Annotated in this window: 365 protein-coding genes, 3 pseudogenes and 3 riboswitches (1 of these 371 only partly in view); of the genes and pseudogenes, 268 read left to right on the top strand and 100 right to left on the bottom strand. The window is 51.4% G+C overall.

The window, feature by feature from the left end:
• The 8 genes from DQG23_RS06175 to DQG23_RS06140 all read left to right on the top strand — a co-directional run.
• Positions 1-335, top strand: partial view of a carbon-nitrogen hydrolase family protein gene (locus DQG23_RS06175; protein ID WP_113029927.1) — the 3' end only. It extends 613 nt beyond the left edge of the window; only the last 335 of its 948 coding nucleotides appear in the window; its start codon lies beyond the left edge, outside the window; the stop codon is at positions 333-335.
• Positions 336-632: 297 nt separating this feature from the next.
• Positions 633-2,018 (top strand): extracellular solute-binding protein, encoded by a 1,386-nt coding sequence (locus DQG23_RS06170; protein WP_113029926.1) that lies wholly within the window; start codon positions 633-635, stop codon positions 2,016-2,018.
• A gap of 73 nt (positions 2,019-2,091) precedes the next feature.
• Entirely contained in the window at positions 2,092-2,961 is an 870-nt protein-coding gene (locus DQG23_RS06165) for a carbohydrate ABC transporter permease (RefSeq protein ID WP_113029925.1), read from the top strand.
• Positions 2,958-3,827 carry a carbohydrate ABC transporter permease gene (locus tag DQG23_RS06160; RefSeq protein ID WP_113029924.1) on the top strand — a complete coding sequence of 290 codons (870 nt, stop codon included), beginning with the start codon at positions 2,958-2,960 and terminating at the stop codon, positions 3,825-3,827. Before DQG23_RS06165 ends, DQG23_RS06160 begins: the two co-directional genes overlap by 4 nt.
• A 54-nt stretch (positions 3,828-3,881) precedes the next feature.
• The gene (locus DQG23_RS06155) at positions 3,882-4,841 is read left to right on the top strand and encodes an acetylxylan esterase (protein ID WP_113029923.1); all 960 of its coding nucleotides are present in this window, start codon (positions 3,882-3,884) and stop codon (positions 4,839-4,841) included.
• 506 nt (positions 4,842-5,347) lie between these two features.
• The gene (locus DQG23_RS06150) at positions 5,348-6,355 is read left to right on the top strand and encodes a 2-hydroxyacid dehydrogenase (protein WP_238177771.1); all 1,008 of its coding nucleotides are present in this window, start codon (positions 5,348-5,350) and stop codon (positions 6,353-6,355) included.
• A gap of 344 nt (positions 6,356-6,699) precedes the next feature.
• A complete protein-coding gene (gene helD, locus DQG23_RS06145) occupies positions 6,700-9,135 on the top strand; it encodes an RNA polymerase recycling motor HelD (RefSeq protein ID WP_113029922.1) in 2,436 nt (811 codons plus the stop codon).
• Between the two features lie 17 nt (positions 9,136-9,152).
• The gene (locus DQG23_RS06140) at positions 9,153-10,649 is read left to right on the top strand and encodes an MDR family MFS transporter (protein WP_113029921.1); all 1,497 of its coding nucleotides are present in this window, start codon (positions 9,153-9,155) and stop codon (positions 10,647-10,649) included.
• A gap of 95 nt (positions 10,650-10,744) precedes the next feature.
• Here the strand turns inward: DQG23_RS06140 and DQG23_RS06135 are convergent, their stop codons facing one another.
• A complete protein-coding gene (locus DQG23_RS06135) occupies positions 10,745-11,608 on the bottom strand; it encodes a DMT family transporter (RefSeq protein ID WP_113029920.1) in 864 nt (287 codons plus the stop codon).
• Between the two features lie 275 nt (positions 11,609-11,883).
• Here DQG23_RS06135 and DQG23_RS06130 point away from each other — a divergent pair, with 275 nt between their 5' ends.
• Complete coding sequence (locus DQG23_RS06130) at positions 11,884-12,519, top strand: TetR/AcrR family transcriptional regulator (RefSeq protein ID WP_113029919.1); 636 nt, start codon at positions 11,884-11,886, stop codon at positions 12,517-12,519.
• A 166-nt stretch (positions 12,520-12,685) separates the two neighbouring features.
• Here the strand turns inward: DQG23_RS06130 and DQG23_RS06125 are convergent, their stop codons facing one another.
• Positions 12,686-13,429, bottom strand: a complete 744-nt coding sequence (locus DQG23_RS06125) for a protein kinase domain-containing protein (protein WP_158560326.1) — start codon at positions 13,427-13,429, stop codon at positions 12,686-12,688.
• 1 nt (position 13,430) lies between these two features.
• Positions 13,431-14,504: a hypothetical protein gene (locus DQG23_RS06120; RefSeq protein ID WP_113029917.1), complete on the bottom strand. Its 1,074-nt coding sequence runs from the start codon at positions 14,502-14,504 to the stop codon at positions 13,431-13,433.
• Positions 14,505-14,768: 264 nt separating this feature from the next.
• Here DQG23_RS06120 and DQG23_RS06115 point away from each other — a divergent pair, with 264 nt between their 5' ends.
• Positions 14,769-15,335: a class I SAM-dependent methyltransferase gene (locus tag DQG23_RS06115; protein WP_113029916.1), complete on the top strand. Its 567-nt coding sequence runs from the start codon at positions 14,769-14,771 to the stop codon at positions 15,333-15,335.
• 170 nt (positions 15,336-15,505) lie between these two features.
• Here DQG23_RS06115 and DQG23_RS06110 read toward each other — a convergent pair whose 3' ends face one another.
• From DQG23_RS06110 to DQG23_RS06080, 6 genes are all read right to left on the bottom strand, one after another.
• On the bottom strand, positions 15,506-16,252 hold the full coding sequence (locus tag DQG23_RS06110; RefSeq protein WP_113029915.1) for an SDR family NAD(P)-dependent oxidoreductase: 747 nt from the start codon (positions 16,250-16,252) through the stop codon (positions 15,506-15,508).
• A gap of 255 nt (positions 16,253-16,507) precedes the next feature.
• Positions 16,508-16,888: a spore germination protein GerPE gene (locus tag DQG23_RS06100; protein WP_113029913.1), complete on the bottom strand. Its 381-nt coding sequence runs from the start codon at positions 16,886-16,888 to the stop codon at positions 16,508-16,510.
• A gap of 7 nt (positions 16,889-16,895) precedes the next feature.
• The gene (locus DQG23_RS06095; RefSeq protein WP_113029912.1) at positions 16,896-17,075 is read right to left on the bottom strand and encodes a spore gernimation protein GerPD; all 180 of its coding nucleotides are present in this window, start codon (positions 17,073-17,075) and stop codon (positions 16,896-16,898) included.
• Positions 17,072-17,674, bottom strand: a complete 603-nt coding sequence (gerPC, locus tag DQG23_RS06090) for a spore germination protein GerPC (RefSeq protein ID WP_113029911.1) — start codon at positions 17,672-17,674, stop codon at positions 17,072-17,074. The genes DQG23_RS06095 and gerPC overlap by 4 nt, the downstream gene beginning before the upstream one ends.
• Before the next feature lie 29 nt (positions 17,675-17,703).
• Positions 17,704-17,925, bottom strand: a complete 222-nt coding sequence (locus DQG23_RS06085) for a spore germination protein GerPB (RefSeq protein ID WP_113029910.1) — start codon at positions 17,923-17,925, stop codon at positions 17,704-17,706.
• A complete protein-coding gene (locus tag DQG23_RS06080; protein ID WP_113029909.1) occupies positions 17,922-18,161 on the bottom strand; it encodes a spore germination protein in 240 nt (79 codons plus the stop codon). The genes DQG23_RS06085 and DQG23_RS06080 overlap by 4 nt, the downstream gene beginning before the upstream one ends.
• Positions 18,162-18,289: 128 nt before the next feature.
• Here DQG23_RS06080 and DQG23_RS06075 point away from each other — a divergent pair, with 128 nt between their 5' ends.
• The gene (locus tag DQG23_RS06075) at positions 18,290-18,754 is read left to right on the top strand and encodes an Hsp20/alpha crystallin family protein (protein ID WP_113029908.1); all 465 of its coding nucleotides are present in this window, start codon (positions 18,290-18,292) and stop codon (positions 18,752-18,754) included.
• Between the two features lie 61 nt (positions 18,755-18,815).
• On the opposite strand, the gene DQG23_RS06070 is transcribed toward DQG23_RS06075, so the two are convergent.
• Complete coding sequence (locus tag DQG23_RS06070) at positions 18,816-19,034, bottom strand: spore germination protein (protein WP_113029907.1); 219 nt, start codon at positions 19,032-19,034, stop codon at positions 18,816-18,818.
• A gap of 123 nt (positions 19,035-19,157) precedes the next feature.
• The gene (locus tag DQG23_RS06065; protein WP_113029906.1) at positions 19,158-19,871 is read right to left on the bottom strand and encodes a response regulator transcription factor; all 714 of its coding nucleotides are present in this window, start codon (positions 19,869-19,871) and stop codon (positions 19,158-19,160) included.
• A 200-nt stretch (positions 19,872-20,071) separates the two neighbouring features.
• Between DQG23_RS06065 and trmL the strand changes: the two genes are divergently transcribed.
• The 4 genes from trmL (at position 20,072) to DQG23_RS06045 (ending at position 22,536) form a co-directional block, all read left to right on the top strand.
• Entirely contained in the window at positions 20,072-20,536 is a 465-nt protein-coding gene (gene trmL, locus DQG23_RS06060; protein ID WP_113029905.1) for a tRNA (uridine(34)/cytosine(34)/5-carboxymethylaminomethyluridine(34)-2'-O)-methyltransferase TrmL, read from the top strand.
• A gap of 153 nt (positions 20,537-20,689) precedes the next feature.
• Positions 20,690-20,950 (top strand): AbrB/MazE/SpoVT family DNA-binding domain-containing protein, encoded by a 261-nt coding sequence (locus DQG23_RS06055; RefSeq protein ID WP_113029904.1) that lies wholly within the window; start codon positions 20,690-20,692, stop codon positions 20,948-20,950.
• 90 nt (positions 20,951-21,040) lie between these two features.
• A complete protein-coding gene (locus tag DQG23_RS06050) occupies positions 21,041-21,790 on the top strand; it encodes an ABC transporter ATP-binding protein (protein WP_113030035.1) in 750 nt (249 codons plus the stop codon).
• Entirely contained in the window at positions 21,778-22,536 is a 759-nt protein-coding gene (locus DQG23_RS06045; RefSeq protein ID WP_113029903.1) for an ABC transporter permease, read from the top strand. Before DQG23_RS06050 ends, DQG23_RS06045 begins: the two co-directional genes overlap by 13 nt.
• A 327-nt stretch (positions 22,537-22,863) precedes the next feature.
• Here the strand turns inward: DQG23_RS06045 and DQG23_RS06040 are convergent, their stop codons facing one another.
• Positions 22,864-23,937, bottom strand: coding sequence for a phosphodiester glycosidase family protein (locus DQG23_RS06040; protein WP_113029902.1), 1,074 nt, complete (start codon positions 23,935-23,937; stop codon positions 22,864-22,866).
• On the bottom strand, positions 23,934-24,377 hold the full coding sequence (locus DQG23_RS06035; RefSeq protein WP_238177770.1) for a restriction endonuclease subunit S domain-containing protein: 444 nt from the start codon (positions 24,375-24,377) through the stop codon (positions 23,934-23,936). The genes DQG23_RS06040 and DQG23_RS06035 overlap by 4 nt, the downstream gene beginning before the upstream one ends.
• A 232-nt stretch (positions 24,378-24,609) precedes the next feature.
• Here DQG23_RS06035 and DQG23_RS06030 point away from each other — a divergent pair, with 232 nt between their 5' ends.
• Entirely contained in the window at positions 24,610-25,863 is a 1,254-nt protein-coding gene (locus DQG23_RS06030) for an MFS transporter (RefSeq protein ID WP_238177769.1), read from the top strand.
• 227 nt (positions 25,864-26,090) lie between these two features.
• Here DQG23_RS06030 and DQG23_RS06025 read toward each other — a convergent pair whose 3' ends face one another.
• A complete protein-coding gene (locus DQG23_RS06025) occupies positions 26,091-26,936 on the bottom strand; it encodes a metallophosphoesterase family protein (RefSeq protein ID WP_113029901.1) in 846 nt (281 codons plus the stop codon).
• A gap of 180 nt (positions 26,937-27,116) precedes the next feature.
• On the opposite strand from DQG23_RS06025, the gene DQG23_RS06020 reads away from it, so the two are divergent.
• The 3 genes from DQG23_RS06020 (at position 27,117) to DQG23_RS06010 (ending at position 32,199) form a co-directional block, all read left to right on the top strand.
• Positions 27,117-29,624, top strand: coding sequence for an O-antigen ligase family protein (locus DQG23_RS06020; protein WP_113029900.1), 2,508 nt, complete (start codon positions 27,117-27,119; stop codon positions 29,622-29,624).
• Positions 29,625-29,774: 150 nt separating this feature from the next.
• Positions 29,775-30,734: an acetylxylan esterase gene (locus tag DQG23_RS06015; protein WP_113029899.1), complete on the top strand. Its 960-nt coding sequence runs from the start codon at positions 29,775-29,777 to the stop codon at positions 30,732-30,734.
• Positions 30,735-31,434: 700 nt separating this feature from the next.
• Entirely contained in the window at positions 31,435-32,199 is a 765-nt protein-coding gene (locus tag DQG23_RS06010; protein WP_113029898.1) for a sulfite exporter TauE/SafE family protein, read from the top strand.
• 92 nt (positions 32,200-32,291) lie between these two features.
• On the opposite strand, the gene DQG23_RS06005 is transcribed toward DQG23_RS06010, so the two are convergent.
• Positions 32,292-33,113, bottom strand: coding sequence for a helix-turn-helix domain-containing protein (locus tag DQG23_RS06005; RefSeq protein WP_113029897.1), 822 nt, complete (start codon positions 33,111-33,113; stop codon positions 32,292-32,294).
• Between the two features lie 130 nt (positions 33,114-33,243).
• Here DQG23_RS06005 and DQG23_RS06000 point away from each other — a divergent pair, with 130 nt between their 5' ends.
• From DQG23_RS06000 to DQG23_RS05970, 7 genes are all read left to right on the top strand, one after another.
• Positions 33,244-34,512, top strand: coding sequence for an alpha-L-fucosidase (locus DQG23_RS06000; protein WP_113029896.1), 1,269 nt, complete (start codon positions 33,244-33,246; stop codon positions 34,510-34,512).
• A gap of 380 nt (positions 34,513-34,892) precedes the next feature.
• On the top strand, positions 34,893-36,341 hold the full coding sequence (locus tag DQG23_RS05995; protein WP_113029895.1) for an ABC transporter substrate-binding protein: 1,449 nt from the start codon (positions 34,893-34,895) through the stop codon (positions 36,339-36,341).
• Between the two features lie 69 nt (positions 36,342-36,410).
• Positions 36,411-37,289, top strand: a complete 879-nt coding sequence (locus tag DQG23_RS05990; RefSeq protein ID WP_113029894.1) for a carbohydrate ABC transporter permease — start codon at positions 36,411-36,413, stop codon at positions 37,287-37,289.
• 32 nt (positions 37,290-37,321) lie between these two features.
• Entirely contained in the window at positions 37,322-38,191 is an 870-nt protein-coding gene (locus DQG23_RS05985) for a carbohydrate ABC transporter permease (protein ID WP_113029893.1), read from the top strand.
• Between the two features lie 22 nt (positions 38,192-38,213).
• On the top strand, positions 38,214-39,584 hold the full coding sequence (locus tag DQG23_RS05980; protein WP_113029892.1) for a sensor histidine kinase: 1,371 nt from the start codon (positions 38,214-38,216) through the stop codon (positions 39,582-39,584).
• The gene (locus DQG23_RS05975) at positions 39,559-41,202 is read left to right on the top strand and encodes a response regulator transcription factor (RefSeq protein ID WP_113029891.1); all 1,644 of its coding nucleotides are present in this window, start codon (positions 39,559-39,561) and stop codon (positions 41,200-41,202) included. Before DQG23_RS05980 ends, DQG23_RS05975 begins: the two co-directional genes overlap by 26 nt.
• Positions 41,203-41,265: 63 nt before the next feature.
• Positions 41,266-42,225 (top strand): NAD(P)/FAD-dependent oxidoreductase, encoded by a 960-nt coding sequence (locus DQG23_RS05970; protein ID WP_192894550.1) that lies wholly within the window; start codon positions 41,266-41,268, stop codon positions 42,223-42,225.
• Between the two features lie 169 nt (positions 42,226-42,394).
• On the opposite strand, the gene DQG23_RS05965 is transcribed toward DQG23_RS05970, so the two are convergent.
• Complete coding sequence (locus DQG23_RS05965) at positions 42,395-43,576, bottom strand: MFS transporter (protein WP_113029889.1); 1,182 nt, start codon at positions 43,574-43,576, stop codon at positions 42,395-42,397.
• 456 nt (positions 43,577-44,032) lie between these two features.
• Here DQG23_RS05965 and DQG23_RS05960 point away from each other — a divergent pair, with 456 nt between their 5' ends.
• From DQG23_RS05960 to DQG23_RS05950, 3 genes are all read left to right on the top strand, one after another.
• Entirely contained in the window at positions 44,033-44,389 is a 357-nt protein-coding gene (locus DQG23_RS05960) for a hypothetical protein (protein ID WP_113029888.1), read from the top strand.
• A 178-nt stretch (positions 44,390-44,567) separates the two neighbouring features.
• Positions 44,568-47,567 carry a hybrid sensor histidine kinase/response regulator gene (locus DQG23_RS05955; protein WP_238177768.1) on the top strand — a complete coding sequence of 1,000 codons (3,000 nt, stop codon included), beginning with the start codon at positions 44,568-44,570 and terminating at the stop codon, positions 47,565-47,567.
• A gap of 337 nt (positions 47,568-47,904) precedes the next feature.
• Positions 47,905-48,807, top strand: a complete 903-nt coding sequence (locus DQG23_RS05950) for an NAD(P)/FAD-dependent oxidoreductase (protein ID WP_113029887.1) — start codon at positions 47,905-47,907, stop codon at positions 48,805-48,807.
• A gap of 3 nt (positions 48,808-48,810) precedes the next feature.
• Here DQG23_RS05950 and DQG23_RS05945 read toward each other — a convergent pair whose 3' ends face one another.
• Complete coding sequence (locus tag DQG23_RS05945; RefSeq protein WP_113029886.1) at positions 48,811-49,698, bottom strand: helix-turn-helix domain-containing protein; 888 nt, start codon at positions 49,696-49,698, stop codon at positions 48,811-48,813.
• A gap of 353 nt (positions 49,699-50,051) precedes the next feature.
• Here DQG23_RS05945 and DQG23_RS05940 point away from each other — a divergent pair, with 353 nt between their 5' ends.
• Together DQG23_RS05940 and DQG23_RS05935 are read left to right on the top strand one after the other, a co-directional pair.
• Positions 50,052-51,059, top strand: a complete 1,008-nt coding sequence (locus DQG23_RS05940; RefSeq protein WP_113029885.1) for a Gfo/Idh/MocA family protein — start codon at positions 50,052-50,054, stop codon at positions 51,057-51,059.
• A complete protein-coding gene (locus DQG23_RS05935) occupies positions 51,056-52,042 on the top strand; it encodes a Gfo/Idh/MocA family protein (RefSeq protein WP_113029884.1) in 987 nt (328 codons plus the stop codon). Before DQG23_RS05940 ends, DQG23_RS05935 begins: the two co-directional genes overlap by 4 nt.
• A gap of 41 nt (positions 52,043-52,083) precedes the next feature.
• Here DQG23_RS05935 and DQG23_RS42865 read toward each other — a convergent pair whose 3' ends face one another.
• Both DQG23_RS42865 and DQG23_RS05925 read right to left on the bottom strand, forming a co-directional pair.
• Entirely contained in the window at positions 52,084-53,232 is a 1,149-nt protein-coding gene (locus tag DQG23_RS42865) for a polysaccharide deacetylase family protein (RefSeq protein ID WP_238177767.1), read from the bottom strand.
• Positions 53,233-53,359: 127 nt separating this feature from the next.
• Entirely contained in the window at positions 53,360-54,073 is a 714-nt protein-coding gene (locus DQG23_RS05925; RefSeq protein WP_113029883.1) for a DUF2161 domain-containing phosphodiesterase, read from the bottom strand.
• Between the two features lie 431 nt (positions 54,074-54,504).
• On the opposite strand from DQG23_RS05925, the gene DQG23_RS05920 reads away from it, so the two are divergent.
• Positions 54,505-56,400 (top strand): PrkA family serine protein kinase, encoded by a 1,896-nt coding sequence (locus tag DQG23_RS05920; RefSeq protein ID WP_113029882.1) that lies wholly within the window; start codon positions 54,505-54,507, stop codon positions 56,398-56,400.
• A 563-nt stretch (positions 56,401-56,963) separates the two neighbouring features.
• Here DQG23_RS05920 and DQG23_RS05915 read toward each other — a convergent pair.
• Positions 56,964-57,875 (bottom strand): helix-turn-helix domain-containing protein, encoded by a 912-nt coding sequence (locus tag DQG23_RS05915; RefSeq protein ID WP_113029881.1) that lies wholly within the window; start codon positions 57,873-57,875, stop codon positions 56,964-56,966.
• A 144-nt stretch (positions 57,876-58,019) separates the two neighbouring features.
• Here DQG23_RS05915 and DQG23_RS05910 point away from each other — a divergent pair, with 144 nt between their 5' ends.
• The 5 genes from DQG23_RS05910 (at position 58,020) to DQG23_RS05890 (ending at position 65,315) form a co-directional block, all read left to right on the top strand.
• Positions 58,020-60,302, top strand: coding sequence for a glycosyl hydrolase family 28-related protein (locus tag DQG23_RS05910; protein ID WP_113029880.1), 2,283 nt, complete (start codon positions 58,020-58,022; stop codon positions 60,300-60,302).
• Positions 60,303-60,317: 15 nt separating this feature from the next.
• A complete protein-coding gene (locus DQG23_RS05905; RefSeq protein WP_113029879.1) occupies positions 60,318-62,000 on the top strand; it encodes an extracellular solute-binding protein in 1,683 nt (560 codons plus the stop codon).
• A 127-nt stretch (positions 62,001-62,127) separates the two neighbouring features.
• Positions 62,128-63,078, top strand: a complete 951-nt coding sequence (locus tag DQG23_RS05900; RefSeq protein WP_113029878.1) for an ABC transporter permease — start codon at positions 62,128-62,130, stop codon at positions 63,076-63,078.
• A 12-nt stretch (positions 63,079-63,090) separates the two neighbouring features.
• Entirely contained in the window at positions 63,091-63,975 is an 885-nt protein-coding gene (locus DQG23_RS05895; RefSeq protein ID WP_238177766.1) for a carbohydrate ABC transporter permease, read from the top strand.
• A gap of 56 nt (positions 63,976-64,031) precedes the next feature.
• Positions 64,032-65,315 carry a Gfo/Idh/MocA family protein gene (locus DQG23_RS05890; protein ID WP_113029877.1) on the top strand — a complete coding sequence of 428 codons (1,284 nt, stop codon included), beginning with the start codon at positions 64,032-64,034 and terminating at the stop codon, positions 65,313-65,315.
• Between the two features lie 137 nt (positions 65,316-65,452).
• Here DQG23_RS05890 and DQG23_RS05885 read toward each other — a convergent pair whose 3' ends face one another.
• The 4 genes from DQG23_RS05885 to DQG23_RS05870 form a co-directional block, all read right to left on the bottom strand.
• Positions 65,453-66,835 (bottom strand): ROK family protein, encoded by a 1,383-nt coding sequence (locus DQG23_RS05885; RefSeq protein WP_113029876.1) that lies wholly within the window; start codon positions 66,833-66,835, stop codon positions 65,453-65,455.
• A gap of 206 nt (positions 66,836-67,041) precedes the next feature.
• A complete protein-coding gene (locus DQG23_RS05880; RefSeq protein ID WP_113029875.1) occupies positions 67,042-68,343 on the bottom strand; it encodes a M20/M25/M40 family metallo-hydrolase in 1,302 nt (433 codons plus the stop codon).
• Between the two features lie 24 nt (positions 68,344-68,367).
• A complete protein-coding gene (locus DQG23_RS05875; protein ID WP_113029874.1) occupies positions 68,368-69,117 on the bottom strand; it encodes an SDR family NAD(P)-dependent oxidoreductase in 750 nt (249 codons plus the stop codon).
• A gap of 899 nt (positions 69,118-70,016) precedes the next feature.
• Entirely contained in the window at positions 70,017-71,330 is a 1,314-nt protein-coding gene (locus DQG23_RS05870) for a Gfo/Idh/MocA family protein (RefSeq protein WP_113029873.1), read from the bottom strand.
• A gap of 266 nt (positions 71,331-71,596) precedes the next feature.
• Between DQG23_RS05870 and DQG23_RS05865 the strand changes: the two genes are divergently transcribed.
• From DQG23_RS05865 to DQG23_RS05855, 3 genes are all read left to right on the top strand, one after another.
• The gene (locus DQG23_RS05865) at positions 71,597-72,436 is read left to right on the top strand and encodes a helix-turn-helix domain-containing protein (protein ID WP_113029872.1); all 840 of its coding nucleotides are present in this window, start codon (positions 71,597-71,599) and stop codon (positions 72,434-72,436) included.
• A 514-nt stretch (positions 72,437-72,950) separates the two neighbouring features.
• Complete coding sequence (locus tag DQG23_RS05860) at positions 72,951-77,033, top strand: carbohydrate binding domain-containing protein (protein ID WP_158560325.1); 4,083 nt, start codon at positions 72,951-72,953, stop codon at positions 77,031-77,033.
• A 329-nt stretch (positions 77,034-77,362) separates the two neighbouring features.
• Positions 77,363-79,711: a carbohydrate binding domain-containing protein gene (locus DQG23_RS05855; RefSeq protein WP_113029870.1), complete on the top strand. Its 2,349-nt coding sequence runs from the start codon at positions 77,363-77,365 to the stop codon at positions 79,709-79,711.
• A gap of 1,886 nt (positions 79,712-81,597) precedes the next feature.
• Here the strand turns inward: DQG23_RS05855 and DQG23_RS05845 are convergent.
• The 3 genes from DQG23_RS05845 to DQG23_RS05835 form a co-directional block, all read right to left on the bottom strand.
• The gene (locus DQG23_RS05845; RefSeq protein WP_113029868.1) at positions 81,598-82,482 is read right to left on the bottom strand and encodes a carbohydrate ABC transporter permease; all 885 of its coding nucleotides are present in this window, start codon (positions 82,480-82,482) and stop codon (positions 81,598-81,600) included.
• Positions 82,483-82,497: 15 nt separating this feature from the next.
• Positions 82,498-83,394: an ABC transporter permease gene (locus DQG23_RS05840; RefSeq protein WP_113029867.1), complete on the bottom strand. Its 897-nt coding sequence runs from the start codon at positions 83,392-83,394 to the stop codon at positions 82,498-82,500.
• Positions 83,395-83,459: 65 nt separating this feature from the next.
• Positions 83,460-85,127 carry an extracellular solute-binding protein gene (locus DQG23_RS05835; RefSeq protein WP_113029866.1) on the bottom strand — a complete coding sequence of 556 codons (1,668 nt, stop codon included), beginning with the start codon at positions 85,125-85,127 and terminating at the stop codon, positions 83,460-83,462.
• Between the two features lie 249 nt (positions 85,128-85,376).
• Here DQG23_RS05835 and DQG23_RS05830 point away from each other — a divergent pair, with 249 nt between their 5' ends.
• The 6 genes from DQG23_RS05830 to DQG23_RS05805 all read left to right on the top strand — a co-directional run bounded on the left by DQG23_RS05830 (position 85,377) and on the right by DQG23_RS05805 (position 97,025).
• On the top strand, positions 85,377-87,650 hold the full coding sequence (locus tag DQG23_RS05830; protein WP_158560324.1) for a helix-turn-helix domain-containing protein: 2,274 nt from the start codon (positions 85,377-85,379) through the stop codon (positions 87,648-87,650).
• A 42-nt stretch (positions 87,651-87,692) separates the two neighbouring features.
• Positions 87,693-90,089 (top strand): DUF4838 domain-containing protein, encoded by a 2,397-nt coding sequence (locus DQG23_RS05825; protein ID WP_113029864.1) that lies wholly within the window; start codon positions 87,693-87,695, stop codon positions 90,087-90,089.
• Between the two features lie 115 nt (positions 90,090-90,204).
• Positions 90,205-91,164 (top strand): alpha/beta fold hydrolase, encoded by a 960-nt coding sequence (locus tag DQG23_RS05820; RefSeq protein WP_113029863.1) that lies wholly within the window; start codon positions 90,205-90,207, stop codon positions 91,162-91,164.
• Positions 91,165-91,499: 335 nt separating this feature from the next.
• Complete coding sequence (locus tag DQG23_RS05815) at positions 91,500-91,691, top strand: hypothetical protein (protein WP_113029862.1); 192 nt, start codon at positions 91,500-91,502, stop codon at positions 91,689-91,691.
• A gap of 303 nt (positions 91,692-91,994) precedes the next feature.
• Entirely contained in the window at positions 91,995-95,894 is a 3,900-nt protein-coding gene (locus DQG23_RS05810; RefSeq protein WP_158560323.1) for a DUF4838 domain-containing protein, read from the top strand.
• 183 nt (positions 95,895-96,077) lie between these two features.
• Positions 96,078-97,025 (top strand): carbon-nitrogen hydrolase family protein, encoded by a 948-nt coding sequence (locus DQG23_RS05805; protein WP_158560322.1) that lies wholly within the window; start codon positions 96,078-96,080, stop codon positions 97,023-97,025.
• A gap of 194 nt (positions 97,026-97,219) precedes the next feature.
• On the opposite strand, the gene DQG23_RS05800 is transcribed toward DQG23_RS05805, so the two are convergent.
• On the bottom strand, positions 97,220-98,725 hold the full coding sequence (locus DQG23_RS05800) for a glycosyl hydrolase family 28-related protein (RefSeq protein ID WP_113029859.1): 1,506 nt from the start codon (positions 98,723-98,725) through the stop codon (positions 97,220-97,222).
• 372 nt (positions 98,726-99,097) lie between these two features.
• On the opposite strand from DQG23_RS05800, the gene DQG23_RS05795 reads away from it, so the two are divergent.
• From DQG23_RS05795 to rocF, 13 genes are all read left to right on the top strand, one after another.
• Positions 99,098-100,639, top strand: coding sequence for an extracellular solute-binding protein (locus tag DQG23_RS05795; RefSeq protein ID WP_113029858.1), 1,542 nt, complete (start codon positions 99,098-99,100; stop codon positions 100,637-100,639).
• A gap of 26 nt (positions 100,640-100,665) precedes the next feature.
• Positions 100,666-101,568 (top strand): ABC transporter permease, encoded by a 903-nt coding sequence (locus DQG23_RS05790; RefSeq protein ID WP_113029857.1) that lies wholly within the window; start codon positions 100,666-100,668, stop codon positions 101,566-101,568.
• Entirely contained in the window at positions 101,565-102,503 is a 939-nt protein-coding gene (locus DQG23_RS05785; protein WP_238177765.1) for a carbohydrate ABC transporter permease, read from the top strand. The genes DQG23_RS05790 and DQG23_RS05785 overlap by 4 nt, the downstream gene beginning before the upstream one ends.
• Before the next feature lie 26 nt (positions 102,504-102,529).
• Positions 102,530-104,017, top strand: coding sequence for a glycoside hydrolase family protein (locus tag DQG23_RS05780; protein ID WP_113029856.1), 1,488 nt, complete (start codon positions 102,530-102,532; stop codon positions 104,015-104,017).
• 80 nt (positions 104,018-104,097) lie between these two features.
• Positions 104,098-106,464: an AraC family transcriptional regulator gene (locus DQG23_RS05775; protein WP_113029855.1), complete on the top strand. Its 2,367-nt coding sequence runs from the start codon at positions 104,098-104,100 to the stop codon at positions 106,462-106,464.
• The gene (locus DQG23_RS05770) at positions 106,461-106,688 is read left to right on the top strand and encodes a hypothetical protein (protein ID WP_113029854.1); all 228 of its coding nucleotides are present in this window, start codon (positions 106,461-106,463) and stop codon (positions 106,686-106,688) included. The genes DQG23_RS05775 and DQG23_RS05770 overlap by 4 nt, the downstream gene beginning before the upstream one ends.
• A gap of 97 nt (positions 106,689-106,785) precedes the next feature.
• Complete coding sequence (locus tag DQG23_RS05765) at positions 106,786-107,676, top strand: acetamidase/formamidase family protein (RefSeq protein ID WP_158560321.1); 891 nt, start codon at positions 106,786-106,788, stop codon at positions 107,674-107,676.
• Between the two features lie 36 nt (positions 107,677-107,712).
• The gene (locus DQG23_RS05760; RefSeq protein ID WP_113029852.1) at positions 107,713-108,486 is read left to right on the top strand and encodes an HpcH/HpaI aldolase family protein; all 774 of its coding nucleotides are present in this window, start codon (positions 107,713-107,715) and stop codon (positions 108,484-108,486) included.
• A gap of 83 nt (positions 108,487-108,569) precedes the next feature.
• The gene (locus DQG23_RS05755; RefSeq protein WP_113029851.1) at positions 108,570-109,571 is read left to right on the top strand and encodes a DUF4432 family protein; all 1,002 of its coding nucleotides are present in this window, start codon (positions 108,570-108,572) and stop codon (positions 109,569-109,571) included.
• Complete coding sequence (locus tag DQG23_RS05750) at positions 109,568-110,578, top strand: Gfo/Idh/MocA family protein (RefSeq protein WP_113029850.1); 1,011 nt, start codon at positions 109,568-109,570, stop codon at positions 110,576-110,578. Before DQG23_RS05755 ends, DQG23_RS05750 begins: the two co-directional genes overlap by 4 nt.
• Positions 110,579-110,879: 301 nt before the next feature.
• On the top strand, positions 110,880-111,869 hold the full coding sequence (locus DQG23_RS05745) for a lipoate--protein ligase (RefSeq protein WP_113029849.1): 990 nt from the start codon (positions 110,880-110,882) through the stop codon (positions 111,867-111,869).
• 394 nt (positions 111,870-112,263) lie between these two features.
• Positions 112,264-113,457 (top strand): ornithine--oxo-acid transaminase, encoded by a 1,194-nt coding sequence (locus DQG23_RS05740; protein WP_113029848.1) that lies wholly within the window; start codon positions 112,264-112,266, stop codon positions 113,455-113,457.
• A gap of 228 nt (positions 113,458-113,685) precedes the next feature.
• Positions 113,686-114,600, top strand: coding sequence for an arginase (rocF, locus tag DQG23_RS05735; RefSeq protein WP_113029847.1), 915 nt, complete (start codon positions 113,686-113,688; stop codon positions 114,598-114,600).
• 781 nt (positions 114,601-115,381) lie between these two features.
• Here the strand turns inward: rocF and DQG23_RS05730 are convergent.
• Complete coding sequence (locus tag DQG23_RS05730; RefSeq protein WP_113029846.1) at positions 115,382-116,905, bottom strand: sulfatase family protein; 1,524 nt, start codon at positions 116,903-116,905, stop codon at positions 115,382-115,384.
• Positions 116,906-117,087: 182 nt separating this feature from the next.
• On the opposite strand from DQG23_RS05730, the gene DQG23_RS05725 reads away from it, so the two are divergent.
• Positions 117,088-118,077, top strand: a complete 990-nt coding sequence (locus DQG23_RS05725; RefSeq protein WP_158560320.1) for an AraC family transcriptional regulator — start codon at positions 117,088-117,090, stop codon at positions 118,075-118,077.
• Between the two features lie 105 nt (positions 118,078-118,182).
• Here DQG23_RS05725 and DQG23_RS05720 read toward each other — a convergent pair whose 3' ends face one another.
• A complete protein-coding gene (locus tag DQG23_RS05720) occupies positions 118,183-118,323 on the bottom strand; it encodes a YqzM family protein (protein WP_113029844.1) in 141 nt (46 codons plus the stop codon).
• A gap of 246 nt (positions 118,324-118,569) precedes the next feature.
• Here DQG23_RS05720 and trxA point away from each other — a divergent pair, with 246 nt between their 5' ends.
• Together trxA and uvrC are read left to right on the top strand one after the other, a co-directional pair.
• Positions 118,570-118,881, top strand: coding sequence for a thioredoxin (trxA, locus tag DQG23_RS05715; protein WP_113029843.1), 312 nt, complete (start codon positions 118,570-118,572; stop codon positions 118,879-118,881).
• A gap of 265 nt (positions 118,882-119,146) precedes the next feature.
• On the top strand, positions 119,147-121,087 hold the full coding sequence (gene uvrC / locus DQG23_RS05710; protein WP_238177781.1) for an excinuclease ABC subunit UvrC: 1,941 nt from the start codon (positions 119,147-119,149) through the stop codon (positions 121,085-121,087).
• Here uvrC and DQG23_RS05705 read toward each other — a convergent pair.
• The gene (locus DQG23_RS05705; protein ID WP_113029841.1) at positions 121,017-122,654 is read right to left on the bottom strand and encodes a CPBP family intramembrane glutamic endopeptidase; all 1,638 of its coding nucleotides are present in this window, start codon (positions 122,652-122,654) and stop codon (positions 121,017-121,019) included. The two genes, uvrC and DQG23_RS05705, sit on opposite strands and share 71 nt — an antisense overlap.
• Before the next feature lie 377 nt (positions 122,655-123,031).
• Positions 123,032-123,251: riboswitch (cyclic di-AMP (ydaO/yuaA leader) on the top strand.
• A gap of 119 nt (positions 123,252-123,370) precedes the next feature.
• On the opposite strand from DQG23_RS05705, the gene DQG23_RS05700 reads away from it, so the two are divergent.
• The 7 genes from DQG23_RS05700 to DQG23_RS05670 all read left to right on the top strand — a co-directional run bounded on the left by DQG23_RS05700 (position 123,371) and on the right by DQG23_RS05670 (position 130,269).
• Positions 123,371-124,726 (top strand): TrkH family potassium uptake protein, encoded by a 1,356-nt coding sequence (locus DQG23_RS05700; RefSeq protein WP_420330203.1) that lies wholly within the window; start codon positions 123,371-123,373, stop codon positions 124,724-124,726.
• A 12-nt stretch (positions 124,727-124,738) separates the two neighbouring features.
• Positions 124,739-125,401 carry a potassium channel family protein gene (locus DQG23_RS05695; protein ID WP_113029839.1) on the top strand — a complete coding sequence of 221 codons (663 nt, stop codon included), beginning with the start codon at positions 124,739-124,741 and terminating at the stop codon, positions 125,399-125,401.
• A gap of 40 nt (positions 125,402-125,441) precedes the next feature.
• The gene (locus tag DQG23_RS05690; RefSeq protein ID WP_113030028.1) at positions 125,442-126,656 is read left to right on the top strand and encodes a cation:proton antiporter; all 1,215 of its coding nucleotides are present in this window, start codon (positions 125,442-125,444) and stop codon (positions 126,654-126,656) included.
• Between the two features lie 350 nt (positions 126,657-127,006).
• Positions 127,007-127,948, top strand: coding sequence for a coiled-coil domain-containing protein (locus DQG23_RS05685; protein ID WP_113029838.1), 942 nt, complete (start codon positions 127,007-127,009; stop codon positions 127,946-127,948).
• Between the two features lie 66 nt (positions 127,949-128,014).
• Entirely contained in the window at positions 128,015-128,389 is a 375-nt protein-coding gene (locus DQG23_RS05680) for a VOC family protein (protein ID WP_113029837.1), read from the top strand.
• Positions 128,390-128,423: 34 nt separating this feature from the next.
• Entirely contained in the window at positions 128,424-129,179 is a 756-nt protein-coding gene (locus tag DQG23_RS05675) for a class I SAM-dependent methyltransferase (RefSeq protein ID WP_113029836.1), read from the top strand.
• A gap of 88 nt (positions 129,180-129,267) precedes the next feature.
• The gene (locus DQG23_RS05670) at positions 129,268-130,269 is read left to right on the top strand and encodes a LacI family DNA-binding transcriptional regulator (protein WP_113029835.1); all 1,002 of its coding nucleotides are present in this window, start codon (positions 129,268-129,270) and stop codon (positions 130,267-130,269) included.
• A gap of 168 nt (positions 130,270-130,437) precedes the next feature.
• On the opposite strand, the gene arsA is transcribed toward DQG23_RS05670, so the two are convergent.
• The 3 genes and pseudogenes from arsA to DQG23_RS05655 all read right to left on the bottom strand — a co-directional run bounded on the left by arsA (position 130,438) and on the right by DQG23_RS05655 (position 133,187).
• The gene (gene arsA / locus DQG23_RS05665) at positions 130,438-132,216 is read right to left on the bottom strand and encodes an arsenical pump-driving ATPase (RefSeq protein WP_113029834.1); all 1,779 of its coding nucleotides are present in this window, start codon (positions 132,214-132,216) and stop codon (positions 130,438-130,440) included.
• Between the two features lie 11 nt (positions 132,217-132,227).
• A pseudogene (locus DQG23_RS43700) lies at positions 132,228-132,536 on the bottom strand (arsenic metallochaperone ArsD family protein); the annotation flags it as partial.
• Positions 132,537-132,737: 201 nt separating this feature from the next.
• Positions 132,738-133,187 (bottom strand): MarR family winged helix-turn-helix transcriptional regulator, encoded by a 450-nt coding sequence (locus DQG23_RS05655; RefSeq protein ID WP_113029832.1) that lies wholly within the window; start codon positions 133,185-133,187, stop codon positions 132,738-132,740.
• 767 nt (positions 133,188-133,954) lie between these two features.
• Between DQG23_RS05655 and DQG23_RS05650 the strand changes: the two genes are divergently transcribed.
• Entirely contained in the window at positions 133,955-134,794 is an 840-nt protein-coding gene (locus DQG23_RS05650; protein ID WP_113029831.1) for a phytanoyl-CoA dioxygenase family protein, read from the top strand.
• A gap of 290 nt (positions 134,795-135,084) precedes the next feature.
• Here the strand turns inward: DQG23_RS05650 and DQG23_RS05640 are convergent, their stop codons facing one another.
• Positions 135,085-135,915, bottom strand: a complete 831-nt coding sequence (locus DQG23_RS05640) for a helix-turn-helix transcriptional regulator (protein WP_238177763.1) — start codon at positions 135,913-135,915, stop codon at positions 135,085-135,087.
• A 266-nt stretch (positions 135,916-136,181) separates the two neighbouring features.
• Between DQG23_RS05640 and DQG23_RS05635 the strand changes: the two genes are divergently transcribed.
• The 5 genes from DQG23_RS05635 to DQG23_RS05615 all read left to right on the top strand — a co-directional run bounded on the left by DQG23_RS05635 (position 136,182) and on the right by DQG23_RS05615 (position 143,012).
• On the top strand, positions 136,182-137,468 hold the full coding sequence (locus tag DQG23_RS05635) for a Gfo/Idh/MocA family oxidoreductase (protein WP_113029829.1): 1,287 nt from the start codon (positions 136,182-136,184) through the stop codon (positions 137,466-137,468).
• Between the two features lie 201 nt (positions 137,469-137,669).
• Complete coding sequence (locus DQG23_RS05630) at positions 137,670-139,007, top strand: ABC transporter substrate-binding protein (RefSeq protein ID WP_113029828.1); 1,338 nt, start codon at positions 137,670-137,672, stop codon at positions 139,005-139,007.
• Between the two features lie 182 nt (positions 139,008-139,189).
• Entirely contained in the window at positions 139,190-140,068 is an 879-nt protein-coding gene (locus DQG23_RS05625) for a carbohydrate ABC transporter permease (protein WP_113029827.1), read from the top strand.
• A complete protein-coding gene (locus DQG23_RS05620; protein WP_113029826.1) occupies positions 140,061-140,891 on the top strand; it encodes a carbohydrate ABC transporter permease in 831 nt (276 codons plus the stop codon). The genes DQG23_RS05625 and DQG23_RS05620 overlap by 8 nt, the downstream gene beginning before the upstream one ends.
• A gap of 156 nt (positions 140,892-141,047) precedes the next feature.
• A complete protein-coding gene (locus DQG23_RS05615; protein ID WP_158560319.1) occupies positions 141,048-143,012 on the top strand; it encodes a right-handed parallel beta-helix repeat-containing protein in 1,965 nt (654 codons plus the stop codon).
• A 38-nt stretch (positions 143,013-143,050) separates the two neighbouring features.
• On the opposite strand, the gene DQG23_RS05610 is transcribed toward DQG23_RS05615, so the two are convergent.
• Positions 143,051-143,698: an SGNH/GDSL hydrolase family protein gene (locus DQG23_RS05610; RefSeq protein ID WP_158560318.1), complete on the bottom strand. Its 648-nt coding sequence runs from the start codon at positions 143,696-143,698 to the stop codon at positions 143,051-143,053.
• A gap of 181 nt (positions 143,699-143,879) precedes the next feature.
• Between DQG23_RS05610 and DQG23_RS05605 the strand changes: the two genes are divergently transcribed.
• Positions 143,880-144,617, top strand: coding sequence for a hypothetical protein (locus tag DQG23_RS05605; protein ID WP_113029823.1), 738 nt, complete (start codon positions 143,880-143,882; stop codon positions 144,615-144,617).
• A 150-nt stretch (positions 144,618-144,767) separates the two neighbouring features.
• On the opposite strand, the gene DQG23_RS05600 is transcribed toward DQG23_RS05605, so the two are convergent.
• Positions 144,768-146,846, bottom strand: coding sequence for a LuxR family transcriptional regulator (locus DQG23_RS05600; protein WP_113030026.1), 2,079 nt, complete (start codon positions 146,844-146,846; stop codon positions 144,768-144,770).
• 125 nt (positions 146,847-146,971) lie between these two features.
• Here DQG23_RS05600 and ilvB point away from each other — a divergent pair, with 125 nt between their 5' ends.
• Both ilvB and ilvN read left to right on the top strand, forming a co-directional pair.
• Positions 146,972-148,711, top strand: a complete 1,740-nt coding sequence (gene ilvB, locus DQG23_RS05595; protein WP_113029822.1) for a biosynthetic-type acetolactate synthase large subunit — start codon at positions 146,972-146,974, stop codon at positions 148,709-148,711.
• A gap of 3 nt (positions 148,712-148,714) precedes the next feature.
• Positions 148,715-149,194 carry an acetolactate synthase small subunit gene (ilvN, locus tag DQG23_RS05590; RefSeq protein WP_113029821.1) on the top strand — a complete coding sequence of 160 codons (480 nt, stop codon included), beginning with the start codon at positions 148,715-148,717 and terminating at the stop codon, positions 149,192-149,194.
• A 29-nt stretch (positions 149,195-149,223) separates the two neighbouring features.
• Here ilvN and DQG23_RS05585 read toward each other — a convergent pair whose 3' ends face one another.
• Positions 149,224-150,114, bottom strand: a complete 891-nt coding sequence (locus DQG23_RS05585) for a LysR family transcriptional regulator (RefSeq protein WP_113030025.1) — start codon at positions 150,112-150,114, stop codon at positions 149,224-149,226.
• A 539-nt stretch (positions 150,115-150,653) separates the two neighbouring features.
• Between DQG23_RS05585 and DQG23_RS05580 the strand changes: the two genes are divergently transcribed.
• The 3 genes from DQG23_RS05580 to sdhB are packed head-to-tail and all read left to right on the top strand — an operon-like array spanning position 150,654 to position 153,851.
• Complete coding sequence (locus DQG23_RS05580) at positions 150,654-151,310, top strand: succinate dehydrogenase cytochrome b558 subunit (RefSeq protein WP_113029820.1); 657 nt, start codon at positions 150,654-150,656, stop codon at positions 151,308-151,310.
• Positions 151,311-151,323: 13 nt separating this feature from the next.
• Positions 151,324-153,084 (top strand): succinate dehydrogenase flavoprotein subunit, encoded by a 1,761-nt coding sequence (gene sdhA / locus DQG23_RS05575; RefSeq protein WP_113029819.1) that lies wholly within the window; start codon positions 151,324-151,326, stop codon positions 153,082-153,084.
• A 2-nt stretch (positions 153,085-153,086) separates the two neighbouring features.
• Positions 153,087-153,851 carry a succinate dehydrogenase iron-sulfur subunit gene (sdhB, locus tag DQG23_RS05570; protein ID WP_113029818.1) on the top strand — a complete coding sequence of 255 codons (765 nt, stop codon included), beginning with the start codon at positions 153,087-153,089 and terminating at the stop codon, positions 153,849-153,851.
• 689 nt (positions 153,852-154,540) lie between these two features.
• On the opposite strand, the gene DQG23_RS05565 is transcribed toward sdhB, so the two are convergent.
• Complete coding sequence (locus DQG23_RS05565; RefSeq protein ID WP_113029817.1) at positions 154,541-155,203, bottom strand: hypothetical protein; 663 nt, start codon at positions 155,201-155,203, stop codon at positions 154,541-154,543.
• Positions 155,204-155,418: 215 nt separating this feature from the next.
• On the opposite strand from DQG23_RS05565, the gene DQG23_RS05560 reads away from it, so the two are divergent.
• The 6 genes from DQG23_RS05560 (at position 155,419) to DQG23_RS05535 (ending at position 164,273) form a co-directional block, all read left to right on the top strand.
• Positions 155,419-156,621, top strand: coding sequence for an MFS transporter (locus DQG23_RS05560; RefSeq protein WP_113029816.1), 1,203 nt, complete (start codon positions 155,419-155,421; stop codon positions 156,619-156,621).
• Between the two features lie 226 nt (positions 156,622-156,847).
• Positions 156,848-158,902, top strand: coding sequence for a hypothetical protein (locus DQG23_RS05555; protein WP_113029815.1), 2,055 nt, complete (start codon positions 156,848-156,850; stop codon positions 158,900-158,902).
• A 371-nt stretch (positions 158,903-159,273) separates the two neighbouring features.
• Positions 159,274-159,936 carry a YheC/YheD family protein gene (locus tag DQG23_RS05550; protein ID WP_113029814.1) on the top strand — a complete coding sequence of 221 codons (663 nt, stop codon included), beginning with the start codon at positions 159,274-159,276 and terminating at the stop codon, positions 159,934-159,936.
• Positions 159,937-160,024: 88 nt separating this feature from the next.
• Complete coding sequence (locus DQG23_RS05545) at positions 160,025-161,731, top strand: glycosyltransferase (RefSeq protein WP_113029813.1); 1,707 nt, start codon at positions 160,025-160,027, stop codon at positions 161,729-161,731.
• A 110-nt stretch (positions 161,732-161,841) separates the two neighbouring features.
• Positions 161,842-162,918, top strand: coding sequence for a Gfo/Idh/MocA family protein (locus DQG23_RS05540; RefSeq protein ID WP_113029812.1), 1,077 nt, complete (start codon positions 161,842-161,844; stop codon positions 162,916-162,918).
• A 191-nt stretch (positions 162,919-163,109) separates the two neighbouring features.
• Positions 163,110-164,273: an S-layer homology domain-containing protein gene (locus tag DQG23_RS05535; protein WP_113029811.1), complete on the top strand. Its 1,164-nt coding sequence runs from the start codon at positions 163,110-163,112 to the stop codon at positions 164,271-164,273.
• An 82-nt stretch (positions 164,274-164,355) separates the two neighbouring features.
• On the opposite strand, the gene DQG23_RS05530 is transcribed toward DQG23_RS05535, so the two are convergent.
• Together DQG23_RS05530 and DQG23_RS05525 are read right to left on the bottom strand one after the other, a co-directional pair.
• A complete protein-coding gene (locus tag DQG23_RS05530) occupies positions 164,356-165,249 on the bottom strand; it encodes an IS3 family transposase (RefSeq protein ID WP_113029810.1) in 894 nt (297 codons plus the stop codon).
• Complete coding sequence (locus tag DQG23_RS05525) at positions 165,216-165,533, bottom strand: helix-turn-helix domain-containing protein (RefSeq protein WP_113029809.1); 318 nt, start codon at positions 165,531-165,533, stop codon at positions 165,216-165,218. The genes DQG23_RS05530 and DQG23_RS05525 overlap by 34 nt, the downstream gene beginning before the upstream one ends.
• Positions 165,534-165,823: 290 nt before the next feature.
• Here DQG23_RS05525 and DQG23_RS05520 point away from each other — a divergent pair, with 290 nt between their 5' ends.
• Positions 165,824-166,051 carry a hypothetical protein gene (locus DQG23_RS05520; protein WP_113029808.1) on the top strand — a complete coding sequence of 76 codons (228 nt, stop codon included), beginning with the start codon at positions 165,824-165,826 and terminating at the stop codon, positions 166,049-166,051.
• 199 nt (positions 166,052-166,250) lie between these two features.
• Here DQG23_RS05520 and DQG23_RS05515 read toward each other — a convergent pair whose 3' ends face one another.
• Together DQG23_RS05515 and DQG23_RS05510 are read right to left on the bottom strand one after the other, a co-directional pair.
• A complete protein-coding gene (locus DQG23_RS05515) occupies positions 166,251-167,123 on the bottom strand; it encodes a carbohydrate ABC transporter permease (protein ID WP_113029807.1) in 873 nt (290 codons plus the stop codon).
• A 19-nt stretch (positions 167,124-167,142) separates the two neighbouring features.
• Complete coding sequence (locus DQG23_RS05510; protein WP_113029806.1) at positions 167,143-168,093, bottom strand: ABC transporter permease; 951 nt, start codon at positions 168,091-168,093, stop codon at positions 167,143-167,145.
• Positions 168,094-168,422: 329 nt separating this feature from the next.
• Here DQG23_RS05510 and DQG23_RS05505 point away from each other — a divergent pair, with 329 nt between their 5' ends.
• From DQG23_RS05505 to DQG23_RS05465, 9 genes are all read left to right on the top strand, one after another.
• Positions 168,423-170,258, top strand: a complete 1,836-nt coding sequence (locus DQG23_RS05505) for a sensor histidine kinase (protein ID WP_238177761.1) — start codon at positions 168,423-168,425, stop codon at positions 170,256-170,258.
• Positions 170,239-171,846 carry a response regulator transcription factor gene (locus tag DQG23_RS05500; RefSeq protein ID WP_113029805.1) on the top strand — a complete coding sequence of 536 codons (1,608 nt, stop codon included), beginning with the start codon at positions 170,239-170,241 and terminating at the stop codon, positions 171,844-171,846. Before DQG23_RS05505 ends, DQG23_RS05500 begins: the two co-directional genes overlap by 20 nt.
• A gap of 102 nt (positions 171,847-171,948) precedes the next feature.
• On the top strand, positions 171,949-173,637 hold the full coding sequence (locus tag DQG23_RS05495; protein WP_113029804.1) for a type 2 periplasmic-binding domain-containing protein: 1,689 nt from the start codon (positions 171,949-171,951) through the stop codon (positions 173,635-173,637).
• A 363-nt stretch (positions 173,638-174,000) separates the two neighbouring features.
• Positions 174,001-174,843 carry a class I fructose-bisphosphate aldolase gene (locus DQG23_RS05490; RefSeq protein ID WP_113029803.1) on the top strand — a complete coding sequence of 281 codons (843 nt, stop codon included), beginning with the start codon at positions 174,001-174,003 and terminating at the stop codon, positions 174,841-174,843.
• Entirely contained in the window at positions 174,843-176,000 is a 1,158-nt protein-coding gene (locus DQG23_RS05485) for a Gfo/Idh/MocA family protein (RefSeq protein WP_113029802.1), read from the top strand. Before DQG23_RS05490 ends, DQG23_RS05485 begins: the two co-directional genes overlap by 1 nt.
• A 2-nt stretch (positions 176,001-176,002) precedes the next feature.
• On the top strand, positions 176,003-177,205 hold the full coding sequence (locus DQG23_RS05480) for a carbohydrate kinase family protein (protein WP_113029801.1): 1,203 nt from the start codon (positions 176,003-176,005) through the stop codon (positions 177,203-177,205).
• A 1-nt stretch (position 177,206) separates the two neighbouring features.
• Positions 177,207-177,770, top strand: coding sequence for a D-lyxose/D-mannose family sugar isomerase (locus DQG23_RS05475; protein ID WP_113030023.1), 564 nt, complete (start codon positions 177,207-177,209; stop codon positions 177,768-177,770).
• Between the two features lie 16 nt (positions 177,771-177,786).
• Complete coding sequence (locus DQG23_RS05470; protein WP_113029800.1) at positions 177,787-178,824, top strand: DUF4432 family protein; 1,038 nt, start codon at positions 177,787-177,789, stop codon at positions 178,822-178,824.
• A gap of 58 nt (positions 178,825-178,882) precedes the next feature.
• On the top strand, positions 178,883-179,656 hold the full coding sequence (locus DQG23_RS05465; RefSeq protein ID WP_113029799.1) for a DeoR/GlpR family DNA-binding transcription regulator: 774 nt from the start codon (positions 178,883-178,885) through the stop codon (positions 179,654-179,656).
• Between the two features lie 127 nt (positions 179,657-179,783).
• Here the strand turns inward: DQG23_RS05465 and DQG23_RS05460 are convergent, their stop codons facing one another.
• Entirely contained in the window at positions 179,784-180,728 is a 945-nt protein-coding gene (locus tag DQG23_RS05460; RefSeq protein ID WP_113029798.1) for a cation diffusion facilitator family transporter, read from the bottom strand.
• A 244-nt stretch (positions 180,729-180,972) separates the two neighbouring features.
• On the opposite strand from DQG23_RS05460, the gene corA reads away from it, so the two are divergent.
• Both corA and DQG23_RS05445 read left to right on the top strand, forming a co-directional pair.
• Entirely contained in the window at positions 180,973-181,923 is a 951-nt protein-coding gene (gene corA / locus DQG23_RS05450) for a magnesium/cobalt transporter CorA (protein ID WP_113029796.1), read from the top strand.
• Positions 181,924-181,947: 24 nt separating this feature from the next.
• Positions 181,948-183,150 carry an FtsW/RodA/SpoVE family cell cycle protein gene (locus DQG23_RS05445; RefSeq protein ID WP_238177760.1) on the top strand — a complete coding sequence of 401 codons (1,203 nt, stop codon included), beginning with the start codon at positions 181,948-181,950 and terminating at the stop codon, positions 183,148-183,150.
• Between the two features lie 288 nt (positions 183,151-183,438).
• On the opposite strand, the gene DQG23_RS05440 is transcribed toward DQG23_RS05445, so the two are convergent.
• Positions 183,439-187,266 (bottom strand): DUF4838 domain-containing protein, encoded by a 3,828-nt coding sequence (locus tag DQG23_RS05440; RefSeq protein ID WP_158560317.1) that lies wholly within the window; start codon positions 187,264-187,266, stop codon positions 183,439-183,441.
• A gap of 237 nt (positions 187,267-187,503) precedes the next feature.
• Here DQG23_RS05440 and DQG23_RS05435 point away from each other — a divergent pair, with 237 nt between their 5' ends.
• From DQG23_RS05435 to DQG23_RS05330, 22 genes are all read left to right on the top strand, one after another.
• Entirely contained in the window at positions 187,504-188,379 is an 876-nt protein-coding gene (locus DQG23_RS05435) for an AraC family transcriptional regulator (protein WP_113029794.1), read from the top strand.
• 160 nt (positions 188,380-188,539) lie between these two features.
• Positions 188,540-189,538, top strand: coding sequence for a Gfo/Idh/MocA family oxidoreductase (locus tag DQG23_RS05430; RefSeq protein ID WP_238177759.1), 999 nt, complete (start codon positions 188,540-188,542; stop codon positions 189,536-189,538).
• A 30-nt stretch (positions 189,539-189,568) separates the two neighbouring features.
• On the top strand, positions 189,569-190,411 hold the full coding sequence (locus tag DQG23_RS05425; RefSeq protein WP_113029793.1) for an HpcH/HpaI aldolase family protein: 843 nt from the start codon (positions 189,569-189,571) through the stop codon (positions 190,409-190,411).
• Positions 190,408-191,190: an SDR family oxidoreductase gene (locus DQG23_RS05420; protein ID WP_113029792.1), complete on the top strand. Its 783-nt coding sequence runs from the start codon at positions 190,408-190,410 to the stop codon at positions 191,188-191,190. Before DQG23_RS05425 ends, DQG23_RS05420 begins: the two co-directional genes overlap by 4 nt.
• A gap of 179 nt (positions 191,191-191,369) precedes the next feature.
• Positions 191,370-192,140 carry an SDR family oxidoreductase gene (locus DQG23_RS05415; RefSeq protein ID WP_113029791.1) on the top strand — a complete coding sequence of 257 codons (771 nt, stop codon included), beginning with the start codon at positions 191,370-191,372 and terminating at the stop codon, positions 192,138-192,140.
• Positions 192,141-192,155: 15 nt separating this feature from the next.
• Complete coding sequence (locus DQG23_RS05410; protein WP_113029790.1) at positions 192,156-193,088, top strand: aldo/keto reductase; 933 nt, start codon at positions 192,156-192,158, stop codon at positions 193,086-193,088.
• 62 nt (positions 193,089-193,150) lie between these two features.
• A complete protein-coding gene (locus tag DQG23_RS05405) occupies positions 193,151-195,544 on the top strand; it encodes a HAMP domain-containing protein (RefSeq protein WP_113029789.1) in 2,394 nt (797 codons plus the stop codon).
• 136 nt (positions 195,545-195,680) lie between these two features.
• Positions 195,681-196,562 carry a carbohydrate ABC transporter permease gene (locus DQG23_RS05400; RefSeq protein WP_158560316.1) on the top strand — a complete coding sequence of 294 codons (882 nt, stop codon included), beginning with the start codon at positions 195,681-195,683 and terminating at the stop codon, positions 196,560-196,562.
• Positions 196,563-196,581: 19 nt separating this feature from the next.
• A complete protein-coding gene (locus DQG23_RS05395; RefSeq protein WP_113029787.1) occupies positions 196,582-197,409 on the top strand; it encodes a carbohydrate ABC transporter permease in 828 nt (275 codons plus the stop codon).
• Between the two features lie 123 nt (positions 197,410-197,532).
• Positions 197,533-198,690 carry an N-acetylglucosamine-6-phosphate deacetylase gene (gene nagA, locus DQG23_RS05390; RefSeq protein WP_113029786.1) on the top strand — a complete coding sequence of 386 codons (1,158 nt, stop codon included), beginning with the start codon at positions 197,533-197,535 and terminating at the stop codon, positions 198,688-198,690.
• Positions 198,691-199,557: 867 nt separating this feature from the next.
• Positions 199,558-199,755 (top strand): hypothetical protein, encoded by a 198-nt coding sequence (locus DQG23_RS41755; protein ID WP_146762252.1) that lies wholly within the window; start codon positions 199,558-199,560, stop codon positions 199,753-199,755.
• A 5-nt stretch (positions 199,756-199,760) separates the two neighbouring features.
• Entirely contained in the window at positions 199,761-200,573 is an 813-nt protein-coding gene (locus DQG23_RS05380; protein ID WP_146762251.1) for a Gfo/Idh/MocA family protein, read from the top strand.
• A 256-nt stretch (positions 200,574-200,829) separates the two neighbouring features.
• Positions 200,830-202,257 carry an ABC transporter substrate-binding protein gene (locus tag DQG23_RS05375; RefSeq protein WP_113029783.1) on the top strand — a complete coding sequence of 476 codons (1,428 nt, stop codon included), beginning with the start codon at positions 200,830-200,832 and terminating at the stop codon, positions 202,255-202,257.
• Positions 202,258-202,652: 395 nt separating this feature from the next.
• Positions 202,653-203,447 (top strand): IclR family transcriptional regulator, encoded by a 795-nt coding sequence (locus DQG23_RS05370; RefSeq protein WP_158560315.1) that lies wholly within the window; start codon positions 202,653-202,655, stop codon positions 203,445-203,447.
• A gap of 897 nt (positions 203,448-204,344) precedes the next feature.
• Positions 204,345-206,588, top strand: a complete 2,244-nt coding sequence (locus DQG23_RS05365) for a discoidin domain-containing protein (RefSeq protein ID WP_113029781.1) — start codon at positions 204,345-204,347, stop codon at positions 206,586-206,588.
• 107 nt (positions 206,589-206,695) lie between these two features.
• Entirely contained in the window at positions 206,696-207,802 is a 1,107-nt protein-coding gene (locus DQG23_RS05360; RefSeq protein ID WP_113029780.1) for a sialidase family protein, read from the top strand.
• Between the two features lie 149 nt (positions 207,803-207,951).
• Entirely contained in the window at positions 207,952-209,721 is a 1,770-nt protein-coding gene (locus DQG23_RS05355) for a sensor histidine kinase (protein WP_113029779.1), read from the top strand.
• A 6-nt stretch (positions 209,722-209,727) separates the two neighbouring features.
• On the top strand, positions 209,728-211,407 hold the full coding sequence (locus tag DQG23_RS05350; RefSeq protein ID WP_113029778.1) for a response regulator transcription factor: 1,680 nt from the start codon (positions 209,728-209,730) through the stop codon (positions 211,405-211,407).
• Positions 211,408-211,518: 111 nt separating this feature from the next.
• Positions 211,519-213,204, top strand: coding sequence for an extracellular solute-binding protein (locus DQG23_RS05345; RefSeq protein WP_158560314.1), 1,686 nt, complete (start codon positions 211,519-211,521; stop codon positions 213,202-213,204).
• Between the two features lie 155 nt (positions 213,205-213,359).
• Positions 213,360-214,268: an ABC transporter permease gene (locus DQG23_RS05340; RefSeq protein ID WP_113029776.1), complete on the top strand. Its 909-nt coding sequence runs from the start codon at positions 213,360-213,362 to the stop codon at positions 214,266-214,268.
• Positions 214,269-214,298: 30 nt separating this feature from the next.
• A complete protein-coding gene (locus DQG23_RS05335) occupies positions 214,299-215,192 on the top strand; it encodes a carbohydrate ABC transporter permease (RefSeq protein WP_113029775.1) in 894 nt (297 codons plus the stop codon).
• 114 nt (positions 215,193-215,306) lie between these two features.
• A complete protein-coding gene (locus DQG23_RS05330; RefSeq protein ID WP_158560313.1) occupies positions 215,307-217,454 on the top strand; it encodes a Sip1-related alpha-galactosidase in 2,148 nt (715 codons plus the stop codon).
• A gap of 479 nt (positions 217,455-217,933) precedes the next feature.
• Here DQG23_RS05330 and gdhA read toward each other — a convergent pair whose 3' ends face one another.
• Positions 217,934-219,313, bottom strand: a complete 1,380-nt coding sequence (gene gdhA, locus DQG23_RS05325) for an NADP-specific glutamate dehydrogenase (RefSeq protein WP_113029773.1) — start codon at positions 219,311-219,313, stop codon at positions 217,934-217,936.
• 375 nt (positions 219,314-219,688) lie between these two features.
• Here gdhA and DQG23_RS05320 point away from each other — a divergent pair, with 375 nt between their 5' ends.
• From DQG23_RS05320 to DQG23_RS05290, 7 genes are all read left to right on the top strand, one after another.
• A complete protein-coding gene (locus DQG23_RS05320; RefSeq protein WP_113029772.1) occupies positions 219,689-225,679 on the top strand; it encodes a glycerophosphodiester phosphodiesterase family protein in 5,991 nt (1,996 codons plus the stop codon).
• 718 nt (positions 225,680-226,397) lie between these two features.
• Positions 226,398-227,801: a sulfatase family protein gene (locus tag DQG23_RS05315; RefSeq protein ID WP_238177758.1), complete on the top strand. Its 1,404-nt coding sequence runs from the start codon at positions 226,398-226,400 to the stop codon at positions 227,799-227,801.
• Positions 227,802-228,226: 425 nt separating this feature from the next.
• Positions 228,227-229,435, top strand: coding sequence for an N-acetylmuramoyl-L-alanine amidase family protein (locus DQG23_RS05310; protein ID WP_113029771.1), 1,209 nt, complete (start codon positions 228,227-228,229; stop codon positions 229,433-229,435).
• Positions 229,436-229,466: 31 nt separating this feature from the next.
• Positions 229,467-230,045: an RNA polymerase sigma factor gene (locus DQG23_RS05305; RefSeq protein ID WP_238177757.1), complete on the top strand. Its 579-nt coding sequence runs from the start codon at positions 229,467-229,469 to the stop codon at positions 230,043-230,045.
• Positions 230,042-230,920, top strand: a complete 879-nt coding sequence (locus DQG23_RS05300; RefSeq protein WP_158560312.1) for a DUF4367 domain-containing protein — start codon at positions 230,042-230,044, stop codon at positions 230,918-230,920. The genes DQG23_RS05305 and DQG23_RS05300 overlap by 4 nt, the downstream gene beginning before the upstream one ends.
• A 78-nt stretch (positions 230,921-230,998) precedes the next feature.
• The gene (locus DQG23_RS05295) at positions 230,999-231,343 is read left to right on the top strand and encodes a hypothetical protein (protein WP_146762250.1); all 345 of its coding nucleotides are present in this window, start codon (positions 230,999-231,001) and stop codon (positions 231,341-231,343) included.
• A 214-nt stretch (positions 231,344-231,557) separates the two neighbouring features.
• Entirely contained in the window at positions 231,558-232,649 is a 1,092-nt protein-coding gene (locus DQG23_RS05290; protein WP_113029768.1) for an AI-2E family transporter, read from the top strand.
• A gap of 246 nt (positions 232,650-232,895) precedes the next feature.
• On the opposite strand, the gene DQG23_RS05285 is transcribed toward DQG23_RS05290, so the two are convergent.
• Positions 232,896-233,939 (bottom strand): SIS domain-containing protein, encoded by a 1,044-nt coding sequence (locus DQG23_RS05285; RefSeq protein ID WP_158560311.1) that lies wholly within the window; start codon positions 233,937-233,939, stop codon positions 232,896-232,898.
• A 304-nt stretch (positions 233,940-234,243) separates the two neighbouring features.
• Between DQG23_RS05285 and DQG23_RS05280 the strand changes: the two genes are divergently transcribed.
• From DQG23_RS05280 to DQG23_RS05225, 9 genes are all read left to right on the top strand, one after another.
• Positions 234,244-234,702, top strand: coding sequence for a MarR family winged helix-turn-helix transcriptional regulator (locus DQG23_RS05280; RefSeq protein ID WP_113029766.1), 459 nt, complete (start codon positions 234,244-234,246; stop codon positions 234,700-234,702).
• 3 nt (positions 234,703-234,705) lie between these two features.
• Positions 234,706-237,891: an MMPL family transporter gene (locus DQG23_RS05275; RefSeq protein WP_113029765.1), complete on the top strand. Its 3,186-nt coding sequence runs from the start codon at positions 234,706-234,708 to the stop codon at positions 237,889-237,891.
• Between the two features lie 470 nt (positions 237,892-238,361).
• Positions 238,362-239,552, top strand: a complete 1,191-nt coding sequence (locus tag DQG23_RS05265) for a bis-aminopropyl spermidine synthase family protein (RefSeq protein ID WP_113029763.1) — start codon at positions 238,362-238,364, stop codon at positions 239,550-239,552.
• 387 nt (positions 239,553-239,939) lie between these two features.
• Positions 239,940-241,073: a response regulator gene (locus tag DQG23_RS05260; protein ID WP_238177756.1), complete on the top strand. Its 1,134-nt coding sequence runs from the start codon at positions 239,940-239,942 to the stop codon at positions 241,071-241,073.
• Positions 241,074-241,354: 281 nt separating this feature from the next.
• Positions 241,355-241,726: a response regulator gene (locus DQG23_RS05250; RefSeq protein WP_113029761.1), complete on the top strand. Its 372-nt coding sequence runs from the start codon at positions 241,355-241,357 to the stop codon at positions 241,724-241,726.
• A 183-nt stretch (positions 241,727-241,909) separates the two neighbouring features.
• Positions 241,910-243,040, top strand: a complete 1,131-nt coding sequence (locus DQG23_RS05245) for a DUF3900 domain-containing protein (RefSeq protein WP_113029760.1) — start codon at positions 241,910-241,912, stop codon at positions 243,038-243,040.
• Positions 243,041-243,231: 191 nt separating this feature from the next.
• Positions 243,232-245,853, top strand: coding sequence for a winged helix-turn-helix domain-containing protein (locus DQG23_RS43380; RefSeq protein WP_113029759.1), 2,622 nt, complete (start codon positions 243,232-243,234; stop codon positions 245,851-245,853).
• A 232-nt stretch (positions 245,854-246,085) separates the two neighbouring features.
• Positions 246,086-247,309 (top strand): NAD(P)/FAD-dependent oxidoreductase, encoded by a 1,224-nt coding sequence (locus DQG23_RS05235; protein WP_113029758.1) that lies wholly within the window; start codon positions 246,086-246,088, stop codon positions 247,307-247,309.
• A 1,035-nt stretch (positions 247,310-248,344) separates the two neighbouring features.
• Entirely contained in the window at positions 248,345-249,082 is a 738-nt protein-coding gene (locus tag DQG23_RS05225; RefSeq protein ID WP_113030017.1) for an NAD-dependent deacylase, read from the top strand.
• 1 nt (position 249,083) lies between these two features.
• On the opposite strand, the gene DQG23_RS05220 is transcribed toward DQG23_RS05225, so the two are convergent.
• The 4 genes from DQG23_RS05220 to yhbH form a co-directional block, all read right to left on the bottom strand.
• Positions 249,084-249,458 carry a retropepsin-like aspartic protease gene (locus DQG23_RS05220; RefSeq protein ID WP_113029756.1) on the bottom strand — a complete coding sequence of 125 codons (375 nt, stop codon included), beginning with the start codon at positions 249,456-249,458 and terminating at the stop codon, positions 249,084-249,086.
• Entirely contained in the window at positions 249,448-249,705 is a 258-nt protein-coding gene (locus DQG23_RS05215; protein WP_113029755.1) for a hypothetical protein, read from the bottom strand. The genes DQG23_RS05220 and DQG23_RS05215 overlap by 11 nt, the downstream gene beginning before the upstream one ends.
• Positions 249,706-249,972: 267 nt before the next feature.
• The gene (locus DQG23_RS05210) at positions 249,973-251,397 is read right to left on the bottom strand and encodes a SpoVR family protein (protein WP_113029754.1); all 1,425 of its coding nucleotides are present in this window, start codon (positions 251,395-251,397) and stop codon (positions 249,973-249,975) included.
• A 9-nt stretch (positions 251,398-251,406) separates the two neighbouring features.
• The gene (gene yhbH / locus DQG23_RS05205; protein ID WP_113029753.1) at positions 251,407-252,555 is read right to left on the bottom strand and encodes a sporulation protein YhbH; all 1,149 of its coding nucleotides are present in this window, start codon (positions 252,553-252,555) and stop codon (positions 251,407-251,409) included.
• Positions 252,556-253,358: 803 nt separating this feature from the next.
• Between yhbH and DQG23_RS05195 the strand changes: the two genes are divergently transcribed.
• From DQG23_RS05195 to DQG23_RS05185, 3 genes are all read left to right on the top strand, one after another.
• Entirely contained in the window at positions 253,359-254,525 is a 1,167-nt protein-coding gene (locus tag DQG23_RS05195; protein WP_113029751.1) for an exonuclease SbcCD subunit D, read from the top strand.
• Entirely contained in the window at positions 254,522-257,614 is a 3,093-nt protein-coding gene (locus DQG23_RS05190) for an AAA family ATPase (protein WP_113029750.1), read from the top strand. Before DQG23_RS05195 ends, DQG23_RS05190 begins: the two co-directional genes overlap by 4 nt.
• 424 nt (positions 257,615-258,038) lie before the next feature.
• Positions 258,039-258,440, top strand: coding sequence for a cytidine deaminase (locus tag DQG23_RS05185; RefSeq protein WP_113029749.1), 402 nt, complete (start codon positions 258,039-258,041; stop codon positions 258,438-258,440).
• Positions 258,441-258,617: 177 nt separating this feature from the next.
• On the opposite strand, the gene DQG23_RS05180 is transcribed toward DQG23_RS05185, so the two are convergent.
• Positions 258,618-260,690, bottom strand: coding sequence for a hypothetical protein (locus tag DQG23_RS05180; protein ID WP_113029748.1), 2,073 nt, complete (start codon positions 260,688-260,690; stop codon positions 258,618-258,620).
• Between the two features lie 282 nt (positions 260,691-260,972).
• Here DQG23_RS05180 and DQG23_RS05175 point away from each other — a divergent pair, with 282 nt between their 5' ends.
• The 4 genes from DQG23_RS05175 to DQG23_RS05160 all read left to right on the top strand — a co-directional run bounded on the left by DQG23_RS05175 (position 260,973) and on the right by DQG23_RS05160 (position 266,881).
• Complete coding sequence (locus DQG23_RS05175; RefSeq protein ID WP_158560310.1) at positions 260,973-262,598, top strand: extracellular solute-binding protein; 1,626 nt, start codon at positions 260,973-260,975, stop codon at positions 262,596-262,598.
• 90 nt (positions 262,599-262,688) lie between these two features.
• On the top strand, positions 262,689-264,989 hold the full coding sequence (locus DQG23_RS05170) for an AraC family transcriptional regulator (protein ID WP_113029746.1): 2,301 nt from the start codon (positions 262,689-262,691) through the stop codon (positions 264,987-264,989).
• A 29-nt stretch (positions 264,990-265,018) separates the two neighbouring features.
• On the top strand, positions 265,019-265,963 hold the full coding sequence (locus DQG23_RS05165; protein WP_113030016.1) for an ABC transporter permease: 945 nt from the start codon (positions 265,019-265,021) through the stop codon (positions 265,961-265,963).
• Between the two features lie 24 nt (positions 265,964-265,987).
• Positions 265,988-266,881 (top strand): carbohydrate ABC transporter permease, encoded by an 894-nt coding sequence (locus DQG23_RS05160; protein WP_113029745.1) that lies wholly within the window; start codon positions 265,988-265,990, stop codon positions 266,879-266,881.
• 185 nt (positions 266,882-267,066) lie between these two features.
• Here the strand turns inward: DQG23_RS05160 and DQG23_RS05155 are convergent, their stop codons facing one another.
• Complete coding sequence (locus tag DQG23_RS05155; protein ID WP_420330210.1) at positions 267,067-267,597, bottom strand: GbsR/MarR family transcriptional regulator; 531 nt, start codon at positions 267,595-267,597, stop codon at positions 267,067-267,069.
• Between the two features lie 357 nt (positions 267,598-267,954).
• On the opposite strand from DQG23_RS05155, the gene DQG23_RS05150 reads away from it, so the two are divergent.
• From DQG23_RS05150 to DQG23_RS05110, 9 genes are all read left to right on the top strand, one after another.
• Positions 267,955-268,737 carry an HAD family hydrolase gene (locus DQG23_RS05150; protein ID WP_113029743.1) on the top strand — a complete coding sequence of 261 codons (783 nt, stop codon included), beginning with the start codon at positions 267,955-267,957 and terminating at the stop codon, positions 268,735-268,737.
• Positions 268,727-269,068, top strand: a complete 342-nt coding sequence (locus tag DQG23_RS05145; RefSeq protein ID WP_113029742.1) for a DMT family transporter — start codon at positions 268,727-268,729, stop codon at positions 269,066-269,068. Before DQG23_RS05150 ends, DQG23_RS05145 begins: the two co-directional genes overlap by 11 nt.
• 349 nt (positions 269,069-269,417) lie before the next feature.
• Entirely contained in the window at positions 269,418-273,326 is a 3,909-nt protein-coding gene (locus DQG23_RS05140) for a LamG-like jellyroll fold domain-containing protein (protein ID WP_238177755.1), read from the top strand.
• 265 nt (positions 273,327-273,591) lie between these two features.
• The gene (locus DQG23_RS05135) at positions 273,592-275,352 is read left to right on the top strand and encodes an S-layer homology domain-containing protein (RefSeq protein ID WP_158560309.1); all 1,761 of its coding nucleotides are present in this window, start codon (positions 273,592-273,594) and stop codon (positions 275,350-275,352) included.
• A 17-nt stretch (positions 275,353-275,369) separates the two neighbouring features.
• On the top strand, positions 275,370-276,452 hold the full coding sequence (locus DQG23_RS05130) for a HupE/UreJ family protein (protein ID WP_113029740.1): 1,083 nt from the start codon (positions 275,370-275,372) through the stop codon (positions 276,450-276,452).
• A gap of 113 nt (positions 276,453-276,565) precedes the next feature.
• A complete protein-coding gene (locus DQG23_RS05125) occupies positions 276,566-277,948 on the top strand; it encodes a spore germination protein (RefSeq protein WP_146762249.1) in 1,383 nt (460 codons plus the stop codon).
• Entirely contained in the window at positions 277,945-279,054 is a 1,110-nt protein-coding gene (locus DQG23_RS05120) for a GerAB/ArcD/ProY family transporter (RefSeq protein ID WP_158560308.1), read from the top strand. The genes DQG23_RS05125 and DQG23_RS05120 overlap by 4 nt, the downstream gene beginning before the upstream one ends.
• Positions 279,051-280,148, top strand: a complete 1,098-nt coding sequence (locus DQG23_RS05115; protein WP_158560307.1) for a Ger(x)C family spore germination protein — start codon at positions 279,051-279,053, stop codon at positions 280,146-280,148. The genes DQG23_RS05120 and DQG23_RS05115 overlap by 4 nt, the downstream gene beginning before the upstream one ends.
• Before the next feature lie 192 nt (positions 280,149-280,340).
• Complete coding sequence (locus DQG23_RS05110) at positions 280,341-281,783, top strand: sulfatase family protein (protein WP_202865868.1); 1,443 nt, start codon at positions 280,341-280,343, stop codon at positions 281,781-281,783.
• A gap of 88 nt (positions 281,784-281,871) precedes the next feature.
• On the opposite strand, the gene DQG23_RS05105 is transcribed toward DQG23_RS05110, so the two are convergent.
• Positions 281,872-282,522 carry a collagen-like protein gene (locus DQG23_RS05105; RefSeq protein ID WP_238177754.1) on the bottom strand — a complete coding sequence of 217 codons (651 nt, stop codon included), beginning with the start codon at positions 282,520-282,522 and terminating at the stop codon, positions 281,872-281,874.
• Between the two features lie 483 nt (positions 282,523-283,005).
• Between DQG23_RS05105 and DQG23_RS05100 the strand changes: the two genes are divergently transcribed.
• The 7 genes from DQG23_RS05100 to DQG23_RS05070 all read left to right on the top strand — a co-directional run bounded on the left by DQG23_RS05100 (position 283,006) and on the right by DQG23_RS05070 (position 291,905).
• Positions 283,006-284,007, top strand: a complete 1,002-nt coding sequence (locus DQG23_RS05100; RefSeq protein ID WP_113029735.1) for a LacI family DNA-binding transcriptional regulator — start codon at positions 283,006-283,008, stop codon at positions 284,005-284,007.
• 244 nt (positions 284,008-284,251) lie between these two features.
• Positions 284,252-286,615: a helix-turn-helix domain-containing protein gene (locus DQG23_RS05095; protein ID WP_113029734.1), complete on the top strand. Its 2,364-nt coding sequence runs from the start codon at positions 284,252-284,254 to the stop codon at positions 286,613-286,615.
• Positions 286,616-286,765: 150 nt separating this feature from the next.
• Positions 286,766-287,737, top strand: a complete 972-nt coding sequence (locus tag DQG23_RS05090; RefSeq protein WP_113029733.1) for an ABC transporter permease — start codon at positions 286,766-286,768, stop codon at positions 287,735-287,737.
• Between the two features lie 80 nt (positions 287,738-287,817).
• Positions 287,818-288,714, top strand: coding sequence for a carbohydrate ABC transporter permease (locus DQG23_RS05085; protein ID WP_113029732.1), 897 nt, complete (start codon positions 287,818-287,820; stop codon positions 288,712-288,714).
• A 36-nt stretch (positions 288,715-288,750) separates the two neighbouring features.
• Positions 288,751-290,376 carry an extracellular solute-binding protein gene (locus DQG23_RS05080; RefSeq protein WP_113029731.1) on the top strand — a complete coding sequence of 542 codons (1,626 nt, stop codon included), beginning with the start codon at positions 288,751-288,753 and terminating at the stop codon, positions 290,374-290,376.
• A gap of 27 nt (positions 290,377-290,403) precedes the next feature.
• Positions 290,404-291,708, top strand: a complete 1,305-nt coding sequence (locus tag DQG23_RS05075; protein WP_113029730.1) for a sulfatase family protein — start codon at positions 290,404-290,406, stop codon at positions 291,706-291,708.
• Between the two features lie 17 nt (positions 291,709-291,725).
• Positions 291,726-291,905, top strand: a complete 180-nt coding sequence (locus DQG23_RS05070; RefSeq protein ID WP_113029729.1) for a hypothetical protein — start codon at positions 291,726-291,728, stop codon at positions 291,903-291,905.
• Between the two features lie 106 nt (positions 291,906-292,011).
• On the opposite strand, the gene DQG23_RS05065 is transcribed toward DQG23_RS05070, so the two are convergent.
• Entirely contained in the window at positions 292,012-292,908 is an 897-nt protein-coding gene (locus DQG23_RS05065; protein ID WP_113029728.1) for an AraC family transcriptional regulator, read from the bottom strand.
• 151 nt (positions 292,909-293,059) lie between these two features.
• Here DQG23_RS05065 and DQG23_RS05060 point away from each other — a divergent pair, with 151 nt between their 5' ends.
• Positions 293,060-293,980 (top strand): DMT family transporter, encoded by a 921-nt coding sequence (locus DQG23_RS05060; protein WP_113029727.1) that lies wholly within the window; start codon positions 293,060-293,062, stop codon positions 293,978-293,980.
• Positions 293,981-294,193: 213 nt separating this feature from the next.
• On the opposite strand, the gene DQG23_RS05055 is transcribed toward DQG23_RS05060, so the two are convergent.
• The 3 genes from DQG23_RS05055 to DQG23_RS05045 form a co-directional block, all read right to left on the bottom strand.
• The gene (locus tag DQG23_RS05055) at positions 294,194-295,804 is read right to left on the bottom strand and encodes an AraC family transcriptional regulator (RefSeq protein ID WP_113029726.1); all 1,611 of its coding nucleotides are present in this window, start codon (positions 295,802-295,804) and stop codon (positions 294,194-294,196) included.
• Positions 295,805-295,832: 28 nt separating this feature from the next.
• Positions 295,833-296,846, bottom strand: coding sequence for an ABC transporter substrate-binding protein (locus DQG23_RS05050; protein WP_113029725.1), 1,014 nt, complete (start codon positions 296,844-296,846; stop codon positions 295,833-295,835).
• 323 nt (positions 296,847-297,169) lie between these two features.
• Positions 297,170-298,108: a DMT family transporter gene (locus tag DQG23_RS05045; RefSeq protein WP_113029724.1), complete on the bottom strand. Its 939-nt coding sequence runs from the start codon at positions 298,106-298,108 to the stop codon at positions 297,170-297,172.
• Between the two features lie 142 nt (positions 298,109-298,250).
• A riboswitch (FMN riboswitch) is annotated at positions 298,251-298,401 on the bottom strand.
• Positions 298,402-298,703: 302 nt separating this feature from the next.
• Between DQG23_RS05045 and DQG23_RS05040 the strand changes: the two genes are divergently transcribed.
• The 5 genes from DQG23_RS05040 to DQG23_RS05020 all read left to right on the top strand — a co-directional run bounded on the left by DQG23_RS05040 (position 298,704) and on the right by DQG23_RS05020 (position 303,284).
• Positions 298,704-299,687 carry a phosphotransferase gene (locus DQG23_RS05040; protein ID WP_113029723.1) on the top strand — a complete coding sequence of 328 codons (984 nt, stop codon included), beginning with the start codon at positions 298,704-298,706 and terminating at the stop codon, positions 299,685-299,687.
• A 70-nt stretch (positions 299,688-299,757) separates the two neighbouring features.
• Positions 299,758-299,867, top strand: a riboswitch (SAM riboswitch).
• A 99-nt stretch (positions 299,868-299,966) separates the two neighbouring features.
• A complete protein-coding gene (locus tag DQG23_RS05035) occupies positions 299,967-300,440 on the top strand; it encodes an NUDIX hydrolase (protein ID WP_113029722.1) in 474 nt (157 codons plus the stop codon).
• A gap of 236 nt (positions 300,441-300,676) precedes the next feature.
• Complete coding sequence (locus DQG23_RS05030; RefSeq protein ID WP_192894548.1) at positions 300,677-301,750, top strand: phosphotransferase enzyme family protein; 1,074 nt, start codon at positions 300,677-300,679, stop codon at positions 301,748-301,750.
• 89 nt (positions 301,751-301,839) lie between these two features.
• A complete protein-coding gene (locus DQG23_RS05025) occupies positions 301,840-302,739 on the top strand; it encodes a GNAT family N-acetyltransferase (protein ID WP_158560306.1) in 900 nt (299 codons plus the stop codon).
• A 107-nt stretch (positions 302,740-302,846) separates the two neighbouring features.
• On the top strand, positions 302,847-303,284 hold the full coding sequence (locus DQG23_RS05020) for a DUF4259 domain-containing protein (protein ID WP_113029720.1): 438 nt from the start codon (positions 302,847-302,849) through the stop codon (positions 303,282-303,284).
• Between the two features lie 198 nt (positions 303,285-303,482).
• Here DQG23_RS05020 and DQG23_RS05015 read toward each other — a convergent pair whose 3' ends face one another.
• Positions 303,483-304,565, bottom strand: coding sequence for a stalk domain-containing protein (locus DQG23_RS05015; RefSeq protein WP_158560305.1), 1,083 nt, complete (start codon positions 304,563-304,565; stop codon positions 303,483-303,485).
• 172 nt (positions 304,566-304,737) lie between these two features.
• Here DQG23_RS05015 and DQG23_RS05010 point away from each other — a divergent pair, with 172 nt between their 5' ends.
• Positions 304,738-305,337: a hypothetical protein gene (locus tag DQG23_RS05010; protein WP_113029718.1), complete on the top strand. Its 600-nt coding sequence runs from the start codon at positions 304,738-304,740 to the stop codon at positions 305,335-305,337.
• Positions 305,338-305,442: 105 nt separating this feature from the next.
• On the opposite strand, the gene DQG23_RS05005 is transcribed toward DQG23_RS05010, so the two are convergent.
• Positions 305,443-305,838 (bottom strand): VOC family protein, encoded by a 396-nt coding sequence (locus DQG23_RS05005; protein ID WP_158560304.1) that lies wholly within the window; start codon positions 305,836-305,838, stop codon positions 305,443-305,445.
• A gap of 193 nt (positions 305,839-306,031) precedes the next feature.
• Between DQG23_RS05005 and DQG23_RS05000 the strand changes: the two genes are divergently transcribed.
• From DQG23_RS05000 to DQG23_RS04980, 5 genes are all read left to right on the top strand, one after another.
• Positions 306,032-306,778 carry an AraC family transcriptional regulator gene (locus DQG23_RS05000; RefSeq protein WP_113029716.1) on the top strand — a complete coding sequence of 249 codons (747 nt, stop codon included), beginning with the start codon at positions 306,032-306,034 and terminating at the stop codon, positions 306,776-306,778.
• A gap of 126 nt (positions 306,779-306,904) precedes the next feature.
• Positions 306,905-307,363, top strand: a complete 459-nt coding sequence (locus DQG23_RS04995; RefSeq protein WP_113029715.1) for an SRPBCC family protein — start codon at positions 306,905-306,907, stop codon at positions 307,361-307,363.
• A gap of 147 nt (positions 307,364-307,510) precedes the next feature.
• Positions 307,511-308,422: an aminoglycoside phosphotransferase family protein gene (locus DQG23_RS04990; protein ID WP_158560303.1), complete on the top strand. Its 912-nt coding sequence runs from the start codon at positions 307,511-307,513 to the stop codon at positions 308,420-308,422.
• Between the two features lie 289 nt (positions 308,423-308,711).
• Complete coding sequence (locus tag DQG23_RS04985) at positions 308,712-309,269, top strand: RNA polymerase sigma factor (protein WP_113029713.1); 558 nt, start codon at positions 308,712-308,714, stop codon at positions 309,267-309,269.
• Positions 309,226-310,869, top strand: a complete 1,644-nt coding sequence (locus DQG23_RS04980; RefSeq protein ID WP_158560302.1) for a DUF4179 domain-containing protein — start codon at positions 309,226-309,228, stop codon at positions 310,867-310,869. The genes DQG23_RS04985 and DQG23_RS04980 overlap by 44 nt, the downstream gene beginning before the upstream one ends.
• 134 nt (positions 310,870-311,003) lie before the next feature.
• On the opposite strand, the gene DQG23_RS04975 is transcribed toward DQG23_RS04980, so the two are convergent.
• Positions 311,004-311,537, bottom strand: coding sequence for a hypothetical protein (locus tag DQG23_RS04975; RefSeq protein ID WP_158560301.1), 534 nt, complete (start codon positions 311,535-311,537; stop codon positions 311,004-311,006).
• A 260-nt stretch (positions 311,538-311,797) separates the two neighbouring features.
• Here DQG23_RS04975 and DQG23_RS04970 point away from each other — a divergent pair, with 260 nt between their 5' ends.
• A complete protein-coding gene (locus tag DQG23_RS04970) occupies positions 311,798-312,601 on the top strand; it encodes a putative protein N(5)-glutamine methyltransferase (protein ID WP_113029710.1) in 804 nt (267 codons plus the stop codon).
• Between the two features lie 702 nt (positions 312,602-313,303).
• On the opposite strand, the gene DQG23_RS04965 is transcribed toward DQG23_RS04970, so the two are convergent.
• The 5 genes from DQG23_RS04965 to DQG23_RS04945 all read right to left on the bottom strand — a co-directional run bounded on the left by DQG23_RS04965 (position 313,304) and on the right by DQG23_RS04945 (position 318,915).
• Positions 313,304-314,578: a nickel pincer cofactor-dependent isomerase, group 22 gene (locus DQG23_RS04965; RefSeq protein WP_202865866.1), complete on the bottom strand. Its 1,275-nt coding sequence runs from the start codon at positions 314,576-314,578 to the stop codon at positions 313,304-313,306.
• Positions 314,579-314,610: 32 nt separating this feature from the next.
• Positions 314,611-315,681 (bottom strand): Gfo/Idh/MocA family protein, encoded by a 1,071-nt coding sequence (locus DQG23_RS04960; protein WP_113029709.1) that lies wholly within the window; start codon positions 315,679-315,681, stop codon positions 314,611-314,613.
• Positions 315,682-315,727: 46 nt separating this feature from the next.
• Positions 315,728-316,567 carry a carbohydrate ABC transporter permease gene (locus DQG23_RS04955; RefSeq protein ID WP_113029708.1) on the bottom strand — a complete coding sequence of 280 codons (840 nt, stop codon included), beginning with the start codon at positions 316,565-316,567 and terminating at the stop codon, positions 315,728-315,730.
• 2 nt (positions 316,568-316,569) lie between these two features.
• Positions 316,570-317,448, bottom strand: a complete 879-nt coding sequence (locus DQG23_RS04950) for a carbohydrate ABC transporter permease (RefSeq protein ID WP_202865865.1) — start codon at positions 317,446-317,448, stop codon at positions 316,570-316,572.
• Between the two features lie 132 nt (positions 317,449-317,580).
• On the bottom strand, positions 317,581-318,915 hold the full coding sequence (locus DQG23_RS04945) for an ABC transporter substrate-binding protein (RefSeq protein WP_113029707.1): 1,335 nt from the start codon (positions 318,913-318,915) through the stop codon (positions 317,581-317,583).
• Between the two features lie 468 nt (positions 318,916-319,383).
• Between DQG23_RS04945 and DQG23_RS04940 the strand changes: the two genes are divergently transcribed.
• The 7 genes from DQG23_RS04940 (at position 319,384) to DQG23_RS04910 (ending at position 327,249) form a co-directional block, all read left to right on the top strand.
• A complete protein-coding gene (locus tag DQG23_RS04940; RefSeq protein ID WP_113029706.1) occupies positions 319,384-320,157 on the top strand; it encodes a response regulator transcription factor in 774 nt (257 codons plus the stop codon).
• Between the two features lie 21 nt (positions 320,158-320,178).
• The gene (locus DQG23_RS04935; protein WP_158560300.1) at positions 320,179-321,969 is read left to right on the top strand and encodes a sensor histidine kinase; all 1,791 of its coding nucleotides are present in this window, start codon (positions 320,179-320,181) and stop codon (positions 321,967-321,969) included.
• A 319-nt stretch (positions 321,970-322,288) separates the two neighbouring features.
• The gene (locus DQG23_RS04930; protein ID WP_113029704.1) at positions 322,289-323,194 is read left to right on the top strand and encodes a Gfo/Idh/MocA family protein; all 906 of its coding nucleotides are present in this window, start codon (positions 322,289-322,291) and stop codon (positions 323,192-323,194) included.
• 43 nt (positions 323,195-323,237) lie between these two features.
• Positions 323,238-324,122: a sugar phosphate isomerase/epimerase family protein gene (locus DQG23_RS04925; protein ID WP_113030010.1), complete on the top strand. Its 885-nt coding sequence runs from the start codon at positions 323,238-323,240 to the stop codon at positions 324,120-324,122.
• On the top strand, positions 324,115-325,452 hold the full coding sequence (locus tag DQG23_RS04920) for an N-acetylglucosamine-6-phosphate deacetylase (protein WP_238177753.1): 1,338 nt from the start codon (positions 324,115-324,117) through the stop codon (positions 325,450-325,452). The genes DQG23_RS04925 and DQG23_RS04920 overlap by 8 nt, the downstream gene beginning before the upstream one ends.
• Positions 325,453-325,870: 418 nt before the next feature.
• On the top strand, positions 325,871-326,110 hold the full coding sequence (locus DQG23_RS04915) for a hypothetical protein (RefSeq protein ID WP_113029703.1): 240 nt from the start codon (positions 325,871-325,873) through the stop codon (positions 326,108-326,110).
• Positions 326,111-326,421: 311 nt separating this feature from the next.
• Complete coding sequence (locus tag DQG23_RS04910) at positions 326,422-327,249, top strand: glycosyltransferase family 2 protein (protein ID WP_113029702.1); 828 nt, start codon at positions 326,422-326,424, stop codon at positions 327,247-327,249.
• A gap of 77 nt (positions 327,250-327,326) precedes the next feature.
• On the opposite strand, the gene DQG23_RS04905 is transcribed toward DQG23_RS04910, so the two are convergent.
• Both DQG23_RS04905 and DQG23_RS04895 read right to left on the bottom strand, forming a co-directional pair.
• Positions 327,327-329,822, bottom strand: coding sequence for an HAD family hydrolase (locus DQG23_RS04905; protein WP_113029701.1), 2,496 nt, complete (start codon positions 329,820-329,822; stop codon positions 327,327-327,329).
• A 536-nt stretch (positions 329,823-330,358) separates the two neighbouring features.
• On the bottom strand, positions 330,359-330,865 hold the full coding sequence (locus tag DQG23_RS04895) for a hypothetical protein (RefSeq protein WP_113029699.1): 507 nt from the start codon (positions 330,863-330,865) through the stop codon (positions 330,359-330,361).
• A 340-nt stretch (positions 330,866-331,205) separates the two neighbouring features.
• On the opposite strand from DQG23_RS04895, the gene DQG23_RS04890 reads away from it, so the two are divergent.
• From DQG23_RS04890 to DQG23_RS04880, 3 genes are all read left to right on the top strand, one after another.
• Positions 331,206-331,508, top strand: coding sequence for a hypothetical protein (locus tag DQG23_RS04890; protein WP_113029698.1), 303 nt, complete (start codon positions 331,206-331,208; stop codon positions 331,506-331,508).
• On the top strand, positions 331,505-331,873 hold the full coding sequence (locus tag DQG23_RS04885; RefSeq protein WP_113029697.1) for a DUF423 domain-containing protein: 369 nt from the start codon (positions 331,505-331,507) through the stop codon (positions 331,871-331,873). Before DQG23_RS04890 ends, DQG23_RS04885 begins: the two co-directional genes overlap by 4 nt.
• 125 nt (positions 331,874-331,998) lie before the next feature.
• Positions 331,999-333,747, top strand: coding sequence for a putative bifunctional diguanylate cyclase/phosphodiesterase (locus tag DQG23_RS04880; RefSeq protein ID WP_238177752.1), 1,749 nt, complete (start codon positions 331,999-332,001; stop codon positions 333,745-333,747).
• A 114-nt stretch (positions 333,748-333,861) separates the two neighbouring features.
• On the opposite strand, the gene DQG23_RS04875 is transcribed toward DQG23_RS04880, so the two are convergent.
• The gene (locus tag DQG23_RS04875) at positions 333,862-334,401 is read right to left on the bottom strand and encodes a hypothetical protein (RefSeq protein ID WP_113029695.1); all 540 of its coding nucleotides are present in this window, start codon (positions 334,399-334,401) and stop codon (positions 333,862-333,864) included.
• A 298-nt stretch (positions 334,402-334,699) separates the two neighbouring features.
• Here DQG23_RS04875 and DQG23_RS04870 point away from each other — a divergent pair, with 298 nt between their 5' ends.
• From DQG23_RS04870 to DQG23_RS04835, 8 genes are all read left to right on the top strand, one after another.
• A complete protein-coding gene (locus tag DQG23_RS04870) occupies positions 334,700-334,999 on the top strand; it encodes a YunC family protein (protein WP_420330209.1) in 300 nt (99 codons plus the stop codon).
• A gap of 162 nt (positions 335,000-335,161) precedes the next feature.
• Positions 335,162-336,019, top strand: coding sequence for a DMT family transporter (locus DQG23_RS04865; protein WP_113029693.1), 858 nt, complete (start codon positions 335,162-335,164; stop codon positions 336,017-336,019).
• A 403-nt stretch (positions 336,020-336,422) separates the two neighbouring features.
• Positions 336,423-337,097 (top strand): chromate transporter, encoded by a 675-nt coding sequence (locus DQG23_RS04860; RefSeq protein WP_113029692.1) that lies wholly within the window; start codon positions 336,423-336,425, stop codon positions 337,095-337,097.
• A 75-nt stretch (positions 337,098-337,172) separates the two neighbouring features.
• Positions 337,173-337,709: a chromate transporter gene (locus DQG23_RS04855; protein ID WP_113029691.1), complete on the top strand. Its 537-nt coding sequence runs from the start codon at positions 337,173-337,175 to the stop codon at positions 337,707-337,709.
• 170 nt (positions 337,710-337,879) lie between these two features.
• Positions 337,880-339,082, top strand: coding sequence for an ROK family protein (locus tag DQG23_RS04850; protein WP_113029690.1), 1,203 nt, complete (start codon positions 337,880-337,882; stop codon positions 339,080-339,082).
• Between the two features lie 84 nt (positions 339,083-339,166).
• Positions 339,167-340,357, top strand: a complete 1,191-nt coding sequence (gene purT / locus DQG23_RS04845; protein WP_113029689.1) for a formate-dependent phosphoribosylglycinamide formyltransferase — start codon at positions 339,167-339,169, stop codon at positions 340,355-340,357.
• Between the two features lie 38 nt (positions 340,358-340,395).
• Positions 340,396-341,031, top strand: coding sequence for an SGNH/GDSL hydrolase family protein (locus tag DQG23_RS04840; protein WP_192894547.1), 636 nt, complete (start codon positions 340,396-340,398; stop codon positions 341,029-341,031).
• 156 nt (positions 341,032-341,187) lie between these two features.
• Positions 341,188-342,594 (top strand): sialate O-acetylesterase, encoded by a 1,407-nt coding sequence (locus DQG23_RS04835; RefSeq protein ID WP_158560299.1) that lies wholly within the window; start codon positions 341,188-341,190, stop codon positions 342,592-342,594.
• Between the two features lie 147 nt (positions 342,595-342,741).
• On the opposite strand, the gene mtnA is transcribed toward DQG23_RS04835, so the two are convergent.
• Complete coding sequence (gene mtnA, locus DQG23_RS04830) at positions 342,742-343,833, bottom strand: S-methyl-5-thioribose-1-phosphate isomerase (protein ID WP_113029687.1); 1,092 nt, start codon at positions 343,831-343,833, stop codon at positions 342,742-342,744.
• Between the two features lie 65 nt (positions 343,834-343,898).
• Positions 343,899-345,098 (bottom strand): S-methyl-5-thioribose kinase, encoded by a 1,200-nt coding sequence (mtnK, locus tag DQG23_RS04825; protein ID WP_113029686.1) that lies wholly within the window; start codon positions 345,096-345,098, stop codon positions 343,899-343,901.
• A 413-nt stretch (positions 345,099-345,511) separates the two neighbouring features.
• On the opposite strand from mtnK, the gene DQG23_RS04820 reads away from it, so the two are divergent.
• Positions 345,512-345,754 (top strand): hypothetical protein, encoded by a 243-nt coding sequence (locus tag DQG23_RS04820; RefSeq protein ID WP_113029685.1) that lies wholly within the window; start codon positions 345,512-345,514, stop codon positions 345,752-345,754.
• 298 nt (positions 345,755-346,052) lie between these two features.
• Here the strand turns inward: DQG23_RS04820 and tatC are convergent, their stop codons facing one another.
• The 3 genes from tatC to DQG23_RS04805 form a co-directional block, all read right to left on the bottom strand.
• Complete coding sequence (gene tatC / locus DQG23_RS04815) at positions 346,053-346,778, bottom strand: twin-arginine translocase subunit TatC (protein WP_113029684.1); 726 nt, start codon at positions 346,776-346,778, stop codon at positions 346,053-346,055.
• A gap of 15 nt (positions 346,779-346,793) precedes the next feature.
• Complete coding sequence (locus tag DQG23_RS04810) at positions 346,794-347,006, bottom strand: twin-arginine translocase TatA/TatE family subunit (RefSeq protein ID WP_113029683.1); 213 nt, start codon at positions 347,004-347,006, stop codon at positions 346,794-346,796.
• 83 nt (positions 347,007-347,089) lie between these two features.
• Complete coding sequence (locus tag DQG23_RS04805) at positions 347,090-348,781, bottom strand: PhoX family protein (RefSeq protein ID WP_113029682.1); 1,692 nt, start codon at positions 348,779-348,781, stop codon at positions 347,090-347,092.
• 180 nt (positions 348,782-348,961) lie between these two features.
• Here DQG23_RS04805 and DQG23_RS04800 point away from each other — a divergent pair, with 180 nt between their 5' ends.
• From DQG23_RS04800 to sufB, 6 genes are all read left to right on the top strand, one after another.
• Positions 348,962-349,555, top strand: a complete 594-nt coding sequence (locus DQG23_RS04800) for a DUF1802 family protein (RefSeq protein WP_113029681.1) — start codon at positions 348,962-348,964, stop codon at positions 349,553-349,555.
• A 267-nt stretch (positions 349,556-349,822) separates the two neighbouring features.
• Entirely contained in the window at positions 349,823-350,611 is a 789-nt protein-coding gene (gene sufC / locus DQG23_RS04795; protein ID WP_113029680.1) for a Fe-S cluster assembly ATPase SufC, read from the top strand.
• Positions 350,612-350,708: 97 nt separating this feature from the next.
• Positions 350,709-352,010 (top strand): Fe-S cluster assembly protein SufD, encoded by a 1,302-nt coding sequence (gene sufD / locus DQG23_RS04790; protein WP_113029679.1) that lies wholly within the window; start codon positions 350,709-350,711, stop codon positions 352,008-352,010.
• A complete protein-coding gene (locus tag DQG23_RS04785) occupies positions 352,007-353,233 on the top strand; it encodes a cysteine desulfurase (RefSeq protein ID WP_113029678.1) in 1,227 nt (408 codons plus the stop codon). The genes sufD and DQG23_RS04785 overlap by 4 nt, the downstream gene beginning before the upstream one ends.
• The gene (gene sufU / locus DQG23_RS04780; protein ID WP_113029677.1) at positions 353,220-353,642 is read left to right on the top strand and encodes a Fe-S cluster assembly sulfur transfer protein SufU; all 423 of its coding nucleotides are present in this window, start codon (positions 353,220-353,222) and stop codon (positions 353,640-353,642) included. The genes DQG23_RS04785 and sufU overlap by 14 nt, the downstream gene beginning before the upstream one ends.
• Positions 353,643-355,111: 1,469 nt before the next feature.
• Entirely contained in the window at positions 355,112-356,509 is a 1,398-nt protein-coding gene (gene sufB / locus DQG23_RS04775) for a Fe-S cluster assembly protein SufB (RefSeq protein ID WP_113029676.1), read from the top strand.
• Between the two features lie 262 nt (positions 356,510-356,771).
• Here sufB and DQG23_RS04770 read toward each other — a convergent pair whose 3' ends face one another.
• The gene (locus DQG23_RS04770) at positions 356,772-356,948 is read right to left on the bottom strand and encodes a YjfB family protein (protein ID WP_113029675.1); all 177 of its coding nucleotides are present in this window, start codon (positions 356,946-356,948) and stop codon (positions 356,772-356,774) included.
• 591 nt (positions 356,949-357,539) lie between these two features.
• Between DQG23_RS04770 and DQG23_RS04765 the strand changes: the two genes are divergently transcribed.
• The 3 genes from DQG23_RS04765 (at position 357,540) to DQG23_RS04755 (ending at position 366,782) form a co-directional block, all read left to right on the top strand.
• Positions 357,540-358,328 (top strand): alpha/beta hydrolase, encoded by a 789-nt coding sequence (locus DQG23_RS04765; protein WP_113029674.1) that lies wholly within the window; start codon positions 357,540-357,542, stop codon positions 358,326-358,328.
• A gap of 480 nt (positions 358,329-358,808) precedes the next feature.
• Positions 358,809-365,450, top strand: coding sequence for a DUF8202 domain-containing protein (locus DQG23_RS04760; protein ID WP_158560298.1), 6,642 nt, complete (start codon positions 358,809-358,811; stop codon positions 365,448-365,450).
• Positions 365,451-365,636: 186 nt separating this feature from the next.
• Positions 365,637-366,782 (top strand): response regulator, encoded by a 1,146-nt coding sequence (locus DQG23_RS04755; protein ID WP_113029672.1) that lies wholly within the window; start codon positions 365,637-365,639, stop codon positions 366,780-366,782.
• A gap of 136 nt (positions 366,783-366,918) precedes the next feature.
• Here DQG23_RS04755 and DQG23_RS04750 read toward each other — a convergent pair whose 3' ends face one another.
• Both DQG23_RS04750 and DQG23_RS04745 read right to left on the bottom strand, forming a co-directional pair.
• Complete coding sequence (locus DQG23_RS04750; RefSeq protein WP_113030007.1) at positions 366,919-367,950, bottom strand: ThiF family adenylyltransferase; 1,032 nt, start codon at positions 367,948-367,950, stop codon at positions 366,919-366,921.
• 62 nt (positions 367,951-368,012) lie between these two features.
• The gene (locus DQG23_RS04745; protein ID WP_113029671.1) at positions 368,013-368,846 is read right to left on the bottom strand and encodes a molybdenum cofactor biosynthesis protein; all 834 of its coding nucleotides are present in this window, start codon (positions 368,844-368,846) and stop codon (positions 368,013-368,015) included.
• 195 nt (positions 368,847-369,041) lie between these two features.
• On the opposite strand from DQG23_RS04745, the gene DQG23_RS04740 reads away from it, so the two are divergent.
• From DQG23_RS04740 to DQG23_RS04700, 9 genes are all read left to right on the top strand, one after another.
• Complete coding sequence (locus tag DQG23_RS04740; protein WP_238177751.1) at positions 369,042-369,497, top strand: molybdopterin-dependent oxidoreductase; 456 nt, start codon at positions 369,042-369,044, stop codon at positions 369,495-369,497.
• Between the two features lie 41 nt (positions 369,498-369,538).
• A complete protein-coding gene (locus DQG23_RS04735) occupies positions 369,539-370,975 on the top strand; it encodes a bifunctional metallophosphatase/5'-nucleotidase (RefSeq protein ID WP_238177750.1) in 1,437 nt (478 codons plus the stop codon).
• Between the two features lie 131 nt (positions 370,976-371,106).
• Entirely contained in the window at positions 371,107-371,916 is an 810-nt protein-coding gene (locus DQG23_RS04730; RefSeq protein WP_113029669.1) for an undecaprenyl-diphosphate phosphatase, read from the top strand.
• Positions 371,917-372,120: 204 nt separating this feature from the next.
• The gene (locus DQG23_RS04725) at positions 372,121-373,224 is read left to right on the top strand and encodes an HD-GYP domain-containing protein (protein WP_113029668.1); all 1,104 of its coding nucleotides are present in this window, start codon (positions 372,121-372,123) and stop codon (positions 373,222-373,224) included.
• 145 nt (positions 373,225-373,369) lie between these two features.
• On the top strand, positions 373,370-375,571 hold the full coding sequence (locus DQG23_RS04720) for an MMPL family transporter (RefSeq protein WP_113029667.1): 2,202 nt from the start codon (positions 373,370-373,372) through the stop codon (positions 375,569-375,571).
• 153 nt (positions 375,572-375,724) lie between these two features.
• Positions 375,725-376,873 carry a radical SAM/CxCxxxxC motif protein YfkAB gene (gene yfkAB / locus DQG23_RS04715; RefSeq protein WP_113029666.1) on the top strand — a complete coding sequence of 383 codons (1,149 nt, stop codon included), beginning with the start codon at positions 375,725-375,727 and terminating at the stop codon, positions 376,871-376,873.
• A gap of 42 nt (positions 376,874-376,915) precedes the next feature.
• Complete coding sequence (locus DQG23_RS04710; RefSeq protein ID WP_113029665.1) at positions 376,916-378,244, top strand: hemolysin family protein; 1,329 nt, start codon at positions 376,916-376,918, stop codon at positions 378,242-378,244.
• A gap of 63 nt (positions 378,245-378,307) precedes the next feature.
• Complete coding sequence (gene ytvI / locus DQG23_RS04705) at positions 378,308-379,357, top strand: sporulation integral membrane protein YtvI (RefSeq protein WP_113029664.1); 1,050 nt, start codon at positions 378,308-378,310, stop codon at positions 379,355-379,357.
• Between the two features lie 574 nt (positions 379,358-379,931).
• Positions 379,932-380,141, top strand: a complete 210-nt coding sequence (locus tag DQG23_RS04700; protein ID WP_113029663.1) for a hypothetical protein — start codon at positions 379,932-379,934, stop codon at positions 380,139-380,141.
• Here the strand turns inward: DQG23_RS04700 and DQG23_RS04695 are convergent.
• Positions 380,129-381,319, bottom strand: a complete 1,191-nt coding sequence (locus DQG23_RS04695; RefSeq protein WP_113029662.1) for a coenzyme F420-0:L-glutamate ligase — start codon at positions 381,317-381,319, stop codon at positions 380,129-380,131. The genes DQG23_RS04700 and DQG23_RS04695 overlap by 13 nt on opposite strands.
• Before the next feature lie 270 nt (positions 381,320-381,589).
• Between DQG23_RS04695 and DQG23_RS04690 the strand changes: the two genes are divergently transcribed.
• The gene (locus DQG23_RS04690; protein WP_238177749.1) at positions 381,590-382,465 is read left to right on the top strand and encodes a DUF4261 domain-containing protein; all 876 of its coding nucleotides are present in this window, start codon (positions 381,590-381,592) and stop codon (positions 382,463-382,465) included.
• 205 nt (positions 382,466-382,670) lie between these two features.
• Here the strand turns inward: DQG23_RS04690 and DQG23_RS04685 are convergent, their stop codons facing one another.
• On the bottom strand, positions 382,671-383,471 hold the full coding sequence (locus tag DQG23_RS04685; RefSeq protein WP_238177748.1) for a peptidylprolyl isomerase: 801 nt from the start codon (positions 383,469-383,471) through the stop codon (positions 382,671-382,673).
• A gap of 256 nt (positions 383,472-383,727) precedes the next feature.
• On the opposite strand from DQG23_RS04685, the gene DQG23_RS04680 reads away from it, so the two are divergent.
• Positions 383,728-384,234 (top strand): GNAT family N-acetyltransferase, encoded by a 507-nt coding sequence (locus DQG23_RS04680; RefSeq protein ID WP_113029660.1) that lies wholly within the window; start codon positions 383,728-383,730, stop codon positions 384,232-384,234.
• Positions 384,235-384,523: 289 nt separating this feature from the next.
• Here DQG23_RS04680 and DQG23_RS04670 read toward each other — a convergent pair whose 3' ends face one another.
• On the bottom strand, positions 384,524-385,324 hold the full coding sequence (locus DQG23_RS04670; RefSeq protein WP_158560297.1) for an IclR family transcriptional regulator: 801 nt from the start codon (positions 385,322-385,324) through the stop codon (positions 384,524-384,526).
• Positions 385,325-385,645: 321 nt separating this feature from the next.
• Between DQG23_RS04670 and DQG23_RS04665 the strand changes: the two genes are divergently transcribed.
• From DQG23_RS04665 to DQG23_RS04620, 10 genes and pseudogenes are all read left to right on the top strand, one after another.
• Positions 385,646-386,485, top strand: a complete 840-nt coding sequence (locus DQG23_RS04665; protein WP_113029657.1) for an amidohydrolase family protein — start codon at positions 385,646-385,648, stop codon at positions 386,483-386,485.
• Positions 386,486-386,670: 185 nt separating this feature from the next.
• Positions 386,671-389,757 (top strand): heparinase II/III domain-containing protein, encoded by a 3,087-nt coding sequence (locus DQG23_RS04660; protein WP_113029656.1) that lies wholly within the window; start codon positions 386,671-386,673, stop codon positions 389,755-389,757.
• A 133-nt stretch (positions 389,758-389,890) separates the two neighbouring features.
• Complete coding sequence (locus DQG23_RS04655; RefSeq protein ID WP_158560296.1) at positions 389,891-392,155, top strand: helix-turn-helix domain-containing protein; 2,265 nt, start codon at positions 389,891-389,893, stop codon at positions 392,153-392,155.
• Between the two features lie 272 nt (positions 392,156-392,427).
• Positions 392,428-394,041, top strand: coding sequence for a type 2 periplasmic-binding domain-containing protein (locus DQG23_RS04650; protein WP_113029654.1), 1,614 nt, complete (start codon positions 392,428-392,430; stop codon positions 394,039-394,041).
• A 194-nt stretch (positions 394,042-394,235) separates the two neighbouring features.
• Positions 394,236-395,135, top strand: a complete 900-nt coding sequence (locus DQG23_RS04645; RefSeq protein WP_113029653.1) for an ABC transporter permease — start codon at positions 394,236-394,238, stop codon at positions 395,133-395,135.
• A gap of 27 nt (positions 395,136-395,162) precedes the next feature.
• A complete protein-coding gene (locus DQG23_RS04640) occupies positions 395,163-396,035 on the top strand; it encodes a carbohydrate ABC transporter permease (protein ID WP_113029652.1) in 873 nt (290 codons plus the stop codon).
• 287 nt (positions 396,036-396,322) lie between these two features.
• The gene (locus DQG23_RS04635; protein WP_238177778.1) at positions 396,323-396,517 is read left to right on the top strand and encodes a spore coat associated protein CotJA; all 195 of its coding nucleotides are present in this window, start codon (positions 396,323-396,325) and stop codon (positions 396,515-396,517) included.
• 24 nt (positions 396,518-396,541) lie between these two features.
• Positions 396,542-396,811, top strand: a complete 270-nt coding sequence (locus tag DQG23_RS04630) for a spore coat protein CotJB (protein ID WP_113029650.1) — start codon at positions 396,542-396,544, stop codon at positions 396,809-396,811.
• Positions 396,812-396,832: 21 nt separating this feature from the next.
• Positions 396,833-397,033, top strand: a pseudogene (locus DQG23_RS04625) (manganese catalase family protein); the annotation flags it as partial.
• A gap of 104 nt (positions 397,034-397,137) precedes the next feature.
• A complete protein-coding gene (locus tag DQG23_RS04620) occupies positions 397,138-397,839 on the top strand; it encodes a hypothetical protein (protein ID WP_113029649.1) in 702 nt (233 codons plus the stop codon).
• A 6-nt stretch (positions 397,840-397,845) separates the two neighbouring features.
• Here DQG23_RS04620 and DQG23_RS04615 read toward each other — a convergent pair whose 3' ends face one another.
• Positions 397,846-399,441: a recombinase family protein gene (locus DQG23_RS04615; RefSeq protein ID WP_113029648.1), complete on the bottom strand. Its 1,596-nt coding sequence runs from the start codon at positions 399,439-399,441 to the stop codon at positions 397,846-397,848.
• 56 nt (positions 399,442-399,497) lie between these two features.
• Positions 399,498-399,686, bottom strand: a complete 189-nt coding sequence (locus DQG23_RS04610) for a hypothetical protein (protein WP_113029647.1) — start codon at positions 399,684-399,686, stop codon at positions 399,498-399,500.
• A gap of 99 nt (positions 399,687-399,785) precedes the next feature.
• Here DQG23_RS04610 and DQG23_RS04605 point away from each other — a divergent pair, with 99 nt between their 5' ends.
• Positions 399,786-400,397 carry a hypothetical protein gene (locus tag DQG23_RS04605; RefSeq protein ID WP_113029646.1) on the top strand — a complete coding sequence of 204 codons (612 nt, stop codon included), beginning with the start codon at positions 399,786-399,788 and terminating at the stop codon, positions 400,395-400,397.
• Between the two features lie 156 nt (positions 400,398-400,553).
• On the opposite strand, the gene DQG23_RS42850 is transcribed toward DQG23_RS04605, so the two are convergent.
• Positions 400,554-400,640 (bottom strand): putative holin-like toxin, encoded by an 87-nt coding sequence (locus tag DQG23_RS42850; protein ID WP_272949032.1) that lies wholly within the window; start codon positions 400,638-400,640, stop codon positions 400,554-400,556.
• 584 nt (positions 400,641-401,224) lie between these two features.
• Here DQG23_RS42850 and DQG23_RS04600 point away from each other — a divergent pair.
• Positions 401,225-402,196, top strand: coding sequence for a hypothetical protein (locus DQG23_RS04600; protein WP_113029645.1), 972 nt, complete (start codon positions 401,225-401,227; stop codon positions 402,194-402,196).
• Positions 402,197-402,646: 450 nt separating this feature from the next.
• Here DQG23_RS04600 and DQG23_RS04590 read toward each other — a convergent pair whose 3' ends face one another.
• Together DQG23_RS04590 and DQG23_RS04585 are read right to left on the bottom strand one after the other, a co-directional pair.
• Entirely contained in the window at positions 402,647-403,510 is an 864-nt protein-coding gene (locus DQG23_RS04590) for an ATP-dependent DNA ligase (RefSeq protein WP_113029643.1), read from the bottom strand.
• Between the two features lie 107 nt (positions 403,511-403,617).
• Positions 403,618-405,066 carry a Kelch repeat-containing protein gene (locus tag DQG23_RS04585; protein ID WP_113029642.1) on the bottom strand — a complete coding sequence of 483 codons (1,449 nt, stop codon included), beginning with the start codon at positions 405,064-405,066 and terminating at the stop codon, positions 403,618-403,620.
• A gap of 239 nt (positions 405,067-405,305) precedes the next feature.
• Here DQG23_RS04585 and DQG23_RS04580 point away from each other — a divergent pair, with 239 nt between their 5' ends.
• From DQG23_RS04580 to DQG23_RS04560, 5 genes are all read left to right on the top strand, one after another.
• Positions 405,306-405,494, top strand: a complete 189-nt coding sequence (locus DQG23_RS04580) for a hypothetical protein (RefSeq protein ID WP_113029641.1) — start codon at positions 405,306-405,308, stop codon at positions 405,492-405,494.
• Positions 405,481-405,861, top strand: coding sequence for a YhjD family protein (locus DQG23_RS04575; protein ID WP_113029640.1), 381 nt, complete (start codon positions 405,481-405,483; stop codon positions 405,859-405,861). Before DQG23_RS04580 ends, DQG23_RS04575 begins: the two co-directional genes overlap by 14 nt.
• A gap of 3 nt (positions 405,862-405,864) precedes the next feature.
• Positions 405,865-406,086: a hypothetical protein gene (locus tag DQG23_RS04570; RefSeq protein WP_113029639.1), complete on the top strand. Its 222-nt coding sequence runs from the start codon at positions 405,865-405,867 to the stop codon at positions 406,084-406,086.
• A 139-nt stretch (positions 406,087-406,225) separates the two neighbouring features.
• On the top strand, positions 406,226-407,659 hold the full coding sequence (locus tag DQG23_RS04565; protein WP_113029638.1) for a Kelch repeat-containing protein: 1,434 nt from the start codon (positions 406,226-406,228) through the stop codon (positions 407,657-407,659).
• Positions 407,660-407,826: 167 nt separating this feature from the next.
• Positions 407,827-408,582, top strand: coding sequence for a stalk domain-containing protein (locus DQG23_RS04560; protein WP_158560295.1), 756 nt, complete (start codon positions 407,827-407,829; stop codon positions 408,580-408,582).
• Positions 408,583-408,701: 119 nt separating this feature from the next.
• Here the strand turns inward: DQG23_RS04560 and DQG23_RS04555 are convergent, their stop codons facing one another.
• Positions 408,702-409,172 carry a DUF3775 domain-containing protein gene (locus DQG23_RS04555; protein ID WP_113029636.1) on the bottom strand — a complete coding sequence of 157 codons (471 nt, stop codon included), beginning with the start codon at positions 409,170-409,172 and terminating at the stop codon, positions 408,702-408,704.
• 112 nt (positions 409,173-409,284) lie between these two features.
• The gene (locus DQG23_RS04550; protein WP_113029635.1) at positions 409,285-410,964 is read right to left on the bottom strand and encodes a helix-turn-helix domain-containing protein; all 1,680 of its coding nucleotides are present in this window, start codon (positions 410,962-410,964) and stop codon (positions 409,285-409,287) included.
• Between the two features lie 165 nt (positions 410,965-411,129).
• Here DQG23_RS04550 and DQG23_RS04545 point away from each other — a divergent pair, with 165 nt between their 5' ends.
• The 31 genes from DQG23_RS04545 (at position 411,130) to DQG23_RS04390 (ending at position 439,167) form a co-directional block, all read left to right on the top strand.
• Positions 411,130-411,360 (top strand): helix-turn-helix transcriptional regulator, encoded by a 231-nt coding sequence (locus tag DQG23_RS04545; RefSeq protein ID WP_113029634.1) that lies wholly within the window; start codon positions 411,130-411,132, stop codon positions 411,358-411,360.
• A gap of 186 nt (positions 411,361-411,546) precedes the next feature.
• A complete protein-coding gene (locus DQG23_RS04540; RefSeq protein WP_113029633.1) occupies positions 411,547-411,888 on the top strand; it encodes a hypothetical protein in 342 nt (113 codons plus the stop codon).
• Positions 411,885-412,172 (top strand): hypothetical protein, encoded by a 288-nt coding sequence (locus DQG23_RS04535; protein WP_113029632.1) that lies wholly within the window; start codon positions 411,885-411,887, stop codon positions 412,170-412,172. Before DQG23_RS04540 ends, DQG23_RS04535 begins: the two co-directional genes overlap by 4 nt.
• Positions 412,169-412,363, top strand: a complete 195-nt coding sequence (locus DQG23_RS04530) for a hypothetical protein (protein WP_113029631.1) — start codon at positions 412,169-412,171, stop codon at positions 412,361-412,363. The genes DQG23_RS04535 and DQG23_RS04530 overlap by 4 nt, the downstream gene beginning before the upstream one ends.
• Positions 412,364-412,422: 59 nt before the next feature.
• Positions 412,423-413,220 (top strand): Rha family transcriptional regulator, encoded by a 798-nt coding sequence (locus tag DQG23_RS04525; RefSeq protein WP_113029630.1) that lies wholly within the window; start codon positions 412,423-412,425, stop codon positions 413,218-413,220.
• Entirely contained in the window at positions 413,217-414,116 is a 900-nt protein-coding gene (locus tag DQG23_RS04520) for a hypothetical protein (RefSeq protein WP_113029629.1), read from the top strand. Before DQG23_RS04525 ends, DQG23_RS04520 begins: the two co-directional genes overlap by 4 nt.
• A 32-nt stretch (positions 414,117-414,148) precedes the next feature.
• Positions 414,149-414,367, top strand: a complete 219-nt coding sequence (locus tag DQG23_RS04515) for a hypothetical protein (RefSeq protein ID WP_113029628.1) — start codon at positions 414,149-414,151, stop codon at positions 414,365-414,367.
• A 49-nt stretch (positions 414,368-414,416) separates the two neighbouring features.
• Complete coding sequence (locus DQG23_RS04510) at positions 414,417-415,331, top strand: replication protein (protein WP_113029627.1); 915 nt, start codon at positions 414,417-414,419, stop codon at positions 415,329-415,331.
• Complete coding sequence (locus DQG23_RS04505; protein ID WP_158560294.1) at positions 415,309-415,578, top strand: replicative helicase loader/inhibitor; 270 nt, start codon at positions 415,309-415,311, stop codon at positions 415,576-415,578. The genes DQG23_RS04510 and DQG23_RS04505 overlap by 23 nt, the downstream gene beginning before the upstream one ends.
• 8 nt (positions 415,579-415,586) lie before the next feature.
• Positions 415,587-416,876, top strand: a complete 1,290-nt coding sequence (locus DQG23_RS04500; protein ID WP_113029625.1) for a replicative DNA helicase — start codon at positions 415,587-415,589, stop codon at positions 416,874-416,876.
• On the top strand, positions 416,876-417,862 hold the full coding sequence (locus tag DQG23_RS04495; RefSeq protein ID WP_113029624.1) for a primase C-terminal domain-containing protein: 987 nt from the start codon (positions 416,876-416,878) through the stop codon (positions 417,860-417,862). The genes DQG23_RS04500 and DQG23_RS04495 overlap by 1 nt, the downstream gene beginning before the upstream one ends.
• Position 417,863: 1 nt before the next feature.
• Positions 417,864-418,193, top strand: a complete 330-nt coding sequence (locus DQG23_RS04490; protein ID WP_113029623.1) for a hypothetical protein — start codon at positions 417,864-417,866, stop codon at positions 418,191-418,193.
• 85 nt (positions 418,194-418,278) lie between these two features.
• Positions 418,279-419,373: a coiled-coil domain-containing protein gene (locus DQG23_RS04485; RefSeq protein ID WP_113029622.1), complete on the top strand. Its 1,095-nt coding sequence runs from the start codon at positions 418,279-418,281 to the stop codon at positions 419,371-419,373.
• 36 nt (positions 419,374-419,409) lie between these two features.
• A complete protein-coding gene (locus DQG23_RS04480) occupies positions 419,410-419,883 on the top strand; it encodes a sigma factor-like helix-turn-helix DNA-binding protein (RefSeq protein ID WP_113029621.1) in 474 nt (157 codons plus the stop codon).
• Between the two features lie 177 nt (positions 419,884-420,060).
• Positions 420,061-420,489: a terminase small subunit gene (locus DQG23_RS04475; RefSeq protein ID WP_113029620.1), complete on the top strand. Its 429-nt coding sequence runs from the start codon at positions 420,061-420,063 to the stop codon at positions 420,487-420,489.
• On the top strand, positions 420,479-421,852 hold the full coding sequence (locus tag DQG23_RS04470; protein ID WP_113029619.1) for a PBSX family phage terminase large subunit: 1,374 nt from the start codon (positions 420,479-420,481) through the stop codon (positions 421,850-421,852). Before DQG23_RS04475 ends, DQG23_RS04470 begins: the two co-directional genes overlap by 11 nt.
• 160 nt (positions 421,853-422,012) lie before the next feature.
• Positions 422,013-422,279 carry a hypothetical protein gene (locus DQG23_RS04465; protein ID WP_113029618.1) on the top strand — a complete coding sequence of 89 codons (267 nt, stop codon included), beginning with the start codon at positions 422,013-422,015 and terminating at the stop codon, positions 422,277-422,279.
• A 30-nt stretch (positions 422,280-422,309) separates the two neighbouring features.
• Positions 422,310-424,280 carry a hypothetical protein gene (locus tag DQG23_RS04460; RefSeq protein ID WP_113029617.1) on the top strand — a complete coding sequence of 657 codons (1,971 nt, stop codon included), beginning with the start codon at positions 422,310-422,312 and terminating at the stop codon, positions 424,278-424,280.
• Positions 424,281-424,975: 695 nt separating this feature from the next.
• A complete protein-coding gene (locus DQG23_RS04450) occupies positions 424,976-425,857 on the top strand; it encodes a hypothetical protein (protein WP_113029615.1) in 882 nt (293 codons plus the stop codon).
• An 11-nt stretch (positions 425,858-425,868) separates the two neighbouring features.
• Positions 425,869-426,300, top strand: a complete 432-nt coding sequence (locus DQG23_RS04445; protein WP_113029614.1) for a hypothetical protein — start codon at positions 425,869-425,871, stop codon at positions 426,298-426,300.
• A gap of 16 nt (positions 426,301-426,316) precedes the next feature.
• Positions 426,317-427,210 (top strand): phage major capsid protein, encoded by an 894-nt coding sequence (locus DQG23_RS04440; RefSeq protein WP_113029613.1) that lies wholly within the window; start codon positions 426,317-426,319, stop codon positions 427,208-427,210.
• 13 nt (positions 427,211-427,223) lie between these two features.
• Positions 427,224-427,532 (top strand): hypothetical protein, encoded by a 309-nt coding sequence (locus DQG23_RS04435; protein ID WP_113029612.1) that lies wholly within the window; start codon positions 427,224-427,226, stop codon positions 427,530-427,532.
• A gap of 51 nt (positions 427,533-427,583) precedes the next feature.
• The gene (locus tag DQG23_RS04430) at positions 427,584-427,958 is read left to right on the top strand and encodes a hypothetical protein (RefSeq protein ID WP_113029611.1); all 375 of its coding nucleotides are present in this window, start codon (positions 427,584-427,586) and stop codon (positions 427,956-427,958) included.
• A 12-nt stretch (positions 427,959-427,970) separates the two neighbouring features.
• Positions 427,971-429,959 (top strand): glycosyl hydrolase family 28-related protein, encoded by a 1,989-nt coding sequence (locus tag DQG23_RS04425; protein ID WP_113029610.1) that lies wholly within the window; start codon positions 427,971-427,973, stop codon positions 429,957-429,959.
• A gap of 44 nt (positions 429,960-430,003) precedes the next feature.
• Positions 430,004-430,693, top strand: a complete 690-nt coding sequence (locus DQG23_RS04420; protein ID WP_113029609.1) for a phage adaptor protein — start codon at positions 430,004-430,006, stop codon at positions 430,691-430,693.
• 4 nt (positions 430,694-430,697) lie between these two features.
• Positions 430,698-432,101, top strand: a complete 1,404-nt coding sequence (locus DQG23_RS04415; protein WP_113029608.1) for a hypothetical protein — start codon at positions 430,698-430,700, stop codon at positions 432,099-432,101.
• A 12-nt stretch (positions 432,102-432,113) separates the two neighbouring features.
• Entirely contained in the window at positions 432,114-432,809 is a 696-nt protein-coding gene (locus DQG23_RS04410; RefSeq protein ID WP_113029607.1) for a hypothetical protein, read from the top strand.
• Positions 432,810-433,057: 248 nt separating this feature from the next.
• Positions 433,058-434,518: a DUF4670 domain-containing protein gene (locus DQG23_RS04405; protein WP_113029606.1), complete on the top strand. Its 1,461-nt coding sequence runs from the start codon at positions 433,058-433,060 to the stop codon at positions 434,516-434,518.
• A gap of 15 nt (positions 434,519-434,533) precedes the next feature.
• Positions 434,534-437,911 carry a coiled-coil domain-containing protein gene (locus DQG23_RS04400; RefSeq protein WP_113029605.1) on the top strand — a complete coding sequence of 1,126 codons (3,378 nt, stop codon included), beginning with the start codon at positions 434,534-434,536 and terminating at the stop codon, positions 437,909-437,911.
• A 154-nt stretch (positions 437,912-438,065) separates the two neighbouring features.
• Positions 438,066-438,470: a hypothetical protein gene (locus tag DQG23_RS04395; RefSeq protein WP_113029604.1), complete on the top strand. Its 405-nt coding sequence runs from the start codon at positions 438,066-438,068 to the stop codon at positions 438,468-438,470.
• Positions 438,427-439,167, top strand: a complete 741-nt coding sequence (locus DQG23_RS04390; RefSeq protein ID WP_113029603.1) for a peptidoglycan recognition protein family protein — start codon at positions 438,427-438,429, stop codon at positions 439,165-439,167. The genes DQG23_RS04395 and DQG23_RS04390 overlap by 44 nt, the downstream gene beginning before the upstream one ends.
• Before the next feature lie 19 nt (positions 439,168-439,186).
• Here DQG23_RS04390 and DQG23_RS04385 read toward each other — a convergent pair whose 3' ends face one another.
• Positions 439,187-439,447 carry a hypothetical protein gene (locus DQG23_RS04385; RefSeq protein ID WP_113029602.1) on the bottom strand — a complete coding sequence of 87 codons (261 nt, stop codon included), beginning with the start codon at positions 439,445-439,447 and terminating at the stop codon, positions 439,187-439,189.
• A 398-nt stretch (positions 439,448-439,845) separates the two neighbouring features.
• Here DQG23_RS04385 and DQG23_RS04380 point away from each other — a divergent pair.
• From DQG23_RS04380 to DQG23_RS42035, 5 genes and pseudogenes are all read left to right on the top strand, one after another.
• A pseudogene (locus DQG23_RS04380) lies at positions 439,846-440,232 on the top strand (manganese catalase family protein); the annotation flags it as partial.
• Positions 440,233-440,936: 704 nt separating this feature from the next.
• Positions 440,937-441,155 carry a DUF6199 family natural product biosynthesis protein gene (locus DQG23_RS41750; protein ID WP_146762247.1) on the top strand — a complete coding sequence of 73 codons (219 nt, stop codon included), beginning with the start codon at positions 440,937-440,939 and terminating at the stop codon, positions 441,153-441,155.
• Between the two features lie 1,067 nt (positions 441,156-442,222).
• Entirely contained in the window at positions 442,223-442,462 is a 240-nt protein-coding gene (locus DQG23_RS04360; protein WP_113029599.1) for a helix-turn-helix domain-containing protein, read from the top strand.
• A 5-nt stretch (positions 442,463-442,467) separates the two neighbouring features.
• Positions 442,468-442,983: a peptide deformylase gene (gene def, locus DQG23_RS04355; protein ID WP_113029598.1), complete on the top strand. Its 516-nt coding sequence runs from the start codon at positions 442,468-442,470 to the stop codon at positions 442,981-442,983.
• Positions 442,984-443,089: 106 nt separating this feature from the next.
• Entirely contained in the window at positions 443,090-443,248 is a 159-nt protein-coding gene (locus DQG23_RS42035) for a hypothetical protein (protein WP_158560293.1), read from the top strand.
• A gap of 230 nt (positions 443,249-443,478) precedes the next feature.
• On the opposite strand, the gene DQG23_RS04350 is transcribed toward DQG23_RS42035, so the two are convergent.
• From DQG23_RS04350 to DQG23_RS04320, 7 genes are all read right to left on the bottom strand, one after another.
• Positions 443,479-444,609: a YheC/YheD family endospore coat-associated protein gene (locus tag DQG23_RS04350; RefSeq protein WP_113029597.1), complete on the bottom strand. Its 1,131-nt coding sequence runs from the start codon at positions 444,607-444,609 to the stop codon at positions 443,479-443,481.
• 45 nt (positions 444,610-444,654) lie between these two features.
• Complete coding sequence (locus DQG23_RS04345; RefSeq protein WP_238177747.1) at positions 444,655-445,830, bottom strand: YheC/YheD family endospore coat-associated protein; 1,176 nt, start codon at positions 445,828-445,830, stop codon at positions 444,655-444,657.
• Positions 445,831-447,198, bottom strand: a complete 1,368-nt coding sequence (locus DQG23_RS04340) for a YheC/YheD family endospore coat-associated protein (protein ID WP_113029596.1) — start codon at positions 447,196-447,198, stop codon at positions 445,831-445,833.
• A gap of 20 nt (positions 447,199-447,218) precedes the next feature.
• A complete protein-coding gene (locus tag DQG23_RS04335) occupies positions 447,219-448,367 on the bottom strand; it encodes a YheC/YheD family endospore coat-associated protein (protein ID WP_113029595.1) in 1,149 nt (382 codons plus the stop codon).
• A gap of 25 nt (positions 448,368-448,392) precedes the next feature.
• On the bottom strand, positions 448,393-449,766 hold the full coding sequence (locus DQG23_RS04330; RefSeq protein WP_113029594.1) for a YheC/YheD family endospore coat-associated protein: 1,374 nt from the start codon (positions 449,764-449,766) through the stop codon (positions 448,393-448,395).
• 295 nt (positions 449,767-450,061) lie between these two features.
• A complete protein-coding gene (locus DQG23_RS41745) occupies positions 450,062-450,532 on the bottom strand; it encodes a hypothetical protein (protein WP_158560292.1) in 471 nt (156 codons plus the stop codon).
• A 91-nt stretch (positions 450,533-450,623) separates the two neighbouring features.
• Positions 450,624-451,892 (bottom strand): hypothetical protein, encoded by a 1,269-nt coding sequence (locus tag DQG23_RS04320; protein ID WP_113029592.1) that lies wholly within the window; start codon positions 451,890-451,892, stop codon positions 450,624-450,626.
• Positions 451,893-452,046: 154 nt separating this feature from the next.
• Here DQG23_RS04320 and DQG23_RS04315 point away from each other — a divergent pair, with 154 nt between their 5' ends.
• Both DQG23_RS04315 and DQG23_RS04310 read left to right on the top strand, forming a co-directional pair.
• Entirely contained in the window at positions 452,047-452,316 is a 270-nt protein-coding gene (locus DQG23_RS04315; protein WP_113029591.1) for a hypothetical protein, read from the top strand.
• Between the two features lie 247 nt (positions 452,317-452,563).
• Positions 452,564-453,910, top strand: coding sequence for a DRTGG domain-containing protein (locus DQG23_RS04310; RefSeq protein WP_113029590.1), 1,347 nt, complete (start codon positions 452,564-452,566; stop codon positions 453,908-453,910).
• A gap of 123 nt (positions 453,911-454,033) precedes the next feature.
• Here the strand turns inward: DQG23_RS04310 and DQG23_RS04305 are convergent, their stop codons facing one another.
• The 5 genes from DQG23_RS04305 to DQG23_RS04285 all read right to left on the bottom strand — a co-directional run bounded on the left by DQG23_RS04305 (position 454,034) and on the right by DQG23_RS04285 (position 457,631).
• A complete protein-coding gene (locus DQG23_RS04305) occupies positions 454,034-454,327 on the bottom strand; it encodes a YtpI family protein (RefSeq protein ID WP_113030003.1) in 294 nt (97 codons plus the stop codon).
• A 56-nt stretch (positions 454,328-454,383) separates the two neighbouring features.
• Entirely contained in the window at positions 454,384-454,878 is a 495-nt protein-coding gene (locus DQG23_RS04300; RefSeq protein ID WP_113029589.1) for a sporulation membrane protein YtrI, read from the bottom strand.
• Positions 454,875-455,207 carry a YtrH family sporulation protein gene (locus DQG23_RS04295; RefSeq protein WP_113030002.1) on the bottom strand — a complete coding sequence of 111 codons (333 nt, stop codon included), beginning with the start codon at positions 455,205-455,207 and terminating at the stop codon, positions 454,875-454,877. The genes DQG23_RS04300 and DQG23_RS04295 overlap by 4 nt, the downstream gene beginning before the upstream one ends.
• A 334-nt stretch (positions 455,208-455,541) precedes the next feature.
• Entirely contained in the window at positions 455,542-456,453 is a 912-nt protein-coding gene (locus DQG23_RS04290; protein WP_158560291.1) for a DMT family transporter, read from the bottom strand.
• A 161-nt stretch (positions 456,454-456,614) separates the two neighbouring features.
• Positions 456,615-457,631 (bottom strand): metallophosphoesterase family protein, encoded by a 1,017-nt coding sequence (locus DQG23_RS04285; protein ID WP_113029587.1) that lies wholly within the window; start codon positions 457,629-457,631, stop codon positions 456,615-456,617.
• Between the two features lie 299 nt (positions 457,632-457,930).
• Here DQG23_RS04285 and DQG23_RS04280 point away from each other — a divergent pair.
• A partial coding sequence (locus DQG23_RS04280) for a DNA polymerase III subunit alpha (protein ID WP_113029586.1) occupies positions 457,931-461,373 on the top strand: 3,443 nt, incomplete at its 3' end.

The raw sequence follows: 461,373 nt of genomic DNA, 5'->3' as shown, positions 1-461,373 counted from the left end.
TTAGCCAATCGTATCCGAGCCAGCTCATTTCTCCGCTTGGTCAGGTGCTTCGCACCAATACGAATTATTTTGACCATTTTACGGAAAAGGTGAACTTGGATTGCGTAGTTTGCCATCTGAACAACCATTGGCAGAAGCTTGCCGATATGAAAGAAAAATACGGGGATCAGGTGAGGATCGTCGATCCGGGTTACGTAGGCGCCGTTCAAATATACAGCGAAACGGAGTCTTTTACGGTACAAGATTTGCTGGAGGAATATGACCTTGTAACTTTTCACGATTACTTACAGCAGTCGCAAGCCTTTCAGTTGATACCGGCCCATATCGAGACGTAGGGAATCGGCTTACGCCGGCATTCTTATAGAAGAATGCTGTCATCAAGTATACAAGTGCTATACATGTACTACATCACGATTAATTAATCGTAATAATTACATTTTGAAAAGGGGGTGATGAAAAAAACGGATTGTCTTGAGTACACGGAAAGTTTACTCTCTGTACTGCGCGAAAGCGGAGTTTCGTCGGAATAGCGAACCTGTGCAGGCAGAGGAAAGAACCGGAGCATTTATCGAATCGGCTGAATACACGGCAAGCTGAACATTTCACCTGAAAAATGGAAGGGGATCGCAAGTATGCGCAAATTGGCTTCATTATCGTTAGTGTCCGTTTTATGCGGTGCGGCTTTGTTAAGCGGGTGCGGAGGGGGCAAAGAGGCGCAAAAGCCTGCAGCCTCCACAAACAACGGCTCCAACCCTGCGGCTAGCTCGACGCCGGATACGGCAAGCAAGAAGGAAGTTCCGATCAAATTATGGGTTTATCCGATGATGAACGGCATTAATGGAGACGGCAAAGGAAATCCCGACGATTGGGCCAAAGAATATGCCAAGAAGTTTAAAGAGCAATATCCGAATGCGAACATTTCCGTCGAATTGCTGGACTGGGCAGGCGGCACCGAAAAAATAGACGTGGCTGTCGCCGCAGGCTCGCCGCCGGATCTCGTCTATACGATCAACAATTTCGGAGGGGTCAGCAAATACGGCAAAATGGGCGCTCTCGAGCCGATCGATTCCTTTCTGAAGCAGGCCGATTGGGACGACTACCCGGATGCGGTCAAAGGGGCCATGAAGTACGGCAATAACACCTATCTGTGGCCGTGGCTGAAAATGGTTTCCGGCGTGGCCGTCAATATGGATATTTTCAAAGAGCGGAATGCCGAAGCGTTGCTGCCGATGGATCGACCGCTGCGAGATTGGACGTTCGATGAGTTCCTTAAGGCTTCGCAGGCTACGACGTTCAGCCGCAGCGGAGGCGGCAAGCCGGACGTATACGGAACCGCCTTGTGGGGCAAGGACGGCCCGTTCTACATGTACCTGTACGGGGTCGCCAACGGCGCCAATATCGTAAACGCCAACTCCGACAAAGTGACGATTACGGATCCGAAGTTTGCCGAAGGGATGCAGTTCATGGCCGACCTGGCCAACAAGCACAAAGTAGTGCCTCCTGGAGGAGCGGGCATTAGCGGAGAAAACGCCATGAGCATGTTTTTGAACCAGCAAATCGCCATGTATCCTGCTACTCCGAATATTTTCGAGGAAGCGAAAAAAGCGCCGAAGCCTTTCAACATCGCTTTCGTAGCGCCTCCTCACGGCCAAGGACATCAAACGGAGGCATGGAATAACGTCGGCGGGTTTATCGTGTTCAAGCAGAAGGAAGAAGAAAAGAAAAAACTCGTCATGGAATTCGCGCGTTTTATTACGAATGCGGAAAATTCGAAAATCGTCAAGCATATCGGCGTGTTCCCCGCGCGCAATTCGAGCGGCAATGTGTACGGCGACGATCCGGTTATGACCTACATGGACCAACTGTCCAAATACGGCAACTCGCTTTACTCCCGCGCCTTCGGACTCGCTTCGGTAGGGGACTGGGAGAAAGAGCTTCAAGCGATTTTAACGGGCGGCAAAACCGTGGAGAGCGCCCTTAAAAACATGGAGCAAGTGTTGAACGACAAAATGAAGTAGCGGGGCACGGAAGCGAGTCCGGCGGGAGGAAACCTTCCGGACGTTCGGCTTCCTAACCTCAGGAGGTGAAGCAATGCATCGTTTGCGCAACGTAATGCCGGCTTATTTGTTTTTGCTGCCGTCTTGCTTGCTGTTTGCGGCGTTCATGTATGCGCCGATCGTCAAAGGGCTGCAGATGAGCTTTCAATCATGGACATTCGACGGGCATGAATGGGTCGGACTGGATAATTTCAGGAAGGTGTTCGGGGATCCGGTTTTTTGGCGTTCGATGAGGGTTACCGTATTGTTTACGGTTGTCACGGTGGCGGCGGGCCTGTTCGTATCGCTGCTTGCGGCGTTCATGATCGATCCTTTTCGGGAAAAGGTGCAAACGTTCTTTAAGGCCGCTCTTTATTTGCCGAGCGTCGCGCCGATCGTCATCGTCTCGATTTTGTGGATATGGATGTACCATCCCGCCTTCGGGCTTTTCAACTATTTGCTGGGAAAGGTCGGCTTAGGCCCCGTCTTGTGGCTGGGCGACCCGGGGGTTGCCCTTGTTTCGATTATGCTGATGACCGTAGCCGTTTCTCAGGGGTCGAACATTCTCATCCTCGTTACCGCGCTCGGCGGCATTCCGAAGGATTATCAGGAGGCCGGAAGAATCGACGGCGCAGGGATATGGCAGGAGATCGTTAGAATCAAGCTGCCGATGCTGAAACCGACGCTGACCTACTTGATCGTCGTTAACACCGTCGCATCGTTCCAAGTATTTGCGCCCGTGTATATGCTGACTTCCGGCGGACCGGACAGGGCGACGACGACGATCGGTTTTCTGATTTACGAGAACGCATTCAAAAACTTCGATTTCGGTGTCGCTTCCGCTCAATCGATCGTTCTGCTAATCGTCGTCATGGCGATTGCGGTCGTTCAGTTCCGTCTCCTTGCGAGCGATCTCGAATATTGACGGGTTGTCAGCAGCACGTATTTACAAGTAAGGAGGGGATTTTCATCTCCAGGATCAAATGGTTTGAGGCGGTCAGCTTTCTTGTACTCGCGGTTGCCGCCGCCGCACTGCTGTTTCCTTTTTACTGGATGGCGCTGCAGGCTTTTAAGCCGCCGACTTCGGCGCTTCAGACGCCTCCGGATTTGACATGGAACAATTTGACGCTCGTTAATTTCGAGAAACTTACGGGCGATCCGCTCGTTTGGTTATGGTCGTGGAACAGTATACTCATTGCGTCAAGCGCGATGATAGGCAACGTACTATTGTGCTCAATGGCTGGCTACGTGTTCGCAAAGAAGAAGTTTCCGGGAAAAAGGATCATTTTCTGGGGGATCGTCAGCATCATGATGACCTCGACTCAAGTCATTATGGTGCCGCTGTTTATCCAGATCCGCGATATGGGGCTGCTGAATACGTATTGGGCGCTCGTTTTGCCGGTTCTCGTCTCGCCGGTTGCCGTGTTCCTGACCAAGCAGTTTATGGAAACGATTCCGAACGAGCTGATTTCAGCCGCCAAAATCGACGGCTGCTCGGAGTGGCGCATTTATTGGAACATTATTTTGCCGGTGTCGATGCCGGTGCTGGCGATTGTCGCCATTTTCAGCTTTATTACGCAGTGGAACGACTTCCTTTGGCCGCTGCTCGCAACGGAATCGCGGGATATGCGCACGCTGCAGGTGGGGCTTGCCTCCCTGCAAATGCAAAATGTCGACTACGGCCTGGTTATGGCCGGTTCGACTTGGGCAATGACGCCGATTGTCGTATTATTCCTGTTCTTTCAGCGGTTTTTCGTCAAGGGGCTTACGATCGGCGCCGTAAAAGGGTAGGGGGAGCTGACGAGGCAGACAAGAGAGACAATCGAAAGGAAAGGATGAATAAATATGCCATTGCTCGACATGCCGCTTGCGGAATTGCGCAAATACGAGGGCAGAAATCCGCGGCCGGACGACTTCGACGCCTATTGGGAAAGAGCGCTTGAAGAGATGCGGGGGACGGAAACGCAGTTGGAGCTTGTGGAGAGCGATTTTCAGGTTCCTTTTGCCGATTGCTACGATTTGTATTTTACAGGAGTTCGGGGAGCCCGTATTCACGCCAAATACGTACGGCCGAAGCACGTTTCGGGACCGCATCCGGCTATCGTGCAGTTTCATGGCTATACGCTGAATTCGGGAGATTGGACGGATAAATTGAGTTATGCTTCGCTGGGATTTACCGTCGTCGCCATGGACTGCCGCGGGCAGGGCGGATTGTCGGAGGATACCGGCGGGGTAAAAGGCACGACGCATAGGGGACATATCGTCCGCGGGCTGGACGATCATCCGGATAACATGCTGTTCCGGCATATTTTTCTGGATACGGCGCAGCTTGCCGGTATTGTGATGGAGCTGCCGGAAGTCGATCCGGATCGGGTCGGAGCCATGGGCGGCTCGCAAGGGGGAGGGCTGACATTCGCTTGTGCGGCATTGGAGCCGCGAATTAAGCGGGTTGCGCCGACAGTTCCTTTTCTGTGCGACTATCAGAGAGTATGGGAAATGGATTTGGCGAAAGATTCCTATGAGGAGCTTAGCCTGTATTTCCGGCGCCATGATCCCGAGCATCTTCGGGAGGAAGAGATCTTCAGGAAGCTCGGTTATGTCGACGTGCAGCATCTGACAAGCCGCATTCGCGGAGAAGTGCTGATGGGTGTCGGCCTTATGGATAACATTTGCCCGCCTTCCACACAATTCGCCGCTTTCAACAAAATTACGGCACCGAAAAGCTTGGCCGTTTATCCGGATTTCGGACATGAGATATTGCCGGGAGTCGCCGACAAAACGGTTCAGTTTATGCTAGGCTTATAGTATGAGACCGCTCTATAGGAGAACGCCGTTCGTACTTCGGTACGGACGGCGTTTTTGCGTATGCCCGGCGTGTACGGAAAGCCGCGAGCGACTTCGAGCGTTTCCCGGGTGCAAACGAAAAGACCCGTCCCGAAGGAAAAAGAGGGTTGGATTGAGAGATTCCTTCGTGTAAGATAGCCTTATGCCGAGTTCAACCGATGGAATACTAGGGCGTGTCTGAACACTCACTCAGGGTCATCTTTCACCGCCTTTTCGCCCTATGCTTCGTTCCGTTTGCTTGACGTACCCCCGGTACGCCTTCACAAACGCGCCTTGCCTACCAGGATAAACGGCTTCCGCCCTTTCTGGGGCGGTGCGTTTACCGTAGCGTAATCAGCTCAAGGTGATGCGTAGCATAATTTTCCTGATGGAGGAACAAAAATTCGGCAAAATCTGCTCCCCTCGGAGTATTCAGACACGCCCTAGGAAAATGAACTCAAGACACCAATACTCGCATCGGCCGGTCGTTGATCCGGCTGTACTGGAAGGAGCTGCTTGATCTGAAGCCGTATAAAATCGTCATGACGGGAAGTTTGTATCCGCAAGCGCTGGCCGCACTGGAAGAGCAATGCGAAATCAAGAAATGGGAGGGGCCGGGCCCGATTCCGCGCGAGCAGCTGCTGGACTGGCTGCAGGATGCCGACGGACTTGTCAGCACGGGGAACGTCAAAGTCGACGGAGAGCTGCTGGCGGCTGCCCCGCAATTACGCGTTATTGCGCAGTCCTCGGTCGGGTACGACAATGTCGACATACAGGCTTGTACGGCCAAAGGGGTTCCGTTCGGCAACACGCCGGGCGTGCTCGTGGAAACCGTAGCGGATTTGACATACGCCTTGCTGCTAGCCGCTGCACGCCGCATTCATGACGGCTGGGAAATGGTCAAAAGCGGGCGGTGGACGCCCGGCGCCGCCGTACCGTTCGGCGTGGACCCATACGGCAAAACGCTCGGTATCGTCGGCATGGGCGATATCGGCAGCGCGGTTGCGCGCAGGGCGCAGGCCAGCGGCATGAATGTCATCTACCATAACCGTTCCCGGCGCGAGGACGATCAAGCGCTCGGCACCCGTTATGTTCAGTTTGACGAGCTTTTGGCGGAGTCCGATTTTATCGTCGTCCTTGTTCCGCTGTCCGCCTCGAGCAAAGGGATGTTCGATCGCGACCAGTTCGCCAAAATGAAACCGTCCGCTTATTTCATCAACGCTTCCCGCGGTTCGATCGTTAACACCGAAGCGCTGTATGAGGCGCTGCGAACGGGCGGTATCGCGTATGCGGCGCTTGACGTTACCGATCCGGAGCCGCTGCCCGTGGATCATCCGCTGATCGCGCTGCCGAATGTTTTGATTACGCCGCATGTCGGCAGCGCCACGCACGAGACGCGCGGCCGGATGTCCGATTTGACGGCGGCCAACTTGCTCGCCGGACTCGCCGGCAAGCCGATGCCCGCTTGCGTGAATTCTTCGGCGCAGCGAATCTAGGTTTCATTGGCGGGGAGCTGCTTCGAAATTATTTTTCGAATGATGTCCGCGCTCCCGTCACGTTCACTTTAAAACGGAAAACCTCCATTCCCGCTTGAATTAGCGAAATGGAGGTTTTTTTTGTTTGTTTAAGCTGACCGTAATCGGGTCAATTTTCCAGAAGGGAATAACAAAAAATAAATTGAACGAAAAATAACGCCATGATATAATCAATAGCGCAATTGACAAATTGAAGTGAATGGTGCATTCAGTTTTATTCCCACTTTAATTGTACATCTGGAACTTTGATTTGTCAATGCTCTTTTTTATCCCAGAAAAAGGAAAAAGGAGTGTGTTAGGGAGAGATGGAAGCGAAGGATTGGCGGCAGGAACAGGAGCGGCTGGAAAAGGTCAAGAGCAAGCTGCAGGCGCGAATCGCCGAACTGGAGCCGGGCATTGCCGGACTGCGCGATCAGGCTGCGGACATCCGCAAGCGGTTTTGGGAAGAAGTCTCGATTAACACCGGCACGTACGAAGATTTCGAAGAGACCTTCTACACGATTAACCAGCAGTCCGCGATATTGGCCGAACGGGAGCGAGGCCACAAGCTGCAAATGCAGCAATGGAAAAGCATGAACCGTTTGCTCCCGTCTCCGTATTTCGGACGAATCGACTTTCAGGAGGATGGTCTGGACCTCAGCGAGCAAATTTATATCGGCGTATCTTCCTTCGTCGACGATGACGGATTGAGCTTTTTGATCTATGACTGGCGTACGCCAATCGCGAGCATGTACTACGACTACTCGCCCGGTCGAGCGTCTTATGTCACGCCTACCGGAACATTCGAAGGGACGATGGAGCTCAAACGGCAGTTTCAAATTCAAAACGGGCAAATCCACAACATGTTTGACGCGAGCGAAACGATCGGAGACGAGCTGCTGCAGCAAGTGCTCGGCAAAGGTGCGGACTCGCAAATGAAGAGTATCGTGGCCACCATTCAGAGGGAACAAAACGCCATCATCCGCAATGACAAAAGCCGGATGCTTATCGTACAAGGGGCGGCCGGCAGCGGTAAAACTTCCGCGGCCTTGCAGCGGGTAGCGTACTTGCTGTACAAACACCGCCAAACGATCAGGGCGGATCAAATCGTTCTTTTCTCGCCGAATCCGATGTTCGCCAGTTACATCTCCACCGTCCTTCCGGAGCTTGGCGAAGAGAACATGCAGCAGACGACTTTTCAGGAATATCTCGACTATTGGCTGGGTTCCTCGTTACGGCCGGAGGATCCCTTTGATCAGATCGAATATGTATTGACCGCACAAGGAGCGCCGGGGTATGAGGCTCGTCTTCAGGGGATGGGATATAAAGCATCCGAAGCTTTCCTGCAAGCTCTGCAGAGCTATGGAATATGGCTGGGACGGGAAGGCATGCGATTCAACGATATTCGATTCCGGGACCGCGATTTGATTGCCGCTGAGCGTTTGAGGGAGATATTTTACGGATTTGACCGCTCCCTGCCGCTGAGCAATCGTGTCGTTCTCTTGCAGGAGTGGCTGCTGAATGAATTGGCCTCGCTGGAACGTATCGAACGGGATGCTGCTTGGGTGCAGGAAGAGTTGAATTATCTCGACGCCGAGCAGTACGCGGAAATTTTCGGAATGCTGCATAAGGAGAAGGAAGTGTTCGACCTAGCCGAACAATTCGCCGCAGTTCGCGAGAAAATAAGCAACAAGCGCCGGGGAGATGAAGGCGACTTTGACTTCGCCCTGAAGGAGGAAGATCTGCTTCGCCAAAGGATCGTGAAAGAAAGCTTTAAACCGCTAAGGAAAAGCGTGAAGAAATTCTCCTTTGTGGATGTCAAAGGCATATATGGCCAATTGTTTGTCGACGAAGCCGCTTATCGGGAGAGAACGAATGGGGCCTTCATCCCGCCGCTATGGCCTGAAATTTGCAGGCAAACCAAGGAAACGCTGCTCCGGAACGAGTTGTTCCACGAGGATGCGACGCCGTATTTATATGTAAAAGAACTGATCGAAGGCGTCCGGACGAACACGGAAATCCGTTATGTCTTCGTTGATGAGGGTCAGGATTATTCGCCGTTTCAATATGAATACTTAAAAAAGCTGTTTCCCCGTGCCCGGATGACGGTGCTCGGCGATTTCGGGCAAGCGATCTTCATGCAGGCGACTAGTTTGGACGCACCCGATTCGCCGCTGGTTCGCCTTTTCGGTGAAGCCGAAACAAGCCTTATCCGCCTGGTACGCAGTTATCGTTCAACCAAAGAGATTGTAGAATTTACGAAATCGATGCTTCCTGACGGGGAAAAAATCGTACCGTTTGAAAGGGGAGGCCGAAAGCCGCTTCTGACGAGAGTGGACGGCGGAGAGAGGCGCGATGCGCAAATAATGGCGGACATCGCGGCGCTTATGGCCGAGGGCTTCGATTCCATCGCCGTCATTACGAAAACCGCCGCCGAAAGCCGTGAGGTCCATGAAGCGTTACGGTCTCACGGAGGCGAAGCTCTGCGGCTCGTTACGAAGGAGACGCTTAACTTTGAAAAGGGAGTGATGGTCATTCCCGTGTATCTCGCCAAAGGTGTCGAGTTCGATGCAGTCTTCGTTTATGATGCTTCGCCCGAAGCTTACGGCCGGGAGAACGAACGCAAGCTGCTATATACGGCGTGTACGCGGGCCATGCACCGGCTTCATCTTTATACGACGGGCGATTGGTCGCCGTTCGTGCAGGTTTTGCCTGCGAATTTGTACGAGAAAGCAACATTTCATCCATACACCGCTCGATGAGCAGAAAGAAGGGACCTATGTCAGCTCCTACGCAAACAAAACCGAAAACAGCCGGCGGGGACGACTTCTCGTTGAAAGCCATTCTCCCGCCGCTCATGGCGATTATTGTCGGCATGATCATGGTTATTCTGGACAGCACCGTCGTTAATAACGCCATTCCGAAGCTCGTTGAATACTTCGACACCGATCTGAAGACGATCCAATGGACCGTCACCGGTTATACGCTGGCCTTATCCGCGGTTATCCCGCTTGCAGGCTGGATGACAGATAAATTCGGCTCCAAGCAAATTTTCATGATTACGATCGCCCTGTTCACGATCGGCTCCGTGCTGTGCGGCATCGCGCAAACGCCGGAGCAGCTGATCATCTTCCGCATCATTCAAGGCTTGGGCGGCGGCATGGTAGCCCCGCTCGGGATGGCCATGGTGTTTAAGCTCGCGCCTCCGGAGCGCCGCGGATCCATCATGGGCGTGCTCGGCATCCCCATGCTGATGGCGCCGGCGTTTGGTCCGGTGTTATCCGGCTATCTGGTCGATTCCGTCAGCTGGCACTGGATTTTCATCATCAATCTGCCGATCGGCATTATCGCCTTCATTCTCGGGTATAAATATTTGCCGAAATCCGACCGCCATGCGGCTCCGCATTTGGACGTCATCGGCATGTGCCTCGCGCCGGTCGCCTTCTCCATGCTGGCGTACGGCGTAAGCGAAGGCGGCACCAGTTGGTCATCCGCTTCGACGATCACGGGCTTGACCGTCGGCGGCATTGCGCTTGTCCTCTTCATCTTCGTGGAGCTGGGACAGAAGCAGCCGCTGCTGGAGCTGAAAGTGTTCAAGTCGTCCGATTTTACGCGCAGCATCATCCTGACGTGGATCGTACAGCTCGCGCTGTTCGGCGCCATGCTGATCGTGCCGCTGTACCTGCAAGGCGTCATGCACTACACTGCGCTTGAAACGGGCTGGATCCTGATGCCGCAGGCGTTATGCGCGGGAATCGGCATGCCGATCAGCGGCCGGCTGTTCGACAAGATAGGCGCGCGTCCGCTCGCCTTCGCCGGTCTTACCGTCATTTCCATTTCCCTGTTCATCTTGTCCGGCATATCGGTGGACACTTCGCTGTGGGTGATCATCCCGTGCATCTGCATAATGGGGCTCGGCATGGGCTTCTCCATGATGCCGCTCAACACGCATGTTCTGAACTCTGCGCCTCGCCGTCTGGTGAGCCGTGTCACACCGCTGACGGCGGCAGCTCAGCAAGTCGTCGTCTCGTTCGCGGTCGCGGGCCTGACGGGTTATCTGACGTCGCAAATCACTTCCCACGCCGCAAGCGCGGGAGCGAATGCGAATCCGCTGAGCGCCGTCGTCGCGGGTTACGGCGACACATTCTTTCTGTCCGCATGCATCGTGACCGCAGGTGTCGCGCTGACGCTCATTTTGCGCAAACCGAAGCAGCAGGAGGAAGAAGGAACCGCGGGCGGGGACAATCCGGACCCGGCAATGATGATGGGGCACTAAACGCGAATCGGCTTCGATTCGCCGGTACTCAAAAAAGCCTTGGCCGTTAGGCGGCCAAGGCTTTTTTCATAACGATATACGGCCAAAAACGAAGTCTATCCGCTTTTGTTAAGAAATTTCGTTTCCGCTGCTAGAATCCCCGCCATAATCAAAAAGCTGCCTGCCGCCAGGCGCAAGGTGAACGCTTCGTGGAGGAAGATAACGGAGAACAAAGTGCCGAACAGCGCTTCGGTCGATAAAATGATGGCTGCCTTCGTTTCCGTCGTATATTTTTGAGCGATCGTTTGCAAAAGAAAGGCTATCGTCGTACTAAATACACCCAAGTACGCTGCGGCGATCAGCCCTCCGGCATCTCCATGGAGCTCCAGCTTTTCTCCCTGTAGGGCAGCCGCGATCAGAGACAGCAAAGCTGCCGTAATCATTTGGACTAAGGTCAGCGCAACCGGGGAATGCTTTTTGACGAATTCGAACGTGAAGAAAATATGAAAAGCAAAACCTACGGCGCAAAGCAGCGTCATTGCATCGCCGATATTCGGGATGAGATTTGCATCGAGGGATAAGACGCCAATCCCCACAACCGTCAAGGCGGCGCCTATCGCCCCATGTTTATCGGGCTTTCTTCGATACAGCAAATATCCGATGAACGGAACGATCACGACGTTAACGGCCGTCAAGAAAGCATTTTTGGAAGGGGTCGTGTATTGCAGCCCGATTGTCTGGAGCGTAAAAGCCAAATACAAAACGACGCCCAGCACGATGCCGGCACGTATTGCGGATAAATTCAACGTACGAAATGTTTTACGAAAAATAATCGACATCAGCAATGCAGCGATCATAAAACGAATGGCCATCACCTGATACGGAGACAAGGATTCCAGCGAGACCGCTCCCGCAACGAACCCGGTACCCCAAATGACGGCGACCAGAAGTAGTCCGATTTCACCTAAATAACGCTTCATCTGTCGCTCCCCGGGTATTCTAGAAGGTTTTTTCTAATGTACGACAATACCCGGAGAATGTAAACGTTGAGCGAAGAGGCATCTGAGACATGGATGGAAGAATACGAATCGGCATGTGAGCGGGGGATGCACCCGGTTTTTCCATTTCAGTCGGCGGATAGCGTATAATGGAAGGATAGCTTGTACAAATCGATCGGCTGCCCGGGCTCTATTTCTCCTGGACCGGCGGGTGCCGTTTCCGCTATGTATTCGAAGAAAGAAGGATTATAACAACGATGAACACCAAACGAACGGATCCGCGCGTCGTAAGGACGCGGCAGCTGCTGCGCAAAGCGTTGATTGAGCTGATGGAGGAACGGGACTACGACAGCATTTCCGTTCAGGATATCGCCGATCGCGCCACTGTCAAACGAGCGACGTTTTACCTTCATTTTGTGGACAAGCCTGCTTTCGTGCAAAAGCTCTCGGATGAGCTGCTGGAGGAGCTTAGCGCGGAAATCATCGTCCCATTTAACGAGGAAGGGGATACGTTCGATTTTTTGAGCGGAGAGCCTCATCCGAGCTTTGTCCGCTTGTTCCATCATATTTCGGAACGGTTCGACCTCTATCGCGCGCTGCTCGTCCGCAACCGCATTCCTTATTTTGCCGACGGCTTGCTGAATGTTATTCATGAATTCGTCGCGCGGGGCATCGACTACGCCGAGCCGGACGACCGCAACTTATCCGCCGCGAGGGAGGTCGCCGTCAAATATGTGGAATCCGCGTTCCTGGAGGTTATCGTTTGGTGGATTCGAAACCTGATGCCGTACTCGGAAGAAGAAATCGCGGGCCAACTGATGCGTCTTTCGATCAGAGGACCTTACCAGGAAATACCGGCCCGCAGGCGAAGCGGCCCGCCGACCACATCTTGAACATGGCTTTTGTTGAAGAAAATAGCCGGGCATAGTTTGATCCCCGCCCACGGTGATATCGAATAACGCCGCGTCTTTAATGTAAATTTGCTGAAGTATAGCCCCTGCGTATAAGCGAGTTTTGCAGCAACGGCCAAAACGAATTTGTTCCGATTGCCTTTCGCCATCAAGCAAATGGAGATGAATACGTAACACGATTCACTGAACCGTATAGCTTCGCCCATGCTTCAGGAAAATGCAGAGCGCAGCAGGGGTCGATCAATTGGGCGATCTTGCAGAATGCAAAGGCATCGTCCCAAATAAGCGGGGCGGGTTTAAAGCTGCTGCCTCCCAAATCTATCCTCAAATACTCTCTCTCTTGAAGATAGCGAAGCTCCTCGGCACCACCATCCGGTCCCGCAATAATGGCAAACGCGAAGTCGACCAAGACGAGACTGCTTAACTGTCCGTTCACATCCGGCAGGACCATCAGATTGGACGGGCGAATATCCCGATGAATGATGCCCCGTTCGTGCAGGATGGCTAGAATGTCGGCCATTTGTTCCAGCAGATTTTCCTTGTGCCGATCGATAACTGCGCTTTCATAGAGAAGCAGATGCTCGAGGGTAACGCCATTCAAAAATTCTATTGCGACAAAAGGATATTTTCCTGCCGTTTCATGGGCGAACAATCTGGGAAAATATCGGGAAGAAGATAGTTTGAGCAGTTCAATCGCGCACGCTTCACGTTCGGAGGTTTCGCCGGAGGCGCCGTCGGTTTTGATGAACACGATTTTTCCGCTCTCCGGATGCAGTCCCGTAAAGTATCGGACATTCAAATAGCGATTGTCCGGTAAATAATGGGCAAGCTTGTCTAATCCATATTTGCCGTTCAAGTAAGCGAAGAACGGTCCGAACCGCTTGCTGGTCATATCAAGCTCCCCCAAAATAAGAAGCGTTAAAATAAACGGATCGATCATGAGGAACTGTGTATTGGTATCCGTTCGTATGCAAATACATATCCATAAAAAACCTGAGGGTATTCACGTCTTTCATGGTTCGGATGCCAAAGCCGGGAATGGTCAGACGTTCTGCCATACCGATAAGTCTTTTCTCATAGTCCGCGCCGATTGATGCCTTATGCACGATAGCGTGATAAAGCAAGCTGTAGAAGTAATGTTCCTCTGACGGCCTGTAAAACCCTTTATCCGATAGGATTCGGCTTGCAAGTATCGATTTCTGCCAGCTGCTGTTATAATAATCGTCTCCGATATGACGAAAATCAAAGGCAACCGGTACTCCTCCGATCATAACCGTATAATGGACGCGATACGGCTCGGCAAAGACCGCTGCGGCGTTCGACAGGTAGTAAATGTCGGCAAGATCTCCTGCCAGCAGATCGATATCCCCATGTTCTTCCGAACAGCTGCAATCCGGCAGAGCTTCGAAATTGCGCAAAACCACGTACTCCGTCCCGCAGTTTAGAGCCTCGAAATACTGCGTAAGGCTCGCCCAGCCGTTCGTCCCCGTCAAGTCTCGGGACAGGTGTTGATTATTGCCGTCCCAAGGCTGATCGAATTGCTTGGCGAACGTTTCGCAATCCATTCCCAGTAGAAGGTAAAGGTCCCGCTCGCATTCGGCACGCGTATTCGTGGCGTGAACTCGGTGCCCTCCGCCGGTCCAGGTCCGGTATAGGCTTTTGGCTTCAAACGTATTGGCATTGACAAGGCTTACTCCCCTTGAGGTGGATTTCTCCATATAGCGGGGACTTTCATCGAGCACGACGAACAAAGTAAAGGCTCCGGTCCCGCAGTGATGCTGCTTATAGCTTCCGTCCGGCAGCGGCTGGCTGTAAAAACGGGATAAATTGAGAGAAAAACGTGCCGGATCCCATGTTATGCGAACCTGCTTTTTAATGGTGAACTTACGCTCAATGTCCGACTTAATATCCTGCAAAGCGTAGTGGGCATGCTCCCAAACGATAAAGAGGTGAAGCTCGGGCACCATATGCGATTCCTCCATTCTAGTATTACTATATGAAGGGTTTCGATAGAGGACTTGATGCATGCGCCCTCGATTTTAATAATTATTGTTTATGTCCCGGCATCGACGCCTTACATAGAATAAGCTATACGACTGCTCTCGGGAAAGGAAACGAGCCGGCAAAACGCTTGATAACGTTATCCCGCCGCATCAAATGCGGAATGACCTCCGGCATGGACAATGAATGGCAACTATACTGGAGCATGGAAATGGGGAGTAGGAGCATCCATGAGGAAAATAATTAGTGATTTCGTTACCGTTTGTGCGGCTTTTCTGCCCTATGACGGCCCGGTGTATGAGTTCGGTTCCTTACAGTTGCCGGGACAATTGGGGGAGGCGGATTTGCGGCCATATTTTCAAGGTATAAAGTATGTCGGCTGCGATATGCGCCCGGGACCGGGCGTAGATGAGCTTATGAATCTGCATCGCATCGATCTCCCCGAAAATACAGCCGGGCTTGTTTTATGCATGGATACGCTTCAACATGTCGAAGAGCCGTCTACAGCCGTAATCGAGATGCATCGCGTCCTTAAACCAAAAGGCATCCTCATAATCAGCACGGTTCTGATCAGCCCAATCTTCCCGTGCCCGGCCGATTATTGGAGATTCACGCCGGAAGCGCTGGAATTGCTTCTCGCTCCGTTCGATCGGGTGATTGTCGATATTGCGGGCGACCCGCATTTTCCCCACACTGTAGTAGGCATCGGTTTCAAAGGCGCGTTTTCGGACAATGAGCTGCAAGCTTTCACGGATTATTTGGTACTTTGGAAGGAGCATGCTTATTTAAATCGTTAAATTGCAGATCGGAGAAGAAGAGCGCCATTGACCTAAAAAGAGAAAAGGCTGAGCAGGTATAACACACTGCTTAGCCTTTTTTTGCTAAACCATCTAAATTCGCTCGAAGGAACGGAACGAACTCTTTCGAGAAAAATGCCCCTTATGGAATAGTCCCTTTTGCATGCCGGTTACAGCGCGGTCCAGCCTCCGTCGATGACGAGCTCGGCTCCTGTCATGAAGCGGGACTCGTCGGAAGCGAGGAACAAGACGCCATATGCGACGTCCTCCGGCTGGCCGAAGTAAGGCAATTGCGTAAACGTTTGGTAATACGGCATTGCATCCTTCATCGACGGCTCCGTCATCGGCGTGACAATGATGCCGGGATGAACGGAGTTGACGCGTATTTGCTGTTTGGCGTACTCCACGGCCGCGGATTTCGAGAGCGCGCGGAGGGCGCCTTTGGCAGCCGTATACGGGCTCGATCCGGCCATGCCGACGATGCCGCCGATCGAGGAAATGTTGATGACCGAGCCTGCGCCGGCTTTTTGCATTTCGGGAATGCAGTATTTCATCCCCAGCACGCAGCCTGTCAAGTTAATGTCCATGACCCGATTCCATTCGGCGATCTCGATATCCGCAATCGTTTTGGTCGAGGAAATCCCTGCGTTGTTCACAAGAATGTCCACCTTGCCGAAGCGGTCGACCGCTTCCTGCACGACATGTTTCCATTCTTCCTCCGACGCTACGTTATGCTTCAAGCCGACGGCTTCGCCGCCTGCCGCATTGATCTCTTCGATAACCTGCCGCAGCGGACCTTCCTGAATGTCCGTTGCGATGACTTTGGCGCCCTCGCCGGCGAACAGCTTCGCTTCAGCCGCCCCCATTCCGAGTGCCGCACCTGTAATAATCGCTACTTTTCCGCTTAGACGTCCCATGTTGGAACCACCTTTCGAACCGTTATGTTGAAAAATATATCGTGTGTTATGCCATATGCATGCATTTGCCGGCCATTGCAAATCCTTTAATAAGGTACCTTGCTTTTAGTATACTACAACTTTGCATATAATGTGAAGTTATATACACTATGTAAAATAAGTATGAAACGAAAAAGGACGGAGGGAGGTCTGAAAGGAAAGCAAAAAGCATCCGCATGCCATTATAACTGGCCGGGATGCTTTTGTTGTCCTTAATCATTTTCCCTTCTTATCCTTAGGAAGAAGCTGGCGAATGTGCTTGGTCCGCGTCTCCGCATCGATCGTTCGGTTCGACCCGACCTGCAGGAGCGAGGAGGAGGATATCGACAGGATATCGACGGTTCCTACTTTGATGAATGGATTCGAGCTGCATATCTCCATCTTGACATCCTCATAGATACTCGGTATTGGAATCGGGCGGGAAAATATAGCGTAGCTGTCCAAATTCCCCTCATTGCCGTAAAAATTGGCAACCTCGCGCTGGATCGCCAACGCTTTGCTTCGCGGCTTTACTTCGACGAGATCGCCGACAAAGAGGGTGGAGCCGAGACCGACTTCGTTGACGGTAATTTGTTTGACAACCGAAATTCTGCTCATGGCGCTTCTATTTCTCTGCGGCTAACGGAACGAGCGGACCGATAATGAGCGATTCGGGCGGCGTATCGAATATCGAGGACAAGGTGATGCATTGCGTATCGCCGATCAAAAATACGGAGGAGCTGGAAACGCCCGCTATTTGCACGGAGCCGACGGTCAACTCTTTGTTTTCGACTTGCATGTTCATGGTTGATCAGCCCTGCTTTCCTTATGTTTTTGGATGTGCCGCTCGATCGCCGTCTGGATGTCGGTTTTGATTTGCTCGAACGCTTGTTGTTCAAAATGACCGATCTGCTCGCTAGTACCATCCTTCGGCATCGACTTCAGGTAATTGTCGATTCGCTTGTCGACCTGACCCCGAACGTCTTGAATAATGACATTACGGTAATCGTGACCGAGGATCATCCGGTATTTTTCCTCCACGCCGCGTATATAGGAAGGGCAATCGGCGGTTAAATATTCGCTTACTTTGTCATGTATGCGGGTGAACGACTCGGTTCGGTAGGAGGTCGGCCCGACTTCTTCGCCGTTTACGGTGAAATCCTCTATCGATTTTTCTACGTTCGGAGAAACCCCGATATGGAGCGTGCCTTCCAATTTTTCTATTTTCAGCTGATCGAATTTATACTCGATTTTATCGATGTTCATCGTACGCTGCTTGCTCAATTGGTCAAAGTCGTTCTGCAGCTTATTCAGCTTTTGCTCGAGCTCGGCCATTTTACAGGATTGCCAATGCAAACAAGCGTTGAGGTGCTGGATGTAAGGGTTTTGAAAATATCCGTTCATGCTCGAACCCCCTGGAACGTCTTTTTCGGCTATGATCTCGGAGTCGGAGAAGGCAGCGGCACCAGCGGAGCGTTAAGGGCGACCTCCGCCTTGCCGATTTCGGGAGCCGGTCCGGTAAAGGCGCCGGTATTGTACAAATTGGACAGCCCTTTAATGACGCCCGCGCTGCCGATCTGCAAGACGGATGAATTCGATACCGCGTCTACCTTTAATTGATGGATGACGATGCTCTGATGAACGATCAGATTCATAAGACAACACCTGTCCCGTCTATGGAAAAAATGTTTTGATCGGCAAGATCGCCGTCGTACGTATTGGTGTTGTTGATCCCGTTGTACGTTCTCACTACGTTTCCAGTATTGAACGAGCCCGCGCCGGCGAACGTTTTGGATACGCTTTGCGGCGCAAGCTGAATCGAATCCCCGATGTGGACGATCGAACTCGGTCCTACGCTTAAAACCTTGATGGCTCCCACTATGGCCGGCATCGCAAACACCCTTATGACTCGTATTAGTTGATATTATGCTTGCTTATCTCCTTGTATGAGCTGAGCTTCAAATCATTTATTACGGCAGACGCACATATAATGTCTTCTAGGTAAGGGAGGGTAGCGCTATGGACGATCCCAAAAAAAAGATATTCAAAGATTTTGACTGGAAAAGCTTTGAACAATTTTTTGGCGGAAAATTGCCTCCGCTACCTTCCGGTGAGATGGATAACTTGAATTGGGTGGAGGATTACGTCCAGCAAGTGATGAAGCAATCCTTCCCGCAATCCGGCGGCAGGGGCGTTATGTCCAGCAAATATGCGACGGAAGTGTTCGAAACGCATAACGGCGTTATCGTCAAAGTATTCATTCCGGATAAGGCGGAAGCCAAAAATATACGCGTGCTGGTTGGAACCGGTCAAGTTAAGTTGGAAGGGCTGCCGGATAACAAAACCCAATCGATCAAGCTGGGTACGGCCGTTCATTCTTCCAAATGCAAAGCCGTTTACCGGAACGGCATTCTTCAATTGCATCTTAGGAAACTATCCGGCGACGGGCGGCAGCATGAAGCGGATATCCGCTTTTTCGACTAAGGACTAAAGGGGATATCCGCCGCGTAACGCGAGTTCATGCGATGTAGGATAGAGGATGCGATTAGTTGTTTAAAGCCGTAGTCGAATCCACGAGATCGGGGTCGATCGTGTTGGTCAGACTGATCAGCGAGAAGGTTTGCGAGAAGTCTCCCGTATTCCCTCCTCCGGAGCCCGAATACGATTTGGATGCGCTTTTCGGAGCGATTTGAAAGACGTCGCCAAAATTGACCTGACCGGACACGCTGCTGATTTTGATCGGGGCCAAAACGATGGAAGGCATGGGAATCTCTCCTTTTGCACTTTTTATTAACCATATGACATCCGGAAATGAAAAATGCTGTGAAGCAACAATGAAAACCTCCAGCCCATGCAGGGCGGAGGTGGTTCATTTTGAATCTGCCGCTTAAGCGAACGATTCTTTCATCACGGGCTCGGCAAGCTTGTAGCCTACGTTGCGGATTGTCATAATATATTCCGGACTGCGGGCATTATTCTCGATCTTATCCCGGAGATGGCTAATGTGGACGTCGACGATACGCGTATCGCCAAGGAAATGGTAATCCCATACGCCATGAAGCAGCTGCTGGCGGCTGAGCACCTTGCCGCGGTGGCGGCACAGGAAAAGAAGCAGCTCGAATTCCTTGGGCGTCAGCTCGACCGGCCTGCCTTGGACGCGTACCTCCCGCTGCGCAGGCAGGATATGCATATGACCGATCTCGATCTCGGCGGCTTCGGCTTCTCCGGGCATAATTTGCGCACGGCGCAATATCGCTTGGATGCGAGAGACAAGCTCCTGCGGACTGAACGGCTTCGTCATATAATCGTCGGCGCCGTTGTCGAGGCCGGCGATTTTATCCGTCAAATCCTGCATCGCAGTCAGCATGACGATCGGGACCATATTGCCTTGACTGCGGAGTTTGCGCGTCACTTGGATGCCGTCCATTTTGGGAAGCATCAAATCAAGCACGATCAGGTCGGGGCGAAACGCGGACAAGGTTTCGAAGACGGCTTCCCCGTCATATACGCAATGGACGTCGAAGCCGACCAGCTTCAGGTTGAACTCTAGCAGCATGGAGATGGAAGGTTCGTCATCAACGACCAAAATTTTTTTTCTCACGGATTTGTCCTCTCCTTTATGAAATCATCGTGTACGTCCTCAGACTCGGCGACAGTGCGGATTTATCGGAATTCCATACACCCATTGTCGCAAATGTCTATCAACCGAATATTAAAGAAAGGTAAAGCGAGTGTTAAATTTCATCTCTTCGCCGCATGTTGTATAATAATCGAAAAAGAAATAAGGAGATCATAAACAACATGGCCTTTCACATCGTGCTTGTCGAGCCGGAAATTCCGGCGAATACAGGCAACATTTCGCGAACATGCGCGGCAACCGGGACTCATCTGCATTTGGTGCGGCCGCTCGGATTTTTGACGGACGACAAAACGCTGAAGCGCGCAGGACTGGATTACTGGCATGCGGTCAAGCTGGAGTATCACGACTCTTTCCAGGAAGTAAGGGACCGCTATCCGGACGGCCGGTTTTTCTTTGCGACGACGAAAGCGACGAAGCTTTATACGGATTACCGCTTTCAAGACGGCGATTTTCTCGTATTCGGTAAAGAAACGAAGGGGTTGCCGGAGTCGATTCTCGAAGCGAATCCGGATTCGCTCATGCGCATGCCGATGACAGGCGACGTCCGCTCGCTCAATTTATCCAACTCGGCGGCTGTCGTACTTTATGAGGCGCTGAGGCAGAACGGTTTTTCCGGCCTGAGCTGATTCGCGGGCTGCCATTTCGACTTATTAAAAGCAGATTAAGGATATTTCGACAAGAAAAGCAGGAAAATAAGCCGAAATATCGAATAATAAAGAGGAACTAAACATAGACCGTTGCTGCATGGGAGATTTCTAATGGCGAGAGGGTGAGATATAATGAAACCGGCGGGGGTTGTTCGCAAAGTGGATCAATTGGGTCGTATCGTACTGCCCAAATCCCTTCGTAAAAGATATCAAATGAACGAAGGCGATCCTGTCGAAATATTGGTGCAAGGCGATCACATTATTCTGGAAAGATATCGGCCGAGATGCGTGTTTTGCGGCTCGATGGAGCAAGTATCCGATTTCCGAGAGAAACATGTGTGCGCTGCGTGTTTGACAGAGCTTAAGCCGCAAACAAGCCAAGACAATATGTAACGATAAACAGGGGATAGCGCCCCTGTTTATTTTTTGTCCATTTGGCCGAATGTCAAAACTAAACGATCAAGAGGCAAGGATATGAATGAAATGAAACCGATTTTGAGTATCGAAAACTTGCATAAGACGCTTCCGGACGAAGGGAATTCTCGTTTATTTTCGGGCATTACAGCACAAATCGATGCTCCGGAGATCATTGCTTTGCTTGGCGCATCGGGGCAAGGAAAAAGCACGCTTCTGCGCATTTTGGCCGCATTGGATATCGCAGACAAGGGGGATATCCGCTTGCACGGCATTCCGCTGAGCGAATGGAAGCCGACGGACTGGAGACAAAAGGTCGGTTACGTTGCTCAGCATGCCGTCATGCTTTCCGGCTCCGTAGAAGATAATTTACGTACGGTCAGCATGCTGCATCGTACGGCATTTGACCGTCCGCTGGCGGAGCGTTTGATGTCGAGCCTCGGACTTGAAGGCGCCTGGGGCAAACGAGCCGGGGAAATGTCCGGCGGCGAGAAGCAGAGGGTTTCGCTTGTCCGTTCCCTTCTTATGCGGCCTGATGTTTTGCTGCTGGACGAAGTGACGGCTTCCCTAGATGCGCACAGCAAGCATGCGGTAGAGAGCCTTCTCGCGGAATGGCGCCGCCAAGAGGGGGCGACGGCAATAATGATTACCCACGATCTCGCGCAAGCCGCGCAAATGAGCGATCGGATCTGGTTCATGAGCGAAGGAACACTGCTTGAGGACGACAAAACGGATTCCTTCTTCCGTCAGCCCAAAACGGATGCGGGCCGCCGTTTTATTCAATTGCCTGCAACTGGAGAGCAGCCATGTCAACTGTAGCGCTAGGGTTCACGCTGCTTTTCGTCCTCATTACCATACTTGTTTCCATTCGGCAAAAGCTTGGCCTCGAGAAGGATATTTTGATCGGGTCGGTGCGCTCAGCCGTACAATTGCTGTTGGTAGGCTACATTCTTCAATATGTATTCGATACGGAAAAGATCGCATTGATTGCCTTGATATTGACGGCAATGATTACGGTAGCTGCCTGGAATGCAGGTAAACGCGCTGCGGGCTTGAACGGCATTCGGCGGAGAATCTTTATGGCCGTCGCCGTGACGGAACTGCTTACGATGGGGCTGCTGGTCGGCCTTAGCATTATTGAAGCGAAAGCCCAATACATCATTCCGATCAGCGGCATCATTATCGGCAATGGCATGCTCGTATCCGGGCTGTTTTTGAACCAGATGCAGAGGGAAGTGCAAACCGCAAGCGGAGAGATTGAGACGCTGCTGGCGCTTGGAGCAAATGCAAAGCAAGCGATTCAGGCTTCTGTAAAGCGGGCATTAAAATCGAGCATGATTCCAACGATCGACGGTATGAAGACGATCGGTCTCGTTCAGCTTCCGGGCATGATGACGGGGATGATCGTGGCGGGCGCAAGCCCGATAGAGGCTGTGCGCTATCAAATTCTAATCGTATTTTCCCTTACTTCATCCGCCGCTATATCTGGCATACTCCTTAGCGTAATGAGCTATAGACTATGGTTTACCGAGGATTTGCGGCTGCGGCGGACGTCGTCCAAGTAACGAAACAGCAAAAGACCGCCCATTCCCGCTGCCGAAGCTGCTGGAACGGACGGTCCCGGACAGGCCGTAAAGCTGTGAGCCCTCAGAGCGTTTGCGATCTCCGTCGTTTGTTTACGAGCTCGTCTTACGCAAAGAGCGTTCAGGTGTTACAGGCCTTTTGTTTTATCGTCATTATAAGATGCTGTCAAGATCGCACCAATGAAAAGCGCAAACACCGTAATCATAATCCAAAATGTCATAGACATGAGCGCACCTCCCCTTATGTATACTATAACCAAGCGTGTGTCAAAAGAAAATGCGAAAATGTGAACATTTCGCAAACAGCCTTTATTTAAAGAACAAGAAATGCGTAGGCAGCGGCCGCATTCTGCCCCCGTCGGACGGTCTGTTGACGACTTTGCCGTCGAATACGAGCGTCGAGGAGCCGCCTCCATCCAAGTTATAAGCATCCTGAATGCCTAGCTGATGCATTTTGTCCTGCAGCTCGGCAAGCGTCGACCCGGAGCCGCCCCGTTCATCGTAGCCGTCGGTTACGATGATCAGAATCTGATCGTTCCGGAAATTGCCGATTACGGTACGCGGCGCGCGGAACGGCGACGATACCCACTGGCTGGGAAGCTCCAGCTTGCTTCCGTCCTTGAGCAGCTGCGGCACGAACGTCGCGCCGAACGTCGGCTTTAGTTTATCCAATTCCGATTGTCTATAAAACTTGCCGCCGATTAATTTACGATCCGCGTTCAGTCCGACGAACGAATAGTTGTCTTCGGAAGGGAAAAAGCCGTATACGTATTTGCTATTGTAAACGGTCGTACCGGTCGGATACCGTCCGGACTTGTCATCCGCAAATCCGCCTGCATTAACGCCGGCGACAGCTCCGTATCGGTTTGCGGCAGACTGGGTCGTTTCGCTGCCGCCGATTTTATCTTTGCCGAGTATCATCTGCATCGCTTTATCCGATTTCAAATCGGCTTTCAGCGCGTAACCTTTGTAATTTTGATCCGAGAACGCATACAGCTTCAGATCGATGTTGTCCGTGTTGACCTGCTTGGTCGGCTTGCCGAAAATCTCGCTGAGCCGGCTGTCGAAAATTTGCGTAGGGCGGCTGACCTGGCTGGTTGCAATTTTGACCATGGCATTCGCTTCGGAGCTGCTTTTATCGTACAGTTCGTAAAATTGCTCGATTGTGCTTTTGAGCGCCGTCGTTTCGGCTGTCGCCACCGTAAGCTTGTCGCCGACGGAAACGGCCTCGTTATGTATCGAAAAATCGGAAGCCGCAGCGGCCGTCGAATCCAGCTTGGGAATGACGACGGACAGTTGGGCGTACAATAACCACATCAGCATGCCGAGGAACGGGGCCGTCATCAACAGAAAAAAACGGTTGACCTGTTGTTTCGGGTTCATTTCAGCACGTCCAGATTTTTCTGAAGCTCCTCGAGCTTTTTCTTAACATCGTTCAATTGCGTGTAAAGCTGGTTGCTGTTGTCGGTCTTGTCGTTCGCGCTGTCCTTCGTAAAGGCGAGCAGCTGATTTAGGGAATCGACCTTGCCCTGAAGGTCGGTCATGTCGGCCGTGATTTTGGTTTGCAAATCGCCGATCTGTTTCTGGTAGTCCAGTTGAATGGCGCTAAGCTGATCTTGCGTTTGCTTGGCGATATCCGCGCTCATATTTTGCTTGAGCTGGTCGGTATACAGGTAGGCGCCGTAAACGCCGCCGGCGATCAAGAGCACCCAAACGCCGAACAGCAGCTTATAGGTATGCTTGCCTTTCGTGCGGGAAGCTTTGGTCGTTTTGGCGGAGCGTGCGGGGTTTTGCTCGGTAATCATTTCTATCGTTTTACTCATGAAACTCACTTCCAATTCAGAGATTACATAATGATACCCGTTTCGACATCTTTTTTCAACAAGCGAAAGGGCGGCCAGGTCCCTTCTATTGTAGCAAACTCCGGTTCTCCGGCGCCACTCTGCGCGATCCTCCCTTTCTCGGCAAGCTTCGCATACTGCCCGGGCGAAAGCCTTTGTGCTACAATGAAGCTGACAAAAAAGCGGGATTTGCCTGCAAACGGAGGATTCGGACGTGGCGCTCATCAGTCATATGCGAACGTATTGGCAAAACAGAGCTCAAGTACCGCCGGAAATGAAGCTTTCGCAGGATGCGAAAATGTCGCTGCTGCTTCACGGCGCTTTCCAATTCGGCGCATCGATGTCCGGACTTTTTCTCAACCTTTATTTGTGGCGCTTGACGGAGAGCCTGTGGGTCAACGGACTGTACAATATTATTTTGTACGCGGTTTCGCCTTTCGGTTTCGCCCTCGGCGGCTGGATCGTCAAGAAGAAAGACCGCATGTACACATACCGGATCGGCGTAATGATGATCGCATTATTCTACCTGGCCGTCGTAATCGCGCAGGAGAATGTGGCGACCTTTTTTTATTTGTTCGCGATATGCAACGGCATTGCCAGCTCCTTCTACTGGAGCGCGTATTTGACGCTCATGTACGACGTTTCAACCGAGAAAAACCGGATCCGCTATTTGGCGTTTAATATGATAGCCTTTACTGCGGCGGGGCTCGTCGGTCCTGCGCTTGCAGGGTTTGTCATCAGCAAAAACGACGGGCTGCAGGGCTACATCATCGTCTTCTCGCTGGCGTTCGTCATGTTCATGCTGACGACGCTGGGCAGCTTCCGGATCAAGTCGATCGCCTCCCGGCACAAGGCCTACTATTTGAAGCTTTCCGGCATTATGATGAAGCGCAACAAAGCGTGGCTGCATTCGTTATTCGCTTTTTTCGTGCTGGGCCTGTTCCAGGGCATAATGCTGTTTCTCCCGAACATTATGTTGTACCAGACGATTCCGCGCGAGGATTGGGTCGGTTATTTCGGCGTGCTTTTCTCATTCGTGACGATCGTGGCGGGATATTTCATTTCGCGGTTCGCCAAGCAGCATCTCGGAAGGCTTTATACATTCATAGCCGCCTGCGGCTTCGTGCTCGGCTCGCTGCTGTTGTTCTGGCAAATATCGCTGCTCACCGTCGTGCTGTTCATGGTCATGTACTCGCTCTGCAATCCGCTGCAAGGAAATTCGTTGACGTCTTACTACTATACGTTGATCGGAAAGCTGCCGCTTAAAGGGAATTTTCGCGTAGAGTCCGTCGTAGCCCGTGAAACGTTTGTGAACGCCGGCAGGATCGTTTCGATTTTCGCGTTCATCTCGCTCGTGCCCGATTTTACCGGATTGTGGCTGCCAAGCGTGCTGCTGGTATGTACGTTGACTCAGTTTATCGTTGCGTATTTGCTGAAGAAGGACGGCTCAGGCGAAACCGAATCATGATAGTAGACGCGGGATACCGCCGATAGGTTGCAGTTTACAGGTGTGCGAGAGATACGGCGTGATTGGGGATGGGGAAGCGGACAAGGCGGGGAGAAGCGAAAGAGGTGAAAAGCCGGCGTCGCGGCATCAATCGTCGAAAGCCGGCTTCATGGATAGATCATCAAAAATCCGGCGACACGGTACGGTCAACAAAGCCGACGCCGCAGCGTAAACGTCTAAATTCCGTGTTACAGCTCGAGCTCGATCAGCCGGTTGCGGTCGCCTTCGCTCCCTTGCGCTTCGGCAGCTTCAATGAAGGCAAAGCCGTTGAACCGGGATCTTAACATCTCCCGCCCTCTCGTCAAATCCCCGTGCACGACCGGAATTTCCCGGATGCTGATATATTCCTCGCCGACCTCGATGATTTTGAACGAAGGATGGCATAAGGCAGCCGCGGACTGCACGAAATGCCAGTGCCCGGACTGCACGATCGAATTGACGTGGTTGTGTCCGTTGAAATAAACGCCTTGACCGTCCTTGGCGGCCAGTACGTAGCGGAGCCTGCTTCCCGGGCGGACGCTAAGCCACTTATCCGTCGAGTGCGTCGTCGTGCCGTAAACCGGATGATGGGCGAATACGAGCAGCGTTTTGGAGCCGCTGTCGGCGATGACGGTTTCCAGCCAGGCAAGCTGTTTCTCGTCGATCTCGCCCTCCCAGTTGTGAGGCGACATTTCCTTAGCCGTGTCCAAAAAAACGAGCGTCGCTTCATCCGTATGCACGACATCGTAGGAAGGAAAGCCGGTCAGCTCGGCGACCCGGGATTTGGCAAGGGTTTGCGCATCGTGGTTGCCTAGCGCCATGCGGTAACGGACGCCTTTTTCCTTCAGCAGCCGGTTCAGCTCTTCAAATTCTTCCTCATGCCCGTTGTGCGTGAAATCCCCGATCGAAATATGCCAATCCGCTTCGTATTCCAGGAAAGCCCGCAAATACGTTTCGAAAAAAAGCCGTCGTCCTTCAGCCAGCTCTTCGGAGTCCGCTTGTCCTTTTTCCAGCCGGAAGTAATGAAGATCTCCCGTCAATGCGATACGCAGCATGATTTCTACACCTCGCTTGTATTATCGTTATGCTCCTCACGATTTTCTCCACGATACTATACATATGTTAGTAGAGTATAAAATAGATGTTAAATAATCCGGAATGCTCAAAAAGATGCAAGACATCGCAATTTTCTGATACTATGGAAGATATTGTAGAAAAAAGGAGATTAAGAGGAGATGGGGAGCAAACCGCAGAAGGGATACCAGCCCAATTCGGTAATTTCGGCAAAAACGGCGGACGGACAGTCCGTGCTTGTATGGCTTGCCTTGGCTGGCATCGCGATTTTCTTGGCAACACAACCTTTCCAGGTGGCATTGTTCAACGGCGGAGCTTGGAATTATGAAGCCCCGATCAACCGGGCGGTCGTCTGGGCGGCTTTCCTGCTTGTCGCCGTATCGGTCCGGATGTTTTCCGCATGGCGTTTTACCGATTCCCGCGATTTGACGGCGGTTGCTATCTGGATCGTTCCGCTATTTTACATGATTTCGATGACGCAAGCCGCTTCGGCGCATTATGCCGGTCAAATGGCGCTGATCAGTACGGTGTACGCCGCTTTTTATACGGCAGGCAACGTGCTGGCCAGGGAAAAAACAGGAGCTGCCGTCTTGCAGCAAGCGATCGTCATATCCGGCTATCTCATCGTCGGCTACGGCTTCGTTTATCTGTTCGGCAACGACTTCTTCCGTGACGCCGTTATGCTCGAGGGCAGCGGGCTGCGTCTAACTTCCGTTTTTCAATATGCCAACGCTTATGTGGCGTTTTTGATGGCCATTCTGGTCGCCTGCTTGTTCCTGACGATCAGCGCGCGCAAGTGGTATTGGATTTCTTTGCACGCGTTTATGCTCGTCCCGATTTTGACCTCGTTCTGGCTGACGCAGTCAAGGGGCGGATATGTGCTGCTGCCGATCATTCTTGTGCTCGTGCTGCCATTCCTGTCTTTTATCAGACAAATCATGCTATGCGTATATTTGGGCGCGGCGGCTTTGCTGTCGATTGCGTTGATGGACCACTTCGTCGCCATCGCCGTTCCGATTTGGGAGAAATTCGTGGCGCAGTACGAGCAAACGCAAAAGAAGCCCACGGAGCTGCTGCTTTCCGTGTTCGATTCGGCTTCTTGGAGCGGATGGAGCAGGCTGCTGATCTTTTCGCTCGTTTTTGCGGCTGCTGTTGCGCTGATTCAGACATTCGTGTATCCGTGGCTCCAAAACAAGCTGCAAAAAATAAGCCAAATCAAGTACGGCAGCCTGTATTTCCCGCTCGCACTTGTCGTGCTTGGCGCTGCGGGCGCCTATATGCTGTTCAGCACATCGTGGATCACGTCGCTGCTGCCGTCCATGCTGAGAACGAGAATCGAAAATATCAATTTTCAGCAGCACAGCGTGCTGGAGCGCGGAACGTTTTATGAAGACGCCTTGAAGGTTATCGGGGATTATCCGCTTCTCGGGAGCGGGGGCGGCGGCTGGATGGCGCTGTGGGAAAAATATCAGAACAACCCTTATATAAGCAGACAGGCGCACAGCTTTTTTCTTCAGTATGCGATCGAGGTCGGCTTGATCGGAGGGGCTTTATTCCTGCTGCTGCTGGGCGTCATTTATTACCGGTACGTACGGAGCTGTGCGGGCAAAAGCGAATCGGAACGCGGCAGCCACCTTGTCTTTTATATCGTATCCATTGCGATTCTGATCCACAGCGCGATCGACTTCGAGATGAGTTATGTGTATATTGCGGCTTTGCTGTTTCTATGTTTGGGCGGACTTACGGCCGGTACGGCTTCGCGGGAATACGCATGGACGCTCAAGCTGCGCGACAGCCGCTGGCGTATGGCAATTCCGGCGGCCGTCTGCCTGATTGCCGTCGTGTCGATCGTCGCCGGCTCGATTAAGCTGCGCGCGGACATGCATTATAGGAACGCGCTGGCGGCGATTAACGAAGAAAAACCTTTCGACCAAATGCTGGCACCTCTGGATGCGGCGCTTTCCCTGCAGCCGGGCCATCCGGCTTATGTGGTGCTGAAAGCCAATCTGCTCGGTCAAGCTTTCCAGCAGCTGAAGGATGAAAGCTATTATGAGGCGGCTTTTGCCATTATCGATAAGGTCAAGCAGAAGGAGCCCTATGACCGTTCGGTTCTCGAGAGCCGTTACAACCAGTACATCATAAAACAGGACTATGCGGCGGCGCTCGAGCATATGAAGCTTTTATTAACGCTATTTCCTTGGGATACGCCTGATGAGAAGCGGAATCCGCGCGTTCCGAGCTTTTATGAACGGGCGATCGACCTCAATGCGTTTTTGGCCGATCAAGCGGGAGAGCAAAATAATCAAGAGCTTCGGAGCAGCTACCAGAAAGAGGCGCTGCGCCTTCTGCAAACCGTCATAGACAAAGCGGAAACGCTCAAGGATTTGCCTAAGGAGCAGTTCTCGGGCAGGCCGTTCGGCGTTACGCCGCAGATGAGAATCACCGTCGGGAAAGTTCAATTCAGCAACGGCAAATACGATGAAGCGGTGCAATTGCTTGGACCGGCGTTAAAGGAAGACTTGAGCCAGCCGCTCGACCGTTCGATCGCGCGTTTTTATTTGGCCGCTTTGCAGCGTCTGAACCAGAACGATCAACCCCTTTACGACCGGCTGATCGCTGCAGACGCGAACGAAAAAACGTTCCTCGAGCAACTGAAAGCAGCGGAGTGAAGGATTCGGGGATAATCCTCTTCAGCGAAAAAAAGATGGCTACAGCGGCGGATATCCATGTTAAAATATGGTGTGACGAGGCGTCTGTCATTTTCGGGGCGCAGCGCCGCCATTCGGAATTCGATATATAGGAAAAGAGGAGAATCAATCATGCCTTTGTTGGACATGCCGTTAGAGAAATTGCTTTCGTACGAAGGACGCAATCCGCGCCCTACCGATTTTGACGAATATTGGGAACGCGCGCTGGCGGAAATGCACTCGGTTGATCCGGCTGTCGAGCTTGTTCCAAGCTCCTTCCAGGTGCCTTACGCAGACTGCTTCGACTTGTACTTCACAGGCGTCCGCGGCGCCCGCATCCATGCGAAATATGTTCGGCCCAAAAACGTAGAAGGCCCGCACCCGGCGATCGTTCAGTTCCACGGTTATTCCGGCAGCTGCGGCGACTGGGCGGATAAGCTCATTTACGCCTCGCTCGGCTACTCGATCGTATCGATGGACGCGCGCGGGCAGGGAGGTTCCTCCGAAGATACGGGCGGCGTGAAAGGGACCACGCTTAACGGTCATATTATCCGCGGGCTTAACGATCACGAGGATAACCTGCTGTTCCGTCACATTTATCTCGATACGGCTCAGCTAGCCGGTATTGTGATGAACCTGCCGGAGGTTGACGAGAATCGCGTAGGTGTAATCGGCGGCTCGCAGGGCGGCGCATTAACGATCGCGTGTGCGGCGCTTGAGCCTCGCGTGAAGCGTCTCGCTCCAATATATCCGTTCCTGTGCGACTACAAGCGCGTTTGGGAGATGGACCAAGCGGCTAACGCCTATGCGGAGCTGAAGACGTTCTTCCGCAATTTCGATCCGCAGCATAAGCGCGAGGACGAAATTTTCACGAGACTGGGCTACATCGATTTGCAATTTTTGGCGAACCGGATTCGCGGCGAAGTGATGATGGGCGTAGGCCTTATGGACGCGGTATGCCCGCCTTCGACCCAGTTCGCGGCATTCAACAAAATGACGTCGCCTAAATCGTACGAAATTTATCCGGATTTCGGCCATGAAGGGCTGCCGGGCTTCTCGGATAAAACGATCGAGTTCATGCTCGGATTGTAGTGGCTCTATACCTCCAAACATGCTTATACCAAGCCGGTTTGGAGGTTTTTTTATGATTTAAAGAACCTGTATGCCGCTTTTGTGGCATCGCTGAATGATGATATAAGCGTTGATTTTCGGGCAGAGCGTATAACGTTTCTACTTACGCTGCCATTAAAGCACCTCTATTTGCTGGAGTCCGAAATCGCCCGCTTGCAGCAAGGAATCGAGGTTCGCCTAACGCTGGAGTCCGATTTTGCCGGCTTGGAGAAGGGATTCACCGGTGTGCCTAGCAAAATACCCGCTGCAAGCAGGCTTTTTCGGACTACAGGCGGGGAATGGAAGCCTCACTCGATTCCAATTGGGCAAAATCGGACTCCAGTGCAAACAAGCGACGAGCGAGGAGGGGCAAGCAGGTAGGAATACCGGAACAAACGTATGTCGAACACCAACAGCTGACGGTATTCTCAGCCGAAGCCGGTGGCGGCGCTTGATCCGGCATAATGCGGTCATTTCGATCAATAACCGGACGAAAAACGGCTCGAGAAGCAAATGTTTATTTCATTTTGGAAACAAGTCAACCCCCACTTTACAACTCGGGTTTCACTCCCTTATAATTCCTATATAAATAATCGGATTTAAAATTCAAAATGAAATCATGTTGATGCAGAACGTCTAGGCCTTTTGCTGAATATGTAGGTTATTGGGGTGGGTGTTTCGGATGGATGTGGGAATAGGTTTGCTTGGGCTTTTCGTCGGGTTATTGGTTGGCGCTACCGGAGTAGGCGGGGCGTCGCTGCTTACTCCGCTTTTAATTATGTTCGGCATCAATCCTTCCATTGCAGTCGGGACGGATTTGCTCTATAACTCGGTTACGAAGCTGTTCGGGGCGGCGCAGCATTTTAAACAGAAAACGATCGATTTGCCGATGGTTAAATATTTCGCTTACGGCAGCATTCCCGGTGCCGTCGTTGCGGTATTGACGCTGCATTTTATGGAATCCTTCTTTAATAATCAGGAGCAGCTGATCAAAAACGCGCTTGGTGTCGTGCTCATTATAACGGCGGTTGCGACGCTATATCGCCAGCTCTTTCAGCATAAGGTGAAAGAAAATCGGATCCAGCTCCTGCCTCTCGAACAAAAACGCGGCATGACGATCGCGATCGGCGCCGTGCTCGGATTTATCGTCGGATTGACGTCGATCGGCTCGGGTTCGCTCTATGCGTTAGCGATGATTTACTTGTACCAGATGAACGCATCCAAGGTCGTCGGTACGGATATCGCCCACGCCTTCCTGCTCGTTACTGCAGCCGGCGCCATGCATGCCGGAATGGGCAATATCGACTACAGCTTAGCGCTAAACCTGATGATCGGCTCCATACCGGGCGTTTTGATCGGAAGCAAGCTGGCGGTCATTTTGCCGTCGCGCCCGCTGCGGACGATTATGGCGACGCTCATTCTGATCAGCGGACTTAAGCTGATATAACCAACGATAGAAAATAAAGCCCGTAAGCCGCTTCATTTGTCGGCCTAGGGCTTTTTTGTATGGGCATCCTTCAACCGAACGTTCCGCGTCCTTCACCCTTCCCTCAGCATCCGATAAACCGTCGGTGACATGCCGGCCGTTTGCTTGAACAGCCGCGAGAAATAGTGCAGCTCCATTCCGGTGGCTTCGGCGATTTCTTTGATACTTAAGTTCGTCGTATGGAGGAGCGTTTTGGCGTGATCGAGCTTGCGCTTGTTGATGTATTGGATCGGCGAGTCGCCGAGATGCGTCTTGAAAAATTTAATGAAATAGTTCGGGTGCAGATGGGCGAGCTTGGCCAATTCTTCTACGGAAACCGCTTCGCCGAGGTGCGAGTCGATATGGCGAAGCACCGCGGTCAGCTTGGCGACGGAATCGGTTGCGGCCAGCCGGATGTTTTCGATCACCGTATGCTCCAGAAAATACGACAGCAGCTCCAGCATCGTCGCTCTCGTACGCAGCATGCCGGCGATGCCGGGATTGCGGAACTCCTGCGCAAGCTTAAGGAATAGCGCCGTTACGAGCTCGGGATCGCGAACCTCGATGAACGAAGGAATTTTGATGATCTGAAAAAGCGGCATATCCCCGATCGTAGCGGCAAAATGGCACCAATGCTTGGCGAACGTATTGTCGCTGATCGTCGAATACGACTGCTTGACCCCCGCAGGCATCAGGAAAAGCTGCCCCGGCTTTGGGTGAAAAGCTTCGCCGTCGATCGTCAGCCTGCCTTCGCCTTCGACGATGTAGTAAAACCGGTTGATGGAAGGCGTGAATTCGGGCGCTTTCCAGTTCACATTCACTTTCGTGTAGTGCGCTTCGGAAACGTCTACCTGCATGTTGGACAAGTAGCTTTGAAGCAGCTTCGTTTTATCCATGGCGAATCACCTGTAGGAAGTTAGTATTGTGCAAATGTAAGTGAATTCCGTGTATCCCCATTATACAGGAACTCGTCGTATGATGGACGCATAGGTTGCAGCTTACTTTAAGAAAACGGGGTGCTGAAGCATGACGAGGGAAGAGCGCACGCGCTGGTTTTTGCATGACCGGTTCGGCATGTTTATTCATTGGGGATTGTATGCGATTCCGGCAAGAGGCGAATGGGTCAAAAGCAATGAACGGATCACGACGGAGGCGTATCAGCCGTATTTCGAGGAATTCAATCCGATCCGTTACAATCCGCGGGAGTGGGCCAAAGCGGCTAAAGAAGCGGGAATGAAATATGCGGTGCTCACGACGAAGCATCACGACGGATTTTGCTTGTTCGACAGCAAGCTGACGGCTTATAAAGCGACGAATACGCCGGCGGGACGCGATTTGGTGCGAGAATACGTCGATGCGTTCCGGGCGGAGGGGCTCGCGGTCGGCTTTTATTATTCGATCATCGACTGGCATCATCCGGACTATCCGGCCGTCGGCAACCATCCGATGCGGGAAAACGAGGAATACCTAGCGAAGCCGGTCAACTTCGACAATTACCTGGATTACATGCACGGCCAAGTCCGGGAGCTGCTGACCGATTACGGCAAAATCGACATTATGTGGTTCGACTACTCGTTCGACGACATGACGGGGGAAAAATGGCGGGCGACCGAGCTGATCAATATGATGCGCGGCATACAGCCGCATATCGTCATCGACAACAGGCTCGGAGGCAACATTAAGAAGCGGGAGCCGGAAGTTTACGCAGGCGATTTTTATTCGCCCGAGCAAATCATTCCGCCGGGCGGCATCGTGAACGAGGCCGGCGAGCAAATTCCGTGGGAAGCGTGCATTACGCTGAACGGACATTGGGGTTATCATGCGACGGACAAGGAGTACAAGTCGCCGAAGCAGGTTGTGCGCGCGCTCGTGGAATGCGTCAGCAAAAACGGCAATTTGCTGCTCAACGTCGGCCCGGATGCGAAAGGCGAAATTCCGCGGGAGTCGCTTGATATTTTGGCCGAGGTCGGTAAGTGGATGCGCCGAAACGGCGACAGCGTTTACGGCTGCGGACTGGCCGACAGGCCGAAGCCGGAGTGGGGGCGCTATACGCAGAACGGCAGCAAGCTGTATGCGCATATTTTGGACCGCGGGATCGGGCCCGTCTATTTCCAAGGCTTGAAGGGCAAAGTGCGGAAAGCGCGGCTGCTCGCCGACGGCGCGGAATTGAAGGTCGAAGTGCCGTGGATGGCCGGCCACTATGGCGATACAGCGACAGGCGCGTTCATCAGCCTCCCGATCACGCTGCCGGACGATGCGGATACCGTAATCGAGCTGGAGCTTGAGGTGGAGTAACAGGCCTTTCTAGTTTATTAAATGAAAAACCGCCGCTGACGGGTTGAACCCTGAGGCGGTTTATTTGTTTTCTTCAATGTGATATTTGACCTACCTGCTTGAGAAGCTGCGGCAGCTGTCGGATCCGTAAGACAAAAAAAGCGCTGGGACGAGTTGCTTCCCCGGTCGCCTTCGCTTCCTTTAACATACCGCGTGATTACTATCACGACGCAATAGCTTTATCCGAGTCCCCGTCAGTTGGCCAGGCGGGGACTATTTTACGCTTACGAACATCCTAAGATTGTTTTTGTTTTTCCTTAAAATAATTCGCCTTCCGTCTTGTCGTTCTATGTACAATGAAAGTGTAATCAAGTAAGGAACATGACGAGGGAGGTTCATTCATGACAAAGAAACGGTGGATCGCGTTGAACATGAGTATCATGCTTGCGGCGGCAATGGTCGCGGGTTGCTCGTCATCGGGGAAGTCGAACGGCAGTAACGGAAGCAGCAGCTCGCCGGCTCCTTCCCAGAAGGAAAGCGGGAACGCGAAGACAGGTGAAGCGACAGACAAACATAAGGAAGTGACGATCGTCACTTGGGACAAACCCGGCCCGACATCTCCGCAATGGCAGGTAGAACTTTACAACAAGCTGATGGACAGCTTCAACAAAAAATATCCGTGGGTCAAAGTCGACGCCAAGACGCTTGCTCCCGGAACCGATTATTTGCAGAAGTACGATCAGGCACTCCTCGCCGGGGATGCGCCTACCGTCTCCGGCATGTTCACCGACGGCAACATCAAATCGCGCGCGAAAGACGGGACGCTTGCCGACATTTCAGAGCTTGTCGAAAACTGGGATTTACGCAAAGAGGGCAAGGTGTTCACCGGTATGGACGACTCTCTCAAAATCAACGGCAAATGGTACGGCGTGCCGAGCTTCCTCGATTTGAACTATGTCGTTTACAATAAGAAGCTGATCAAGGAAGCGGGACTCGATCCGAACAACATACCGACAACGTTCGAGGAGTTTGGCGAGTATGTGGGCAAGATTACCGATCCAAGCAAAAACCGTTTCGGGTTCGGCCTGATGGGGATGGAATGGCTGGCATGGCCTTACACCAACATTGTTTGGAATGCCGGCGGAGAGATGGTGACGGCGAACAGCGACGGTACGGGCAAGCTGACGTTCGCGGAAGATCCGGGTGTAGATGCCGTAATGTTCTGGCATGATATGGTCTGGAAATACAAAGCGACACAGAAGAACGTGCTGGAAAGCTGGCAAGACCTGATGAACGATTTCACCCAGGGCCGCACCGCCATGCAGTGGCTCAATTTGTCCAGCTTTATGAACGATTATGTCAACAAGTACGGCGGGAAGCTGGACGATCTCGACATTTTGACGACTCCGCATGCCAAAGGGAAACCATCTTACAATATGGGCGGCGGCGGCGTGTGGGGCATCAACCCGAAGGCGACCAAGGAGCAAAAGGAAGCCGCTTTCCTGTATATCGTTCACAACTCATACGATCTTGATTCGCTTAAATTGAAAGCGGAAACATCCGCCTCCAACAACGCTCCCGACATCAATCCGTCGCAAAGGCTCGATTTCTCGCCGCTCGATTACGCGAAGGGAATGCCCGAATCGTGGAAAGGGAAGTTGTCCGACATTGCCAAGTCAGCCAAAGTCGTGCCTTCCTTCCTCAATTGGAACGACGTGAAAAACGCTCTTGTTAAGCCGCTGCAGGAAATTATTTTGAAGAAGGACATCACGCATGAAGAAGCGAAAGCGATTCTGCAAAAATGCGCGGACGAGTTATACAAGCAATACCCGAATTCGTTCCATCGTTAATACAAAACCATAAGAAAAAACGAGAGGGATTAACGATTTAATCCCTCCCGTACGTTGAGGTGCGTTTGCATGAAAGCATCACGTTCGTTAGCGATCAAGAACAACATCAACGCCTGGCTGTTTCTCGTTCCAGCGGTATTTGTGTTTGCTCTCTTTAACTATTATTTGATGGCCCAAGGCTTTTTCGTTTCGTTCTTCAAGTTCAGCATCATAAACCCCCCAGGGGAGTTTGTCGGGTTGAAGAACTATATTCGGTTGTTTTCGGATTCCCAGCTGCTCACAGCGTTCAAGAACACGCTCGAATTCGTGTTCATTTCGTTCCTGTTCGGCTTCTGGGGTCCGATCGCGCTGGCCATCCTGATCAATGAAGTTCGCCACTTCAAAACATTTTTTCGCTCGGCTTATTTCATTCCCGCCATTGCTCCAGGCATCGCCTTTCTCGTGCTGTGGAAATATATATGGCAGCCCGATTACGGACTGGCGAATTACCTGATTTCGCTCGTCGGTCTCCCGCAGCAGCTCTGGCTGAATGACGCCGTGCTCGTCAAGTGGGTGATGATGTTTCCGGGTTTGATTATCGTCGGAGGCTTCAATTTCCTGATCTATCTGGCTGCGGTTCAGAGCATCTCGAGCGAGCTTTATGAAGCTGCGGCAATGGATGGCGCGGGCATATGGTCCAAGCTGCGGCATATTCTGCTTCCTGGCATTGGCCCGATCGTTCGCATTATGGTCGTGATGCAGTTTATCGGCGTCATGCAAATTTTCGACCAGCCGTTCGTCATGACGGGCGGCGGACCGGCCGGGGCGAGCGAAACGGTCATTATGTACGCGTTCAACACCGCATATACCGGCAACGATTTCGGCTATGCGATGGCGATTCTGGTCGTTGTGTTCATCCTGCTCATGGTGCTCAGCTACTTGCAGCTCCGCATACAGCGGGAGGATTAATCGGAGCGGATGGATTGGAAGGAGAAAACGAGATGGCTTTAATTACAGATAGCGAATACAGAAAACGCAAAAATAAATTCGTCTATGGAGGGATTGTGGCGGTGCTGGCGCTGGGCATCCCGGTGCAAATCTTTCCGTTTATATGGCTGATTTCTTCGTCGTTGAAGGGTGTGCAGGATATTTTCGAACTGCCGCCGAGACTGATTCCGAAGACGTTCCACTTTGAGAATTTCACCCACGTGCTTGACGTGCTGCCGTTCGGACTTTATGCTGGTAACACCTTTATAATTGCGGCCGCGACGATCGTGCTGCAGATCACGGTCAGCACGCTTGCCGCATTCTCTCTATCGAAGCTTAAACCGAAGTTCGGCAATTTCGTGCTTATGTTTTTTCTCGCTACGATGATGATTCCGGAAGGCGCAACGCTCATTCCGCGCTACTTGATGATGGTTCATTTTCCGCTGACCGGCTGGAATTTGATCAACACGAAATGGTCGGTCATTCTCCCGGGTGCAGCGTGGGCATGGCCGATTTTTTTGTTAAAAGGATTTTTCGACGGGTTGCCGAACGAGCTTTTTGATGCGGCGAAAATAGACGGTGCTTCCAATATGCGCACGCTTCGTTCGATTATCGTCCCGCTGTCGAAGCCGATCTTTGCCGTCGTGACACTGCAAACCTTCCTTGGGGTGTACAACCAGTTCGTCGTGCCGCTGGTGATGATGCCGGATTCGAAGCAGTGGACGATTATGGTGGCGATCTACAACATGCAGAATAGCGGCAATTTCGGCTGGCATTACATTATGGTGCTGTTGGTGTACGCGACGATTCCGCTCTTGATCGCGTTTCTGTTCGCGCAGAAATATTTGGTGCAAGGCATCAGCATGACCGGGTTGAAAGGCTGACGGCAGAAACGGGGGCGCTTCAATGGGGACGAAGATATTCCGGAGCATTCGCGGCAAATTGACGCTTATTCTATTGTTGTTTATCTTTCTCCCTTGGATGCTGCTCGGCATTCTCCTGCTGTTCACCGACTATACCGGCAATCCGCTCGGCGTGTTCCTGGCCAATGGCAGCGTCCCGGAGGCACGCGCGATCATGAACCAGGCTGACGCTAATCCCGATATGAAAGCATACCTGGTCGACAGGGAAGGAAATATCGTATATGGCGCTGAACAGCGATACAGCTTAACGAAGAAGATGGGTTCGATCCTCGATTTCCTCGAAGGCGCGAAGAATGATGCAGGAGCCGATAATGACGAGTTGGTCGTCAGTATCCCCCTGAAGGATTACGGCTGGAAGCTGGTCAGCGTGATCCCGGTTCGCACGGTGCTGAACGAGCTTTCGTTCATTAAGAAAGTCGCGATTGGCATTCTGGCATGCGGTCTCGTATGCTGTATTCTGTTTTATTTTATCGTCAAGCGGATGATGAACCCGATCTTTCTGCTTCGGCGCAAAATGAAGAGGTTCGAGAGCGGCGACATGAACGTCGCCGTCAATATCGGGACGAAAGACGAATTCAGCGAGCTGGGCGACAGCTTCAATCATATGGTCGGGCAAATCAAGCAGCTGATCGACCGGGAATACGCCTCCAAAATCCGCTGGAAAGAGGCGGAATACCGCGCGCTTCAAAGCCAGATCAATCCTCATTTTATCGCGAATACGCTGGAATCGATCTCGATGCACGCGCTGATGAAGGACGATATGGATACGGCCAGGATGATCAATCAGCTTGGTCTTTTTTTCAAAAAGATGGTCTATACGCAAGCGGAATGGATTCGGATCGATGATGAAATGGCGATGATTCGCGACTATTTCCGCCTGTATGAAATCCGCTTTCGAAACCGCTTTCACCTGGATATACAGGTAGACGAGTCGCTGCTCGACCGGAAAATTCCGTCATTCATCCTCCAGCCGCTTGTCGAAAACGCGCTTTTTCATGGAATGGAGAAGAAGGAAGGACCGGGTCGTCTGCATATTTCGTTGACACTCGTTCTCGGCGAGAGGTTGTATATCGTCGTCGAAGACGACGGGGTGGGCATTCCCGAGCAGCGTCTGCGGCAGCTGACCAACGATATCAAACAAACCGATGGTCAAACTCCGCTTCACGAGGAAAATCAGACGCATTCCATTGCGCTGAAAAACATATACCGCCGATTGCTCCTATTATTTGCGGAACGGCTCGAGTATAGGATTGAGAGCAGCGTCGGCGCCGGGACGGCGATCACGCTCGGCTTCCCGCTCCCGACAGAAACCGGAAAGGGTGATTCGTATGTACACCGTGATGATCGCAGATGACGAAGATCATATCCGTACGGGGATGCCGAAGCTGATTTCCGCTCTTGATAATGAATGGGAAGTATGCGGTTCGGCGGCTAACGGCCTGGAACTTCTTGAGCTTCTCGAAGCCAGGGAAGCGGATCTTGTCATTATGGATATTCGTATGCCCCACATGGACGGGTTTGAGCTGCTCAAGCGAATCAGGCAGGAAAATCTGGAAATCCCAGTTATTCTTATCACCGGATTCCAGGACTTCGCATATGCGCAAAAAGCGCTGCGGCTCGGGGCGATGGACATTTTGACGAAGCCGATCGACTGGAACGAGCTGAAGCGTGCCCTGACCAATGTAAAGCAGTGGATTCGCGATAATAGGGACGAAGCCGCCCAGCAAAAGACGAATCAGTATCAGATGGGGCGTGTACAAAAGCAATTGAGGGAAAAGCTGGTAACCGAGCTGATTGAAGGCATCCACATCAATCCGGTATCGATCAAGGAGGAGCTAAAGGAGCTAGGGATTCCCTACGACAAAGATTCGTTTGCCACATACTTGTGCTATATATCCGTATCGCAGCAGTCGGTGGCTCCGAAAGATTTCGCTTATTACAGCCTGTCGTTCAAGATGATCGCCGAAGAGTCGCTGCAGGCAGCGAAATGCCCGTTCGCCGCCATTTGCTTGCGCAGGCCGGATTATTTGATGCTGTTTCTTTACGATGCTGGCGAGGATCGCGTTATTGAGGAGGTTAAAATCCGCTTTTTCATAGAAGAATTGACCGAAAAAGTGAAAGCGCTTCTTCCGCTTCCCTGGGAGTACGGCCTGTCCGGCCTAGTAACTAGCATCGGATATTTGCGGGAAGGGTACACGTCCGCCAAAACGGATTTTTTGCGCAAGCAGTACGTCAGCTGGGCTGCGGCGGAAAATGGGCAAATGCAGGAAGATTTTCGGATGATCGCGGACTACATCGGGAGGCGGCTGGAAAGGAAGGAATGGAATGAGTCGGCCATTCGCGGCGAACTTGCCGGCTGGCAGCAGATGCGGGAACCGCTCGCCTTTCGTTATATCGTCATGTACGGCCTTGTCTGGATGAACGAAATCGCCGATCAAAGAGGGCTCTTTCCCGACGGCGGGAAGGGCATTGTTGCCGATACGAAAAGCATCATGGTTCAGCCAACCGACGAACTGATCACACTGTTCGCGTCGAAACTGAAAGAGCTGAATGAAATGACCGCGCGCCAACAGGATGACGTGCCGGCGATCCATGCGGCGAAACAATATATCCATTCGCATTTGGACGAACAGCTGACGCTGTCTTCTGTAGCCCGGCATGTGTATGTTCATCCGAACTATTTGAGCTATTTGTTCACGAAGGAGACGAACACGTCCTTCATTCAGTACGTCAATTGGGCGAGAATCCAGCAAGCGAAGGAACGGCTGGCGCATACCGACCAAAAAATCATTGAAATTGCCGAATCGCTCGGCTACCGGTCGTCGACTTATTTCTCCAGGGTATTCCAGAAGGAAACCGGGCTTTCACCGAAAGAATACCGACAAGCCCATAAAGGGAACACGGCTCCCGATTATAAATTTGAAAGAAAGCTGGCTCGGGATAAAGTTCTAAAAACAATGGAAGGATTTTAGGAATATTAGAAGCATCGAGTATGTGATGGATTTCCGGAAAATGGATACACTAACCGCTGACGAATGCCGTTCAACAGAAAGGTGGTGTACCTATTGTTATATGACTGCATCATCGTAGGCGGGGGAATCGCGGGCCTGCAGGCCGCCGTCCAGCTCGGCAGATCCGGGCGCAGCGCGCTTGTCATCGACGCCGGGAACGGACGCTCGGCCATGTGCAGACGATATCGCAACGTGCTCGGCTGGCCGGACGGCATTTCCGGACCGGAGCTGCGGAAAATCGGCAGGCAGCAAGCGGAGAGCTACGGCGCCCGATTCGTGGACGATGAAGCGGTGTCGGCAGGCCGAAACGGGGACGCGTTCGAAGTACGCGGAGCCAGCCGGCCGGATGCCGCCTATCGCGGAAGCACGCTGCTGCTTGCCACCGGCCTGCTTGACCGGATGCCCGACCTTCCGGGGCTGGCGCCGTGTCTCGGCTTGACTGTGTACGTTTGCCCGGACTGCGACGGCTACGAGGTTCAAGGCCGGAAGACGATCGTTTTGGGCGCGGGCGACGTCGGCGCCAATATGGCGTTGGCGCTGTCATCGCGTACCCGGGATATCGTATATATCAACCACGAGTACGATCATAAGCCCGTTACGTCCGAGCTTGAGATAAAGCTGAGGGAGCGGGGGATCGAAGCTGTCGCGCAGTCGATCGAAGCCGTGTCGGCGGAGGGCGACGGGCAATTTGCCGGCGTTACGCTTGTTGACGGAGCTATGATTACAGGCGAACGCGGCTTCATCGCTTTCGGCGGCAACGAGGTGAGAACGGATTTAGCCGTTCAGCTTGGCGTCGAGCGGATGGAAAACAAGCATATCGTCACCGATCCGCGCTCCAAAATGACGAACGTTCCGCGCGTATGGGCTGCGGGAGATGCCGGGGTTCACGCGGAACAGGTGACGATTGCGATGGGGGAAGGCGCCCAGGCCGCGATTTGGATAAACAAAACGCTGACGGAGGCCGAGGCGGCAGACCGGTCATAGTCGAAAAGAGAGCTGAGGGGTGTTGGGAACGCGGAAACCCGGCAGGGTTTCAATGCGCGACTCTTAGCCTCGACAAAAAGACCTAGCGGAGATTTTTCGCTAGGTTTTGCTTTGATTAATCGGAAAGTATTTCGTGGAAGCGGCTCTAAACCTGAAGGAACCGCTGACGTTAAAGACGCCGGACGGCGCCTACCCTTTGGTATAAAGCGAATATCGTCAGCAAAGCCGCTATGAACAAGGCGGCGAAGGCAGCGACGAGCCATAACGCGACAGCGGTTTCCGCGTGATCCATCACGTAACCGGTAAGGGCCGGCAGGACGGCGCCCCCGAAGCCGGCGAGTCCGGTTATATAACTCGTCACAAAGCGCTCCGAGCCGGGAAACGTATGGTTGGCGTATACCATCGTGATCGAGTAGACGCCTGCCATCGTAAAGCCAAGCAGCGTGACGAGGGCATAGCCCGCTGCGGCATTTTGCATGACAATAAAGCCGATAAAGCCGGCAAGCGTACCCGCCATGCTCCATAAGAGAAAGCGGCCGTACGACATTTTGCGGATGATCCAGCCTGTCGCCGCCCGTCCGATTACCATCGCCGTCCAGAAAATCCCGATGCTGAGCGATGCGTAGTAAGGAACTTGATCCAAATATCCGATAAAGACAGACGAAAGGAAATTGTTCAAGCTGCCCTCGATGCCGGAATACAAAATAATCATGAATCCGAATAAAGCGAGCAGCTGCCACTTTTTGCGCGCTGTCATCCTATGCGGAGGGGGCGCGCTCGCGTCGAGCGGCTCGCCGACGTCGGCTTTATCTTTGGCAAACGAGACGAAGCGCCAAATGACGGTCATGGCAGCCGCAAGCGCCGCCGTAAAGAGAAACGAGTATTTCCACGCGCCGTTCGCGATCAGAATGCTCGCTATAATCGGCATCAGCAGCGCGCCGAGTCCGAAGGACACTTCCAGATAGCTCATAACGACTGCGCGGCGTCCGACGAAAACCTCCATCATGAGCGTGGCGACGACCGTTTCGAGCGCGGCTACGCCGATGCTGTTGATGAAATTGAATGCCGTTACCAAGCCGAACGAAGGCAGCGTAAACATGCCCAGCTGCGCGACGGCGATAAGAAGGGCTGCGATCGACAATACCGTTTTTTCATTCATTCTCACCATTAGGTAGGAAGAGAGCGGCACGCCGATCAAGAAGCCGACCGAGCCGAGAAAAACAAGCCGGCCGCCTTCCGTATAGGATATTCCGTAGTGGACGAGCAGTTGAGGCATGACGGAGCCGATTGTCGTAATGACAAGGCCCGAGAGAAAATATTGCAGGTAGGAAGTCATGGCAAACGATCTCACTGTGTCATCTCCTGATGCTGGAAAATTAGGATCATACCTACGACATCGTAACACAATTCGATTGCGGCAGAAACTTACGATTTTGTTTGGCGCAGCCGATATTTATAGTGGGGACCATTCGTTCCCCGGAAATACCTCTATGAGATGGCGCTTCGAAATGTTTTCGGCCGGCAGCTATTTCTCGCCGCTTGTCCGATTTCCCAATAAACTCGCTGTTCCCTAGGAAAAAGGATGACAAAGCAAATTATTTTCGGGTGCTCAAATCGGAATACTCGATGAATTCGGACATTTTTCATTGACAATGATGTGAGCAGATGTTATTTATCAGTAGTGCCGCAAGGAAATACATTCATTATATAATTCGAGGTTCCGTTTCGCCGATATCCGTTCATTCGGGAGCTTTCGTCTTACATATGATAAGAAGCACAACGAGTCGCACAGCAAAGGGGAGAGATCATGGACGAAAAAACCTTGAGACGGGCGGTGCAACGCACTCCGTTTGCTTATCCGCTTCTGCAAGGGGCTGCCATCAATCGAAGGTCGACGGATCCGAAATTGCATACGAAATGCTCGTATTTGACGGTGGTGCCGCTGAATCCCGCCGAACAAAAGTTCCGCGAGGTGTTCGTCAAGCCCGATACGATGTTTTTGATAGCGGATGCCGTTTACAATTACGGGCAAAGCGATTTTACCGTGCAGCGCGAAATCGTTCACGATGCGGTTCCGTACGAGAAGCTGGCCGAATACATCGGCGAAGAGAACGTAAAGCTTGTAGATGAACGCATTTATCATTATTTCATAACGGCGTTGTAACCTGTTAAAGGGATAAGCGCTTATTTTGTCGAATTGCTAGATTATGATGAGAATGATAAACAAAACCTCCATTAGATATGCAGCCCTGATGATATTGTTTTTTAGCGTCCTCCTCGGTCTGCGATGGGTGTGGTCCGAAGCTTTTTCAACGTCGGAGCATCCCCGCGCCGTTAATGGCATGATAGATTTGCGCGGTGTGGATTTGGAGAACGCAACCTCCTTTTTTTTGAACGGCCAATGGCAGTTTTACCCTGAAAAATTGCTTTCACATCAGGATATACGGTCCAGTGCAAACGAATCCCGCGACATTCGGGTTCCGGGAGACTGGGGAAGCGCGCTGAATAAGGATTCCGGTACCTCGTACGGGTACGGAACGTATCGGCTGCGTATTTTAATCGATCCGCTTGAACAACCCGTCGCATTTTGGTTTCAAGGCATCCAAGCTTCGTCGGAAATCGAAATAAACGGAAAAGCTTCGGGCGGAATCGGGAAGCCTGCGGCGAGAGCCGAGGACTACATTCCCGATAATGTTTCTTACACGGCTTCCTATGCTGTAGAAGGAACTACGGAGATCGAATTGCTTATTCGTGCCGCCAATTACGACGATCCTTATAACGGCGGGCTGCTGCGCTCCATTCGCTTCGGCGACCAGGCTGTTATCGACTACGTGCGCTGGTACTCGATAGGCTTTCAATTGATCATGTTTTTTCTTTTGCTGCTTATCGGTCTGTTTGCCTGCATCATCTACGTATTTTATCCTCAAGAACGCACTTTGCTGATTTTGGGCCTGTTGATGTTGGCGGTCGCCATAGCCATCTTGATCGGCCACGATAATGTGCTGCTCTTATGGCTGCCGATTAATTATACCTGGGCGATAAAAATAAGGCTGATCTTCCTTTTATGGCAAAACGTATGTCTCGTGCTTATTTACAGGAGATTCGTTTCGGCCGGTCTGCGGAGCGTGTGGCTGCAAACCTATACGGCTGCGCTCGTTTTACTTACGGTATTCCTGCTTGCCGCACCTGCTTCGTTCGTAAACGGCGTGGTCGATTTAAACATATTTATCACCTTCTACTGCATTACGTTCGTTTGGTATATTTATATCGTAGGGACGATGATCTTCAAGAAGCTGGCTGACAAAGACATTATCTACTTGCTGTTAACCGCAGCGGGCATCATCTCCAACTTATCATGGAGCATCGCCGAGTCCGTTAAAGACGTTACGACCGTTTATTATCCGATTGATCTCGCAGTTGCTATTATCGGGTTTTCAACGTATTGGTTCAAAAAATACGTCCGCAATTTCAGGGAAAACGCCAAGCTGAACGAACAACTGATGAGGGCGGACAAGCTGAAGGATCAATTTCTCGCCAATACGTCGCACGAGCTGCGAACGCCGCTGCACGGCATTATGAATATCGCCGAGACCGTCGTAACCAGAGAGAAAGAGAAGATGAACGCAGGAAGCCTTAAGGATATGGAGCTGCTAATCACCATAAGCCGCCGCATGTCGAATATGCTTGGCGATCTTCTCGATGTCGCACGCCTTCAGGAGCACCGCATCGTCCTGCAGCGCGAGCCTTTGATGATTCAATCGCTCGTTCCGGGCGTAATGGCTATGCTTACATTTATGACGGAAGGCAAGCCTATCCGCATGCGGATGGATATCGCCAAATCGATGCCGCCGGTTTTGGCCGACGAGAAAAGGCTTGTGCAAATTTTGTATAACCTTTTGCATAACGCGCTCAAATATACGGAGGAAGGAACGATTTCCGTTTCCGCCGAAGCTCGCGGCGGGCTTGCCGTCATCCATGTTTCCGACACGGGGGTCGGTATGGATGAGGAAACGCAGGCGCGGGTATTTCTCCCCTACGAACAAGGAACTTACGGAATAAGCGACGGACGAGGAATCGGACTCGGCTTAAGCATTTGCAAGCAGCTTGTCGAGCTGCATGGCGGCGTTTTGACCGTTCGCTCCGAGCTTGGCAAAGGCTCCTTATTCAGCTTCGAGCTGCCGCTAGCAAACGAGGAAGGCCACTCGGTGCCTCAAGCGTCTCTTGAGATCGGCCGGATAAGGGGAGCAACGGAAGTCGGAACTGCCGCCGGATTATTGAAATCGGAGGCGCTAGTCGGCGAAGCTGCCGCTTCCGTACTTATCCCGCCGCTTTTGAATGACGGGAGGATGAACATTCTGGCGGTTGATGACGATCCCGTCAACCTGAACGTGCTGGTCGGCATTCTTTCGACGGAGCCGTATAACGTCACGACAGCCAATTCGGCACGCGAGGTGCTGGACTTGCTGGGGACGCAGCAATGGGATTTGCTCATTGCCGATGTCATGATGCCGCAAATGTCGGGCTACGAGTTGACGCAGAAAATAAGGGAGCAGTACTCCGTATCGGAGCTTCCGGTATTGCTGTTGACCGCGCGCAGTCAGCCTGCCGACATCTACACCGGATTCTCGTCGGGGGCCAACGATTATGTGACCAAACCTGTCGACGCGCTGGAGCTCAAGTATCGGATCAGGGCGCTGACCACGCTGAAGCAGTCCGTCAATGAACGTTTACGCATGGAAGCCGCTTACCTGCAAGCGCAAATTCATCCGCATTTTTTATTTAACACGCTCAACTCGATTTTGGCGCTTAGCGATATAGACACGGATAAGATGCGGAATATGGGCGAAGCCTTTGCGTCGTTTTTACGGATCAGCTTTGATTTTCTAAATACGGGCGAGCTGGTCGAGCTTTCCCACGAACTGAAGCTTGCCGAAGCTTATCTCTATATCGAAAAAGAGCGGTTTGAGGAAAGGCTGACTGTTATATGGGAGATTGAGCCCGGCATCAACGTGCTGCTCCCGCCGCTTTCGATACAGCCGCTGATCGAGAATGCCGTCAAGCACGGCCTCCTTAGTCAGAGCCAAGGCGTTACGGTTCACATTCGGATTGCACGCAAAGAAGGCTTTACGCTTATTGAAGTTAAAGATGACGGCAAGGGTATGGAGAAGGATAGGGTCATTCAAGTGCTCAGCCCGACATTGAAGGGCAAAGGCGGCATCGGACTTGCCAATACGAATCGGCGATTGATACAGCTGTACGGTCAAGGCTTGTCGATAGTGAGTACGCCGAATGAAGGAACGACCGTGTCGTTTGCCATTCCGGATCGGATGAAGCGGGGCTGATGCAAGCTGACGATGCAAGCAACCGTATCGGCATAGCGGATTATCGACAAAAGAAAAACCTGACAGAGAGAGTCTGTCAGGTTTTTTGCCATTCGTTTTCTTGGCGCTAGTCCTTGGATTTGTGAAGCGCGGCCGGCCGGTTATCATTTGACAGGCTTCGCGAAGTTTGTGCGGATCATTCGCCCAAAGGAGCGATTCCCCGCATATAATGGAATGTTGGATCGAATCGGAAGTGAATCCCTAACGGATCGGTCGCCTGTATGGGCGGAAGTCAAGGCGCAAGATTCCCGCAAGTTTGCCCGGGGATCGGAGCCGCAACATAGAGGAGTGAAACGGGATGCTGTTTGAATGCGCCATCGTAGGCGGCGGCCCTGCAGGCTTGAGCGCCGCGCTTGTGCTCGGCAGGGCGAGGCGGAATGTCGTGCTGCTCGACGACAACAATCCGCGTAATGCCGTAACCCGCGAATCGCACGGATTCATTACGAGGGACGGCATCGCGCCGGGCGAGCTCAGACGAATCGCCCATGAAGATATAAGCAAGTACGGCTCGGTTCAAGTCAGGCGGGCCTCTGTCAATGCCGTACGCCGCGTTTCCCATTCGTCGTTTCAGCTTGCTACGCAGCAAGGCGAGCTTTATATGGCGCGGAAAATCATTTTGGCCACCGGCTTGAAGGAAATACTCCCGCCCGTAAGCGGTCTGCGCGACTTCTACGGCAAGAGTATTTTCAACTGCCCGTACTGCGACGGCTGGGAGCTGAAGGATAAGCCGCTTGTCATCATTTCGGAAGGCCCGAACGCTTTCCATATGGCCAAAACCTTGTACAACTGGAGCGTGCGTTTGGCGGTTTGCACGAACGGGCACAGAGCTCTGACGGCGCAGCAGCATGAGGCGTTGGGCAGAAGGAACATCAAGGTTTATGAGCATAGGATCGTTCGTTTGATCGGGGAGAACGGAGCGCTTCAAAAAGTAATGTTCGAAGGCGGAGGGGAATACGTCTGCGAAGGCGGATTCGTCACCCCGCAAACGGCGCTGTCATCCTCCATCGGACAGTCGCTTGGCTGCAGGACGAACGCGTTAGGCGGAATCATAACGGATGATTTCGGCAGAACGAATGTCGCAGGCGTGTATGCCGCGGGTGATACGGCGGCGGTTGCGCCGTCCCAGCTTATTATCGCGGCGGGGGCCGGCAGCCGTGCGGCGATCGGCGTCAATTCGGATTTGACGAACGAGGATTTCTGACGGCTACATGCCGTCCGCATTCATTTTGACGATGAATTGCTTCGGCGTGCAGCCGTTAAACCGCTTGAACATCTCGTAGAAATGAGCCATGTTCTCGATGCCGATCGTTTCGGCGATTTCCGTAATCGTCAGACTGCTTGTAAGCAGCAGCTGCTCCGCGCGGAAAATCCGCTTCCGGTTCACGTATTCGGTGAACGTGAGTCCCATCGTTTTTTTGAAAAATTTGGAGAAGTAGAAGTAGCTCATATTGGCCATCTTGCTGACCTCCTCCATATCGATTTTTTGGCTCAAATGCCGCTCCACATATTCTAAAATCGGCCGCAAAATAATCGCGCCCTCCGCATCGTTCGCCTTCAGCAAATCTTTTTTGTCCCCGCGCAGCATTGCCAGCAAAATTTGCCGGATGTAGATGCTTGCCGCAATTTCGTAGCCTTTGTTCTGACCTTCTATTTCGTCATGCACGCGGATCATATAGCCTGCCACTTCCTCGCGCAGACGGTCGTCCTCAGAGAACATATCGTTCAAAATATCGAGCGGATGACTCACCTCGGAAAAATTCGGATAGTACATCATCATCGGCGGATCGAAATAAGGCTGCAAATCGACGTGCAGCACGATATAGACCAGATCTTCGTCGCTGAGCTTGCTGCCGAAGTGAAGCTGGTTGGAGCCGACCACCATAACGTCGCCGGGATTCAGTACATACTTCCGGTTGAGCGTATGAATGCTGTGGACGCCTGAACGCACGTAAAGAAATTCGACTTCTTTATGATAATGCCATAACGGATTATCTCCGGGAGGCTCCATGGCATTGCCGCTTGCCGTAAACTCTTTGACTTTGATATACAGCAGCGGGTTCTGATAATGAATCGGTTCTTCGAAAATGTTCATGGCGGATTCTCCTAAAGCTCGTTCATATAGGAATCATAACACATTCCTCCATACAATTCAGATTATTCGGCCTGCAAAAATGCCGGAGGAACAGAATACGTTTACGCACGGGGAAGCGGAAAAATAATAGTATGGCGGACCGTCGAAAATATCCCGCAAAACGCGCCGGAGCCGCGCTTCCGTGCGATAAGTCGCATACCCGACAGGCAGCCGTTGGGTGCTGAGGGATGAACGAATCGGACCTGCGGGCAAATTTGGATAGTAATACAACAAAACGCGTCATACAAGGTTGAACGGCAGCACGGTATCTTTGTTGATAGAACGATTTCACCAATTAGAGATGAGGGATAGAGATGAAAGTAGCCATTGTCGGCTGCGGAGGACTTGGGAACGTCCATGCGGATAGCTATGCGAACATTCCCGGCGTTACGGTAGTCGGAGTATGCGACATCGTGGAGGAAATGGCACAGCGGACGGCCGATCGAGTCGGCGCCAAAGCATATGTGTCGTTCAGCGACATGCTGGAGCAGTCCGGCTGCGATATCGTTAGCATCACGCTCCCGAGCTATATGCATAAAGAGTTCGCGGTTCAAGCGGCGGAAGCCGGAAAGCATGTCATTAGCGAAAAGCCGATCGCGCTTAATCTGGAAGATGCGAGAGCGATGATCGATGCTTGCAAAAATAACGGCGTACGGTTGTTTGTCGGACATGTCGTTCGTTTCTTTCCCGAATATGTGCAAATCAAGCAGCAGATCGACGGAGGCTCGATCGGAAAGCTCGGCGTTTCGCATGCGAAACGGGTGGGCGGACATCCGGGCGAAGTCCGGAACTGGTATTTTGACGAGAGCAAAAGCGGCGGCGTTGTGCTGGACCTCATGATCCATGACATCGATTTTATGCGTTGGGCGGGCGGCGAGGTTCGTTCGGTATTCGGGCTGCATAAAAATAACGGGCTGCTGGAATACGCTACGGCGACGCTCGTGTTCGAAAGCGGTGCGGTTGCGAACCTGGAGGCGCAGTGGGGGTATCCGGGACCGTTCGTGACGGCGGCCGAGTTCGCGGGAACGGGCGGAGTCGTCCGCTGCGACAGCTCGCGCTCGAAATCGCTGCAAGTACGCAAGTCGGCGGCTGCCACAGGCGGCGGACAATTCGTCGAGGTGCCGCAAAGCCCGGGCTACGAGAGCCCATACGAGCTGGAGCTTCGTCACTTCATCCAGTGCATTCGCGATAACAGCGAGCCGGTCGTAACGGCCGAGGACGCGTATAAAGCGCTGGAAATCGCTTTGGCCGCAGTAGAATCCGCCCGTACAGGGAAGGCAATTTTGATCGGGCAAGACACGCGGGAGGTATCGCCGAGATGAGAAAATTAAAAGTAGGCATGATCAGCTTCGCACACGGGCACGCCCATTCTTATTTGAGCAGCCTCTTGGCGCTGCCGAACGTGGAAATCGTAGGTATTGCCGACGAAGAGAGCGGCAGAGTCGAAGCGGTTGTGAGCAAGCACGGGATTCCTTATTTTGCGGATTATCGCGAATTGCTGAAAACGGATGCCGAAGCGGTCGTTATTTGTTCGGAGAACGTCAATCATGCGCAGCACGTAATCGATTCGGCTCAAGCCGGCAAGCATGTGATGTGCGAAAAGCCGCTCGGCATTTCGGTTGCCGAGATGGAGCGAATGATCGCCGTCTGCGAAACGAACGGCGTTCAGCTGATGACGGCGTTCCCATGCCGTTACCTCGCATCGGTGGCGAATGCTAAGAAGGCCGTCGAAAAAGGGGAGATCGGCGAAATCGTCGCGATTAAGGGGACGAACCGCGGCTCGATGCCGGGCGGCTGGTTTACCGAGCCTAGTCTATCGGGCGGCGGCGCGCTGCTTGATCATACCGTTCACGTCATGGATTTGATGAACTGGTTCATCGGTTCGAAGGTGACGGACGTTTACGCCTACTCCGCGACGCTGTTCCACGAAGGGCTGAAGGTTGACGACGCCGGGATGATTCATGTCAAATTCGCCAATGGTTCGTTCGGCGTATTGGATACAAGCTGGTCGAGACCGAAGTCGTTCCCGACATGGGGCGACGTGACGATGGAAATTATCGGAACGAAGGGCCAACTGTCGGTGGACGGCTTCGCTCAAAGCAATGAGCTATACAGCGACGCGACGGGCAAAGGCGTTTTGAGCTTCTGGGGCGATTCGATGGACCACTATATGGTCGTAGCGTTCGTAGAAGCGATTCTCGAAGGCAAAGCCGTGCCGATTTCGGGAACCGACGGCTTGCGTTCGGCGGAAGTCGCGCTTGCCGGCTATGAGTCCGTGAAGCTGGGACAACCGGTGAGCATATAGGTTATTCATATACGCAGTGAAAAAGCAGAGATCGACAGGCATTATTTGCCCGTCAATCTCTGCTTCCATGTTTTAAACGATTCTTCCCCGTTGACGTATATTCGTTTCAACTGAAATTTATGCTGCGATGAATCGGTGCGCCCTTGCTGGATCGTGAAGGCGAAACGAAAATCGTTCTCCTCCAAGATACGTAATGTATCACCATTATACTCGCCGTAAGGGTAGCAGAAAACGTCCGCCGTTCCTCCCAAATGCTCTTCGATTTGCTTGCGCGCCTCGATTATTTCATTTGCCTGCTCCTCGGCCGACAGTTTCGGCAAATGCGGATGGGTCATGCCGTGCGGCTGTATGTCCCAGCCCGCCTCCTTCATCTCCTTCGCTTGCTCCCAATTGACATACCAGTCTTGCCCGATCGTTCCCGGTGACATGAACATGGTGGCGTGGAAGCCGTATTTCGTCATTATCGGCATCGCGTACTTATAATTATCCGCGTACCCGTCGTCAAACGTCAGAAGAACCGGCTTCTCTGGCGGTTCAAGTCCTCCCTCGAGTATGAGGAAGAAGTCGTCCAGCGTCAGCGGATTGTAACCGTTTTCCGAAAGGAAGGCCATCTGCTCATCGAGCTTCTCCGGGGTAATGACGACGATGTTGCCGGGATCGTAGTCTACGCTGTGATAGTTGAGCACGGGGATGGAAATCTTGCGCCCTTTGTATGTGGCGGCGGTTACGGTGGATGGCTTCTTGACGGCTGCGGCGAGCGCGGCGGAAGAAGCTTTGGCTTCAGCGTCCTGCTCGGAAGCGCCTGTCTGAGACTGCGGCTGTTCCAGCGGAGGAGCTTCTTGCTCCTGAACGGCCGCTGCTTCATCCGAAGGCATTTCGCCGGATGCCGCTGTTCCCTCGCCAGGCGTGCTTGCGCCTTCGCTGTAGCCGGGAGCGGCTGCGGCGTCTACAGCGGAAGCCGCAGCCGAAGCCGCTTCGTCGGGCTCCTCCCGGTAGCTTGCCTCGGGAACGGCTGCATTGGCGCTCTGCTGCGCCGTAAAGTAGACGCCCGTCCCGAATTCGACGGCGATCGGGCTGAGGGCGATTTCGGCTCCTGCGGAGGGAGCTTTGTCGAACGCCGCATGCGAAACGGCAATCATGCCAAGCAGAACAACTGCCAGCACGGAGCCGGCTACGAACTTATCTTTCATCGTCGTCACCCTTATCGTCAGCTTATGCTTACAATTAGCTTGCCCTTGGGAAGCATTCGGGATGTGCAAGTTCGATGATGTTCATGTATTGCCGTTCCGTTCGATAGAATAGACTGACTGAGAATGGTTATCCTTGCGTGGCCGGAGGCGTATCGCCGATGACGTGCGCGAAATCGCCAAGCTCGGCGGCGCCGCGCGCGCTCAGCTTGTACGTTCCGCGTTCGACGCGCTCGAACCAGCCGTAATAATTGTCCTGCAGCATCGTTGTCACCTTCGGGTTGGCGGTATGCTCGCGCAGCCGTTTGGTGCTGAGCGGACCATGCGTATGCAGTAGAGATGCAATTTGCAGCGATTTTTCCCGGTAAGCGGTTACGAGCTTGCGCCTTGTGCTGCCCCCGACGTTATAGTCGCCGCTCCGTTCCTTGAACTCGCGCAGCAGCCTGGCGGTTTTGACCGCGCTTTTGCGCGGAGTATAGGGAGTCGGCTCGCACATCAAGTCGACACGAGGCTTCCGTGATTTGTAGAACCTGACGGTCAGCAAGCCAAGCCCAAGCATGCGGCTAAGCCGGACCAAATCGTTCCAGGCCAGACCGTGAGACGCGCGGCCATGCTCTGGCATTTCCACCGCCATATAAACGTTCGGCGTATGGGCCAGCCTGTCGATCGCTTGAATGAGCAGCGGCAGGTTGAAGGTCTTCTTCAGCTCGACAATAACGGGCTCCTCTTCATCGCGAACGGCTACGAGATCGCAGCTTCTGACCTCGCCCCGCACCGTAAAACCCTGCTGCTCGAAAAATGATTTGACCGGCATATAAAGTTCGGTTTCATGTTGAATCGGCACGGTCGCCGCTCCTTTGTCGTCTACTGTTATAAGCTACCGTTTGAATGACTTCATTATAGCATAACGCGCAGAAAATGAAACATTTTGTATCGAAAAAATCCGACAAGCCTTTGATGAATATTAGTAGTGCGTGTATATTAATGACTGCTTTTCAGAACCGGGAGAGACGACAGAGGGTAACAGTGTAAGCTTTATGCAAAACCCGCTGCCTTTATGTCGCATAGCGATTTTTCCGCGGCATAAAACAATTTTGCGAGCATATAGGCGCGGCTTGCGGCGATTTTGATCCGCCTCCGCTAAAAATTCGTAAACTTATCCTCCGAGCCTGCATAGGTATTTAATACGCTTCTTATTTCGTTCACCTTGGAAGATCATCCAGAGGATGCTTCATGACGCGTAAAGGGGACACGAGCAGATGGGAGGAGGCAACCATGGACATATTCAAACGCATTTCCGAGCATAGGGCGGAAAACGAACGGTTGGCGTGGAGCGGAACGTTCAAGCAGTATATCGAAAAGGTTCGACAGCAGCCGGAGCTCGCGATGACCGCGCATGCACGTGTCTACCGGATGATCGCGTCGAACGGTGTCACGGAGGATAACGGACATGTCACGTATTCGTTTTTCGAGAACGATATATTCGGGCTCGATCGTACGCTGGAGAAGCTGGTAGAGGAATATTTCCATTCCGCCGCGCGCAGACTGGATGTCCGAAAACGCATTTTATTATTGATGGGGCCGGTCAGCGGCGGGAAATCGACGATCGTTACGCTGCTCAAACGGGGCTTGGAGCGGTTTTCGCGGACGGAGGAAGGCGCGGTGTACGCGATCAAAGGCTGCCCGATGCACGAGGAGCCGCTGCATCTTATTCCGCAGGAGCTTCGTGCCGACGTGGAGCGGGACCTAGGCGTCAAGATCGAGGGTTCTCTATGTCCGTCCTGCCAAATGCGGCTGAAAACCGAGTATGGCGGTCAGATCGAGGAGGTAATGGTGGAGCGCGTGATGCTATCGGAGGAAACTCGCACCGGCATCGGGACGTTCAGTCCCTCCGATCCGAAATCGCAGGATATCGCCGATCTGACGGGCAGCATCGACTTTTCGACCATTACGGAATTCGGTTCCGAGTCCGATCCTAGAGCTTACCGCTTTGACGGCGAGCTGAACAAGGCGAACCGGGGCATTATGGAGTTCCAGGAGATGCTCAAGTGCGACGAGAAATTTTTGTGGAATCTGCTCTCGCTTACCCAGGAAGGCAATTTTAAAGCGGGCCGCTTTGCGCTCATTTCAGCCGACGAGCTGATCGTGGCGCATACGAACGAATCCGAGTACAAATCGTTTATCGCCAACAAGAAGAACGAGGCGCTGCAGTCGCGGATGATCGTCATGCCGGTTCCTTACAATCTGAAGGTGTCGCGGGAGGAAAAAATTTACCACAAGCTTATCGGCCAGAGCGACATGAGCCATATCCATATCGCCCCGCATAGCTTGCGTGCGGCGGCCATTTTTTCGGTACTTACGCGGCTGAAGGAAACGAAAAAGCAAGGCATGGACCTTGTCAAGAAAATGCGCATGTACGACGGCGAAGCGATCGAGGGATATAAGGAAGCCGATCTGAAGGAAATGCAGAACGAATTTTTGGAGGAAGGAATGACGGGCATCGACCCGCGCTACGTCATCAACCGGATTTCGAGCGCGCTCATTCGCCATGACGTCAGCTGCATTAATGCGCTGGATGTGCTGCGGGCAATCAAGGACGGCCTCGATCAGCATCCTTCGATTACGAAGGAGGAGCGGGAGCGCTACTTGAACTTCATCTCGACGGCGCGTAAGGAGTACGACGAGCTGGCGAAGAAGGAAATTCAGAAAGCTTTCGTTTACTCGTTCGAGGAGTCGGCCAAAACGCTGTTCGAAAATTATCTCGATAATATCGAGGCGTATTGCAACTGGGGCAAGCTGAAGGACCCGCTGACCGGCGAGACGATGGATCCGGACGAAAGGCTGATGCGTTCGATTGAGGAGCAGATCGGCATTTCCGAAAATGCGAAGAAGGCGTTCCGAGAAGAAATTCTTATCCGGATGTCGACGTATTCGCGCAAGGGCAGAAAATTCGATTATCATACCCATGAACGGCTGCGCGAAGCGATCGAGAAGAAGCTGTTTACGGATTTGAAGGATATCGTCAAAATTACGACCTCGACCAAAACGCCGGACGAAACGCAGCTGAAGCGGATCAATGAGGTAACCGCCAGGCTGATCGATCATAACGGCTACTGTCCGGTATGCGCCAATGAGCTGCTCAAGTATGTCGGAAGCCTGTTGAACCGGTAAACCGGAGGCCGGCCTAAAAAAAGCGGTTAAGCAGGGAAGTCTGCTTAACCGCTTCGTTGCGTTTGATTCCGGCGTCCGCTTGGGCTGACGCAAGGGACGATTCAGCACGAGGTAAACTACCGCTGCGTGCTCTAACGATAACGAAGGACTAGGAGAGCTTTCAGAAGCAACGGAAATTGCTGAAGTATTCATTGACAAGGGTGTACGGAAGAACGGTTGACGGTTATATCCCATCGCCTCTCACGCGTACCGAACGAAATGCTAGGCACGCGAATGAACCGTCCGGTGTCCCGGACGGTTTTTCTAGTAGAATTTATATGTTGTTGGGATATGTTTTTGGTTGAGTGTTCAAATATGCCGGTAAACACGCCAGTTCTTTAAGGATGGAAAAGTCGTTCATCCCTACGCTGCCTATAAGGCTCCTCGGTATGCTGTAGTCCGAAAACGCCCGCTTGGAGCAAGGAATTGAGGTTCGCCTAACGCTGGAGTCCGATTTTGCAGGCTTGGAAAACGGATTCACCGGTGTGTCGAGCAAAATACCCGCTGCATGCAGGCGTTTTCGTTCAGTTCGATTTGCGGCTAGACGTCAGACGGGCCTGTACCGTACGGGCGTAATCGGTCGGCGTCATGTCCGTAGCTTTTTTGAAATCGGTGGAGAAATAATGCACGGTGCTGTAGCCGAGCCGTTCGGCGATTTCCGTTATGTTGTGCGACTCCTCGCGGATGAGCGTTTTCGCCCGTTCGATTTTGAGATGTTTCCAAAAATCGAGACAGCTGCGGCCGGTTTTCTTTTTGAAAAGCGTCTTTAGCTGCGTTTTGCCGATCGAGAACATTTTGCACAGCTCGTCCAGCGTAAGGTTAGCCGCTATATTCTCCTCCATGAAGCGGATGATGCTTTGCGAAAGGTCGGCTTCGGTATTTTCGCGTATGGCGGAGGATGGCTTATGCTCCTCTTGATTATCGCCGCTTTCGTTCCCCCTGCGGATCAAGCGGATCAGGAAGATTTCGAGATAGTTTTTAATCAACTGCTCACAGCCGAACGGGCTGTCCTCGCTTCCGGTTAAATACGGAATGAACCATTTGATGGACGGATCGAACGCCTCCATTCCCTCTTTCACCATCTCCGCGAGAATGAGCCTGTCGCTTTCATCGAGCCGAAACCGCTTGTTTTCGAAAAACGTCATGCACGGCGAGCGGCTATCGAAGGACAAGATGATTAAATTCGTGGCTTCCCGCGAGTTCGCTCCACCCCTGTGGAACAAATTCGGCTTATAGAAAAATACCTCGCCTTGCGTCAGCCGATACTCCCCGAAATCCGTATAAATATGCATTTCGCCTTTATCCACATAGATGAATTCCCAGAAATCGTGTTTCTCGCCCGTCGAGTAAAAGTTGCGGGACAGCTCGAAATAGTGAAACGTATACAGGTTGTCGATTGTGAGGTCGCTGCGAAGCACGTACTTTTTTCTTGCCAACGGATTCAGCTCCTCTCCCGAAATGTGCGTTCAGGAAGTCAAATAATAAAAAACAACCGCCTTTTTCTGTAAAGATTTCTCATTTGAATTGCTTTTATTATATAGAAGAGCCAAACAATAATAAACCGATTGGGGGAATGAGGAATGTCGGATCAGTCATCCAGCGAAAGAGAACACGAGGAGCCGAAAGAAAATGCAGCCCGCGAACAGCCGATCAGCAGAAGGAAACTGCTTGCTTCGTTCGGCGCGGCGGGGGCGGCTTTGGCGGCGGAAGGTTTGTTTCCGGGGACGCTGCTGGGCAAGGGCGCGGGGCCGGGAGGTTCGGTAACGGATGCCGTTTATGCCAACTCGGAAAGCCGGCTGCTGCCGCCGGACTTGCCGGATTTGCAGGAGCTGCTGAAGCTGAATATCGTCGTCACGACGACGATGACGGACTTGCGGGCATTGCGCAAAAATCGCCGCAACGCCGTTTATTTCATCACGGATCCGGGACATGAGGGGCATTTTGTGTATGATCCGAGCGATACGGCTGCCGCGGATAACACGGGAACGGTGCTTGTTTCGACTGCGGGCTTTCGCTTTAAGCGGGTGTCTGAAAGCGATTACATCAATGTGAAATGGTTCGGCGCCCGCGGCGACGGGAGCGGAGACGACATTCCGTTCATTCAGAAGGCGATCGATTATGCGGCCGCTTCGTCGATCCGGACGGTTTATTTCCCGGCCGGCACGTATCAGATCGCACCGGCGACGGACAAACGAATCGTGCTGCGCAGCAACCTGCATGTGACCGGCGAACGGGGAGCCGTTCTTAAGGTGAAGCCGGACGCCGGCGATTACGATACGATTTTCGGCGCGGAAACGAATACGGCGTTTATCGAGCATGTCACGATCAGCAGCCTGACGATCGATCAGAACGGCGCCGCCAATACGACCTCCAAGATCAAGGCGGGCGTGTCCGGCATTTCGCAGTATGCGGTTGCGCTCTATTCGTTCCAGGATATCGTCGTCGATAGCGTCAATTTCGATTCGACGAGCGGCATCAACGCGGTCACGCTGAACGGGAAGGACGCCCGCAACGCCGTCGTCCGCAATTGCTATTTCCGCTTCGTACGCACGGCCGGCATCGCGGACGGCAAGACGAACTACGACAACTCGGCCGTCTACTTCAATTGCGAGAACCATGCGGCGTTCGGCAATATGTTTCATTCCGACTTCGCGCAGGGCGGCCGCGGCGCGATGGAATCGCATAACGGACCCGCTGTCATCCACGGCAACGTGTCGGTCGGTTATCAGACCGGCGTCAATATCGTCAGCCGGTCGACGACGTCCGCCGATCGGGGCGTCTCCGATATTACGGTGAGCGGCAATACCTTTTCGAAGGCGTGTCTCGGAATCCGTCTATGGTCGATTACCGGGACGACGGTTCGCAACGTAACGATTTCCGGCAATACGATTTCAATCGCGAACAAGGACCGTCCGGAGGTCGAATGGCAAGGGATCAGCATGGTGTTCGAGAACGGCGCGAATTTGGCGGGCGATTACGATACGATCAACATCGTCGGCAATTCGGTTCTGTTTCAGGTCGATACGGTCGCAAGGACGATCAGCAACTCGACGATATATGCCATCGGTATTTCACCGAAGGGGAATGTGCGCAATGTGACCGTAACGGGCAATGTCGTCACGAATGCGCCTGTCGCCGGCATCAAGATCGGGCTCTTCCAACAGCCGAACAAGTTCGAGAATGTGATCGTAACCGGCAATACGTTCGTCAATCCGGGCATTTATCAGCATGGCGTCCGCGATTATTGCACCGCATTTTTCCTGGTCGGCAATTTGACGAACGTCGTTGTAGAGGATAACACGGTAAGCGATACGTTCGATACGCTGCAGGGCAATCAATCGTATTTTACCGACGGCTCCGGCGAGCTTGTCAACGTTTCCTTGAAAAACAACCGTTTTCTGCCCAAGCAGGGCGGCTACCGCAATTCCAACGCGGCGGCTGCCGTGGATACGGGAACGAAGACGGCGACCCACTACTGCGATACGATGCCTGTTACAGGCAAGCTGTCGGTCAATGTCGGCGACATTATCGTCAATACCGGACCGCTGACGCCGGGAACAAGCTATCACGGGCACCGGGTCGTGAGCGGCGGAACGTTCGGCACGCTTGCCGGTGTTACCGGCACCAGGGAAACGAACGACAAAATCTCGGGCTACAAGCAGATACTCAACCTGAACGACAGTACGGGATTAAAAGTGGGCGACTACATCCGATTGACGGGCATTGCGCGTACGAACCGGATTCTTTACTTGTCGGGCAAAGCCGTTATGGTGGATACGGCGCTTCCGGACGGTTATTCAGGTACGCTGTCGTATGTGGCGCCGGTCGTGCGCCCGTTCGGCAAAATCGAAAACGAATCATAAGGGGAGATCGGGTAGATGAACGCGAGAAGGCATTCCGGAGGGAAATCGAGAAAGGCCGCAGCTTTGCTGCTTTCCGCAGCGATGGTATCGCTGTCCGTACTTTCGGCATGCGGGAAGAGCGAAGAAACGGGCGGGGCGGAAGCCTCCGCGAGTCCGCAGGCCAACTCATCCGCAAGCGCGGAGCCGGCGGCAAACACGATGCCGATCGTCAAAGACGGCTCGGTGACGCTGACGTTCATGGGCAACGAAAATTTTTACGCGGCCAAAAGTTATAAGCAAAACCTGCCGGTATGGCAGGAGATCGAGAAGCGGACGGGCGTTAAAACCATCTGGGACGTCACCCCGTCTTCGCAATATGTGAAGGTTGCGGGCGTACGGGTAGCCGCGGCCAAAGATTTGCCCGACATCATGCTCGTTCCGCAGGATCCCGTCAAAACCGCCGAGGACGGTCTCATCATTCCGCTGGACGGATTGATCGACAAGCATGCGCCGAACATCAAAAAGTTTTTCAAGGAGAATCCGATTCTTCACAACCGGTTGAAGGCGCCGGACGGCAAGCTGTATTTCATTTCTTCGATTACGGACGGGGCCGCGTACACGGATCCGATCGGCCTCTTGCTTCGCAAGGATTGGCTCGAGAAACTTGACCTGCAGGAGCCGCGGACGCTCGACGAATGGTATGCGGTACTCAAAGCGTTCAAAGACCGCGATCCGAACGGAAACGGCAAGCCGGATGAAATTCCGCTTTCCTTCGCCAATCACGGAATGAATGGGCTGACGATGTTCGCCAGCGCGCTGAACCTGCACTTTTTCTACAGCCAAGGCTTCTATCCGGACAAAAACGGCAAAATCCAGTTCGAATGGGCAGACCCGCGCGCCAAAGAGCTGCTTGTATGGCTCAACAAATTGTATTCGGAGGGATTGATCGATCCGGAGTTTTTGACGAAGAAGGATGATGCGCTTGTCGGGAACATCTCGCGCGATATGGTCGGCTCATCGGTCAACTTCCTGAACCAGGCGGATCGTTACAATGCGGCGCAGAAGCAAAGCGGCAGCGATAAAGCGAGCTGGATGCTGGCGCTTCCGCCCACAGGCAAAGATTCTAAGGGCTATTACGAGAAGTACGGTCCGTTCAGCGGCTATTTCGCGATCTCAAGCACGAGCAAGAACCCCGAAGTAGCGATCAAATGGCTCGACTATATCTATGCCAGCGAGGAAGGCAGCCGGCTCGTCCACTTCGGCATTGAGGGCACGAGCTACAACATGGTGAACGGCCAGCCTGAATTTACCGATTTCGTCAAAAAAAATCCGGAAGGCCTCGACGCGGTCAGCGCGCTGCGCTCGATTGGCGCTTATCCGACCGTTCCGTGGATTCGCAGCCAGAAGGGCTTTACGTCGCTGCAGCCGCAGGCGCTGCTTAAGCTGAATCCGGTTTTGGCGGAGCAAGCCAAACGAATCGAGACGTCTTTGGTGGACGCCGTGCCGTTCGGGTTTGCCTCACCCAAGGAAAATGAAGAGGTATCGACGACCGTATCCGCGGACTTCAAAACGTATCTTGACGAAACGCTCGTTAAGTTCGTAACGGGCAAAGAGCCGCTGGACAACTTCGATAAATTTACTGCGAAGCTGCAAAGCATGGGGCTGGCTAAGCTTTTGGAGCTGAAGCAGAAGCAATACGACCGCGCGACGAAAAAATAAACGGAAGACCGCTGAAAGCGGCAAGCGTCATTCCCTCGGATAGGGGATGACGTCTTGGCCCGAGCGGTTTGCATAACCGGAGAACGCAAACCGGTTCGGTTTTACGAATGAAAGGGGGCGATTCCGCATGAAGCCGGTGCCGCAAACGGCCGTCCGGGCGAAGCTTGTCCGGGGCGGGATATGGAGGAAGAACTGGCAGCGGGATAAATATTTGCTGCTAATGATTGCGCCGGTGCTGTTTTACTACATCGTTTTCCACTATGTTCCGATGTACGGCGTCGTGATCGCGTTCAAGAAGTTTCACCCGATCAAGGGGATTTTAGGGAGCGACTGGGTTGGCTTTCTATATTTCAAGCAGTTCTTTCAATCTACTTACTTTGTTAGGCTGATCAAAAATACGCTGCTGCTCAGCATGAATTCGCTGTTTTGGGGCTTTCCCGTGCCGATTATTTTCGCCCTGCTATTGAATGAACTGAAGGACAGCTTATTCAAGAAAACGGTGCAGACAGTCAGCTATCTGCCGCATTTTATTTCGATCGTCGTGATCGTCGGCATGCTTGTCAATTTTTTGTCGCCGCTGGACGGCATCATCAACATATTGCTAACGAAGTTAGGAATGGAGCCCATTAATTTTATGGCGGAGCCGGGATACTTCCGGACGATTTATATCTCATCGGGCATATGGCAGGGCTTTGGCTGGGGTTCGATCATTTATTTGGCGGCGATAGCGGGCATCAACCCGCAGCTGTACGAAGCGGCCGAGGTAGACGGAGCGAGCAGGTGGCAAAGGATGCGGCATATTACGCTGCCGGGGCTTGTGCCGACGATCGTTATTTTGCTCATCCTGAATCTCGGAAACATGATGGATGTCGGGTTCGAGAAAGTATTGCTGATGTACAACCCGCAAATTTATGAAACGGCGGATATTATCGGCACGTTCGTTTACCGGATGGGGATCGAGAATGGCAATTACAGCTTTTCCGCGGCGGTAGGGCTATTTAATAATGTGGTCAACATCGCATTGCTTTTGGCGGCAAATTATTTAAGCAGGAAGTATTCGGAGACTTCCCTGTGGTGAAGAGGTGGATTCGTGGCAAGAGTCAGGAAAACGGCAGGGGAGAGAGTAACGGACGGTGCAATTTGGCTCAGCATGTGGGTAGCGATGGCGGTCACGCTATATCCGTTTCTCTATGTGTTCAGCATGTCGATCAGCGACCCTCAGTATGTCATCAGCCAGGCGGTATGGCTGCTTCCCAAAGGGTTTTCGCTAGGAGCCTACCAACGCATATTCGAAAACGAAGGTGTTTGGGTCGCATACGCGAATACGGTTTTGTATACGGTGGCGGGGACGGCGGTCAACGTCGTCATGACGATGCTGGCCGCGTATCCGTTATCCAGGCGTATGTTTTTCGCACGCAATTGGATCATGATTTTTATTACGTTTACGATGTTTTTCGGCGGCGGACTCATTCCGTCCTTCCTGCTGATTAAAGAGCTGGGGCTGTACGACAGCCGCTGGGTCATGATTATTCCCGGAGCGGTCAGCGCGTTCCTGATCATTATTGCACGCACCTTTCTCCAAAGCATACCGGAGGAGCTGATGGAATCGGCAAAGCTGGACGGGGCGCATGATTTCGTCATATTGGCGAAAATCGTCATCCCGCTGTCCAAACCGATTATCGCGGTGCTGGCGCTGTTTTATGCGGTCGGGCACTGGAACAGCTTCCTGACGGCGATGATTTATTTGCCGAGCGCGGAGCTGCAGCCGCTGCAGCTGTTTTTGATGAAAATGCTCATTCAGGACGCTGACGCTTCGATGCTGCAGGATATGGCCGACGCGCACGAGCGGTCGCTCATCTCGATCCAGATCAAGTACGCAATGATCATAGTGGCGATTTTGCCGATTTTATTCGTCTATCCGTTCCTGCAAAAGCATTTTGCGAAAGGCGTTCTGATCGGGTCGCTGAAGGAGTAGGACGGAAGCAAGGGGCGAAAAGCTTTTACACAAATGACGATTCGGGGGAGAAAAAGATGACGAACAAAATAAGAGCGGCGCTGCTGGGAGCGGGCAACCGGGGAGCGCTTGCATATGCGCCCTACGCACTACGGTATCCGCAGGAGCTGGAAATCGTGGCGGTAGCCGAGCCAATGGCGGAACGGCGCGAAGCATTCGTCCGCGACTACGGTATTCGTTCGGAGGACGCGGTTGCCGATTGGAGAGAGCTGCTGGCGCGGCCGCGGCTGGCCGATGCGGCGATCATCTGCACACAGGATCGGATGCATACGGAGCCGACGTTGTTGGCTCTCAAGCAAGGCTATCATGTGCTGCTGGAAAAACCGATGTCGCCGGAGCCCAGCGAGTGCGTGGCGATGGAGCATGCCGCGCGTGAGGCGGACCGGCTGTTGACGATTTGTCATGTGCTGCGCTACACGCCGTTCTGGGCGGCGGTTAAGCGCGTGCTGGACGATAAACGGATCGGTGATATCATGTCGGTTCAGCTAAGCGAGAACGTCGGTTTTTATCATATCGCGCACAGCTTTGTCCGCGGCAGCTGGAGCAGGAAGGATGATTCGAGTCCGATGATTTTGGCCAAGTCATGCCATGACATGGATATTTTATCGTGGCTGATCGACCGAGAATGTATACGTGCCAGTTCGTTCGGCTCGCTTGGCCATTTCCGTGCGGAGAACGCGCCGGCGGGTTCTGCGGCGAGGTGTATCGATGGCTGTGCGGTTGAGGCGTCATGCGCGTATTCCGCGCTGAAGCAGTATTTGGATCGCCCGGGCTGGGCGCGTTACATCACGAGCGATTCTTCGCGCGAAAGTGTCGTGCAGGCATTGCGGGAAGGACCGTACGGGTGCTGCGTGTATCGCTGCGAGAATGATGTCGTCGACCATCAGGTCGCGAATTTCGAATTTGAAGGCGGCGTGACCGCGACGTTCAGCATGAGCGGGTTCACGCATAATATTTCCCGATCGATTCAGGTGATGGGCACGAAGGGAGAACTGCGGGGGTATATGGAGAAGCGGGCGTTTACCGTGTACGATTTCGTGACGGGGGAACAGCAGGAAATGACGGTGGCGCAGTCTTCTTCCGGACATGGAGGCGGCGACGAAGGCATCGTCCGCAGCTTTCTGCAGGAAGTACGCGGCTATGGAAGCGGCAGAGAAGGGCTTACCTCCGCTTCCGCATCCGTCCGCAGCCATTTCATGGCGTTCGCGGCTGAAGAGTCGCGCCTCAGCGGAGGCAAACCGGTCGATCTGCGCGAACTGCGCAGCCGGCATATGAGTGCTAATGTGAAATCCCCTAGTTAGCCCCCATGCCGCGGGTTCGTGGCACCACAGATGATGGAAATTTGATTTTCCAGGGTACCTGTATATCGCGGATTCTGTCCATCATGCAAGCACCAATTCGCGGCAAGGAAGCTCGACCGTCCGATGACGCCGGAGTTTTACGGAAACAGCAGCTCCGGCTCGTCGAACGTTTCCCGCCAGGCGAGGGAGCCTGCGCCGATTAAATTCGCGTGCTCGCCGAAGCCGGTGAACCGAATGTCCGCGCGAGCGGCGGCCGCCGGCAGGGCGCGACCGAGCAAGCTTTGCCGGACGCGGCTCAGAAGCGGCTCCCCGAGCATCGTCATTTCGCCGTGAATGACGATCAGCTCGGGGTTGAATAAATTGACGATGTTCCCGAGACCGACCGCCAAATAGTCGCCCAGCTCGTTGATCGCCGCTTGAATGACGCGTTTCTCCCGGTTGGTGCCGGCCGCCAGGTTGTTCTCGCTCTCCGGGCTGCCGCGGAAGACTGTTTGGTCAGCGTGGCTCTCCGAGCTGCCGACAAAATCGGCTTGGTCAGCGCGGTTTCCCGCGCTATCGTCTCCTTCGCTATGGCTGGCTTCTGCCTCACGAAGCGCTCCTGTATTGCTGCGCTCCAAAGCTTGAACGATAAGCGCGACCGTCAGCGGCTCGCCGCTCGTTACGCGCGCGTTCAGCCAGTCCGCTTCATGGAGCCGATCACGCACGGTTTCGAGCAACGCGTCGGACGAGGCATACGTTTCCCAGCAGCCGTGGTTGCCGCAGCGGCAGGGGCGGCCGTCCATTTGGACGACCGTATGGCCGATCTCGCCGAAGCTCTCGTCCATGCCGCGGACCATCTGCCCGTCGATCAGGAAGCCTGCGCCGATGCCCCCGTCCGTAAACAGGCTGACGAAATTGCGCTTCTGTCTGCCGAGTCCGAACCATTGCTCGGCCAGCGCCGAGTTGCGGCACTCGTTATCGATCCACACGGGCAGGCCGAACGGCTCCAGCTCGCGGTCGATGCGCAGGCCGTTCACCTCGCTGAAGTTGACGGCGGTCGTCGGCCCTTTATGCCGGTCGACGAGACCGGGAAGACCGACGCCGATGCCGACAACCGGCATGTCCGCACTGCGCGCTAGCTCCAGAACGCGTCCGGCTACCGCCGACAGCGCCCGGCCTACGGCTTGCTGCGTCCGGTGCGGCGGCAGCGGCTCGGACAAGCGGTGATGCAGGCCGCCGAGCAGATCGACGACCGCACCTTCCACTTTGCGCGCGCCGATATGCAATGCGGCTGCGTAGCGGCCCTGCGGATTGAGCGTAATAAGCTTCGGTTTTTTGCCTCCCTGCTCCGTTGACGCGCCGATTCCGCTAATCTGCAAAAAACCTTCGCCGATCAGCTCGTCGACGAGGCTGGAGGAGGTCGGCATACTGATGCCGAGCACCTTCGCCAAGGCAGGCTTCGTCGTTTCCCCGCTATGTCGTACGATCTGTAAAATATTCAGTTTATTCGTTCGCTTCGAATCGTTTTTTTTGAGCAGCATGCCTTGATGTACTCCAGTCTATTAAAGATGTCGCCGTAAAAGGAAGCCGGATGATCGCTTGAACGTCAGAAAGACTTCAGCATAGGGCCCGGATTCGGCCATACATCCTCAGACGTACCGGTAAAGCATTGTTCCGTCAAAAGCCGAGTCCCCGCGAAACACCTCGGGTCATGGGGGCGACAACGGTCGGCCGGACCTTCCGAGCATCAGCTTTTTGCTGCGCCGCACCAAGCGACCATCGTTTGCGCAAACATTTTAACGAGGTTCATAAAATCGTCGATGTCGATGAATTCGTCCGGCGCGTGCGCATTTCCGCCCTTCGGTCCCCAGACGATGGCAGGCGTTTCGCTGTGCAGGTTGAACATGAACGAGTCGCAGGCGAACGCCGCGCCGCGTACCGGCAGTCCCTGCTCATAATAGCGTTTTCCGATCGCAGCGGTCAATGGCAAAATGTCATGTCCGTCCGGTATTCCGCTTCCCGGCAAAAAACGGATCAGCTTTTCGTAACGAACGTCCGTGTTGGACAGCAGCTCGTCGGTTTCGCTAAGTTTTTTCATAAAGCCCACGAATTCATCGAAAAGGTCGTTTTCGCCGGTTTCCGGGTAGCATTGGATCCAGACGTCGATCGAGCATGTGCCAGGCGTCCGGTCTTGAAGCGGCACATGAACCGCGCCGGCGCGCACCCCTTGAATGTACGAAGTCAGTCCGGGATCGTCCGAGAACCAGGCCGAAGCGGGCTTCTTCGACGCGTGCGCCGCTTGATATTCGCGGAACAGCAGCAGAAAGCGCGCGGCCGCGAACACCGGATTGACCGGCTCTTCGCCGCTGAACGAGCGCCCGGGTTTGCCGTGGAACGTGATGCGGTACATGCCGCCGCCTTGATTTTCCGGGCAAATGGTCAAGTTCGACGGCTCCGGAATGATCGCGATATCGGCTTCATACCCGCGCAGTCTTGCGGCAAGCGTTCCATTCGCTCCGCCGTACTCTTCGTCGACGACCGTTTCCACGATCACGTCGCCAGCGAGCCGGATGCCGAGCTCGTCGAGCGCCTGCAGGGCGGCGATCGCAGCGACCATGCCGCCTTTCATGTCAAAAATGCCGAGCCCGTATTGCTTGCCGTCCCGCACTTCCCCGGCAAACGGATCGACGGACCATGGCTCGTCGCCGCGCGGGACCGTGTCCATATGTCCGGAGAACAACAGCGAGCGTCCGCCGCCGGCGCCTTTTTTCCGGCCGACCACATTGAAACGGTTCTCGTAATGGCGTCCGGCCAAATAGGCGGGATGCTCCTTAATTCCCGGAACTTCATCCGGCGTAAAGCGGTCCATCTCGCAGCCAAGCCGTTCGAGATGTCCGTAGACGACCTCTTGCACGCGCGCTTCATCGCCGTACGGCACGCGGTTTTCGCTCGGAACCGAAACAAGCGAGCGGTTCAATTGCAAAATATGTTCCCGTTTTTCTTCAATCCAGCGGTCGATCCGATCATCGAAAGGTATGTTTGGCGTCATCGTTTCCACTCCCTATGGAAAGTATTATTCATGGCATATTTGGCCGCCGTCGACCACAAGCTCCGTACCCGTAATGAACGACGCTTCGTCGGAAGCGAGGAATGCGAACGCATTCGCCACTTCTTCGGTCGATCCGCGCCGCTTCAGCGGGATTTTCGCAAAATATTGCTCCAGCTCCTCTGCAGGCTGGCCGCCTTCCAGCGCCAGGTCCGTTTGAATCGAACCGGGGCATATCGAGTTCACCCGAATGCCGTAGGGCGCGAGCTCGATCGCCATCGTTTTGCCGAGCAGGACGATGCCGGCCTTCGAAGCATTGTAATGCGCCAGCGCTTCTTCGCCGAGAATGCCGTTCGTCGATGCCATGTTGACGATAGCGCCTGACTTTTGCTTGGCCATGACGCGCGCGGCGATTTGCGAGCAGATGAATGTGCCGGTCAAATTGACGGCGAGCGTGTCGTTCCAGTTTTTGTCTTCGATTTCAAGGAAAGGCTCGAATCTGGCGATCCCTGCATTATTCGCGAGAATATCGATTCTTCCGAAAATGCGAACGGTTTCATCGATCATCGCCTGAACGTCTTCACGGTTCGTGACATCAACCGCAAAGGATTGCACCGTCCCGAATGCGGCTAGCCTGCCGGCCGCTTCCTCGACCCGCGCTTTCAGCGCATCGCATATGACGACAGTCGCGCCTTCCTGCAAAAACTTGCGTGCGATCGCTTCGCCGATCCCGCGTCCCGCGCCGGTGACGACGGCTATTTTTCCTTTCAAACGCATAGGTGTTTGTGCCTCCTCATCTTGGGTGCTTCAATAGTTAATTAAATTACTTAACAAACAAGTTCACCACCATTATATGCGACAGGTCGGCTATGGACAACAAGATTTTTTGAAGCGCTGGCAGCGAAGACGGGCAAGTCATAGGCGCCTTTCTTCATTGATAAAAGCATTACGGATAAGATTTGTCAGCGGGTGTAGATCTGGCATGGCACGGGCTGCTTGTCGTATCGGGCTGCCGCGGCATTGTCGTAAACGTAAAGGCGAAGCTGCTCCAGTCGGCCGCCTTGCCTAACGTATTGCATGCCGAGAGCTGCGGACAAGTGCGATGCATGGCGTCAGAAAGGTCAAAAGCCTAAAGCTCCTTTCTTTCAGGGCATGAAGGTATTGTTTAAGGCGGTAGGCGTTTATCCTTGCGCTGGAGTCCGAAATAGTCCACTTGGAGCAAGGAATAGAGGTTCGCTTTACGCGGGAGTCCGATTTTGCCGGCTTGGAGAACGGATTTACCGGTGTACTGAGCAAAATACCTGCTGCAAGCAGGCGTTTTCGGACTACAGGTCGGGAAAGGGAGCCGAACTCGATTCCAAGTGGGCAAAATCGGACTGTAGCGCATGCAGCGCTGAGCGAGGATGGGCAAGCGGATAGGAATGCTGGTTGGAGGAACGGAAAATGTCAAAGACGTGACAGAAAGTACCGAAGGCGAACAAGAGGTACTGGATAGGGGGCCAGCAAAGGAGCTTCGCTATAGGCCGCCTTTGAAATCGTGCTACTGATTCGGAATAAAGAAACACGTTTCAATCAGCGGTTGAAGACCTATCCCCAGTGCCTCCCCACGTACTGACATCATGCAACGCACAAAAAAAGGACCGTCCGGTGAGAACTTCCGGACGGCTTTTCCTTATTTATAATTCCGCAATCTCCGCAACCCGGCTCTCCATCCGCGAACGCTCGGCGGCGAAGCCGATTTGGTGGCCGTAGATGGATTTCTCGAGCGAAGTGGAGGACAAGGAGGGGGTCTCTCCGCGAAGCGCGCGCACGAAATCCGCGACAAGGCGCAAATCGCCTCCGCCGTGCATATCCGCCGAAACGTTAAGCTCGATCGTTTCTTCGGTATATGTTTGGCCTGGGACATCGTTCGGACGGCGGATGACGAAGGATCCTTCCTCCATCGTGCCCGATATTTCGCCCTTCGTCCCGGTAATATGGATCGTGCGGCTAGGCTTAGCCGTCGCGCCCGTCAAGCTGTGCGAAGCGGTGCTGCCGTCCTCGAACTCGACGATGACCGACTGATGGTCGACGACGTCGTTATCGCAGCGCCAGACGCAGCGCCCGTACGGATTGGTCGTGCGAAGCGATTCGAGCTTGCCGTCGATATCGTCCGCGGCGATACCGGTCCGGTCCCAGACATAAGCGCCCCAAAGGTTTTGCTGAATGTACATGCGTTTTGCCGAGTAGGTGCAGGTTTCCTCGAGCGGGCAATCCACCAGGCATCGCGTACCTGCGCCTTCAGGCGCTTTTTCCTTGCGGAATTGGTACAGGCTGCCGAAGCTGCTTACTTTGACAGGCCGTTTTCCACCCTTCAGCCAAGCGATCAAATCAAGATCATGACAACACTTGGCCATCAGCATAGGGGAGCCGCAATTTTCGATGCTGTTCCATTTGCCGCGTACGAAAGCGGTCGACATATGGTGGTAGCTGACGTTCTCCTCCGTCTGGATGGCGATGATGTCCCCGATCACGCCTGTCTCGAGCTGCTGGCGGATATTCGCATAAAAAGGAGCGTAACGCAGAACGTGGCAAATCATTACGGTTCTTCCGTACGATTTCGCTGTATGATGAAGCTCCATCACTTCCTCTTCGCTGATGCCGATCGGTTTCTCCAGAAGAACGTCATAACCCGCTTTCAGCAGCGGCAGCGTCGTCTGTACATGCAATTGATCCATCGTGCCGTTGATGGCGGCGTCGGCAAGTTTAGGAACGGCGGTCAACTGTTCTACCGAAGCGAAGCAGTGCTCCTCGGGAAAGCCGAAGCGCTCCGCGGTCGACTTGCGCTGTTTGGAATCCGGATCGACGACGCCGACGATGCGGAACAACTCGGGATTTTTTTCGGCGTAGGTAGCGTACAGCAAGCTGCGATGCCCGGCACCTACGATAACCGCCGTTATCGGCTGCGAAGAAGAGCGGTTGGAAGCGTTTTGCGTTTCTGAGTTGGTCATGGTTTCCCTCTTTTCTGATATATATTTTCAAGGACAAACGACTGCGCCGTGCGAAACGCTTTCATTTATAGCGGCTTCGGAAGTTTAAGCTAGGGGCGGGAGTCGTTTACCGGAAAAACGAATGACCGACGGAGAACTTTCCGGCGAGATTTTCAAAAAATAATGATATAATCATAATAATAAGGTAATCGATTACTATCTTCAGGGTACAAGGGCGGCGCCCGTAAATCAACAGTAAATCCTTGTGATGGGAGTGGTAAAATATTGTGCGAATTTCATGCGATTTTGACGCCGGCGGCGGAATGATGAAGCATGTGTGCAGATTGGAAGCCGCAGGACGGGGACAGGCCGCGGATGTTTATAACAGTCTGCAAAAAAAGCCGGACACAGGCAGCTTGTTTCTATTCGTGTACTCGCTTTCCGGCAAGGGAAAGTTGGCTTACGGCGGCGGATCGCAATTGCTGCCCGAGCATCACGGCTGCTTTCTGGCAGAACCGGCGGATTTCCGGTTGCTTGCTTCCGGCGGCGATAGGCCGGAAGAGTTGTTATGGCTGCTCGCCTCGGGCGACCCCGTGCGCGGTTTTTGGGAGCGGTTCATTCGCGTTTTCGGACATGTCGTCTCCTTGAAGCGGGACGATGAGCCGATTCGGCTGCTGGCGCGAATGTTCCGCAGCCCGGCAGTCGGCGAAGGCGACGATCGTTACCGCTCCTCCGTTCTGCTGTACGAATGGATGATCGCCGTAGAAAGGCTGGCGGAAGAAAGAAGCGGCTTGCCTCAGCCGTTTCCGGCCGCTCTGCAGCAAGTCGTAAGAGAGATGGAAAACCGGGTCCACGACCCGCTCGATCTGGAGGAAATGGCTGCGAGCGCGGGGCTTTCGAAGCATCATTTTTGCAAGACGTTCAAACGGCATACGGGAGAAACCCCGATTCACTATATGCGGAAAATGAGGGTGGAGGAGGCGGCCAGACTGCTTAGGGAATCCGACATGTCCGTCGCGCGGATAGCCGATATTACGGGCTTCGATAATATAAGCTATTTCGGCAAGGTGTTCCGCAGGCTGACTGGCGAGACGCCGACGGAATTTCGGGATAGAAACTGTCAATGAGACAAGAGTCGGAATTCCGAAATTCTTTTTTTGTATTTTTATTCCTTTGGAACCTTTTCTTTTTGATACGGATATGGTACACTTTCGAAGAAATCGATTTCTGATTATGTTTGAAATGCGGAAACCGCTTACACCACGTCCTGCAAATTTCATCTGCGCCGTTGGAACATACGGTCGCCCTCTTATGCGCTTACCCGATGAGTGTACCCGAATCCATATCGCTAACGCGAGCAAGTAAAGACAATCCGATTACGGAAGAGCGAACGCCGCCGATGCTGCCAATGAAGAAGAGCACTCTGCTTTACAGCGACTGACTATTCTTATACGGCATAGCGGTCTTTTTGCTTTTTCGCTCCTAATGCCCGGTACTTTAAGTAATCGATTACTAACGCCGGCGCTTTATTTGGGTTGTCTTTATGAAAGGAGGGGATATTCGTGTAATCAGCCGCGAGTACGGAGGACTTCAGCCCGTCAGCTTTTTTGCTTTTCAAAAAATGCTTGGGAGGATGAATGTATGATCGTGCAAAGGAAAGCTTGGTTTGCCTTATTTTTATCATTTTGTTTAGTGTTTCAATTAATTGCCGCCGTTAACGCGAAGCCGGCCGCCGCAGCATTGACCGGTAATTTAATCGAAAATCCCGGCTTCGAGGATACGACGGGAAGCGTTCCCGCACAATGGACCGTCATCGGAAACGCATGGAACAATTCGATCAAATCCGTACCGGAAGCGGCGCGAACGGGCAACTACGGCGTTTCCATTCAAACGAGCACAGGAAATAACCCATGGGTGGCCATTCCCGTTCCGGTGGAGGAGGGGGCTACATACGACGTAAAAGCATGGTTCAAATCGATCGGCGTCAGCGGCAACCCGGGTTATAAAATAGAATTTTTCAAAGGCATCGACAAAACGGTCGAAAATTGGGTAAACGGCTATACCTATAAAGCAAAATCAACCGATAACGACGGCCAGTGGCATGAGCTGGAATATGAAATTCAGGCGCCGGCGGAATCGGCCTATATGTACGTGTACTTGCGGCTGTACGGCACCGGAACCGTTTACTTCGACGACGCGTCCGTCGTAAAGACGAAGAACAAGCCGCAGCTTGTCGTCGAATCTGCCCATACGTATTACTATCCTGATGTGACGAACGGAAACATCCTGCTGAAGCTCGCACCGGAGGACGGCAGCATGACGGGTAAAACCGTCGATATCCGCATCGCAGATGAGACTTCCGGCGAGGAGCTGTTTGCGCAGAACGGCGTTGCGGCCGCCGAACATTTGAACATCGGCTTCGATACGTCGAATATGGCGATGGAGCAGCCGTACCGCATCGAAGCGGAGCTGAAGGACGAGGCGGGGCAGCTGATCGAACGCGGCGAGCAGACGATCTACCGCTGGGAACGTCCGGCTTCGATTCCGGAGAACGGTCCGATCCTTGTTGACGGAGAGCCGTTTTTCCCGGTTATCGCTTACCACGCCTATCAGGCCGACTATCCCTTCATGAAGGACATCGGCGTCAACACGGTTCAAGGGACGAACACGACAAGCGAAGCCGCGCTGCAATCGATGCTGGATGCGGCGCATGCGAACGGGCTGAAAATGCTCGTTACGCTTTATTACGATATGAGAGTCAAGGAAAACTTCGAGCTGACGCGGCAGTTCGTTATGAAATTCAAGAACCATCCGGCCGTGCTCGGGTACATGATCATGGACGAACCGGCGACGAACGGCATTCCGCAGTCGGAGTTGATCGACGCCTACAAGCTGATCCGCTCCATCGATCCCGAACATCCGACTTATATGGTCGAGGCCGACCCGACTTACTACCGTGAGACCGGCCAGGCTACGGATATTCTTGTCACCGACGTTTACCCGTACAGTCAGGGCAGCGCGCTTACCATCGGAGCGGTAGGCGACGGCGTGCGCAAAGCGGTCGGGGATGTGGACGACGTGAAGCCGGTTTGGACGGTTTTGCAAACGTTCAAAATTCCAGGCACGGCATGGAATTACTTGCCGACGACCGATCAATTCCGCAATATGGCGTATCAGGCGTTCATCGCGGGCACCAAAGGCTTCGGCTATTATTCGATTAACGATCCGGGCTGGAAGCTGAAGGAATCCGAGCTGTGGCCGGGCATGGTGAAATTCAAGGACGAACTCGCCTTGATCGGCAGTCTGGTTTCCGAAGGCAGCAAGGCGGATGAGCATATCGGCAGCGACGTTCAATGGGCCATTTACAACAAAGGGCAGGAGCAATACGCCATTGCGATCAATTTGACCAAAAATGCGCAAACGGCGACGATCCCGCTCGCGCAAGCCGGCAATCAAGTTGAGCTCTTGTACGGCGCCGAGCCCGAGAAGTCGGGCAGCTGGGAGCAGCAGATCAGCGTGAATCTCGGACCGGAGCAAACGCTCGTTTACCGTATCACGCCTTTTGCGGCGGGGGTCGATCGGGCGATCGGCGAGCTGCAAAGCGCAACCGGCCTCATTGCGAACAATCAGTGGGAGAAGAAAACGGAGAAGCTGATCGAAGAGCTGCTGAAGGTGAAGCAGGAGCTGACTGCAGCACCCGTTGATGCAGGGAAAGTTATGAGCAAGACGGAGAAGGCGCTGGACGACATCGGCAAGCTGAAAAACTGGGTAAGCGGAAAATCCGATACGGTTCTGGAAGGCAAAAGAGAGCAGTTAAACGCCTTACTGGACGATGTGACTGCAAGTATTATGCCGATTGTGCAGTCGATGGCGCGGCTGGATTTGCAGGCGGCAGTATCGTCGCTTGTGCCGGGCGATGAGCTGGCATTAAGCGCAGAGGTCCGGAACGTCGGCGACAAAGCGATCCAAAATGCCCGTCTGCGCATAGAGCTGCCGGAAGCGATGGGGCTCCCGCCGATCGAGACGATGCTAGGCAAAATCAAAAGCGGGGAAAGCGCCGCCCATAGCGTAAATCCGGTTATACCAGCAGCGCTGCAGCCCGGGGACTATGTGGCCAAAGCTACGCTCTCATTCGAATACAAAGGCTCGAACATTCAAGTTGCAGCGGAACGGGAATTTACGGTATCGCAGCTTTTGGCGGCCAAGCTGACGCCGAACAGCTTGGATATCGCCAAGGTGGGAACGTACCCGTTCGCCGTGGAGCTGAAGAACGGCTCCGGCCAGCCGCTCACCGTCGATCTGCAGCGCTCAGCGGCGGATGGTATAACGGCCGATCTCCCGGCTTCGGTGACGCTCGCCGGAAACGAAACGAAGACCGTTCAAGGCAGCATTACCGTTCCCGCTGCGGCTGCGCGGGGCGAGTATGCCGTAACCGTCGAAGCCAAGGCGGCCGGCGTCAGCTACGCTTCGCTGCCGCTTAAGGTATATGTCGATACGAATACCGTATATAACGGCGGGTTCGAGAAGAATGTCGCAACCGCCGCCGGTCCGGAAGGCTGGTACATGCGTGCGGGCGTATGGGATAAAGCGGTCGCCCGCAGCGGCCAGGCGTCCGGTAAGCTGAATCCTGACGCGGGCAATACGTTTAACGTGCTGAATACGGACTCGACCAAAGAATTTCCTCTCGCTCCCGGCGCCAAGTATAAGCTGACGGGCTGGGTCAAAACCGATGCGACGGCCGGATCGGTAGCCCTCGGCATCCGTCAAATCGACGCCGGCGGCGTGTCTGCGGCTTACACGTGGACGGAAGCTGCGAAAACGGGCGATTGGGCGAAGGTGGAAGTCGTTTTTACGACCCACCCGAATGCCAAGAAAGCAGCCGTTTACTTCAAGCTGGATCAAGCGGCAAACGGGGCGGCGTGGGTGGACGATCTGGAGTTGAGCGAAGTCGTGACGGTTGTCGACGCAAAGCTGACGCCGAACAGCATCGACGTCACGCAAGCGGGAACTTATCCGTTCGCTGTCGAGTTGACGAACGGTACCGCTAATTCAATAACGGTCGATTTGCCGCGCACGGTGCCGAACGGCATTACGGTGACGCTCGACGCGTCCGTCACGCTGGCGGCAAGCGAGAAGAAAACGGTGCAGGGCTCCGTTTATGTCCCCGTATCGGTAACCGATGGCGTATACGGCGTAACGGTCGAAGCGAAGGTCGGCAGCGTGAGTTATGCCTCGCTTCCGCTTTCGGTGAACGTTAATACGAATCCGGTTTACAACGGCGGCTTCGAGAAGCCGGCTGCCGCAGGGGGCAGAGCGGATGGTTGGTCGATGCGAGCGGGAGTTTGGGATCAAACGGTCGCGCATAGCGGGCAATATTCCGCCAAGCTGAACCCGGACGCGAATAATACGTTTAATGTTCTCAACACGGATACGCCGAAGGCGATCGCCGTAACGCCGGGCCATCGATACACCCTGTCGGGCTGGGTCAAAAACAACGCGACAGCCGGCTCCGTGGCGCTTGGCGTCAGACAGGTCGACGCGAACGGCGTAACCGTTACGTATACGTGGACGGAAGCGGGCAAGAACAGCGATTGGACGAAGACGGACGTGACGTTTAACGTGCTGCCGCAAACGAAAACGTTATGGGTGTACTTCAAAATGGACCAAGCGGCGGACGGAGCGGCGTGGGTAGACGATTTGGAGCTGCGGGAGGTGCAGTTGTAAAGGAGGGCGGGTAAACGGCGGTCGTATGACCGCGCGCCGAACGGTACCGTGAGCTTGCTTCGTGCACAAGCTCCCGGCGTGGCGTTTCGCGGCGAGACTGCGGCGGCCCGGCGACAAGCTGCTGCAGGGACGGCATTCTTCCGGAAGAACGCGGGCAACGATGCCGAGTATGCCGGCAAGTATCGCAAGGCTGTCCTTCTTTCGGAAGCTAGGGTAACGAAGCGATGCAGGTGATGCCGGGCATGCGTGCGAATACAGCAAGCTGCCCGGCCTAAAAGAAGCCCGGCAGTCCGGTTAAGGACCCGCTGCCGGCCAATAGGAGGTTTACTATGCTCGGAAGCGCTAGTAAAAAGGCGAGCCTCTTCGTATGCTTCATTTTGTTGGCACAGCTGCTGATGTCGGTATCTTTTTCGCCCAAAGCACTTAGCAACGGCACGAATTTGCTGCAAAATCCATCCTTCGAGACAGTGACGAACGGAAATCCGAATTTTTGGTCCGCTTACGGGGGCTGGAGCAATCCGGAGGTCGATTTGTCCGCTTCCGCCGCCCATTCGGGGAATTACGGCATTTCGATCCAGACCCAGCAGACGACGAACCCGTTTACGGTTCAGAACATCGCCATTGATGAGCTTGCGACTTACGAATATTCGGCATGGCTCAAATCGAGCGGCGTAACGGGATCCGGCATCGGGATAAAAGTGGAATATTACTCGGGGCCGCCCAGTGCGGCAACCTGGATCAGCGGCATAAACGGCCCTCGGGTCACCAGTTACACCGGCGGCTGGCAGCAGCTCAGCTTTCAGCTGACGGCGCCGGAAGGCGCGAAGACCGCCAGCGTTTATTTGCGCCTTTACGGCACCGGTCAGGTATCGTTTGACGACGCTTCCGTGATTATGGTGAAGCCGACGCCGAAAATTTCTATTTTTACCGATCAAATTTTTTACTATTCGGACCTTACGCAAGGAAAGGCAAGTATGAAGGTGCGCCTCCCGGCCGCAGAGCTGGCGGGCAAGACGGTCGACGTCGCGATCAAACGGAAAGACACCGGCGCGACATATGCGCAATCGCTTGGCATAACGGCTGCGGCGCAGCTGGAGTATACGTTCGATCCGAGCGGCATGCAGCTGGAAGTGCCGTATGAAGCCTCCGCTGTTCTGAAGGACGGCTCGGGAGCGGAGCTGGAGACGGTAACGGCTGCGGTTTACCGCTGGAACCGGCCGACATCGCTGCCTGCCGACGGGCAGTTGCAGGTGAACGGGACGCCCTTTTTCCCGGTGATCGCCTATCATGTGAATCCTTCCCAATATTCCGATATGCACGATATCGGGGTAAATACGGTTCAAGGCGTTGCGACGAACTCGGCGGCGACGGCGCAAAATTACTTGGACCAGGCGCAAGCGAACGGCTTGAAGCTGCTGTTCCCGCTTTATTACGGGATGAAGGTGAAAGAAAACTATACCCTGATGCAGCAGCAGGTTACGCAGTTCAAAGACCATCCGGCGCTGCTCGGCTGGATGATCATGGACGAACCGAGCACGAACGGCATCTCCGTCGAAGATTTGACGGGCGCCTACCAAATCATTCGCTCGATCGACGACGTGCACCCGGTATACATGACGGAAGCGGATGCCTCGCAGTTTGAAAATTACGGACGAATACCCGATGTGCTCGCTATCGATCCTTATCCGTTAAACCGGAGTCCGATCACGATGGTGGGCGACTATGCAAGAAAGGCGCTTACGGATGTTCATGGCGTGAAGCCGGTGTGGACGATTTTGCAGACGTTCATGATTCCGGGGACGGTTTGGAACTACTTGCCGAACATAACGGAAGTACGGAATATGGCGTATCAGGCGTTTCTTTCCGGTACGAACGGTTTCGGTTACTATTCCATTAACGATCCGGGCTGGTCGCTGCCGAATTCGGTTCTGTGGCCTGGACTTGAAGCGTTCCGCAGCGAGCTGGCGTTGATGGGGCAGCTTGCGACGGCCGTCAAAACGGGCGGGGTCCGGTCGAACGGCACCGATTACGGCGTTTGGACGATGGGCGGGGATACTTATGTTGTCGCGCTCAACGAAACGAACCAGCCGAAAACCGTTACGATTCCGCTGCCGCAATCCGGCATGCATGCCGAGCTCCTGTACGGCGATTCACCGAATTCGTTCGATGTGGCAGGCAATCAATTGACTGCGGGGTTGTCCGCTTATCAGACGAAGGTATACAAGATATCTTGCTGCAACCTTGTGTCCAATCCCGGCTTTGAAAATGCCGCATCCGGCGGCACGGCGCCGCTTAACTGGCTGATGCGGGCGGGTACTTGGGACACGGCAACCTTCCATAACGGTCTGCGTTCCGGAATGCTGTCGCCCGACAGCGCGAACGCGTGGAATGTTCTTAACTCCTTCGAGTTCGCTGTCGTCCCCGGTCAAACCTATGTGCTGAACGGCTGGGTCAAAAACGCCTCGACGGCCGGCTCCGTCGCGCTGGGCATCCGGTCGATCAACGCAGCCGGCGTCAGCATCACGTATACCTGGAAGGAAACGGACCGCAGCTCGGTCTGGACCCGTTACGAGCTTACCTATACGGCGCCTGCAAACGCAGTAACAGCGCAGATTTATTTCAAAGCGGATCAAGCCGCAAACGGAAACGCTTGGCTGGACGACGTCTATATGAGGTAAGCCGATTGATCCGAAATAAAAACCGCTCCCTCGGGAGCGGTTTTTATTTCGGCGGAACATTGCGGGAGTTGTTGCCCTACTCGGAACGCAAATAACGCTTTTCCGTCTTCTTCATGAGGAGCGAGTGGGCTGTTGCTTGGCTAGTGCCCCTCGCTGCAGCGTCGGGCTACATCAACTCCGCGGCCCGGTGCTGACCGAATAGCCCGAAAAAGTCGGGCTAAATCCCCGCCGCGGCCCGGTGCTGACCGAATAGCCCGAAAAAGTCGGGCTAAATCCCCGCAGCGGCCCGGTGCGGGCCGAATAGCCCGAAAAAGTCGGGCTAAATCCCCGCTGTAGCCTGGTGCTGACCGAATAGCCCGAAAAAGTCGGGCTAAATCCCCGCTGTGGCCCGGTGCTGACCGAATAGCCCGAATATGCCGGGCTAAAACACCGTCGCGGTCCGGTGCTGGCCGAATAGCCCGAAAAAGTCGGGCTAAATCCCCGCCGTGGCCCGGTGCTGGCCGAATAGCCCGAAAAAGTCGGGCTAAATCCCCGCCAAGGTCTGGTGCTGGCCGAATAGCCCGAAAAAGTCGGGCTAAATCCCCGCCGCGGCCCGGTGCTGGCCGAATAGCCCGAAAAAGTCGGGCTAAATCCCCGCCAAGGTCTGGTGCTGGCCGAATAGCCCGAAAAAGTCGGGCTAAATCCCCGCCGCGGCCCGGTGCTGGCCGAATAGCCCGAAAAAGTCGGGCTAAATCCCCGCCAAGGTCTGGCGCTGGCCGAATAGCCCGAAAAAGTCGGGCTAAATCCCCGCCGCGGCCCGGTGCTGGCCGAATAGCCCGAAAAAGTCGGGCTAAATCCCCGCCAAGGTCTGGCGCTGGCCGAATAGCCCGAAAAAGTCGGGCTAAATCCCCGCCGCGGCCCGGTGCTGGCCGAATAGCCCGAAAAAGTCGGGCTAAATCCCCGCCAAGGTCTGGCGCTGGCCGAATAGCCCGAAAAAGTCGGGCTAAATCCCCGCCGCGGCCCGGTGCTGGCCGAATAGCCCGAAAAAGTCGGGCTAAATCCCCGCCAAGGTCTGGCGCTGGCCGAATAGCCCGAAAAAGTCGGGCTAAATCCCCGCCGCGGCCCGGTGCTGACCGAATAGCCCGAAAAAGTCGGGCTAAATCCCCGCCAAGGTCTGGCGCTGGCCGAATAGCCCGAAAAAGTCGGGCTAAATCCCCGCCGCGGCCCGGTGCCTTCCAATTGGGCAAAATCGGACTCCAGCGCATGCAAGTGACGAACGGGAAGCGAACGAGACGGAACGCACGTGGACTTTGGGAATCCGAGTATGCGAGGAGTTCATTGAGTTTGTCGGAGTGGCGGATACGGATTTTTGCACCGAGCGCCACCCAGGCGTGCGGTGTTTCGCTGCAAAATGACGGCTGGCGGATCACATGCGTGCCCTGCGCCACATGTCCATACGTTGGTCATGATGGGAGGTACGATTTGCGACGCATATAAAGGGCCTGGAATATGACAAAGGCATAAACGGGGATGAATACCGGCAGGAAAACCGGGTAGAAAAAAGGACGCACCAGAAAGCAGCAAAGGGGGATGGAGGGATGGGATATGGGGTGGAAAAGCGGAGCGGCCGCCTTTGAAATCGTGTTATCCCCGCTAATTACGTTTCCAATAACACGATTTCAACGAGCGGTTGGAATCCCATATCCCGTCGCTCCTAAACGCGCTAACGTTTAGCCATGTACGAAGGAGCGGACGGTTTGATGGTTTTTGACTTCCCGGTAAACATGCCTGCCCTCAGAGGACGGTAGTTGTTACCCTGGCCTTGCCCGTCTTTTGAAATCGCGTTTGAGCCAATCGCCAAAGTACTGTCCTGCACGGCAAACGGCTAAAACCCCTCATCCTACCGTCTACTCCTTCACGCTGCCGACAACGATGCCTTTGATGAAAAACTTTTGCAAAAACGGATAAACCAGCAGGATAGGCAATGCGCCGAGAAAGATTTGCGCCGCGTTGATGGTGCGGTTGGAAAGTGTCTTCATCAGTTCGGCTTCCTCAGGGCTTGCCGCCGAGAACGATTTGTCGATGATGACGGTTTTCAAATAACTCTGCAGCGGGTAATTGTCCGGAAGATTCATATAAATGATGCCGTCAAACCAGGAATTCCAATGTCCGACCATGGAGAATAAAGTCAGCGTCGCGATCGACGGAGCGGATAAAGGAATGTAAATGCTCCATAACGTGCGGAAAGGCGTCGCCCCGTCCATTTGCGCGGATTCCTCCAGCTCCTTCGGCAGCCCGCGGAAAAAATTCAGCATCAGAATGACGCTCGTGACGGGCACGATACCGGGCAAAATGAGCGCCCAGATCGTATCGATCAGCCCGGTCGTTTTGACGGTCATGTACGTCGGGATCAGACCGCCCGAGAACAATATCGTGATCAGGAAATACCAGGCGTAGTAGGTGCGCCACTTAAAGACGGAAGCTTCCTTCGAAAGCGGGTATGCGGTGATGACGACCATGACCATATTAAGAGCGGTTCCGAGGAGTACGCGCTTGACGGATATGCCGAACGATTCCAGGAAAGCCGCTTTGCCGAATACGAACCGATAAGCCGACGTCGTCCACTCGACCGGCCACAGCGTTACCTTTCCCGCAGCCGTAGCTGCACTGGAACTGAAGGAAACGGCCAAAACGTGAATAAGCGGGAACAGGCAAAGAAAAGCCAAGAATGATAAAAAAATATAATTAGCGACAAGGAATGTTTTGCGCCCTATTGACATGCTCTGAATCAATGTGTCGTCCTCCCGCTAAAAAATGCGATATCTTGCGAACCGGTAAGCCAAGTAATAAGAGACCGAAATAAATACGAAGGAAATGATCGATTTCAAAAGCCCGACCGTCGTCGCGTTGCTGTACTGGGCGTTCAAAATGCCCATGCGATATACGTAGGTGTCGATAATGTCCCCGGTCTCGTAGACGAGCGGATTATACAAATTGAATACTTGCTCGAAGCCCGCGTTCAGGATGCCGCTCATGCTCAAGGTTGCCAACAAGACGATAATCGGCCTCATGCCCGGAAGCGTAATATGCCATGTTTGTCTCAGCCGGTTCGCACCGTCCATAACCGCCGCCTCGTAAAGCGCGGGATTGATCGAAGTGAGCGCCGCCAAATAAATAATGGTGCTGAAGCCGAATTCCTTCCATTCGTTCGTGACGACCAGCAAATAAGGGAAAATATCCTTGTTGCCGAGAAAGAAAATCGGTTCAAAGCCTAACCATTGAATAAGCTGGTTCACGATACCGTCCGACGGGGATAAAATATCGATCAGGATGCCGCCAAGCAGCGTCCAGGAAAGAAAATGCGGAAGGTAAACGATCGTTTGGACCCCTCGTTTGAAAACCTGCTTGGATATTTCGTTTAACAGCAGGGAGGTACAAATCGGCGCGATCAGGCCCACGACGATTTTCATCAATGCGATGAATACGGTGTTCCAGAATACGCGGCCCGTTCCGGGCAAGCTGAACGTATAATAAAAATTTTGCAAGCCTACCCATTCCGAACCGAAAAAGCCTTTAGTCGGCACATACTGCTGAAAAGCCATGACCAAACCGAACATGGGAATATATTGATACACGAACACGAAAAGAAATGCCGGTAAAAGCATCAAGTGAAGATAACCGTTATAGGATAAACCTTTCTTCATGAAGCCGTCCCTCCGATTAAGTGGAGAGGAGAGGGAATGAAACGCCCTCTCCAATCGGGTGAAGATTATTTTTGCGTGGCGTACCAGTCGTTCACTTCTTTGGTGATTTCATCGCCGCCGAGTTTTTTCCATGACGCGACGAAGTTGTCGAACTCGCTTACCGGAGCGGTGCCCATAATGATTTTGGTGAACGTTTCCAGCATCATCGCCGTCAAATTCGCTTGCTTGCTGACCATGGCAGTGGTAGGCGTAGTCGTAAATTGATTCGGCATGAACTGATCGTTTTTCAGGTATTGCTCGAGTATCCTTCCGGACCCTTCGGAACTATTTTGGGCGCTTTCCCACCACAAGGATTGGTCGCCGGCTTTATACTTCGTAATCCTATCGTATATGGCACGCTGCTGAGGAGTAATTTCCTCCAGCTTCTTTTTGCCGCTCAGAACCGCATTGACCTGCTGGTAGGAGTCGAGATTGTTTAACGGCCGATACATTTTGGCCGGCGCCAGGAACCAAACCGGATTCGGATCTCCCGGCGGCGCGATAAACGTTTTATAATCTTCATCCGAAGTCGTAAAATAGAACTTGTCCAAAAACACATCCAATATTTTCAAAAGTGCCTCCGGGTTTTTGCTTCCTTTTTTGACAACCCAGTAAAAACCATAAACATTCAAATCATGCTGCAGCTTGACAGGTTTATCGTCGATGGAAGGGACGGGATAAGAATTCCATTCCACGTTCGGCAAGCTCGTCGATGCGGGATATGCGGCTCCGCCTCTGTCGGAGAAGAAAATGCCGACTTTATTCGCGCCGATCGTTTCGATCGCTTTTTCACCGTTTTTCACGGCAAATTCAGGGTCGATATGTCCGGCTTTGAATATTTCCTGCAGCTTGCCGAGCGCGGTTTTCATCTCGGGCTGAATGCTGCTGAACGCCAGCTTGCCGGAGGCATCTTTTGTCCAAATATTGTTGTAAGCATGAAAACCGTTCAACAAGCCGGTCAAATAATAAAGGTCTTTGTCCAGCATGATGCCGAACGTATCTTTTTTATTGTTGCCGTCCGGGTCCTGCTCGACGAATGCCGCGGATATTTTCAGCAGATCGTCCATCGTTTTCGGCTCCGGCAAATTCAGCTTTTTCATCCAATCGCTCCGAATCCATACCACCGGCACGCTTTCCCGCTGCAGTCCCGTCCAAGGGATGGCCAAAAGCTTGCCGTTTATCGTCGCCGATTTCAGCACCTCCGGCCCGGCTTCCTGCATCAGCTGCTTGACGCGCTCCGGCGCGTACTTCTCGTATACTGCGGTCAAATCCTCGATTAATCCGGCCTCGCTAAGCTGTTTGAACTGCAAGGGCTCCGCTGCAAAAAAATCCGGAATATCGCCCGATGCGATCATCAGGTTCGTTTTTTGCTGAAGCTCTTCGCCTGAGGTCGTCGCCCACTTTCTCGTCACTTTAATGCCGAGCGTATCTTGGATGTATCTCGTCCACATATTGTTGTTGATGTCGTCGCCGTTCGCGAACTTGACCAGCGAGGTATAGTTGGATACGGTCGTCACTTCGATCGGCGGATCGTACTTGGCCGAGCTTCCCGGATCGGTTTTCGGCGGCGGGCTGCTCTCGGCTGCTTCAGGTTTTTTGTCGGAGCTGCACGCGGCCAGTACGGTTGATAAAGCGAGCAGTAGCGCCAGCCCCTTGACCGGTTTGCGGGTCAATCGAATACGTCTTCGTTTCATTCTCAATGGGCCCCCTCTTTGATTGGATGTTGCACGTTCACGCCGGGTAAGCTTGCGGCGGCTCGGTGCTGATTCTTAATCTAGCCCAGTATGCAGGCCGATAGTAGATGCAATTTTTCATATCGTAATAAATACCGGCCGGGCATGAAAAATGGAATACAATATGAATTATAAGTGATGTTAAAGCCGTTGAAATCCTGCTATATTGTTCGGACAAACACCATAACCGCTCGGAGGGCCCGATCGCCAATGTGGAACATTCTGCTCTCAACCTTTAGGAAACAGTCCTTGCTGAATCGGCTGATCATGAGCTTCCTGCTCGTCATCGTATGTTTGGCGGCGTTCCAGTTTCTATCTTTCTCCTTCTTCAAGAAGAAGGTTCAGCAAGAGATTGTGAAGTTCAGCAGTCTCAATTTGAAGTATGCCGCGGAAAGCTACGAGAAAAATTTGGAGCTCATCGACACCACCATTGCAACGCTCTATTTCGATGAGAAAATGAGCCTGATTATGAACGACCGGTCGGCCGGCAATTTTAAAATATTGAATCTTTTCGCGTCCCAGCTCCAGCGGCATGTAAGCGGCGGCCAGCTTTACGCGGACGATATCGTCGTTTATTTCGGCGACACGGGAACCGCAATCAGCAAAGAGGGGATACGTAGTATCGGGGATTTGACAAGCATCGAATTAATTAGCGACGCTTACCCCGCCTCATTTTGGGAAGAGCAGGTTTCGAACGCGTATCGCTACAAATGGTTTCCCGCCGCCGAATTTAAACGGAGAACCTTGGACAAGCAGATCGTTTCCAGAGGCGAGCAGTTTCCGATCATTTACAAAAACAGCCTCAATCCTCAAATGTATTTCCTCGTCTTGCTGGATGCCCGCCAAACTTTTAAAGCTTTTTATCGCGGAATCCAGGACGATTTCTATATTGTCAATGAAGAAGGCGATGTTCTGTTCCATACGGATCCGTCGCAATTGCCGGAAAAGAAAGATTTGCAAGCTTTTGCGAGCGCGGATGAGGGGAACTGGAGTCAAGGAAGCAATTTGCATTTTTATACGAAAGGAAAGCATTCGGGTCTGATCTACGTCAGCGTCGTGCCCAACAGTACGATCACCGCCCAGCTTCAGCAAATGAATATCGTGCTGCTGGTTATACTGGGAGCGGCCGTTATCGTCGGCATTGCGATCTCCGTTTTTCTGAGCTGGAGATTTCATCATCCGGTACAGCAAATCATCAAGCTGATCCAAAAGCCGAACGAGGCGCTTCCAACGGGGAGCAGCATTAACGAATTTAATATCATCAGCGGCAAAATCGGCGACATGATGGTGATCAACGAGGAAATCAGCAACGATTTGAGCAGGCAAAACTCGATCATCAAAAAATACAACTACATTAACAAGATGAAACGAATTTATTCGAGCTACGACAAGGTAGAGGAAGATTTGCTCGAGTCGGGCAATCCGTTCTATTTGGTGCTCTACTCCATGACGTTTACGAATAAGCTCCATAAGTTTTCGCCCGAGGATCAAACGAGAGGCATTTACTACATGGATCAATTTATTCAAAGAAGCCTGATGGACGATTTTCCGGACGCCGTAACGATTCAGATTGAGAAGGATCAGATTTTATCGTTGGTTTTCGTGAAAGGACATGAGCAAAAAGACGAGCTGCTGGCAAATCTTCAAGGCTTGAAAACGATTTTCGACCGGGACAAGGATTATTGTCTCGTTACGATCGCGTCCGATCTCGTCTTGCGCGATTCCACCGAATTTACGACGGCCTACGAGGAAACCTTGGAGATGCTGCAGCTGCGTAAAATGGTGCCGGGCACCCAGCTTATCGTGGAGCCGGTACCGAAAAGCGCCCATGTATTGCGCGTTCCTTCGCTCGATCAGGAATTCGCCGCCCATTTGCAGGCGGGGAACGAAACGGCGATCCAAACCGTCGATCGGTTGCTTCGCAAATTAGCCGGCAATGAGGCGAATCTGTATCAGTTTACGCATCTTTCCAGAGAAATCATCGCCGCCGTCATGAAGGCGCTGACTGCCGCCAATATCGATGCGGACGCCATGCCGGGTAAAGAGTCGCCTTACGAGAAGCTGAAAACATGCGCTGTCGCCGAGGACTATTTCGTCTTTTTCCATGAGTTTTTGGAAGCGTCACTGTATTTGATCCGCGAGAAGAAGGCTGTGCAGGAGCCGTTGAAGGATTCGATTCTAAACTATATTCACCGCAATTACCATAAGGATATATCGCTGGAAACGGTAGCGGACAAATTCAATTTGTCCAGCGGCTACCTGTCCCTCTTCTTTAAGGAAAAGACGCAAACGAATTTTCTCTATTATTTGAACGAGCTGAGGGTCAACAAAGCGAAGGAGCTGCTGCTCGAGACGAACATGAAAGTGCATGACATAGGCGAACAGGTCGGCTTCCAAAGCGCGAATTCGTTCATTCGTCTGTTCAAAAAGTTCACGGGTATCCCGCCGGGCGCATTTCGCCGGATGAATCATAAATTGGAATAGGTTTGCGGATACACGATATAAGATTGGGGGAGACAATCGGAAATGCAGCATGTGACTCTAGTTGCAAATGGCCTTAGCAGCGCGTTAATAAACGTATCGTCCTTGGCGGACGGACGGATAAAGGCTGCCGCAGGGCTGCTTGCGGAATACGTCTTTAAAGCGACCGGGGCTGTAATGCCGATTTTGACCGGTGACGAAATGCCGGAGGAACGCGCGAAATACGATGTATGGATTACCGTAGGGGAGGAATCGCCGCTTACCGGCGAACTGCGGCATAGCTTGAAGGAAATGGATGACGAAGGCTTTATGATTCATGCGCTGGACAAGCAGGTGATCATAACCGGCCGTTCATCATGGGGAACGACGCATGGCGTATGCGAATTTCTTGAGCGGTACGTCGGGGTCCGCTGGCTGATGCCGGGCGAAGACGGCGAAGACGTTCCTTTCTGCGGGACGCTTACGATTCCTTGCGAAACCGTCGTACAGCAGCCCGCTTTTATGTCCCGAACCTTCAGTCCGCTCAAAATACCCGACAATATGAACGGGCCGCTTCATTACGAGTGGGCGGTGCGCAACCGGCTGCCGTACCGCTTTCATTCCCATCATAATATGTTCGTTCTTTTTCCGCCGGACAAGTATGGGCATACGCATCCGGAGTTTTACCCGATGCGCGGCGGCAAGCGGTACATTCCGCCGGCTCAAATCAATTACGAATGGCAGCCCGACTTCTCGAATCCGGCAACCGTGCGGCTTGCGATCGATTCGATCGTGAATTATTTCGACGAAAATCCACAGCAAACCTGTTATTCGCTTGGCATCAACGATTCGAGCGGCTACTGCGAAGAGGCTCCGGGTCATCCGAACTTTAGGAGCAAGTTGAATTCCAAAGGCTTCGTCGATATGTCGGATACGTACTACAGCTGGGTGAATCAAGTAGCGGAGGGCGTGCTTAAGGTTCATCCGGATAAATGGTTCGGGCTGCTTGCGTACGAAAACGTCATCGATCCGCCTTCTTTCCCGCTAAATCCGCGCGTAATCCCTGTTATTACGAAAGACAGGATGTCCTGGATCGATCCGGAGGTGGCCGCCGCCGACCGGGAGCTGCTTCAGGATTGGGAGCGGACGGCTTCGTCAACCGGCTGGTACGATTACATTTACGGAAATCCTTATATGGTTCCCCGTATGTATTTGCACCAAGCGGCGGACAACTATCGCTATGCACTTGAACACGGTGTCGCGGTGCAGTATGCAGAGTTGTATCCGAATTGGGGAGAAGGCCCGAAGCCTTGGGTTACCGCCAAGCTGCTCTGGGATCCGCATGCAGATGTCGACGTGCTGCTTGGAGAATGGTGCGAACGTGCGGTCGGACATGAAGCGGCTCCGTATTTGGCGGCCTATTTCGAGCACTGGGAAAAGTTCTGGACCGTGCGCATCCGGGATTCGGCGTGGTTCCGCAAAGGCAAGGAGCTGATCTACCTTTTGTTCAACGATCCGCAGTATTTGGATCTCATAAGCGACGAAGAGATGTCGGCATGCAGAAAGCTGCTGGAGCGTACGGTCGAGCATGCGGCTACGGACAAGCAAAAAAGACGCGCGCAATTGCTGTTAGACGCATTCGGCTATTATGAAGCGAGCGTGCTCAGTTACCCGCGTACCGCACAACCCGTGACGGATGCCCGGACTGCGCTTTCGATGCTGCAAGACGGTAGTATCGTCAAAAGAGTCGAGCGGGCGCAGGAGCGGGTGAAAATTGCCGAGAAGCTGCAAATCGATCCGATTTTGAAGCATCCCATCGATATTTACGGCTGTCTGGCTTACGGACTTCGTATTTGGAGCGGGTGGAATTCCTCGCAGTTTTGGCGTCTGGCGGATTATTTGAGAGAGCGGGAGCAAGCCGGCGGACCGGTTCGCGAACGGGTCAAGGAGCTGGCTGAAGACGAAGCATCCGGCAACATGCAGGAATATGCGCAGCTTCTCCGAAATGCGGCGAGCGGCTCCATACCACTGCTGTCTTTCGGCGAGGAACGTCAAGTGGAGGCAAGCAAGGCGGAGAACGACGCTGCGGATGCAGGCACAGTTTTGGCCGGCGCAGCATTGACGCTTGGCAGGGGGCGAACGATGTCGGCAGACGAAGCAGTGACTCTCGGCAAGGGATTATTTGCGGGACGAGTTGCATGTTATGCGCCTGAAGGGACGACGAAGGGGACGGTTGAGCTCCTATTGCGCGGACTGGATTCGCAAGGCGAAGCCGTATTTGAACTGCGCTCCGCCGTTTTGTCTTTAGCGGCTGCCGCAGGAGGTTGGTCTTCGCTTGATATTCTTGAGGACGCATCCCAGTCCGCAGACTTGGCGAGCGTGACGCAAATGCAGGTCGTCGTGAAAACGGGCAATTTTGCGCCTGGACAATCCATTAAGCTTGGCCGGTTGGAGGTCTATTAGCGGGGAAAGCGGTCGGAAGCGACCGGATGCGGCAGGCCGCCGTCATCCTGCAAAGCGCAGCCGCTGAGAGCTTCGGGCGGTGCAATAATCAGATTCGTTGAGAGGAAGAGATGAAATGCCATTGATCGATATGCCTTTGGAAAGCTTGAAGAAGTATGAAGGAACGAATCCGCGTCCGGACGACTTTGATTCTTATTGGGAACGTGCTTTAGCGGAAATGAAGGCGACGGACGGACAGCTTGAGCTCGTGAAAAGCGAATTTCAGGTTCCTTTTGCCGAATGCTTCGATTTATATTTTACAGGCGTTCGCGGAGCGCGCATCCACGCCAAATATGTCCGGCCTAAGCATGTGGCGGAGCCTCACCCGGCCATCGTGCAGTTTCACGGTTATTCCGTAAATGCCGGGGACTGGTCGGATAAATTGATTTATGCGCTTTTGGGGTTCTCGGTTGTGGCGATGGATTGCAGGGGGCAGGGCGGATTATCCGAGGATACCGGAGGCGTGAAAGGGACAACCCAGAAAGGGCATATTATACGCGGCTTGGACGATCACCCGGATAACCTGTTGTTTCGCCATATTTTCCTGGATACGGCTCAATTGGCCGGTATCGTAATGAATTTGCCGGAGGTGGACCCGGATCGGGTCGGGGCAATGGGCGTGTCGCAAGGCGGCGGGCTGACGCTGGCCTGTGCGGCGCTGGAGCCGAGGATTAAACGGCTTGCGTTAATGGTTCCGTTCCTTAGCGACTATCAAAGAGTGTACGAAATGGATTTGGCGAAGGATGCTTACGAGGAGCTTAAGCTATTCTTCCGGCATCACGATCCTCAACATGCAAGAGAAAAAGAAATTTTCACGAAGCTCGGCTATATCGACGTCCAGCATCTGGCAGGGCGAATACGAGGAGAAACGATGATGGGCGTAGGACTGATGGATACCGTCTGCCCGCCGTCCACGCAATTCGCTCCGTTCAATAAGATTACGGCGCCTAAAACGCTGGAGCTTTACCCGGACTACGGGCATGAGATTTTGCCGGGCTTCGGGGACAAGACGGTGCAGTTTATGCTTGGTTTGTAAGTTGCGGCGTAAAGCCCCTTGCTTCAGCTATGGGGATGTAAGTCGCCATCTGTGAACGACTATCGTTAGATTGCTTCAACTTATAGGCGTTACTCAAAATATCAGCGCATACGTTTCGTCTAACAAGCGATAAACGTGCCTGTCCTTATAGGATGATGTAGACGTTTATCTTTAAATGCTTATATATCAACGGTAAACGCGCGCGTCCCAGCTTATGTTTACGAAGTCGCTTTCTTCGAAAGCGTTTAGGACGGCGAAGCCGTTTATCCTTACGCTGCCATTAAGGCTCCTCGATATGCTGTAGTCCGAAATCTTCTGCTTGGAGGAAGGAATTGATGTTCGCCTCACGCTGGAGTCCGATTTTGCCGACTTGGAGAACGGATTCGCCGGTATGCCAAGCAAAATACCCGCTGCAAGCAGGCGTTTTCGGACTACAGGCGGGGAAAGGAAGCCGTACTCGATTCCAAGTGGGCAAAATCGGACTGCAGCGCATGCAAGCGACGAGTGAGGAGGAGCAAGCGGTATGAATACCGGTTGGAAGACCGGTAAATGTCAAAGTACTAACGTATATCGAACACGAAAGCCGCCGCAAGGCGGTTTTCTCAAAACGCGCGCGTCCCAGTTTATGCTTACGAAGTCGCTTTCTTCGAAAGCGTTCAGGACGGCGAAGCCGTTTATCCTCGTATTCCATTTTTCATGTCATGCAAAATGGAACACGTTATGCAAAATGGCATATGGCGTTCGGTGTCTCCGGTTTCTATGATGAACCCAGGCCGCTTATTCGGCGACAGCCGTCCGGAATGCGGTTCAAAAAACATGGAGGTGAAAGAATGGCAGGTTTCAAACGTCAAAGATTCATACCGCTGCTGCTGATGATCTGCATGCTGTTCAGTACGGCTGCGGGGAATGCCGCCGCTGCAAATCCGGCGAAAACGAACGGAAGCTACGAGGAAATTGCCGGGCATTGGGCGAGCGAGGAGCTGCTTCAAGCGATTGACAATGGGGTCATTCAAGGAGATGGTTCCGGCTCGATTCTGCCTGACCGTACGATTACGAGAGGCGAATTTATGGCAATCGTCAACCGCTCCTTCGGCTTTACGGAAGAAGCGTCCATCGATTTCAAGGATTTGCAAGCGGGCGACTTGGCGTATACGGAAGCGGCCCGAGCTGTCAAGGCTGCCTATATCCGGGGCTATGAAGACCTCACAATCGGTATCGATAAGCAGGTCAGCCGCGAAGAAGCGGCCGTTATGCTGAACCGGATCGTTCAACTGGCTGCACCTTCCGGCGGAGGCGGCGCGAGAAGTTTCAAGGATGCCGGCGAAATCGCTTCGTGGAGCATGGACGGGGTCGACGCGATCGTCGCTGCGAACGTGATGAGCGGGTACGAAGACCGTTCCTTCAGGCCGAAAAACCCGATCAGCCTCGCGGAAGCCGTTGTTATCGCAAACCGCGCTAAAGCTGCCAGGGGACAGGATGTTTACGACAAGCCCGGTACATATGGTCCTGCCGCAGGCATGCAGTCAGTTGGCAAAAATGTGGTTGTAGCCGTGCCGGGCGTCACTTTGCAGAACATGCATATTAACGGCGACTTGCTGCTGGGCGAAGGGATCGGCGAAGGGGACGTGACGTTGAACAACGTTACGGTAAAGGGAAAAACGATCATAGAGGGCGGAGGGGCCAACAGCGTTCATGCAGTCGACTCCATTCTTCTTACCGTGGTTGTGAACAACAAAAACAACACAGTGCGCATCCATGCGTCGGGTACGAGCATGCTGTCCTCCGTTACGCTTCTGACTCCGGCAATATTGGAAGGAAGCGGATTTGCCGAGGTTGTGATCGGCGAGGAGCTGCCTGACGGATCGATCGTGAAGCTGCTCGGCTCTTTCCAAACTGTAAGCGTTTACGCCGGCGGTGTTACCGTCGATTTTATGAAGGGGGCCATTAAGCAGCTTCGTGTATACGAGAGTGCGTTAGGCGTAATCGCCAATATCGGGGAAGGAGCCGTCATCACCCGGCTTGAATTGGAAGCCGCAATTAAGACGACGGGAGCAGGCTCTATTCTTTTTGCCATCTTGGGAACGAAGGCGAAGCAATCTTCGTTCGTGAAGCCGCCGGCTAAGCTTGAGCAGTCGGGTACCGTACAGCTGCCCGTGTCGACAGCATCGCCGGCGTCGGAATCAACGTCGTCGACGCCTACACCGACAGTGACACCAACGACTACACCGACACCGACATCGACGCCGACATCAACACCTACAGCAACACCGACACCTGAGCCGACAACCTATGCGGTTGTAAATGAAGGTACCGGCCAAGCGGTCATCGTGCACGCCGCCAATGCCGATTTGCGTGTTATACAAGCCGCCGCCAAAATTGCCGGCTATGTGGAGCAATCAACCGGAGCGAGGCTGCCGATCATGGATGAGTTCGCATGGATGAGCAGTAACATAAGCGATAAATTGCCTATCTATGTAGGCATCACCGCTCAGTTAAGTGCGAGCTCGCGAAGCGCTTTGCCGTCGATGGACGATGAAGGCTTTATTATCGAAGCTGGTAACGGCGGAATGGCGATTGCCGGGAAAACATCTGCAGGGACGGAACACGGCGTATATGAGTTTATCGAGCGTTACGTCGGGGTACGCTGGCTGCTGCCGGGACCGGATGGAGCGGATGTTCCGCAAAAGTCCTCGATTCTAGTGCCCGGCGGGACAGTAAAACAGGAGCCGGCTTTTATGTCCAGGATCTTAAGTCCGATGACGATGCCTACCAATCAAACAGGTCCCGTTCAGTTTGAATGGGCGCGGGAAAATCGTCTGCCTTGGCGTTTTAACGCCTATCACAATATGTATTTGATGTTTCCGGGAGCGAAATACGGAACGAGCAATCCGGAGTTTTATCCGATCATTAACGGACAAAGGTTCATTCCGTCAGCCCAGGATATTTCCGGATGGCAGCCTTGCTTCTCCGAGCCCGCTACGGTGACGGAAGCCGTGAAGACGATCGTCAAGTTTTTCACGGACAACCCGGATCAAGTCAGCTATTCGCTCGGCGTGAACGATTCGGGCGGCTTCTGCGAAGAGAACCCGAATCACCCGATGTATACGGGGAAAGTCAATTCCAAAGGGTTTCACGACATGTCGGACATTTACTACAACTGGGTTAACCAGGTGGCCGAAGAAGTATTAGAGGTGTTTCCTAACAAATGGTTCGGCGTGCTGGCCTATGAGAATGTCATCGATCCTCCGTCATTCGCGCTGAATCCACGCGTCGTGCCCGTTCTGACGAAAGACCGGATGGCTTGGCTCGATCCGCAGGTGGAAGCGGCTGACGATCAGTTGATGGAACAGTGGAGCGAGGTTGCAACGAGCACGGGATGGTACGATTACATTTATGGAACCCCATATGCCGTACCGCGGATTTATCCTCATCTTATGGCGGACAACTACGCGAAAGCGAAGCAAATGGGCGTATCGGTGCAGTACGCGGAAATTTACCCGAACTGGGGAGAAGGTCCGAAAGCATGGCTGTCCGCCAAGCTGCAATGGAATCCGGATCAGGATGTCGATACGCTCCTGCAGGAATGGTACGAAAGAGCGGTAGGTCCGGAAGCTGCGCCCGATTTGGCCGCATATTATGCGCATTGGGAGGAGTTTTGGACACAACGTATCCCGAACTCGGCATGGTTCCAGAAGTATAAAAATAGCATCTATTTAATGTTCTCCGACCCGATCTATCTCGATTTAGTCACCATGGAGGATATGACGGTCAGCAGGCAGCTGCTGGAGTCGGCGCTGGCCAAGGCCGTGACGGATAAGCAAAAAGCGCGTGCCTCGCTGTTACTGCGGGCATTCGAATACTACGAGGCCTCGGCCGTCAGTTATATGTATTCCAAAGCAAATTCCGGCTCGGGCGGGGATATTAACCTAGCGATCGAGCAGCTATTCAGCGATGAAGATGCCGGAAGCGAGTGGACCGAGAAACGCATACAGCTGCTTGAATCCTTTAAGAACGATCCTGTTCTGCTGCATCCCCTCGACCCGCGCATTTTCGGGCTTACGTGGAGCGGGACCCCGAATCTTGCCGGTCAATTCTGGAATATAGTCGATTACGTAAAACGGCATGAGCCTTCAGGAGGGCCGATTAGCGACAGGCTTCATGGCTATACGGAAAGCGCGGATCCAAGAACGAAGCAAATCGCCCAGACGCTGGAGAAGGTCCTTGCCGGGCCGCCTTCCCTTACCGTGAACGGTTCATTTGAAACGGCAACGAATCAGCTGCCGAATGGTTGGGCGGAATGGCTCACCGTCGCGAAGCAGAGCACCGTTACGGAGCATGTGTATTCCGGTCAAGCCGGTGTAGGCATTCAGCTTGCAGGCGGCGGCAGCATGGGGGGCGTCTTGCAAAATTTGACGACCAAACCCGGGCCGCTCGCGGGAAGGCTTTTCTTTAAAGTACCGGAAAATACAGTGACGGCGAACGGCACGCTCCAATTGATTTTCCACTACCGCCTGAAAAACGAGACGACCGTTTTCTTCGCCTTACGCTCCGAATCCAAGCGTTTGGCGGACTATGCAGGTGAAGGCTGGGAAGCGATTGATCTTTTTGGCGAAATACCGGAGACCGTAAACGGCTTCGAAATTGATTACGCGCAGCTTGTCGTGCTTGTTGAAGGACTGCCTGCGGAAAGCACGATTTATGTTGACGATGTGGAGATATATCAGTACTAGAGGGGATTTAAACCGATCCCTTTATTCGGACTCATCCAACCTTCGCATTTCTTGAAAAGAGTAGTTTTTATTAACACGCGGTATTAAGATGGAAATGGAGGGTGTCCGGCATGGTTGACGAAGGGACGCCCTCCGAGTTTGGGAATGGGACTGAACCGGGAACGTTTCGAAGGAGGAATTTTCATGTCGAGATTTGCGAAAATCAGCTCGATCGGCTGCGACTACAAGGAAATCGACCCGAGTCTGGATATGCGCGAGGCCGTTGAAGCAATGAAGGAGCATTTGCGCGGCAAGCTGAGCCGGGTTTTGCCCGACCGCCCCGATCTGATCGTGCTTCCCGAGGTGTGCGATATGCCGCGCAGTTTCACGGGGGAACGGCTCAAAGCGTTTTACGCATGCCGCGGGGACTCCATTTTGACGATGATGCGCGAAACGGCCAAAAAGCACAGCTGTTACATCGCTTATCCTCGTCTGCGGCAGGTTGAAGACGGAACCTGGCGGAATTCGGTGGAATTGATCGGCAGAGACGGAGAGATCGTCGGGATCTATAACAAGAATCATCCGGTCGATATCGAAATTTCGGTCGATGGGGTATTAGGCGGCAAAGACGCGCCGGTTTTGCAGTGCGATTTCGGAACGGTGGCATTCGTCATTTGCTTCGATCTGAATTTCGACCGTTTGAGGGAAATGTACGTGAAGGCAAAGCCGGATTTGCTCGTTTTCGTCTCCATGTATCATGGCGGGCTGATGCAGCAGTACTGGGCGTATTCATGCGGATCGTTTTTCGTCAGCGCGATCAGCCAGTCCTACCCGAGTCAGCTCATTTCCCCGCTCGGTCAAGTGCTCCGGACGAATACGAACTATTTTGACAGCTTCACGGAAAAGGTCAATTTGGATTACGTGCTCTGCCACCTCAACGGTCATTGGGAAAAACTCACCGCCATGAAAGAGAAGTATGGGGAACAGGTGCGCATTGTCGAGCCGGGTTATGTCGGAGCGGTCCAAATATCGAGCGAATCGGAGTCGCTAACGGTCCAGCAGCTAGTACAGGAATACGAGCTGGAAACCTTCAGCGATTACTTAAAGCGTTCGCTTGAATTTCAATGCTTGCCGGGTAATATCGAGCCTTAAAGCGGTTTGCTTGTTGTCCGGTGAATTTTACTCGCTTGGCGAATGGGAATCGTAGGTCCCCCATTTGCTGCGATCCGTTTATGTTTCGAAGTTTTTATATTAACTCTGATCAAAACGCCCCCCGTTTTGCGCAAGCGCAAAAATGGAGGGCTATTTTCTTGCAGGCTGAATGGGTTAAGGACAACGGCCTTCTATCAGAATAATTCCGCGATTACGGTTACCGCTTGGAAATCGATCTGCGTGACAGCCCCGCCGTTTAAGATTTTGTAGGTATGGATACGTACGTTCGAGGCGGATTGGCTTCTGACGGTAACCAGGCCCGCATTGCCGGAGGCGTCAACATTGTTGGAGAAGGATACAGCATAGCTAGCTGTAGGATAAGCGACCGACCAGTTGATCTGGAAATCGCCCGCACCGATGCGCGTAACGCTCGCAACTCCGCTTCCCCCTTGGATGGTGCCGCCGCTGTTGAACGTGACCCACGCTTTGCTGCGGGCGGTACGGTTAAACGAATCGATTAACCGCCCGTCCGACTCGTTCAAGTATTGAATCCGGTTATTTGTCCCAAGATCGGTAATGGCTCCGTTTGAGGAATAGTATCCGAGCTCTACCCAATTACGTGTAGAATTGCCGCCTAAATAGATCACATGATCCGCCGTTGTAGCCTCAATATATCCGCCTTCTGCCTTAGAGCCATAACCGTCGATGCGATAGCAACAGGTTGCGCTGCTGCTTCCTCTCGCGCGAATGACCGTCTGCACGATATTGTTTTCGAATGTCAGCCCAGCGGTGTAGCGTGATTCCGAGCCGATGCCGAGCTCGCATATTTGCACGTCGCAGTTTTGCACGGTAGTCGCATGGGCCGCTGAAGTCGGCGACAAGGAGGAATCATCGAGAACGATCGCTTTTTTTGCGCCCCATACCGCACAGCGAACGGCCGTATTTACTTCGCCTCCGGCATAAGCGGCTGAGCCGGACGATACATTGCCGAAGACGATGCCGTAACCCTGCGCCATATCCTCCCAGACCCCTTCTGTTTTGCTTACCCCGCCGCGAATGTAGTTCCCGACATAACATTCGAAAAGGGTGCTGCGCGTAATGTTGCGAAAATCGAAGCCGATTTGCACGTAATTGCTTGGCGATGCCGCAGCCGGGTGATTCAGCACGATCGCCAAATGGCCGATAAACAGATCCTGCAAATAGTCGTTCGGTCCGGATGGGTTAAAATCGCGGCGAATGACGCTCCCTCCGGTCGGCTTGGCGGTAAACACCGAAACATCCTCCCCTGCGCCAAGCAGCCATATTCCCTTTTTGAGCACAATGCCGTTGCCTGGAGAAGGATCGACGAGATAGACGCCCTGCGGAATGTACACGACGCCGCCGCCCGCCGAATAAGCGGCAGCTATCGCCTGATTGATCGCATTCGTATCGTCCGTCATACCGTCTCCCGCTGCCCCATAGTCCCTCACGTTGTACACGGTAATCGTGGGAGCGGCTTCAGCCGTTTCCGTTCCGAAGGGGAGCGCTCCGCCGGCGGCCAGAGCAAGTCCGGCTGCTCCGAGAGAAGCAAGCAGCTTCCTGCGGCTAATCGCCCCGCTGTTCTCATCCGGGAGATGCGTTTGCTCCTGCTCGCTGCCTTTGATTGGTCTTTCGTTCTCTGTCCGATGCTTTCGATGAGGATGCGGGTGGTTGTCGTTCATCGCGAATCGCCTCCATGAATTGGGGATTGTCCAACACGCTTATTGTAAAATGAAGGAGAACGACAACATATAGTAGCTTTACCGCTTTCGTAATACTTTGTTGCACCGGGGCCGTTCCGGATCCTCAATTGCGGAAAAGTATTATTCACAGCATCGATTTACTATAGAAATGCGGGGAATCCGCCAGCTATAATCCGAATCAGCAAGCGGCGAAAGGAGGACGGCTTCACATCACAGCGCCGTATCGAGGCAAGGTCGAGCGCCGGGCGTCGATACCCAAAAATACGTTGCTGGGGAAAAGGTAAATGACAACAACGTATTCTATAGGTAAATGAAAGGGTTTACAATAAGAAGACCGAGGGGGAGATAAGCATGTTGAAAAGAAAGTTGGCAACACTTTTAACGGTGCCGCTGCTGGTTACGGCTGCCGCCTGTTCGATTGATCAAGCGACCGATAAACCGAGCGGCGCTCCGTCTGCGCAAACGCCGGACGCGAAGCCCGCAAACACCGATAAGCCGGCTGCGCCGGCGAAAGCGTATATTCTTACCAAAGTGGAGGCGGGCACCGAGCTGCCCGACGATAAAGCCGTTCTGGAAACGATCGTTAAGGAAACGAACGTCGAACCGGTCATGATTAAACCGCCTGCCGGCACCTACGAGGAGAAGCTGAACATTATGCTGGCCTCCAATGAGCAGCTGGATGCGTTTATCGTCAGCGATTGGACGGAGTTTCAGAAAAAAGGGATGATCCGTCCCATCAACGATCTGCTCAAAAACGCGCCGGAGCTTGTCAAAAACTATACGAAGGAAGAATGGGATGCGGTTACCGACAAGAAAACCGGCAACATCTACGCGATTCCTTTTGCCAACACGCCGATCGGCAATGCGCCGCGCATCCGTACGGATTGGCTGGAGGCTTTGGGACTGAAGGAGCCAACTACGCTCGAAGAGTTCGAGGCGGTGCTCGAGGCATTCAAAACGACCGATAAATTCGGCAAGAACGTCATCCCGCTCGTTACCCATCTCAGCTTTCAGCAGATGGACAGGGCGTTTATGGGGCTTTGGACGAAATACGGGGACCACAACTGGATCGACGCCGACGGCTCGGTGAAGCCCGCTATCCTGGACCCTGCTTATAAGAGCTACATTGCCAAAATGGCCGAGTGGTACGCCAAAGGATATATATGGAAGGAAGCGTTTACCCAAGAAATCAATGCGGTCAACGACCTCGTTTCGCAAAACCGGGTGGGCGTGCTCGGGACATGGGTTTCCGTCGGCCTTACGGGCATCGATAAGCTGATGAGCGAAAATCCGAATGCCAACTACAAGTTTATGAAATCGTTCGAAGGTCCAGCCGGCAGCGCGTATTCCCTTCGACTTCCCGTGAGGCAAGGAATCGCGTTCTCGGTAAAAAGCAAAAATGCGGAAGCGGCCATCAAGTTTTTCAACTGGGGCATTTCAAACCGGACCAACCGCAACATCATCGATTTCGGCCTCGAAAACAAACATTGGAAATGGGCGGACAAGGACAAGGGGATCATTGAGCGTACAGCCGGTGCGGAGAAGCAATATTCCGGAATCTACAGTCTCGTTCAAGGAGCCATTACTTTAGGATCATCGGATAAAACGATTTCCGGCCGGATTTGGTCCGATTTCTTCGCCTTCACGGCGGATTCGAGCATTCAGCTGAAGAAGCCTGCCGACTATGGGGCCATTTACGACGAAGCGAAGATCAACGCCACAGTTCCCTCGGCCAGCGACATCGACAAGCTGCGGGACCGGTGGCTGGTCAAATTCATTACCGGCCAGGAGCCGATGAGCAAATGGGATACCTTTTTGACTGAACTCAAGAAGCTTGGGCTCGACAAAATGGCTGAGGAGAGGACCAAGCAGTACAAGGAACAACAAAAATAGCGGAGAGGCAAGAGAGGACCATACTTATGAACGCACTGCGAAAGCACCCGCTTCTTTACGCACTTGTGCTGCCGGGCATCGCCTACTACCTCGTTTTTTATTACGTGCCGATGTTCGGCGTCATTATCGCCTTTAAGGAGTACAGCCCGTTTCAAGGCATAAGCGGCATGTTTACGTCCGAATGGGTCGGGCTGAAACACTTCCAAGATTTTTTTAGCTCGTATTCGTTCAGCCAGGTAATGGGCAATACGTTGCTGCTAAGCTTTTATAACCTTGTGTTCGGGTTTCCGGCGCCGATCGTGCTAGCCTTGCTGTTGAACGAAGTGAGGCACCGGAGGTTCAAAAAAGCGATTCAAACGATTTCGTATTTGCCGCATTTTTTATCGATGGTCGTTGTCGTCGGGATCTTGCAGTTTTTACTGTCGACCGACGGCGGACTATTGAACGAAGCGCTCGGATGGTTCGGCACAGAGCCAATATTATTTATGGGGGAGCAGCGGTATTACCGGATTATCGTCGTTTGCACGCAAATTTGGCAGCAGATCGGTTGGGAAAGCATCATTTTCCTTGCAGCGATGACGACGATTGATCCGCAGCAATACGAGGCGGCCGTAATCGACGGGGCCGGCAAATTCAAACAAATGCTGTACGTTACGCTGCCCGGTATTCTTCCGGTCATCACAATCATGCTGATTTTCCGGCTCGGGAATGTGCTGAACGTCAATTTCGAGCTTATCCTGCTGACCTACTCGCCTTCCACTTACGATGTTTCCGATGTGCTTGATACGTTCGTTTACCGCGAAGGACTGGTCGGCATGAAATATTCTTATACGACGGCTGTCGGCTTATTCAAAGCCGCGTTCTCGGCGGTTATGCTGCTAGGGGCCAATTATTTGGCGAAAAAGTCGGGACAGGAGGGCATATGGTGAAACTGCTGCGAATGAGAGGAAGGAAGGCCGGAAGCACGGCGAGCCGTGATGCGCTCAGCAATCCGGGCCGAACGTTTACCATATTGAACTATTTGCTGCTCGGCTCGCTCAGTCTGGCCTTCTTGCTGCCTTTCGTCATGATTGTATCGACCTCGCTGATGACGCAGGCGGATGTGCTGAAATACGGCACGTTCCGGCTTGTTCCGAACGACATCGACTTATCCGCTTACCGGATGATTTTGAGTAAAGGCTCGATGATTTACTCCGGCTATTTGGTTACAGCCATACGCGTGGTGGTGGGCACGTTTCTCAATCTGGCATTTACGACCGCACTTGCGTATGGTCTCTCCAAAAAAAAGCTGGCTGGGCGAAACGCGTTCATTTCGTTCATCTTTATCACGATGGTGTTCAGCGGAGGGCTGATCCCGACTTATATGGTGGTAAAAGCGCTTGGGCTGACCAATACGATATGGGCGCTTATGATTCCGAATTTGATCAACGCCTACAATTTCATTCTGATGAAAACCTTTTTCACGCAAATGCCCGACAGCCTTGAGGAATCCGCCTGCATAGACGGCGCTAATCCGCTGCAAATTCTACTTCGCATCGTCGTACCGCTGTCTCTGCCGTCGCTTGCGACGATCGGCCTTTTTTATGGAGTGGCGCATTGGAATGCATGGTTCGACGCCGCCATTTTCATAAACGATTACAATAAAATGCCGCTGCAGATCATTCTCCGCGACGCCATCATTCACCTGTCTGGGGATAAGGTCGGGCTTAGTATGACAGTCATCGACACGTCGATCAAAAAACCGCCGACGATCGCGTTCCGATCTGCCATTATCGTCATTTCTACCTTGCCGATTCTGCTCGTGTATCCGTATATCCAGAAATATTTTGTCAAGGGCGTCATGATCGGATCGGTGAAAGGCTGAGCGAAAGCGGGGAAGGAGGAGAACGGATGAGGAAGGCGAAGCGGAGATCTTATTTATTCAACTGGGACGGCTCGGATTGTCTGGCGATGCTGAAGGAACGCCCGACGGAACGGGACCTGCTCGAGCAGGTGTTCGGACCGCTTGAGGGGAGCGGAGTGGACACGATCTGCTATATGCAGGGGGTCGGCAACTTTGCCGAATATCGGAGCGAGGTACTGCCGCTGGCCGGTGAAAACCGGGGGTTCCGGTTTAACGGCGTCAGCTCGTATAAACGGTATGCGAATGTGAAGCATTTTCTCGACAATGGGCTCGATCCGCTGGAAATCGTCACTCGCGGGGCGAGGGAGCGGAAGCTGGACGTGTTTTTCTCGTACCGGCTGAACGATATTCACGACCATTGGCCGGATTGCATCGATTTCATGCCGCGGTTTAAGGCGGAGCATCCGGAGTGGCTGCATCCGAAGGAGCTGTTCCCCGACTTCCATGGAAATACCGCCATTACGACGGCGCTGGATTATACGGTCAAGGACGTTCGCGATTTCAGGCTGAGCATCATCCGGGAGGCGATGGAGAATTACGCTTTCGACGGGCTGGAACTTGATTTCATGCGAAGCCCCTTTTATTTCCACTGGGATAAGGGGCTCGGGAGCGCGTACATGATGACCGACTTTGTGTCCGAGGTGCGCGGCATGCTGGACGAGATTGGCGGGACCCGGGGTGTCTACATCGAGCTGGCCGTTCGCGTATGCACGACTGCGATCGGCTCGCGGATGGCAGGCTTCGATGTGGAAACGTGGGCGAAGCGCGGTCTCATCGATCATGTAATCGCCGGTACCGGCGGTCTCAACATCGATACGAAGGGGTATAAGCAGCTGCTGCATGGAACGGGCGTTTCTTTCTATCCTTGCCTGTACGGCGACTACGAACGTATCGCGTCGAACGATAACGTGATGCGCGGCGTGGCGGAAGCCTTGCTTGCGGAGGAGCCGGACGGCATCTATGCGTTTAATATGTACCCGACGCCGGCCCGTCGCGCGGAGCTGGTCAAACAAATCGGAAGCCTGGAAACGCTGAAGGGGCTCGACAAAACGTATATCGTCGATATGGACTATGATTATATCCTTACCCGCGAAGAATGGCGGTACAACCTTCATCTTCCGATTACGCTGGGAGAGACGGAGCGGGAGCCGCTTCTCATTCCGATAAGGGCGGGTAAGGGGTTGGCGGGCCTGCCGCCGGAAACGAATGTCCGTATACGTTTGAAAATATGGATCAAAGATGTAACGGAAGACGACGATCTGCGGTTCGGCTTTAACGGAATGACGCTTGCCGCTCCGCTCCGGGAGTCCGTGGAGGGCGAGTTTGCGCAGGACTGGCTCGTATGGGAGCTCGACCGATCCCGTATCATACCGGTCAATGAAGTATCGATCCGGCTCGCCAACCGCAACCGGCATTTGAAGGCGTTCGCGCCGGCCATCGTTCAGCGGATCAACCTAGAAGTGAAATTCGGTTGACAACTTCGGAATGTAAACGCTACCATCGAGATGGCTTTCCTGAGAAACGGACGATTTTCAGACGAAGGAAAAGGGGGGCGATGGCGATCGCGATAACGGAGAAACCGAAGCTGAAGGACCGCATGCGGAGGCCGCGAAGGAGCTTCTACCGAACCCTCACCTTTTACATCGCATTGGCGGCGATTTTACCGATTCTCGTGCTCGGCACGTTGTCCTACTATAACGTGAAGAAAGCGCTGGAGAACGAGATGCACGCTTGGAGCCGGCATGTGCTGGACAATTCCAAGGAAGCGTTCGAAATCATCATTAACCAAATCTTTTATCAAGCAAGCTATTTGACGGCCAGCAGCACGACCAAGGACTACGAGGATGTCTTTAATGCCGTTTCTTACGAGAGCATGTCCGTCAATAAGTTCAATCAGGACTTGAACGGTCTGAACGAGTACTTGTTTTTCAAGAAAAACATGATCAAAATGATGTCTTCGCTCCGCATGAACAATAAATACATCGACGATATTTACTATTACGACGACGAGAAAGACATGATCCTGACGTCCGACGGGCTGCAGTACGCCAAGCAGAAGTTTCACGATTTGGCCTGGCTCGAGCCGGTCAAAAACGGGAGCGACATGTTTACGCGTATGGACCTGCGTACCGTGAACGAGGACGGCATGGCCAAAAACGTGGTGACGCTCATTTACCGCACGTTCAACAAAAACAACGCGTTTATCGTCAACGTGAACATCAATGAGCTGTATACGAGCACGATCCGGACGATGTCGGCCGGACGCGACGGCTACTACCTGTTCTCGAAGGACGGCAATGTGATCGTCAGCAGCACGGGGCCGAACCCGAACGTCGACTTGGACGGCGTCGTACGGGTCATACGCGGGGATCCGGGCTCTATCGTGTACGGCGGCAACTCCCTGCTTACCTGGGTCCATTCCGACAAGCTGGGGTGGACGTTCGTAAGCCTGAAAGATTTGCAGGCGTATTACGGCAACGTACAGCGGTCTACGAATCTGATTGGGCTTACTTGCGTGCTGCTTCTGCTCGTTATCGCCGGACTCTCGCCCTATGTTTCCAGGCGCCTTTATTCTCCGGTACGCAAGCTGATCCAAGCGATTAAGCAGAGGTCGGCATTCGCGGAGACGAACAAGGTTTATGACGATATCGGGTTTATCGAGAGCAATTTCGAAACTATGTACAATGAGAAATTCTACCTGCAAAACAAATTCAACGATCACTTGCCGACGCTGCAGACGATGTTCAAGCACGAACTGATCAAATACGGGTTGTACGGCAAAGGGGAAATTGAAACGAAGCTGCGGGATCTCGGTCTGCATATTCCGCAATGCGATCTGGTCCTTGTCTCCGTGCAAGCCGAGAATCCCCAGAAAGCCGGCAGGACGCCATCTTTTAAAGAGAAGCGGGTGCAGAGTCTGTATGTCCAGGACCAGTTGGAAGAAGCGTTTGCCGGCTACCTTGGCTTCAGCACCGAAATCGACGATCGGCTATGCTTCGTCGTTAACGTACAGCGCGCCGGATGGAACGAGTGTCTCGCCAAGCTGCAGGATGCCAAAGAAACGATGACAAGGGAAAGCGGGTTGTCCCTGACGATTGGGGTTGGCAGCTATTGCGAGGATATCGTGAATTTAAATAAAGCTTACAATGAGGCCGTCGAGGCGATCAAATACCGGCTGGCATACGGGAACGACCAAATCATTTTGTTCGACGATTTGCGGATTTCGAGCAAGAACAGCTACAGCTACCCGGTAGAGAAGGAAAAGGCGTTAAACAATTGCATCATTACCGGCGATTACGACTCGGCGGCATCCATTTTGCGGACGATGGTGGGTGAGTTCACGGATCCTAAGCACGCCCTGAGCCATACGAGGCTGCAGCAGACCGTCCAAATGCTGCTCAGCAGCATCATCAAAACGATTGACGTGCTCGGCATCGATACCGACGACATATTCGAGTCGGATACGGATTGGTACGAGAAGCTGCTCCACAAAACGAACAAGGATAGTTTATTCGATACGCTGTCATCGTTGGTCAGCGACATCATTCGCTATGTTTCGGTAGAGAAAACGACCAAGCAAAGCAAGGACGTGCAGAAGATCGTCGCGTTCATCGACGAGCATTACACACGGGACATATCGCTGGTCGACGTGGCCGACTTTGCCGGCTTCAATCCGTCCTATGTCAGCCGCTTGCTCAAGAACGGCATCGGCCGGAGCTTTACCGACTACGTGACGGAGAAAAGGATCGCCCATGCCGAAAGGCTGCTCGTGACGACAGAAATGAAGCTTGACGATATCAGCGAGGCCGTCGGCTATAATAACACTTATTATTTCATAAAAGTGTTTCGCAAATGGTACGGGACGACGCCGAGCAAGTACCGTCAGGCGCAGAGCGAAAGCGGGGAGAAGCGGGCGAAATGACGGAAGGCGGCTTTCGGAAAGCCGCCTTTTCGTTGACTGGAAGGTTCTTCCGTTCCTGCTGCGCCGATTGGAACTGGGAATGTTACCTGGGGGAGCTGGGGAATATTGCCGAATCGCGGGTCATTCCCTTGCTTGCGGGAGGAACGTACACAGGGCTTTTCTGGTTGCCGATACCCGCCGAAAACGTGGTGAAAGCGCAAATTCGCGCAGCGGAAACATCATAAGAGTATTATTCATATCATGACTTTATTATTGCGGCACTGGAGAACGAGTTGCTACTATATTGGTAATACCATATCACCAATGAATGGGGGAGACAGGATGAAACGTATAGACCGATCAACGTTGTACATGAACAATGACAAGACTAACCGCCCCAGCGCCATCGTCGCTTCCGGCGAAACGTTCGTTGTCGAGACGGAGCTCGCGACAGGGGATTGGCTGCACAGCGAACGCGATTTGTGGAGCCCGGAAAAGACGCTTGGGGCGAATCCATGCGTCTGCATCGCCGTGGAAGGCGCAGAGCCGGGCGATACGATTTCGGTGAGAATCGGGAAAATCGTTCCGAATCGCGTCGGGTATATGGCGATTGAGACAGACGAAAGCATTTTTCCGGCTATTTCGAAGCCGATATTCGGCGATATTTTCGCGCATACGGTCAAAATCAGGGAAGACTGGATTGAGCTGTTTCCGGACGTTCGCGTTCCGGTGCAGCCGATGATCGGCACGCTCGGTACAACGCTGGCCGACCGGGTCGAAACGCATATCGAGGGCGGTCATTACGGCGGCAATATGGATGTGCAGGAAGTGACGGAAGGAGCGGTTATCCGGTTTCCAGTGTTCGTCGAAGGCGCGCTGCTGAATGTGGGAGACGTTCATGCCCGCCAGTCCGATGGGGAGGCTTCCGCCGTCGAGGTGCGCAGCGAGGTGACGCTGACGGTGGAGGTGGAGAAAGGGTTCAAGCCGATCGAAGGCCCCCGCATCGAGAACGACGACTATATCATGACCGTAGCGTGCTCGCCGTTCGAAAAGCAAGCGTTTGAGACCGCTTTTCGCCATATGCTGGTCTGGCTCACGGAGGAACACGGCTTTACCGAAAGGGAAGCGTATATTTTGCTAGGCGCGATTGTGGAAGGGCGCTGTACGCGTTACATTGCCCCGAGCTACGCATTTGTGTGCAAGGTAAATAAGCGTTACTTGACGCGAGGGTAGCTTGCGGATGCAAACGGAAAGGAATGAGGGAACAGCATGACAGAACAAAGGAATGCAAGCCTTACGGCGGAGAAGCTGAAGCGTCGGGAAAAGCTGTTCGGCACGATGATATCCTGCATCACATGGACGGGAATCGTCCCGCTGCTGGCCAAACGTAAGCTTGACTTTGCCATTTTTGAGCTGGAGCATAATCATTACGACTGGAGCGAGCTTGAGGCATTGCTCCGTACGGCGAATATGACCGGACTGACGGCCTTCGTGCGGGTTACGGATATCGCGTATCATCAGGTGTCCAAGGTGCTTGATCTGGGTGCCGACGGTGTCTTGATTCCGCGTATTGAACGGCTGGAGCAGCTGGAGCAGGTGATCGACATGGTTCGGCTGCCCCCTCGCGGGAAAAAGGGCGTCGGCGGCTATGATTTCGCAGTGGACGATCTGCAGGAGAAGATTGCCCGCTACAATAAGGAAAAGCAGATTCTCATTCAGGTGGAATCGCCGCAAGCCGCCGAGTCACTGGATAAGATGCTGGAGACTGGGGAAGTGGCGGGCGCGATCGTCGGGCCGTACGATATGTCGGTATCGCTTGGCATTCCCGGGCAGTTCGATCATCCGCGCTTCCGCGAGACCGTTATGGACATTATTCGCATATGCGATCGGCATCGCGTTTCATGCGGCATGTTTATGGGCGGTGAAGCCGATATGCGCCATTGGCGCGCTCAAGGGATGAACATCATTTGGTCCGGCAGCGACCTCGGGTGTCTGCTGGATGGCTACAACCGGCTTTGCGACATGGTCGACAAAGTGGATTGACGAAGATTCAGCCGGATGCTGCGGGCCGTGAAAGCGGTCTGTTGTAATTGCCGGTCGGCAAATCATAAAAAGGGGGAATCCTCATGCTGTACGGCGGCTGCCGAATGACCTTATCCGAAAGGGAACAAGTTCCGCTGCTTACGCTTGAGAACGATACGATTCGCGTCGGCATTTGTGCCGGGAAAGGCGCACATCTATATGAATGGACGGATAAATGGACGGGTACCGAATTTCTGTACCAAGATCCGAAGGGACCTCTGCATTACGATGTCGGCGGTTGGTACGAACTGTTTCCGAATGCGGGAAAAGCATGCCTCTATAACGGGATTTCCGTCCCCAAACATGGGGATGTTCAGCACAGGCCGTGGACGTATGAGATTGCCGTTCATACGCCCGAACGAATTGTCTTGAGGCTGCAAACGGAGAGCGGCGTTCTTCCGTACCGACTGGAAAAGACGGTCGAGATCCGCCGGGATCGACCTTGCCTGTTCATTAGCGAGAAGGTGACGAATATCGGAACGGATCCTCAGCCCTATCTGTGGGGGCATCATGTGACGTTCGGCGGGTCGTTCGTCGACGAACACTGCCGGATCGATCTTCCGTCATGCCGGGTGTACAAACGGCCGGAATACAATCCGGCAGCAAGCAGGCTTATCCCGGAGGCGGCGGGTACGCTGCGTGACATGCCCGGCAAGGACGGAGGGCGGATCGACATGTCGCAATTCCCGGCCGTTCCGTGCAGCGAGATGGTTTTTATCGATCAGCTCGGCGGTCACTGGTACAGCGTGTATAACGAGAAGCGGCAGGTTGGCATCGGCCTGTGCTGGGACGGGGGAGCGTTTCCGTATCTATGGCTCTGGCAAGAAAACTTCGCGGAGAAGACTTCTCCTTTTCATGGAAACGTACGCGGGTTGGCTTTAGAGCCTCAAAGGTCCAACGTCCCGATATTGGAGCAGGCCGTCGCGGCGGGTGAAGCTCCGTTTTTGCAGCCGGGGGAAAGCGCGGAAGCCTGGCTGACGGCTGTCATTCATACCATCGAATCGCCTATTGCGGGCGTGACGCAAGAAGGAGAGCTGCTCCGATGAAAATAAGATGGGGGGTTATCGGCGCAGGCGGCATTGCCGTCAATCGGACGATACCGGGCATGCTGGCGTCGGGCAGCTCAACGGTTGCAGCCGTCATGAGAACCGACGAACGGAAGCTGGCGGAGGTGCAAGCGCGGTTTCCAATGGCGCAGGGGTATGTCTCGGTGAGCGAGATGCTGCGGGACAGCGGAAATCTCGATGCCGTTTATATCGCCTCTCCGGTGAAATTCCATTTGGAGCACGCGCTTGCATGCGCAGCAGCCGGCAAACCGATGCTGATCGAAAAGCCGATCGGGATGAATCTCGGCGAGTTGGAGGCGATTCGGGAAGCCTGTGAAAACGCAGGCGTATTTTTCGATGGGGCGCTCATGATGCGTTACCATGCGCTGCACCGAAAGATGCGCGATGCGGTGAGGGCCGGCGTAATCGGCGACGTCGTGTCGATTCGGATGTCGTTTTGTTTTCGTTATCCGGAAATGGCGGGTGCATGGCGTCAAAGAAAGGAGATCGGTGGCGGCGGCGTCTTTATGGACTTGGGTCCACATTGTCTTGATCTCGTTCAGTTCGTGTCCGGTCGTAAGATTAAGCGAGTCGCGGCATTTATGGACACTATGACGTTTACCTACGAGGTGGAAGATAGCGCATCGGTGCTCGCGGAGCTGGAGGGAGGCGGCCATGCTCTGCTGTCGATGCATTTTAACATACCGGAAGACGTTGCCGAAACTCGTTTCGACGTATACGGCACGGAGGGAGCACTCCTTGCGGGAGGGACGCTCGGACAGGAGGAGCGAGGTACGCTCCGGCTCAAGCGAACCGGGACGGTCGCCGCGGAAGAGATCCAATATGAGGCCGGAAATTTGTATGCCAAAGAAATCGACGGCTTCGCCGAGCTGATGAACAATCGTTGCCGCTGGAGCGAGGCGATGGACGGCCAGCAGGAGCTGCAGCGCACGCTCGACGCCGTTTATGAAGCGGCAAGTCTGCAAGAAACAAATGGTGAAGGCTGATTCCAAATGTCCTTGAAGGGGGATATCATGTAACAATTTCGGTTAGCTGCCGGAGTATCGATCGTATGGGCTCAATGCCGCCTATGCGCGGGGATGTTGAGCATATTTGCAGCATTTCGGCAAATTTCGCTGATCATTGGGGAGCGGGCCAAACTGGAATAAGTTTGCGCTGCGAAGGGGGGCGCTTCGTTTGATCACGGTGCCTTGCAGAGGTGGAAAAATACCGTTCCTATAAGGTATAGTGGTGAGAGACCGTCTGCGGACGGCGACTCGACATGCCATCGATAAGGAGAGCCTGCTTATGCTGTTTATAGACAACCGAGGCATTACCGATCCGGCGCTGAACTTGGCCCTTGAGGAGTACGCGCTTAAACATTTTCCGGCTGACGACGATTATTTGCTTTTCTACATTAATGAGCCGTCGATCATTATCGGCAAAAACCAAAATACGGTGGAGGAAATAAACGCCGCATACGTGAAGGAGAACGGTATCCATGTCGTGCGCCGTTTGTCCGGCGGAGGCGCGGTGTATCATGATCTCGGCAATTTGAATTTCAGCTTCATCACCAATGACGACGGAAAATCGTTCCATAATTACCGCAAGTTCACGGAGCCTGTCGTGAAGGCGCTGCACGAGCTCGGCGTCGAGGCGGAGCTGACCGGGCGCAATGACATACAAGTCGGCGAGCGTAAAATTTCCGGCAATGCGCAGTATTCCACAAGAGGCCGTATGTTCAGCCACGGCACGCTCATGTTTGATTCGGAAATCGAGAACGTAGTGTCTGCACTAAACGTCAATCTCGAGAAGATCAAGTCGAAGGGCGTAAAATCGATCCGCAGCCGGGTGGCGAACATATCAGAGTTTTTACTAGAGCCGCTTACCGTCGCCGAATTCAGGCAAAAGCTGCTGGAATCGATTTTCGGCGGAGCCGGCGTTCCCGAGTACAAGCTGTCGGAAGCGGACTGGGAGGCGGTTCGGAAGCTTGCGGACGAGCGCTACCGAAACTGGGATTGGAATTACGGCAAATCGCCGGCGTTTAACATCAGGCATACGAAGCGTATCGAAGGCGTCGGCACGTTCGATGTCCGGCTTGACGTCAAAAACGGCCAAATCGCGGAAGCGGCCGTATTCGGCGACTTTTTCGGCGCTCTGGACGCCGAGGAGTTTGCAGAGCAGCTAATCGGCTTGAAGTATGACGAAGCCGCCGTGCGCAGCATGCTGGAGGATAACGATTTGACCCTTTATTTTGGGCCGATCACCAAAGAACAATGGCTTGAGCTTATGTTTTGACATGGATTTTGAATAAACGGTTCCCCGGATGTATTGATCCGAGGAACCGTTTTCCTTTATTTTGCCTGGACGGGGCAGGGCGGCGTTTCTCCTTCCGAAACAGGCTGGCTTTACAGCTCCCCAGCTACACAAAATTCCAGCGTGGAAATGGCCCGCAGGAAAGAAATTGGATGCTTCACGACTGACAGCCGCTTTTTCTGATAGAGAGAAATAGGAGTATGCACAGTTTTCAAGCTCCAAACTTATGATGGATTGTAAGAATGTTCCCGTATCGTTCGCCGCGTCACGTGAGTATAATGAAAGTAACACCATGTAGAAAGCGTTTTCATTCTTGTGTTTCGATGTTGGCCGAAGACGATCCTTTCAGCTTTACTTTGAAGAGGAGGGAGATCGCATGACAAAATCGCGGCAAATTATCGATCGGACGTTAGCGCTCGGCGCAAAAAATTACAATCCGCTGCCGATCGTCATTTCCCGGGCCGAAGGGGTCTGGGTGGAGGACCCGGAAGGGAACCGGTACATGGACATGCTCAGCAGTTATTCCGCGCTGAATTTCGGACACCGGCATCCGGCGATCGTGTCGGCGCTTAAAGAACAGGCGGATAAGGTGACGCTGACGTCTCGGGCTTTTCACAATGAACCGCTCGCGGAGTTATATGAGCAGCTGTCTCGGCTTACGTCAAAAAACATGTTCATCCCGATGAATACGGGAGCGGAAGCGGTGGAGACGGCAATCAAAGCGGCCAGACGTTGGGCGTACGATATCAAAAAAGTCCCCGACGGGCAAGCGGAAATCATCGTCTGCGAGGGAAATTTCCACGGGAGAACGGTAACGATTACGTCGTTCTCATCCGAGGAAGCGTATAAAAGAGGCTTCGGACCGTTTACGCCGGGCTTCCGGACGGTTCCTTACGGCGATTTGCACGCGCTGGAGGAAGCGATCACGCCGGAGACGGCGGCGTTTCTCGTCGAGCCGATTCAAGGGGAGGCCGGGATCGTCGTGCCGCCTGACGGTTATTTGCGGGAGGCGGCGGCGATTTGCAAGCGCAGCAATGTCCTGTTGATGGCTGATGAAATCCAGACGGGGCTCGGCCGGACCGGCCGGATATTTTGCAGCGACTGGGAGGATGTCGTTCCCGACGTTTATATTTTGGGGAAGGCGCTCGGCGGCGGCGTATATCCGGTGTCAGCCGTAGCTGCGGACGCCGGAGTACTCGGCGTTTTCGAGCCCGGCTCGCATGGCTCGACGTTCGGCGGCAATCCGCTTGCTTGCGCAGTAGCCTCGGCGGCTTTGCGCGTGCTGGAGGAGGAAGGGCTGGCCGAACGATCGCTTGCGCTAGGCGCATACATGAAAGAGGCGCTGGAGCGGCTGGAAAGTCCGCTCATCCGCGAAATTCGCGGCAAAGGACTGTTTATCGGCATCGAGCTTCACGGCAAGGCGCGGCCCTATTGCGAACGATTGATGCAAGCCGGGCTTTTGTGCAAAGAAACGCACGAGAACACGATACGCCTCGCGCCGCCGCTGACGGTAACGAAGGAACAGCTCGATTGGGCGCTGGAAAGGCTTGAGGGCGTGCTGGCCGGATAACGGATAACGGTAAAGTTCATCGATGAAGAAAATTTTCCTGGTAACAAACGAAATTTTCGAGACCACGAAAAAATAGAAGCAGATTATCTATTCGGCATTCTGTCGGGCGATCGCTTACGAAACGAATTTGGTCATTCAAAGCCGGGGGTATGTGCATTTCGCAGCAAAGGAAGAAGGAGCTTGTGGCGGTTCGCAGACAGACGATAAGACTGACGGGAGGCTGCCGCTATGAAGGAATGGGAAAATAAGGAGTTGTCGCTGATCGGGGTGCCGATGGATCTCGGCGCCGACCGGCGCGGCGTCGATATGGGGCCGAGCAGCATTCGATGCGCGGGCGTGGAGCAGCGGCTCGAGCAGCTCGGATTTGTCGTAGCCGATGAAGGCGATCTGGTGGTCAGGAGGGCGAAGCATCATTCCGATGTGCCGGAATCGAATTTGAAGTATTTGTACGAGATCGTTCGTGTGAACGAGGAATTATGCGAAGCGGTTGCGGGCATCGCAGAGAAAGGGCGGTTTCCGCTTGTGCTCGGCGGCGATCACAGCATCGCGATCGGGACGCTTGCAGGGCTGCGAAGGAAGAAGTCGAACGTCGGCGTCATCTGGTACGACTCCCACGGCGACGTCAATACGGCGGAAACGTCGCCCTCCGGCAACATTCACGGGATGGCGCTTGCTGTGGCCATGGGTTACGGGCATCCGCTGCTGACCGGTATCGGGGGAGACCGGCCGAAGGTGAAGCCCGAGCATGTAGCCATTATCGGCGCACGATCGCTGGATCCCGGCGAACGGATTTTTTTGAAGCGGCTGGGCGTGACGGTTTTCACCATGCATGAGGTCGATCGCTTGGGCATATCGGCTGTGACGGAGCGGGCGATCGATATCGTATCCAAAGGCACGGACGGCGTCCATCTCAGCCTTGACCTGGACGGCGTAGATCCGAAGGATGCACCGGGAGTAGGCACTCCCGTTCCGGCGGGAATCACGCTCCGCGAAAGCTTGCTTGCCATGGAGCTGCTTGCCGATGCGGGCATCGTCACAAGCGCGGAGTTCGTCGAGGTGAATCCGACGCTCGATATTCAGAACCAGACGGCGAAGGCGGCGGTCGAGCTGATCGCCTCGCTGATGGGCGAGAAAATCATGTAAGCGCGGAGGGCGGATAGTGAATGTTTTGGACGTAAAAAGACTGCTTCGGTGTTAATGAAGCAGTCTTTTTGCTTACGAAGCCGCTTTCTCCGAACTTGTCAAAGGCTCGACCTCAATCGGAGCGCCCGAGCGAATCGAGACAATTCGAGAAACCTGCTGCCATCTGGGCGCCTCTGTAGGGCAAAATTTGCCTGCATAGTGAATGTTATCGAAGGTTCCGTATGCTGGTAAAGGCCGAATTTATCCATCATGGTGAATGTTATCAAAGGTTCCGTATGCTGGTAAAAGCCGGATTTCCTATCTTGGCGATGCTATCGAAGGCCCGTATGCTTGTAGTCCGAATTTGCATACTTGTAGTAAGGAATCAAGGCGCCTCTTGCATTGTAGTCCGATTTTGCCCGCTTAGCGAATGGATTTACCGGTGTTCCGAGCTAAATTGCCGTTTTAAGCGGTCGTTTTCGGACTGCAGGCTAAGAAAGAGAGCCCGACTCGGTTCCAGATGGGCAAAATCGGACTGCAGCGCATTTCGCCTGCGCTCAGCTCCCGGCGCGAAGGTCCGCTGCATGAAGACGAACTAAGACGAACTGTTGACAACATGCGTCAGTCATATGCGACGTGTGAAAAGCTGATAGCTGGCGGCGTCACAGGGAGATATGGAAAAGACGCTGCGCAGCCGTTAATACGACTGCGCCGAATCTTCAGTCATAGCCAATGATTCGGCGCCCGACGGAAGAGGCATGAAGCATAGCCGTATGACTGCTCTGTCACAAATGGATCCCAGCTAAGCCCCCCAAATCCGCGGCATCGGCATCGGTTCCTTGCCGAGCTCGGCCCATAAAAATTTTAGCATCAGCTCGGCTTTGACCTCGGTGTATGTCTCATCGTCCCAGCGGTTGTTCAGCTCGCCCGGATCCTCCAGCAGGTCGAAAAGCTCGCCGTACGTTTGGTTGTAGTAGACGGTTAGCTTGTAACGGCTGTTTACATAGGTCTTCTGATGAATGGTCGTCGGCTCGTGACGGAATTCGCAGACGGCATGGTCGCGCGCTTGTTCTTGCTCGCCGCGCCATACGCGGCTTTGATCGATTCCGGTCATCGCATGCGGGACCGGGATGCCGCACAAGCTCAGGAACGTCGGCGCCAAGTCGACCAGCGACTGGATCGAAGCGCTGACGCGGCCGGCCGGAACTTGTCCCGGATGGCGGACGATGAACGGGAGCTTGATCAAGTCCTCGTAATGGAAGCCGCCCTTGGCCTGCAGCCCGTGCTGCCCGAAAAAATGGCCGTGATCCGTCGTAAATACGACGACGGTGTCTTCCGCGAGCCCGAGCTCGTCAAGCTTGTCGAGTATGCGGCCGATATATTTGTCCATCAGGCTGATCATGCCGTAATACGTCGCTACGAGCTGCTTGCGTTCTTTTTCGTCGTCGATCAGGTGCGAGTGGTAGCCGTGTATGCCGTTTCCGCTCTCGCGCAGATGAGAGAAATCCGGCTGACGCTCCTGCGTCATCCCGAAATGCGGCGGGTTTTGAGCATGCTCTCCTGGCGTTACAGACGGAATCGTCAGCTTGTCGGGATTGTACATGGCGTCCCAAGGAGCCGGCACCAAATAATCCGGATGCGGATCGAAAAAGCTCGCCCACAAGAAAAACGGTTCGTCGTTTTCTTTATATGTTTCCAGCATGGCGTTCGAACGTTCGGCTATCCATGTATTGTAGTGAAACTCCTCCGGTATGGGCCACGAATGCTTGATCGAACGGTCCATCGTACCGGTAGGAGACAGGAAAAAGTCCCGCCAGTTCGCCAGCCCCTTTTGCTCCATCCAAAGCGCGTAATGCTGGCCGACATGCGCTTCGTTCGTATGGTTGCGCGCCAGCTCGACATGGTCGAAGCCGTAGAACGGACCGTTAAAATCCCGCCAATAATCTAAATCCTGCAAAATCGGATACGATTCCAGCGACGGATATTGTTCCGTCCCCCGCAGCGGCTGAAAATGCGCTTTGCCGACAAGCGCCGTCCGATAACCGGCCTCTCTAAAATTCTCGCCCACCGTATGCCGGTCCTCCAGCAGCTTGGTGCCGAGAGTCCATGCGCCATGCTGACTCGGATATTGCCCGGTAATGATGGAAGCCCGCGTAGGCGTGCAAGTCGGGTTCGGGCAGTATGCGCGCGTATAGGCCGTTCCTTCGCGGACGAGCCGGTCCAGGTTCGGCGTGGATAGCTCCGGATTAAATGCGCCGATCGTATTCCAGTGCTGCTGATCGCTCGTTATTAACAAAATGTTCGTTTTTTTTCTTTTGGAAGTCATGGCTATTCCTCCGTTCTGATATAATAAGTCTTATATTTATCATAGACTAGCGGCTTCGATGACAGAATGGCATTAGGTTCGGTTTCATTGTCATTTTGTTTGAACGTTCGAGGTTTCGGATTAGCTTTGTAATTTGAACGAAAGAAACGACAAGGGAACGTACGGAAAGAGGACGTATGGAGATGACGAACGCTCGAGGTGTCGATGGTGAAAAAGGAAAGCGAAAGAAAGCTGCGTTCGGGGAATCAGAGCGGACGAAGATGAACGAAAAAGCGCTTGCCGATGCCGCCGGATTAACGGAATACGGTCATGAGTATGCGGAGGTGCTGCTTTTTACGCCTGCCGCATGGGAGCGGAAAAGCGGAATATGGCCCGTGCGCGCCGGCACGAACGTGGCCAAGCCGGAATACAAGGTAGGGCCGAAGGTCATCGAATGGTACAGCTTGCACGCCGTCCGCTCAGGGAGGACGCGATTGGCATATGGGGATGCATCCGTCGAGCTGGAGAAAGGGGACATATTTTGCCTGTTCCCGGGGGTAACCTACGATTACCGGATCGTTCATTCGGAATCGCCGCTGCTCCTCGCCTGGCTTGCCTTCGACGGCGAGCAGGCCGGTCATTTGCTTGAAATCGCCGGCTTGACGCCGCGGTGTCCCTATGTCCGTTCGGCTTATAAAGGCGAAGCGGCCGATACGTTTGACGAGCTGATCCGGCATTTTCGGGGCTCCGTGCATCGCGAGGGAAATGGAAACGGGGGCTATTTGAGGCTGGTCTCCCTATTTTACCGCTTATTCGAAAAGCTGGAGGCGGGCAAGCAAACTAAGGAAACGACGCAGAACGAATGGGTTGGCCGTGGCGAAGCTTTTATGCGCATGCATTTTACGGAGGGCATTACAGTGGATGATGCGGCTAAGCACGCCGGTGTGTCCCGTTCTCATTTTTCCGTCGTTTTTACCCGTCAAATGGGGATTGCGCCCGTAAGTTTTTTACAGCGGCTTCGCATGGAGAAAGCGTCCCGGATGCTTCGGGAAACGGGGTTACCCGTAACGGAAATCGCGCTGTCGCTCGGTTATCCCGAGCTGTATTCGTTCACCAGGGCGTTTTCGAATTATTTCGGGCAGTCCCCAACGAAGTTTAGGGAAGAAGGCATAATTGCCTGCGCCATCCCTTAAGGAGCACAGCCAGTGAAGGAATGCTTTCGCCTTATAAAAAAACCGCCGGATCGCTCCGGCGGTTTCGCAAGCGGACCGTTAACGGCCCGCTTAACATTCTTCGTATTATAGAAGCGTAATGATCGTGGCGACCACCGCAATAATGAGACAAACGCCGAACATAACGCCGAAGCCTATGCCTACGTCGATAAGATCATTGCGCGGTTCCTCGTTTACATGCAGCTCCGGATGTTTCGGATCGCTCATGGTATAACCCCCTAATCCGTTTCCTCAATGTTCTAACGTTTAGTATACCCAACTTTTCGCCAAATTGTAAAGCATTCGGGCAGGAGAGTTGTGACAATTCTGAAACAAGACCTCGACTGTAAGCCTTGGAAGCCTTGCTTTTTACTTTCGGCGGGGGCCGATGGCCGTCAGGCATGCTTTACATGTTGATAGCTGCTATTGTAATATAAGGAAGATGACTGTTTGAGAATGAATGGAGGAAGAACCATGGCTATAGTTAGCGTAACCGATCAATCCTTTAAAGGCGAAGTCGAAAGCACCGGTACGGTGTTGGTTGATTTTTGGGCTCCATGGTGCGGTCCGTGCAAAATGCTGGCACCGGTACTTGAAGAGCTGGATAAAGAAGTGGACATTAAAATCGCGAAGGTAAACGTCGACGACAATCAGGAATCCGCAGGCCGTTTCGGCGTGATGAGCATTCCGACGCTGATTTTGTTCAAAGACGGACAGCCTGTCGATAAAGTGGTCGGCTTCAAATCGAAGGACGATCTGAAAAACTTCGTGGCGCGCCACCAATAATTGCAAAAAATGCAAAGAAGCGAACACATGTGCGAAAGCTCTTTTTCTGCTATACTGGAATTTGCCGGACGGCAAATTGCAGTGACCGGTCACAACGCCGGGCGAAGCGGGGGAAGGGCTTTTTCTCTGTCTATCGGACTTTTTCCCTGTCAATCGGAAAATATTTTGGAAGAAGGAAGCGTGATTGTTCGTGGGAGAGCAGCATGTTCAGGAAATCATTCGTCAGAAGCTGGCCCTGCTTCCGGAGAAGCCGGGCTGCTATTTGATGAAAAACGCCGAGGGGACGATTATTTACGTCGGGAAGGCGAAGGTGTTGAAAAATCGCGTCCGCTCCTATTTTACCGGAAGCCATGGCGCGAAGACGCAGCGGCTGGTCGGGGAGATTCGCAATTTCGAATATATTGTAACGGCCAATAACGTGGAAGCGCTCATTCTCGAGTGCAACCTGATCAAGCAGTACCATCCGCGCTATAACGTGCTGCTTAAGGACGACAAGACGTTCCCGTATATCAAAATTACGAACGAGCGTCATCCGCGTTTGGAGGTTACGCGCAAGGTGTACAAGGACAAGGGCAAATATTTCGGCCCTTATCCGAACGCTTTCTCGGCGCAGCAAACGAAGAAGCTGCTGGACCGGCTGTACCCGCTGCGCAAATGCAAAACGCTGCCGGATCGCGTTTGCTTGTACTTCCATCTCGGCCAATGCGTCGCGCCTTGCGAGTATGAGGTCGCCGCCGAGTCGTACGAGCAAATGGTGCAGGAAATCAGCCGTTTTCTGAACGGCGGTCACGATCAGATCAAGCAGGAGCTGGAACGCAAAATGCTTGACGCCGCAGAAGAGCTCAATTTCGAGCGAGCCAAAGAGCTTCGCGACCAGATCATTCATATAGACGCCGTCATGCAGAAGCAGAACATTACGACGTCTGACGTCGTCGACCGCGACGTGTTCGGTTATGCCGTCGACAAGGGCTGGATGTGCGTGCAAATTTTGTACATGCGTCAGGGCAAAATGATCGAACGCCGCGCGACGTTATTCCCGTACTACGGAGAGGCTTACGAGGACTTCATTTCGTTCGTTACCCAATATTACAGCGAAAATCCGGCATTGCCGAAGGAGCTGATCATTCCTTCTCCCGTTCCCGAGGAGTCGGCAGGGACGGCTGCAACGTCCGCAACGACGCAGCGCCCTGAGGCAGCTTTACCCTCGGCGGAGCCGGCTCAAGAAGAGGATGGCGCAGCTGCGTCATCCGGCGGAACGGAGCCGCTCTCGGCGGAAGCCGAGGCGAAGAACGACGAAGCCGAGAAGCATGCGGACGACATGCGGGCCGCACTCGCTTCCTGGCTGAACGTCAAGGTATTGACGCCGCAGCGCGGCTTGAAGAAGCAGATGGTCGGCATGGCGACCGACAATGCGCGCGTCGCCTTGGAGGAGAAATTCCGCCTTATCGAACGTGACGAATCCCGTACGGTCAAAGCGGTCGAAAATTTGGGCGAATGGATCGGGCTCGGTACGATTCGCAGAATCGAAGCGTTCGACAACTCGAACATTCAAGGCACGAATCCCGTTTCCGCGATGGTCGTGTTCGTCGACGGCAAGCCCGATCGTAAAGAATACCGGAAATTCAAAATCCGGACCGTGGAAGGTCCGGACGATTACGAAACGATGCGCGAGGTTGTGCGCCGCCGTTACGAACGCGTGCTGAAGGAAAACTTGCCGATGCCCGACCTTGTTGTCGTGGACGGCGGACGCGGCCAAATGTCGGCTGCCATCGACGTGCTCGAAAACGAGCTTGGCCTGTACATTCCCGTATGCGGCTTGGTGAAGGACGCCAAGCATAAGACGGCGCAGCTTATGATCGGCGATCCGCCCGAGCCGGTAAACCTCCCCCGCGACAGCCAGGAGTTTTATTTGCTGCAGCGCATTCAGGAGGAGGTTCACCGGTTCGCCATTACCTTCCACCGCGAAACGCGCGCCAAAAGCATGGTCGCTTCGAAGCTTGACGAAATTCCGGGAATCGGGGAGAAGCGCCGCAAGCAGCTGATGAAGCATTTCGGCTCCCTCAAAAAAATAAAAGAGGCTCAAATCGAAGATTTTAAGCCTCTCGGAATCGGTGAAAAGCTGGCGCTAACGATCGTTACGTCGCTCCGGGGGGAACAAACTCAGGCTGCGGACGCTTCGGCTTCAGACGGGCATGAAGAAGCATGATCGCGTAACCGACGATCGCCGGCAGCGCCGCGTAAAATAGTCCGACGAGAACGGATTCGGCCGTATTTTCGCTCGCTATGTAGGAGAAAGCCATCAAGATGCTGTCCATCGCCACGTGTGCGTAAATTGCCGTGTACAGCCCGTATTTCAGGAAAACATAGCCGAAAATGAAACCAAGCAAAGTCACTTCGATCAAACGCGTGTAACTCGGATATATCGTATAGCCGGTATGTCCCAATGCCCAGAACACGTTGGGGATCAGAATGGCAAGGAACGTATTTCGCAGCAGCTTTTTGAAAATGATGATGCCGAACAACCGGAACAATATTTCCTCGGAAATGCCCGCGAGCCAAGCCAGCGTCGGAAACAAGCCCGGCCACAGCATGTTGAGCGGCGACTGCATCGGATCGTTTACGCCGAAAGCGTGAAAGCCCTTCTCGGCGGCGAAGAAGACGACCTGCTGAACGCCCATGATGAACAGGCAGATCAAGTAGCCGCGTCCCATCGCGTAGAAAATATGCGCGCCGAAATCGGATTCGCTCCACCGCGGCCAAAGATGCTTGTTCTTTTGGCGCCAAAGCGCGTCTCCGGCCAGCAGCGACATGTATACGGAAGCGGCCGACAATAACACGAAAAGGATCGAAACGGAAAGCAGGATCACCATGACGACCTGGTCCTGATCCGGCGACTGCGTTTGCAAAGCGGGAATCATATTAAACGTTTGGACGATATAAGCGGCCGCGTATACGAGCGTCATGACGATTCCGCGCGAGAACGAAATATGGCGGGCGTACATAATCATGTACACGAGCGCCACGATCCCCATCACAACTGTAAAAACGAGATGCGCCATGGTCATCCAGCTGGCGCTTTTTTGCTGTTTGCCAAGCCAGCTCAAGTAGTCGGACGGAACCGAAAAGGCCGGCTTAAAGGAGACCGTCTCCCCGCTCTGGACGTTAACCTGGAGAAGCAGCTTCGCCTCTCCTATTTTGGCCTGCGTGCTTTCGAACGTATAAAGCGTCGAATCCGGTTTTTCGCCGCGCCCTGTTTTGTCGTTCGCGTTATAGACGAATTCATCCGCTTTATACCCCATGCCGATGACCGACGCTGCGGCGATTTTGGCGCCGTCCTCCGTCGGAGGCGCTTTGCGCGCAGCGGCCGTTTTCCTCCAGCCGGCGATTTCCGGCTTCTCCATTCCTACATAAACCGTATAAACGGTGTCGGAGGTGCGCGTTTTTACGTCTACCTGCCAGTAATCGAGCGGAAACCGCTGGCCGTATGCGCTCTCGTATTCGTCGTAAAGCCCCGATTTCTGCAAATAACCGCTCAGCTCCTGATCGCTCTCATACAGGACTCGGGTGCCGGACGGCGTTACGCCGGGGAACTTCGTTTCGACGAATTTGACGGCTGCATCGGCCGCCGCGGTTTTCGTAACGGCGTGAAGCGCAAAGTCCTCCTCGACGGACGATGAATTGGCAATCATGTTATAGGCCATGACGGACACGTAAAGAACGATGCCGATTACGGCGAGCAGAAGCAGCTGACGGTTCAATTTATGCGGTACCATGGTTCACGCTCCTTAAGGGCTGAGTTGACGGTCGGGTTATGTACGGACTCCTGTGCAGCGGAATAATTAAACGCTTATGTTTGCGGCAAACATCGCGACCGCGGCAGCTGCGAATGAGACGGAGAAATGCTTCGGTTGTATTCAAGTTACCATATCGTGTTAGTCATTTCCAGCGGATTGATTGGGAACGAGAAGACTCACGGCTTATGTTTTTGGACATAGCGCGAGCAATTGACGGCAAATGGATGAAAAGACGCGCGCGCGGTATCCCTTAATGAAAAAAGACGTTCAATTTTCAAGGAAATCCGCCGTTTTCCTCCAAATCCGCCTTTGTGCATCTTCGTAAAGCAGGATATAATCGGAATCGTTGAATCGAATAGCGTAACAAGCCGAATTTCTTTGTGAAAACGGGGGAACCATGTAAGAAAGAGCCAGATGCGCAATATTGCGGGAATTCTGGCTTGGGGTGAATTTTGCTTTCATGAGCGCGTTCCAGAAGTCGACTTAGGCAGTTAGGGACAGGCCGTGAAGAGCAGATAGGGTGACTGGTGCACCCGAATCCGACAGCTAACCTCGTAGGCTTCGCATCCAGGATACCATTAACCGTTAAGGGCATTGGTTTTCCAGTGCCTTTTTTTGTTGTTTAAAAATGGTACCCGGCGGTTCGTCCGAAGCAAGCTTCATCTTTTGCGGAGGAAAAAGAAAGGATGAAGGGCATGAAAAAAAAGTTTCGTCCGCTACAGCTCACACCGCCGCAAATATTGGTGTTGGGCTTTGCCGCAATCATTATGATCGGCGCGTTCCTGCTAACCTTGCCGTTCGCGTCTGCCAGCGGAATGGCGACGCCCTTTATCGACGCTTTGTTTACGGCGACTTCCGCAACCTGCGTGACGGGGCTTGTAGTCGTGGACACCGGAAGCCATTATACGATTTTCGGGCAGCTCGTTATTATCGTGCTCATTCAAGTCGGCGGTCTCGGCTTTATGACGATGGCCACGCTGTTCGCATTCATGCTGAAGAAGCGGATATCGCTCAAGGAAAGGCTTATTTTGCAGGAAGCGCTAAACCAAAGCAGCATGGAAGGTATCGTTAGGCTTATCCGCAAAGTAATCCGTTATGCGCTCACGATCGAGGGGGTTGCGGCCGTCCTGTTCGCAATCCGTTGGTCCGCCGATATGGCGCCGGGCAAAGCGCTTTATTTCGGAGTGTGGCACGCCGTCTCGTTCTTCAACAATGCCGGGTTCGATCTGTTCGGAGGACATACGGGTGTCAAGTTTGTAAGCTTAACGGGTTACGTCGACGATCCGATCGTCAACATCGTCGCCATGATGCTGATCATTTTAGGCGGTCTCGGGTTTATCGTCATTTCGGATTTGCTCGATCTCAAACGGACCCGGAGACTTACGCTTCACTCGAAGGTCGTATTGACGACAACGAGCTTGCTTATCGTCATCGGCGCGATCGTTTTCTTCCTGTTCGAATATTCCAATCCGCTTACGCTGCAGCCGCTCAGCGGGTGGGGCAAGTTCTGGGGCTCCATGTTCCAGTCGGTTACGCCGAGAACGGCCGGAGCGAACACGATCGACATCGCGGCAATGCGCCAAGCTTCGCAATTTTTCATGATCATCCTGATGTTTATCGGCGCGTCCCCGGGATCGACGGGCGGCGGGATCAAGACGACGACGTTTACGATTCTGATCGGGGCGATGATCGCGATGATCAGGGGCAAGGAGGATATCGTATTTTTCCGCAACCGTTTGGCGAAGGATCGTATTTTCAAGGCGATTACGCTTTCGATGATCGCGCTGTTTCTCGTCATTTTCGTGGCAATGGTGCTGTCGACGACGGAGGATCACCACTTTCTGATGATTCTGTTCGAGGTCACGTCGGCGTTCGGAACGGTAGGATTAACGATGGGACTGACGACGCAGTTGACGATAGTCGGGAAGATCATGATCATTTTTATGATGTTTGTCGGGCGATTGGGGCCGATCACGCTGGCCTATGCGCTCGGACCAAAAAAAGAAAAAGAACTATTCCGGTACCCGGAAGGTAAAATCACGATCGGATAAGGAGCAGGGGAAATGAAGGGAAGTCAATACGCTGTCATCGGTTTAGGCCGGTTCGGCTCCAGTGTGGCCAAAGAATTGATCGAGCTCGGCTTTGAGGTGCTGGGAATCGACCGCAACGAAGAGATCGTCGACGAGATGAGCAATGTGCTTACGCATACGGTAGTGGCCGATGCGACGGACGAGGAAGTGCTGAAATCGCTCGGCATCCGCAATTTCGACTGCGCGGTTGTGGCGATAGGCGACGATATTCAAGCAAGCATCATGGCGGCTATTCTGGTGAAGGATCTCGGCGTCAAAAACGTCGTAGCGAAGGCGCTGTCCGAGCTGCACGGCAAAGTGCTCCACAAGATCGGCGTGGACCGCATCATCTATCCGGAGCGCGATATGGGCATACGGGTGGCGCATCAGCTCGTTTCTCCCAACTTGCTCGACTATATCGAGCTTTCCAAGGAATATACGATCGCGGAGCTGTCGGTAACCGGGCGTATTTCGGGAATGACGCTGGAGCAGCTCGATACGCGCAAAAAATACGGCTGCAGCGTCGTCGCCATCAACAAGCGGGGCGGCATCGTCATCGCGCCTACGGCGGAAGACACGGTCGATGAACGGGATATTATGGTCGTCATCGGCACGAACGAACAAATTGAGGATTTTCAGCAAGCGGTATCCGGTTAACGGAGAGGGGGAATGAGCGGTGGAAAGCGAAAGCGCGGTCATGATCCATCATATTTTGTATCTGCTCATTCTCGTATGCGTGCTGGGAATGATCTCGGGAAAAATAGCGAGCCGGCTCCGTTTGCCGGATGTCGCTCTTTTTTTATTCGCGGGGATGCTGGTCGGGCAAGGGCTTCATCTTATCAACGAAAAAAGCACCTCGTTAACGAATCAGCTCATTCTAACGGTCGGCTCCGCGCTTATTTTGTTCGACGGGGGTCGAAATATCCGGCTCGGCGGCTTGCGGAAGGTATGGCTGACGGTTTCGCTGCTCAGCGTTCCCGGCGTGCTCATTACGTGCGCGGCTGTCGCTGCGGCGTCGCACCTGCTGCTGGGACTGCCTTGGACCTATTCGTTTTTGCTGGGCGCCGTCATTTCATCGACGGATCCGGTGACGCTCATCCCGGTATTCAAGCAGGTGAAAATCCGCGAGAAGGTGCGCGAAACCGTGGAAAGCGAATCGGCCTTCAACGATGCGACTGGCGCAATCCTGACCGCGTCGCTGCTGGCGATCGCGCTCGGCACGAAGGAAATTACGCTTGTATCGGGCATACTCGATTTCATGAAATCCGCGCTGGGCGGTATTGCGGTCGGGTGCGTTCTCGGCTTTGCGGTTTCGTATTTGGTCGCGCATGTCAATATCGGCATCCTCCGCGACTACACGACGATCGCGATGGTCGTTACGGCGCTCGGCGCCTACTTGCTCGGCGATCTCCTGCATGTGAGCGGCTTTATGGCGACGTTCGCCGCCGGGCTGATTTGGGGCAACGCCGGAACGTTCAAGCTGAGCATGGCGGATAAACAGCATGAAATCGAACATTTTTCGGAAAACGTAACGGTCATCATGCGGATGCTCATCTTCATTTTGCTGGGCAGCCAGGTCAACTTTGCGGTCATCGGGCACTATTTGTGGCCGAGTCTCGGCATCATTGCCATATTCATGCTTGTTGCGAGGCCGCTGACCGTTCTGGCCTGCACGCTGCCGGACAGAAGAGCCAAATGGACGCGGAACGAAATCGTCTTCATGTTCTGGGTGCGTGAAACAGGCGTCATTCCCGCAGCCCTGTCCGGTATGATCGCCGGGACCGGCATTCCGCATGCCGATGTGATCGCGTCCGTGACCTTCATGGCGGTACTCCTAACCATACTCGTGCAGGCGAGCACGACCGCTCTGGTGGCCCGCAAGCTCGGGCTGGAGACGAAGGCGGCGGGGTAGTGCGGGCCGCGGCGTTTGGGCGGGCGAAAAGCGGCGCGTAACAAAGGTCCGAGCGGGTGCGAAAATGCGGCCTGAGGACCAAGGGAATCATAGACAGCTCGAGTGTGCGGGCAGCAGGGCGGTTCGTGCGCGAGAGAATGTAAGTCTCGGCCGTTTCGGCGCCGATCGTCTTTCCGCTTTATTTATCGGCCGAGCCGGATCGTAGGCTGCCTGCTGCAATCAGAGGCGGCTTTTTGCCGTTTTCCGAATCAAGCGAAACCTAATCAAGCGAAACCTATTCCGGACGGAGACGTAATAACAAGCACGAATGCAGAATTTCCAACAAACTGGAGAAACGGAGGGTTCCTTACATGTCGAACGAATGGCAAGCCCGGCTGGCGGAAGCGAAGGAACGGAAATATCGTCTGCAGAAAGCGGAACGGAAACGCATGGAGTTGCTGGAAAAACGGCGGGAGCAGGAGCGGCTCGTGACGAAGCTGGAGATACGGCTCCAGGAAGAGCAGGAGGATGTCGACAAGCTGACGCGGTTGTCGCTTGCGAACCTGTTCCACACCATTCTGAGGAGCAAGGAGGAGCAGCTCGAAATGGAGCGCCAGCAAGCGCTCGCAGCCGCGCTCAAACTGCAGGAGGCGAGGCAGCTGCTTGCCGGCTTGGAAGACGATATAAGGAAGACAGGCGACGATCTGGGGAATTTCAGCAACGCCGATCGCGAATACGATCGTCTGCTTGCCGAGAAGGAGTCTATTTTGCGCGACACCCCGACGTACTCGGAGGAGCTGGCGGAGCTCGACGATAAAATCGCGGATCAATCCTTTCTCGTAAAAGAATTGGACGAAGCCCATACGGCGGGAAAACGGGTGGTTGCCTCGCTGAACGCCGCATCCGAGAGCTTGGATAAAGCGGAAAATTGGGGGAAGTGGGACATGCTGGGCGGCGGCGCCGTCAGCACGCACATTAAACACAACCATGTCGACGATGCTAAGCAGTCCATTCATAATGCCAATCGCTTAATGATGAGCTTCCGCGACGAGCTGGAAGATTTAAAGCGCAGCGTCGATATTCGGATCGAGATAAGCGGGCTGCTGAAGACGGCCGATTATTGGTTCGACGATCTGATTACGGATTGGGTCGTTCAGGGCCGGATTCAGCGTTCGCAGGAGCAGGTGCTGGGGGCGCTGCAGCAGGTGCGCACGCTCGTTAATCAGCTGCAATCGGAGTATTCGGCTGCGCAAACGAGGCTGGAAGGCTTGAAGCGGGAACGAAGCATGAGGATTGAACAGATCGATATTTGATGGTAATATAGAATTGTAATTCATGAAACTCGGTTTCATTAAATGAAACTTGAGGAGGCGGTTATCGTGTCATACAGCTTTGCCGGGATCGACCATGTTCAGCTGGCTGCTCCGGAAGGGTGCGAGCAGGAAGCGAGGAAGTTCTTCGCAGATTTGCTCGGCTGGACGGAAATTCCGAAGCCTGAAGCGCTCAAGAAACGGGGAGGCGTATGGTTTCAATGCGGCGCTCATCAAGTGCATATCGGCGTGCAGAACGATTTTATGCCTGCGACAAAGGCTCATCCCGCGTTTCAGGTGCATCATATCGGTGAGCTGCGAGAGTACTTGATCGCAAGGAACGTCACTCTTATCGACGACGATGTGCGCAAGGAAGAAGGCGTCAGCCGATTTTATGTGAACGATCCGTTCGGCAACCGTTTGGAATTTCTGGAATGGATCTAACGAAAGATAATCAGGAATGGGAGAGTGGCGCAGGATGGACAGTAAAGAACGGTTTTCCAACCGGGTCGATACGTACGTGAAGTATCGTCCCAGTTATCCGAAGGAAGCGATCGATCATTTGTACGAAGTCGTCGGTCTGGGAGCGGGCAGCGAGATTGCGGATATCGGCGCCGGTACGGGGATTTTCTCCAGGCTGCTGCTGGAGCGGGGAAGCCGGGTAACGGCGGTCGAGCCGAATCAGGCGATGCGGGAAGCCGCGGTAAGCGTTCTGGGGGAAGCCCCCGATTACCGGGCGGTGGAAGGGTCCGCCGAGGCGACGGGATTACCCGGGCATTCCGTAGATTTTATCGTCTGCGCGCAGGCTTTTCATTGGTTTGACCGTTCTGCGTCTCAGGCCGAATTCCGTCGTATTCTGAAGGAAGGCGGGAAGGTTGCGCTGGTCTGGAACTCGCGATTGACGCAAGGAACGCCGTTTCTGGAAGAATACGAGCAGTTGCTCCATCAGTTCGGAACCGATTACGCGGATGTGAATCATACGAATATCACGCAAGACATGCTGGCATCCTTTTTCAAGGAAGGTTGCCTGCAGGAGGCGCGTTTTGCATACGGCCAGTTGTTCGATTTCGACGGACTACAAGGGAGGCTCCAGTCCTCGTCTTACAGTCCCGCACCCGGACATCCGAGCTACGAGCCGATGATGGCCGAGCTGCGCAAGCTGTTCGACCGCTGCCAGCAGGACGGGAAAATATCGTTCGACTATGTGACCCAAGTGTTTTGGGGCGAGGTTTAACAGCGTCATACGTATACGAGAAGCCGGCTTGACAGGGAAGCGGTCGACCGCTATCGTTGACTTGACGTCGAAAGCAAGGAGAAAACCGATGGTAACGAGAGACGATGTGGCGAAACGCGCCGGAGTATCCGTAGCAGTCGTATCCTACGTAATGAACAATAAAAATAACGTGAAGGAAACGACGCGGCAAAAAGTTTTGCAGGCGATCGAAGAACTGGGATACAATCCGAACCAAACGGCGCGAAGCCTCAAAACGAAAAAAACGGGCCAATTCGGCGTTCTTTTTAACAGCCTCGGCAATCCTTTTGAAACGGGCATTTCTCTCGGGCTTGAAGAAAGAGCCAGGCAAACCGGCCAGTCTCTTATTTTTCAAACGTATATCCCGTCCGAAGAGGATAAATTAAGAACGATCTTTATGGGACGTACGGACGGCCTCCTGCTGATGGGGCAGAGCCTGAAGCCGGAAACGCTCGTTTATTTCGGCAAAATAGGCATCCCGGTCTACTCGATTACGACTCCGGCCAAAGCGCATTCTTCCGTTCGTTGCATCGATATCGATTGGCGCGAAGCGATGTTCAAGCTCATTGAGCATCTGAAGAGTCTTGGGCATACCCGGATCGGGTTTATGGCGCATTCGTCGTTGGAGCATCATCTTCACGTCCGTTTTGTGCATTTTTTGAAAGCGATGGAGGCGCATGGACTCGACTTTCATCAAAATGACTTGCTGCACGGGGGTGGGCAGCTGGAGATGGCTTACGCCAACATGACGAAGCTGCTTCAAAAATCCCGAGAGCTCCCGTTTACCGCTATCGTCGGAGCCAATGACCTTATGGGAATCGGCATGCTGTCGGCCTGCAAGGATAGCGGCTTATCGGTGCCCCGGGATTTGTCCGTAGCGGCGTGCGAAAATATTTTGATGGCCTCCCATACGACGCCGGGTTTGACGACCCTTCATTATCCGCGCAGAGAAATCGGTTTTAAAGCTTTCGATATGATCATGCAGGAAGCGGGAAGCGGCGGCAAAGCGGCCGATTATACGATGGGCTGCGAGCTGATCGTCCGGTTATCGACAGGCGAAGCGCGGAAGTAACCGATATGTCAGGGCGTGCCGCGAGGCGCGCCTTTTTTGCGGTATGACGGAGCAAGTTAAACGTTGGCTTGTACGCTTGGAAGAGCGTTTGGAAACGTTCGGTTGAAGGGAGCCGTCTTTCTTACCGCAGCGCTCTGGGCTAATGAAAAGAGCTAACCTTATTCGGTCCTATTTCGTATTCCAAACGAGTCGTTTGAGCTGAGCATACCCGGTAATTTCGTTTGCATGCCAAGGAATAACGACATATCGATCGCCGGAAATTTCACGCACACGTTCGATCCAAGGCAGCTCGCCAAGAGCACGGACATGTAAAATCGGATCTTTTGTTGCAGCCATCGCCATGCTTTGATTGATCAACCACCATTTTGGAGTAATGCCGGCGCGCTGTAAATCATGCACGAGGCGTTCCGCTTCATAGACCGGTGTTGTTTCCGCCAGCGTGACAATAATAATCGCGGTTTCTGCTGGGTTGCGCAGGCGTGGCAGCAAATTTTTGACCGACAATGGAACTTCGCCGGAAGAATGGGCAATCTCTTTGTGATACGCTTCCGTCGCATCAAGCAAGAGCAGCGTATGCCCCGAAGGGGCCGTATCAATAACGACGATTTCCTCGTTAGCACGTTCCACAAGATCGGCGAATGCCCGAAAGACGGCGATTTCTTCGGTACACGGGGAATTCAGCTCCTCCTCGGCATATGCAACGTCTTGTTCATCCATCGTTTCTCGAGCTTTCGTCAGCATTTCCTCCCGATATTTTATCACTTCTGCTTTCGGATCTATCTTACTCATCGAAATGAGCGTTCGAATGGACTCGCCCATAACATGATCGACGTGCGCGGCCGGATCGGTTGTTGTCAGATGTACCTTATGACCGCGCTCCGCCAAGCCGACGGCAATCGCGCTGGCTACCGTCGTTTTCCCGACGCCGCCTTTGCCCATCGTAAAAATGACACGTTGTCCGTTGCGTTCAATATCATCGAGCAGGGTTCCAATCTGTGGGTGGCTCTTGCTTGCGATCTCTCCGGCTGCTTGAGGTACCGCTTTATCACGGACAAGCAACCGTCGCACGTTTTCGACCCCTGTCACATTAAAGGCGGCCAGCTCAACGGCAAAAGTGGGAAGCTCCTGCAGCACGGTCGGTTTTTTGGCAAGCGCAGCCTGCTGTCTTTTGGCGAATGCTTGCGCTGTCGTATCGCCGGAAAGGGGATTGTGCAAGTATCCGTTTACGATCAGCATTTGATTCTGAATACCGATCTCCGCCAGTTCTTGGGAGGCTCGGGCCGCTTCTTTCAACGGCGCTTCATCCGGCCGCGTCACTAGCACGAGTGAAGTAGACGCAGGATCGCCCAATACTTCGACCGTTTGTTTATAAATCTCTTTCCTCTGATCCAAGCCGGCCAGTAAACCCCCGCTCGTAGTTCCTTCTTTACTGTTATGCAGAAATTCATTCCAAGCATTCGGCAATTGAAGTAGACGCAACGTATGCCCGGTCGGAGCGGTATCAAAAACGATGTGATCGAACGAACGGATCAGCTCCTTATCCGTCAGCAGGCGGGAAAACGCATTGAAAGACGCAATTTCAATCGTGCAGGAACCGGAAAGCTGCTCTTCGATTTGATTGACGACTACGTTCGGCAGCTTCCCCCGATACGGCCCCACAACATCCTCCCGATAACGGGCGGCCGCCTCTTCCGGGTCTAGATTGGTCACAAAAAGACGCGGCACTTCGGGAATTGGCTTAACGTTCATGTCCAACTCGGTTTGGAATACATCCTGCAAGTTAGAGGCCGGATCTGTACTGACAAGCAGGACCTTATTTCCCAGATCGGCCAGTGTAATGGCCGCTGCGCAAGCCGTCGAGGTTTTCCCGACGCCTCCTTTACCGGTAAAAAAGAGGAATTGTGTTTCAGGGATATGGTTAACATCAAAGAGGGGGATATTCAGCATGTTCATCACTCCTATTTTTGGTTTTCCAAGCGAATTTCTTGTTTTCCTTCAAGTTGACCCAGGTCAACCTCGGCCCATGCAGCAAGTTCTTCATTCGAGGGCAATCGGTGCATTTGGGCGGCTGCTCCATTGATCAAGGTAATCGGCAAACAGCCGGGATCGCGGGAAAGCAGGTCATTTACGACCGGGTTTTTCTCGAAATAGGAGGTGTCGCTTAATAGGTTGTATCGATATACGTCAAACCCATGTGCGGCCAATTTGGCAATCGCAACCGCAAATCGAATCGAATTTCGTTTTTCTTCGGGATTCGTCACACCGGTCGAGCAACAAGCGCCGCTTCAAAGATTTCAATTTTTTTCATTGATTAAACCTCCTGAATGGTAAGGTATTTGCAAAATGCAAGTATTTTGGATAATTTTCTTGTCCTACAGCGCAATTGTCTAATGCTTTTGAAAAATAAACGTCAGGCCTCACCTCCCGTAATCATTTATTTGCAAATTGCAAGTAAATTCGAAAAAAGTTCACCCGCTTGGGGGTGAGCAGCACGTACCCGATTTCGCCATCGCCTCATTCAATAGCTTGATCGAGCGAAGGACGGTGTCCTTATCGAAATCGTTCATATGCGAGAAGATTTCATTTAAATAGTCGTTCATTTGCCGGTCAATCGAAACGGCAACATCTTTTCCTTCCGTTGTCAGGGAAAGCAGCTGCACTCTCCTGTCGCCGGGATCGGGCGTTTTTTTCACTAATTTCATCTTGATTAACGATTGAACTTGCCGGCTGAACGTGGTTATATCCGTCCCTAATGCCTCTGCCACTTGTTGTATGGAAGGCTTATGCCGGCGATCAATTTCGTAAAGAATATGGCTTTGAATTAAGGAGATGTCGCAGCCGCCGGCAGAGCAGCAATTTTTATTCAGAAAGCCAAAGCGACGAGTCATGATTTGAATTATTTCACGTACATTTTCCACGGTGCCTCACCTCATGAAATATTTATACAATATTTATTTGCAAATTGCAAATATTATTTTGCCGAGATTGGAATTGTTTTGGGCTATTAAATGAAAAAAGAGGTAGAAGTTTGTCATAAAAGAGGTAGACTCTTTTTCTGTGAAAATGTCGAAACGAGGGATATGAATTCGTGAAGCCGTATGTTTAAATGACAAGGTAGTTTTTGGTTGTGTTTCAGGAAATGGTTTTTGAAGGGGGGAATAGTCATGACTGCATGGTCCGGTTGGCAACCAAATAACGGTGATCGACAATTACACGTACGGAGGAGGCGCAGCTCTTAGCCTCACGATCGCAACGGCTCAACTCTCCAGATTGTTGAACGGCGGGAAGACTTTTACCTATAATAACGTATCTGTTATGACGATATTATGGGAGTTTGCGGATGGAACGCCGCCGTCGAACTTGTAGTTACGTTTGCCTCACTATTTGGCGAAAAGGAGCGTTTTCCAGTAGAATAGTGAGGCCAGCCTCATGAACAATAAGGTTTTCTCCACTAATCGCACGGTTTGTGTATAACCATTACGAGTTCCGTGTTTTTGCTTTCGTAACCAGGTTATCAATCTTGATGGGGTACTAGTAATAGAGGCGTAGTATCAATAGTAAGTAAGGGAAATAATTATTGAAAGGAATTATTTACTCGTGTAAAATCAATAAATGAGGAGGGAGTCCGTTCCATCCCCTGCACTATTCTTTAAAATTTACTCGAGTAAATTATGGAGGGATTCAAATGGCTAACAACTTGCAGCTTGACATTCCATCGCTTGTGCAACAATTTCGGCAGGACGGCTATTTGCTGCTTAGAAACATGCTTTCGGAGGCGCACGTACAGGAGCTGAACGGCGCAATCGACCGGATCGTAGGCGAGGAGCCGGAGGCGCTTGCATACAACATTTACAACAGCGTGGAAAGGGACAGCTCCATTTTATCGCTGATCGATCATCCGCAGCTATTGCCGCTCATGGTCAATCTGCTTGGATACAATATCCAGCTGCATATTTCCCATCTGACCGTGCGCAAGCCGAATCCGGACGGCGTCCAAACGAAGACGAACAGCTTTATCGACTGGCATCAGGACGGGCCGAATCCCCAGTTTCCGAAGATCGGCGGTCTTACCGCCGCGTATTATATTAAAATCTGCTACATCTTGAGCGATATGTCCGAGCCGAACCGCGGCAATACGAAAATAATTCCCGGCAGCCACCTTTTGCCGGATTTCAAGCCTGTCCAAACCGACGTTAATGTGCCGCTGGAAGGCGAGCTGCAGATTTGCGGCAAGCCGGGGGACGTTTTCATTTTTCCGCAAAATCTGTGGCATGCCGGTTCGCCGAACCGTTCACCCGGGTTTGAAAGGCGCCAATTGTTCATCGGCTACAGTCCGATTTGGATGCGTCCGATCGATTATCATGCCGCTTCCCCGGCACTATTGGAAGGGGCGGACCCGATCCGGCGCCAGCTGCTCGGCGATATTAGCACAAACTGCTTCAAATATTACGTACCTGAGCCGGACATGGTTCCGCTAAAGCGGTTTTGGCGCGGCGAAACGTCTGATAGCGTCTACCGAACGTAGTACTAACTGATCCCGAATACATCAAAGAATGGTTAGGGAGATTTTAGACAAAAGAAAGTGATTAGCGGTAAAGCGATACGATAGTCCAAGTAACCGTCCTTACATTGGGGGCGGTTTTTCTTTTGGCCAAAAAAATGACGCGATAAACGCTCGTCCCAAGCTTATGCCTGCAAAGCCGTTTTCCTCGATGCCGTTTATTCCTATGAAAATCGGCTCCTCCCTTGCTTCTAAGCTGCTCTGTAGCATGACCCCATCGCATTTCCATTGCAACGCACGCCTTTGTATTTGCGTCATTTCCCGGCCTTTTCGACGGCCGCATGGGCCCGCCGGTAGTCAAGCGGATGCGTGCGGCTGATTGCCTTGAACACGCGGCCGAAATGGCCGATATTTTCGAACCCGACCTGTTCGGCGATGCGCGTCACCTTCCATCCCGTCTCGCGAAGCAATCGCTGCGCTTCCTTGATTCTCACAGTGTTTACGTATTCGACGAAAGAAAAGCCGGTTACCTTTTTGAATGTCCTGCTTAAATAAGAAGGGCTGACAAAATGCGCCTTGGCGACGCTTTCCAGCGAAACCGGCTCGGCGAACACCGTGTTCAGATACGCCACGACCTCGGCCATCTTCTGATGGGACGGGCTCTCGTATTCGAAGGCGCCGGCGTCTTCGTTCTGCATGAGACGCGCGCAAATCACGAGCAGCCTAGACAGCTGCGCCTGCAGCAATAAGCCGCTGCCCGGCTGGCCGGCATTCGCTTCCTGAAGCATGTCGTACAGCAGCGCTTCCATTCGTTCGCGATGCCCTTCGGTAAGCGTGAGGCGGCGCAGCTTCGCTTGAAACGGGCCGGACAGCATCGGCAAATGCGAGCAGTCCAGAAAGCGGTCGTCGAAATTGATCAAAATCCGCTCATGCCCGGGGAGGCCGGCGTCGCCGGTTTTATGCAGCTCGTATTTATCGATGAAGACGATGTCGCCTTTGCCGATGCGGTAAGGGCAATCTTTAATGAAATAGTACCGCTCGCCCTCCAACAAATAGTAAATTTCATACTGGTCGTGAAAATGATTGGTCGCCATCGTATAGTGACTGGTCCGTTTGAAATGATGGATGAAAAAAGGCTCCTTCAACACGCGCTCCCCCTTCGTCCCTGCCGTTCGTTACCATTACTTTACCATGCCGCTCTTCATAAGTGAGCAAGAAATGCGAAGAAATCCGTCAAATATGCAATAAATCGGCAGAATCAAACGATATGTTGCATGTAAAATGTAAGCGTATCAAGGAAAAAGCTGCACGGCGATGTAGGACTTGCGAAAGGCCTCAAGTTCGCCGGGAGAACGAATGATCCGAAGAAGGCAGCTTTCAAAATAGGAAACGAAGCAAAGGAGCGCAAGCCATGAAACGAAAAAAATACGCTCTCGTCGGAACAGGCGGCCGCGCCGAATTTTTTTACGGCGCTTTGGCAAGCGCTTTCCGGGATCAAAGCGAGCTCGTCGCGTTTTGCGATATCAATCGGGTCCGGATGGAGTATGCGAATCGCCTGCTTCAGACCAAATACGAGCATCCGCCTATTGCGGCTTATCCGGCTGACGAGTTCGACGCGATGATCGAGCGGGAAAAGCCGGATACGGTGATCGTTACGTCGATCGACCGGACGCACCATACGTATATCATCAGGGCGATGGAGCTCGGCTGCGACGTCATCAGCGAGAAGCCGATGACGGTCGACGAAGAGAAGTGCAAGCAAATTATCGATGCCGTCAACCGGACCGGCCGCAAGCTGCGGGTCACCTTCAACTACCGTTACGCCCCGCACAATACAAAAATTCGCGAGCTGATTATGGACGGCACGATCGGGGAGGTGAATGCCGTACATTTCGAATGGCTGCTGGATACGCTGCACGGAGCCGACTATTTCCGAAGGTGGCATCGCGACAAGCGCAACAGCGGAGGCTTGCTTGTGCATAAGGCGACGCATCATTTCGACCTCGTCAATTTTTGGCTCGGGACGAAGCCGGAAACGGTTTTCGGGATGGGAGGTCTGAGATTTTACGGCAGGGAGAACGCGGAGCGTAGGGGCGTAACGAATTTTTATCAGCGGGCGCATGGCAGCGAGGCGGCGAAAAACGATCCGTTCGCGCTACATATGGAGACGAACGGGCACCTGAAAGCGCTGTACCTCGATGCGGAGAAGGAGGACGGCTACCAGCGCGATCAAAGCGTGTTCGGCGATGGAATCAGCATAGAAGATACGCTCGGGGTCATGGTCCGGTATGAGGATAAAACGGTTTTGACGTATTCCCTGAACGCCTATATGCCGTGGGAAGGATTTAACGTTGCCTTCAACGGCAGCAAAGGCCGAATCGAACTGAAGGTGGTGGAGCGCGCCTATGTGAATGCCGGAGGAAAAAAGGAGGACGAAGGAGCGACTTCCTACAAGCAACTGACGGTTTACCCGATGTTCGGGCATGCGTACGACGTTCCGATCGAGGAGCGGGCAGGCGGTCACGGCGGCGGGGATCCCATTTTGCTGAACGACCTGTTCGGCGTGCCGGAGCAGGATCGGTTCAACCGTGCGGCATCGCATATCGACGGCGCCGTCTCGATTTTGACCGGCATCGCAGGCAACGTATCGCTCCGGTCGGGCAGGCCGGTACGGATCGACGAGCTCGTAAAGCTCTGATCCGTACCGCTCAGGCGGTTAAGCCGGGTGTTATTGGAACGCGGGCGGAAAGAGGTGCCCTCATTAACGGTAAAAACGCGGCATCAGCACCACACCAACTCCGCATCTTGCAAGACACGACCCCTACTGCAGCAACTCAGTTAACTGCTGAGGCAGCTTAACGTTATTCGATTATTGATAAACGAAAGGGAGGCCATAACGATGAAATATTGGAAGGCTGCAGCTTTACCGATTTTGGCAGCGCTTACGGCAACGGCGTGCGCAACGGGGAATACGGAGAAAAATCCGGCCGCCGGCGGCAGCTCGAGCCCGCAGACCTCACAGAGCCCCCAGGCCACGCAAACGCCGCCGAAGGACGTAACGCTCAAAATCGGGCTGCCCGGCAGCTACGACATTACGAGCAAAAAAATTATCGACGGCTTTCAAACGAAATATCCGCATATCAAGCTGGAAATCGACGAAGCGCCTTGGGGAGATTTTACGAAAAAGATCGTAACCCGGATCGCCGGCAACAACCCGCCCGACATTTGGCTTCAGGAAAATGCCGTCATCCTCGGCTACGGAAATCGGGGCGTCGCGGAAAATCTCGAGCCGTACATCAAGCGGGATTTGAAAACCGACGATTACGTAAGCGCACTGCTCTCCGCGAAGACGCCCGACGGCAAAATATACGGCATTCCGCACGGCATCAACGCCGGGGCGCTCGCCTACAACAAGAAAATATTTCAGGATAACAACGTGCCTTTTCCGACCGACGACTGGACGTTCCAGGATCTGATCGATACGGCAAAAAAGCTGACCAAGGATACGGACGGCGACGGCAAAACGGATATTTACGGCTTCCAGGCGGGGAATAACATTACGCTTGGCTGGCTTCCGTGGATGAAGGCTTTTGGCGGCTCGGCGCTCGATTCCTCGTTGACGAAAGCGGCTTTCACCGATCCGAAATCGATCCAAGGGCTGACGGGCTGGGCGGATACGATCAATAAGCTGAAAATAAGCCCGACCCGCGAAATGGCGGCGACCGGGAAGCTGTTCGAGAACGGCAAAGCGGCGATGCTGTTCTTCCAGTATTCGAGCCAAGTCGCGCTTAACAAAAACAAGCCGGATCTGGACTGGGATACGGTCAAAATGCCGATCGGCATGAACGGCAAGCGGTTTGTGCCGATGGTCGTCAACCAGTGGGTCGTTTATTCCAAGGCGAAGCCGGAAGCGAAGGAAGCGGCTTGGACGTTCCTCCAATATTACTTGAGCGACGAAGCCCAGACGTTCCTATCCGAAAGCGGCGCCAGCATGCCGGTCAAGAAAACCGCGCTTGAGGCGCTGGACAAAATGACGACCAAGCCGCTAAACAAGAAGGCATACACGAAAGGGATCGAGGAAGCGGGCTCCACGCTTGACGAAAATCCGACCTGGAACGAATGGCGCGCGGCGGCGAATCCGATTCTCGACGACATTATGGACGGCAAGCGAACGCCGGAGGACGGGGCCAAAGAAATTCAGCAGAAGGTGCAAGCGATTTTGGACGAAAACAAATAACGGCCCGGCATAAAAGCTGCCGTACAAAAACGCCGACAATTGGGATGACCGCCGCCATGCAGCGCTGCAATGCGCGCCGGGAGAAGCACGCGTTGAGAACTCCGGGCGGACAATGACGTCCGGAGGGGCGGCGGAACCGGCTTCGGCGGGTCGAGCTTTAATGAACGAAACGAGGGGTTTCGATGCGAAAGCAAGGCTGGTGGGGATTTTGCTTCACGCTGCCATTTGTCCTGCAGCTGGTCATTTTTTACTTGTTCCCGTTCGTATTTTCGCTTTATTTGACGTTTACGAAATGGGATCTGTTCAACGCCCCCGACTGGGTCGGTCTCCGGAATTGGACCCAAATCGGCAGCAATAAAGCGTTCTGGTTGTCGCTGCGCAACGTCGGATATTTCTCGCTGCTGTTCGTGCCGCTGCAGACGGGCGCCGCGCTTATTCTCGCCTATTTGCTGAACCGGCAGATCAAGGGGAAATCCTTGTTTCGGATGGTTTATTTCCTGCCCGTCATTACGCCGTGGGTCGCAGGAGGGATGATATGGCTGTGGATTTACCACTATGAATACGGCATTCTCAACTGGATTCTCGAAAGCTTCCGCATCGACCGGATCGATTGGGTGCGCAGCGGCAAATGGTGGCTAGTCATCGGCTCGATCGCGCTTGTGAACGTGTGGAAGGGTGCGGGATACTCCATGGTGCTCATTCTGGCTGGGATGCAGAACATTTCCAAGGAAATGGTCGAGGCCGCGCGGATGGACGGCGCTTCGGGCTGGACGCTGTTCGCCAGAATCACCGTTCCGATCGTATCGCCGATGGTGTATATGGTCATGATTTTGTCGACGATTGCGGCGTTTCATGCGTTCGACGTATTCCTCGTCATGCTCGGAGATATTACGGCCGTTGCCGACCGCAACATGGTGCCGAACATTTTGATTTACCGGGATGCGTTCATGAATTTCAAAATGGGCAGCGCGTCCGCGATGGCATGGGGCTTGTTCCTGATTATTCTGGTCATAACGCTTATGCAAAAGAAGCTGGAGAAAAGGTGGGTCCACTATGAGTAGAACAAAGCCGTCGCTGCAGTGGGCCGTATACGCCATTCTCGGCGCGGGAGCCGTTCTTATGCTCGTGCCGTTTTTCTGGATGCTGTCGACCTCGCTCATGACGGCCGGCGCCGAGCTGTCGCTGCCGCCCAAGCTGCTCCCCGACCCTGTCGAATGGGGCAATTACAAGAAGGTATGGGTAGAGGTCAACTTTCTGAGGTATACGCTGAACAGTCTGTTCGTCACGGTGCTGGAGCTGCTCGGCATGGTCGCCTCCTGCGCGCTTGTCGCTTACGGGCTCGCCTTTTTCGAATTCCGAAGCCGCAATCTGATCTTTCTGGCGATGCTCGGCACGATGATGCTTCCTTCGCAAATTACGATGATTCCGACGTATTTCATCTGGAAATCGGTCGGCGCGCTAGACACGTATTATCCGCTTATTTTACGCAGCTTTCTCGGCGGGGCGTTCGGCATTTTCCTTCTGCACCAGTTTTACAAGACGCTGCCGCGCGAGCTGTACGACGCCGCTTGGGTGGACGGGGCGAATCCTTGGAAAATTTTTCAGTTGATCTATTTGCCGCTGGCGAAGCCGGCCTTGTCCGCGCTCGCGGTGTTCACGTTCATCAGCGCCTGGAACAATACGCTGGAGCCGCTCATTTATTTGCAGAATAAAGATTTGTATACGCTGCCGCTGGGGCTTCTGTTTCTCAAGAACGAAGTGGAGAACCGGATGACGCTCGTCATGGCCGGGGCTGTCATAACGATTGCACCCGTGCTTCTCGTCTTCTTGTTCGCGCAAAAATATTTCGTTCAAGGCATTGCCTCGACCGGGCTGAAGGGGTGATGCAGGGAAACGATGAATAGTCTCGTTTGCTGGAGGAGGTCGCTATAGGCTGCGCTGGTTGGAGGGAGCTTTCGATTCCGCATGACCATTCATTTTGTGCGTTGACGTTCTAGTTCTAGTATTCGAATGATAACGATCGTACGGAGGGATATCGAAATGGCTGAAAAACCGATTAACGGCAGTTCGACTGACAGCTTGGGGGAAACGGAAAATAATGTTGCGGGCGCGAAGCAAATGACGAGAAGAAAGCTCCTAACCGCGCTTGGCGCGGCGGGAGCGGTGCTTGCGGCGGATGGGCTGTTGTCCGGCCGGTCGTCGGGGGTGGCCTACGGCGAGGATTTAGGTGTAACGGGGAGCGTTTACGGGAAACAGGAGGACATTGCCGACAAGCTCAAATGGAAAGATTTACGGAATATCGAGCTGTGTTATGCAGTCACTGTGGAGAAGCTGCGGCAAATGAGCGGGATACGGCCGGACGCGGCTTATTATGTAACGGATGCGGGGAAGGAAGGCTTCTTTCTGTGCGACGAAAATGACACGGCATCTCCCGACAATACGGGTACGGTGCTGGTCGCATCCGACGGCAAACGGTTGAAGCGGGTGCATGACGGGACGCTGATCGCAACCTGGTTCGGGGCTGCGGGCGACGGCACGACGGTCGATACGGCGGCGCTTCAACGCGCGCTGGATGCGGCAGCGGGCGGAAAGCTGCTTATCCCGAGGCAGCGCAGCGGCTTTTATTTGACCGGGCAGCTGTACATACGGAGCGATACGGTTATGGAATTCGAGCCGGGCACGGTCGTGCAGGCGGTCGATACGCTCAGCCGACAAGCGCCTTATGAACGGATGATCCGCATCAAGAACGCGATCAACGTGTTTATCGCCGGCAACGGCGCTACGCTGCAAATGAACAAGGCCGCGTACAATTCGGGCGAGCAGGCGCATATTTTCGATATAAGCGGCTCGTCGAACGTGCTCATCGAGCGGATCAACGCCAACGACAGCGGCGGGGACGGCTTTTATGTGGGGGCGTACGAGGCCAGTCAGTATTCCAAGAACATCATCCTGCGCGAATGCCGGGCTTACAACAACCGGAGGCAAGGATTGTCGGTCATCACCGTTGACGGTCTGCTCGTCGAAAACTGCCGCTTCGACCGGACGGACGGCACTGCGCCTAAAAGCGGTGTCGATATCGAACCGAACAGCGCCCTGGAACGGCTGAAAAACATCCGCTTCGTCGGCTGCAGCGCGGAAGGCAATGTGGGGCGCGGTTTTTTGGTTACGCTGCTGAAGCTGACCGCAGCGAGCGAGCGGGTTGACATCACGTTCGAAAACTGCAGGACCAAAGGCAATTCGTTCGGCTATTCCGTCAATTACGGCGGCGATGGCGCAAATGCGGTCAAGGGCGAGGTGACGTTGATCGGCTGCACGGCGGAAAACGAGCAGTATGCCGGATTTTCGGTGCTGTCGAATTCGGCGGATAGCGTAAAGACGACCTTCGTCCGCTGCCGGGCGGTCAACTGCAATACGGTCAACATGCCGGACGATCCTTACGGCTTCGGAGCCTCGTTCATCGTGACGACCGTTCCGCAGCAGCCGAGGATTGCGATCGGCAACGTGGAGTTTATCGGCTGCGAGTCGGTCGACGAGCGGACTGCGCCGCTGATCGTCCGCGGCTTTGCGGCCAAGAAAAACAAAAACGAGGCGATTCGCGGGGTGAAGCTGACCGACTGCAGCGCAAGGGGCGGAACGCAAAGCTTATACCATGTCGATCCCGTTACGGAAGCGCTGCACGTTTTTCATCCGATTCAGCCGGAGTTGGCGGTTACAGCGTCGGGAGCCGTCAGCTTGAACAAGATCGGCCATAGGATTCATAATGCGGGAGCTTCCGGCGGCATTACGCTTACGCTTCCCGAGGCGAAAACCGGCCGAACGTTCACGTTCGGCATCGAGGCGGCGCATGCCGTCGAGCTCGTACCGTCGCCGGGCGGTGGAATCTTGAAGCCGGCCGGCAGCGGTGCCGATGTCCGTTCCGCGAACAAGGGCGATTCGATTACGCTTGCCGGCAGAGCGGACGGCCAATGGGCGATTGCAGCCGTTGTAGGCAGCTGGTTTTCGTGAAAAGAACCTCCATTTCCACTGTAAAGTGGGGATGGGGGTTATTTCATATAACTAGCCAAGAAACCCGCGATATATGCGGCCTGCTGCGCCCGGGCAGCCTCTGTGTAATGAACGTGGTCGCAGTAAACACCGTCTCCCAGACTCCGGGTAAAACCGTTAAGGTCCAATATCGGAACGCCTGCTTCAAGCATCAGCCGATCGGCTATTCCATTGTATATTTCCACATCTTGATTGTACCGGTGAAATTCGCTGCTCAGGCGGTTATGCCGCTCGTCCTCGACGGGGGTAGTGCGAATCCACAAAAAGGGAATGTTGCACCGGGCTATCAATGCCAATATTTGTTTTAGATTGCTCTCATAGTCGACAGGAGAAACTTGAAGATTTCTCGTATCCGACTTTCGCTTAATATCATGCAAGCCGCAATTCAGGATTAAAGCATCCTCATTCATTACGCCGGCTGCTTCCCGCTGCAAAAGATAATCCAGCACCATCCGGCTGTCGCCGCCGTTGCCTCCAGTGGGATTGTCCAAATTCCTCATTGCTTCATCCGGGTTTTCCTTTTGCACCAGACGATACTTCCCGCCAAGCATCTTCCTAAGATACGGAGAATACTGCAAAGAGATGCTGTCTCCCAGCAGGAACAACGTCGCAGCTCTGTTTGTCACTGTTTCAGATTGTCGATTCAAAGGTTCCACCTATCCTTTATTTCATAATCGAGACTTATTTCTCTCATTATACAATGCACGAAACCAACCATATACAAGAATATTGGTAGGATTTATTTCGTGCTGCTTGAAGGGGAGCTCCGCACTCTTACCGTCTAATGGAATATCATTCATTATCGGGTTAAAAAGGAGAGTAGCGATCATGCACGCATGGTTGATGAACGGGATTGACGATTTGCTCGGTTTATTCGATTTATTCGATCTGGGCGTCCTCCTCGGCGACAGCTCGACAGTCGAAAAAATCGAAGCGTTGTGGCGCATTGCGATGCTTGCCGCGGCGATTTATTTGTACGGCCGCTATTTGCTGAAGCGAACCGCCGCAAGCGCCGCTTCGATGTTTCCCGCGGGGGTTTTGCTCGTTTACGCGTTCCTGATTCGCTGGCTCGACGTGAACGGCTGGGAGCACATCGAAAGGCTGTGGCCCGTATTTCTGCTCGGTCCGGCGCTCGGATTTTTCCAGTGGTACGTATTCGGCGGCCGCTCGCGTTTCGTGCTTGTTCCGGCTGTTCTGGCGGCCGTAACAGGATTGATTTTTACCGGTGCAAATGCCGGCTCCGCCGTCTTTCCGGCTTCGGAATGGTGGCCGGTTTTTCCGCTGCTGCTTGCGCTGTGCATGCATTTGGGCGGCTTGTCGGATTCGCTGCCGGGAAGGCTGCTGCTCATCCCGGGCGGCGCGCTGCTGCTGTACGGCATCCTCTTTCTGACGAATTCGCTGATGGGCGTTCCGTACGGGCAATTATGGCCGCTGTTTCTGTTCGGACCCGCTGTCGGACTTCTGGAGCTGTATGCACTAGGGTATAAAAGATGGTTCGTAACGATACCTTGCGCGGTGTTCGTGCTGCTCGGTGCGGTTTTCGTATCGGTGTTCAATATCAATTGAACACGGAATAGGATGACGAACGGGGCTCCGGAAAAGCGAATCATGTTCGTTACAAAAACTCGCTGAAAAGCAATTGCGGAGCATAAGGTTTAACATCCTTCGTGTGAACGGGCATCGCGTCCGGGAAGCACCGTGCGGTACGTAAAAGCATCAGCGCGGCGGGGCGGTATGGCCGATGACGGCGTTCGCGAGCTGCGTCCGGTTTTTGACGCCATATTTGAGCAGGATGGCGTTGACATGCTTCTTGACGGCGGCTTCGCTTATAAACAGCGCGGCCGCTATTTCTTTGTTCGTATGGCCGCGGACGAGCAGGGCGGCGGCCTCCTTTTCGCGAGGCGTCAGGTCGGGGAGCCATGCAGGCACCTGCGGCTTATCCGTTTGTCCGGCGGACTCGGGCGCGCCGATCATTTTCGCTACGAACGCATGCAGCTTTTCCTTCCTCGTATCCAGAACGTACGTCGGTGTCGGCGTAATCCCGTCGTAATCCCGGTGAAAAACGCCCGGAACGGGCTCGAAGCCGTAGCCCGCATGAGCGTCCTTGTAATAATCGAGCGGAGGAGGAGAGGCGAGAAGAAGCTGGCCGGATAACATTTGCCCGAGCATCAGATGCACGATATCCGATCGCAGCTCTTCGTTCTCCAAATTCTCGACATCGATAGCCAAAATGAAAGAGCCGGCCTGCCCTCCCGGCGCGACGTTTAGCGATTGCAATTGCTTGGCGGCAAGGCTGCGGAAATAAGCGGCGGACAAGGGCGAACGGCTCAAAAAGCCAATCGTCCCCTCATGGATCGGCACGATAGCGGAAAGCCCCGCGACTTCTCCCTCGCGGCTTCGAAGCAGCTTCAAAGCGCCGGCATCCAGCGCGGCCAGCTCCTCGATCTGCCGCAAGCCTGCGAGCCGGTATAAGCTTTCCTCCGCGCTGAGCGAATAACGAAAGAGCGAACCCGTCTCCGCGTCGGAGCAGCGTATGGTCCATTTGCTCGCTTGTTTTTGTCTCCTGAGCAAATATGCTTGTGCTTCGTGCGCATTTTGCGGAGTTACGGCTTCCAAATAATTGTACGAATGTCTGGCATGCCGGAAATGGGCGCGTAAAATCGGGCTTTTGGCATGGCGCAGCAGCTCTGCAATTTCCCAGGAGACGTCCTCTTTCTTTGCAAGCAACTTGACGATTGCGGCATAAAGGTCTTCGGCGGCTTTCCGGTTCAGACGGGCGAAAGCTTCCGGCTTGCGGCGCCGGAACGATTCGCGGAGCGATTCCCGGATCCGTTCGTGCAGATGCCAGCCTCTGGCGCTGCGGCCGACGAAGGAAAGCCGGGTCAGCCGCTCGAACAGCGTACCGGCTAAAGCTTCTCCGGAAAGCGAAGCGAGCGTTTCCTGATTAAACGAACGGGGAATCGAGGCGGTCAGAAGTAAATCGCGCAGCTCGTCGTCAGGCGCTTCCCGCAGCCACTCCGCAAGCAAAGCCTCGAACTCCGGAAGCTCCCGGCCCGCGTTAGCCGCCATTGCCGAACGGACCCCCGCGCCGTTCTCCCAAGCGGAGGCGTATAAGGAAAGCGATAGCGGATGTCCCCATGTTTTTACCCAAATGGCGTCTATGGCGTTCTCGGCGTCGAACCCTTCGCGCTGCAAATAAACTCGCGATTCCTCATAACTGAGCTCGGTTAACGGGAGAGAAACGATCAGTTTGCGCCAGGACGGTGAGATGCGCCAAGGCCCTTCCAGCGGAAAGCGGCCGGCAATAACAAGCAGCACCCCCGCATGCAGCTTTGGGATAAAAGCTTCCCTCAGCCACTGGTCGATGCCGCCTATTTCTTCATAATGGTCAAAAGCGATGACGACGCGCTGCCCCAAGGCTGCCAGATTGATCGCTTCAATGCAGCGGACGTGAAGAGGAGCGCTATCGGTTGCGCTAAGAAGACCGAGCCGTTCGGCGATCGGCGCGACGACGGTTTCGATCGTATGTCCGCAATCGCGAACGTCGACAAGCAGAAACAAGGCGCCTGTTTGCGCCGAGCGCTTCCGAAATTGCTCCAGCAGAAACGTTTTGCCCATGCCGCCCGTTCCGTACAGGTTAAGAATCCGTTCGTGCCGTTCGGATGCATGCGAAAGCAAGGCATCAAAAGCTTGCAGCTCGAAAGCTCTCCCGACAAAGCCGGAATCGGAGAGCCTGTCGATAATTTGTTCCAGCCTATCCGGCGATGCGCCGGCTGAGGGATCGTGCGGGACCATCGTTTCCACCTCATCGCCTTCAATTTTTATCCAAAAGTATACTACCAAAGTAAACGGATGGGTAGTGTCTCCTTCTTGCGAGCATGGTACGTTAGCGATGAGGCTAGCGAATGGAGGGAACAAGTATGAATGATACGGACAAAGGCGCCTTTGATCAGGATGTTTTGGAATTGAAAAAGCCGGACCGCATATCGGGCTCGGACATATTGCTGCGAACGCTCCTGCTCGAAGGCGTGGAATGCGTCTTCGGTTATCCCGGCGGCGCCGTTCTCTATATTTACGACGCCATGCACGGAAACGATAAGTTCCGCCATGTCTTGACGAGACATGAGCAAGGGGCGATCCATGCGGCGGACGGCTACGCCCGCTCGACCGGCAAAACGGGCGTTTGCATCGCTACGTCGGGGCCGGGCGCGACGAATCTCGTTACCGGCATCGCCACGGCGTATATGGATTCGGTTCCGCTCGTCGTCATTACCGGCAATGTGGCGACAACGCTGATCGGCACCGACTCGTTCCAGGAGGCGGACATCGTCGGCATTACGCAGCCGATTACGAAACACAGCAGCGTCGTGCGGCGCGCCGAAGATTTGGCGAGAACGTTGAGGGAGGCGTTCTACATAGCCGGAACGGGAAGAAAGGGGCCTGTGCTCGTCGATATTCCGAAGGACGTTTCGGCGGAGCCTGCCGATTTCGTTTATCCGGAACATGTAGCGGTAAAAGGCTATGAGCCTTATCCGTTAATCGACCAGTCGGAGCTGGACGCGCTCGCGGCGGCGCTTGAGGCGGCGGAGAGGCCGCTGCTGCTGGCGGGCGGCGGCGTCGTGCAAGCGGACGCTTCGGCAGAGCTGTGCCGGTTCGCGGAACGGCAAGGGATCCCCGTCGTTACGACGCTGCTCGGGCTCGGCGGTTTTCCCAGCGGCCACGAGCTGTGGTTCGGCATGCCGGGGATGCACGGATCGTATGCCGCTAATCAGGCGCTGCTGCAGTGCGATCTGCTCCTTTCGGTCGGAGCTCGGTTCGACGATCGCGTTACGATGAAGCTCGACGGATTCGCGCGGCAGGCGGTCATCGCCCATATCGACATCGACGCGGCGGAAATCGGCAAGCTGGTACCGACAGCCTTGCCGGTGACGGGCGACGCTAAGCAGGTGCTGCAGAGGCTGAACGCCATTGCCGCGCCAACTTCGGAGAAGCGAGCCGAATGGCTCGATCGGCTTAAGCAGGCCGATGCGCAATTTCCGCTTCAATATAAAGATGCCGAGGACGAGCTGAAGCCGCAGTACGTAATCGAAATGATGTCCAGGACGACAAACGGCGAAGCGTTCGTGACGACGGACGTCGGGCAGCATCAAATGTGGACGGCGCAGTTTTTCCGCTTTGGCAAGCCGCGTTCGCTGATCACTTCCGGCGGACTCGGTACGATGGGCTTCGGCTTCCCCGCTGCGATCGGCGCGCAGATCGGCAATCCGGACAGCCTGGTCATTTCGATCAACGGCGACGGCGGCATGCAAATGTGCGCTCAAGAGCTGGCGATTTGCGCGATTCGCCGCATTCCGGTCAAAATCGCCGTTATCAACAACCGGACGCTTGGCATGATCAAGCAGTGGCAAGAGCTTATTTACGATGGCCGATTCAGCCATATCGACTTGTCCGGCAGCCCCGATTTCGTAAAGCTGGCGGAGGCCTACGGCGTGAAGGCGTTAAGGGCGCAGACGAAGCGGGAAGCGGAGGAGGCGTGGCAGGAAGCGTTACGGACGCCGGGGCCGGTGCTGATCGATTTTGTCGTCTCGCAGCACGAGTTGGTTTATCCGATGGTCCCGCAAGGGATGGCGCTGAGCGATATGCTGCTGGGGGAGGTTTAGACGATGGCGAAGCATACGATTTCCGTTCTGGCAAGCGATAAACCGGGTGTCCTGCAGCGCGTTTCCGGCTTGTTCGCGAGACGGGGCTGCAACATGGAAAGCTTGACGGTAGGCGCTTCCGAGCAAGAGGGAATGTCCAGAATGATCATAGTTTTGGATGGGGAGGAACGAATGCTCGAGCAGATGTGCAAGCAGCTCCGCAAGCTGATCGATGTCATTAGCGCTGAGCCGCTTGAGCGGCGGCGCATGGTCGCACGGGAGCTGATGCTGGTGAAGCTGCGCGCGGAGCCGGCGGCGCGCCCCGAAATTTTCGGGATGATCGAGGCGTTCCGCTGCTCCGTCGTTGATGTCGGGCTGCGCTCAGTCGTCATCCAAGTCAGCGGCGATACGGACAAGAACGATGCGCTGCTCCAGCTGCTTAGACCTTACGGCATTTTGGAGATTACCCGTACCGGAGAAACCGCAATGAACCGGGGAGAGTGAACAGAGCGTTCAAGCGGAGAGACGGGAGTTTACTCGCCTTCCCGGATGAAATAATCCTTCGCCTTCCATATAAAAGGATTGATCGAAGCTTGTCCGGTAGCGTCCTCCGTATAAATGAGCGAAGTCGTCCGTTTGGTTTGCAGGAGCTCCGGAATGTTGCGAATGTGCAGATCGCCGGTTTCGAGCAAGCTGCTGCGCAAATACGACATCGGCAGCAGTGTGGCGACGTTGCAGGAAGGCACCAGACGAATGATCGCCTCGAACGAGTCGATCTCCATGCGGACGTTCGGAAAAACGGCATAACGATGAAACAGATCGTCGGTCAGGATGCGATACCATGTGCCTTTGGAAAATAAAATCATCGGCAGCTCGTTCATGTCGCTCATGCGCACTTCGGATCGGTCGAGGAAAGGATGGCCCGGCGGAAAAACCAAGCACAGATGATCGTCGAACAAAGGCACGCAGTGGATACCCGGATGGTCGATAACGGATGCGACCAGACCGAGATCCACTTTTTTCTCTTTGACCATCAGGACGATTTCATGCGTCTTTCCCGTCAATGCGAGAATGTCCGTCTGCGGATAGTCTTTCGTAAACAGCGTGATCAGCTCCGGCAGGGTCGATTGCAGCGTCGTCAGGCTCGCGCCGATCGTGATCGAGGGCGGGATGTTCCCGGAGGCGAACGGACTCAGCGCTTGAATCATGTCGAGGTTGATTTTCCGCATTTTCAGCGCATATTCGTAGCAGATTTGGCCCGCGCGCGTCAGCTCGAGCCTTTTGCCTTTGCGGTGAAACAGTTCGACGCCCAGCGTATTCTCCAGTCCGATGATTTTACGGGACAACGCAGGCTGCGAAAGATTGAGGATGGCGGAAGCGCGATTCAGGCTTTGCTGCTCCACGACAGCGGCGAAAATGTCCATATCCGTCACGGCAAGACACTCCTTTATGAACGGTTTTAGAGCGGTTTCAAAAATTCGCGCATATGCATAAAAGTTATAACGATATATAAAAGATCGGCAATTCCATTATAAGCGAAACGGTAGTAACATAATAGCAGTCACGGAACGTTCACATTTCTGTTGTATCGGGTATAAAAGCATGCCGTTTCATGGAAAAATAGGAGTTAGAGAACTGCCGTCGCAATCCGCAGAGGATCGGAATGAAGGCGGCACGGCTATTGGTAAACGCGCACATCCCGGCTTATGCTTACGAAGTCGCTTTCTTCGAAAGCGTTTAGGATGTCGAAGCCGTTTATCCTTGAAGGATTCGAAGGATGCCGATAATGAAGAAGCTCCGATTTGACCATCGTTGACTTTATTCCGGATAAGTAATCGGATAACGGCCCGAATTCGTACTTTTTTCGTGTCGGAATTTGTTGACGCTGCGGTGTGCCAGGGGTACAATGATTAGTGATTTGTTCAAAAAAGGTTCATATTTTATGAGGGAGGAACTGCCTAAGATGACCGGAAATTCGTATTACTTCCGCAAGATTCATTCTTTGCTTGGCGTAATTCCAGTCGGCTTCTTTCTAGTGGAGCACTTGCTGACGAACTACGCGGCATTTAAGGAAGGGCATGCAGGATTTATCGACAACGTGCGCTGGCTCAATAGTCTGCCACTCGTTCTTCTGCTGGAGATCGTCGGGATTTGGCTGCCGCTTCTGTACCACGGCGTTTACGGTCTGTATGTCGCCTACACGGCTCGCAACAATGTGAGCAACTACGGGTACTTCCGTAACGTGATGTTCATGCTGCAGCGGGTAACTGGGGTTATCACGCTTATTTTCGTGGCGTGGCACTTCTTTGAAACGCGCTTCCAAGTGGCGATCGGCAACACGACGCACGATGAGCTTGGCGTAGTCATGCACGGTATCGTTATGTCGCCATGGGCGTTCGCGTTTTATGTAGTCGGCGTCATTTGCGCATCTTTCCACTTTGCCAACGGCATGTGGTCGTTCCTCGTAAGCTGGGGAATCACGATCGGACCTCGCGCGCAACGCGTCTCCTCCATTATCTGGATGGGCGTATTTGTCGTGATGGCGATCATGTTTATTCTGTCGCTGACTGCGTTCGGCGGTGCGGAGTTCCAAGATACGTCAGTGTTGAAAAATGCATAAGGGGTGACAACGAATGGCTAATGCAAAGGTAATAGTAGTCGGCGGAGGTTTGGCCGGGTTGATGGCAACCATCAAGGCCGCCGAAGCGGGCGTACATGTAGACTTATTTTCCTTAGTACCGGTTAAACGTTCTCACTCCGTGTGCGCACAGGGTGGAATTAACGGTGCGGTTAATACGAAGGGCGAGGGCGACTCGCCTTGGGAGCACTTTGACGATACGGTTTACGGCGGAGACTTCCTTGCGAACCAACCGCCGGTAAAAGCGATGTGCGAAGCGGCGCCGGGCATCATTCACTTGATGGACCGGATGGGCGTTATGTTCAGCCGTACGCCGGAAGGACTTCTCGATTTCCGCCGTTTCGGGGGTACGCAGTATCACCGTACGGCGTTTGCGGGCGCAACGACCGGCCAGCAGCTTTTGTACGCGCTGGACGAGCAAGTTCGCCGCTGGGAAGCTGCAGGACTCGTAACGAAATACGAGCACTGGGAGTTCCTGTCCGCGGTCATCGACGATGAGGGCATTTGCCGCGGTATTAGCGCGCAGGATCTGCGCAGCATGGAAGTGACGACGTTCGTTGCCGACGCTACGATTATGGCGAGCGGCGGGCCGGGGATCATTTTCGGCAAAACGACCAACTCGGTCATCAACACGGGAACGGCGGCAAGCGCGGTTTACCAGCAAGGCGTATACTACGGCAACGGGGAGTTCATCCAAATTCACCCAACGGCGATTCCGGGCGACGACAAGCTGCGCTTGATGTCCGAATCGGCTCGCGGCGAAGGCGGACGGATCTGGACGTACAAGGACGGTAAGCCTTGGTACTTCCTCGAGGAAAAATATCCGGCCTACGGAAACCTCGTACCGCGGGATATCGCGACGCGTGAAATTTTCTCCGTTTGCGTCGACCAGAAGCTCGGCATCAACGGCGAGAACATGGTTTATCTCGACCTGTCGCATAAAGATCCGAAGGAGCTCGACGTCAAGCTGGGCGGCATCATCGAAATTTACGAGAAATTCATGGGCGACGACCCGCGTAAAATTCCGATGAAAATTTTCCCTGCGGTTCACTATTCGATGGGCGGCCTGTGGGTCGACTACAACCAAATGACGAACGTTCCGGGCTTGTTCGCTGCCGGCGAATGCGATTACTCCATCCACGGCGCAAACCGTCTGGGCGCAAACTCGCTGCTTTCGGCGATCTACGGCGGCATGGTTGCCGGACCGAAGGCGATCGAGTACATCAAAGGCCTCAAGAAGCATGCGGCCGACGTTTCCTCTTCGGTATTCGAAGCCGAGAAGAAGAAGCGGACCGACCAGTACGAAAGCCTGCTCAAAATGGACGGCACCGAGAATGCTTACGTCATCCACAAAGAGCTTGGCGAAATCATGACGAACAACATGACGGTCGTACGTTACAACAAAACGCTGGAAGAAACGGATAACAAGCTTCAGGAGCTTCGCGAGCGCTACAAAAAAATCAACATGACGGATACTGCGCGCTGGAACAACCAAGGCGTCGCTTTCACGCGTCAGTTGTGGAACATGCTGGAGCTTTCCCGTGCGATGACGATCGGCGCGCTTATGCGTAACGAAAGCCGCGGCGCGCACTACAAGCCGGAGTTCCCTGAGCGCGACGACGAAAACTTCATGAAGACGACGAAAGCGAAATATACGCCGGAGCGTCCGATCATCGAGTACGAAGACATCGACGTATCGCTCGTTGCGCCGCGTAAACGCGACTACTCCGCCGACAAGAAAAAGGGAGGGGCTTAAGCATGGCAGAGACGAACGTGCAGAACAAATCCATTCGTTTGATCGTAACCCGCCAAGACAGCCCGGACGGTAAATCGTATACAGAAGAATTTGAAGTTCCGTACCGCCCGAACATGAACGTCATCAGTGCGCTGATGGAAATTCAGCGTAATCCGAAGACGGCGAACGGTCAAAAAACGACGCCGGTTTGCTGGGAGTCGAACTGTCTCGAGGAAGTATGCGGCGCTTGCTCCATGGTTATCAACGGCAAGCCTCGCCAAGCTTGCTCCGCGCTGGTCGACCAGTTGGAGCAGCCGCTTCGCATTGCGCCGATGAAGACGTTCCCGGTTATGCGCGACCTTGTAATCGACCGCGGACGCATGTTCTCGGCGCTTAAAAAGGTCAAAGCCTGGATCCCAATCGACGGCACATACGATCTCGGACCGGGGCCACGCCTCGCCGAATCGAAGCGCCAATGGGCATACGAGCTTTCCAAGTGCATGACTTGCGGCGTTTGCCTCGAGTCTTGCCCGAACGTAAACGACAAAACGTCGTTTATCGGACCTGCAGCAATCTCGCAAGTGCGTCTGTTCAACACTCACCCGACGGGCGAGATGAACAAGCATGAGCGCCTCGAAGCGCTTATGGAAGACGGCGGCATCGAAGGCTGCGGCAACTCGCAAAACTGCGTGCGTTCGTGCCCGAAAGGCATTCCGCTTACTACGTCGATCGCGGCGATGAACGCCGATACGACGAAGCATTTGTTTAAGCAGTGGCTGGGAGTATAATATAGGAAAATGCAAAAAACTGACCTCGTTCGGGCTCGTTCGGGGTCAGTTTTTTTGCGTTGCTGGAAGTACTGTGAGACGTCACTTGACGCCTGCTCCGGAATAAATAGCTTTACTCCCCTCAAACATCTTGTTTTGGATTCCTCTTATTAGATTGCCCGCAGGGCTACGGTAGGAATCCAAAGCCAAAACTCGCCGTAAAGCCATTTATTCCTCCGCACGCTAACAAGATGACACTCACAGAATCCTACCCCACGCAAAGAAACTTCCCGCCGTCACGGGTCAGTTTTTTGCGTTTATGGGAGCGCCTCGTTGCGAGACGTCACTTGACGCCTGCTCCGGAATTAATAACTTTACTCCCGCTCAGCATCTTGTCGTGGCTTCCCTCCAATAAGAATACCCCGCAGGGCTACGGTAGAAATCCAAAGCCAAAACTCGACGTAAAGCTGACATGAAAATCGATGAAGCAACGAAGATTAACCAGGCCGCATTTGACCGGTTTAACGCGCGGAAGTAATAGGGAATCCCTGATCATCACGGAATCCGGCGGTCTTGCAGTAAAAGACCCCGTTCGAGCGATCGGCTGATTCGCCGGACATGAAAACAAGATCACGGAGTTCTGGCTGAGCAGAACTCCGTGATCTTGTTTTTCTTTTATACCCGAGCCTAAGCCATTTTTTTTGGCCGCCTTATCGATGCCGCAAATCCCTTACTTGCTCTCGATCCTTGACCGTAATATTGAAGTTGTTTATGCTCCCCGAAACGGAGGCGGCATTGTAGTTGTCAGGAAGTTTTCTTTGGAAGGGGACGCTGAACGTTTTTTGTTCCCGCGGGCCGATCGTTAGAAGCTGATTGCCGATGACGTCTAGATCGGCCACAACCGAAGAAGGGGTTGACGGCAGGTCTTTGACCGACACCTTGAAATTTACTTGCTTATTTCCGTAATTTTTGAACGTAAAGGAGCAGGAGCCGCTTACTTCGCCTTGATCCGCGTAATACGTACAACTGTTGCCGTTTCGCAATTCAAGCGTGTAAATGCCTTCCGCAAAAACGGATTGATATCCGGACGCGACGGTTTGCGGAATCATCGGGATGAGAAGCAGGAGGCCAATCGTTATCAGCAGACGGCGCTGCCGCAAGGCTTTGTTCATAAGCACTAAACCTGCAATAAAGATCAAGGTAAACAAGATGCCGGGAAAATATAACCCGGAGGTGTCCTTCGACCACGGCGATAATCCGACAGCCCGAAACGCAAGCTCACCCAGAGGCACGTTATTCGGGTAGGTCCACGCCATTCCCGCCGTTAGGGTGAGCAGAAAGATAGCGATCAACAGCTGTGTTCGCTTTTTCATGGCAGGCGCTCCTTCCGGTAAATGTTAAATTCAGTATACCAATATAAGTATGATATGGAAAGCGAGAGGGGGGTGACAGCCTTTCAAGCTTGCTAAAAAAATCCGTTCCACCGCATAAAAGCTCCGGGTTAAGGTGGCCGCCGGCACCGTTTTCTCTTACCATTTAGGACAGCAAACATCTTAAGATGGGTGTTGCGAAAGGAGAGAATGTGCAAATGGCGCGGCTGCGATTCAGCATTTTTTTCAGCGTTTTTGTCGCGATGGTCGGTTTGATGATTATCGCTCCGGTCATGCCCCCGCTCATTCGCGAGCTCGGGCTGAGCGAAACCCACTCGGGCTTGATCATTTCTTTGGGGTCCGTTGCGATGGCCGTGATGGCGCCGGTTTGGGGAAGCCGAAGCGATGCAATAGGAAGGAAGCCTGTCATTTTGATCGGGTTCTTGGGCATGTTTGCAAGCTATGTCCTTTTTACAGCGACGATGTATGCGGGATTGAAGCAGCTCGTCAGCGGCAGTTTGTTAGTCGTTTTGCTCATAGCGGCGCGAGCGTCGGTCGGCTTGTTCATTCCTGCCGTTCCTTCGTCGGCGCAGGCGTATATGGCGGACGTGACGGATGAAAGAGGGCGTTCTGCTGGGATGGCCTTGATCGGCGCCGCGAATGGACTCGGTCTCGTGCTTGGCCCTGCGATAGCCGGTGCGTTCGCGCTCATCGGTTTGATTTGGCCGCTTTATATCGGCGCGGTGCTGCCGCTCGCCGCATTTTTCGTCGTGCTCCTGCTGATTCCGGCCCAAAAGCCGATTATTCAGGCAAAACCTCCGAAGGTGAACCCGTTTCAGAAGGGGGTCCGATTGTATTTGTTCGCCGGGCTCGCGACGATGCTGAGCATTATCACTTTGCAGGTGGTCGGCGGCTTTTATTTTCAAGATCAATTGTCTTTGACTACGAAGGAAACCGCCCGAATGGTTTCGTTCGGCTTAATGTTTAGCGGGGTCGCGATGATCGTCACGCAGGGATTGCAAATGAAAAAGCCGAAATGGCAGCCCAAAGCGCTTATCGTGGCCGGAGCTTTGCTTATGATGATAAGCATGATGCTCTTTCTGTTCGTCATCGGCTTGATCGGCTTTTACTCGGCTTTTTTCTTGTTCGGCGTAGGAGCGGGGCTGATGATGCCGGGCTTCATGACGGGGGCTTCGCTTGCAGTCAGCCGCGAGCAGCAAGGAGGCGTAGCGGGTCTTGTGGCATCGGTCCAGGGCATATCGGCCGTAATCGCACCGATTCTTAGCACGACGCTGTACCAAGCGGATAAGCATCTTCCCTTCGCGGTTGTGGGGGCTTTCGTTCTGATTATGGCGATAACGCTGCTGACTGTGAAATCTCATGGTGCCGCAAGTACGAAGGCTGCGGAAAAATCGGTATAGTTTACTAGATCGGCTAGAGAGCGGGCGCAAGTCCGCTCTTTTTGGTCTATCGAAAAAATGATATTCGAATCGTTACATGGGCAAAGAAATATATAACATATATCGACATCACTATCAACAATCAATTGTTGACAATCTAGAAAATACTCGGTTAAAATGACGATGTAGCTCGATGAATCATGCCGTACGAGCCGGCTTCCTACTATTTGGAGAGAGGTGTTATGCCTTGACGGTGACGGACTATTCCTTTGATCCGATCGTTCCTTTCTTATTTATTAAAGACAAGAAAGAAGAAATGATAGACGCCATCAAAAAACTGAACCGCGAAGCGGGCTTAAGGAGATTCATTCTCGTTTTCCCAACGTGGGATGGAGAAGCGAAAGGGCGTTCCGTGCAGCAAGCGTTCGAGAAGTTCGGCGATCTTCTTGGCGAAGTAAGGCAGCGTTTGGCTTCAGACGGGGTTGAAGTGGGATGGTGGTGCGCGCCCAGCTTGTCGATCGAGCCGCTGCTGCCGGAAGGGGAGACTCCCGCACAAAAAATCGTAGGCATCGACGGAGCCGTTTCCAAATGGGCTTATTGCCCGTCGGACGAGCGCTTCGCGGCATCGATGGGGAATTTTTTGCAAACGGTTGTGAGGAGAGGCGGACCGCCTTATATTTTTTTCGAAGACGACTATCAAGTAAGCAATCATGATGTGGTCAGGTTCGGCTGCTTTTGTCCGCTTCATTTGAAGCGTTTTTCCGAGCGCATCGGCAAGGCGGTTACCAGAGAAGAGCTGGAGGCACTCTTCCGTTCCGGCGGGGATCAAGCGGCGGAATACCGCAAAGCGTGGGCGGGCCTCATGAAGGATTCGCTTACCGAGCTGGCCGGCAGCATGCGGAGAGCCGTGGACGAGGTTGCACCGGAAACCCGAATGGCGCTTTGCCAGCCTTTTGTTTGCGATGTTGACGGCGATCTTACGGAATCCGTGGCCAAAGTGCTCGCAGGCGGCACGAAGCCGTTAGTCCGTTTGTTTGGAAGCGACTATAACAGCGACCGCGCGGATCATTTTGCCTCGTTGACCTTCCATATGCTGCACTCCAAGCAGACGCTGGAGGAAGGGATCGAACTGATTCATGAATCCGATCCGTTCCCGCACAGCCGCTTCTTTTTTTCAGCGGCCAAGCTGCGCGCTTTGATCTCTTTGGCATTATTTTACGGGCTGGACGGTTCCTTGTCTTATGTGACCCAATATACGGACAGTCCTGTCGAGGATGAAGGCTATTTCAGGATGATCGCACGAAACCGGGCGTATTTTACCGAGCTGAAACGTTCCGTAGAAGGCTTCCGCATGGCCGGTCCGCGCGTTCTTTATCGGCCTCATGCACATGCACATCGGCCTGTTGCCGGTAACCAAATTCCGGTGCAGGTAACGCCGGCATGGGCTTCCGTCCTCGGCAAGTTGGGGATTCCCTATACCGCTCAAGCCGGGAAAGGTCCGGTTATGATCTGCGGCGAGGATATCCTCGATCTGTCGGATGCGGAGCTGCTTGAGCTGCTCGGATCCGGCGTATTTCTGGACGGGCTTGCCGCCCTGTACGCTTGCCGCAGAGGATACGGGGATTTGCTCGGCGTCGACGTTACGGAGCTTGAAGTGGCGGTTTGCGATACGATTGTCAACGAACGGCTGACAAAGCTGGACGAATGGGCGGAGCCGGGGGCGGGAGCGCGGATGTATTTTGTGAATCTGGCTCTGGCTGTTCAGCAGTATGCCAGCGTTTTCCGTATTACGCCCAAGCATGCGGAGGTTCGAGTGATGTCCGAGCTCTGGAACGATCAAGAAGAAGCCGTCGCTCCTGCCGTCACTCTCCACGAAAACCGTTTGGGCGGCCGGGTTGCCGTGATGGCTTACGATCTGCGGCAAAATGTCTCCGCCTCCATTTTCAACTACAAGCGCAAGGAACAAATAAGGGGGATAACGGAATGGCTGGGCGGCAGCAATCTGCCGGTTTACGCGGTCAAGGACCCGAATGTGTTCGTAAGCGCCCAAGAGCATCCGGAAATGGGCGACAAGCTGATTGCCATTTATAATGTAAGCCTTGACCCGCTGGAGCAGGTAACCCTTGCGATCGATGCAAGCTGGAGCAAACATTACGTTTACCGCTTGCAGGATGACGGATCATGGGAATTGCTGGACCAAGCGGAGAAGACGCCTATGAAGGATAAGGAAATGTTGAAAATTAGCGGAGCTTTCGCCACGCTGCAGCCGCTTGTATTACGGTTGACCGATCGGCCCGTCTAGCGCCAAGCTTCTGATGAAAGCGGAATGAATATATGTTTAGCGACAATTGTACGAAAACCGTCTGAGACTGCAGCCGCAGCTTTCAGGCGGTTTTTTTAATAATCTCAGTAGATATCTGCTGATTGTTCGATTTCCCGGTAAACGTGCCAGCCCTTAAAAGACGGCGTAGCCGTTCATCCTTGTTATAGATGCAGTAAGTTATTCGGAGGCGGGAGCCGCTTTCCGCGATAGAATCATAGAATCCACACAAGCGAAAAAGCGGTATGCATCCGCCTTTTTCCTCGTATGGGGGTATATGTACAGGCGGGTGCAAGCCCCGGTGGATATTGTGATAAAGAGCTTCATCGTGACAAGTGCTGGAGGTGTGGCTAATGAGCAGGGCAATTGCAAGCAAATGGGTCAAACAATCGGTGCTGCAAAAGAACGAAGCGGTTGCCAAACACATTCCGGAAACGTGCTTTTATCGGCAAGCGCAGCTGCAGCAAATGCTTGATAAACACGGCATGGTCGTCTTAAAGCCGGTGATCGGCACCGGCGGAGGCGGTCTTCTGCGGGTTGAAAAAACGGATAATGGGTACTTATGCTCGCATGGCTCGCGCAATGTTTCCTTGAAGAGCTTCGGCGCCGCCGTAGGCTTCGTTAATCGCCACAGAAAAAGAAGAAAGTATTTGATTCAGCAGGGCATCCACCTGGCGACGATTAACGGACGTCCTTTGGATTACCGGGTCAAGCTTGTCAAACTGCCCAAGGGAAGATGGCAAATTCGCGCGATGGTGGGGCGGCTGGCCAGGAAAGGACTGTTCGTAACGAACCTGTGCAAAGGGGGCCAGCAGCTGAAGTTTGCCGCTGCGCTTAGCGGATCGCTGCCCGATGTGCCGATTGCCGAGAAAAAGAGCGAGCTCCGGGCGCTGAGCTACACTTGCGTCAAAATGATGGAGCAATCGTTCCCCGGGATCGGCGAGCTGGGCTTCGATTTCGCGCTCGATACGAACGGGCAGCCGTGGCTGTTGGAAGTGAATACGCGTCCGTTCTGACGGTTCCGAGACAAAGGCGGCATACGCATAATTGCAAAAGCAAGTACATTCATATGGACAACGAATACGAGAAGAGGTGACGGTTTCGATGAAGAGCAACCGGTCTTCCGCTCGCAAGCGTATAAAAGGCAAGTCGAATAAGGTGTTATTGTATCTGCCGCGTGTAACCATTTCCGATGTCCCGCAGCCTGCGGAAGCGGAGGTGTCCCCAGAACAGGAAAATGCGCTGCGGCGGAACGAGAACCCGTTACGTAAGCAGCGTCCCGCAGCAAAGAGCCGGCTGGCGGCGGTAAGGGCTTCGCAGGAAGCGGCGGCTGCCGCCGAATCGCACGGAAGCCGGTCGCCGGAACCGCCTGCATCGATCCGCCAAACGCCTGTCGAGCCGGAGGCGGAAGCCAGGACCAAGCCATCGGGCGAAGCCCCCTCGACAGGTAAGACGGATCGCGAGCCTTCGGCGCAGTCCGGCCGCAGGGCGCCAAAGCGGCCATCCGCCGCCAAAGGCACTCGGAAATCAAGAACCAAAGGCCGCAAAGGAAATGGCTTGCAGAAGCGGCGGTCAACCGTAATACGCCCGCGGGGCGAGCTGCTTGCGACCGTATCGAACCGCAAGCCGGATACGGAGGAGGGGACGTCCGCGTCCATCTCCGGAACGAAAGGCAGCAAGGGAGGAACGAATCGTCCCGTATGGCCGGATCGGCTGGAGCAGCTGATCAAGCAGGTTCAGCATAAGAAGGTAGTTCTCATTCCGCCTACGGCGGATTGGCGCGACCCGGTGCAGCATAGAGCGCATCATTTTGCACATGCGTTCGCCAGAGCGGGTTATTTAACTTTTTTCATGACGCCAAATGAACGTTACGACCGTTACGCGGAAGGATTTCATCAGATTAGCAGCCACCTGTACATTACCAACGTGCCCATGCGTACGTTCCGCCAATTGAAGAAGCCGATCATGCTGTTCAACCATCCGACAGTCGTAAACGGCGTTATGGAGCTCAATAGTCCGGAAGTGATCTACGATTTCCGCGACTATCCGGGAGAAGTAAGATCGGGAAGCAATGTGGACGCCTATACGGAGCACGCGCATCATTTCCTAAATAGCGGGGCGTCGCTCGTTATCGCCTCGGACGATCTTCTGCTCGGAAGCGCGCGGCGTCAAAGACCGGATACCGTATATTGCCCGGACGGAATCGACTATTCCTATTTCGGCTCCATCATTTACCGGCAAGGCCTCGTTCCCGAGGACATATCCGCCATCGTGTTTTCCCGCAAGCCCGTCATCGGCTATTACGGAACGTTTGCCTCCTGGTTCGAATACGAATTGCTGCAGCGCGTGGCGGAAATGCGTCCGGAATATCAGTTCTTGCTGATCGGACCGGATCTTGACGGCAGCTTGCAGGCATCGGGCTTAGCGAAGCTTGCGAACGTAGCTTATTTGGGAGCGAAGCCGTATGAGGATGTCGCCAGCTATTTGCCTTTCATTGATGTGGGCGTCATTCCGTTTAAGGTAAACGAGAGGACGGTTTCGGCTTTTCCGCTGAAAATGTACGAATACATGGCCGCCGGCCGCCCGGTCGTGTCGACCGAGTTGCCGAAATGCGCGCAGCATCCGTACGTGCATACGGCGAGGAACGCCAAGCAATTTTCCGGCCAGCTCGAAGAAGCGCTGCGGTTGAGCGCAGACTCTCGCTTTTGCTCCAAGCTGCGGGAGTATGCCAAAGCGCAATCCTGGGATGCGAGGGTCGCATTCATGCTCGACATGCTTAGACGCTCCGACCGTTTGTCGCTTGTGCGTTAGCCACAATTGCATATAGCTATGCCAATATCCCGCATCCCCAATCATTCGCCCTTATGCTATGATTACAAAAGGTAAACAGCATTTTTTGAGGCGAACGAGGGGGATATGGGATGACGACGTCGGGCAAAATCCGAATCGGGATTATCGGGGCGGGCAATATCGCTAACGTGCACATTAATGACTATTTGAAGCTTCAGGACGAATGTGAAATAACGTCGATTACGGATGTGGCGCTGCCGCTTGCGGAGCAAAGGGCCAAGGAATACGGCATACCGCATGTTTTTCGGACGGCGGAGGAATTGATTGCGAGCGATAATGTCGATGCGGTGATCGTCGCCGTTCCGAATAAATTTCATGCGCCGCTGGCGATCGCAGCTATGGAAGCCGGCAAGCACGTTCTGCTGGAAAAGCCGATGGGGCTTAACGCGGCGGATGCCAAGCAAATCGTACGCGTGCAGCAAAAAACGGGGCGTATCGTCATGGTCGGCCATCAGCGCCGTTTCGAGCACCTTGCGATGAAGATTAAAGAGCAGGTCGTTCGCGGAGAGCTCGGCAGCATCTATACGGCCAAAGCCGGCTGGTACCGCCGCAAAGGAATTCCCGGCTGGGGAACCTGGTTTACGCAAATGGCGGTATCCGGCGGCGGTCCGCTGATCGATATCGGCGTGCATATGCTGGATTTGTCGCTGCATCTCATGGGCAATCCGAAACCGGTTGCCGTATACGGCGCAACGTATGCGGAATTCGGCCCGCAGCGCAAAGGCATCGGCGGCTGGGGCAAGCCGAACTGGGACGGTTACTACGACGTCGAGGATTTGGCGACCGCGCTGATTCGAATGGAGGACGGCAGCACGCTGACGCTGGAGGTGAGCTGGGCGGTGCACATGTCGACCGACAGCGCGCCGTTTATCCATTTGATGGGCTCGGAAGGCGGAGCGTATTTGAGCGGCACGACCGGCAAGTACTTGACCGAGAAGTTCGACCAGGCGCTCGAAGTCGACTTGACGACGCCTGCGGACGACGAAGGCTCGCGCAGCCGGATGTGCAAGCATTTCCTCGAATGCATCCGTACCGGCCGAGAGCCGCTTACGTCGGTCATGACCGGGCTGACCAATAATTTGATTTTGGACGCGATTTATGAATCTTCCCGCACCCGCAGCGAAGTGAAGCTGGACTGGAATTTGTAAGGCTTGGCCGTGAAGCAGGCGAAGGGAGCCGCCATAGCAATAAGAAACCGCAGGAGCGTTACGTTCCGGCGGTTTTTTTTAATTTTCGTACATCTCCAGTTCTAAAATTAAGCTAAACAAATTGGAGGTTTTTACCGAAATAAAACGTATAAGAATTTTATCAAACGAATATTAGAGGAGTGCATCGGCAAATGGGAATAAAAGCATCAAAATGGTTACTTCTTCCGCTAGGACTGAGTCTGCTCTTGCCAAGTACAGTCATCTCTGCGGAAGATACAACCCGCACAGCTTCAAAAACGTCAGCTGACTTTAAAGATTTGGCGGGCGTGGATGCGGCGCTCAAAGCCAAAATCGATGCGTTGCTGGCCAAAGGCGTCTTCGAAGGCGTTAGCGACGACAGCTTTGGAATCGATGGAAATTTGACAAGGGCGCAAATGGCCAAAGTCCTTACTTTAATTTATGGGGTGAATATCGACAATAGTGTTCGGGCCTCGTCATTTACCGACGTAAAAGCCGACTCGGAGGCTAACGGGTGGGCTATTCCTTATATTGAAGCTGCCAAAAAGGCCGGATTGATCGACGGCATCGGAGGCAATGCTTTCGCTCCGAGCGACAATGCGACATTGGGGCAATTTGCTACCGCTTTAGTTAAAGGGCTTGGCAAAAAAGTCGACGTATCCGGATCGCCTTGGTACAGCGATGCCGTCAAACAAGCGATTGAAAATAAAATTTTACCGGAAGGAAGCAGCGGAGACAAACTTGCTACCCGAGCCGATCTTGTTGTAGGCGCGTATGGCGGGCAGCAAGTATACGAAGAGATTAAGCAATCGACGCCAACACCGACACCGACACCAACGTCAACACCGACACCAACATCGACGCCAACACCGACGCCAACATCGACGCCAACACCAATGCCAACATCGACATCGACGCCTGGACCGTCTTCAGGGGACACGACCGCACCGAGCATCACTGCAGCTACCGTTAACGGACAGAACGTAGCGGTAACGGGCGGCGCAAACGGTACGATCAGTCTAACGGGCATCGATTATCTGGAGACAGGAACGATCAGCGTAAGCGAAGCGTCCACCTTGACTGTAACAGCCATTCAAGGCATCGATTTGGCGGACTATCCGTCCTTGTCGTTTGCTCAAACCTTAACTGCAGGATCGAACACGCTCGATTTAATCGGTAAGCTTGGATCGCTGGATTCCCAAGGCGACGGCTTGTCCGTCAATTATTTGAAGATGCTCAGCAACAGTTCGAATCAATTGGTCATATCGGGCACATTGAAGGACATCGCAGGAAATTCACGCGCAGTCACGTTTACGTTCGATTGGGGCGAACAATAGAAAGTATTGCATTGCGCGTATAAAAACCGTCCGGCGTTTATGAAGTTACCCCAGTCAAGTAGACATTTAAGATGAACCGCCATTAGGCAGCCTTAGTCCGAAATTCAACTGGACTAAGGTTGTTTAATTTCTTCTGAAAGCGTTCATTGTTATAAAAGTGTATGTACTGTTCTATGGCTTGAATAAGTTGTTCCTCCGATTCAAAGGTGTAGAGATGAAAGCACTCAGCTTTGAAGTGACCAAAGAAACTTTCTATGCAAGCATTATCCCAACAGTTCCCTTTACGCGACATGCTCACAACCATTTTCTTTTGTTTTAGAAGGCGATTGTAAGCCTTGTGCGTGTATTGAAATCCTTGATCGCTATGAAGAAGGGTTTTCTTTGCTTTACGCTTGTAGGTGGCCTTCTGTACAGTTTCCAACACAAGATCAAGATCATTACGTTTGCCAATACGATAGGCAATAATTTCATTGTTATAGATGTCGAGCACGGCGGATAAATAAAGGTTCTTTTGGTTATAGGGCAGAAATGTAATATCGGTAACCCACTTTTGATTCGGATTTGAAGCATTAAACTCACGGTTTAATACATTGTCCGACTTTACTATAGCCTCTTTGGAACCGAAATAGGGCTTCTTACGTCTTATGGTTGAACGTATCCCTAGCACCTTCATTAAGCGATATACCCGCTTGTGATTTACGTTTAGACCGTAGGTTCTTTGCAACCACACACGAACTCGCAAATAGCCGTAGATGCCTTTTAATCGGCTATGGCACTCCATTATCTTCTGCTTAAGTGCCTCATCATCTAGCTTCTTAGCAGAGGGGTTTTGCTTATTGCTGAGCCATTTGTAATAGCTGCTTCGACATACATTTGCAATGGCACATAGCATTGAAATTGGATACTTACCAGCTAATTGCTCGATCGTAATATAGTTGTATTCTAATTTCGGCTTTTCCCCCTTTGCAGTTCCCATAACTTTTTTAAGTATTCGTTCTCCGCACGTAGCTTAACCAGTTCTTCTTCTATACTGAGTGGATCTTTTCGTTTACGTCCTTTATGCAACCCCTTAGCCTTGCCCCTCTTCTCCTCAAGCCCTTCTAAGCCCTCTCGTTCATATAGGGTTACCCAGTGTCTTATATTCGTTCGGGGAATATTAAGTTTCCTCGCTATTTCGCTAAAGGGTAGCCCATCCCGGTTATATAACTCCACGGCAATTCGTTTTTCTTCTACTGAGTATGTTTTCTTTATTTCGGCCATGAAAAATCCCCCCTAAGTAGACTTTAGTGTCGATTCTTAACACTGTCTACTTAAAGGGGATAATATCATTATTCCCGGACGGTTTTTCCATTTTATCGGGAAAGTATATCGTAGGAGCGGCTCAACAACTCGCTAAACGCGCAGTCTTTATTGGACGGCGAAGCCGTTTATCATTAAGCTGCCATTGTTTCTCGATTTGCTGTAGTCCGAAATAGCCTGCTTGGAGCAAGGAATCGAGGTTCGCTTAACGCTGGAGTCCGATTTTGCCGGCTTGGAGAACGGATTCACCGGTGTGCCGAGCAAAATACCCGCTGCAAGCAGGCGTTTTCGGACTACAGGCGGAGAAAGGTAGCCGTATTCGATTCCAAGTGGGCAAAATCGGACTGCGGCGCATACAAGCGACGAGCGAGGATGGGCAAGCGGGTAGGAATACCGGTTCGAGGACCGCGGTATATGTCAAAGACGTGGAAGAAAGCACCGAAGGCGAACAACAGGTTATAGGCATGAGGGCTCGCTAAAGAGCTTCGCCATCGGCCGCCTTTGAAACCGTGTTTCTGCCTCGTAATCATTCAAAGAAACACGATTTCAAGAGCGTTTGAAAACCTAACCCGATTGCCTCGCCAACGAACAAACGTATATCGATCACCAAAGCCGCCGCAAGGCGGTTTTCTCAAAATCTCGGATTCCATAAAGGCGTAGCCGTTTATCCTTATAGAGTCACTCCTTGACTGCGCCGATGACGATGCCTTTGACGAAATACCTCTGTAGGAACGGGTATACAAGCAAGATGGGCAAAGCGCCGATAAAAATTTGCGAAGCCCGGATCGTTCGCTGGGACAAATTCGCGAGCATTTCGGGATCGAACTTCGTCATATCCTTTTGGACGATGATCGTCTGCATGAAGCTGGCAAGCGGGAGCCGCGCGGATTCTTTAATATAAATCAAGCCGTCGAAATAAGCGTTCCAATGCCCGACCATCGTAAACAAAGAAATCGTGGCGAGCGCAGGCAGGGAGATCGGCAGGTAAATCATGATGAAGGTCCGGAAATGACCGGCGCCGTCCATAAAGGCAGCCTCCTCGAGATCCTTGGGCACAGTGCGGAAGAAGTTAAGAAGCAGAATGATGTTATAAACGGCGACCATTCCCGGCAAAATAAGCGCCATCAGCGTATTCATCAGGCCGAGCTTCAGAATAAGGATGTAGTTCGGAATCAGGCCGCCGCTGAACAGCATCGTCACGACAAAATACCATAAATACGGGCCGCGGGCGCGAAAGGCGCGGGCCTCTTTGGAGAGCGCGTAAGCGGCGAGCGCATTTACGCACATGGCGAGCGCCGTGCCGATGACCGTACGCTGAACGGAAACCCCCAAGGATGAAAGAAAATTGGCGTTGTTGAACGTTTTGGCATACGCCTCGAACGTAAAGCCAATCGGCCAGAACGTCACCAAGCCGGCATTGGCGGGAGCGGACGAGCTTAAGGATACCATCAGCAGGTGGTACATCGGCAGCAGGCAAAGTATGGACAGAGTAATCAGCAGCGTGTTGTTGAATATGGTGAAGATGCGGTAAGACAGCGTTTTATGGTACATCCAAAGCCCTCCTTGCTTGCTAGAAGATTCGATATCCGGCGAATTTATAGGCGAGACGGTACGAGATGACGATCAAGATTAAGCTGATCACCGATTTGAAAAATCCGACGGCCGTAGCGAAGCTGAATTGGCCGCTTAGCAAGCCTTCCCGGTATACGAACGTGTCGATAATGTCGCCCTGCTGATAAATCAGAGGACTGTACAAGTTGAAAATTTGGTCGAAGTTCGCATTCAGCACGTTGCCCAGCGCCAAAGTCGCCACGACGATTGCGATCGGTACGAGCGAGGGCATGGTGATATGCAGCGTTTGCTTGAAGCGGCTCGCCCCGTCGACCTCGGCCGCTTCGTATAAAGCCGGGTTAATGCCCGCAAGCGCGGCCAGGAAAATAATCGTATTAAAGCCGAACTCTTTCCATACGTCGCTGGCGATAATCGTGAACCGGAACCAGCTGCCGTCGCCCAGAAAGAAAATCGGCTTGATGCCGAACATATAGGTGAGAAACTGGTTGACGAGGCCGGTTTGGGCGAGCAGATCGATCAAAATCCCTGCCAGCGTGACCCAGGATAGGAAGTGGGGGAGATAAACGAACGTTTGGATCGATCGTTTAAGCCCCATGTTTCTTACCTCGTTCAGCAGTAAGGCGAATCCGAACGGAATGATCAAGTTCATGACGATTTTGGAGCAGGCGAAGAACAGCGTATTCCACGTTATTTTCAGAAAATATTCGTTCTCGAACATATAGCGAAAATGCTTCAAGCCGACCCAAGGCGAGCCCGTTATGCCGAGCGCGGCCTTATAATCTTGAAATGCCATGACGATTCCCGTCATCGGAAGATAAGAAAAAACGAACACCAGAACGACGGCCGGCAAAACCATGAGATGAAGGATCCATGGCTGCTTGCGGCTGTTTTTTCTTGTTTCGCTCCGGGCGGCCTTGGCGGGCACTTGTTGTACAGTTTTGGCGTCCATAGCTCTCTCCCCGTTCCATAAAAACTCATTTGTGTATTTTGAGAAACCCTGATATATATAGTATCAACATGCTCCGGCGTCGAACTATAGGACGTTGTTAGGATCGATAGGGTTTTGTTAGTTTGTCGGAAAGAGCATATCGAGGAAGCGGCTCAAACCTGCGGTAAACGGCGGCGTGAAAGATGCCGGTAGGCGTTTATCCTTGGTTTATCGGAAAGCATATCGAGGAAGCGGCTCAAACCTGCGGTAAACGGCGGCGTGAAAGACGCCGGTAGGCGTTTATCCTTGGTTTATCCTACTCGGGGGATAATTTGGCGGAGGGATCGGATATGGAGCTTAGAAGAGGCATCGCGTTAGTCGAGGGAAGAATAAGTTCCCGCTTTAGTCTGTTCGCCAAAATGAACGGCTTGATCGTCATTTTGTTCATCCCGATCATCATCTTGTTTACGTATTCGAATGGAACCGCCTTCAACGTAATAAGCAAGGAGCTGCAAAAGTCGAATATCAAGCAGCTTTCCTTCCTCTCCAGTCAAATCGACTCGAGAATCAATCAGATGATGGATTTCGTCATTACGTTCTCGCGGGATCCGAATGTCCAGAAATTCAACGGCTTGAACATATGGGAGGATCGTTACGACCGGATGCAAACACGCTACGTGGTGCAGGAAAAAATGATGCTGCAATCCGGAATCACGAACATTTGGCCGGTCAAATATACGGTATATTCCCAGCAAAACAAAGAAGCGATATCCAATTCGAATAAATCGGTAACGTACAGCGAGGACTATCTCGAGCGGAATATGAGCGGCAAATGGACCTACGGCAACGGGGAAGAAGCCGCATCGGGTCAACCGAAAGCGTTTTATTGGTTTTATACCGATTCCTTCGGCCAGCAAGGCGTGCTCGGAGGGAGCAATCTGGTCGTCGAAGCGAGCTTCGGTCACGAAAATATTCAAAACATGCTGGATACGTATAAAGCGGGCGGTCAAGGAGATCCCTTGTTTTACCATAAGGGAGAGGCGCCCATTTTGAACCGCAGCGCCTCACAGCCCTTGTCGGAAGCGGTGATCCGTTATTTGGACGGGCAAGCTTTTGGGGATACGCTGCAGCGGGTCGTTCAACTGGACAACAAAAGCTATTTGGTCAGCGCCGTGAAATCCCCGCAGCTGAACTGGTACCTGGTTGACATCGTGCCGCACGGGCAAATTTTGGGACCGATTTCGTTCAGCCGCAATCTTTTTTATTTGTCGATGGTGCTGCTGTTCGCAGTCGGCATCTCCGCATCCGTCCTGCTTTACCGAAACGTGCAGCGGCCGATCCGCAAGCTGATCCGCGGTTTTCAGAGCGTGCAGCGGGGCGATTTTGCGGCAAGGATCAACGCCAATGTCCATAATGAATTTTCGTTCCTGCTTCATCGTTTTAACGATATGTCGCAGCAAATCCAAGGCTTGATCGAGAACGTGCTTAACGAAAAGCTCCGGGCGCGGGAAGCGACGCTGAAGCAGCTGCAGGCTCAAATCAATCCTCATTTTCTTTATAATTGCCTCGGCTATATTATCAACATGGCGCAGATGAAGGACGAGGAGGCCGTCGTTTCGATGGCGTATAATTTAAGCACCTACTACCGGTATACGACCCGGATCGAGCGGCAAACGGCTACGCTGGACGAAGAAATAAAGCTGATCGTGAACTATTTGGATATTCAGAAGCTCCGCAACGGGAGAATTCATTACCGGATCGATATTCCGGAGGAGATGCAGAGCCAGCATGTTCCGCGTTTGCTGCTGCAGCCGATCGTGGAAAATGCCGTCATGCACGGGATTGGCAAAAGCTACGCCTCGGGCGAAATACGGATAAGCGGCGAGATGTCGGACGGCTTATGCAAAATTTATATCGATGACGACGGTCCGGGAATGGAAGCGGGCCTTCAGGAGGCGCTGAACCGCAAAATGAAGGAGCCTTTGCAGGAGGATATGGGCTGCGGCCTTTGGAATACGAACCAGCGGCTTATTCATAAATTCGGAGAGCGTTCCTCGCTTTTTTTCACAAAATCGGAGCTTGGCGGATTCCGGACGGAGATCGTTTGGGAGGCCGCCTCCGCCGAAGAGCCGGGCCGTCAGACGGCCAAAGAAGGAGCTGAGCAGCATGCAGATGATCATCGTTGACGACGAAGCCCACTGGGTGGACAATCTTTCCACGACCAAGCCGTGGCATACGCTCGGGATCGAGCAGGTTCATAAGGCTTATTCCGCGCACGAGGCGCTGCAAATTTTGGAGTCGCATCCGATCGATATCGTCATCTCGGATATTCTTATGCCCGAAATGACGGGGATCGAGCTGATCGAACGCATTCGTTTGCGCGATAAAAAAATAAAATGCATTATTTTATCCGGCCATTCGGATTTCGAATTTACGAAAGAGGCCGTCCGGCATCAGGCTGTCGATTATTTGCTCAAGCCGCCGACGGACAATGAGCTGCTTGGGGCCGTCAAAGCGGCGATCGACCAGTTGAATAAAGAATGGGAAAGCATAAGCTCCCATGAGCGCACCCAGTTTACGCTCCGCGAGAACTTGCCGCTGCTGCGCGGTCAATTGCTGCTTGACGCTTTACGGGGACAGCGGCTGCCGGAGGACGAATGGAGCCGGAGGCTGGACAATTACGGCTTGCCGTTCCGCTTCGGCGACTGCGCCCTGCTGCTCGTCCGGATGGAGGAGGAGTTCGGCCGGTATAAGAACAACGGTCAGCAGCTGATGGAATATGCGATCATGAACATGGCCGAGGAAATCATCGGGGAGTATGCGGAGGTATGGGGCGTCAAGGAGGAGCACGGATATTTGGCGTTTCTGCTTCAGCTGAAGGCGGATTGCTCCGATACGACCATACTGGAGAAGCTTTCCATGCAGCTGCAGTCCAAAGTCAAGCAGTTTCTGAAAGGCTCCCTGTCCGTAGTCATTACGGAGCGGTTCCGGTTTCCCGAGCAGCTTCCCGAACGGTACCGGCAGGCTTCGGCCTATTTCCGGCAAATTGTCGGGGACGAGCGGGAATTCGTCATGCGTGTCGGCGAATTCGAGCAAAATACGAAGCAGGGAACCTTGAATGCGATCCATATGCCGCCCGCGTTTCTGAACCTGCTGGAGGCAGGGCGCTGGGACGCGGCGGAGGAGAAGCTTGCTGCCGTGTTCGCGGAGCTGGAGGAGAAATGGTCCGAATCGTGGGAGCACTGTATGGAGGCCGGTTTTATCATCGCCTCTTCGTTCACGCATCTCGCGCACCGGAACGGTTATACGCTGGCCAAATTGCTAGGTCCGGATATGGAGCCGCTGCAGAGCGGAGAAACATTCGCCTCGATCGGCAAGCTGCGCAAATGGTCCCTCGGCGTGCTCGGCAAGCTGAAGGAGGAAACGTCCGACGATATCAAAAATATACGCGCCCAGTATGTGAAAAAAGTGCAGAGCTTTGCGGAGAAAAACCTGCATCTCGACGTTTCGCTGCGCGCGCTGGCCGACCATGTGAATTTGCATCCGACGCATCTGTCGAAAATTTATAAGATCGAAACCGGCGAAGGAATCAGCGATTACGTGGCCTCGCTCCGCATGGAACGGGCATGCCGCCTGCTTGGCACGACCGACAAAAAAGTGTATGAAATCAGCACAGAGGTCGGTTATTTGGATCCGGCTTATTTTATCAAAGTGTTCAAACGGCAGTTCGGTGTGACGCCTCAGGAATATCGGGACGGGAATGCAACCCCCTAACAGAGTACTACGAAAACTAACATAATCCTATAGATACCTTCCCCGGCAAGTTGGTAGAGTAAAACACAAGAAGTCGATCTTACACCATAGGGGGAAAAACAAATGGGTACATTTCGAAAGTCATGGCTGCTGCTTGCCGGCAGCGCGATTGTCGCCGTCACGGGCTGCAGCAGCGCCAATAACGCCGGAACCGGAAATTCGGCCGATACCGGCTCGAAGAGCGCAGCTTCAACCATACCGGCTCCCGCGCCCGGATTCGAGAAAGGAAAGTACGATCCGCCGATCGAGATCAGCACCGTTCTCATGCCGAAGAAGTACTCCAAGGGCGATACGAAGGAAAACAACGTCCACGACCGCTGGATGCTGGAGCAATTCGGCATCAAGCATAAAGATACCTGGTACCCGGCCGGCGACGACCAGTATAAACAGAAGCTCCAGCTGACGATCGCATCTGGCGAGAAGCTGCCCGATTTTGTAGCGGTACCGACTAACCCGGTATTGACCAACCAGCTGATCGATTCCGGCCAGTTTATCGCGATCGACGAGCTGTTCGAGAAGTACGCCAACAGCATCTGGAAAGACCATGCCAAGCAGCATCCGGAATTATGGTATCCTTTCACGAGAGACGGCAAAAAATATAACCTGCCGATTCTCGAATATACCGATAACGACGATACGATCCTGTGGCTTCGCGAGGATTGGATGGAGAAGCTGCAGCTCAAGGCTCCGCAGACGATAGCGGAATTGGAAATCGTGCTCGACAAATTCAAAAACCAGAATCCGGACGGACTCGCTCCGAAGGACGTTTTCCCGCTTGCGGTTTCCATGAAGAACAATACGAACACGTGGATGGGGTCGCTCGATTGGCTGTTCGGCGCATACGGCACGGTCGAGGAGCAGTGGAACAAGGATGGGAACGGCAACTTGGAATACGGCTCCATCAATCCGGGGGCGAAGAAAGCGCTCGCGAAGCTTCAAGAATGGATGAACAAAGGTTATATCCACCCCGATGCCGCTCTGTGGGATGAAGGGAAGTCCGCCGAAATTTGGACCAAAGGAAATGCGGGCGTTCTGCCAGGGGCGAACTGGGTTCCGGATTGGCCGGCTCCGGATTTGCTCAAGAACGTCAGCGGATCGAAGTATAAAGCGTACCCGGTTCCTGCCGGTCCGGACGGACAGTTGGGCACCAAGTGGCAAAATTCCGGCGTAAACAGCAGCATCATGATCAATAAAGACGCCAAGCATCCGGAAGCGATCTTCCTGTACTACAACTATATGCTGGACAACATGGCCAATCCGGCTGCAGGCAGCAAATACGAATACGGCTTCGCCCAAGGCTACGATTGGGATATCGTAGACGGTCAGCCGACAAGCAATAAAGACAAGATCAAAGATTTCAACAACAGCTTCCCGTTCCTGACCGGTCCCGCCCGTATTCCGGACCTTTACATGAAAACATTGGTTAAGCTTGCGGACGGCAAAAAGCCGGAAACCCCTTACGAAAAGCAGCTCGCCGAGTTCCGGAAGCCGGAAAACTGGTATGCCGCCAAAGTCGTTATGTCGCAAATGAACATCCGCAAGCAAAATTACTTTACCGGCGCGGCGACGCCGACGATGATTTCCAAATGGAATTTGCTGCGCCAGTCCGAAATGGAGACGTTCAACAAAATCATCTACGGCAAATTGCCGGTCGACGCGTTCGACGAATTCGTAGCCAACTGGAAGGCGAACGGCGGCGACCAAATTACGAAGGAAGTCAACGAGTGGTTCAAGTCGGTGTCGAAAAAGTAATTTTTTCTCGCTGCTTGGCGTAGACTGCTGCAGAAAGTGAAGGGCTGTCCCAAAAGGTCTAAAAGACCTGGGGGCAGTCCTTTTTTAAAATCTCAGAAAGTATATCTCCGGAGATTGTTCGATTTCCCGGTAAACGCGCACGCCCTTAACGGGCGGCGAAGCCGTTTATCCTTGTATCCTCTCTGATTATTCGATTTCTCAGTAAACGCGAACCTGTTCAAGGGGATTGGCAGTCTGTTATTGTTGTACGAAGTACATCGGATTTTCATAAAATGAAATCGTAGACACATTGTTCGTTTTATACTATGATAATGTTATAAACAAACATTAATTGTTTGAAAATATCATAGCGGAGTTGAGAATATGCGCACAAAAGTGAGATTGAACCGGATGTTCAGCGCCCAAGGCAAATGCTTCGATGTTGCAATCGATCATGGTTTTTTCAATGAGCACTCATTTTTATCCGGAATCGAGAATATGAAACATGCGATCGAGACGATTGTCAAAGCGGGGCCGGATTGCGTGCAATTGAGCGTAGGGCAGGCGGGGCTGCTCCAGGAAATTCCCGGCAAGCAAAAGCCCGGTCTCGTTCTGCGTACGGATGCGGCGAATATTTACGGCAGCGCGCTTCCGAGATTTCTGTTCAGCGAACTGATCGATCGGGCGATCGAACATGCCGTCCGTTTGGACGCCGTCGCCGTTTGCGTCAATTTGCTGCTGCTGCCGGATCAGCCGGAGCTGCACCATCAATGCGTGCGCAACGTTACGCTCTTGAAATCGGAATGCGAGAAATACGGCATGCCGCTAATGGTCGAGCCGCTTGTCATGCTCCCGAACGAAGCGAAGGGCGGGTACATGGTGGACGGCGATATCCGCAAAATCATGCCGCTCGTCCGTCAAGCGGCCGAGCTCGGCGCCGACGTGATCAAAGCGGACCCGTGCGACGATGTGACGGAATACCATAGAGTGATCGAGATCGCATCGGGTGTGCCCGTACTCGTGCGCGGCGGAGGCCGGGCAAGCGACGAAGAGATCGTGGAACGGACGGTCGAGCTGATGAAGCAAGGCGCTTCCGGGATCGTTTACGGGCGCAATGTCATCCAGCATCCGAATCCGGCCGGCATGACGTCGGCTTTGATGGCGATCGTTCATGACGGAGCCTCGGCGGCCGATGCGCTTATGATTTTGAAAGGGGAGCGGGTCTGATGGGCAAGCGGATTATTCGTTTCGGCGTCATCGGCTGCGGCTTGATGGGCAAAGAATTTGCCAGCGCGGCGGCGCGCTGGTGCCATTTGACGGACATCGATGCCGAGCCGCGCATCGTGGCGGTTTGCGATCCGAATCCGGATGCCGCCGAGTGGTTTCGGAAGCAAGTGCCCGGCATCGAACGTACATACACCGATTATCGCGAGCTTCTGGCCGATCCGTCCATCGAAGCGATTTACTGCGCGGTTCCGCATAATCTGCATGAACGGTTATATGCGGATATCGTAAGAGCGGGCAAGCATTTGCTCGGCGAGAAGCCGTTCGGCATCGACAAGGAAGCGAATGCGGAGATACAGGCGGCGCTTGCGGAGCGGCCCGATGTTCTTGTCCGCTGCTCGTCGGAGTTCCCTTTTTATCCCGGAGCGCAGCAAATCGTCAAGTGGGTGGAGGAAGGAAGGTTCGGCCGCATTATCGAAGTCGAGGCGGGCTTCTGGCATTCGAGCGATCTCGATCCGACGAAGCCGATCAACTGGAAGCGGCGCATCGCGACGAACGGGGAGTACGGCTGCATGGGCGATTTGGGGATGCACGTCCTGCATCTTCCGCTGCGGTTCGGCTGGAAGCCGGCAAGCGTACGGGCGCTGCTTTCCAAAATTATTCCCGAACGTCCGGACGGCAATGACGGCATGGCTCCATGCGAAACATGGGATAACTCGATTCTCGCATGCGATGTGAAGACGGATGACCAGCAATTCCCTATGCTGCTGTCGATGAAACGGATCGCCCCGGGACATGCGAACACTTGGTTTATCCGCATTCAAGGCACGGAGCTTTCGGCGGAGTTTACGACCAAAAATCCGAAGCAAGTCGCATCGCTTCCTTACACGCCCGGCGGCCAGCAAGCCTGGCATACGGTAGACGCCCCGTACAAATCGGCTTACGGCACGATAACGGGCGGTATTTTCGAATTCGGCTTTTCCGATTCGATCCTGCAGATGTGGGCGGCATTCTGCGACGAGCTGGCTAACCGCGACCGGATGCGGCAGACGTTCCGCTGCGCCACGCCGGAAGAGGCGGCGGGCAGTCATCGCGTGTTTACGGCTGCCCTGCAATCGCAGCGCAGCGGCGAAACGGTCTCCATCGACTGGGGGAATTAACGGTGAACGGACAATCGGCGGATATTGTGGTGGCCGGGCATATTTGCCTGGATGTCATACCGGCCGTTCCCGGGCATAGCGGCGGGGTAGGCGCCATGCTGGTGCCGGGCAAGCTGACGGAAATCGGCCCCGCGCTGCTCTCCGTCGGCGGGGCGGTCGCCAATACGGGGCTCGCTTTGCACCGGCTCGGGTTTTCGGTTCGGTTAATGGGCAAGGTAGGCGACGATCGGTTCGGCCAAACGATTTTGGAAGAGCTTTCCGGTTACGCAGGCAGGCTCACCGAGACGATGATCGTGGCACAAGGCGAGCACAGCTCGTATACGATCGTGATCAGCCCGCCCGGTGTGGACCGCATTTTCCTGCATGCCACGGGGGCGAACGATACGTTTTGCGCTGCGGATGTAAGGCTGGAGACGCTCGAAGGAGCACGGCTGTTCCATTTCGGTTATCCTCCCCTGATGCGAGGCATGTATGAACGGGACGGAGAGGAGCTTGTCCGCTTGCTGGCCGGCGTAAAGTCGAAAGGGTTGACCGTATCGCTTGATCTGGCGAAGCCCGATCCGGACTCGGCTGCCGGCCGTGCGGATTGGCAAGCGATATTGGCCCGCTCGCTTCCGAATGTGGACGTGTTTTTGCCGAGCTTTGAAGAAATTTTATATATGCTGCGGCCCGGCCTTTATGATCGGCTTATGCGCCAGCACGGAGCGGAAAACATGCTTGCCGTCGCGGACGGTCCGCTGCTTTCGTCGCTTGCCGAGGAGCTGCTGGGAATGGGCGCCGCCGTTGTCGGACTCAAGCTCGGCGAATACGGTTTGTACGTACGCTCGACCTCCGATGGGAAAAGGCTTGCCGCGATGGGAGCTTGCGCTCCGGCGGCGGCGGATTGGGCAGGGCGCGAGCTGCTAGTTCCCTGCTTCAAGGTGAAGGCCGTCGGTACGACAGGCGCCGGAGACTGTACGATCGCCGGTTTTATCGGCGGTCTAACGCAGGGGCTTTCCATCGAGCAAACGCTGCTTGGCGCCGTCGGCGTAGGGGCGTGCAACGTAGAGCAGGCCGATGCGGTAAGCGGCGTGCCGGGCTGGAACGACGTGCTCGAACGGATGGCGGCGGGATGGGAACAAAGCGGGGCGGCTTTATCGCTGCCCGGCTGGAGCGTTACGGATGGTAACGGCAGCCGGATTTATCGAAACGACGGAAGGGGATAGAATGTTGACGCTCAAACGCAGCGAAGTTAAGCGCGCACAAGCCAGAGCTGCCCAAATCCTTGAACAGGCGGGCATCGCGCTAAGCGCCCAAGAGAAGGAACAGATCGAAATCGCCGGTTTCGGGCTCGGCAATTTGGAAAGCCAAGGGCTGGAGCTGATAACGTACGCCAATACGGATCGTTACTGCGCCAAGGAGCTTGTGCTTTTTGCGGAGCAGACGTGTCCGGAGCATCTTCATCCCCCGATCGGCGGCGAGGAAGGCAAAATGGAAACGTTCCGCTGCCGCTGGGGGCGGGTGCTGCTGTATGTGGAGGGCGAGGTGACGCCGGACATACAAGCGGTTTTGCCTGCGGGCAGCGAAGCTTGCTACACGGTGTTCCACGAAATCGTGCTCGATCCGGGACAGCAATACACGATTCCGCCGGGTACAAAGCATTGGTTTCAAGGAGGAGCGGACGGAGCGATCGTATCCGAGTTTTCCAGCACCAGCCGTGACGAGTTCGACATATTCACCGATCCTGCTATCGTAAGGGTTGCGGCTATAGAAGAAGACGAAGCGGAGTAAAGGAGAGCGTGCCGGCATGCAGCTATTCGGACAAAACTGGACGCGCAGGGAGCTGGAAGCGCGCATCGGCCATCTCGGCCAGATCGGCGGCATCAGGCGGGTGACGCTGAAGGAGGGAAAGGAAGCGGGGACGGAGCTTATCCAGGTCAGAACCGGAGCCGGGCTTTCCTTCGATGTCGTTCCGGCCAAAGGACTCGACATTTCGCTCGCGGAGCTGTGGGGAGCTCCGTTGTCGTGGCAGTCGCCGAACGGCAACGTTCATCCCATGTACTACGAACCGTCGGGAACGGACTGGCTGCGCACCGCTTCTGGAGGGCTGCTTATGACTTGCGGCTTCTCCCATGCCGGTTCGCCCTCGGCGGATGGAGGCTTCGGGCTGCATGGCAGGGCTCACCATACGCCGGCGAAGCATGTCAGCTTGCGCGAGGAATGGGCGGGCGACGAGCTCGAATGGAGCATCTCCGGGGTCATGGAGGAAACGGCGATATTCGGCAGCAAGCTAAGATTGACGCGGATTTTTTCCGGCAGGCTTGGAGACAACCGCATCACGCTTTGCGACCGTCTGGAAAACGTCGGTTTCCAGCCCGCTCCGTACATGATGCTGTACCATTTCAACTTTGGATTCCCGCTGCTGGGGGAGCGGACGACGATCGGTCTGCCTTCCGCGGACAGCGAGGCCCGCGGCGAAGATGCGGAGCTCGCCGCGTGCGGGCGATGGAATGCGCCGAACGCCGCCGTGAACGAAGCCGTTTATTATCATGATCTTCGCCGCGACGCCGCTGATGGCGCTGGAATGGCACATGCGGACATTTGCAATCCTGTATTTCCCGCCGGCGGCAGTTTTCGTCCCGTTAAGGTAACCCTCAGCTGGTCGATGGATACGCTGCCGATTCTTGTCCAATGGCGAATGCCGGGCGCAGGCGAGCACGTGCTCGGTCTCGAGCCGGCCAATTGCAGGGTGGAAGGCCGGGAAGCGGAAGCGAAGCGCGGCGGGCCGCAGCTATTGGCTCCGGGAGCGTCCGTTTTTTTCAAGTTGGGGTTGAACATCGCTTGACGGAAGGCGATAATAGAACCATTATTTTCACGAACAGATAGCGGGAGGCAGCAAGCGGATGTTGAACGGAACGGGCAGCGGATTAAACGGGAGACAGCAGCAAATATTGGACCTGATTTCTCTGGAAGGGGAAGTGCGCATTGCCGAGCTGAAAGAAGCGTTTCCGGTAACGGAGATGACGATCCGCCGCGATTTGGAAAAGCTCGAGGATACGGGGGCCATCAAACGGACGTTTGGCGGAGCTATCTTTGTAGGCAAAGATATTGCGCTGCAGGAACGTTCGGGTATGCTGACGGAAGAGAAAATCCGTATCGGCCGCAAAGCGGCGGCTCTCATACAGCCGGGCGAATCCGTCTTTATTGACGGGGGCACGACGACGCTGCAGGTCGCTCGTTTTTTGCCGCCGGACAGGAACGTCACGGTCGTGACGAATGCGCTGAATGTGGCGGCCGAGCTAACGGCCAAACATATTCCGACGATGCTCATAGGCGGGGTGCTCGTGGAAGCGACGAATTCGCTCGTCGGTCCGATAGCTGCCTCCAATGTGGCCGGCATGGCTTTCGATCGGGTTTTTCTTGGAGCGACGGGCGTAAACATCGAACATGGATTCAGCAACTCGAACATGTATGAAGCGGAAATCAAGCGGCTCGCGATCCGTCAGGCAGCGGAAACCAATATCGTGCTCGATCATTCCAAATTCGGAAACCGGGTGCTCGTTTCGTTCGCTCCCTTGGACGGCGTACATCGGATCGTGACCGATCGGCTGCCGGATGACGAGCTTCAACGCGCATGCAGAGAAGCGGGCGTTCGGTTGGATGTGGCAGGTCCTTAGACTACGGAAACGATCCGCTCGGTCGGTGGGCATATAGAACGGAAAAGTTTTCCTTTTGCGTGAAAAAACAGGGCTTTCCCAAGGTCTTTATGGACCTTTCGGATAGCCCTTTTTAATTGTGCGAGCGTTAGTGAAGTCCCGCCATATTCCGGTGGCGCAGAAATTCTTTGCCGTATTCGCCATGCGGGTTGATGCCGGCATGCTCGATCTGGATCGTCGTATGCTCGATTCCGTATTTGTTTTTCAGCGTTTCGTTGATTGCGAGAATGACGCAGAACGGCTGGATATGCTCATTAACGAAAACATGCGCCGTCAGCGAATAATGATCGGTCGTTACGGACCACAAATGCATCTCGTGAACGTCTTCTACGCCTTCCACCTTTGCAATCTCGCTGCGGATTTCGTCGAGATCGAATATTTCGGGTACGGTTTCCATCATGATCAAATACGACGCGCGGACGATTTTGGCGCCGCCGGTAAAGATGATCGCGCCGATCACCATGCTGATGAGCGGATCGAAGAAACGAAGACCGGTGAAATAAATGAGCACCGCCGAAACGATAACGCCGATCGAGCTCAGCAGGTCGCCGATAAAATGCCATAACGCGCTTTGCACGTTCAAGTTGTCTTCTTCCTTCATGCTGCGGCTGAGGATAATCGTCAGCACGATGTTGACGACGAGTCCGATCGATGCGATGACGATCATCGTCTGGAAATGGATATCCTGCGGCGTAATCATCCGTTTGATGCCTTCGATGAAAATGCCGATCGCGATAATGGCGAGAGCCAATCCGTTTAGCAGCGACGCGATAATTTCGAAGCGCAAATACCCGAACGTAAAGCGGGCGTTCGGCTGCCTGGTCGCCATGTAAATGGCCACCATACTGAGGCCCAGCGCGAATACGTCGGAAATCATATGGGCGGAATCCGATAGCAATGCAAGCGAATTGGAGGCAATACCGCCGATAATTTCGACGATCGTAAAAAACAAAGTTAATACGAGCGTAATCCAGAGCGTCTTTTTGGAGGTAGACTGCTCTTTCACGTGGCGTAAATGATGGAAGTCGTACACGGTAGCTCACCGCCTTTTCCTAGATTAGAATTATTCTAAATAAGCTCTTGTTTGCATTATACGCCAATCCGTGACCCGCTGTAAATGCGTTAGCGCACATTTTTTGATATACTTGAAATATTTGTTACTGCCGTTCGAAAGATTGTAATCATGCGGGCTAACCCGCGGTTGTTCGAATCCCGGTAAACGCGAAGCGAGCGTGAGCGTGCGAAGCGGCTTAACGATGAAGGGGAGGATGGAAACGATGATACGCACGTTAGCCGTTACCTTAGACGGCCGGATCGTTCACGACAGTCCGCTTGAGCGGCTGCGGGACGCGGACGTGAAATGGTATTGGGTCGATTTCGATAACCCGGATGAGCAGGAGACGGCGCTGCTGGACAGCTTTTTCCATTTTCATCCGCTGGCGATCGAGGATTGCATGCATTTTCTGCAGCGGCCGAAGCTGGATCATTATGATGAAGAGCATTTTTTCGTGCTGCACACGCTTAATCAGAAGACGCTGCTCGCCGATGAGGTCGATCTGTTCGTCGGCTCCAATTTCGTAGTCTCGTTTCATTTGAGGCCGCTTATGGAGATGGAAGAAGTATGGAAGAAAATAAAAGCAATGCCTTCGATCCATAAGAAAGACCATATTTATGTCGTTTATTTGATCATGGACAAGCTGGTCGATTATTATTTTCCCAGCCTGATGCGGATCGAGGACGATCTGCTGCAGCTGGAAACGAATCCGGACGGGCAGCTGATCGGCGATAGAATGAACGAGGTTTATGAAATCAGGGCGCAGCTCGGAAAGCTTCGGCGTACGGTGTTCCCGATGCGGGACTTGCTGTACCGCATTATTTATACGGAGAAAATTCAGGGGCTCAAAGGGCATATCGAATATTTTACCGATATTCACGACCATCTGCTGAAGCTTTCCGAAATGATCGAGTCGAACCGCGAGATGACTTCGGATTTGCGGGACAGCTACATGTCGATCAACGCAAACCGGATGAACGCCATCATGAAAACGCTCACCGTCATCACGACGATTTTTATGCCGCTTACGTTCATCGCCGGTATTTACGGGATGAATTTCGAACATATGCCGGAGCTCGCATGGTCTGCCGGTTACCCGCTCGTGCTGGCCGTCATGCTGGCGATCGGAATCGGGATGTTTCTGTGGTTTCTTCGCAAAGGCTGGTTTAAATAGCATACGCTTATCATTATAGGGGGGATGGACCGGGTTCGCCTGTCGTTCGTTCGGGTCGAGGGCTTGCCGGGATGGGTATATTACATGTTGAGCAAACTGAAAAAAATGGATATCCCGATTATGGGAATATTGATCTGTTTTATGGTGATGAGTACGTTCATTATTTATAGCGTCACTTGGGATACCAAGTACAGCGGATTGCATACGAACAACTGGGTGACGTTCGCCGTGCTGTTCGTTGCGATGATCGGCCTTTCTTTGGTCGATTACCGGATATGGGTCAGGCAGCTGCCATATGTTTTGTATGGCGTCGGCATCGTCCTGCTTGTTATCGTCAAGTTCAAAGGACTGACCATCAACGGATCGACGCGCTGGATCGACTTGGGTGTCATGCAGTTTCAGCCGTCGGAGCTGATGAAGCTTTTCGTCATTTTGGTTGCGGCGAAGCTGCTGGCCGAGCGGAATGGCGAGCCGCTCCGGTTTGTGCGGGATATCGTGCCGATCGGCATCGTCGTAATCATACCCTTTGCGATGGTTATGCTTCAGCCGGATATGGGGACGTCGATCGTTTTCCTTGCGATCTTTCTTGGCATGCTCTGGGTGGGGAATATCCGTAAAAAGCATGCGCTGCTGGGCGCGGCATCGATTGCGGCCGTTATCGTTATATTGGTCGGCTTGTATCATTATCAATTCGACTTGTTCTCGAAAATCATTAAGCCGCATCAGTTGAACCGTATCGAGACGTTTCTCGATCCGGCAAGCGACCCGGACCAAAGCTGGCATGTGCTGAATTCGAAGATCGCGATCGCTACGGGCCAGCTTTACGGCGACGGCTTCAGGAACGGGCATTATGTCCAGAACGGCTATATTCCTTACGGTTATGCGGATTCCATCTTCGTCGTGATCGGGGAGGAATTCGGCTTCGCCGGCGCTGCGGTGCTGCTGTTTCTATACTTTTTGCTTATTTACCGGATGGTGCTGATCTCGCTCGCATGCAAAGATTTGGCGGGCTGTTATTTGATCATCGGAGTCGTTTCGATGCTGACGCTGCAAATTTTCGAAAATATCGCCATGCACATCGGACTTATGCCCCTTAGCGGGATTGCACTGCCGTTTATCAGCTACGGCGGGAGCTCGCTCCTGACCAATATGATCGCGATGGGTTTCGTGATGAGCGTAAAGCTGCATCCGGGATCATTCAGCTTCGGGGATGAACGGCTGTCGTAGCGGAAGTGCTTGTAAGGTTCACGTTGAAACGATTAGTAAGAAAGCCTGCGGAGTGCGGAACCGCGGGCTTTTGACGTTCGGCGGCATCTTGGGGAAGCGACTCTAAACCGGACAAGCGGCGCAATTAAAAAGGCAATAAAAAGATTTTTCGAACAACACAAAAACGCGTAGACCGTATACAGCGGCACTACGCGTTAGTAAGCTATTCCAGCTCAATGCTCTACGGTTTCCTATCATCGAACCATGCAGATGCTTCGAATTCCGGATTCATGAATTAGGAGTCATCGGCTAATCTACTTTTTTCAACACCACATCATCAAAATATGCCGTACCCGGACCAAATACACGTAAGTAAATAACGGCTATATTTGCATTCTCAGGTACTTTAAACTGCATCTTCGCTTCTTGCCACTCCGCAACATTATAATACGGCTGACTATTGAATTCGCTGACGTAACCGGCTGCCCCAAGAACATTCTTGTAAAGCTCCACTTTCATTTGCGTTTTACCTGGTGAGATAACTTCACTCTTTAACCATGCTGAGAGATCATAGATTTCTCCGCCGATCACACTAACTTGCTGTTTAACCAGCGTATTTCCGCTAGCTTTTGTTAACTTTAATGCGTTGTTGCCTAAATGAGATTTGTCTGAAGTAACGGCGACTTCACCTGTCGTCCATGTCCCTTGCCAACCCGTAGCGATCAAATTCGTCACTTGCTCGAACCCGGGATTGAGCAGTAAGTTTTTACTGTAAAGGATCTCAATGGGGGTGCTTAATACATCTTGCCCCGCTATTTGCATCTTCACATCGATAACATAATGATCTTCCGCTAACGAATTGGGAATCGTCAATGTTCCTTCTACTCTAACCGATTGATTAGCAGGCACGGTTACAGGATTCTCAAAGACAAGCGCCAATCCATTCGCTGCAGCACTTGTTAAATCGACAGATAAGGCATACGGTTTGTTGTTCGTGATGGTGACAGGGACTTTTAAAGTACCGGGATGCGTTGCTCGGATTACCTTGTCGAATGAACCGAATGAAAGGTGACGATGAATGAGGGCATACGCCTCCGTCTCCAACTTGTCATAATCAACTTTCGTCATTGCGCCATCAAGGAGAAGTCTTTTCGCTTCGGCAATAAATTGAGCTAACGAGCTTAGATAGGACTCGATTTTATTTGCGTTAAAATCATTCTCGGCCTCTTCCAGAAAATGTATCATGGCTCCAGCTTGGGCGGATGTTAATTTCCCTTCAGTAATATAGTTATACACCACATTCTTCAAGTCGCCCACACCATACTCTACTTGATATACGCCAATATCGTCCAAATAAACGGTCGCATCCGTTGCATTTTTAATTTGCGTATTAATTAAAATGTTCTTGATGTCGTTTCCATCAATCTGGGCAGGCAATTCGTCGAAAAAGGGAATCTCTGTCCATTTCCCTGCATGATCAGCTAAAGTAAATGCTTTGGAGAAATAAGTACTCTTCCCTTTTCCTGTATGGAGCTCAATAACAATTTGTACAGTACCTTGACTAGTTGTACCGGCAGGTGTGAAAAATTTAACAGAGCTTGCCAACAATCCTGGCTTGACATCAATATATTTCCAAACACCCGCTTGTTTGGCATTCGTGTAAACTAAACTTTTGGACCCGCTGCTTGCGTTTTGATCCGCGACCTCTATATTTGCTGTACCGTCAGGCTTCCATAAATTCCATGTGGCTGTACCGTCTTCAAAAGAGGCATTATCTGCCAACGAATGCCCAATATCGATGCGATTCAATAATTTTGCAAATTCACGAAGATTCGGACGAGAAATATCTTGGCGAAATTGCTGCAGCTTTTTCATGATTTCACTATTTTCATTACATGTTACACAGGCATCCAGAAAGCTCTTCGTATACCAGAATTCGTTAGAGTTCCATCCCGTCCATACCTCGTTATAGGTTACAGGATTAACTGGATATTTGAGCGTTGGATTTTTGCTGAATTCTTGAATAAACTCCGCTCTGCGTTTGGAAGCAGACAATCGACTTTCCAGTGTGTTATCTAACTCATTCAATATCGCTAAAGCCTCGGCTTCGTTGCCAGGTCTGTTGATTTGACGCTGACTTTGATAAGAATAAGCAGATGCTTCATAATATTCAAACTGAAGTAACAGCTGTTCAGCCCTTAGCTTTTGCTCGGGTGTCTCCGCTTTTGCTAACACAGATTCAAGTAGGGTCCGACCTTGTACAAATTCATCTTTAGCGAGCAATAAATAAGAACTATTCCTCATCGTCAGATAGACATCATCCTTAGACGATTGAAACCAGGAGGAGTCTCTTGCGTCCGTTCTCCAAAATTTCTCCCACATCTCGAAGTATGCCTTTAAATCAGCAGCTGCCTTCGAACCAACAGCTGCTTGATACCAATGATCGAGCAATACGTCCACGTCTTGCTTCTCGTTCCAGCCCAGTTTGGCAATAATCCATGGCTGAGGCCCATCCCCTAATACAGGATGCATGTCCCAATGATGCAATTTCACATCATGATCGACAGCGTAATCATATAAGTCTTTCACCAGATGCGGATAAACGCGTGGAGCGTGGTAGGCAAAGCTCTCCATATAATCATACCAGCCCAGCGTTGCCGCCTTCTCTTTCCAAGCATCAAAATGTGCCTTTCCCTGTTGTTCGACTTCCTCATCCACCCAGGCTAGCCGGTCTTTCGTAACAACCGGAATGACCTGCGGATGTAAAGCAAACGAAGGCGGGTCTATAACTGCTTCATAGGCATATACCGCAAACCATTTATTGGCGTACTGAGGGTCCGCTACTACTCCGCTAACGACATCATTGACCCATTTATAATAAATTTCGGACATATGCGGCAGACCAACTGAGTTTTTTGTAGGGTTTGCAGGATAACCGGGATGGGCGGGATTCATCTCACAAAATCCATTAGAATCATTCACAACAAGAGAGAAGGAAATGTCATCGGGATTGTTACGGAAATATTCCTTAATATTTTCAATCGCTACTTGAACTGTTGCAGGATTGCTAAAGCACGGCTGCCAACCTGTGTACGCGCCGGGAGCAGGCGGTCGATTATTCGGATAGAAGTTCGGATAAGCTGTCGTATCCCCATATTTGGCAACCGGGAAAAGGGTAAACATATTATGACCAAGTTTGATTTCCGACGCAGATAGCGTACGATTTTCACGTTGCCACTTATAACGAACATCGCCATAATTGCCATCGCTCATATTCATGGATCGCCGCAATGAAAAGGCGGTCGGCTCATCCTTCCAGCGTTCCGCCGGCATCACAAGTTCATCCAAATGCGGTACATCTGTCCACTCATCACTTGGGAATAGCCATGTAACGCCTGCGTATTTCTCCAAAAAGGCATATACGCCGTTACGTGTTCCGACCGATGTCGGGCTCGTAATGATTAATTGCGTCTCAGATGGAGCGACGATGAAGCCATCCGCATGCACGGCTGCCACTTCTGAAGTAAGCGCTTGATCCTCGGGATAGGAGCCTTCCCCGATCCGCAGCGTGATTGTCGATGGCTCCAGATTTAGAATCCCAAGCTGACCAACGGTATAGATCGGGAGTTTAGCTCCTGTAGCGCGCTCAATGTAATCCGACATCGCGTTCGCTGCTTCATTGATCTCTGCGCCGCTTTGTTCAGGTTTTACAATAACCGCATTCGCTTGACTGTCACGGACGATGTATAGCGGCGGATTCGAAGTCGGCTCCTCTCCTTCCAATACTGCTGTAACCGCTTTCTTCAGCTGGGTTTTTGCGGCTTCGGTTATATTTTTCTGCATGCCCTTGTTGGTAAGATGCTTCAGGAAATCTTCCATCTTTTTGCGTACCTGCTCAATCGAGCCTTTCTCTAACTGATGCTTGGCTTGTTGCAATGCGTTATCGAGCTGCTTGGACAGCGGGTGCTGAACATCCCCTGATTCGATCAACGAATTCAGCAACGTTTGTACCTGATTGATTTGGCTCAGCGTCAGACTGTCCGGCTCTTGCGCAGCGGTATTGTTGGTCAAGCCGGCCATTGAAGTGAAGACTAAGACTAAAACCAACGTCCACAACATCCACTTGTGTTTCAACATGTTTTTCCTCCTCGTAGATAAGAAATCGATTTCTTCGAATATAGTAAGTTCTCCATCCACTTGTCTGATGCGAATCCTCTGCTCGAACTTACCTATAAAGTTACCATTGAGGGTTAAAGAAAATCTACGAGCCATCTTGCTTTCTTTTTGTATATTCTTGCTGTTTAAGATCGGCTTTACAAAAAATAGAGTATAATGAATAGCATCTGATGAAGCGCTTACAAAAGGGGGTATCAAATGACAACCCAACGACAGATTATAGATTACAACCAACGATTCCCATTCAAAATAACACGAGTAAAGCAGCTGAATAACAACTATCTCGTCCTTCCGCACTGGCACGAACAACTGGAAGTCATTCAAGTTGTTTCAGGCTCCGTTCAAGTTAAAGTCGACGAACAAACTTACATCGGTGAAGAAGGCGATATTTTCTTTTTCAACAGTCGGCAGGTTCATTCTGTGATGAATAAAGACGAAAAGGTCGATCCTATGATCCATGGTATGCTTTTCGATCGAGTTTTGCTGTACCGTGCAATTGCAAACCAGGAAACAGAACTATGGATTTCATCATTGCTAGGACATCGAAAAATCCGTAACCAATATACACCTACCCATAAGCTTTGGCCTAAGTTAAATGAAGGGTTAAAAATGTTAAGTGAAGAAAATACATCAAAGCTTATTGGATATGAATTGTTAATTATTTCGGAGATCTATTCATTCATCGTATCCATTTTACGCATGTACGCTATTGAAATTAGTTTAGATTTAAGTCCAATCCGCTATATTGAACAATATGCGAAGTTGAAACCTGCAGTGGATTACATTGAAAAACAGTATGCTAATAAAATGAATTTGGAGGAAATTAGCAGTCAGTCCAATATGAGTTCATTTCATTTTTCACGCGAGTTTAAGAAGCTGTTTGGGATGACTCCTATGCAAATGGTTACAGATGTTCGCTTACACCGAGCAAAACAACTGCTATTGGATTCAAATATTAGCATTACGGAAGTTGCCGGTTTAATAGGATTTTACGATGTAGGGCATTTCAGTAAAGTTTTTAAACAAAAAAATGGATACACACCATTACAATTTCGTAAAGGATTTGATCTATAGTCCTAAAACAAATATTCCTGCGAACGCATCAACCGTTCGCAGGAATTCTTTATTTACAGCCCTAGTAAGCTGAACTATAATAAATGTGTAAATATAAGATACAGTGTATCATAATAAGAGACAATGAAGTTAATATCTGATGAAACGGAGTGATCGTTTCGTGACTGAAGCGACAGCTGCACAAGGTTCCGGAGCCACGGGATGTCCGCTCGTGAAGCGCGACGTCATACGGCTTGCGATGCTCGGTATGGTGGACGGGAACGGGCATCCGTATTCGTGGAGCGCCATGTTTAACGGGTACGAGCCGGAGGAAATGAAGGATTGTCCGTATGCGGGAATTCCGGCTTACTTGGATAAGGAGCCGAAGGAAACGCTTCGGATCGAAGGGGCGGTCGTCACGCACATTTGGACCGACGATCCTGCGGATGCGGAACGCGTATCGCGCGCGTCGCTTATCCCCCATATCGCCGAACGTCCGGAGGACGTGATCGGACAGGTGGATGCGGTTATCGTCGCCACGGATAAGGGACATGAGCATGTCGAGCGCTGCCGTCCGTTCGTGGAGGCGGGAATTCCGGTTTTTGTGGATAAACCGCTGGTCGACAATGAGGCCGATTTGGGCGTCTTCGTGGAATGGGTGAAGCAGGGCAAAGCGATCTTATCCTCCAGCTGCATGCGTTACAGCAAGGAATTCGCGCCATACCGACTCTCCACGAACAATTTGGGAGCGCTTCGCTTCGCTTCCATTACGACGGCCAAATCATGGGAGCGCTACGGCATCCATGCTCTGGAAGGAATGTACCCGATACTTGGGCCGGGCTTTATCAGTGTTCGCAATACGGGGACGCCGGAGCGGAATGTCGTTCATTTGAAGCATACTTGCGGTGCCGATATCGTGGCGGTCGCCAATGCGGATATGTACGGCGGCTTCGGTTTGCTGCAGCTCGTCGGCACGGCCGGGCATGCGTTTGTGCCGTTCCAAGATACCTTCTATTCGTTCAAGGCTCAGCTTCAAGCCTTTGTCGATTATTTGAGGACGGGAGTACGGCCGTTTCCTTTCGATGAAACGACGGAATTGATGAAATTGGTCATCGCCGGTTTAATGAGCCGCGAACAGAATGGCCGCGAAGTGTTTTTGACGGAGATCGCCCCCAATTAAAGCGGCGCCCTACTATAAGGAGGAAGAGAAATGTCGGAGATTACTTATGGAATGCGCCCCAGCCGGGTGCTGCAAAAGCTTAGAGCGGGAGAGGTCGCCTACTGCACGAAGCTGAATTTGGCCGACTCGAGAGCGGCGGAAATCGCGGCGATGAGCGGCTTCGATTGCATTTGGACGGATATGGAGCATGTTCCGAACGACTGGTCCGTCGTCGAAAAGCAAATTCTCGCGGCCAAGGTTTACGGCGTCGACGCGATCGTCAGGGTATCCCGGGGCAGCTACAGCGATTATATACGCCCGCTTGAAATGGATGCCGCCGGAATCATGGTTCCGCACATTATGAGTCTTGCGGATGCGAAAGAGGTCGTCCGCTGCACGAAGTTTCATCCGCTCGGCCTGAGGCCGGTTGACGGCGGCAATGCCGACGGCGGCTTTTGCAATATCGAGTTTATGGACTATTTGAAGCAGGCGAATGAGGAACGGTTCAACATTTTGCAGATCGAAGACGTGGAGCCGCTTGAAGAACTCGAAGAGATTATCGCTCTGCCGGGGCTCGACATGATTTTCTTCGGTCCCGGAGACTTCAGCCAGTCGATCGGCGCGCCGGGGCAGATGGATCACCCGCTGCTGCTGGAGACGCGCAAACGGATCGCAGAGCTCGCCGCCAAGCACGGCAAATTCGCGGGCACGGTCGGTTCCACCGGCAACGCCGAAGCGCTCGTCGAGATGGGCTACCGCTTTATAAGCGTAGGAGCGGACGTAGTGGCGTTATCGCAATATTACCGGAATCTGATCGGCGAGCTGCACAAACAGGACAGCGGCCGGGTCAAGAGCATTTATTCGGATAAAGGAACCGGGGAGGCATCGTCATGAACGTGATGCAATCGTTTTCGCTTGAAGGGAAGGTCGCGCTCGTTACCGGCGGCGCAGGCATGTACGGCAGGCAAATCGCTTTGGCGCTGGCGCAAGCGGGGGCCGTGACGAATATGACCTCTCGAGACAGCAGCCGGCTGCCCGAATTGGAGGAAGGCTTCGCAAAGGACGGCGCTACGGTTCATGCCCACTGCCTGGATCAGGAGCAGGAGTCGTCGATTCTGGAGCTTCGCGACAAAATACTCGCCGAGCACGGCCGGATCGACATTCTCGTCAATAATGCCGTCGCTCGTACGATGGGATCGTGGGACGACCCGCTGGAAGCGTTCGAACGGAGCATGCGGATCAACGCTTCGGGTCTGTTCGCGGTTACGCGCGCTTTCGGCGACAAAATGGCGGAGCAGGGCTCCGGCTCGATCATCAATATCGGCTCCATTCAAGGGAGTGTCGGCCCGGACAGCTCGCTTTACAAGGGCCTCGGTTTTCACGGTCTCGTTCCCGACTATTTCTTCCATAAGGGCGGTATGCTTAATTTTACCCGTTTTGTCGCGAGCTATTACGGTCCGCGCAACGTACGCTGCAATTGCCTGAGCCCGGGCGGACTCGCTTCGCACCGTACGCCGGAAACGTTCATCGAACGCTACAGCGAGCGAACGCTGCTGGGCAGAATGGCGGGCGACACGGATCTGATGGGGAGCATCGTTTTCCTGGCATCCGACGCTTCGACATACGTGACGGGTGCAAATCTGCCTGTCGACGGCGGATATACGGCGAAATAATATAATTTCGGCACAAATAAACAGGAGACTTAGTGAAACGGAGCAAGGAACATACATGGCAGGCCCATACAATCCAGGAAACGCAAAACAAGATGTTTGAAGCAGGCCATGTATGTCCTTGTGCAGTGGAACGGGCCTTCTCTGTCTTTGGGGCCAAATTTAATAGGGGGAAGCGCAGCATGTACGAATCGTTGTTTTCATTGGAAGGCAAAACCGCGGTAATAACCGGCGGAAACGGCTACTTGGGCAGCGCGTTATCGCGCGCGTTAGCCGATTTCGGCGCCAATGTCGTCGTGGCGGACTTGACAGAGCGCGATACGGGCGACGATCGCCTCGCCTTCATCGCTTGCGACGTGTCGGACACGGAATCGATACGCCGTTTGTTCGTCAAGACGGAGGAGCGGTTCGGCCGTATCGACGTGCTGGTCAACGGCGCGACGTATGGAGCAGGGTACGGGCCGGACGGCAAGGTGGAGCGCATGAGCGACGAGGATTGGCAGAAAGGGTTGGACGGCGCTGCGGGTACGGTTTTCCGCTGCACGCGCGAGGTCATCCCCTACATGGAGAAAAACGGCGGAGGCAGCATCGTCAACTTCGCTTCGATGTACGGCATGGTTTCGCCGGACCCTTCGATCTACGGGGACAGCGGAGCGAACAATCCGGTTAATTACGGCGCGGGCAAAGCGGCGGTCCTGCAATTTACCCGCTACTGCGCGGCGCACTTGGCTTCCAAGGGCATTCGCGTCAACAGTGTGACGCCGGGGCCTTTTCCGAATCCGCAAACGCAGCAAAACAAGCCGTTTCTGGAGCAGCTTAACAAGAAAACGATGCTTGGCCGCGCCGGCAGCGCGGAGGAAATGATCGGTGCGGTGCTGCTGCTTGCTTCGGGCGCATCCAGTTACATGACGGGATCGAATATAGTCGTCGACGGCGGTTGGACGGCTTGGTAGGGAGGAGCGGCAATAATGGCAATCGATAACACGGGAATTGTTCCGTCCAAGCTGACTTTGGGCACGGTACAGCTGGGCATGCCGTACGGCATTCATAACAGGAACGGCATGCCGTCGGAGGAAAGCAGCTTCGAGCTGCTGCGGGAAGCGTGGGACGGGGGCGTCTTATCTTACGATACGGCCTCGGCTTACGGACAGTCGGAGACGCTGCTGGGGCGTTTTTTTGAAGACAAACGTCCGCTGATCATCACGAAGATTTCCATGCATCCGGAGGCCGGCGCGACCCCGGAATGGATCGAGCGGGATATGAGGGAGAAGATCGAAAGCTCTTTGGAGCGTTTGCGTGTATCATCACTGCCGGTGCTTATGCTTCATAATACGGACGTCATGGAGCATTACGGCGAGCCGATCACGGCAGCGTTCCGGACGATGGTGCGGGAAGGCTTGATCGGTAAAGCAGGTATTTCCATTTCACATAATACGCAGGAAGAGTACGCGATGATGTGGAATTACTTAAAGGACGAAACCTATGAAGCGATCCAAATTCCGATGAATGTGCTGGATCACCGGCCGATTCGGAACGGCTGCCTCGGTATGCTGAGCGAAGCCGGGAAGACGGTTTTCGTCCGCAGCGTGTTTCTGCAAGGGCTTATCTATATGAATGCGGAAGATTTGCCTGACAACCTGCTGGAAGCCCGCGGCCCGATTGCCGCTTTGCGCGAATTGTCCGAGCGTTATGCGTTCCCGCTTGCTCAATTGGCCGTATCGTTCATACGCGATATGCCAGGCGTGCACAGCCTCATTGTCGGCGCCGAAACGAAAGAACAGGTTCGCGAAAATATGGCGCTGATCGGCGGACCGCCGATCCCGGATCGGCTGAGAGCGGAAATTATGGAGCTGTTCCGCGACGTGCCGGAGCGGGTCATTACGCCGAATCGTTGGAAGTAGCGTTACCGGGCGGCTGAAGGTGCTGCGGGTTCGGGCAATGAAAGATAAAGAGGGGGGTCCATATGTCCGTTTATCAGAAGGCCGGTCGCGGAAGCGGCTCTAAACCTACGGTAAACGCAGGCGTCAAAGACGCTGAAAGGCGTTTATCCTTGTTCCGCCGAGCAATCGGCCGGTTTCATGACATGACGCTGGCGAAAAAAATGTGGTTGTCCGTCGCTTTCGTTTCGCTGCTTGCGCTGGCCACATTCGCCGCTCTGTCGTCTACGCAGATCAAAAAGATGATCACCGACCGCGAAGGCAAAGTGATGGTGCAGCAGATCGAATCCTACTCAAGCAGCATCAATCATTATTTTCAGAACATCCAAAAGTCGGCGCAGGTGCTCTTATACAGCTCGACCATCCAGGAACGGTTCAGCAGCAACATGTCGAAGCTGACCGGCACGGAACGGATACGCGCTTATAACGAGATTTACGATCATTTGCACCGGATGTGGGATAATCTGTACGGCATCGACGCGATTTATTTGATCGACCGATACCAGAACGTATTCAATATCAGCGTGGAAGACGCGAATATGCCGACTTTTCTGACCGGAGAGGAATTTGCCAAGCAGGGCTGGTACGACAGACTCGGCAAATCGGACGGCTCTTCTTATTGGTCGTTCGTCAGATGGAACGAATCGAAAGCGTCCATTATGATGTTCAACGCGGTGTACAATAAATCGGATTTGTCGCTGATCGGACATCTTGTCATTTCCGTTTCCCCGCAAGTGTTCGACGGTTTCTTGTCGGCTTCCAACCTGGGAGAGGGAACGAACAGCATTATCGACTCCGCCGGAATCGCTTACACGTCAGGCAGAGGGATCGGCGGCTCTACGGTCGACGTTTCGGCGCTGCCTGAAGAAGAAGGTTACACGTCAATCAGCCAGAACGACGAATCCTACATGGTCGCTTACGCGAAAAACCGGCTCACGGGCTGGACGTTCGTCCATTCGATCCCGCAGCGCATCGTGCTGAAGGATTTGAAGGATGTCAACTCGCTGTGGCTGTTATTCCTGCTCGTTTCGATTCTGCTGATGACGATCGCATCCGCTTTCCTTCTTCGTACGATCACGATGCCGTTGCGCAAAATGGTCAAGCTCGTACGGGAAGTCGAGCGGGGAAGCTTGAGCGGGCGTTTCAACGTTCAGCATAAAGACGAGCTTGGGAAGCTCGGGCTTGCGTTCAATCATATGCTTGATAAACTGCAAGACGGCATCCCGCTCATCCGCGAGAAGTTTATCCGCTCGCTGCTGGAACGCAATATGACGGAAGAAGAGCTGCGCGAGTTCGAGCGAAGGCTCGGCTTCCGCTTCGAAGGCGAATGGTATCAGGTCGTACTTGTATACATGCGCGATCCGAAGGATGAAAGCGCATTGATGACGGCGGAGGCCGCTATTCGGGATTTGGAGCTGCGCTGCAGAATGATTTCGGATACGCTGGCGGCCAACCAATACTGTCTTATTTTCAACTGCCCCGAGGATGAAGTGTTGGCGCAGCTGGAGAAGCTGATCGGTCATTTGTGCAATGAATTGGGCTTGCAGCCGTATGCTTTCGTCGGTCATGCATACAATGATTTGAACCTAGTGAAAACCTCCTTCGAGGAAGCGAAAACGCAGCTCAAATACCGCATCAGCGAGCATATGGATGAGGAGACGGCTATATTTTTCCCGGGCGACGCTTTCGATCATCAATATCCCGAATCGTTCGAAAACCGGCTGCTGCACTATATGAACGAAGGCGACTTCGATATGTGCACGAACGTCATGGAGGAGCTTATCGCGCACACGCGGGCTAACCGAATCGCGCCGCCGATTATAAACGCCATGCTGGTCGCGCTTTACAATCAGCTGTATAAGCAATTGATCAAATTCGGCAACGAAGACAGCCTTCCGGATGCGGATTGGCTCGGGAAGCTGAATACCCGGCTTTCGCTGGAGCCTTTTGAGAAAAACGGCCGCGATTTTATCGCCTTGCTCCGCGACCGCCTGGGACCGCTTATGCAAAAGCAGGTGCGCTACAGCCCGAATGTCGCCAAAGCGCTGCAGCTGATCCAGGAAAGATTCAACGATCCGGACTTAAGCGTCGATTATGCGGCGCGCACGCTCGGCTTCAACACGAATTATTTCAGTCAGCTGTTCAAGAAAGAAGCGGGAGTGGGATTTGCGGAGTATGTAAGCGGTTTAAGATTGCAGCATGCCCAGCGCCTGCTTCAGGAAACCGGCCATAAAATCAAAGAGGTGGCGGAACAAACCGGATTTGCCGATCCGCATTACTTCGGCGTCTGGTTTAAGGACAATACCGGGCTTTCTCCATCTCAGTACCGGAAAAGCGTTCATGCGGGCAATGAAATTGTCGTCCCCGCAGGCGCTCCCTCCGACACTAACGGCGGTAAAATCGCAAATCGGGCGCAATAAAGGGCTTCAGCTAATAAAATTGCCCGATACCTGACGAATTTCACCTGTAATCCCTGCTTCCTGCTGTGGTAGTTTAAGAACGTAGCGAATGATTGCCGCGCTTCGCAAACTACTATCGGAGAAGGGGGAGCATCATATGGAAAGAATATGGAATCTGAAGCTTCGGCGTGAAATCAGCGGTTGGCTGTTCGTATTGCCGATGCTTCTTTTTTTTATCGCGTTTGTCGTGTATCCGATCATTTCTTCCTTTAAGGGAAGCTTATATTCGTTCGATTATGCGGAGTATACTTACGCAGGCTTTGACAATTACAAGCAATTGTTAGGGGACTCGCTGTTCTGGAAAGCGGTATGGAACACGCTGGTCTTCGTCGTTTATATCGTTCCTTCGGTTACGATCGTCGCCCTGCTGATGGCAGCGATCATACACGCCTACCCCAAAAAAATGCAGACGTTCTTCAAGGCGGCCTTTTATGTACCGGGGGTTACGTCCGTCGTCAGCTTGGCCATGGTGTGGGAGTATATGTACAACAATCAATTCGGTCTAGCGAACTATCTGCTGAAGGTGCTGGGAATGCCGCCGATTAATTTTCTCGGTTCCGGTTATGCGTACAGTTCCCTATCGCTTATTCTGATTACGATCACGATTGGAAGCGCTATCGTCGTATTCAGCGCGGCGCTGAACGGCATCCCGCGTGACTTATACGAATCGGCTTCGCTTGACGGAGCCACGCAAGTCCGCTCTTTTTTCAGTATTACGCTGCCTATGCTGAAGCCTTCCATCTTATATGTGGTAGTCACTTCGACGATCGGCGCATTCCAGGTTTTCGCGATTATTTTGCTTATGACGGGAGGCGGTCCGGCCTATAAGACAACCACGATTCTAATGCTGATCTACCGCGAGGCGTTCATCAATATGAACTTCGGCCTTGCCAATGCCATGGGAATCATGCTCTGTCTCCTCATCTGTCTGATCGCGTTCCTTCAGTTCAAGCTGCTGAAATCGGATGTCGAATATTAAGAGGGGAGCGGATGCGAAAATGACTAGAAAATTACCCGCCGCTGCGGGACATATCGTGCTTTGGGCGCTTGTGCTTCTGTTTCTGTGGCCCTTCTACTGGATGATTGCAGGTTCCTTCAAACAGTTGAAGGTCGCTCTGCAAATTCCGCCGGAATGGTTTCCTTTGCAGCCGACCATGGAAAATTTCCGGATTCTTGCGACGGATTTTCCGCTGTTTCGCTGGCTGTACAACAGTATGTTTATTTCGGTCGTAGCGACCGTGCTCGTCATAACCGTAAGCGCGCTATCCGCATATGCGTTTGCGAAGGTGCCTTTCAAAGGCTCCAAGCTGCTGTTCGGGGCGATGATCGCCTCGATGGCGATTCCGCATACGGTGCTGCTTATCCCGCTTTTTCAGATGATGAACGACCTGGAGCTGACCAATTCCTTATGGGGCGTGCTGCTGCCGATCGTCGGCTGGCCGTTCGGCGTGTTCCTGCTCAAGCAATTCATGTCGACGCTGCCGGGGGCGCTGATCGAGTCCGCCAAAATCGACGGCTGCAACGAATGGCAGACGTTTACGAAGGTCATGCTGCCTTTGGCTAAACCGGGAATTGCGGTGCTTGGCATTTTTACGTTCGTCAATTCGTGGAACGATTACGTCTGGCAGATGATCATGCTGAAAGATAAGATGATGTATACGCTTCCTGTCGGCGTGAAAATCGCGAGGCAGGTACAGGAGGTCGACATCAACTACGGTGTCGCAATGGCCGGGGCTCTTTGTGCGACCTTGCCGGTGCTGCTCGTGTTCCTCTTCTTCCAGCGTTATTTCACCCAAGGGATCACGGCCGGCGCTTTGAAAGGCTAGCACAAAACGCTCCGTCATCTTATGATCAGAATATCGGAAGGCAGCTCGGGTGCCGAATCGATAGAGGAGTCAGCGGCATTTCCGCCGCCGATATTCGAGGATACATGAGTACTGGAGGAGATTATGGTGGAGAACCGAACGAAGGCTATTATTAACGGCAAGCTTGTTACCCCTGCGGAGCTGATCGAGGACGGCGTCGTCCTGATCGAGGGAGGCAAAATCGCGGCATGCGGACCGAAAGGATCCGTCGCAATTCCCGAGAATGCCGAAATGATAGACGCGGAACAGCAGTATGTCGGCCCCGGATTTATCGACATTCACTGCCATGGCGGCGGGGGTTACTGGTCTTGGGAGGAGCCGTATTTATTCGCGCTTTCCCATCTGAAGCACGGGACGACCGGCATTTTGCCGACGCTTGTGTATAACCAGAGCAGAGAAGAGATGGTTGAAGGCGTAAGGAACATTTTGGCGGTCGGCGATCGGCCGTACAGCTCGGCCATATTGGGCATTCATATGGAAGGACCATTCATCAATAAAAAATACGGTGCGATTACGTCGCCGATTCGGCCTGTGGATCCGGAGGAGTACAACGAACTGCTCGACATCGCCGGGGACCGGATCAAAGTGTGGACGCTCGCTCCCGAGCTGGAAGGGCAAGCGGCGTTCGCCGAGGCTGCCTCGAAGTACGGTATCGCGCTGTCGGTCGGACATTCGGAAGCGGATGCGGAAACGATTTTCTCCTTCGTCGACCATGGGCTCAAGATCGGCTGCCACTGCATGAACGCGTCGGGGATAACGCCGTCTCCCTCCAGATACGGCGGGACGCGGGAAGTCGGCGTTGACGAAGCGGTGCTCGTTCACGACGACATCTACGCGGAAGTCATACCCGATGCGAAGGGGCTTCACGTCCGGCCGCTTATGTGTAAATTGATTCATAAGACCAAAGGGACCGATCGGGTCATCATTATTACGGATGCTATAGACGAAGCGGGCCTGGAGGGCGAAGAGCCGGGCGGCGAGTACGAGGACGTGCGCTTTATCGAAGGCGTCGGCCTGTCGGGCAGCAAGCTGACGATGGACCGGGCGGTGCGGAACATGATGAGCCATACGGGCGTGAGCATCGTTGACGCCTTTATCATGAGCTCGCTGAATCCGGCGAAGGTGCTGAAGGTCGACCATCTGACGGGCAGCCTGGAAGTTGGGAAGCAGGCCGATCTGGTTATCGTGTCGGCGTCCATCGAGGTGCGGAAAGTGCTGCTGCAAGGCGAGATTGTGGAATGAGGCGGCTAGGTTGCCGGTTGTAATGAGCGACCGGAAGGGAACAGGAATGGTTAGCGAGATGAGGAACAGAAGCGGTAAGTAGGACGAAAAGCAGGATATAGAAACAGAATGAGTAACAGAGAAAGAGTAACAGAATGAGTAACAGAGAAAGAGTAACAGAATGAGTAACAAATGTGAGTAGCAGAAGCGGTATGAGAAATAAGTAACAAGATAAATAACGGGAATGAGTGCTGTAACGATCATGAAGAAAAGAGCTGAACGCTGCGTCCCGACGGACTGGTACAGCTCTTTTTTTGACGCAGTCTCCTCGCCGCTGAAATGGCGCCATGAATAAAAATTCGCTACGCCACCGCTTCTTCCCAGCTAATTTCAGGGTAGTATTTATTCGACTCTGAAGCTGCAGATTGACCAAGCTGTCTGTGTACGAGGCGTCTTAGAGCGAAATGGAAACAAAACCTACAGTTATTTTTTTGAATTTTTGCTGATTTATCGATCTTAATGGAAAATGTACATCTAATCTTTTCGGAAATGCACAAATAACCGAAAGTGCTAAAAATTAGCTGTAGTTTTTCCAGTAAATCGCTTTTTTCTCGCCTTTTAACCGAAATTAGATGTATGTTTTCCAGTTAGACCCCTATCCTGTTAACACACTGCACCATCAGCGGGATGAAAATGGATTTGTGATCTACCATTAGATCAGTTTAGTATTCCATGCTGCTGAAAGTGGATATTTTGTCCTTAACTTGCATGTATTCGGAAGGCGGGAAGCCCGTTTTTTTCTTGAAAATGCGGCTAAATATCTTTCATCCCGATACGCGGCTTGTTTGGCGAGTTCAGAAATATGGAAAACAAAGGAGCGAAACAATCATGATTCAGGCCGCGATAATCGGTTTGGGGAAAATCGGGCTTTTGTTCGACATCCCCTTGAAGGCAGTTCCGCAAAGTCATGCTCTGGCTTATCATTTGCATCCGGAAATCGACTTGATCCCGCCGTCGGCGTTCGACCGGAGCAAGGGGTCAACCTGGCGACCGTCGCCCCTGAGACCCGATTTTACTTGGACGTAAGGGAGATGCTGGCTCATCATTCGCCCGATGTGATCAGTATTTGCACGCCGCAGCATGTTCGTTACCAGTTGATCCGGACGATTTTCGAGCATGCTTCGCCGAAGCTGCTTTTTATCGAGAAGCCCGTTGCAACCAGCATCGAAGAAGCGCTGAAGATTGGCGCACTCGCTGCGCGGCATCACTGCAGCATACTGGTTAATCATTCCAGGAGATGGTCGAAGGGCGCGGAACGCATCCGGCAAAAGATCAGAGCGAACGAATACGGGAGGCTCACGTCTATGCATTTGCGCTATTCCCGGGGCATATACAATTCCGGCTCCCATCTTTTCGATCTGGTTCGTTTCATGGCGGGCGCGATTTCCGAGGTAAAGGTCATAGAGCAGGTGCCGACGAGTTTGGACGACAAGCAGGACTGGTCATATTCGTTTTTATTCAAAATGAAGGATCAATCGGCCGGCGGATATGCGCAAGCTTACGATGACAGAAATTACAATATTTTTGAGTTGGAGCTGTATTTTGAGAAAGGGAAAATCGAATACCTTCACGCCGGCGATGAAATCCGTTTCTATTCCGTTCGCGAGCATCCCGTTCAAAAAGGGCTGAATATGTTAAAGCAAGACGAAGTTCTGGAAGGACTCGCCGGCAAAGCGAGTAGCATCGTCCTAGCGGTCGAGCATGTGAAGAACATCGTTGAATCCGCCGCAGCTCCCATCTGCACCCTTGAGGACGGCATATACCCGCTCTGTGTGGCGAATGCTCTGATCGAGTCCCATCAAAAAAACGGCTCTTGGGAGACGATAGAAATTCCGGGTCTTTAATCTTCGACCGGTACGCCGTAAACGGTTTGTGGGAATCCGTTCGGGACCAAAAACGGCCGTTAAAGTGGTCGAAAACGACATGTTTCGGGTTTTATGCTCAGAAAATGCGGTATAATGATGAAATCAAACCTTTCCTAATGAATTTCACCTATAGCCTTCGGCCGATGTATGCTACTCTGTCGTCAGTCCGGTGACGCGATCAGCAACAGCTCGGGCCGATATCGACGCATCATAAGAAAAAAAGGAGGGGTATACGATGAACAATTGGTTTACCGCAAGCAAGCATATTACGAAGCGTGGTCTCGCGCTGCCGATCGTCATGTCGTTGGCGGTCTTCATGTTCGGATGCAGCTCGGGCAATTCCGGGAGCGATTCGAAGGGGGCCCAGGAATCCGCGAAGCCGTCCGCGGCGGTTAATGAACAGGATGAGAAAACGGAAATTACGGTTTGGATGACACAGGTCGGTTCGCTTAAGTCCGGACAAAAGCCCGGCGAATGGGTGAAGGAAGATTTGGTGCCGGAATGGAACAAATTGTACCCGAACATTAAAGTGAACGTAGAAATGATCCCGTTCGACGGCATCAATGAAAAGATCACGACCGCGATCGCATCGAATACCGCGCCGAACGTATTGCTGGATACCCCGGTTCGTACGCTGGCATATGCGCAAATGGGCGCGCTGGCTCCGCTTGACGACGTCATTCCGGCAGCCGATCTGGAGCAGATCAAGAAAAATCCGGATGTTATGAAAATGGTTTCGGTCAAAGACAAAATCGTCACGATGCCGTACTCGGCTACGATATCCGGCCTGATTTTGAACAAATCGCTTTGGAAGGAAGCAGGAGCCGAAAACTTGCTGCCGCAGGACGAATACCGCACTTGGACGCCCGATCAATTTAAAGCAGCTTTGAAAGCGGTTGCGAATAAAGATAAAGGCGTATACGGCATGACGCTGTTCGCGCTGAACGAACAAGGCGACCAACTGTACAATAATACGATGGTCGGTTTCGGCGCAAAGCTGTTCAATGACGACTACTCCAAATATATCGCTGCGGAAAACCCGGCGTCGGAGCAAGCGCTACAATTTTTCAAATCGCTGACGGACGAAGGGCTCGTTCATCAGCATCCGGAGACGCTTTCTGCTGTTAATGCGCTTGACTTTTGGAAGCAGCGGAAGACCGGCATGATCGTTGCGGGAACCTCGCACGCGGATTTGGTCAAGAACGGTCTGAAAGACGGTTCGGTTACGGGGCCTCATGAATACATGTATGTCAACTACCCGTCTCTTACGCCCGGCAAAGCCGCGCTGAAGATGGAGTTCGGCTTCGGCGTCGTCTTCAAAAACAAAGACCAGCTGAAAGAAAAATGGGCGAAAAAATTCTTGTACTGGTCGCAAACGGGGAACGAGATTTATACAACTGCGTCTAAAGCGTTCAATCCGTTCGGAGAGGCTCCTGCCTGGACGAAGGACGATCCGGAGCTTCAGTTCCTGTACAAGCTGACGACAAAGGCGAAGGAATGGCCGGTCGTAGATCCGGGCTGGGGCATCAAAGGCTATCCGGAAATGCGCGCAGCGATGTTCCCGGAAATGCAGCGGATGTTCATCAACGACGCTACGCCTAAGCAAACGCTCGATGCCATCTCCAAAAAATTCAACGAAGTCATCACCAAGTACAATAAATAACAAGAAGTCCTCCGGTCCGATGCGGCCGGGGGATTTTTTTGAAATACAAGCGTACAAATTATTTGTTTCACCTATCAACGGTAAACGCGCGCGTCCCAGCTTATTCTTACGAATCCGTTCAATCCCAAGGATGCTTTAATCTGCTTCAACCTCCAAACGCATCTGAACTAATGAGTTTAGGGGCATTAGGAGTACCTTTTGTTCACTATTTTGCATTCGATGCTGATCGGAGGACGAAGGAGGGGGATATCGCTGCCAAAGCGGCCTTCTCTTTTTTGTTGGGCGACTATTTGATATAATATAACGTATCGCGATAAGAGACAACGGAGTCCTATGTGAGTGATGAGTAAGGGAGCCTGCGTTTTAAAATAATCCTTTCCGAGGAGAATGCAATGATGGAAGAAACGAAAAAAGCGGGCAAAGATGCTCCCTATTATATGATTCAATCGGTAGACAGGACTTTGTCGATCCAGCAGTGTTTTATCGATGAACGGCGTCCGCTCGGCGTCAGCGAGGTTGCGCGTAAGCTGGGCTTGAACAAAAGCGTCGTACATCGGCTCATGCTGACGCTGCTGTCGCACGGCTATTTGCAGCAGGTCAAAAACACGGACAAATATATGGTCGGTCCGAAGGCATTCGAGTTCGGCTCGGTGTTCACCAACTCTACCAGCCTGGCTGACGAAGGAAAGAAGATTCTGATCGAATTGGTCGACCGGATCGGATTTACGGCGCATCTGGCCATACTGGAAAAAGATTCAGTCCTGTATTTGGTCAATGTGGAGCCGGATCATATGAAATATTTGTTCGGCGCGGTCGGGCAGCGGCGGCCGATTTACAACACGGCGCTCGGCAAATGCTTGACGGCATGGCTACCCGAGGAGCAAACGGTAAAAATCATGGAAGGCTGCATGTTCGAGAAAATGACCGATCACACGATCACGTCCCTGGAGGCGTTTCTGAAGGAGCTGGAGCGGGTGCGCCAGCTCGGCTTCGCCGTCGACAACGAGGAGTCCAACTATGGCGTGCGCTGCTTTGCCGCGCCGGTTCTGAATCAGGACGGCGACGTCATCGCCGCCATCAGTACGAGCGGGTACGGCGTTGCCGAGGATAAAATCAACGACATGGGCATTACGGTCAAAAGCTTAGCGTCCCAGCTGTCGCGGCGGATCGGATATTTTGCCAATCCGTGAGGTCGGGCGGAATATTGTTAACATCCCAATCGGCAGATCCTTGTATTAGCTTCATCTGCCGGGCAAGGTCTTAACACCAACCATAAGAGAAGCCGGGTGCGAGCCATCCGGCTTTTTTCGGTTTATCGCAAGTTTATCATGGAGGGGTCACTAAACCTCGTTAAACGCGCTCTTCATTAGGAAAGGACGGCAAAGCCGTTCATCCAAACGCTGCCATTAAGGCTCCTCCATATGCTGTAGTCCGAAATAACCCACATGGAGCAAGGAATCGAGGTTCGCCATATGCTGGAGTCCGATTTTGCCGGCTCGGTGAACGGATTCACCGGTGTATTGTGAAAAATGGCCGCTCCAAGCGGGCGTTTTCGGACTATAGGCGGGGAAGGGAAGCCGTACTCGATTCCAAGTGGGCAAAATCGGACTGCAGCGCACGAGCGAGGATAAGCGAGAAGGTAAGAATACCGGTTGGAGGACCGGTAAATGTCAAAGACGAGACAGAAAGCATCGAAGGCGAACAAGAGGTAACGGGTGGCAGCTTTCACCCCCTAACATACATCTATCTTGTGCAGGCAGAGCTCGCTAGACAGGCAGGATCGTTGAACAAGTAGACAGATGATTCAAAAGTAAAGAAGTGATTCTAGGAATAAGACAGAGGCCGTCTTATACTTGAGAACAGATTTCCTTTATAGTAAGCGCTATCATTTGTTCTTCCGTTCCGATTGCGGGAGGACGAGAAGCGGCATGCAACCGGATCGATTGCGAAAGGACACGATGCAGGATGCAATAGGAAGAACATAGGAGGTGTTCGTACTATCTCACTGCCATAGGCAAGCAGCTTGGACATGGAAACGCTTCTTGTCAGTCCCAAATGCAAGGACAATCGATAATGGAGGGAATGTCATGAAAAAAGGCAGGCTGAAGGCATTTTTATTGGCTCTAATCGTTATTGCACTGATGGTTCCGTTCTCGGCGGCTCATGCGGAGGTTCGGCATACGACAATTCCGGATAAGGTGATCGTGGAAGCGCAAGGCGCTTATAGAGGCTATTTTCCAAGCGTGGCTGCAGCGGCAAACGGCGATCTCGTGCTCGTTTATTATTGGTCCGATTCGCATGCTGGCGGCAATGGCAGCATTATGATGAAACGCAGCACGGATGGGGGATTGACCTGGAGCGGAGCTGCGCTGGTCGTCGATACCGGCATTGACGACCGCGATCCTTCGATTACTGCGTTAAGCGACGGGACGCTGCTGGTTTCCTGGTTTACGTATCAAAATCAAAGCCCTGTCGATGTCAAAGTGATCCGAAGCGCAGACAATGGAACCACATGGGGCGGCATGGCGACTGTCGGCACGAATATGTCATGGGCGGCGACGTCTTCGTCCATTATCGAGCTGTCGAACGGAGATTTATCGATTATCCTGTACGGTCCCAGCCCGACCCAATATCAACAAAGCACCGCGGTGAGGAGTACGGACAAAGGCTTAAGCTGGCCCGCATCGTCGGAAAAGGTCGTTGGTTACATCGACGGCATTCATCTGGTGGAACCGGCCTTCGCCGAACTGGAGCCGGGGCATCTGAAAGCGCTGCTTCGCGCTTCCTCCGACGATAATTTAGCTTATGAAGCGCATTCCTACGATTACGGCATGACGTGGGGAGTGCCCGTAAAACTCGGGGAGAAGATGCACGCACCTGAATTATTCCGCATACCAGGTACGAACAAGGTATTCCATGCCTGGAGCGATTTTCAAAATGCCGGCGGAGGCCGCCCGGTTGTCGTGCGTATGGGCTATCTGGACCGTCCGTGGAGCTTTGCCGAAACGCGCGTCCTGTATGCTAACAAAGAAACGTCGGATATGGGCTATTCGTCTACGGTCATGCTGGATTCGGAGCGTTTGTTTACCGTCTATTACGATGCCAAAAAACAGATCATCGGCGGGACGTACTCAAAGCTAGGCAACTGGGAGGCCGATTACGGGGCTAAAATAGATCTTCTCGGCATGTACGCCGAAGGGGCGCTGACCGTAAGCTCCGACATGAACTATATCGATCCCAATAACGCCGCGACAGGACTGCGCGGTCCGCTCGACGGCAGTATAGGGTACGGCAACGCCGCGTTTAAGAGTTCGGCAGCCCCCGCCTACTATACGATCGATCTGAAAAGGAATGTAACGGTCGGCGCAATCGGCGTTTTGTTGAAGGCCGGATATGCGGAGTCCGCCGTCGTTCAGGTTTCGTCCGACGGGATCAATTGGCAGGATGTGCAATCCTATCAGATGGCGGTTATGAACCAAATCGATTATACGTATTTTGACGAGGGACGGGAATTGCGATACGTCAAAGTAAACGTTACGGAATCGTCGGGCTGGGCCGGTCTGAACGAAATTCAATTGTTCGAATACCGCCCGTACGGCAAACATAAGCTTCCATTGCTGAGCATGCTGCAAAACAATCAAATTTCCGTGTCTGCGGATACGTATTGGCTTAATTCCGGCCATCCGGAAACAGGCATTAACGGACCGTTGGACGGGAGTACCGATTATTGGCATTCCGCCTTCAAGGACGGCGGCTCTCCGGCGCACTATATCGTCGATCTGAAACAGGATATGCCCATCTCGACGATCGGCGTATCGCTCGTTCCCGGATATATAACATCCGCCCAGCTATCGCTGTCGACGGACGGCATACAGTGGGGCAAGCCGATAAACACGTACACATGGAAAGACGCCAACGGTTTGCGTTACAACCATTTGGCCCCGGGAACGAAGGCGAGATATGTAAAGGTTGAAATAGCCGTATCGTCTGGGCTCGCCGGATTGAATGAGCTTGAGCTTTACACCGATAGCGTGCCTCAGCAGGCGGAGGAAGCTTCGATTAGCGCGATGCTGGAACGTCTTGACATGTACGAAGCGTCGGAAAACATAAAAGCAACCTTTGCCTCCGAATTAAGATACAGGCTGACGATCATCCAACTGCTGCTGGATCAAGGAGCGAAGCAGCAGGCTATCGCGTATATGCAGGATTTCTTGCTCCACATGAACGATTTATCCGTGCTTGCCCAAAACCTGATTTCCGAAGCTGCTGCGGGTACGCTCAGCTCGGACGCGAATTCGCTTATAACGAAGTGGAGCATTTCCGAGGACTAGGCTTTAACTCGGACCGATACAAGTCGAAGAAGCCTTCCATAATCGCGGCGGAAGGCTTCTTCTTCTCATCATCATGCCGAATGGAGGCATAAGGAGGCTTCTTTTACATGCAAATCAAACCGCTGAAGCATATCGTCATCTTCGAGGATGAACAGTATAATACATTTCCTAGCCTGGTTGTAAACCGGAACGGGATCGTCGTGGCCGGCTTCCGCCAAGCGCCCGATCGTCTGCGCACCCACGGACTCGAGCATATCGATCCCTCCTCCAAAGCGGTGGTCGTCACTTCTGAAGACGGCGAAAATTGGTGCTCGAAGGTCCGGATCCTGTATGACGATTATTTCTATGGCGTCCAGGACCCTTGCCTGAACGTTCTTAGGGACGGCACGATTTTGTCCACTATCTTTATGTGGAAGGTTGCGGAACGGGAAGATGTCGAGGACAATCCCGACTATCATCACGGCATATTTCACCACTGGGCGGCCAAACCCGTCGGTTCCTACACCATTCGTTCGTCCGACGGCGGCCAAACCTGGGATGAGCCCATCCCCACCGGCATCGAGCATACTTATATCCGCGGCAATTGCGCCGAACTGGACGACGGATCGATCCTTGCCCCCTTATACGGCTACGAGGAGGGCACTTGCCATGTTATTGTCGCCAAAACGGAAAACAAGGGCCGTACTTGGGTAAAATATGCAATCATTCCTGCTGAGGACGGGTACGATTTTTATGAGCCGAATTTTTACCGGACGCGGTCGGGAAAGCTTGTAGCATTTATCCGCAGCACCAAAAAACATATCGAGCCCGGGGAAGCGTATACCGCATGTCCGCTTTTTACGTCCGAATCGGCCGATAACGGATTGACATGGAGCCGGCTGGTCAAGCATCCCTATTATTCGCCGAGCCCTTTTCATGTTCTTGAACTGGAAAGCGGTCATGTGCTGCTGACTTACGGTTACCGGTACAAGCCTTACGGCATCAGGGCGATTCTGCTGGACCCGGAATGCGGCAATTTGGCGGATGCCAAGGAAACGGTCATTCGCGAGGACGGACACGGCTCCGATATCGGGTATACAAGCGCCGTGCAGCTGAAAAACGGTACGATTTTAGTCGCTTATTATTATTCGATCGCAGGAGAAGAACACCGCTACATTGCCGGAACCTTATGCGAACTAGCAGCGGGCGCAAGCGCGGAAGGGGACGCTTTCTAGCAAGTATTCGGCAGTTGTCATGCAGTAGACTCCATATATAATGAAAGAGTCCGGTGCAGAACGCAAGGCAGATCGGCTGCGGTTATGCACCGGAATAAACTTTCCGTATCCGTTAAGGGAAGGAAAACGCGGGAATTGCAGGTGAAAGAATGATCCCCAGGCTGCTGTTTTGGAAAAGATCCATTTTTGTCCGCCTTTTGCTTATCTTCGTCATTATCATGATCCCGATCTACTTGATCGGTCTCGGCATGTACAAATGGTGGATCGGTACCTTGCAGGAGGAAATATTGAAATCGAAATTTTCCCAAATCTCGTTCTACATGACGAGACTGGAACGTGAGATTCAGGGAATCAAGCTGCTTCAATCGGATGTCGTTATGGGAGACGATATCAATCGTTTGGCGAACGGCGAGGCGTATATGGACGACTATGAAAAAGGTTTTTATATGCTGAAGCTGCAGCAGAGGCTTGCTGCAATCAAGAGCAGCAGCGCGTACATAGCCGGCGTTAAAGCGTTCATTCCGTCGATCCGCAGAACGATCCCCGAGTGGGGAAGCATCGAGGAGCTGACGGAGCATGAAAAAAGCGAGATGGGGATGCACGAAAACTCCACTTTTGCTCAGCTGATATACGACAAGGAAGATATCGTGCTGAATTCCTTTTTTCCGTTGAACTACGTTTCGAAATCCGTCTCGCCCTTGTACGCACTTCAGATCCGGTTGTCCTCGGACGAATTGCGCAATGCGATCGGACAGTTCGATGTAAACTCGGGCAGCGGCTCCATGATGATCGATACCCAAAACCGCTTTATGGTGAATACGGGCGACAATCCGGTGGTTACGGATCAAATCCGCAGCGCGCTGGAAGGCTTACTGCAGCAATCCGGCGACGGGAAAAGCTCGATCGCGATTAACGGAAGCCGCTACCTTGTCATTTACAAAACCTCATCCTATTTGGGCATGACCCTTTGCAATTACATTCCCGAAGACCAATTGTACTCACCGGTCCGGAAATACCGGGTTTGGGTTTGGGGGCTGTCGGCCGCGTCCGTCGCGCTGGCAGGCATTTTTGCTTACTCGATTTACCGGATTATACGGCGTCCGTTGAAGCATTTGATTCAAGCGTTCAAGCGAATCGAGACCGGCAATATGAAGGTGCCGATTCGGTACCGTTACGACGATGAATTCGGATTTTTGTACAATCGGTTCAATACGATGACGGAGCGGCTGAATACATTGATCGATCAATCGTACAAGCAGACGATTTTGATCCAGCGTGCGGAGCTTAAGCAGCTGCAAGCACAAATCAATCCGCATTTTCTTTATAACAGCTTTTTTATTTTATACACGATGACCAAACGCGAAGATTACGATCAGCTCATGAAATTTCAGTTGCAGCTCGGCGAATATTTCCAGTTTCTTACGCGAAACACCTCGGACGATGTCCCGCTCGAAGCGGAAACCGATCATGCCAGAACGTATTGCGACATCCAAGCCATTCGGTTCCAAAAACGGATTCGAATCCGGTTCGGCGACGTGCCCGCGAAGTTCGCGGGGATGAACGTGCCCCGATTGATTTTACAGCCGATTATCGAGAACGCTTTTGAACACGGTCTTGAAAGCAAAGAGGAGAGCGGCCTTCTGCAAATCCAATTTCACGCCTCGTCGGAAGCGCTTTCAGTTACGATCGACGACAATGGGGAGCTGCTGAGCGACGAGCAGATCGTCAAGCTGCAAACCTGCTTGGACAGCGGCGAGAACGTGAGCGAAATAACGGGGATCGTGAATATTCATCGGCGCATTCGTCTTTACTTCGGGGAAAGCAGCGGCATCGCGGTTGCAAGAAGCGAGCTTGGCGGCTTGGCCGTCCGCTTGACTATGGTTGTTGCGGAAAGCGAATTCCGCGGCGAGGGGGAGTGAGAGGACATGCTCAGAATGGTCATTGTAGACGACGAGCCGATTATTGCGGATGGGCTCTATGAAGAGTTTCTTGGCATCGCCGACCTGGAGTTGGACGTTTATAGGGTTTACTCCGGAAAAGCTGTCGTCGATATGCTGCAGCGAACAAGAATCGATATCGTCGTTTCCGATATCCGGATGCCGGGCTTGGACGGGATGGTGCTGCTCGATATCATTCACGACAATTGGCCGGAATGCAAAGTGATATTTTTGACCGGTTTCAAGGAGTTTGACCATGCCTATCGGGCCATACGATCAGGCGCGGTCAACTTCGTGCTGAAAACGGAAGGATACGATAAGGTGGTCGATGCCGTCAGGCAGGCTGTCGCTGCCATCGAAGCGAGCCTCAAGGTCAGGGATCTGCTCGACAGTCATCGCCAGGACCGGGAAACGATGTCGCTGCTGCTTCGCAAGGACTTTTTGCTGTCGTTGCTGCGGGGAAATAGCGTTCTCGGTATCGAGCCGCGGAAGGAACTGGATCAGCTTGGGATTTCGCTGTTAGCCGACAGACCGCTGCTCTTGTTTATGGGGAAAATGGACCGTTCGCCCGGAGCATTGACATACATCGAAAAAAGTAAATGCTTTTACTCGGTCAGTCTCATTGCCGAGCAGCAATTATCAGCCAAATTATGCTGCTTCCAGATCGTCGACGATCGCGATAATATGGTTTGGTTTGCCCAGCCCCATTCGGCGATTTCGATGGACGAAGACGACATCTCAGCCGAGGATTTCAAATGGCGCGCGAGCGCGTTATTTCTGAAAGGAACGCTCGAGACGATTCAGCGCATATGCAAGGAGTCGCTGGGGACGACCGTATCGTTCGCGGTTTGGACGGAGCCGACGCCATGGAGGCAAATCGCGGACAGACATGCTGAGCTGAGGCATTTGATGGAATATCGGATCGGCAGCGGAACGGAGCGGCTGGTTACGGACGAAAACTTGGACGCATCGGAATCCGTTCCGCCGCAGCCGGACGCAAGACGGTTCGCCGGGTTTGCGTCAAGCAAGCTTCACGTGCTGGAATCGCATTTGGAGAAAGGGGAGCGTGAGCTCTTTTTCGCCCGTTTGGCCGAGCTTACGAAGGATTTGACGCAGGAACTGGGCAGCCGTTATGCGCCGGCGCAGGAGCTGTATTTTTCCATTGCGATGATTCTGTTCTCCTCGATAAACCGTTGGAAGCTGGCTGACCATGATCTCCTAAAGGCGGGTTACCGCAAATTGCTGAAGCCGGAGGAGCATGAGAATTGGGCGGCGGGCGCGCTCTTCCTCAAGCAAACGGCAATGCAGCTGTTCGAGCTTCGGTCGAATGAAGAACAGCAGCGGGCGACGGATACGATCACATTTCTGCAAGGTTATATCGATGAGCATATTTTTGAGGATTTGTCGCTTGTCCGATTATCGGAGCTTGTATTTTTTAACCCCGCTTATTTGTCCCGCCTGTTCAAGCAAGAAACGGGCATCAATTTGTCCGACTACATCCAGGAACGAAAAATTCATAAAGCGAAGCAGCTTCTGGAGCGGAACGAATGCAAAATTAACGATATCGCCGAAGCGCTCGGATACGGCTACGGAGCGAATTTCGCCCGTTCCTTCAAGAAAATGACGAACCAAAGCCCAAAGGAATACAGGGAATCGCTCAACAAGTAAAACAATGATTCGAAAGTAGAGAAGTGATTCTAGGATTGGGTTACCCGTTCTCCTATACTTAAACCAAGAGGCCTCCCATCAATCAAAATGGAAAATGAAAGGGGTACCACAATGAGCTTTCGCCAGCTGAAAACATATATAAGCGCGGCGGCTATCGCATCCATGGCTCTTACAGTCGCAGCCTGCGGTAAGGATGAGGGCGGATCCGGCAAGCCGTCCCCCAGCGCTCCGGCCGATACGGGGAAACCGAAAGCGGAAGCGGGTCCGCCCGCAAAATTCGATCCGCCGATAACCGTATCTACGGTTAAAGCGCTTTCCGACTCGATGCAAAAAGGGATCACCCTTCAATCCGATGTGTTGACGAACAATATTTGGAGCAGGGGCTACGAGAGCGAGCTCGGGATCAAAGTGAACTACTTGTGGACCGTGCCGAGCACGCAGATGCAGCAAAAGATGAATATGGCGATTTCGTCGAACGATCTTCCGGACATTATTCCGGTAAGCGCCCAGCAATTAAAAATGCTCGTCGATACGGGAGTGGCGCTTGATCTGACCGAGCTTTTCGATAAGTATGCGACGCCGTTCACGAAGCAGATGTGGGAGGAGGACCAGAACATCGGGCGCAGCCAAGCGACGGTGGACGGCAAGCTGATGGCGCTGCCGAACATTGCCGGCTCGATCGACGGCTCCCAAATGATTTGGATCCGCGCCGATTGGCTCAAGAAGCTCGGCTTGCAGCCGCCGAAGACGATGGAGGATGTCGCAAAGATCGCCGAAGCTTTTACCAAAAAGGATCCCGACGGCAACGGCAAGGACGATACGTACGGCTTAGGTTTGGATAAAAGCTTGAACGGCTTGAACGGCTTCTTCCAGGGTTATCATGCGTACGTCAACGGCTGGGTGAAGGATGCTTCCGGCAAGATGGTTAACGGTACGATTCAACCGCAGACGAAGACGGCGCTTTCCAAGCTTGCGGAAATGTACAAGAACGGGTATATCGACAAGGAATTTGCGGTTAAGGACGCTTCCAAGGCTTCAGAGCTGGTTGTCGGCGGCAAGGTGGGGATGTTCTTCGGTTCGCATTCGTACCCGTTCGTCAATCTGCAGGACAGCAAGAACAAGAACCCGGAAGCGGATTGGCGGGCGTATCCTCTCGCATCCGTCGACGACCAGCCGGCTAAGCCGCTTATTAATGGTTCGGCGACCTCTTTTTATGCCGTCAACAAAAAAATGAAAAACCCGGAAGCGGCCATTATGCTGTACAACTATTATTACGAGAAGGACCCGGCGATCAGCAAAGGCTTCGACCCGAAATTCCACGGCATCAATGGCGAGCAAGAAACGAAGCCGGATCAGCAATATATTTGGGCGGCGTTGCAAACCTTCTATCCGAAGCAAAATATGTTTATTCACGAAAACGTGAAGAGATATATCGAAACGAAAGACAAAGCGCTGCTCGACAACTATTGGGTCAAAGACAATGCCGAACAAATCGAGAAGTATTTGGCCGGAGACAACAAGCTTTGGAGCAGCTATGCATGGTCCGGTCCCGAAGACAGCGCGATCAGCGTCATCAGCTACTACAACAAAAACAATTTGTTCCAGGTCAACGGATATATAAAGGGCAGTACGGACACGATGGCGCAAAAAGGCTCTACACTGACGCAAATCAAGGACGAAACGTTTACGAAAATCATCATGGGCACCGCGCCGATCGACGAATTCGATTCCTTCGCGGACAAGTGGAAGAAGCTGGGCGGCGACGAAATTACGAAAGAAATCAACGAGATGAAGTAACTAATAAAAAGGTTTACGGCGAAGGAAGGGCGACCTTCCTTTTGCATTATTAAAATAAGATTCGGGCTCCGGCAATGCGGTCTGCGGCAGCTTCGGTTGCTGGTTGACGCTTTGCCGGGGTGTACGGAGAAAAGGAGGTTACTGTGCTAAGATCGATGCCGGCAGGCAGGAAAGAGAAATTCAAACAGCAGCTGCCGTTGTATTTGATGCTGCTGCCATGTGTACTTTTTGTCGCGGTTTTTCAATATTATCCGATGGTCGGGATTTTGATTGCCTTTGAAAATTATAATCCGATGAAAGGTTTTTTTAACTCGGAGTTCGTCGGGCTTGAAAATTTCCGGTACGTCTACGATATGCCGGATACGCTTCAGGTTCTGTGGAATACGATCTTTATCGCATTTATGAAAATCGTCAGCGGGCTTGTCGTGCCGATCGTGTTCGCCATAATGCTGGATTTGGTTCGGAGAAGCTTCTTTAAGAGGACGATCCAGACGACCGTTTATGTGACCCATTTCTTATCCTGGGTTATTTTATCGGGCATTCTGATCGATATTTTATCGCCGTCGGGCGGGATGGTCAATCAAGTGTTGGGCTTTTTCGGAATCGAGCCGATTTTTTTCTTAGCCAATGAGCGCATGTTTCCTTATTTGCTTGTTGCCACCCATACGTGGAAAGAGTTCGGCTACGGCACGATTATTTACTTGGCTGCCATTACCTCGATCGATACCTCGCTCTATGAAGCGGCGGTGATGGACGGCGCCAACCGGTTTCGGCAAGCTTGTCATATTACGCTTCCCGGACTTGCTCCGATCATTATTTTGATGGCGACGCTCAGTCTCGGCAGCGTGCTGAACGCCGGATTCGATCAAGTATTCAATCTGTATAGCCCGGTCGTTTATAAAACAGGCGATATTTTGGATACGTTCGTGTACCGGATCGGACTTTTGAACAATCAATACGGGGTTGCGACGGCAGTCGGTTTGTTTAAATCGGTCGTGTCCTTCCTCTTTATCGTGACCGGCTATCGGCTTGCATACAAGTTTTCGGGATACCGGGTATTTTGATACGGACTTTACGAGGGCAGAGGGACCATTATGAAAATCAAACCGACTCTAGGCGGAAGGTTGTTCGACGGCTTTAATTATGCGTTTCTGCTGGCAAGCGCAATTGTTTGCATTTTTCCGATTATTCATGTGTTGGCCGTATCGCTCAGTTCAAGCACCGCGGCTGCAGCCGGCCTTGTGAAGTTTTGGCCTGTCGACTTCACGCTGAAATCGTATCAATATGCCTTGTCCAAGCCGCAGATGATCAATTCCTTCTTCGTCACACTGAAACGGGTAGGCTTAGGCTTGTTGCTGGATATGATTTTGACGGTGCTTGCCGCGTATCCTTTATCCAAGGAACGGAAGGATCTTTTCGGCAGAAATATGTTCGCCTGGTATTTCTTTATGACGATGATATTCAGCGGCGGATTGATTCCTTGGTATATGACGATCAAGCAGCTTGGCTTGACGAATACGATATGGGCGTTAGTTTTGCCCGGCGCCGTTCCCATATTCAATGTGATTATTCTGCTTAACTTTTTCCGCCAATTGCCGAAAGAAATAAGCGAGTCCGCGATTGTGGACGGGGCGGGCCACTGGACGATTCTGTGGAAAATTTTTATTCCATTGTCCAAACCGGCTTTGGCTACCTTGACGCTGTTCGTATGCGTAGGTCATTGGAACGCATGGTTCGACGGCATGATTCTGATGAGCTCGCCCGACAACTATCCGCTCCAGACGTATTTGCAATCGATAATCGTCACGACGGACCCGTCCTATTTGTTGAGCGCAACCAAGGAAGAGCTCCAGGATCTGGCGGCGATTTCGGACAGGACGCTGAAGGCTTCGCAAATTTTCATAGCGGCGGCTCCGATTTTGTGCATTTATCCGTTTTTGCAAAAGTATTTTATGAAAGGGCTTGTCATGGGAAGCGTAAAAGGCTGAGCTTGACCGGCGCAGCATGATTGTATTACGGAGAGGATTCGGCAATGGGTGCATTCGGAAGGGGGACGATCCCGGCGAATGCAGCTTGAGACAGCGAAAAGGAGAGGCCCTATCATGTATAGGTTCGATAAGAAAAGCTCGTTCATCCGCTTTGAAGGAGAACCGTCCGTCGAGCTGCGGGATATCGCCGTAAAGGCCGTTGTGGCCGGCGAAGGCGAGGTCGCGTTGACGTTAAAGGCGGCGGAGACAACCGGAGCGGATAACGGCGGCCTGCAAGCCGAATACCGGCTGCGGTATGAAGACGGGAACGGCAGCATTTACGCAGAGCTGCTGCTCTCGGGCAGCGGCCGCTTTTTGACCGTACGGATTGATGCCGGAATCCGCAATGAAACGGCATATCACGCACAAAGGACGTTCGCTCCGGAGGGCGGCATCCGGATCTTCATCGGAAGCCTTCCCGGATTGAACGGATTGATGGCGGTATCCCGGCATAAGGAATGGTGGACCCGTCCTCATTTTGAGACGGATTTGCATAAGCTTCCGCCTCGGACTCAGGCGCTGTTGTGGAAAGTGGACGCAGGCTACGGCTATCTTCTTCCCGTTTGCGATACGTTGTATCGGACCGATCTGGCAGGTGCGGAGGAAGGCATGGCCGTAAACGTATCCGCGCTTGAAGCGGGACATGAGCGGATAAGTACTTGCGCCTTTGTGCTCGGCGCGGATAGCGATCCGTACCGGTTGGCTGCGGCTGCCGTTCGCGAAGGCTTCGCTTCGCGGGCGATCGGGGGGAAACCAAGGGAGAGCAAAGCATACCCGGACATTTTGAACTATCTCGGCTGGTGCTCGTGGGACGCCTTTTATTTGGAGGTTAGCGAGGAGGGCCTGATGCGTAAAGCCGCCGAGTTTACGGAGTCGGGCTTGCCCGTGCGCTGGGTGATGATCGACGACGGCTGGTCGGCTGTGCGGGACCGGAAGCTGGCTGCGTTTAGCGCCGATGCGACGAAGTTTCCGGGCGGACTGGGTCATGCCGTCCGGCGTCTAAAAAACGAGCATGGGATACGCTGGGTAGGCGCTTGGCATAATATCGCCGGCTACTGGAGCGGCGTCGATCCGCAAGGCGACGTGTTTGCCGGGATGAAGGAATATTTGTACCGGACAAGGAGCGGGAAATGGATTCCGCATCCGGAGCCCGCGAAGAGCTTCGGTTTTTGGCGGGAATGGCATTCGAGCCTGCAGCGCGAAGGCATCGATTTCGTCAAAGTGGATAACCAAAGCTCTTTGAATCAATATATGGGAGGGGAACGATCGGTTGCAGGAACGGCTCACGATATTCAAGCAGGCTTGGAAGCGTCGGTCGCCTTGCACTTCGGCGGGTGCATGATCAATTGCATGGGCATGGCTTCGGAAAATGTGTGGCATCGCCCCCTGTCGTCCGTATCGCGAAGCAGTAATGACTTTCTGCCGAAAATCGCAAACGGCTTCGGGGAGCATGCGCTTCAGAATGCTTATAATTCGGTATATCACGGCCCGTTTTATTGGGGCGATTGGGACATGTTCTGGACGAGCCATCATGACGCCGTTCCGCATATGGTGCTGCGCGCCGTTAGCGGAGGTCCGGTCTATTTCAGCGATGCGCCGGGCCGAACGAATCCGGATCGGATATGGCCGCTCATTTACAGCGACGGCCGTATCATCCGCTGCGACGGTATCGGCCAACCGACCGAAGAGTGGCTGACCGTCGATCCGCAACGAACGGCTGCCCCGCTGAAGGTATGGAATACGGCGGGCGGAGCCGGTATATTGGCTGCCTTCCATGTCTACGACGGAGACGATATCCTTGAAGGGGATATTGGTCCGGGCGATATACCGGGGCTGGCCGGCGACTCGTTCATCGTCTTCGACGCCATTCGCCGGATCGCGCACCGGCTGCAAGCAGGCGAACGGGTTCCCATAAAGGTGGCGCCTCTAGAGGCGGAATTGTTCGTAGTCGTGCCGATAAGCGGTTCCTTCACCGCCATAGGGCTTGCCTACAAATTAGCCGCTTCCGATGCGGTAATGGATATTTGCGGCGAAATCGATTCGGTGAAGGTACGGCTTAAGGACGGAGGGATGTTCATGTTCGTATCGGAACGGAAGCCGGTGCAGGCTTACGTCAATGGAAAACCGGCAAAGGTGGAGGCGGCGGATGAACCTATGGGCGTGTATCTCATTGACTGTTCGGGCTGTACCGGCGAAACGCTGGCGGACATTCGGTTTGCTTGAAGCAGCCTTCCACGGGAAGCGAGCCTGGCTGCTGCATGCAGGGGGAAATAAATCGTAAATTGTCATTCCGCTCGAAATTTGTAACATAAATGAAATATTTCTGTGATGTTCCCATAACATCGCCCAGGTAATATAATAACCAAGACCCCCTTTTAATGATATATATTTTGCAGAGCTTGCCCCGTTGGCAGGCTCTCTTTTTTTTGCATCGGTGCGGCATAACTGCGGACCATCAAAGATTTAGCATTCGTTCGGCAAAAAGAATATCTTTAGTTTGCATAAAAATACCGCTTTCGATTCGGGATTCGTAAATCCTGTCTCTAAAGCGGTATTTGTTTCGTTATGGGCCCGCAGGATCAAACTGCAAGGGGTTTAGCTGAGACAGCGTGCAAAGCGAGCCTTACACGCTATATCGGCTAGTTGTTGTGGACGAATTGTCCGGATATAAAGAGGGATGAGTACGAAGAATGCCGTTATGATTAAACGACGCCGTGAGCGAGCATGCCGTCCGCAACTTTCAAGAAGCCGGCAATGTTGGCGCCTACAACGAGGTTGCCTGGATGACCGTATTCTTCAGCGGCTTTGACGGAGTTTTTATAAATGTTTTTCATGATTTCATGGAGTTTGTCGTCTACTTCGTGGAATCTCCAGGAGTAGCGCATGCTGTTTTGGGACATTTCGAGTGCGGAAACCGCTACGCCGCCCGCATTAGCCGCTTTAGCCGGTCCGAAGAGCACGTTCGCTTGCAGGAATACGTCGATCGCTCCCAAGGTGGATGGCATGTTCGCGCCTTCTCCGACAGCTTGGACACCGTTTGCAACCAAAATTTTCGCCGATTCTTCGTCGATTTCGTTCTGGGTAGCGCAAGGCAAAGCGATGTCGCACGGAATTGTCCAAATGTTGTTGCAGCCTTCGGTGTAAACCGCATTAGGATGCTCTTTGACGTATTCGCTGATGCGCTTTCTTTCGACTTCCTTCAAGCGGTGCACGGTATCGAGGTTAATGCCGTCTTTATCGTAAATGTAACCGTTCGAGTCGCTGCATGCGACGACTTTCGCGCCGAGGCGGATAGCCTTCTGCATAGCGTAAATCGCTACGTTGCCCGAGCCGGATACGACGACCGTGCTTCCATCGAAGCTTAAACCTTTCGATTCGAGCATTTCATTAACGAAGTATACGCAGCCGTAGCCGGTAGCTTCCGTACGCGCCAAGCTGCCGCCGTACCCGATGCCTTTACCGGTCAACACGCCTGCTTCATGGCCGCCGTGGATTCTTTTGTATTGGCCGAACATAAATCCGATTTCTCTGGCTCCAACACCGATGTCTCCCGCAGGAACGTCCGTGTCTTGGCCGATATATTTGTACAGCTCGGTCATGAAGCTTTGAGTAAAGCGCATGATTTCTCCGTCCGATTTTCCTTTGGGCTCGAAGTCGGATCCGCCTTTACCGCCACCGATCGGCTGGCCTGTAAGCGAGTTCTTAAACGTTTGCTCGAAGCCGAGAAACTTGATGATGCTGGCATTTACGGAAGGGTGGAATCTTAATCCGCCTTTGTAAGGTCCGATCGTGCTGTTGAACTGTACCCGAAAGCCGCGGTTTACTTGAACATTCCCGTTATCGTCCACCCAAGGCACCCGGAATGTGATTAAGCGTTCCGGCTCGACGATTCTTTCAAGAATGCCCGCCTTCATATACTTGGGATGTCTTTCGATAACCGGGACGAGCGAGTCGAGGATTTCTTTAACCGCTTGATGAAACTCGACTTCTTGAGGATTGCGCTTAACTACAGTTTCGTACACGTTCTGAACGTACGTTTTTGCGCTTACTTCTTCCTGATTGATGGTTTGCTGACTGCTCATTTTAACCGTTCACCTGCCTGATTCTTCGATATAGTTTGGTTATAACAAAAACGGGATAACTTTAACTATAATATCAGATGATTATTAGATCAAGTTTTATATAATAAACCCATTAATTTCAACTCTCCCGGTCTCCATAATATCTTAACGTGAAGATAATTCTCCGCTTACAAAACTGGTTTAACGTAGAGCTGTACTATGGACGCAAAGCTATCGTTCTAGCGGAAAAACGGCTGGTTCATAGGGGAAGGAGCGGATGCGTCGAGAGCAGCGTGCCAATTTGAATAAAGGAGCTATTAATGACGGCGGTTGTAGTTACATTTGTGTTTGGGGAAACGGTTCATCCATAGATTTTCCGGGAGAGGAATGTGAGGAATGAAACGCGGTAAAAAAACATTGTCATCATTGCTTGCTGCCGCTATGCTGGCAGGCTTGTTTCCGGCATTGGCGGATAAAGCGGAGGCTGCGGAAGCGCGAAAGGAGCTGCCGATCCGCCAGACGTTGTCCGAGCCGATCATCGACGGCAAGCTGGACGAGTCCGTATGGGCGTTGAACGAGAGCCTTCAGACCGTTTTGAGCGCGGAAGGCGCCGACTCGTTAAGCTCCAAGTTCGGCATGGTGTGGGACAGCAAGTATTTATATATCGGCGTAGCGACCGAAGATCCGAATTTGTCCGACAGCCCGAACGTCGACAAGGATCCGACGAATACGGATGGCGATTACTACTGGGATCATCCCAACGTGACGATTTTCCTGGATCCGCAGCTTCACCAATCTACCCCCTATCAAGGCAAGGACGTGCAGCTCGGCTTCGTGTACAAGCCGGGTACGAGTACGCCGTATTTCAGCTTCGGCGCGGCGACTACGAACAAGGACCGTGACGAGAAGCAAATTTTGCGGGCAATCAGCAAAACCGATAAAGGCTGGAATCTAGAAACGGCCATTCCGTGGACATTCCTCGATTTCGACCCGCAGCTGATGAAGCAGCTCGGGATGGAAATGACGGTCGGTTCGAGCTTTCCGGACGGCGAAGGGAAAATTGTGAAGCCGGGCAAAGCGTGGAGCGCTTATGAAAGGCAATCGTTCTGGAACGATACGTACGGCTTCGGCGTCGTCAAGCTGGATGGATCGAATCCGGTGTCGAGCTCTGTAAGCGACGTTTTGCTGGAAGAAAACTTCGACGGTTATGCGAATGGGCAAATTCCGTCCGGGTGGATTTCGAACGTGAACGCCGGCAGCAGTCCTTTCGGAGTGGTGAATGACGTGTACGGCGACGGCCGCCTCGTATTCGACGGCAATGCATCCGGCAAGCAAGCGCGTATTTTCGCTCCCGTGCAGTGGGACAACTACACCGTGGAAGCGGATCTGCAGTTCCAAGGGGCGCTGAATACAGGACGTTGGGCATCTCTTATGTTCCGTGCTCCATCCGCCGGCTTGCATCCGTACAACCAAATGGCGATGAGGCAAAACGGCACGTACGAGATCGCTTTCCGGAATGCGGACAATGGCTGGAACGTACCGGTTAGCGGCAGCTGGGGAAAAGCTTTGGATTTGAACAAGGATTATTCGTTCAAGGTGCGGGCGTTCGATCAGAACGTCAAGCTTTATATTAAAGAAGCGAATAGTTCGACGTACGATCTGCTGACCGATAAATGGATGAGCAGTCTCTTGCTCGAGAGAGGCAAGGTCGGCTTCCAAGCGGATCAAAGCAAAGTATCGGTCAAAAATCTGAAGGTGACGCGGGTGCGTGTAGAAAGCATGGATCTAACGCTTCCTGCTGAAGTTGAGGCGCTGACAGGTCCGATTTCCGCGGCGAACGAAGTGCTTTTCTCCGATGGCGTGAAGGAAGCGGTTCCTGCGGACCGGATCAAGTGGTATTCGTCCGATTCGGAGATTGTCCGGGTTGTGAACAATCAGCTTGTTCCTTTAAAAGCAGGGACGGCGGAAGTGACGGCCGTATTCGACAACGCCATGGTCAAGCGTCAAATAAAAGTAACGCCGTCGTTGAACGGCAAACAAGTGACATCGCTTCGTCATGATACCGGCTATTTGCTCGCGAACGTCGATCAAGGGGGCGATTTGAACGCGATCGAATTCCAAGCCGACTTCAACGATTTTACGACCGGAACGGTAAAAGGCGGCGAGCTTACCTGGACCGCTGCCGGCAGCAACCTCGTCATTAATGGCGGGACGTTGAACGCCAAGCAAAAAGGCTTGCACAAGGTGCGCGCGACGATCGGTACGGCTGCCGTAGATTTGCTCGTGGCGGCGAAGCCGGCTGCGGAAAGCGAATATGTGCTGTACGAGAGCGATTTTGCCAATATGGCGGATGGGACTTTGCCGGAAGGCTGGAAGATCATCGAGCAGCCGAACGGTACGGCTGCCGGCGTCAAGAACGGCGTTTTCGAGGTCGACGCGACCGTCCCGGGATCGGCGGTGCGCGTTCTGCTGCCGGACGAGCTGAAGGTATTCGGCAACTATAAGATCGAAGCAGAAGCGACGCATGCGAAGGCGAATGATTCGAGCCGCTGGCATTCGGTTATGTACCGCGTGCAGAATGACAACTATCCTTATTATCAAATGGCTGTCAGGCAAAATGCCACGGCTTCGAACGGCGTGGAATTCGCCGAACGGACGCCGGCAAACGGCTGGAATGTTATGGAAGCCAAGTCGTATAAGGAAGCGATTCAGGCGGATAAATTTTACCGGTATACGATTAAGGCGCATGGCGAGCGCGTTCAGCAATTCATCAACGACGAGCTGATCGTGAATACCGGCATGGCGCATGCCTATGCGAAGGGCGGTATCGGTCTGCAGGCGAACGGCAGCTTGATGAAAGTGGCCCGCATAAAAGTGACTTTACAGACGGAAGCATTGCCGAAGCTGCCGGACAGCAATTTTGCGAACGTTATGGAGCCGAGCACGCAAATCTCGCTGGCGCCGAGCATAGTAGGAGCGGTCGAAAGCGCTGCGCAAAGCCTTCCGATGAATCCGGACAAGCTTCCGGCCACCGTTATTTTGCATGTGAACGAAAGCTTGCAGGTAACGGGCGTAAACCGGAGCGAGGTTTTGAGCCCGCTTAAGGACGCTTTGCAGAAGCTTGACGGTAAAACGATTCCCGCTTTTTATGTGTACGATTCCGCTACGGTAACGAAGCTGGTCGACTATTTAAAAACGGAAGGGATCGCCGACGCGTTCATCGTCTCCGATCAACCGGCGCTCGTTAAACAGGCGCGTACCGCCTATCCGATCATTCGCGGTATCATCGACTTCCCGCAGGCCGCCGCGAATTTAACGCATGAGCAGCTGATGGATATCCGGAGAACGACAAACGCCAATCTGGCGAAAATCGCGCTTATGCCCGAGCAAGCGGCTTCCCAAGACAATGTGGAGTATTTGCAGGAAAGACTCATTACTGTCTGGGCCAAACAAACGGGTGAGGCATCGCTGCCGAATGCAGTTTCGCATCATAAGCTGATTACGTCGGGCGTAAACGGCATCGTTACTCTTGCTCCGGAAACGCTGTTCGACGCGCTAGGAATGTATAACAAAAACACGACGCTCGTACGCAAGCCATGGGTTATCGGGCATCGCGGCATCCCTGGGCTGGCTCCGGAAAATACGCTTGAAAGCGCCGTGCTCGCTTACGAGAAGGGCGCGGACATCGTAGAGAACGACATTTATATAACGAAGGACGATCAAGTCGTCATTATGCACGATACGACGCTGGACCGGACGACGAACGGCACGGGCAACATCGAAGACTACACGCTCGCGGAATTGAAGCAGCTGCTTGCGAACAAGCAGTTTCCGAATGAGTATCCTAATGCCCGCATTCCAACGCTGGAAGAGTATTTCCAGGAATTCAAAGGAAAAGACCTGCTTCATTTTATTGAAATCAAGACTTACAATCCGAAAGTCATCGATCCGATGATCGCTTTGATCAAGCAATACGATGTGGAAGACCAGGTTGTCATGATTTCGTTTATCGGCGATCAAATCAAGCGCGTGAACGAGAAAATGCCGGGCATGTCGCAAGGCCTCCTGACCGGCGGACAAGCGAACGACGTCGACATTTCCCGTTCGCTCTACCGTGTTCTCGATGCCATTCAGCCGTTGAACACGACATTTAATACGAGCTATCCGGGCTTCGGCAAAAAGTTTCTCGAAGCGTCCAAGCATCGCGGCATTACGATTTGGCCGTGGACTTACCGGGATATCAACGAGTATAAGAACGCTTTTGCGATGGGCGTTTACGGCTTGACTACCGATTACAGCCATTGGTCCTCCGACTGGGCCGACCGGATTCGTCCGTCTCAGCAAAAAGTCGAGCTGACGGTAGGCGCGCAGGCCGAGCTGAAGGCGGATGTGCGCACGTATGGCGGTACAACTTCGAGCGTAACGCCGGAAGTCGTCGTATTAAGCGGTCACGAGATGATCGAGGTTAACGGAGGCACCGTGACGGCCAAAGCAAACGGCACCGCCTACGTAACGCTTCGTTATACGAACACGGCGGGCAATTCGCCGGTTTACGATATTTACACACAGCCCGTAGCGATCGAAGTAAAGAGCGGTTCGCAGCCGGAATCGGTCGAAATCGAACCGAAAACGGCAAGTATCAAGGTGGGCGAGACCTTGGCTTTGAAAGCGACGGTATTGCCTGAGCAAGCGAACGATAAGAGCGTAACCTGGTCGGTATACAGCTCGACAGCGGATCAAGTAGTCAGCGTCGCAGCGGATGGCTTGGTAACGGCACATAACGAAGGGACGGCTGTCATTCGGGCAACAAGCGTGCTCGAAAACATTTATGCGGACAGCGTCATTACGGTAACGGGTTCGACGCCGACACCGACGCCGACACCGACGACAACGTCGACACCGACGACAACGCCGGAACCGACGCCGACGCCGACGACAACGCCGGAACCGACACCGACACCGACGACAACGCCGGAACCGACGCCGACATCGACGACAACGCCGGAACCGACGCCGACACCGACGACAACGCCGGAACCGACACCGACACCGACGACAACGCCGGAACCGACGCCGACGACAACGCCGACGTCGACACCGACGTCATCACCGACGACAAAGCCGGAACCGACACCGACATCACCATCGACGCCGACACCAACACCGACACCAACACCGACGTCATCACCGACGCCGTCGCCAACTCCTGCAAACGGCGAGATTAGCGTCGACGCGAAGCCGGATGCAGCGGCATCGACTGCAATTGCGGAAATCGGCGCGGAACATTTCGCAGCAGCGCTGAAAGAAGCCAAAGACGGCGATGACGGCGTCAAAAAGGTTCATGTCGAAGTCAAAGGCAGCGACGGAGCGAAAAATATCGAGGTTACGCTGCCGACAGCCGCACTCACCGATACAAGCGTTAAGCATCAAATCGAAATTGTGACCGAGCACGGCGTCGTAACGCTGCCGTCCGATTTTCTGAACGATGGCGGCGCCAAGCCGGGAGCAACCATCACGCTCGTTATCAGCAAAGTCGATACAGCGCTCTTGTCTCCGGAACGTCAGCAGCAAATCGGAAACCGGCCGGTCATCGAGCTGCACGTGATGGAGAACGGTCAAATTCGTCCGTGGAGCCACGCGGAATCGTCTGTGTTTGTATCGCTTCCTTATACGCCGAGCGACGAGGAAATGAACAAACCAAGCGGCATCGTCGTATGGTACATCGATGCTGCGGGCAAGGCGACCGCTGTACCTAGCGGCAAGTACGATCCGGCAACGAAATCCGTCCGTTTTGAAACGAACCATTTCAGCAGGTATGCCGTGACGTTCGTCGACAAAACGTTCAAGGACATCTCCGCTTATCCGTGGGCGAAGCCTGCGGTTGAGGCACTTGCGGCCAGAGATGTCATTCAAGGAATCGCAGCCGACAGCTATGGGCCGGCCTTGAATATTACGAGAGCGGATTTCGTGACGCTTCTCGTCAGAGCATTAGGCTTGCAAGCGAACGTTAGTGATAATTTCATCGATGTCCATGCTGACGATTATTATTACGAAGCGCTCGGGATCGCCAGAAAGCTTGGCCTTATAGAAGGTGAAGGCGACAACCGTTTTCATCCGGCGAGCCAAATATCCCGTCAGGATATGTTCACGATCGTGCACAGAGCGCTTGAGAAAACGGGCAAGCTCTCGTTAAAAGGCGGCGACAGCGTGCTGTCGGGTTATGCGGACGGCTCTCAAGTGTCCGGGTATGCGAAGGATAGCGTATCCGGATTGATCGCAGCGGGCCTGGTCGAAGGCTCCGGCAGTATGCTCAATCCATTAGGACATGCAACAAGAGCGGAAACCGCGGTATTGCTGAACCGTATCTTGAACAAGATCTACGAGTAACGCTTGCAAACAAGTCACCTTGCAGAAAATGCAGTCTTCTTATGAAAGGAGACTTGAACAACCGTACCAATGAAAAGATTCGGAGGGGCTGTTCCATGGCCCCTCTTCTCCCATCAAGTGGTACGGTAACTGCCGGTGCCTGGCATGGAGGGGACTGTCCCGCAGGTTATTCCCCACTTCCTTGCCACGCTGCCAAAGCTTCTAATAACGTGCTGAATTTGCAAACAAATAAGCTTCCAAAACCACTGCTAAAGTGGGAATGGAAGCTTTTTTGTTTATAATTCGAGTCATTCCCTTTGCATGAACGATAACGGGCGGTTCACAGGAAATGCTCCGTTTCATAATCAGGAATTCGGTGTAAGTGAAACCGACGCAACCTCATTTCGGCTTGGTGCACAGTCGGGCAGGCATCGCAAACGGCTCCATCTCCGCTCCGGCAGCGGTATTTTGACTGAAATCGCATATTCGGGCAGAAGTGGCCTATTTACGATGTGGGAATGGGTCACTTATTCTTAATGGCACGGAAAGGGCTTTCAAGGCTGCTATGGCCGCTTTCGATCGCAATATGGAGCTTTCTCATTTCCTTACCGCCGAGAAGATTTCCGCAAGCTCGAATTATGCCCTGCCGACTCGCGGAAGATATGTGTCGTTGCGATAGATAACCGGGAGGCCTGAGCTTTTCATAACCTAACGAAATCATAGAGGATGTGCTGCTGTAATGAACCGCATGACTGACCGAAAACCGAATATTTTATTTGTTTTTCCCGACCAATGGCGCAAGCAGGCGGTCGGCTTTCTCGGCGAGGATCCTGTGATGACGCCGAATATCGATCGTTTTGCCAAGGAAAGCATGTTTCTGGACAACGCGATCAGTTGCTTTCCCTTATGCTCGCCGAACCGCTCGTCGATGCTGACCGGTCGGTATCCGCTATCGACCGGTGTGACGACAAACTGCAAGCTCGGTCTCGATATCGCCTTGAATGCGGATGAGAAAACGATCGGCAATATGCTCAAGGATGCCGGATATGCGACGGGGTATATCGGCAAATGGCATCTCGATCTTCCCGAGCAAAACCGCGAGCCCGAGCCCGCTTCCGGAGCGAGGCATTGGGACGCCTATACGCCGCCCGGCGAAAAGCGGTACGGCTTCGATTTCTGGTATGCCTACAACGCGTACGATCGTCATTTGGCGCCGCACTATTGGAAGGATACCCCGGAAATGATCGAGGTCGACGAATGGTCGCTGCAGCACGAAACGGATGTCGCCGCATCGTTTATCCGTAACCGGGACAAGGAGAAGCCTTTCGCCTTGTTCGTCTCGTGGAATCCGCCACACCAGCCGTTCGGCGAAGTGCCTGACCGCTACAAGGCGATGTATGCGGACATGGAGCTTGAATTCCGGCCTAATGTCCTGGAGGGAGAAGCGAAAAGGCAGGCGGTCGAGCATCTCCGCGATTATTATGCCGCCGTTACCGGGATGGACGAACAGTTCGGCAGACTGCTCGGCCTGCTGCGGGAAGAAGGCATCGAGGACGATACGATCGTAGTACTGACATCCGATCACGGAGAGCTGATGGGCGCGCATGACTGGACGGAGCATAAGAACATTTGGTACGAGGAAGCGATCGTCGTGCCTTGCATGTTCCGCTGGCCCGGCAAGGTAAAGAGCGGCCGTGACGGCACGATGTTTAACAGCGTCGATCTGGTGCCGACGCTGCTCGGACTCGCGGATTTGCCCGTGCCGGATCGCGTGCAGGGCACCGATTTGTCGGCGGTCATGCGGGAAGGAGTGCTTGAGCCGCCAAGGCGGGCCAACCCTTCGTCAGCTTTTATTTGTCATTACCCCGGTGCGCTGTCCGAGCATCGAGAAGCGGCTGAATCCGGGCGGAATATCAACGCGTTCGGATGGCGCGGAGTCAGAACCGCGCAACATACGTATGTGGTCAAAAGACCCTTCGGATCGAGCGCGACGGAACGGCTGCTTTACGATAACATGGCCGATCCTTATCAGCTGTCGCCGAAACGGATCGATGATTTGCCGGCCGATGCGGCGGCAGGGAAGCTGGAGGGGGAGCTCCGGCATTGGCTGGAACGTATCGGCGATCCTTTTATGCTTGATTAGTGGAGAGCTTTCGACGCGTGCGGAGGCGGAACTATTGGTTTATATACTGCTAAGGATGAGGAATCGATCCATTACCCCGCAGTGCGCTTGTTTTGCCGCGTGCTGCGTTGCTTGAGCTAGGCGGCAGGCGGAGTCGAATCGCATACCTTTATTCTCCAGCCCTCCGGCGTTTAGCGCCGGGGGGTGTTTCCGCTTCGGCTTTAACAGCGCTTGGCGGCAGACGCGGGTTTCTTTGCTGCCGATTATGGTATGCTAAGATGTATACCGCTTTTTAACAAAACCGGGATTTGCGGAATCGTTCATTTACCGGTGAACGTGTCTGTCGGATACCGCTCATAAAGCGGCATTCCCAATATCCTGTAGATAGGTTAAAATGGGAAAATAAGTGAATCAAACAGCAATGGATAAAGAAGAGGTGCAGCAGCGTGATTTTCTCAAAATCTAAGAACGTATATCTCCGGGGATTGTTCGATTTCCCGGTAAACGCGCACGCCCTTAACGGGCGGCGAAGCCGTTTATCCTTGTACAAAAGCATGCCGCGTATCGTCGCGGCGATCGCGGCGATCGGCTTGCTCCTGTCCGCAGCAGTCCCTTCGCTGGCGCAGAAGGAGCCGGCGCCGCTTATCGCCATCGATCCCGGTCATCAGCGGAAGGCCAATACGGAGCTGGAGCCGGTAGGACCAGGCGCAAGCGAGAAAAAGCTGAAGGTCGCGGGAGGAGCGACGGGCGTCGCGACCAAAAAGCCGGAGTACATATTAACGCTCGAAGTATCGATGCTCGTCAAAGAGAAGCTTGCCGGACTCGGGTACCGGGTGCTGATGACCCGCGAAAAGCATGATGTCGATATAAGCAACAAGGAGCGGGCCGATCTTGCCAACGATGCGGGAGCGAGCCTGTTCGTGCGCGTTCATGCGGACGGCGACCGCTCGGCTGCTTCGAACGGCATTTCCGTCCTGTATCCTTCGGCTTCGAGCCGGTATACCGCTTCGATCAGCGAGGACAGCATGCAGGCCGCGAAGGCGGTGCTCGATTCGATGGTCAAGGAAACGGGAGCGCGATCAAGGGGGGCTGTCTCCCGCGACGATTTATCCGGCTTTAATTGGTCGAAGATACCGACTGTGCTTGTAGAAATGGGCTTCATGTCCAATCCGGACGAAGATAAGCGAATGTCCGAGCCCGCCTATCAGGACATGCTGGCGGAAGGGATGGTTGCCGGCATCGTCGAGTATTTGGCAGCGAAGGGCAAGGCTTTGTCGCCCGAGACTGTCGATGAAACGATGACCCTGCTGACTCAAACGGGACTTTATACGAAGGAAGGCGTGCGGTTTGCAGAGACAGACGTTTCCTTGTCCCCGCAGCAGGTGCGGATCTTCGAGAAGCTCGGCCGATGGGGACATATCCGGACATGGCTGGGAGACCGCTGGGTGCCGCTCGATCGCGCATTGGCGGGCGAAGTCGTACCCGAGGAAGGGAGCCACGCTTTAACGGCAAAGACCCCGTTCTACGCGGTGCCGGGCGATTCCGTCCCGCTTGGCGAGCTTGCGCCGCAGACGCTTGAGAAAGTTGCCTCATGGCAGCAGGGCTGGCTTTGCGTACGTACATGGCTGGGGGATTCGTGGATTTTGACGGAATGAAGAACTTTAAAGAAAGAATGGGGGGAAACGGGTGCATGACATCGATTTTCAGCTGTTCAGATCGAACATACACCGGCTTGACGTAGAGATTCAGCGCCGGTTGTTTTTCTCCTTTCGCGAGCTCGTGTACCGGGATCTCTTCATCATATTGAACGATCACGCTTTAGCGGAGGATGTCATTCAGGAATCGTTTATGAAAGCGGTCCGCAGCGGCCCGAAAACGCGCGACGGCTCCAATATGAAGGCCTGGCTCAGGCTGCTTTGCCGGAACACGGCATACGATTTGCTTCGCAAAAATAAAAAATACCGTCAGATTTGCGGCGTAGGACTCGTTAATACTGATGAAGAGGATAACTTTGCCGATCCGCATTCCGAGGGGGTCGAGCAGCTGGTCGAACGCCATATCCGCAACGAAACGTTAATCGAGGCGCTGCGGGAGCTGAAATACGAATACCGGATCGTTATATATTTGCATTATATTATGGATCTTAGCTATGCCGAAATCGGGAAGGAATTAGACGTTACGGAGCAGGTTCTCACGCAGCGATTGGCGAGAGCGCGCAAAAAGCTGGCAGGTTACTTTAGCGAGAAATGGGGGGATGCGCGATGACGCAACAGCCGCAAAAACCGCAAGAGCGGGATGAGACGGATGCGGCATTGGCCGAGGCGCTGCGCAGCGCGTTCGACAGCATTCCCGTTCCCGACCATGAAGAGGCCTGGCAGAGCATGCAAAAACGTTTGGAAGAGAAGCGCCGCCGCCGCAATTGGCGCAGGATCGGCAGATTGGGGACAGCCGCAGCATCGATGGTTGTTTTCATATGCATTGCCGCAGGCACGATTAATCCGGTTTTTGCTGTGACAAGTCTTTATTCCCTTGTGGTGAATAAAACGAAGGACGGCGTCGTGAACATTACGTTCAAACGGAATGACCGGGACGAATCGAAAGCTTTGACGGCGCCGCCTCCGGAAGAAGACCGATACGGTTCCGTCAGCTCGGGATCATCCGACGGCGCGCCGCCGCCGATCCCGAATCCGCCTCTGTCGCCAAATCCGTCGGAAGGGGGCGAGATCGAGTACAAACCCGTCAAAACGACGATCGAGCAAGCACGCAAGGAACTCGATTTTCCATTCTTGGCGCCTACAGAGCTGCCTGAGGGCTTTGAGCTTACATCCGTCGAGATATACAATATGCCGGATAAGAAGCCGGATATGGCTATGCTGAACTACCGAAGCAGAGAAACCGACGCTGCCGGCTTCATCATGATCAGGGAGTCGAAAATAGTGGGCGAGAGGGCGACCACTTTCGGTTCGTTCAGCGGAGAACAGCCTGAGGTGAAGGACGTGAAAGTATTCGGCAGCAAGGGCGTATTGATCGTGACCAAACGTACCGTTCGTTTGGAGTGGAGCACCCATGAGGCATATTACGAGATTACGTCATCCGTCGGGGAAGAAGCGACGATGAAGCTTGTCAATTCGATGAAATAAAAAAAGTTTTTTTAAAAGCGTAAGGAAATGCCGCAAACCTTCGTTAATACTATCGAAGGGAAACGGGGGTGGCTGAGCGTGGGCGAGGAGCGGGAGAAAAACCGCCTGTTGGCGGAGATGGAAAGAACGGCGCTGGAGGAAGCGGAGATTACCTGTTACAGGGTAGCATACTATTTGCTTCATATAGAGGATGCGGCAGTTCGGGCAGCCCGCTGCGCCCTGCTTGAGCTGGCTCGAGACGACCGGTTTTTCGACGGGCCGGAAAGTCAAAGGCATAAGCTTGTCAAAGCGGCTGCCATTAAGGCGTCGATTAGCGAGAAGCAGCAGCTGCTGCTTCGCAAGCAGGCACGCGCGGGTGCGGCGGAAGCTGCCGCTACAGAGAGCGATGCCGCCCGTTTCCCCTTGAGACAGACCGCCCGTTAACGGAAATACGGCAATTCAGCTTAATTACTATGGATGCAATCGAATATCGGCTTTATGAGCAATATTAGGGAAGAGCGGTCTCCTTCGGGGGAACGCTCGTTTTTTTTGACCGAAATAAACGTCACACTATGTGATGTTTTTCGGCGCCAGACAGGAGTTGCCGACTGGTAAGAAGAATTAATGATGCATGACATTCTTTTGGGAAGGTGAACGCATGCCGCAGGGCAAATACTTCAGAGTCGGGTATGGTATCGCACTTATTCTTCTCATCGTATTTTTGGCATCAAAGGTAGATTTCTTGTTCCGCCCGCTTGGGATCGTCTTCAGAACGCTGTTTTTTCCGATTTTCGTCTCGGGAATCCTATACTATATTCTTCGCCCGGTCGTGAAAGGCCTCACGCGTCTTAAGGCGCCCAAAGCGCTGTCGATTCTGCTCGTTTATCTCGCCGGTTTAGGATTCATTGCGTTGCTCTTCGTATTGGCGGGTCCGACGATTGCGAATCAGTTCCGTTCCCTCATCGCGAATGCGCCTAATTTGATCGAATCCGTTCAGAATCAAGTCAACAATCTGGAAAAAAATGAATGGATCGCCCGGTATTTGCAGCAAAACCAGCCTGACTGGACTTCAAACATCGGCGATTACTTAAATCGTGCGATGGCATCCGCGCTTAATTCGGTCCAAAGCATCATCGCGTTTCTGACCAATATTTTTATTATTTTGACAACCGTGCCTTTCATCCTTTACTACATGCTTAGCGAAGGGGAAAAAGTGCCTGGCGTTCTTCTTCGTCTTCTTCCGAATGATCGGGACGAAGACGGCATAGCACTGCTACGGGAGATGGACAATGTACTCAGCGCTTATTTGCAAGGCAAGGTTCTGGTGAGTTTTTGCCTGGGCGTCCTTCTTGCCGTCGGCTATTCGATCATCGGCATGGAATATACGTTTATTCTCGCCATCTGCGCCATGGTGCTGAATTTGATCCCGTATGTGGGGTTGTTCATCGGTATCATACCGTCCATTATCGTGGCCTTTATCGACTCTCCGTCGATGCTCGTACAGATGCTCATTGTCGTAATAATCGCTCAACAAATCGAAAGCAACATCCTATCTCCGCAAATAATGGGTAAAAAATTAAATATTCACCCGCTAACCATCATTTTGCTTCTGCTCGTTGCGGGAAGCTTCGGCGGACTGCTAGGCATGTTTCTGGCCGTGCCCACATTTGCGATCGTCAAAGTAATAGCCGAATACCTGTACAGGCTGTATCTGCTTCGGGCGAAACGGATCGGCAGCGGAGAGGAATGACCGGGTGAGTCGTTCCCTCGTCAGTGCGGTTCGACAGGCATTTTGTATATCACCGATACGATGTAAAAAAAGAGGGTGTCCCAAAAGGGAGTCAAGTGAGCGCACCCTCAAATGATGCAAAAAAACCTTCAAACCACTAGGCAAGTGGAGATGAAGGTTCTTTGTGTTAAACGAATTCACGTAGGAAGCGTGGACCGAAAATTTCGAAAGGGACTATTGGGACAGCCCCATACATGTATTGGACGATTATAGCTTGACCCAAGCGGTAAGGCCGTCCGGCTGATCCGGGTTGAAGCCTTTACGCGCCGCGCTCACCAAAGCAACGATTTGCGGGATGAAAATGAACGGTATGCCTTGAGCGGCAATGTCCAGCTCCGTATCCGTCACAACCGCGAGATCGACGTCCTCTACGGGCACGCCTGCCGCACGGTCGCCGAAGGCGATAATTTTCGCGCCGCGGCCGCGGATGTCCTGCATCAGCTTGCGCTGATGTCCTGCGCCGTCTTCCGTCAGCACGGCGATCACGAGCGAATCCGGTCCTACGGTTACCATCGGTCCGTGGCGGACGTCCAACAGATGGTGCGAGTGCGCTTGAACTTTAGCGATTTCGGTCAGCGCGATCGCGCCTTCCGCAGCAAGCCCTTGCAGCTCGCCATCCGCGAGTACGACGGCGTGGGACCATTCGAAATCGGCCGTTTCACGAATCGATTGCTCCACGCGGGCCATATACGCTTCGCCTTGGGAGATCGCTTTGCCGATGTCGGTGATCAACGCCTCGTCGTTTCCAAGGAATGCCGCAATCAGCAGGTTGGCCACGTAGAGATTGGTAACCGTCCGCGTTTGGCAAACGCTGTGGTCGAACGCCCAAGGAAGCTCTAGAGCGAAATCGGCTTTTTTGGAAAGAGGCGAGTCGGTAACGCAGGAAAGCGCCAGAACCGGCACATGTTTATCTTCTTGAATGAGACGTACGGCTTCCACGACTTCGCTGGTGCTTCCCGAACGGGAAGGCGCTACAAGCAGCGTGTTCTCAAGCAGAGGGCGATAACGCTTGGGATTCAGCATCAGATCGCCGCCGGCAAGCGCGATGGCGGAAAGACCTGCGCGCAGGCGAACGGAGAAAGCGGCGGACTCGCTCAGGGTGTAGCTGGAGCCGCAGCCGACGAATGCAATGGATGTCGCGGATTGCGCGCGGGCGAAATCGCTAATCGCCGATCTTTTGGACAGCATATAATCGTACGTTTGCTGCAATGCAGCATACTGCTGCTTAATTTCACTATAGGTTAAGCTCATGAATGGGGGCCTCCTCATCATTCAAATGTCGTGTAGTAAAGGTATTGCAATGTAATAATGCAATTTTAAATCATTTATTTGATTTTTTCAATCATAATTGTGATTACATCGATAAAATGCTAAACGGCGTCAATATCCGATTGACGCAGCCATTCGCTTAAGATATAGTTCAATTATTAAATAGTTCACATGTAGAACAGTTCAATCATGAAACGGTATCCGGATTCAACTATTCATGGATCGAACGGTTCTGAAGGTGAGCGCTCCGCATACAATTTGTAAAATCGGGCGAGAAGGAGGAGAAATGCGCTTGAAGGCCGATAAGCTGCAGCAATGGATAGAGCGATACATGGAAGCCTCATTCACCGTCAATAAACGGATCAATGCGACAATTCGGGAAAATATCGGCAGCGACTTAACGATCGAGCAGCTGTCCATTTTGCATTACATTCATAATCATGCTTCATGCACCTCTACCGAGCTTGCCGATATTTTTTGCGTAGGCAAAAGCGCCATAACGGCAATCATTACGCGCTTGGAAAGCAAAGGCTTGCTTGTGCGTGATCGGGACAGCAAGGATCGGCGGCTTGTCTACTTGCGGTTGACCGAAGAAGGCAAAGTGCTTCAAAAGGCGAGTGACGCAGGAATCAATGACGTGCTCGCTCCATACTTGGGGCATTTTACGGAAGAGGAAATCGAAACGTTCATCTCCAGCTACGAGAAGCTGGCGGAGATTTTACTGAAGGACGGAGGGAAGGCATAACCGATGAAATGGATTTTGAAATCGCGGTGGTTTTTATTGGTCGCCTGGATCGCCTTGGCGGCGGGACTGATGTTCACGGCTCCGAATATGGCCGATTTGGTAAGGGATAAAGGTCAAATCAGTATTCCGGACGGCTATTCGTCCACGCTGGCGAATCAAATTTTGCACGAGGCGAATCAGCAGGGGGAAGAAAAAAGCTCCGGCGGGGATACGGTGCTCGTGTTTCACGACGAAAACGGTCTCGATGCATCCAAGCTTGCGGAAATAAAGCAAGGGCTGGAGAAGCTTGAGGCCGAGAAAGAAAAATATGCGGTAACGTCCGTTATGTCGCATTTTAATCAGAAGGAGCTGGAGAAGCAGCTCGTTTCCGAAGACGGCAAAACCGTGATCGCGCTGCTCGGCGTCGACTGGTCCGTCGCCATGCCCGCTGAAATTAGCGAGCAGCTTTACAAAGCGGTGGAGAACATTAAAGTCGAGCACTACTTCACGGGCAGCGTCTTGATCGATGAAGACGTGATGACGAGCTCGCAGGAAGGCTTGAAAAAAACCGAGCTTATTACCGTCGCGTTTATTTTGACGATATTATTCGTCGTTTTCCGTTCGGCGGTCGCGCCGCTTGTGCCGCTGCTTGCCGTAGGCATCAGCTATTTGTCCGCGCAGTCGATCGTGGCGTTTCTCGTTGACCGGTTCGATTTTCCGCTGTCCACTTTCACGCAAATTTTTATGGTGGCGATTATGTTCGGGATCGGAACCGATTATTGCATCTTGCTGATCAGCCGTTTCAAGGAAGAGCTGTCGCATCGCGGCGACGTTTGGGCATCGATCGGCGCAACTTACCGGACGGCTGGTAAAACGGTGTTTTTCTCCGGTCTCGCCGTTATGGTCGGCTTCGCGTCCATCGGATTTTCGACCTTTATTTTGTATCAGTCGGCTGCAGCTGTTGCGGTAGGCGTCGGGGTGCTGCTGATCGCGCTTTTTACGCTGGTGCCGTTCTTCATGGCGGTGCTGGGCACGAAGCTGTTCTGGCCGTCCAAGGGCTCGCTGGAGCATAGCGAAAGCAAAATTTGGGGATTAGCCGGGCGGTTCTCTTGGAAAAGACCGGTCGTAGCGCTGCTGATCGTGGCGGCTATCGTCTCCCCGCTCTTATTTTCTTACGACGGCAAGCTTTCATATAACTCGCTGGACGAAATCGGCGACAGCTACAATTCCGTCAAAGGGTTCAATATTATTTCCGAAAGCTTCGGCCCAGGTCAATCGCTTCCGGCTAAAATCGTCATAAAAGGCGATAAGCCGATGGATAACGCCGAGTCGCTGGCGCTTATCGAGAAAATAAGCCGCGAAGTCGGCAAAGTCGAAGGCATCGAAGCCGTGCGGAGCGCGACGCGTCCTGTCGGCGAAGAGCTTAAGGATATGCTCGTTACCGAGCAAGTCAAGCAGCTGGACGACGGGCTCGGCAAAGGCACGGACGGCTTGAATCAGATCCGCGACGGGCTGGCGGAGGCGAGCAAAGGGCTGACGGACTCGGCGCCTGAGCTGACCAAAGCGGCCGATGGGGCCGGAGAGCTTGTTAAGGGCACGAATGCGCTGAAATCGGGTGTAACCGAGCTGTCCGGCGGCTTGAAGCAAATTGAAAAGGGCTTGCGTGACGGTACGGCCGGCGCCGGCGAATTGAAGCAGGGGCTGGAGCAGGCGAAGGCATCCGCCGAGCAGCTTGCCGCAGCAAGCAAAGAGCTGCTCGGCGGCTACTCGCAGATCGAAGCCGGACTTGAAACGTTCGGCGCGAAATACGCGGAAATCGAAAAAGGGCTGGCCGATTTGCCGCAGGCGCTAAGCGGAGCTTCGCGCAATATGGATAATCTTGCCGCCAAATATCCGGAGCTTGCGAAGGATGCGGATTTCCTGGCCGCACAAGCAACCGTGAGCCAAGTCGGGCAGGGAATCGCGCAGCTGTCCGGCGGTTTGCAGCAGCTGAACGCCGAGCTTGCGAAGCTCGGGCCTTCCCTGCAGCAGGCGAACGGCGGTCTGGCACAGGCGGCGGACGGTCAAACGCAGCTTGCGGGCGGACTCGGCCAAATTGTAGAGGGCTTGGATAAACTGCAGCAGGGCATCGGTCAGGCTGCGGCAGGCCAAGGGCAAATCGTCGCGCAAATTCCGTCGGTGATCGACGGCTTGCAGCAGCTGGCCGGCGGCCAGGAGGAAATTCAACAAGGCTTCACGAAGCTGGACAGCCAGCTGTCGCAGCTCACCAAAGGACTTAACGACAGCGTAGGCGGCTTATCGGAGGTATCCGGCGGATTGAAATCGGCTCAAGATTATTTGGGCGGTCTCGCCGCTTCGCCCGACGATAAGATGGCGGGCTGGTTCATTCCGGAAGAGGCGCTCCAAAACGCCGACTTCCAGCAAGTATTCGATACGTATATGTCCCAAGACCGGAAGGTCGTCACCTTCGACGTCATATTCGCAGGCAACCCGTATTCGACCGAATCGCTGGCGAAAATCGACGAGATCAAGGCTGCGGTCGAGCGAGGAACGAAAGGGTCTCCGCTCGAGAAGGCAGAGTTCGGCATCAACGGTGTAACCGGCATGTACTCCGATCTGGGGAAAATTTCCGATTCAGACTATTCCCGGACGGTCTTGCTCATGCTGATCGGCATCGCGATCATTCTGGTCGTGCTGCTGCGCTCGATCATTATGCCGGCTTACCTCATTTTGTCGCTTATTTTGACCTACTATACGTCTATGGCGATAGCCGAGCTTATTTTCGTGAATATGCTGGGGTATTCCGGCATCAGCTGGGCCGTGCCGTTCTTCGCCTTCGTCATTCTCGTGGCGCTCGGCGTAGACTACAGTATTTTCTTGATGGACCGGTTCAATGAATACAAGCACTTGTCCGTCGGCGAAGCGATTGTCGCTTCCATGAAAAATATGGGGACCGTTATTTTGTCCGCTGCGGTCATTCTGGGCGGAACGTTCGCGGCGATGCTGCCATCCGGCGTCATGTCGCTTCTGCAAATCGCCACCATCGTCATTTCGGGATTGTTCTTGTATGCGGTCGTCTTCCTGCCGCTGTTCATCCCGGTTATGGTGCGCACCTTCGGCTCAGCCAACTGGTGGCCTTTCCGGACGGGCGAAGGCGAACAAGCAAAGCGCCAAGAGCCGCATGGCATATCGGTTACCGTGACCGAGTAAGGCGAGTATAAAAAAAGCCGGCTTGCGGATCGAACGCATAGCCGGTTTTTTGCCGTCGCTTGAATTTGCTTCCTTTTTCCTATATAATGTAACCTAATTTCATTAAGGGGATGTTTGGATGTCTGCGTGGGTTCTTAACTAATTAATTTTATACGGCCAATTTCAAATGTTTCGTGAAGAAAATCCATGATCCGAATGGTTTATTCGTTCATGCGCGATTGAGATTGCCGATTAGTTAAGAACAACGGGCATCCGCCATATCTCTGGTTGACTGCGGGAAGCCGTGCTCTTATGCACGGTTTTTGTTATTTTGCGCTTCTTTTTTTCGGGAATTTCGCGTCTATTTTGACGTTTCTGGAATTCCATAGAGGCCGCTCGCAAGTCAATAACCCGAAAGGGAAGAAGATGGACGCTATGTTCATTTTCTTCCCTTTTTTTTGTGCAGAAAAAAACGGACAGGTGGGAGTAACGTGAAAAATGTTATCGAGGAAGCAAACGCGCGAGTACGTATTCAAGAGGGGACTCGGGTGATCGAGCAGCTTTTGTTAGAGTGTTATTTCAAACCGGGGATTTCTACAAAGGAGCTGGCGCGAAAAACGCTTTTGCCCGTTCCCGTTGCCGCGGCGATCAAGAAGGAATTGATTAAAGAGGGCGTGCTGGAACAGGAACGCGGCGTCCGCTGTACGGCCGAAGGAAATGCGTATATCGAGAACGACTGGGGATATAAGGGGCTGGACAAGACTTTGTACCAAAAGCTGGCGGCGAAGGAAACGGATTGGCGTAGCGAGCTGCCGGACGTGTTATCGTCGCTTCGGGACTTATTCCAAGCACGTCCCCAAGTCAATGTGCAAATCGATCAATCGAAGTGCACGCCGGAAACCAGTCTGGCTCGCGCCATCCTATGTTTACGGGACCACTCGCTGATCGGTAAAAAAGTGTTATGCGTCGGCGACGACGATTTTGTCAGCGTATCGCTCGGCTTTCTGCTGAAACGGTTGTTCCCGGACATAAACGAGCCTAAAGCCACGATACATGTCGCAGATATCGACGAGAGATTTTTAAGCTATATTCGAGAAATCGCCGGGCGCGAAGGGCTGCCGGTTACGTGCCATCGCTTGGATTTGCGGCAGCCGCTTCCGGAAGAGCTGCAAGGGCGATACGACTGCTTTTTCACCGATCCGCCTTATACGCTGCAGGGGCTGAATCTCTTTATTTCCAGAGGGATCAGCGGCCTCAAGAAGGCGAAGGGCCTGCCGATTTTCTTGTCGTTCGCCCATAAAGCCCCCGATGTTTTGCTGGCCATACAGCGGGAGTTTGTACGCATGGGGCTGGTGGCGAAGGAGGTCATTCCCCATTTTAACGAGTACGAAGGTGCGGAAATGATCGGAAACAGAAGCCAGATGATCGTCCTCAAGACGACGGAGCAGACGGCTCCGGATATCGGCGGGGCTTTCGAAGATGCGCTGTATACCGGCGAAGTCAAACGAACCGTCAGGACTTACCGCTGCAAGCAGTGCGGCCATTCCGCCGTCGTCGGCTTCCAGGAAGACATCGTGACGGTAGAACAACTGAAGAACGAAGGCTGCCGCGTTTGCGCGAACGATACGTTCGATCTGATCGGTAAGAAGACGGCGGAGCGTTCGGACGACCTCAGTCCGTAATGGAATCGGGGTATGGCTCAAGTAACGTAAATCCGGAGCATCGATCGTAAAAATGAGCCATACCTTCAGGTACTGGGGTCGGGACGCGATTGTCGCGGTACGTCCAGGGCAGTATTTTCATGACTTCGCGCAACCAAACCTTCAATTCCACAGTATAAGAGTGGGTTGAAGGTTTTTGCTTGTTGGCCGATGAAGGAGATGGGGAAGCCTGTATCGAATTTTGGAGAAGGCTGCTTATGTCATTTCTAACGGTGCGTATTCGTCGCTCGCAGGAGAATGTGGTAAGCTGAAACGAACAGGCTTATCGATCGTGAGCTTCTGCTTTGCAGCGATGCGAACCGTAGGATGGCCGTCGAGATTTGTCGCCCATTGCGGAGGTGTAGGAACATGATGAGAGCCATTCTTGTGGATGACGAGCGTTTGGCGCTCGATAGCTTGGAAAAACTGCTTTGCGAGCAAAGCGAAGTAGAGGTAATAGGCAAATACCGCGACCCGCTGCTGGCTCTTGAAGCGGCGCGCAAAGAGCAGCCCGACGTTGTTTTTTTTGACATCAACATGCCTGTCCTGACCGGTATCGAGGCCGCAGAGCAGCTTAATAACGATGTGCCCAGCGCGGATATCGTCTTTGTGACCGCCTACGACGAATATGCGGTCAAGGCTTTTGAAGTAAACGCGCTTGATTATGTGCTAAAGCCCGTCAAGCGCGACCGTTTGGTTAAGACGCTGCAGCGGCTGATCGACGTTCGCAAGCAGCGCCCGCAGGTGAACGAATTTTCCGCCAGCCCTGTTTTCATTCGCTGCTTCCAAACGCTGCAAATCGAGGTCGATCGCGGCGAGCCGCAATCGCTGCGCTGGCGGACGGCCAAGGCTCAGGAGCTGTTCGCCTACTTGCTCTACAGGTGCGGTCAGCCTGTCCGCAAAGGGACGCTGATGGACTTGCTCTGGCCCGATGCGGATTGGAAGAAGGGGCTTACCCAGCTGTATACGACCGTCTACCAAATGCGAAAAGCGCTAGAAGCGATCGGGGTAACGATCCGAATCGATAACCGCGACGAAGGGTATTTGCTGGATTTGAACGGTGCGGAGCTGGACGTGCTCGTTTGGGAACGAAGCATTCGCGAAGCGCCGGCTCTATCGGAAAATACGCTGCCGGTTCATCTGAAATTGCTGGAGCTTTACCGCGGCGACTTCTTGGCCGAGTACGATTATTTGTGGGCCGAGAGCGAACGGGAACGTTTGCGGATTATTTGCTTAAAGCATGCCGAGCAGGTTTCCGAGCAGCTTGCGGCGAGCCGCCGCTTCGTCGAAGCGATTGCGCTTCAAGAACGGATGCAGCAGCTAAGCCCTCATGCGGAAAACAGCTATTTTTCGCTAATGCGGCTTTATGATGCCATCGGCGATCGCCACGGCGTGGAACGGCAGGTTGCGCTGCTTACGGACATGCTGCTTAAGGAGTATGGCGTTCCCCTTAAGGGCGAAGTATTGAATTGGTATCGGATTTGGCAAGAGAAACGGCAGTAACGGAACGGAAAAGATCCGCAATCGGAGCAAGCCTGACGGCCGGCGCCGATTGTTTTTTATATCTGAATCAAGATTTCGGCCAGATCGTTCCCCTCAGAAGGCAGCAAAGCCGTTTTTACGAAAAATGCTCGATCGCCGCGCCTAATTTTCATCCTAGCCTGTGCCTTGATGGGGCATGATCGTTCATCCTTGATAGATGTGTTCAGAATTTGTTCATTGGCTTATTGTACAATTTTTCCTAATGTCAATGAATTTTGGATACGGCTAAGCGAGGGATGGACATGCATACGGTCATGATTGTGGATGACGCGGCGTTTATGAGGCAAATATTGCGCGGTATTTTTGAAACGATGGATTTTAAAGTAGTGGCGGAAGCGGGAAACGGCGAAGATGCGGTAAAGCATTACGGGCTGCTGCGCCCCGATCTCGTGACGATGGACATTTCGATGCCGGATATGGACGGATTTACGGCTGCCAAAAAAATGATCGCGCTCGACCGTCGCGCCAATATTATTATGTGCTCGGCGATCGGGAGGAAGGAAATGGTCATGCACGCCATCGCGATCGGGGCTAAAGATTTTATCGTAAAGCCGCTGATCAAGGAACGTCTGGAGCTTGCCGTACGTCATCTGCTGCCGGTTGAGAACGGATAAATACAGGGCTTTCCGCATTGCAGAGCGACGCTGTTCGTCCGGTTGCCGGATAGAGGCGTTTTTTTGTATGTCCGGGTAACCCGTTACAATTTTTGCAGAATACCGGCTTCGGTCATGCGCTAAATCTGGTATACTGGAAGGCGGACTTAACGTTCGGCAGAAATTGCGATAGGGAGCGTCAACATGGATTTTTCGGTACAGTTTCTTTCATTTATCGTCATACAGACGGAGGGCCAGGACGCCCAATCCGCCAAGAACTACAAGCACTATCAGACGCTGGACAGGGAATCTTACTACGAAAGCGAGATCAAGGAGTTTCTCGACGGCGAATTCGCCCGCATCTGCAAGCGCAAAGTGGAAAAAAATCCGAATACGGAAAATGCGCCGACCAAAATCGGAAGGTTTATCGTCGAGCCCGGGCACGAGCTGACAAGCAATCCGAATTATAATTTGCTTCAGCGGCTCCGCATAGCGGAATCGAAAGAGCAGTTTCATACGTGCAGCGACGATTTGGTGCGCGCTTATATGGAAACGAGCTCGGTTCGCGGCGGCGCGTTCGTCGTGGCTTCGGCCAAGCTGAACAAATATTTCGACGAGCCGTTCGTTTTCGTCATGAAATGCGACTTCGAGCCCAAAATCGCCTCGATTTCAGACGAGCACAGCCTCATTAAGAGCGTGCAGATGGCGATTAACGCGAGAAACATTAAATCGATCCAATACCCGCATATGCCGGAGGAAGGCACGCTGGAGGAATGGGAGCTGAAAATACATCAGGCGTCCCATGCCAAATATTTCGAAGATTTTCTCAAATTTATCGATTACGAAAAAGCGATTCCCGTCATCGTGAACGAGCAGGTCATGACGATGGTTCAGGAATATATGGAAGATAAGTGGCAGGGCGCGCAGAGCGAGGAACGCGAGCAAGAGGAGCAGAGCCTCGAGTTTTGGGCGGCCAGCGAGAAGCGCGAGCTGCAGGAAAAATGGACGCACGATACGGTAGTCGAAGCGACGCAGCGCATCATCGAACATAAGCCCGATATTGAAATGGCCTTCAAGCTGGACGGCGTCGCGATCAAAGGGCAGATGGCGCAGTTCGGCGAAAATGTGTTCATCGCGCGGCTGAACGGCCGCTATGCGGCGATCGTCGTCGGCGATTCGCTGCAATTCGATAAGGGCGTATCGCCGATCGAGCTGCTGCACCCCGAAGATTTGGAAGATGTCGTCAGCCGCATCAAGAAGCGGGACGATCAAGCGGCCGTCAACCGTTACGAGAGCGGCGACGGCGGCGGTACGGACGATAGCCCGCCTTGGTAGGGCTTGCCCTCAAACGCTTGATTAAGCTTTCAGCGCGTCGCTTCCGAGGGTGGAATGCGGCGCGTCTTGCGTCGTTCTGATCAGCGGCCAACTCCTTTTCTAGTTCCATTTTCGGTCTTCCGGAGGATTTACAAATACTTGATCCTCGTGGTAAAAAGAGGAAAACGGTGCATGTTAGGGTGGATGGTTTCTTGAAAGCCGAACAATTGATATCCACAAAGCTTTATACCCCGAATAACCCGCCGAATTTCATTGCGAGACCGCGCCTGCTGGCCAAGATGTCCCGTACGCTGCAATGCAGGCTGACTACCGTTACGGCTCCCCCCGGATACGGCAAAACGACGCTTGTCGGCGATTGGATTCGCCGTTTGTCCTGTCCTTCCGGCTGGATATCCCTCGACAAGGGGGAGAACGATTTGCAGCGTTTCTGGAGCTACGTAATCGCTGCTTGCAGGGGCGGAGGACTTGGCGTCGGCCAAAAAGCGCTGTCGCTGCTGCAATCGCCGGCAGCGCTTTCGGTCGAGCAGCTGATCGCGATTTTCGTTAACGATCTGGCCGCCGTTCAAGAGCCGATGGTGCTGGTTCTGGACGATTACCATCTGGTGGAAGCCGACGAAATACACCGCTCACTCCGTTATTTCCTTGAGAGTCTGCCCGTATCGATCCATGTTTGCATCATCAGCCGGAGAACACCGCCGATCCCGGTCGCCATGCTGCGTGCAAAAGGACAGCTAAACGAAATCGGCATCGGAGAATTGAAGTTCAGTCCGGATGAGATCGGCTCCTTCTGGACCGGGTATATGGGCGAGTCGCCTTCCGGCGAAGAGTTAGGCCTGATTGCGTCAAGCACGGAAGGCTGGATCGCAAGCATCCAGCTCGCCGCTCTTGCCCGACAGAACGGACACGGCTGGGCGTTGAACCAGTTTAACGGAAATCACAGATATCTCGTCGATTACTTGATGGAGGAAGTGATCGAGCAGCTGCCGGAGGCGGTCCGTTATTTCTTGATCAGGACGTCGGTTCTGGGGCGAATGAATGCCGATTTATGCGCAGCGGTTACGGAGACGGACGCGGCGGCAGAACTGCTCGGGCACATCGAACAGGCCAATTTATTCGTCATTCCGCTTGACGGCGAGCGGTATTGGTTCCGATACCATCATCTTTTCGGCGATTTTTTGCGCAGTAGATTGAAGCAGGAAGCCGCAGATGAGATCATCCGTTTGCATGCAAAAGCAAGCGACTGGTTTGACCGGAACGGCTGCCTCGAGGAGGCGATCGATCACGCACTGCTGGCAGGCGATTTCGAACGCGCCGGTGACCTGCTCCCCGAATGCGCAGTAAAGCTCCTGAAGCGAAGGGAGTTTGCGACGCTTTACCGCTGGCTTCGCCAGCTGCCTTCTGCGGTTGCGGAGAAGCCGCTGCCGCTGCTGATCCATGCTTGGGCCGATTTGCTGACAGGCAAGTTCGAGCGGACGAAGCTGAATCTGGCAAAGCTGGCCAAGGCGCAGGAGAGGCTCAGGGATAGCGGCGATAAACGGCTGATCGCGAAGGTTCGTGAGGATGCGATTATTTTTGCCAATATGAGCACGCTTATGGAAGGCAACTTTGAAGGCACCTACGAGCTGTTGCAGCGGCTTAACGAACGAGAGGCGCATTATATTTTGGATGAATCCGAAATCATGTTCGGCTTTATCGAAATGAATGAAGGCGTCGTTCCTTTGATCGGGGGGCTTTACGGGTTTTGCGGCAGGCTCGGGCATACGGAGGCCTATCACCGGCTGTATGGGGAATTTCTCGCCAAAAACGGCATGCAGGATTCCAGCTACAGCGCCTATCATCTTGCGGCGGTATGCGAGCTGCATTACGAGATGAACGATCTCGAACGGGCTGCCGCTTGCGCAACAGCCGCAATGGAAACGGCGGAGAAGCGCGGCTGTCTCGGCGCATATGTCCCCGCTACAGTAACGATGGCGCGCTTGAAGATGGCGGAAGCGGATATAGAGAGCGCAATCCGCATTGTGCGCGACGCAATGGGGAAGCTGCTTGGAATGGGGAAAGATGCGTCCCATTGGTACGGTTTGCTGGACGCTTTCTTGGTCCGCTGCTTGGCGGCGAAAGGGGACGCAGAAGGCGTCGATCGCTGGCTGTCGCGCCGGCCCCTTAACGAGCATACGCAAATCCCCGTTCATGAGCAATTCGAAACGCTGTCGCGGATCCGCATGCTGCTGTGGAGAGGGCGATTCGCGGAAGCGCTCGGAACCGCCGAACGTCTCCTCCGGTCGTCGACGGCTGCAGGACGGACGCTGGGGATCGTGGAAAGCAAGCTGCTTCTTGCGATTTGCCGTTATCGGGAGCGGGCAAGCATCGAGCGGGACGGCTTAAAGGAGCTGCACGAGGCGCTTACGCTAGGCGAGACGGAGCAATATTTGCGCACATTTGCCGATGAAGGCGCTCTGCTCCTGCCGATGCTTCGCAGCTACGCGGAGCTTCGCCGAAAAGGGGAGATGCCGGGGAATGAGGAAGGTGTTTCGCTCGATTACGTGAGTAAGGTGCTATCGGCCGCAGGTGAGCCGAGCCGTGATACGGATGAACCATCACGCGGGATGCGGGCCGGCGTTCACACGCTGACGGAACGGGAGACGGAGGTGCTGAGACAGCTTTCCTTAGGCTTATCCAACAAGGAGATCGCGGCCAAGCTAGTTTTGACGGAGGGAACGGTAAAGCTGCATTTGCACCGCATCTACGCGAAGCTTCAGGCTAAGGGGCGCGTTCAAGCACTGCGGGCCGCGAAGCAGGCTGGAATCATACGATGAACATACGGAAACGGATCGCTGACTAAGGCGGTTCGTTTTTTTTGATTTTTGGAATGATAAGCATTTATTTTTTCATCTATAAAGTACTTGCGCAAAAGATATATCCTCCAGTTATATCTTTCGATAGACTTCGGCTTCTCCCCCGCTTGATACAATCGGTTCAAGGGTTCGGTCCGATGGCGGAGGAATACTCCGGGCTTTGAGATACTTACCTAATGGGAGGGCGATAGTAATGAACGATACGTATGACGTTATTATTGTAGGAGCAAGGCTTGCGGGTTCAACACTTGCTTACGAGCTGTCCAAGCGAGGCTTCGGCGTGCTGCTTCTGGATCGTGCGGAGTTTCCCAGCGATACGTTATCCACCCATAATTTCTTCAACAATTCGCTGCTAATGCTGAAGGATATGGGGGTTCTCGACAAGCTGCTGGAGACGAATACGCCGGTATACCGGCGGGCCAAAATCGAGTTCGAGGACGCCGTCATCGACGGGCGCTTCCCTGAGGTAGACGGCGAGACGCGATGCCTTTGCATCCGCAGAACGCATTTGGACGGCATTTTGCTTGAGCATGCCCGTTCCCAGGCGGGGGTAACCGTCATGGAAGGTTTTAAAGTGTCGCAGCTGGTGATGGAGGGCGATACCGTGGCAGGCGTTATCGGGCAGAATCGGAGCGGGAATCGGCAGGAATACCGCGCCAAGCTTGTCGTTGGCGCCGACGGCCGGCTATCGGCGGTACGCCGGTTGGCGAACAGCGAGAGGCTGATCGGCGTTCCGACCGGATATGCTTCTTATGTGTGCTATCTCTCGAACTACAAGCAGGAAGGGGAAATCGGTCTCGAATTTTACAGGAAAAATGGAAATTACGCGATCGTATTTCCGACTAGCGATAACTTATATGTATTCGGGACCATGTTTCCGATGGATGACAAGAGGACGCTGGAGCGGTTTCAAACCGATGCGGAAGCCGGCATACGCGAGCTGATCGACCGCGATTTTGCCGGAACGACGCTGCAGCAGGGATTGGCTCACTCGAAAGTGGCGGAGCATGTCAAAGGCCTGCACGGCTATGACAATCATTGGTACCGGGGAATGGGCAAAGGCTGGGCGCTCGTCGGCGATGCGATTTGCTTTAAGGATCCGACGATCGGGCAAGGGATGCATGACGCATTGTTCGGCGCCCGGCTGTTGGCCGAAATACTCGCCGGCAAAGACGATTGGAACGGCAGCTGGGACGAATTGGCCGTAACGTACCAGCAGGAAATGGAGCGCAAGCTGATGTCCCGATTCCATCTGGGCTGCCAATTTTCCGTGAATGTGCCGTTTACGGAAGAGCAAATGGCGGTTTACCGTTTGGTAGAGGCCAATCCGGATTTAATTCCGCCTTTCTTCGGCATCTACAATTACGCTTTCGAGCTGGAGGATTTTCAGGCATTGGCGATGAAGAAGCTGTCTTAGCAGGCCGGTAACGGCGTAATTCCGGTATTGAGCGGGATTTGTTCCAGATACCGAGCCGGATTCGTCAATGGTCAATTCCGCCGGGAATGAGGCGCATAATGCGAGGCTTGTTCCAATTAGCTAGGCTGTCTTGAGTACATGCTCCGGGCAGCCATTTTACTGTACGGTCTAGGAAATGATGCGAAGCGATTTTGTGACGAAACAAGCCCCCCTAATGTTGCCAGGGTAGCCGCCCCGCATCTCCGTCGTCCGTCGCGGCTTTTTTCCCTTTTCCGATCCCAACATGCGGCTTCATGTTCTCTCTTGCTGCATCTGTGCGGCCATGATGAACCGGCACTTCCTTTACTTCTCTCCGCTTTCGAAAGTGCCACTCCCGCAATTCGATTTTGCCCAATTGGAGCAGGAGAATGGCCCTTGACTACCTCTCCAGTCCGACAACACCTGCTTACAGAGCGGTTTTACAATCTCAACGTGAAAAACCTCACTCCAAGTAGGTAAAATCGAACTCCAGCACTGCACCGCGCGTTCTTCTTCTCTTCAAGTGGGCAAATTCGGACTCCAGCAGTCCCTTGCCTATTGGCACGTGGTTTCGAGCGAGCGGCAAATAAAGCCGAACAAACGAAGCGAGCTGCAGTCGCTTAACCTGACAATGATGCCCCTCACCACCAGTCGGAATTAGAAGGAAACTTTCATTTTTGGGGACATTGTTTCGCGTACCGGAGAACGTTTTGAAGGCCTAGTATCGTAGACAATGGTAGGCATACCTTTTTTGAATGATAGCCATCTCTTTTCAGGCCCCTAAAAATTCACATAATAACGCAATAAATAAGAACGTATGTTTGATATAATGTGCTATATGCTCCGAAAATGTTATAATGAACGGGAGTATCACCAAGGAAGCATAAGCGTTTTAAGCCACCAAACGATTTTATTTTCAAACGGCTTTTTGGAGAAGCGGAAACGAAAGAACTGCTTATTCATTTGCCGAACAGAAGCATATGGACCGGGCTTTTTTTAACGAATGGGGTGAGTGTTTTGCTAGCAAAGCTGCTTTTGGAATCAAGCTCCACAGTCATTTTCTCCGGCGCAGGGATGTCCACTGAAAGCGGACTGCAAGACTTTCGTTCTGCCGACAGAGGAATGTGGAATAACCGAAATCCTATTGAGCTTGCCGACATCGAAGCCATCGATTCGAACCGATCGGAATTCGTTCGTTTCTATCAGTGGCGTATTCAAGAGATGAACTCGCATCTGCCTAACGATGGGCACCATATACTCGCAGGCTGGGAGAAAAAAGGATGGATCAGCGGCGTAATCACGCAGAATGTGGAAAATTATCATGAGCAAGCGGGCACTGCCCGAATTGCAAAACTGCACGGAGATCTTGGAACGCTGCGTTGTATGAATTGTAATAAGCAGTATGAATCTCAGATGTATTTAAAGCCCCGTGAGATGACTTCGTGCAGTTGCGAAGGGTTTATAAGACCGAATGTCGTACTTTTCGGCGAGATGCTTCCGGAAGCTTCGTTTCGTCTAGCCGATAGCCTTATGGAAGGTGTCGAGCTTTTTATCGTACTTGGCTATTCCTTACAGGTAAGTCCCGCTAACCAGTTCCCCAGGCTGGCCAAAAACCGCGGCGCAAAGCTGGTCATTATCAACCACGACCCGACCCCTGCCGATCGATATGCGGATTTGGTCATCAATCGTTCCATAGGTGAAACTTTGCGGGAAGCGGATGAAGAAATAAGGAGTGTACGAGGAAACTCGAGATAATTTAATACATTGTTAGTTCCGATAAATCAAGTACTACGTTTGCCGCCACAAGTAAATCTAATCCGAGAAGTCCATTAATCTCAAGCATCTCGTGCAAAGTGCCAACATCGAGATTAAAGTCCTTAATCTGGAAGTCTCCTAAAGTAACAGCATCAAACGACTTTCTAAAACAACTTTCCTCGCCGCCGATGCCGAAGGCACTAACGATTTTGTCTCCGGTTTCAAAATATACACCAATATCAGCTACAACATCGGCGGATAGCAGGGTGTGGGAAGCACCGGTATCTATGACTAGTTTGTCAATGGTCAAGGCCTGTCCTTTGTAATTAATGATAATCGAGGTTTGCAGCAGTCCATCTACGAGATCAATTTTCATATCGGACGACTCCCCGTAAGCCTCTAAGTGTACGGAGTTCAATGTTTAGCTCTTCATTCGAGGTGTGGGATACGATGATACCGTCCTTTGAACGAAGCAATTCCCGGGTTGCCTCTTGGGGATCTTGGATCGCTTTAATTAAGGCAACCTCATCCACATATTTAATATTTCCTTCAGTATGGGATGCGAGGATTTGCAGCTTTACATATTGATCGGGATAAATTTTGCGAACTTCTTCCCATTGCATGGCTGACACCTCCGCTTCGTATACATACACTTTTTTCTATTATATCAGATATCATGCAATCATTGATCTCCTCTCAACAATACTTCATAAGTTTGCAGGCAGCCCTTTAACGATAACCGAAGCCGAGATCAGACTCATTTTAAAAGAGTTGCATCAACAGGCTGGTTGACGATTCGTTCGGAACGGAAAGCTAAGAAGTTTAGTCGCCTCAGGTTGAGCAGAAAAAAGTCCCGAATCACGTGAATCGTGACGCGGGACTTTATACGTTCACAAAAACTTCCGATTATGCTTCTTCCCGTCGAAGCTGAACAATACCGGCTTATCCTCGACAACGGATTGAAGGTAGACCGTCTTGCGCCACAGCTTCTGCACGAAAGGCAGCGTTTTTTCGACGTATTTCAAATCCAGCTCGATGCCCTCGTAGTGATGCTTCAGATAAAGCTCGCCGTTGCCGTCATAGTCGCCGTTCTCGACGACGATATACGGGAAGCCGCCGTTGACGCGCGAGTAAACCAATTGATCGCGGATCGATTCCCATGTTTTATCGGTTATTTTCCACTCCGCGCCTTTCTTCTCGAATACATACAAATCCAAATCCTCGACCAGCTTCTTCGTCAGATAGCTGCGGACGAAGGAGGTGTCCGAATCGAATTCGCGGACCTCGAATATTTTTTTGCGGCCATCTCCGCTTACTCGCCCGTGGCGGTCTTTCTCCTCCTGCGTCGGCTCATCCCAGCGCTTCTCGATGTCTTCGAATATTTTCAGACCGAGGTAGTAGGGATTCAAGCTATGGCGTGACGGCTGCACGACTCCGGAATTCAGCTTCGAAAATTCGATCGTTTCCTCGGTCGTCAGATCGAGCTCCCGCATGATGCGAATATGCCAGTACGAAGCCCAGCCTTCGTTCATGATTTTTGTTTCCATCTGCGGCCAGAAATACAGCATTTCGTCGCGCAGCATGGTTAAAATATCCCGCTGCCATTCCTCCAGATGAGGGGAATATTCCTCGATAAACCAAAGCAGATCCTTTTCCGGCTTCGGAGGGAACCGTTTGACCTCCTCATCGTCGTCGGCCCCCCCATGCACGTCGAGATCCCATAAATCCTCGTAGCCGGTCAATGGCTTGCCGTTCCGGTTCGTATCTGTCCCGTCATCAGGCCGTTTTTTTCTTTCCGCATAGCGGTACGGCTTGAACATGCTCGGGTCGACATGTTCTTGAATGGCGAGTACGGCGTCAAGGAATGTCTCTACTTGCTCCGTACCGTATTGGATTTCGTACTGGCGAATGCGCTCGGCCGTTGCGGACATGCTTTCCACCATATTGCGGTTCGTGCGCGAGAAGCGGGCGTTGTTCTTGAAAAAATCGCAATGCGCAAGGACGTGCGCGACGATCAGTTTGTTTTGGATCAGCGAGTTGCCGTCAAGCAGAAAGGCGTAGCAGGGATCCGAGTTGATGACCAGCTCGTATATTTTGCTTAGGCCGAAGTCGTATTGGGTCTTCATTTTATTGAACGTTTTGCCGAAGCTCCAATGGCTGAAGCGGGTAGGCATGCCGTACGCGCCGAACGTATAAATGATGTCCGACGGACATATCTCGTAACGCATCGGATAAAAATCGAGCCCGAAGCCCGTAGCGATTTCCGTTATTTCCGCTATTGCTTTTTCCAGTTCTTTGATCTCGTGCGGATACATGCGGCCACCTCAATTCGCTTCCGTTTTGATGAAAAACGTCCGGAGCGCTTTATAAACTTCGCCCTTCTCGCGGATGATGCAGTATTGAAACTTTGGATTGTGAATGCTGCGGTAAGCGGACATGAGCGTGCTGCTGCGGTTGTATTGGTTCACTTCTCCGTAGCCGAACATGTTGCTGGATTCGAGCAGCCGGTCGATCAGCTTGACGCAGCGCTCGTTATCCGAGGTCAAATTGTCGCCGTCCGAAAAATGAAACGGATAAACGTTATAGTTCAGCGGATTATAACGCGTTTCGATGATATCAAGCGCTTTCTGATAAGCAGACGAGCAAATCGTGCCGCCGCTTTCGCCTCTCGTGAAAAATTCTTCCTCCGTCACTTCCTTCGCCTCGGTATGATGCGCGATAAAGACGATGTCGACATGCTCGTATTTGGTGCGCAGGAAACGGGTCATCCAGAAAAAAAAGCTGCGGGCGATATATTTTTCGAAGCTTCCCATCGAGCCCGATGTGTCCATCATGGCGAGAATAACGGCATTGGAATGCGGCTTCTGAACTTCCTCCCATGTTTTGAAGCGCAGATCCTCGGGGGTGATGCCGTGTATGCCCGGATGACCGGAAAACGCGTTGCGGCGCAGGTTTTCGATGATCGTACGCTTTTTATCGATGTTGGACATAATCCCCTTCTTGCGGATGTCGTTGAAGACGATGTCCGACGTTTGCATCTTTTCCTTCTGTTTCTGCTGCAGTCGCGGCAGCTCCAGCTCTTCGAACAGCATCGTTTGCAGCTCTTCCATGCTGATTTCGGTTTCGTAGTAGTCTTCCCCCGGCTGATCGCCGGCTCCTTCCCCTTTGCCGGCCCCGGGCGCAGGCTGCGGATCGACGCCTAACACATCGCCGACTTGACTTTCGCCATCCCCCTGACCGACGTGCTTCGCTTTGTTGTAATTGTAACGAAACCGGTATTCGTCCAGGCTTTTGATCGGGACCTTGACGATTTGTTTGCCGTCGGACATGATGATGCTTTCGTCGGAAACGAGGTCGGGCAAGTTTTGTTTGATGGCCTCGCGCACTTTTTGCTGATGGCGCGTTTGGTCCTGATAGCCTTTGCGATGAAGCGACCAATCTTCACGGGAAACGATAAACAATGGATTCGTCATGCGAGACACCTCCTGAAGTGTTTCTGGAAGAAACGCAGCTTCGTAAGCGGCAAGTCGCAGACTTGCTGCTTGGTTTGTGCAAACAAAACGACTTCGAAAGCATACGCCGGCATTTGCTGAAGGAGTTCGGCTTAGTAGCGGCAAGCTGTGATGTGCGAGCTTGCGTGCACGTTTTGGGTAGGCACCAGCGCTATGACAAGTAATTTTAAGGTCAATGGTAGGGGTGGTCGGGACAACGAAAAAAAAGTGCTTGTTATCAAATATATTCACCGGGGACGGGGATATGTGACTGGAACGGGTGCCTATTTTGCGAAGTTGCCGTCCGGAGCGGGTTTCCGGCATGTTATTTGCCGCCTACATGGCGTTTTTCGTAATGGTAGGAAGGGGCGGCAGAAACTGTTTTACTCGCTGATTCGATAAAAGCGCAGCCGCAGGAAGCGGCGTATACCGCGATAGCAGTGAACCATAGGAATGATTAGCGAGCTTACCGCCATTCGTTTTCACCGAAGACAAGTTTTAATATTTATTCCTATAATAGAAAAATCAGGTATGGCCAATCCGGCTCCGAAGGCAGGACTTGCGCGTCTTGAGCACGAATTAATAAGGGCGTGTCTGGAAACTCCGAGGAGACAGATTTTGCCGAATTTTCGTTCCATGCAAGGCGCGTTTGTGAAGGCGTACCGGGGGTACGTCAAGCAAACGGAACGAAGCAGGGGGCGAAAAGGCGGTGAAAGATGCCCCAGAGTGGGTTTTCAGACACGCCCTAGCAAGGAATTGCTTTACGGAAGGGGAAAAAGGTTGCAATGAAGTTCATCCATACCGCCGATTGGCATTTAGGAAAGCTGGTGCAGGGCGTCTATATGACGGAGGATCAGCGATATGTACTGCAGCAATTGATTGAAGCCGTTGCGGAGGAGCGGCCGGATGCCGTCGTCATCGCAGGAGATTTGTACGACCGGGCGGTGCCGCCGACGGAGGCGGTCGATCTGCTGGACGAGCTGTTCGAGCGGATCGTCATCGATTTGAATACGCCGGTTTTGGCGATATCCGGTAATCATGACAGCCCGGACCGGCTTGATTTCGGAACGAAAATTATGGAGGGACGGGGGCTGCACCTCGCCGGACAGCTGAGGCCGGAGCTGAAGCCGGTCGTGCTGCGGGATACCTTCGGCGACGTGCATTTTCATCTTGTGCCTTATGCGGATCCCGCCCAGGTAAGATACGCGCTCGGCGACGAAACGATCCGTTCGCACGACGATGCGATGCGTTTTATCGTTTCGCGTATTGAAGCGGAGATGGATCCTGAGGCGCGCCACGTGTTCGTCGGGCATGCGTTCGTGACGCCGGCGGGAGAGCCGCAGGAGAATACGAGCGATGCGGAGCGGCCGCTGTCGATAGGCGGAGCGGAATATGTTCGCGCCGACTATTTCCGAAAATTCCGCTATACGGCGCTAGGGCATCTGCATCAGGCCCATTACGTGCTCCAGGACAATATCCGCTACGCCGGGTCGCCGCTTAAATATTCGGCTTCCGAAGTAAGCCACGACAAAGGCTTTTATATCGTTGACATAGATGGCGACGGGGATGTGCGCCTCGAGAAACGCAGCTTTCAGCCTCTCAGGGACATGCGCCGGATCGAAGGGACGATCGAGGAGATCGAAACGCATCCCGTTTGCGAAGATTACGTGTTTGTCACGCTGCTCAATGAAAATCCGGTTTTGTTCCCGATGGAAAAGGTGCGTGCCGTTTATCCGAATGCGCTTCACGTCGAGCGGAGAACGGCGAAGTCGGCTGCGGGGGAAAGCCCGGACGCCGCAGAGGACAAGGGAAGCCGCAGCCGGACGGAGCCGGTCGCGTTGTTTGCCGCTTTTTATCAGGAAGTGAAGGGGATCCCGCTCGATGAAACGAAGAAACGGCTGTTTGCCGATACATATGCGGATGTGCTGCGTGAGGAAGGAGGTGCCGTATGAGACCTCTGAAGCTTAAGATGATTGCGTTCGGCCCGTACCGGGACGAAGAAACGATCGATTTCAGTCAGCTGGAGGACCGCCGGTTGTTCGTCATTTCGGGCAATACGGGAGCGGGAAAAACGTCGATCTTCGATGCGATTTGCTTCGCCTTATACGGCTTCGCAAGCGGAGAGGATCGTGCCGAGCCGAGGATGCTCCGCAGCCAATTTGCCGATGACGATACGCATACGTCGGTGGAATTTACGTTCGCCGTCGGCCGGCGGACGTTTCGCGCGCTTCGCCAGATGGCGCACAGAAAAGGAACGAACAAGAGCGAAACCGGCGGGAAAGCGGAGCTGTACGAGACGATTGACGGACAGGATGTGCCGAGCGTCGACCGGTTTATGGTATCCGACGTGAACGCGAAGATCGAGCGTTTGATCGGGCTGACCAAAGAGCAGTTCAGCCAAATCGTCATGCTTCCGCAAGGCGAGTTCCGGAAGCTGCTGACATCGGATACGGATAATAAAGAGGAAATTTTGCGGCGTATTTTCCGAACGGAATTGTATCGGAAACTGGAAGACAGGTTTCAGCAAAAAAGCCGCGAGCTTAAAGATACGCTGAAATCCGCTCAATTCGAGCTCGACGTTTATATGAAGCAGGCCCAATCGGCTTTGCCCGAGCGGGAGGAGAGCTCGCTGCGCCGCACGCTGCAGCAGGAGTCGTATAATGCGCTGCAGATGGCGGAAGGTTTGGCGCAGGAAGCCGGCCATTATCGCGAGCTTGCAGGCGCTGGAGAGGCGCGGAAAGCCGGCTTGGCCGTCAGGCGCGACGAGAAGGAGGCGCAGCTTCGCGATGCGGCCGCACTCCATGCCCGCTTTGCGGAGCTTGGCCGGCGGCAGGAGCAGCGAAGCGAGATGGAGCGGCAGCAAGCCGTAACGGCCGAGCGGGAGCGCCGGTTGGAGCTCGCGGAGCGGGCTGCGCGGCTTGCGCCGTACGAGGAGCAGGCGGGCAAGGCCGCCCAAGCCGAGGCGCTGAAGCGGCAGCAGCACGACGCGAAGCGGCGCGAAGCCGAAGCGGCGGAGCTGGCATTTGCGGACGCGGAGCGCCGTCACGGCGAAGAGGCAGCCCGCGAGGCGGAGCGCGGTGAAGCGGAGCGCGAGCTGCGGCGGCTCGAGGAGCTTGAGCCGATCGTGCGGACGATGGGCGCGCAGCGGCAGGAGCTCGAGAGGCTGCAGGCCGAGGAAGCTACCGGCGCAGCGCAGCTGAAGGTTGCGGAGGCGAAGCTGGTCGCCGAGCGAGAGGCCAAGCAGGCCCGCGGCGAGCGGATCAAGGTGCTGGAGGCCGGAACAGCCGAGCTGCCGGAGAAGAAGGAAGCGCTCCTCCACATCGAGCGCCAAGGCAAGCTGATCAAGGAGCTGTTGGAGCTGGAGGCGCAGCTTGGCGGCTTGGCGAAGCAGGAAGAAGCGCGGGAGAAGGCGCTGCTCGGCGTGCAAGCCGAGCACGAGCGTCTGGAGACGAGCTGGATTGAAGGGCAAGCCGGTCTACTTGCGGCTCATCTGCATGACGGCAAGCCGTGTCCCGTTTGCGGAGGGACGGAGCATCCGCATAGGGCGGAGGTAACGGAGGCTTTGCCTTCGCGTGAAAAGCTGCAGCAGGTCAAGGAAGAGCTGCGGCATTATGAGCGGGAGCTGAACGAGGCGAAAATTCAAGCGGCTGCGGCCCGGTCCGGAATGGAAGGGAAAGCCGCCGATTTGGCCGACTATGGCGTTCCGTCCGAAGGATTATCGGAGCGGCAGACGCAGCTGCGCGCGGAGTGGAAGCGGCTGAAGGAGCAAGCGGATCAGCTCGAGAAGGACCGCGGCACGCTGCAGAAGCTTAAGCTGGAAGCGGAGGAGGCGGAGCGGCATGCGGAAAAGCTGATGCTGGAGAAGGATCAGCTATCCGGGAAGCTGCAGGAGCTGACCGTGAAGCGTCACGCAAAGCAGGAGCTGCTTGCCAAGGAGCTGGAGCGGATCGCCGAAGATTTGCGCTCACCGGAGCTTTTGGCGCGCCGCTTGAACGAGCAGCGGTCGCTTGTCGAGCGTCTGAACGCGGCTTGGAAGCAGGCGCAGGAACAACTGCAGCGCATGCAGACCAAGCTCGCAGAAGAAAAGGCGCATGCGACGCAAACCGGGAAACAGCTCGAGGAGGCCGAAGAGCTTTTGCGGCAGGAGAACGAGCGATTTGACCGGGAGTTGGCTAAGGCGGGCTTCCATGAAGCGCGCGATTACCGGGAAGCGAAGATGGAAGAGACGTCGCGACAGAAAGAAAGAGCCGAGCTCGAAGCGTTCAAAACGGCTTTTGCCGCCCTGCTGCAGCAGATCGCCGGGCTGGAGCTCGAGCTTGCCGGAAAGACGCCTGCCGATTTGGCGATGCTGGACGGGGAGCTGACGCTCATCCGGCAGCAGCTCGAGGAAGCCGCAGAGGAACAGCGGCAGGCGGTTCGCCTCATGCAGGAAGCGGAGCGGCTGCAGACTGCCGTCGCTGCCGCTCACGAGCAGGTCAAGGAGCGGGAGGCCGGGCTTGAGCAAATGCTCGATGTATATCATATGCTGAAGGGCGACAATGCGCTTAAAATATCGTTCGAGCGCTATATTTTGATCGAGTTTCTGGAACAAATTTTGCACGCAGCCAACGAACGGCTCCGCGATTTGTCGAACGGCCAATTCGTTCTTCAGCGCAGCGAGCGGCTCGAATTGCGCGGAAAGCAAAGCGGGCTCGGCCTCGATGTTTACGACGCGTATACCGGACAAAACCGCGACGTCAAAACGCTGTCCGGAGGGGAAAAATTCAATGCCTCGCTCAGTCTCGCGCTGGGCATGACCGACGTTATTCAAGCGCATCAGGGCGGCGTTTCGATCGAGATGATGTTTATCGACGAAGGGTTCGGCTCGCTGGACGAGGACGCGCTCGGCAAAGCGATCGGGGCGCTGATCGATCTGCAGCGATCCGGCCGGATGATCGGCGTTATTTCACATGTGCAGGAGCTGAAGCAGGCATTTCCGGCCGTTCTTGAGGTGCGGAAAACGAAGGAAGGATACAGCCGGACGAGCATTTTGTTAAAATAGCCGGCTAGTGTTGGCAGACATTAAAGTTGGTAACTGTACAATAAAGTTAGTAGCTGGTTCGTAAGCTTTAAACGCCGCGCTCCTTCTTTCGAGGGGGCGCGGCTATTTTGATTAATATGACTACAAGAGCATTAAGCTAACAGGCAGCATCGTTTAACTTCAACAAAACTTTCTACTGTAAGAAAATTATATTTGGTATAATTTAGGGGTATCTAATGGGTGATTATCATAATATTTCGCTGCATCACAGGTAATTTGTTTTAATACCAGATGATACCGACTATACTAAGCCTTTTTAATTCGGTAATAGATAAGAAGGTCTTAGATGCCGGTATTTGTTGAAGTAACTGGCTGTTATCTTCGATTGAAGAGATAACAAATAATTAAGACACATGACTGATTACATAAAGTTATGGGGGGACAAATGAATACTGAGCAGAGGTTATATCAAACAGCTATCGACTTAATTAAAAGTAGGTACCCTACTGGATGGGGCGGTGCAGCAGCAATATGTACTGAAAACGGTCAAATTTTGACAAGCGTTGCTCCAGAGGTAATAAACGCTTCTACGGAGCTATGTATTGAGACAGGTGCGATTCTGGAAGCACATAAATTAAATACAAAAATAACACATTCTCTTTGCGTTGTTAGAGATAAAGAAAATGCCGAATTTAAAATATTAACACCATGTGGTGTTTGTCAAGAAAGATTGTTTTACTGGGGATCAAATGTAAAAGCGGCAATATATACGCCCGACAACAGCCTTTGTTTTAAAACCTTGTCAGAAATTCAACCGTATCACTGGTACAAAGCCTACAAAAAATAAGTAACTTCGTTTGCTCTACCGGGTACGTTTGCTTAATAAACATCATCAAAGGCTGCCGGCAGATCGGCAGCCTTCTCTAACCTTAACGGGCAGGTTGACGTGATTGCGAATACGTAAATCGCCCTTAAAAAATTGCAGCACCGTCCGGATGCGCAAAGATTGCTGCAGCCATTAGTATCAACCTTTGGAGAACCGGATCACCAAAGGCCTTAACGTGGAGCATGACTTGGGGATCGTCAAGCGATAGTGCCCATCATCGTCTTCCTTCCAGACAGCGTTGCCAACCTCTAGCCACACGCCGTGATCGTCAAGGAACTCGATGTTCTGCGAATACCAGGCTCGATCGGTCACAAGCTGGATGCCTGCGGCTTCGTCGAGACTCAAGTTAAATAGGACAGCCATACGTTTTCCGTTGTCGGGATGCTCCAGCGCCGAGACGAACAGGCTTGGTTGTACCGCATAGATCGGCAGAGATTGGCGTCCCAGCCACTCGAGGATGCCTCTGAACTGCTCCTTTCGTTTGTAGTTCAGAACGGACTCGTTGCGATTGGCCTGCAAATTGAAGGCCAAGACGGCGATGCGCCCCTGCAGCCGATTGGTGTACGACACAACCGAAGGCGAAACGACTTCCCGGTTTTCGCTCACAAACTGCGACAGAACCACCGCATCGGCTAGCGGCTTCAGCCTGTAGGCGCCCGAATCTTCCCTGTCGCCGGCTTGATCTGAAAAATACATGCGCGTGCCTTCCGTATTTTCGCGCCATACATTCGCCGGCGTAATCCGCTCGTGGCCGATATGCCGCAGCTCATCGGGGCCCAGCTCGGTTACTTCGGCACCGATCAGCTCCCCGTACCCCATCCGGCATAAATGGTAAGCCGCAAGTCCGTCCAGGAACACGCTCCCGCTCAACATGGACGTAATTTCGTCCGGCGAAAGCTCCAGTACGTTTTCGCCGTTTACGAGCATGGGAAGGGAGCCCGCAGCGTCGGAAGAAGTATACGGCGCGCAAGGAATGCCGAATTTCCCCAGTACCTGCGCCCAAGCGGGCGTCGTGCGATAGCTGGCTCGGCCATGCTTGATGTGCCCATGCACATGCGCAAGCGGCCGATAAAGCACCCGCGGGCCGGCCAGGCGGAACCCCTCGACGGAACGCCGCAAGGAAGTGAAGAAATCGCGGCTGTCCTTCATCATGGCCGTGTACCCCTTCTCCTCAAGCGGACCGTCCGTATATTGGGTAATATACGACAAAGAGCCGTCGAATCCGTAAAACATCGACAGTGCAATCAATGCCCGCAGCTTAGTCGCGGAGAAGAAGAAGCGCGAATGGGGGTAAGAATCCGACTCGTGGATGATTTCGAAATCGTCGGGCAAGGCAAGCTTCGAGTAAAGCATGTGGAACGTAATTTCCGGTAAGGTGTCCGCATGGTCGAATCGGTACGACGTTCCCCAGAGGCGTACGAGCGGCTTCGTCGTTCCGGCGAAAGCACGGGCGACAGGACCGGTCATGTCGCCGTCGAAATCGGACATGCCGGGCTGGCAGAGCGCCATGCGCGTATCGGGAGCGACTTCGTTAACCGTCGAACGCAAGCGGGCCGCCAGTTCGACCAGGGAATCCCGCATCAGCTCGGCCCATAGCCTGCGGTATTCCACAGCCTGTTCGCCGCCAGCGGCGAACAGCGCCGCGAGTTCCTCTCGTGAGGCTAGTCTCCCAATCTTAGCCGAGAAGCGATCCAGATGCCGCGGGCAGAAGCAGCCGTATGCGACCCCGTAATTGTGGCTCAGCCGGTAATCGTCCTCGAACAAGATGATCGCAGGACGAGCCCGCTCTGCGATTGTCCGGACGTAGGAGCTGAATAAGTGCTGGTAGTTCGGATCGATCGGGCAGCAACCCGAATGGGAAACGGTTCCGTCCAGGCCGACGATATGCTGGAGGCGGGGGGAATTCGCTTCCATTCGGTCTGCGTCCGGTCCCAGCGTTAACGTAGGCGCGCACCACCAGCCAATCTCCATGCCGTCGTTTGCCAGTTGTTGTTTGACTTCAAGCAGTAGGTCGCCAAATTTTTCGTATGCCTGATAAGCCTTTGGCCCCTTAGTCTCTCCATTCCATACCGGAAACACAAGCAGCGCTCTTCTGATTCCGGTTTCATGCCGCAATTTACGCAGCGCCGCCAGCATGTTCTCCTTTTCCTCCTCGATAAACAAGAAGGGGACAATCGGGTCAAACTCGAAGCCCGTCTGTGTGACGTCCATTTTTTCGCTTCCTTTCTGGATAGTGGAAACTTGCTAACGTCCCCATCGTACCGAGGCACCGTCGGGAAGTAAATGCTCATTATTTATGGCAGTTGGCTTTTCTTGACGTCTATCCCGTGTCCGTTTATTGTGTAACTATCTGCCGAAGCCGCTAATGGGACATCCGGCGCATGTCAAAAAAAGCAAAGTGCGCAAAAATGAATGCGTTTACAGATGCCGACAGCTCTCCTTATCATGAAGAAGTCACTCGATGCAATCAAATTTAGGGGAGGAATGTGCAAGATGAGCAGTAAAGCTAGATGGTACACGGGGTTGGTCGCAACGGCAGTGGGGTTGGCAGCGATAACGGGTTGCGTCTCCAACTCCAAAAATGAGGGGAAAGACGCCGCCCCCACGAATACGGGGACAGCAAAGCCTTCTTCAGCGAGTCCTAATGTAACCGATTCCAATCTGAATCCAAGCGGTTTTCCAATCGTGAACAACAAAATCAACGTCAAGATGGTAGGGTTGCAAGGCGCAGGAAACCCTCCGCTGGACCAAATGCCGGTCTATAAAGAATACGAAAAAATGACCAACATTCATATCGACTGGACGTCCATCCCATCGGAGAATGCGGCAGAGAAGAAATCGCTTATTTTTGCGTCCAACAACCTTCCGGATGCGTTCACAGCGGGTCTGAATGACCAGGAGGTGATGGCGAACGGAAGCAACGGGACCTTGATCCCCCTGGAAGGCTTGATCGACAAATACGCGCCCAATTTAAAGAAACTGTTCGAAGCGCATCCCGAATACCGCAAGCAGTTGGTGACTCCGGAAGGGCATATTTACGCCTTGCCCCACATCAACGAATTTTCGAGCGCGGAAACGGTGCTGATGTGGATCAATCAAACATGGCTGGATAAACTTCATCTGCAAGTGCCGCAAAACAAAGATGAGCTGTACAAGGTGCTGAAAGCGTTCAAGGAAGGCGATCCGAACGGAAACGGCAAGCCCGACGAAATTCCCTTCTCCTTTACGAAAGATGACCTGAATTTGTTTATTGCCAACGTATTCGGGTTGTTGAACTATAAAAATATTGTCGTCGGGGACGACGGTAAAATTATACCAACGGCGATGGACCCCCGGTACAAGGAAGCCCTGCAATATCTGAACAAGCTGCACGCGGAAAAACTGCTCGATCCCGAAATGTTCAGCTTGACCTCGGAGCAGCAAAATGCCAAAGGGGCCAACGAGCAATTAGGTGCGTATTTCCACTGGAGCATCATTACGGCGGGGGCCAAATTGGAAAACCAATACGTCGCTTTCGCCCCGATGGAGTACAACGGCAAGCGGGCGACCTACTTGAATTCCCCGCTAGGCCGCGGGCAATTCGCGATAACGAAAGCGGCCAAATCGCCGGAAGCGCTAATTCGTTGGGCCGATTATTTCTTCTCGCCGGAAGGGACCAAAATGGCGGAATACGGTCCTAAAGGAACCGGATATGTCGACAACGCGGACGGCACCTGGGAGCAAGCGCCCATACCGCAAGGGATGACTTCGGTGCAGTTCCGCCTGTCCATGACGCCGTCCGCCGGGGGCTCGATGCCTTATTACTATTCGAGCAGCCTACTGGATGCAACCAAGCTGGGTGATTATGACAAGAAGGTTCTTTCGTCGGCGACGAAACATAACATGCCTTACGCGAAGATGGCGTTCCCGAATACGTACATGACGGAAGACGAGCAGAAGAAAGTGGCTTCGATTCAGACCGATATCGCCAATTATGTGACGCAGATGGAAGTCAAATTTATTATGGGTGACACTTCCTTCGACCAATGGGATAAATTTATGGATACGTTGAAGAAAATGCAAATTGATGAAATCGTGAACGTGTACCAGAAAGTGTACGATCGTTACCAAAGCCAATAAGAGTTGCCTTACCCGCGCTACGGCTGTTTTCTGGTGCTGTAGCGCGGAATATAATCATCGATCAGACGGAAGAATCGGGGGGTAAGCGGATTGAAGGAGCTGTTGATCAGAAACAAAACCTTCTTCAAATATCTTTTATCTTACTTGCTCCTGCTCATTTTGCCGCTGGCGGTTATGTCTTATTTGATCTTTAAAAATATCGTGGTGGAAATGGAACGGCAAATTGTAACGTCCAATATGCAGATGCTTACTCAGGTCCGCAATACGCTGGATAAGAAGCTGGCGAATTTGGACAGAATCGCGGTGGAGCTTTCGTTAAACCCGCAATTGACGCCCTATCAGGTATCCCAATCCAGCTACAGCCAATATCAGGCTTACCTGGAACTGAAGAAATACGCCAATAGCGACGGGTTTATTTATCAATTATTTCTAAGCATGTCCAAAGACCCTGTCATTTTCTCGTCTGCCGGCAACTACTCGAGGGATGAATTTCTGAACCAGGCGTTTACATTTTCGCGTTCGGTTCAGAATCAGCTTGCGGAGGCGCTTCAATCTCCCGCAGGCCGTTGGGTGACTCCCGCGCCGAACGTGATGATCAATGGAACGATGAACGGCACGAATGCCGCCAAAAATTTTATCCTGATCGCCTATCCGCTTCCTCCGGACAAAAATTATGTTTACGGTACCGCGCTGTTTTTTGTCGCCGAGTCGGAAATAAAGGCGATGATCTTCGATATACTGGCCGATTACGGCGGCACGACTGTTATTCTGAATCAACAGGGAGAATTGATTGCTTCATCGAGGGAGATCGACGGAGACGATCTGGCTTCCATCCGAAATTTGTCCGTTATGCAGCCGGATCATGCGGGCAATACGGCCAACTTGGTATATGACAACAAGGCGTATATCGCCAATATTGTCCATTCCGGTTTCAACGATTGGTCCTATCTTACCCTCGTGCCGAAGGACAAGTATCTGCAAGAAGTGCTTAGTATCAAACGCTCGGTCTATGAGGGCATTGCGATCGTTATGGTGGCCGGAATTTTGGCTGCCATCTCGTTTCTGCTGTTAAACTATGTGCCTATCCGCAAATTAAGGAATATTTTGGAGAGCAATGAGGCTTCGCCCTCTTACGGTTACAAAGACGACGTTTCGTTTATTCGCCATGCGATTCTAAATGTCGCCCAATCCAATCAAGAGCTTGTGGACCGGATCGGGCAGCATAAGCAGTACGTTCGAAGCCATCTGCTCCTCATGCTGCTGCGGGGGCATATCGCGGATGAACATGAATGGAGATTTCTTCTTAAGGAAAGCGATTTGCATTTCACGCTTCCTTATTTTCTCGTCGTCATTATCGCTGCCGATCCCTCCAAAAAAGCGCTGATGGAAGTGCCGGATCCCGAGATAAAATGGAACCGGCCCGGAAAACTCGACATCTACCGCGTTGAGGGCCTTGACGACCGCAAAGTGGTCTATATTTTGAATATCGTTTCGGACACGAGCCACAAGTCGTTCATTGAATCGGGCATAGCGGAGATCAAGTCGTATATGGAAGCGCAATCGGGGTTGAAACTGAGCGCCGGCGTTGGGAACGTATATGACAGCTGGCATGATATTTCCAAATCGATGGTCGAAGCTTCCTCGGCATTGGACTACCGGCTGCTGCGGGGAGGCGGGCGAATGATTCACTATGCGGATATCGCCGAATCGACGCCGTCGAACTGGCAGCCTTACGAGAAACTCCAGATGATGAGCGTCAGCATCGAATCCGGAAATGTTCAGCAAATGGAAGCTATCCTAACGGAAATTACCGAAACATTGAGCCGGCAAAATATCCCGCTCTATATGGCGCGTTATTATTGCTTCGAGATCATAAACACCTTGATGAAAGTCGTGCGCGATTTGAATATCAGATGGGAGCATTTGCCCGGGGGAATACCCGATTTAACCAAGCTCGCCCAGTTCGAGACCGTGGAGCAATTGAAAGCGAATGTTTACGAAATCGGCATCAACATTTGCCAGTACACGAGCAGGACGATCGGAAATGCGGACAGGGACTTGCTGGAAGAAATCAAGGCGCATATCGATTCCAAATTCCGAGACCAAAATTTCAATTTTAGCGACATGGCGGAAGCGATCGGGATGTCCTCGTCCTATTTGAGCAGGTATTTCCGGGATAAAACCGGACTGACGATGATGGATTATTTGACGGAGCTGCGGATGAAGGAAGTCTGCGAGCAGTTGGCGCATAGCGACAAGCTGATCAAGGATGTCATTCATGATGCGGGGTATTTTGATATTGCCAGCTTTAATAAAAAATTCAAGAAACTATTCGGCACTTCTCCTAGCAACTACAGAAAATTAAGGAGAATAATCAGGCATGAATCATGACCGCCGAGCAGGAGGGGATTCACTTGAAAATGGCTAAAACGGAATTTACCGCTCCTCCCTTGTTGTGGATGCACAAATTATGGCGCAACATGCGAGAGCATTACCAATTATATATGTTGATAGCACCGGCGCTGATTTATTATGTTATTTTCCATTATATACCTATGTACGGCATACAGATTGCGTTTAAAGATTTCGTGCCTTCTATGGGGATTTGGGGAAGCGAGTGGGTAGGGTTCGAGCACATCAAGCAGTTTTTCGATTCCTATCAATTTTGGAACGTGATCAAGAATACGCTGGGGATTAGTTTATACGGGCTTGTCGTCTCGTTTCCGATTCCGATTCTGTTGGCTTTAATGCTCAACGAGGTGCGACATAAGAAATTTAAAGCGTTCGTGCAAACCTTGACGTATGCGCCGCATTTTATTTCGATGGTCGTGATGGTCGGTATGATGTTTATCCTGTTTTCTCCATCAACAGGAGTTTTTAACCAGATTATCGTTTCATTGGGCGGAAGCCCGGTCTATTTCATGGGGAGCGCAGGGCTGTTTAAGACCGTATACGTATTGTCAGGCGTGTGGCAAGGTATGGGCTGGGGGTCGATCATTTATTTGGCCGCTTTGTCTGCCGTCGATCCTCATTTATATGAAGCGGCTTATATGGACGGCGCCTCGAAGCTGAAAAAAATCATTCACATCGATTTGCCCGCTATCGTGCCGACGGCAGTCATTCTGCTTATCCTGAACGTCGGGAGTATTATGTCCGTCGGGTTCGAGAAAGTATTTCTCATGCAAAATCCGCTTAATTTAAGCACGTCTGAGGTTATTTCCACTTATGTCTACAAAATCGGCTTACTGCAAAACAACTACAGCTACGGAGCGGCTATCGGCGTGTTCAATTCGGTCATTAATTTCATCCTTCTGATTTCTGTGAATACGATCGCCAAGCGCACGAGCGGGTCCAGCTTATGGTAGGAAAAAGGACGGGGGGCTGCCATCATGTTCAAACGACAATCGCTCCACGATAAATGGTTCGATGTGTTCAATTACGCCGGTCTCATCGGCATTGCCATCGTTGTGATGTATCCGCTCATCTTCATCGTCAGCGCATCGTTCAGCAGTCCGGAAGCGGTCAACCAAGGTCTCGTATGGTTATGGCCGAAGGGGTTTTCACTAAAAGGCTACGAACGGATTTTTGCCAGCGAGGCCATATGGCGCGGCTACGGCAATACGATATTGTACACGGCTGTCGGGGTTACGATCAATTTGTTTATGACGATCACGGCGGCTTATGCACTGTCTCGCAAGCATTTTATGATAAGGAGATTCGTGTCCGTTCTTTTCGTGTTTACGATGTTTTTTGGCGGCGGGCTTATTCCGACTTATTTGCTTGTGAAAAACTTGGGCATGCTCGACTCCATCTGGGCGCTGGTCATTCCGAATGCGGTCAGCATGTTTCAAATTATCATTACGCGCACGTTCTTTGAAACGAGCATTCCGGACGAACTTCGGGAGTCCGCGATGATCGACGGCTGCAGCGATATAAAATATTTGCTCCGGATCGTCGTTCCGCTATCGATGCCGATTATTGCCGTACTGGCGATCTTTTACGGCGTAGATCATTGGAACTCTTATTTCAGTGCTTTGATTTATATGAGCGAACAATCGACCTATCCGCTGCAATTGGTATTACGCCAGATTTTGATTCAAAATCAGATTTCCGGCGAGATTATGGGGCTGGATGACGTTTATTTGGCGGCTGAAAAGCAGCAGATTGCAGATTTGATGAAGTTTGGCATCATCATTGTGTCCAGTTTGCCGATCATTATGGTTTATCCGTTTTTGCAAAGGTACTTCGTTAAAGGGATGATGATTGGGGCCATCAAAGGGTAATCGCTTATGTAAGACTATCATAGGACGGTTAAAAGCATCGCTTTGCATTGATTTCATTGCTGTCTGGTAGCGGACAAATGCCGGCGGCGTCTTTGACGTCATGGCGTTTATCAAGAGTCGAGCCACATCCGCGTATACGTTCTGAGACGTTTAACAAAAAAAGAGACGCATAACGAGATAAAGCCTTACTCGTTATGCGTCTCTTTTTCGTTGCTAGCCGAGTCCGCTTTGGCGGGGGCTTCATTGAAAAACGCTCCGCTCCGCAACGTGTCAACAAACTGCTGCAGCCACTCGTAATACTTCTTCGCATGTCTAAACTTGTGCAGATCCTGAAGCGCAAGCTTCCTTTCCTCGTCGGTAATATGCTCCTCAAGAATGATCTCAGTTAACTCGGGAAGCGCTTGAGCAATGGCCTCCGTCATAACATCGACTTCATGCTGAAGCTTATGCGAAAAGAAATGCTGAAACGCACGAAAAAAATCGGTCTCTGCGGCGTACAGTTCTTTTCGATCCTGTTTTTCGTTCAGTTTGTTGACCATCCGGGATTCTACGAGCGCTCTTACAGCGTAGCTCATGTTGCTTTTGCTCATATTCATCTGCGTTTTCATCTCGTCGAGCGTCATCGGTCGGTTCTCAAAAAACATGATGCCGTACAACTGGCCTGACGAATAAGTGGCTCCGTATAAATCCATCGTTTCCGCTATGGCTTCGATCATTTTTTTTCTGATGTGCAGCCGTCGTTCCGTACTTTCCTCGCTTTGAGACACCGGACTGTTCGCTCCCCATAACCGTATATAGGACTCTTAGTATTAAATTCATTTTTTTTTGAACGGATTCTTCTATTATAGCAAAAAAATCGCCATGCAGGTGAGAGCAAAAATGAATGAGGCTTTAACATAATCTTAAACTCCAGTTAACAGTCATTTGACACAAAAGAGACAAAATAAACGTACAATAAAAATTGAACAAAGAGGGAAACCAGATTGAAAAAGCGTGGATATTCAAGTGGATTTAATATTTTTTGAACAAAGTTAAAGAAAATAATAATCGCATCATGTATAGGAGAGATAGAAATGCCGGATTTGATCGTCAACAAGATGCATTATCCCATAAAAGGAATTTTATTTGACAAAGATGGTACGCTGCTGGATTTTATCGGTTTATGGGGGAAATGGAGCGAATCGATGTACCGTCATTATGAGAGTCTTCTTCCCGAAGGAAAAATCGGCTCCCTCTCGGAGCTGTGGGGGACGCTTCACGATGAAACGGGCCGTATCGTCGATTATAGCCGAACGGGGCCGCTTGCGATGGGATCGATCGGCGACCTGCTGGCGATATTTGCCTGGCAAGGCTATCGTCTCGGTCTCCCGTGGGGAGAATCGATGCGACTGGCCAGAGAAAGCAAGCGTCTGGCCGATGAGGAGATGGAGCGGGTTCGGCCCGTCTTTCCTATGCCCGGAATCGTCCCGTTTCTAAAGCAGTGCAGCGAGCAAGGTCTCTCGATCGGCATCGTAACGGCAGATGAGACGCCGGAAGCGGTAAAGCATATGGAATGGATGGGGATTCGTCCTTATTTCAAGACCATTATCGGCAACGACCGGGTGGAGCGGGGCAAGCCTTACCCCGATATGGTCGAGAAGGCCTGTCTGGAATTGGGTTTGGCGCCGTCTGAGGTGGCGGTGATCGGCGACACGAACGGCGATATGCAGATGGGCAATGCCGCCGGGGCTGTCGTGACGATAGGAATCATCAGCGAGAAAGCGGCGTTTGCCGGCAATGGTGTGCTGAAAGATGCGAAGGAGACGGTTTTTTCCTATGATCAGCTTCGCCTGGAGGCGTCGCGGCATGAGGAATGAAAGCAGTTGGGGATGGATACTGCTTATGCTTGCCATCCTGTTCGAGTTATCCGGCACCACGTCCATGAAGCTGTCTGCCGGCTTCACCAAGCTATGGCCGTCCATCCTGATGTTTGTCTTGTACGGCTGCAGCTTTACGCTGCTTACCTTTGCGCTGTCTTACATGAATGTCGGCGTCGCTTATGCGATTTGGTCAGGCGTCGGCATCGTTCTGATTACGCTGGTCGGTGCGGTCCTGTTTAAGGAATCGATCAACCTGAATCAGGTGCTCTGGATATCGCTCATCGTGATCGGTGTTATCGGTCTCAAGATGAGCAGCGATGTTCGTTAAGAGCAGGTTGTGGTCATGGCTGTCACGGTTTTACTCGACCACTCGAGCCATAGGGCGTGTCTGAACACTCGCTCAGGGTCATCTTTCACCGCCTTTTCGCCCTATGCATCGTTCCGTTTGCGCAGGCCGACCCCCGGTACGCCTTCCCAAACGCGCCTTGCCTACCAGGATAAACGCCTTCCGCCCTTTCTGGGGCGGTGCGTTTACCGTAGCGTAATCAGCTCAAGGTGATGCTTAGCATTATTTTCCTGATGGAGGAACGAAAATTCGGCAAAATTGCTCCCTCGGAGTGTCCAGACACACCCTAGCAGGCTCTTCAAATACATATTTTAACCTATGGAGGTTTTCTATGATGAAAAGAATTTCATCTTTTACCCTCGCGTTAACGATGATATTCATGTTGTTGTCGACCGCCGTACACGCCGCTATCCCGCAGTCCCTTATGCCCGAGAACGCAGCAGGAAATGATAATCCTCTGATTGCATCGATCTCATTCGATAATCAGTTACACAATGATGCCGATCCGGAGAATCCGTTGAAAGCAACGGGGACGTACAGTTATGTAGACGGAATCATGCCCGGGACCAAAGCTCTGCATCTGGAAAGCGGAAGCGGCAATTATGTCGGTACGACGAAAAGCTTGCCGTTTGGCGAGGACAGCTTTACCGTATCTTTCTGGTATAAGGGCGACACGAATCAGAACAGCGTCCTTTTATCGAACAAGGATTTCAGCAACGGCTCTAACGCAGGCTGGGCCATTTACACATCGGCGAGATCGGTCAAAATGAATTTGGGATTCCCGAACGCATCCGTAAAAAACATTTCCTTCGGGCGCAACACGTTCGATGCTTCCGATTGGCGTTACGTGACCTTTGTTGTGGACAGAGATAAATTGCTCGCTTCGTTGTATATTGACGGGTACAAAATGGACGATACCCCGATCAGGCGCGGAGCGTTAGATACATCGAACCCGTTAAATATCGGCTGCGACGGACTGGGCAATCGCTGCGGCAATTCATTCGATATAGCGGATCTGAAGATTTGGAAAGGTGCCGTCAGCAGCGATGTCATTCAAGCTAACTATAATAGTTACGGCGGAAATAACGTAGATTTGCAGGCACTTACCGGCAAACTTGCGGAAGCTGATGCAATAATCGCAGGCGGTCTCGGCAACGGCTTCAGCGAAACCGATTTTGATTCGTTGAAAAAGGTTGCGGCTATGGCCAATACGGTCGCGACAACGCAACAACAAAAGTTTTATACGCAGGAAACGATCAATTATTACGAGCGTGAACTGGACAATGCCATCTTCATCTATCAAAAAAGCAATAAAACGTTGACTCCCGCCGACTTGAATATGACGGTGAACAGCGACCCGGAAATCAGCAGCAATCCTGCTGCAATCGAGCGCGTTGAATCCGATATGAGAAAGGCCATGAGCGTATTCCCGCAGGCTGACGTCATGGTGATGCCCGGCGACATTACCGGCGGCAACAATGCCAATGAGTACGTATGGATGGGGCTCATGACGGACGTATACAATAAACTGAAAAATGAGGGCTTATTTGACACGACGAAGTTATATATGGTCAAAGGCAATCATGATATGAACGGCTCCGAAAACTTGATACCTGTCGGTACGGCGGGCGCGTGGAACGAATCGACGAATACGTATGATAACGATTTCTACAACAGTGCCTACAGAGTTAAGATTAAAGGTTATAATCTGATCGGCTTTGACGCTAATATTAACAGCGAGAGTACGGTTGGGAAAGCGAAAAATTACCTCAATCAAATTAAAAGCGAACCGGATTATGATCCGACCAAACCGATATTTGTCATGTCTCACTACCCGATAAGCGGAACGGTGTGGGGATCGGCATGGAGCAGCGCCGCAAGCAATAATTTCGGTCAATTTCTTTCCGGGAACGATTTTTCGCAGGTGTTCTATATGTCAGGCCATACGCAATACGACCCGACCGACGAACGTTCGCTCTATCAAGGCGCGGCTACGTTTCTCGATTCAGGCGCGACATCCTATTCCAGTTATATTGATGGCGGTCCGTACGGCGGCTATATAGAAGGCGCATATATCAATTATAAAACGACGCCTCGCATCTTGAATTTCCTGGAGGTTTACGGTCCGAAACTGATCATTAAACAGTATAACGTCAGTACCAATGAATTTGTCGGCACACCTCGTGTCGTACGCGTTGGCGAAGGCAAAGACGCTTTTACGTATAGCAAAAACAATATTAAAGAACTCATTGCTCCGAAATTCGACGAGGGGATTACGGTCGATTCCCTGACAAGCAACGAAGTGACGTTTACGATCAAGCAAGCAACTGACAATGTGCGCGGTTTGGAATATAACGTTCAACTGATCAACAGGCAAACCGGGGAAGTGGACAAATCGTTCAACAGCCTTTCGCTGCCGCTGGACAAACCCTACGATGAGTACAGGCAATACAAGATTACAGGGTTAATGCCGACAACATCCTATTTACTCCGAATATTCGCTGCAGACGACATGTATAACCGTTCGTACCAGGACGTGGACATTACAACCCCGGGGGCGAAATTAACCGGTATCACAGCGCCTCCAGCGGTATCTGCGAACAACGGGACGGCCAAGACGGCGGCAGCTCTCGGCTTGCCTGCGAATGTAACGATTGTAACCGACGGAGGAAATATTAACGCAAGCGTAAATTGGGATTTAAGCGGTGTCAGCTACGATCCGGCTATCAAGACGGTGCAGACTTTCGCGGTGCCAGGAACCGTAACGCTTCCTTTCGGAGTGGAAAACCCGAACAACGTATCCATGACGACAAGCATTAATGTAACGGTTCAGGCTGCCGGCGTACCTGCCGGTCTATTAACGCTGGACAAGTCCCAGTACCTCCAGGGGGAAGCCATTTCCATGTCTTATTCCGGAGCGGCGGCTCATGGGAAAGATTGGGTCGGTATTTATAAAGCCGGAGCTGTTCCTCCAGGCGCCGGTGTATCGATAACATGGGGTTATTTAAAGGGCGGATCCGGAAAAGTCAGTTTAACGAACGGGCTGGCTCCCGGTATGTATGATGTACTCTATATGCTCAATGACGGGTATGAGATCGTGGCTCGCAAGACATTTGAGGTCGTTCAACGCGTGACGTTAAAAAGCATAACAGCGCCTGCAGCCATCCAGGGAGCGGCGAACGGAACGGTAAAGACGGCAGAAGCCCTTGGCTTGCCTTCCACAGTAGAACTGGTTACCGATAAAGGAAACAAAAATGCCGAAGTGTCATGGGATGTACCTGCGGCCAATTATGATCCTTCTCTTACGATCGAGCAGACCTTCACGGTAAATGGAACGGTTACTTTGCCTGTTGGCGTGCAAAATCCGGATAATGTAGTTTTGACAACAAGCGTCAGCGTGACGGTGCTGCCGGCGTTAACGATGCCTCAATCTACATTGACAGGTTTGCAGCAGGCGGCCGTAGGCCAAACCTTCGAAATCACGATGGGATTGGCCGGCGTTACGCAAAGCGTATACCAGTCGGTATATGCGCAAGATGTGACGCTGCATTTTGATCCGGCGTTTGTGCAGTTCGATTTGGCTGCATCGCTGAACGATGGATTCCAAGTCATCGAGCAGGAGGAGACGGCGCCGGGTCAAATCCGGATTATGGCTGCCAGCTTTGGCGTGGACGTGCCTGCACAAGGCGATTTGCTCGTTTTCAAATTTACGGCCAAGACGGCAACGCAAGCGAGTCACACGACGACAATTTCCGTAGATCAAGTTGTCATTGCGAACGGACAAGGGAATGAGCAGAAGGTCACTGGAGCTTCTCATGAAATCCAGATCATGAATCCCGCAGATAAGTCGCTCTTGAATGCGTTGATCGCAAACGCTCAGACGATGTACAATGCTGCAGCGGAAGGAAACGGAGACGGCTTGTACGTGACTGGCGCCAAAGTGCAATTGCAGTCGGCCATTGAGGCGGCGAGCGCGATAGCGAACGATCCGACTGTCGATCAGCAGCAGGTGGATCAAGCGAAATCCGCATTGGAAGCGGCAGTTCAAGCGTTCAACGCCAAGAAAATAACCGCAGATATCAATGGCGGCGGTGTTACGATCGGTGACTTGGCTATCGTTGCAGCGGTTTACGGCAAGGAGTCCGGTCAGGCGGGCTGGAACGCGAGAGCGGATGTGAATCACGACGGAAAGGTAAACTTGATCGACCTCGTCATTGTCGCTAAAGCGATCTTGAAATAAAAGCTTAAGGAGGGGGGGATGTCTATTCTCCCCCTGATTATTTCGTGTATTTGCGACACAGGTAAACGAGGGGGGGCTAGTGAAACGGAACAAGGAACATACATGGCAGGCGAGTTTTGGCTTTGCGTTTCGACAATCCGAAGGCTCATACCATCCAGGAAACGCAAAACAAGATGCTTGAAGCAGGCCATGTATGTCCTTGTGCAGTGGAACCGGCCTTCCCATCTTGTGTGCCGAATATTTATTGAAAGGACGGAATGTTACGATGCTAAAACAACGATTCTCGCTTAGCCTCGCGTTGCTTTTGACCATACTCGTTTTCCCGCAGGTTGTTGTTCATGCCAAAGCAGCCCCGGCCCCGACTTTTTCTCTTTCGATCTCGGACAAAAACGTTTCCGCAGGCGACGACTTTCAAGTCACGGTGACGGGAAAACAAGTTACCGATTTGTACGCCTATGAAGTGAATGTAACCTATGATTCCAGCCGCTTGAAGTTTGTGAAAAGCATTAGCGGAAGCAACGGCGGCTTTACCGTGGAGCCTGTTGTCAAAGGGAATGCCATTCAACTTGCGCATACGCAATTAGGCAATACGCCCGGCCGGGACGGAGAGGTAAAACTGGCTACGCTGATATTTCACGCAGATAGTCAGGGAAAGGCCGATATTGTACTGGACAGCGTGAAATTGGTGAATTCGAAAATAGAGTCTGCTGTCGTATCAGGCAATAGCTCGGTGTCTGTGAATATAAAAGCATCGAATGGCGGCAGCAATGGCGGTAACAATGGCAACAACGGTAACAGCGGCAACAATGGCAACAATGGGAATGGCGGCAACAATGAAAACACCGGCGGAAACGGGAGTCATGTCATTACAATCGTACCCCAGATGAAGGTCGACCCGGCAACAAACACCGTGACGTCAACCATTGACGCAGCGGTATGGAAAGAGGCCGAAAACAAAGCGAAATCGGATCCGAGCGGTAAGAAAACGATCAGCATTGACGTACAGGAAGCAAGCGGAGCCATTGCCTATGTACAGCAGCTGCCTTCACCTTCCATTTCAACAGGAAAGAAACAATATCAAATTGAAATCAAAACCTCCATTGCCTCTATCTTGATTCCGAGCAACATGTTCAGGGAAAACGAGCTTACCGATAGCGAAGTCGGGCTTCGTATTGCCAGGGCGGATATCGGCAAGTTAGACGAACGTGTACAAAAAAAGGTCGGGGCTCATCCGGTGATTGAGCTTAGCATTCAAGCAGGAGACAAAGTGATCGCCTTCAATAACCCGAAAACGCCTGTAACCGTAAGCATCCCTTATTCTCCTACAGCCGAGGAACGAAAAGATCCGGAGCACATCGTCGTTTGGTATATTGACGGCAAGGGAGATATCCATTCCGTTCCGAACGGAAAGTATAATCCGGCTACCGGCCAAGTGACGTTCACGACGACACATTTCAGCACGTACGCCATTTCGTTCGTACAAAAGACATTTGACGATATCGCTTCTGTGGACTGGGCTAAAAAGCAGATTGAGGTTTTGGCATCCAAAGGCATTATTAACGGCATCGCAGACAATCAATTCGGTCCGGCAAAGCAAGTCACCCGTGCCGATTTTCTTGTGCTTCTGGTACGAACGCTCGATCTGCAAGGACCGGTTGGCGATCGTTTCGCCGATGTTGAAGCGGGCTCCTATTATGACGAAGCTTCCAGGATTGCCAGAGGCATGGGGATTACGGACGGCAGCGGGGATAACGTATTCAATCCGCATGCTTCGATCACGAGAGAGGATATGATGGTGCTGACGGAAAGGGCGCTCAGAATGACGGAAAAATTGACAATCGACGCTTCGCAGACTGAACTCGTTTCCTTCACCGATGCTTCGGAAATTTCCGGTTATGCAGCGAATAGCGTTGCCGCTCTTGTTCAATCGGGGCTGGTCGACGGTTACGGCGGCGGGATTCATCCGAAGGAAACGACAACCCGGGCGGAAGCGGCCAAATTGATGTACAGCATTTATCAATTATAAAAAGAGGTTTAGCAGCTATGAATGTACAAAGGTTCCTCTCCTTGTTCATCCTCTTATTCTTTTTTGGGATTGCTACAACGTCATATGCGCATACCGCAAGCATGGGGTACTCGGTGTTAACCGTCAAAGGGAATCAGATTGACTATGAACTTTTTCTTGATCAAAGAGACTTGCTTCCACAATTCGATGTCAACAAGGATAATAATCTGGAGAATGATGAACTATCTTCGCAAAAAGAAGGGATCGAATCGTTTATAAAAAAAGGACTCCGTATAGAGGTTGATTCGAAGCCCTTGACGATTACGTTACTTTCAATGAAAGTGGAGGAAAAGGGGTCTACTAAAGGCGTCGTGCTTCAACTGCGGTTAATCGCCGATGAAGCGATCGAACAACTGGATCTTCATTATAATCTGGCGTTTGAAGATGCGCTCGTTCATATGAGTGCACTAACTGTTCGTTCAGGGGACTTTTTCTATCAGGATATTCTGGATGTCAATACACAAGGTGTTCAGGTCACTTTACCTCAGTCCGAGAATGACTCCGTTTCTTCCGGGATTGGCTCCGTTTTGTGGAAATATTTTGTGCTTGGAATCGAACATATTTTAATCGGTTATGATCATTTGCTGTTTTTGTTATCCTTAGTATTAATCGCTGCTCGCTTCAAAGATGCAATCAAGATTGTGACTGCATTTACGATTGCCCACAGCATTACCCTGTTCCTGGTGGCGACGGGTCGCCTTCATGTCATCCCGTCCTGGGTTGAAGCCTTGATTGCCTTGTCGATCTGTTATGTGGCGGTGGAAAATCTGTTTGTTCAAAAAGCGAAGTGGCGGTGGATATTGACTGCCGTATTCGGCTTGATTCACGGCATGGGCTTCGCCGGAGCTTTGGCCGAAACGGGACTTCCTAAGAGCAACTTGCTTGGCTCGCTCTTGACGTTTAATTTAGGCGTGGAAGCAGGCCAGCTCATGATCCTGTGTCTGTTGCTCCCTCTCTTGATATGGCTGCGAACGTTCCCCTGGTATCGTAAAATGATGATCTCAACGTCCTGCCTTATTTTTGTACTGGCATTTTACTGGTTGATTGAAAGATTGAAATGAGGGCTGATCGCTTGTGATTGCTAGGCCCAACTAATGGGACGCAAGAGTTGAATACACGTACTACTCGGAGCTGCCCCTTCCGGCTGTTGATCAAAGATCAGCAGTCTTTTTGCTTGCATATTTATCCAAAGAGTTGGGCAATATTTCATGGAAAGGTGGGATGTTCCATGAGGCCTAAGGTGCTTGAGCAAATTCAGGCAAGACTGTTTTATACGGAAGATTTGATCATCCGGGATTTTGATCTATATGGCAAGCCGGCTGTATTAGTGTATATCGAGACGTTATGCGATACGGATAAACTGGAAAGCAGCTTGTTCAAGCAATGGTTCCGTACGAAATCGGATTCTTTCCATAACCTTACAATCGACGAGCTCATTACATCTGCTGTCGTATTTCCATGTACGAATCCGGAAGAGGCCGTTAAAGCGGTACTGGATGGAAAAGCGCTGGTCCATTGCGAGGAAACATGGTACTCCTTAAATGCCGAGCAGAATAATGTCCGTTCGATTCATGAGCCCAACAATGAAAACTCGATTATCGGTGAACGATCCGGCTTTATTGAAAATCTGAATGTGAATATTAATCTTATTCGAAACCGGGCATCCTCCTCACAATTGAAGGTTCGATATCTGAACGTGGGTAAATATTCAGCTCATAAAGTAGCTATATTGTGGCAGGACGGAGTGGCGGATGCACAAATCGTTCAAAAGGTTACAGAACGTGTAAAAGGCCTTAACACTGGAATGGAAGTACATCCAGGCCGTCTACAGAAGGAATTATTAAAAGAGGAGAAGCGATCGCTGTTTCCCCAAGTATTTGGAACAGAGAGAATTGATATGGCAACCAATCTGATTATGAGGGGACGTATTGCCGTATTATGCGAGCAGAGCTCCACATGTCTGATCGTTCCGGTTTCTTTTTATACCTTTCTACGCAGTATCGATTCCGTTCTAATGGAGGATAAAGCAGCAATTGTTTTACAAACGTTAAGAGCAACAGGCCTTATACTGAGCCTTTACATATGCAGCCTGTATATTGCGGTTGTCAGCTTCCATCATGAAATACTTCCTTCGCAAATGGCGATCAGCATTAAAGCTTCATTGGAGAATGTTCCTTACTCGCCGATCGTGGAGGCGGTTCTGATGATCGTTATCTTTCAGCTGATTGCGGAAGCGACGATTCGCCTTCCCTCACAAATCGCGCAAATGGTAGGTGTAGCCGGCGGGATCATTATTAGTGAAGCTCTTGTCAAAATCGGCTTTGTCTCTAATGTTTACATCGTCATCGTAGCTTTATCGGTTATCGGTACTTTTCTTATTCCCACCTATCAGGTGCGTATATTGACGCTAATTCTGCAGCTGTTATTTGTTTTTGCCGCATGGATAGTAGGATTTTATGGGATTACCCTGCTTACTGCTGCTTGTATGGTCCATTTCTTCTCTTTGGAGCCATTTGGTGTTCCATATTATTCACCGATAAGGAGCAAAGCCAAATGAAAACAAAACTGGGGTTGTTTCAGCTTTATTGCATCGTCTTGCAGGCGCAATTTGGCTCGGCTATCATTTCGATCGCCCATGCGGTGAGCGAGAAATCGGGTGCCGGCGGGTGGTTATCCTGCTTGTTAGGCGGTGCTGCTAACAGCCTTTATATTTTTATGTTATGGAAGCTGATGGTGTCAGCCGGAGAACGGAATGTGTTTCAACTAGTGATGCAGCGGCTGGGGGGATTTGGAGGCAGGATCCTCCTGACAATCAATTCTTTGTTCTATTCGTTAATTTTGTTCATCATTTTATCCAATTGGTTGTATACGACGGAACTATGGGCTTACCCGCGAACACCCGAATGGTTTTTAATGCTCACAATATTTGGCGTATGTATTTATCTCGCGCTGCAGCCGATAAGAGTGTACGCTCGTTTTGCGGTATTTTGTACGATGTTTATTCCTCTTTTTATCTTTTTGTCTGGGTATATGCTGAAGGATTGGAATCCCTATCATCTCCTGCCATTATTCGAAGCGGGACCATTATCCTTTCTGGATGGGGCATTTATTGCGTTATGGGGATTAGCGGGAGCGGAAATTATGCTTTTGCTGCCAGGTTATTACACGCATGCAGACAAGGTGAAGGTTCTTCGAGCCGCCTTATTCGCCAATTTGTCAACAACGTTTTTTTATGCGTTCTGTGTATTTTCCTCTATGGCGCTGTTCGGGAAGGAAATGATCGCGTTTATTCGGGAACCTTTGCTGTATCAAATGAAAGCCATTTCCTTAAATGTAATCGAAAGATTTGATTTAATCATTATTTCAATATGGATCCTGTTTATTCTAACGTCATTTTATTCGTATTTCATGCTGATTGTCTCCTCTTTGTCGGCCATGCTTGGAAATCAACAGGAAGCCCCTAAATCCATTACGTACGTCTGCGGTACCGTTTTATTCGCCATTTGCCTTTTCCAGTTAACGGCCGAACAGCTGGATCAAGTACAAACGATGACAAACCGATTTGCGCCTCTTATTTCGTTTGGGTTAATTGCATGCATGCTGCTGTTTGTTTGGCTGACCGGTCTCAAGAACAAACGTGGGGGAAGACGATCACAATTATGAGATTACGACAAACTATGGTTTTATTCTCGTTAACCTTGCTGCTAAGCGGGTGCTGGGATCAAAGACAGCTCAAAAATATCCGGATGGTGCAAACCATTGGCGTTGATTTGTTGGGAGAACAAAAAGTTCGATTATCCATATCCATTCCAACGATGAAGACAGCCATTGAAAGCCAAGGCAGGGTCGTTACGCCTAAAGTAAGCGGAGAAGGACATTCCGTACAGGAAGCAAGTAGCCAGCTCGAGAAAATGGTTTCTCAGCACATGGATCTAAGAGAGACACGGGTTCTGCTTGTCAACAAAGCCTTTGCGGAAAAAAGTCTCTATGAAACACTGGATTATTTTTATCGTGAAGCTCAATTTCCGATAAGCATCTATGTAGCCATTACAGAAAGCTCCGCTAAAGAGATTGTTAATCTGGAGGTTGAGGATCGATCGCTCATAAGCGAGTATTTGTACGATCTGATCGAGAGCAACGAGGAAGAGGGATTAATACCAAAAGAGTCGACTTTTCTGATTTCTTCCATCATGATTTCTCAAGGCTTTGACAACGTGCTTCCTCTCATTGATGTTGTGAGTCAGCAGGAGCGTGCAAAAATCAACGGTTTGGCTTTATTTCACGGAAAACAGATGACCGGAAGCCTTGATTCCAAGCATGCCAGAAGCTTTGTCATGATGTCCAGACATATGTCTTTTGGAACGATGACGGAACAAATTGGTCCGAAGCAAAGCTATTTGACCTTTATCTATAAACGGGCAAAGCATAAAGTAAAAATAACAATGAAGGATCCGATTACAGTCGATATTTACCTTACTCTCAACTGCTTTATGGCTGATAATCCGACCGGTACGCCGTTGAACAAAGCCTTGATCGAGGATATTTCCCGCAAGTTGGAAAAAGTACTGAGCGCCCGTGCGGAGGAAACGATCCGCCAGCTGCAGCAAGCGAATTGTGATGGGCTTGGAATTGGATTGCAAATAAAAGCTTTGCATAATAAGGAATGGAAGACACTGGACTGGAATAAAGAATATCCGAGAATTCAAATCAAGCCTCATGTTCAAGTGAAGATTAAAAATCACGGGCTGCTGAATTAATCAATATGATATCACGGACGGTCGCCCAATCGCAGCGGACCTCATCCGGCGTTTTCAGCAGCTTCAGTGCGGCGTTTATGAACCATCAGCATATGAATATTAACGCTGAGACATAACCGTTGACGACTTCTCCTCATCGTTGTACCATATTCCCATATTGTACTCGAGTACAATCGAGAGGAGCGTATGGTCTTGTCTACAAAAAAACCAAACATTTTGTTTGCCATTGCCGATGATGCCTCGCATATGAGCGCGTACGGCCACCGTTTTGTCTGTACGCCAAACTTTGACCTTGTCGCCAAGGAAGGCGTATTGTTTAACTGCGCATATACGACGAATCCCAAGTGCGCCCCTTCCCGTGCAAGCATAGTGACAGGTATGCATACTTGGCAGTTGGAAGAAGCCTGCAACCATTTCAACGTTTTCCCTTCCAAGTTTGCCCTATATCCGGACTTATTGGAGGAAGCGGGGTATTTAGTCGGCTTCACCGGTAAAGGGTGGAGTCCTGGGGATTGGAAGCGAAACGGTCTGAAACGAAATCCGGCCGGGACCGAATATAACAATATGTGGCTTGATCCGCCAGCGGAGACGAGGATCACCAAAAACGATTACGCTGCCAATTTCGAGGAATTTTTGAGTCACCGGAATGAGGAGCAGCCGTTCTGCTTCTGGTATGGAGGACGCGAACCGCATCGTCCATACATATCCGGAGAAGGGATTCGAGCGGGAAAGAAGCTCGAGGATGTCGATGTGCCGCCATACTTGCCCGATAACGATATCGTCAGAAGCGATCTGCTGGATTACGCGTACGAAATTGAATGGTTTGACAAGCATCTCGGTCTCATGATGGCCAAATTGGATGAGATTGGCGAGTTGGACAATACGCTCATCATCGTTACCTCAGACAATGGGATGCCGTTCCCGCGGGTAAAGGGGCAAATGGTAGATCCGGACTTCCGGTTGCCGTTCGCAGCTTGTTGGAAAGGCGCAGTACCCGGCGGACGCATATCCGATGACCTGATAAGCTTTATCGATATTGCCCCCACCTTCCTTGAAGCGGCAGGCTTGTCGATACACCCTCAAATGAAGGGGAAAAGCTTGGTCGGTCTGTTGAAATCCGGAAAGTTTGGCGTAATCGATAAGGAGCGCAATCGTGTGTACATGGGCCGCGAGCGTCATGACTTGGGTTATGAAAACGATTGGGCTTATCCGGTACGATGCGTTCGAATGGAGCGTTATTTGTACATTCGCAATTTTAAACCTGACATGTGGCCGGCAGGCAATCCGGAGACAGGCTTTACGAATGTAGACAGCTCTCCAACGAAGGATCTCATCCTGCAGCAGCATGAAGAGGGAAAAGATCATTATTACAATTTGGCGTTCGGGAAAAATCCCTCGGAGCAAATGTACGATATTAAGGAGGACCCGTACTGTCTGGACAACTTGGCTGATAAACCGGAATACTTGAAGCTGAAACAATTTCTGTGGGACGATTTAAGCGGTTTGCTGCGGGACACTTGCGATCCGCGATTTTTGGGGGACGGCGATATTTTCGACCGGTATGAATATGTGGGAGATGCCGATCATTCATGGAAGGCGCTTCAAGAGGGGCGCTGGAAAAAACAAAACTATTGACCTATGTATGCCCTCAAGAGGGCCGCAGTCATCCTGCACTCCGGCAGATCTTTGCGGCCCGCAAACGTTTTTGGCAAGTCTGCCCATTCTAGGCGACTTTCAAGATGAGAATGGATGCATTCTGAATCTCTGTACCGCTGATCGTAGTATTTAATACCACATTGCCAGTGGCGTCAAGCTTGGTTAACGAGAGCGTCCCGCCTGCGGATAAGTTTGCAAGTACTTGACCTTGGTAAGGCCGGGTTCCATTGCTTGTGCCATAGTTGCTGAAAGGAACAAGGGCGGCGGGATCGGGTCCGGCGGGGTCAAAAAACAAACCGAACACATTCGCTGTTGTGTCGGGGAATAGCTCCCAACTAATACTGTACACCCCCGTCTCAAGGATATTGAGCGACGTCGCGGAGGTGAACGAAAATGCACTCCCCTGAATAACCGAGTGGTTGAATCGGACGGATTCCCCTTGGGCAATGTTCTGCTCTACCGTGCTGGACACGTAGGCGGCCGAAGCGATGCCGCTCATTCCAGGCGGCCCCGGCGGTCCTTGCGGTGCAATGACATTCACGCTCGGCCTGACGTTTACTCTTGGGCGGGGGCAAGTCACTTTGACGATTTTTTTGCGGATGATGATCTTTTTTTTGCGTTTCTTCTTTTTGCAGCTTTTTTTGCACTTCTTCTTTCGCGGGACGCAGTCGGTAATTATTTCTTCTTTGCAATTCTCATCTATATCGGGACAACTCAAACCAAGCACCTCCCTGCACATGTGCTATATCATACGAGCAGGTTAACGATGTGAGTGGACGTCTAACCAACCGCCGCTAGATTCCAACCTAGTTTAAGAGAAAATGGTCGTTTGTACAATGACAGTCCTCGTTCATATCAGCGGTTGAAAACCCCAACCCACTACCTCCCACACGCGCAAAAGTATAGCCATGCACCTAAGGACCGTCCGTGATTTCGGGACGGTTTTTCTTATTTGATAGCTGCCCACTCAAAGGCATTGCTAGATTCATATAATAACGAGGACGACTCAAACGTAAAGCCTCCGGCAGCCTAAGGGCAGCTGGCGGTTTCTTTTTTTGAGTCGAGCCGATAGGAACGAAATTCAACTTGGAACTGGAGCAGGAAAATCGACGTTCCAACATAAGATTGACATTGTCCTATATTTTGTTGATTATTGTTTTGTAAATCTATATCACGGCGTACCACAAAAGGGCGGAAAACGATGATCACACGCAAGGATGTAGCCAAGAAAGCAGGGGTATCGACGGCCACTGTCTCACGGGTCATGAGCGGATATGCGCATATATCGAAAGAAGTCCGCGATCGCGTACTTCAAGCGGCCGAGGAGCTGCACTATACGCCGAATTTAGCTGCCAGAAGCTTGAAGCTGCGCAAGACGCAAACGTTGGCATGCATCGTTCCCGATATGACGAACCCGTATTTCGTTGAAATCTTCAAAGGGGTACATCTCCGGGCGAAGGAGCGCGGATATCATGCCATTATGGAGGAAACCGATTTTATGAAAGAAAGCTCCGACACCTTAACTGAAAGAAGGGTTGACGGAGCCATCCTGTGCGGCTTTGTCCCGGACGAGACAATTGCTTTTTTGGCCGAGCGGCTTCCGCTCGTATCGCTGCAGTCAAACATTCCCTACTCTCATTGCGGGTCGATTACGGAGGATTTGAAGCAAGCCGCTTCTCGCGCCGTGTGTTATTTGGCCGAGCAAGGACATCGCCGAATCGGCATCATCACAAGGGACAACAGTGCAGGCTTCAGCGGCAATCCGCGTCTGGAAGGGTATTTGGAGGCGCTTAAGGAATGCGGTCTATCGTACAGCGAATCGGATATCGTTTATTATAGAGCGGGCACTTACAGCCAAAAGCTCGGGTATGAAGCGATGAAGGCTTGGATTGCAAGGGGGCTTAACGTATCCGCAGCGCTAGCGAACAACGATTTGGTCGCGATCGGAGCGATTGCCGCAGCGAGCGAAGCGGGTATTCTCGTTCCCGAGGATTTGTCGTTAATCGGTTTCGACGATACGGCAGCAGCCGCTTTCAGCAACCCTCCGTTGACCTCCGTTAAATTGGAAAAGCAGAACAAAGGCATGATGGCGGTTGATATGCTTCTCGATTCCATGGACGGAAAACATGGCAGCTCGATACGCTTGGAGACGGAGCTGATCATCAGAAAATCCGTGAGGAACCTGAACGGCGGGTTTGCCTGACATCCGGGACATAGCGATGGTACGGTTGACGTCATTTGTCGGCCATAGTACCATTATGGAGTATTTTGTACTCGAGTACAATCGAAGAGATAGCGTCGTGCCCAATAAGGACGTCCGCTGGAGGGAAAGCCGTTCAACTAGTAGCCATGTTTAGACAAAGGGTTATATAGGGTGTACAAGGAACGGCAGCGCGAGATCGATCGGAAGACTTGAGGATACCACTCAGGAAAGCGGGACGAAGCATATGAAGATTATTCCCATTTCGCTGCGCATGAATAAACGATCCGTTCGATTCTACAAAATTTTCCTCTCTTATTTGCTACTGGTAGTGTTCTCCCTCTTTGCGATCGGCAGCGTCGTTTATGTCAATATTATCAGCGCATTGCAAAAAGAAGTGGAGCAAGTCCAATTATCCAATGCAACCCAGGTTCGCGATACGCTCGATACCCGTTTTCGGGAACTGCAGCGTATCGCCTTGTTGATTTCGTCCAACCCGCTGCTTTCGCCCTATCAGCTTTCCCAATACGGCTATGATTCCTATCAGGCTGTCGAAGAGTTGAAGAAGTACCACTCCAGCAATTCCTTTATTCATAACGTTATTCTGAACTACGCCGCATCCAGCGCTCCCGCCCAGCGATTGTTTTCAGCAACGGGCGTTTTTGAGGAGGCCGAATTTTTTCGTCATATTTACCGTTATGCGGGCTGGGGACATGTCCCCATGAGGGAGGTCATCCGTTCGTTGAACGGTCCCGTCATCAGACCGGTAGAAACGGTGCTTACATCCAACGGCACGCAAGAGTCGCAGTATGCGACTTACTTGTATCCGCTGCCTGCCTATTCCGGAAAGCCGTACGGCGTGGTCATGTTCATGCTGGATGCCGGCATGCTGCAATCGCTGACCGAACAACTGGTAAGCCGTCCGGGAGCGGCCTTCTATTTGCTTGACGAGCGGGGGAACACGATCTTTGCAACCAGCCGGGAGCAAGCCGGCCGAGGGCTGCCGGAAGCCGACCCCGGCAGCATCCGCTTGTTAACCGATTCCGCAGGCACGGATTCCGCTTCCGTCCATTCGCTTAAAGGAATAAAGTATTCTGTCATAAGACAAGAGCTCACATATAACGGCTGGAGACTGGTTACGCTTGTGCCTGCCTCGCAGCTGCTGGAGAAGGTGGAACAAAGCCGCCGTTTGTTCGGAGGCATCATGCTGGCCGTGCTTGCGGCGGGAGCGGCCACCTCGTTTGTATTGGCCAACAGCAATTACAAGAAGCTGCGGCAGCTTGTGCAATTGTTTTCGGATAAAAAAGAAAACGGTACGCCGAAGGAGGACGGAACGACGGACGAGCTTGTCTATCTGTCCAAAGCGATTCGCCAGTTATCCGGTCAGGAAAGCATGATGTTCAAGCTGAACAGCAAGAAGGGACTGATTCGTGAAAACGTGTTGTTATCTTTGTTTAAGAATAAGACTCAAGCGGCGGAGGAACTGGAGCATTCTTTGGAGCTGGCGGAAGTGAAGTGGGAATACGGCCACTTTATAAGCGTTCTGCTTGTTATAGACGACTACGCTTCTTTTCAAGCGGCGTATTCGGGCTCTATGCAAGAACTGTTCAAATTTTGCATGTTGAATGCTGCGGAAGAGCTTTCCATGGAAATGGGCAGGGGCTACGGCGTCAGCATGCTGGATGACCGCGGCATCGCGCTTGTTCTCAATATACGGCATAGCGGCGATTACAAAAAGCAATTGCAGACTTTTGCGGAAAATCTGCAAGCTTTCTTTCACACGTATTATAAATTTACGCTAAGCGCAGGCATCGGTCGGCTTTACGAGGAGCTCGGAGCCGTAGGGGATTCTTACGAGGAAGCGCGCAAAGCGCTGCATTACCGGTTTATTACGGGCAATCAGGCCGTATTGTTCTATGAAGATGTGCAATCCCGCATGAACGAACAATCCGCGAGATATCCGCATGAAATGGAGGACCGTCTGCTGAAAAGCATCCGGCAAGGAAATATGGAGGAGGCCGAAAACGCGGTTCGCCTAATCCTCTTATGGATCCGCTCGCAGGCGGCCGCGCCGGAAGCGGCGCAGCTGGCAACTATCGGGCTGCTGCACTTGTTGATCAAGCTTTCGGAAGAGATTCTGCCTTTCTCTCCCGATGAACTGTACCCGGATTCGTTATCGCTTAGTCCGCATCATATGGAGACCATCGATATGCTGGAAAAACGGATGATCGGCATCTGCAGAAGAATGTGCGAGCACGTATCCGGGCGGAAGGAAAGCCGCAACGTCAAATTGAGGGACGACATTTTGGTGTTTTTGCAGGAGCGGTATGCCGACAGCTCTTTGACGCTCGAATCGATCGCCGATCATTTCGAGATGTCGGCCTCGTACATAACCCGGTTCGTCAAGGACCAGACCGGCTATTCGCTAATTCGTTATTTGGACCTGCTTCGTATGGACAAGGCCAAGCAGCTTCTTTTGTCGGGCAGTTTGAATTTATCGGAAATCACAAGAGAAGTCGGCTACGTCGATGTGTCCAATTTCATTAGAAAGTTCAAAAAAGCGGAAGGGGTTACTCCCGAGCAGTACAGAAAATTACGGGAAAAGGACTGAAATCGCACGAAAATCCGCGAATGTAAAGAATGGAGGATCGCGGAAATTGCATCGTAAAGGACTGCGTGCGGCAAACCGGTATTGCCGATAGTTTTTCCGGGCGGCGTTTTGTACGCTGAATACAAATATAACGGAAAGGAGGGAGAACCCATGGCTTTTACACCGCCTGCAGATTTCTCCGGACGGCCTTCATCCAAGCGTGAAGTCCGGTCTGCCCGCAGCCGGAGCCTTCGCACGATGGCCGCAAACTGGCAGCTCTATGTAATGATCGCTCCGGTGGTGGCTTATTTTATTATCTTTCACTATTTCCCGATGTATGGCGTACAGATCGCATTCAAGGATTTTATCGCGACGAAAGGAATAACCGGCAGCAGCTGGGTCGGCTTGAAGCATTTCGACCAGTTTTTTCAATCGTATTATGCGGCGCGCATCATCTTGAATACGCTTGGCATCAGCCTGATGCAGCTGGTTATCGGATTCCCGATACCGATTTTGCTTGCCATTATGCTCAATGAAGTAAGAAGCAGCAAGTTCAAGCGAACCGTGCAGACCGTCACTTACGCGCCTCATTTTTTGTCGTCCGTTGTTCTCGTCGGGATGATGGTGACCTTTCTGTCGCCGCGCAATGGAATCGTCAATCTGATTATTGAGCTGTTTGGCGGGGAACGCGTAAATTTTTTCACCGAACCCGGATGGTTTAAGTCGTTGTATGTATTTTCCGACGTTTGGCAGAACATGGGGTGGGCTTCGATCATTTATCTTGCCGCCTTGGCGGGAATTGATCCTCAGCAGTACGAGGCCGCCACGATTGATGGAGCAAGCAAGCTGAAAAAAATTATGTACATTACGATTCCGGGACTAATGCCTACCGCGATTATTTTGCTGATTTTAAACGTGGGCACCTTAATGAGCGTCGGATTCGAGAAGGTGTTTCTGATGCAGAACGACCTGAATCTCGATTCTTCGGAGATCATTTCGACCTATGTGTACAGAAAAGGGCTGATCGGCGCCCAATACAGCTTCAGCGCAGCCGTAGGCTTGTTCAACTCGGTTATCAATTTCATATTGTTGATTTCGGTAAACAGCCTGTCCAGGAGGGTCAGCAAGACCAGCTTATGGTAAATAAATTAGCTTGTAAAACGGTTTTCGCCGGCCGGGAAAAATACAAAAAGCTAGCTAAGTGTGATTGAGGAGGAACCCGTATGGCCAAGAGAGGGATCCCTCTAAGCAGAGGTGACCGCATATTTGATTTTGTCAATATTGCTTTGCTGACCGTGATCTTGATTATCGTGCTCTACCCGCTCTATTTCGTGTTGATTGCATCCGTCAGCGATCCGGTTCTCGTACTGCAGGGGAAGGTATGGTTTATGCCTGAAACCTTTAGCTTCGAGCCCTATATGCGCGTATTTCAAAATGCGGATATTGTAACCGGTTACCGGAACGTCATTCTATATACGGTTGTCGGGACTTTGGTGAATCTAATCTTAACCGTCGCCGGAGCGTATCCGTTATCCAGAAAGGATTTTGCCGGAAGGAATGCGATTATGCTGCTCATTACGTTCACCATGTTTTTCAGCGGCGGCATTATCCCGACTTATATGGTTGTCCGCGATCTCGGTCTTGTCAATTCGTTCTGGGCACTGATTTTGCCGGGGGCGGTTTCGGTATGGAATTTGATCATCATGCGCACGTTTTTCCAAAATACGATCCCGACGGAGCTGCAGGAGTCGGCCTTTATGGACGGCTGCTCCAATTTCAGGCTGCTGATCAGCATCATTTTGCCGCTTTCGATGCCGGTCGTCGCTGTCGTTACGTTGTATTACGCGGTCGGACACTGGAATTCTTATTTCCAGGCGCTGATATATTTGTCGGACCGAAGCCGGTACCCGCTGCAAATGTTTTTGCGCGAGCTGCTGATCCAGAACCAAATGCAAAATATGATGGAAACCGACTCGGAGTCGATGGCTAAGCAGGCCCTGATGGCGGAAGGCCTAAAATACGCGGTAATCGTGGTATCCAGTTTGCCGGTATTATGCTTGTACCCTTTCCTTCAGCGGTATTTCGCCAAGGGCGTCATGATCGGAGCCGTGAAAGGATAGGCAAGAAGGTGTAGTCAAACAAAGGAGAGATAAACGGTGAATAATCGGCATAAACCATTTTGGCTTGGAACGGCTTCGATGTTCTTGTTCGTCGCTTCGGCCTGCTCGACGGGCGGAGGAACGGGCGATACGCCGTCAGCTTCGGAAAAACCGCCGGCTTCGGGTAAAGAAATCAATGTAGACGGGTTTCCGATCGTGAGCGCTCCGATCACAATTACCGCGATGGGAGCCAAATTCGCCACTCACGGCGAATGGAAAGACATGAAGGTGCTTACCGAATATGCGAAGAAAACGAATATTACGGTCGACTGGCAAACGGTGCCGGACAACGCTTTTGTGGAAAAGCGCAATATTGCGCTAGCGGGAGGCGAGCTTCCCGACATGTTCTACAGAGCCCGTCTATCCTCTTATGATGAGGTCAACTATGGCTCGCAAGGCGTACTCATACCGCTTAATAAGCTGATCGATCAATACGCTCCGAATTTGAAAGCGTTGTTCGAGAAATATCCCGAGGTGAAGAAAAGCATTACGGCCCCGGACGGAAACATATACTCGCTGCCGCAGATCACCGATTATTTGGCGCCCCGGATCGGAGCCAAGCCTTTTATTAATAAAAAGTGGCTGGATCAATTAATGCTGCCTATACCGGCTACGACCGAGGAATTGTACCAAACCTTGAAAGCATTCAAGGAAAAGGACCCGAATGGCAACGGCAAAGCGGATGAGCTCGGCTGGTCGGGAGACAAAGGGTTTCTGTTGTTCGACGGTTTGCGCGGAGCTTGGGGACTCGGAAACGCCGGAGGAAAAAATGCCAATATCGATATCGGACCGGACGGCAAAATCCGCTTTTATACGATGGACGTCAAATACAAAGACCTGCTCGAATATATGAATCGCTTGTACAAGGAAGGCTTGATCGACAAAGAGGTATTTACTCAAGAAGCTCCGCAGTTTTTGGCAAAAGCGGCGGAAGGGACAGTCGGCATGATGCATCCGTCGAATCCGAGCGTAGCGGGACCAAGCTACCAGGAGGATTATGTGTCTTTGCCTGCCCTGAAGGGTCCGGACGGCGATCATCTGTACTCGCAGGTCAGTCCGTTGACGGCGAGTACGGGGACCTTCGCAATCACGAAAGCGAATAAGCATCCCGAAGCGACGATCCGCTGGGTCGACTATTTCTACGGAGCGGAAGGCTCCAAGTTTTTCCGGATGGGCATCGAAGGAGAGACGTATGAAACGCTGTCTGACGGCAGCGTGAAATATTTGGACGTCATCTCCAAAAACCCGAAGGGCTTGAATCTCGATCAGGCGATCGGCCAGTATTCTCCATGGCCCGGGGGCGGGCTTCCCCAGCTGATTACCGAAAAATTCGACAAAACCGGGAACAGCCATCCGGCCGCGATTGCTTCCGCCAAGCTGCTGGAGCCCGACATTCCGAAAGTGATTTTGCCGAGTTTCATGTTTACGAATGAGGAGCAGGACCGGTTAAATGCGTTATCCGGCGACATTACCAAATATGTTACCGAATCGAGAGTCAAATTCGTTACGGGCGCGATGCCGTTGTCCGCTTACGATAGCTATGTCGGCACCTTGAAGAAGATGGGTGTGGACGAATATATAAAAATATACCAGCAGGCGTATGACCGTTATATGAAAAATTAGGTTGTATGCCTTCATGAGGCGGATACGATGAACATTGTCTATTTTCATACCCATGATACGGGGCGTTATATTCAGCCTTACGGCTATGCCGTTCCGGCTCCTCATTTGCAGCGGCTGGCGGAAGAAGGATATGTATTCCGCCAGGCGTTTTGCGCCGGTCCCACCTGCTCGCCGAGCCGGACGGGGCTGCTGAGCGGTATGGCTCCCCATTCCGCCGGCATGCTCGGACTTGCCCATCGGGGGTTCCGAATGAACGACTATTCCCGTCATCTCGCTTCTTTCTTGAGCCGTTCCGGCTATGAAACCGTTTTGAGCGGGGTACAGCACGAGGTTTCTGCAGATCAGATCGAGCTGCTGGGTTATACGCGCAACTTGAACGCGCTGAATACGGAGAAATCCCGCGAAGCAAGAGACTTAAAATCTGCCGGACTGGCAGCGGATTTCATCCGGGGGCCTCATGACAAGCCGTTCTTCGCTTCGGTCGGCCTGTTCAACACGCATCGGACGGAAGCGGACTTTCCGGAGACGAGCCACCCGGTAGATCCTCGTTATGTGATGCCGCCGCATCCGATGTACGACTCTCCGCAAAATCGAGACGATATGGCCGGATTTATCGCTTCGGCGGCCGTCGTCGACCGGTGCGCAGGCATCGTTTTGCAGGCATTGGAGGAGTCCGGGCTTAAGGACGATACGATTTTTATTTATACAACCGACCATGGCATCGCATTCCCGCGAATGAAATGCAATCTGTACGACACGGGAATCGGGGTATCGCTGATTATGCGGGTGCCGGGCAGAGAGCGGGGGCTTGTCGTCGATTCCCTCGTGTCGCAGCTTGACTTGTTTCCGACGTTATGCGAGCTGTTGGGCTTGAAGAAGCCGGTTTGGCTGCAAGGGCGTTCGCTGGTCCCTCTTCTTGACGGCACTTCGGCGGAAATCCGCAGCGAGGTGTTCGCCGAAGTGACCTATCACGCCGCGTACGAGCCGATGCGCTGCATCCGGACCAAGCAATATAAGCTGATCCGTTTCTATGACGATCACGATGAATTTGTCATGCCGAATATCGACGATGGCTACAGCAAGCGTTTTCTGGTGGAGCATGGGTTCCGCGAACGCAGAAGAGCGAAGGAAATGTTATTCGACCTGTACCTGGATCCGGTGGAGCGCGAGAATGTCATCGATGACCCGGCTTACGGGGAAATAGCCAAAGACTTGTCCGGCCGGCTGCAGAATTGGATGGAGCGTACGGGCGATCCGCTGCTGGCAGGCAATCCGGTGCCGCTTCCTGAGGGAGCTTGGGCGAACAGCCGCGAGGAGCTGAACCCGTCGTAAGCGGAAGCTGCGCGGTTGTGACCTCGGATAGCGGCATGCCGTTTCCGCAGGTGAAGGGACAAATGTACGAGCACGATTTCAAGCTGCCGCTAGCCGTTCGCTGGGGCGATTCAGTTCCGGCCGGCCTGACGGACGCCGACGAAAGAACAGATCCTGAGCAACAAGGCTGCAGAGGAAACGATCTGCAGCCTTGTTAAGCTAAACGGGTAGTTTAAAGCTATAAGTCGAACCAAAGAAACATTGCGGAAGGCAAAATGAAATGGACTTCCATCCAAGCGGATCAAAACGGTTATGGTCAGTATGTTATGATGTTGTCTGTGCGATTCGAATTTTTCGGTAGTCTTTAGGTGTAAGAACACGATGCTTTTTAAAGGACTGGATAAAGTGATTGACGTGATTGAAGCCCACTCTTCGGGCTATTTCGGTTATCGTATACTCCGTCGTTTCTAACAACTCGCAGCTCTTTTTAATCCGATACTTAATCAAGTAATCGTAAGGAGTCATCCGGATGCTTTTTTTGAAGCTGCGAGTGCACTCCGAAACGCTCAAATGGGCTACGTCGGCAATTTCGTTCAAAGTAATAGGAAGCGTATAGTTTTGGTGGATAAAGCTAAGCATCAATTGCAATCTCTCTTGTTGGAGTCTGTTGTATTTATAAGATTCCTCCGAAGATAACGATATATTGGAGATTAGAATCAGCCATAGCTGGACCGTATGGATTGCGATCTCATATTGCCATCCCCATGATTCTTTCCTTTCAAATTTCTTCTTCATCTCCCAAAGGATTTGTAGGATTTGTTCTTGCCACTCCGTTTCTCCTCTGATTTCCAATGATAATAAGTATGAATTGGTGTAAGGAAGGACATGGTTCCTTTCCATAGTGCTATCCGAATAAAAGGCGAGCAGCTTCTCCGGAAAATTAAAGCTCACATATTCACCGTCATGACTTAGGTGGGTAACCATGTGCAGAACGCTTTTATTGATAAAAATGGCTTGACCTGTTCGTAAGCTGTAATCTAAACCGTTAATTCGTATCGTAAGATTCCCTTTGGTCACTAAGGTCATTTGTAATTCTTCGTGCCAATGAAGATCGTTTACTCCCCTGCCTGCCGGAATGGAGCCCTTGTTCGAATGAGTGTACATGATGTAAGGGAAGGCCTCGTCAGGATATCGAATGGCTTCATGCAGTTGTTTTTTCAAGAGGCACGCTCCTTATATTGACGATATATCGATATTAAATAGAGATATTATTACACAATTCAAACATCCGTGATGATATTATTATATTCAGCTTCGACATCTCTTTACAACTCTGTGCACAGGTTACGTCGTCGAACAACCGGGAGGAACCGTGGTCAAGTTAAATGTAAAAAAGGCTTCTTTGTCGTCTCATCCGTTTCTATTGTTGTTTATCAGCATCTTGTCCGTTTCCATCTCTTCGATCTTGATCAAGCTATCGGATACGCCCACTTCCGTAGCAGGGATGTATAGATTGTATATCTCCGCCATTATCATGCTCGCTTTTGTCTCTTGGAGAACGCTCCGCAACTTAAACATGAACATAAAAGATTGGGCCATCGTCGTGATAGCAGGTCTTTTTCTTGGGATGCACTTTTTATTCTGGATGGAATCCTTGGTCCATACTTCGGTGGCCAGCTCCATGGTCATCTTGTCGTTGCAGCCTTTGTTCGTGATGATCGGATCCTACTTTTTGTTTAAGGAACAGGTTAACGTGCTGACCGTTTCTTGCTTGATAACTGCTTTCCTTGGTTCGCTTTTGATTGCATGGGGAGACATAGGAATTTCGAAAGAAGCGCTAATTGGAGACGGCTTATCGTTAATCGGAACGCTCTTCGTTTCAGCCTATTTGCTTGCAGGGCAGAGAGTCAGCCGCAAAATCGACACTCATGTATACAGTATTGCTGTATTTTTTATCGGCGGCACCGTCATGCTCCTCTATAATTTGTGGAATCGCTACTCTTTAACGGAATACAGCTCAGCTGATTGGACTTATTTTTTGCTGCTTGCGATTATCCCGACTATTCTTGGACAATATATTTTTAATTTATTGCTGAAAACGATCGGGGCGACTACTGTCTCGGTAGGCATTATCGGAGAACCTGTTCTCGCTATTATGCTTGCTTACCTATTTTTAGGGGAAACCATTTCTTTATTTCAGTTCATAGGAGGCCTGCTGACGTTATTCGGCATGGGCATATATTTTTGGTCAAAAACATTGACTGGAAGGAAGAGAGTCGGCAGCCATGGATGATTTATTAATACTCAATTTTCGTGTCGGAACGATAAAAGATAGTCTCGTTAAACATGGAGCAATGCTCCCTAGTTAGTTCCTCAAAGAGTAATATCCACCGATTGCGGACAGATTTACGCTCGAAAGGGTCCTTGCGACAATAAATAAAAGCATACGAATCGGCTTGAGGATTCGCATGCTTTATTTTTTAGAGTAAGCCATGGCATTCGAGGCTCAGACTCGGGAAAGGCCCGTTCGGCTTGCTTGCATGATATTAATAATGTCTTGCAGTTGACCCATTCTGGAAATAGGGTCCTCCCTCAGCCAATCTTCGGAGAGCAAGTAGACCTGGTTGTTTCTGACTGCAGGAAGCTCGTTCCAAGTCTGATCTAGGCGCCACTGTTGAAAAAGATGCTGCGCTCTTCGTCCGCGTGAAATAACAATAAACATATGATCGCCTGCATAGCTTCTAAGCTCGCTGACTGGAATGTCGTTCTTGAACGGATGGCTTATTGCTTGAACATGCCTAACAGCTTCCGGTGCGGTTAAGCCCAAGTCATCATATAAAAGCTCCATATCGTAATAGACTTGAAAGGATCGGGGGAGCCCTCTAGCCCAGAAAAAAGAGACAGTCTGCCCGGGCTTTACATATTCGGACAACTTGACTCGAACCGACTCTGCTTTTTCCCGGTAGTCAAGCAGCCAAGCTTCCGCTTCTTTCAACTTTCCAAGACGATCTGCTAGAAGGCGAAAACGATCAAAAGCCGGCTTAGACCACGACACGTCCAGAGTCGGAGCGATTTTCGCATATTGGCTGTAATGATGGCCGTCAAAGGTTAAAATGGCATCCGGCTTCAGCTCAGTCAATTTATCCATATACGGCATGACGACGGACATGCCCGTTTCCTTAATTCCTTCGGCCAGACCGCGAAAATAACCCCCGGCCAGCAGCAGTTTCGGGGCTCCTACAGGCTTGATGCCGAGCGCGAGCATCTCACCCAGATACTGATATGTCACTAAGCGGCTTCGTTCTTTCCGCAAATTGACGTACAACCTGGGGGAAATTCCCCGCTGGCGCTTGAAGCTCCGGCTAAAATGGAAAGGGTCGTGAAATCCGCTCATGCCAGCGATGTCCTGAATCGAATTACCGGAGACGAGAAGCAGCTTTTCCGCTTCGTCAATCCGCTTACCAATTAAATAGTCGATCGGGCTTTGATCGGTAAGCTGACGAAAAATTCGCGAATAGTGACGAAGCGACAAGCCAGCCAGTTCGGCTAACCGGGTGTGCGTAATCTCCGTCGCGAAGTGATTATTAATATACGCGATGGTTTTACTTACCGCTTGTACCGCTTCATCCTCCGCGTCTGCTTTGTTCTCTTCAACAGCCTTGAGCAGCATACTTATCAGTTCCTGGAACCTCGCATGAACTAGATAACGGTCTGCTAGGCTGTCTTCCTCTGTCCGAGATTGCAGGTGAATCTCCTCCGCAAGCTTCAACAACCGGTAGAACGGAGAGACGCGCAAAGCCACAGGGCGTGAGGGGGCTAACGGATCGATTAATGTTTCATCGCCGTTTTGCAATCGGAGGATACTTTCGAATTCAATAAGAAAAGCGCTCCAGGGAAGCCCTGGAGCGTTATGAACTTCAATCGGAGTCGCAGTAGGGAGGAGGTAAGCGACATTGGCCGTTTCCTTAATGTCCCACTCGGCGAATCTTAATCGGCACTGGCCTTTGAATGGAATGAAGAGCGAATATCCCGCCTGTGTAGTATAGCTGCTGTTGTTTGAAGCTTCTGCTGTTAACATGATGGATTGCGACCATACATAAATCCTTGACAAGCGCATCGCTCATTCATCCTCTCGTTTAGGAGAACTACTTGGCCAACAGCTTAACCGCATCATCGAGCTGTTGATCGAATGACATAACGTCCAATGAGAACCACAGGCTGTCGTTTACGACGTATACTTTATTGTTCTTGACCGCAGGGAGATTGTTCCACAAACTGCTGTTCTCAACCTGTTTGAGGAAATCTGGGTCATTGTCGAATTTAACGACAAACAGCCTGTCTGCCGAAGCGTATTCAGGCAGCTTTTCAAGCGATATTTTCATGCCTAAATCGTGGCCGCCCTTGCTCCATTCCTTCTTGACCGTATCGGTCATCGGGAATTGCAGCGATTTAAACAGCGTGAAGCCGACGTTACTGTCGCCGTATACGCGCAGCTGCCCCTTCTCATAACCTCCGATTACTACAGTTCCGAACGTCTCGCCAGGTTTTACATAAGCAGCGAGCTTAGCTCTGACTTCCTCGCTTTTCTTATTGTACGCCGCAATCCATTGGTCCGCCTTATCCGACAAGCCGAGAACGGCCGCGACATCTTTCAAATGCTGAAACGGATCGCTGCCGCTCCACTTGACGACGACAGTTGGGGCAATTTTGCTCAACTTATCGATCAGCTCCTGATTGCCTTCCATTGCGATTATCAAATCGGGATTCAACGAGACCGTTTTCTCTACATTCAGTTCGTTAACCGCACCCAAATCCTCGATGCCGCCGATTAAGCTTTTGACGGAATCAAAATTAGTGAGCAAATGCGTGGGCGCGCCAATCGGTTTAACGCCTAGCGCAAGCATATCCGGCAAATATTGCGTAGTCACGATTCGCTTAGGCTTAGCGGGAATGACGACTTCGCGGCCGAGACCGTCTTTATACGTTCGTGTTTCGGCATTGACCGCAGGGGAAGCTGAAGGCGTACTCGCAGCAGGAGAGACTTGCGGCTTCCCGCTATTGGAAGCATCAAGCGTACCTTCGCCTGATTTGCCGCATGCCGTCATTAAGAGAAATATAAGTATCAAGAGCACTGGTATTGCCGTACGCCGCTGTTTCATTGTTAAACTCCCTTTCTCAATTATATCATATGATTATCATTCTCACCCGACTTATTATAGCAGACCGATTTATGCATGAACATGTTGGAATCGGCCATAATGCCTGAATGATTCGGACAAGATCACTGTACAGTTGATAGGCAAATAAGATAAAGCATTGCCCTATAAAAAGGAAAAGACAACCATCATTCGAATAGTTATCTTTTCCCTTTTATTAATGTTGAAATTTAGTTGGATCAAAACCAAGTCGGAATACTTCTTCATTTATGCACGAGTTATCCATGAAATGGGCGGCGGAATATGCTGGAAGGTCTATTTTGCTGTTACTGGCGCGACAATCGAAATAGACATAACCAAATAAGGACAAAGCCGATAAACTGCGCGATCGTCATGCTTTGATGGAAGACCAGCCAATTGAGCAGGACGCCAATCGTCGGAAAAGACAGCTCTGCGAGCGTGGCGACCGAAGCTTTCGTATTCGACAGGCCACGGTAGTATAACAGCAAACTGAAAAGTCCGGGAAGGAACGCCTGCAGCAGCAGGCTTAAGGATACGCCGGCCCACTCCATTGATAGATGGGGCAGTTGCCATGGAGAACCTTCCGACCAAGTAGCAGCAATAAGAAGCGGCAGCGCGAGTGTGAAACGAAGCGCGGTGACCGTTTCGAATCGCATCCGGTCTACGAGGAGGCGACCCATGACGGTGGAGCCTCCCCATAAGGCGGCTGCGCCGATGGACAGCAGTGCGCCCGTATCGGCAAAGTCGCCCCAATGCCCGATCGGGGCGGACCAGCCGAATGTTAGCAGATATGTGCCGGCAAGTGCCAAAGCGAGCAGGGGAAGGAACCGACCGGGCAATGTTTCCTTCAATATGAGGCGCGCAGCGATAATGGCGAACAAGGGCTGCAATTTTTGCAGCAAAAGTACGGCATTCGGATTGCCTTGGGCGAATGCGTTCGTAAACAGAATCGTTGCAATCGCCGATCCTCCCCAAGAAATAAATAGGAGAGCTGCAACAGTGCTAGGCGTCAGCCCACGAAGCTCGGCTCTGTGAAACCACAGGACCGGGACTGCAAAAATCAAAAGTAAAAGGTGCTCAATCAGTACGATTTGAGCCGAAGTGAAATAGTTCAGCAGCAAAATGCGAAAAAGCGGATCGATGCCCCACAAAGCCGCCCCCAGTGCGATGAACCACACGCCGCTGCGCGTCTGACTGCCGGCGCGTTCCCCCTTCGTTAATGAAATCCAAGTAGTCTTCTCCATATTCAATAACCTCCTACGGTTTTTTGAATAGGACCCTTCGATAAGAAGAATGCCCCGTCATCTGAAATCGATAACGGGGCATATTCAAACAAGCTTGGAGAGGAACCGTTTTTTGAAGAAACGATTCTTGCCCCAAGCCGTTTGCGACCTTCTCCCATCCGGACTGTACCGTCGGCCTTGGAATCGCACCAAGTCAGTCGCCATGCGCCATACGGCGTTTAGCGAGTCGCGGGCTTAGGTTCACAGGAACCATCACCGCCGGTCGGGAATTTCACCCTGCCCCGAAGGTCCACATTCAATTAGATAAAATTTAGCACAGAGGCTTCATAATCGGCAAGGCGTTTTTTGCAATTGTTATTTTGCTGAATTAATTAGCTGTTCCGCTTTCCAGTGCAATTCCAGTAGCTCTCACCTAGTTCCTCGTCGGCGTCATCTGTTATTCCAGATGTATGGGTTCTTGGTATTTAACTTCAGAAAATGATGATCCGTTAAGCTAACCAGTATAACGAAACAATATGTATAAATAATTTTTACCTTTTTTTGAGAGAGTGCGCGGTTATATCATAAAAGAAACACAACAATAAGGGGTAACCTGATGTATACTCAACCGATTGCCTTGCGTTCGGTTTTAGATCCAAAATATTTGGAATATTGTTTGAACAAACAATACAATATTGGAGAGTGGAAGGAATGCTTATATTGGTTGAGAGGGTTAAACGATACCTACAGGGTGCGAACTACTAGCGGTTTTTTCATACTTCGTGTTTACCGCCTTGCAGTTACTGAAAGTGATGTAACGTATGAGTTATCCGTGCTAACTCAATTAAAAAGTATCCTTAGCACGACGAACACAAAAGTCTCGGAACCAATAGCTAAAACTGACAGCAGTTTATATACCGTTCTGGATGCTCCAGAAGGGAAAAGGGTTGCTGTAATCTTTCGATATATCGACGGCACGGAAAATGTACTGCATGATGAGGAATCATGCATTGCCTTTGGTAAATCTGCCGCCGAATTGCACTTAGCGATGGATCAAGTTATTTTAAATCAACCTCGACACGACTTGGATACTAATTTTCTTATCAGTCAACCATTTGAACGTATTGTGAACTATATTGGTGAAAAAAATCAGGCAGTACCATTTCTAAACCAGTTCGTGAATGCGTTGAAGGAACGCATCGACGCTATTGCTAGACAAGATTTGGATTGGGGTTTATGTCATGGAGATATGCATGGAAACAATAATGCCTTCCAAGAAGGCATCCATTTCACGCATTATGACTTTGAATGGTCGGCGAGAGGATGGCGTGCCTATGACTTGGCACAAGTTCGGGGTAGAAAACGCCAGTTAGAGGATAGAAAAGAGCATCTGTGGCATGCGCTAATCTCTGGTTATAGATCCGTCAGAGGCTTCTCCGCGCAAGATGAATCTGCGATTGAATTGTTTATGATAGTTCGTCGATTATGGGTGATGGGTCTTGAAGTCACTTTTATCCATAATGATTTTGGAGTGCTTGATTATTCAGAGGAGTGGCTTGTGGGCTTTATTAATGAATTTCGTTCGTATAAATTAGTTTGATTTAAGTAGAATTGTCGAGCGTCTCGCAAAAATTGGAAAATTAGGCTATGATAAGGGTAATTGAAAACTTCTCTTATCCAGAGTTCAGCGGAGGGACTGGCCCTATGAAGCTGCGGCAACCGACTGTAACAGCACGGTGCAAATTCCTACGAAGGTTATTACGCCTTCGAAAGATGAGGGGGCACGGTAGCCATTTTAAAATAACTGTCCTACCCCCTTTCATTGGAAAGGGGGTTTTCATTTTAGAAATAAAATAAACAGGAAAAGGAGTTGGGATGGTTGTCAATCAGAGTAAGAGCAGCTTGTCTTTGTATCAGGGATAGTAAGGTTGTATTAATGAAAAAGATAATTCCGACTTATTTTAATTTTAATAATTTGACACCCCCTGGAGGCGGAGTGGAGCTCCATGAAACACTAGAAAGTGCTTGCATACGTGAGATAAATGAGGAAACTGGATTAATAATAAGAAGCCCTAAGATGATTGGAGTAGTATCCTATATCTCTCATACAAACGACTCGCATGCTGTAACATTCTTTTTTATGACTACTGACGTCTCAGGGAACCTGACAACAAAGGAACCGGAAAAGCATATTCCTGTATGGGTCGAGTTGTCGAGTATTCGTTCGAATGAAGCTGTACCAGAGTATTATAAAAAAATTATTGATAAATCCATATACGATAATGATTTTTTTAATGCACGTTTTGAATGGATAAAACCGGATGGTAAATTTATCTGGTCTTTTGAAGAGTAGTATCAACTTATTCGAGGCTGCCGGCGGATTGGCGGCCTGTTATGCTATTGGGCGGAATAGTTTAGTTATAGTTGATATTTCTATTGCGATAGTACAATAAGGTATGTAAAATTTTGGATGTGTTGAATGATTAGTGGCTCGGATAACGCGTATACAATAAGAAAAAGGACAGTCATTCAGGTGGTGCATGCGTGGATCCTAGCGCTGTTTAAAGTAGTAACTAAAGGGGAGGTATTATGACTTATAATGAGGTTGTTAAAATCGCTGATGCATATTTACTTCTATTAATATCAGAGTTGTACGGGTTGGAAGGCTATGAAACCAAGCCGGTTAAGGCACATACCGGAGGGCGTAATGTCGTTTATACCTGTGAGAAAGAGGACGCCGACGCAAAAATACTCAGAATCGCCTTCTTAAATGACAGAAGCCGGGAAGATTTTCAAGGCGAAGTTGAGTATATCAGGTATTTATTCGAGCATGGCGGAAGTGTCTCGGATGTACTCAGCTCCCGGAATGGGAATCTGCTGGAAGAGATCACTCATAATCATCATACCTTTTTTATCTGCTTGTTTCAAAAGGCAAAGGGTCGAATGCTTTCGGAAAATCATTATCGGTACCGGGAAGGAGCTCCGATTACCGAATATTATTATAATTGCGGTAGAGTCTTGGGGAAGCTGCACCAAATATCGAAAGGATATACGCCTGTTCATCGCCGGCATAGTTTTTTTGACAAATACAATGCGGAATACCTCGAAAAACGAATACCCGGTTCGTTACCTCTGCTGAAGGAGAAGCTATTAGAGCTCCTTAAAACCATAGAAGGATTGGACAGGAACCGTGAGTCTTTCGGTATGATCCATTTTGATTATAACGATGGGAATTATTCGATAGATTTTGATACCGGGCAAATAACCGTATATGATTTCGATAATTCATGTTTCGGTTGGTATATGTTTGACCTAGCGTCTCTCTGGACAAACGGAATGGGCTGGATACAATTTGAACCAGACGCCGGTAAACGCCAAAAGTTCATGGATGACTATTTTGAAACAGTCCTCGCTGGATACAAATCCGAGACCCGGATCGAAAATTCGATGTTGGATAAGTTGCCCTTATTAATCCAGGTAAACCTCATGGAAAATATTGTTGATGCATTCGAGGTAATGCGGAACAACGGCGAAGAGCCGGTTTGTGATGAGGAGTTGTCATATCGCATAAAATGTCTGGAAGACGATATCCCATATATGGGATTTTTCCATTCCATATACTCGTGTGAAGAACCCTTTGCGTATGAAAAACGAAATATTTAGTTTGCGCCACTCCGCATTGAACGCATTTTTGAGCATGTTGCGGTGAAATATCGCAGCAAACTATGCCCAATTTGAAAGGGGATATGCCGATGGGAAATCTGATCATTGAACCCTATATACCCGAAAGAGATAAAGCTTCAATCATAGCCATGTTGTGTGAAAACGAACGGGTTAACGTGTTTCAACAGAGTGACAAAATGCTTTCCGACGCTATATTTGTTGCTCGTTACAACGACGTAACGGTAGCTTTTCTCTCATTCGATGGTTTTAGGAGAAGAGCTATGACCACGATATTTGTTAGCAAGGAATATAGAAGAATGGGCATCGGTGCCGCACTTATGGCAAAGGCGGATGGCATGCTTTCCAAAAACGCGGCAGTAGAACGTTCGATAGGTGTCTGTAAAGATGGCGATCGTTGTTCTCTGCAATTTTTATACAAGCATGGTTATTACACAAGTTATTCCTCCTTTATCATGGAGCGTGAAGGTGTACCTCTTCCTGAAAGTAATATTTCTGTCAGGCAGTACGAAGATGATGATTATGTAATATGTCATAACATTTGGGAAATCGCTTTTTACCAGATGCATGAACGTGTGGGTATTCTGCCGTCTTACTACTATCCTCCTAACGAAACGGAGCGGAAGAGATTTGCGGAAGACAGAAACAATAGATTCGTGATGCTTATCGACGATAAAATAGCGGCAGTTGGCATTATTGACGGCAGTGAGCTAAGTCATGTATCCGTTCGCCCAGACCTTCAATCACGAGGATACGGCAGAGCCTTTGTTTCATTTCTTATAAATGAAATTATCCGAAGAGGCGGGGAAATTGTGACGCTAGGGGTTGTAAAAGGCAATCCTGCGATAAATTTGTATAAGAGTCTTGGTTTCAAAGAAAAGTCATTAAACCATTTGGTAACAAAATATTACAAGCCGGACACCCGACTAAGCAGACCACCAAGCGACTTGTTGACGGGGACGATTCAATAAAGACAGAGTCAGCCGCTACGACGATCGGCTGTATACTGTAACATTTTGACGCGAATGGGACACGCTCCATATAATGAAAGAGATCGAGAGTGACAGGAGGAAATCGAATGGGAGCATGGGGAATCAAAGCGATGGAAAGTGATGAAGGGCTGGATCTATTAGGAGTGATCAAGGAACTTCTCCCCTGTGAAACGGTTGATTTGTCTGAGTTGATGGCGAAGCTCAGAGCGGACGATTTCCTCTATGACGAAACAGTGTTGGGCCTCGCGGAGCTGTATCTCGAATTTCAGGAGAATGGCGGTTGGGATTACGATTATGAGGAGGAAGAACGCTCCTTGAAGCAAGTACGAGCGTTCACGGCTGATCGTGCCGCGCTTGAAGCTCTGCTGCAGCATCTGAAGGATATTTGGAATGACATTGAGGAAGGCAGCGGCGAGCGGGATCTGGTGGAGCTGTGGCAGGAATCGTCAAGCTGGGACGAATGGCGGGCGCATGTGCAGCAGTTGATGGAGAAATTGGACGCACGACTTGTGCAAGAACGGTAGAAGGAAGAGTGAACGAGAAATAAGGGTTGACCCAAAGTCAGTATTTCTATTTTTACGCCCGGCTTAATGTGCTAAAATGAGCAAACAAATAAGCTTCCACTACCACTATCAGGGGTAGTTTTGGAAGCTTATTTGTTTAAAGATGGGGCTGGTTCATTCCGCGCTACCCTATTGGGATAGCCCCTGCTTAGAATTTATTTATTTTCTAGCGTTGAAGCCGATAAAAGCTTTTGTGTTGAAATCGAACACGGCTGTCAAAGGTCCAAGCAGCTCGTCTTGGTCCGTGTTATATGTAACCGTCACAAAGTTGCCGTTCGCAGCTTGAACGTCTGCGAGCAATTTCTTCTGCTCAGCTGTGAGTGCTAATACGCCAACCTCGTTAGAGGAGACAATGTGAACGGCTGCTTCGTCTTGCTTCGTCGTAATATGGGACGCTTGTTCGCTTACTTGCGCCCATGCCAAGTTGCGGTATTCCTGCGCTGTCTCCGGCGACATTTTCAATTCGCCTGTAACAGGCGCTTGAGCCTGAACAACTAGGAGGAAAACAGGGCTTTGAGGAGGAAGGCTTTTAGTCTCGAATGGACCGTAGTAGGCTTTTACTTTCATACCGGCCTTCAGGTCCTCCCAATTCACGGACTCGCCTTGGGACGTCATGACACGCGTTTCCTTACCTGCGTTCAGCACCAAAGCGTCGCCTAATTGAACTTGCCAGCCGTCATCCGTATGTTTCACGGCTTTAATCGTATCTTCTTTAACCGCGCGATCTGCGTGAACGTTAATACTTACGGCTTGTGCTTGGCCAGGGTAGCTCATCGCCATGGCTGGTCCGAATTCCGCATCGATTTGTGTGCCGGCTTTTAGATCGGCAGGGAAGAGCGTTTTGCCGTCTAGATTTTTAATAGCTGTCGATTTGTCCACAGTCAAAATAACCCACGTGCTGCCGAGCAGCTCGATACGGTAGTTTCCGTCTTTATTAGCCTGTACGCTTACGATCACACCGGATGCACGAATCAGGTCAGCCTCTTCGTCGAGTTCGATTTCATTGTTCACTTCATCGTAATGTACCGTATATCCAAGCTTAGCCGCTGCATCGCGCACCGGGATATACGCTTTTCCATCGATATAAACAGGCGTAAGCGTGCTGTCTTGTCCGTTAACAAGAACCTTTACATCTTTTTGTAAGTACCCTGTAACCTTTTCTACCAAATCTTGAGCTCCGACTGCGGCCGTTGTGCCGACGATCCCAGCCAAAGTTAATAATACCGTTAGTTTCTTTTTCATATCATAGAGCTCCTTCCGAATCTGAGTTGTACGTTTATTATGTTGACAATCCATCAGACGGAAATCGGTTCGAATAGGTTGCAGATGGTCAGAATTTGATCTGAAATACTTTAGTTGAATAATCTCATTCACTACTTGTAAGATGGGATTAATGAAGAGGGGGCATGTTAAAATGAATAACTTTGCAATAAAGTCTAATGCTCCATACTCGCTAAACTACTTAGTCTATATCCAGAATGCATTTCTGAATGATAAACGAAAAAACAGCAAATTCCCATCTTTCAATATTGCTCATTGGGGACTTCTTGAAGAGCGGCTTTTTTGTGATGCTTTTAAATATGTATGGGCAGAAATGACGCGAAGGATATCACAGAGCTTTTTGGCTGATCATAACGGGATTCTGGAAACGGAACAAAAGCTATTCCAAAGGTTATTTAAACCAGATAATCAAGGGATAGAGGGGTTTGGGGAAAGCAGGAAATCGTTCTATGCTTGGTTTTCCAGCCTGGCGGGACAAATAACGATTGAAAGAGCTGCGGATCATATAATGTACTATGAAATGGATATCTATTGTAAACTTTCTAATATGATCAGCCTTAATGATGAACATAGCCAGGAATTACTCATAAGCCTAATATATGATGAGTGTTTACTTGGGGACAGCGATTATTATTCGTGGCATGCCATCGTTTCACTCCGAGATCTTTATTTCCAACCAGAAAAAAAGGAGCTAGTCTCAAAAATTGCAGATCGTTGGAATAATATAAGATAACAAAATCAATCTGCAGCATCATTATTCCAAGAGCAATGCACATTGCTTAAAGGTATAAAAAAAGTCCATCCTCCTTGCAGGAATGGACTTTCGTTGCTGCTGCTCTTATTCTTTTTTAGCCCAAGTTGCGATATACCAATGGTTTCCGAAGGGATCCTCGACACCGCCCGAGCGCTCGCCGTAGTCATGATCCTGCGGGGGGTACAAGGACCGTGCTCCCGCATTCAGCGCTCGAACGTACGTCGCATCTGCGTCCTCTACGTAGACGTGGAGCGCATTTCGCATTGGCGAAAACTTCTCGTTGGAACCTCCGCTCAACTCCACTATGGAATCTCCAAGCCTGCATGACGCGTGGCGAACATCGCCATTCGCATCAACGTGACGGTCAACCAATTCCGCGTCGAACACTTCCTTAAGAAATTCGATCAGCCGGTCAGCCCCATTGACGATCAGATACGGGGTGACGCTGCGATAACCTTCCGGCTTCCATGTTGCATTCATGACAAATCCCTCCATTTGGCTTAGAATTAGTACTATCATACGATTGTTCGTCCTATAAGTATTGTAAAAAATTGAAGTTATTTTGTATTCTAGCCGGGAAGAGGGATGCTCATGCAGCTGCACCTGTGTAAGCCGTCGCCGGCTTTGCGGACATGGATCGATCGATATTGGATATGCGAAGACTTATCATCCCGTGCATGAACTGGAATATAAGCTGCCCGATGTCCATATGAGCTGGATTTTTAATTTGAGCCATGACCGCCTTCGTATTTACGGGCAAGGAACGTCCGATCGTTATGAGCATATGCCGGGAGCGGTCGTAGCAGGGCCGAAGACGTCGCGTTATTGGTTGAATACGGCGTGTCAGAACGCTTGTCTGGGCATAGAATTCAAGCCGGGCGGAGCTTACCCGTTCTTGGGCGGTTGGATGTCGGTGCTGCAGGACAGCGATATTCCATTGCAAGAAGCGATAGGGCATCCGGACACAGTCAACTTGCGCTGCGAACTTTCCGAACTCTCGGCACCGGCGGAACGATTTCAGCGCGTAGAGAAATTCCTTTTCGGTTATCTGGCCAGACAGATCGAAATTCCTAGAGGCCATTCTGCAGTCACCGCTGGACTTCTAGCATTGGCCGGAAATCCCGCTGCCCCCTTGGTTCGGGATATAGCGGAGAAAGCAAACCTCAGCACGGAACGGTTCATTCAGCTGTTCAAGCGGGAAACCGGCTTGACGCCGAAGCAATATGCCGGAGTCGTTCGATTCCAACGGGCGGTGGAGCATCTTCGCAGCAAACCGGAGGTAGACGCTTTGGAGTTGGCACTGGCTTGCGGATACTATGACCAGTCGCATTTCAACCGGGATTTTCGATTACGTTCCGGCATGACCCCGACGGATATGTTACGTCGCCAAGATATCGTATTCAATCACGTCCCGGTTTAAAGGTAAACTTCTCGATCATGGGAACTATAGTTTGAATCTGTTCATACAAAAGCTTAAACAACATAGCCTCCTGACTGCCGCCACACTAGATGGAAGCATATTCTAAACATTTTTGGAGGGATGGACATGAACCGAAACAATGAAACACAAGTAGGCGATCGTGAGATTGTGATCACCCGTGTATTTGATGCTCCACGCGATATTGTGTTTGATGCTTGGACGAAAGAGGAGCATCTGTCGAAGTGGTGGGGACCACGAGGTTTTACGACGACTTTTCAGAAGTTTGAAATGAAACCGGGCGGCACATGGGAGTTTATCATGCATGGTCCTGATGGCGTTGATTTTCCCAACACCAATGTTTTTGTCGAGGTCGTGAAACCCGAACGAATCGTCATTAAACATGCGGTGTTTCCTCATTTTCTGGCAACAGCAAGCTTTGTGGATCTGGATGGTATGACGAAACTCACATATAGCACGGTTTTTGAAGAAAATGCCGCTGTATTCGATAAGGTGAAAACATATGCCGTCCCAGGTGCCGAACAAACGATGGATCGACTTGAGGAGCATCTGGCAAGTATGTCTTGACGCTAAGCGGGCTGCAGGTATTTTCGGCAGTCAGTTCAACGCTGCAACCTCTCCAGAATGCCGGATCTGGGCGAAACCGGATATTGCATCACTATGTGTCGAAGAAGAGAAGTAGCAGACTTCTTCGTTGAAAGGAGCCATTGCTGCATGATTGTGATCCCTGATATGTTTGTAGAGAGAATGCACGAACTCCACGGTGAGCAAGGCGCCGCATGGTCGGAGGCGTTGCCTGGGTTGATCACCGATTGTGCAAGCCGTTTCAACTTTACCCCTGAAGCTCCATTTTTGAATTTATCCTATAATTTCGTGCTTCGAGCAAAACGCTGTGACGGGAAACCGGTCGTCCTTAAACTATCTTTCCTGAAGGATGAGCTTTCTAGGGAAGTTAGTGTGCTTCGCGCTTATGAGGGACGGGGGGCGATTCATGTGCTTGATGCAGATGAGAAGTGGGGCGTGGCACTGCTGGAGGGTGCCGACCCTGGCACGCCATTGTCGGTAATTGAGGATGACACCCTTGCGACGGCTATCTTTTGCGATGTATTTCGCCGTCTACACCTTCCGGTACCAACCGGAAGTCAGTACCCGTCCATAAAACAGCACTTCGCGGCAATCGAGCGATACCGCGGGCGATTCGACGATTTGAATATTTCCGCTCCACTACCTGAGAGCTGGTTGGAAAATGCCGAAGAATGTCTAGCATATCTCCTCGCTACCACGAGTGAGAATTTCCTATTACATGGCGATTTGCATCATGAAAACATTCTCCGACAAGGCGAAGAGCAATGGGCTGTCATTGACCCAAAAGGCATCATCGGCGACATCCATTTTGATACGATCCAGTATCTGCTTAACTATGAGGATCGAGGCGGTGACTGCGAGCAGGTGCTGCGGAGCCGGATTGCGATTATAAGTGATCGCCTCGGCCTGGACCCGCGCCGAATCGCGATGTGGGGCGTAGTGCGAGGCGTGCTTGAGGCCTGCTGGACGATTGAAGCCGGAGGAATGGATTGGCATAGAGGCATACAAATAACGGAGCGTTTCGCCAAATGCCTGGATTAAGGTATATCCCCAAAAGGACACGAGTTGATGAAGCAAAGTTGCAAACTCTATCGACTTGGATCGACTGTCTGCCATCAGTTGGATCAGAAGCGGTATTTGGATATCATGCAATAAGCTTACGACATCAGCAAAAATAACGCTGTACATCTTATGAAGCCTCCGGCCGTTCTCTATCGGTTCGGAGGTTTTTTGGTGACAACATTTTCGTAAAAAGGTATTCTCTTGAAATGAACCTATTTGCATTCGGCGTTGTTAATATATGTGACCGCTATAAAAAGGGGGGAGAGTCTTGAGCGAAAAAGCGTTGTTCGAAATGTACCGGAAAGACGTGTATAAAACGTGCTACTTCATGCTGCATAACGCTGCCGATGCGGAGGATATGTGTCAGGAAGTATTCGTAACCGTGTTCCGGCATGACTGGCGGAAGGTGGAGCACTTGAAGACTTGGCTGCTGCGGGTGACCGTCAACCATTGTTTGAATCAGCTGAAGAAAAGCAAGCGCGCCAAAACAAGAGAGAAAGTTTTTCATCTCTCCTCTGCACGGATGACGGAAAAAGGAGCGGATACCGTTGCCGAAGAGCGCGAATCGGCGATGGAATGCCTACAAATGCTGCAGCAGCTGCCGATCATACTGAAAACCGTCGTATCTCTTCGTTTTATGAGCGATTGCAGCTTGAAGGAAATTTCCGATATTTTGTGCATTCCGGTAGGAACGGTGAAATCTAGATTAAACAAAGGAATCAAGCTGCTGCAGAGGATGACGGATACGGCAGGGACTACTCGAGGAAAGGATGGTGGAATACATGGGCAAAAAGGATCAAACGTTTATTCCGCTGCAGAACGCTGAGGAGCATATGCAATATCCGGATTTCGACGCCATGTGGAACCGTCTGGAAACGCAACTGCCGGGTCCGGAAGCCAACTTGCTCCCTGTCGACCAGAACGCTCAAAAACGGCTGCGCGCTCGCAGAGTGGCGATGATTGCGGCCTTAACGGCTACGCTTGCGGCGACACCTGTAATTGCGGCTTTATCGTACAACTGGGACAGCCTTGTTCCTTACAGCGCAGGTATTCGATCCGCACTCCAGCAGGGGTTAGGGCAGTCGATCGAAAAATCGGTGACACAAGACGGCGTTACGCTCACCATCCATACCGCTGTGGTGGACGATTATCGGACGGTGCTGCTGTACAGCTTGCGTATGAAAGGGAAAGCCGCGACGGGAGAACTGCAATTTGCCAAAATGGAGCTGACGGACAGTCAAGGCCGAATCATCGGCGGACAGCAAAAAACGGTTTTCAACAAGGAGCGAAACGAATGGAGCGGCTACTTTGAAGCGGATTGGGCGCCGGAGGATCTGGAAACGGATGTGAAGTTTTCTATTCGGAATGTGCGGGCCCTTTCCATGGCGGAGCGCGAGTTCTCGTTAAATCCATTCGAAGGCAAGCAGGAATACGCCATCGGACAGGACGGCATCGAGAAATTGTCCATTAAACCTGTTCCGGAAGGAGATAACGTCCTTCTTTCCACTGCCGTCACGTTCAGTCAGCCTGAGGTAAAAAGCTGGGCGCGCCCTGAGATCGGCGTTTATAAAGACGGTGTGAAGCTTGAGGAGTCTCTCCCCGGCGTAGTCGGCAAGCCCGGCGAGAACGGAGAATATACCGGCGTCCTTCATTACCGGAAAAGCGACCTTCAGGACAATAACGTCAAATACAAGCTGCTTTACAATCGGCAGGAATGGCAAATCGATAAGGATTGGACATTTGACCTGCATTTGGACAAACAAAAAATGTTAAGCGGCACCGTGAAAAAGGAGCTCCATATTCCGATGGAGCATGCGGGTACGACATACATGCTTGAACAAATGACCGCGACGCCGACGCAAATCCGAATCACGGTTAAACGTGAACCGTATGCGAGGTTCCCGTTGTTGAAAAATTTTTTGGATATAGATGGGACGCTGCTGCGAGGAAGCGAGGTGCCTAAAGTCGGGGATAAACCGGAAGAACTGCGTTATGTGTTTGAGCTCAGGCCTGGGGTGCAAGTGACCGCAGAAACCCCGGTAACGTTTGTGGCCAAGCATGAAATGATCGAGCACAGAGACGCGAAAGATCCGATCCGGCTGACCGGCATCAGCGAAGAGAAGAAGACGATAACGACGCTGGTCGGCGGTTATTCCGTCAAATGGACGTATTTTAAACAGGACGGCAATCTATACTTGCAGAGCGAGTGCGACGATCCGGCCTTTGGAAAAGTCAACCAGACGTATATGGGCACGGGGGCAAAAAGTATAGAAGGAAAGCAGGTGTCCGTCAATCTTTCCGGAGAAGGCATCAATTCGGTGACTAAAGAATATACGAACTTCAGCGGGACTGAGGCTGACATATATATTTTTTGGTACTATACGGAAAATCCGGATAAGGAGCTAAGGATCAAGTTGAACGGGTAAAAATGAAAGGAGCAGCCGCGCGCTGCTCCTTTCATTTTTACAGATAAAAGTAATAGACTGGCATCGTACGTTAAGATCGGTCAGTGTATCGCGATAATGTATCCGAGCCATTTGCGAGTAATATTGCGACACCCTTAGGATGATTTCGACGAGCTAGCGGATCGTCTTTTTTTAATCTTCCCGAACGGTTTATAATAAGTAATGAACACCATGAGCAGCAGGCATAACAAATTGAAACCGGACGTTGTAACCATGTTCAACCATGTCGACTGGAACCCCTCATTTTGCAAGCTTGCAGATCCCATATCCTCTACCATATCCGCCAGAGAGGCTGTCCATTTATTCAAAAATAAGATTCCGATCATAATTGTGATCATGGTGGTCGCTAGTTTAATAGTGACCCAGTAATGCTTCACAAGTCCCCAATGCGTCCATATGGAGAGCAGGATACCTGTCAGTAACGTCAGCAGTGCCGGGTACTTGAGTAAATTCTCGTCAATGATTTCCATGCTGGCTAGTGTATAAGTAAGTTGTTCTGCATGATCGGCTTTATGCAAATACATGCCTAGCAGCAGCATGCCCAATGTTCCGCCAATCCATGACGCTACCGAAATAACGTGGATAGCGACCAAAAAGTTTTTGTTTTTCTGACTAAGTCTATAAGCCATAAAATGATCCATCCTCTATCTAATATATTGATGCTGATGATCTCTTCTCTTGGTGTTCCGGTTACTTGTTACTTTACCAATAGAATGTTGTGAACTTATGACGAACCTTTGCGATTCGTGTGAAATTTTCGGATGCAAGGATCATTAAGAAAAACAAAACGGCAGGATAGTTTGACTAAAAGAGAATTCTACATGTTGAGGGCTGTTGAAAATATGTAGACTGGTATTGATACAAAATCCATGCGAAAGTATGGTGATCCGTGGAATATAGCGAAGATGGAAGAGACATTTGGAAAACGATTGTTAGGAAGCTTCGTGCCGCCGGTTGTGTGTTTGCTGAGGATGAGGCCCGGTTACTTATTTCTTCTTCACAAAATGATACCGAACTAGAACAACTGGTGGATCAAAGAGCAGCCGGTTTCCCCCTTGAACATATTATCGGATGGGCGGATTTCTGCGGTTTGCGGATTGAGCTGGATCCCGGAGTTTTCGTCCCCCGGCAGCGAACCGAGTTTTTAGTTCGGCAGGCTGTGACTCTTACTCAACCAGGAGACGTTGTCGTTGACCTGTGCTGCGGCTCCGGAGCTTTAGGCGCGGCTTTAATCGCTTCGGTGGAGCGTATAGCATTGCATGCTGTTGATATCGATCCCGCTGCAGTACAATGCGCTCGTCGTAATATTCGCTTAGATAAGGGGAAAGTGTATGAAGGGGATCTATACGATCCGCTGCCCGTTCATCTTTATAATCGTGTCAATGTTATCGTAGCCAATGCCCCATATGTACCTACAGACGCAATAAAATTCATGCCGGCGGAAGCCCGCGTTCACGAGGCAAGGATTGCGCTTGATGGAGGCGCCGATGGACTTGACGTCCAGCGGAGAATAGTAGCTGAAGCACCTCGCTGGCTTGCAGTAGGGGGCTTCTTATTATTCGAAACTAGCGAGAAGCAGGCGCCGTTGACTGCCGAGCTCTTTACGCAATACGGGTTGCTTCCAAAATGGGTTCGTTCCGAAGAACAGGACGCTAACGTAATCATCGGAATCCGGACAGATCATTCAAGATGAAGATAAGAAGAATATTGGGATATCGAGACGCGGGGTGTTTGATGAAGTTACTTGAAAAACTGAAATTCGAAAAGGAACTAGAGTTAAGAGATCAGCTAATACGATATCAAGTCTAAAACTAGGGATTGATGACCTGGTTACGAAAGCAAACACGGATATCGTAATGATCATGTACGAACCGTGCGATTAGTGGAGAAAACCTTATTGTTCATGAGGCTGTCCTCACTATTACACAAGTAAAATGCGCGTTCTCGCCCGTTAGTGAGCCAAACATAACTATTCATTTCGTTTGCCTCACTAATAATTGCGTTTACCTCATTACCTCACCAAAACACGGGTTTTCGGTTTGAAATAGTGAGGTTTTCCTTACGAATAGTAAACGTTGCCTCATTATGAGGATCACTACCCGTTGCACGATCAAATGCTTACATCTTTAAAATCTATAGTATAAGCATTGAAAGTCTGCTAGTTTATTTTTTCTTGAGTAGAGAACGATGGGGAAAATAGTACTCATTTTTGTGCGCAGGCTATCAGTGCTAAAAGCGAATTTGTGAATGAGATGCTGAAACTTGCCGGGTGGAAATGATGTATCGTTTTCTGCTTTGCAAGCCAATAAAACAGCGACAGACTAAGGTTGAATCACCATGTCCGTCGCTGTTTCATTTACTGGGGCCGTCTAGATTCGGCCCGTTATTGCAGGTGTCACCACAAATTCCCGTTTGCATCAAACGGCATTTCTTGCAGATCGCCGACTATTTCCAAATTCGCGTGTTTGGAAGCCTCATCCATAAGCGCTTCGGAAATGTAAATATACTCCATATGAAGGGAATCCGATATACGAATCACTCTCGGCTTCCGGATATCGATTTCATTGCTGGCCCGGATGCACGCGGCGATTGCGTCGCGATCGCTTTTTAGGATCATGGGGATCCGCACAACGTCAAATACCGTCGATGTTAGAGCATTAATATAAGAAGCCTCCAGATCGGCTTTGTCAAACAATCTTTGGGTGGTTGCATGGGCCATTCCGGCTCCTATGATGACACCATGGCTTTCATCCGTAACGTCTAGCACGGCCACCTTCTGCCACTTCAATCCGCCGCTGGCATAAGGCGTAGCGAAGGTTCCCGTAATATTGGGATCCATTCCGTCGCCGCTAATGTTTTTGCCGATTTTATCGACGACCAGCACGTCCGTATCTTCAATCCATATACGCGCCATTAGCTGTTTGGCTTGATCCAGCAGCTCGGGTTCTCTTTCGGCAATCCGGTCTTTCGGAATCGCTTCCAGGATGCAGGTTTCATCAAAAGCGTTTTCGACGATGGCTACGGCAAAAAGGATCTTGGCATGTTTGATAATGGTGTTCCCGAAAAGCGGAATTAAACGGCGCATATGCTTCCAGCCTGCCGCGTGGCAGGCATTCGCTCCTTCGCGTTTGCCCAAACCGATCGTCATCATTTTCATGATGCCGCTCTCGTATTCCCCCCGGAATGCCGTATGGGGCTTCACGCGTCCCACAACGACGATACCGTCGGCCTCCGCAGCATACCGGTCAATGACGACGGAATGACCTTCGGGCGTCTTGCCGATCTCCACCGTATCCATCGTCGATTTGATCGGGCAGCCGCAGTACGCTTCCGTGACGCCAAAATCCTCGATGATTTTTTGCTGGTTTTCCGCGATTCCTCCGCCATGGCTGCCCATAGCGGGAATGATGAAGGGAAGGGCTCCCTTTTCTTTGAGAACCCTGACGATTTCACGCGTAATGAAAGCAATATTCCGGATGCCCCTGCTTCCGACGGTGATGGCGATACGTTTGCCGGGTTGAATGGTGTCCGAGATATCGTCTAATCCCAGTATGTCGTCGATCGTCTGCGGAATATCGTCAAGAGGAATCGAAGGACGCTGGAATTTTTGCCGTACCTTGACCATTTTGGGCATGGGCACTTCTTTTAACAAATCATAAAAAACGCTCACCGGCCTGTCACTCCCTTCGGTGCTTCACTCCGCTACAAATGAATGATTTGACCCGTTTCCACGCTTTGATGGACCGCTTCACACATTTGTGTAGAAATCAAGGCTTCCTCTCCGTTAGGATAAGCGCCTTCCAGTTGTTCCAGTTTCATGCCGTTCTTCATCAAGCCGATCAATTTCGTAAAATAAAGCATCGATTCGAACGTATACCCTTGCGGAGCGTTGCCGTAAAACGGTCTTTCGACTTCAAGCGCCGCAAAAGGGTTCGATACGGCGGATGCGGTTTCGTCCTCGAAGGCGCTCAGCATGCCGCGGTCTTGACTGTCCACCTCCGTCATCCCGTCCGAGCCGATTACGCGAATCCCTTGATTCACGATGGACGGAAAACCGTTAGGAATAATCCACGAGGAGTCCATCGAGAATTGGGCGCCGTTCTCGAATTCGAATTTAGCCTGAATCGAATCATACGTATCGATGCCCATTCCGGCCAGCTTATTCTTGATTGCAGTGGCGTACACTTTCTTGGGCTTCGATTCCAGCAGCCAGTAAAGCAAATCATAGAAGTGAATGCCAAGAAACCAAGCGGGAGAACTGTGCTGCGCCCAATTTTTAAACCAGACGGAAGGCACTACGATTTTATCTTCCATATAAGCATAGCCATATTGAATTTTGCCAAGCTTTCCGTTTTTGATATCGTTTTTGAGCTGCATATGCGCAGGATCGAATCGTTTGTGGAAATCGACGAACAGCATGATATTATGTTCACGCGCAGCATCGATCATATCTTGGCCGCCTTGGCTGCTCGTATCCAGCGGCTTTTGGACGAGAACATGCACGCCGTGTTTGGCCGCTTCCAGCGTAACTTCCCGATGCAAGAAGTCGGGGGTAACGATCGCAACCGCATCGAGGTTTTCTTTGTGGAGCATTTCTTTATAGTCAAGATACCCTTTTATGTTAAACGCTTTGGCTTGTTGATCGACGACCTCTTGCTTCAGATCGGCCAAGGCGACAAGCTCGATGTCTCCCATTTTGGCGGCAAAAGAGAAGGCCTTTAATATTTTCGTCCCGTAAATCCCTGCACCGATGACTCCAACTCGCGCTTTCATCTATGATTCCTCCCTAAATTGTCTTCTGCGGACTTTCGACGGATCGTTACCCTTTCAAGCCTGTAGTCGCAATGCCTTCCACAAAATATTTTTGCGAAAAGAAGAACAACACGATGCTGGGAACGATCGTTACAATCGCCATCGCCATGATCTGATCCCAGTTTACAGCCGCTTGCGCGTCCAAAGACATGCGAAGGCCGAGCATCAGGGTGTACTTTTTAATGCTGTTGATAAAGATCAAGGAGTTGAAAAAATCGTTCCATGTCCAAATAAATTGGAACAGCGCCACGGAGAATACCGCCGGCTTGCATAAAGGCAGCAATATTTTGGTCAGGATTTTAAAGGAATTGCAGCCGTCCAGATGAGCGGACTCATCCAGATCTTTGGGCAGTCCCCTGAAAAACTGTACCATCAAAAATACGAAAAACGGGTAGCAGGCGAATATTGCCGGAACAATGAAAGGATAATAGCTGTCCAGCCAGCCCAATTTTTTGAACAGAATATATCTTGGAATGATAATAACCGCATTCGGAAGCATGAGCGTCGAGATCATGATGGCAAACAATATGTTTTTGAAAGGGAACTTAAATCTCGCGAAGCCATACCCGACCAGAATACTGGAGGCGACGGTAAACAGAACCGTAGGAATAACCAGCTTGAACGTATTGATAAAAAAGTCGCCGTAAGTAAACTGGCCGCTCCCTTTCCACCCGTCTATATAGGCCCTCCATGAAAAATTCGCAGGCAGGAAGCTGTTCGCCACGCCGAATATTTCCTCATTGGTTTTGAACGAGGCTAGAAATAGCCAAATCAGCGGATAAACGATAATGATTCCGAACAGGATTAAAAAAATGTATTGGATATAGCGGTTTACCTTGATTTTCACGGTTAATGGCCTCCGTCTTCATAGTGCACCCAGCTTTTGGATGATCGGAATATAAAGAAGGTGATAATCAGAATAAGGACAAACAGGACCCATGAAAGTGCGGATGCATAGCCCATTTTAAAATTGGAGAAGGCTTCTTCGTACAATTTCATCCCGTATAAATAAGTCCCTTTCATCGGCGCGCCGTTCGTTACGACAAAAGCGGAAGTGAACTCCTGCAAGGCCGTGATCATCTGCATGACCAGGTTAAAAAATACGATCGGAGTTAACATCGGCAAAGTGATAGTGAAAAACATCCTTAATTTGGATGCGCCATCCATGGTTCCAGCCTCATACAGCTCCTGCGGAATCTGTTTTAAGCCCGCCAGAAAGAGCACCATGGAAGAGCCGAACTGCCAAACGGTCAGCAAACTCAAGGTGAACAGCGCTATATAGGTGCTTCCGAACCACTCCACCGGCGGAATATGCAGATAAGCGAGCACATGGTTTACCAATCCGTCTTTTAAGAACATGGCTCTCCATAAAATGGCGATGGCGACGCTTCCTCCGAGAATGGAGGGGATATAATAGACGGTCCGGAAGAAATTGACGAATTTGAGTTTGAGATTCAAAACAACGGCGACGATGAGCGCGAAAATCAGCTTTAACGGCACGGCCATCAAGACATACACGATTGTGACCTTTAACGAGAGAAGGAAGTTCGGATCGATCGTAAACATGTCAACATAGTTTTTGAATCCGATGAATTTCGGATCTCTGGCCATCGAATAATCGGTGAAAGAATAGTAGAGAGACGCAAAAATCGGATAAAACTGAAAAACTAGAAAACCGATAATCCATGGCGAAATATACAGCAAACCCGTATAATTCTTTAATTTCATGCTATCAGCCAGCTTTCGCATAAATGTAGGGAGAAGGTGCCCGGAAATCATTCGGGCAGGCTGCCGGGGAATTCGCATTTCGCTTCCGCCGGCGTTCTGCCCGGAATTTCCGCCTTCTATTCGTTCAGTAACCTATTTAGCCGCAGCTTTTAATTCGGTCAGCTTGGACTGGAACTGCTTGATCATTTCGTCAGCCGCGGCTTCCGGCGTCGATTTGCCGAACCCGATTTTTTCAACCGCATCCATCATAATATTTTGCAGCTGGATATTAAGAGAGATCACATTGTCCGCCATACCCTGTTTTGAAGTCGACGAATCGATCGCTTTTAGGATCAATGGATCGATCAGGTTTGCATCGGCACTTACTTTTCTGCCGATTTCGGTCGGAGGCACCGAACGGGTATCCTTCAAGATGGCTAGGGCTTCTTTATCATTGAAGAAGAAGTTCAGGAATTTGGCCGCCTCTTCTTTGTTGGCCGACTTGCTGTTAATACTGAGCATCTGGGCGGGTCTTACGATAACCCCCGTATCCTTGGCATCCTTGGCGATAGGAGGGAGGACGACATCCGCCGAGTCTTTGAACGGTTCCTTTCTCGGACCGATGGCCGCAATCCATTCGATCGTCGATCCTGCCTGTTTGTTGGCCCAGACGGGATTCTCGAAGTACTTGGCCTTGAACATATATTGTTGAGCGGCCGGCTCTACGACTTTCGTATCGAACAGCTTCTTGAGATAGGTGAAAGCGTCGACAAGATCGGCCTTCGTAAACCCAATCGTATAGTCGTCATTGACGATTTGCTTGCCGGTTTTTTGCTTCAAATATGGCGGCAAAATTTGTACCACTGTTGCGAATTGGTCGGTTACCAGGAAGTGGGATTTTGGATCCGCTTGGTTCACTTTCGGCCCTTCGGACAGGATCGTATCCCAATCCCATACGGTGTCGGGGTTAATGCCGGATTTCGTCAAAACATCCTTGTTGATTAGCATCGTAATCCCGCTGATTCCGGTAGGAAGACCGACGAGTTTGCCGTCGACGACGCCGTAGCTTTTCACGAACGCTTCGTCAAAACCTTTGATATCGAGGTCTTGCTGCTTGTTTAAATCTTCAAAGGAATTGAATTGCTTCGTGAAATCCGCGAGCCATGGCGGGTCGATCTGCATGATGTCGGGCGCAGAGCCTCCTGCCAGCTGCGTCATCAGCTTCTCTTTGTAGCCGTCCGCCCCCATGTATTCGCCTTCAATTTTTACATTGGGATTTTTCGATTGGTACAGGGCGATGACGTCCAGCGTAGCTTTATGACGCGGATCCGATCCCCACCAGGAAAACCTCAATGTTACGTTTTTGCCGCCGGAAGCCTTTGTGGCGTCAGGAGATGAAGACGAATCTTTACCGCCGCATCCGGCAACAGCCAAAGCCAACAGAGGAACCATGCATACTGCGCTTACTACCTTAGAAAGCCCTTTCATATTTGACCTCCTTATGTGTCGAAATCGGTTATCCTTCAACCTTGTGCTTAAGTATAACAGCTTGCTTCCGTTTCAATAACGCACCGCAGTTCACTTAAGGTATCGTTAATTAGCCGGTTACCGAGCCGTTTTTTCGAAAAAGGTATCATGAATTGGTATTATCGCCTCATGAACGGATATTATCCAATCCAAAAGGGGAAAAAACGCTGCATAAAGCGCTTTCATGCGAAGGGGGAGGTTGCAATTTCCACTTTTTCAAAATATCGGCCATTGTATGTTTCACATTACAATGGCCTGATATTTCACCGGTAAACGAGCCTGTCCTTAGCTTATGCTTACGAAGCCGCTTTCTTCGAAAGCGTTTAGGACAGCGAAGCCGTTTATCCTTGACCCTAAAATTAACTTGACGTTCGGCATACGGATGGATACCATGAAAAGCACATGATGAAACCGCGAGGGGGAGTTACCTTGTACAAACTTCTTTTAGTGGATGACGAATATGAAATAAGAACGGGGCTTTGCAATTTTTTTCCGTGGGATGAGATAGGCTTTGAGGTTGCGGGGCAGGCGGAGCATGGCAAGCAGGCGCTGGATTTCGTGCAAAATCATGCCGTCGATGTCATTCTATGCGATATTAAAATGCCTGTGATGACCGGTATCGAACTGGCCGAAGAGCTGCAAAAACAAAAATCCAAAATCAAAATTATATTTTTCAGCGGTCACAGAGATTTTGAATACGCACAAAAAGCTTTGTCCTTCGGAGTAAAAAGCTATGTCGTCAAATCGACGAAATTTAGCGAGCTTGTTAATGTGTTTAAAAAGGTCAAGGACGAGCTCGATCAGGAAGCGCATACAGCCGAACCGTCCGCCAAAGAAATTCCGGAAGAGGCCGAAGAAGCCCAAAACTTTTACGATCGGGTTATCCTTACGATAAAGAACCATATTAAAGAGCATTATAAAGATGTAGAGCTCGACGATGTAGCCAAGCTTGTTCACATGCATCCGAATTATGTAAGCAAGCTGTTCAAGAAACAAACCGGACAAAATTTTTCCGATTACCTCCTGTCGGTCAGAATGGAAAAAGCGGTGGAACTTTTAAAAGATATCAGATACAGGACGTTTGATGTAAGCGCTATACTAGGTTATAGTAACGTGAAAAACTTCACGAGAACGTTCAAAAGCTATTACGGCAAAAGTCCGAGAGCGTTTAGAACGAACGAAAACCTCGATCGGGTGGAGTAATACGGAATGGCGGGACAGCCTATGAAAAAACGATTTTTCTTAAAAAATCTTACCCTTTTCCTGATCCTCTTGTTGATTCCGTTAATCATTTTCGGAGCCTCGTCCATCGCGCTTACACAAAACGAGCTGAAAAACAATATCAATACAAACAACGCCAGTTTATTAAAACAAACGAAGGAAAACGTCGAGCTTGTTTTAAATGAAATCGATCAATTGAGCCTGGTTTACGATACGAATGCCGATATCGGTTTTGAAATGGATGCCATTCTTCAAAGCAGCTCGGCCACATACGAAATAAATGCCGTAACGAAAATCATTAAAGGGTTTATGAATGCCGATCCGAGCGCAAGACCGTATATCTACTCCATTTATGTTTATTATGACAGCGCGGGCAGCCGGTTTTTCTCATCCAGCGAGGGCGTCGCCGGCTTGGCTAATGTGTCGGATAAAGCCTGGTATGAAAGCTACCGCAATCAAGAGCGGAATAAGACGTTCTGGACGGAAGCAAGAGAAATCAAACGGACTTCATTCGATGAAAATCCCTTGCAGATTATGTCGATCTATCATCGTATGTCTTCGCGCAACGGAGTCATTGTTTTGAATATACTGCCGCAGTATATCGAGAACATTCTTACAAGCGTTACGCCGCTTCCCGACCAAAGCATACTCATTATGAATGCGGACAAGCAGATCCTTTTTAAAAATTCGACTACCGCACTGCTGCAAGATATCGATCTGAAGCAAATAAGCGAATCGCCGCAGGACTTTTTCACAATGAAATTTGCGAGCGGTACCTATATCATTTCCAAGCATCAGTCGGAAAGATACGGCTGGCAATACTTGTCCATCGTTCCTCAGCATACGCTTTACGAATTCCCCTCCGAGCTGAGCGGGTTCATGCTGATGCTGCTTTTGGCGGCATTCGTGATCGGCCTCGGGCTGGCTTATTTTATTACGAAACGGAATTACGGACAAATCTCCAAAATCGTCCATATTCTCGACTCGGCGGAAAGCGGGAATCCCCTCCCTCCGATGTCCGATCGTATTAAAGACGAATACAGCTACATTATCAACAATATTCTTAAAACGTTTATCGAGCATAGCTTCTTGAAAATCGCATTGTCCGAGAAAAAGTTCAGAATGAAGGCAATGGAGCTTACCGCTTTACAAGCGCAGATTAACCCTCATTTTTTGTTTAATACTTTAAAGACGATATATTGGAAATCGTATGCGCTTTCGGGAAACCAGAACGAAGTAAGCCATATGATCGAAAATCTTTCCGATCTTCTGGACTATTCTCTTAGCAAGCCCGAGGAACTCGTCACGCTGGAAGAGGAAATACGGAGAACCTTGAGTTATACGGAAATTCAACAAGTACGCTATAAAGATAAGTTTGAAATGATATGGGATGTTGATGAAGAAGTGAGTCGATATACGGTGATCAAGCTCATTTTGCAGCCCATTATTGAAAACAGCATTTATCACGGGATTCGAGAAAAAGAGGGGAAAAGCAAGATCAAAGTAAAAGCGTTCGCGTTGAAAGGCTTTCTGCGCCTCTCCATTATTGACAATGGCGCAGGCATAAACCCGGAAACGATGAAGAAAATCAAGGAAAAGCTCAAAGATTCGGAGGATTATTCCGATCATATCGGGTTATTCAATACCGACAAGCGTTTGAAGCTTACCTATGGTGAGGAATACGGAGTGCAGCTAAAAAGCAAGCACGGATTTGGGACGGTGGTTTCCATGTGCATTCCCACTCTGCCTGAAGGAATTGTCCCGTCTACTCTTGACCGTCCGTCTGATGATTAAGGATGGGAGGTTCCCCTCGTTCCTTTAATGATTGGCGAACCGACAATTTGACCGCTGCACGTTTATAGATAAAATTTCATCGTATTGAATAAGCAGAACTCCCTTCTTGAGTCGGGTCGTTGTACCGGCAATTCGAGAACCGGCGGGTTCTCTTTTTTTATTAATTGATCGTTCGAATGTTATAAAATGACCGGCTTTTTTTCTGTTTTGGCACGTTTATTTTTTGTTTCTGCCCTATTATACATAGTTAGAAGACAACAACATGGCGGGCTGCATTTCATCAAAATAACAAATAAACGGTAAAGGGAGGAACATTGGTATGACACAGCTGCTGAAAATAGGAATGATCGGCTTGGATACGTCGCATTGCGAGCTGTTCGCCGATCTGTTGAACAATCCGGAGCATCCGTTTCATGTGCCGGGGGGCCGGCTTACGATCGCGTATCCGGGCGGATCGGACGATTTCGAGCTAAGCCGCTCGCGCGTGGGTACGTATACGAAACAGCTTCGTGACAACTTCGGCGTGCAGATTGCGGAAAGCATGGAGCGCGTGGCGGAAGAGGCGGACGCCATCCTGCTTACCTCCGTTGACGGACGCGTTCACCAGGAGCAGTTTGCGCGCATCGCTCCGTACCGGAAGCCCGTATTTATCGACAAGCCTTTTGCCGTTAGTACGGAGGAGGCGCGAGCCATTACGGAGACAGCCGCAAAATGGCAAGTGCCGATGTTCAGCTGCTCGTCGCTGCGGTATACGGAGCCGCTTGTTCAAGCGCTGAAGGAGACGGGCGGCGGCGCTATCATCGGTGCGGATTGCTCCGGTCCGATGCCGGTCGAGCCGCCGCTGCCGCCTTTGTTCTGGTACGGCATCCATACGGTTGAAGCCTTGTACGCGATCATGGGCAAAGGCTGCGTCAGCGTATCGGTCCGGATGAACGAAGATCACGAAGTGATCGTCGGCGAATGGCGCGACGGACGAATCGGAACCGCGCGCGGCAACCGCAAGGGCAGCTGGGCGTTCGGCGGACTCATCCATCGTGAAACGGCGGCGCAGTTTGTCGATCTGTATGCGAGTCCGAAGCCTTCCTTGGCCGGACTGCTGGAGGCGGCGATGCATATGTTTCGCACGGGCGAGCAGCCGGTCGGGACGGAGGAAATGCTCGAAATCGTCCGTTTTCTCGAAGCGGCCAATGAAAGCAGACGAACGGGCGAAACCGTCTTTTTATAAAAGGGCTGAAGCTAAATATTTTAAAACAGGGAGCGGCATTCGGATGTTGGATCGTTTGGGAATTATTACGGATGAGGTTTCGCCCAGCCTGGAAGAAGCGTTGAGCTGGATACGGGAGCATGGCCTTCGGCACGTGGAAATCCGCATGGTGGACGGAAAAAATGTGATGATGCTGACGGCTGAAGAAGTCATGCACGTACGCAAACGTGTCGAAGCGCACGGACTTTTTGTTTCCGCAATCGCTTCGCCTGTTTTTAAATGTCCGCTTGATCGAAACCGCAAGGTTGCGGGAGGCGATACGTTCGGACAGTCGGCGGAGGAGGATGTGGACAGTCATTTTCTAATGCTTGAGAAAGCGCTGGATTATGCCGATTTGCTGGGTACTTCGCGAATTCGAATTTTTTCGTTTTGGCGGGAGCAATCACCGGAACAATATGACGACATCATTGTGAAATACTTGAAGCGGGCAGCTGAGACCGCGGAAAAAAGGGGGAAGCTGCTGCTGCTGGAAAATGAGCCTTCCTGCAACGGCGGCTGCGCGGAAGAAGTGGGACGGTTAGCGGACCTTACGGCTTCCCCGGCTCTTAAAGTATTATGGGATCCGGGCAACGAAGCTTATTTGGGCCTTAAGGCATTTCCTGACGGGTATGAGGCCGTGAAGCATGTTTTGGCTCACGTACATCTGAAAGACTCTCTCTTCCGTGAAGGCGGCGATGCCGCATGCGTTCCGATCGGCCGGGGGGATGTGGACTACATCGGACAGCTGCAGGCGCTGGAGCGGGACGGCTACGAAGGATTGTTCAGCATCGAGACCCACTATGTGCCTCAAGGCGGCGTACCTGCGGACGGTTCGGCATTAAGCTTGGCGGGTTTGCGGCAGCTGCTCGGCAGAGGGTTGCTTAACGGTGTGGAGGCGGAAAATGAGTGAGTATTTCGGCGGGGACACTGCCCGAGAAGGCGCGATCGACGGCCTGTTATCCGTCAGCGGCGGGGAAGCGGGAAGTGCGGGCAATGGCGGTAATACTGGTGATGCGGGTAATGGCGGGAATGCGGACAATACTGGTGATGCCTGCATTGCAGGGAATGCCTTCAATTCCGTTACTTCCGTCATAGGCAAACATTACGCAAGCGGTCTTGTCGTGCGGATTCATATGCGAAACGGCGTTATCGCCGAGGTCGAGCCATTGCCGGAGTATCGGGCCTGCGGTGAAGAACTGCCCTTCGTCGGGCCGGGCCTGGTTGATTTGCATATCAACGGGTATGCGGGAATGGATGTGAATGAAGAGCAGCCGCAGACCGAAACGCTGAAAAGGATGTCGCGAGCCGTATGGAAAGAAGGGGTTACCGCCTTTTGTCCTACGATCGTTACCAATAGCGACGTCCAATACCGGCTCATGCTGCAAAATATAACGCAAGCTTGCCGGGAGGATCCGGCTGCAAATGCTGCCATGCCCGGCATCCATGTCGAAGGGCCGTTTATTTCGCCGGAGGACGGAGCACGCGGCGCGCATCCGCTGCAGCATGTGACTGCTCCGGATTGGACGATGTTTCAGCGCTGGCAGGAAGCTGCCGAAGGGAGAATCAAGCTGATCACGCTTTCGCCGGAATGGCCGGAATCCCTTTCGTTCATCGAGCGCTGCGTCAAGAGCGGCGTCATCGTGTCGATCGGTCATACGTCGGCAAGCCCGCGGCAGATTGCCGATGCGATAGCAGCAGGGGCGACTTTGTCCACGCATTTGGGCAACGGAGCGCATCTCACGCTCCCCCGGCACCCCAATTACATTTGGGAGCAGCTGTCAAGCGATTCGCTTCATGCCTGTGTAATCGCGGACGGTTTTCATGTTCCGGCGTCTTTCCTAAACGTAGCGAGAAAAACGAAGCGGGAAAAGCTCATTCTGGTCAGCGACGCTGTAAAGTACAGCGGAATGGAGCCCGGAGAATATGATAATCCGCTTATCGGGGAGGTCGTGCTGACGTCGGAAGGCCGGCTGCATTTGAAGCGGAATGCGCAGCTGCTGGCCGGCTCGGCTCAGATGCTGCCCCACTGCATCGCGCATATGGTGAAGCATCGCATATGCGGACTTGCCGAAGCATGGGAAAGCGCGTCGGTTGTGCCCTCCGGCTTGATGGGCTGGAGCGCTTCGCAAGGATTGTCCGCCGGCGCTCCAGCCGATCTCGTATTGTTTCGCTGGGACGGGGAGAGGCTGGACATTGAAGCTACTTTCAAGAACGGAATAAACGTTTTTACAAGGAAATAATGGGACTAAGACCTTTCTTAAGGAAGGTCTTTATTTAATATGTCGAGGTATTTCTTGTTTGTCTCATCAGAAATTATGTCTTTGGTTAATCGTTCAAATTTTCCGATAAACACGCCAGTCCTTAAAAGGACGCCAATGCCGTTTTTTCGAAAAATGCCGATTCGGTGCCTATTTTCATCATAGCCTGTGATCCTTGGATATAAAGAAAGATTCTTAAGGCGTCCCTGTAAGGCTGATTGGACGATTTACTTCAATCGCGAAAGGAATGATCGAGCGAACGGAGTTGAAAATTCGAAACGAGCTTGCTATTGCGCCTCTCTCTACACGCTGCAGTCCGAAAACGCCCACTTGGAGCAAGGAATCGAGGTTCGTCTTACGCAGTAGTCCGATTTCGCCTGCTTGGAGAACGGATTTACCGGTGTACCGAGCAAAATACCCGCTGCAAGCAGGCGTTTTCGGACTACAGGTGGGGAAAGGAAGCCGTTACCCGCTGCAAGCAGGCGTTTTCGGACTACAGGTGGGGAAAGGAAGCCGTTACCCGCTGCAAGCAGGCGTTTTCGGACTACAGGTGGGGAAAGGAAGCCGTTCCCCGTTGCAAGCAGGCGATTTCGGACTACAAGTGGAGAAAGGAAGCCGTTACCCGCTGCAAGCTAGGTGATTTCGGACTACAGGTGGGGAAAGGAAGCCGTTCCCCGCTGCAAGCAGGCGTTTTCGATCTGCAGCGCATGCAAGCAACGGGCGACGGGGAGAGGAGAGGGCAGTTGGAAAAAGCAGCGTATTGCCTTTTCGTGAGGGGATTAGCCGTATTCGCGCATCTCGCGCTTTTTCGATATGACTTTACATCCGCATGTCATTCCAATACGATGAGAGAGTACATAAAAGCAATCTCACTAAGATTATTGGCTTTGTTTGTCATTAGTCGGCTTCCGACAATTTACGTTTGCCGGCAATAGAAAGGAATCGTGGATCATGCAGCCTCTTATTTCCGTCGTTATTCCGACGTACAACAGGCTCGGCGAGCTCGGCGAGCTGCTCGAGTCGCTGAGCCGCCAAACGTATCGCAATTTGCAAATCATCATTGTCAATGATAACGGCGTATCCGTAGATGCGCTTTGCTCTTGCTATCGGGAGCTTTCTATCCGCGTTATCGATATGGAAGCAAACGGCAAACACGTTCGCGCCCGCAACAGGGGAGTCGAGGAAGCCGAAGGCGAGTTCATTCTTTTGTGCGACGACGACGATTTGCTTGTGCCGGAGCATATCGAGAATATGCATCGCGGAATCGAGGACTCCGATCTTGTCTATTCCGACGTGGAAATCGTGGAATTCAACTGGAGCGGAGGGGTTCGCCTGCCGGTAAGCCGAAGGACGTTCGCTTATGAGCATGATTTGGAAGCGATGCGCAGGTTTTCCACATTTGTGCCGTCCGGATGCTTATATCGCCGGTCGATTCACGAAACGATCGGATTTTTCGATACCGAGGTTTATCATTATTGGGATTGGGATTTTTTCCTGCGGGTGTCGGAATCGTTTCGGGTCCGAAGGGTGCCGGCGGCGGGTGTGCTATATGCGTTCGCTCTAGGCGGGGACAATTTGTCGGGCCAGCTTGAGGACATGCGGCCGTATTTGGACAAGCTTTCCCGCAAGCACGGGCTGGGCGAGCTGCCGACCAAAAACTTTTTCCTTCTCCTGGAGGAGGAAGATGTGAAAAGCAGGGAGGCCGAAACGAGTCTGCTGTGGGACGGAACGCCGTTCCGGTACCGCTGCATGAACACCAAAAACAGCGAAGGCGAATAACCTGTCGCTGTTTTTTTCTGTTTTTGTCGAGTAGGAAAACTGACTTGCTTCCAACCGGTTTTTCGCCGAAAAAACGATCAAGCAAACGGTTCGAATAGCTTCGGCTGTTTATCCGGCCGGAGATCGGCATATCGTTCTTCAATTAAAGCCTTGAACTCGGAAATATAGGTCAAGCTCGCGATGACATAGACGTGGTTATCGCTCTCGGCCGCGGCTTCGGCGAGCGATATGGGCTCGAACGGTCCGCGCTGCCTGGTGGAAGGCGAAGCGGCCGGGTCAATTACGCCGCGGACGCGTATGCCGTGAAGCTGCGCTTCCCGGATAAGCATATCGGCGACGGGGCCAGTACCGAACAAATGCACCGTACGGATGCCGGCTTCCGCCAGACGGTTCATGACATGGAACAGCAGCATTCTGCCGCCGAATGCATCGGCCTGCCTCGCGAACCGTCCGTACAAATAAAAAGGCGCGTACCGCGTCGCGGTGCCTTGCGGCCAATAAACGTTGAGCGTTTTGGGCCCGAAGTTGCTCATATCGATAAAAAATTCGCTCCCTCGTTCCAGCCATTGCTCCGGAATCGGCCCGCAAATCGGCTCGGCGCTGACTCCGCCAAAGTTGTCCTGATGGGTCAGACTGCCCAAGCCGGCGGCTTCCTCCGGCGTCGGCATATCGATCGCGCGGTGCAGGATTAAGCTCCATTCGCGCGCGCCAAGGGTACCGAGTAACTTCGGCTTTTGTTGCCGCAAATAATCGTAATAACGCTGAAACGCGAATACGCCTTCGTGGCATGCTTCTTTGCAGCGGAATTCCTCCGGCGGATGAACGAGCTCGGCGAGAACCGGCGCGATTCGGCCGTCGGCTTGCCGTTCGTAGCGAAGCGTGGAGCCGAAGTCTCCCATCATCAGCTCCTCGGTGAAGCCGGGGCTGCGCGCGAATCTTTTGGCAAGCTCGCTATGCTCCCCGCCGCCCCCGATAAAGCAGCGAATGTCCAGCCCCCGCAGCAGCCATTCCGCCGTTTTATCCGTGCCGACCGCCATCAGGTGGATCGTGTCATGGGCTGCGGCCTCGTTGTCGAGCGCGGCCTGCAGCGCCGATTGAATCGTGCCGTTGAAGCCGATATCGACCGTAATCAGCTTGTCCGGCTCACCAATGCATTGCTGCCGGATATGCCCGATAAGCAGGCTTCTCTGCTCCGCGATCTTATGCCTGATTCGTTCCAGCGTATCTTCTTGGAGCAGGCACCTTCGTAAAGCGTCGAACACGCTCTCGCCATTGGCCGAAGGAGAAGAAGCTTCGGCAAAGCGGATGTTTCGGCTCTCGGGAACGGTCAACTTCATATATGCTGCAAATGAGGAGGCGTTTAACGCTTCGCTCTTCAATTGGGCGGCGGAATAAGCGGAATGAACGGGTTGCCCGTTATCCTCCTCGAGCCCAAGCAGCCTGAACAGTTCATTCAGCGTAATGCCGCCGAGCGCCAACACTTTATCAAGCTCCTTGCCGCCAAAATCGCTCATTGCCGCGAGCAGCGTCGCTTGCCGCGATATGTAAAGCGGTGCGACCTTAATCGGCAGTCCGCGCATGGCAGCGCAACGTTCCAGCATCGGTCCGAGCAGATGCGCTTCCCGCATGAACGGATGAACGGCGGTCCGGCCGGACTTCTCGCAAATATCGAGAATCCAGTCGCAAAAGCCTTGCAGGAAAGGCCCTAATACGGCTGCGCCGAAGCGGTAAAAAAATTTTTCTTTCTCCCCCAACTTATCCGGCGCAGCGGCGGAGGCCAGCTTGCGAATCGAGCGGACGGCGGGCGCGACATCCCCATGCCGAATCGATTCCCAATGCAGAGGACTTTGGAGCGTTTCCGGTATGACAGGGTAATGTATCGAACGAATGTCTCTGCTTGCTGCTCCGTCCACATCGGCCGCAACATTGTCGCCGATGTGAAGGACGTCGCCGGGTCTTATGCCCGGAAAGGCTTCGAGCAGCACGTCGAAAAGCTTGCCCGACGACTTGCCGCCGCCGTCTACGGAGGAGACGAGAATCGCATCCACCCTGAACGGATCGAAACCGTTCGCCTTAAGAATCGAGGAAAGCTGGTTCGGCGACATATACATGTCGCTGACGAGCGCCACATCAATGCGGCGTTGCTGGCAGAAGCGGATGAGCGAGGCCATATGCGGATTCAAATAGCAGAGCTCGCGTTCCGCTTCCAGCTCGAGCTCCTTCACGCGGGAAGCATCGCATACGCCGGCAGGCAATTGGGCGTAAATATGCTCCAGCGTAATTTCGCCACAGCCTAACGGATCCAGCGCGCGCGCTTGCCGCTCCGCGGTTATCCGCAAGGTACGAAACGTTTCGGGGGTTACGCCTTCCGCGAGCAGCCCGTTTTGCTTCGCTTGTCGTCCCGCCTGCAAGAACACGTCGGCCGGTTGCGAGCAGCAGCGGAACAGCAGCGTGTCGAATACGTCTACGCTGAGCAGGCGCAGCGTTTCGATTTTGCCTTCAATCGGTTTTAAAAAATTGTCAGTTTTCCACAGCTCCGTATCGGTTGACGTCACAGGAGTAATCTCCGGCATGAATTGCGGCCCTCCTAGCATGGTATTTATTTATATTGTATATTTATTAGTCTAGTTTTACGAGGGGCATAAGCAAGCTACTCGGCAAAGAACCATGAGGTTGGAGCCGTTTTTTGGCGCTGAAATTACGTAACGCAAAGTGAGTGGCTGCATGACGCGCTAAGCGTGTAGGATACAAAGTGTATGTCTGGGCGATGTACGAGACGGAGCATTACGCCAAGCTGTACACGTCTCTCGTTGTGAGCCTGGCCGAAGCGCTGATTATTGGGAAGCTTCGCCCTCGCGGTACCTTTTGGCCGACCGCAGCTCGAATGCAAGCTTCCGCACCGCGTGCGGTTCCAGCGAATGATGTTTTGCTGTCCTTTTGGCCATATGCGCCGCAAAAAAAGATCGTCCGCTTCCGGACGATCCCTTTTTTAAAATATAAGACTTTATATGTTTCACAAAACAAGCGCTTATCTTTCAACGGTAAACGCGCGCGTCCCAAGCCTATGCTTACGAAGTCGCTTTCTTCGAAAGCGTTTATCCTTGCCGAGTTAGCCCCCTGCAGCCGCAAGGCCGATCAGCATGATCAGACCGATGACGCCGACGAACAATCCGCTGAACACGGTACCGAGAATAGCGAACACTTTGCCGCGTTCCTTTTGCGCCAGTCCGATAATGCCAAGTACGAGCGCGATCAGCTGTCCGACGGCCGCCGCCATAAAGCCGAGGCCGATGAGGGCGAACGAAGGCGTTTTTTCCAGAAGCGCTTCAACGCCGGCCGTATCGATGGCGCCTGTCGTCGGATCGATGAGGTCGGTAACCGTCGCGACTGCGCCGATCAGGAGCAGGATACATAAAACATACATCGTGAGCGAGACGATAAACGAAGCGATCCCGGGTCCCGAATGCTTGCGGCGAACGGGCGCTTCAAACTGCGAGCCCTGCGGGGGAGGCATAAAAAACTGCTGTTGGCCGGAATTGTAAGGAGCATGCCTTTTTTCCGTTTCGGCGCCGCCCGGTTCGGGTTGTCTGTTTTCATGGTCTCGATTATTTTCCATTCTTTCACACCTCATTAACTTGTTTGGACTACATACGGATTATATCCCCTTATGGTTCCTTCCATATTCCCACACGTTATTCGACATAAGCAAGAAATATTCCTTCCCGAACGCGGCATGTAACGGAATCGCCAATAAAATTGTGACCATGCTCCTGCTTTTTTAGACAAAATATGATATTATTTTTACAGGAACATACAAAATTCGGCAATTTTCTCGAAATATAAGGATTTATAGGTTTCCTATCCTAGGTACTTGTATTTCGGCGGTAACCGCAAGGCCTCATAAGACGCGCAAGGCGTTTATCCTTGCAGAGCAGATCATTCGGAGGAGGGAATTTATGAGATTCACCTTATGTCAGACGGTAAAAATTGTGGACATGAACGACGAGATTATTCACGAGGTGTTGTTCGAGCACGGGGAAGTGGAGCTGCCGGTTCCGTCAATCGGCGCCTCCGTCATCAATCATCCGCTTGGCTTAAGGCAGTTCGAGGTCGTATACGACAAGCGGGCCGGGCAGACGAAGCGCTCCAAAATCATCGACATCGAAATCGATCTTTTGGGTGACGGAACGACTGTACGGGTATTTTTGGAGCCGGTCACTCTCATTGTTGGACAGCATGATGTGGGTATGTTCGAATGAAAAAGCTGATGATTGCGGGAGCGGTCAACGGGATGTTGGCCGTCGCATTGGGGGCTTTCGGCGCTCACGGCCTCAAGGAGAAGCTGTCGCCGGAGATGCTGGACGTTTTTAAGACCGGCGTTCAATATCATATGTATCATGCATTGGCCTTGCTGCTCGTAGCGCTGGCCGCATCCAAACTGGGCGACGATGGCGTCAAATGGCCGGGAAGGCTGTTTATGACGGGAATCGTGCTGTTCTCGGGAAGCTTGTACGTACTTAGCATATCGGACGTGAAATGGCTTGGCGCGATTACTCCTTTCGGCGGGGTATGCTTTATCGCAGGCTGGCTCTTGTTTGCGCATGCCGCATACAAAAAACTTTAGTTTGCCGTTTTCCCGCTATTCGGCAGTACGATCGGCACAGCCGGCCCGGCCGATGGCGGAAACAACAGGGCGATCGACGGCCTATCGGCTTACACACCGTCTTATCTTGAAAGGAAGTAATGCCCTTGGACAGCCAAAAGCCGTTCGGGAATCATCGCAGACCTTATACCTCTGCCGAGCATAAACGGATCGAGAAGCGGCTGCGGGATACCGAGCAACTATTACATTCCCTGTTTGCCCATAATCCGAATGCGATCGGCGTGTTTACCGCTGGCGGGAACCTGGTCCGCTCCAATTCTACCGCCGCATTGTTGACCGGTTACAGCGAGCAGGAGCTGCTCGGCAAGTCGTTCGCCTCGTTCCTTGCACCCGATCAAATATCGCTCGGCGTATATTATTTTACACGTGCGGCAAACGGGTCACCGAGAACGTTCGAAACGGTGCTGCTGCATAAGAACGGGTACCGCATAGAGGTAAATGCGACATCCGTACCGATTACGGACGGGCGGAGAATCAACGGATTTGTCGTGATCTGCCAGGATATATCCGAACGCAAGCGAAACGAAAACCGGATTCGGCATATGGCTTACTACGATGATATGACGGGATTGCCTAACCGGCGCTATTTTATAGAAAAGCTGTCGGAGGCCTTAACTTCGGCACGGAAGGATAAGGTCGCCGTCTTCTACACGGATATCGACCGGTTCAAGCTGGTTAACGACAGCTTCGGACACGACTACGGGAATATGCTGATGCTGCAATTGGCGGAGCGGTTTACCCACTGCATCGCTCCAAGCGATTTGCTCGCCCGTACCGAGGGAGACAAGTTTGCAATCGCTTATTTGGACATTTCCGGAGCGGAGGAGCTCAGGCCCCGTGCCGAAATGATCGCAAAGATGCTTGAGCAGCCGTTCGTCGTAGGCGGCGATTCGATCCATTTGTCGGTTAGCATAGGTATCTCCTTGTATTCGGGCACGGAAGAGGAAGATGCGGAAACGTTGATGAAATATGCGGAAATCGCGCTGTCGCGTTCGAAGGAAAGCGGGAAGAACAATTATCAAGTGTTCAACCAGGCGATGAAGACGGGCTCCCTCCAAAAGCTCAAGATGGAAAGCGAGCTGCGGAGAGCGCTGCAAAACGGGGAATTCGAGCTGTATTACCAGCCGCAAATGGAAGTAAGCAGCGGGAAAATCGTCGGCATGGAGGCGCTGATTCGTTGGATGCATCCGACCCGGGGCATCGTGCCGCCGCGTGAATTTATTCCTGTCGCGGAAGAAAGCGGTCTGATCGTGCCGATCGGCGAATGGGTCATCATGGAGGCATGCCGGCAAAACAAGAAGTGGCAGGATGAGCAGCTTCTTCACGTGCCGGTATCGGTCAATTTGTCGGTGCGTCAGTTTCTTCAGCCTAGCTTGAAGGAGAAAATCGCGAACATGCTGGAGATAACCGGACTCGCTCCGGAATATCTCGATTTGGAAATAACCGAAAGCATGACGATGGACGTGGATTTTGCCACCACGAACTTGCTCGAGCTCAAAAATCTCGGCGTTCAAATCAGCATCGACGATTTCGGGACGGGGTACAGCTCGCTCAGTTATTTAAAGAAGTTTCCGATCGATAAGCTGAAGATCGATTATTCGTTCGTTCGCGATATTATGAGCGATCCGAACGATGCGGCGATCGTAGCGACGATTATTTCCATGGCGCATCATCTTCATCTGGAGGTTATCGCCGAGGGGGTAGAAACGAAGGAACAGCTTACCTTCCTGGACCGCAACCGCTGCAACCATATCCAGGGCTACTGGTTCAGTCCGCCGGTTAATTCGGTGCAGATCGAAGAATTGCTGCATAGCAGGAGGAGCGAGGTTTCATGATTGCGGCGATTTCGTCACCGCGTCATGCGGCATAAAAGGAAACAGAGCATGCAATATACATAGGCAAAACGAAAACGAGCCGATATCGGCTCGTTTTTTTGCTTCGATTACGCGTCAGTTCGCGTGAAAATCTTCAATTTCGTTCAGATGAAATTGATATACCTTTTTCTCATCCACATGGTAGACGGTAATAAGCTGGGATTCGGCATCGAAGCTTAATATGCGGCAAGGCAGGCTGATCCGGACGCCTTTGCCCTTCAGCGCGGACAAACGAACGAGCGTATTGGTTTGCTGGTAATCCTTCAGCAGGTTCACGGCGTAATTCGGTTCGGGAACGGAGGCTTTAGACGAATGGCTCTGTGCTGTGCGCGATTCGGCAGGCTTCGGCGTTTTCTCTGCGGCAGAGGGCGCCCTGTTTTCTTTTATGGGAGACTTCTTGATGCTGACAGCTTGCTGATTATGGGGTTCCGCTAAAGAGGCGTCGATTATTTTGCCGAGCTCGATTCCTTCGTTAATTTGGTAATCCAATACTTTGCCGGTGTTTAACATATGCAGCAGCGCTTCAAGCGCAATGCCGTTGTTATAACCTTCGACCAAAATGCTGACGTTGAAAACGTATCCTTTTTTGGTTTGTGCGATTTTCGCTTCACTCATGATTTCATGCCTCCGACTAAACTAGTCCATTTTCACTATACCATGAATGAATACCTAAAAGTAGACCCGAATAGTAAAGAATTGGTGGTTCAAAAGAAATATATATTAATGCTATTTACTGTATAAAATTTGGAAATATTCGCTTTCGATATGAAAAAGTAGTGTAAGTATGTCCTAAGTACCTGCCGCACATGCAAAATGCGTTTAACCTCCGCGAAGTCCAAACCAACAGCCGATTTCTTTCATATACTGTAAGACAGCGGATTTGCTTGGCAACGAAAGGAGATGCATAGTCTTGATGCAGCTAAAACCGGTGGAAATCGGGGGCCGGGTGGCGCTTGCCGTCGAAGTGCTGCTCCCCAAAACGACGTTGCTGGTAGTAACAACGGACAAAGGATATATCATGTGCGGAGCGCTGGATATTCAACTGCTCAACGATCGGCTGAAGGATAGACGAATCATTGCAGGAAGAGCCGTGGGCGTCAAGACGATCGAGCAGCTGCTGGAGGCCCCCCTTGAATCCGTAACGAACGAAGCGGAAGCGCTGGGCATCCATCCCGGTATGAAAGGCAGCGAAGCGATTCTGCGCATGATGTAATTGTTGTAAGCGTCATCTTAAAAAGGCGTTTTGACATATCATGCAACACAAAAACAACTGCTTATTGTGAAATAAGTTGTTTTTGTGTTGTTTTTCTGTTGACATATCGATTGGCGGGGCGTAGGATATAAACATTAACTTTAGAAGGGCGGTCTGAGACGCATGGCTGCAGCGGTTGTGCTTGTCCTTTGTTCAGGCTTGACGCATGCCGTTTGGAATTTGTTTACGAAAACCTGTATGAACAAAAGCGTTTTTTTATGGTTGATTCATGGGGTTTCGCTTGTTATTTTTTGGCCTTTTCTATTGAAGGATTTGCTGCATAACGATATTCCCCCGGTGGGATACTTGTTCATGTTATTGTCTTTTTCGCTGCAGGCTTGCTACGGTTTGCTACTCGCGAAGGTTTATTCGTACGGCGATTTATCGCAAATGTATCCGATTATGCGCGGAACGGGTGCTTTTCTGGTCCCGATAGTCAGCGTGGCCGTTTTCGGCGAGTCGTTGTCGGTTGTCGGCTGGACGGCTCTGATCGTCATTGTCGGCGGTATGTTTATGATCAGCGGTTTGGGGATGAAGCGTCCGGCGAACATGGATGCTCCGATGTTTCGGAAGGCGATCGGTTATGCGCTGCTTGTCGGGCTTTGCATCACCAGTTACGTTATTGTGGATAAGCAGACGTTAACGTACTTATCGCCGCTGGGGCTTATCGAGCTTACCAACCTCGGGGTCGTAGCTGCGCTCACGAAAATATCGCTGCAAAAAGGTCTCGTGAAACGCGAATGGCAGGTCAATTGGCGTAAAGTGCTGATAGGGGCGATTTGTGCGCCTGGTTCTTATTTATTGTTCTTGTATGCGATGGAGCTTTCCCCGCTTTCCCACATCTCGCCGATTCGTGAAATCGGAACCGTGTTCGGAACCGTGCTCGGCATTCTCGTTCTGAAGGAAAGCCAAGGCACGAGACGGATCGTCATGTCTACGATTATCGCAGGCGGAATCATCTCTCTCGGGGTTTGGGGATAGAGATCGATTTTACATAAGGCTTCGTGTCCATTACGTTTGGAAAATGCCGCTCTCCGCTTTTATTTTGCTGGGGTTGCGGGTGCGGCGGCAAGGTTTGAAGTGACATCGTCTATAATGCCATGCATTGCGTTTCGGAGCGGATGAACCGTTCCGGAACGCTTTTTTTATTTTTTCTACTAAACTCATCGAACTAAAATTCAAAAAGAAAAAAAGATGATTGAAACAGGGTTGAAAATAGAGCGGTTTACTCGGAATTATTAGGCGAAAGCCTAAAATTTGTAGGTGAAATAGGCGAAAACGAAAAATGATGAAAATGTTTATTCCAAAATGGAATAAACTCTAGTATAATGAGTGTACATAAGAAAGAAATCATCCAAGAATGGAGCTAGCAGGGGGGAGAAAAATGGGGAAGCAAACCGTTTCGGCGAATTGGCGGCTGTTGGCCGATATTTTTTGGTCGTTTTTCAAAATAGCACCGGTCACGTTCGGCGGCGGCTACGCGATGATACCCGTAATCGAACGGGAGGTAGTGGAGAAACGAGGCTGGATCACCGAAGAGGAAATGGTCGATGCGTTATCCATTGCAGGCTCTGCCCCGGGAGGCGTCGGCGTTAATGCCGCTACGTTTATCGGATTCCGTACGGGCGGCATTAAAGGGGCGATCGCCGCGGTAATCGGCATTACGCTCCCGACTTTTCTGATCGTGTTAGCGCTCAGCTTCGTTTTTATATGGCTTGACGGAAACGCCAAAATGACCGCCGCGTTCGAAGGAATCAAATCCGCGGTAGTGGCGATGATCGCTTATGCCGCATATCGTATCGGCCGCAGCGCCGTATTCGATAAAGCGACGCTCGCAACCGTCATCGGGGCGGTTGCCGTTCTGCTCTTCGTGAAGATGAACCCTATCATCGTTATGGCATTAGGGGCGCTGCTCGGAATCGGATTGGTCAAATTGAAAGAAAAACTCGGAATGGCGGTACGCTTGGAGAAGAACGAGCAATCCGGCGATGAAGCGGGTCAAGATAAAGGAAAACCGTTTTACCGGTATGACGACTATTATATCGGCGAAGGCATCTAATACGTCAGGGAGAATTGCAGAACGTTCCGGTTCGACGGCATAAGGCTTCATACAGACAAGAGTGGGGGTGAGCGGATGCTGCTGCAATTATTTTGGACATTTTTCAAGGTAGGGCTCGTCTCGTTCGGGGGCGGATATGCGATGATCCCGATCATAGAAAACGAGGTAGCCGCTCACGGGTGGCTTAGCCCCGAGAGATTCGCGGAAGTGACGACGCTGGCAGGCATGTCGCCGGGGCCGATCGCGATGAACAGCGCGATATATGTAGGCTTCCAAACGGCCGGACTGGCCGGGGCGACGGCAGCGGCGCTCGGCATCGTATTGCCGTCGCTAATCATCGTCGTAGCGGCAGCGGCGTTTTTCTATAAGGCGCATCAGAACAGGCTCGTCAAATCCGCATTTTACGGACTTCGTCCGATCGTTACCGGCCTGATCGTGTACGCGGCGATTCGGTTCGCCAGCGTGAACGGCGTTTTTGGCGGATTGACGCTTCATACTGCTTTTGCGTTGGGCATTTTCGCATTCGCGTTGTTTGCCATGGCAAAGCTGAAGATGCATCCGGTTTATGTTATTCTACTATCCGGCATAGCAGGCGCTGCGGTTTTCGGTTAACCTGCCGCGAGCCGCTCCATATATGAAAGGACCGAAGCCGGTCAAAGGCGATTGCTTTTGACCGGCTTCGGTCTTTTTTTGAAGACTCAGATCCGTATATCCTTGTTGGGCAAAATCTCCATGTTCCTGTATAATAAATGCGAAGGAAATAGAGCCGGGAGGGCGGAGCCATGACGTTATCGGATCGGATAACAAGCCGCAAGGCCAAACAAATTTATGCGCTGATCCGCCGGCAGGGAACGGTGTCGAAGCTCGATTTGCTCAATCAAAGCGAACTGACCGTCAGCACGCTTACGCGTATTTTGGAGGAATTGGCATCCCAGAAGCTGATCGTCGAGGTCGGCTTCGGGGAATCGACGGGCGGCAGAAGGCCGATTTTATACGAGACGAACGCTGCGTACCGTTATGTGTTCGGACTTGATATTTCGCGGTTTTACTCGCGGATCGTGCTGTGCGATATGCACTTGAACAAGCTGGATTCGCGAAGCTGGAGCATGACGGCGAAGATGACCCCGCAGGTGGCGGTCGAGCTTTTCGTCCGGGCCGTTGCCGACCTTATGGGCCGTCACGGCATAACGCGCGAAGCCGTGCTCGGCATCGGCATCGGAGCGGTCGGTCCGGTCGACCGGCATCATGGAGTCATTATGGAGCCGCTTTATTTTCCGGCGCCGGGCTGGAGCAACGTGGATATTTGCCGCATCATGGAGGAGCAGCTCGGCATTCCGGCGACGCTCGACAACGGCGCGAATGCCGCTATTTTAGGCGAATACTGGGCGGACGACGGGCATTCTTATGACCATCTGCTTTACGTTCATGCCGGTATCGGGCTCCGCTCTGCGATGATGACCGGCGGCCAGCTCGTTTACGGGGCTTTCGACATGGAAGGCTCGGTCGGACAAATGATTATTGAGACGGACGGGGTCAAGCATCGCGAGAAGGGCGGCAATTACGGCTGCCTGGAGTCGTACGCTTCGATTTATGCGCTTGAGCAAGCCGCCCAGTCGAGGTTGAAGCAAAGACGCGATTCCCGGATGCTGGAGCTGGCGGGGACGCTTGAGCAGGTCGGATTTCCGCATCTGCTGCAGGCGCTGCAGGAGGGCGATCCGCTTGCGGTCGAGCTGTTTACGCAGACGGCTACTTATTTTGGCATCGGATTGTCCAATTTGCTGAACGTGCTGCACCCGCAGAAGGTTGTGCTCGGCGGCCCGCTCGTGAGCAGCCATGAGCTGTTTTTCCGCGTGGCGACCGAGGTGGCTTTGAAGAACGCGTATCACTATCCTTCCTATCAAGTCGTATTCAGCAAGGGCAAGCTCGGCGAGGACGCGTTAGCGGCCGGTGCTGCGGCGCTTGTCATCAACAAGCTGACGGAATGAAACGGGACCAAAAACGATGCTTACAAACGCTGGGAATATGATATAGTCGAGATTAGTGACATCTAAGAGACAGGGGTTGTTGGGATGTACGGAGCTCCGTTATCCATTCATGCGAAAAAAATGATGCTGCTCGGATCGGGCGAGCTGGGGAAAGAAGTCATTATCGAAGCCCAGCGTCTCGGCGTCGAAACGATTGCCGTCGACCGTTATGAGAACGCGCCTGCCATGCAGGTCGCTCATCGGCATTATGTGATCAACATGCTGGATCCGCAGCAGCTGAGGGAAGTAATCGAGCGCGAAAAACCGGATGTAATCGTGCCCGAAATCGAGGCGATCGCGACAAGCGAGCTGGTAGAGCTGGAGAAAGAAGGCTATCGGGTTATCCCGACTGCGAACGCATCGCGTCTGACGATGGACCGTGAAGGCATCCGCAGGCTTGCGGCCGAAACGCTGCAGGTGCCGACGGCAAAATACGCGTTCGCCGACAGCTTGGACGAGCTGAAGCAGGCGGTGGCCGAGATCGGGCTGCCTTGCGTCATTAAACCGATCATGAGCTCATCGGGCAAAGGCCAAAGCGTTTGCCGGTCCGAAGCGGACATCGAGACGAGCTGGAGCTGCGCGATGGAAGGCGGCCGCGCCAAGAAAACGCGGGTCATCGTCGAGGAATTCATCCGCTTCGAGTCGGAAATTACGCTGCTTACGGTTCGTTCGGTTTCGGGCACCTCGTTCTGTCAGCCTATCGGTCACGTGCAGAAGGACGGCGATTATATCGAGTCATGGCAGCCGCACAGGATGAGTGCCGAGCAGCTCGAAGAATCCCAGCGCATCGCCAAGAAGGTAACCGACGAGCTGGGCGGCTACGGGATTTACGGCGTTGAGCTGTTTCTCGGGCAGGACAAGGTGTATTTCAGCGAGGTGTCGCCGCGCCCTCACGATACGGGACTCGTTACGCTCGTCAGTCAGGATTTGTCCGAGTTTGCGCTGCACGTCCGCGCCATTCTCGGATTTCCGATTCCGACGATTCGTTTATTGACGCCGGGCGCTACACACACGCTTAAAGCAGCGGAGGAAAGAATCGATTACCGGATCGAAGGGATTGCCGAAGCGCTTGCCGTCCCGAATACGCAGGTGCGCGTTTTCGGCAAGCCGGAAACGAAAATCGGACGCCGGATGGCCGTCGCATTGAGCTCTGCGGACGATGTCGGCAAGGCTCGGGAGCGAGCGCTTGAAGCGGCCGGCGCACTGCGGATCGTGTATCCGGGCGTCGAGGAGTAAGCAGGGGAAAATACGAATAACCGGGAGGTAACGCATTCATGGGAGCATGGTTGACGAAAGGCGATATCGTATTGTTTCAAGGGGACAGCATCACGGATGCAGGACGCAACAGGGAGAACGGAGCGGATCTGGGGAGAGGTTACGCTTGGATGACGTCGGCGTTGTACGGCTCCGCATTTCCGGAAAATCAAGTGAGGTTTCTGAATCGCGGAATTAGCGGCAACCGGGTAGTCGATTTGCAGGGACGCTGGCAGGAGGACTGCCTCGATTTGAAGCCTACCGTCGTTTCGATCTATATCGGCATTAACGATACATGGCGCAAATACGACAGAAACGACCCGACTTCGGCGGAAGCCTACGAAGCGGGATATCGCGAATTGTTGGTGCGCACGAAAGAAGAGCTTGGCGCCAAAATCGTCATGATCGAACCGTTTGTTCTGCCCGTGCCGGAGGACCGCCGGACATGGCGCGAGGATCTGGACCCGAAGATTACGGTAGTACGCGAGCTTGCGCGCGAATTGTGCGCCCGTTTCGTCCCGCTCGACGGCTTGTTCGCTCAGGCGTCGATGCAGGCCGAGCCTGCGTTTTGGGCGCCTGACGGCGTTCACCCGTCGCCGGCCGGCCATGCGCTGATCGCGAAAGCTTGGCTGCAGGCGGTCGGAGTCAACCTGTAAATTTCAAATAAACCGCTGCATCCTGCGGCGGTTTATTTGCTGTCAATCAGAAAGGTTATCGAAGAAGCGTCATGGGACCTATGGCAAACGCTAGCATGAAAAACGTCGGCAGCCGTTTCTTCGATAACAAGGTTCATGAGAAAAGGGGGAACGACGATGCCGGACACGATCACACATGTAAACGCTTTACCTGGGGTTACGATTCAGAACGGGCCCCGCGATTGGACCATCCTGCAAAGAAATGCAGGCGGTACTGCCGATATCGCCATATCGGGCACATGGCTGACTACGGAGAGCGAATTTTCCGTACAGGCCAGAATCGTCGAAGAAGCGACGCAAGCGCCGGTTTCGGCCGAGCATGATTGGCAGGATGCGGAGCTGGACATGGAAGCCGGTACCTTCAGTATGGTATTACGAAACATTCCCCAAGGCGGGCTGTACCGGATCGAAACGAGAATACGCCGCCAATACGCAAGCGACCGAAGAGCGACGCGGGGCGACTGCATCCATCATCTCGGCGTGGGAGACATCTACGTAATCGCCGGTCAAAGCAACGCTTCCGGCACCGGAAAAGGGACGGTGAACGACGGGCCGCAGCTCGGCGTTCATTTGTACGGCAACGACGAGCGCTGGCGGCTTGCCACGCATCCGCTGGAAGATGCGACGAACACGCTGCATCCGGTTACGGTGCATGGCGTTTTTCACGGGCACAGTCCTTGGCTCGCGTACGGGAAGACGATTTATGCGCGAACGGGCATTCCTGTCGGTCTCATTCCGGCTGCTCTCGGCGGGAGCGCCGTTGACAGGTGGACGGGACCGGGCAAAGATTTATTCGACAATATGGCGGATATGATTGCGAAGGCGGGCGGCAGCATCGCCGGAATTTTATGGTACCAGGGCGAAAGCGATACGTTTCAGCGCGGGAAGGTTGATGTTTATGCGGAGCAATTCCGCTCGTTCGTTGCGTCTGCGAGAACGCTTATCGGCAGAGAGGCTTTGCCGGTGCTGACGGCCCAGTTGAACAGATGCAAGGGCGTAGTGGGGGAGGAGCACCGCAACTGGAGCGCGATAAGGGAGATCCAACGGCAGCTTGCTGCGGATATTGCCGGTCTGCACTTGATCGTTACGATCGATTATCCGCTGTCCGACGAAATCCACAACAGCTCGGCGTCGAATGTAGCGGTCGGCGAACGGTACGCCGATGTGGCGCTGCAGCATATATACCGGCGGCCTGCCGACTGCCGGTATCCGACGCCTGTCTCGGTTGCGGCCGCAGGCGAAGATCGAAGCCGAATTCGGGTTAGCTTCGCTTCGCTTTCAGGCGATTGGACGCCGAATCATCCGATCGCCGATTTCGCCGTCGAGGACGAAAGCGGTTTTGTGAAGCTGAAATCGGTTGTCATTGAACCGAACAACGATATCGTGCTCGAGCTTGAGCGGCCCCCGGCCGGTGAAGTGACGCTTCACGCCCTGTACGGAGCCGATCCCGAGGTCACCCTGCGGGACGATCAGGGACGATGCATGGTGCCGTTTTCTATACGCGTTACGGAGAGCATCGAGTAAGACCGCCATGCAACGAAAAAAAAGGCTGTCACGGCATTTTACATTAGTGCCGTAACAGCCTTTTTAGGCTGGGAAGATCCCTGGAGCGGCGTGGCTACTGCCGGCTTAACAGCCGCCGGCAGTAGCCACGCCGCTCTGAACCGAGCATTATTCAAACAGCTTGCGCAGACCTTCCTCGTAAGGGGCTCTGACGATGCCCTTCTCGGTGATGATCGCCGTTACATACTCGTTCGGGGTGACGTCAAACGCCGGATTGAATACTTTGACTCCCTTAGGCGCCGTACGCTTGCCGAAGCCTTGCGTAATCTCGTCTTCGTGCCGCTCTTCGATCGGAATCTCATCGCCCGTCGGGGTGTTCAGATCGATCGTCGACAGCGGACAGGCTACGTAAACCGGGATGCCGTGCGCCTTGGCTAGTACCGCTACGCTGTACGTGCCGATCTTGTTGGCGACGTCGCCGTTCGCCGCGACGCGGTCGGTGCCGACGATGACCGCTTGCACCCAGCCTTTGGACATGACCATGCCGGCCATGTTATCGCAAATCAGCGTGACGTCGACGCCCGCCTGCTGAAGCTCGAACGCGGTCAGACGCGCTCCTTGCAGCACCGGACGCGTTTCGTCCGCGAACACCTTCAGCTTCATGCCGCGCTCTTGCGCCAAATACATCGGCGCGAGCGCCGTTCCGTATTTGGCGGTGGCGAGTCCGCCAGCATTGCAGTGCGTCAGCACGCCCATGCCGTCCGTAAACAGCGTCAGCGCATGCTCGCCGATCATCCGGCACGTTTCCTCGTCCTCCGCTTGAATTTGCTTCGCTTCCTCAAGCAGCGCTTCTTTCATTTCCGCAACTTCGCCGGATTCGGCAGCCAATTCGCCTGCGCGGCGTTTCATCCGATCAAGCGCCCAGAACAGGTTGACGGCGGTCGGACGCGAGGTTGCCAAATAGTCGGCAATCTTGACGACCTCTGTCGCGAGAGACGCGCGGTCGCCCCCAGCGGAGCCGCGGATGCCCAAATATACGCCGAATGCGGCGGAGATGCCGATCGCAGGGGCTCCCCGTACGGTCAAGTTGCGGATCGCTTCCCATACTTGCTCGGCTGTAGTCAGGTCAAGGAACTCGATAACTTCCGGCAGCAGCCGTTGATCGAGCATTTCGACGTGATCCGCGTTCCAGCTTACGGATACAAGTCCGCCTGTTGCCGGGGAATTGTTCGCGGAGGCTTCGTTATTATTTATACTCATATCATTTCCACTCCTGTTGTCGGTACTTTTTCTGTGTAACCATATCTTACGAACGGCAGGGACGGCTAAACTTGCCTGCTTGCGATTGCCAGCACTTCGTCGATCGATTCGGCCTTCCGATTCAGCTTGATAAGCGACGTACCGATCGCCAGCGCGATTCGTTCCGCACGGGCGCGCGTTTCGCCGTCGGAGATTTTTTCGATATCCGCGACGTGCGCGAGACCGACGATGCGCCGAACCATTTTACAGCCGGCATAGCCGATCGTATCCTGCAGCAGACGTTTCATATACGATTCCTTATATCCTGGGGTATGCGCGATCCGGTCGACGAGATGCTGATCCCACAGCGCCCCGAATTTTGCTTCGAACTGTTCCCAAACGTCCTTGACCGTGTCCAGCAAGTACGCTCGGTAATCCGCACGGCCGGCCTCGTCCTTGATCCAGCCTTCCTGTCCGGCATAGTTAAGGAGCAGATTCGCAATTACCGCGCCGATATCGAAGCCCATTGGCCCGTAGTAGGCAAATTCCGGATCGATGACCTTCGTCGATTCGGTTGTAATAAAGATGCTTCCCGTATGCAAATCGCCGTGCAGCAAAGCCTGTCCTTGCGTCAGAAACTTCTCGCGAAGCAGCGCAACTTCAAGCTTCAGCTCCGTATCCGTCGTAAGCGCGGCTGCATCTGCGCGGATAAGCTCGTGAATATTGTTGTTCGGCGAATCGGTGTACGGATCGTCAAAAATGAGATCTTCCGTTATTTTGCACAGTTCCGGGTTGATAAACTGGCCGACGCGGAGCTTTTTTTGCTGCTGATTCATGCCGAGATCGGATGTGAAGAACAGCGTATTCGCCATAAACTCCGAAATATGGCCGGCGAATAGCGGGTATTTATTGCCTTCGATCAAGCCGCGGCGCATGATGACATGATCGCTCAAGTCTTCCATGACGGTAAGCGCCAATTCGGCGTCGTATTTGTAGACGTGAGGAACAAGGCCCGGAGCCAGCGACTCCTCGATTATAAGCGCTTCGCTCTCGATGCGGGCGCGATCCAGCGTAAGCGGCCACGATTCCCCGACGACTTTGGCGTATGGCAGCGCCTGCTTCATAATGATGCTCTTACCGCTAGCCGGATCGGATATGTGAAAAACGAGATTCAAGTTGCCGTCGCCGATCTCGCGGCTTTGCAGCTCGGCATTCGCAGCGAAAACATTTTCCAGACCGCGGGCATATGCGATCGCTTGCTCTTCGGTTAACGGATGGTAGGACATCGGCTTGCCTCCTTAAAAGGAATAAAAATGATGATGAACCCGGCAAAATCCGGAATTCTTATGCGGATTGTCAGGTTTAAGTCCTTACGGCTGCACAATCTTTGCTTCCCCTAGTATATGATACTTTTTCTTCACATGGAATAGCAGCGAAAAAGGGAGGCCGGATTACCGTATAATACGATGCGGGGAGCGGGCCGCTAAACAAAAAAGATGCCGGTGCAGGCATCCTTTTCGTTCAAATATTACATGAATATGTCCCGCATACTTAAGTCTGGTTAACGTGCGCTTCCTTCCGAAAAGCCGGCGAAGTCGTCTTTTACGAAAATGTGCGATCACCTGGCCGAGTTTTCATCCAGCCTGTGGACCGAGGGGCATGGACGTTCATCCTTACGTTGCCATTAAGGCTCCTCGATATGCTGCAGTCCGAAAACGCCCGCTTGGAGCAAGGAATCGAGCTTCGCTTAACGCCGGAGTCCGATTTTGCCGGCTTGGAGAACGGATTCACCGGTATGCCGAGCAAAATACCCGCTGCAAGCAGGCGTTTTCGGACTCGAAGCGGGGAAAAGGAGCCGTACCCGATTCGAAGCGGGCAAAGTCGGACTGCAGCGCATGTAAGCGACGAGCGAGGAGTGAAAGCAGTTAGGAATACCGGTTGAAAGCCTGTATCCAATACCTCGCCAAAGAACAAACGTATATCCAACACCAAAGCCGCCGAAAGGCGGCTTTCTCAAAATATCGGCAATTTATATGTTTCACAATAACTTAAGCCTGATATTTCATCGGTAAACGCGCCTGTCCCAGCTTATGCTTACGGAGCCGCTTTCTTCGAAAGAGCGTTTAGGACGGCGAAGCCGTTTATCCTTGAAGACTCAGGATGAGGCTCGACTTCTCGGTAAACGCGTGGCGTCCAAAGGACGCCGCAAGCGTTTATGCTTGCGGGATTTACATGATGCGTCAGGCATCGGCCGACGCCTTATTTTGAAGCTTTTGGCGGTATACTAGCTTCGAAATCGACACGCTGATCTCATATAACGCGAACAACGGGATAATGACGAGAATGTCCGAAATAATATCGGGAGGCGTAATCGTAACGGCGACGATGCTGAGTACGAAATAGGCCGGTTTCCGCGCTTTGGCCAGACGTGCCGGATTGACGATCCCGAGCTTGCTTAGAAACAAAGTCACCGCCGGCATCTCGAACAAAAAACCGAACGGAACGGTCATATGGATCATAAAACGGAAATATTTTTCCGCGGTATAGACGGTTTCAAAATCATGCGCCATTCCGTTCAGAAACCCGAGCACCATCGGATAGATGATAAAATAGCCGAAGGAAATGCCGGCGACGAACAACAGCGACATGACGGGGATGTAGATGACGGTGGCTTTCTGCTCCCGTTCCCGCAGAGCCGGCTTGACGAACAGCCAAGCTTGGCTGGCGGCTACCGGAATCGTCAGCGCGATTGCGCCGACGCCGGCGATCATGAAATAAACCCAGACGATGTCGGAAGGGCCGAGAATGGCCAGTTTCTGATCCAAGTCGCGCACAAGCCAGCGGTAAATATCCTTCACGAAAATAAAAGAAAAGCAAAAAGCGAGCAGGAAGGCGAACAGCGTCAGCATGATCCGCTTCCTGAGTTCCGCAAGATGGCCGACGAAATCCTGGTTGTCTTTAGTCATAGGCATGTGCTCCGGTTAAGCTTGTTTATTGTCGGCTGCCGGAAGCTTGTCCGCATCTTCTTTATCCTCTTTGCCGCCGCCGACAAGCTCTCTCGTTGCGGCCTTGAACTCGGTGAGCGTGCGGCCGAACGCGCGGCCCAGCTCTGGAAGCTTGGACGGTCCGAAAATGACGAGTGCGATAATCAGGATCAGCACCAAGCCGCCGATGCCGATATTTCCGAATGGCATGCGAATGTCTCCTTTATTTCGGTAATGAACCGGGCGGAAGTAAGGATTTCCTTTGGGTTCCGCCCGGTTTTACGGTTTGAAGCTTACATCATGAACGTAAATCCTGTTATGGCGACGACGGCCGGACGCGGCATCGTATCTCCGCTTCTGTGCGGCCACATGCTGGTCGGCTTGGAAGCGTCCGTCGTGTTCTCGCCCGGGTGCTGGACGGCAAGGAACAAAGTCCGCTCGTCAGGCGTAAACCATGGACCCGTCATTTCCGCATCGAGCGGGGCGGAGGCGAATTGCATGGCTTCACCCTTGTTCGGCCCGACAGTAGGAATGACGAACATTCCGTTATTCATAAATTCGGTGAAAACGCCTTTGTTCATGCTACTTGAGGACATATCGGTTACGGTCCACAGGTTGCCGTTGGAATCAAACGTCAGGTTGTCGGGCGCGCTGAAGCCGCTTTGTCTGCCGCCTGCCGCGAAAATTTCGAAGTCGAACTCCATGGCGCCGAGATCGCTGTTCTTCTCAAAGAAACGCGTGATATGTCCGTGAATGTTGCCGTGGCTGTCATTGTTCGTATGTGCGACCCAGAAAGTGTTGTCGAACGGGCTGATTTCGATGTCCTCGGGACGGTCCGTCGGCGTGCCGCCGAGCAGCATAGCCGCCTCGTGCGTGTTGACGAGCACGTCCGCCTGCGTTTGGAACATGGCGGTCAGCTTTTCTTTCGTATGCCCCATAACCGATAGGACGGCAGGCACTTTGAATTTGGCGTCTTCGACGACCTTTTTCACTGCATCGATCGTCAGCGCGATCCATTTGCCCTTCTTCATGTCGGCCACATACAGGGTGCCTTCCTCAAGCAGCTTCGTATTTGCCTTGCCTACCGCCGGATTCGGGTCGTATTTGCCGTTGCTGATATATTTGTAGACGCCTGCATCCTTCTTGTCATCGCCCATATAGACGACGACGCGTCCGTCTTTGGAGAGCCCCATCGCGGTGTTTTCGTGATTGAAGCGGCCAAGCGCAGTGTGCTTGCGGTCGGTAAAGTTGGGATCGAACGGATCGACCTCGATTACCCAGCCGTAATGCGTCGGCTCGAGCCCGGCGTCAGCCGATGTGCCCTCGAAATTTTCTTCGCAGGAAAGCACCGTATTCCACAGTGTCATGCCTCCGGAGCAGTTGGCGAACGTGCCTTGAACGGTCGTCGCGTTTTTGACGGCTGCCGTGCCTTTGGCCGGACCTCTAAGCTCGAACGGCGTTTTGCCGGTAATGCGCCGGTTGAAGGAAGAGTCTTTCTTCAGCTTCCAGACGCCGTCCGTATCGCGGTACACTTCAATGACCGACCCGCCTTGCACGTACAGCATTTTGTCGATTTGCTCCGGCGTATATTTCCCGTCTTTTTTGGCGCCTTGAACGAAAATATCGCTCGAGTATTCATGGTTGACCCACAACAAGCCGTTCTCGTTGGAGCCGTTGATCGGAAAATATACCGTGAAGTCGTTGTTAAAGCCGAACGTATCGCCTTTGCTGTTGATGACGTCCCCGTAGGCGGCAACAATATCGTATTTGTAACCTTTCGGAAGAATGAGCTTGTCTTCTTTGGAAGGATCGATGGCGTCGAAATAGCCGGAAACTTTGTTCGTTTTGAAGCCGAATAGGTGATCGGCCGTTTTGGCGCTGGCCGTTCCGTCAAGCGTTCCGAGTCCTGCCGATGCGGCGGCGAGCGCGGCCGCTCCGGAGCCGAGATACGTTAAGAAGGTGCGTCGGTTGATTGTTTTGGACATGAACGATATTCCTCCCCAGGAAAAGTTCTCTTCTTCATTGTAGAAACGTACTATTAACGCAGGATCAGGGGCATGTGGAGAATTTGTTAAGACGTCCGGCGCTTCTTCGGATCATTTGATGTATAATGGAATGTATTGCGTTAAATGTATGGTGGCAATAATGGATGGGGAGGGACGTTTATGGGCAAGCCGGTTGCGCTAAAAGAATGGGCGGTTGCCGTCAAGGCGCTGCTGGAGGGGAAGCAGATCTTCATCATGCGAAAGGGCGGAATAGCGGAAGAAACGCGCGATTTTCAGCTGCAAAGCAAAGCGTTTTATCTATTTCCGACTTACGAGCATCAGAAAAAACATTTGATGAAAGACGAATATGCAGGTTCGCTTGACGAAACGCTTGCGGAGTGGCGGCTTGGGCAGGAAACGGTTCCGATCTCATGTTACGCCGAAGCGGTGGAGGGTTTCGAGGTATACGACCAGGAAGAGCTGGACAAGCTGGGGGATCTGCACATTTGGACGGATCGTTTTGCCGAAGAACGGCTGAAATGGAAACGCAAAAATCCTCTGCATGTGATTGCGCTTCGCGTTTATGCGCTGGACGAGCCGCAAATCATCGCCAACCTGGCGGGTTACGCGGGCTGCATGTCGTGGATCGAGCTGGAAGAACCGATCGATGCGAAACGCGATGCCGGATCGGAAGCCCGCGTTTTAAAGCCGGTGCTGGATGATGAAGCGTTCGCACGCCGGCTGGCGGCGTTGAAGGCGGCGTTAGGCCGTTAGAAGGGGCTTGCAGCCCTTTTCCGGAACCGATAATCGCTTCGCGTATATAGTCCGATAACCAGCACGAATGTCGAGAGAAGCCGAGGGACCTGCGGGGAAAGCGGTTGTTTTTTGCGTGCAGCTTCATTTAAAGGCGAAAACCGGACTATCTTGCTTTTGCATTGTCGGTTATAATAAAGTATAGTGAGAATCAGTTGATAATCATTCTAAAATGATTACAAATAAGAAAGTCTTCTAAATATCAACATGTTGGAGGTAAAGGACAAGATGGCTAATTCACCAAAATTCGTCATAGACGGCTTGCGGGCATCCATTGAGGACAAAGAAATATTGAAGGGTCTCAGCCTAAAGATTAACGGCGGCGAAGTGCATGCGATCATGGGACCGAACGGGACGGGTAAAAGTACGCTGGCATCGGCCCTGATGGGACATCCGAAGTATGAAGTTACGGACGGCTCCGTAACGCTGGACGGCGAGGATGTTTTGGAAATGGCAGTGGACGAGCGCGCGCGGGCAGGCCTGTTTTTGGCCATGCAGTATCCAAGCGAAATTGCCGGCGTAACGAACTCCGATTTTCTGCGCAGCGCGATCAACGCGCGCCGCGGCGAAGGCAACGAAATCTCGCTGATCAAATTCATCCGCCAAATGGAAGGCAAGATGAAGGATCTCGAGATGAACACCGAGTTCGCTCACCGTTATTTGAACGAAGGCTTCTCCGGCGGGGAGAAGAAACGGAACGAAATTTTGCAAATGATGATGCTGGAGCCTCGCCTTGTCATTCTTGACGAAATCGACTCCGGTCTCGACATCGATGCGCTTCGCATCGTAGCGGACGGCGTAAACGCCATTCGCAGCGAAGAGCGCGGATTCCTGATCATTACGCACTATCAGCGTTTGCTCAACTATATTAAACCGGACTACGTTCACGTCATGATGCAAGGCCGCATCGTCAAATCGGGCGGACCTGAATTGGCTGAACGTCTGGAAGCGGAAGGTTACGACTGGATTAAGGAAGAGCTCGGAATCGTCGACGAAACGGTTGGTCAAGGCGCGTAATGCGGCAATCCGGCGTTTGCCGGACGTTGCCGGAACGAAAGCATAACATTACTATTTCGTGAACTGCGCGTTCACGGTTGGTCAGGAGGAACCAAGGATGAGTACACCTACGATTCTTCCAATCGACCGCAATTCCGTCGCCGAGCTTTCCCGCACCAGACAGGAGCCGGAATGGATGACAAGCCTGCGTCTGAAAGGGCTGGAATTGGCGGAGACGTTGGAACTGCCGAAATTGGAAAAAACGAGAATCGACCGTTGGGACTTAAGCGCCCACGGTTCCTATGTAAAGCCGGAGCCGATCGCTTCGATCGGCGATTTGCCGGAAACGGCTAAGTCGCTGCTGAACGAGGAGCAAACGGATAATTTGATCATTCAGCGCAATTCGGGCGCGGTTTACGCCAAGCTGTCCGAAGAGCTGGCGGCGAAAGGCGTCATTTTCACGGATTTGGAAACTGCGCTTACGAAGCATGCCGACCTGATCAAGCCTTACTTTATGGAGCTCGTCAAGCAGGACGAGAACAAGCTGACGGCGCTTCATTCCGCCGTTTGGAACGGCGGGGCTTTCCTGTATGTACCTAAGAACGTACAAGTCGACGTGCCGTTGCAAGCTCTGTATGTAACGGATGACGCGAGCGCATCGTTTACTCCGCACGTGCTGATCGTCGCGGAAGCGAACAGCTCGGTTGGTTACGTGGAGAATCTGGTGTCGTCGGGAAGCGGATCGATCGTCGTTAACGGAGTGGTTGAGGTTTTCGTGAAGGCGAACGCAAGCGTACGTTTTGCGACCGTGCACAATCTCGGCGAGGCCGTTACCGATATTTCTTACCGCCGCGCAAACGTGGATAAGGATGCGCGCGTCGAGTGGATCGTCGGAGAAATGAACTACGGAAACGCGATGTCCGATACGACTTCGATCCTGAAGGGCAGCGGCTCGTTCTCCGATACGAAGGCGATTGCCGTCGGTACGGCCGAGCAAAAGCTTAACTATACGACGCGCGCCGTTCACTTCGGCAAGCATTCGTCGAGCGATATGATCACGCGTGCGGTTATGCGCGACTCGGCTTCAGCCATCATTAACGGCATCACGAAGATCGAGAAAGGCGCAACCGGCACGAACGGCCAGCAAACGGAAAAAGTGCTGATGCTCAGCCCTAAAGCGCGCGGCGACGCAAATCCGATTTTGCTGATCGACGAGGATGACGTTAAAGCGGGTCACGCGGCGAGCGTTGGCCAAGTGAATCAGGAGCAGGTCTATTACTTAATGTCTCGCGGCATTTCCCGCGCCGAGGCGGAGCGGCTGATCATTTACGGCTTCCTGGCGCCTGTCGTTTCGGAAATTCCGATCGAGCAAATTCAAGGACAGCTTCAGCAGCTGGTAGAAAGGAAGCTGGGACAATGAACGTGTCCGTCATTCGCGAGCAGTTTCCGATCCTACATCAAGAGGTAAACGGGCATCCGCTCGTTTACTTCGACAGTGCCGCATCATCGCAAAAGCCGGCCTCGGTAATCGAGGCCGTCAAGCGTTATTACGAGCATGACAATGCGAACGTCCACCGCGGTGTGCACACGCTCGGCTCGCGGGCGACGGACGCTTACGAAGGCGCACGGGAGAAAGTGAAACGGTTCATCAATGCGGGCTCGTCCGAGGAAATCATTTTTACTCGCGGGACGACGACTGCGATCAATCTGGTAGCCTCAAGCTATGCCCGCTCGATTTGCAAAGAAGGCGACGAAATCGTCATCACGCAAATGGAGCACCACAGTAACTTGATTCCTTGGCAGCAAGTCGCGAAAGCGACGGGCGCCGCGCTTAAATATATTCCGCTCCAGCCGGACGGCACGATTCGCGTCGAGGATGCGGAAGCGACCATTACGAGCCGCACGAAAATAGTAGCCATGGCCTATGTCTCCAACGTGCTCGGCGTGGTCAACCCGGTTAAACAAATCGCCGAAATTGCCCATCGGAACGGCGCCAAGCTGCTGATCGACGGTGCGCAAAGCGCTCCCCACATGAAAGTTGACGTCCAAGACTTGGATTGCGACTTTTATGCGTTCTCCGGCCACAAAATGTGTGCGCCGACCGGAATTGGGGTATTGTATGGGAAGAAGGCGATTTTGGAAAACATGGAACCGATCGAGTTCGGCGGCGAAATGATCGATTTCGTCGATCTGTACGAGTCGACCTGGAAGGACCTTCCCTACCGGTTTGAAGGCGGAACGCCGATTATAGCCGGCGCTGTAGGACTTGGCGCAGCGATCGATTTTCTGGAGAGCGTCGGGCTTGACAACATTCACGAGCATGAGAAGCGGATTACGGCTTACGCCATGTCGAGGATGAAGGAGATCGAAGGCATTACGATCTACGGTCCGCAAGGAGAACGCGCGGGACTTATCACATTTAACCTGGATGACGTACACCCGCATGACTTGGCGACGGTGCTCGATGCCGAAGGCGTCGCGATCCGCGCCGGCCATCATTGCGCGCAGCCGCTTATGCGCTGGCTGAACGCGTCTTCGACGGCACGCGCCAGCTTTTATTTGTATAATACCGAGGATGAAGTCGACCGTTTCATAGCCGCCTTACTAAAAACAAAGGAGTATTTCGGCCATGCAATTGGATGATTTGTACCGCAGAGTCATAATGGATCATTACAAAAGTCCGCGCAATAAAGGCAAATTCGAGGACGGCGGCGTTTCGATCGACCTGAATAACCCGACTTGCGGCGACCGGATCACCTTGCAGATGAAGGTGGAGGACGGAGTCGTGAAGGACGCCCGTTTTGTCGGGGAAGGCTGCTCGATCAGCATGTCGTCGGCCTCCATGATGACGGACGCGATCAAGGGCAAAACGCTCGACGAAGCGCTTCAGATGGCGGAAAACTTTTCCGGGCTGATGAAAGGCGAAGCCGTCGAGTTCGAGTACGAGGACATTGAGGCGCTGTCCGGAGTCAATAAATTTCCGGCGCGCATCAAATGCGCCACGCTCGCCTGGAATGCGCTGCGCAAAGGCGTCGAGCAGGCGAAGCAGTAATCGAGCAAGCAAGGTGCGAGATTATGGGCATGAAGCTGAAGGTCAGAAGCTGAAGGTCAGAAGCTGAAGGTCAGAAGCTGAAGGTCAGAAGCTGAAGGTCAGAAGCTGAAGGTCAGAAGCTGAAGGTCAGAAGCTGAAGGTCAGAAGCTGAAGGTCAGAAGCTGAAGGTCAGAAGCTGAAGGTCAGAAGCTGAAGGTCAGAAGCTGAAGGTCAGAAGCTGAAGGTCAGAAGCTGAAGGTCAGAAGCTGAAGGTCAGAAGCTGAAGGTCAGAAGCTGAAGGTCAGAAGCTGAAGGTCAGAAGCTGAAGGTCAGAAGCTGAAGGTCAGAAGCTGAAGGTCAGAAGCTGAAGGTCAGAAGCTGAAGGTCAGAAGCTGAAGGTCAGAAGCTGAAGGTCAGAAGCTGAAGGTCAGAAGCTGAAGGTCAGAAGCTGAAGGTCAGAAGCTGAAGGTCAGAAGCTGAAGGTCAGAAGCTGAAGGTCAGAAGCTGAAGGTCAGAAGCTGAAGGTCAGAAGCTGAAGGTCAGAAGCTGAAGGTCAGAAGCTGAAGGTCAGAAGCTGAAGGTCAGAAGCTGAAGGTCAGAAGCTGAAGGTCAGAAGCTGAAGGTCAGAAGCTGAAGGTCAGAAGCTGAAGGTCAGAAGCTGAAGGTCAGAAGCTGAAGGTCAGAAGCTGAAGGTCAGAAGCTGAAGGTCAGAAGCTGAAGGTCAGAAGCTGAAGGTCAGAAGCTCAAGGCTGAAAGCTGAAGGTCAGAAGCTGAAGGCTGGAAGCTGAAGGTCAGAAGCTGGAGGTCAGAAGCTGAAGGTCAGAAGCTGGAGGTCAGAAGCTGAAGACCTAAAGCTGGAAGTCTAAAGCTGAAGGCTTAAAGCTGGAAGTCTGAAGATGCAAAGCTAAAGGTCTAATGCGTAAAGGTCCAAAGCTGAAGGTCAGAAGCTGGAAGGCCCAAAGCTGAGGGTCCAAAGCCGAAGGTCTGAAGCTGAAAGTCTAAAGCTCAAGTACCATGCTCAAAGCCCAATGCAGCGAGATTCACTCCCTGATCGAGTTAGTGAGGCAACCGTCACTAATAGTGAGGCAAACTTCACTATTTTGTGATGAATTGGCGGTTTCGGGACCCTTAGTGAAGATAACTTCACTAATAGTGAGCTTTTCGTTACTAATAGTGCAGATTTCCTCACTAGTGTCGGAATGCCACCTTTTTACCTTGAAAATAGTGAAGTTAGGGTTATTGTTAATGAGTTTTGCCTCACTATTGCGTATAATGGAAGTAGTAAGGTCGGCGAACGGCGGATTGCTTTGCAGCTTCAATAATTGGTTTTACCTGCGGAGGCGTTTGAGCCCCAACGAAACGACCGGTAATTCACTTTTACTTGCTTCACTAGGGGAAGGTATTGAAAGATCCCCGCAAAGTAACGGCAATGCAATATGCTTCAACGCCTCACTTCATTTTGTGGGGAATACTCTTGAGGAGGGATTAGGATGGCCAAGAAAATGCCTGAGATGGAAGAGTATAAGTATGGCTTCCGCGACGAGCATAAAGCGATTTTCCAGTCCGGTAAAGGGCTGACGCCGGAAATCGTTACCGAAATTTCTCGGATGAAAAACGAGCCGCAGTGGATGCTCGACTTTCGTCTGAAATCACTGGAGCAATTTTTCAAAATGCCGCTTCCAAGATGGGGCGGAGATCTCGACGATCTCGACTTTAACGACATTCAATACTACGTTAAACCTTCCGAGAAGCAAGGCAAAACGTGGGAGGAAGTTCCTGCGGAAATCAAGGAAACGTTCGACAAGCTAGGAATTCCGGAAGCGGAGCAAAAATTCCTTGCAGGCGTATCCGCGCAGTATGAATCCGAGGTTGTTTACCATAGCATGCAGAAAGATCTCGAGGATCAAGGCGTTATTTTTACCGATACGGACAGCGCCCTTCGCGATCATCCCGAGATTTTTAAAAAGTTTTTCGGAACGATCGTTCCGCCGGCTGACAACAAGTTTGCCGCGCTGAACAGCGCCGTTTGGTCCGGAGGCAGCTTCATCTACGTGCCGAAAGGCGTGAAATGTGAAGTTCCGCTGCAAGCTTATTTCCGGATCAACTCGGAAAACATGGGTCAATTCGAGCGTACGCTCATCATTGCCGACGAAGACAGCTTCGTGCATTACGTAGAGGGCTGTACTGCGCCGGTATACAGCACGAACTCGCTTCACAGCGCGGTGGTTGAGATCATCTGCTTGAAGAACGCGCGCGTTCGTTATACGACGATTCAAAACTGGGCGCCAAACATTTACAACCTCGTTACGAAACGTGCCGTTGCCGAAGAAAATGCGACGATGGAATGGGTCGACGGCAACATCGGCTCCAAGCTGACGATGAAATATCCTGCTGTAGTCCTCAAGGGCCGCGGCGCTAAAGGCATGGTGCTTTCGATCGCGGTTGCGGGCAAAGGCCAGCACCAAGACGCAGGCGCTAAAATGCTTCACTTGGCTCCGGATACGACATCGACGATCGTTTCGAAGTCGATTTCCAAGCACGGCGGCAAAGTAACGTATCGCGGTCTCGCTTCGTTCGGACGCAATTCCGAAGGCTCGAAGGCGAACATCAAATGCGATACGCTGATCATGGATAACGAGTCGACGTCGGATACGATTCCATACAATGAAATTATGAACGACAACATTACGCTCGAGCATGAAGCGACGGTATCCAAAGTGTCCGAGGATCAGCTCTTCTATCTGATGAGCCGCGGCCTTTCCGAAGCGGAAGCGACGCAAATGATCGTTATGGGCTTCATCGAGCCGTTCACGAAGGAACTGCCGATGGAATACGCGGTCGAGATGAATAGATTGATCAAATTCGAGATGGAGGGCTCCATCGGTTAATCTTTGCTCAGCAGGGATAACTTCTGGGACCTACACAAATACGTGTCCGAGCAATCGGACACGTATTTTATTTTTAATGGCAGATTCGGACAGAACGCAAAGTCGAGGGCATTCCCAAAAGTCAGAATGTTTACGTCCGCTTAAAAGTGATCAAATAGCAAAAAAAGCTTCCTCTACCGCTTTAGAAGTGGCTTTGGAAGCTTTTTTTTGTTTACATATTGGGACTGCTTCATCCCGCATTATCCTTTTGGGACAGCCCGGGCTAACCTTTTATGTCTAGATTTTTTCCTAGGTTGGGATGAATGTTTTGGCTCAATAGCTGGACAACATTTTGCGACTGCTGCTCCGCAGTGTTTTTGGCCAATGCCATAACGCGGATGCTCACGGCCTGAGCTAATGAAGCTTGGCTCATTGATGACGATAATGCTGCGATATCCATGATCACACCTCCCTTTTTATCATATCGGCTATAATGACGAAAATCTTTATTTATTAATCTTTCTGGGCAAAGCGTCACGGACCGGTGCCGAAGTCGGTAACCAAATATCCAAGCACGGACTTACGTACATAAAAGCAGCAGTAGTGATAATTCGAAACGTTATAAAGCTGATTGCCATTTTCGTAAATATTGCCTGTCTTAATTTGTACGGTGAATGCCTTCACTGGGTTACCTCGCAGGAATATAATCCTTCGAATAGAGAGATCAGGTGAAAGGGACGGAAACAATAAAGCAACAACGAGTAGAATGACGAGTATGATCATTTTTTTCTTCATATCGATCACTCCAGTTATAAAAGGATTTTAGGGTAAGGACTATTGAAAGGTTTACCGTCGTCGTTCATTGGATTTTATATAAAATATGTAAAATATAAATATATCAGGAAGTTCAATGCGGAGCAACAATAATTTGTTCTTGAGCAGGGTGGAACGTAACAAATTAATATGTGCAGCGCGTCCAAGTTTTGGTAGAATAGCGGCATGTACGTTTCGAAAGGCAGCCACGTTGAATTAGAGAGGATGAGAGTTAACCATGAAAAGCTTACTTTGGCCGAATGGGGCGCCCTTCGCGCAAGGAAGCGAGGCGGAAGATTGCCCGGCTATTACACCTTATTTGGTAAAATCGTCAGAGCCTGCCCCGGCGATTGCGGTATTTCCGGGAGGCGGTTATGGAGGAAGGGCGTATGGGGAAGGGGAACCCGTTGCCTTGTGGTTGAATACGATCGGCATTTCCGCATTCGTTGTCGATTACCGCGTATCCCCTTATCGGCATCCTTGTCCGCTGCTCGATGCCAAACGGGCGATCCGCACGATACGAAGCAGGGCCAAGGAATGGAATATCGACACGAACAGAGTCGGGGCGCTGGGCTTCTCGGCCGGCGGCCATCTTGTCTCGACGCTGGGCACTCACTATGACTCCGGCAAAGAAGAAGCGGCCGATCCGATCGAGCGCGAAAGCAGCAGGCCGGATTTGCTAATCCTATGTTATCCCGTCATTTCCTTCGGCGAGAAGGGCCATCGGGGTTCGATGCATAGTTTGCTTGGCGCGCAGCCGGATGAACTGCTAGTCAAAGCGTTGTCAAACGAAAATAACGTAACGAGGGAAACGCCTAAGACGTTTCTGTGGCATACCGCGAACGATGAAGCCGTACCTGTCGAAAACAGCCTGCTGTTTGCGCAAGCGCTTTCGGATAATGGCGTGCCGTTTGCGCTGCATGTTTATCCCTACGGCGTACATGGTCTCAAATTGGCGGAGGAGTATCCGCAACCCCGTCTTTGGTTGAAGGAATGCGAGCTGTGGCTTCGGGACGAAGGCTTTTAGCCGGGGAGCTTTCGGTTTATCAAGGAGCCGCCGGATATGGTATGGTTGCAGGTGATTCGATGCCTCGCAGATATGCTGTTGTCCGTAAGGAGAGAATCGATAGAACAATCTCCCAAAATAAATGATCGACAAACTTCCAATTCACTGAAACAGTGGTTGGAAGTTTTTTTATGTTTATTCACATAACGATCGGGGATTCGGTGCTACTATGTTAGCGGTTAGATCACGTTTGAACGGCTGAAACGGACATTCCTGTCGAGCGTCGAAGTGGCGCTTCCGCTTGTATTCGCCGTCAGGATTTCCCTTGATTTGTATATTTTTCGTATAGGATCGGATGGTAGTATTTCTATTGAAATGTAAAAACTTGTCGGAAGTTGTAGGCCGGCGGGGAAATTTGACGGTTGGGAGGAGAGAAATCGTGTTCTTGTAGTGGCAAAATGACCCGCATAAATCGGTCAAGGAAACAGGAGGATGGAGAGAATGGTACTGAGAGGTATGAAACGGAGTTGGAAAAGAAAGTTCTCCGCGATGCTGGCCCTGACGATGGCAGTGGGCGGCTTTTCCAACATGGCGGCACCGCATAAAGCGGCTGCAGACCCGAGCGTTCCCCTGCCTGCGTGGAAAAACGACGCCGAGTTTTGGCTTAAGGCAGACGAAGGTGTCACTACCGCGACGTATGCGGCGGGCTCTGGCGTCGAGAAATGGGACAACCAGGCGGGAACGGTTCGTTTTGATGTATACGGAGGCCCTGGTTATAAAGCGGCGGGAGCTAATTTCAATCCGGTCGTGACGTTTAGTAATACGGGAAATACGCTCAATGATCTGAGACAATACTTGCGCGGCAATGAGCAGATCGATTTTACGGATGCGTATGCGGTGTTTAAAGCCGACTCCGGAAACGGAGGGGCGCTCGTCGGTTCCACCACGCGGAATGGCGGGCATGGGGCCGCTTTATTTGCAGTAGACACTAGAGGACTTTATTTGGGCAATATCAATGGAAGCTATAAAAACATCAATTTTCCCGATACGGAGTCATCCCGTTACCAATTGGTCGAATACGATACTAGCGGGACGACCGATACAGCAACGGTGACCGGGGAACAAAGAAGTTTTCCCGCTCCCGACTATTCGACGTTCTCGTTTACGCCAATGATCGGCGGGACGAAAGAAGGATCGAGCGGCAGAAATTACTACAACTATAACGGAGAACTGGCGGAAGTTATCGTCTTTTCCGGAACCACCGCCCCCTATCGGAACCAAATCCAAAGCTACTTGGCGTTGAAGTACGGTTTGACCTTGAATAAAGGCGAAACGGACTACGTGAACAGCCAAGGAACGTCGATTTGGTCCGCAGCCGCGAATACCGGTTACAAAAACCGTATCACTGGCATCGGCCGAGATTCGGGAAGCTCACTGAACCAAGGGCAGTCCAAGTCTCAGGATGCGGGAGCGCTTGTAACAATTGCTGCGGGCAACGACATGAAAGCATCCAACCAAGAAATTGCAGGAGGCAGTATTGCCGACGGCGATTTTCTGATCTTCGGCGACAATGGCGACAGCAAAAGCCCTGCTTACCAAACGCTCGCAGACAGTACGAATCTCAAACGTATGGACCGGGAGTTCAAGGTCAGCAAGACAGGCAGTTGGATAGGCAAATCGGTTACTTTGAAGCTTGATACCTTAGCTGCACCGGGAGCGACTCATTTGCTGGTCAGCAGCAATGGCATTTTTGACGGTTCCAGTGCCCAATACCCGCTTTCTCCCGAGGGTCAAGTTACGATTAACGGCAGCGACCTGGGTGTAACCAGCTACTTTACGTTTGCTAAGGAAGAAGAACTGAAAGGGCCGGGCGGCGTAACCAATGGGCTTCAACTGTGGCTTCATCCAGGCGAAGGTATTGCCGTCGGTAACAATCAGCCGGTGAACAAGTGGGAGGACCAAAGTCTAAGCGGCAACGATGCGACCGTGTCGTCAACCGGCAAAAAGCCTATGTATAAGGACAACTCGGCGAACAACGTGAACTTCAACCCGGTTGTTGAATTCGACGGCGAAACTTATCTGGATCTCCAACTAGCAAAACTTCCGACAGGTACGGGCCCTAGGACTATTATAGGCATAGGTCAGCCTAATGACATTGCAGGAAATCGTTATATCGTTTCATGGGGCTCCCCAGCGAACGGTGCCGGGATGGGCATTGCCAGCTTATCTGGAAAAGGTGCGTTTGTCGGATGGAACAACAATGACCTTTATACGGATAATAATTTCTGGAAAGTGGGAATACCGGACGAGATTTTTGTCACCTACGACGCAAGCCGCATGGCGACTTTATACAGCAAGATGAAAACAATAGAAGGCCCCGTCAGTAAAAACTGGAATACAGGCTCTACAGCGGCGAAGCTCGGAAGCAGCTTGGCGGGCGGGGAGTTCTGGAATGGAACGATTGGAGACGTTATTGTTTATGATCGCGCTCTTACCGATCAAGAGCGTCTGAAGGTCAGCTCCTACTTGGCTATCAAGTATGGTTATTCGTTGGACAGCAATTATGTGAATTCGGCGAATGACGTCGTTTGGGCTAAAGATACGGCGTATGCCGACAATATTGCCGGTATTGCCTATGATAAGAAAGGCTTGCTGACTCAAAAGCAGAGCCAGAGCCGCAGCAAAAACGACGGCAAACAGATTTCGGTAGGGTTGGGTGCAATTAAACAAACCAACTCTGCCAATACGACAGCGTTCACAAGCGTCAATAGTCAGTATCTGATATGGGGCGACAACGGTAAAGAATTGACGACATTCGGCTCCCCGGTCAGTATCGCCGACAACACTTCCTGGAAACCGGCAGAGCGCATCTGGAAGGTGCAGAACACGAACAATGTCGGCGCGGTACAGCTTAGCATCCCGAAAAGCGCTTTTGCAGCGGGGACGCAGGCAAGCGATATCAAGCTGCTCGTCGGCAGCGATTCGGTCTTTGCAACCGCTACGACAATAACGGTTCAAGAGAGCGGAAATGTTTTTGTAGTCGACAACGCTATGCTGCCAACCGGCTACTTTACGTTCGCTGTTAAAGAACAAGCGCCTGCTAAAGCTCCAGGCGGCGTAAACGGAGCGTCCTTGTGGCTGAAGGCCGATAAAGACGCGGCGGCGGATGCAGCAAAACAGCTTACCGGCTGGAACGATCAAACGGGTACGAATCAATTTACGGTTAACGGAGCGCCGGTCTATAAGGCGGACGTTGCCAACTTCAACCCGGCCGTAACGTTCGAGAATACGACAAAACCGAATCAAAATCCGAACCAGTACCTTATTGGCGACAAGCCGATTACGTACCAAGACGGATATGCCGTGTTCAAGCAAAAAGACGGGACGATCATCGGCTCGGCAGCCCCCCGCGCGGGCGGGTACGGAGTCGGCATTTTTTCGAAGTGGGGCAAATTGTATGTGGGTAACGGAGCGCCTGGCACGTATCGCGGATTCTCTTTCAACGACGCATCCCGATACTATTTGGCCGCTTTCGATGCAGCCGCCGCGATACAGTCTCAAGGCCGATTGAATGGAACGCCTCAAACGGTTGCGGGAAATAATTCTTTCAACAAAATCGACTTTACTCCGGTAATCGGAGGCACGTTCGGCGGAGGAAATTCGAACAACTGGTCCCATTTCAAAGGAGATCTTGCCGAGGTTGTCCTCTATCCGTCAAGTAATACCGAGCTGGAAAAACAGCAGATCGAAAGTTATTTGGCTTTGAAATACGGTTTGACGCTGAATAGCGGTAAAACGGATTATATTGCCGGCAACGGCAGCGACAAGATGTGGACGGCAAGCAACAATGTCGGCTACGGCAAGCGGATTACCGGTGTAGGCCGGGATGACGGCAGCGATTTGCTGCAAAAGCAATCAAAATCGCAAGATGCAGGCGCATTGGTAACGATCGCCCTGGGCAGTGCCGTTCAGATGACCAATTCGGGCAACGCGAATACCATAAATACCGATTCATCGTTCCTCGTCTTCAGCGACAACGACGCGACAGCCAAGTATGAAACAAGCGTTGAGGAAGCTCTGGGACATACGCTGAAGCAATTGACCCGGGTGTTCAAGGTGGAGAAGACGAATTGGCAGGACCGGAACATCACCTTGAAGCTGGATAAGACGGCGGAAAATCCGGCTGTGCTATACTATCTCATTATCGATGGAGCGAATTCGGGCATTACGCTGGATGCGGCAGGTCAAGCTACTTTCGACAGCGGCAAGCTGGCGACCGGTTCCACTTTCACCTTTGCGAAAGTGTACAAAAACGATTTGCAATCGAGCATTTCCGGAGCCAAAAGCTTAACGGCAGCCAGCTATACGCCGGACAGCTGGGGGACGCTGCAAAGCGCGCTGGCTAACGCCGAAGCGGTGTTGAACGATCCAAGCTCCACACAGGAGCAAGTCGATGCCGCACTAGCCGCTTTGGAAGCTGCACGGGCGGGCTTGAGCACCGGAGCTGACAAAGTGAAAGACAAGGCTGACGAAATTCAAAACGAAATTACGCTTGGCAGCTTGAAGCCAGGCGATTATACGACGGGCAGCTGGCAAGCTTTGACCGGGGCGCTGGATGAGGCAAAAGCTCTGTTGGATCGCTCGCCTCAAGCAACTGCGGTGGAGCTAGGAAAAGCGTTGTCCAAGCTTGAAGCGGCAAGAGGCACATTGGTAGACTTGAGCCAATTGCGTGCCAAAGAAGCGGAAATAGCCGCCGAGCAATTGCAAGCGACAAATTATACGGCAGACAGCTGGCAGGCGATGCAGCGAGCGCTGACTGCCGCACATGCGGTTTTAGCCGACCCGAATGCGACCCAAACGGAGGTTGATGCGGCGAAGGATGCACTGTCGGCGGCAAGAGCGGCATTGGTGCCGGCAGCAGATAAAACTGCGCTGCAAACGAAGGTGACTGAGGCCGAATCATTGACGGAAGAAAGCTATACGCCGGATAGCTGGGCAGCGCTGCAAAAGGCTTTGGCTAATGCAGATACGGTGCTGAACGATCCGAACGCCACGCAGGAGGAAATCGATACGGCGAAGGACGCTTTGGAGGCTGCTAAAGCGGGCTTAAACAGCACGGCCGTCCAGCTTCAAACTAAAGTTGCCGCCATTCAAGGCGAAATCCAAATCGGCGATTTGAAGCCGGACGATTATACAGCAAACAGCTGGAAAGCTTTGACCGACGCATTGGATGAAGCCCAAGCATTGCTGAATCGTACACCGTCGGCTTCTGAGGATGAGCTGGGACAAACATTGTCCAAGGTGCAAATAGCAAGAGGCACATTGGTGGACTTGAGCCAACTGCGTGCTAAAGAAACCGAAGCTTCAAGCGTGACTGGAGCCGTCTATACACCAGAAAGCTGGCAGGCGCTGCAAATCGCGTTGAAGGATGCACGGGCGATATTGAGTAAGCCAGAAGCAACACAAGCCGAAGTCGATGCGGCGAAAGCTGCACTTGAGGCGGCAAGAGCGGCATTGGAGCTGGCGGTAATAGATAAATCGGCATTGCAAGCCAAGCAAAACGAAATCGCAGCGAAAAACCTGGCGTCGGGCAACTTTACGCAGACGAGCTGGCAAGCGCTGCAAGCGGCAATCACAGCAGCTAATGCAGTATTAAATAACCCGATTGCGACACAGACGGAAGTAAATGCCGCGCTGTATACGCTGAAGGCGGCATACGCCGGACTGATTCTTGTCAATACAGGAGGATCAGGCGACGGCGGCAATGGCGGAGGCAGCGGTTCGACGCCGGCTCCGAACAAGGATGAGCTTACTGTCGATGTTATTATCGGCGGCGACAAAAAAGCCGGTTTTTCCAAATTAAAGATCGAGCGTACGAAGCATAACGACGGCCGCATCACCGATCAGGTCATCTTCGACGCGAAAACGGCCAAGGAAGTAGCCGATAAAGCTGTCAACGCCAAGGAGCATGTGGCCCGGATCGTCATTCTTGACGAGAAGGACGAAGTAAGCGAAATGAATGTCAGCGTGCCGCTTGATTCGCTGAAGATTCTTGAAGACAATCATATCGATTTGGAAATCTATAGCGAGAACGCATCGATTCATGTACCAAATGCTTCGTTGAAAGGGTTGAAGGATCCTCTCTACTTCCGCTTCGTACCTGTGAAGGATCAGGTTCTTCGCAGCAAAGTTGAAGAAGAAGCGCGTACGGATAAAGCCGTTCGCCGTCTTGCAGGCAATCATCCGGTTGAAACGGTGGGCCGTCCGATGACGATCGAGACGAATTTGCCGGAGCGCCCGGTAACGTTGACGCTCCCGATAAGCGAGGATGCATTGCCGAAAGATGCGAAGGAGCGTCAGGCATACTTGAACGATCTGGCCGTATTCATCAAGACTACCGACGGCGAGAAAGCGATTGTGATCGGCGAGCTCGTCACGCAAGCTTCCGGAGAATTGTGGCTTCGATTCAGCAGCAACAAATTCGGCACGTTTACGATTTTGCATGTGGAAGGCCTGGCCGATAAAAAATCCGGCGTTTACCACAAAAAATATATCGACGGATATCCGGACGGCAGCTTCGGACCGGATCGCAGCGTAACACGCGCGGAAATGGCCGCGATGCTTGTGAAGTCCGAGCTTGCTGAAGCTGAAGCGGCAGGACAAGCGGGATATACCGACGTACCGGCGCAGCATTGGGCTGCAAGCTATGTCAAGGAAGCGTCGTCTGCCGGTCTCATGAGCGGCTATCAGGATGGAACCTTTAAGCTTGAGGGGACCATTACGCGTGCGGAAATGGCGACAATCATTTATAATTATTTGAAGCTTGATTCCAAAGAAGATGCGAAAACGTACACGGATACGGCTGGACACTGGGCCGAAGGAATAATTGCCGCAGTATACGAAACGGGCATCATGACGGGATATCCGACAGGAGAATTCCGTCCGGATCAATCGTTAACCCGTTCCGAGGCGGTTATTATCGTCAACATGCTGCTCGGCAGAGGACCGCTGTTCGACACGCCCGGCTCAAGCTGGCAGGATGTCGATACGAGCCACTGGGCATATGGGCACATCGAGGAAGCATCCCAAAATCACAGCTTCAAAACAGGCGAAGAAGGCGAAGAGATTTGGTTGGCTCATTAATTCCCGGCTTCTGATTAATTAACAAATCGAGTCTCCCTTGTTCAAAATGGGGGAGACTCGATTTTGTTAAAATATGAGAATTTATAGGTTTCCTAGTTAGTAAGAGTGTAAGAGCTGATATTTCACAGGTAAACTCTAGGCGCCCAAATGACGCCATCGTGTTTATCCTTGTTGAAGGAGTTATCCATGAGAGCGCTATTAATTGACGACGAGCGTCTGGCCTTGAAGCAGCTTCAAACGATGCTGGAATCCGAAATCGGCGGCGTGGAAGTGGTCGGAACATGTACAGATTCGTTGCGTGCTATGGGGTTGGCGACGGAACTTAAGCCGGATGTCATTTTTCTGGATATTACGATGCCGGTGGTTAATGGTTTGGAGGTAGGCGAACAGCTTTCAACGACCGTTCCGGAGGCGAAGATCGTATTTGTAACCGCTCACAGAAATTATGCAGTCGAAGCATTCGAGCTTGAAGCGTTGGATTATATCATGAAGCCCATCTTTCCGAACCGGCTGCGGAAAACGGTGGAGCGCGTGCGGGAAAGCTTGTCCAAGACCGAAGATGTTCGTCCCGACTCCGACTGGCCGACCGTTTGCTGTTTCAACCAGTTGATGGTGGAGATGCCTCTCAAAGATCGGCAGGTGATGAAATGGCGAACGGGTAAAGCGGAAGAATTATTTGCCTTTTTGCTGCATCATCGCAACCGTCTGGTCGAGATGGAAGTCATCATCGAGTTATTGTGGCCGGGCATTCCTATATCTAAAGCGCTGCAGCAGCTCTATACCACGATTTATCATATTCGCCAAACGTTAACGAACGCGGGACTCCATGCGATTACAATCAACAGCAAAAGAGGAGAGAGCGGCGGAAACGGCTACGTTCTTACACTAGAGGAGACACGGATCGACGTTGTCGATTGGGAGGACCGGATCAAGCAGCTGCGAAAGCCAGATATTTCTCAAATTCACGAGCACGAGCGTGTTTTGGATATGTACAAGGGCGACTACCTTGGCGATTATCCCTTTTTGTGGGCTGAGCACGAAAGGGAAAGGCTTCGCCGCATATGGCTGAGCCATATGCACTTAGTCAGTCAGTTTCTTATCGAGCAGGGGGAGCTTAACCGCGCAGTGCTGATGAATTTGCAAATGCAGCAGCGGTATCCTTTTGACGAAGACAGCTATTTTACGTTGATGAAGCTTTATGACGCTATGGGAAAACGGTATGAGGTCGAAACGCAGTTTAACCTTCTGACTGTCAGATGGGAGGAAGGGCTGGGCGCTGCCGTTGATGAGCATATTACGGAATGGTACTTGAACTGGAGTGGGGGGAAATGATGCTCGGAGTGGAACATCATTGGTTTCCGGCATAATTATTGCGTTTTTGAGCTCAATATCTAGCCGCCGCTTTCCTTTCATGGAATGGATTGGCTTGGGCAGAAAAAGGACCTGGCGGTTTCGCCAGGTCCTTCGTTTACATGCCGATGTAGCGGCTGTATAAGCTTTTGGCGGCGGTCGGGTCGTCCGTTCCCTGGACGATTACGCGTCCATCGGGAAAAAGCACGAGCGTATGCTCGGCATCCGGACGGAATTTGAGCAGGAACGGATTCACTTCCGTTTCGCCGATAACGCTGAACTTGTCCGCCCATTCGGCAAGCTCGAGCTTGCGAGGGACGATCGGGTGAATTTGCACCGAATTTCGTCCGCACATCGACTGGATCGTTTCGCCTTCATACTCGGCGTCCAAATATTCGAAATGGCCGTGGCCGCATGCCGGACAGTCCGTTTTGCGGGCCTTGGAGACGTCTACGGCCGCGTGCTGATTATGCCACAGGTCGAAATGGACCATGCGTTTATTCAGGCTTTCGCGGTCGCCGACGAGCAGCTTAAGCGCTTCAGTGGCTTGGTGCGAAGCGACGACATGGATGATCGGTCCGATGACGCCTGCGGTATCGCATGTTTCCGTCGTTCCTTGCGCCGGCGCTTCGCCGAACATGCAGCGGAGACAAGGCGTTTCGCCGGGAATGACCGTCATGCTGACGCCTCGCGAGCTGACCGCGCCGCCATAAATCCATGGAATGCCTTTCTTGATGCTGAAATCATTGACCAGAAAACGAACGGCGAAATTGTCCGAGCCGTCAAGAATGAGATCGACGCCGCTTAACAGCGTCTCCGCATTGGTCGGATTCAGATCCGTTACGTGAGGCTCGATCTCTACGAGTCCGTTCGTCCGGCTCAGACGTTTGGCTGCGGCCGTAGCCTTGGGTGCGGATGTGCGGGCATCTTCTTCGTCATACAGCATCTGCCTCTGCAGATTGCTCATCTCGACGAAATCGCGGTCGATCAGCCGCACGTAGCCGACTCCTGCCCGCACCATATGATTGGCCAGCACGGTGCCCAAAGCCCCCATACCGACGATGGCGACCCGGGATTGCATAAGCTTCCGCTGTCCCTGCGAACCGATTGGCCGGAACAGCGTTTGTCTGGAGTATCGGGAGCCGGCCATCTCGTTTTCGGATGCCTCATTGTTATTGTCAGCTGACAAGTGGCCTGGAGCTTCGTTTGATGTCATGATGAAGAATCCTCCTTGCGTACGCTCTCTCTATTTAGTGGCGTTTCGTTTATATTCGCAGATCCGTTCGCGGAATCGGCGGACCGTTCGTCCGCCGACAGCGGGTTCCACGGTCCTTGCTGGTGGCCTTTCCATTCGGAGCCGTTTTCCCACACTTCCTTCTTCCAGATCGGAACGATCTGTTTGAGTCTCTCGATCGCATAACGGCTTGCTTCGTAGCATGAGGCGCGGTGGGGCGAAGAAACGGCGATAACGACGCTGATCTCCTTAATATCGACGACGCCGAGCCTGTGCGTTATGGCGCATTTGGTCCCCGGCCAGCGTTCGAATATTTCCTCTCCGATTTGCTTGAGCGTAGCAATCGCCATCGGCGCATACGCTTCATACTCCAGGCGGACGGTGCGAACGCCGGCAGTTATTTCCCGCGTCGTGCCGATGAAGGTGATGGCCGCCCCGTGATTGGGATCCAGCACCTTGGACGTTACCTCTTCTACGGAGACGGGAGCATTCGTCAAGCAATAGAGCTCCATGGCAGAGCCGCTCCGTTCCTGCTCGTCTTGTACCGTGTCCTGACCTCCGGAAACGGGCGGAATAAGTGCGATCTCATCCGTCTCCGAAATCGGAACATCGTCTGCCGAGTAGGCTTGGTTGACGGCTATAAAGCTTATCGCTATAAGGTCGGATGCATGGGGATGGACGCGTGCGAGCGCTTCTTTCAGCATGCCGGTCCGCAGCGTCCGGCCGTTCGGCTGCGGCTCGAGCTCGAGCGTTACGCGCGAAGCGCCGATCGCGTCCGCGAGTCCGGCAAACAAATGTATGGTAATCGGCATGATCGATCCGGCTCCTTTGACTATTATGAAAGTGACTGGCGTTCATTCATCCATCATAGCATTCCTTTTTACCGGATGAAATGCCTTTGCGGGTATATTTTGCGGGGGAGGTTCCGCCATTATATAATGGATAAATGAGTCAGTTAAGACCGGAGCGAATATCGGGCTCCGAATGGATAACCGGGAGGGAAAGCGGTGAACGTTGTCGTCGTAACGGAAGGAAATCGTATGGAGCAGTACGGTGCGCCGCAAATGGCCGAAATGGCCGGGGAGCGGTTTGACATTGCCGAGCGCGTACCCGAAGCCGAAGGAACCGCATTCGATTTCCATGCTTGGTTTGAAGCGTGGAGGAAGGCCGGGAACGAGAGTGGGAGCGGGATGCCCAGCCATCTGAAAGTTGAAGCTGCCGACGAGTTTGCGGCCACGATTCCGTGGTATGAGCTTGGAAAGGCCGCTTTTGTGTATGAGTCGAATGGCAAGCCGCTGTCCAAGGGATTCCCGCTGCGGCTTTACGTCCCGGACGGCAGCAGCAAATGCCTGAATGTTAAGAGCGTCGTGCGGATTGCGCTGCTTCACGAACCGGGAGCCGGCGACGCCGCTTACGGCTTTATGAACCGGGTAAGTCCGGACGAAATGCGTATAAAAAGGTAAACCATGCTCCCTAACAATATTGCGTCGGGAGGTGTATCGATTTGACCGATAAACTGCTAAAAGTAACGCTGCTTCATACGAACGATATCCACAGTCATTTCGAAGAAATGCCGAAAATCGTCTCCCTTATGCAAAGGCTTAAATCGGAGCTGGACGAACGATATGTGTGTACGGTCGATGTAGGCGACCATATGGACAGAATGCGGAGCGAAACGGAAGGCACGGACGGAATCGCCAATATCGCCGTCATGAATCAAACCGGCTATGAAGTGACGGTCCCAGGCAATAACGAAGGGCTGACGTTCACGAAGGAATCGCTCGCGGAAGCGTACGGCGAGCACGCGCATTTTCCCGTCGTGTGCAGCAATTTGTTCGAGTCGGATACGGGGCTCCCGCCCGTTTGGCTGCATCCGTTCAGCCTGCTGCGCAAAGGGGAGCTGACAATCGGCTTCATCGGGTTGACCGCGCGGTATACCGAGTTTTACAGTCTGCTCGGCTGGCATATAACCGATCCGTTCGCGGCGGCGGAGGAGACGGTGAAGCTGCTGCAAGAGAAGGCCGATATCATCGTCGCACTCTCCCATCTCGGCTATGCGAACGATCAGCGCTTGGCTGCGGAGGTGCCGGGAATTCATGTCATATTGGGAGCTCACACGCATCATCTTTTGCCGGAGCCGGTGCGGATCGGCGACGCTTATGTTTGCGCCGCAGGGAAGTTCGGCCAATATGTAGGCGAAGTCGATATCTGGTTCGATTTGCAAAGGCGCTCCGTCCGCAGCGTAACAGGCCGCTGCCACTCTGTCCGGGATGAAGTGCCTGATTCCGGCATGGAGCGTTTGATAGGCAGCTATCGGCTTCAAGGGGAACGGTCGCTTAACCGGGTAGTCGCCGCCCTTGATGAACCGTTAGCGATCGATTGGGAGAAGGAGTCCGGGTTAGGCAATCTGCTTGCTTCCGGGGTAAGGCGGTGGACCGGAAGCGAAATTGGTCTCGTCAATGCCGGACAGCTGCTCGGCAGCTTATGCGCCGGAGCGGTGACAAGAGGGGACTTGCTGCATATTTGCCCGTCTCCGATCAATCCGTGCCGGATGCTGCTGACGGGACGGCAAATCGTGCAGGCTCTGGAAGAAGCGCTGCTGCCCGAATTTATCGATAAGCCGCTGATGGGCTTCGGCTTTCGGGGCAAACGTCTCGGAACGCTTTGCTTGGACGGCATTGCCGTCAGGTATGTTGCGGACGCCGAGCCTTACCGCAAGATCAGGCAAGTTACCGTGAACGGCGTTCCGATGATCGAGGAGCAGGAATATGCGGTCGGCACGCTGGATATGTTTACGTTCCGGATCGGCTATTTGTCCTTAAGCGAAGGGCGGGAGGTCAGCTATTACCTGCCGGAATTTATCCGGGACGTCCTTGAAGAGCAGCTTCATAACCGGGAGGCTTTACTCGGCTGCAAGGAACAACGATGGCTGCCGGTGTAGTTCAAGCTTGTTTGACGGCGCAATGCAGGTTAGAATGAAAAAGGTTGTACCGCATAAAATGGTATAAGCTTACTAACCTGTATGCGAGCTTTTCTCATTACTTTCTGGGAATTAGTAGGGAGGATATTCATTTGTTAGAGTTGTGGAAGTCGATTATTATCGGAATCGTAGAGGGCTTAACCGAGTTTCTGCCAGTATCCTCAACGGGACATATGATTTTGGCCGGTCATATGATCGGCTTTACCGGGCCAAAGGCGGATACGTTCGAGGTTGTCATTCAGCTAGGCGCCATTCTGGCCGTCGTTGTGCTGTACTGGCGCCGTTTGCTCCGGCTATTCGGCATTCAGGATGCCGCGACGAAAGCGAAGCCGGGACCGAAAATGAATTTGATACATATTTTGATCGGTATTTTGCCGGCGGGTTTATTCGGATTTCTTCTGCACGATTATGTCAAATTGCTGTTTATGCCCGAGACGGTATTAATCGGCCTGGTCGTAGGCGGTATCTTCATGATGGTGGCGGAAAAAATCCAGCCGAAGGTCGTAGCCGAGGACATGGACGCGATTACCTACAAGCAAAGCTTATTTATCGGGATTGCCCAGCTGTTGTCGTTATGGCCAGGCTTTTCCCGTTCGGGATCGACGATCGCCGCAGGCATGCTCGCCGGAACCAGCAGGGTGGCGGCTGCCGACTTCACGTTCATTATGGCCATCCCGATCATGGTCGGAGCGAGCGGCATCGATATGCTCAAAAATTATAAATTGCTGACGTCCGACGATTTACTGTTTTTTGTTGTCGGCTTTATCGTTTCGTTTATCGTCGCGCTGCTTGCAGTCGCCACTTTCATCAAGCTTGTCGGCAAACTGAAGCTTACTTATTTTTCTTATTACCGTTTCGCGCTGGCTGCAGTCATGCTTATTTATATTTGGATGGGCTTGTAATCGAATATCGGACTCGCGGTCTTCATAGGCCGCTTGTTCGCATAAGCTCCGACGGCATTTGAAGTTTGCGGAAAATGTCGATATTCGGAGTTTTTTGTTGTAAAATGACGTAAAAGGCAGCGGATAGTGTTGCTCTTTTATGCATAATCCATTAGAGTAAAAGTGAATGAGCTTTACATACAGATACAGATTGCGAGGCATATTATGCGTTTGTTACCGATCGGAATGTGCCAGCCGGGGATGCGTCTCGGCAAATCCATTTATAACGAAGAGGGCATCGTGCTGCTCGGCCGTCATGTCGAATTGACGCAACCGCTGTTGGAACGATTGGGGCGGTACGGCATCGATTTTTTATACATAGACGATCCTCGGACGGAGGATGTTGAAGTCAGCGACCTGCTTAGCGACGAGACGCGGCTGCAGGCGATGCGAACGATTCGCGGCAATTTCCGTAAGGTAGTGGAGGAAACGACGAAGCGCTCCTCGTTTCAATCGTTCCTCGGCAAAGAGTTCGGCAAGCTGATCAGCATGCTGATCGACGACTTGAGTTCAAGTAAAGCGGCTATGATCATGCTGACAAATATGCAGCTGCGCGATCATTATTTATATCAGCACTCGCTGAACGTATGCATATATTCGACCATGCTGGGCTTGTACCACGGGTACTCCCGAGACGAATTGGCCGTGCTCGGGCTAGGCGCCATCCTTCACGACGTAGGGAAGGTTCATGTTCCGCTCGATATATTGCGCAAGCCCGGCAAGCTGACGGACGACGAATTCGATTCGATGAAGCAGCATACGGATATCGGCTTCAAACTGCTAAAGGACGAGCCGAATATCCCGCTGCAAGCCGCACATTGCGCTTATCAGCATCATGAACGGATCAACGGAAGCGGATATCCGCGCGGACTGAAAGGGGAGGACATTCACGAATACGCCCGGTGGATCGGTATAGCGGACTCTTATGACGCCATGACGACCAGCCGCGTCTACCGCCAAGCGATGCTGCCCCACCAGGCTCTCGAAAGGCTGTATGCCGGATCGGACAGTTTGTACGATCAAGATAAAGTGGAAATTTTCCGCGACAAAATCGCCATCTACCCGATCGGCGTAACGGTTAAGCTGAATACGGGGGAGAGCGGCGTCGTCGTCGATTTGAACTCGACGTTCCCGCAGCGGCCGATCGTACGTATTCTCCAGAACGAGACGGGCGAAGAACTGACGTCTCCCTACGAAATCGATTTATCCAAAAAGCTGAATTTGGTCGTCACTTCGGTGTTCGATTCGAAGGTTCAGATCGAACAATAGTAGGTGCCATAACGACAGTCAGCCGCAACCGGGCTGGCTGTTTTCCTATCCTCCGGACCGCTTTCGAATTTGCGGCGCAGCAGGAAAAATGGGACAATAAGGATACTGCATAAAGACAGACAGAGACGGGAAGTGGTGGCTGCACATGAGAATGTCTTCGGATTCCGGTATTTTTTGGAAGTGGGGAAAAGCGATATACCGATATCGCAAATGGGTCGTTGCGCTGTGGATCATCTTGTTTGCATCGCTTGTATTGTTCGCCCAGAAAGCGCCCGAGCTGTTTACGGACAACGGCTTTACGCCCAAGGGAAGCCGCTCCGATAAAGGCATGATCGAGCTGCAGGATAAGCTTGGCTATCCCGCTGCGAACTTATCTATCGTGTACGTCAGCGAGCAGAGCAAGCTGACCGATCCCGAAGCGCAGGAGCGGATTTTGGCTTCATTGAACGAGCTGCGCGAGCTTCCGTACGTCGCGGATATAAAGCCGCTTGCGGCCCCGCGCCTAGATGCCGAAGGCGGGGAAAACGTTATGGCGATCGGGGTCACGTTCCATTTGACGACGGATGAAGCGCTTGTCCGCTATCCCGAAGTAAAGAAGCTGATCCGGGCGCCTGACGGCATGCAAGTTTATGTTACCGGCGGCACCGCAATCATGTACGACATGCAGCAGGCGAGCAAGAAGGATATCGTCAAATCGGAAATCATCGGCTTGCCGATTGCGCTGATCGTCCTGCTGATCATTTTCGGAACGGTCGTCGGCGCCATGCTTCCGTTAATCGTAGGCGTCACAAGCGTTACGGTGACGCTCGGGATTACATACTTCATCGCGAAGGAAGTTTCGCTTTCCAATTTTTTGCCGAATATGGTGACGATGCTCGGTCTCGCGGTCGGCATCGATTATGCGCTGTTTCTGGTCAGCCGCTTTCGCGAGGAGCTCAAAAAAAGAAGCGATGTCGAAGAGGCCGTAGCGATGACGGCCCAAACGGCCGGCCAGTCGATCTTCTTCTCCGGCGTGGCCGTGCTGATCGGTTTATTCGGTATGCTGTTCATCGATTTATCCATCTTCCGAGCGCTTTGTCTCGGCGGAGTCATCGTCGTGACGGTATCGGTGGCGGTAGGGAATACGCTGCTGCTCGCGCTGCTAGGCATCTTCGGACATTCGATCAACAAATGGCGCGTGATTCCTAAGCGATTCGTTAAAACAGGCGGTTCGCGGCTTTGGGAAAAAATCGCCTACGCGGTCATGAAACGCCCGATCGCGCTCGTGCTGGTTACTAGCGCCGCACTTATATGGCTGATGCTGCCGCTTGGCGGGATGAAGCTCGGCGTACCGGGCGCGGACGTGCTTCCGCCAAGCTACGAGTCGCGTTACGGTTCGGATCTCATCGATAAAGGTTACGATTCCCGCGAGCTGAGCCCGATCCAAATTGCGGTTCAGACGGAGCTAGAGGTTTGGGAGGAAGGGTCGATAGCTGCGATAGACGCCTATACGGCAAAGCTGAAGCAGCTTCCCGGCGTCAGGGACGTCAGGAGCTTTCAGAGCGTGTTAGGCAATCTCCCTGCCGATCAGACGGCTGCACTCGTTAAGCAGGAATCCGTCCGAACGCAGCTGGAGGAGCAGAGGCTGGCCAAAGGCCGTCATGCCGTTATCGCCGTTATTCCGGAGCGGGGGCCGCGAACCGAGGAAACGGAGGAGCTGTTGCGCGATATCCGCGGATTGGACGCCGGACCGCTGCAAACGCTGGAAACGGGCGAGACCGCGTACCGTATCGATATTTTGGACAGAATTACCGGCGGTTTGCCTTACGTAGTCGGATTTGTCATGGTGGTAACCTATTTCGTGCTGCTGGCGGCGTTTCGTTCCGTTCTGCTGCCGCTTAAGGCGGTGCTGATGAACGTACTCAGCCTTGGGGCAAGCCTCGGCATCGTCGTTACCGTATTTCAGCACGGATTCCTGGCCGATTTGCTGCAAATTACGTCGACCGGTTATGTGACGAATACGCTGCCGGTCATTATTTTCTGCGTCGTATTCGGGATATCGATGGACTACGAGGTGTTTCTCCTTTCGCGTATCGCGGAAGAATACGAGCAGACCGGGGATAACGAGCAAAGCACGGCTGCAGGGCTTAAGCTGACGGGCAGTCTCATTACGAGCGCGGCGTTTATTTTGGTCGTCGTCGTCGGGGCGTTTATTTTTACGGATATCGAAATTATTAAGGCGCTTGGTCTCGGGCTGTCGTTAGCCGTGCTGATCGATGCGACGATCATCCGCATTTTGGTCGTGCCGGCGCTTATGAAGCTGCTGGGAAGGGCCAATTGGTGGGCGCCGTCTTGGCTGAAACGATAAGCCGCTCGTTTTCTTTTGGGCGCAGTTACGTTACAATTGAATATATCTCCGCTGAGCGGCATGACGCTTCGCTTGAACGTCTGCCGCAGCGAGGGCCCGGGCCCGGTCATCCATTAAGGGACGGGGAAATCAGACAGTCAGGTGTGAGCAATAATGACGAATGAACAACCGAATCGCATAGCCTTACAAACATTGGATACTTTAATACCATTAAGTCCGTCTTACGACCCGTGGGATCCGCTGCTTTCTCTTCGCAAATACGGCCGCCATGTGCTGACCAGCGTAGAAATGACGGTTACGAATTTGTGCAACATGCGCTGCGAGCATTGTGCGGTGGGCGATGCCCTCGTGATGACGGAGGGGCCGAAGCTGCCGCTCAGCCTGATGCTGAAGCGACTGGACGAGGTCGAGCATCTGGAAACGATCAGCATTACCGGCGGAGAGCCTTCCTACCAGGAAAAAACGGTGAAGGAATATATTATCCCTCTGCTGAAATATGCCCGCGACCGCGGCGTCCGTTCGCAAATCAACTCGAATATTACGCTCGATTTAGCCAGATACGAGCTACTGCTGCCGTATTTGGACGTGATGCATATTTCTTTTAACTATTTGACTGCCGACGACTTTCATCAAGTCGGCTTTGCCAATGCGGGCCGTCCCGTCGGACGGGAATCCGCCGCCAAGCTGTACGAACGGATGATGAACAACGCCGTCGAATTAAGCAAAGCAGGCATGTTCGTTTCCGCCGAATCGATGATCAATACCCGGACGCACGAGAAGATCGTGGACATTCATAAGCTGATCGATGAAATGGGTTGCAAGCGTCACGAGGTTCATCCGATGTATCCGAGCGCATTTGCCGCACATTTGCCGATGGTATCGCTTGAAGAGCTCCGCGCTTCCATTCACCGCTTGCTGGACGGCCGCAATCGCGACATGTGGATGCTGTTCGGTACGCTGCCGTTTTTCAGCTGCAGCCCGGCAGAGGCGGATCGGGAATTGATCGCCAGACTTCGCCGCGAGCCGAACGTGACCGTGCGCAACGATCCGGACGGCCGCAACCGGCTGAACGTCAATCTGTTTAGCGGGGACGTTTATGTAACCGACTTTGCCGATTTGCCGGCGCTCGGCTCCGTCCATCGCGACAGGCTGGAGGGCGTATTCGGCCGATGGCTCGACCATCCGCTCAACGATACCGTCAATTGTTATTGTCCGGCTGCCGATTGCTGCGGACCGAACCTGCTGGTCGCTCATTCCTATTACAAGGACGTCAATTTCAAACAACGGAAAGCGCTGCTGTAACCCTTTCGACTACATTTGCGCTTCTGTAAAGGAGAGTACCCATTGAACGCGCCACATTTTGATATCGCCGCCATCATATGGAACGTACTGCTCGTTGTCGTGCTTGTGTTTTGTAACGGCTTCTTCGTTGCGGCGGAGTTTGCGCTCGTGAAAGTGAGGCAGACCCGGCTGCAGGAGATGCATAACGAAGGAAATAACCGCGCCAAATATGCGCTCAAGGTGACACGCCAGCTGGATGCGTATTTATCGGCGACTCAGCTCGGCATTACGCTTGCATCGCTTGGACTCGGCTGGGTCGGGGAGCCTGCGATATCCAAGCTGATCGTCGAACCGATCTTCGAAAGCTTCGACTGGCACAATACGGCGATCAGCGAGCCGGTTTCGTTCCTGATCGCTTTCTCCGCCATTACTTTCATGCATATCGTGCTTGGGGAGCTTGCTCCCAAGTCGCTCGCGATTCAGAAGCCGGACGCGACCTCGCTCTGGCTTTCGCAGCCGCTGCTTTATTTCTATAAGCTGTTCAAGCCAGCGATTTGGGTGCTGAACGGCGCGGCCAACCGCCTGCTCCGCATGATCGGCATCCAGCCGGCAAGCGAGCACGAAGCGGCGCATACGGAGGAAGAAATCCGCATCCTGATGAATCAAAGTGCGCGGAGCGGGATCATCGACAAGGACGAAATGGCGTTGTTCGATAATATTTTCGAATTTTCCGATCGTCTCGCCCGCGAGATTATGCTGCCGCGCACCGATATGACATGCCTGTACGCGAATTTAACGTATGCGGATAATATGAAGCTGGTATACGCGACCAAGCATACGCGTTACCCGGTTGCGGAACGGGATAAAGACCAGATTATCGGCTTCGTACATATAACCGATCTGCTGACGGCGGATCCCGATGAAGAGCACGAGCTTGCCCAGTTTATTCGGCCCATTCTGACGGTTCCGGAATCGATGGAGATCAGCCGCGTCCTGAAGCTTATGCAGCGCAAAAGATCCCAGCTTGTCATCGTGATCGACGAATACGGCGGGACGGCAGGCTTGCTGACGGCCGAAGATATATTGGAGGAGATCGTCGGGGAAATTCAAGACGAGTTCGACGATGAACGGCCGATGGTGGAGGTCAAGGGCAGCACGACGTCCGTCGACGGCCGCGTCCTGATCGAAGAGCTTAACGATATGCTGGATATTGATGTGGAAGACGACGAGGTCGATACGATCGGCGGCTGGCTGTTCAAGAAGCTGGAAGGGATGCCGGTCAACGGGAAGAAGATCGAATCCGGCGGCTTCATTTTTGAGGTAGCCGAGGTCGAAAGGCTGCGCATCGTGCGCATCCATATTTATAAAACGGATAAACAGGTGAACGGCTGAGCCGGCCGCCGATCGCCTGGTCGACCCGCAGCGTGAAAAGCCGGTACGGGGGAGGAAGCTTGCATGTCGCTCAAGACAGTCCTCATCATGGTGCTCAGCTTGGCTTTTTTGTACGCTTTATTTACCGTGGGTGCGCCTTTTCTGCTTGCGATCGTCATTGCGATTTTTCTCGAGCCTGCCATTTCGCTGCTGATGGCTAAAGGGCGAATGAACCGTCTGGCGGCTTCGACAATCATCTGCTCGTTATTTACGCTCGTGATGCTGGGCTTATCGTATTGGCTCGGCGTGAAGGTCATTTCGGAAACGATCGACTTTATGAAAAACGCGCCGGCGTATTTCAACGAAGCCAACGCCTACGTGCAGCAGACGATGGAGCGGACGCAGCTGTTCTACAACTCTATGCCGCCGGAGCTCGCGGAGCAGGCGCAGACGTGGCTGGAAACGATGCTGAAAACGCTAACCGATACGCTGAACAGTATCGTGCGCTCGATTTCGGGTTATTTTTTCAACATTGCGGTTAAGATTCCGAACCTGTTTATATTTTTCACCGTATTTTTCGTCTCGATTTATTTGTTTTCGATGAATTTGACCCGGCTCAAAGCGTCGTTCCTTTCGCTCTTTCACGAGCAGTCCGTCGAGAAGGTGGAAAAGGTGCTCGTCAACCTGCGCAAGGCGATTTTCGGGTTTATTTTCTCGCAGGCGATAATGAGTGCGCTTACTTATGTGCTCGTGTTTTGCGGCTTTGCCCTGCTGGGCGTTTCATTTCCGCTCGCCTTGTCGCTTCTGGTCGTAGCCGTCGATATTTTGCCGGTGCTCGGCGTGGGCTCGGTGCTCATACCGTGGGCGATTTACAGCTATATCGTAGGTGATTCCTATCTCGGCACGGGGCTGGTCATTATGTTTCTCGTCATTCTGGTCGTGCGCAGAGTGGTGGAGCCGAAGGTGCTCGGCAATGCGGTCGGCATCAGCGCGCTATCGGCGCTCGTCAGCCTGTACGTCGGCTACAAAATCGTAGGCGTCGTCGGACTGTTTCTCGGGCCGATCGTCGTTATCGTCTACGAGGCGATGCGCAAGGTAGGCTTGCTGAGCATCAAGATCAAGCTGGAGGATTAGCAACGTTGCTCTAAGGCAGCGGGCGGAACCCCATACCAGATTCCCTCGCCAACGTGCAATCGTTGTTCCTAGCACCAAAAAACCGTCCGTGGTTGTTTACGGACGGTTTTTCTTTGAAGATGAATAATTTATATGATGTTGGGAGATGGCTTACTTATCTCAACAGAAAACATTTCTTTCGTTGATTTTCAAATTTTTCAGTAAACACGCCAGTCCCTTACAGGACGGCAAAGCCGTTCAACCCTACGCTGCAATTAAGGCCGAACTATATGTTGTAGTCCGAAATAGCCCACTTGGAGCAAGGAATCGAGGTTCGCCTAACGCTGGAATCCGATTTTGCCGGCTTGGAGAACGGATTCACCGGTGTGCCAAGCAAAATACACCCTGCAAGTAGGTGTTTTCGGACTACAGGCGGGGAAAGGAAGCCGTACTCGATTCCAAGTGGGCAAAATCGAAATGCAGCACATACAAGCGACGAGCAAAGATGGGCAAGAGGGTATGAATACCGGTTAGAGGAGCGGTAAATGTCAAAGACGTGGCAGGAAGCACCGAAGACGAACAAGAGGTAATGGGTATGGGGGCCGGCAAAGGAGCTTCGCTATGGGCCGCCTTTGAAATCGTGTTTCTACCTGGTAATAAGTTCAAAGAAACACGATTTCAAGAGCGGCTGAAAGCCTGTACCCATTGCCTCGCCAACGAACAAACGTTTATCAAGCACCAAAGCCGCCGCAAGGCGGTTTTCTCACGGAGGAAACAGTCCGCAACGGAGTATTATTTCGTATAGTTATCGAAATAACCTTGAATAAATACGACAGGCGTTCCTTTATCGCCGCTGCCGGACGTCAAGTCGGACAATGAACCGATCAAGTCGGTCAATTGGCGGGGAGTCGTTCCTTGCGATTCCATCGCCCCGACCAGATTGTCGTTTTTGTTGCGGATATAGTCCGATATCGCCTTTTTCAACTCGTCGCCGCGCAAGTCCGCAAAATTATTGTCCGCCAAGTATTTCAGCTTGACTTCGTTTGGCGTGCCGGCAAGGCCGGAGGTAAAGGCGGGAGAAACGACTGGATCGGCAAGCTCCCAAATCTTTCCGACAGGGTCTTTGAAAGCGCCGTCGCCGTAGATCATGACTTCAACGTGCTTGCCCGTTTTTTCAAGCATCATCCGTTGAATGTTATCCACAACCGGCTGGCAATTGCGAGGGAACAGCTTGACGCTCTCTTCCGTCGATTTGTTGGAGCCAAGCAAGCCGTACTTCTCATTGTAGCCGCTGCCGTCAACGGAAGCCGACAAAACTTCATCCAAGCTGTAGACGTTCTCGGCGCCGTTTGCTTTCAAAATCCGCTTCGTGCGGAAACGCGTATGCACATCGCAAGCGAGTACGTTTTTCGTATAGCTTAGTATGCTTTTCGGATGGTTGGAAAAGATGATTTCGCATTCGATTCCGAATTGCTCCACAAGCGATTTGTAATACGCGATATAGTCGACGCCCGTGAACGTATGCATCGGCGATCCGAAGTGCGAGCGGAATTGCTCTTCCGTCAAGACGTCCGTCCAAGGATTGATTCCCTTCTCGTCCAGCGCTTCGAGATCCACCAGCTCGTTCCCGACTTCGTCGGACGGATAGCTGAGCATCAGGACGATTTTTTTCGCGCCTTTGGCGATGCCGCGCAGGCAGTTGGCAAACCGGTTGCGGCTCAAAATGGGAAATAACACGCCAATTGTGCCTTCTCCAAATTTAGCGCGTATGTCGGCGGCAATATGGTCAATGGTGGCATAGTTCCCTTGCGCGCGTGCGACTACGGATTCCGTCACCGTTACAATATCCTGGTCGCGAACGGCAAAGCCTTCGATTTCGGCGGCTTTTAGAACGCTTTCTACAATAATATCCTCAATGCGGTCCCCTTTATTGATGATCGGGCAGCGGATGCCGCGAACAACCGTTCCAACAACTCTTTCCAATTCTGTCCCTCCTCAGTGACTACAACCTGGATAGGTAAACCAGTTCATTCAGTACTATAACGTAAATGTATACAATAAGTAAAATGAATGTATTTTATGTCCGCTATTAGCTGTGTTGATAGGCTCAAGGCGGAAGAGGCGGGTTCGGATTCGGCATGTAGGTAAGTCCTACAGCTCCGACTTAGGAATCATTTTACTTGCAAAACTTGCATGAACGGTGCAGCGATCTCTATAGTAAGGGGGAACGACTTACGAACGGAGGGGCGCAGGATGGAGAACGGGCGCGTGCTTAAGCAAGATTTAGACGAAAAAAGCGAGTTTCAACGATTATTTCAAATGGTTCTGCTGTTTGAGGAAAAAGCAAACCGGCCGGATGCAGAAACCATTCGGAAAGCTCTTGAATCCCAATGTGGTAAAACGGATACCGTATCGGCAGATGACGCATTGTCCTCGTTTGCTGTTGAGGCATATAAAGTAGCCTACCAAGAAGGGGAGCTGCCGGCTCAAGTGATGATGGCGGACTTTACTCCTTTTCAGCCGGAGACGATCACCGACTTGGAGCGCACCCAGTTTTGGACGATGCCGGATGCGGAAGACGTCCTGGATAAATGCCGCTATAAATTGCTGATCAGCGATTTTATGGCAGCGGGGCTGGACTATAAATCGCGCAGCGCCTTGCTGGCGGATTGGCTGGAAGTCGCCGTAAGCTTGTTCCCGGCGTGCAAAGCGATCTGGATTCCTTCCAGCGGAAAATTGCTGCACACGGCCGAAATCGCGGAAAATCCGTATGAAGGTGCCAGCCGATTTTTGCAGTTCGGCATCAATATACGTTACTTTACCATTCATGGAACCGAAGACAGCTTGATCGATTCGCTCGGCCTTTTTGCGCTCGGGCTGCCGGATGTCCAGTACCACTTTCATACATTGGACCCGAATGACGTGTCACGGCATGCATTTAATGTCGCGGCCTACTTGTTTGAAGCGGATGTGCCTGTTAGCGACGGCGAGACGATCGCCGGCTTGCTGAACGGGGAGATGGCGCCGGACGTGCACTGGCCGTGCCGGTTCGAAATGGCGCTGATCCAGCCCTCAAGAGAATTGATGGATGTTTGTCCGGGCGAATATGCCGCAGGAGACCGATCGTAAAATCGCCGTGGCAGCGATTGAGTCAACATTTACACCCATGCCTACAACTAAAAGCGGAATGAAAAAGGAGCCGGCGTTTATCTTTCGCCGGCTCTTTTTCGTTATTTCCCCGGAAATGGTTTGCCGACCGTGCGCCTATTCGTGCGGCGACCGACAGCCGTATTTGGAAGCTTCCGCATCCGTTCAGATGCTCGGAATGAATCGGTTATTCGACATGAATCGTAACGTTCTCGATGCGAATGTCTTCGACCGGGCTGCTCATTTCACCTGTTCCTTTATTGGCTTCAACAGGCGATACGGCAATCTTCTGAACGATATCCATACCTTCCACGACTTTACCGAATATGGTGTAGTTCGGGTAATTGTTCAAATTTTTGCTGTCCTCGCCTGTGCAAATGAAAAACTGGCTGCCGTTCGTATTCGGGCCCGAATTCGCCATGGCGACGATACCCGGCTCGTACTTGAACCCGGTTTTCAATTCATCGGCGAACCGATAGCCCGGTCCGCCGGTTCCCGTTCCGGTCGGGTCGCCGGTTTGGATGACGAAGCTTTGCAAAATCCGATGAAAGATCACATCGTCGTAGAAGCCCTCTTCCGCAAGGAAAACAAAGTTATTGACGGTTACGGGCGCTTTTTCGGCAAACAGCTCGATCGTTATCGTTCCTTTGGTCGTTTCGAGGACGGCGCGGTACGTTTTATTTTGATCGATGCTCATTTTGGGCGCTTTGTTGTAGCGGTTGCCCACCCAAATCGTTTGCCGCTTGTCGTCATATTGCACGAACTTGCCGAGCGATTCGCTCATAAAGCGCAGCGGTACGTAGGTTGTCCCTTCGTAAATAAAGGATGTGCCTTCCGTCACCTTTTTTTCAGTTCCGTCGAACATGAAGCGGAGCTCCTTGAAATAGACCTCGATCTGACTTCCCGCCGCTGCATATGCCGCAATGGAGGTGGACAGCAATGCACCGATTATGATCCCCAGTGATAAATATTTGATTTTTTGCTTCATGACTTCCTCCCATAATCGCCGTATTGGCGTAATCTGCCATTCTACGTCATTATAAACGACGCGGGATACGAGGAACATAGGGGACCATATAAAAATACCTTTTTACCGGATTGCTTCGATAGAGCGGGTTTCATGTACGTTATTGCATGTTTGCGCAAAGTCGTGAAGATTATTTTCGCCTTTAGTTAAACTCTCCATTGTATCTGACAATCCTTGGAGGTTATGGTGGTAAAAAAGGAAATGGAGGTACCGATACTTGATTCGATTAAAGGAAGTGGATTGCAGCGACTGGTATGCATGCATCAAGCTGGAGGTGACGGAGGAACAGAATGGGATCTCTCCGGCTCCGGTCGTTTATTGGCTTGAGGAGGCGAGGCTGGATAGGCGGTTGGTTCCGATGGCCATTTATTCGGATACTTCGCTAGTCGGTTTTGCTGCATATGCGGGGGAGGCGGACGAACAGGGCAGGCACTGGATTATGGCGCTGATGATCGGCCGCGGCTATCAGCGGCAAGGGTACGGCAAAGCTGCGCTTGCCGAGCTTGTACGTTTGCTGGTCACGAAGCACGGAGCAAGGACGATTGCCGTCGGCCACAGGACGGACGATACGGGCGCGGGAACGCTTTTCGAATCTTCAGGCTTCCAAGAGGCCGGCGGCAGCGGGGACGGGGAGATCGTCCGCAGCTGCGAAGCGCCCGTAACGACGGTAGGGATCGTCCGCAGCTGCGAAGCGCCCGTAACGACGGTAGGATCTCACGCGTGATAATGCGGCTTGCAGGAATAACCCAAGAGCCCCTCAAGTCCGTAATCCTTACATTAGCCGCATTCGGGTTCAAGAAAATTCCGGCGAATCGCCGATTCGATACAGCGTTTTGGAAAATCGTCCAAAATCAAAAGATGAGCATTGACGCGGAAAACGTGCAAATGATAATTTTACCGAAGAAAACAGAAACCCGCTGCGCGGCCGCAACGGGTTTATCTTTTTGGAAGAAAGGAAACGGCTTCCTCGTTGATTCGTTCAAATAGAAGGATTTAGCATGGCCAGATTTAAGCTACTCGTCTCCGGAAGGGTGGCTAAGCTCTTTATTCTTATCGTAGCCAAGCTGTCTGGAAATAAACAGAGCGCTGTCCTGCAGCTTGCTTCCGATCGCTTGGAAGGCAACGCTAGGCAGTTCGTTGCGCAGGGCGGTTACGCTGAGTGCGGCTGCAATACGGCCGTGGCTGTCGAAAATGGGTGCGGCGATACATCGGATCCCGAGCTCGCCTTCCTCGTCTTCGATGGCGTAGCCGGAATCGCGCACATTCGTCAGGAAGGCCTGAAAGGCTTCCGGCGTCGTAATCGTGTTCGCCGTCGTCGCGGGCATGCCGTTCTGCCGCAAGAAGAGCTCGAGCGATTCCTCCGGCAGGAAAGCGGCAAGCGCTTTGCCGACGCCTGAATTATGAAGATGCAGCGTCTGACCGATCTCGGTGGAAAATTGGACGAAGCCGGGTCCCTTCACCTTCTCGATATAAATCGCTTTGCCATTCTCCAGCATGGCCAGGTGAACGGTGAAGCGCAAGTCGACGGCGAGCTTCTCCATGATCGGGCGGGCGATGCCTCGAATATCCAGCTTGGTCAGCGTCTCCATGCCGGTGTTATAAAGCTTAAGCGTCAGCCTATATTTGCCGTCCTCAACCTTCTGTACGTAGTTCAAGCTTTCGAGCGTCGTTAAAATCATAAAAATGGTTGATTTCGGAATTTTGCTCAAGTCGTAAAGATCGGTTACGCCGAGCGGAAGCTCAGCGCGAGCCAAAAGCTCGATAATCGCGAGTCCTTTCTCGAGAGCTGGAACGGTATATCTGCTTTTTTTCATAGCTGTTTTTCTCCTTTTGGTATTACGAAAAAGGATTTGGAGATGCGTTTTCATTTAAACACAGTTATAGCGAAATATCAAGAAAATACAGCGTGTTTATGCTAGTTTTTGCCCTTTCCTCCGTGTTGACTGGGGTGGGGGGGAGTGATATATTTGTTAAGTATTTGGTATACCGAAAATTCAGTTAATATACCGCAAGAGAGTGGCGGCAGCAAAGCAAACTCCCATTTTACTCAGGCGGTCAGCAGCTTATCGCTCCAATCATCGCGGCACGAGCACTTCCAACTAGAATGACTTACACAAGAAGAAGGGATGATTCCAATGATTTTCGATTGCCATACGCATTTATTCGGACACGGTCAAGTGAAAGGACCGACGCAAGCAGCCGTAAAACGTTCCTGGGGCCCCGACCATGAAATGATTGCGACGCCCGAGCAGCATGAAGAGGCTTTTGCCGATTCGGACGGCGCTATCGTTCTGGCATTCGACGCGCCCGCTACCGGCATTGAAGTGCCCAACGAATATGTGGCTGAGTACGTCGCAAAGCATAACGGTAAATTTATCGGCTTCGCCAGCGTCGACCCGAATCGCGCCAATGCGCCGAGATTGCTGGAAGAGGCAATTAAAGGGCTGGGCTTGAAGGGCTTGAAGCTTGGGCCGATTTATCAAAACTTTTATCCGGACGCGAAGGAGCATTTCGATCTCTATAAGAAGGCGGACGAGCTGAATATTCCGATTCTTATCCATCAAGGAACTTCGTTCGTGCCGGAAGGCTTTCTGGATGCTTCGCGACCGGCTGCACTCGATCCGATTGCGCGGGCGTTCCCTAACCTGAAAATACTGGTCGCCCATATGGGACATCCGTGGGTAGACGAGTGCATTTCCGTCGTGCGCAAGAACACGAACATGTACATGGACGTTTCGGCGCTGGGCAGCCGTTCTTGGCAGTACTACAATGCGCTTGTGTCCGCATGCGAATACGGCGTAACGCATAAAATTTTGTTCGGATCGGACTTCCCGTTTTTTACGACGCAAAAAATGATCGACGCGACGCGCAACATCAACCATTTGGTGGAAGGCACGAACCTGCCGCGTGTACCGGAGCAAGTCATTGAAGATATTATTCACCGCAATACGCCGGAAATTTTGGGATTGGTTTAAAAGAACCGGTTCCGGAGCGCGCGCCCTTGGACTCTCCCGGGAAGGGATGAATCCGAGGGCGGGAACGCACCCGGCAAGGCGTCAGCATTCAAGCAGGACGGATAACTCCGTTTCCATATTTCAATGGTAAACGCAGGGCGTCAAATGACGCTGTCTGACGTTTATCCTTGCGGGAGGGTTTGATCTTGAAACTTCGCAGCACCATATATACCTCCGACAAGGTCGCTGCAGCCAGGCGCAACGTGCAACAATACGATTGGGCGCGCAAGCTGAAGGACGATGCGGTAGGCAAGGCGGAGCGATATGTCGGGCTAGGCCATGAATTTCTTTGGCGGCTTGTGCCTCCCCAGACGCTGCCGAGAAGCTACGGGGTTAATCAGAAGCTGGGCAGTCCGGTGACGGGGAAAGACATCGACCGCTTCGGCAATTATCCATATACCGGCGATCCGGCCTCGGCGCCTTGGAAAATCGTCGATCCGAGCAACGGAATGACATTCCCGACGAACGATTTCGGGGCCTATTACGAAAGCGGACTGGATGAGCAAGCGATTTTTCGGCCGGAGCTGGCGGACAGATCTCTGCTTGTAAACGAGCTTTATCCCGAGAAGGGTCCATACTGGGGCGTCGATGACGGCTTCGGATGGGTAGATGAACACGGCAGCCGGTACACGTTTGTTGCTTATTACGTGCACTGGTTTTTATGGCACGGAAATAATACCGGTATGATACAAGAATCGGTAAATAGTTTACGTGACGCTTATATATTAACCGGCGATATTCGATATGCACGGGCGGGGACGGTACTATTGGACCGGATCGCGGACGTTTACCCTGCGCTCGACGTTTCCGTTTACGATAAAGCTGTTTTTCTGAACTCGCACGGCGGGGAGAGCGGACGGGGCAAAGCGGTCGGCTCGATATGGGAAACGGCGCTAGTTAAAGATTTTCTCAGCGCTTATGATGCGTTTTTTCCGGCTATGGACGATGAAGAAACGATTGTCTTCCTCGCGCGGAAGGCTGCGGCATGCAAGCTTGCTGCGGCCAAAAACAGCGGAAACGCCATTCGCCGTAATATAGAGGAAGGCATCGTCAAGCAAGTGTTTCCCGCTGTGAAGGAAGCCGCTATTTTCGGCAATATGGGCTTTCATCAGAGCGCCTTGACGCTGGCCGCCGTCGTTTACGATACGCTGCCGGAGACGCGCGAATGGCTTGATTTTACGCTGCGTCCGGGAAGGCGGGAGAGCAAGCCCGATTGGCATGTTACCGGAGGAGGACTTGCCGCCGCATTGGTCAACGACGTCGACCGGGACGGGCACGGCGACGAAGCGGCACCGCACTATAACAGGCTGTGGCTGTCGACTTTTCAGACGGTGGCGGATATCTTGCAGGGCTACGATCTTTGTCCGGAGTTCGATTTATACCGGCATGTCAAATATAAAAAAATGTATGCGGCGATGTACCCGCTTCTGCTAAACGGCAAATTTACGGCGCAGATCGGCGATTCCGGCAAAACGGGCAATCCGGAGCCGCCGGCCCTCATTCGGGAGGCGGTCAAAGCATTCGAGGCGTACGGCGATCCCATCTATGCGCAAATGGCCTTCTACTTGAACGGAAACCGGCTGGACGGCATTCATGGCGACATTTATTCCGCCGACCCGGAAAGTTTCGTCAAGCGGATCAAGCAAGCGATCGCCGAGCACGGCACGCTTAGCCTCGGCAGCGTCAATTTGACGGGTTACGGATTTGCCGCTCTTCGCGACGGCGAAGCGGGCGTTCAACACGACGGAAAGCCGTGCTGCGGGACGATGCGGGATTTGTGGCTGTATTACGGAAGAAGCGCCGGACACGGCCATCGCGATGCGCTTAATCTTGGCCTTCATGCCTTCGGCATGGATTTGGCGCCCGATCTCGGCTATCCCGAATATGCCGACACGAAGGACCGGCACCGCTTCGAGTGGGTGCAGCATACGATCAGCCATAATACGGTGACGGTGGACAACGGCAAGCAGAAGACGCAGTGGTGCGGGCGGCCGCGATATTTTGACGACGGAGCTTTCGTTAAGCTGATCGATGTCGAAGCGCCGGAGGCTTATCCGCAAACGGAGCTGTACAGACGTACGGCGGCGATCGTTCGCATCGATGAAGGGCATTCGTATATGGTCGATCTTTTCCGGGTCAAAGGGGGAACTGAGCATCATTACAGCTTCCACGGCCCCGAAGGCGATACGGCTGTAGAAGGGCTTGAGCTTGTTTCGCAGCCTACGGGCACGTATGCCGGGCCTGAGTCGGAATACGGCGATCGGCAGGATAGCGTGGAAGGCCCGGGCTACGAAGGCAGCGGCTTTCATTACTTGAAAAATGTGCACCACGACGTTTCTCCGGGTGATCGGTTCTCCGTCGATTGGAATGCGGTCGATACGTGGGGCTTGCTGGAGCGGCCGGGGCCCGTCCATTTGCGTTTGACTATGCTTGGCGCATATGATCGCGTTTCGCTGGCGGAGGGCGTTCCGCCGCGCAACAAACCGGGCAATCCGTCCAGCTTGACCTATGCGATCGTGCGGCGCAGCTCGGAAGACGGCTTGCCGCTTGAAAGCATGTTCTCGTCGATCATCGAACCGTACCGGGAAACGTCCCAAGTCCGCGCAGTCCGCTCGCTGCCGGTGCGCGACGAGGTTAGCGGATCGACGCCTTCCGACTTCGAAGTCAAAGCGATTTGCGTAACGCTCGAAGACGGCCGCACGGATACCATCGTCAGCGCGCTGAATACCGGAAGCAAGTACCGGATCGGCGAAGGCTTGCTTTTTTGCGGGAGCTTCGGCGTGATCAGCGAACGGGGCGGTCAAATCGAGCAGGCATACGTTCTCGGCGGCACGCTGCTCGGTTATGCGTCCACTCCCGTTATTGACGAACGGAGCGGTCGCCTTGAAGGAACGATAGCCGATTTTACGAAGGAGCTGTCCGAATCGAACGAGATCATCGTACGGATGAACATGCAAGGTATCGAACCCGAGCGGCTCGCCGGCAAAATGATCTACGTCGAAAACGACGGGGAACGCAATGCGGTTTATTCAATCAAGTCTGCGGAGCTGCTGAATGCCGAAGGGATGGCTTCCGCCGAAGGTGTCTGCCAAACCGTCCGTCTCAACATCGGCGACATCACGCTGATTCGCAGGTACGCGGACAGCGGCGACACGAGCAAGGGCTACCGCTACGATATTGCGGAAGGCTCGGCTTTTAGCATCCCGCTTTCGTACGAACGGTTTTTGAGCTAACATGGAACGTGACAATTTAAGTTTCACCATATAAGATGATTGTACGAGCCCGACGCCGATGCGGTATCGGGTTTTTCTTTTTTTGGGGCGTTATTTCTTGTATCGTATTATCGACATCCTGGGGGGCATACTTGTGCGCAAACGGCTGACATCGCTTACGTTCAAACAAAAGCTGATCATATTTTCGGTTATTATCAGCACGCTGCCGATCCTCATTTTAGGACTGTCGTCTTCCTACATTGTTCGCAAGAGCATCCAGGAGGAGGTCGATACGAATCACCAGACCGTGCTCAAGCAAATTCAATTCCAGCTGGACAATTTCGTGAAAAACCTGCAAATTTCCGCGCTGTCCATTGCCTCCGACAAGACGATCGAGAAAGCGATGCTGCTCCCGCCTCCCTCGGATAACGTATCCCAGTCGCTGGAGCTGACCGATATTTTGATCAAGCATCAAAGCTTTTCGTCGATTCGTTTTACGGCATCCCTCATTTATAAAAAATACGACTTCGCCTTTTCCAACAAGTCGCCGCTTTTTTTCTATGAAATCATGGATAAAGTACAGCCGAAATTTAACGCCACGTTCGTCGTTACGCCCAATACGTACGCGAATCAGGACGAGCTGCTGCTATTTTCGCCGGTTCCGCGGCATACGTATTATTCCGACGGCATTCTGGCGCTTCATGTGACGATTCAGGAGCTGACCAATTTCCTTGAAAAGCTGACCTTCGGCCATCGCAGCAAAGTATTTATCGTGGACGAAACCGGCAGGGTCATCGTTAGCCAAAATAAAGACGAAATCGGGACAAAGCTCGCCGATACGAATGATTTATATCACTTCTGGAAGGATCCGGACGGCTTCGAGGGATCGTTCGTATTAAAAGGCGAACAATATAAACTGACGGCTCAAACGTCGTCGCTAAACAACTGGACGTATATCGCGATGACGCCGATCCGGGAATTTACGGAGAAATCGGATAAAATCCAGCGTTTGACCTGGCTTTTATTCGCGGCGATTGCACTCGTTTGGACGGTTATCGCGTTTATCGGCTCGAGCCGGCTGTATGTGCCGGTCGAACGGATGCTGCGCCGGTTTACGGATGAGCACAAGCTGGACCGCACCGGGAAAGAAGGGCTGGAAGCGATCGATTCGATGATGAAGCAGATGGCGTCCGCCAACATCGAGATGCAAAAAAAGCTGAGCGAGCACATGCCATACTTGCGGGAAAGCTTATTTCATCACCTGCTGCGCGGCGAAATGACGGAAAAAGAGTTTTTGCAAAAGTCGGAGCAGCTCGAGCTGCCGTTCGCAGGTCCAGTGTTCGCCGTGTGCATGGCGACCGTCGACGATTTCAATTTGTTCATTCAGACTTATTCGCAGAAGGACCGCCCGTTGATTCATTTTGCGCTGCGGAAAATATTTGAGGAAACATGCGAGAACGAGCTGGCTTGCCTGACGTTCAGCTTTCAGCCGGGCCAGGTGACAGCCGTGTTCGGCTTCGAGAAGGAAAGCGCGGAGATCGAAGGGAAGCTAGCCGTGCTGATGGACCGCTTCAGGGAGCATGTGCGGGAATATTTCCGATTTACGGTCAGCGTAGCGATCAGCCGTCCCCGCCAAGGCTTCGGGGGAACGCAGGATTGCTTCCAGGAAGCCGTCGGGCTGCTGGGCCACCGGCTGCTTCTCGGTCCGAATGTCACGATTACGGAGCAAAAAATCGCCCCTTCGATGAAGCAATCGGGACGCGCGCTTGTGCAAGGCATGAAGGATATCGCACACAGCCTGATTCAAGGCAAAACCGGCGAAGCGGTCGAGCAGCTCGATGCGCTCATTGCAACGGTCGCCAAGGGCGCCTACAGCTCGGAAATGGCGACGGGCCTATTCTCGTATTTGCTCGGCGAGCTCGATTATTTTATGAATGAACTCGATTGCAGTCTGGAAGACTTTTTTCAAGAGGATTTATACAAGCGGCTGTCTTCGCTTCACACGCTTAAGGAAGTGCGCGATTGGCTGGCGGATACGGTCTTTCCGGAGGTCGTCAGCAAGCTTGAAAGCTATAACGTTTCGAAACAAAAGCGGCTCATTCAGCAGGTACTGCTCGACATCCATGAACATTTCGAAACGGATGTGTCGCTGCAGCAGACCGCGGATCACTTCGGCATTCATCCTTCTCAGCTGAGCCGCATGTTTAAAGAAGTGACCGGCATGAACTTTATCGATTACCTGATTCAATTCCGGATGAGAAAAGCGGCGGATTGGCTGGCTCAAACCCAGCTTCCGATCAAAGATATCGCGGAACGTCTGCGTTATTCCTCCGTGCAAAACTTCAGCAGAGTATTCAAGCAAGTAATCGGCGTTCCGCCCGGCGAATACCGGAAGCAGCATAACGCTTCGGCCGAGTGAAGCTGCCTGTCCTTAGCTTAAGCTTACGAAGTCGCTTTCTTCAAAAGCGTTTATCCTTGTCACGTCCGCCGCAGTCCGTCAGTTTTTGCATAAGCAAGCAAACAAATGCCGCCGCTGCGCGGTTTTTGCTTTTTCATCGTATGACAAATCTTTATCATCGTTTGAATGCGCCGTAAAAAACGGAACATTGCGCATATAAAAACGCTTTCAATATAGTTAGGGCAGATAAGTCGATCAGCCTTATCGCAAACGAGAACGAGAGGGGTTACGTCATGAAATCGATCAACAAAAAAATGATGCTCGTATCGCTAAGCACGGCGCTTGCAGCAGGAACGCTGCTTGCAGCTTGCGGAGGCAAAGAGTCGGGAACGAACGGCGCAGGCAGCAGTCCAAGCGGAAGCGCAAGCAATTCTCCTTCGACGGCGCCGGCCAATAAGAACATCAGTATCCTGTTGTCCAATGCAGGAGCCAAGTATCCGCAAGAGATGAAAGAGGACGACAAATACGTTAAAGAATTGTCGAAGCAATCCGGCTATAATTTGAAGTTCGATTTTCTCAACCATCCCGAATACAAGCAGCAGCTGACCGTCCGTTTCGCTTCCGGCGATTTGCCGGACCTGATCCGTACTAACGGCATTACGGATTCGGCGCATCCCGGCGCTGTGGAGCAAGGCGTATTCAAGGAATTGGGACCGCTGATCGACAAATACGGACCGAATCTCAAGAAAAAAATTCCGCAGCAGGCATGGGACAGCCCGAACGTCTCGAAGGACGGCAAAATATACGGGATTCCGGCGCTTGCGCAATTTATGTCCAACCGCGTCATGTATATTCGGCAGGATTGGCTGGATAAGCTCGGGATGAAGCAGCCGAATACGCTCGACGAATGGGTGAAATATTTTGAGGCGATCAAGGGCAAAGACTTGAACGGCGACGGCGACCCGAACAACGAATACGGCTTCTACGTACGTGAGAACATGATTTACGGCGACGTCTTCTTCGCGGAGTTCGGCGCGCATCCGGGCATGTGGTATAACGTCAACGGAACGATGACGCCGGGCATGATCATGCCGGAAATGAAGGAAGCGATCAAGTTCTGGAAAATGATGTACGACAAGGGTTATGTCAACCCGAACCTGTTTACGAACAAAGGCGCGGATTGGGTTGCAGGCATTAAGAAAGGGCAAGCCGGCTCCTGGAAATACGACATTACAAGTTATCCGACAACATGGACGCCAAGCAATTTCGTCAACCAGCCGAACGCCAAGATCGATGTGGTCGGTTCTCCGCAAGGTCCGAAAGGCGGCGGCCTCGAAATCGAAAATCCGCAAGTCAACTTCGTTTGGGTTATCCCTAGCAAGTCGAAGCAAGCGGAGGAAGTCATCAAGTTTTTGAACTGGGCTTGGTCGGACGAAGCGGAATCGTTCTTCTCCTTCGGCATCAAAGGTCACAATTACACCGAAGAAGGCGGCAAAATCAATTGGGATCCGAAAGCGGAAGCGAACAACGAATCCGGTCCCGCGGGCTCGTCGACCTTCTATCAATTGATCATCAACCCGCGCGGCGACGGACGGATGACCCAGAAGCTTGTCGATATCAACGCCGAAGCCGAAATGCTCAAAAAAGGCATCAAGATCGCCTCGGAGAACATCATGAAGCATGACGGTTTGTATATGCCTTCGCTTCAGGCGCTGGCGACCAAACCGGAGCTGGCGATCGGCTTTAATGCGGGCAACCTGTTCCTCGATATGTTTGCCAAGGCAGTCACGGGTAAAGAAGATGTCGATAAAGCGTTCGACGCGTTCGTAGCTGAGTGGAAAAAACGCGGCGGCGATGCGGCCATGAAGGAAGCGACCGACTGGTATAACAGCAAAACCAAAAAGTAATGTTTCAGCGCCCGGAAAGCCGGCCCGGTCCGCGGGCCGGCTTTTTCCGTCTGCGTCGGTTTTAGGTCACAAGTAAAACTACGAAGCACTACGTCACTTTGTGGGGTGAAATTGGGGCCCCCGGCAAAGTACCCGGAATCAACTACGAAGCACTGCGTCACTTTGTGGGGATCAGTAATGAAGGAGGAAACATCATGCAACGGAAATTCCAGCTAGGCGACAAAGTGATGCTTTTGCTAATTGCCCTGCCGGGCATTCTTCACTTTATCATCTTCCGCTATATTCCTCTCGGGGGAAATATTATCGCGTTCCAGGACTATAACATGTTTCAAGGCTTTCTCGGAAGTCCGTTTGTCGGGTTCAAGCATTTTGTGACGATGTTCACCTATGACGAGTTTTTTCAAATATTGAAAAATTCGATTTTGCTCAGCCTATATTCGATCATTTTCGGCTTCCCGGCGCCGCTTATCCTTGCGCTGCTGTTGAACGAGGTGCGCAGCATGTGGTTCAAGCGGCCGGTGCAGACGTTGCTATATATGCCGCATTTTTTATCGTGGGTAATCGTAGGCGGCATTTTCATCAACTTGCTCGCGACCAAAGGCTTCGTCAATCAGTTCCTCGGCTTGTTCGGAATGGGGCCGTACGATTTCGTCACGATGCCGGAGTTTTTCCGGCCGATCGTCATTTCGGTTTCGATCTGGAAAGAAATCGGATGGGGGACCATTCTTTATTTGGCCGCGCTTACCGCGATCAATCCGAGCTTGTACGAAGCCGCGATGGTGGACGGAGCGAACCGCTGGCGGCGGATGTGGCATATTACGCTTCCGTCCCTGCTGCCTACGATTATGGTTCTTTTTCTGCTTAGAATCGGCAGCGTATTGGAAGCGAACGTCGAGCAGGTGCTTATTTTTCAAAACCCGCTTAATCGGTCCGTTGCGGAAATTATCGATACTTACGTGTATCGGGTCGGTCTGCTTAGCGCGCAATTCAGCTTTTCCACGGCAATCGGCATGTTCCAGGCGCTCGTCGGCTTTATTCTGATCATGCTGCTCAATCAAGTGAGCAAACGGACGACCGGCGAAAGCATTTACTAGCCGATGGCTTGAGGAGGGAAAAACTACATGATCACCTATAAATCGGATCGGTTCTTTCAATTTATTAACGGATTATTTTTGGCGGTAATCAGCGTGTCCATGGTAGCGCCGCTCGTTCATTTGCTGGCGGTATCGCTAAGTTCGCCCAAATACGCGGATGCCAAGCTCGTCGGCTTTTGGCCGAAGGAAATGCATTTCGGCGTTTACCGCGAAATTTTTCAGCTTGAATCGCTTTGGCGGGCGCTCGGCGTCAGCGTTTATATTTGCGTGGTAGGCACGCTTTTGTTTCTCTTGTTTACGACCAGCTTCGGGTATGCGCTGTCCCGCTCGATTATGCCGGGAAGGAAAATCGTCCTTCGACTCGTGCTCGTTACGCTCGTTTTTTCGGCCGGTTTGATTCCGAACTATATGGTCATCAAAGCGATCGGCTTCGAGAACACGCTGTGGGCGCTTATGGTCCCTTCGGCGCTTAGCGCATTCTACGTTATTATTATGAAAACCTTTTTCCAAGGCATTTCATCCGAGCTATTCGATTCGGCCAAAATCGACGGCGCCGGGGAATTCCGGATTTATTCTCAAATATCGATTCCGCTATCGGTGCCGATCTTGGCCACCCTTAGCTTATACAATGTCGTTTCGTTGTGGAATTCCTATTTCAACGCCCTGATTTTTATTCGCGACAAAAAGCTGTTTCCGCTCCAGGTCGTGCTGCGGAGCCTCATCGTCAGCGACGATACGCAAGCTTACGGCAGCAACGCCGCCGATATCGCCATGGTCGCGACGCCGGAAATGATGAAGGCGGGCATTATTTTGTTCGCTACGGTACCGATCCTGCTCGTTTACCCGTTCATTCAAAAATATTTCGTACAGGGCACGATGCTCGGGTCTTTGAAGGAGTAGCCGGAATAGCAGGATAACTAATTCACTGTCGATTAAAAAAGCTTCTGTTGTGTGCCCTTATTGTGGCGCTCGGCGGAAGCTTTTTCAGTAGTATGGAATCAGTGACTGGATTCGCAAAAGTCATGCCCATCTCTGCGATCCGTTCGGAGACAGATTCCTCATTGGTAATATTTTCTAGGCTAATGCCTAAAACACCAATCATAGGCGTTTGTCATAAGGTAGTGCATAGGCTTTTACCGTTTGGCCCATTAAAGGAGGAGCTTGCTTTGTTCGAAAATCAGGTCAAAATGTGGTACCCGTTCATCGGACCCTACGATCCGTGCCCGCCGATCTACGTAAAGACGTATTCGACGCCGCCCCAACTGTTCATTCCGTTTCAGCCGACAGGACTCCCGCAATTCCCGCCGTACGAGGCGCTGCAAAAAGGGACGCTTTGGCCGGCTTTATTCAGCCCGTATGATGGCCGCCGCAGCGCGGAATAAAAACGAGGAGGAGAGGAGAACGTCATGCAACAGCAACATACGCTTAGCGACGATTATTACCGCTGCCTGCTCGAGCTGCAAACCGTCGACTTTGTGCTGGTAGAGCTGACGCTGTACCTGGATACGCATCCCGGCGACGAGCAAGCGGTCCGGCAGTTTAATGAAAATGCCAAGCGAAGAGCGCAGTTGGCCTATCAGTTCGAGTCGAAGTTCGGGCCGCTCATGCAATTCGGGCACAGCTTTTCCGGTTTCCCGTGGAATTGGCCGCAAACGCCGTGGCCTTGGCAGGTATAAGCGAAGGGAGAGCAGGGATTCATGTGGATTTATGAGAAAAAGCTGCAATATCCTGTGCGCGTCAGCAAATGCGATCCGCGTATGGCCAAATACTTGATCGAACAGTACGGTGGGGCGGACGGGGAGCTGGCTGCGGCGCTGCGTTACTTGAATCAGCGGTATACGATCCCCGATAAGGTAATCGGATTGTTGACGGATATCGGGACGGAGGAATCAGTACACTATAGTTATCGATGATAATACTTTCTTTCGATGAAGGATATTTTCTATACGCGGCGAATACTTCAAAAAAAGTGTAAAACATTTCCTAAGGGACGGATAATTGCATGAGCAGAAAACAGTTTATTTTATTCTTTCTTTTGTTCAGTTTCATAGTCATATACTTTCTACTGATGTCGAATGTTGACAAACCAGAAGGGTTTGAAGGACTAGTTATTCCGCTTAGTATAGGAGCTTTTATTGTTGGTGGCATAATTTCTTTATTCTCAATTTTGAAATTAAAGAATCCGTTCCCGTTACTTGCTCTTAGTCTCATTTTTTTCTTTGTCGCAAGCATACCTATAGTAGTTGATTTAAAAAATCAATTGCGACAGAATGCGTACCTTTCTCTAAACAAAAACTACATCAAGAAGCTGGAACAGCAATATAATATTAGTCTTTCTGCAAAAACTATGAACGGTAGCTGCGTTAATATAAGTAATGGGTACTTGATTAAAGTGGAAAAATGTGATTTGAATGATAAATCATTACTACAACAACAGTTGATCACTGTGCACAAAGAAGGCGGAACAGTTGTAGATCAGAAAAAAATTGAAGATATAGTGAACGAAATAAAGAATAAAAATAATTTTAATGACAATATTGTCTTATTTTATGTTCAGGTAGTATCTCCGTACTTTGATACAAATGGAGAACTGAATGATAATAATAACTTTATTAGATTAGCCCTGACAGATAAAAGTGCAACTCAGACTATTCAATATGGATTCAGAATCAGGGCTGATCTAACAGGTAAAATAATTTTTTGAAATTTACTAATTTTCCTTTGGTAGCTTCGGATATAGGACGAGTGTAAATTTATCCATTCCCCCGTTCCAACGGCCACCTGTATCTTTTCGGTAAGTAACCTTTTCAAGGATTGATTTAAGCAATTCATTTTTCACTGCTGCATTCTCGGTTCGATGGTAGACATCAAGGACGTGTTCGATTTTGGGGATTGTTTCGACCTTTGCTGTTTGACGTTTAAATTCGGTTTGGAGTTCGTCTTCAGTTTGTTGGATGGCATCAGTCGTTTCTTTAATTTCTTGTGCGATAATCTGGGAACGCTCTAAAAAAATCTCTGTAGTGTAGACTTTCCTTTCAACGAGATTAAAGGCTTCCTTCTTCTGTTCATTTAGTTCATGTAGCTTATTCTGTAATCTTTTTAGCATGTCTTGATGAAGCTTTAATTTTAAATCATCGTTCTTCATCGTTTTGGGGCGTTTCCCCATCCATTGTGCTTTATAAGTAGACAACCACTCCTTGAGACTTTCCAAGAGGCGCTCTTCGACAAGATGGTAGTATGAACTTACATTCTTACAATATTGGGTTGAACACATAAGCGTTGATGGAGTCGTTTTGTTTTTGCCGCGATATGGTCTAAGGACAACTGCCGCACCGCATATTCCACATTTCACGATACTGGCGAGCGGATTCGATATTTTGCCGGCTGGAGCAGGCGGGTGACCGTTTTCGTTCATATATTGCTGAGCTAAATTGTACTGAGCTTCGTCGATGATAGGAGGATGCATACCCATCACTTCTAGCCATTGCTCACGAGGCTTACGGGGCCTACTTTTACTGTCTCTACGTTTCTGCAGCGGACGCGATCCCCATCTTACTCGTCCGATATAGACAGGGTTTCGAAGGATCCCGTTTACTGTCGCTACAGTCCAGCTGCTATTCCGTTGAGTAACGATCTGTTTATCATTCAGGTATGCAGCTAGCCTTGCTGTTCCAAGTCTTTTCTCTGGATCCTGATCAGTATACAGACTATAGATGAGCTGTACGATGGGGGCTTGATCCGGATGCGGCTCCAGTGTGTATCCTTTGCCAGGAAGTTTAACCCGTGAGTAGCCGTAAGGTGGCTTATTGCCTAAGTATCTGCCTTCCTTGACTCCATCAATGCGCCCCCCTTGCAGACGGCGTGTGATCGTCTTAAACTCCCGCCGGCTCATAAAGAGGCCGAATTCAAAGTATTCTTCATCATCGGGGTTATTGGGATTATATACGCGCATTGGTGTGACAATAGTGGTTTCTGAATACTTAAATGCTTGGGCTACAATACCTTGGTCCTTGGTGTCGCCACGAGCCAGACGCTCAACTTCAACCACAAGGACACCCTTCCAATGCTGATCTTCAACATCTTCTAGTAGCTTCATCATTTCTGGACGTTCGTCTATTTTCTCACCTGAAACCGGCTTTTCCCGATAAATCTTTGTAAGGTTTATCCCGTAACGTTTAGCAAGGTCAAGTAAAATTCGTTCGTGCCGAGCATATGTATCTTCTTCGCCCCGAGCTTCCGCCTCGATATCGACCCGAGATTTACGTAAATACCCGCTATACTCACCTTCAGGTAATTTATAATTCATGCCCCGTCACCTCGTTTATTCAAACTTGTTGTATCTATAGAAAAAGCCCCTAAGGGCTAGATGGTGAACGTACAATTTAATTTTAAATAATACCCACCATTAATGTAAACAGCTTCTTCAGTATGTTTCTCAACAATTCCGCCTTGCTCGATAATCTGACCGTTTAGCCAGACGGTTACTGGCTTTTTAAATAACATGGCATTATTAAAGTCGACAGTGTGTATGAGCGTGGTTTTCATATTCATCGTAGAGACCCCCTGGCTATCACAATATTTTTACAGCATTCGACAAATGAGTAGGGAAATCCTTCCTTATGTAGAATTGTTTTGGTGGGAGGGATGACAATGTCGTTACATGAGCAATTGAAGGAGAAGAAGAAGCGGGGAGAACTGAGTGCAGCAGATCTTACTGAGGAAGTTCTTAAGACATTGTTTTGGGATGAGGAACTTATAACAAAACAAATCGGTGATTTATTTGATTTGAAGCACACTCAAGTAAGATCATTGATAGCCAAATACGACTTACAACTTTACAACAAAAGAAGCTTGGATCTTGCCAGTATGTTTTCCAAAGTAGCTGCTGCCTCAGAATTGAAAGGCAGGATGGAAAGCAGGCTCGAGCAGAACGTCTCAATGGTCAACGTAATCATTTCTTGTGCGCGATGCGGACATGCTGTTGTATTAAATGAAGATGAAGGAAAAAAATCATTCGTAGGCAGCAAGTTAAATGATGATGGTAACTTCAGCTTATTCATTGCGACAGAAGAAAGCATCGATCCCGAAGTAACGGAGGAGTTTGTTGAAAGTCTCAGCTCAGCCAAGGATACAAACGAATTAAAAGAGATTCTTGAGAAGGATATTCCGGATAATGTTGACTTTGATTCTCGCCTTGATCAGATCATGATCAAATGTACCGGTTGCGGCGACTATTTGGATTTAGTGGGGTTTTATGAATAAAGGCAAAGATCCACATTGCAGGTATCATCCATAATGTGCTAGGATATAAATAAATAAGGAGCCGGTGCCAGCCGACTCCTCTGTACAGACTTGGGTGGTATACCCTCCAAGAGTTGAGCTGGAAAGTAACCCACTAGGCGACCAACCTGAGGTGGGTTACTTTCGTTTATCGATGTATGTCAACAGCGCTACAAGGAAAGTCCCGAACGCGAGGAAAGACATGATCGTTTGGAAAGTATCCATAGGCTACACCTCCTTTCTGGAGGGAGCCTACACCACAAGTCGAGCTGTACGAGTTAAATTATACCATGAACACTCTCTTAATCGAGGGTGTTTTTTTATTACGGGGGGTATCCACAATTTTGTGGAATGAAAGGAAATTTGACAAATTTCGCGAATATGTAGGATGGAAGGATTTGAGAGATCGAAACATAAGATTATCAAAAATATTTAGATGGATTACTAAAATTCTTCGTTGATACTGCTTCAAGACCAGGAATGTCTGGTTCACCGGTAATTATAAAGTCAAAAAGAGCTATAGGAATATTGGATGAAGGGGGACTCAATGGAAGTTGGTATTTTACAAAGTTGGTAGGGATATATTCTGGCCAAATCGGTGCAGATGATGATTTAAAGTTCAATTAGGTATAGTTTGGAAAGCAAGGGTTATCGACGAAATAATACTTACAAATCAAATTTGATTATTCAAAAACGACACAAAAATTATAATTTCTGAATCATTTTATAGAAACACTATCTTCTCCGGGTGGAACAGTTCATTATAAGTATAATACAAATCATCAAAGTAGGTGAATACTATACACAGCATGATACACGTTAGTCCTGAAATAAAAAAGTTTATTACTGAGAATAAATTTGAAATGGCTATGTTAATGGAGTTTTCATTGCCGTATTATCTTATATTAAACTCCGGATTTTATAGTTTTGATGCTCCAAGTGATTTCGTATTACCTGAGATAAATAAGAAAAGAAAAGTTGCTTTTGAACTAACCAGCTATTGTCATCGAGAGCAGGAAGTTCCTCTAAGAGAATCGACATTCACAGTACATCCAAGGTCACTCTCAACGGTTGATTACAGATACGATGTGTTTAATACATCAATATGTATTGTTTTAGAGAGCTTTTTGGATGAAAAGGAGTATATTGCTGAGCAATTAAAGGAACGAAGTGCTCATTATATTATTGATATAATGCAGCCATGTCTAGAGTTTATTCTATATAAATACAATGAATCAGCAGGTGGACTACACACAATAAGCCCTTCAGTTTTTGACTGCAGTCATTTGTCATATTATACTTTTTATTCTAATTTTCTTTTAGATCAATTTAGGATAACTCCTAATGTTAATACCATTACGCAATTAGGAAGTGATTCTGATTTTCGTTTAGCTTTGCAACATGATGTATCTGTATGGAAGGCATTCTTTAATGAATCAAAGTATGCTTACCGAACCTATGATTTTAGAAAGTCTATAATTTATTCTGCGATTGCTCTGGAATCTTATATTTCTAACATTATAGCTGGAACATTGAATCCCGAAGCTTACCAAAGAAATGGTGGAAATCATCTAAGTATTTATAAAAAAGTAAAATTTCTCATCAGAGATGGCTATATTAAATCAACACTAAGTGAAAACCAGATAGATGTTTTGCTGAAAAAAATTACTGATCCTCGTAATGACATGATGCATGGAAAAGTTACGAATTTTAAGAATCTTAATAAGCAGGCAAAAGATTCAGTAGATGCTCTAGAGGATTTATTTAACGGATGGAGATAATACTTTATCAGTTTTGGCGGTTGGGGATACAGATTAATATGATTTAACTAAGATCTTTTTTTATTTAGCTCTTCATCGGCGTATCGTTAGACTTACTCGGTTGCGAAAATATAAAGCAAAACAAAGAGTTGGAGAACAAACTTGAGCAAAATTAGACTGTATCATGATATATTTCAAAGGTATTTTTGGTTTGTTTGGACGATACTATTCTCGTTAGGTGGAATAATTGGTTTTTTTCAATATTTGTTCAGCAGGGAATATGTCTTAGCGATTGCGACGCTTATTATATTTCCATTTTTCGCTTTAGCCAGTTATTTCATTAGCAAGCATCACAAAAAGAGAATCACTAATAGAGAAAATAATTTAACGAAATAAATTCACTAAATTACCAAACTAGCAGGAATGTTAGTCATGTAACCGCCTCGTAGATGAGGCGGTTTTTCATTATGTTTAAAGCAAAAACTCAACAAACGCTGGGCTTCGAAGCATGCCGTTACGTGTCCAATTCCTTATTTTGACTCGAGCTTTAATTTTCGGCTCGACGTAAACGGTATCACGGTCCTCGCCGGTTATTAACGTTTGGGCTACACTATTAAACGCCATCCTGTGCCGTGCGGTTACACCGAGTTCTATGATACCAGCTGGCCGTAAGCGTCCGTTCTTACCGGGCACAGCCGCCAGCCATCCAAAGTCGCCTTTCCGATACCCCGTTATATAAACGTCCTCATATCGCCAGTTTATGATCTTCTGCCATGCACTTGATCTGTTGCTGACGTAAATCGAATTCTTTCGCTTCGCTACGATTCCTTCCATTTGTCGCGTCCGAATTTGTTCGTATAGAGCCTCGCCTTCATCTTCAATAAACGGTATTTTTCCGATAAACGGGCAGCATGACAGATCGGCAGCTGACAGGATTTCTTTACGATCCATAAGCGACCAGCCGCGTAGATCAACACCTCTATAGCGCAAGATATCGAATGCCAAGAAATTGACTGGCAGAGCTGCAGAAAGCTTTAGAACCTTATCGGTCTTCTTTGCAGAAAATCGCTCCATGACCAATTCGAAGTCAATTGAGCCTGTTTGCGGATCGGTACATGCAACCTCGCCGTCCAGGATTATATCCCCGTCAAATGTAAAGCCGGCCAGCTCGGGGTATTGCCGAGTACAGTCGTTATTGTGTCGTGTATACAGGCGTGTCTGACCGTTTATGTGTGAAAGGATCAAACGATGTCCGTCAATTTTTGGTTCATAGATGTAATTATCATCCGAAAAAGGAGCTTGAGCGGTTTCGAGTAACATTGGAGAAATGAACATAAAAACACCTCTACATCAATTATAGCGCTTGGCTATACGATGCAGAGGCGGGAAGTGCTGGAAGGTTATAATAAGAGCCCCAGCGATGCGGCCCTTTTTAGTGAACACTAATTTTCTGGTATGTATTCGTCGATATCAAAGGTAATGATCTTGTCGAAGATAATGTTGTCTTTGCGTGATTTGAAAGGTCCTTTTGCATGTGGATCGTCAAGTGTGTAACGCGCTGGTCCAGTGCCGTCCGCTTTTGCATCATACCAAGCGGTAAATGCGTTTACTTCAGTCATCGACAGGTCGTATTCGCGTTCGATTCCATTGACTAGCGTGATCGTCAGGATTGCTCGACCAGTTGGCTCCGGGTTCACAGGAGCATTCGGCGTTGCAGATGCTTCGTTGGAATTCGCGCTTTCTCCACCGGCGTTGACGGCTGTGATGACGTAGTAGTAAGTTGTGCCGTTCGTTACGGCCGTATCAGTGTATGTCGTGCCGGTTACGCCTGTTGCGATCGTTGTGTATGGGCCACCGGCTGTTGTTGAACGTTTAACGTTATAACCAGTCGAGCCGGTTACTGCAGACCATGAGAGATCGACTTTTACATTGCCGCCTGTTGCTGCTAAATTGATAGGTGCAGTTGGTTGGGATGGAAGAGGAGGGGAATATACCTCTACATTATTTAAATAAACTGAATTTCCGCTATGTCCTCCAATTGCATAAATATGTCCATTAAGACTTACAGCTGTAAGGTATGCACGAGCAGTTATCATATTAGTCCTCGGAGCCCACGAGTCTGTACTCGGGTCATACTCGAATAGTTCATTATAATACCTTGAAAGAGAGTAGCCTCCAAGCAAGTAAATCTTCCCATTCAAAGAAGTTAACGCTGATCCCAATACATTAACTGGTGGACTTGCTTTTGAGGTCCATGTATCTGTAGTGGGATCATACATCATGTTATCATTGCCGATTGTATATATTTTCCCGTTAATAACTGTTGCTTTATAATACTCTCTCGGTGAAGGAATGTCTGATTTTGTCAACCACGAATCAGTAACCGGGTCATAGACTAGTACTTTCTTAGGGGAATACGTCCCTCCTAAAATATAAACCTTCCCATTAACTTCAGCTATCCCAAAATGCCCCTGTGCATAAGGCATTGGTGACTTTATTGTCCAAGTATTAGTTATTGGATCGTATGCTTCAACTTTATTGATAGCAGGACCTCCGTTGACGAGACCACCAAATACGTAGATCTTTCCATTAATAGCTACAGCACCTGCTGATTCTCTAGCTGTTGGCATGTCTGCTTTACTAGTCCAAGTATCTGTAGTTGGATCATACTCCTCAACAGTAGCGATCGGTGTTGAGGCACTAGCAGTTCTACCACCAAAGACATATATCTTTCCATTTAATTCAGCTGAAGTAATGTATGACTTAGCTGTTAGAATAGGAGCTTTCGTCGTCCATGTATCCTCTGCCGCTAAACTTGGTACGGCCAAAACAGAGGACAACATCATTATTGCCAAGCATAAACTTAATAAAAACTTTGAAACACTTTTCACTCTTCACTACCACCTTTTCTATAATTTCTCTCAACAAGCGATATCATACAGATAAAGTCATATTATGTCTAAACATAAATAACCTTATATTAGAATATATGGATAATTAATTCATTTATTTGTTCGAGTAGCAGTGAGGATCCCCTTATAGGGGATTTTTTTCTTGTTGCACGTTCGCATATTTGTTCGTATACTAGTCAATAACAAGAACAAATGTTCGCATCTAAGGGGCGGACAAAATGAAGAACAGAAAGAATTACGCAAATGAGCTGCGAGAAATTGCCGGCGGACACGAAGGATTACGCTCGGCTATTGAGGCGTATGAACGGGAGCCTGAGCTGCTGCAGGAAATCGATCAGCTGCGAGCAAGTATATCGGCCGTTGTTAAAGCAGTCGCGGGAGGTGCTGGCGAACATGGCACAACTTAGTCCGACCTTACCGACTGAAGATGAAATCATCGCGGTCAAAAACGCAATCCTCTTGCCACTCATGATGGAAATGTGTGACCGAAGCTGTAAGGAGCTTGAGCAAGGAAAAGGTATCTTCAATACGCTTCATTTAGCTGCAGCTCGGTCTTTAATTGATGCAATCCATGACGATCTTGTCGCATCGAAAAAGTTCTTGTTCTCCAGGAAAATAAAAATGTACCCGGATCCCGAGAACAAACTTAGATGTGAGTACCGGTTTAGAGGATATGTCGGCGAAATGGCTCTGCTGAGGGATGTGGCAAAGGCAGAAATAGCAGTACGGTTAGGGGAGTATATCAAAGACATCGGGGCGAAATTGGAGGGCTGAAAAATGAAACTCGATCATGGCAGATATGAGAAATACATCGGTAAGGATATCGAAATTATATACCTGGATCGACACAACCGAATCACGAAACGATTTATTGAGGTTCGTGACGTTAAAGATGGGATGATTAAAGCGTATTGTTTGGAGGCAAAAGGGCCGAGGGTTTTTAGAATTGAAAACATAATGGCAGTTGGAGCAGTCCGGAGAGATCGCCGTCATGGGTAGGAACAGGTATATTCGAACAAATATTTAGATTAATTATCCATAATATCTATAATAAGGTTATTTATGTTTAGACATAATATGACTTTATCTGTATGATATCGCTTGTCGAGAGAAATTATAGAAAAGGTGGTAGTGAAGAGTGAAAAGTGTTTCAAAGTTTTTATTAAGTTTATGCTTGTCTATAATTATGTTTACTTCTGTTTTGGCCATACCAAGTTTAGCGGCAGAGAATACGTGGACGACGAAAGCTCCCATGCTTTCTGCAAGGGGTAATAACTTTGGTGTAGCAGAGTACAATGGGAAAATCTATGTATTTGGTGGTAGAAATTCTAGTTCAGTTTCAATTGCTAAAGTTGAAGAGTATAACCCAATCACAAATACATGGACTAATAAACAAGACATGCCGACCGCAAGAGAGCCAGTAGGTGCAGCAACTATTAATGGGAAAATATATGTATTCGGTGGACATGTAAACGGAGGTTATTATCAAACTGCAGTAGAAGTTTACGATCCTGCTACAGATACTTGGTCAACAAAAACAAGTATTCCTAACCCAGAGTATTTTTATTCCTTAGTCGAAGTTGATGGGAAGGTATATCTCTTTGGAGGAAGTTCCAAAAAAGTACTGGTATATGATTCTGTAACTGATACATGGTCCGAAAAAGCACAGCAACCTGCAGGCAGAGAGACTTTTGATGCCGTCAACATAAATGGAAAAATATATACAATTGGAATGGACAATGTATTGTATGATCCTACTACGGACACATGGACACCTAAAGCCAACCCCCCCGTATCTGCAGGGTCAACAGCTTTAACTTATGCGAATGGGAAACTTTACTTATTAGGTGGCTATAAAAGCTCGGGTAACCAGTATTTAAATAATTTATATGAGTATGATCCGAATACAGATACGTGGACTGCAAGAGCTAATATGTTAACAGCTCGCTCGTCCCATGAGGCTATTAATGTAAATGGTTCTATATATGCAATTGGAGGGTACAATGCTTCTTTTCTCAAAACTGTTGAAATGTACTCCCCTCCAACACCAGAGCAGCCAGCTGCGCCTATCAATTTAACAGCAACTGGCGGCAATGCAAAAGTAGATCTTTCATGGTCCGCAGTAGCCGGTGCGACTGGTTATAACGTTAAACGTTCCACCACCGAGGGTGGGCCGTACACAACAATTGCTACTGGCGTCGCCGGCACTACATATACGGATACAGCCGTAACGAACGGTACAACTTACTATTACGTCGTTACAGCGGTCAATGCAGGAGGAGAAAGCGCAAATTCGAACGAAGCTTCTGCAACACCACAAGCGCCAGCTTCGACGGGCAGAGCAATCTTAACCATCACGCTTATGAACGGCATTGAAAAAGAATATGACCTGTCGATGGCCGAAGTAAATGCATTTACCTCATGGTACGATGCGAAAGCAGACGGAACCGGTCCAGCACGATATACATTGGACGATCCACACGCTAAGGGACCATTCAAAGCTCGTAAAGACAACATTATCTTCGACAAGATCATTACCTTTGATATCGACGAATACACGCCAGAAAATTAGCGTAAAGAGTGGGCCGCAGCGATGCGGCTCTTTTTATTGTCTTTATAGGATCCGAGACTGTATTTAGAGTTTTTTCTATGAAATTTCCAAGGATGCGACAAAATTCGCCATTAATGGTTCTTGAGTTGGGGTATAATTCACTCAGTATGTTGACTAGGGGGAGTAAGATGAAGAAGAAAGTAATAGCGTTAGCGTGTACAGTCGGATTATTGTTTAGTGGTGTTGTAGGGGCATCGAGCATCAATGGAGAGTTTAATGGGAATCCAATTGTCAAAGTAAAATCGAACGGACAAGTTTTGCCTGTAGAAGATACGCCGGCTGTTATTTATGAAGGTCGTACATTAGTTCCGATCTATATGTTGAGGCAATTAGGGGCCGAGGTCAATTGGGACCAAGATACATACAGCGTGGATGTGAAATTGCCTAGTACAAATACAAGTAGCAGTAATCAAAACGACATCAAATTACTTAAGCTATATAGCAAGATAGTTGATCAATATAAGTCACTTACTGTACTTGGTGATATGTTGTCCGATATAGGTCAGGCATTTAGCAATACTTATGATGCAATCAGCAATAATTATAAGGTAAGTGAATCGTTTACAGAAGCTAATAATCATTTAAATACAGTAATAGAAACTTACAATGCTATGATTCCGGTTGTCGAGAATATCATAAATGAATCAAATAGTAAGAATCTAAACGTATATGATATGCGAACAATATTAAATGATTATAATAAATCAATAGACTACTATAAAGAATCATATAAAGGACTCGAGAAATATAATACTACAAAGCGTGAAGCGGATTTTTATGACTACTTAAATAACAGCAAGAAAGCATTTGATAGTATGGTAGTGTCAAGAACAAACACAATTTCAAAATACTACGAATATTTTAATAAAATTCAGGATTTCTGAAGTATCGGGGATATTATCCATGACCGATAAAAAATAAGCCACGGTATCCGCCGTGGCTTTGTTGTTCAATCCGGTATCGGATCATAAACGGGTTCGATCGAGAACGCCTATATTAGGCACTAAGCAAGATTTAAAATGTGGAGACCTCTCGATAAGTAATCAGTCAATGGGCTTTTCTCAAGCATATGCAGTATGATGACTTCTTTATCCTTCTCGCCCTTCAGAAAGCGTATATAATCAAACACCATTTTTTGAGGACTTACTTCTTCCTTCTCCTCGCGAAACTCATATTCTCCATAATCGCTTCCATCGTCTTCATCGTCTAAATTTTCATCGCGTCCAATGTACATAATGGCTTGAATAATGACGAGATCACTGTGTGGTAATTGCATTAGGTAATCCTTAAAAGCTTTTTGACTTTCAATTATCCCCTCATCTTGAAGAGATGCAATATATGCCTCGACTGAATCAGGATCACCTTCATAATTACGATCAAATAGCTGCAAAATGTGATTGTATGTATGGGCCAGTCGAATTGTTTCATGAACATGAGGCACCAGTGATTTCATTTTTGCCAGAAGAACACTCATCGTTTCATCTCCTTAATTGGCGTAATATGGAATCCATTTTCCTACATGTTTCAATTTGTTTCAATAGAAAAAAGTCACGGAATATTCCGTGACCTTTTGTTATTAAATCGCATTACTCTACATCGAACTCTACTCTGATAACTTTCCCAAGCAGTTTTACATCGTCTTTTGGTACTGATTCTGATGTAAAGTTACGATTTGATGTTTGAAGGAAAAGTAACTCCCCATAATCAAATATGCGTCTAACTATTGGATCGCCATTACGTATTCGAATGACATGAAGTTTACCATTTTCTATAAACAATTTACTTGTTGTAATAACTCTTGAACCTTTGGTTATGCCATCCATAACCATTGAGTCATCTAGTATCAGGTAACTTGGTTGTTCTCGACTATATTGTATGCCCCACCAGTCAGATTCAGTTTGATCAGCAACAAAATAAATTTTATTGATTCTTGGAAGATTGTCCAGAATATACGAATCTGGGTTAATGAGTAATACATTATTACGAGCAGTATCCCATACAGGGCTATTTTCTTCAGGTAAGTAGACACTGGGAGTATAGTCAAGAAAGTGATCCAACTTTGTTTGTGAGAGATGTATATTTAAGGCTTCCGGATTTATTTCATATAAGTTTGTAATAAAATATGACTTTTCTTCGACGGACCACTCTCTAGTGTTTTTTTCAAATTCTGTGATTATATTGATAATTTTGTTTTTAAGTTTTTCATCATGGGGGTAAATGTCAATTATTTGTTTGATTATTTCTTCCGGTTCCTCCGTACATTTAGTTACAAATTCTTCAAACAAACAGTGAATCAATGCTTCTGGTTCAGTTCTCTCGAGTGTACCAAGTAAGTATATATCTGCATGATCCATTAATTTATTAATAACTTCCTCGATGTCGAAAGCCATTTGATCATCGTTTCTTTTTTGATCACCGTTAATGAGTATTTCTACGATCTTTGAATTAATCAAAAATTTCTTTTCTATTTTTTTTCTCTCAAGTAATTGATATATGGTAATATCCTTTTCGTTAATTTTCTCCTGTTTTATACTATTATAAATCATTCTTTTTCCATCATCAGTAATCTCAGAAATAATTTTTGCTTTTAAGTAAGGCGATAATTTTTTTAAAATGTCTTGTTTGTTTTTATTTTTAAAAAAACTTGAAATGTCTTCAAAGTCCAAACCTTCTTTTCTTGCTATTCTTTTTAGAGTTATTTGGTTAGAAGGGCGTTCAAGATTCGTCACAAAATCATCAAGGATCTCATTGAAAAATTTATTCAATGAAGAGTCGTTATTTTCAATACCCACTCTTATTTCGGAAGGGAATTTACTATAGACTTCAGCACGAATAAATTCTTCAGCATCACCTCCAACAATCTGTGCAAGAGCTCTAATTATATCTTCATGAACAGGTGTTTCGCCATTAAAAACACTTTTCAAATAATATTTATCTATCAGCCGGCCTCTTTTTGAAAGCCCCATTTCATTCAATTGTTTAACAAGATCCTCGATGGTCTGCTCATCCAGATCAATATATTTCTTAAGAAATGTACCGAATGTATAACTATTCTCCCTTTTTATATCGTCAGTTCTACCTAGAAGATAATCAGTGCTTGTATCAAGTGCGTCTGCTAGTTTTTGTAATGTTTCCATATCGGGGGTCCTGGTTCCATTTTCGTAACTAGATATTGAAACCTTTGTTACACCGATTTTGCGACCAAGGACTTCTTGAGTTAATTTTTTTTCTTTTCTCAAGTTCTTTAGTTGAGAAGGGAAATCCATAAGTATCTCCTTATAAACAAAATTATCGACATTATTATTATATTGTTAGCAGATAGTAAACGCAAAAAGTAAACTAAATGAAAACTTCTTCTTTACATTTACTATTTGGTAAGGTATCATGTAATTAGTTAGCATTTAGTTTACTTTTTGAAAGGGCTGAGGTATTTGATTAGAAAACGACTAAAAGAAATTCGTGAAGAAAAAAAGAAATCGTTCAAACAAGTTGCAGAAGCAGTGGGAGTAAGTAAGCCATATTATTGGCAAATTGAGAACGGTAAGCGTGGGCTTTCCTATGAACTTGCTGTTAAAATCGCATCTTATTTTGAATCTAAACCAGATCAAATTTTTTTGCCAGAGGAGTTAACTAAATGCTTACAAGGTGAGCAGGCAGTTTGAAAAAAATGAAAACACCCTATGCAAACTTGGCGGGATGCAGGGTGTCCTCATTAAGTATGGGCAAACGCCCACTATTCTAAACATCATTATACATAAACTCCACGAATAATCCCACAAAAATATGATGTTGGCGTTTGCCCTCCGATGGAAACACTGGTTATGAACCTAATCCAAGGAGGAGTTTAAATGAATAACCTAGCAAGTTGGACCGAGCTTGAAAAGCAGAAAAGATGCGATCAAGTCCTTGCAGCTGCAGAAAGTGATGCAGTAATTGACGGTAAGTTCTGGGATTTCGACCGGTGTTTGAGTGAAGCCGTTAAGGAACTGACAAACGAACAAGCTTCGAATGTTAGAGACCTTGAGTCCTACTTGAATGAGATCTTCGTACTTGCTATCGATTTCGCTTATCGTAAAGGCTTCAATGACGGCATGGAGTTAGGCAAAGACATCGCTATGATGGTCAGCAATACCAAGCCCGAACTGCTCTATAAAGGCATCGTAAGAGCCAGAAAGGCGGTGCGGGTATGATCATCAACGAACTGATGTCAGATGAAGAACAAACCGCTGAAAATATCCTTCGTATCCTGAGAAGCAAGAGCCTGCGCGAGTTGCAAGAGGATTTAGACCATGCGAAACAGCTTCCTCAAGATAAAGGTACGGAGCTCCTGATTGAGTTCATTCAGGTGTTTATCGACCGAGCGACATACTTGTTCGCAAGAGCAGCAGCCAGAAAGCAAATGCTATCCGATCAGTCTTTCGTTCCATTCAATGCAGATGAAATCTCCTGCGGAATGGAGGTCGGTGCGGTATGACGATGGAAAGGTTCCTTGAAGTAGCAACCATTAATCAAATTATTGAACTCGAAAACCGTCTGAAGGAAACGAATGACCCTAGTTTCACTGGGATAATCGATTGCTTGGGTGAAATTATAACAGTTAGATTGCCTTCACCGTATCAAATCCCTGAGCTCCCGAACGGGGCTTTTGAAATAGCAATGGTTTAACGGATATGGTGCGACGTCGCACCATTTATATCAAAAACATTCGCGAGGGAGATGGGGAAATGAACGAGTTGAAGTTGATCAACAACAATGGACAATTCTTGGCAGATAGCAGAGATGTTGCGGAAATGACCGGAAAACGTCATGACCACTTGCTACGTGATATTGATGGGTATGTTGAAATCTTAGGGAAATCAACCTCCCCAAGTTTGGGGACGTTAATGAACGAAGAATTCCGTTCGTCCGATTTCTTTATCCCAGGCACCTATTCGGACGGTAAAGGCGAGACTCGAAGGAATTACCTGATCACCCGGAAGGGCTGTGACATGGTAGCAAATAAGCTGACTGGTGAGAAAGGTGTACTGTTCACAGCAGCTTACGTTACCAAATTCGACGAAATGGAACAACAAAGGATCGATATTGCTCGTCTTTCACCCGAATTACAGCTTTTCAATTCCATGTTCCAGGCTGTCGCCAAGACACAACTTGATCTTGCCGAAGTGAAAACCACTGTTCAGGTGATCCAAGAAACCTTCCTGCAGCGTGACGAGGACTGGCGGAAGCATGTGAACGGGCTTCTGACAAAAGCGGCTTTTCGAATGGGCGGGAAATATCAAGATTTATGGAATGAAAGTTACAGACAATTGGAAGAGCGAGGCCGCTGTAATCTGAATGTCAGACTTAACAAGCTGCTAACGCGTCTTGCAGAGAGCGGAGCCACTAAAACGAAGATCGCTCAAACGTCTCGAATGGATGTCATCGAAGCGGATCCGAAGCTCAAGGAAATTTACACGACAATCGTGAAGGAGCTATCAATTGGCTCGAACCTGAAACTGGTTAGTGGAGGCTCGCAATCATGAAAAAATCTCTCCAATGGACCTATTATAACCAGGTTACTGAGCTACTAGATAAGGTGCAAAAGCTGCTGGAACAGTATCATAATTTCTATTTTTCGGCCTGGGATGAAGCACATCAATACAACAAGCGTATATTGCAATCATTCATTACTGCCAATATTCGGAACGGGAAGACCTTTGATGGAGATTTAAGGGCTAAGTATGAAGAGCAATTTGACCTTGATGCAATTGAAAAGATTCCAGTTTACGGACTATATAACCCTTTTGTATCCATTCGCATTTATCACCGGAAAATTAAAGCTTTGAATCGGAAGAACTGGGATTATCACAAGCAGCTGCGTGAGCTGATGAAAGCCATTAAGAAGCTGGACAAAGAGATGGAACCATACGGATATGAGGAAATGATCGCCGGCTTTATCTTTCACCTTCACGAAGCACGGGACAGGATCAAAAGATCAATGGACTACGAGATCAATATTATGGCTTTGGCTGATTTGATTCGATTTTACTTCGTAGAAAACAACTGGATGATGGACAAGCATAGTTTCCTTCAAATCATAACCGTATCCAAGGACAAGCGACGATGGGACGGAACTAGGACGGTACCATATGCCGAAATCATCAAGGATATACCTGACCTGATCGATTACAACACATTTGAACGATTGATCTTTATGGAAAATCTCGAAGACGATAAAGATGACTATTTGCACGACATCTTTATGGATCAAGTGATGGACGTTATGAAGAAGCACCGGGAACAAACCGGCGTTAGTGCATTTGAGGTCTTCCAGGAGGCTCTTGGGAAGCCGCTACAGACGTTTACACTCGAGACAGATGCTTATGGCGATGTCGTGAATGTAACGCCTAATAAGCCGAGTATAAAGCTTGTACGGTAAGGAAGTCATGTGGACAAGGAGGGAAAGAATCAATGGCTGTCCTGCCGTTTAAGCAGCATAGACATATCTGGAGAGGTGATCCGGATATGGAGAAAAACTATGCCAAGACGTATACAATCGGCAATTCAACAATCCATATTGTAGCGCCACCCCCAATGACTGAGGAACAAAAAGAACGGATATTGGATGATTATCACGCTGCCGGCTGGAAGATCATTGACGAACTGGTAGAGCGCGGAGAGGCCGTCTAAGCCTCTTTCTGATAGACAAGCTACAAGGGACGAGAGGAGTGACGATCTAGTGCAAATCAATGAACTCATCGATCAAATAACCAAGCGGAAATTTAACGGGACGCAGCTTAAAATCCTCTTGTTTATATGGCGTCATACTTTCGGTGTTGAAAGGAAAAGCAATCATTTGTCGTTATCTCTCATTTGTAAAGATACAGGAATTCATAAAGATCAAGTTAAGTATGAAATGAACAGGCTAGTTAACCTCAACGTTCTTCAAGTTATATCAGAAGCATCCTTTAGCCAGGCACGAGAGATCGGAATAAATGATGAAATTGAACAGTGGAAAGCTCTCGTTTGCAGCGAAATGGACAACCTACAGGGGGTTAAAATACCACCTGTGGAGGAGGAAATTAACCCAGAGGGGGTCAATTCACCCCCTGGGTGTGAAAAGGCACAGAGGGAGGGGGCTAATTCACCCCCTGTGAATCAAGAAAATAATATTGCACAGGGGGTTAAAAGCCCCCCTCCTGCGGAAGCTGAAAATCGTGTTTCTTCAATGAGTTCTTTAAAAGATATTAATTCTTTAAGATCTTTAAAAGATTTTAAAGATTTAAAAAATACTACTACTACCGAGGCCACATTTTTCGTTCAGAAAGAGTACGCCAGTTTACACGGCAAGTTTCCGGAGCATGTCAGGCAAAAAGAGGTCATGGCGATAAAAGAACTTCTTGAGTCGGGAGTGTCGGCTGAATTTATCATCACATCCATGAAGCAGATTCACAAAGAGAAGCTGGAGAAGGACGAGCCTGTCACATCCTTCCTGTACTATCCCGAAGCAATCAAGCGAATGTGGAAGGAGCATACCTCTCCAAATGTGCTGCAATTCTCCAGTACTGGCGGCAAAAAGTCAGGTTCCGTCGATTGGGATAAAGTCAAACGACAACTGGAGGAGGCTGCTCGTGGACAACAATCAGGTGCTTGATATATTACGGTTTATCAAAGGGGCGTATCACCGATTCGAAATCAACGAGGATATGCCGAGAGTCTGGATGTCGATCCTGCAGAAAGAAGATTACGACGTCGTCATGCAGCGATTGGAACGGCATATTCGAACTTCGAGGTATGAGCCGACCATCCATGATTTGATCACACATTCGGGTGAAGAACTGGAGAGGCTCCGACAGCAGCGGGAAGAAGAGATAAATGCGAATCCGCTGCAGGCGATGTAGGTGGAGCCATGATAGACATCCATACAGAACAGATCGTTTTAGGGGCAATGGCTTGTGATTCCGAATGTTACGACATCGCAAGTAGTGAGCTGAAAGAGGAGTTTTTTACAGAGGTCGAGCATCGGAAACTGTTTGATGTGATGTTGCGAATGTCAGGACTAGCCAAACTAACGCCGGCCATGATCAAGACAGAGTGTGCTGGAGATACGGGGATGAAGATTGCGCTGGATAGTGCTGTCGCTTCGTTCACGAATCGGGAAGAGTTCGAATATCACCTCAAAAGGCTGAAGGAGCTATATGCCAAACGTCAGTTTCTGAACATCGGGGAACGGCTAGTCAGAATGGCGAGGAATGAACAAACCACTGTCGATGAACTGTCCGGTGTATACGAAAGCGTGATTACCGAGTCGTACTCAACCGAGGATAAGGACGCCATTATCGAGATTAAAGACATTTTGGTCCAAGTGTTCGAACAGCTCGAGCAGCGCGTAATGAATAAGGGCAAAGCGGAGAACGGATTGAGGCTAACCTACACGACAGCACAAGGTAAGACGATGGGGCTGCCAGGGCTTGATGATACATTCATGGGACTGCGCGGCGGGGACCTGATCATGATATGTGCGGAAAGCGGTCACGGTAAAACGGCATTAGCTCTAAACATCGCACGGATCATAGCGGTCCATAAGAAAAAGCGCGTTTACTACGAGAATACCGAAATGTCCAAGGAAGAACTGGTGATGAGGGTACAGTCCGCAATGACAGGTATCCCGCTAAAGGACCTGTTCGAAGGGATCATAGAGGGGGAACAGTGGGAAGCTATCACAATGGCAATAGGCATGCTTTCAGAGGCTCCCCTTACAGTCTCACGCATCCCTTATCTTACACCGCTTAAAGCCAAAAGCTTGGCAAAACGAGTGAAGGCGAAGCACAAAGAACTGGATCTGGTTATCATCGATTACATTGGCCGGATGGAGCTTGAACAGCAAAAAGGTATGCAAGAGTACCAAATCCTTTATCGGATCAGTGAGTACTGCAAATCGATGGCGGTTGAACTGGATGTACCGGTAATTATTCTCGCGCAGCTCACTGAAGACGGAAAACTGGAAGGCGCGAGGAAGATGAAAAATGCCTGTGATGGCCTGCTGTTCTTCAAACCATTGGATGATAAGGATTATGAAAAGTGTCCAAGACAGGCGAATTATAAGCTTGTAAAGGCCAAGGTAAGGCGGAACAGTACGGATAAGCCCATCTATCTGCATTTTCATAAGCCAACGCAGCTGATAACCGAGGTGGTGTAATGCAAGAGTATATATACGTCGATGTTGCGAAGGATGGACCACAGAACCGCAACAGGATATGCAGGTTCGATGCGCTGGATACCTGGGGGAAAGAACTGAAAGACACCTACTGCACCTATTTCCGCTATACAGCGGACATGAAGAGGCATGTTGAGCTGAACGGAACGGTAAGAGGGTACGAAGGGCCGGCATATAGTCCATTCATACCTTTCGACATTGACGCGGATATGCTGCATATCTCGCTGGACCGGACAAAGGACTTGCTGAACAAACTTATCGGTTACGGAGTGGACCTAAATACGTGCAAGGTATATTTTAGTGGATCCAAAGGGTTTCACGTATTGTTGCCATCCGAAACGGTCGAAGTCGAGCCATCAGAGCACATTCACAGAGCGTTCAGGCATTTTGTTAAACGATTGGATGTCCCTTATGTGGATATGACTATATACGACAAGGTAAGGCTCTTCCGGATGCCGAACACGATCAACACCAAGAGCAACAAGTACAAAATCCCGATGCATCACCTTGAGGTGTTCGGAGCCACAGCGGCTAAGATCATGAACGACGCCATGAAGCCACGGGAAGATTGGGCGGCAGAAAGAGCAAGTCCAAACGAACAGTTAACGACCCTGTACGTAGGCCAGAAGGAAGAACAACAGCAGCAGCCAAGGGCAGACCTTCATGCGGGAACAATCCAACGAAAGATATGCCTGCAGCGCATGATGGAGGGCGTAGGAGCCGGCGAGCGGGATAACGTCGGGTTGAGGGTTGCGGTCCACCTGAAACAATCAGGACTCAACAAGGACATGATCTGGCAGTCGCTCAGGGTTTGGAACAACAGCAATAAGCCGCCGATCGAGGATGGAGATTTAGAGCGTATTTACAGACAAGGGCTGGAGCAGTCATACGATTTCGGGTGCCGGGACGATGTTCTGAGCCGGTACTGTGACCATAAATGCCAATTTTATAAAGCCGGGAGGAATTAGGATGCAGCAGATTATTTCGAGATTGAACGTTACTCAAGAGTGGGAGAAGGAAAGTCTTTTGTTCGCCAAACATATTCGTGAGGATTACGAGAACTTGTGGCAGACCTATTCCTTCTGCAAAAAGTTCATGTATCTACGGGAGCTGGAAAGGAATAGCTTCGTTCGAAAATCGTACGAAGACAAACTGAAAGACGTCTGTAAATACGTAGGGGTAACGCCGAATGAAGCGGTTAGAGAAGGTGTACTGGAGTTTCACGAGGCGTTTAAGCCGGATAGTATCCCATGGTTCTTCGAGGAGACTAGAGTTTGGGAAGGTGATTTTAGCGCATAACAGCGGCTATTAATCATAATGTCACTGTGATATACTGGTTTTATATACTGAAAATTCGGAATATTTCGATAATTGGAGGGTGAACATGAAATCATTAGAAAACTATAAAGCTGATTTGGCCTACTGGGAACAACATAATCCGGATAACAAAAACAAGATCGATGCGATTAAGGCTGAAATCTACCGGTTAGTACAAGAACAGCAGCTGAAGGATGAACAACAGGAACGTGAACAGCGGTTCGTAGAGAATGTAGGCGGACTCATGGATAAAATGATTCAATCCGGGCTGTATGAGAAAGTATACGGTGACAAGCCAGCTGAAGGTGAACGGATTTACGAGTACGAGGACAACCGAAAAAACTTCTATATGGCCGTTATTTCACTGCTTGAGGAAGATAAAGAAGCCGATCGGCAGTATTACGAGGACTTGCTTAACGCACGTGACGAAAAGGTTCGCCGGCTAACGCAACAAGGCATCGAAAACGAGAACCACCTGGCAGCTGAACTCGATAAAGTTACAGAGCTTAACGAAACGATTAACGCATTGAATGCCGAAGTCGCTGAATGCGAAGCACTCCTGCAAAAAGCCAATGCTGAACGTGATGCGGCTATCGAACAGCTGGAACGAGAGAAATCCAAACATAGCATTACACTGGATCAGTTCAACCGGCTTGGGACAGTTTGCGAAGAAAAGAATGAGCGAATTGCGAAGCTTGAAGCGGACTTGGAAGAAGCGAAGAGGCCTAAGGCAAGTGCGACATCAGATACCACGAAGGATCTAATCGCAAACCTCAAGCCGGCTACCAAGTGGGCAGATAAGGCAAAATCAAGTTATGAAATGTTCCTTGAACGTAACAAAGATTTACAACTAATTGAACCTCCGGCCATAGAGCCGGTGAACGGCGGTGACTCGTTTCGCACAGAAGATACTGCGACTGAGTCTGCAGACGATCAACTTCATTTTGCCAAAGCGTCTGAGACAGTAACAGAGGAACAGTTTCGAAGCGGCAATAGCAATCATCCAGAAGCGCCAATGGTGGGAACCGACGCCGGAACTGCGACAGGCACATCGAATTCGGAAACGATGGATACAGCAGCGAATGAAGATGCAGGGTTTACAATAGAGCAACGTGTAGCAGCACTAGAAGCTCATGTATTCGGATATGTGAAGGTAGCATAGAGGGAGGTAACGCTCTCCCTCTCAGGAGGTGAAGCTATGAACCGCGACAAAGTAACGGAACTGTTAAGGAACTACCGGTATTACAAGATGGCAATAAGGGATTACGAAACGCCGGAGATGAAACCGAATTACACATTCGGACCGGAGAGATTCTTCACAGCAGCTCCTTGTAGGACAACATCATACTCGGATATGCCGATGGGAACGGGAAGCGGATCGAGAGCGCCAACCTTAACAGGCGATTGGACTCTTGAGGACCACATCGAATATGAAAAATACCGATATGCAGCAAAGCGCGTTGAGATGGCACTGGAGCTATTGAGCGATGAAGAACGTTCAGTCATTTCGCTCAAATGGATGGACGGCCTGACGCTTGATCAGATCGGAAAGAGGAAGAAGTACAGTCGCGAGTGGGTAAAGAAAATGCATCGCAGAGCGCTTGAAAAATTGACGATATGCTTACGATTTGACGAAGTTCCAAGCATCGAACCAAACGTTCCGGTTGCTTAAAGTGTACCCCCTACTGTACCCCTAATCTGATATATAGTTATAGTATCGAAGGATAGCCGATATCGTATCGATAGCTAATTGCGCAGTCATACGGTACCTATCCTTTGTCCATACAATTACGGCGATTACGTATAAACGTGGTCGCTTTTTATTTTGAACTAGGAGAAGGTGATGACAATGGCAGAACTGACCGAAAAGCAAAAGCGATTCGCTGACTACTATATCGAGTCAGGGAACGCCACAGAAGCAGCAATTAAAGCTGAATACAGTGAGAAGACAGCTCGGTTTATAGGGGCTGAAAACTTAACAAAACCTAACATACGCGCGTATATAGACGAAAAGATCAAAGGAAAAGATAATGATCGCATTGCTAGCCAGGATGAAGTGCTTGCGTTTCTTACCAATGTCATGCGAGGCAAGGTAACCGAAAAAGTGCCGATTCTCATTGGCAATGGTATGCAAGAACTCGTAGAGAATGTCCCAGCTGTTCAGGTTCGAGAGAAGGCTGCTGAACTCCTAGGAAAACGTTACATGCTTTGGACAGATAAGCAATTGATCGAAGGGAGTTTAGTTGTATTCAAGGGAGAGAGCGAACTTGAGGACTGAAATCAATCTTCCTAGCGTCATCGGTCGGGGATATGCATCGTTTTGGAAAACGAAGAAACGTTATAGAGTTGTGAAGGGTGGTCGTGGATCTAAGAAGTCAACGACAGCCGCAATGTGGTTTATTTACAACATCATGAAGCATCCGAAAGCTAATGCTCTTGTCGTGAGGAAAACGTATAACACACATAAGGACAGCACATATGCCCAGCTAAAGTGGGCTGCAAGTAACCTTGGTGTGTCTGAGTATTGGCGGTTCACATTAAGCCCGTTAGAAGCCATATACACGCCAACCGGTCAGAAGATAATATTTCGTGGGTTTGACGATCCGCTAAAGCTAACCTCCATGACCGTTAATGTCGGAAAGTTATGTTGGGTATGGCTAGAGGAAGCATATGAAATCGAAAATGAATCTGATTTCGATACGCTGGATGAATCTATACGTGGCGAGATGCCCTCAGGACTATGGAAGCAAATAACGATCACTTTCAATCCATGGGTGAATTCCCATTGGACGAAGAGTAGATTTTTTGATAAAGAGTTCCCGGATTCGTTTACGTTGACCACGACATACAAGTGTAATGAGTGGCTTGACCAAGGAGACCGCAAACGAATCGAGGATTTAGAGTTCACCAACCCCGATCGGTTTAAGGTTGTTGGTTTAGGAGAATACGGAATACCTGGGGGGACATTCTTTGATGAGTTCCGTACAGACGTACATGTAATCGAGCCATTTCCGATCCCTTCACATTGGCAGAGATACCGAGTATTGGATTACGGGTTGGATATGTTGGCTCATTATTGGGTGGCTATCGACACAAAAGGGTACGCCTATTTCTACAAAGAACTATACGAATCAGATCTAATCATAAGTGAAGCAGCAAAAAGAATAGCTGGAATGACAATCGAGAGCATTCGGATCACCTATGCGCCACCTGATTTGTGGAATAGGCGACAAGAAACAGGGAAAAGCGCGAGGGACTTGTTTCTAGAGAATGGTGTTTTGCTATCAAAAGCATCTAATGACCGTGTTCAGGGATGGTTAAACGTCAAGGAGTGGCTTAAACCATTCAAGACGAGGGATGAACACACTGGCGAGGAAATAACTACTGCACGTCTCAAAATATTTAAAAACTGTATCAACTTGATACGAACAATACCTCAACTTCAAAGGGACGAGAAAGATCCGAATGACGTAGCTACTGAGCCGCACGAGATAACGCATGCACCAGATGCTGTGAGGTATTTCTGTAGTATGCGTACAGTACCGACGAGAGTGGAAAAGAAAGCGCTCGATGGTTTCTATACAGATGCAGAACTTGAAGACTTGGGGTACAAGCAAAAAGAAATCAAGAAGGTGAAATGATGAAATGTCCATACTGTGATTCAACCCAGTTCAAAGAGGCGCGTAATGACCTCGGACTGGGTTTCTTTAAGTCTGACGGCATGAAGCCGGTACGTATGAAGCCTAAGCGCTGCGAAGGATGCGGTCATGTGGCGATATTCGCCCCGAAGGAGGATTAGTGATGGAATATGCCTTACTCGTATTTGTGAGCCTCGTTACCGGTTATGCACTGTGTTATGTGTCAATGCGTAAGGAACAGAGCGAACCGGCTGTTAAGGAATCACATGATCCGAAAGAGGTAATGGTCAAACGCGTTCGATCAAGTATGCGCAGCCCGTTGAAAACTACAAAGACCGAATACGACAAGTACAAGACAAACGGTAGCGAGTTGTACAGTCCGGTTAAGCCGGCCAATAAACAAAAAGACGAAGTGGAATTAGGGCGCTGATGAGCGTCTTTTTTAGTTGGAGGTGAGAACGTGGACAGTTTACCGAAAGAGTTGCAAACGAATAACGATTATGGCGCCAGACGGCGCGACGTAATGAGTGATGTGGATATCGAATTAGCTGAACGGTATTTAGATTATTTTCGCAGCTCATACATGGATAAAGACAATCGCGGCCTGTTCGATAAATGGGAAATGATCGATCTGTACTGGGAAGGTGAAGCGCATCCTCCAGAAAGCGACAATGATCCAGGTAGCAATACCAATATCGTCAATCCGAACGTAGAGGGACAAGTTGCATACCTTGTTGATCAGAATATTTCGATTTCAACAAAGGGACGCGGCCCGAGCGATGTTCCATTTTCCAATACAGCTCGTACATTGTTGGAGTTCGTTAAGGAAAAGAACAAGCTTAAACGTAAGCTGGACGTACATGAACGCCGGCGCGAAAAGTTCGGGACTGGTATTTTTCGTGTACTCTTTGATCCGGATATGCTGGACGGAATGGGTTTGCCGGTAATCGAACCATGTAATCCTGCGTACGTCTTCACGGATCCCAACATCACGGACATTTACAAAGTGCAAGAAGGCCGATTCGCGATCGAAATCATGAATAAATCTCTGTCGTGGGCAAAAGAGAACTACGACGAAGATTTAGTCGCAGCGATAGAACCGGGATACGAGCCGATGGAAACGAATTATATCTTCGGCGAAGAAGACGGCGAATCGGACGAGATCAGCAAAGACCATTACATGCATATGCTTGTTTTCACAAGACATAAAGGGGAAATACGACTCGTTGAAATGTCCGGTTGTGGTGTCATCCTGCGAGATACAGCGAAGAAGAAAAAGCCTGAGAAGGAAGACAAGGAAGAAGCTGTGAAGGATACGGAAGACGGCGACGAACTTCCGGACGACGATGCGACCAATGAGATTTATTTTCCTGACAGCAGGTATCCATACTTTTTAACACCTGATATGTATCGCGAGGGGACTGTATGGGCTAAGGGAACCGCTGAGTTGCTGGTTAATACGCAGGACCTGATTGATGATTTGGACGATCAGATTCGCATTAATGCACGTTTGACAGGTAATCCGCAGCGTGAAGTTCATGTAAACAGCGGCGTTGATCCAGATAAGCTGACGAATGAACCAGGATTAGCTATTCCAGTTAATGAATCGGGTGGATTGAAGTTCCTTGAGCCTCCGACAATGCCGCAATATATAATGGATCGTCGTAATCAGGCGTTAGGGATGGAACGCCAAATCGTCAGCCGGTTCGGTGATCAGCAAGTCGGCGTTAAACAACAAGGCGTAGACACCGCTACAGAATCGTTGAGCCTACAACAGGGAGCAAATTCGGGTATCAATCACAAGAAGGCTTTGCTGGAGGAAACGTTATCCGAGGTATTCGAGTACTGCCTGGACTTGATTCAAGAGTATTGGACAGAGGAAGAAGCGTTTCGGATCACGGAAAAGGAAGATGACTTCTTATTCTTCCGTCCGTCGAGCTTGCGCGAGATTCCAAAGCTTATCCCAGCGACCGATTCATATAAAACGCGCTTTATGGAGAATTTCCCTGATGCTGAAAATACGCCGAAATATATGCAACTCATGAATGGTTCAGAGCCGGTTACTAAACAAGCAGCTTTCGACGTTACTGTTTCAGTAGGGGCAGGGCTTCCGAACAATCCTGCATTCGTATATAACCTCATCAAAGAGGCTCACAAGGATCAGGCAATCAACCAAACGGAATATCGCAGGATGCTTGCAGATTACACCGGATTGCCTATTGAGAGCGAAATGCAGCCTGATATGAGTCAGATACAGCAAATGATCCAGCAGATGGCACAGCAAGCCATTCAAAGCGCTATGATGGGTGTCGCGCCGGCTGTAGGGGCGGATATAGCGCAGAATGGATTGCCTCAGCAGAATCCTAATGTTATGGGAATGAGCCCTGGTGGAAGTCCAGCATTAAGTGTTGTTCAAGGTGGTGGAATGTAATGATTAACCGTATGGGAGTAGCAGAATACAAACGTCATGCAGGATCACATCACTGGATTGCGAACAATGGTGGTGCTGACAAACATATCGAGCATCCGATCTGCCCGAGGTGCGAAAAGATTGCGCTACGCGGCAATGGACGCAAAGGAAGTTGGGAAAAGGACCGTATCGCATGTTGTCCTTCCTGCGGATGGCATGGAAAGACAACAACACGATTGAACGAATATCTACAAAATCAGATGTACAGGAGTTGATCGAATGCATTTAAACACGACACAATGCTGCAATCATACATTTACCGGAAGTGATATCAAAGGTCGATTGCTCAATCAGATAAATTTGTTTGGCACAGACGACAAGCACCTATACGGTGGTAACGTTAAACGCTTCGCTGAAACCTCGTGCCCCGAATGTGGTAAGGAATATTATCTCTGGTTGAAGCAGAAAGGCCAAACATGGCGAGTTCTGACAATCAGCGATAAGAATCCTCCAGTTCAAGAAGAGCAAACACAACCGAAGAGACGCGGTAGACAACCAAACCAATCCTAGTCGCCTAGAAGCGGCTTTTTCTTTTGCCTAGTGACGGCATAGAGTCACGTTTCGGTCAGCATAGACCGTCCAAAAAAGCCATGTTATCTGTTCATGCGAAAAACAGTATAACGAGGTGGCCGCGATAAAGCCAAGGAGGACATTTTATGAAACAACCGATTAATATGAATCTTCAACTTTTCGCAGGTGAAACGTCCGTGGAAATGGGCGGTGTTACATTCGAGATCGATCCAAGTGAATTACAAGATAGACCAGAGCCGCGAATGGGTGACGATGGATCCATTGAGATTGACGAGGAAAGAGAAGGCGATGAGGATGAAAGGTTCGATGAAGACGAAGAAGAACTGCACCGTGAATCCGGGAGTTATCAGCTCAGCGGTGAAGAACATGAAGATCGGCGGCGGGAAGAGGAAGTAAAGCCGGAGAAAGACAACAGCGCAGCGAAAGCAGCTATAGCCGAACGAAAGAAATGGCAGGCGAAGCTAGAGGAAGAAAAGAAGAAATCAGCTGCTACAGAAAAGCTGATGAAGCTTGTCGGCGTTACTAGCCTTGATGATTTGCAGGCCAAGCTTGATGCAGTTCAAGCTCAGCGAATCGCACAGGAAAGCGGAATTACACCGCAACAAGCACAGGTTCAAGTGCAGCAACAGCGAGAGCTCGAAGAAATGCGCAGGGATATTCGCAATCAGAAGTTTGAAGCAGAAGCAACTCGCCTTAAAACTGATCCATTCTTTGCAGACATCGATCATTACCGCGAAGAGTACCAGGAGATTGCTGAACGAACCGGTCAGTCGCTTGAGGATGTTTATTGGGCCAAGCGTGGACGCGAACGTATGAAGGAACGTGAGCGTGAGATTGAACAAACGCTTCAGGCTAATCGTTCAAAGAAACAAGCGGCAAAGGTGGATACGTCTGTGAGTGGTGGAACTAAACAAAAACCGAAAAGCACGTTGACTCCTGATCAGATGGCTATCGCAAAATTGGCAGGAATGAAGCCGGAAGAGTATGCAAAATACATTAAAAAGTGAGGTAATCATACATGGCAAGACGACTCGTTTTGAAGGGCTCTCTGAATGGCACAGATCAGATTCTAAGAGAGTTCCCAGTTGGAGATAGCCAGAATATCAAGCGCGGCGATATCGTCGTTCTAACGTCAAATAAAGCAGTAATTGCAGCGGACGCCGCAGCTGCCGGAACTGTGCTAGGTGTTTCCGATACGGATATTGTGACGACAACCGCGACGGCTGCAGATGTTATCAAGGTCGATATCAATCCAGCATCGATTTATCGCGCGGCTTACATTGGCGCTGCTACGCCTGCTATCGGCAATAAGTATGATATGGGCGGCGCAGCATATCAATTCGACGCTGACGATACAACCGGCGGATGGATTCAAGTGGTTGGTAACGTTGATACAGCAGCAAAAGAAGCAGACATTATCCTGACTAACCGTGTATTCGGTATTGCCTAAGAGGGGGAACTAATCCATGAAACTTACTCGTGATAATTTCCAAGAACTATTGACGCCGATCCATAAAAAGATAATTGCCGATGAATATGCAATGATTCCAGAACAATACCCGACGATTTTCAAGGTTGGTACGATGGATAAGAAAGATCAAACGTATCCGCACATGGGGGCGTTTGGTAGATGGTCGCAAAATACTGAGGGCAACACAATCAACGAAGATGAAATGAGCGAAGGAGAAGTTGCAAGCTTCGAAGCTCAACGGCGTGACAAAGGATACACAGTCACGTGGGAGCTTACGAAAGATGACCTGTACGGTGTTCTTGGTGGTCGTGGTGTAGGTGGATCCGCCAAACAATTAGCACGTGGTCTTCGTAATACTTTGGAGCGTGATGCAGCAAACGTTCTGAATAACGGTTTTGCAAACACAGGATACGATGGAGCGGCATTATTCTCCAATTCTCATCCACTGGTTGATTCGTCTAGTGTAGGCGATAACTTGACTACGGGCGCCCTTACGCCTGGTAATTTGAAGCTCGGACAGACACTCATGCGCAATCAGGTAAACCAAGCCGGAATCAAAATTCAAGCTCGTGCTAAACGTCTTATCACAGGGCCAGATTTGGAATTCACTGCGCTGGAGATTACAAAATCGACAAATCAGGCGTTTGAAATGTCCAATACGAAAAACGTCATTGAGGGGCTTCTCCCTATCGTTATGGATGAAATCGACGGTGATTCGTGGTTCCTGCAGGATCCTAACATCGATAACCTGCTGTTCCTTTTCCGTGAACGGCCTTGGTACGATAGCCAGAAGCTGCAGAAGTCGGTAGACTTCTTCATGTTCGGATTCACCCGTTATGATGTCGGCTACTGTGACTACCTCGGCCTTGTAGGTAGCCAAGGAGCATAAGGGGGGATATCCAGTGGCTAACACGAAAATCGTCTTAAATGACGGTCTAACGCTGTTTAAAGAGGTCGTCGCCAACACAACAGCAACAATCGATCCTGCATCGATGGCGACAGTTACCGGTTCGCTTTCGAGTGGACTCACTGTAACCGGAGCAGCATTCGGTGATCATGTCATTTTAACGGCTCCGTACGATTTGCAAGGAGTCATTGCCAGCGGATTCGTATCAGCGGCCAATACAGTGAAGGTATCATTCTTCAACCCGACAGGAGGTACGATCGATCTTGCAAGCGGATCGTATAAAATCCTTGTTGTACGTTTCTAAAGTTAGCGGAGGGGCTTTTGCCTCTCCTTTTTTTATATCTGGAGGTGGCTTATGGGTGCGTACCATAACGAGATATTGACTGTATTGCCAAGCGCAGCAAGAACGACAGCGCAATCAAGTCAAGACTTCGAGAACTTTCATAATCGCGGTGTTAAGGTTGTTGTCGATATTACTGCCGTAACGGGATCACCGATTCTGACGGTTAAAATACAAGGCAAAGATCATACGAGTGGAAAATACTATGACATTCTCACGAGTGCAGCATTGACGGCACAAGGAACAACTGTACTGACAGTTTATCCTGGTGTAACTCCTGTAACAAACGTAACGATCGACAATGTTATTCCCCGTTTCTGGAGAGTCAGCGTTACGGTAGGGAATTCAGATAGTGCCACATATTCCATTGGCGCTTGTACGATTCGATAAGGCGGTGATGATATGCCTACAGTAAGTGAATTGATGGCCGCGAATATATCTAATGCTCAGACAAACGTCCAAGCTTGGGGAGATATCATCATCAATGTCAAGTCATATGGAGCCAAAGGTGATGGAATATCCGATGATACAGTGGCAATTCAGAAGGCAATAAACGCAGCTAATAAAGTTGGAAAACACGAAATCGAGTTCCCAGCGGGAACGTACAAATATACGACACTAACGAACACTGCAGGCATCGTTTTTGTCGGCGATGGTGTAACGCTGATCGGCAGCACGCCGATGCCACTTACTTCGCTTGCTGCGCTTTCGGCGGATGTTGCGCAGCGCGCGATCAATATTATGTCAGCACCATTCAATGCAAAAGGAGATGGCGTGACAGATGATACGGCGGCGATTAGAGCAGCCATACGGGAAGCAATTGATAGTAAAAATCAAGTATTTATCCCCGCTGGAACATTCCTTGTGACAAGTAATATCTTATCAGTCGAAAGGGACAATGCCTCCAGGGTTTCTGGATTATCAATTATGGGAGTTGGAAACATTGGTTCTGTTTTAAAATTCGTCCCCACCTCAAATGATGCAGTCCTCTTTGATTTAACGAACGTATGGCATAGTATATTTCAAGATTTTAAAGTTGAAGGTGTTGGTGAAAAGGGAATAGGTATGCGCTTGGGTGATCCAACAATACGAACGGTTGACTCAGCAACTTATAATTGCGATTTCACCAATCTGTACTTTAGAAATTTAGATTTTGGAATAAGAACCTATTATGGCTGGGGTAATTCTTTTATCAATTTGAAAACAAGATACTGCAATAAAGGAATGGTTGCATACGGTGGATCAAACTCATTCACTGCTTACAATGCTGAAGCTTGCTACGAATACGGAATAAAAATTATTGGTGAACTCGTCGGTAATGGTTCTGATACAACAGTTTCATTTAACGGTTTTATCATCGAAAGCAATCCAATTGGAATGATCATCGATAGCGGAAATGTAGTCATTAATAACGGATATTTTGAATCAAACCCAACTGCTAATATACAAGCAGGAGTAAATGGAACGTCTGTTGCTAGTATAGTAATAAACGGGATGCACAATGGTAGCTATGGTAAGTTCATTTTTAATGACGTTAATACACTTTCCATAAACGGTGTTAGCGGATATACAGTATATAACCAATTCCGAATATCGAATAAGGTAAAATCATTGAGTATTTCAGAGTCAAGCCAAATGGTTACTTATCCTTTAGCTACTTATATACAAACAATTAACTCAACAATGAAAAAGGCTACCCCAATAATCTCAAATGATTTACAAAATATAAACGCGTTTGCAAGCCCATTGCCCTTGGACTTTTCTGGAGCCGTGCAGATGAGGCCAGCTTTAACGACAGGAAGTTTGGTTACGTTTAACGGTAAGAAAGCGATAAAGTATGTCGCTACTAGTGGCACGTTTAATGGCATGTACATGTTTCTAGATTTTACAAACCGATATTTGAAGTTATATAAAAAAATAAAGGTGAAAACTAGGTTATACATTGACACTACTACTTTTTCTAGTATTTCTAACAGTAGAATGTATTCTAAGGTGCAAATAAACTATTTGGATAATATGTCTGCAGCTAAATCTAAAGCGTTTTACGAACCAAATCCTGATGATCCAACTAATACAACTTACAACATAAGGGACAATCATATTTCACATGTCGTAAGATTAGACTTGGATGAAATGATAGCTACGATACCAGATTACGGTTCGTTACAAAATATATACATCTATTATTATCCAATTGTAACGGCAGCTGGAGGAGAAACTTTTTATTTCGAAGGGGTTGAAATCTACCCAAACACTGAAGTTAAGGACGTTTTGCTGGATAGTGTAAATGTAAATCCGTTTAACTTGCCTGTAATAATATCACCGAATGGGACAAGGTACCAGTTGACCGTTACGGACGCCGGTGTATTGACAGCATCCGCAATTACCTAACTGTTCTTCAGGACCAAACTGTGCAATAGAGAAGAGGTGTTTCGATGTCGACTGTTCAACAAATTCTAACTAACGTAAAGTTGTACAGGAGTACATTCAAAGATTCACAAATTATTCAGTGGATAGACACGACTCAACGGCAAATATTCCAAGACGTACCTCACGAGGCTCCTCCATATGTTTTCACAACCATAGTCGGATTTGCATTCTACGCACTTCCTGTTGACTGCGACCCACTTGGAGTTAAGCAAATTACAATCGAGACAAAAGCCGGCAGCGAACGATACATTGAATTAAAGTTTTTGTCTATCGAATCAACGCAACAAATAAGCGCGCTTGATAAGTTTTATACGATTCAAGGAAACGAAAATATTTTTCTGAATCCAATGCCTGATGCTGCTTCAGCAGGAAAAAAGGTATATGTCGTTTACAACAAGCGTCCTGCGAGCTTAACGGACGTATCTCAAATACCTGAGCTTGAAGAAGACTTTCACGAATTGCTGGATCTTGGGGCGAAAGCAAGAGTAGCAAGGGAACGCGGCGAGATTATTGACCATAATAACTTCATGACCGACTTCAACATGCTGTTCCTGAAGTACGAGAAGCGTTACAAGCAATCATTGCCTGAATACTATTCAGTCCGAGATACCATGCCAAGAAAGCGAAGAGGTACAGTATACACGAGGTTCGGAGGCACTAATCGATATTCTCTCGTTCCCGATGATCTGAGGTGATGTAATGGGCGTAATGTACCAAGAAGGCAATAACCGAAAGCTAAGAGGAGAGAATACATTTGAGGGAGGGCTGAATCAAGGTGCCTCCCTTTTTGCTGTGAATGATAACGAAACGACTGAGGAATATGGTTTCGATACCGATAATTACCCTGCTCTGACGGTCAGAAAGGGCCGTACAACCTACGGATCGAGCGGAATCGCTGTTACCTATCTGCTGACGAACTATGGCAATACGCACCTTGTACGCGCCGTAGGAACGACATTGCAGTATTGGAATGGATCGGCGTGGACACCAATCATCGGAACGTTTACAGCGGTGGATTGGGATGCGACAAACTTCAATGGAAAGCTCATTCTGACAAACGGGACCGACAATGTGAAATCGTGGAACGGCACGACGTTGAGCGATTTGAACGTGTCAGATGCGCCGAAAGGGAAGTATATAGCGAACAATACACTGCGGGTGTTCATGGCGAAGGACAGCACGATTTACTTTTCAAAATACCTGGATGAAACGAACTGGTCTGATCCTGATTCAGCCGGCTTCTTTGAGTACTATACGCCGAATGGTGGGAATGTAACGGCCTTAAAGCTGTTTACCAACACCATCATCGCCTTCAAGAAAGACGCTATGGCCGAGATTGTTGGTACTGGTGAGACAACCCAAAAGCACCGGCTACTTGAGATATCGAGTTCGATCGGATGCGTGAGTTTCAAAACCATCCAGCTTATAAACGAGCAGATGTACTTTCTCGGCGAACGCGACGTTTATATCTATAATGGCGGACGTCCTTCCCCGATTGGTCAGAAGATTCGCGCGTACCTGAATAGCATCAATCCGGCTCATGTGTCAAAATGCTGCGCTTTTACAGACGGTCTAAAGTATTACCTCTGCCTCGTCACAGGAAGCGCCACAGAGCCTAATATACGCCTTGTATTCGATCCAAGATACGGCATATGGCGTGTATGTGCATTGGACGAAAACTATCGCTATGGCGCGTTTCTGAACGGCTTTCCATACGTGGGTGATAGCAGCGGACAAGCCTTCAAAGAACTGGACGGTACGACAAACGCAGGCAGTCCAATCGCATGGAGTGTTACAACGAAACCGTTCGATGAAGGTATGCCGGAAGCAGAGAAGACTTATCTCGACCTTCACATACAAGGATTGTTCCAAACTGGGACAACTCTTACGTCCAGTGTGTCAACTCAGGATCGCGGCAGTTCGTTTCAAACGATCAACTTCGACCCTACTGCGTTCGCTGATTACGCACAAAGCTTTAATTGCGTAATACCGCTTGATACGGTGCCCCTAACCTTCAAGACGAGGTTTAGACTTACTGGAACGGGGCCGGTTCAAATCGAGCGATTACAGCGCTATTACAGAGTGCAAAGAGTACAGAGATAGGAGAGGTTTTATATGCCGGTACCATCATTCTCGAATGTAGGTGAAAACTTAACGGTCCAGCAGCTGACGGATTTTGTTTACGGACATATACGTAAATTGAATGATTTCCTTGCACATCTTGATACGTTGAATGTCGACGAATTGAATGCAAACGTGATTATTGCCGGTTCAATTTCTACGGATAAACTGGCTGCTGAATCGATAACAACTGAAAAAATAGCAGCAGGTGCCGTGACTGCTGAAAAAATTACTGTAAACGAATTGTCGGCTATTACTGCGAACTTGGGCACTATTACAGCAGGCAGCATAACAACAAATGCTCAGATTGACGTCGGTACAAATGCCACTATTGGCGATAACCTCTACATGAATGAAACGTCTCCAACCTCTAAAGGAATTATTTTTAATAACCAAGGTGGCGGATATTCGGCCCGAATATCTGTGCTTAGTGGAGATATGGGTTTAAATGTGGATGGTCATATAACTATGACGATCGGAAGCTCGCAAGGTTTAGTTGTAAACCAAAAAGTAACGGCTTCTGGATTTGAAGCATTATCAGGAGTAGTGCAAGCGAATTACATCAATGCTATTGGAACATTGTCGGCCGGAAATGGTGCATCAGGAACTTTTTACGTAGCTTCTTCACTTGGAGGACCGATAGATACGGAAGTGACAGTATCGAGTGGAATTATAACTTCAATCACATAATTGGTGGTGGTTATGACAATGATGAAAGTTCTTTTATATATTATATTGTCCATTATTTTTATGGACGGTGATGATAGTAATGTTCGAGAGTCAGATATTAAGCCCAAAATTGCAAAAGAAATGATAGGAAACGCCGTCTACTGTGAACGACAAGTCATTGATGGTCCGTGTGTTGCGAGGATAAGAGAATAATTCAATGAGGCGCCGTTTAATTGACGGCATCTTTTTATTTCCCTGGGGGTGAAAGCATGGCAGACGAAATGTACAACGTAGGAGTGCGTAAATCACTGAATGACTGGGGTGTAACGGATGAACGTATCGGCTACGATCCAAACACAGGAAGTGTTTCCATTGATGGTAAAAACGTGTTTAAGCCGCAAGCGAATCGTGGTGGCAGCACATTTACAGATCAATCCACGCTAAATAGCATTCGAGGCAATGTAAACCAATTAAATAACGCTTATAACGTGCAGCAGAGCGTATTGAATCCACAGCAGACTGTAAACCCTTATGATCAACAGTTCAATGACCTGCTTACTCAAATCAGGAATCAAGTTACGAATCCCACAGCGATCGATCGTAACTCAATCTACCAATCGCCTGATTACGCAGCACAACAAGCACAGGTTCAGAAACAAGCAGGACAGGCCATTAGATCCGGTCAAGAGGCGTTAGGTACTTCTGGTATGGCAAGATCAAGCGACCTCGCTAGACTTGCTCAGAATGCGCAGAATGATGCGAATACGTACCTTGAAACGCAGGTTGTGCCGCAACTAATCGCAGCAGAGCAAGCGAAGCAACAGCAGCAACTAGGGAATCTTATGAGCCTTATCGGTGTCCTCGGGCAGCAACAGGGACTATATGATACTCGCGGTCAGAATCAATTTAGGAATCAGTTTGATGTGCTTGATTTCATGACGAATCAAGGGAATCGCGCTGAAGATGTTGCATATAGGAATCAGACTCGTGCAGAAGACGTGGCATATCGTGATAAACGTGATGAAATTGGGGATCAAAGGTACGATCAGGAGACGGCCTACAAGAAAGAGCGTGATGCTGTTGCGGATCAACAATTGGCTGAAGAAAAAGCATACCGAGCTCAGCGGGATAGCGAAGAGGATCGCCGTTGGTGGACGAATTACGAACGAGAAGGACAACAATTCGCAGCTCAGCAAGGCTTACAGTGGGCGCAGCTTAATCAACGCCAAAAAGAGTTTGTTGCTGATCAGGCATATAAGGAAAAGGCTCTTGCTGCTCAAAATGATCCTGATAATATCGATAACCGATACAAGGAAGCCCAGCTTAAAAAAATGTCTCTAGAGAATGAACAAAACTCCACTCCTGCGATTGATGAGTACGATTTGATTGCCGTTGAAGGTATGGCAAAAGATTCCGGTTTAAATATCAACAAGGCTAAACCAGAGGAAATCAAAACGTTTGTTGCCGGCCTGAAAAGCAAGTACGGATGGGATACGTCCGAAGCAAATGCGGTCAATAGCTATCTGTTGAGTAAGAGTGGCGGATTATCACAACAACCATCAGAAAGTTTCTTAGAATCACTCATACCATCCGTTGAAGGAACACGTAAATCAGTTCAATCAAACGTTGATGCCGTAAAGGGGATTCCACAAGGTATTCAAAACTATGGTCAATTCTGGGCTGACTATTTTAAGGATGTAAACTTAAACCCGTTAAAGCTTTTCCAATGAAAGTAGGTGCAGCAAATGGGGTTGTTTGATAAGAATGTTAGACGTTCAGGTAGAGGGCTTTTTTCATCTACTGAGGACAACAAGTATGACATTGAAAAAGTAAACAAACAAATCGAAAACGCCCGCACTCGAATAGAGGATGCGGGCTATACACAGAAAGATGCTGACAGGCGTAACTGGTTCGAGAAGGCGACAAACCTTCCTCAAGGCCAGAACGCTTTTTTTGATGTCCTAGAACTGCTTGGTCGCCCCGGTAGTGCTGTGGTAAATGCGGTTAATACAGGGATAAAAGGCGGTGACGCACTACAAGGAGCTTGGCGCGGATTCTCCGGTCAGGATCGAACACGTGGCGCTGACCTGGCTGAGACACTTGGCGTAGAAAACAAGTTCGGAAAGTTTGCTCTCGGTACTGGATTGGATATCGCACTAGATCCAACAACATATATTCCTGGTGCTGTGTTTGCAAAAGGCGCTTCATTGGCAGGTAAAGGCATTGCAGGAACAGGAAGAGCGGCTTTAGGTGCTGCGGAAAGAGTTGCGCCAGAGTTTACCCAGAATGCGATTAGACCGGCCTTAGAAGGCACAAGAGACGCATTAGGACGCATGTTTGTTCCTGATTATAAGTTAGGAGAAACATTGACTGGCGAGGCAGACGATACGATCAAAAACTTAAAACAAAAAACCGAGAACGACATACGATTCCAAACGGAAGAAAGTATGAAGCGAATAGCCGATACTGCAACATTGGCCGGCGGAATCGATAAAGGTACAGATGTCGGAAGAATACTCGAGAAGGATTTGCGTCAGTTTGAAGACGCGAAAGGCTACGAATTCCCTGATGGCGTAAGGAGAACAACAGAGAAACAAGAATTGCTTGATGAAATACTTGCTAATCGCAACACGATCAAGGAGCTCGGGAAAGAACTTCAAACATTTAAACGGGAATCTCCAGCACCAGCAACTAAACAAGCAGACCAACAAGCCGCGAAGAATGTTGAAGAAACTTCTGTTCCTAAGGTAAATGAAGCTGATGCGTTAAGCGATGATGAACTAAAGAAGATTCTCAAGCAATCGGGATCTACTGATGCTGAAATTGAAAAGCTGTTCAAACCAAAACAACCTGCATCAGCGGCTGATAACATCCCTGTTGAGGATATATCTCGCGCTTTAACACGAACAGCTCAAGGGGAGTATAAGCAACTAATCAGCCAGACGGTCCAAGAGTTAGAAAAGACCGATAAGGTCATTAGGAAGCAATATTTTTCACGTGAGAACGCAGCATTAAGGCAATTAAATGCAAGGAAGAATAAACCGCTTGATATCGATGAGCTTGCGCAAAGCAAAGCGTTCGGACAAGTATCCGTGAGTCCGGCGTTTAATTACCTCTTGAAGCAGAGAGACGAGTTGAAAACAAGGCTTGATACTCTACGGCTTGAGGAAAAGCAAGCTAAATCTTCAACCATCGATCAAATAAAGCAATTGAAAACAAGAAATGACGAGTTGAAAGAATCCCTCCGCAATCCCGTTATGATGCAGAAGGAAGCTGTGCGTACGGAAAGGGAGATTTCTACAGACCCCGCCGTTCAACAAGCTGCACAAAGTTTGATGGAATCTAACAATGAGATCCGTCAGATGGCTGCTGATAACGGCATTGGCATCAAAGAGCTTGAAGGATATATGACTCATGTGTTGTCGGCCGAAGAACGTAAGCGCCGTAAGAACGTCAAAGCTGTTCCTATGGATCGTGGCAACTCAGGACTTGGACAACCGAACAAAAATGTTGTAAAAGGCCGCGAGCTAATGGGTAGCGTTGAAGATATCAACGAACGCATTGGCCGTAACTTTTTCGAGCCGAATGCTTTTTTCGCTACGGCAATTGGTCAGAAAAAGCTGATTGATTATGCCAATGCAGCAAATTTTCGCCGGCAGGTTTTATCGAATACCAATTTTGCGCGTAAGTTTGAATCGGGAATGGATGTGTCGAAGAATGCGGTAGTCATTGACACGAACAACTATAAATTCATCAACGATGAAGCCGCCAAGGAACTAGGATTAGCAGAGGAAATAGGCGGTCAGTATCTCGTTACAAAGTCCGTCAAACAGGCTCTAGACCGCTATCAGAAGCTTACTTCAGATGAAGGAGTAAATGCCTTCCTGAAGGCTTTCGACACGGCACAGAGTGGATGGAAGCGTCTAGCGCTGTTCTCGGTTCCTTACCACCTAAGAAATGATGTAGGTGCTAAATTCAATAACTGGGTTGGCGGAATGAGCATCCCAAACATTGCAAAGTACACGGCACAAGCGGATAAGGACGTATACAATGCAGTGATTAAAGGTCAAGAAGTTCCTATGTTCAAAGAGTTTCGAGAACAAGGACTTGGATCGACCGGACTATCCGCTGTTGAATATGCAAAACGTGGCGAAGAACCAGAGGAAGCTATACGCCGGACCATTGAAAAGCGTAGTCAATTTGATGGAACACTAGGCGGTCGATTAAAGGCAGAAGCAAAGAGTCTGAAAAATCCGCTTAATGCATTCGAAACGTCTCGAGACTTTGGGGATTTCATCGATCAAACGAACCGATTCGCTCTCTATAAGTGGGCACGTGATAAAGGAATGAACCCAGAGCAAGCAGCTAAAAAGGTTAGAGAGGTTCAATTTGATTACTCCCGCACAACACCTTTTGAAAGCGAAGTAGCCGCACGGATCGCACCATTTTATCGCTGGGTGAGAAACAACATACCGTTCCAACTCAAGCAGTTTGTCAATGATCCAAGAAAGTACGCAAATATCAACAAACTTCGTACAAACGCTCAGGAAGCTGTTGGTATCAATGAAGAAAACGTTCCGGACTGGATGAAGGAAAGTTTCGCAATTCCGGTAACTGGGGAGGATGGAAAAGGTAAATTTCTCGGTTTAGGATTGCCTATTGGAGATCTAACAAAGGTATCTGATCCGCTAAAGATGCTGATTGATAGCACTTCTTCGCTCGTGAAACTGCCGGCTGAATTATCGCTTAACCGTAACTTTTTCTATGACAAGCCGATTGAGAAATTCGAAGGCCAAGAGAAGCAATTTCAAGTACCGTTCGGTGGTCCTGATTTCGGTGTTGACGCAAAGACTGCCTATGTATTGGAGCAATTGCTTGGTCAACCAGGACGCGGTTTATCGGGATACCTGCAGAAGCCGGAAGAAGTGGATCAAGATACAAAGTTCAGAATGCCGACAATGGGCATTTCCAGTATGTTGAAGCCGTTCGACGCTGAACAATCACAATATTATCAGCAGCGAGATGAACTGCAAAATCTTCTTGATTTAATCAGCTATATTGAGCAACAAACCGGCGAACGTCCGAGATCAGTCCAAGAAATTCAGAAAGGAGTCGCTAGATGATCACACACGCCGAAGAAACGATAATAAACGCCGCGGGCCAGCCTGAGAAAGTGCTGGTCCCTTTGCGCTATGAGGATGCAATGAAAGGCTCAGACGAGTTGGTAGAGGTTATAAACATCATAACCAATGGTCACAGACCGGGAGGGAAGATTGCATGAAGTGGACGATGCCCAGCTTTTTAATATCACTCATTACGATGATTGCTGTCGCCTTGAATAACAAATTCCTGTGGAACCTTGATCCGCAGCAGATTATCGCATCCGTCACACTGGCAATCAATTTTGTCGGCGTGACGATCATTGGCGATATTGCAAAACTACGGCGCGGCGAGAATCCGAATTGGAACAGTACGAAGCTATTCACGCTGCTGTTTGCCTGTATCATGATCGGTTTCAGTGAATATGTAGGGATCGAGCTTGATGACGAATCGATATGGTGGATTGCCGGTACAGCTGCGGCATTTATAACCGGTAAGGGGTTCAAGGATATTATTCAAACGAAAGGGGATTTAAAACATGAGCCTACGCAAAATAACATTGGTGGAGGGCCTGCCGTTTAAGGTTCCGCCAATTGAAGATATAACGGATACGCTACCTAAAAAGCAATCGTGGGAGACACTTCCTAACAAGAAGAACATCGTCAAAGGAGTATGGGACAAGACTTATCATACTGGACTGCGTAAGCCGGAAGATATCGATACTATCGTAGTCCATCACTCAGGTTCACCAGAAGGCACGCTACAGGCTCATGCAGGCTCACACAGCCGTAATTGGGGCGCCGGCATAGGATACCATATATCCATTGATAATGGGCGTATATATCAGGTTAACGACCTCCTGACGTTCTCGTTCCACGTAGGCGACCATAATACGTATACGGTTGGAATAGAGGTTAACCGTGACCTCAGTAAAGGGGATCTGACTTCGCAAGAAAGGGAACTGCTTTATGCCGCTATTCTGACGGTAAAAAGCTTGTTGCCGATTAAAGAGATACTCGGACATAATGAGTTGAATAAAACGGCCTGCCCGTGCACGAGTATGAACAGGATTCGTGATGACATCCAACTTCTTGAAAATAAAATGAAGCAGCAAGACACCTGGGAAGCGAAGAAAACCAAGGTCGGAGAGATTGCAAACCAGTATAACTATATGTTCAACCTGATTAATCTAGGTGAGACAGACGGGGATGCTCATTGGGCGATGAATCAGTTGCTTGCGGTTCGTGAAGTATTGAAAGAACGAAAATTGTTAGACTAATACATCAGCCCCGGCACGTTCAATCGCTCGGGGCTTTTTCTTTTGAGTCTAACCAAGCTTGAACTTCTTTGAATAATTCTACAGCTTTATTATGTAATTCAGGAGGCAAAATAAATTTGTCTTCTACTATATATGTCTTCTCGTTCGCAGCAGCGTAGATTGAACTTGTACGTGTTCTATATTTTCCGGTAACTTTCACTTCTGCGATAGCCTCAGCATAAACACTCCCGCGCATGTCCTCCGTACGAATGACCACCTGTTTAGTACTGATATCCATCATCCATATTCCTCTTCTCCCAGTATTTGTTGATTATATTATATGACATTGCTTAAACAACCTCCATTACATATACTATAACCAAACGTACGTTCGTGATAATGAGAAAGAGGATAAATGGTATGATCAATGACACAGAACGAAAAATCCTGTGTATTTTATTAAATTTATACGGGACTGGTTGGGCGTCGTTAAACATAAAACAAATTTGTCGTTACGCTCAACGGACACCGTTTCAAGTCAAGTCAGCAATAAAAAGTTTGCATACAAACAGTTATATTGAAATAGAAGATGGTAAAATGCGAGTTATTCGACCGCGGGCGCTTCCGAATAAAAAACTCGTCCCTAAGTGGCGACCAATTGATTTTTAATTACAGTAATTTCACCTACAACTATAGTGTACTGAAGAATTCGCCCATCTTGAAATGATTGCCACGATGGTTTACAAGCTTACGAAGGATGCCTCTGTCGAGCAGTTAAAGGAAGCAGGGCTAGGCGACCATTACGCAAGCCATGACCGGGCTTTGTTTTACCAGAACGCGTCGGGCGTACCGTGGACGGCAGCTTATATAGCCGCTAAGGGCGATCCTATAGCCGATCTTTATGAAGATATCGCAGCTGAAGAGAAGGCTCGCGCAACCTATCAGTGGTTGATCGACATGACGGATGACGTTGATCTTCAAGACAGCTTGAAGTTTTTACGCGAGCGGGAGATCGTTCACTCGCTGCGTTTCCGAGAAGCCGTGGAAATATTGAAAAGCGAGCGGGATGCGCAGAAAATATTTTAAAAAGAGACCTCTTATAAAAGTCCGGGACGCTACTTCCTGCCCTGGCGGTAACTAGCCTGGACATCCTCACATAAAGGAAGCTTTATACGTGGATACAGTGGGGAGAAACAAGAAAGTCATGGAAGCATTCATTCGCGTTGACGAGCGGATGGAAACTATAAAGCTCCAGGTTCCCGAGGAACTTTTGGAGATAACTCGGATAAATAATACGGTAAATGGTGGTAGCAAATTAAAATGTCACGGATACTAAAAGAAATAGGGAGTTTCGAATAAAAGGCAAGAACGACATTGCAGGTATCATCTACAATGTGCTCGGATATAAAGAAATAAGGAGCCGGTTGCACCCGACTCCTGCAACAAGGCTGTGAATTCCACGGCGCGCATATGAGATTCGAAAACCACCGTAGGCCTCTAACCTTTAAACGGTGGTTTTCTCATTGTCCGTCTACGTATCCATCTAGATAACTTACGCAAGCTGAAGCAAAGGCTCAGTAAAGTGGCAAGTTCCTTGATGAACATGTAAAGCGTACCGAGTGTAATCGTGGCGATCACCTCCTTTACAAGAGGCTGCGCCGCGATCATCCACCGCTATAGTTGCTATACGACGAACACTCTCAATCGAGAGTGTTTTTTTATTACGGGGGTATCTTGGAATGAAAGGGTATTTTACAAATGTTTCTAATAACTAGAGTGGGAATATTAGTATGGAAGCAAAAATATTCATAGCAGTCTTTTTAGCCCTCCTAATATATTTAGGAATTAGGTTCGTTAAATATCCAAAATCTTCATGGAAAAGGTCGTTTCTATCAACAAAAGAACGTGAACCGGAAGAAGCGGATTTAATCATGACCAGGATCTGGGGAGTGGTGTTGATAATTTCTTCATTGATAGGTGTTGTTGTGTTTGTAGTAAAGATAATTTGATGGGTCTTTCCCACCTTAATTATTTGCCTCATCACCCACAATTCTACCTCCCATCAAACATATGTTAATTGAGAGGCTAGAAAGGGGGCTGTCAAGATGTCATCCTATTACTACGAGAGATGCAGAGAGTACCTTAACCGAGATGTTGAAATAACGACCAGGCATGGGAAATACCGCGGCAGGATCGTAAAGGTCGACCGGGATACCGTTTATATCAAATCTCTGCCAAGAAGCGGAGACCGGTATAAAGCTAGAACATCGTTTTTCTTTTTTCCGATAATCCCGCTTGTGTTGTTCGATCTTCTGGCCATCGCTTTAATTAGCGGAGGAGGCTGCGGTTGCGGCTGCGGCTGCGGAAGACGCGGCTGTAACAGATGCTGCGATCGGTGCCGCAATCGGTTTTTTTAACGCATTTCGTGTTCTAGGGGCTGGTTCAAATGCGTTCATATCGTACGGGAACAGCCCGGAAAGAGCAGAAGGACCTCATCATCCGCAACCAAGCGGGGGATGAGGTCTTTTTTTTACGATTGAGTCCATTAAGTCTGATCGGACGATCAATTTCCATCGCGATACGAATGCCCGAGCGAATTAAGCTAAAATCGCGAAACGAGCTTGCCGTTGAGGCCCCGCTGTTGGCTGTAGTCCGAAAATGCCCGCTTGAAGCAAGGAATTGGGGGTCCCTTACCGCTTTAGTTCGAATTCGCCTGCTTGGAGAACGGATTTATCGGTGTGCCGAGCTAAATAGCCGCTCCAGGTGGGCAAATTCGGACTGCAGGCGAGAAAAGAAGGCCAGACGCGTTTCCAAGTGGGCAAATTCGGACTGCAGCGAAGGGAAGTGACGAGCGCAGGAAGAAGGCGTATTAGTCGAAAAAGATGTAACGCCTACGAACCGATGTAACTCAACGGCCCAAGGGATTCATCGCAAGGACCGGCAATACGGATGAATGGAATACACGGTCGAACCAGCGCATGCGGAGTCAGCCTCTTTTCATGAACCTCCGCCTATGGTATATTAGGCAATACCTAATATTTTTAGGCTTAGCCTAATATCGACGGGGAGTGAGCGAATGCTTGTATGGATGCTGCGTGAGATGATGGCCAAAAGAGGAATATGGACGGGGGCTGCGCTTGCCCGATTGCTGCTCGAGAAGGCGGGATACAAGCTTTCCGCTCCTTCGATTCATGCCTTGCTTACGGAACAGCCGAAGCAAATGAAAGCGGAAACGCTTGATGCGCTGTGCACGGCTTTGGAATGCGTGCCGGGCGATTTATGGGTGCATACGCCAACGCGCGTGAAGGGAGCGTGAGAAAAATGTCGGTAAAAACGATCGTGCCGTTCGGCGATCCGATCCTTCGCAAGAAGGCGAAGCCGGTTACGGAGCTGAACGAAAAGATGTTCAAGCTGCTTGACGATATGGCCGAAACGCTTTATGCAGCTGAGGGCAGGGCCGGACTGGCCGCACCGCAGGTCGGTACGCTCCGAAGAGTCGTCGTGATGGATTGCGGCGACGGATTGATCGAGCTCATCAATCCGGAAATCGTCGAGCGTTCGGGCGAGCAGCTGGGGCTGGAAGCTTGCTTGTCGTTTCCGGGTTATTTCGGCGAGGTGAAGCGGGCGAGCGAGGTTACGGTGAGCACCTTAAACCGCAAAGGCGAGACGGTTACGCTTAAAGGGAAGGATTTTCTGGCGCGCTGCTTGCAGCATGAGATCGATCATCTGGACGGCATTTTATACATCGATCATGTACAGGATAATTATCTTTATCAGGAAGAAACGAATAAACGGCTGCCGCTTATCGACGTTCTTCGGCTGGCGAACAAAAACTGAGAACGGCGGCTGCCGATCCTGACGAAAGCTCGTCCATATCTATTGGCATCGTTTTCATGAAAGGGCATAAACATGTAGTATTACGGCTCGAAGGGAGCGGATGCACATGGTTATTGCCTTTCTTCTCATTTGCGGAGTTCTTCTGTTTATCGGCATCGTCTGCTGGCTGGTGGCCATTATGGTGCGCGTCGATACGATCGATTACGACATGGCCTTTCTTTGGGAGCATTACGGCATCGACCGCAAGAAAATCCATTACAAATAACCGCTTTGTACCTTCGTTCTGAAAAAGCATGCTTGCCCCGGCGCGCAGTCCGCTCCTAAACCAAGGTCGGCAGCCGAACGCCGCCATGCCGAACGTTTACGCAGAAAAAACGCCGGTCCGTGAAAGGGCGGCGCTTAATGCGGAACGGGACTGCATATGCGTACCGTTCCGCACCGCCGACCCGGGCGGTTTTTTTCGGCAGCCGATACTTGTTAAACAGGTAATGACGATCAGCGGCGAAGGGACGCCAGCTTTGCCGTTTTGGCTTTTGCCCGCTGCTTCAGCATCCATTCCGCATATTCCAGCGGTCTGACGATAGCTTTCTCGTACGTTTCCGTCTCTTTAATACGTTGAAACACTTCGCGGGCCGGCTTCGGATTCATTTCCAGCAGCCAGACGCCGCCATTCGGATCGACCGCGATATCGAGTGCGATTTCGCATAACGGACGGAATTGTTTTTCACAATGATGGGCCACGTCAAAAGCGAGCTGTTCCATCGACGCCTTAACCTGAGCCGTACGTTCTTTGTCCTTGGAACGGAGCTGCAGCAGCTTCTCCATCGGCACGGCGCTGCCTCCGCCATGAAGATTCGAGGTGATGCTGCGCTCGGGGCCGATGCGCCCCGCACAACCGGTTACTTCCCATTTCCCCTGGCCGTTCTTCTGTATGAGCAGCCGATAATCGTGAACGCGCCCGTCCTTGAGCGTTATCGGAATGCCTTGCTGGATCAGGTACTGTCCGCTTAGCTTCCAATTCGTCAGCCTGCCGGCGATCTCGCTCCTTTTCGCCCGGAACGGTGTCAGTATTCGCCGCTGTCTGTCGCGCCCTTGAACCAAATATTCGTCCTCGCCGACACGTTCGATTCGGATGATGCCTCTTCCACCGGTGCCGTCGGACGGCTTCATGTAAACGAGATCGAATCTGCGGAGAAATTTAGGAATGTCGCTCGCTTGATTGTATTTGACCGTAACCGGCAAGTATTTGCGGATGGCTGCGCTTTTGACGAGCTGCTCGAACATTCCCCACTTGTGCGGCATCGGGTAATTCAGGAACGGGATGTTCCTATAACGGACGCGAAACTGTTTCAGCCGCTCGAACCGATCGGATTTCTGGTATCGACCGCGGTCGTAAATGATTTCGGGGAAGCTGCTCCATCTGCGCTCCCATTTTTGTTTCTCCGTATCGTAGAAGAGACCGTTTATCATCTTGCGCTGCGAGCTGACATCGTCGGGCGTAAAGATCATAACCTCAAGTCCCCGTTTTTCCCCTTGCGTACAAAGCTTTTTGAAGAAGTCGAGCTCCTCCAAATGTTTGTTGCTATCGTAATAAACGGCCAGAACGCCGACCTTTGGTCGGGACATCGATTCCACCACCCCGTGTAAATGCGGTTCCTTGGCTGCTGCGCGTTACTTTTTCTTTCGCGATTTGACTAGAAACTGGCTGTATTGGATAATGCGCTCGAGCGATTTTTTACGGATATCCGGCTCGTCGAATTTCATCGGACGGGAGTTTGCTTCAAAAAACCAGATTTGCCCCGCACCGTCAATTCCGAGGTCCATCGACATTTCGCCGAGAATATGCCCGGAAGCTTTCTCGATCTGCCGGGCGATGGCGAACGCCGCCGTTTTTACGCGCACGAAAATGCTCTTGGTCAGCTCGGGACCGAAAACCGCATTCAGCAGCTTCTCCGGCTCGTCGATCCGCCCGCCGCGCGGTACGTGGGTCGTGATGCTCTGCTTACCGGCGACTCGCGCGCCGATACCGGTAAGGCTCCATTGGCCGAGATGGTTTTTCTGCACCAGCACGCGAAGGTCGAACGGCCGTTTGTTAAAGCTTGCAAGCGAAATGCCTTGCTGCACGATGTATTCCTCGCTGGTCATCATCGTTTTTAATTTGTTCCAAAGATGCCCCAAATGCGGATGGCGTGTAACGACGCTCGCTTTATCGTTCTGCATGGTGAGCAAGTAAGGAAGCTTCGTTCGCGCACCGATCCGTTCTACCTTCATAATGCCTTTTCCCGCTTTCCCCCGCACGGGCTTCAAGTAGACGATCGGGTGCTGCTGCAGCAGCGAATCGAGCTCCACCGACTGGGAAAGCCGTTTCGTCGCCGGAATGAATTTTTTGGTCGTCTTCGCTTTGCTGAGCCATTCGAACAACGTCCACTTGTTGAAAAAAGAAGGATTAAACAACCGGACTTGCGAGCTTCGCAGGCAAGCCTCGATTGTTTGCTGCACGTCAGACTGAAGCTCGTCGGTGCGCGTCGGAATCCGGTTGTAGACGACATTGGGCAGCGGCAGCATCTGATGCGTCCAGTTTTTCGTCTCCTCGTCATACGTATAGCCCGGTACCCGTTTGCCGCTCATTCTCATGTCTTTTACGGTAACGACATACACGAACGTACCGAGCTCTTTGCCCTTGGCAATCAGATCGATGAAATTCAAATGATTGCCCTTGAACGGTCTATCCTCGTCATGCGTGGTCAGGATGGCTAACGTGTGTTCCGGAGCTTCCTGCAGGGAAAGGTAGGGCGTTCCGTTGACTGTGTGAACCGAATGATTCGTTTTGGGTCCGGCTGCATTCACTTACCCCTCCCTCCTCACCCGAAACCGGCTCAGGTATAAGCAGTGATCGACCAGATTCGAGATGGAAGCCTTTCCTTGGGCTTTCAAGGAAGGATGCTTGAATATCGAACGTCCCGGTTTGGCGTTCGCTTCAAACATCCAAACGCTCTCGTTCAAATCGATCCCGATATCGAAGCCGAGCTCCCCGAGCGGATGCGGATAACGGCGTTCGATCGCCTCCGCGAGCTGAATGGCTACCTCCTTTGCATGCTCCAGCACTTGATCTGCGCGATGGCCGAATAACTGGTTCAGTACATGCTCGGGCGTCAGCAGCTGTCCGCCTGTTCTGACATGGGTCGTTACGCTGCCGCGTCCGGCTTTTTTCGCGCCGATTCCGGTGGGTACCCACTCATTCATTCCGTTCTTGGTCATATGAAAACGGAAGTCGATCGGACAGCTGTCGATTTCGATCAAGCGGATTCCTTGCTGCAGAACATAGCTTTGCAGCCTTATATTGTGCCGATACAGCATCTTCATCAAGCCTTCAAAGCGGGGAAACCGGATCAGCGTATTGCTGCCGTTCTTGCGGAACCGGGCGAAGTAGCCTTTGTCGGGATTGTAAGTCAGCCGGTAAATGCCGATTCCGAGACTGCCGTTCGTCGGCTTCAGAAAAACGAAGCGGTGCTTCTCCATCATCTTCTTGATCTCTTCGGGCGTAGGATCGATGATCGATTCGGGTACATACTTGGAGGCGTCCTCGCCCTCGAGCAGCCGGTAGACATCCCATTTATCGAAGAAACTCCAGTTGAAGAGCGGGATTTTACGGCGTACGAATTTATCCTTGAAGCTCTCCATGCTGATGGTCTTCTCCGCTTTGCGGCTCGATAATCGGTTGTAGACGACGTCGGGAAGCGGCAGCGTTTTGCGCTTCCAGCCTCCTTCTTCATCGGGAATAAGCCCGGTTACGACTCCCTCGCTCCAATTGACCTGCTGCGGCGAGAAGGCGTAGTAGAAAGCTTTGTTCGTTCCCGCCCTCATGAAATCGCGGACGAACGGGGTTAGAGAGCCGAATGGCTGCTGCATATCGCTTGTGTTGGATGCAAGGACGCCGACAAGCGGTCCCAGTTGAATGTCGTCGCCGTTCGTAGAGCGGATTTGGCAAGATCCCGTCCACGGCAGCTTGAGCATCGAGGCGACCGATTGAGGCAGGGAGCATACGCTGCCCTTGCGATTCATAATTTTGAGCGGTACGGTTACCGATTTGGATCCCAATCTGACCGTGATCGTCTTAGTCGGGCTTATCTTGAGCGTTTTGGCCAGTTCGCGCGAGAGCGTGACCGTGTTGACAAATTGCTGGGAAACGAGCACGGTGCATGTTGTCGAACTCATCAGGTGACCCTCCTATATTGTCAAGGCTTTCGGGAAGCCTGTGGCTTTAGCATCGGCCAATGCGGTCTGATTAGCGTGGCGGAATCAAGCAAAAATCGGGCATAGGCAATCGGATTGCTTACGGCAGAAACCGCCGCCCGTTCATTGGCCATTTGGGTAAACACCGTCCTGCCTGGCTTGGAATTGACCTCGATAATCCACACGTTCCCGCTGCGGTCGATGCCAAGATCGATGCCGAGCTCGGCTAGCCTGCCATAGTGTCCTTCAAGCGTTTGCGGAATGCGTAAAGAAAGATCGTTAAGCTTGAGCGCGAGCGATTGCGCGGTCCGATAACCGAACTCCGCTTGCAGGAAGGGGAGCGGCTCTTCGGCAACCCCTCCGCCGTGAATGTTGGAGGTGACGCTGCCGGGCTGACCGCGTCTAACCGCCATGCCGGTCAGCTGCCAGCGGCCGGTGCCGTCCTTCTGCACGAGGGAACGAATGTCGAAAGCTTCGCCGCTCTGTGAAGCCAGCGTCAAATATTGCTGAAGTAAATATTGCCGTCCTTTCGTCCGGCGGTTGACGTTATCGAGGAGTGCCGTCAGGCTGTCGAAGCGCTCGTTGACGACCCGGTTGTCGCGATCCCTTCCGTTCATGCGGTAGAGTCCTTCTTCGCAACGGTAAACATGAAGCACGCCTTTTCCTTGCGTGCCTGCATCCGGCTTCAAGAACGCTTCGCCTCGATCGTTTAGCCATTCCTCGAGCTGCCGGATCGATCTTAGCTTTTCCGTTACCGGCAAATAAGGCTTCAGCAAAGGATCTGCGGATAACGAGCGCTGCACTTCCCATTTTCCGGAGAGCGCCCGCCCGAGCAGTCTGACCGGCGACAATCGCTGCATCTCGTGAACGGCCGTCCGATGGGAAACATAGCGGCTGTTGTCGGGATAGAAGGAACGGTCGTATATAAGCTTCGGCATCGTCCGTTTTCGCCGTACCCATGTTTGCTCGGTACAGTCGAACGAATATCCGATGACCGTGCGGCTTGCCGGATCGAACCGGCCGGGCGAGAAAACGAATACGCGCACGTCAAGAGCTTCGCCTGCCGCGCACAGCTTGGCGTAGAAGCTTTTGTCCGCGAACGGGGGCTCGCCTTCCGTCTCGCATACCATGATGCCAATCGACCGTTCCATTGCGATCCACCTCTTCTTGTTGCCGTTAGCGAAACTTCGCCAGATGCTGCGAGTAGCGGACGATTTGCCTGACGGAAGGACGTATTTTGGTCGTGGCGTTGAGCGGCGAGTTATCGTCCTTAGACGGCTTGGAATTAACCTCCAGCAGCCAAACCTTGCCGTGAGGATCGACGGCTAAGTCGATCCCGAGCTCGGCGAAATGCGCGTCGATCTGCGTTTCGATGCCTTTGGCGATATCGAGCGCGGCTTTGTTGATGCGCTGCGGCACCGCCGATTTCTGGGTCGAAATCAGCTTCGATTTCATGATGGCGTCCTGGACGGGGCTTAACGTACCGCCTCTGGCCAGGTTGGAGACGAAGGTTTCATTTCCCGCTATACGCGCTACCGTCGATGTGATTTCCCAGTTTCCTGTTTTGCCTCTTTGCACCAGCGCGCGAAAGTCGACGGGCCGGTCGCTTACTTCCAGCAGCTTCAGACCTTGTTGAATTTGGTAGCGGCGCGTCTTCATCTTACCGGAAATGCTGTTGTAGAGCGGCGTGAGCTTCGGGAACGATTGACTGCGTATGCCGCCCAATCCCGTGTAATGACACTGGTAGGTGCTGTTCGCCAGCTTCGTAATCCGGATGATGCCTTTGCCGAGACTTCCGGTAACCGGCTTGAGAAACACCGTTCCGTATTTGCCGCACATTTTTTTGAGGGTCAGGTAGTTTTTGAACAGATGCGATTCCGGTAAATAAGACTGCAGCGCCTCGTCTTTCTGAAGCGCCTGGAACACCTCCGTTTTGTTCAGGTACTTTTCGTTGAAGATCGTTGTGGCGAATCGAGATTTGACGTCCCGCATAAACTGCTGTACGCCGGCGCTGTTCTCCAGCTTGCGAGTCGTCAGCCGGTTGTAGACGATATCGGGAATCGGGAACGTTTGGCGGCTCCATCTGTCCGTAAACGTCCAGCCTTGTATCGAGTTCGCCGACGTCGTGATATCCTCAGGCGTAAAAAAATAGACGAGTCCGCCGTAAGCTTCACAGGCACTCGTCAATTCCCTGCAGAAGGAGGAAATGGGCCCGAACGGCTTTTCAGGATCGCTGGAGGTGCGGCTGACCAGAACACCTACAAGCGGTCCGACACGAAGCGTTCTCGCTTCGGGTGAATAGCTGATGCAAAGCTTGCTGCCGTGATGAATGCCGAGATGGCTGGCTAACGCTTCGTGCAGCCGCATGGAAGTGATTTTAGCGGCAGAAACGACGGACACCGCTTTGCGCTGCGAACCGAATTGCAGTCCGATTTCACTGTCCGCCGGAATCTTCCACCGTTTCATGAGCGTGGCGCTCAACACGACGGTACGTTCATTCGGAAGAAGGCTTCCGTTTTGCACATGAATGACGATTTTTGTTGCAGCCATCGGGATCTCCTTCCCTGCATCAACAGTTGCCTTTCTTTGTCATCCAATGACTACTCCATCATATGAGGACATATATCCCTTGGTGATTGCAAAATGCGCGCCCATTATGGAAAAAAGCGAAGCGCCGCGTGTCCTGCGGCCCGGGCTTGTATGCGGTTTGGCGGGCGGGGGTGAAGCATGCGGAACGCAACAAAACAAAGCGGCCGTTTCAAAACCGGCGATATATGTAAAAGCACCCCGAACCGAGCGGCTCGGTTCGGGATGCTTTCGCGTTGGAGCTCAGCGCTTCAGGCCGCTAGCCTAGCAGGTGAAGAAGCTTACCATTTTCTGCTGCGGTCGCTTTTTTCGCATTTGCATTTGCGGAAGCTTTTCTCGCATTTGCACTTGCGGAAGCTTTTGTGGTCGGATTTGCACTCCTTGTGGCTTTTTTCGCATTTGCATTCGCGATGGCTTTTTTCGCATTTGCATTTGTCGAAGCTTTTCTCGGATTTGCACTCCTTGTGGCTTTTCTCGGATTTGCACTCTTTGTGGCTTTTCTCGCATTTGCACTCGCGGAAGCTCTTTTCACATGTGCATTTTTCGAAGCTTTTCTCGCATTTGCACTTACGGAAACTTTTTTCACATTTTTTCTCTTCACGTTTTTTACAAGGATCGAAGGAATTATGATGGCTTTTCTTTCTGTTTTTAGACATTCTATCAATCTCCTTTCTGAGTGGCATAATACAGAGTATGACCTGAATGAGAGATTGATATAGATTCTTAACATACTAGAAATGCCTTATTTTTCTAACCGCTCTGTTAATCTGTACCGGATCTGAGGCGTTTGCCCGACCCGGAGCTTCGAGCTGCGGCCGCATTCAATTTTGGTAGTAAAGGTCCCATGTCCATAAGAAGCGGCTGATATCGTCTTTTGGCGGACGCGGCTTTTTCTTGCGCGTATTGTCACGCGAGCTTTTATGGCTTTTGTGATCGCGCTGCCGCTTCTCTTTCTCGGTTCTTCTTTTGTTTCCTTGATCGCGCCGGTCAGTCTCGTTCCCGGCTTTTCTTTTGTTTCCTAGATCGTTTTTCAGCTCCTCGAACTCTTTGTTGTGCTTGCTTTTTTGAACCCGCTGGACGTCCTCGAGCCCCGTGTTGCGCTTGCTTTTTTGAACCCGCTGGACGTCCTCGAGCCCCGTGTTGCGCTTGCTTTTTTGAACCCGCTGGACGTCCTCGAGCCCCGTGTTGCGCTTGCTTTTTTGAACCCGCTGGACGTCCTCGAGCCCCGTGTTGCGCTTGCTTTTTTGAACCCGCTGGACGTCCTCGAGCCCCGTGTTGCGCTTGCTTTTTTGAACCCGCTGGACGTCCTCGAGCCCCGTGTTGCGCTTGCTTTTTTGAACCCGCTGGACGTCCTCGAGCCCCGTGTTGCGCTTGCTTTTTTGAACCCGCTGGACGTCCTCGAGCCCCGTGTTGCGCTTGCTTTTTTGAACCCGCTGGACGTCCTCGAGCCCCGTGTTGCGCTTGCTTTTTTGAACCCGCTGGACGTCCTCGAGCCCCGTGTTGCGCTTGCTTTTTTGAACCCGCTGGACGTCCTCGAGCCCCGTGTTGCGCTTGCTTTTTTGAACCCGCTGGACGTCCTCGAGCCCCGTGTTGCGCTTGCTTTTTTGAACCCGCTGGACGTCCTCGAGCCCCGTGTTGCGCTTGCTTTTTTGAACCCGCTGGACGTCCTCGAGCCCCGTGTTGCGCTTGCTTTTTTGAACCCGCTGGACGTCCTCGAGCCCCGTGTTGCGCTTGCTTTTTTGAACCCGCTGGACGTCCTCGAGCCCCGTGTTGCGCTTGCTTTTTTGAACCCGCTGGACGTCCTCGAGCCCCGTGTTGCGTTTGCTTTTTTGAACGCGCTGGAGGTTTTCTTGGCCCGTGTTGCGCTTGCTTTTTTGAATGTGCTGGAGGTTTTCGAGTCCTGTGTTGCGTTTGCTTTTTTGGAAGGGCTGAAAGTCTTCGAGACCTTGATCAAAATCGATTTCCTTCCTTCTCCTGCTGCGTCTCGCATCCCACGGCCATAGAAACTGGTTGATGTCGTTGCCGTAGCCGGTAACTCTGTATATGGTTTCCCGGCGGTTTTGCTGTCTATTGCGTGTGTTGTCGGACATCTATCATTCTCCTTGCTGATTGGTCATGCTAAAGGATATGAATGAAGTCGGACAATTGACATTCATGCGTTGGAAGAGCCTAATGAACTGGCATAAACAAGCCTTCAGGGGCATATCTTGTACTACATTTGCTATTAAAAGGAGTTGACTGCCGATGAAAGGCTTTAAACACGTCATCTATATGAGCGTCGCGCTGGGCATGCTCATTTTTGCGGTGCCTCAGCTGCAGGTAGGCGGGGGGCTTACGCTTCCGACCGTATTTTCCATCGTCTGGATCTGCTTCGCCATTCTGATCGTGGCTGCCAATCTGCATGAAATACTTGGCGTGGATGAAGAAACGCGTGCCGAGCTCGTCAAAGTAAAAAGGATGAAACGCTGGCAGATGCAGCAGAAGCTGACAGGACGCACGCGGCGGGTGAATTAAGGGAGCGGGCGGCGGAATGCGGCAGGTTTGACGAATGCCAGACAAGCCTGGCGGCCTGGAGGCCGCTTTTTGGCGTGTTTTGGGGAGATTACCCTTACGCTTAGTGCAGTTCTTCTATTCGCTTGAGCGGATCATCTCAAACATTTTTGGGTTTATTGCGGTTAGAGAGCTGGCGGATGAACGATCGATTGTACTATAATAGTTGTTACAGAGTAGTACAGATTGTTTGAGAGGAAAGGTTGCTCCGATGGATACGATTACGAACCATGAATCGCTTACGAAGCATGAACAAATATTGAAGCATATCGAAGGGCTGCAGGTCGGCAGCAAAATATCCGTCCGCAAAATCGCGAAAGAGATGGAAGTCAGCGAAGGAACGGCTTACCGGGCGATCAAAGAGGCGGAAAATCAGGGGCTTGTCAGCACGAAGGAACGGATCGGAACCGTGCGCGTCGAGAAAAAACAGCGGAACAACATCGATAAGCTGACGTTCGCCGAGGTCGTCAATATTGTGGACGGCCATGTGCTGGGAGGCTCGGACGGACTGTCCAAAACGCTCAATAAATTCGTCATCGGCGCGATGGAGCAGGAAGCGATGCTGCGCTATATTGACGCGGGCAGCCTGCTGATCGTCGGTAACCGCGAAAAAGCCCATATTTGCGCGCTTGAGCAAGGCGCGGCGGTGCTGATTACCGGGGGATTCGATGCCAGCGGCGACGTCAAAGCGCTGGCAAACGAGCTCGGCCTGCCGATTATATCGAGCAGTTATGATACGTTTACCGTCGCCTCGATGATCAACCGCGCGATCTACGACCGGCTGATCAAGAAAAAGATTATGCTCGTCGAGGATATTTTATCGACGCAATCGGCCGTTCATGCGCTGAAAGGCACGCAGACGGTGCAGGAATGGAGGACGCTGGCGCAGGAAATCGGGATCAGCCGGTTTCCCGTCGTGGATGAATGGAACAGGGTCATCGGCATGATAACATCGAAGGATGTCGTCGGCGCGTTGCCTGAGCAAACGATCGACAAGCTGATGACGCGCAATCCGATTACGGTGCATGCGCATACGTCAGTAGCCTCGGCCGCGCATTTGATGGTGTGGGAAGGGATCGAGCTGCTCCCGATCGTCGACAACAACCGCAAAATCGTCGGCGTCATCAGCCGGAACGACGTGCTTAAAGTGATGCAGTATATTCAGCGTCAGCCGCAGATCGGGGAGACGTTCGAGGATTTGATATGGGCCGGCTTCGAGGAGGAGACGGACGAGCAGGGCAAACGCATTTTCCGCGGTCAAATTACGCCGCAAATGACCAACCACCTGGGATCGGTATCGCCGGGCGTGCTGATGACGCTCATGACGCAAGCCGCATACAGCGTCGTTCAGGGATATAAAAAAAGCGACATGAACCTCGTGATGGACAACATGTCCACTTATTTCCTGCGTCCGGTGCAGCTGGAGCGGGAAGTCGAGATTCGTGCCGACATTATCGAAATCAGCCGCAAATACGGCAAAATCGACGTTGAAATTTATCATGACAGCGCGCTTGTCGCCAAGGCTATGATGACAGCGCAGGTTTTCGACCAGTCCTAGCCGGTTCGTTAGGGTGACGCGTGCTGATGCTGGAATCGTAGGTATTTCAAGAGTTGCTCGTTAGCGCAAGTATGCAAAGGCTCTTGGCTGAGTCGACCGTTTTTACGCTGCTGCTAAATTGCGCTATCTCTGCTGGAAACGGAAACGGCTGTGGTTGCGCAGGCCGGCGAACAGGTTGAACAACCCGAGCAGAAGCAGCAGCGCTCCGATGACAAGCCTGACGGTATTCATTTCGAACTGGAACAACTGCACGAGCGACAGCAAAATAAGCAGCATACCCATCGATATGTTCATCCGAGCTGCATAAAGACCTCTTGCTTGCGGTTCTTTGTGCAGCCGGTAGCGGAAGCTGTAAAATACCGAGAAGCCAAGCGAGGCTACGATTAAGACCGTTAATGCATATTGATACCATGCCATGAAGCCGATCATCCTTTGCTATTTTTCTCTAACTGTACCGATTTTCCCGTCGAAAATCAATTTCGAATCGGTTCTTTGGCGGTTATATAAAAAATCAGCTCGGATTGGATGACCACTACGGACTTTACGTTAACAACGTAGTCCCTGTCGAAAATATCGACGTACACCTTGTTGTCGATCAATTTTCGGAAAAGCTGCAGGTCTTCCTTGACGCGGGCCACCGGCTTTCCGCGCAGCGCCTCGAGATCGGTTTTCACGGCTTTGACGATTTCGCTTTCCGATTTAGGATCGATCGGATGTTTGGAGTCTGTTTCCAAATCGACGCTGATTAATGAAATATATGCTTGCCGGTTTTTGACGGTATTCATTTTGGACAAATCTTCCTTTAGATTCTTGTTCTCGTTCTTGAGCCGCTCCTTCTCCTCATGCACGATGCTGTAGCTGTGCTGATGCATGCTCATGTATACGGCGCTGCCGATGACCATGCCTGACAAGAACAAGCCGAAGCCGGCCAGTCCTCTGCGGTAACGGTTGAATGCCGGAATTCTCACGAGTCCGCCCCGCCTTTGCATATCCATTCGATGATCGAAAATCCGGCGTGGGCGCCGATAAACGCGCTGATAAAATACAATATTTGTTTGACGGCGGGCGACATGTAGCCTTCCGCAATATTGCTTTCAATAACCCGAAGCGGGTCGATCGTACCGCCTACCGCGGCGACCATCGCCCATATTTTAATGCTGCCGGCAATACGCATCATCCATACCTCCGGCGACTGCAGAATAAGCACCGCGCCGATTCCGCCCAGCATGCTGCCGCCGAGCACGATCCCGAAGGCGATGAAGAAATCCATCGTCATTTTCTCTAAAAAATCGGCTATATTCCCCATTTTCCCCGCTCCTCGCAAAGGTTTGTCCTTTTCCTTACATCTATATGTAAGAGGGAGAGTTGATAGAAGCGATAGGCGTTTTTTTTATGCGAGTTTAGAAGAAAACACAACTACGATTAGAGTGGATAGCCTTAATCCATCCGGCCAACTGTACATTTTCCCGCTGACTTTGTCGCCATATTAAAAAAAGAAGCTTCCAACCCCACGGCAAAAGTGGAAATGAAAGCTTCTGTGCAATCTCGTTAGGCGGGTCGTATACAAGCAGAGCAGGAATACAATAATGGCAATATATTAGGCGGAGCTCCATTTATAAGATGCCGCTTCATTATTTGGCCTGAGCGTGAGCGGTCTGCAAGGGGGCTTGAGCCTGCATTCTCCGGTTGGAAACGGCAACCCCGATCAAAATCAATGCGCCTCCGGCCAGCTGCGAAAGCGTAATGGAGTCGCCGAGAACGAAATAAGCGACGATGATGGCCACGAATGGCGGAATATTCATGAACATGGAGCTCGTAGACGCTCCGACCGCCGAGATGCCCTGATTCCACCAGAAGCCGGCCAACCCTTGACCGAATATCGCTACGCAAGCGAGAATGAGCCAAGTGGAAAGATGAAGGCTCATATGCAGATGCCCTTGGCTCGCTTCCCAGACCGCCGCCGGCGTCATCAGCACCGTCCCGATCACCGTAGCCAATATCGTAATGTCGTAGGAAGGCATCGTCACCGTAAGCTTGCGGATGAACAAAAGGCTGACGGACAAGGCCAGCATGGCCGCAAGCAGCAGGAGATCTCCTTTCGAGACGCCAAGCGACTTTCCGCTGAACAGCACGATCAAAACGACGCCGAACAAGGCGATTCCGGCGCCCGACAGCTTTTGAACCGTAAGCGATTCGCCGAGAAACATGCGGGCGAGGAACGTCGTCGCGACAGGCGACAGCGCGATAATAAGCGAGGCGTTGCCCGCCGTGGAATATTGCAGTCCGATAAAATAAAAGAATTGATTGAAAAGCGTGCCGAACAGACCGGCGAACAGCAGGATATACCATTCTTGCTTGGTGGGCCGTCTCATTTTCCGGCTGATCATCGCTATGGAAAGCAAAAATACCGATGTTAGCACCAGACGCGAATACGACAAAAAAATTGGAGAGAAATCTCTCAATAAATAAGCGCTCGCTACATAGTTGCATCCCCATAACAGGGAAACCTCGAGCAAGCGCAGCATGACTATGCGGTTAGACAAATCGATCGATTCCTTTCGCCTCAGGTGCAGAGCTTTACCCATTATATGCAGGGATAAGCAAAGCCGTAAAGCGAAGGATCGGTGGAAAAAAGGGTGTATTTCACCTTCTGAACCGAATTCGGCTGCGTACGACATGCCGTTCTCACAATCGCTCCGCGCAGCTAATCGATTTCGAAACTGGCTTCCGGGATCCAGCTGCCATGCCGGAAATCGCGCCCCCGAATGAGCACGCTGTGGTCGTATACTTCCACAAACAAACCTTCGCTGGCATCGGGCGTTAGCTCAAGCTCTCCGCCGCTGCCGTTATCCGTAAGCGGAGCGGCTACGGAGGAGGAACCGACCATGGCGAACTTGTCGCGGACGAAGGCTGCGGGAAGCTTCAGCTCCCGGTGCGTATGACCGGTGAACAAGACGGCCTGCGGATATTGCGCAAGCATGTTTTTCAGCCGTTCGTGCTGTATGGCGGCACGCTCGGGGATGCAGCAAGCCGCCGTACCCGACAAGGTGTTCGGCAGCGGCTGATGGAGAAATACGAAAATGCGTTTGTTATTCTTATTCTTAAGCAAGGATGTATGCAGCCAATCAAGCTGCTGCGGCGTCAAATAAGCGCCTTCGCCGTTCGTCGGATCCGACTGCCGGTACCGCTCCGAGCCGAGAAACAAAAAAGGAAAGCCGTTGACCGTTTTCTCGTAATAGACTTGTCGTTCTCCGGTCAGCGCCAGAAAACGAGCGATCGAATCGGCTTCCGTTTCGCCATGCGGAAAACCGCCGCGATCGAAGGCGCCTTTCCAGTCAAACCATGCTTTGTAATATTCATGATTGCCGATCGAGAAAAAGAGATTGCGGGGATGCGGAGCATCCGCAAACAATTTGTTCAGGACGGCGTAATCGGCAGGCTGTCCGTTCGTCATGTCGCCGTTTACGACAAGCGCGTCCGCTCGCGGTTTTATGCCGTTCAAATCGTTCAGCGCGTTGAGCAGCTTTTGGTGGGAGGGCATGTGCCAGGATTGGATGTGAATATCGCTTATAACGGCGAATGCCAGAAGCGGCTTTTCCGGCGCGCCGGGCGTTTCGTTTCCGATCGTTAACCGGGAGGCCGACGGCTCTTCATTTCCGGAAAAAGAATAAATGAACATAACGGCAAGCGCAATAAGCGAAACGAGCTGTCGCAGCTTCATCGTTCATCCTCCTTGTTTTCGAGATCATGGCATCGTTGTCCGCAGCGGAATATGATCCCGAACGTGGCAATAGTCAAGCGGTAAACCGATGTGTCGTTATTTTGGCATTTATAAGCAAAAACGATACGAAAAAAGGCGGCCGAGCCCGCAGGGACGCATGCCGGAAAGAAAATGACCGGCTTCTTGCGGAATACGAATGTGAGTTCGCCTTGTGCGTTCCGGTGTGATATAATGAGGGGAAACGAACGGGGCGGAGCGAGCCGCCCGAGACGAAGGAAGAAGAGCGGGGGGAAACGGGCATGAGCGAATATGTGCATCTGCATGTACACAGCGAATACAGCTTGCTGGACGGCGCGGCGCGCATTGAGGATATGGTGAGGCGTGCGGCGGAGCTTGGCATGAAGTCGCTGGCTCTAACGGATCACGGCGTCATGTACGGGGCCATCCCGTTTTATAAAGCTTGCGTGAAGAACGGCATCCGGCCGATCATCGGGTGCGAAATGTATTTCACGAGCGGTTCTCTGCACGTTAAGGGGTCGCGGCAGGATCAGCCGATCTACCATCTCATCCTTCTGGCGAAGAATGAGACCGGTTACCGCAATCTGATGAAGCTTTGCTCGATCGCTCATTTGGAAGGCTTTCATTATAAACCGCGAATCGACCGTGAGCATCTGGCGCGGTACGCGGAGGGGCTCGTTTGCTTGAGCTCCTGTCTCGGAAGCGAAATATCCCAGCATCTGCTGCATGACCGCAAGGAAGAGGCGAAGAAGGCGGCGCTGGCCAATAAGGAAATTTTCGGCGAAGACTTTTATCTGGAGCTTCAGGATCACGGATTGATCGAGCAGAAGAAAGTCAATCTTGCGATGCTCGAGCTGAGCCGCGAAACCGGTATACCGCTCGCCGTCACGAACGACGTTCACTACGTGCATAGCGAAGACCATGCGGTTCAGGACATATTGCTTTGCATCGGCACAGGCAAAACGGTCGAAGACGAGGAAAGGCTGAAATTCGGCTCGACGCAGCTTTATCTGAAGAGCGGGGAAGAGATGGCCCGCTTGTTTGCGCATGTGCCGGAGGCGATCGCTAATACCGCGCTTATCGCCGAACGATGCCGTTTGGAATTAACCTTCGGCAAGTCGGTCCTGCCGCAGTTTCAACCGATCCCGGACGGCATGACGGCCGGTTCCTATCTAGAGGATTTATGCCTTCGGGGGCTTAAGGCCCGTTACGAGGGGCAGCCGGAATGGCCGGATCCGGCGTATCGCGAGCTATTGGAGAGCCGGCTAAAGTATGAGCTAAGCGTCATCGGGAATATGGGCTTCTCCGATTATTTTCTGATCGTCTGGGATTTTATCCGGTTTGCGCATGAGAACGGCATTGCAACCGGCCCGGGACGCGGTTCGTCCGCAGGCAGCCTGGTCGCTTACGTGCTGAGGATTACAGACGTCGATCCGATTCGGTACAACCTGCTTTTCGAACGGTTCTTGAACCCTGAGCGGGTGACCATGCCGGATATCGACATCGATTTCAGCGACGAACGCCGTGACGAAGTGATCGATTACGTCGTGCGCAAATACGGCAAGGAGCATGTTGCGCAGATCATCACGTTCGGAACGATGGCGGCCAAAGCGGCGATCCGCGACGTAGGAAGAGTGCTTAACATGCCTTACAACGAGGTGGACCGGGCGGCCAAAATGATCCCGAACCATCTCCATATCACGATCGCTGAAGCGAAAGCGATGAATCCCGATCTGCAGGCGCTTTGCGACAAGCAGCCTAAAACCGCCGAGCTCCTCGCCATGTCGGAAAAGGTCGAAGGCATGCCGCGGCACGCTTCGACGCATGCCGCAGGCATCGTCATTTCGCGGGAGCCGTTGACGGAGTACGTCCCGCTGCAGGAAGGCGCCGAGCAATCGGCGCTGACCCAGTATACGATGGAGCATTTGGAATCGATCGGTCTGCTCAAAATGGACTTTCTCGGCTTGCGCACCTTGTCCATCATCGAGCGAACGCTGCGATGGATTCGCGAGCAGTTGGGAACGCCGGTCGATTTCCAGGCAATCCCGTTTAACGATCCGCGAACGTACGAGCTGATGTGCCGAGGCGATACGACGGGCATCTTCCAATTGGAATCGGCGGGCGTGCGCCGCGTGCTGAAGGAGCTGCGGCCGTCCCAATTCGAAGATGTCATATCCGTCCTTGCGCTTTACCGGCCGGGTCCCATGGAGTTTATCCCGAAGTACATTCAAGGCAAACACGGCCAGATCGCCGTCGAATATCCGCATATGGCGCTGGAGCCGATTTTGCAGGATACGTACGGCATAATCGTTTATCAGGAGCAGATCATGCAGATCGCATCGAAGATGGCGGGATTTTCGCTAGGCGAAGCGGATCTATTGCGGCGCGCGGTCAGCAAGAAGAAGCGCGAGGTGCTGGACGAGGAGCGGGCGCATTTTGTTCGCGGCAGCATCAAGGAAGGATATGCGGAGGAGGAAGCGAACCGGGTGTACGACATGATCGTCAGGTTCGCCGATTACGGATTCCCGCGCGCGCATGCCACCGCATATGGGGTGCTCGCGTTCCAAACCGCATTCCTGAAGACGCATTATCCCGAACAATTCATGGCAGCGATGCTGACAGCGGTTATGGGAAATCACCGGAAAGTTGCGGAATATGTCGACGAGTGCCGCCGCATGAACATCCCGGTGCTGCCGCCGGATGTGAACGAAAGCGGCGTCACGTTTACGCCGATTGCCAAAGGACGAATGGGCGGAGGCGGCAATGGAGCCTCTGCCGGCCAAGATGCGGGAACCGGTTTGCCCGCTTCAATTGAAGCGGCTGCTGCCGGCAGCGGCTTGAGCCAAGACGAGGACGCGCAAGCCGGAAGCGCGGACGGCAGGTTTTTGGCGGCGGAGCGTGCCGAGCCTTACCATGCCGACGCTGGTTCTTCGGCTATCCGCTTCGGACTCGGGGCGATCAAAAATGTCGGAACGCAGGCGATCGACTCGATTATTCGCGAAAGACAGGAGCGTCCCTTCGACAATTTGCTCGATTTTTGCAGGCGTGTCGATTTACGCGTTTGCAACAAGCGCGTTATCGAATCGCTTATTCAGGGCGGGGCGATGGACGCTTTTCCGGGTCATCGCGCCCAGCTTCTTGCGATGCTCGACGAGACGGTCGAAGCGGCGCTCAAGTGGAAGAAGGAGCGCGAGGAGCTGCAGCTGCATTTGTTCGGCTTCGACGAGGAAGTGAACTGGACGATCGAATATCCCGACATCCGGCCGTTTTCGCCGATGCAGCAGCTGGAGCTGGAGCGGGAGCTGCTCGGCATGTTTTTGTCGGGCCATCCGCTGGACGCCTATGAGGAGCTGCTTGCGGAAGCCGAGGTGGACGGCATTCACGAGCTTGCCGAAATGGCCGATGAAAGCGACGTCGTCGTCGCCGGCATGGTCGTTTCCTGCAAGACGATCGTCACGAAGAAAGGCCAGCCGATGGCTTTCATCGAACTGGAGGACCGGATCGAACGGGTCGAGGTAGTTTTGTTCCCCGAGGTATGGCGCAAGTTCGGGGAGCTGGTCGACAAGGGCAAGCTGCTTGCCGTTGCGGCCAAGCTGCAGCAGCAGGATGACGCGGCGAAGCTGCTCGCCGAGCAGGCGGTGCCGCTCGACGCCGCGCTGGCGCCGCAGCACCTGCGCGGGCTGCGCCGCCGCACGCGCAGCGCCGCGCCTGCGGCCCGCGGCCC

This window comes from Paenibacillus contaminans (assembly GCF_003285015.1).
Taxonomy (GTDB): Bacteria; Bacillota; Bacilli; order Paenibacillales; family NBRC-103111; genus Paenibacillus_V; species Paenibacillus_V contaminans.
Note: the sequence above shows the minus strand (reverse complement) of the source record. Positions and strands in the feature narration are given on the sequence as shown.

Bases quoted from the DNA above. Each gene is read 5' to 3' on its own strand.
- DQG23_RS06170 (WP_113029926.1), top strand. From the start codon at position 633: ATGCGCAAATTGGCTTCATTATCGTTAGTGTCCGTTTTATGCGGTGCG.
- DQG23_RS06165 (WP_113029925.1), top strand. From the start codon at position 2,092: ATGCATCGTTTGCGCAACGTAATGCCGGCTTATTTGTTTTTGCTGCCG.
- DQG23_RS06155 (WP_113029923.1), top strand. From the start codon at position 3,882: ATGCCATTGCTCGACATGCCGCTTGCGGAATTGCGCAAATACGAGGGC.
- helD (WP_113029922.1), top strand. From the start codon at position 6,700: ATGGAAGCGAAGGATTGGCGGCAGGAACAGGAGCGGCTGGAAAAGGTC.
- DQG23_RS06140 (WP_113029921.1), top strand. From the start codon at position 9,153: ATGTCAGCTCCTACGCAAACAAAACCGAAAACAGCCGGCGGGGACGAC.
- DQG23_RS06135 (WP_113029920.1), bottom strand. From the start codon at position 11,608: ATGAAGCGTTATTTAGGTGAAATCGGACTACTTCTGGTCGCCGTCATT.
- DQG23_RS06130 (WP_113029919.1), top strand. From the start codon at position 11,884: ATGAACACCAAACGAACGGATCCGCGCGTCGTAAGGACGCGGCAGCTG.
- DQG23_RS06125 (WP_158560326.1), bottom strand. From the start codon at position 13,429: ATGACCAGCAAGCGGTTCGGACCGTTCTTCGCTTACTTGAACGGCAAA.
- DQG23_RS06120 (WP_113029917.1), bottom strand. From the start codon at position 14,504: ATGGTGCCCGAGCTTCACCTCTTTATCGTTTGGGAGCATGCCCACTAC.
- DQG23_RS06115 (WP_113029916.1), top strand. From the start codon at position 14,769: ATGAGGAAAATAATTAGTGATTTCGTTACCGTTTGTGCGGCTTTTCTG.
- DQG23_RS06110 (WP_113029915.1), bottom strand. From the start codon at position 16,252: ATGGGACGTCTAAGCGGAAAAGTAGCGATTATTACAGGTGCGGCACTC.
- DQG23_RS06100 (WP_113029913.1), bottom strand. From the start codon at position 16,888: ATGAGCAGAATTTCGGTTGTCAAACAAATTACCGTCAACGAAGTCGGT.
- DQG23_RS06095 (WP_113029912.1), bottom strand. From the start codon at position 17,075: ATGAACATGCAAGTCGAAAACAAAGAGTTGACCGTCGGCTCCGTGCAA.
- gerPC (WP_113029911.1), bottom strand. From the start codon at position 17,674: ATGAACGGATATTTTCAAAACCCTTACATCCAGCACCTCAACGCTTGT.
- DQG23_RS06085 (WP_113029910.1), bottom strand. From the start codon at position 17,925: ATGAATCTGATCGTTCATCAGAGCATCGTCATCCATCAATTAAAGGTA.
- DQG23_RS06080 (WP_113029909.1), bottom strand. From the start codon at position 18,161: ATGCCGGCCATAGTGGGAGCCATCAAGGTTTTAAGCGTAGGACCGAGT.
- DQG23_RS06075 (WP_113029908.1), top strand. From the start codon at position 18,290: ATGGACGATCCCAAAAAAAAGATATTCAAAGATTTTGACTGGAAAAGC.
- DQG23_RS06070 (WP_113029907.1), bottom strand. From the start codon at position 19,034: ATGCCTTCCATCGTTTTGGCCCCGATCAAAATCAGCAGCGTGTCCGGT.
- trmL (WP_113029905.1), top strand. From the start codon at position 20,072: ATGGCCTTTCACATCGTGCTTGTCGAGCCGGAAATTCCGGCGAATACA.
- DQG23_RS06055 (WP_113029904.1), top strand. From the start codon at position 20,690: ATGAAACCGGCGGGGGTTGTTCGCAAAGTGGATCAATTGGGTCGTATC.
- DQG23_RS06050 (WP_113030035.1), top strand. From the start codon at position 21,041: ATGAAACCGATTTTGAGTATCGAAAACTTGCATAAGACGCTTCCGGAC.
- DQG23_RS06045 (WP_113029903.1), top strand. From the start codon at position 21,778: ATGTCAACTGTAGCGCTAGGGTTCACGCTGCTTTTCGTCCTCATTACC.
- DQG23_RS06040 (WP_113029902.1), bottom strand. From the start codon at position 23,937: ATGAACCCGAAACAACAGGTCAACCGTTTTTTTCTGTTGATGACGGCC.
- DQG23_RS06035 (WP_238177770.1), bottom strand. From the start codon at position 24,377: ATGAGTAAAACGATAGAAATGATTACCGAGCAAAACCCCGCACGCTCC.
- DQG23_RS06025 (WP_113029901.1), bottom strand. From the start codon at position 26,936: ATGCTGCGTATCGCATTGACGGGAGATCTTCATTACTTCCGGCTGGAA.
- DQG23_RS06020 (WP_113029900.1), top strand. From the start codon at position 27,117: ATGGGGAGCAAACCGCAGAAGGGATACCAGCCCAATTCGGTAATTTCG.
- DQG23_RS06015 (WP_113029899.1), top strand. From the start codon at position 29,775: ATGCCTTTGTTGGACATGCCGTTAGAGAAATTGCTTTCGTACGAAGGA.
- DQG23_RS06010 (WP_113029898.1), top strand. From the start codon at position 31,435: ATGGATGTGGGAATAGGTTTGCTTGGGCTTTTCGTCGGGTTATTGGTT.
- DQG23_RS06005 (WP_113029897.1), bottom strand. From the start codon at position 33,113: ATGGATAAAACGAAGCTGCTTCAAAGCTACTTGTCCAACATGCAGGTA.
- DQG23_RS06000 (WP_113029896.1), top strand. From the start codon at position 33,244: ATGACGAGGGAAGAGCGCACGCGCTGGTTTTTGCATGACCGGTTCGGC.
- DQG23_RS05995 (WP_113029895.1), top strand. From the start codon at position 34,893: ATGACAAAGAAACGGTGGATCGCGTTGAACATGAGTATCATGCTTGCG.
- DQG23_RS05990 (WP_113029894.1), top strand. From the start codon at position 36,411: ATGAAAGCATCACGTTCGTTAGCGATCAAGAACAACATCAACGCCTGG.
- DQG23_RS05985 (WP_113029893.1), top strand. From the start codon at position 37,322: ATGGCTTTAATTACAGATAGCGAATACAGAAAACGCAAAAATAAATTC.
- DQG23_RS05980 (WP_113029892.1), top strand. From the start codon at position 38,214: ATGGGGACGAAGATATTCCGGAGCATTCGCGGCAAATTGACGCTTATT.
- DQG23_RS05975 (WP_113029891.1), top strand. From the start codon at position 39,559: ATGTACACCGTGATGATCGCAGATGACGAAGATCATATCCGTACGGGG.
- DQG23_RS05970 (WP_192894550.1), top strand. From the start codon at position 41,266: ATGCCGTTCAACAGAAAGGTGGTGTACCTATTGTTATATGACTGCATC.
- DQG23_RS05960 (WP_113029888.1), top strand. From the start codon at position 44,033: ATGGACGAAAAAACCTTGAGACGGGCGGTGCAACGCACTCCGTTTGCT.
- DQG23_RS05955 (WP_238177768.1), top strand. From the start codon at position 44,568: ATGATAGATTTGCGCGGTGTGGATTTGGAGAACGCAACCTCCTTTTTT.
- DQG23_RS05950 (WP_113029887.1), top strand. From the start codon at position 47,905: ATGCTGTTTGAATGCGCCATCGTAGGCGGCGGCCCTGCAGGCTTGAGC.
- DQG23_RS05945 (WP_113029886.1), bottom strand. From the start codon at position 49,698: ATGAACATTTTCGAAGAACCGATTCATTATCAGAACCCGCTGCTGTAT.
- DQG23_RS05940 (WP_113029885.1), top strand. From the start codon at position 50,052: ATGAAAGTAGCCATTGTCGGCTGCGGAGGACTTGGGAACGTCCATGCG.
- DQG23_RS05935 (WP_113029884.1), top strand. From the start codon at position 51,056: ATGAGAAAATTAAAAGTAGGCATGATCAGCTTCGCACACGGGCACGCC.
- DQG23_RS42865 (WP_238177767.1), bottom strand. From the start codon at position 53,232: ATGAAAGATAAGTTCGTAGCCGGCTCCGTGCTGGCAGTTGTTCTGCTT.
- DQG23_RS05920 (WP_113029882.1), top strand. From the start codon at position 54,505: ATGGACATATTCAAACGCATTTCCGAGCATAGGGCGGAAAACGAACGG.
- DQG23_RS05910 (WP_113029880.1), top strand. From the start codon at position 58,020: ATGTCGGATCAGTCATCCAGCGAAAGAGAACACGAGGAGCCGAAAGAA.
- DQG23_RS05905 (WP_113029879.1), top strand. From the start codon at position 60,318: ATGAACGCGAGAAGGCATTCCGGAGGGAAATCGAGAAAGGCCGCAGCT.
- DQG23_RS05900 (WP_113029878.1), top strand. From the start codon at position 62,128: ATGAAGCCGGTGCCGCAAACGGCCGTCCGGGCGAAGCTTGTCCGGGGC.
- DQG23_RS05890 (WP_113029877.1), top strand. From the start codon at position 64,032: ATGACGAACAAAATAAGAGCGGCGCTGCTGGGAGCGGGCAACCGGGGA.
- DQG23_RS05885 (WP_113029876.1), bottom strand. From the start codon at position 66,835: ATGCTGCTCAAAAAAAACGATTCGAAGCGAACGAATAAACTGAATATT.
- DQG23_RS05880 (WP_113029875.1), bottom strand. From the start codon at position 68,343: ATGACGCCAAACATACCTTTCGATGATCGGATCGACCGCTGGATTGAA.
- DQG23_RS05875 (WP_113029874.1), bottom strand. From the start codon at position 69,117: ATGCGTTTGAAAGGAAAAATAGCCGTCGTCACCGGCGCGGGACGCGGG.
- DQG23_RS05870 (WP_113029873.1), bottom strand. From the start codon at position 71,330: ATGACCAACTCAGAAACGCAAAACGCTTCCAACCGCTCTTCTTCGCAG.
- DQG23_RS05860 (WP_158560325.1), top strand. From the start codon at position 72,951: ATGATCGTGCAAAGGAAAGCTTGGTTTGCCTTATTTTTATCATTTTGT.
- DQG23_RS05855 (WP_113029870.1), top strand. From the start codon at position 77,363: ATGCTCGGAAGCGCTAGTAAAAAGGCGAGCCTCTTCGTATGCTTCATT.
- DQG23_RS05840 (WP_113029867.1), bottom strand. From the start codon at position 83,394: ATGAAGAAAGGTTTATCCTATAACGGTTATCTTCACTTGATGCTTTTA.
- DQG23_RS05835 (WP_113029866.1), bottom strand. From the start codon at position 85,127: ATGAAACGAAGACGTATTCGATTGACCCGCAAACCGGTCAAGGGGCTG.
- DQG23_RS05830 (WP_158560324.1), top strand. From the start codon at position 85,377: ATGTGGAACATTCTGCTCTCAACCTTTAGGAAACAGTCCTTGCTGAAT.
- DQG23_RS05825 (WP_113029864.1), top strand. From the start codon at position 87,693: ATGCAGCATGTGACTCTAGTTGCAAATGGCCTTAGCAGCGCGTTAATA.
- DQG23_RS05820 (WP_113029863.1), top strand. From the start codon at position 90,205: ATGCCATTGATCGATATGCCTTTGGAAAGCTTGAAGAAGTATGAAGGA.
- DQG23_RS05815 (WP_113029862.1), top strand. From the start codon at position 91,500: ATGTTCGCCTCACGCTGGAGTCCGATTTTGCCGACTTGGAGAACGGAT.
- DQG23_RS05810 (WP_158560323.1), top strand. From the start codon at position 91,995: ATGGCAGGTTTCAAACGTCAAAGATTCATACCGCTGCTGCTGATGATC.
- DQG23_RS05805 (WP_158560322.1), top strand. From the start codon at position 96,078: ATGTCGAGATTTGCGAAAATCAGCTCGATCGGCTGCGACTACAAGGAA.
- DQG23_RS05800 (WP_113029859.1), bottom strand. From the start codon at position 98,725: ATGAACGACAACCACCCGCATCCTCATCGAAAGCATCGGACAGAGAAC.
- DQG23_RS05795 (WP_113029858.1), top strand. From the start codon at position 99,098: ATGTTGAAAAGAAAGTTGGCAACACTTTTAACGGTGCCGCTGCTGGTT.
- DQG23_RS05790 (WP_113029857.1), top strand. From the start codon at position 100,666: ATGAACGCACTGCGAAAGCACCCGCTTCTTTACGCACTTGTGCTGCCG.
- DQG23_RS05780 (WP_113029856.1), top strand. From the start codon at position 102,530: ATGAGGAAGGCGAAGCGGAGATCTTATTTATTCAACTGGGACGGCTCG.
- DQG23_RS05775 (WP_113029855.1), top strand. From the start codon at position 104,098: ATGGCGATCGCGATAACGGAGAAACCGAAGCTGAAGGACCGCATGCGG.
- DQG23_RS05770 (WP_113029854.1), top strand. From the start codon at position 106,461: ATGACGGAAGGCGGCTTTCGGAAAGCCGCCTTTTCGTTGACTGGAAGG.
- DQG23_RS05765 (WP_158560321.1), top strand. From the start codon at position 106,786: ATGAAACGTATAGACCGATCAACGTTGTACATGAACAATGACAAGACT.
- DQG23_RS05760 (WP_113029852.1), top strand. From the start codon at position 107,713: ATGACAGAACAAAGGAATGCAAGCCTTACGGCGGAGAAGCTGAAGCGT.
- DQG23_RS05755 (WP_113029851.1), top strand. From the start codon at position 108,570: ATGCTGTACGGCGGCTGCCGAATGACCTTATCCGAAAGGGAACAAGTT.
- DQG23_RS05750 (WP_113029850.1), top strand. From the start codon at position 109,568: ATGAAAATAAGATGGGGGGTTATCGGCGCAGGCGGCATTGCCGTCAAT.
- DQG23_RS05745 (WP_113029849.1), top strand. From the start codon at position 110,880: ATGCTGTTTATAGACAACCGAGGCATTACCGATCCGGCGCTGAACTTG.
- DQG23_RS05740 (WP_113029848.1), top strand. From the start codon at position 112,264: ATGACAAAATCGCGGCAAATTATCGATCGGACGTTAGCGCTCGGCGCA.
- rocF (WP_113029847.1), top strand. From the start codon at position 113,686: ATGAAGGAATGGGAAAATAAGGAGTTGTCGCTGATCGGGGTGCCGATG.
- DQG23_RS05730 (WP_113029846.1), bottom strand. From the start codon at position 116,905: ATGACTTCCAAAAGAAAAAAAACGAACATTTTGTTAATAACGAGCGAT.
- DQG23_RS05725 (WP_158560320.1), top strand. From the start codon at position 117,088: ATGACGAACGCTCGAGGTGTCGATGGTGAAAAAGGAAAGCGAAAGAAA.
- DQG23_RS05720 (WP_113029844.1), bottom strand. From the start codon at position 118,323: ATGAGCGATCCGAAACATCCGGAGCTGCATGTAAACGAGGAACCGCGC.
- trxA (WP_113029843.1), top strand. From the start codon at position 118,570: ATGGCTATAGTTAGCGTAACCGATCAATCCTTTAAAGGCGAAGTCGAA.
- uvrC (WP_238177781.1), top strand. From the start codon at position 119,147: ATGAAAAACGCCGAGGGGACGATTATTTACGTCGGGAAGGCGAAGGTG.
- DQG23_RS05705 (WP_113029841.1), bottom strand. From the start codon at position 122,654: ATGGTACCGCATAAATTGAACCGTCAGCTGCTTCTGCTCGCCGTAATC.
- DQG23_RS05700 (WP_420330203.1), top strand. From the start codon at position 123,371: ATGAAAAAAAAGTTTCGTCCGCTACAGCTCACACCGCCGCAAATATTG.
- DQG23_RS05695 (WP_113029839.1), top strand. From the start codon at position 124,739: ATGAAGGGAAGTCAATACGCTGTCATCGGTTTAGGCCGGTTCGGCTCC.
- DQG23_RS05690 (WP_113030028.1), top strand. From the start codon at position 125,442: ATGATCCATCATATTTTGTATCTGCTCATTCTCGTATGCGTGCTGGGA.
- DQG23_RS05685 (WP_113029838.1), top strand. From the start codon at position 127,007: ATGTCGAACGAATGGCAAGCCCGGCTGGCGGAAGCGAAGGAACGGAAA.
- DQG23_RS05675 (WP_113029836.1), top strand. From the start codon at position 128,424: ATGGACAGTAAAGAACGGTTTTCCAACCGGGTCGATACGTACGTGAAG.
- DQG23_RS05670 (WP_113029835.1), top strand. From the start codon at position 129,268: ATGGTAACGAGAGACGATGTGGCGAAACGCGCCGGAGTATCCGTAGCA.
- arsA (WP_113029834.1), bottom strand. From the start codon at position 132,216: ATGCTGAATATCCCCCTCTTTGATGTTAACCATATCCCTGAAACACAA.
- DQG23_RS05650 (WP_113029831.1), top strand. From the start codon at position 133,955: ATGGCTAACAACTTGCAGCTTGACATTCCATCGCTTGTGCAACAATTT.
- DQG23_RS05635 (WP_113029829.1), top strand. From the start codon at position 136,182: ATGAAACGAAAAAAATACGCTCTCGTCGGAACAGGCGGCCGCGCCGAA.
- DQG23_RS05630 (WP_113029828.1), top strand. From the start codon at position 137,670: ATGAAATATTGGAAGGCTGCAGCTTTACCGATTTTGGCAGCGCTTACG.
- DQG23_RS05625 (WP_113029827.1), top strand. From the start codon at position 139,190: ATGCGAAAGCAAGGCTGGTGGGGATTTTGCTTCACGCTGCCATTTGTC.
- DQG23_RS05620 (WP_113029826.1), top strand. From the start codon at position 140,061: ATGAGTAGAACAAAGCCGTCGCTGCAGTGGGCCGTATACGCCATTCTC.
- DQG23_RS05615 (WP_158560319.1), top strand. From the start codon at position 141,048: ATGGCTGAAAAACCGATTAACGGCAGTTCGACTGACAGCTTGGGGGAA.
- DQG23_RS05605 (WP_113029823.1), top strand. From the start codon at position 143,880: ATGCACGCATGGTTGATGAACGGGATTGACGATTTGCTCGGTTTATTC.
- DQG23_RS05600 (WP_113030026.1), bottom strand. From the start codon at position 146,846: ATGGTCCCGCACGATCCCTCAGCCGGCGCATCGCCGGATAGGCTGGAA.
- ilvB (WP_113029822.1), top strand. From the start codon at position 146,972: ATGAATGATACGGACAAAGGCGCCTTTGATCAGGATGTTTTGGAATTG.
- ilvN (WP_113029821.1), top strand. From the start codon at position 148,715: ATGGCGAAGCATACGATTTCCGTTCTGGCAAGCGATAAACCGGGTGTC.
- DQG23_RS05585 (WP_113030025.1), bottom strand. From the start codon at position 150,114: ATGGACATTTTCGCCGCTGTCGTGGAGCAGCAAAGCCTGAATCGCGCT.
- DQG23_RS05580 (WP_113029820.1), top strand. From the start codon at position 150,654: ATGACCGGAAATTCGTATTACTTCCGCAAGATTCATTCTTTGCTTGGC.
- sdhA (WP_113029819.1), top strand. From the start codon at position 151,324: ATGGCTAATGCAAAGGTAATAGTAGTCGGCGGAGGTTTGGCCGGGTTG.
- sdhB (WP_113029818.1), top strand. From the start codon at position 153,087: ATGGCAGAGACGAACGTGCAGAACAAATCCATTCGTTTGATCGTAACC.
- DQG23_RS05565 (WP_113029817.1), bottom strand. From the start codon at position 155,203: ATGAAAAAGCGAACACAGCTGTTGATCGCTATCTTTCTGCTCACCCTA.
- DQG23_RS05560 (WP_113029816.1), top strand. From the start codon at position 155,419: ATGGCGCGGCTGCGATTCAGCATTTTTTTCAGCGTTTTTGTCGCGATG.
- DQG23_RS05550 (WP_113029814.1), top strand. From the start codon at position 159,274: ATGAGCAGGGCAATTGCAAGCAAATGGGTCAAACAATCGGTGCTGCAA.
- DQG23_RS05545 (WP_113029813.1), top strand. From the start codon at position 160,025: ATGAAGAGCAACCGGTCTTCCGCTCGCAAGCGTATAAAAGGCAAGTCG.
- DQG23_RS05540 (WP_113029812.1), top strand. From the start codon at position 161,842: ATGACGACGTCGGGCAAAATCCGAATCGGGATTATCGGGGCGGGCAAT.
- DQG23_RS05535 (WP_113029811.1), top strand. From the start codon at position 163,110: ATGGGAATAAAAGCATCAAAATGGTTACTTCTTCCGCTAGGACTGAGT.
- DQG23_RS05530 (WP_113029810.1), bottom strand. From the start codon at position 165,249: ATGGGAACTGCAAAGGGGGAAAAGCCGAAATTAGAATACAACTATATT.
- DQG23_RS05525 (WP_113029809.1), bottom strand. From the start codon at position 165,533: ATGGCCGAAATAAAGAAAACATACTCAGTAGAAGAAAAACGAATTGCC.
- DQG23_RS05515 (WP_113029807.1), bottom strand. From the start codon at position 167,123: ATGTACCATAAAACGCTGTCTTACCGCATCTTCACCATATTCAACAAC.
- DQG23_RS05510 (WP_113029806.1), bottom strand. From the start codon at position 168,093: ATGGACGCCAAAACTGTACAACAAGTGCCCGCCAAGGCCGCCCGGAGC.
- DQG23_RS05505 (WP_238177761.1), top strand. From the start codon at position 168,423: ATGGAGCTTAGAAGAGGCATCGCGTTAGTCGAGGGAAGAATAAGTTCC.
- DQG23_RS05500 (WP_113029805.1), top strand. From the start codon at position 170,239: ATGCAGATGATCATCGTTGACGACGAAGCCCACTGGGTGGACAATCTT.
- DQG23_RS05495 (WP_113029804.1), top strand. From the start codon at position 171,949: ATGGGTACATTTCGAAAGTCATGGCTGCTGCTTGCCGGCAGCGCGATT.
- DQG23_RS05490 (WP_113029803.1), top strand. From the start codon at position 174,001: ATGCGCACAAAAGTGAGATTGAACCGGATGTTCAGCGCCCAAGGCAAA.
- DQG23_RS05485 (WP_113029802.1), top strand. From the start codon at position 174,843: ATGGGCAAGCGGATTATTCGTTTCGGCGTCATCGGCTGCGGCTTGATG.
- DQG23_RS05475 (WP_113030023.1), top strand. From the start codon at position 177,207: ATGTTGACGCTCAAACGCAGCGAAGTTAAGCGCGCACAAGCCAGAGCT.
- DQG23_RS05470 (WP_113029800.1), top strand. From the start codon at position 177,787: ATGCAGCTATTCGGACAAAACTGGACGCGCAGGGAGCTGGAAGCGCGC.
- DQG23_RS05465 (WP_113029799.1), top strand. From the start codon at position 178,883: ATGTTGAACGGAACGGGCAGCGGATTAAACGGGAGACAGCAGCAAATA.
- corA (WP_113029796.1), top strand. From the start codon at position 180,973: ATGATACGCACGTTAGCCGTTACCTTAGACGGCCGGATCGTTCACGAC.
- DQG23_RS05445 (WP_238177760.1), top strand. From the start codon at position 181,948: ATGGACCGGGTTCGCCTGTCGTTCGTTCGGGTCGAGGGCTTGCCGGGA.
- DQG23_RS05440 (WP_158560317.1), bottom strand. From the start codon at position 187,266: ATGTTGAAACACAAGTGGATGTTGTGGACGTTGGTTTTAGTCTTAGTC.
- DQG23_RS05435 (WP_113029794.1), top strand. From the start codon at position 187,504: ATGACAACCCAACGACAGATTATAGATTACAACCAACGATTCCCATTC.
- DQG23_RS05425 (WP_113029793.1), top strand. From the start codon at position 189,569: ATGTCGGAGATTACTTATGGAATGCGCCCCAGCCGGGTGCTGCAAAAG.
- DQG23_RS05420 (WP_113029792.1), top strand. From the start codon at position 190,408: ATGAACGTGATGCAATCGTTTTCGCTTGAAGGGAAGGTCGCGCTCGTT.
- DQG23_RS05415 (WP_113029791.1), top strand. From the start codon at position 191,370: ATGTACGAATCGTTGTTTTCATTGGAAGGCAAAACCGCGGTAATAACC.
- DQG23_RS05410 (WP_113029790.1), top strand. From the start codon at position 192,156: ATGGCAATCGATAACACGGGAATTGTTCCGTCCAAGCTGACTTTGGGC.
- DQG23_RS05405 (WP_113029789.1), top strand. From the start codon at position 193,151: ATGTCCGTTTATCAGAAGGCCGGTCGCGGAAGCGGCTCTAAACCTACG.
- DQG23_RS05400 (WP_158560316.1), top strand. From the start codon at position 195,681: ATGGAAAGAATATGGAATCTGAAGCTTCGGCGTGAAATCAGCGGTTGG.
- DQG23_RS05395 (WP_113029787.1), top strand. From the start codon at position 196,582: ATGACTAGAAAATTACCCGCCGCTGCGGGACATATCGTGCTTTGGGCG.
- nagA (WP_113029786.1), top strand. From the start codon at position 197,533: ATGGTGGAGAACCGAACGAAGGCTATTATTAACGGCAAGCTTGTTACC.
- DQG23_RS41755 (WP_146762252.1), top strand. From the start codon at position 199,558: ATGATTCAGGCCGCGATAATCGGTTTGGGGAAAATCGGGCTTTTGTTC.
- DQG23_RS05380 (WP_146762251.1), top strand. From the start codon at position 199,761: ATGCTGGCTCATCATTCGCCCGATGTGATCAGTATTTGCACGCCGCAG.
- DQG23_RS05375 (WP_113029783.1), top strand. From the start codon at position 200,830: ATGAACAATTGGTTTACCGCAAGCAAGCATATTACGAAGCGTGGTCTC.
- DQG23_RS05370 (WP_158560315.1), top strand. From the start codon at position 202,653: ATGGAAGAAACGAAAAAAGCGGGCAAAGATGCTCCCTATTATATGATT.
- DQG23_RS05365 (WP_113029781.1), top strand. From the start codon at position 204,345: ATGAAAAAAGGCAGGCTGAAGGCATTTTTATTGGCTCTAATCGTTATT.
- DQG23_RS05360 (WP_113029780.1), top strand. From the start codon at position 206,696: ATGCAAATCAAACCGCTGAAGCATATCGTCATCTTCGAGGATGAACAG.
- DQG23_RS05355 (WP_113029779.1), top strand. From the start codon at position 207,952: ATGATCCCCAGGCTGCTGTTTTGGAAAAGATCCATTTTTGTCCGCCTT.
- DQG23_RS05350 (WP_113029778.1), top strand. From the start codon at position 209,728: ATGCTCAGAATGGTCATTGTAGACGACGAGCCGATTATTGCGGATGGG.
- DQG23_RS05345 (WP_158560314.1), top strand. From the start codon at position 211,519: ATGAGCTTTCGCCAGCTGAAAACATATATAAGCGCGGCGGCTATCGCA.
- DQG23_RS05340 (WP_113029776.1), top strand. From the start codon at position 213,360: ATGCCGGCAGGCAGGAAAGAGAAATTCAAACAGCAGCTGCCGTTGTAT.
- DQG23_RS05335 (WP_113029775.1), top strand. From the start codon at position 214,299: ATGAAAATCAAACCGACTCTAGGCGGAAGGTTGTTCGACGGCTTTAAT.
- DQG23_RS05330 (WP_158560313.1), top strand. From the start codon at position 215,307: ATGTATAGGTTCGATAAGAAAAGCTCGTTCATCCGCTTTGAAGGAGAA.
- gdhA (WP_113029773.1), bottom strand. From the start codon at position 219,313: ATGAGCAGTCAGCAAACCATCAATCAGGAAGAAGTAAGCGCAAAAACG.
- DQG23_RS05320 (WP_113029772.1), top strand. From the start codon at position 219,689: ATGAAACGCGGTAAAAAAACATTGTCATCATTGCTTGCTGCCGCTATG.
- DQG23_RS05315 (WP_238177758.1), top strand. From the start codon at position 226,398: ATGAACCGCATGACTGACCGAAAACCGAATATTTTATTTGTTTTTCCC.
- DQG23_RS05300 (WP_158560312.1), top strand. From the start codon at position 230,042: ATGACGCAACAGCCGCAAAAACCGCAAGAGCGGGATGAGACGGATGCG.
- DQG23_RS05290 (WP_113029768.1), top strand. From the start codon at position 231,558: ATGCCGCAGGGCAAATACTTCAGAGTCGGGTATGGTATCGCACTTATT.
- DQG23_RS05285 (WP_158560311.1), bottom strand. From the start codon at position 233,939: ATGAGCTTAACCTATAGTGAAATTAAGCAGCAGTATGCTGCATTGCAG.
- DQG23_RS05280 (WP_113029766.1), top strand. From the start codon at position 234,244: ATGCGCTTGAAGGCCGATAAGCTGCAGCAATGGATAGAGCGATACATG.
- DQG23_RS05275 (WP_113029765.1), top strand. From the start codon at position 234,706: ATGAAATGGATTTTGAAATCGCGGTGGTTTTTATTGGTCGCCTGGATC.
- DQG23_RS05260 (WP_238177756.1), top strand. From the start codon at position 239,940: ATGATGAGAGCCATTCTTGTGGATGACGAGCGTTTGGCGCTCGATAGC.
- DQG23_RS05250 (WP_113029761.1), top strand. From the start codon at position 241,355: ATGCATACGGTCATGATTGTGGATGACGCGGCGTTTATGAGGCAAATA.
- DQG23_RS05245 (WP_113029760.1), top strand. From the start codon at position 241,910: ATGGATTTTTCGGTACAGTTTCTTTCATTTATCGTCATACAGACGGAG.
- DQG23_RS05235 (WP_113029758.1), top strand. From the start codon at position 246,086: ATGAACGATACGTATGACGTTATTATTGTAGGAGCAAGGCTTGCGGGT.
- DQG23_RS05220 (WP_113029756.1), bottom strand. From the start codon at position 249,458: ATGAAAATTGATCTCGTAGATGGACTGCTGCAAACCTCGATTATCATT.
- DQG23_RS05215 (WP_113029755.1), bottom strand. From the start codon at position 249,705: ATGCAATGGGAAGAAGTTCGCAAAATTTATCCCGATCAATATGTAAAG.
- DQG23_RS05210 (WP_113029754.1), bottom strand. From the start codon at position 251,397: ATGTATCCGCACGAGATCAAAGAACTGGAAAAAGCAATAGCGGAAATA.
- yhbH (WP_113029753.1), bottom strand. From the start codon at position 252,555: ATGACGAATCCATTGTTTATCGTTTCCCGTGAAGATTGGTCGCTTCAT.
- DQG23_RS05195 (WP_113029751.1), top strand. From the start codon at position 253,359: ATGAAGTTCATCCATACCGCCGATTGGCATTTAGGAAAGCTGGTGCAG.
- DQG23_RS05190 (WP_113029750.1), top strand. From the start codon at position 254,522: ATGAGACCTCTGAAGCTTAAGATGATTGCGTTCGGCCCGTACCGGGAC.
- DQG23_RS05185 (WP_113029749.1), top strand. From the start codon at position 258,039: ATGAATACTGAGCAGAGGTTATATCAAACAGCTATCGACTTAATTAAA.
- DQG23_RS05180 (WP_113029748.1), bottom strand. From the start codon at position 260,690: ATGGACGTCACACAGACGGGCTTCGAGTTTGACCCGATTGTCCCCTTC.
- DQG23_RS05175 (WP_158560310.1), top strand. From the start codon at position 260,973: ATGAGCAGTAAAGCTAGATGGTACACGGGGTTGGTCGCAACGGCAGTG.
- DQG23_RS05165 (WP_113030016.1), top strand. From the start codon at position 265,019: ATGGCTAAAACGGAATTTACCGCTCCTCCCTTGTTGTGGATGCACAAA.
- DQG23_RS05160 (WP_113029745.1), top strand. From the start codon at position 265,988: ATGTTCAAACGACAATCGCTCCACGATAAATGGTTCGATGTGTTCAAT.
- DQG23_RS05155 (WP_420330210.1), bottom strand. From the start codon at position 267,597: ATGATCGAAGCCATAGCGGAAACGATGGATTTATACGGAGCCACTTAT.
- DQG23_RS05150 (WP_113029743.1), top strand. From the start codon at position 267,955: ATGCCGGATTTGATCGTCAACAAGATGCATTATCCCATAAAAGGAATT.
- DQG23_RS05145 (WP_113029742.1), top strand. From the start codon at position 268,727: ATGAGGAATGAAAGCAGTTGGGGATGGATACTGCTTATGCTTGCCATC.
- DQG23_RS05140 (WP_238177755.1), top strand. From the start codon at position 269,418: ATGATGAAAAGAATTTCATCTTTTACCCTCGCGTTAACGATGATATTC.
- DQG23_RS05135 (WP_158560309.1), top strand. From the start codon at position 273,592: ATGCTAAAACAACGATTCTCGCTTAGCCTCGCGTTGCTTTTGACCATA.
- DQG23_RS05130 (WP_113029740.1), top strand. From the start codon at position 275,370: ATGAATGTACAAAGGTTCCTCTCCTTGTTCATCCTCTTATTCTTTTTT.
- DQG23_RS05120 (WP_158560308.1), top strand. From the start codon at position 277,945: ATGAAAACAAAACTGGGGTTGTTTCAGCTTTATTGCATCGTCTTGCAG.
- DQG23_RS05115 (WP_158560307.1), top strand. From the start codon at position 279,051: ATGAGATTACGACAAACTATGGTTTTATTCTCGTTAACCTTGCTGCTA.
- DQG23_RS05100 (WP_113029735.1), top strand. From the start codon at position 283,006: ATGATCACACGCAAGGATGTAGCCAAGAAAGCAGGGGTATCGACGGCC.
- DQG23_RS05095 (WP_113029734.1), top strand. From the start codon at position 284,252: ATGAAGATTATTCCCATTTCGCTGCGCATGAATAAACGATCCGTTCGA.
- DQG23_RS05090 (WP_113029733.1), top strand. From the start codon at position 286,766: ATGGCTTTTACACCGCCTGCAGATTTCTCCGGACGGCCTTCATCCAAG.
- DQG23_RS05085 (WP_113029732.1), top strand. From the start codon at position 287,818: ATGGCCAAGAGAGGGATCCCTCTAAGCAGAGGTGACCGCATATTTGAT.
- DQG23_RS05075 (WP_113029730.1), top strand. From the start codon at position 290,404: ATGAACATTGTCTATTTTCATACCCATGATACGGGGCGTTATATTCAG.
- DQG23_RS05055 (WP_113029726.1), bottom strand. From the start codon at position 295,804: ATGCGCTTGTCAAGGATTTATGTATGGTCGCAATCCATCATGTTAACA.
- DQG23_RS05050 (WP_113029725.1), bottom strand. From the start codon at position 296,846: ATGAAACAGCGGCGTACGGCAATACCAGTGCTCTTGATACTTATATTT.
- DQG23_RS05045 (WP_113029724.1), bottom strand. From the start codon at position 298,108: ATGGAGAAGACTACTTGGATTTCATTAACGAAGGGGGAACGCGCCGGC.
- DQG23_RS05040 (WP_113029723.1), top strand. From the start codon at position 298,704: ATGTATACTCAACCGATTGCCTTGCGTTCGGTTTTAGATCCAAAATAT.
- DQG23_RS05030 (WP_192894548.1), top strand. From the start codon at position 300,677: ATGACTTATAATGAGGTTGTTAAAATCGCTGATGCATATTTACTTCTA.
- DQG23_RS05025 (WP_158560306.1), top strand. From the start codon at position 301,840: ATGGGAAATCTGATCATTGAACCCTATATACCCGAAAGAGATAAAGCT.
- DQG23_RS05020 (WP_113029720.1), top strand. From the start codon at position 302,847: ATGGGAGCATGGGGAATCAAAGCGATGGAAAGTGATGAAGGGCTGGAT.
- DQG23_RS05015 (WP_158560305.1), bottom strand. From the start codon at position 304,565: ATGAAAAAGAAACTAACGGTATTATTAACTTTGGCTGGGATCGTCGGC.
- DQG23_RS05010 (WP_113029718.1), top strand. From the start codon at position 304,738: ATGAATAACTTTGCAATAAAGTCTAATGCTCCATACTCGCTAAACTAC.
- DQG23_RS05005 (WP_158560304.1), bottom strand. From the start codon at position 305,838: ATGAATGCAACATGGAAGCCGGAAGGTTATCGCAGCGTCACCCCGTAT.
- DQG23_RS04995 (WP_113029715.1), top strand. From the start codon at position 306,905: ATGAACCGAAACAATGAAACACAAGTAGGCGATCGTGAGATTGTGATC.
- DQG23_RS04990 (WP_158560303.1), top strand. From the start codon at position 307,511: ATGATTGTGATCCCTGATATGTTTGTAGAGAGAATGCACGAACTCCAC.
- DQG23_RS04980 (WP_158560302.1), top strand. From the start codon at position 309,226: ATGGGCAAAAAGGATCAAACGTTTATTCCGCTGCAGAACGCTGAGGAG.
- DQG23_RS04975 (WP_158560301.1), bottom strand. From the start codon at position 311,537: ATGGCTTATAGACTTAGTCAGAAAAACAAAAACTTTTTGGTCGCTATC.
- DQG23_RS04960 (WP_113029709.1), bottom strand. From the start codon at position 315,681: ATGAAAGCGCGAGTTGGAGTCATCGGTGCAGGGATTTACGGGACGAAA.
- DQG23_RS04950 (WP_202865865.1), bottom strand. From the start codon at position 317,448: ATGAAATTAAAGAATTATACGGGTTTGCTGTATATTTCGCCATGGATT.
- DQG23_RS04945 (WP_113029707.1), bottom strand. From the start codon at position 318,915: ATGAAAGGGCTTTCTAAGGTAGTAAGCGCAGTATGCATGGTTCCTCTG.
- DQG23_RS04935 (WP_158560300.1), top strand. From the start codon at position 320,179: ATGAAAAAACGATTTTTCTTAAAAAATCTTACCCTTTTCCTGATCCTC.
- DQG23_RS04930 (WP_113029704.1), top strand. From the start codon at position 322,289: ATGACACAGCTGCTGAAAATAGGAATGATCGGCTTGGATACGTCGCAT.
- DQG23_RS04925 (WP_113030010.1), top strand. From the start codon at position 323,238: ATGTTGGATCGTTTGGGAATTATTACGGATGAGGTTTCGCCCAGCCTG.
- DQG23_RS04920 (WP_238177753.1), top strand. From the start codon at position 324,115: ATGAGTGAGTATTTCGGCGGGGACACTGCCCGAGAAGGCGCGATCGAC.
- DQG23_RS04910 (WP_113029702.1), top strand. From the start codon at position 326,422: ATGCAGCCTCTTATTTCCGTCGTTATTCCGACGTACAACAGGCTCGGC.
- DQG23_RS04905 (WP_113029701.1), bottom strand. From the start codon at position 329,822: ATGCCGGAGATTACTCCTGTGACGTCAACCGATACGGAGCTGTGGAAA.
- DQG23_RS04895 (WP_113029699.1), bottom strand. From the start codon at position 330,865: ATGGAAAATAATCGAGACCATGAAAACAGACAACCCGAACCGGGCGGC.
- DQG23_RS04890 (WP_113029698.1), top strand. From the start codon at position 331,206: ATGAGATTCACCTTATGTCAGACGGTAAAAATTGTGGACATGAACGAC.
- DQG23_RS04885 (WP_113029697.1), top strand. From the start codon at position 331,505: ATGAAAAAGCTGATGATTGCGGGAGCGGTCAACGGGATGTTGGCCGTC.
- DQG23_RS04875 (WP_113029695.1), bottom strand. From the start codon at position 334,401: ATGAGTGAAGCGAAAATCGCACAAACCAAAAAAGGATACGTTTTCAAC.
- DQG23_RS04870 (WP_420330209.1), top strand. From the start codon at position 334,700: ATGCAGCTAAAACCGGTGGAAATCGGGGGCCGGGTGGCGCTTGCCGTC.
- DQG23_RS04865 (WP_113029693.1), top strand. From the start codon at position 335,162: ATGGCTGCAGCGGTTGTGCTTGTCCTTTGTTCAGGCTTGACGCATGCC.
- DQG23_RS04860 (WP_113029692.1), top strand. From the start codon at position 336,423: ATGGGGAAGCAAACCGTTTCGGCGAATTGGCGGCTGTTGGCCGATATT.
- DQG23_RS04855 (WP_113029691.1), top strand. From the start codon at position 337,173: ATGCTGCTGCAATTATTTTGGACATTTTTCAAGGTAGGGCTCGTCTCG.
- DQG23_RS04850 (WP_113029690.1), top strand. From the start codon at position 337,880: ATGACGTTATCGGATCGGATAACAAGCCGCAAGGCCAAACAAATTTAT.
- purT (WP_113029689.1), top strand. From the start codon at position 339,167: ATGTACGGAGCTCCGTTATCCATTCATGCGAAAAAAATGATGCTGCTC.
- DQG23_RS04840 (WP_192894547.1), top strand. From the start codon at position 340,396: ATGGGAGCATGGTTGACGAAAGGCGATATCGTATTGTTTCAAGGGGAC.
- DQG23_RS04835 (WP_158560299.1), top strand. From the start codon at position 341,188: ATGCCGGACACGATCACACATGTAAACGCTTTACCTGGGGTTACGATT.
- mtnA (WP_113029687.1), bottom strand. From the start codon at position 343,833: ATGAGTATAAATAATAACGAAGCCTCCGCGAACAATTCCCCGGCAACA.
- mtnK (WP_113029686.1), bottom strand. From the start codon at position 345,098: ATGTCCTACCATCCGTTAACCGAAGAGCAAGCGATCGCATATGCCCGC.
- DQG23_RS04820 (WP_113029685.1), top strand. From the start codon at position 345,512: ATGCTGCAGTCCGAAAACGCCCGCTTGGAGCAAGGAATCGAGCTTCGC.
- tatC (WP_113029684.1), bottom strand. From the start codon at position 346,778: ATGACTAAAGACAACCAGGATTTCGTCGGCCATCTTGCGGAACTCAGG.
- DQG23_RS04810 (WP_113029683.1), bottom strand. From the start codon at position 347,006: ATGCCATTCGGAAATATCGGCATCGGCGGCTTGGTGCTGATCCTGATT.
- DQG23_RS04805 (WP_113029682.1), bottom strand. From the start codon at position 348,781: ATGTCCAAAACAATCAACCGACGCACCTTCTTAACGTATCTCGGCTCC.
- DQG23_RS04800 (WP_113029681.1), top strand. From the start codon at position 348,962: ATGGGCAAGCCGGTTGCGCTAAAAGAATGGGCGGTTGCCGTCAAGGCG.
- sufC (WP_113029680.1), top strand. From the start codon at position 349,823: ATGGCTAATTCACCAAAATTCGTCATAGACGGCTTGCGGGCATCCATT.
- sufD (WP_113029679.1), top strand. From the start codon at position 350,709: ATGAGTACACCTACGATTCTTCCAATCGACCGCAATTCCGTCGCCGAG.
- DQG23_RS04785 (WP_113029678.1), top strand. From the start codon at position 352,007: ATGAACGTGTCCGTCATTCGCGAGCAGTTTCCGATCCTACATCAAGAG.
- sufU (WP_113029677.1), top strand. From the start codon at position 353,220: ATGCAATTGGATGATTTGTACCGCAGAGTCATAATGGATCATTACAAA.
- sufB (WP_113029676.1), top strand. From the start codon at position 355,112: ATGGCCAAGAAAATGCCTGAGATGGAAGAGTATAAGTATGGCTTCCGC.
- DQG23_RS04770 (WP_113029675.1), bottom strand. From the start codon at position 356,948: ATGGATATCGCAGCATTATCGTCATCAATGAGCCAAGCTTCATTAGCT.
- DQG23_RS04765 (WP_113029674.1), top strand. From the start codon at position 357,540: ATGAAAAGCTTACTTTGGCCGAATGGGGCGCCCTTCGCGCAAGGAAGC.
- DQG23_RS04760 (WP_158560298.1), top strand. From the start codon at position 358,809: ATGGTACTGAGAGGTATGAAACGGAGTTGGAAAAGAAAGTTCTCCGCG.
- DQG23_RS04755 (WP_113029672.1), top strand. From the start codon at position 365,637: ATGAGAGCGCTATTAATTGACGACGAGCGTCTGGCCTTGAAGCAGCTT.
- DQG23_RS04750 (WP_113030007.1), bottom strand. From the start codon at position 367,950: ATGGCCGGCTCCCGATACTCCAGACAAACGCTGTTCCGGCCAATCGGT.
- DQG23_RS04745 (WP_113029671.1), bottom strand. From the start codon at position 368,846: ATGCCGATTACCATACATTTGTTTGCCGGACTCGCGGACGCGATCGGC.
- DQG23_RS04725 (WP_113029668.1), top strand. From the start codon at position 372,121: ATGCGTTTGTTACCGATCGGAATGTGCCAGCCGGGGATGCGTCTCGGC.
- DQG23_RS04720 (WP_113029667.1), top strand. From the start codon at position 373,370: ATGAGAATGTCTTCGGATTCCGGTATTTTTTGGAAGTGGGGAAAAGCG.
- yfkAB (WP_113029666.1), top strand. From the start codon at position 375,725: ATGACGAATGAACAACCGAATCGCATAGCCTTACAAACATTGGATACT.
- ytvI (WP_113029664.1), top strand. From the start codon at position 378,308: ATGTCGCTCAAGACAGTCCTCATCATGGTGCTCAGCTTGGCTTTTTTG.
- DQG23_RS04700 (WP_113029663.1), top strand. From the start codon at position 379,932: ATGGGGGCCGGCAAAGGAGCTTCGCTATGGGCCGCCTTTGAAATCGTG.
- DQG23_RS04690 (WP_238177749.1), top strand. From the start codon at position 381,590: ATGGAGAACGGGCGCGTGCTTAAGCAAGATTTAGACGAAAAAAGCGAG.
- DQG23_RS04685 (WP_238177748.1), bottom strand. From the start codon at position 383,471: ATGAAGCAAAAAATCAAATATTTATCACTGGGGATCATAATCGGTGCA.
- DQG23_RS04670 (WP_158560297.1), bottom strand. From the start codon at position 385,324: ATGAAAAAAAGCAGATATACCGTTCCAGCTCTCGAGAAAGGACTCGCG.
- DQG23_RS04665 (WP_113029657.1), top strand. From the start codon at position 385,646: ATGATTTTCGATTGCCATACGCATTTATTCGGACACGGTCAAGTGAAA.
- DQG23_RS04650 (WP_113029654.1), top strand. From the start codon at position 392,428: ATGAAATCGATCAACAAAAAAATGATGCTCGTATCGCTAAGCACGGCG.
- DQG23_RS04645 (WP_113029653.1), top strand. From the start codon at position 394,236: ATGCAACGGAAATTCCAGCTAGGCGACAAAGTGATGCTTTTGCTAATT.
- DQG23_RS04640 (WP_113029652.1), top strand. From the start codon at position 395,163: ATGATCACCTATAAATCGGATCGGTTCTTTCAATTTATTAACGGATTA.
- DQG23_RS04635 (WP_238177778.1), top strand. From the start codon at position 396,323: ATGTGGTACCCGTTCATCGGACCCTACGATCCGTGCCCGCCGATCTAC.
- DQG23_RS04630 (WP_113029650.1), top strand. From the start codon at position 396,542: ATGCAACAGCAACATACGCTTAGCGACGATTATTACCGCTGCCTGCTC.
- DQG23_RS04620 (WP_113029649.1), top strand. From the start codon at position 397,138: ATGAGCAGAAAACAGTTTATTTTATTCTTTCTTTTGTTCAGTTTCATA.
- DQG23_RS04615 (WP_113029648.1), bottom strand. From the start codon at position 399,441: ATGAATTATAAATTACCTGAAGGTGAGTATAGCGGGTATTTACGTAAA.
- DQG23_RS04610 (WP_113029647.1), bottom strand. From the start codon at position 399,686: ATGAATATGAAAACCACGCTCATACACACTGTCGACTTTAATAATGCC.
- DQG23_RS04605 (WP_113029646.1), top strand. From the start codon at position 399,786: ATGTCGTTACATGAGCAATTGAAGGAGAAGAAGAAGCGGGGAGAACTG.
- DQG23_RS42850 (WP_272949032.1), bottom strand. From the start codon at position 400,640: ATGGATACTTTCCAAACGATCATGTCTTTCCTCGCGTTCGGGACTTTC.
- DQG23_RS04600 (WP_113029645.1), top strand. From the start codon at position 401,225: ATGATACACGTTAGTCCTGAAATAAAAAAGTTTATTACTGAGAATAAA.
- DQG23_RS04590 (WP_113029643.1), bottom strand. From the start codon at position 403,510: ATGTTCATTTCTCCAATGTTACTCGAAACCGCTCAAGCTCCTTTTTCG.
- DQG23_RS04580 (WP_113029641.1), top strand. From the start codon at position 405,306: ATGAAGAACAGAAAGAATTACGCAAATGAGCTGCGAGAAATTGCCGGC.
- DQG23_RS04575 (WP_113029640.1), top strand. From the start codon at position 405,481: ATGGCACAACTTAGTCCGACCTTACCGACTGAAGATGAAATCATCGCG.
- DQG23_RS04570 (WP_113029639.1), top strand. From the start codon at position 405,865: ATGAAACTCGATCATGGCAGATATGAGAAATACATCGGTAAGGATATC.
- DQG23_RS04560 (WP_158560295.1), top strand. From the start codon at position 407,827: ATGAAGAAGAAAGTAATAGCGTTAGCGTGTACAGTCGGATTATTGTTT.
- DQG23_RS04555 (WP_113029636.1), bottom strand. From the start codon at position 409,172: ATGAGTGTTCTTCTGGCAAAAATGAAATCACTGGTGCCTCATGTTCAT.
- DQG23_RS04550 (WP_113029635.1), bottom strand. From the start codon at position 410,964: ATGGATTTCCCTTCTCAACTAAAGAACTTGAGAAAAGAAAAAAAATTA.
- DQG23_RS04540 (WP_113029633.1), top strand. From the start codon at position 411,547: ATGAATAACCTAGCAAGTTGGACCGAGCTTGAAAAGCAGAAAAGATGC.
- DQG23_RS04535 (WP_113029632.1), top strand. From the start codon at position 411,885: ATGATCATCAACGAACTGATGTCAGATGAAGAACAAACCGCTGAAAAT.
- DQG23_RS04530 (WP_113029631.1), top strand. From the start codon at position 412,169: ATGACGATGGAAAGGTTCCTTGAAGTAGCAACCATTAATCAAATTATT.
- DQG23_RS04525 (WP_113029630.1), top strand. From the start codon at position 412,423: ATGAACGAGTTGAAGTTGATCAACAACAATGGACAATTCTTGGCAGAT.
- DQG23_RS04520 (WP_113029629.1), top strand. From the start codon at position 413,217: ATGAAAAAATCTCTCCAATGGACCTATTATAACCAGGTTACTGAGCTA.
- DQG23_RS04515 (WP_113029628.1), top strand. From the start codon at position 414,149: ATGGCTGTCCTGCCGTTTAAGCAGCATAGACATATCTGGAGAGGTGAT.
- DQG23_RS04500 (WP_113029625.1), top strand. From the start codon at position 415,587: ATGATAGACATCCATACAGAACAGATCGTTTTAGGGGCAATGGCTTGT.
- DQG23_RS04495 (WP_113029624.1), top strand. From the start codon at position 416,876: ATGCAAGAGTATATATACGTCGATGTTGCGAAGGATGGACCACAGAAC.
- DQG23_RS04490 (WP_113029623.1), top strand. From the start codon at position 417,864: ATGCAGCAGATTATTTCGAGATTGAACGTTACTCAAGAGTGGGAGAAG.
- DQG23_RS04485 (WP_113029622.1), top strand. From the start codon at position 418,279: ATGAAATCATTAGAAAACTATAAAGCTGATTTGGCCTACTGGGAACAA.
- DQG23_RS04480 (WP_113029621.1), top strand. From the start codon at position 419,410: ATGAACCGCGACAAAGTAACGGAACTGTTAAGGAACTACCGGTATTAC.
- DQG23_RS04475 (WP_113029620.1), top strand. From the start codon at position 420,061: ATGGCAGAACTGACCGAAAAGCAAAAGCGATTCGCTGACTACTATATC.
- DQG23_RS04465 (WP_113029618.1), top strand. From the start codon at position 422,013: ATGGAATATGCCTTACTCGTATTTGTGAGCCTCGTTACCGGTTATGCA.
- DQG23_RS04450 (WP_113029615.1), top strand. From the start codon at position 424,976: ATGAAACAACCGATTAATATGAATCTTCAACTTTTCGCAGGTGAAACG.
- DQG23_RS04445 (WP_113029614.1), top strand. From the start codon at position 425,869: ATGGCAAGACGACTCGTTTTGAAGGGCTCTCTGAATGGCACAGATCAG.
- DQG23_RS04440 (WP_113029613.1), top strand. From the start codon at position 426,317: ATGAAACTTACTCGTGATAATTTCCAAGAACTATTGACGCCGATCCAT.
- DQG23_RS04430 (WP_113029611.1), top strand. From the start codon at position 427,584: ATGGGTGCGTACCATAACGAGATATTGACTGTATTGCCAAGCGCAGCA.
- DQG23_RS04425 (WP_113029610.1), top strand. From the start codon at position 427,971: ATGCCTACAGTAAGTGAATTGATGGCCGCGAATATATCTAATGCTCAG.
- DQG23_RS04420 (WP_113029609.1), top strand. From the start codon at position 430,004: ATGTCGACTGTTCAACAAATTCTAACTAACGTAAAGTTGTACAGGAGT.
- DQG23_RS04415 (WP_113029608.1), top strand. From the start codon at position 430,698: ATGGGCGTAATGTACCAAGAAGGCAATAACCGAAAGCTAAGAGGAGAG.
- DQG23_RS04410 (WP_113029607.1), top strand. From the start codon at position 432,114: ATGCCGGTACCATCATTCTCGAATGTAGGTGAAAACTTAACGGTCCAG.
- DQG23_RS04405 (WP_113029606.1), top strand. From the start codon at position 433,058: ATGGCAGACGAAATGTACAACGTAGGAGTGCGTAAATCACTGAATGAC.
- DQG23_RS04400 (WP_113029605.1), top strand. From the start codon at position 434,534: ATGGGGTTGTTTGATAAGAATGTTAGACGTTCAGGTAGAGGGCTTTTT.
- DQG23_RS04395 (WP_113029604.1), top strand. From the start codon at position 438,066: ATGAAGTGGACGATGCCCAGCTTTTTAATATCACTCATTACGATGATT.
- DQG23_RS04390 (WP_113029603.1), top strand. From the start codon at position 438,427: ATGAGCCTACGCAAAATAACATTGGTGGAGGGCCTGCCGTTTAAGGTT.
- DQG23_RS04385 (WP_113029602.1), bottom strand. From the start codon at position 439,447: ATGATGGATATCAGTACTAAACAGGTGGTCATTCGTACGGAGGACATG.
- DQG23_RS41750 (WP_146762247.1), top strand. From the start codon at position 440,937: ATGGAAGCAAAAATATTCATAGCAGTCTTTTTAGCCCTCCTAATATAT.
- DQG23_RS04360 (WP_113029599.1), top strand. From the start codon at position 442,223: ATGCTTGTATGGATGCTGCGTGAGATGATGGCCAAAAGAGGAATATGG.
- def (WP_113029598.1), top strand. From the start codon at position 442,468: ATGTCGGTAAAAACGATCGTGCCGTTCGGCGATCCGATCCTTCGCAAG.
- DQG23_RS42035 (WP_158560293.1), top strand. From the start codon at position 443,090: ATGGTTATTGCCTTTCTTCTCATTTGCGGAGTTCTTCTGTTTATCGGC.
- DQG23_RS04350 (WP_113029597.1), bottom strand. From the start codon at position 444,609: ATGTCCCGACCAAAGGTCGGCGTTCTGGCCGTTTATTACGATAGCAAC.
- DQG23_RS04340 (WP_113029596.1), bottom strand. From the start codon at position 447,198: ATGAGTTCGACAACATGCACCGTGCTCGTTTCCCAGCAATTTGTCAAC.
- DQG23_RS04335 (WP_113029595.1), bottom strand. From the start codon at position 448,367: ATGGAACGGTCGATTGGCATCATGGTATGCGAGACGGAAGGCGAGCCC.
- DQG23_RS04330 (WP_113029594.1), bottom strand. From the start codon at position 449,766: ATGGCTGCAACAAAAATCGTCATTCATGTGCAAAACGGAAGCCTTCTT.
- DQG23_RS41745 (WP_158560292.1), bottom strand. From the start codon at position 450,532: ATGTTAAGAATCTATATCAATCTCTCATTCAGGTCATACTCTGTATTA.
- DQG23_RS04320 (WP_113029592.1), bottom strand. From the start codon at position 451,892: ATGTCCGACAACACACGCAATAGACAGCAAAACCGCCGGGAAACCATA.
- DQG23_RS04315 (WP_113029591.1), top strand. From the start codon at position 452,047: ATGAAAGGCTTTAAACACGTCATCTATATGAGCGTCGCGCTGGGCATG.
- DQG23_RS04310 (WP_113029590.1), top strand. From the start codon at position 452,564: ATGGATACGATTACGAACCATGAATCGCTTACGAAGCATGAACAAATA.
- DQG23_RS04305 (WP_113030003.1), bottom strand. From the start codon at position 454,327: ATGGCATGGTATCAATATGCATTAACGGTCTTAATCGTAGCCTCGCTT.
- DQG23_RS04285 (WP_113029587.1), bottom strand. From the start codon at position 457,631: ATGAAGCTGCGACAGCTCGTTTCGCTTATTGCGCTTGCCGTTATGTTC.